General features: G+C 69.6%; 392 protein-coding genes, 2 tRNA genes, 1 other RNA gene, 1 pseudogene and 1 riboswitch (2 of these 397 only partly in view). Of the genes and pseudogenes, 183 read left to right on the plus strand and 213 right to left on the minus strand.

The annotated features are described in order from the left end of the window. Both AC07VX_RS00530 and AC07VX_RS00535 read left to right on the plus strand, forming a co-directional pair. Nucleotides 1-491 carry the 3' end of a rhamnogalacturonan acetylesterase gene (locus tag AC07VX_RS00530; protein ID WP_493163688.1) on the plus strand. The gene continues 1,165 nt to the left of window position 1, outside the view, so the window shows 491 of its 1,656 coding nt (coding positions 1,166-1,656); its start codon lies beyond the left edge, outside the window; the stop codon is at nt 489-491. A gap of 26 nt (nt 492-517) precedes the next feature. Next, nucleotides 518-594, plus strand: a tRNA-Met gene (locus tag AC07VX_RS00535). Nucleotides 595-649: 55 nt separating this feature from the next. Here the strand turns inward: AC07VX_RS00535 and AC07VX_RS00540 are convergent. After that, complete coding sequence (locus tag AC07VX_RS00540; RefSeq protein ID WP_493163687.1) at nt 650-1,888, minus strand: vanadium-dependent haloperoxidase; 1,239 nt, start codon at nt 1,886-1,888, stop codon at nt 650-652. 229 nt (nt 1,889-2,117) lie between these two features. Here AC07VX_RS00540 and AC07VX_RS00545 point away from each other — a divergent pair, with 229 nt between their 5' ends. Beyond that, complete coding sequence (locus AC07VX_RS00545) at nt 2,118-2,495, plus strand: hypothetical protein (RefSeq protein ID WP_493163686.1); 378 nt, start codon at nt 2,118-2,120, stop codon at nt 2,493-2,495. Then, nucleotides 2,492-3,850, plus strand: coding sequence for a tRNA (N6-isopentenyl adenosine(37)-C2)-methylthiotransferase MiaB (gene miaB / locus AC07VX_RS00550; RefSeq protein WP_493163685.1), 1,359 nt, complete (start codon nt 2,492-2,494; stop codon nt 3,848-3,850). Before AC07VX_RS00545 ends, miaB begins: the two co-directional genes overlap by 4 nt. Here the strand turns inward: miaB and AC07VX_RS00555 are convergent. Then, nucleotides 3,840-4,115, minus strand: coding sequence for a hypothetical protein (locus AC07VX_RS00555; RefSeq protein ID WP_493163684.1), 276 nt, complete (start codon nt 4,113-4,115; stop codon nt 3,840-3,842). The genes miaB and AC07VX_RS00555 overlap by 11 nt on opposite strands. A gap of 56 nt (nt 4,116-4,171) precedes the next feature. Between AC07VX_RS00555 and hemA the strand changes: the two genes are divergently transcribed. From hemA to AC07VX_RS00585, 6 genes are all read left to right on the plus strand, one after another. Further along, nucleotides 4,172-5,434: a glutamyl-tRNA reductase gene (gene hemA / locus AC07VX_RS00560; RefSeq protein WP_493163683.1), complete on the plus strand. Its 1,263-nt coding sequence runs from the start codon at nt 4,172-4,174 to the stop codon at nt 5,432-5,434. Between the two features lie 68 nt (nt 5,435-5,502). Further along, a complete protein-coding gene (gene prfA / locus AC07VX_RS00565) occupies nt 5,503-6,588 on the plus strand; it encodes a peptide chain release factor 1 (protein WP_493163682.1) in 1,086 nt (361 codons plus the stop codon). Beyond that, nucleotides 6,585-7,388 (plus strand): peptide chain release factor N(5)-glutamine methyltransferase, encoded by an 804-nt coding sequence (gene prmC / locus AC07VX_RS00570; protein ID WP_493163681.1) that lies wholly within the window; start codon nt 6,585-6,587, stop codon nt 7,386-7,388. The genes prfA and prmC overlap by 4 nt, the downstream gene beginning before the upstream one ends. 134 nt (nt 7,389-7,522) lie before the next feature. Further along, entirely contained in the window at nt 7,523-8,095 is a 573-nt protein-coding gene (locus AC07VX_RS00575) for a hypothetical protein (protein WP_493163680.1), read from the plus strand. Nucleotides 8,096-8,152: 57 nt separating this feature from the next. Continuing rightward, complete coding sequence (gene grxD / locus AC07VX_RS00580) at nt 8,153-8,467, plus strand: Grx4 family monothiol glutaredoxin (protein WP_310323806.1); 315 nt, start codon at nt 8,153-8,155, stop codon at nt 8,465-8,467. Beyond that, nucleotides 8,467-9,030, plus strand: a complete 564-nt coding sequence (locus tag AC07VX_RS00585) for a UbiX family flavin prenyltransferase (protein WP_493163678.1) — start codon at nt 8,467-8,469, stop codon at nt 9,028-9,030. The genes grxD and AC07VX_RS00585 overlap by 1 nt, the downstream gene beginning before the upstream one ends. A gap of 6 nt (nt 9,031-9,036) precedes the next feature. Here AC07VX_RS00585 and AC07VX_RS00590 read toward each other — a convergent pair whose 3' ends face one another. The 3 genes from AC07VX_RS00590 to AC07VX_RS00600 form a co-directional block, all read right to left on the minus strand. After that, nucleotides 9,037-11,178 carry a M3 family metallopeptidase gene (locus AC07VX_RS00590; protein ID WP_493163677.1) on the minus strand — a complete coding sequence of 714 codons (2,142 nt, stop codon included), beginning with the start codon at nt 11,176-11,178 and terminating at the stop codon, nt 9,037-9,039. Nucleotides 11,179-11,285: 107 nt separating this feature from the next. Next, nucleotides 11,286-11,894: a lytic transglycosylase domain-containing protein gene (locus AC07VX_RS00595; protein ID WP_493163676.1), complete on the minus strand. Its 609-nt coding sequence runs from the start codon at nt 11,892-11,894 to the stop codon at nt 11,286-11,288. Next, a complete protein-coding gene (locus tag AC07VX_RS00600; RefSeq protein ID WP_493163675.1) occupies nt 11,891-13,633 on the minus strand; it encodes a proline--tRNA ligase in 1,743 nt (580 codons plus the stop codon). The genes AC07VX_RS00595 and AC07VX_RS00600 overlap by 4 nt, the downstream gene beginning before the upstream one ends. 164 nt (nt 13,634-13,797) lie before the next feature. On the opposite strand from AC07VX_RS00600, the gene AC07VX_RS00605 reads away from it, so the two are divergent. After that, nucleotides 13,798-14,415 carry an RNA pyrophosphohydrolase gene (locus AC07VX_RS00605; protein ID WP_493163674.1) on the plus strand — a complete coding sequence of 206 codons (618 nt, stop codon included), beginning with the start codon at nt 13,798-13,800 and terminating at the stop codon, nt 14,413-14,415. A 1-nt stretch (nt 14,416) separates the two neighbouring features. On the opposite strand, the gene proB is transcribed toward AC07VX_RS00605, so the two are convergent. From proB to rplU, 4 genes are all read right to left on the minus strand, one after another. Beyond that, nucleotides 14,417-15,532, minus strand: coding sequence for a glutamate 5-kinase (proB, locus tag AC07VX_RS00610; protein WP_493163673.1), 1,116 nt, complete (start codon nt 15,530-15,532; stop codon nt 14,417-14,419). Then, nucleotides 15,529-16,602 (minus strand): GTPase ObgE, encoded by a 1,074-nt coding sequence (obgE, locus tag AC07VX_RS00615; RefSeq protein ID WP_493163672.1) that lies wholly within the window; start codon nt 16,600-16,602, stop codon nt 15,529-15,531. The genes proB and obgE overlap by 4 nt, the downstream gene beginning before the upstream one ends. 133 nt (nt 16,603-16,735) lie before the next feature. Then, entirely contained in the window at nt 16,736-16,999 is a 264-nt protein-coding gene (rpmA, locus tag AC07VX_RS00620; protein ID WP_493163671.1) for a 50S ribosomal protein L27, read from the minus strand. A gap of 36 nt (nt 17,000-17,035) precedes the next feature. Beyond that, nucleotides 17,036-17,347 (minus strand): 50S ribosomal protein L21, encoded by a 312-nt coding sequence (rplU, locus tag AC07VX_RS00625; RefSeq protein WP_025564359.1) that lies wholly within the window; start codon nt 17,345-17,347, stop codon nt 17,036-17,038. A gap of 377 nt (nt 17,348-17,724) precedes the next feature. On the opposite strand from rplU, the gene ispB reads away from it, so the two are divergent. Further along, complete coding sequence (gene ispB / locus AC07VX_RS00630; RefSeq protein ID WP_493163852.1) at nt 17,725-18,654, plus strand: octaprenyl diphosphate synthase; 930 nt, start codon at nt 17,725-17,727, stop codon at nt 18,652-18,654. Nucleotides 18,655-18,674: 20 nt separating this feature from the next. Continuing rightward, nucleotides 18,675-18,751 (plus strand) — tRNA-Pro (locus tag AC07VX_RS00635). Between the two features lie 204 nt (nt 18,752-18,955). Here the strand turns inward: AC07VX_RS00635 and AC07VX_RS00640 are convergent. After that, on the minus strand, nt 18,956-20,557 hold the full coding sequence (locus AC07VX_RS00640) for a GGDEF domain-containing protein (protein WP_493163670.1): 1,602 nt from the start codon (nt 20,555-20,557) through the stop codon (nt 18,956-18,958). 615 nt (nt 20,558-21,172) lie between these two features. On the opposite strand from AC07VX_RS00640, the gene pilB reads away from it, so the two are divergent. From pilB to AC07VX_RS00670, 6 genes are all read left to right on the plus strand, one after another. Then, the gene (pilB, locus tag AC07VX_RS00645) at nt 21,173-22,840 is read left to right on the plus strand and encodes a type IV-A pilus assembly ATPase PilB (protein WP_493163851.1); all 1,668 of its coding nucleotides are present in this window, start codon (nt 21,173-21,175) and stop codon (nt 22,838-22,840) included. 18 nt (nt 22,841-22,858) lie between these two features. Then, nucleotides 22,859-24,082 carry a type II secretion system F family protein gene (locus AC07VX_RS00650; protein WP_493163669.1) on the plus strand — a complete coding sequence of 408 codons (1,224 nt, stop codon included), beginning with the start codon at nt 22,859-22,861 and terminating at the stop codon, nt 24,080-24,082. Between the two features lie 97 nt (nt 24,083-24,179). Next, nucleotides 24,180-25,118, plus strand: coding sequence for a prepilin peptidase (locus AC07VX_RS00655; RefSeq protein WP_493163668.1), 939 nt, complete (start codon nt 24,180-24,182; stop codon nt 25,116-25,118). Nucleotides 25,119-25,122: 4 nt separating this feature from the next. Continuing rightward, nucleotides 25,123-25,728: a dephospho-CoA kinase gene (gene coaE / locus AC07VX_RS00660; RefSeq protein ID WP_493163667.1), complete on the plus strand. Its 606-nt coding sequence runs from the start codon at nt 25,123-25,125 to the stop codon at nt 25,726-25,728. Nucleotides 25,729-25,742: 14 nt separating this feature from the next. Then, nucleotides 25,743-26,498 carry a cell division protein ZapD gene (gene zapD, locus AC07VX_RS00665; RefSeq protein WP_493163666.1) on the plus strand — a complete coding sequence of 252 codons (756 nt, stop codon included), beginning with the start codon at nt 25,743-25,745 and terminating at the stop codon, nt 26,496-26,498. Beyond that, a complete protein-coding gene (locus AC07VX_RS00670; RefSeq protein ID WP_493163665.1) occupies nt 26,495-26,707 on the plus strand; it encodes a DNA gyrase inhibitor YacG in 213 nt (70 codons plus the stop codon). The genes zapD and AC07VX_RS00670 overlap by 4 nt, the downstream gene beginning before the upstream one ends. On the opposite strand, the gene AC07VX_RS00675 is transcribed toward AC07VX_RS00670, so the two are convergent. Genes AC07VX_RS00675 through tal form a run of 3 tightly spaced genes read right to left on the minus strand, consistent with a single transcriptional unit; the run spans nt 26,708 to nt 29,903 of the window. Continuing rightward, the gene (locus tag AC07VX_RS00675; protein ID WP_493163663.1) at nt 26,708-27,328 is read right to left on the minus strand and encodes an HAD family hydrolase; all 621 of its coding nucleotides are present in this window, start codon (nt 27,326-27,328) and stop codon (nt 26,708-26,710) included. Further along, nucleotides 27,325-28,959, minus strand: a complete 1,635-nt coding sequence (gene pgi / locus AC07VX_RS00680; protein ID WP_493163662.1) for a glucose-6-phosphate isomerase — start codon at nt 28,957-28,959, stop codon at nt 27,325-27,327. Before pgi ends, AC07VX_RS00675 begins: the two co-directional genes overlap by 4 nt. A gap of 2 nt (nt 28,960-28,961) precedes the next feature. Next, nucleotides 28,962-29,903, minus strand: a complete 942-nt coding sequence (gene tal / locus AC07VX_RS00685; RefSeq protein ID WP_493163661.1) for a transaldolase — start codon at nt 29,901-29,903, stop codon at nt 28,962-28,964. Nucleotides 29,904-30,026: 123 nt separating this feature from the next. On the opposite strand from tal, the gene zwf reads away from it, so the two are divergent. Beyond that, nucleotides 30,027-31,472 (plus strand): glucose-6-phosphate dehydrogenase, encoded by a 1,446-nt coding sequence (gene zwf, locus AC07VX_RS00690; RefSeq protein WP_493163660.1) that lies wholly within the window; start codon nt 30,027-30,029, stop codon nt 31,470-31,472. Between the two features lie 88 nt (nt 31,473-31,560). After that, a complete protein-coding gene (locus AC07VX_RS00695; RefSeq protein ID WP_493163850.1) occupies nt 31,561-32,421 on the plus strand; it encodes a MurR/RpiR family transcriptional regulator in 861 nt (286 codons plus the stop codon). A gap of 6 nt (nt 32,422-32,427) precedes the next feature. Here the strand turns inward: AC07VX_RS00695 and AC07VX_RS00700 are convergent, their stop codons facing one another. From AC07VX_RS00700 to AC07VX_RS00725, 6 genes are read right to left on the minus strand one after another with little or no spacing between them, the layout of a single operon-like run. Then, the gene (locus tag AC07VX_RS00700) at nt 32,428-32,736 is read right to left on the minus strand and encodes an STAS domain-containing protein (RefSeq protein WP_493163659.1); all 309 of its coding nucleotides are present in this window, start codon (nt 32,734-32,736) and stop codon (nt 32,428-32,430) included. Nucleotides 32,737-32,738: 2 nt separating this feature from the next. Continuing rightward, nucleotides 32,739-33,380: an MlaC/ttg2D family ABC transporter substrate-binding protein gene (locus AC07VX_RS00705; protein WP_493163658.1), complete on the minus strand. Its 642-nt coding sequence runs from the start codon at nt 33,378-33,380 to the stop codon at nt 32,739-32,741. Between the two features lie 55 nt (nt 33,381-33,435). Continuing rightward, nucleotides 33,436-34,299: an MlaA family lipoprotein gene (locus AC07VX_RS00710; RefSeq protein WP_493163657.1), complete on the minus strand. Its 864-nt coding sequence runs from the start codon at nt 34,297-34,299 to the stop codon at nt 33,436-33,438. Continuing rightward, nucleotides 34,296-34,787, minus strand: coding sequence for an outer membrane lipid asymmetry maintenance protein MlaD (mlaD, locus tag AC07VX_RS00715; RefSeq protein ID WP_493163656.1), 492 nt, complete (start codon nt 34,785-34,787; stop codon nt 34,296-34,298). Before mlaD ends, AC07VX_RS00710 begins: the two co-directional genes overlap by 4 nt. A 12-nt stretch (nt 34,788-34,799) precedes the next feature. Further along, on the minus strand, nt 34,800-35,579 hold the full coding sequence (gene mlaE / locus AC07VX_RS00720; protein WP_493163655.1) for a lipid asymmetry maintenance ABC transporter permease subunit MlaE: 780 nt from the start codon (nt 35,577-35,579) through the stop codon (nt 34,800-34,802). Then, a complete protein-coding gene (locus tag AC07VX_RS00725; RefSeq protein WP_493163653.1) occupies nt 35,576-36,388 on the minus strand; it encodes an ABC transporter ATP-binding protein in 813 nt (270 codons plus the stop codon). The genes mlaE and AC07VX_RS00725 overlap by 4 nt, the downstream gene beginning before the upstream one ends. A gap of 312 nt (nt 36,389-36,700) precedes the next feature. Here AC07VX_RS00725 and AC07VX_RS00730 point away from each other — a divergent pair, with 312 nt between their 5' ends. The 7 genes from AC07VX_RS00730 to AC07VX_RS00760 are packed head-to-tail and all read left to right on the plus strand — an operon-like array spanning nt 36,701 to nt 44,904. Then, nucleotides 36,701-37,147, plus strand: a complete 447-nt coding sequence (locus AC07VX_RS00730; protein WP_493163652.1) for a type IV pilin protein — start codon at nt 36,701-36,703, stop codon at nt 37,145-37,147. Next, the gene (locus AC07VX_RS00735) at nt 37,141-37,767 is read left to right on the plus strand and encodes a pilus assembly FimT family protein (protein ID WP_493163651.1); all 627 of its coding nucleotides are present in this window, start codon (nt 37,141-37,143) and stop codon (nt 37,765-37,767) included. Before AC07VX_RS00730 ends, AC07VX_RS00735 begins: the two co-directional genes overlap by 7 nt. Continuing rightward, nucleotides 37,761-38,246 carry a type IV pilus modification protein PilV gene (pilV, locus tag AC07VX_RS00740; protein WP_493163650.1) on the plus strand — a complete coding sequence of 162 codons (486 nt, stop codon included), beginning with the start codon at nt 37,761-37,763 and terminating at the stop codon, nt 38,244-38,246. The genes AC07VX_RS00735 and pilV overlap by 7 nt, the downstream gene beginning before the upstream one ends. Then, a complete protein-coding gene (locus tag AC07VX_RS00745) occupies nt 38,246-39,286 on the plus strand; it encodes a PilW family protein (protein WP_493163649.1) in 1,041 nt (346 codons plus the stop codon). The genes pilV and AC07VX_RS00745 overlap by 1 nt, the downstream gene beginning before the upstream one ends. Continuing rightward, nucleotides 39,283-39,924 carry a PilX N-terminal domain-containing pilus assembly protein gene (locus AC07VX_RS00750; RefSeq protein ID WP_493163648.1) on the plus strand — a complete coding sequence of 214 codons (642 nt, stop codon included), beginning with the start codon at nt 39,283-39,285 and terminating at the stop codon, nt 39,922-39,924. Before AC07VX_RS00745 ends, AC07VX_RS00750 begins: the two co-directional genes overlap by 4 nt. Before the next feature lie 32 nt (nt 39,925-39,956). Further along, entirely contained in the window at nt 39,957-44,255 is a 4,299-nt protein-coding gene (locus AC07VX_RS00755; protein WP_493163647.1) for a PilC/PilY family type IV pilus protein, read from the plus strand. A 13-nt stretch (nt 44,256-44,268) separates the two neighbouring features. Beyond that, nucleotides 44,269-44,904: a hypothetical protein gene (locus AC07VX_RS00760; RefSeq protein WP_493163646.1), complete on the plus strand. Its 636-nt coding sequence runs from the start codon at nt 44,269-44,271 to the stop codon at nt 44,902-44,904. A gap of 10 nt (nt 44,905-44,914) precedes the next feature. Here the strand turns inward: AC07VX_RS00760 and AC07VX_RS00765 are convergent, their stop codons facing one another. The 12 genes from AC07VX_RS00765 to AC07VX_RS00820 all read right to left on the minus strand — a co-directional run bounded on the left by AC07VX_RS00765 (nt 44,915) and on the right by AC07VX_RS00820 (nt 62,169). Beyond that, nucleotides 44,915-46,390, minus strand: a complete 1,476-nt coding sequence (locus tag AC07VX_RS00765; protein WP_493163644.1) for a glutamate synthase subunit beta — start codon at nt 46,388-46,390, stop codon at nt 44,915-44,917. 11 nt (nt 46,391-46,401) lie between these two features. After that, nucleotides 46,402-51,159 (minus strand): glutamate synthase-related protein, encoded by a 4,758-nt coding sequence (locus AC07VX_RS00770; RefSeq protein ID WP_493163643.1) that lies wholly within the window; start codon nt 51,157-51,159, stop codon nt 46,402-46,404. A gap of 140 nt (nt 51,160-51,299) precedes the next feature. Beyond that, nucleotides 51,300-52,010, minus strand: coding sequence for an REP-associated tyrosine transposase (locus AC07VX_RS00775; RefSeq protein ID WP_493163641.1), 711 nt, complete (start codon nt 52,008-52,010; stop codon nt 51,300-51,302). A gap of 67 nt (nt 52,011-52,077) precedes the next feature. Beyond that, the gene (locus AC07VX_RS00780; RefSeq protein ID WP_493163640.1) at nt 52,078-53,217 is read right to left on the minus strand and encodes a deoxyguanosinetriphosphate triphosphohydrolase; all 1,140 of its coding nucleotides are present in this window, start codon (nt 53,215-53,217) and stop codon (nt 52,078-52,080) included. Then, nucleotides 53,217-54,311 (minus strand): 3-dehydroquinate synthase, encoded by a 1,095-nt coding sequence (aroB, locus tag AC07VX_RS00785; RefSeq protein WP_493163639.1) that lies wholly within the window; start codon nt 54,309-54,311, stop codon nt 53,217-53,219. Before aroB ends, AC07VX_RS00780 begins: the two co-directional genes overlap by 1 nt. A gap of 58 nt (nt 54,312-54,369) precedes the next feature. Continuing rightward, a complete protein-coding gene (locus tag AC07VX_RS00790; protein ID WP_493163638.1) occupies nt 54,370-54,963 on the minus strand; it encodes a shikimate kinase in 594 nt (197 codons plus the stop codon). Then, nucleotides 54,929-57,046: an autotransporter outer membrane beta-barrel domain-containing protein gene (locus tag AC07VX_RS00795; RefSeq protein ID WP_495122007.1), complete on the minus strand. Its 2,118-nt coding sequence runs from the start codon at nt 57,044-57,046 to the stop codon at nt 54,929-54,931. The genes AC07VX_RS00790 and AC07VX_RS00795 overlap by 35 nt, the downstream gene beginning before the upstream one ends. Before the next feature lie 62 nt (nt 57,047-57,108). Further along, a complete protein-coding gene (locus AC07VX_RS00800) occupies nt 57,109-59,280 on the minus strand; it encodes a type IV pilus secretin PilQ (protein ID WP_493163636.1) in 2,172 nt (723 codons plus the stop codon). Beyond that, entirely contained in the window at nt 59,277-59,801 is a 525-nt protein-coding gene (locus AC07VX_RS00805) for a pilus assembly protein PilP (RefSeq protein ID WP_493163635.1), read from the minus strand. Before AC07VX_RS00805 ends, AC07VX_RS00800 begins: the two co-directional genes overlap by 4 nt. Continuing rightward, entirely contained in the window at nt 59,798-60,484 is a 687-nt protein-coding gene (locus AC07VX_RS00810; RefSeq protein ID WP_493163634.1) for a type IV pilus inner membrane component PilO, read from the minus strand. Before AC07VX_RS00810 ends, AC07VX_RS00805 begins: the two co-directional genes overlap by 4 nt. Before the next feature lie 6 nt (nt 60,485-60,490). Next, nucleotides 60,491-61,093, minus strand: a complete 603-nt coding sequence (locus AC07VX_RS00815; RefSeq protein WP_493163633.1) for a PilN domain-containing protein — start codon at nt 61,091-61,093, stop codon at nt 60,491-60,493. Beyond that, a complete protein-coding gene (locus AC07VX_RS00820; RefSeq protein ID WP_493163632.1) occupies nt 61,090-62,169 on the minus strand; it encodes a pilus assembly protein PilM in 1,080 nt (359 codons plus the stop codon). Before AC07VX_RS00820 ends, AC07VX_RS00815 begins: the two co-directional genes overlap by 4 nt. 283 nt (nt 62,170-62,452) lie before the next feature. On the opposite strand from AC07VX_RS00820, the gene AC07VX_RS00825 reads away from it, so the two are divergent. Beyond that, nucleotides 62,453-64,846: a penicillin-binding protein 1A gene (locus AC07VX_RS00825; RefSeq protein ID WP_493163631.1), complete on the plus strand. Its 2,394-nt coding sequence runs from the start codon at nt 62,453-62,455 to the stop codon at nt 64,844-64,846. A gap of 6 nt (nt 64,847-64,852) precedes the next feature. Here the strand turns inward: AC07VX_RS00825 and cyaY are convergent, their stop codons facing one another. Then, nucleotides 64,853-65,185 carry an iron donor protein CyaY gene (cyaY, locus tag AC07VX_RS00830; RefSeq protein ID WP_493163630.1) on the minus strand — a complete coding sequence of 111 codons (333 nt, stop codon included), beginning with the start codon at nt 65,183-65,185 and terminating at the stop codon, nt 64,853-64,855. A gap of 11 nt (nt 65,186-65,196) precedes the next feature. Between cyaY and lptM the strand changes: the two genes are divergently transcribed. Next, nucleotides 65,197-65,343, plus strand: a complete 147-nt coding sequence (gene lptM / locus AC07VX_RS00835; RefSeq protein WP_493163629.1) for an LPS translocon maturation chaperone LptM — start codon at nt 65,197-65,199, stop codon at nt 65,341-65,343. On the opposite strand, the gene AC07VX_RS00840 is transcribed toward lptM, so the two are convergent. The 6 genes from AC07VX_RS00840 to AC07VX_RS00865 all read right to left on the minus strand — a co-directional run bounded on the left by AC07VX_RS00840 (nt 65,344) and on the right by AC07VX_RS00865 (nt 71,841). Then, nucleotides 65,344-66,342, minus strand: coding sequence for an ABC transporter ATP-binding protein (locus AC07VX_RS00840; protein WP_493163628.1), 999 nt, complete (start codon nt 66,340-66,342; stop codon nt 65,344-65,346). It abuts the gene before it with no gap. Continuing rightward, entirely contained in the window at nt 66,339-67,319 is a 981-nt protein-coding gene (locus AC07VX_RS00845) for an ABC transporter ATP-binding protein (RefSeq protein WP_493163627.1), read from the minus strand. The genes AC07VX_RS00840 and AC07VX_RS00845 overlap by 4 nt, the downstream gene beginning before the upstream one ends. After that, entirely contained in the window at nt 67,316-68,260 is a 945-nt protein-coding gene (locus AC07VX_RS00850) for an ABC transporter permease (protein WP_493163626.1), read from the minus strand. Before AC07VX_RS00850 ends, AC07VX_RS00845 begins: the two co-directional genes overlap by 4 nt. A 2-nt stretch (nt 68,261-68,262) precedes the next feature. Beyond that, a complete protein-coding gene (locus AC07VX_RS00855) occupies nt 68,263-69,240 on the minus strand; it encodes an ABC transporter permease (protein WP_493163625.1) in 978 nt (325 codons plus the stop codon). Nucleotides 69,241-69,418: 178 nt separating this feature from the next. Continuing rightward, nucleotides 69,419-70,609 carry a porin gene (locus AC07VX_RS00860; protein ID WP_493163624.1) on the minus strand — a complete coding sequence of 397 codons (1,191 nt, stop codon included), beginning with the start codon at nt 70,607-70,609 and terminating at the stop codon, nt 69,419-69,421. A 176-nt stretch (nt 70,610-70,785) separates the two neighbouring features. Next, the gene (locus tag AC07VX_RS00865) at nt 70,786-71,841 is read right to left on the minus strand and encodes a porin (RefSeq protein WP_493163623.1); all 1,056 of its coding nucleotides are present in this window, start codon (nt 71,839-71,841) and stop codon (nt 70,786-70,788) included. A 194-nt stretch (nt 71,842-72,035) separates the two neighbouring features. On the opposite strand from AC07VX_RS00865, the gene coq7 reads away from it, so the two are divergent. Then, complete coding sequence (gene coq7, locus AC07VX_RS00870; protein ID WP_493163622.1) at nt 72,036-72,698, plus strand: 2-polyprenyl-3-methyl-6-methoxy-1,4-benzoquinone monooxygenase; 663 nt, start codon at nt 72,036-72,038, stop codon at nt 72,696-72,698. On the opposite strand, the gene AC07VX_RS00875 is transcribed toward coq7, so the two are convergent. Further along, nucleotides 72,699-73,130, minus strand: coding sequence for an OsmC family protein (locus AC07VX_RS00875; protein ID WP_493163621.1), 432 nt, complete (start codon nt 73,128-73,130; stop codon nt 72,699-72,701). Nucleotides 73,131-73,433: 303 nt separating this feature from the next. Between AC07VX_RS00875 and ilvA the strand changes: the two genes are divergently transcribed. Together ilvA and AC07VX_RS00885 are read left to right on the plus strand one after the other, a co-directional pair. Continuing rightward, nucleotides 73,434-74,954, plus strand: a complete 1,521-nt coding sequence (gene ilvA / locus AC07VX_RS00880) for a threonine ammonia-lyase, biosynthetic (RefSeq protein ID WP_493163849.1) — start codon at nt 73,434-73,436, stop codon at nt 74,952-74,954. 32 nt (nt 74,955-74,986) lie between these two features. Further along, a complete protein-coding gene (locus AC07VX_RS00885) occupies nt 74,987-76,060 on the plus strand; it encodes a nicotinate-nucleotide--dimethylbenzimidazole phosphoribosyltransferase (RefSeq protein WP_493163619.1) in 1,074 nt (357 codons plus the stop codon). 10 nt (nt 76,061-76,070) lie between these two features. Here AC07VX_RS00885 and AC07VX_RS00890 read toward each other — a convergent pair whose 3' ends face one another. Then, nucleotides 76,071-76,706, minus strand: a complete 636-nt coding sequence (locus tag AC07VX_RS00890; RefSeq protein ID WP_493163618.1) for a hypothetical protein — start codon at nt 76,704-76,706, stop codon at nt 76,071-76,073. Nucleotides 76,707-76,760: 54 nt separating this feature from the next. Between AC07VX_RS00890 and gspG the strand changes: the two genes are divergently transcribed. The 12 genes from gspG to AC07VX_RS00950 all read left to right on the plus strand — a co-directional run bounded on the left by gspG (nt 76,761) and on the right by AC07VX_RS00950 (nt 87,724). Continuing rightward, the gene (gene gspG, locus AC07VX_RS00895; protein ID WP_493163617.1) at nt 76,761-77,183 is read left to right on the plus strand and encodes a type II secretion system major pseudopilin GspG; all 423 of its coding nucleotides are present in this window, start codon (nt 76,761-76,763) and stop codon (nt 77,181-77,183) included. Then, on the plus strand, nt 77,155-77,622 hold the full coding sequence (locus tag AC07VX_RS00900) for a pilus assembly FimT family protein (RefSeq protein WP_493163616.1): 468 nt from the start codon (nt 77,155-77,157) through the stop codon (nt 77,620-77,622). Before gspG ends, AC07VX_RS00900 begins: the two co-directional genes overlap by 29 nt. Then, nucleotides 77,619-77,993, plus strand: coding sequence for a type II secretion system minor pseudopilin GspI (gene gspI / locus AC07VX_RS00905; protein WP_493163615.1), 375 nt, complete (start codon nt 77,619-77,621; stop codon nt 77,991-77,993). The genes AC07VX_RS00900 and gspI overlap by 4 nt, the downstream gene beginning before the upstream one ends. A gap of 2 nt (nt 77,994-77,995) precedes the next feature. Further along, nucleotides 77,996-78,598 (plus strand): PulJ/GspJ family protein, encoded by a 603-nt coding sequence (locus AC07VX_RS00910; RefSeq protein WP_493163614.1) that lies wholly within the window; start codon nt 77,996-77,998, stop codon nt 78,596-78,598. Then, nucleotides 78,595-79,572, plus strand: a complete 978-nt coding sequence (gene gspK / locus AC07VX_RS00915; protein ID WP_493163613.1) for a type II secretion system minor pseudopilin GspK — start codon at nt 78,595-78,597, stop codon at nt 79,570-79,572. The genes AC07VX_RS00910 and gspK overlap by 4 nt, the downstream gene beginning before the upstream one ends. Before the next feature lie 103 nt (nt 79,573-79,675). Further along, nucleotides 79,676-80,917, plus strand: a complete 1,242-nt coding sequence (gene gspL, locus AC07VX_RS00920) for a type II secretion system protein GspL (RefSeq protein ID WP_493163612.1) — start codon at nt 79,676-79,678, stop codon at nt 80,915-80,917. Further along, entirely contained in the window at nt 80,917-81,438 is a 522-nt protein-coding gene (locus AC07VX_RS00925) for a type II secretion system protein M (RefSeq protein WP_493163611.1), read from the plus strand. The genes gspL and AC07VX_RS00925 overlap by 1 nt, the downstream gene beginning before the upstream one ends. Next, a complete protein-coding gene (gspN, locus tag AC07VX_RS00930) occupies nt 81,438-82,307 on the plus strand; it encodes a type II secretion system protein N (RefSeq protein ID WP_493163610.1) in 870 nt (289 codons plus the stop codon). The genes AC07VX_RS00925 and gspN overlap by 1 nt, the downstream gene beginning before the upstream one ends. Before the next feature lie 2 nt (nt 82,308-82,309). Beyond that, nucleotides 82,310-84,484 (plus strand): type II secretion system secretin GspD, encoded by a 2,175-nt coding sequence (gene gspD / locus AC07VX_RS00935; protein WP_493163609.1) that lies wholly within the window; start codon nt 82,310-82,312, stop codon nt 84,482-84,484. 10 nt (nt 84,485-84,494) lie between these two features. Continuing rightward, nucleotides 84,495-85,919: a type II secretion system ATPase GspE gene (gene gspE / locus AC07VX_RS00940; protein ID WP_493163608.1), complete on the plus strand. Its 1,425-nt coding sequence runs from the start codon at nt 84,495-84,497 to the stop codon at nt 85,917-85,919. Between the two features lie 6 nt (nt 85,920-85,925). Further along, entirely contained in the window at nt 85,926-87,137 is a 1,212-nt protein-coding gene (gspF, locus tag AC07VX_RS00945) for a type II secretion system inner membrane protein GspF (protein ID WP_493163607.1), read from the plus strand. Then, nucleotides 87,134-87,724: a DUF8692 domain-containing protein gene (locus tag AC07VX_RS00950; RefSeq protein ID WP_493163606.1), complete on the plus strand. Its 591-nt coding sequence runs from the start codon at nt 87,134-87,136 to the stop codon at nt 87,722-87,724. Before gspF ends, AC07VX_RS00950 begins: the two co-directional genes overlap by 4 nt. Here AC07VX_RS00950 and AC07VX_RS00955 read toward each other — a convergent pair. Beyond that, entirely contained in the window at nt 87,687-88,772 is a 1,086-nt protein-coding gene (locus AC07VX_RS00955) for a serine/threonine-protein kinase (RefSeq protein ID WP_493163605.1), read from the minus strand. The genes AC07VX_RS00950 and AC07VX_RS00955 overlap by 38 nt on opposite strands. Further along, nucleotides 88,769-90,034, minus strand: coding sequence for a hypothetical protein (locus tag AC07VX_RS00960; protein ID WP_493163604.1), 1,266 nt, complete (start codon nt 90,032-90,034; stop codon nt 88,769-88,771). The genes AC07VX_RS00955 and AC07VX_RS00960 overlap by 4 nt, the downstream gene beginning before the upstream one ends. A gap of 70 nt (nt 90,035-90,104) precedes the next feature. Between AC07VX_RS00960 and AC07VX_RS00965 the strand changes: the two genes are divergently transcribed. Beyond that, a complete protein-coding gene (locus tag AC07VX_RS00965) occupies nt 90,105-91,001 on the plus strand; it encodes a 5'-nucleotidase (protein WP_493163603.1) in 897 nt (298 codons plus the stop codon). 48 nt (nt 91,002-91,049) lie between these two features. Here AC07VX_RS00965 and AC07VX_RS00970 read toward each other — a convergent pair whose 3' ends face one another. From AC07VX_RS00970 to AC07VX_RS00990, 5 genes are all read right to left on the minus strand, one after another. Then, nucleotides 91,050-91,814, minus strand: a complete 765-nt coding sequence (locus tag AC07VX_RS00970) for a PEP-CTERM sorting domain-containing protein (protein ID WP_493163602.1) — start codon at nt 91,812-91,814, stop codon at nt 91,050-91,052. 122 nt (nt 91,815-91,936) lie between these two features. Then, the gene (locus AC07VX_RS00975) at nt 91,937-93,052 is read right to left on the minus strand and encodes a HupE/UreJ family protein (protein ID WP_493163601.1); all 1,116 of its coding nucleotides are present in this window, start codon (nt 93,050-93,052) and stop codon (nt 91,937-91,939) included. Beyond that, the gene (locus tag AC07VX_RS00980) at nt 93,049-94,197 is read right to left on the minus strand and encodes a hypothetical protein (RefSeq protein ID WP_493163600.1); all 1,149 of its coding nucleotides are present in this window, start codon (nt 94,195-94,197) and stop codon (nt 93,049-93,051) included. The genes AC07VX_RS00975 and AC07VX_RS00980 overlap by 4 nt, the downstream gene beginning before the upstream one ends. Next, nucleotides 94,194-94,466, minus strand: coding sequence for a hypothetical protein (locus tag AC07VX_RS00985; protein ID WP_493163599.1), 273 nt, complete (start codon nt 94,464-94,466; stop codon nt 94,194-94,196). Before AC07VX_RS00985 ends, AC07VX_RS00980 begins: the two co-directional genes overlap by 4 nt. Nucleotides 94,467-94,477: 11 nt before the next feature. Continuing rightward, nucleotides 94,478-96,010, minus strand: coding sequence for a DUF4331 domain-containing protein (locus tag AC07VX_RS00990; protein WP_493163598.1), 1,533 nt, complete (start codon nt 96,008-96,010; stop codon nt 94,478-94,480). A gap of 141 nt (nt 96,011-96,151) precedes the next feature. Between AC07VX_RS00990 and AC07VX_RS00995 the strand changes: the two genes are divergently transcribed. Next, nucleotides 96,152-99,439 carry a S41 family peptidase gene (locus tag AC07VX_RS00995; RefSeq protein ID WP_493163597.1) on the plus strand — a complete coding sequence of 1,096 codons (3,288 nt, stop codon included), beginning with the start codon at nt 96,152-96,154 and terminating at the stop codon, nt 99,437-99,439. A gap of 4 nt (nt 99,440-99,443) precedes the next feature. Here AC07VX_RS00995 and tyrS read toward each other — a convergent pair whose 3' ends face one another. Beyond that, nucleotides 99,444-100,670 carry a tyrosine--tRNA ligase gene (gene tyrS / locus AC07VX_RS01000; protein WP_493163596.1) on the minus strand — a complete coding sequence of 409 codons (1,227 nt, stop codon included), beginning with the start codon at nt 100,668-100,670 and terminating at the stop codon, nt 99,444-99,446. 225 nt (nt 100,671-100,895) lie between these two features. Between tyrS and AC07VX_RS01005 the strand changes: the two genes are divergently transcribed. After that, nucleotides 100,896-102,284 carry a M23 family metallopeptidase gene (locus AC07VX_RS01005; RefSeq protein WP_493163595.1) on the plus strand — a complete coding sequence of 463 codons (1,389 nt, stop codon included), beginning with the start codon at nt 100,896-100,898 and terminating at the stop codon, nt 102,282-102,284. 5 nt (nt 102,285-102,289) lie between these two features. Next, nucleotides 102,290-103,381 (plus strand): anhydro-N-acetylmuramic acid kinase, encoded by a 1,092-nt coding sequence (locus tag AC07VX_RS01010; protein WP_493163594.1) that lies wholly within the window; start codon nt 102,290-102,292, stop codon nt 103,379-103,381. Nucleotides 103,382-103,385: 4 nt separating this feature from the next. Here AC07VX_RS01010 and erpA read toward each other — a convergent pair whose 3' ends face one another. The 3 genes from erpA to rplM all read right to left on the minus strand — a co-directional run bounded on the left by erpA (nt 103,386) and on the right by rplM (nt 104,681). Beyond that, nucleotides 103,386-103,748, minus strand: a complete 363-nt coding sequence (gene erpA / locus AC07VX_RS01015; RefSeq protein WP_493163593.1) for an iron-sulfur cluster insertion protein ErpA — start codon at nt 103,746-103,748, stop codon at nt 103,386-103,388. A 102-nt stretch (nt 103,749-103,850) separates the two neighbouring features. Continuing rightward, nucleotides 103,851-104,243: a 30S ribosomal protein S9 gene (gene rpsI, locus AC07VX_RS01020; protein WP_493163592.1), complete on the minus strand. Its 393-nt coding sequence runs from the start codon at nt 104,241-104,243 to the stop codon at nt 103,851-103,853. 9 nt (nt 104,244-104,252) lie between these two features. Further along, nucleotides 104,253-104,681 (minus strand): 50S ribosomal protein L13, encoded by a 429-nt coding sequence (rplM, locus tag AC07VX_RS01025; RefSeq protein ID WP_119043837.1) that lies wholly within the window; start codon nt 104,679-104,681, stop codon nt 104,253-104,255. A gap of 208 nt (nt 104,682-104,889) precedes the next feature. Here rplM and AC07VX_RS01030 point away from each other — a divergent pair, with 208 nt between their 5' ends. The 3 genes from AC07VX_RS01030 to AC07VX_RS01040 all read left to right on the plus strand — a co-directional run bounded on the left by AC07VX_RS01030 (nt 104,890) and on the right by AC07VX_RS01040 (nt 107,773). Then, nucleotides 104,890-105,687, plus strand: a complete 798-nt coding sequence (locus AC07VX_RS01030; protein WP_493163591.1) for a GNAT family N-acetyltransferase — start codon at nt 104,890-104,892, stop codon at nt 105,685-105,687. 150 nt (nt 105,688-105,837) lie between these two features. Then, nucleotides 105,838-106,689, plus strand: a complete 852-nt coding sequence (locus AC07VX_RS01035; protein WP_493163590.1) for a DUF2726 domain-containing protein — start codon at nt 105,838-105,840, stop codon at nt 106,687-106,689. 28 nt (nt 106,690-106,717) lie between these two features. Continuing rightward, a complete protein-coding gene (locus AC07VX_RS01040) occupies nt 106,718-107,773 on the plus strand; it encodes a serine/threonine protein kinase (protein WP_493163589.1) in 1,056 nt (351 codons plus the stop codon). Here the strand turns inward: AC07VX_RS01040 and AC07VX_RS01045 are convergent. Continuing rightward, on the minus strand, nt 107,770-108,153 hold the full coding sequence (locus AC07VX_RS01045; RefSeq protein ID WP_493163588.1) for a YciI family protein: 384 nt from the start codon (nt 108,151-108,153) through the stop codon (nt 107,770-107,772). The two genes, AC07VX_RS01040 and AC07VX_RS01045, sit on opposite strands and share 4 nt — an antisense overlap. A gap of 289 nt (nt 108,154-108,442) precedes the next feature. Between AC07VX_RS01045 and AC07VX_RS01050 the strand changes: the two genes are divergently transcribed. The 10 genes and pseudogenes from AC07VX_RS01050 (at nt 108,443) to AC07VX_RS01095 (ending at nt 119,418) form a co-directional block, all read left to right on the plus strand. Beyond that, a complete protein-coding gene (locus AC07VX_RS01050; RefSeq protein ID WP_493163587.1) occupies nt 108,443-109,330 on the plus strand; it encodes a translesion DNA synthesis-associated protein ImuA in 888 nt (295 codons plus the stop codon). Beyond that, nucleotides 109,287-110,597: a Y-family DNA polymerase gene (locus AC07VX_RS01055; protein WP_493163586.1), complete on the plus strand. Its 1,311-nt coding sequence runs from the start codon at nt 109,287-109,289 to the stop codon at nt 110,595-110,597. The genes AC07VX_RS01050 and AC07VX_RS01055 overlap by 44 nt, the downstream gene beginning before the upstream one ends. Further along, on the plus strand, nt 110,594-113,761 hold the full coding sequence (locus tag AC07VX_RS01060; RefSeq protein ID WP_493163585.1) for an error-prone DNA polymerase: 3,168 nt from the start codon (nt 110,594-110,596) through the stop codon (nt 113,759-113,761). The genes AC07VX_RS01055 and AC07VX_RS01060 overlap by 4 nt, the downstream gene beginning before the upstream one ends. An 80-nt stretch (nt 113,762-113,841) precedes the next feature. After that, nucleotides 113,842-114,876 (plus strand): hypothetical protein, encoded by a 1,035-nt coding sequence (locus AC07VX_RS01065; RefSeq protein ID WP_493163584.1) that lies wholly within the window; start codon nt 113,842-113,844, stop codon nt 114,874-114,876. Between the two features lie 137 nt (nt 114,877-115,013). Continuing rightward, nucleotides 115,014-115,982: a protein-methionine-sulfoxide reductase catalytic subunit MsrP gene (gene msrP, locus AC07VX_RS01070; RefSeq protein ID WP_493163583.1), complete on the plus strand. Its 969-nt coding sequence runs from the start codon at nt 115,014-115,016 to the stop codon at nt 115,980-115,982. A gap of 11 nt (nt 115,983-115,993) precedes the next feature. Next, on the plus strand, nt 115,994-116,590 hold the full coding sequence (gene msrQ, locus AC07VX_RS01075) for a protein-methionine-sulfoxide reductase heme-binding subunit MsrQ (protein WP_493163848.1): 597 nt from the start codon (nt 115,994-115,996) through the stop codon (nt 116,588-116,590). Nucleotides 116,591-116,618: 28 nt separating this feature from the next. Further along, nucleotides 116,619-117,221, plus strand: a pseudogene (locus AC07VX_RS01080) (FAD-dependent oxidoreductase); the annotation flags it as partial. A 249-nt stretch (nt 117,222-117,470) separates the two neighbouring features. Beyond that, nucleotides 117,471-117,866, plus strand: coding sequence for a dihydroneopterin aldolase (locus tag AC07VX_RS01085; protein ID WP_422018667.1), 396 nt, complete (start codon nt 117,471-117,473; stop codon nt 117,864-117,866). A 93-nt stretch (nt 117,867-117,959) separates the two neighbouring features. Further along, nucleotides 117,960-118,886, plus strand: coding sequence for a hypothetical protein (locus tag AC07VX_RS01090; RefSeq protein WP_493163582.1), 927 nt, complete (start codon nt 117,960-117,962; stop codon nt 118,884-118,886). Between the two features lie 94 nt (nt 118,887-118,980). Continuing rightward, nucleotides 118,981-119,418 (plus strand): hypothetical protein, encoded by a 438-nt coding sequence (locus AC07VX_RS01095; protein WP_493163581.1) that lies wholly within the window; start codon nt 118,981-118,983, stop codon nt 119,416-119,418. Between the two features lie 30 nt (nt 119,419-119,448). On the opposite strand, the gene AC07VX_RS01100 is transcribed toward AC07VX_RS01095, so the two are convergent. Together AC07VX_RS01100 and moaA are read right to left on the minus strand one after the other, a co-directional pair. Beyond that, complete coding sequence (locus AC07VX_RS01100) at nt 119,449-120,654, minus strand: NAD(P)H-dependent flavin oxidoreductase (RefSeq protein WP_493163579.1); 1,206 nt, start codon at nt 120,652-120,654, stop codon at nt 119,449-119,451. Between the two features lie 86 nt (nt 120,655-120,740). Further along, nucleotides 120,741-121,811: a GTP 3',8-cyclase MoaA gene (gene moaA, locus AC07VX_RS01105; protein WP_493163578.1), complete on the minus strand. Its 1,071-nt coding sequence runs from the start codon at nt 121,809-121,811 to the stop codon at nt 120,741-120,743. Between the two features lie 181 nt (nt 121,812-121,992). Here moaA and AC07VX_RS01110 point away from each other — a divergent pair, with 181 nt between their 5' ends. Beyond that, nucleotides 121,993-122,385, plus strand: a complete 393-nt coding sequence (locus tag AC07VX_RS01110; protein WP_493163577.1) for a ribonucleotide reductase subunit alpha — start codon at nt 121,993-121,995, stop codon at nt 122,383-122,385. A gap of 9 nt (nt 122,386-122,394) precedes the next feature. On the opposite strand, the gene ubiT is transcribed toward AC07VX_RS01110, so the two are convergent. From ubiT to AC07VX_RS01225, 23 genes are all read right to left on the minus strand, one after another. Continuing rightward, on the minus strand, nt 122,395-122,817 hold the full coding sequence (ubiT, locus tag AC07VX_RS01115; protein WP_493163576.1) for a ubiquinone anaerobic biosynthesis accessory factor UbiT: 423 nt from the start codon (nt 122,815-122,817) through the stop codon (nt 122,395-122,397). After that, nucleotides 122,814-123,710 carry a U32 family peptidase gene (locus tag AC07VX_RS01120; RefSeq protein ID WP_493163575.1) on the minus strand — a complete coding sequence of 299 codons (897 nt, stop codon included), beginning with the start codon at nt 123,708-123,710 and terminating at the stop codon, nt 122,814-122,816. The genes ubiT and AC07VX_RS01120 overlap by 4 nt, the downstream gene beginning before the upstream one ends. Before the next feature lie 5 nt (nt 123,711-123,715). Continuing rightward, on the minus strand, nt 123,716-124,753 hold the full coding sequence (gene ubiU / locus AC07VX_RS01125) for a ubiquinone anaerobic biosynthesis protein UbiU (RefSeq protein ID WP_493163574.1): 1,038 nt from the start codon (nt 124,751-124,753) through the stop codon (nt 123,716-123,718). Nucleotides 124,754-124,762: 9 nt separating this feature from the next. Next, entirely contained in the window at nt 124,763-125,068 is a 306-nt protein-coding gene (locus tag AC07VX_RS01130) for a DUF2249 domain-containing protein (RefSeq protein ID WP_493163573.1), read from the minus strand. A gap of 46 nt (nt 125,069-125,114) precedes the next feature. Next, entirely contained in the window at nt 125,115-125,804 is a 690-nt protein-coding gene (locus tag AC07VX_RS01135) for a carbonic anhydrase (protein WP_493163572.1), read from the minus strand. 4 nt (nt 125,805-125,808) lie between these two features. Further along, nucleotides 125,809-126,558 carry a peptidylprolyl isomerase gene (locus AC07VX_RS01140; protein ID WP_493163571.1) on the minus strand — a complete coding sequence of 250 codons (750 nt, stop codon included), beginning with the start codon at nt 126,556-126,558 and terminating at the stop codon, nt 125,809-125,811. A 7-nt stretch (nt 126,559-126,565) separates the two neighbouring features. Continuing rightward, nucleotides 126,566-127,261 (minus strand): respiratory nitrate reductase subunit gamma, encoded by a 696-nt coding sequence (gene narI, locus AC07VX_RS01145; RefSeq protein WP_493163570.1) that lies wholly within the window; start codon nt 127,259-127,261, stop codon nt 126,566-126,568. Then, on the minus strand, nt 127,258-127,950 hold the full coding sequence (gene narJ, locus AC07VX_RS01150) for a nitrate reductase molybdenum cofactor assembly chaperone (protein WP_493163569.1): 693 nt from the start codon (nt 127,948-127,950) through the stop codon (nt 127,258-127,260). The genes narI and narJ overlap by 4 nt, the downstream gene beginning before the upstream one ends. Before the next feature lie 11 nt (nt 127,951-127,961). Further along, nucleotides 127,962-129,485, minus strand: a complete 1,524-nt coding sequence (narH, locus tag AC07VX_RS01155) for a nitrate reductase subunit beta (RefSeq protein ID WP_493163568.1) — start codon at nt 129,483-129,485, stop codon at nt 127,962-127,964. A 19-nt stretch (nt 129,486-129,504) separates the two neighbouring features. Next, nucleotides 129,505-133,296, minus strand: a complete 3,792-nt coding sequence (locus AC07VX_RS01160) for a nitrate reductase subunit alpha (RefSeq protein WP_493163567.1) — start codon at nt 133,294-133,296, stop codon at nt 129,505-129,507. An 11-nt stretch (nt 133,297-133,307) separates the two neighbouring features. After that, nucleotides 133,308-134,645 (minus strand): MFS transporter, encoded by a 1,338-nt coding sequence (locus tag AC07VX_RS01165; protein ID WP_493163566.1) that lies wholly within the window; start codon nt 134,643-134,645, stop codon nt 133,308-133,310. Nucleotides 134,646-134,869: 224 nt separating this feature from the next. After that, nucleotides 134,870-136,480, minus strand: a complete 1,611-nt coding sequence (locus AC07VX_RS01170; RefSeq protein ID WP_493163565.1) for an MFS transporter — start codon at nt 136,478-136,480, stop codon at nt 134,870-134,872. Nucleotides 136,481-136,498: 18 nt separating this feature from the next. Further along, nucleotides 136,499-137,752, minus strand: coding sequence for an MFS transporter (locus tag AC07VX_RS01175; protein ID WP_493163564.1), 1,254 nt, complete (start codon nt 137,750-137,752; stop codon nt 136,499-136,501). A 362-nt stretch (nt 137,753-138,114) separates the two neighbouring features. Further along, complete coding sequence (locus AC07VX_RS01180; protein ID WP_493163563.1) at nt 138,115-138,783, minus strand: response regulator; 669 nt, start codon at nt 138,781-138,783, stop codon at nt 138,115-138,117. Beyond that, entirely contained in the window at nt 138,780-140,645 is a 1,866-nt protein-coding gene (locus AC07VX_RS01185; RefSeq protein ID WP_493163562.1) for a type IV pili methyl-accepting chemotaxis transducer N-terminal domain-containing protein, read from the minus strand. Before AC07VX_RS01185 ends, AC07VX_RS01180 begins: the two co-directional genes overlap by 4 nt. 61 nt (nt 140,646-140,706) lie before the next feature. Further along, on the minus strand, nt 140,707-140,922 hold the full coding sequence (locus AC07VX_RS01190) for a DUF3079 domain-containing protein (protein WP_493163561.1): 216 nt from the start codon (nt 140,920-140,922) through the stop codon (nt 140,707-140,709). Between the two features lie 52 nt (nt 140,923-140,974). Then, nucleotides 140,975-141,643, minus strand: coding sequence for a hypothetical protein (locus tag AC07VX_RS01195; protein WP_493163560.1), 669 nt, complete (start codon nt 141,641-141,643; stop codon nt 140,975-140,977). Between the two features lie 16 nt (nt 141,644-141,659). Continuing rightward, nucleotides 141,660-142,850 (minus strand): NnrS family protein, encoded by a 1,191-nt coding sequence (locus AC07VX_RS01200; RefSeq protein WP_493163559.1) that lies wholly within the window; start codon nt 142,848-142,850, stop codon nt 141,660-141,662. Beyond that, nucleotides 142,847-143,944, minus strand: a complete 1,098-nt coding sequence (locus tag AC07VX_RS01205; RefSeq protein WP_493163557.1) for a DUF8744 domain-containing protein — start codon at nt 143,942-143,944, stop codon at nt 142,847-142,849. The genes AC07VX_RS01200 and AC07VX_RS01205 overlap by 4 nt, the downstream gene beginning before the upstream one ends. A gap of 9 nt (nt 143,945-143,953) precedes the next feature. Further along, nucleotides 143,954-144,286, minus strand: coding sequence for a metal-sulfur cluster assembly factor (locus AC07VX_RS01210; protein ID WP_493163556.1), 333 nt, complete (start codon nt 144,284-144,286; stop codon nt 143,954-143,956). Then, a complete protein-coding gene (locus AC07VX_RS01215) occupies nt 144,283-144,747 on the minus strand; it encodes an Rrf2 family transcriptional regulator (protein WP_493163555.1) in 465 nt (154 codons plus the stop codon). The genes AC07VX_RS01210 and AC07VX_RS01215 overlap by 4 nt, the downstream gene beginning before the upstream one ends. A gap of 12 nt (nt 144,748-144,759) precedes the next feature. Next, nucleotides 144,760-147,033, minus strand: a complete 2,274-nt coding sequence (locus AC07VX_RS01220; RefSeq protein ID WP_493163554.1) for a nitric-oxide reductase large subunit — start codon at nt 147,031-147,033, stop codon at nt 144,760-144,762. 34 nt (nt 147,034-147,067) lie between these two features. Continuing rightward, a complete protein-coding gene (locus AC07VX_RS01225) occupies nt 147,068-147,352 on the minus strand; it encodes a DUF2249 domain-containing protein (RefSeq protein ID WP_493163553.1) in 285 nt (94 codons plus the stop codon). A gap of 131 nt (nt 147,353-147,483) precedes the next feature. On the opposite strand from AC07VX_RS01225, the gene ttcA reads away from it, so the two are divergent. From ttcA to AC07VX_RS01245, 4 genes are all read left to right on the plus strand, one after another. Continuing rightward, entirely contained in the window at nt 147,484-148,431 is a 948-nt protein-coding gene (gene ttcA / locus AC07VX_RS01230) for a tRNA 2-thiocytidine(32) synthetase TtcA (protein WP_493163552.1), read from the plus strand. A gap of 62 nt (nt 148,432-148,493) precedes the next feature. Then, complete coding sequence (locus AC07VX_RS01235; protein ID WP_493163551.1) at nt 148,494-149,111, plus strand: DUF4136 domain-containing protein; 618 nt, start codon at nt 148,494-148,496, stop codon at nt 149,109-149,111. A 65-nt stretch (nt 149,112-149,176) separates the two neighbouring features. Beyond that, nucleotides 149,177-150,556 (plus strand): bifunctional UDP-N-acetylglucosamine diphosphorylase/glucosamine-1-phosphate N-acetyltransferase GlmU, encoded by a 1,380-nt coding sequence (gene glmU, locus AC07VX_RS01240; RefSeq protein ID WP_493163550.1) that lies wholly within the window; start codon nt 149,177-149,179, stop codon nt 150,554-150,556. Between the two features lie 119 nt (nt 150,557-150,675). Beyond that, nucleotides 150,676-151,095: a hypothetical protein gene (locus AC07VX_RS01245; protein ID WP_493163549.1), complete on the plus strand. Its 420-nt coding sequence runs from the start codon at nt 150,676-150,678 to the stop codon at nt 151,093-151,095. A gap of 59 nt (nt 151,096-151,154) precedes the next feature. On the opposite strand, the gene AC07VX_RS01250 is transcribed toward AC07VX_RS01245, so the two are convergent. Continuing rightward, complete coding sequence (locus tag AC07VX_RS01250; protein WP_493163548.1) at nt 151,155-152,147, minus strand: BON domain-containing protein; 993 nt, start codon at nt 152,145-152,147, stop codon at nt 151,155-151,157. 143 nt (nt 152,148-152,290) lie between these two features. Next, nucleotides 152,291-153,151 carry a phytanoyl-CoA dioxygenase family protein gene (locus tag AC07VX_RS01255; protein WP_493163547.1) on the minus strand — a complete coding sequence of 287 codons (861 nt, stop codon included), beginning with the start codon at nt 153,149-153,151 and terminating at the stop codon, nt 152,291-152,293. 80 nt (nt 153,152-153,231) lie between these two features. On the opposite strand from AC07VX_RS01255, the gene AC07VX_RS01260 reads away from it, so the two are divergent. After that, nucleotides 153,232-153,762 carry an SRPBCC family protein gene (locus AC07VX_RS01260; RefSeq protein ID WP_493163546.1) on the plus strand — a complete coding sequence of 177 codons (531 nt, stop codon included), beginning with the start codon at nt 153,232-153,234 and terminating at the stop codon, nt 153,760-153,762. 134 nt (nt 153,763-153,896) lie between these two features. Beyond that, the gene (locus AC07VX_RS01265) at nt 153,897-154,505 is read left to right on the plus strand and encodes a hypothetical protein (protein ID WP_493163545.1); all 609 of its coding nucleotides are present in this window, start codon (nt 153,897-153,899) and stop codon (nt 154,503-154,505) included. A gap of 6 nt (nt 154,506-154,511) precedes the next feature. Here the strand turns inward: AC07VX_RS01265 and AC07VX_RS01270 are convergent, their stop codons facing one another. Both AC07VX_RS01270 and AC07VX_RS01275 read right to left on the minus strand, forming a co-directional pair. Next, nucleotides 154,512-155,189, minus strand: coding sequence for a hypothetical protein (locus AC07VX_RS01270; protein ID WP_493163544.1), 678 nt, complete (start codon nt 155,187-155,189; stop codon nt 154,512-154,514). 98 nt (nt 155,190-155,287) lie between these two features. Next, on the minus strand, nt 155,288-155,995 hold the full coding sequence (locus tag AC07VX_RS01275) for a hypothetical protein (RefSeq protein WP_493163543.1): 708 nt from the start codon (nt 155,993-155,995) through the stop codon (nt 155,288-155,290). Nucleotides 155,996-156,233: 238 nt separating this feature from the next. On the opposite strand from AC07VX_RS01275, the gene AC07VX_RS01280 reads away from it, so the two are divergent. Genes AC07VX_RS01280 through AC07VX_RS01290 form a run of 3 tightly spaced genes read left to right on the plus strand, consistent with a single transcriptional unit; the run spans nt 156,234 to nt 157,850 of the window. Further along, a complete protein-coding gene (locus tag AC07VX_RS01280; RefSeq protein ID WP_493163542.1) occupies nt 156,234-156,746 on the plus strand; it encodes a hypothetical protein in 513 nt (170 codons plus the stop codon). Then, nucleotides 156,743-157,435: a DUF4386 domain-containing protein gene (locus AC07VX_RS01285; protein WP_493163541.1), complete on the plus strand. Its 693-nt coding sequence runs from the start codon at nt 156,743-156,745 to the stop codon at nt 157,433-157,435. The genes AC07VX_RS01280 and AC07VX_RS01285 overlap by 4 nt, the downstream gene beginning before the upstream one ends. A gap of 28 nt (nt 157,436-157,463) precedes the next feature. Continuing rightward, on the plus strand, nt 157,464-157,850 hold the full coding sequence (locus tag AC07VX_RS01290; protein ID WP_493163540.1) for a VOC family protein: 387 nt from the start codon (nt 157,464-157,466) through the stop codon (nt 157,848-157,850). Here AC07VX_RS01290 and AC07VX_RS01295 read toward each other — a convergent pair. Further along, nucleotides 157,844-160,099 (minus strand): penicillin-binding protein 1A, encoded by a 2,256-nt coding sequence (locus AC07VX_RS01295; protein ID WP_493163539.1) that lies wholly within the window; start codon nt 160,097-160,099, stop codon nt 157,844-157,846. The two genes, AC07VX_RS01290 and AC07VX_RS01295, sit on opposite strands and share 7 nt — an antisense overlap. Before the next feature lie 286 nt (nt 160,100-160,385). Between AC07VX_RS01295 and AC07VX_RS01300 the strand changes: the two genes are divergently transcribed. The 4 genes from AC07VX_RS01300 to AC07VX_RS01315 are packed head-to-tail and all read left to right on the plus strand — an operon-like array spanning nt 160,386 to nt 163,613. Beyond that, nucleotides 160,386-160,754, plus strand: coding sequence for a hypothetical protein (locus AC07VX_RS01300; RefSeq protein WP_493163538.1), 369 nt, complete (start codon nt 160,386-160,388; stop codon nt 160,752-160,754). A gap of 9 nt (nt 160,755-160,763) precedes the next feature. Next, a complete protein-coding gene (locus AC07VX_RS01305) occupies nt 160,764-161,849 on the plus strand; it encodes a sensor histidine kinase (RefSeq protein ID WP_493163537.1) in 1,086 nt (361 codons plus the stop codon). Further along, entirely contained in the window at nt 161,846-162,865 is a 1,020-nt protein-coding gene (locus tag AC07VX_RS01310) for a LytS family sensor histidine kinase (protein ID WP_493163536.1), read from the plus strand. Before AC07VX_RS01305 ends, AC07VX_RS01310 begins: the two co-directional genes overlap by 4 nt. A gap of 7 nt (nt 162,866-162,872) precedes the next feature. After that, a complete protein-coding gene (locus AC07VX_RS01315) occupies nt 162,873-163,613 on the plus strand; it encodes a LytR/AlgR family response regulator transcription factor (RefSeq protein WP_493163535.1) in 741 nt (246 codons plus the stop codon). On the opposite strand, the gene AC07VX_RS01320 is transcribed toward AC07VX_RS01315, so the two are convergent. Then, entirely contained in the window at nt 163,610-164,440 is an 831-nt protein-coding gene (locus tag AC07VX_RS01320; protein WP_493163534.1) for an amidohydrolase family protein, read from the minus strand. The two genes, AC07VX_RS01315 and AC07VX_RS01320, sit on opposite strands and share 4 nt — an antisense overlap. After that, nucleotides 164,437-165,282: a transposase gene (locus AC07VX_RS01325; protein WP_493163533.1), complete on the minus strand. Its 846-nt coding sequence runs from the start codon at nt 165,280-165,282 to the stop codon at nt 164,437-164,439. Before AC07VX_RS01325 ends, AC07VX_RS01320 begins: the two co-directional genes overlap by 4 nt. A gap of 65 nt (nt 165,283-165,347) precedes the next feature. On the opposite strand from AC07VX_RS01325, the gene AC07VX_RS01330 reads away from it, so the two are divergent. The 3 genes from AC07VX_RS01330 to AC07VX_RS01340 are packed head-to-tail and all read left to right on the plus strand — an operon-like array spanning nt 165,348 to nt 166,583. Next, nucleotides 165,348-165,587: a hypothetical protein gene (locus AC07VX_RS01330; RefSeq protein ID WP_493163532.1), complete on the plus strand. Its 240-nt coding sequence runs from the start codon at nt 165,348-165,350 to the stop codon at nt 165,585-165,587. 15 nt (nt 165,588-165,602) lie between these two features. Further along, nucleotides 165,603-166,217, plus strand: a complete 615-nt coding sequence (locus AC07VX_RS01335) for a UPF0149 family protein (protein WP_493163531.1) — start codon at nt 165,603-165,605, stop codon at nt 166,215-166,217. 51 nt (nt 166,218-166,268) lie between these two features. Beyond that, nucleotides 166,269-166,583, plus strand: a complete 315-nt coding sequence (locus tag AC07VX_RS01340) for a hypothetical protein (protein WP_493163530.1) — start codon at nt 166,269-166,271, stop codon at nt 166,581-166,583. Here AC07VX_RS01340 and AC07VX_RS01345 read toward each other — a convergent pair whose 3' ends face one another. After that, nucleotides 166,584-168,356: an ABCB family ABC transporter ATP-binding protein/permease gene (locus tag AC07VX_RS01345; RefSeq protein WP_493163529.1), complete on the minus strand. Its 1,773-nt coding sequence runs from the start codon at nt 168,354-168,356 to the stop codon at nt 166,584-166,586. 83 nt (nt 168,357-168,439) lie between these two features. Between AC07VX_RS01345 and AC07VX_RS01350 the strand changes: the two genes are divergently transcribed. Beyond that, on the plus strand, nt 168,440-168,844 hold the full coding sequence (locus AC07VX_RS01350) for an acyl-CoA thioesterase (RefSeq protein ID WP_493163528.1): 405 nt from the start codon (nt 168,440-168,442) through the stop codon (nt 168,842-168,844). Here AC07VX_RS01350 and AC07VX_RS01355 read toward each other — a convergent pair. From AC07VX_RS01355 to AC07VX_RS01395, 9 genes are all read right to left on the minus strand, one after another. After that, entirely contained in the window at nt 168,796-169,407 is a 612-nt protein-coding gene (locus tag AC07VX_RS01355; RefSeq protein WP_493163527.1) for an SGNH/GDSL hydrolase family protein, read from the minus strand. The two genes, AC07VX_RS01350 and AC07VX_RS01355, sit on opposite strands and share 49 nt — an antisense overlap. A 113-nt stretch (nt 169,408-169,520) precedes the next feature. Then, nucleotides 169,521-170,285: an enoyl-CoA hydratase gene (locus tag AC07VX_RS01360; protein ID WP_493163526.1), complete on the minus strand. Its 765-nt coding sequence runs from the start codon at nt 170,283-170,285 to the stop codon at nt 169,521-169,523. A 10-nt stretch (nt 170,286-170,295) separates the two neighbouring features. Continuing rightward, nucleotides 170,296-170,829, minus strand: a complete 534-nt coding sequence (locus AC07VX_RS01365; RefSeq protein ID WP_493163525.1) for a DUF1569 domain-containing protein — start codon at nt 170,827-170,829, stop codon at nt 170,296-170,298. 3 nt (nt 170,830-170,832) lie between these two features. Next, the gene (locus AC07VX_RS01370; RefSeq protein WP_493163524.1) at nt 170,833-172,047 is read right to left on the minus strand and encodes an acetyl-CoA C-acyltransferase; all 1,215 of its coding nucleotides are present in this window, start codon (nt 172,045-172,047) and stop codon (nt 170,833-170,835) included. Between the two features lie 11 nt (nt 172,048-172,058). Then, on the minus strand, nt 172,059-172,550 hold the full coding sequence (locus tag AC07VX_RS01375; protein ID WP_493163523.1) for a DUF4442 domain-containing protein: 492 nt from the start codon (nt 172,548-172,550) through the stop codon (nt 172,059-172,061). Nucleotides 172,551-172,558: 8 nt separating this feature from the next. Then, on the minus strand, nt 172,559-174,955 hold the full coding sequence (locus AC07VX_RS01380) for a 3-hydroxyacyl-CoA dehydrogenase/enoyl-CoA hydratase family protein (protein WP_493163522.1): 2,397 nt from the start codon (nt 174,953-174,955) through the stop codon (nt 172,559-172,561). An 83-nt stretch (nt 174,956-175,038) separates the two neighbouring features. After that, nucleotides 175,039-175,464 (minus strand): DUF2147 domain-containing protein, encoded by a 426-nt coding sequence (locus AC07VX_RS01385; RefSeq protein ID WP_493163521.1) that lies wholly within the window; start codon nt 175,462-175,464, stop codon nt 175,039-175,041. A gap of 36 nt (nt 175,465-175,500) precedes the next feature. Next, nucleotides 175,501-177,291, minus strand: coding sequence for an acyl-CoA dehydrogenase C-terminal domain-containing protein (locus AC07VX_RS01390; protein WP_493163520.1), 1,791 nt, complete (start codon nt 177,289-177,291; stop codon nt 175,501-175,503). Between the two features lie 39 nt (nt 177,292-177,330). Beyond that, the gene (locus AC07VX_RS01395; protein WP_493163846.1) at nt 177,331-178,044 is read right to left on the minus strand and encodes a TetR/AcrR family transcriptional regulator; all 714 of its coding nucleotides are present in this window, start codon (nt 178,042-178,044) and stop codon (nt 177,331-177,333) included. Between the two features lie 215 nt (nt 178,045-178,259). Here AC07VX_RS01395 and AC07VX_RS01400 point away from each other — a divergent pair, with 215 nt between their 5' ends. From AC07VX_RS01400 to AC07VX_RS01415, 4 genes are all read left to right on the plus strand, one after another. Beyond that, nucleotides 178,260-178,817: an HNH endonuclease gene (locus tag AC07VX_RS01400; protein ID WP_493163519.1), complete on the plus strand. Its 558-nt coding sequence runs from the start codon at nt 178,260-178,262 to the stop codon at nt 178,815-178,817. A gap of 83 nt (nt 178,818-178,900) precedes the next feature. Next, nucleotides 178,901-179,395 (plus strand): outer membrane lipoprotein, encoded by a 495-nt coding sequence (locus AC07VX_RS01405; protein WP_493183850.1) that lies wholly within the window; start codon nt 178,901-178,903, stop codon nt 179,393-179,395. A gap of 49 nt (nt 179,396-179,444) precedes the next feature. Next, nucleotides 179,445-179,930: a hypothetical protein gene (locus AC07VX_RS01410; RefSeq protein ID WP_493163517.1), complete on the plus strand. Its 486-nt coding sequence runs from the start codon at nt 179,445-179,447 to the stop codon at nt 179,928-179,930. 77 nt (nt 179,931-180,007) lie between these two features. Continuing rightward, a complete protein-coding gene (locus tag AC07VX_RS01415) occupies nt 180,008-180,472 on the plus strand; it encodes a DUF1203 domain-containing protein (protein WP_493163516.1) in 465 nt (154 codons plus the stop codon). 11 nt (nt 180,473-180,483) lie between these two features. Here the strand turns inward: AC07VX_RS01415 and AC07VX_RS01420 are convergent, their stop codons facing one another. From AC07VX_RS01420 to AC07VX_RS01435, 4 genes are all read right to left on the minus strand, one after another. Further along, the gene (locus AC07VX_RS01420; RefSeq protein ID WP_493163515.1) at nt 180,484-181,233 is read right to left on the minus strand and encodes a nitrilase-related carbon-nitrogen hydrolase; all 750 of its coding nucleotides are present in this window, start codon (nt 181,231-181,233) and stop codon (nt 180,484-180,486) included. Further along, entirely contained in the window at nt 181,230-182,456 is a 1,227-nt protein-coding gene (locus tag AC07VX_RS01425; RefSeq protein ID WP_493163514.1) for a saccharopine dehydrogenase family protein, read from the minus strand. The genes AC07VX_RS01420 and AC07VX_RS01425 overlap by 4 nt, the downstream gene beginning before the upstream one ends. Before the next feature lie 70 nt (nt 182,457-182,526). After that, the gene (locus tag AC07VX_RS01430) at nt 182,527-183,072 is read right to left on the minus strand and encodes a GNAT family N-acetyltransferase (protein WP_493163513.1); all 546 of its coding nucleotides are present in this window, start codon (nt 183,070-183,072) and stop codon (nt 182,527-182,529) included. Nucleotides 183,073-183,132: 60 nt separating this feature from the next. Beyond that, on the minus strand, nt 183,133-185,127 hold the full coding sequence (locus tag AC07VX_RS01435) for an SDR family oxidoreductase (RefSeq protein WP_493163512.1): 1,995 nt from the start codon (nt 185,125-185,127) through the stop codon (nt 183,133-183,135). Between the two features lie 182 nt (nt 185,128-185,309). On the opposite strand from AC07VX_RS01435, the gene AC07VX_RS01440 reads away from it, so the two are divergent. Together AC07VX_RS01440 and AC07VX_RS01445 are read left to right on the plus strand one after the other, a co-directional pair. Then, nucleotides 185,310-186,032 (plus strand): phasin family protein, encoded by a 723-nt coding sequence (locus AC07VX_RS01440; RefSeq protein ID WP_493163511.1) that lies wholly within the window; start codon nt 185,310-185,312, stop codon nt 186,030-186,032. Between the two features lie 18 nt (nt 186,033-186,050). Continuing rightward, nucleotides 186,051-187,304 (plus strand): patatin-like phospholipase family protein, encoded by a 1,254-nt coding sequence (locus tag AC07VX_RS01445; protein WP_493163510.1) that lies wholly within the window; start codon nt 186,051-186,053, stop codon nt 187,302-187,304. Here AC07VX_RS01445 and ubiM read toward each other — a convergent pair. The 6 genes from ubiM to AC07VX_RS01475 all read right to left on the minus strand — a co-directional run bounded on the left by ubiM (nt 187,301) and on the right by AC07VX_RS01475 (nt 196,730). Continuing rightward, entirely contained in the window at nt 187,301-188,470 is a 1,170-nt protein-coding gene (gene ubiM / locus AC07VX_RS01450; protein WP_493163509.1) for a 5-demethoxyubiquinol-8 5-hydroxylase UbiM, read from the minus strand. The two genes, AC07VX_RS01445 and ubiM, sit on opposite strands and share 4 nt — an antisense overlap. Before the next feature lie 46 nt (nt 188,471-188,516). Further along, nucleotides 188,517-190,301 (minus strand): ABC transporter ATP-binding protein, encoded by a 1,785-nt coding sequence (locus AC07VX_RS01455; protein WP_493163508.1) that lies wholly within the window; start codon nt 190,299-190,301, stop codon nt 188,517-188,519. Continuing rightward, nucleotides 190,288-192,024 (minus strand): ABC transporter ATP-binding protein, encoded by a 1,737-nt coding sequence (locus AC07VX_RS01460; protein ID WP_493163845.1) that lies wholly within the window; start codon nt 192,022-192,024, stop codon nt 190,288-190,290. Before AC07VX_RS01460 ends, AC07VX_RS01455 begins: the two co-directional genes overlap by 14 nt. Before the next feature lie 11 nt (nt 192,025-192,035). After that, nucleotides 192,036-193,430, minus strand: coding sequence for a sodium:solute symporter (locus AC07VX_RS01465; RefSeq protein WP_493163507.1), 1,395 nt, complete (start codon nt 193,428-193,430; stop codon nt 192,036-192,038). A gap of 102 nt (nt 193,431-193,532) precedes the next feature. Next, nucleotides 193,533-195,962 (minus strand): CehA/McbA family metallohydrolase, encoded by a 2,430-nt coding sequence (locus AC07VX_RS01470; RefSeq protein WP_493163506.1) that lies wholly within the window; start codon nt 195,960-195,962, stop codon nt 193,533-193,535. A gap of 42 nt (nt 195,963-196,004) precedes the next feature. After that, nucleotides 196,005-196,730, minus strand: a complete 726-nt coding sequence (locus AC07VX_RS01475; protein ID WP_493163505.1) for a PEP-CTERM sorting domain-containing protein — start codon at nt 196,728-196,730, stop codon at nt 196,005-196,007. A gap of 368 nt (nt 196,731-197,098) precedes the next feature. Between AC07VX_RS01475 and AC07VX_RS01480 the strand changes: the two genes are divergently transcribed. Beyond that, the gene (locus tag AC07VX_RS01480; RefSeq protein ID WP_493163504.1) at nt 197,099-200,158 is read left to right on the plus strand and encodes an ExeM/NucH family extracellular endonuclease; all 3,060 of its coding nucleotides are present in this window, start codon (nt 197,099-197,101) and stop codon (nt 200,156-200,158) included. 20 nt (nt 200,159-200,178) lie between these two features. Then, a complete protein-coding gene (locus AC07VX_RS01485; protein WP_493163503.1) occupies nt 200,179-200,673 on the plus strand; it encodes a PEP-CTERM sorting domain-containing protein in 495 nt (164 codons plus the stop codon). 48 nt (nt 200,674-200,721) lie between these two features. Here AC07VX_RS01485 and ruvC read toward each other — a convergent pair whose 3' ends face one another. The 10 genes from ruvC to dusB all read right to left on the minus strand — a co-directional run bounded on the left by ruvC (nt 200,722) and on the right by dusB (nt 210,650). Further along, nucleotides 200,722-201,270, minus strand: a complete 549-nt coding sequence (gene ruvC, locus AC07VX_RS01490) for a crossover junction endodeoxyribonuclease RuvC (RefSeq protein ID WP_493163502.1) — start codon at nt 201,268-201,270, stop codon at nt 200,722-200,724. Further along, nucleotides 201,270-202,271 carry a phosphatidate cytidylyltransferase gene (locus tag AC07VX_RS01495; RefSeq protein WP_493163501.1) on the minus strand — a complete coding sequence of 334 codons (1,002 nt, stop codon included), beginning with the start codon at nt 202,269-202,271 and terminating at the stop codon, nt 201,270-201,272. The genes ruvC and AC07VX_RS01495 overlap by 1 nt, the downstream gene beginning before the upstream one ends. Next, nucleotides 202,271-202,921, minus strand: coding sequence for a lysophospholipid acyltransferase family protein (locus AC07VX_RS01500; protein WP_493163500.1), 651 nt, complete (start codon nt 202,919-202,921; stop codon nt 202,271-202,273). Before AC07VX_RS01500 ends, AC07VX_RS01495 begins: the two co-directional genes overlap by 1 nt. A 36-nt stretch (nt 202,922-202,957) precedes the next feature. Next, complete coding sequence (locus AC07VX_RS01505; RefSeq protein WP_493163499.1) at nt 202,958-203,833, minus strand: tetratricopeptide repeat protein; 876 nt, start codon at nt 203,831-203,833, stop codon at nt 202,958-202,960. Nucleotides 203,834-203,921: 88 nt separating this feature from the next. Beyond that, nucleotides 203,922-204,467, minus strand: a complete 546-nt coding sequence (locus tag AC07VX_RS01510; RefSeq protein WP_493163498.1) for a GNAT family N-acetyltransferase — start codon at nt 204,465-204,467, stop codon at nt 203,922-203,924. A gap of 20 nt (nt 204,468-204,487) precedes the next feature. Then, a complete protein-coding gene (locus AC07VX_RS01515) occupies nt 204,488-206,137 on the minus strand; it encodes a GMC family oxidoreductase (RefSeq protein WP_493163496.1) in 1,650 nt (549 codons plus the stop codon). Between the two features lie 7 nt (nt 206,138-206,144). Beyond that, on the minus strand, nt 206,145-207,554 hold the full coding sequence (locus tag AC07VX_RS01520) for a coniferyl aldehyde dehydrogenase (protein WP_493163495.1): 1,410 nt from the start codon (nt 207,552-207,554) through the stop codon (nt 206,145-206,147). 194 nt (nt 207,555-207,748) lie between these two features. Next, entirely contained in the window at nt 207,749-209,326 is a 1,578-nt protein-coding gene (gene purH, locus AC07VX_RS01525; protein ID WP_493163494.1) for a bifunctional phosphoribosylaminoimidazolecarboxamide formyltransferase/IMP cyclohydrolase, read from the minus strand. An 8-nt stretch (nt 209,327-209,334) separates the two neighbouring features. Beyond that, complete coding sequence (locus tag AC07VX_RS01530) at nt 209,335-209,586, minus strand: helix-turn-helix domain-containing protein (RefSeq protein ID WP_310263581.1); 252 nt, start codon at nt 209,584-209,586, stop codon at nt 209,335-209,337. A 14-nt stretch (nt 209,587-209,600) separates the two neighbouring features. Beyond that, nucleotides 209,601-210,650, minus strand: a complete 1,050-nt coding sequence (gene dusB, locus AC07VX_RS01535; protein ID WP_493163493.1) for a tRNA dihydrouridine synthase DusB — start codon at nt 210,648-210,650, stop codon at nt 209,601-209,603. 70 nt (nt 210,651-210,720) lie between these two features. Here dusB and AC07VX_RS01540 point away from each other — a divergent pair, with 70 nt between their 5' ends. Together AC07VX_RS01540 and AC07VX_RS01545 are read left to right on the plus strand one after the other, a co-directional pair. After that, nucleotides 210,721-211,218 (plus strand): YqaA family protein, encoded by a 498-nt coding sequence (locus AC07VX_RS01540; RefSeq protein ID WP_493163492.1) that lies wholly within the window; start codon nt 210,721-210,723, stop codon nt 211,216-211,218. Continuing rightward, entirely contained in the window at nt 211,215-212,699 is a 1,485-nt protein-coding gene (locus tag AC07VX_RS01545) for a carboxypeptidase M32 (RefSeq protein ID WP_493163491.1), read from the plus strand. Before AC07VX_RS01540 ends, AC07VX_RS01545 begins: the two co-directional genes overlap by 4 nt. A 276-nt stretch (nt 212,700-212,975) precedes the next feature. Here AC07VX_RS01545 and AC07VX_RS01550 read toward each other — a convergent pair whose 3' ends face one another. The 4 genes from AC07VX_RS01550 to AC07VX_RS01565 form a co-directional block, all read right to left on the minus strand. Next, nucleotides 212,976-213,161, minus strand: a complete 186-nt coding sequence (locus AC07VX_RS01550; RefSeq protein ID WP_493163490.1) for a hypothetical protein — start codon at nt 213,159-213,161, stop codon at nt 212,976-212,978. A 12-nt stretch (nt 213,162-213,173) separates the two neighbouring features. Then, nucleotides 213,174-214,109 (minus strand): UDP-3-O-acyl-N-acetylglucosamine deacetylase, encoded by a 936-nt coding sequence (gene lpxC / locus AC07VX_RS01555; protein ID WP_493163489.1) that lies wholly within the window; start codon nt 214,107-214,109, stop codon nt 213,174-213,176. 17 nt (nt 214,110-214,126) lie between these two features. Then, the gene (locus tag AC07VX_RS01560) at nt 214,127-216,091 is read right to left on the minus strand and encodes a sensor histidine kinase (RefSeq protein ID WP_493163488.1); all 1,965 of its coding nucleotides are present in this window, start codon (nt 216,089-216,091) and stop codon (nt 214,127-214,129) included. A gap of 96 nt (nt 216,092-216,187) precedes the next feature. Then, nucleotides 216,188-216,751 (minus strand): TetR/AcrR family transcriptional regulator, encoded by a 564-nt coding sequence (locus AC07VX_RS01565; RefSeq protein WP_493163487.1) that lies wholly within the window; start codon nt 216,749-216,751, stop codon nt 216,188-216,190. 112 nt (nt 216,752-216,863) lie between these two features. On the opposite strand from AC07VX_RS01565, the gene AC07VX_RS01570 reads away from it, so the two are divergent. The 3 genes from AC07VX_RS01570 to AC07VX_RS01580 are packed head-to-tail and all read left to right on the plus strand — an operon-like array spanning nt 216,864 to nt 219,575. Next, nucleotides 216,864-217,559 (plus strand): SDR family oxidoreductase, encoded by a 696-nt coding sequence (locus AC07VX_RS01570; protein ID WP_493163844.1) that lies wholly within the window; start codon nt 216,864-216,866, stop codon nt 217,557-217,559. Between the two features lie 13 nt (nt 217,560-217,572). Beyond that, complete coding sequence (locus AC07VX_RS01575; RefSeq protein WP_493163486.1) at nt 217,573-218,394, plus strand: alpha/beta fold hydrolase; 822 nt, start codon at nt 217,573-217,575, stop codon at nt 218,392-218,394. Next, nucleotides 218,391-219,575 carry a Bcr/CflA family efflux MFS transporter gene (locus tag AC07VX_RS01580; protein ID WP_493163485.1) on the plus strand — a complete coding sequence of 395 codons (1,185 nt, stop codon included), beginning with the start codon at nt 218,391-218,393 and terminating at the stop codon, nt 219,573-219,575. The genes AC07VX_RS01575 and AC07VX_RS01580 overlap by 4 nt, the downstream gene beginning before the upstream one ends. A 55-nt stretch (nt 219,576-219,630) precedes the next feature. On the opposite strand, the gene ftsZ is transcribed toward AC07VX_RS01580, so the two are convergent. The 15 genes from ftsZ to mraZ form a co-directional block, all read right to left on the minus strand. After that, nucleotides 219,631-220,872 carry a cell division protein FtsZ gene (gene ftsZ / locus AC07VX_RS01585; RefSeq protein ID WP_493163484.1) on the minus strand — a complete coding sequence of 414 codons (1,242 nt, stop codon included), beginning with the start codon at nt 220,870-220,872 and terminating at the stop codon, nt 219,631-219,633. 81 nt (nt 220,873-220,953) lie between these two features. Then, a complete protein-coding gene (gene ftsA / locus AC07VX_RS01590; RefSeq protein WP_493163483.1) occupies nt 220,954-222,183 on the minus strand; it encodes a cell division protein FtsA in 1,230 nt (409 codons plus the stop codon). 8 nt (nt 222,184-222,191) lie between these two features. Further along, nucleotides 222,192-223,019: a cell division protein FtsQ/DivIB gene (locus tag AC07VX_RS01595; protein WP_493163482.1), complete on the minus strand. Its 828-nt coding sequence runs from the start codon at nt 223,017-223,019 to the stop codon at nt 222,192-222,194. 4 nt (nt 223,020-223,023) lie between these two features. After that, nucleotides 223,024-223,998: a D-alanine--D-alanine ligase gene (locus AC07VX_RS01600; RefSeq protein WP_493163481.1), complete on the minus strand. Its 975-nt coding sequence runs from the start codon at nt 223,996-223,998 to the stop codon at nt 223,024-223,026. After that, nucleotides 223,995-225,386 (minus strand): UDP-N-acetylmuramate--L-alanine ligase, encoded by a 1,392-nt coding sequence (gene murC, locus AC07VX_RS01605; protein WP_493163480.1) that lies wholly within the window; start codon nt 225,384-225,386, stop codon nt 223,995-223,997. The genes AC07VX_RS01600 and murC overlap by 4 nt, the downstream gene beginning before the upstream one ends. After that, entirely contained in the window at nt 225,383-226,459 is a 1,077-nt protein-coding gene (murG, locus tag AC07VX_RS01610; RefSeq protein WP_493163479.1) for an undecaprenyldiphospho-muramoylpentapeptide beta-N-acetylglucosaminyltransferase, read from the minus strand. The genes murC and murG overlap by 4 nt, the downstream gene beginning before the upstream one ends. Next, entirely contained in the window at nt 226,456-227,691 is a 1,236-nt protein-coding gene (ftsW, locus tag AC07VX_RS01615) for a putative lipid II flippase FtsW (protein ID WP_493163842.1), read from the minus strand. The genes murG and ftsW overlap by 4 nt, the downstream gene beginning before the upstream one ends. Nucleotides 227,692-227,696: 5 nt before the next feature. Further along, entirely contained in the window at nt 227,697-229,382 is a 1,686-nt protein-coding gene (gene murD, locus AC07VX_RS01620; RefSeq protein ID WP_493163477.1) for a UDP-N-acetylmuramoyl-L-alanine--D-glutamate ligase, read from the minus strand. Nucleotides 229,383-229,386: 4 nt separating this feature from the next. Beyond that, nucleotides 229,387-230,565 (minus strand): phospho-N-acetylmuramoyl-pentapeptide-transferase, encoded by a 1,179-nt coding sequence (gene mraY / locus AC07VX_RS01625; protein ID WP_493163476.1) that lies wholly within the window; start codon nt 230,563-230,565, stop codon nt 229,387-229,389. Beyond that, complete coding sequence (locus tag AC07VX_RS01630; protein ID WP_493163841.1) at nt 230,555-231,931, minus strand: UDP-N-acetylmuramoyl-tripeptide--D-alanyl-D-alanine ligase; 1,377 nt, start codon at nt 231,929-231,931, stop codon at nt 230,555-230,557. The genes mraY and AC07VX_RS01630 overlap by 11 nt, the downstream gene beginning before the upstream one ends. Before the next feature lie 5 nt (nt 231,932-231,936). After that, nucleotides 231,937-233,403: a UDP-N-acetylmuramoyl-L-alanyl-D-glutamate--2,6-diaminopimelate ligase gene (locus tag AC07VX_RS01635; RefSeq protein WP_493163474.1), complete on the minus strand. Its 1,467-nt coding sequence runs from the start codon at nt 233,401-233,403 to the stop codon at nt 231,937-231,939. Continuing rightward, complete coding sequence (locus AC07VX_RS01640; protein WP_493163472.1) at nt 233,403-235,190, minus strand: peptidoglycan D,D-transpeptidase FtsI family protein; 1,788 nt, start codon at nt 235,188-235,190, stop codon at nt 233,403-233,405. Before AC07VX_RS01640 ends, AC07VX_RS01635 begins: the two co-directional genes overlap by 1 nt. Further along, a complete protein-coding gene (ftsL, locus tag AC07VX_RS01645) occupies nt 235,187-235,450 on the minus strand; it encodes a cell division protein FtsL (protein ID WP_493163471.1) in 264 nt (87 codons plus the stop codon). Before ftsL ends, AC07VX_RS01640 begins: the two co-directional genes overlap by 4 nt. A gap of 4 nt (nt 235,451-235,454) precedes the next feature. Then, on the minus strand, nt 235,455-236,396 hold the full coding sequence (rsmH, locus tag AC07VX_RS01650; RefSeq protein WP_493163470.1) for a 16S rRNA (cytosine(1402)-N(4))-methyltransferase RsmH: 942 nt from the start codon (nt 236,394-236,396) through the stop codon (nt 235,455-235,457). A gap of 11 nt (nt 236,397-236,407) precedes the next feature. Next, on the minus strand, nt 236,408-236,839 hold the full coding sequence (mraZ, locus tag AC07VX_RS01655) for a division/cell wall cluster transcriptional repressor MraZ (protein ID WP_493163840.1): 432 nt from the start codon (nt 236,837-236,839) through the stop codon (nt 236,408-236,410). Nucleotides 236,840-237,269: 430 nt separating this feature from the next. Between mraZ and AC07VX_RS01660 the strand changes: the two genes are divergently transcribed. The 4 genes from AC07VX_RS01660 (at nt 237,270) to AC07VX_RS01675 (ending at nt 242,682) form a co-directional block, all read left to right on the plus strand. Beyond that, nucleotides 237,270-238,826 (plus strand): methyl-accepting chemotaxis protein, encoded by a 1,557-nt coding sequence (locus tag AC07VX_RS01660; protein WP_493163469.1) that lies wholly within the window; start codon nt 237,270-237,272, stop codon nt 238,824-238,826. 26 nt (nt 238,827-238,852) lie between these two features. Continuing rightward, nucleotides 238,853-239,452 (plus strand): chalcone isomerase family protein, encoded by a 600-nt coding sequence (locus AC07VX_RS01665; RefSeq protein WP_493163468.1) that lies wholly within the window; start codon nt 238,853-238,855, stop codon nt 239,450-239,452. A 91-nt stretch (nt 239,453-239,543) separates the two neighbouring features. Then, nucleotides 239,544-241,871: an ATP-binding protein gene (locus AC07VX_RS01670; RefSeq protein ID WP_493163467.1), complete on the plus strand. Its 2,328-nt coding sequence runs from the start codon at nt 239,544-239,546 to the stop codon at nt 241,869-241,871. 91 nt (nt 241,872-241,962) lie between these two features. Beyond that, nucleotides 241,963-242,682 (plus strand): substrate-binding periplasmic protein, encoded by a 720-nt coding sequence (locus AC07VX_RS01675; protein WP_493163466.1) that lies wholly within the window; start codon nt 241,963-241,965, stop codon nt 242,680-242,682. 9 nt (nt 242,683-242,691) lie between these two features. Here the strand turns inward: AC07VX_RS01675 and AC07VX_RS01680 are convergent, their stop codons facing one another. From AC07VX_RS01680 to rnpB, 4 genes are all read right to left on the minus strand, one after another. Then, nucleotides 242,692-243,561: a carbonic anhydrase gene (locus tag AC07VX_RS01680; RefSeq protein WP_493163465.1), complete on the minus strand. Its 870-nt coding sequence runs from the start codon at nt 243,559-243,561 to the stop codon at nt 242,692-242,694. 60 nt (nt 243,562-243,621) lie between these two features. Beyond that, nucleotides 243,622-244,830 (minus strand): multidrug effflux MFS transporter, encoded by a 1,209-nt coding sequence (locus AC07VX_RS01685; RefSeq protein ID WP_493163464.1) that lies wholly within the window; start codon nt 244,828-244,830, stop codon nt 243,622-243,624. A gap of 99 nt (nt 244,831-244,929) precedes the next feature. Next, complete coding sequence (locus tag AC07VX_RS01690) at nt 244,930-245,421, minus strand: methyl-accepting chemotaxis protein (protein WP_493163463.1); 492 nt, start codon at nt 245,419-245,421, stop codon at nt 244,930-244,932. Beyond that, nucleotides 245,411-245,738, minus strand: an RNA gene (gene rnpB, locus AC07VX_RS01695) — RNase P RNA component class A. The genes AC07VX_RS01690 and rnpB overlap by 11 nt, the downstream gene beginning before the upstream one ends. Before the next feature lie 38 nt (nt 245,739-245,776). Here rnpB and cysK point away from each other — a divergent pair. After that, a complete protein-coding gene (gene cysK / locus AC07VX_RS01700) occupies nt 245,777-246,694 on the plus strand; it encodes a cysteine synthase A (protein ID WP_493163462.1) in 918 nt (305 codons plus the stop codon). A gap of 25 nt (nt 246,695-246,719) precedes the next feature. Here the strand turns inward: cysK and AC07VX_RS01705 are convergent, their stop codons facing one another. From AC07VX_RS01705 to pyrC, 5 genes are read right to left on the minus strand one after another with little or no spacing between them, the layout of a single operon-like run. Continuing rightward, nucleotides 246,720-247,724: an FHA domain-containing protein gene (locus AC07VX_RS01705; RefSeq protein ID WP_493163460.1), complete on the minus strand. Its 1,005-nt coding sequence runs from the start codon at nt 247,722-247,724 to the stop codon at nt 246,720-246,722. Next, nucleotides 247,721-249,088 (minus strand): S1 family peptidase, encoded by a 1,368-nt coding sequence (locus AC07VX_RS01710; RefSeq protein WP_493163459.1) that lies wholly within the window; start codon nt 249,086-249,088, stop codon nt 247,721-247,723. Before AC07VX_RS01710 ends, AC07VX_RS01705 begins: the two co-directional genes overlap by 4 nt. Continuing rightward, nucleotides 249,085-249,786: a DUF3025 domain-containing protein gene (locus AC07VX_RS01715; protein WP_493163458.1), complete on the minus strand. Its 702-nt coding sequence runs from the start codon at nt 249,784-249,786 to the stop codon at nt 249,085-249,087. The genes AC07VX_RS01710 and AC07VX_RS01715 overlap by 4 nt, the downstream gene beginning before the upstream one ends. After that, nucleotides 249,783-250,598, minus strand: coding sequence for an NYN domain-containing protein (locus AC07VX_RS01720; RefSeq protein WP_493163457.1), 816 nt, complete (start codon nt 250,596-250,598; stop codon nt 249,783-249,785). The genes AC07VX_RS01715 and AC07VX_RS01720 overlap by 4 nt, the downstream gene beginning before the upstream one ends. Continuing rightward, complete coding sequence (gene pyrC, locus AC07VX_RS01725; protein ID WP_493163456.1) at nt 250,595-251,629, minus strand: dihydroorotase; 1,035 nt, start codon at nt 251,627-251,629, stop codon at nt 250,595-250,597. The genes AC07VX_RS01720 and pyrC overlap by 4 nt, the downstream gene beginning before the upstream one ends. 71 nt (nt 251,630-251,700) lie before the next feature. On the opposite strand from pyrC, the gene AC07VX_RS01730 reads away from it, so the two are divergent. The 5 genes from AC07VX_RS01730 to AC07VX_RS01750 all read left to right on the plus strand — a co-directional run bounded on the left by AC07VX_RS01730 (nt 251,701) and on the right by AC07VX_RS01750 (nt 257,425). Further along, complete coding sequence (locus AC07VX_RS01730; protein ID WP_493163455.1) at nt 251,701-252,825, plus strand: hypothetical protein; 1,125 nt, start codon at nt 251,701-251,703, stop codon at nt 252,823-252,825. Continuing rightward, nucleotides 252,825-254,483 (plus strand): vWA domain-containing protein, encoded by a 1,659-nt coding sequence (locus tag AC07VX_RS01735; protein WP_493163454.1) that lies wholly within the window; start codon nt 252,825-252,827, stop codon nt 254,481-254,483. The genes AC07VX_RS01730 and AC07VX_RS01735 overlap by 1 nt, the downstream gene beginning before the upstream one ends. A gap of 8 nt (nt 254,484-254,491) precedes the next feature. Continuing rightward, entirely contained in the window at nt 254,492-255,133 is a 642-nt protein-coding gene (locus AC07VX_RS01740) for a hypothetical protein (RefSeq protein WP_493163453.1), read from the plus strand. Beyond that, nucleotides 255,130-256,338, plus strand: a complete 1,209-nt coding sequence (locus AC07VX_RS01745) for a toxic anion resistance protein (RefSeq protein ID WP_493163452.1) — start codon at nt 255,130-255,132, stop codon at nt 256,336-256,338. Before AC07VX_RS01740 ends, AC07VX_RS01745 begins: the two co-directional genes overlap by 4 nt. Before the next feature lie 214 nt (nt 256,339-256,552). Further along, nucleotides 256,553-257,425: a DUF4394 domain-containing protein gene (locus AC07VX_RS01750; protein WP_493163451.1), complete on the plus strand. Its 873-nt coding sequence runs from the start codon at nt 256,553-256,555 to the stop codon at nt 257,423-257,425. Nucleotides 257,426-257,453: 28 nt separating this feature from the next. Here AC07VX_RS01750 and AC07VX_RS01755 read toward each other — a convergent pair whose 3' ends face one another. The 6 genes from AC07VX_RS01755 to AC07VX_RS01780 form a co-directional block, all read right to left on the minus strand. Next, entirely contained in the window at nt 257,454-258,449 is a 996-nt protein-coding gene (locus tag AC07VX_RS01755; protein WP_493163450.1) for a catalase family protein, read from the minus strand. A gap of 73 nt (nt 258,450-258,522) precedes the next feature. Then, a complete protein-coding gene (locus tag AC07VX_RS01760) occupies nt 258,523-259,257 on the minus strand; it encodes an amino acid ABC transporter ATP-binding protein (RefSeq protein ID WP_493163449.1) in 735 nt (244 codons plus the stop codon). 13 nt (nt 259,258-259,270) lie between these two features. Next, nucleotides 259,271-259,936 carry an amino acid ABC transporter permease gene (locus tag AC07VX_RS01765; RefSeq protein WP_493163448.1) on the minus strand — a complete coding sequence of 222 codons (666 nt, stop codon included), beginning with the start codon at nt 259,934-259,936 and terminating at the stop codon, nt 259,271-259,273. Continuing rightward, nucleotides 259,936-260,679, minus strand: a complete 744-nt coding sequence (locus AC07VX_RS01770; RefSeq protein ID WP_493163447.1) for an amino acid ABC transporter permease — start codon at nt 260,677-260,679, stop codon at nt 259,936-259,938. The genes AC07VX_RS01765 and AC07VX_RS01770 overlap by 1 nt, the downstream gene beginning before the upstream one ends. A gap of 81 nt (nt 260,680-260,760) precedes the next feature. Beyond that, nucleotides 260,761-261,648: an amino acid ABC transporter substrate-binding protein gene (locus tag AC07VX_RS01775; RefSeq protein WP_493163446.1), complete on the minus strand. Its 888-nt coding sequence runs from the start codon at nt 261,646-261,648 to the stop codon at nt 260,761-260,763. A gap of 108 nt (nt 261,649-261,756) precedes the next feature. Next, nucleotides 261,757-262,674 (minus strand): LysR substrate-binding domain-containing protein, encoded by a 918-nt coding sequence (locus AC07VX_RS01780; protein ID WP_493163445.1) that lies wholly within the window; start codon nt 262,672-262,674, stop codon nt 261,757-261,759. A 198-nt stretch (nt 262,675-262,872) separates the two neighbouring features. On the opposite strand from AC07VX_RS01780, the gene AC07VX_RS01785 reads away from it, so the two are divergent. The 4 genes from AC07VX_RS01785 to AC07VX_RS01800 all read left to right on the plus strand — a co-directional run bounded on the left by AC07VX_RS01785 (nt 262,873) and on the right by AC07VX_RS01800 (nt 268,048). Continuing rightward, nucleotides 262,873-263,526: a PEP-CTERM sorting domain-containing protein gene (locus tag AC07VX_RS01785; protein ID WP_493163444.1), complete on the plus strand. Its 654-nt coding sequence runs from the start codon at nt 262,873-262,875 to the stop codon at nt 263,524-263,526. A 236-nt stretch (nt 263,527-263,762) separates the two neighbouring features. Continuing rightward, nucleotides 263,763-264,053 carry a co-chaperone GroES gene (gene groES, locus AC07VX_RS01790; protein ID WP_493163443.1) on the plus strand — a complete coding sequence of 97 codons (291 nt, stop codon included), beginning with the start codon at nt 263,763-263,765 and terminating at the stop codon, nt 264,051-264,053. Between the two features lie 53 nt (nt 264,054-264,106). After that, a complete protein-coding gene (gene groL, locus AC07VX_RS01795; RefSeq protein ID WP_493163442.1) occupies nt 264,107-265,756 on the plus strand; it encodes a chaperonin GroEL in 1,650 nt (549 codons plus the stop codon). A gap of 258 nt (nt 265,757-266,014) precedes the next feature. Further along, nucleotides 266,015-268,048: a DUF1631 family protein gene (locus AC07VX_RS01800; protein WP_493163441.1), complete on the plus strand. Its 2,034-nt coding sequence runs from the start codon at nt 266,015-266,017 to the stop codon at nt 268,046-268,048. Between the two features lie 100 nt (nt 268,049-268,148). Here the strand turns inward: AC07VX_RS01800 and yihA are convergent, their stop codons facing one another. Continuing rightward, complete coding sequence (yihA, locus tag AC07VX_RS01805; RefSeq protein ID WP_493163440.1) at nt 268,149-268,856, minus strand: ribosome biogenesis GTP-binding protein YihA/YsxC; 708 nt, start codon at nt 268,854-268,856, stop codon at nt 268,149-268,151. Between the two features lie 70 nt (nt 268,857-268,926). Between yihA and AC07VX_RS01810 the strand changes: the two genes are divergently transcribed. The 11 genes from AC07VX_RS01810 to AC07VX_RS01860 all read left to right on the plus strand — a co-directional run bounded on the left by AC07VX_RS01810 (nt 268,927) and on the right by AC07VX_RS01860 (nt 284,606). Continuing rightward, nucleotides 268,927-269,547, plus strand: a complete 621-nt coding sequence (locus tag AC07VX_RS01810) for a c-type cytochrome (RefSeq protein WP_493163439.1) — start codon at nt 268,927-268,929, stop codon at nt 269,545-269,547. A 78-nt stretch (nt 269,548-269,625) separates the two neighbouring features. Beyond that, the gene (locus tag AC07VX_RS01815) at nt 269,626-271,701 is read left to right on the plus strand and encodes a cytochrome c biogenesis protein ResB (protein ID WP_493163438.1); all 2,076 of its coding nucleotides are present in this window, start codon (nt 269,626-269,628) and stop codon (nt 271,699-271,701) included. Beyond that, complete coding sequence (ccsB, locus tag AC07VX_RS01820) at nt 271,698-273,047, plus strand: c-type cytochrome biogenesis protein CcsB (protein WP_493163437.1); 1,350 nt, start codon at nt 271,698-271,700, stop codon at nt 273,045-273,047. Before AC07VX_RS01815 ends, ccsB begins: the two co-directional genes overlap by 4 nt. A gap of 3 nt (nt 273,048-273,050) precedes the next feature. Continuing rightward, the gene (locus AC07VX_RS01825; RefSeq protein WP_493163436.1) at nt 273,051-274,724 is read left to right on the plus strand and encodes a PAS domain-containing sensor histidine kinase; all 1,674 of its coding nucleotides are present in this window, start codon (nt 273,051-273,053) and stop codon (nt 274,722-274,724) included. Continuing rightward, nucleotides 274,721-275,368: a response regulator gene (locus AC07VX_RS01830; protein WP_493163435.1), complete on the plus strand. Its 648-nt coding sequence runs from the start codon at nt 274,721-274,723 to the stop codon at nt 275,366-275,368. The genes AC07VX_RS01825 and AC07VX_RS01830 overlap by 4 nt, the downstream gene beginning before the upstream one ends. A 128-nt stretch (nt 275,369-275,496) precedes the next feature. Further along, nucleotides 275,497-277,071, plus strand: coding sequence for a response regulator (locus AC07VX_RS01835; RefSeq protein WP_493163434.1), 1,575 nt, complete (start codon nt 275,497-275,499; stop codon nt 277,069-277,071). A gap of 21 nt (nt 277,072-277,092) precedes the next feature. Continuing rightward, complete coding sequence (locus AC07VX_RS01840) at nt 277,093-278,316, plus strand: hybrid sensor histidine kinase/response regulator (RefSeq protein WP_493163433.1); 1,224 nt, start codon at nt 277,093-277,095, stop codon at nt 278,314-278,316. Nucleotides 278,317-278,353: 37 nt separating this feature from the next. Next, entirely contained in the window at nt 278,354-279,337 is a 984-nt protein-coding gene (locus AC07VX_RS01845) for a GGDEF domain-containing response regulator (protein ID WP_493163432.1), read from the plus strand. Between the two features lie 4 nt (nt 279,338-279,341). Further along, entirely contained in the window at nt 279,342-280,286 is a 945-nt protein-coding gene (locus AC07VX_RS01850; RefSeq protein ID WP_493163431.1) for a diguanylate cyclase domain-containing protein, read from the plus strand. A 2-nt stretch (nt 280,287-280,288) separates the two neighbouring features. Further along, nucleotides 280,289-281,287 (plus strand): ABC transporter substrate-binding protein, encoded by a 999-nt coding sequence (locus AC07VX_RS01855; RefSeq protein ID WP_493163430.1) that lies wholly within the window; start codon nt 280,289-280,291, stop codon nt 281,285-281,287. A gap of 16 nt (nt 281,288-281,303) precedes the next feature. Continuing rightward, nucleotides 281,304-284,606 (plus strand): ATP-binding protein, encoded by a 3,303-nt coding sequence (locus AC07VX_RS01860; RefSeq protein ID WP_493163429.1) that lies wholly within the window; start codon nt 281,304-281,306, stop codon nt 284,604-284,606. Here the strand turns inward: AC07VX_RS01860 and AC07VX_RS01865 are convergent. Together AC07VX_RS01865 and AC07VX_RS01870 are read right to left on the minus strand one after the other, a co-directional pair. After that, nucleotides 284,563-285,588, minus strand: a complete 1,026-nt coding sequence (locus tag AC07VX_RS01865) for a sensor domain-containing diguanylate cyclase (protein ID WP_493163428.1) — start codon at nt 285,586-285,588, stop codon at nt 284,563-284,565. The two genes, AC07VX_RS01860 and AC07VX_RS01865, sit on opposite strands and share 44 nt — an antisense overlap. A 33-nt stretch (nt 285,589-285,621) precedes the next feature. Then, nucleotides 285,622-286,092 carry an Lrp/AsnC family transcriptional regulator gene (locus AC07VX_RS01870; RefSeq protein WP_493163427.1) on the minus strand — a complete coding sequence of 157 codons (471 nt, stop codon included), beginning with the start codon at nt 286,090-286,092 and terminating at the stop codon, nt 285,622-285,624. A 194-nt stretch (nt 286,093-286,286) separates the two neighbouring features. Here AC07VX_RS01870 and AC07VX_RS01875 point away from each other — a divergent pair, with 194 nt between their 5' ends. Beyond that, nucleotides 286,287-289,823, plus strand: a complete 3,537-nt coding sequence (locus tag AC07VX_RS01875; RefSeq protein ID WP_493163426.1) for an indolepyruvate ferredoxin oxidoreductase family protein — start codon at nt 286,287-286,289, stop codon at nt 289,821-289,823. Between the two features lie 3 nt (nt 289,824-289,826). Here the strand turns inward: AC07VX_RS01875 and AC07VX_RS01880 are convergent, their stop codons facing one another. Further along, the gene (locus tag AC07VX_RS01880; protein ID WP_493163425.1) at nt 289,827-290,372 is read right to left on the minus strand and encodes a DinB family protein; all 546 of its coding nucleotides are present in this window, start codon (nt 290,370-290,372) and stop codon (nt 289,827-289,829) included. Nucleotides 290,373-290,478: 106 nt separating this feature from the next. On the opposite strand from AC07VX_RS01880, the gene AC07VX_RS01885 reads away from it, so the two are divergent. After that, nucleotides 290,479-293,196: a sensor domain-containing diguanylate cyclase gene (locus AC07VX_RS01885; RefSeq protein ID WP_493163424.1), complete on the plus strand. Its 2,718-nt coding sequence runs from the start codon at nt 290,479-290,481 to the stop codon at nt 293,194-293,196. Nucleotides 293,197-293,240: 44 nt separating this feature from the next. Next, nucleotides 293,241-294,374, plus strand: coding sequence for an ABC transporter substrate-binding protein (locus AC07VX_RS01890; RefSeq protein ID WP_493163423.1), 1,134 nt, complete (start codon nt 293,241-293,243; stop codon nt 294,372-294,374). A gap of 51 nt (nt 294,375-294,425) precedes the next feature. Here the strand turns inward: AC07VX_RS01890 and AC07VX_RS01895 are convergent, their stop codons facing one another. After that, entirely contained in the window at nt 294,426-294,869 is a 444-nt protein-coding gene (locus AC07VX_RS01895; protein ID WP_493163422.1) for an Lrp/AsnC family transcriptional regulator, read from the minus strand. Nucleotides 294,870-294,953: 84 nt separating this feature from the next. Between AC07VX_RS01895 and AC07VX_RS01900 the strand changes: the two genes are divergently transcribed. Then, nucleotides 294,954-295,544 (plus strand): LysE family translocator, encoded by a 591-nt coding sequence (locus AC07VX_RS01900; protein WP_493163421.1) that lies wholly within the window; start codon nt 294,954-294,956, stop codon nt 295,542-295,544. A 95-nt stretch (nt 295,545-295,639) separates the two neighbouring features. After that, entirely contained in the window at nt 295,640-296,668 is a 1,029-nt protein-coding gene (locus tag AC07VX_RS01905; protein ID WP_493163420.1) for a CHASE domain-containing protein, read from the plus strand. On the opposite strand, the gene AC07VX_RS01910 is transcribed toward AC07VX_RS01905, so the two are convergent. The 8 genes from AC07VX_RS01910 to AC07VX_RS01945 form a co-directional block, all read right to left on the minus strand. Further along, nucleotides 296,665-297,585 carry a transglutaminase family protein gene (locus tag AC07VX_RS01910; RefSeq protein ID WP_493163419.1) on the minus strand — a complete coding sequence of 307 codons (921 nt, stop codon included), beginning with the start codon at nt 297,583-297,585 and terminating at the stop codon, nt 296,665-296,667. The genes AC07VX_RS01905 and AC07VX_RS01910 overlap by 4 nt on opposite strands. After that, complete coding sequence (locus AC07VX_RS01915; protein WP_493163418.1) at nt 297,582-300,230, minus strand: circularly permuted type 2 ATP-grasp protein; 2,649 nt, start codon at nt 300,228-300,230, stop codon at nt 297,582-297,584. Before AC07VX_RS01915 ends, AC07VX_RS01910 begins: the two co-directional genes overlap by 4 nt. A gap of 58 nt (nt 300,231-300,288) precedes the next feature. Continuing rightward, nucleotides 300,289-301,137 carry an alpha/beta fold hydrolase gene (locus tag AC07VX_RS01920; protein WP_493163417.1) on the minus strand — a complete coding sequence of 283 codons (849 nt, stop codon included), beginning with the start codon at nt 301,135-301,137 and terminating at the stop codon, nt 300,289-300,291. Nucleotides 301,138-301,141: 4 nt separating this feature from the next. Continuing rightward, nucleotides 301,142-304,555: a transglutaminase family protein gene (locus tag AC07VX_RS01925; RefSeq protein ID WP_493163416.1), complete on the minus strand. Its 3,414-nt coding sequence runs from the start codon at nt 304,553-304,555 to the stop codon at nt 301,142-301,144. After that, nucleotides 304,552-305,487: an alpha-E domain-containing protein gene (locus AC07VX_RS01930; RefSeq protein ID WP_493163415.1), complete on the minus strand. Its 936-nt coding sequence runs from the start codon at nt 305,485-305,487 to the stop codon at nt 304,552-304,554. Before AC07VX_RS01930 ends, AC07VX_RS01925 begins: the two co-directional genes overlap by 4 nt. Before the next feature lie 13 nt (nt 305,488-305,500). Then, nucleotides 305,501-306,934 carry a circularly permuted type 2 ATP-grasp protein gene (locus tag AC07VX_RS01935; protein ID WP_493163414.1) on the minus strand — a complete coding sequence of 478 codons (1,434 nt, stop codon included), beginning with the start codon at nt 306,932-306,934 and terminating at the stop codon, nt 305,501-305,503. A gap of 137 nt (nt 306,935-307,071) precedes the next feature. Beyond that, nucleotides 307,072-309,045 (minus strand): TonB-dependent receptor, encoded by a 1,974-nt coding sequence (locus tag AC07VX_RS01940; RefSeq protein WP_493163413.1) that lies wholly within the window; start codon nt 309,043-309,045, stop codon nt 307,072-307,074. 67 nt (nt 309,046-309,112) lie between these two features. Then, nucleotides 309,113-309,427: a hypothetical protein gene (locus AC07VX_RS01945; protein WP_493163412.1), complete on the minus strand. Its 315-nt coding sequence runs from the start codon at nt 309,425-309,427 to the stop codon at nt 309,113-309,115. A 50-nt stretch (nt 309,428-309,477) separates the two neighbouring features. On the opposite strand from AC07VX_RS01945, the gene AC07VX_RS01950 reads away from it, so the two are divergent. Continuing rightward, nucleotides 309,478-310,671, plus strand: coding sequence for a M20 aminoacylase family protein (locus AC07VX_RS01950; protein ID WP_493163411.1), 1,194 nt, complete (start codon nt 309,478-309,480; stop codon nt 310,669-310,671). Then, nucleotides 310,668-311,219 (plus strand): DUF1415 domain-containing protein, encoded by a 552-nt coding sequence (locus tag AC07VX_RS01955; protein WP_493163410.1) that lies wholly within the window; start codon nt 310,668-310,670, stop codon nt 311,217-311,219. The genes AC07VX_RS01950 and AC07VX_RS01955 overlap by 4 nt, the downstream gene beginning before the upstream one ends. On the opposite strand, the gene AC07VX_RS01960 is transcribed toward AC07VX_RS01955, so the two are convergent. Next, nucleotides 311,209-311,559, minus strand: coding sequence for a hypothetical protein (locus tag AC07VX_RS01960; RefSeq protein WP_493163409.1), 351 nt, complete (start codon nt 311,557-311,559; stop codon nt 311,209-311,211). The two genes, AC07VX_RS01955 and AC07VX_RS01960, sit on opposite strands and share 11 nt — an antisense overlap. Before the next feature lie 159 nt (nt 311,560-311,718). On the opposite strand from AC07VX_RS01960, the gene AC07VX_RS01965 reads away from it, so the two are divergent. Then, nucleotides 311,719-312,408 carry a response regulator transcription factor gene (locus AC07VX_RS01965; RefSeq protein ID WP_493163408.1) on the plus strand — a complete coding sequence of 230 codons (690 nt, stop codon included), beginning with the start codon at nt 311,719-311,721 and terminating at the stop codon, nt 312,406-312,408. Between the two features lie 7 nt (nt 312,409-312,415). Here AC07VX_RS01965 and AC07VX_RS01970 read toward each other — a convergent pair whose 3' ends face one another. The 9 genes from AC07VX_RS01970 to AC07VX_RS02010 form a co-directional block, all read right to left on the minus strand. Continuing rightward, on the minus strand, nt 312,416-314,128 hold the full coding sequence (locus AC07VX_RS01970) for a sensor domain-containing diguanylate cyclase (protein ID WP_493163407.1): 1,713 nt from the start codon (nt 314,126-314,128) through the stop codon (nt 312,416-312,418). Further along, nucleotides 314,125-314,751 carry a Crp/Fnr family transcriptional regulator gene (locus AC07VX_RS01975; protein WP_493163406.1) on the minus strand — a complete coding sequence of 209 codons (627 nt, stop codon included), beginning with the start codon at nt 314,749-314,751 and terminating at the stop codon, nt 314,125-314,127. Before AC07VX_RS01975 ends, AC07VX_RS01970 begins: the two co-directional genes overlap by 4 nt. Continuing rightward, nucleotides 314,748-316,577: a patatin-like phospholipase family protein gene (locus tag AC07VX_RS01980; protein WP_493163405.1), complete on the minus strand. Its 1,830-nt coding sequence runs from the start codon at nt 316,575-316,577 to the stop codon at nt 314,748-314,750. The genes AC07VX_RS01975 and AC07VX_RS01980 overlap by 4 nt, the downstream gene beginning before the upstream one ends. After that, entirely contained in the window at nt 316,577-317,617 is a 1,041-nt protein-coding gene (locus tag AC07VX_RS01985; protein WP_493163404.1) for an adenylate/guanylate cyclase domain-containing protein, read from the minus strand. Before AC07VX_RS01985 ends, AC07VX_RS01980 begins: the two co-directional genes overlap by 1 nt. Next, nucleotides 317,610-317,951, minus strand: coding sequence for an Hpt domain-containing protein (locus AC07VX_RS01990; RefSeq protein WP_493163403.1), 342 nt, complete (start codon nt 317,949-317,951; stop codon nt 317,610-317,612). The genes AC07VX_RS01985 and AC07VX_RS01990 overlap by 8 nt, the downstream gene beginning before the upstream one ends. A 61-nt stretch (nt 317,952-318,012) precedes the next feature. Continuing rightward, on the minus strand, nt 318,013-321,207 hold the full coding sequence (locus AC07VX_RS01995) for a GAF domain-containing hybrid sensor histidine kinase/response regulator (protein ID WP_493163402.1): 3,195 nt from the start codon (nt 321,205-321,207) through the stop codon (nt 318,013-318,015). Between the two features lie 70 nt (nt 321,208-321,277). Next, on the minus strand, nt 321,278-323,476 hold the full coding sequence (locus AC07VX_RS02000; RefSeq protein WP_493163401.1) for a response regulator: 2,199 nt from the start codon (nt 323,474-323,476) through the stop codon (nt 321,278-321,280). Beyond that, a complete protein-coding gene (locus AC07VX_RS02005; protein ID WP_493163400.1) occupies nt 323,477-327,601 on the minus strand; it encodes a GAF domain-containing protein in 4,125 nt (1,374 codons plus the stop codon). It abuts the gene before it with no gap. 65 nt (nt 327,602-327,666) lie between these two features. Continuing rightward, nucleotides 327,667-330,057, minus strand: a complete 2,391-nt coding sequence (locus AC07VX_RS02010; protein WP_493163399.1) for a PAS domain S-box protein — start codon at nt 330,055-330,057, stop codon at nt 327,667-327,669. Nucleotides 330,058-330,110: 53 nt separating this feature from the next. Here AC07VX_RS02010 and AC07VX_RS02015 point away from each other — a divergent pair, with 53 nt between their 5' ends. Both AC07VX_RS02015 and AC07VX_RS02020 read left to right on the plus strand, forming a co-directional pair. Then, entirely contained in the window at nt 330,111-330,662 is a 552-nt protein-coding gene (locus AC07VX_RS02015) for an ECF-type sigma factor (RefSeq protein ID WP_493163398.1), read from the plus strand. Nucleotides 330,663-330,668: 6 nt separating this feature from the next. Then, nucleotides 330,669-333,497 (plus strand): protein kinase domain-containing protein, encoded by a 2,829-nt coding sequence (locus tag AC07VX_RS02020; protein WP_493163397.1) that lies wholly within the window; start codon nt 330,669-330,671, stop codon nt 333,495-333,497. A gap of 121 nt (nt 333,498-333,618) precedes the next feature. Here the strand turns inward: AC07VX_RS02020 and AC07VX_RS02025 are convergent, their stop codons facing one another. From AC07VX_RS02025 to uvrA, 4 genes are all read right to left on the minus strand, one after another. After that, the gene (locus tag AC07VX_RS02025) at nt 333,619-336,267 is read right to left on the minus strand and encodes a S9 family peptidase (RefSeq protein ID WP_493163839.1); all 2,649 of its coding nucleotides are present in this window, start codon (nt 336,265-336,267) and stop codon (nt 333,619-333,621) included. Between the two features lie 89 nt (nt 336,268-336,356). Further along, nucleotides 336,357-336,515, minus strand: a complete 159-nt coding sequence (locus AC07VX_RS02030) for a hypothetical protein (RefSeq protein ID WP_493163396.1) — start codon at nt 336,513-336,515, stop codon at nt 336,357-336,359. 46 nt (nt 336,516-336,561) lie between these two features. Beyond that, nucleotides 336,562-336,957 carry a hypothetical protein gene (locus AC07VX_RS02035; RefSeq protein ID WP_493163395.1) on the minus strand — a complete coding sequence of 132 codons (396 nt, stop codon included), beginning with the start codon at nt 336,955-336,957 and terminating at the stop codon, nt 336,562-336,564. A 105-nt stretch (nt 336,958-337,062) separates the two neighbouring features. Continuing rightward, nucleotides 337,063-342,687 (minus strand): excinuclease ABC subunit UvrA, encoded by a 5,625-nt coding sequence (gene uvrA / locus AC07VX_RS02040; protein WP_493163394.1) that lies wholly within the window; start codon nt 342,685-342,687, stop codon nt 337,063-337,065. A gap of 223 nt (nt 342,688-342,910) precedes the next feature. On the opposite strand from uvrA, the gene AC07VX_RS02045 reads away from it, so the two are divergent. Continuing rightward, a complete protein-coding gene (locus AC07VX_RS02045) occupies nt 342,911-343,423 on the plus strand; it encodes a response regulator (protein WP_493163393.1) in 513 nt (170 codons plus the stop codon). Here the strand turns inward: AC07VX_RS02045 and AC07VX_RS02050 are convergent, their stop codons facing one another. From AC07VX_RS02050 to AC07VX_RS02065, 4 genes are all read right to left on the minus strand, one after another. Beyond that, nucleotides 343,424-344,722, minus strand: coding sequence for an HlyD family type I secretion periplasmic adaptor subunit (locus AC07VX_RS02050; protein WP_493163392.1), 1,299 nt, complete (start codon nt 344,720-344,722; stop codon nt 343,424-343,426). It abuts the gene before it with no gap. Between the two features lie 14 nt (nt 344,723-344,736). Continuing rightward, nucleotides 344,737-346,395 carry a type I secretion system permease/ATPase gene (locus AC07VX_RS02055; protein WP_493163390.1) on the minus strand — a complete coding sequence of 553 codons (1,659 nt, stop codon included), beginning with the start codon at nt 346,393-346,395 and terminating at the stop codon, nt 344,737-344,739. 97 nt (nt 346,396-346,492) lie between these two features. Beyond that, nucleotides 346,493-348,736, minus strand: coding sequence for a calcium-binding protein (locus AC07VX_RS02060; RefSeq protein ID WP_493163389.1), 2,244 nt, complete (start codon nt 348,734-348,736; stop codon nt 346,493-346,495). A gap of 109 nt (nt 348,737-348,845) precedes the next feature. Next, on the minus strand, nt 348,846-349,574 hold the full coding sequence (locus AC07VX_RS02065) for a response regulator (protein ID WP_493163388.1): 729 nt from the start codon (nt 349,572-349,574) through the stop codon (nt 348,846-348,848). A gap of 132 nt (nt 349,575-349,706) precedes the next feature. Here AC07VX_RS02065 and AC07VX_RS02070 point away from each other — a divergent pair, with 132 nt between their 5' ends. From AC07VX_RS02070 to AC07VX_RS02095, 6 genes are all read left to right on the plus strand, one after another. Beyond that, entirely contained in the window at nt 349,707-349,907 is a 201-nt protein-coding gene (locus AC07VX_RS02070) for a hypothetical protein (RefSeq protein ID WP_493163387.1), read from the plus strand. An 11-nt stretch (nt 349,908-349,918) separates the two neighbouring features. After that, the gene (locus tag AC07VX_RS02075) at nt 349,919-350,344 is read left to right on the plus strand and encodes a globin family protein (RefSeq protein WP_493163386.1); all 426 of its coding nucleotides are present in this window, start codon (nt 349,919-349,921) and stop codon (nt 350,342-350,344) included. Nucleotides 350,345-350,381: 37 nt separating this feature from the next. Beyond that, nucleotides 350,382-352,373 (plus strand): hybrid sensor histidine kinase/response regulator, encoded by a 1,992-nt coding sequence (locus AC07VX_RS02080; protein WP_493163385.1) that lies wholly within the window; start codon nt 350,382-350,384, stop codon nt 352,371-352,373. A 44-nt stretch (nt 352,374-352,417) separates the two neighbouring features. Next, the gene (locus AC07VX_RS02085; RefSeq protein ID WP_493163384.1) at nt 352,418-353,368 is read left to right on the plus strand and encodes a Bug family tripartite tricarboxylate transporter substrate binding protein; all 951 of its coding nucleotides are present in this window, start codon (nt 352,418-352,420) and stop codon (nt 353,366-353,368) included. Nucleotides 353,369-353,370: 2 nt separating this feature from the next. Next, nucleotides 353,371-354,882: a malonate--CoA ligase gene (locus tag AC07VX_RS02090; protein ID WP_493163383.1), complete on the plus strand. Its 1,512-nt coding sequence runs from the start codon at nt 353,371-353,373 to the stop codon at nt 354,880-354,882. Nucleotides 354,883-355,046: 164 nt separating this feature from the next. Continuing rightward, nucleotides 355,047-357,596 (plus strand): diguanylate cyclase domain-containing protein, encoded by a 2,550-nt coding sequence (locus AC07VX_RS02095; protein WP_493163382.1) that lies wholly within the window; start codon nt 355,047-355,049, stop codon nt 357,594-357,596. Here AC07VX_RS02095 and AC07VX_RS02100 read toward each other — a convergent pair. Further along, nucleotides 357,593-358,087, minus strand: coding sequence for a hypothetical protein (locus tag AC07VX_RS02100; protein WP_493163381.1), 495 nt, complete (start codon nt 358,085-358,087; stop codon nt 357,593-357,595). The genes AC07VX_RS02095 and AC07VX_RS02100 overlap by 4 nt on opposite strands. 32 nt (nt 358,088-358,119) lie before the next feature. Next, on the minus strand, nt 358,120-358,695 hold the full coding sequence (locus AC07VX_RS02105) for a hypothetical protein (RefSeq protein WP_493163380.1): 576 nt from the start codon (nt 358,693-358,695) through the stop codon (nt 358,120-358,122). 157 nt (nt 358,696-358,852) lie between these two features. Here AC07VX_RS02105 and AC07VX_RS02110 point away from each other — a divergent pair, with 157 nt between their 5' ends. The 5 genes from AC07VX_RS02110 to AC07VX_RS02130 all read left to right on the plus strand — a co-directional run bounded on the left by AC07VX_RS02110 (nt 358,853) and on the right by AC07VX_RS02130 (nt 364,555). Further along, the gene (locus tag AC07VX_RS02110; protein WP_493163379.1) at nt 358,853-360,556 is read left to right on the plus strand and encodes a methyl-accepting chemotaxis protein; all 1,704 of its coding nucleotides are present in this window, start codon (nt 358,853-358,855) and stop codon (nt 360,554-360,556) included. Between the two features lie 40 nt (nt 360,557-360,596). After that, nucleotides 360,597-361,520 (plus strand): dihydrodipicolinate synthase family protein, encoded by a 924-nt coding sequence (locus AC07VX_RS02115; RefSeq protein ID WP_493163378.1) that lies wholly within the window; start codon nt 360,597-360,599, stop codon nt 361,518-361,520. Further along, complete coding sequence (locus AC07VX_RS02120) at nt 361,517-362,461, plus strand: 4-hydroxyproline epimerase (RefSeq protein WP_493163377.1); 945 nt, start codon at nt 361,517-361,519, stop codon at nt 362,459-362,461. The genes AC07VX_RS02115 and AC07VX_RS02120 overlap by 4 nt, the downstream gene beginning before the upstream one ends. A gap of 93 nt (nt 362,462-362,554) precedes the next feature. Next, on the plus strand, nt 362,555-363,736 hold the full coding sequence (cfa, locus tag AC07VX_RS02125) for a cyclopropane fatty acyl phospholipid synthase (protein WP_493163376.1): 1,182 nt from the start codon (nt 362,555-362,557) through the stop codon (nt 363,734-363,736). A gap of 57 nt (nt 363,737-363,793) precedes the next feature. Continuing rightward, nucleotides 363,794-364,555 (plus strand): cytochrome P460 family protein, encoded by a 762-nt coding sequence (locus tag AC07VX_RS02130; protein WP_493163375.1) that lies wholly within the window; start codon nt 363,794-363,796, stop codon nt 364,553-364,555. Here AC07VX_RS02130 and AC07VX_RS02135 read toward each other — a convergent pair. Continuing rightward, entirely contained in the window at nt 364,552-364,902 is a 351-nt protein-coding gene (locus tag AC07VX_RS02135) for a nuclear transport factor 2 family protein (RefSeq protein ID WP_493163374.1), read from the minus strand. The genes AC07VX_RS02130 and AC07VX_RS02135 overlap by 4 nt on opposite strands. Continuing rightward, nucleotides 364,899-368,054, minus strand: coding sequence for a carboxyl transferase domain-containing protein (locus AC07VX_RS02140; RefSeq protein ID WP_493163373.1), 3,156 nt, complete (start codon nt 368,052-368,054; stop codon nt 364,899-364,901). The genes AC07VX_RS02135 and AC07VX_RS02140 overlap by 4 nt, the downstream gene beginning before the upstream one ends. Before the next feature lie 111 nt (nt 368,055-368,165). On the opposite strand from AC07VX_RS02140, the gene AC07VX_RS02145 reads away from it, so the two are divergent. Continuing rightward, nucleotides 368,166-369,638 (plus strand): peptide MFS transporter, encoded by a 1,473-nt coding sequence (locus AC07VX_RS02145; RefSeq protein WP_493163372.1) that lies wholly within the window; start codon nt 368,166-368,168, stop codon nt 369,636-369,638. Nucleotides 369,639-370,104: 466 nt separating this feature from the next. Here the strand turns inward: AC07VX_RS02145 and AC07VX_RS02150 are convergent, their stop codons facing one another. Next, nucleotides 370,105-371,052: a LysR family transcriptional regulator gene (locus tag AC07VX_RS02150; RefSeq protein ID WP_493163371.1), complete on the minus strand. Its 948-nt coding sequence runs from the start codon at nt 371,050-371,052 to the stop codon at nt 370,105-370,107. A gap of 178 nt (nt 371,053-371,230) precedes the next feature. Here AC07VX_RS02150 and AC07VX_RS02155 point away from each other — a divergent pair, with 178 nt between their 5' ends. Together AC07VX_RS02155 and AC07VX_RS02160 are read left to right on the plus strand one after the other, a co-directional pair. Then, nucleotides 371,231-371,749 (plus strand): lipocalin-like domain-containing protein, encoded by a 519-nt coding sequence (locus AC07VX_RS02155; RefSeq protein ID WP_493163370.1) that lies wholly within the window; start codon nt 371,231-371,233, stop codon nt 371,747-371,749. A 3-nt stretch (nt 371,750-371,752) separates the two neighbouring features. Further along, nucleotides 371,753-372,769, plus strand: coding sequence for an alpha/beta fold hydrolase (locus AC07VX_RS02160; RefSeq protein ID WP_493163369.1), 1,017 nt, complete (start codon nt 371,753-371,755; stop codon nt 372,767-372,769). 12 nt (nt 372,770-372,781) lie between these two features. Here AC07VX_RS02160 and AC07VX_RS02165 read toward each other — a convergent pair whose 3' ends face one another. Together AC07VX_RS02165 and AC07VX_RS02170 are read right to left on the minus strand one after the other, a co-directional pair. After that, on the minus strand, nt 372,782-375,679 hold the full coding sequence (locus AC07VX_RS02165; protein ID WP_493163368.1) for an adenosylcobalamin-dependent ribonucleoside-diphosphate reductase: 2,898 nt from the start codon (nt 375,677-375,679) through the stop codon (nt 372,782-372,784). 158 nt (nt 375,680-375,837) lie between these two features. Then, nucleotides 375,838-376,407, minus strand: coding sequence for a DUF1134 domain-containing protein (locus AC07VX_RS02170; protein ID WP_493163367.1), 570 nt, complete (start codon nt 376,405-376,407; stop codon nt 375,838-375,840). Between the two features lie 101 nt (nt 376,408-376,508). Here AC07VX_RS02170 and AC07VX_RS02175 point away from each other — a divergent pair, with 101 nt between their 5' ends. From AC07VX_RS02175 to AC07VX_RS02220, 10 genes are all read left to right on the plus strand, one after another. Further along, nucleotides 376,509-376,940 carry a hypothetical protein gene (locus AC07VX_RS02175; protein WP_493163366.1) on the plus strand — a complete coding sequence of 144 codons (432 nt, stop codon included), beginning with the start codon at nt 376,509-376,511 and terminating at the stop codon, nt 376,938-376,940. A 13-nt stretch (nt 376,941-376,953) separates the two neighbouring features. Further along, entirely contained in the window at nt 376,954-377,337 is a 384-nt protein-coding gene (locus AC07VX_RS02180; protein ID WP_493183872.1) for a PilZ domain-containing protein, read from the plus strand. Between the two features lie 111 nt (nt 377,338-377,448). Next, nucleotides 377,449-378,546: a sensor histidine kinase gene (locus AC07VX_RS02185; protein WP_493163365.1), complete on the plus strand. Its 1,098-nt coding sequence runs from the start codon at nt 377,449-377,451 to the stop codon at nt 378,544-378,546. Continuing rightward, on the plus strand, nt 378,543-379,589 hold the full coding sequence (locus tag AC07VX_RS02190) for a histidine kinase (protein ID WP_493163364.1): 1,047 nt from the start codon (nt 378,543-378,545) through the stop codon (nt 379,587-379,589). The genes AC07VX_RS02185 and AC07VX_RS02190 overlap by 4 nt, the downstream gene beginning before the upstream one ends. Next, nucleotides 379,586-380,356 carry a LytR/AlgR family response regulator transcription factor gene (locus tag AC07VX_RS02195; protein ID WP_493163363.1) on the plus strand — a complete coding sequence of 257 codons (771 nt, stop codon included), beginning with the start codon at nt 379,586-379,588 and terminating at the stop codon, nt 380,354-380,356. The genes AC07VX_RS02190 and AC07VX_RS02195 overlap by 4 nt, the downstream gene beginning before the upstream one ends. 26 nt (nt 380,357-380,382) lie before the next feature. Beyond that, nucleotides 380,383-381,477, plus strand: a complete 1,095-nt coding sequence (locus tag AC07VX_RS02200) for a lipase family alpha/beta hydrolase (RefSeq protein ID WP_493163362.1) — start codon at nt 380,383-380,385, stop codon at nt 381,475-381,477. 45 nt (nt 381,478-381,522) lie between these two features. Then, nucleotides 381,523-382,584, plus strand: a complete 1,062-nt coding sequence (locus AC07VX_RS02205; RefSeq protein WP_493163361.1) for a cupin-like domain-containing protein — start codon at nt 381,523-381,525, stop codon at nt 382,582-382,584. A 74-nt stretch (nt 382,585-382,658) separates the two neighbouring features. Beyond that, nucleotides 382,659-384,863 carry a molybdopterin-dependent oxidoreductase gene (locus AC07VX_RS02210; protein ID WP_493163360.1) on the plus strand — a complete coding sequence of 735 codons (2,205 nt, stop codon included), beginning with the start codon at nt 382,659-382,661 and terminating at the stop codon, nt 384,861-384,863. 165 nt (nt 384,864-385,028) lie between these two features. Then, nucleotides 385,029-385,124: riboswitch (cyclic di-GMP riboswitch) on the plus strand. Nucleotides 385,125-385,184: 60 nt separating this feature from the next. Further along, entirely contained in the window at nt 385,185-386,990 is a 1,806-nt protein-coding gene (locus AC07VX_RS02215; protein ID WP_493163359.1) for a S53 family peptidase, read from the plus strand. Between the two features lie 130 nt (nt 386,991-387,120). Beyond that, complete coding sequence (locus AC07VX_RS02220) at nt 387,121-389,706, plus strand: BACON domain-containing protein (protein ID WP_493163358.1); 2,586 nt, start codon at nt 387,121-387,123, stop codon at nt 389,704-389,706. A gap of 9 nt (nt 389,707-389,715) precedes the next feature. On the opposite strand, the gene AC07VX_RS02225 is transcribed toward AC07VX_RS02220, so the two are convergent. Together AC07VX_RS02225 and AC07VX_RS02230 are read right to left on the minus strand one after the other, a co-directional pair. Next, complete coding sequence (locus AC07VX_RS02225; RefSeq protein ID WP_493163357.1) at nt 389,716-391,026, minus strand: ATP-binding protein; 1,311 nt, start codon at nt 391,024-391,026, stop codon at nt 389,716-389,718. Then, nucleotides 391,023-391,733, minus strand: coding sequence for a response regulator (locus tag AC07VX_RS02230; RefSeq protein WP_493163356.1), 711 nt, complete (start codon nt 391,731-391,733; stop codon nt 391,023-391,025). Before AC07VX_RS02230 ends, AC07VX_RS02225 begins: the two co-directional genes overlap by 4 nt. Nucleotides 391,734-391,898: 165 nt before the next feature. Between AC07VX_RS02230 and AC07VX_RS02235 the strand changes: the two genes are divergently transcribed. Continuing rightward, nucleotides 391,899-392,882 carry a hypothetical protein gene (locus AC07VX_RS02235; RefSeq protein ID WP_493163355.1) on the plus strand — a complete coding sequence of 328 codons (984 nt, stop codon included), beginning with the start codon at nt 391,899-391,901 and terminating at the stop codon, nt 392,880-392,882. Nucleotides 392,883-392,914: 32 nt separating this feature from the next. Here the strand turns inward: AC07VX_RS02235 and AC07VX_RS02240 are convergent, their stop codons facing one another. Beyond that, on the minus strand, nt 392,915-393,265 hold the full coding sequence (locus AC07VX_RS02240) for a hypothetical protein (RefSeq protein WP_493163354.1): 351 nt from the start codon (nt 393,263-393,265) through the stop codon (nt 392,915-392,917). 245 nt (nt 393,266-393,510) lie between these two features. On the opposite strand from AC07VX_RS02240, the gene AC07VX_RS02245 reads away from it, so the two are divergent. Beyond that, nucleotides 393,511-394,254: a MerR family transcriptional regulator gene (locus AC07VX_RS02245; protein ID WP_493163353.1), complete on the plus strand. Its 744-nt coding sequence runs from the start codon at nt 393,511-393,513 to the stop codon at nt 394,252-394,254. Then, nucleotides 394,251-395,513 carry an MFS transporter gene (locus AC07VX_RS02250; RefSeq protein WP_493163352.1) on the plus strand — a complete coding sequence of 421 codons (1,263 nt, stop codon included), beginning with the start codon at nt 394,251-394,253 and terminating at the stop codon, nt 395,511-395,513. The genes AC07VX_RS02245 and AC07VX_RS02250 overlap by 4 nt, the downstream gene beginning before the upstream one ends. A gap of 33 nt (nt 395,514-395,546) precedes the next feature. On the opposite strand, the gene AC07VX_RS02255 is transcribed toward AC07VX_RS02250, so the two are convergent. From AC07VX_RS02255 to AC07VX_RS02265, 3 genes are all read right to left on the minus strand, one after another. After that, on the minus strand, nt 395,547-396,143 hold the full coding sequence (locus tag AC07VX_RS02255; protein WP_493163351.1) for a PAS domain-containing protein: 597 nt from the start codon (nt 396,141-396,143) through the stop codon (nt 395,547-395,549). After that, entirely contained in the window at nt 396,118-396,774 is a 657-nt protein-coding gene (locus tag AC07VX_RS02260) for a 3'-5' exonuclease (protein WP_493163350.1), read from the minus strand. Before AC07VX_RS02260 ends, AC07VX_RS02255 begins: the two co-directional genes overlap by 26 nt. Before the next feature lie 88 nt (nt 396,775-396,862). Then, on the minus strand, nt 396,863-397,132 hold the full coding sequence (locus AC07VX_RS02265; protein ID WP_493183851.1) for a hypothetical protein: 270 nt from the start codon (nt 397,130-397,132) through the stop codon (nt 396,863-396,865). A 280-nt stretch (nt 397,133-397,412) separates the two neighbouring features. Here AC07VX_RS02265 and AC07VX_RS02270 point away from each other — a divergent pair, with 280 nt between their 5' ends. After that, nucleotides 397,413-397,661, plus strand: a complete 249-nt coding sequence (locus tag AC07VX_RS02270; RefSeq protein WP_493163348.1) for a DUF2789 domain-containing protein — start codon at nt 397,413-397,415, stop codon at nt 397,659-397,661. A gap of 24 nt (nt 397,662-397,685) precedes the next feature. On the opposite strand, the gene AC07VX_RS02275 is transcribed toward AC07VX_RS02270, so the two are convergent. Next, on the minus strand, nt 397,686-398,300 hold the full coding sequence (locus tag AC07VX_RS02275; protein ID WP_493163347.1) for a response regulator transcription factor: 615 nt from the start codon (nt 398,298-398,300) through the stop codon (nt 397,686-397,688). Further along, on the minus strand, nt 398,293-400,194 hold the full coding sequence (locus AC07VX_RS02280; protein WP_493163346.1) for a PAS domain S-box protein: 1,902 nt from the start codon (nt 400,192-400,194) through the stop codon (nt 398,293-398,295). The genes AC07VX_RS02275 and AC07VX_RS02280 overlap by 8 nt, the downstream gene beginning before the upstream one ends. Nucleotides 400,195-400,312: 118 nt before the next feature. Here AC07VX_RS02280 and AC07VX_RS02285 point away from each other — a divergent pair, with 118 nt between their 5' ends. The 8 genes from AC07VX_RS02285 (at nt 400,313) to AC07VX_RS02320 (ending at nt 408,253) form a co-directional block, all read left to right on the plus strand. After that, nucleotides 400,313-401,326, plus strand: a complete 1,014-nt coding sequence (locus tag AC07VX_RS02285; RefSeq protein WP_493163345.1) for a TRAP transporter substrate-binding protein — start codon at nt 400,313-400,315, stop codon at nt 401,324-401,326. An 84-nt stretch (nt 401,327-401,410) separates the two neighbouring features. Further along, nucleotides 401,411-402,031, plus strand: coding sequence for a TRAP transporter small permease (locus AC07VX_RS02290; protein ID WP_493163344.1), 621 nt, complete (start codon nt 401,411-401,413; stop codon nt 402,029-402,031). After that, the gene (locus AC07VX_RS02295; protein WP_493163343.1) at nt 402,028-403,311 is read left to right on the plus strand and encodes a TRAP transporter large permease; all 1,284 of its coding nucleotides are present in this window, start codon (nt 402,028-402,030) and stop codon (nt 403,309-403,311) included. Before AC07VX_RS02290 ends, AC07VX_RS02295 begins: the two co-directional genes overlap by 4 nt. 64 nt (nt 403,312-403,375) lie before the next feature. Continuing rightward, nucleotides 403,376-404,338 (plus strand): SRPBCC family protein, encoded by a 963-nt coding sequence (locus AC07VX_RS02300; RefSeq protein ID WP_493163342.1) that lies wholly within the window; start codon nt 403,376-403,378, stop codon nt 404,336-404,338. Between the two features lie 28 nt (nt 404,339-404,366). Then, entirely contained in the window at nt 404,367-404,984 is a 618-nt protein-coding gene (locus AC07VX_RS02305) for an ANTAR domain-containing response regulator (RefSeq protein ID WP_493163341.1), read from the plus strand. A gap of 308 nt (nt 404,985-405,292) precedes the next feature. Then, nucleotides 405,293-406,540: a CmpA/NrtA family ABC transporter substrate-binding protein gene (locus tag AC07VX_RS02310; RefSeq protein ID WP_493163340.1), complete on the plus strand. Its 1,248-nt coding sequence runs from the start codon at nt 405,293-405,295 to the stop codon at nt 406,538-406,540. A gap of 5 nt (nt 406,541-406,545) precedes the next feature. Beyond that, nucleotides 406,546-407,451, plus strand: coding sequence for a nitrate ABC transporter permease (ntrB, locus tag AC07VX_RS02315; RefSeq protein WP_493163837.1), 906 nt, complete (start codon nt 406,546-406,548; stop codon nt 407,449-407,451). Nucleotides 407,452-407,455: 4 nt separating this feature from the next. Next, the gene (locus AC07VX_RS02320; protein WP_493163339.1) at nt 407,456-408,253 is read left to right on the plus strand and encodes an ABC transporter ATP-binding protein; all 798 of its coding nucleotides are present in this window, start codon (nt 407,456-407,458) and stop codon (nt 408,251-408,253) included. Here AC07VX_RS02320 and AC07VX_RS02325 read toward each other — a convergent pair. Both AC07VX_RS02325 and pdxR read right to left on the minus strand, forming a co-directional pair. After that, entirely contained in the window at nt 408,250-409,044 is a 795-nt protein-coding gene (locus AC07VX_RS02325) for a hypothetical protein (protein WP_493163338.1), read from the minus strand. The genes AC07VX_RS02320 and AC07VX_RS02325 overlap by 4 nt on opposite strands. Nucleotides 409,045-409,116: 72 nt before the next feature. Then, the gene (pdxR, locus tag AC07VX_RS02330) at nt 409,117-410,562 is read right to left on the minus strand and encodes a MocR-like pyridoxine biosynthesis transcription factor PdxR (protein ID WP_493163337.1); all 1,446 of its coding nucleotides are present in this window, start codon (nt 410,560-410,562) and stop codon (nt 409,117-409,119) included. A gap of 76 nt (nt 410,563-410,638) precedes the next feature. Here pdxR and AC07VX_RS02335 point away from each other — a divergent pair, with 76 nt between their 5' ends. After that, complete coding sequence (locus AC07VX_RS02335) at nt 410,639-411,115, plus strand: cupin domain-containing protein (RefSeq protein ID WP_493163336.1); 477 nt, start codon at nt 410,639-410,641, stop codon at nt 411,113-411,115. A gap of 6 nt (nt 411,116-411,121) precedes the next feature. Here AC07VX_RS02335 and AC07VX_RS02340 read toward each other — a convergent pair whose 3' ends face one another. Continuing rightward, a complete protein-coding gene (locus tag AC07VX_RS02340) occupies nt 411,122-411,865 on the minus strand; it encodes an SDR family oxidoreductase (protein ID WP_493163335.1) in 744 nt (247 codons plus the stop codon). 97 nt (nt 411,866-411,962) lie between these two features. On the opposite strand from AC07VX_RS02340, the gene AC07VX_RS02345 reads away from it, so the two are divergent. Then, nucleotides 411,963-412,859: an AraC family transcriptional regulator gene (locus AC07VX_RS02345; protein ID WP_493163334.1), complete on the plus strand. Its 897-nt coding sequence runs from the start codon at nt 411,963-411,965 to the stop codon at nt 412,857-412,859. Here the strand turns inward: AC07VX_RS02345 and AC07VX_RS02350 are convergent. The 4 genes from AC07VX_RS02350 to AC07VX_RS02365 all read right to left on the minus strand — a co-directional run bounded on the left by AC07VX_RS02350 (nt 412,856) and on the right by AC07VX_RS02365 (nt 417,539). Next, nucleotides 412,856-413,989 (minus strand): ATP-binding protein, encoded by a 1,134-nt coding sequence (locus AC07VX_RS02350; protein WP_493163333.1) that lies wholly within the window; start codon nt 413,987-413,989, stop codon nt 412,856-412,858. The two genes, AC07VX_RS02345 and AC07VX_RS02350, sit on opposite strands and share 4 nt — an antisense overlap. Further along, nucleotides 413,983-414,699, minus strand: coding sequence for a response regulator (locus AC07VX_RS02355; RefSeq protein ID WP_493163332.1), 717 nt, complete (start codon nt 414,697-414,699; stop codon nt 413,983-413,985). Before AC07VX_RS02355 ends, AC07VX_RS02350 begins: the two co-directional genes overlap by 7 nt. Next, a complete protein-coding gene (locus AC07VX_RS02360) occupies nt 414,696-415,604 on the minus strand; it encodes a dioxygenase family protein (protein WP_493163331.1) in 909 nt (302 codons plus the stop codon). The genes AC07VX_RS02355 and AC07VX_RS02360 overlap by 4 nt, the downstream gene beginning before the upstream one ends. 687 nt (nt 415,605-416,291) lie before the next feature. Next, entirely contained in the window at nt 416,292-417,539 is a 1,248-nt protein-coding gene (locus AC07VX_RS02365; RefSeq protein ID WP_493163330.1) for an ANTAR domain-containing response regulator, read from the minus strand. A gap of 186 nt (nt 417,540-417,725) precedes the next feature. On the opposite strand from AC07VX_RS02365, the gene AC07VX_RS02370 reads away from it, so the two are divergent. Together AC07VX_RS02370 and AC07VX_RS02375 are read left to right on the plus strand one after the other, a co-directional pair. After that, a complete protein-coding gene (locus AC07VX_RS02370; protein WP_493163329.1) occupies nt 417,726-418,982 on the plus strand; it encodes an MFS transporter in 1,257 nt (418 codons plus the stop codon). Between the two features lie 50 nt (nt 418,983-419,032). After that, nucleotides 419,033-419,500 (plus strand): hypothetical protein, encoded by a 468-nt coding sequence (locus AC07VX_RS02375; RefSeq protein WP_493163328.1) that lies wholly within the window; start codon nt 419,033-419,035, stop codon nt 419,498-419,500. Here the strand turns inward: AC07VX_RS02375 and AC07VX_RS02380 are convergent. Continuing rightward, a complete protein-coding gene (locus AC07VX_RS02380; protein WP_493163327.1) occupies nt 419,497-421,233 on the minus strand; it encodes a bifunctional protein-serine/threonine kinase/phosphatase in 1,737 nt (578 codons plus the stop codon). The genes AC07VX_RS02375 and AC07VX_RS02380 overlap by 4 nt on opposite strands. 185 nt (nt 421,234-421,418) lie before the next feature. On the opposite strand from AC07VX_RS02380, the gene nirB reads away from it, so the two are divergent. Genes nirB through cobA form a run of 5 tightly spaced genes read left to right on the plus strand, consistent with a single transcriptional unit; the run spans nt 421,419 to nt 428,551 of the window. Beyond that, complete coding sequence (gene nirB / locus AC07VX_RS02385) at nt 421,419-423,869, plus strand: nitrite reductase large subunit NirB (RefSeq protein WP_493163325.1); 2,451 nt, start codon at nt 421,419-421,421, stop codon at nt 423,867-423,869. Continuing rightward, a complete protein-coding gene (locus tag AC07VX_RS02390; RefSeq protein ID WP_493163324.1) occupies nt 423,869-424,642 on the plus strand; it encodes a type IV pili methyl-accepting chemotaxis transducer N-terminal domain-containing protein in 774 nt (257 codons plus the stop codon). The genes nirB and AC07VX_RS02390 overlap by 1 nt, the downstream gene beginning before the upstream one ends. Before the next feature lie 5 nt (nt 424,643-424,647). Further along, nucleotides 424,648-425,031, plus strand: a complete 384-nt coding sequence (gene nirD / locus AC07VX_RS02395) for a nitrite reductase small subunit NirD (protein ID WP_493163323.1) — start codon at nt 424,648-424,650, stop codon at nt 425,029-425,031. 29 nt (nt 425,032-425,060) lie between these two features. Further along, the gene (locus AC07VX_RS02400; RefSeq protein ID WP_493163322.1) at nt 425,061-427,802 is read left to right on the plus strand and encodes a nitrate reductase; all 2,742 of its coding nucleotides are present in this window, start codon (nt 425,061-425,063) and stop codon (nt 427,800-427,802) included. Beyond that, on the plus strand, nt 427,799-428,551 hold the full coding sequence (gene cobA, locus AC07VX_RS02405; RefSeq protein WP_493163321.1) for a uroporphyrinogen-III C-methyltransferase: 753 nt from the start codon (nt 427,799-427,801) through the stop codon (nt 428,549-428,551). Before AC07VX_RS02400 ends, cobA begins: the two co-directional genes overlap by 4 nt. Before the next feature lie 284 nt (nt 428,552-428,835). Here cobA and AC07VX_RS02410 read toward each other — a convergent pair whose 3' ends face one another. Continuing rightward, a complete protein-coding gene (locus AC07VX_RS02410; protein ID WP_493163320.1) occupies nt 428,836-430,386 on the minus strand; it encodes a methyl-accepting chemotaxis protein in 1,551 nt (516 codons plus the stop codon). 127 nt (nt 430,387-430,513) lie between these two features. Here AC07VX_RS02410 and AC07VX_RS02415 point away from each other — a divergent pair, with 127 nt between their 5' ends. Then, complete coding sequence (locus tag AC07VX_RS02415; protein ID WP_493163319.1) at nt 430,514-431,278, plus strand: type III pantothenate kinase; 765 nt, start codon at nt 430,514-430,516, stop codon at nt 431,276-431,278. On the opposite strand, the gene AC07VX_RS02420 is transcribed toward AC07VX_RS02415, so the two are convergent. Next, on the minus strand, nt 431,259-432,326 hold the full coding sequence (locus tag AC07VX_RS02420; protein ID WP_493163318.1) for a helix-turn-helix transcriptional regulator: 1,068 nt from the start codon (nt 432,324-432,326) through the stop codon (nt 431,259-431,261). The genes AC07VX_RS02415 and AC07VX_RS02420 overlap by 20 nt on opposite strands. Before the next feature lie 167 nt (nt 432,327-432,493). Here AC07VX_RS02420 and AC07VX_RS02425 point away from each other — a divergent pair, with 167 nt between their 5' ends. Further along, nucleotides 432,494-437,128 carry a beta strand repeat-containing protein gene (locus AC07VX_RS02425; protein ID WP_493163317.1) on the plus strand — a complete coding sequence of 1,545 codons (4,635 nt, stop codon included), beginning with the start codon at nt 432,494-432,496 and terminating at the stop codon, nt 437,126-437,128. 140 nt (nt 437,129-437,268) lie between these two features. Here AC07VX_RS02425 and AC07VX_RS02430 read toward each other — a convergent pair whose 3' ends face one another. Continuing rightward, nucleotides 437,269-437,973, minus strand: coding sequence for a phosphatase PAP2 family protein (locus tag AC07VX_RS02430; protein WP_493163316.1), 705 nt, complete (start codon nt 437,971-437,973; stop codon nt 437,269-437,271). 10 nt (nt 437,974-437,983) lie between these two features. After that, nucleotides 437,984-438,676 (minus strand): hypothetical protein, encoded by a 693-nt coding sequence (locus AC07VX_RS02435; RefSeq protein WP_493163315.1) that lies wholly within the window; start codon nt 438,674-438,676, stop codon nt 437,984-437,986. Between the two features lie 124 nt (nt 438,677-438,800). Between AC07VX_RS02435 and AC07VX_RS02440 the strand changes: the two genes are divergently transcribed. Together AC07VX_RS02440 and AC07VX_RS02445 are read left to right on the plus strand one after the other, a co-directional pair. Continuing rightward, a complete protein-coding gene (locus tag AC07VX_RS02440; RefSeq protein ID WP_493163836.1) occupies nt 438,801-439,733 on the plus strand; it encodes an ABC transporter substrate binding protein in 933 nt (310 codons plus the stop codon). 83 nt (nt 439,734-439,816) lie between these two features. Next, nucleotides 439,817-442,054 carry a hybrid sensor histidine kinase/response regulator gene (locus AC07VX_RS02445; RefSeq protein ID WP_493163314.1) on the plus strand — a complete coding sequence of 746 codons (2,238 nt, stop codon included), beginning with the start codon at nt 439,817-439,819 and terminating at the stop codon, nt 442,052-442,054. Here the strand turns inward: AC07VX_RS02445 and AC07VX_RS02450 are convergent. After that, the gene (locus AC07VX_RS02450; protein WP_493163313.1) at nt 442,000-442,734 is read right to left on the minus strand and encodes a response regulator; all 735 of its coding nucleotides are present in this window, start codon (nt 442,732-442,734) and stop codon (nt 442,000-442,002) included. The genes AC07VX_RS02445 and AC07VX_RS02450 overlap by 55 nt on opposite strands. A gap of 205 nt (nt 442,735-442,939) precedes the next feature. On the opposite strand from AC07VX_RS02450, the gene AC07VX_RS02455 reads away from it, so the two are divergent. After that, nucleotides 442,940-443,569 (plus strand): helix-turn-helix transcriptional regulator, encoded by a 630-nt coding sequence (locus AC07VX_RS02455; protein ID WP_493163312.1) that lies wholly within the window; start codon nt 442,940-442,942, stop codon nt 443,567-443,569. Nucleotides 443,570-443,576: 7 nt separating this feature from the next. On the opposite strand, the gene AC07VX_RS02460 is transcribed toward AC07VX_RS02455, so the two are convergent. From AC07VX_RS02460 to AC07VX_RS02485, 6 genes are all read right to left on the minus strand, one after another. After that, the gene (locus tag AC07VX_RS02460) at nt 443,577-444,362 is read right to left on the minus strand and encodes a potassium channel family protein (protein WP_493163311.1); all 786 of its coding nucleotides are present in this window, start codon (nt 444,360-444,362) and stop codon (nt 443,577-443,579) included. Between the two features lie 73 nt (nt 444,363-444,435). Continuing rightward, complete coding sequence (gene hslU, locus AC07VX_RS02465; protein WP_493163310.1) at nt 444,436-445,758, minus strand: ATP-dependent protease ATPase subunit HslU; 1,323 nt, start codon at nt 445,756-445,758, stop codon at nt 444,436-444,438. Further along, complete coding sequence (hslV, locus tag AC07VX_RS02470; protein WP_493163309.1) at nt 445,755-446,321, minus strand: ATP-dependent protease subunit HslV; 567 nt, start codon at nt 446,319-446,321, stop codon at nt 445,755-445,757. Before hslV ends, hslU begins: the two co-directional genes overlap by 4 nt. Nucleotides 446,322-446,359: 38 nt before the next feature. After that, nucleotides 446,360-448,123 (minus strand): STAS domain-containing protein, encoded by a 1,764-nt coding sequence (locus AC07VX_RS02475; RefSeq protein WP_493163308.1) that lies wholly within the window; start codon nt 448,121-448,123, stop codon nt 446,360-446,362. 19 nt (nt 448,124-448,142) lie between these two features. After that, nucleotides 448,143-448,793 carry an RNA polymerase-binding protein DksA gene (gene dksA / locus AC07VX_RS02480; protein WP_493163835.1) on the minus strand — a complete coding sequence of 217 codons (651 nt, stop codon included), beginning with the start codon at nt 448,791-448,793 and terminating at the stop codon, nt 448,143-448,145. A 151-nt stretch (nt 448,794-448,944) separates the two neighbouring features. Then, nucleotides 448,945-449,997, minus strand: a complete 1,053-nt coding sequence (locus AC07VX_RS02485; RefSeq protein WP_493163307.1) for a CobW family GTP-binding protein — start codon at nt 449,995-449,997, stop codon at nt 448,945-448,947. A gap of 115 nt (nt 449,998-450,112) precedes the next feature. Here AC07VX_RS02485 and AC07VX_RS02490 point away from each other — a divergent pair, with 115 nt between their 5' ends. The 4 genes in view from AC07VX_RS02490 to glyS are tightly spaced (at most 29 nt apart) and all read left to right on the plus strand, a layout consistent with a single transcriptional unit that may run on beyond the window. Further along, the gene (locus AC07VX_RS02490) at nt 450,113-450,994 is read left to right on the plus strand and encodes a CorC family transporter (RefSeq protein WP_493163306.1); all 882 of its coding nucleotides are present in this window, start codon (nt 450,113-450,115) and stop codon (nt 450,992-450,994) included. Beyond that, a complete protein-coding gene (gene lnt / locus AC07VX_RS02495; RefSeq protein ID WP_493163305.1) occupies nt 450,991-452,442 on the plus strand; it encodes an apolipoprotein N-acyltransferase in 1,452 nt (483 codons plus the stop codon). The genes AC07VX_RS02490 and lnt overlap by 4 nt, the downstream gene beginning before the upstream one ends. A 29-nt stretch (nt 452,443-452,471) precedes the next feature. After that, complete coding sequence (gene glyQ / locus AC07VX_RS02500) at nt 452,472-453,401, plus strand: glycine--tRNA ligase subunit alpha (RefSeq protein ID WP_493163304.1); 930 nt, start codon at nt 452,472-452,474, stop codon at nt 453,399-453,401. After that, on the plus strand, nt 453,401-454,607 hold the 5' portion of the coding sequence (gene glyS, locus AC07VX_RS02505) for a glycine--tRNA ligase subunit beta (RefSeq protein ID WP_493163303.1). Its footprint extends 938 nt past the window's final position; only the first 1,207 of its 2,145 coding nucleotides appear in the window; its start codon is at nt 453,401-453,403; its stop codon lies off the right edge, out of view. The genes glyQ and glyS overlap by 1 nt, the downstream gene beginning before the upstream one ends.

The following is a 454,607-nucleotide window of genomic DNA, read 5'->3' on the forward strand; positions in this document are numbered from 1 at the left end:
TGATCCAGTTCGGCCACAACGACGGCGCCCGCATCGGCGACCCCGCCGGCAAGAACCGCGGCTCCGTGCCCGGCATCGGCGAGGAGACCGTCGAGGACACCCGGCCGGACGGCAACAAGGAGGTGGTGCACAGCTTTGGCTGGTATCTAAAGCGTTACATCACCGATGCCCGCGCCAAGGGCGCCCAGGTCATCGTGCTGTCGCCCATCCCGCACAAGGACCGCTGGCAGCCCAGCCAGCCGCGCGATTTCGAAAACTACGCGGCCTGGGCCGAACAGGTGGCGCTCGCCAACGGCGCGCAGTTCGTCGACCTGACGATGCTCGTCACGCAGGCCTACCGCGCCGCCGGTGCCGAGCGCGTCGACGGGTTCTTCTCCGACGCCCGCACCCACACGAATGACGCCGGCGCCGTCTTCAACGCCGCCCAGGTCGTCGAGGGTCTGAAGCGCCTGCCCGGCCAGCCTTTGCGAGCCCTTCTTGCCAAGCCCTGAAAACTTCGCTTAGAATGGCGGGCTTAGGCGCTTTAGCTCAGCCGGTTAGAGCGACGGAATCATAATCCGCAGGTCCGGGGTTCGAATCCCTGAAGCGCCACCAGACAAAGCCAACGGGCTGCCCTTATCCAAGGGCAGCCCGTTTTCTTTTCTCTGCCCTACTTCCCCGCGGCGGAAAGCGCCGGGGCGAAACGCTGCTGCACCAGCGCCCCCACGCTCATGCCGAGCCGGTTGCCCACCTCCGTGGAGGTGCGGTAGTGCACGCCGTCGTAGATGCGCGCCATGCGCACCTCCTCCATGAAGGCGTCGACGCTGTCCCACTCGCGCACGGTGCCCGGCAGCGTCGGGCTGGCCGAGCTGAGGCGCGGCATGGGCCGGCCACGCATCTCCTCACTCAGCACCGCACCGAGCGCGCCCGACACGACGCAATGGGCGCAAGGGTATTCGGGGTGCATCGGCGTGGCGATGAAGGGCGTCCAGCCCGGGTCGGGCACGGTCTTGCTGCCGCCGGCCAGATGTTCGGCGCGGATGGCGGTGATCGGCCGCCAGAAGTTGTAGGCGTACTTGGCGTCAAAGACGGCGATCAATGCGTCGTCGATGGCCATGCCGGCCGCGGCGTAGAGGCGCGCGTTCTGCGCCACGGTCCGGCCGGGCATCTGGCCCACGGCCTTGAGCACCGGGTAGTAGACCATCGGCCGCGTTTCTTCCCAGAAGCGGGCAATGTCGGTCTGGGCCGCGGTGCGGGCCGTGCTGCTCTTGCCGCCCAGCATGCGCACCTCCTGCAGATCGCGCGCCCAGACCTCGCTGCCGAGGTCGGGCGGCGGGCCGGGCCGGAACTGGTCGGCCCGCGCCATCACCCAGGGCGTGCGTCGAGGCCATGTTGGCGCGGCGGGCACGATGGTGGGCACGTAGCGGCCCGGCGCCGTCTGCCACTGGTAGTTGTCGGGGCCGCTGGCACCGTCCGCGGCGGCGCGCGCGAGCACCTGGGCCGCCGCCTTCTCGCCGGCCGCGATGCCCTCGGCCCTGGCCGGCCCCTCGGGCACGCGGCTCAGCGCAGCCTGGTAGGCAGCGTCGACCGCGGCCTTTTCGGCCGGCATCAGGGCGGTCAGCGTCGCGCGGTTGGCGGCTGCGACGGCCGCATCCACCGACGCACCGGGCACCACCGCCAGTCGCGGCATCCAGGGCGCGTAGCGCGGCTCGATGCTGTTCACGGCCTCGAATACGGCCACCTGAACGATGGCCAGCATGCGATGCCCAGGCGCGCCCGGACCGACCTTGGCCACGGTATCGCAGGCCGTCTGGTTCCAGTCGCCGATGACGTCGGCCCGCGCCGACGCGCCGGCTGCACCCAGCGCGAGCACCAACAGCAGCTTGGGAATGGCACGCGAGAAAGCCATGTTCGTCTCCTCATCCAGCAGCACCGGACGTTGCCGCAGCCAACAAAGATAGGCGCAAGACGGTGCGGCAACATCGCGCAGTTGAGGGGACGGCGCCTGCAGGATTGCGGGCCGGGCCAGGCGCTGCACGCTAAAATTGCAACTTCCGCTGGCGCCTCGCGCCGCGGCCTCTCAGCGGCGCGAGCAAGCCTCGCGCCGTCTTCATTTCCGCAGCCACTGGACAAATACCATGTACCGCTGTGCCCTTGCGCTGGCCCTGGCCGCCAGCTGTCTGGTCGCCCACGCCCAGACGCACCGCTTCTTCACCCCCAACACCTTGCGCGGCGAACTCGTCGTCACCCAGCACCCCGACGTGCTGCTGAACGGCAAGCCCGCCCGCCTCGCGCCAGGCAGCCGCATCAAGGGCGACAGCAACCTGCTGCTGCAGCCCGGCGCCATCACCGGCCAGAAGCTCGTCGTGCACTACACGGTGGAGAACAGCGGCCTCATCATGGACGTCTGGGTGCTCAACCCCGCCGAGCTCGCCAACAAGCCCTGGCCCGCGACGCCGGCCGAAGCGGCCACCTGGGCCTTCAACCCCGGCAACCAGACGTGGGTGAAGCAATGAGCGAGGACACCTCCGCCAAGAAGGTCTACATCAAGACCTTCGGCTGCCAGATGAACGAGTACGACTCGGACAAGATGGCCGACGTGCTGGGCGCCGCCAAGGGCTACACGCCCACCGACGATCCCGAGCAGGCCGACCTCATCCTGTTCAACACCTGTTCGGTGCGCGAGAAGGCGCAGGAGAAGGTGTTCAGCGACCTCGGCCGCGTGAAACACCTGAAGGCCAAGGGCGTGATGATCGGCGTAGGCGGCTGCGTAGCCTCGCAGGAAGGCGCGGCCATCATCGAGCGCGCGCCCTATGTGGACGTCGTGTTCGGCCCGCAGACGCTGCACCGCCTGCCGCAGATGCTGGAAGCCCGCCGCGAACAGCGCCGTCCGCAGGTGGACATCTCCTTCCCCGAGATCGAGAAGTTCGACCACCTGCCGCCGGCCAAGGTCGAGGGCGCCTCGGCCTTCGTGTCCATCATGGAAGGCTGCTCCAAGTATTGCTCGTACTGCGTGGTGCCCTACACCCGCGGCGAGGAAGTCTCGCGCCCCTTCGACGACGTGCTGACCGAGATCGCCGGCCTGGCCGACCAGGGGGTCATGGAAATCAACCTGCTGGGCCAGAACGTCAATGCCTACCGCGGCAGGATGGGTGACACCGCCGAGTTCGCCGACCTGGCCCTGTTGCTGGAATACGCGGCCGAGATCCCGGGCATCCAGCGCCTGCGCTTCACGACCAGCCACCCCAACGAGTTCAGCCCTCGGCTCATCGAGGCCTACGGCAAGATCCCGCAGTTGGTGAACCACCTGCACCTGCCGGTGCAGCACGGCAGCGACCGCATCCTGATGGCCATGAAGCGCGGCTACACGGCGCTGGAGTTCAAGAGCATCGTGCGCAAGCTGCGCGCCATCCGCCCGGACCTGCGGCTGGCCAGTGACTTCATCGTCGGCTTCCCCGGCGAGACGGACGAGGATCACGCCAAGCTGATGAAGCTGGTGCACGACATCGGCTTCGACGCATCCTTCAGCTTCATCTTCAGCCCCCGCCCCGGCACACCGGCAGCCGCCTTGGAAGACACGACGCACTACGAGGTCAAGGTCAAGCGCCTGCAGGAGCTGCAGGCCGCCATCGAGGCGCATGCGCTGACCATTTCGCAAGGCATGGTCGGCCGGGTCGAGAAGGTGCTCGTCACCGGCAACGCCCGCAAGGACGCCTCTGAGCTGATGGGCCGCACCGAGTGCAACCGCATCGTCAACTTCGCCGGCTCGCCGCGGCTGATGAACCAGCTCATCGACGTGCGCATCACGACCGCCTTTGCGCACTCGCTGCGCGGCGAGGTCGTCACGACGGAAGAAGTGCTCAGCGCCTGAAGCTGAGCAGCCACCACTGCGGCAGGGCCACGCCGAGCAGCAGCAAGGCGTAGCCGGCCATGCGGCCGTCGCGGCCCAGCAGGATCAGGGCAGCGACGGCCGCCGCCATGCCCCCTGCCGCCCCCCAGCCCCACAGCCTTCGCCACGCCAGAGACTTCGCCTCCCGCCGCCACAGCCCCTTGATCGCCACCGCCAGCAGCGCCGCCAGCCCCCAGGCCGGGGCAAACAGGTTGGCGAGATGCCAGAAAGCGTCGAGCGGGCTCATCGGGAATTGATCGGTGTCAGGGGCCTGAAAAGCCGCGAATCCTACAATCCACATCCATGTCGGTCTTCGCTCTCGGCCTGAACCACAACACCGCCCCGCTGGACCTGCGCGGGCGGTTTGCGTTCACGCTGGAGCAACTGGCGCCCTCGCTCACCGGTCTGCGCCAGAAGCTGCCCGGCGCGCCCGAGGCCGCCATCCTGTCCACCTGCAACCGCACCGAGGTCTATGTGGCCGCGCCCTCGGCCCAGGTGCAGCCGGCCATCGCCTGGCTGGCGCAGACGGGCGGTGTGGAGGCTGGCGCGCTGCGCGAGCATGCCTACGTGATGCAGGGCAGCGCCGCCGCACGACACGCCTTCCGCGTCGCCAGCGGGCTGGACTCGATGGTGCTGGGCGAGCCACAGATCCTCGGCCAGATGAAGCAGGCCGTGAAGGAAGCTGAAGCCGCCGGCGCTTTAGGCACCACGCTGCACCAGCTCTTCCAGCGCAGCTTCTCGGTCGCCAAGGAAGTACGCAGCTCCACCGAGATCGGCGCTCACTCCATCAGCATGGCCGCCGCCGCCGTGCGCCTGGCCGGCCAGCTCTTTGAAGACCTGGCCCAGACCCGCGTGCTCTTCGTCGGCGCCGGCGAGATGATCGAACTGACGGCCACCCACTTCGCCGCCCGCACGCCACGCCACATGGCCGTGGCCAACCGCACGCTGGAGCGCGGCGAGAAGCTGGCCACCCACTTCGGCGCCGAAGCCTTGCGGCTGAGCGACCTGACCGAGCGCCTGCACGAATTCGACATCGTCGTCTCCTGCACCGCCTCCAGCCTGCCCCTCATTGGCCTGGGAGCCGTCGAGCGCGCGCTGAAGAAACGCAAGCACCGCCCGATGTTCATGGTCGACCTGGCCGTGCCGCGCGACATCGAGCCCGAGGTCGCCCAGCTGGACGACGTCTACCTCTACACCGTCGACGAGTTGGCCCAGCAGGTGCAGACAGCCGGCGAGAAACGCCAGGCCGCCGTCGAGCAGGCAGAAGCCATCGTCGAGACCGGCGTACAGAGCTTCATGCACTGGCTGGACCAGCGCCACACCGTGCCGTTGATCCAGGCCCTGCACGCGCAGACCGATGACTGGCGCGCCATCGAGATTGCCCGCGCCCGCAAGCTGCTGGCCAAGGGCGCCGACGTGGACGAGGTGCTGGACGCCCTCTCCAGGGGCCTGACGCAGAAGCTGCTGCACGGCACGCTGGCCGAGCTGCACGCCAGCGACGGCGAGCAGCGCCTGCAGCTGGCGCAGACCGTCTCGCGTCTCTTCCTGCGCGGCAAGCAGTCCTAGCGGCGCTCACCGCCGCCGCCCCGGCGCTGATCCCGCGCCGCCCCTGACTGCCTTCCGAATAGCCGCCCATGAAAGACTCCCTGCGCCAGCAGTTCGACCGCCTCGGTTTCCGCCTCGCCGAGCTGGACGCCCTCCTTGCCGACGGCGGCATCGCCGCCGACATGAAGCGCTACCGCGCGGTGACCCGGGAGCAATCCGAGGTATCCGGCCTCGTGGAGCGCTACCACCGCTACCAGGCCCACGAGGCCGACCTCGCCGCCGCGCGCGAACTGCTGGCCGAACCGGAGATGGCCGAGATGGCACGCGAGGAAATCACGGCCAACGAGGCCGCGCTGGCCGCGCTGGACCAGGAGCTGCAACTGGCCCTGATCCCCAAGGATCCCGACGACGAGCGCAACGCTTTCCTGGAAATCCGCGCCGGAACGGGCGGCGACGAGTCGGCGCTGTTCGCCGGCGACCTGGCGCGCATGTACCTGCGCTTTGCCGAATCCCAAGGATGGCGCACCGAGATCCTGTCGGAGAACGTGTCGGACCTGGGCGGCTACAAGGAGCTGGTCGTGCGCGTCGAAGGCGATGGTGTCTACGGGCGCCTCAAGTTCGAGAGCGGCGGCCACCGCGTGCAGCGCGTGCCGGCGACCGAAACCCAGGGCCGCATCCACACCAGCGCCTGCACGGTGGCCGTGATGCCCGAGCCCGACGAGGCCGAGGCCATCACGCTGAACCCGGCCGACCTGCGCATCGACACGTTCCGGGCCAGCGGCGCCGGTGGCCAGCACATCAACAAGACCGACTCCGCCGTGCGCGTCGTCCACCTGCCCACCGGCATCGTGGCCGAATGCCAGGACGGCCGCAGCCAGCACAGCAACAAGGCCAAGGCGCTGCAGGTGCTGCAGGCCCGCATCCAGGAGAAGGAACGCAGCGAGCGCGCCGCCAAGGAGGCCGCCACGCGCAAGGGCCTGATCGGCACGGGCGACCGCAGCGACCGCATCCGCACCTACAACTTCCCGCAGGGCCGGCTCACCGACCACCGCATCAACCTGACGCTCTACAAGCTCGGGCAGATCATGGACGGCGACCTGAACGACGTCATCCAGGGCCTGCTGGCCGCCCGGGCGGCCGAGCAACTGGCCGAACTGGAAGCCGGGCGCACATGACGGTCGACGAGGCGCTCGCCCTCGCCCGCCAGCTCGGCATCGAGCGCGGCGACGCCCAGACGCTGCTCGCCCACCTGACCGGCCAGACCCGCGCCTGGCTCGTCACCCACGGCGACGCATCCGTTGCTGGCGCCAACGCCGCACTGCAGCGACTGGCCGCCGGCGAACCCCTGGCCCACCTGACCGGCTGGCAGCCGTTTCACGGCCTGCTGCTGCAGGTCACGCCGGCCACGCTGATCCCGCGGCCGGACACCGAAACCCTGGTCGACTGGGCGCTGGAACTGCTCGCCACCTTGCCGGGCGAGCCGGCGGTGGTGGACCTCGGCACCGGCAGCGGCGCCATCGCGCTGGCCATCAAGGCCGCCTGCCCGCGCGCCCGGGTCACGGCCGTCGACCTCAGCGCCGACGCCCTGGCCGTGGCCCGCGGCAACGGCGAGCGGCTCGGCCTGGGCATCGACTGGCGCCACGGCAGCTGGTTTGCACCGCTGGCGGGCGAGCGCTTCGAGCTCGTCGCCAGCAACCCGCCCTACATCGCCGGCGACGATCCCCACCTGCCGGCGCTGCGCCACGAGCCGCTCACCGCGCTGACGCCGGGCGGCGACGGCTTGGCCGACCTGCGCACGCTGATTGATGCGGCGCCGCAACACCTGGCGCCCGGGGGCTGGCTGCTGCTGGAACACGGCTGGGACCAGGCCGATGTGGTAGCGCAACAACTGACCGCCCGCGGCTTTTCCGAAACCGCCCTGCGCCGTGACCTCGCCGGCCGCCCCCGCGCCAGTGGCGGCCGCTGGCCCGGCTGAGGGCGCGCTTGCCGGTCCGCGAACGCCTCCCGAGTTTGCGTGATCTTTTGCCCTCAGTTCTTGCTGCACCAAGCCCCCCGGCCGGCGTAGTATCGAATCCCGGTGCCCCCCGCTGCACCGCGCAGGAGACGATCATGGCCCGCCTTGCCAGCGCTGCAGTTCTGAGCCTCTCTGCCCTGTTTGCTGCTTCGGCCTGGGCCGACGGCGACGCCAATCCGCGCTGGCAGGCGCGTTTGCAGTTGAGCGCGGCCGACAGCGGCTCCGACATCACGCCCCATCTCGGCGGCTCCCGCGTCCTCAGCGCCAACCTGCTGGGCGACTACTACCTCACCAGCTCCGGCTTCACCAGCGTGCGCGGCGGCCTGCGCGCCACCGGTGGCCTGCTGCTGGGCCCGCTGTCCATGTCGCAGAGCAGCGGCGGCCTGGCCCTGAGCAGCGGCCCCATCGCTGCCGGCCGGCGCAGCCTGTCGCTGAGCAGCATGGACGCCTACACGCTGGAGCCGAGCGCCAATCTGTCCTATGTCGGCATCGGCTACACCGGCCGTGTCCACGGCAGCGGCCTCGCCTTCAGCGCCGACCTCGGCCTGATGTCGGGCTCGTACAGTGGCCTGCGCCTGGGCCGCAGCAGCGCCCAGGGCTTCGAGGACGCGATGCGCGATCTGCGCTTCAAGCCCCTGCTGCAACTGGGTCTCGCGTACAGCTACTAGGGCCGCTCCGGCCGAGTCCCGGATAATTCGGGTTTCCTCATAGAACCCGAGATCCCCATGAGCGACGTTCAGCAACGCATCGATGACCTGGTTAAGTCCAACCGCGTCATGCTCTTCATGAAGGGCACGGCCCAGTTCCCGATGTGCGGCTTCTCCGGCCGCGCCATCCAGATCCTGAAGGCCGCCGGCGCCACCGACATCAAGACCTTCAACGTGCTGGAAGACGAGGCCGTGCGCCAGGGCATCAAGGACTACGCCAACTGGCCCACCATCCCCCAGCTCTACATCGGCGGCGAGTTCGTCGGCGGCTCGGACATCATGATGGAGATGTACGAGTCGGGTGAACTGCAGCAGGCCCTCGCGGCGGCTTGATGGCCCAGCGGCTCGTCGTCGGGCTGACCGGAGCGACCGGTGCGGCCTACGCGCTGCGCCTGCTGCGCCGCTCGCGCGAATTGGGCGTCGAGACGCATCTGATCGCCACGTCCGCCGGCATCCTGAACGCCCACCACGAGCTCGGCCTGGACCGCTCCGCATTGGAAGCCGAGGCCAGCCACGCCTACGCACCGGGCGACATCGGCGCCTGCATCGCCAGCGGCAGCTTCGCCACCGCAGCGATGGTCGTTGCGCCCTGTTCGATGAAGTCCCTGGCCGCGATTGCCCACGGCCTAGGCGACAACCTGCTGACCCGGGCTGCCGACGTGACGCTGAAGGAGCGTCGCCGCCTCGTCCTGATGGTGCGCGAGACGCCGCTGAACCTGGCCCACCTGCGCAACATGGTCGCCGTGACGGAGATGGGCGGCATCTGCTTCCCGCCGCTGCCGGCCTTCTATCTCCACCCGAAGTCCATCGACGAGATGGTGGCGGAGACGGTCGAGCGCGTGCTCGAACTGGCAAGCATCAGCCAGGCCCGGCCCCAGGCCTGGGCCGGGCTGTAGCGCCCCTCAGGGCTTCTGCACCACCAGGCCGCGGCGTTCCAGCAGCGGCTTGATGTCGGGCTCGTGGCCGACGAGGTTGCGGAACAGCACCATTGCATCCTCGCTGCCGCCGCGCGACAGCAGCTTGGCGCGCAGCGCATCGCCGTTTGCACGCTTGAGGCCGCCGTTGGCCTTCAGCCATTCCACCGTGTCAGCGTCCAGCACCTCGCTCCAGATGTAGGCGTAATAGCCGGCCGAGTAGCCGCCCATGATGTGGCTGAAGTAGGGCAGGCGGTAGCGCGGAGGCACCGGGCCGAAATCGATACCCTCCTCCTTCAGCACCCTGGCCTCGAAGGGCACGATGGCGTCAGCCGCCGGGCTCTCGCCGGCCTTGAGCTGGTGCAGGCGCTGGTCGACGATGGCCGCCGACAGGTAGGACACCGTCGTGTAGCCCTGGTTGAAGCGCTTGGCGCGCGCCACCTTGTCCAGCAGCTCGCGCGGCATGGGCGCGCCGGTCTGGTAGTGCCTGGCGTAGCTGGCGAGCACGCTGGGCCAGTCGGCCCAGACCTCGTTGACCTGCGAGGGGTATTCGACGAAGTCGCGCGGCACGCGGGAGAGGCCCGGGTACTGGCCCTTGTTGAACATGCCATGCAGCGCATGGCCGAACTCGTGGAACAGCGTGTTGACCTCATCCCAGGTCAGCAGCGTGGGCTCGCCGGCCGGCGGCTTGGGGATGTTGAGGTGGTTGGCGACGACGGGCTGCGTGCCCTCCAGCGGGTTCTGGCCCACATAGGCGTTCATCCACGCGCCGCCGCGCTTGGATGGCCGAGCATAGAGGTCGGCGATGAAGATGGCGAGCTGCTTGCCGTCGGTGTCGAAGACGTCGTAGGTGCGGACGTCGTCGCGGTAGACCGGCAGGTCGGTGCGGCGCTTGAAGCTGATGCCGTAGAGCTGGTTGGCCGCGAAGAACACGCCTTTCTCCAGCACGCTGGTCAGCTCCAGATAGGGCTTGAGCTGGCTCTCGTCGAAGCCATACTTCGCGGCGCGCAGCTTGTCGGCGTAGTAGCTCCAGTCCCAGGCCTGCAGCGCGAACGTGGGCTGCCTCTTGGCGGCCTGGTCGGCGTCGATCATCTTCTGCAGCTCAGCGGCTTCCTGCCTGGCCGACGCGACCGCGGCCGGCGCGAGCTGGCGCAGCAGCGCATTGACGGTATCGGCGGACTTGGCCGTCTCCTCCTCCAGCACGAAGGCCGCCGGCGTGACATAGCCCAGCAGCGCGGCGCGCTCCGCCCGCAGCGTCATCACGCGCGACAGCGTGGCCCGCGTGTCGAACTCGTTGCCGCGCGCACCGCGGGCCACCGAGGCGCGGTGCAGGCGCTCGCGCACCGCGCGGTTCTGCAGCTCGGTCTCGAAGGGCTGGATGGTGGTGTTCAGCAGCGCGATGACGTATTTGCCTTCCAGGCCACGCTTCTTGGCGTTATCGGCCGCAGCGGCAATCTGCGCGGAGCTGAGGCCGGCCAGCTCCTCGGTGCTGTCGACGACGATGGCCGAGTCGTTGACCTCGGCCAGCACCAACTTGTTGAAACGCGCGCCCAGCGTTGCCAGCTCGCCGTTGATGGCCTTCATGCGCGTCTTCTGCTCGTCGTTCAGCTGGGCGCCGGCGCGCACCATGTCGCGGCGGTAGCGCTCGATCAGGCGCTTGGCTTCGGCATTGGGCGCGGCCTTGTCGCGCGTGGCGTAGAGCGCCTCGACACGGGCGAACAGCCTGGGGTTGAGCAGCACGGCGTCGCGCTGGGCGGCGAGCTTGGCGGCGTAGTCGCCCTGCAGTTGCTGGCGGGCCGGGTTGGCGTCGGCGCCGAGCAGGCTGAACAGCAGCGTGGCCGTGCGCCCGAGCAGACGGCCGCTGCGCTCCAGCGCGACGATGGTGTTGTCAAAGGTGGGTGCGGCGGGGTTGTCGGCGATGGCCTGCACCTCGGCCAGTTGCTCGGCCATGCCCTTGTCCAGCGCCGGACCGAAATGCTCGTCGCGCACCTTGTCGAACTGCGGGTACTGCAGTGGCAGCGGACTGGGAGCGAACAGCGGGTTGTCAGCCGCAGGCGCCTGGGCCCAGGCGAAACCGCCGGCAAGCAGCGTGGCGATGAGGAGCGGCTGGAGGCGGCGTGCAGCGGACATGGTCATGTCGGGTGAGCTGTCTTGTGGACGAAGTCCGGCAGCCTACCGCGACCGCCTCGCGATGCCACAAGGCACGCCGGGTAAGCCCTGAAGGCTTTACCGGCCGTTCACGTCTCGCCGGCCAGCAGCCACTGCCGCCGTGCGCCGAGCACCGCGTTCGGATACTCCGGCCGGCCGCGGCTGCCGTTGTAGCGGCCGAGAGCCAGCGACATGTTGCCGCGTTCCATGTCGAGGTAGTGGCGCAGGATCACGCAGCCGAAGCGCAGATTGGTCTGCACGTGGAAGAGCCGCGAGGCGTCGCCGTCGCCGATGGCCCGCGTCCAGAACGGCATGACCTGCATGTAGCCGCGCGCGCCGGCAACGCTTATCGCGTATTTGCGAAAGCCGCTCTCCACCTGCACGAGGCCCAGCACCAGGCTGGGCTCCAGGCCCGCGCGCTTGGCCTCGTACCAGACGGTCTCCAGGAACTCGATGCGGATCTGCGTCTCGGTCTTGCGCTTCTTCAGTCGCTCGCTCATCTCGCCCAGCCAGCGCAGATAGGCCATCCGGGCGTCGACCTGGTGAGCCTCGAACTTCGGCCGCGGCGGCGCGCTCTGCGCGATGGAGGCGCTCAGCGCCGAGCGGATCGAATCCGCCAGTGGCTCCTCGACCTGGGCACCCGCCCGCGCTGCCAGCGGCGAGGCGAGCAGGCTCAGCAGCGCAAGCCGGCGCTTCAAAGCTTGAGCAGGCCTTTCAGGTGGCCGACGATGTCGCCCACGGCCACCTTGGTGGCGCCCTCGTCACGGCGGCCCTGGTACTCGACCTGACCTTCCTTCAGGCCGCGGTCGCCCAGCACGACGCGGTGCGGCACGCCGATCAGCTCCCAGTCCGCGAACATCGCGCCGGGGCGCTCGCCGCGGTCGTCCAGCAGCACGTCCACACCCAGGGCCTTGAGCTCGTCGTAGAGCTTGTCGGCGGCGGCCTTGACGTCGGCGCTGCGATCCGCGCCGATGGGGCAGATGACGACGGTGAAGGGCGCGATGGCATCCGGCCAGATGATGCCGCGGGCATCGCTGTTCTGCTCGATGGCGGCGCCCAGGATGCGGGTCACGCCGATGCCGTAGCAGCCCATCTCCATCAGCTTGGGCTTGCCGTTCTCGTCCAGGAAGGTCGCGCTCATCGCGGCCGAGTACTTGGTGCCGAGGTAAAACACATGGCCCACCTCGATGCCACGCTGGATCGCCAGCACGCCCTTGCCGTCAGGCGAGGGGTCGCCGGCGACGACGTTCCGGATGTCGGCGACGACGTCGGGCTCGGGCAGGTCGCGGCCCCAGTTCGCGCCGGTGAAGTGGAAGTCCACGTCATTGGCGCCGCAGACGAAGTCGGCCATGTGGGCGACGGTGCGGTCGGCAACGATCTTCACGTCCTTGGCGCCGATGGGGCCGAGGTAGCCGGGCTTGCAGCCGAAGTGGGTGTCAATCTCGCCGACGGTCGCGAAGCGGAAGCCGCCCTTCAGGCCTTCGACCTTGCCGGCCTTCACTTCGTTGAGCTCATGGTCGCCACGCACCAGCAGCAGCCAGACCTGGGTCTTGACGATGCTGCCGTGCTGGTCGAGTTCGTCGGTGGCGAGCACCAGGGACTTGACCGTCTGTGCCAGCGGCAGGCCCAGCAACTCGGCGACGTCGGCGCAAGTGCTCTTGCCCGGCGTGGGCGTCTTGGCCAGCGCCTGCGTCGCGGCGCCGCGCGTGGCGGTCAGCGCCACGCCTTCGGCCAGCTCCATGTTGGCAGCGTAGTCGCTGGTGGGGCAGTAGACGATGGCGTCCTCACCCGTCTCGGCGATGACCTGGAACTCGTGCGAGCGGTCGCCGCCGATGGCGCCGGTGTCCGCCGCCACGGCGCGGTACTGCAGGCCGAAGCGGTCGAAGATCTTGCAGTAGGCCGCGTACATGTTGTCGTAGCTGCGACCGGCGGATTCGACGTCACGGTCGAAGGAATAGGCGTCCTTCATCGTGAACTCGCGGCCGCGCATCAGGCCAAAGCGCGGGCGGCGCTCGTCGCGGAACTTGGTCTGGATGTGATAGAAATTTTTCGGCAGCTGACGGTAGCTGCGCAGCTCCTGGCGGGCGATGTCGGTGATGACTTCCTCGCTGGTGGGCTGCACGACGAAGTCGCGGCCATGACGGTCCTTCACGCGCAGCAGCTCGGGGCCCATCTTGTCGAAGCGGCCGGTCTCCTGCCACAGCTCGGCGGGCTGGATGACGGGCATCAGGCACTCCACCGCGCCGGCCGCGTCCATCTCCTCGCGAATGATCTTCTCCACCTTGCGGATGACGCGAAGACCCATCGGCATGTAGTTGTAAATGCCGGCACCCAGGCGCTTGATCATGCCGGCGCGCATCATCAACTTGTGGCTGGCCACTTCCGCATCGGCGGGCGCTTCCTTGAGGGTGGAGATGAAGAACTGGGAGGCTTTCATGGGCAGACCGGACGTAGGACAGGCAAAGCCTGGCAATGCGAAAGCCGGGTGAAAACCCGGCCGAAGTCACGACAAAACAGGGAGAAATCTTCGGGTTAGCGAGGGCGCTACCGCGACTGTGGCCCGATGCAATAATCGAACCAACTAGAGATTTGAGGTTGATTATGCTCGACCGTGAAGGCTTCCGCCCCAACGTCGGCATCATCCTGCTCAACCAGCGCAACGAGGTGTTCTGGGGCAAACGCATCCGGACGCATTCGTGGCAGTTCCCGCAAGGGGGCATCAAGCACGGTGAAACGCCTGAGCAGGCGATGTTCCGAGAGCTCCATGAGGAAGTGGGGCTCACGCCAGAGCATGTACGCATCATCGCGAGGACGCGCGACTGGCTGCGCTACGAAGTGCCTGAGCACTTTATCCGGCGCGACGCCCGCGGCCACTACCGCGGGCAGAAGCAGATCTGGTTCCTGCTGCAGATGGTAGGGCGCGACTGCGACATGAATCTGCGCGCCACCGACCATCCCGAGTTCGACGCCTGGCGCTGGAACGAGTACTGGGTGCCGCTGGAGGCGGTCATCGAGTTCAAGCGCGGTGTCTACGAGATGGCACTGACCGAACTCGCGCGCTACCTGCCACGCATCAACCACCACAACCGCTATCTGCGCGCCGGCATGCGGCCGGCGCACCGCGAGCGCAACAGCGGCCCGATGCCGTTGGATGCCGGCAGCGGCTCAATGCCGCTGGAAGCGACAGCGACACCGCCCGAGGGCGAGCCGCAGGGCTAAGTCAGCGCAGGACGAGATTGTCGCGATGAATGAGTTCGGGCTCGGCCGCATAGCCGAGCAGGGCCTCGAACTCCGACGACGGCTTGCGCGCGATCAGACGCGACTCGGCGCCCGAGTAGTTCGCCAGCCCACGCGCCAGCTCGGTGCCGTCCGGCGCCAGCACGGCGATGACGTCACCCCGGTGGAAGTCGCCCTGCACCTCGGTGACCCCGATGGGCAGCAGGCTCTTGCCTTCGGCGCGCAGCTTGGCCACGGCGCCCGCGTCGATGTGCACCGCGCCGCGCATCTGCAGGTGATCCACCATCCACTGCTTGCGCGCCTGCAGCTTGGCCGTGGCCGCATGCAGGGCCGTGCCGATGGTCTCGCCGCGCGCCAGACGCAGCAGCACGTCGGGCTCGCGGCCCCAGGCGATGACGGTGCCGGCACCGCTGCCAGCTGCGCGTTTGGCCGCCAGGATCTTGGTCAGCATGCCGCCGCGGCCAATGCTGGAGCCGGCACCACCGGCCATCAGCTCCAGGTCCGGGTCGCCGGCCTGGGCGTTGTCGATGAAACGGGCGTTCGGGTCCTTGCGCGGGTCGGCCGAGTACAGGCCGCGCTGGTCGGTCAGGATGACCAGGGCATCGGCTTCAACGAGATTGGCGACGAGCGCACCCAGCGTGTCGTTGTCGCCGAACTTGATCTCGTCGTTGACGACGGTGTCGTTCTCGTTGATGACCGGCAGCACGCGGTGCGCCATCAGCGTCAGCAGCGTCGAGCGCGCGTTCAGGTAGCGCTCGCGGTCGGCCAGATCGGCGTGGGTCAGCAGCACCTGGGCGCTGTGCATCCCATGCGCGCTGAGCTGGCTCTCGTACATCTGCGCCAGCCCCATCTGGCCGACGGCGGCAGCCGCCTGCAGTTCGTGCAGTTCCTTGGGCCGTGTCGTCCAGCCCAGACGCTTCATGCCCTCGGCGATGGCGCCGCTGGAGACCATGACCAGCTCGCGCCCTTCGCCCGCCAAGGCCGCCAGCTGGCGGCTCCAGTTCGCGATCGCCTCGGCATCCACGCCGCGGCCCTCGTTGGTGACGAGGCTGGAACCGACTTTGACGACGATGCGGCGCGCGCTGGAGAGCAGGGTCATTCTGTGGCGTTGGGGGACTCGGGCGAGTCGAAACGGACGTCGCGCTCCTCGATCACGCGCTGCTCGGCGGCGACGTGGTCGTAGATGGCGTGAATCAGCGGCTGGCAGCCTTCGCGCGTCAGGGCCGAGATCTCGAAGACCGGGCCCTTCCACTTGTAGCGCTTGACGAAGTCCTTCACCCGCGCGGCACGCTCTTCCTCGGGCACCATGTCCAGCTTGTTCAGCACCAGCCAGCGCGGCTTGGCATGCAGCTCGGGGTCATACTTCTTCAGTTCGGCCACGATGGCCTTGGCTTCCTTGACCGGGTCGACTTCGGGGTCGAACGGCGCCAGGTCGACGACGTGCAGCAGCAGACGCGTGCGCTGCAGATGACGCAGGAACTGGTGGCCCAGGCCGGCACCTTCCGCAGCCCCCTCGATCAGGCCAGGGATGTCGGCCACGACGAAGCTCTTCTCCGGCGCGACGCGGACGACACCCAGGTTGGGATGCAGCGTCGTGAACGGGTAGTCGGCGATCTTGGGCTTGGCGTTGGAGATGGCCGTGATCAGCGTGGACTTGCCCGCGTTGGGCTGGCCCAGCAGGCCGACGTCGGCCAACACGCGCAGTTCCAGCCGCACCTTCTTGATCTCGCCCGGCCAGCCCGGCGTCTTCTGACGCGGCGCACGGTTTGTGGAGGTCTTGAAGTGCAGGTTGCCGAAGCCGCCGTCGCCGCCCTTGCACAGCAGGATGCGCTCGCCGGGCTCCAGCAGCTCGCCGATGACAGACTCGGTTTCGAGGTCTGTGATGATGGTGCCCACCGGCATGCGCAGCACGATGTCGTCGGCCGCGGCGCCGAAGCAGTCCGAACCCCGGCCCGCCTCGCCGTTGCGCGCCTCGTGGCGACGCGCGTAGCGGTAGTCGATCAGCGTGTTGAGGTTGCGGTCGGCCTCGGCCCAGACGCTGCCGCCCTTGCCGCCGTCGCCACCGTCCGGCCCGCCGAAGGGAATGAACTTCTCGCGGCGAAAGCTCGCGCAGCCGGCGCCGCCGTTACCGGCGGCGACATCGATGGTGGCTTCGTCAACGAATTTCATGGCGGGCAGCCATCGTAATGGCTCGGTTGGAACCGGCCCGCCGTCGTGTGGCGCGCCAGACTTCAGAAATGACAAAGCCCCGGGTGTGCCGGGGCTTGGGTGTCAGGCGATGCGCTCGCCTGCAACGGCTGGCTTAGGCGGCCAGCGGCGTGACGACGACCGTCGAACGGTTGCTCGCACCCTTGACGGTGAAGCTGACGTGGCCATCGACCAGCGCGAACAGCGTGTGGTCCTTGCCCATGCCGACGTTGACGCCAGCGTGGAACTTGGTGCCGCGCTGACGCACGATGATGGAACCAGCGGAGATCAGTTCGCCGCCGTAAGCCTTGACGCCCAGCATCTTGGGCTTGGAGTCGCGGCCGTTCCGTGTAGAACCGCCGCCCTTTTTCTGTGCCATGTTTAGCTCCTAGAAATTAGCGTAAGAAGGGAGGGGTCAGCCGTTCACCGCGCTGATTTCCAGCTCGGTGTAGTTCTGGCGATGGCCCTGGCTCTTCTTGTAGTGCTTGCGACGGCGCATCTTGAAGATGCGAACCTTGTCGTGCTTGCCGTGGCTGACGACCTTGGCGCTGACGGTGGCGCCAGCAACCAGCGGCGCGCCGACGGTCAAGCCGTCACCGCTGCCAACTGCCAGCACCTGGTCGAGGGTGACCTCGGCGCCAACTTCCGCGTCGAGCAGCTCGACCTTGATCTTTTCGCCAGCAGCAACCTTGTACTGCTTGCCGCCGGTTTTGATGACCGCGTACATGTGGAACTTCCTTTCGCACCCTGAGGTGCATTCACCTGGCTCCAGCAGCGCTGCGCTTCGTCTTCACGTTGCGCCGCCGCCCTCGCCGGGCCTTTTTGTCAGTTTTATGGACTTCAGTCTCCAGCAAGGCGCACGCCAGGGACGCACGGATTGCGAAGAGCCCACGAGTATACCCGGAGCTTTGCCCTATAGGCAATGCCCTCTGCCGCCACGTCCGCTGCAAGCCCAACGACAAACGTCAGAGCCGCCGGCTCACGGGGAGCAGCGGGCGGTCTTCCTATAATCCCGGATCCCTAGCTTGAGAGTCCAGAGTGCGCGTCGAGACTGCCTCGCCCCCATCCCAAGTTGCCGAGGTACTCGCCCTGCTGGCCGCCGAAATGGCCCAGGTCGACACCGTCATCGCCCAGCGCCTGAGCTCAGATGTGGCGCTGATCGATCAGATCGCGCACTACATCGTGCATGCCGGCGGCAAGCGCATGCGCCCCAAGCTCGTGCTGCTGTTCGCGAACGCGCTGGGCTTCGACCAATCCGCACGCTTCGAGCTGGCGGCGGTCGTCGAGTTCATCCACACGGCCACGCTGCTCCACGACGACGTCGTCGACGAGTCGTCGCTGCGTCGCGGCAAGCCGACAGCGAATGCCTTGTTCGGCAATGCAGCCAGCGTGCTGGTCGGCGACTTCCTCTATTCACGCGCCTTCCAGATGATGGTCTCGGTCGACCGCATGCGCGTGCTGGAGGTGCTGGCCGAGGCCACCAACGTCATCGCCGAGGGCGAGGTCCTGCAGTTGATGAACATGCATGACCCGGACATCACGGTGGAGAGCTACCTGCGCGTGATCCGCTTCAAGACCGCCAAGCTCTTCGAGGCCAGCGCCCGGCTCGGCGCCGTGCTGGCCGATGCCACGCCCGAGGTTGAGGAAGCCTGTGCCGCGTATGGCCGCGCGCTCGGCACCGCCTTCCAGCTCATCGACGACGTGCTTGACTACGAGGGCGATGCCCACGAACTCGGCAAGAACATCGGCGACGACCTGCGCGAAGGCAAGACGACGCTGCCCCTGCTGATCGCGATGGAGCGCGCAACGCCAGAGCAGCGCGCCCTGCTACGCCATGCCATCGAGGAAGGCGAGCAGGAAAAGCTGCAGGAGATCGTCGCCATCGTGCGCTCGACCGGCGCACTGGAGTCCACGCGCGAAGCAGCCCGCACCGAGGCGCGGCATGCAGCCGACTGCCTGAAGCTGCTGCCACCCAACAAGTGGACAGAATCTCTGCTAGAATTCGCAATTCAGTCGGTTGAGCGCCACTCCTAGAGTCACTCAACACAAGACATCGGGGTGTAGCTTAGCCTGGTAGAGCGCTACGTTCGGGACGTAGAGGCCGGAGGTTCGAATCCTCTCACCCCGACCAGAATTTCTTGTACATCAAACGAAGCCTCGCAATGCGAGGCTTTTGTACTTCTGGCCGTTTCTGTTCCAGGTCTGTTCCACGCAAACAGGTTTGGCGGCACAAGACGACGCCGCCGGCTAAAGCTTTTCGCCTAGCGAACCCGCCCTCAAGCCATCTCGAGCCCCGCGTCGAGCAACTTGACGAAACCGCAGCCTGTCGGCGCCTCTAGATCTTGGCTCGACGCTTGTCGGCGTACATCTGTTTGTCGCTGCGCTGCAGGAGGGACTGGATGGATTCACCCGATTGCGCCTGCTCGATGCCGACGCTGATGCTGACCCGCAGCCCCTGCGCGAGGGCGTCCCAGTCGTGGTCGCGGACCGCAGCCTTCATCCGCGCACAGATTTGCTGAGCGTCCGCGAGTGCTGCGCGCTCGAACAGCACCACGAACTCATCACCAGCAAGGCGCGCCACAAAATCTCCGGACCGCACCGAGCTGGACATGATGTCGGCCACAACCTTCAGCACTTCGTCGCCGACATGATGCGTGAAGGTGTCGTTGACTTGTTTGAAGCGGTCCACGTCGACGAGCGCAAGGCAGGTTTTATGCTCGATCCGCTGGCCGGTTGAACCATGGGCCGACAACTTTCTGTCGAGAGCCCTCCTGTTTGGAATTCCGGTCAAGCTGTCTTCGAGCGAAAGCTGTTCCAACATGCGAGATTGGGACTCAAGGCGAACGATGTGGTCCGCTGATGCCCGCGCTTCCAGCTGCCACTCAACCACCTGTGCGCGGCTTGCGAGCGCTTCAACCCGGTTGGCTTCGCTCCGCTTCACCAATCTGGTCAACTCGTCGGCTTCAGCGCCTCTGTCGCCGAGCGCGCGGTGCAGCGTCGCAACAACCAGATGCCCAAGACGCGCAAGCTCCTCGTGCTCTGCGTGCGAGGAGGTGGCAACCATCTCGTTGGCGAGGTTGACCGCCATCACGAGGTCGCCATTCGCCCACGCGACCTCTGCTTGCAGCCACCGGCGCATGCCCGTCAGCCAGGTGGTCTGTCCAAACTTTCCTTCCCAGGCTTCGCACCACACAAGCTCTGCGGCGGCTGACGCCATGCGGCCTGTCCAGGCGCCAGCGAGCCCATTGAACACGTGCGACAGGGTCCTGGCGGTGACGGTGTTGCCAGGCATGAGGCTCTCGTCGCCATAGGCATCAATGACCTCGGCGCAACGCTGGAGTCGCGCATCCAGCATGACGCAGGACGGAGCGACCTGGCCTTCGAATCGCACCACCGCGTATCGGAACGCCTCAAGGAAGGCAAGATTCAGCAGAGGCTGCAGCGGGCTCGCGAGCGGCTCGACGGCCCTGGCCAGAGCCACTGAACGTTCGAATGCCGCCTCTGCACGGGTCCAGTCCTTGCACCAGAAGTACGCCGTGCCCAAATAGTTGTGCGCGAGCGGCTGAATGTGGGACGGCGCCAGCCCTTCGGATAGCGAGACCGCGAGCAACGCACTCTCAACGGCTTCGTCAACACGCCCGAGACTTGTCGCGGTATGGGAATGGGTAGTCAGCGCCATGACCTCGTAGGCAACGTCCATTTCCTGACGCAGGAGATGGGCGGCGCGCTGGCTGCTGCAATGGGCTCCGCGCAACCGCGACAGTTGTCGGTCGCAATGCGCCAGGCAAGCGAGCGCCCGGCCTTCGTACAACCTGTCCCGCCGGAGTTGGGCAGCTTCAAGAACAGAGCGCGCCAGGAACGTCGCCTGCTCCGCGTCGCCGACTTCCAGGGCCTCGTGCGCTCTGTGCAGCGCAATGTCGTCGTTGCTTTCGGTCATTCCGCCTCCCAACGGAATTGCAGCGCCTGCCTGCGGCAGGTCGGCTGCGTTTTTTAGCACGACCGACCTGGCAAGCCTGTCTCCGGGCATACGACAACTCACGGGACAGCCGCACCTCCATGCAGTCCTCGCGAGGACGTCGCCACCAGCCCGCCGAGCGCGTTTCAACACCGAAATGGCGCAGGCCTGCCAATTGCCGTCGGTTCTTGAAGCAGCACGTGCGGGGCTTCGGAACAATGCTCTGCTTGGCCGCCCCAGCCAGCACCAGCAGCCGGCTCGGTTGCCACTCAGGATGAAACGGCTCGCTCCTCAGACCGCTCAAGCTGAGGCCGCGACCCTCGGCCTTGCTGCCCGCAGATGCGGCAGCACTGCCGTTGGCGACCGGCTGCTCTCGCCGGCCGGCAGGATCTCGCCATCGAACCGCGGAGCAAGGCCCTGACGAGCGGCCGCCGGCACGCGAAAAACTTCACGATGCCCAGGGCCGACAGGTTTGCCTCTTCAACCGTCCATGACTGGCACAATCGACGGACTTCGCTCCCTCCGTCGCCGACGCAACTGCCTGTGGAAACCACGCTAGCCGAGCCGCTTCAGTCCGCCCTGTCGGGGGTCGCGCGCATGCTGGTGCATGCCGGCAAGCTTCAGGCCAAGGCCGCCGAAGACCTGGTCAAGCAGTCGCGCGAAAAAAAGATCAGCTTCGTCAACGCGGTGATCGCCAGCGGCCAGGTGTCGCCGGCCGATCTGGCCCACACGCTGTCGAGCGCCCTGGCCCTGCCGCTGCTGGACCTGTCGGCGATGGACCTGCAACGCATGCCGCAGAACGTCATCGACGCGAAGCTAATGCAGCAATACCAGGTCGTGGCGTTGTCACGGCGCGGCAGCCGGCTCTTTGTGGGCGGAGCTGACCCGACCGACCTCGAGGTCATCGAGCGTATCAAGTTCGCGACGCAGTTGCAGCCGGAATGGGTCATCGTCGAGCACGACAAGCTGGCCAAGATGCTCAGCACGGCCGGCGCCAGTGCAGCAGAGGCGCTGGAGTCCATCGCTGGCGGCGAGTTCGACTTCGACATCGCCGAGGAGGACGCCGCGCCGCAGCAGGAGGCGGCCGAGCTCGCCGACGTCGAGGACGCGCCTGTCGTTCGTTTCCTGCAGAAGATGCTGGTCGACGCCATCAATCTGCGCGCCTCCGACCTGCATTTCGAACCCTACGAATTCCACTACCGCGTGCGCTTCCGCGTTGACGGCGAACTTCGCGAGATCACGCAGCCGCCCATTGCCATCAAGGACAAGCTGTCCTCGCGCATCAAGGTGATCTCGCGGCTGGACATCGCCGAACGCCGCGTGCCCCAGGACGGGCGCATGAAGCTGAAGTTCGGCGCCAAGTCCATCGACTTCCGGGTCAGCACGCTGCCCACGCTGTTCGGCGAGAAGATCGTCATCCGTATCCTGGACTCCTCCTCGGCCAAGCTCGGCATCGACGCGCTGGGTTACGAGAAGATCGAGAAGGAGCGGCTGATGGCGGCCATCTACCGGCCCTACGGCATGGTGCTAGTGACCGGGCCGACCGGCTCGGGCAAGACGGTGTCGCTCTACACCTGCCTGAACATCCTGAACCAGCCGGGCGTGAACATCTCGACCGTCGAGGATCCGGCCGAAATCAACCTGCCGGGCATCAACCAGGTCAACGTCAACGACAAGGCCGGGCTGAACTTCTCGGCGGCGCTGAAGTCCTTCCTGCGCCAGGACCCGGACATCATCATGGTCGGCGAAATCCGCGACCTGGAGACGGCCGACATCGCCATCAAGGCCGCACAGACGGGCCACATGGTCATGTCGACGCTGCACACCAACGACGCGCCCAAGACGCTGACGCGCCTGCTGAACATGGGCGTCGCGCCGTTCAACATCGCCTCCAGCGTGCTGCTGATCACCGCACAGCGCCTGGTGCGGCGGCTGTGCGAGAACTGCAAGGCGCCCGCCGACTACCCACGCGAGGCCCTGCTCAAGGCCGGTTTTGTCGATGAGGATTTCGACGGCAGCTGGAAGCCCTATCGCGCCGTCGGCTGCAGCAATTGCACAAATGGTTACAGGGGCCGCGTCGGCCTTTACCAAGTGATGCCCATCACCGAGGACATCCAGCGCATCATCCTTTCCGAGGGAACGGCGATGGACATCGCCGAACAGGCCAAGAAGGAAGGCGTGCGCGACCTGCGACAGTCGGGCCTCGTCAAGGTCCGGGTGGGCGTCACGACGCTCGAAGAAGTCCTGTCGGCCACCAACGAATAACAGTCGCGAGGAGAGCGCATGGCCACCGCCACCGCTGCAGCAAAAGGCGTCAAGGATTTCGTCTTCGAGTGGGAAGGCAAGGATCGCAACGGCAAGATCGTCAAGGGCGAGTTGCGCGCCGGCGGCGAAGCCATGGTCAGCGCCACGCTGCGCCGCCAGGGCATCCTCGTCAACAAGGTCAAGAAGCGCCGCTCCAGTGGCGGCACGTCCATCAAGCAGAAGGACATCGCCATCTTCACGCGCCAGTTGGCGACGATGATGCGCGCCGGCGTGCCGCTGCTGCAGTCCTTCGACATCGTTGCCCGCGGCGCGACCAACCCGCGCCTGACGCGGCTGCTCAACGACATCCGCCAGGACGTCGAGACCGGCACCAGCCTGTCCTCGGCTTTCCGCAAGCATCCGATGTACTTCGATGCGCTGTACTGCAACCTCGTCGAGGCCGGTGAGGCGGGCGGCATCCTGGAAGCCCTGCTGGACCGGCTCGCGGTCTACCAGGAGAAGACCGTTGCCATCAAGAACAAGATCAAGTCGGCCCTGACCTACCCGGTGGCCGTCATGGTGGTGGCCTTTGTCGTCGTCGCCGTCATCATGATCTTCGTCGTGCCCGCCTTCGAGGACGTGTTCAAGTCCTTCGGCGCCGACCTGCCGGCGCCGACGATGATGGTCATCGCGATGTCCAAGTTCTTCGTCGCCTACTGGTGGGCGATCTTCGGCTCCATCGGCGGCGGCATCTACTTTTTCCTGCAGAGCTGGAAGCGCTCCGAGGCGATGCAAAAGCGCATGGACCGACTCCTGCTGAAGGTGCCCGTGTTCGGCGACCTGATGTTCAAGTCGGCCATCGCGCGCTGGACGCGCACGCTGTCGACGATGTTCGCCGCCGGCGTGCCGCTGGTCGAAGCCCTGGACTCGGTCGGGGGCGCCTCGGGCAACGCGGTGTTCGCGGAGGCCACCGAACAGATCCAGCGCGACGTCTCGACCGGCGCCGCGCTGACGACCTCGATGCAGGCCACCGGCATCTTCCCGACGATGGTGCTGCAGATGTCGTCCATCGGCGAGGAATCGGGCTCGCTGGACCACATGCTGGGCAAGGCAGCCGAGTTCTACGAGGACGAGGTGGACGAGGCCGTCAAGGCGCTGTCCAGCCTGATGGAGCCCTTCATCATCGTCATCCTCGGCGGTCTGATCGGCGGCATCGTCGTGTCGATGTACCTGCCCATCTTCAAGCTCGGCTCGGTGGTCTGACGCCGCACGGGCGCGGGGCCAAGGCGGCCGCGCCCGTCCACCATGGGAAGGCGGTCAGACTCCCGCCTGTCCCGCCCCTTCATTTCACGCGCCCGCCATGCCTCTTGCCTCCATCGACTGGTCCGTCTGGCTCTCGCCCTGGGTACTGGGAATCCTGGGCCTGTGCATCGGCAGCTTTCTGAACGTCGTCATCCACCGCATCCCGCTGATGCTGGAGCGCCAGTGGCTGCACGAGTCCGCCGCCCAGCTGACCGACGCGGATGCGATGGCGCGCGTCATCGGCGTGCCCAGGACCGAGACGCAAACGCTGGCCAAAGCCGTCGACGCCTATGGCACCAAGATCGAGGCCCTGGCGCCCTTCAGCATCTCCAAGCCGCGCTCGCGCTGCCCGCACTGCGGCCATCAGCTGCGCTGGCACGAGAATCTGCCCGTCGTCGGCTGGCTGCGCCTCGGCGGCAAATGCGCCGCCTGCAAGGCGCCGATCTCCAGGCGCTATCCCCTCGTCGAGGCCGTCACGGGTCTCGCCTTCGCTGCCCTCTCCTGGCGCTTCGGCGCTCAGCCGACGACGCTGCTCTGGTGCGGCTTCGTTGCCGCGCTGATCGCGCTGGCCATGATCGACTGGGACACGACGCTGCTCCCGGACGCCATCAACCAGCCCCTGCTGTGGGCCGGCCTCCTGGCCGCGCTCATGGGCTGGACGATCCCGCTCGACAAGGCCCTGATCGGTGCGCTCGCCGGCTACCTGTCGCTGTGGTCGGTCTACTGGCTATTCAAGCTGGCCACCGGCAAGGAGGGCATGGGCTATGGCGACTTCAAGCTGCTGGCCGCGCTCGGAGCCTGGCTGGGTTGGCAGATGATCCTGCCCATCGTGCTCGGCGCCTCAGCCATCGGCGCGATCGTCGGCATCGTTATGAAGATGAACGCCGGCCTGCGCGAGGGCCGCTACGTGCCCTTCGGCCCCTTCCTGGCTGGGGGCGGGCTGGTCGTGCTGTTCGCGGGCCAGGCCACCGTGCTGGGCTGGCTCGGCTGGGCATGACGGGATGCGCGCGGGCCTGACCGGCGGCATCGGCAGCGGCAAGAGCACGGTCGCCGGCTTTCTGCGCGAGGCAGGCGCCACAGTCGTCGACACCGACGCGATCTCGCGCACCCTCACCCTGCCCGGCGGCGCGGCCATGCCGGCGGTCGCCCGCGAGTTCGGCACGGACTTCGTCGCCGCCGATGGCGCGCTGGACCGCGAGCGCATGCGGGCGCTGGCCTTCTCCGACGTCGGCGCCAAACGCCGCCTGGAAGCCATACTGCATCCCTTGATCTCGGCCGAGGCGCTGGCCCAGGCTGGGGCGGCCACGTCCCGGCTGGTCGTCTTCGACGTGCCGCTGCTGGTGGAGTCAGGCCGCTGGCGATCGCGCGTCTCGCGGGTGCTCGTCGTCGACTGCTCCGTCGAGACACAGATCGCGCGCGTGCTGCAGCGCCCGGGCTGGACCCGCGAGCGCGTTGGCGGCGCACTCGCCGCTCAGACGACTCGTCAGGCCCGCCGTGCGGCGGCCGATGCGGTGCTGCTGAACGACGGCCTCCCGCTCGCCACGCTCAGAAACGAGGTCATGCGCCTGGCCGTGCGCTGGGGCTGTGAAACAATCGCGGCGCCCTGACTGAAGTTGCCGCCGTGGTCCTGTACGAGTACCCGTTCAACGAGAGCATCCGCACGATGCTCCGCCTCGAACACCTGTTCGACCGCCTCGGTGCCCTGATGGCCCGCGATACCGCGCTGGATCATCATTTCGCGCTGGTCACCCTGTTCGAAATCCTGGACGTCGCCTCGCGCGCCGACCTGAAGAGCGACCTGCTCAAGGAGCTCGAAAAGCACAAGGTCCAGTTCAATGCCTATCGTGGCAGCGCCGGCCTCGACGAAGCACGGCTGGACGAGGTCGTCGCCCGCATCGACGGCGCCTTCCAGCGCCTGAACGCCGTGGCCGGCAAGACCGGCGTGGCCCTGACCAGCAACGACTGGCTGATGAGCATCCGCAGCCGCATCAGCATTCCCGGCGGCACCTGCGAGTTCGACCTGCCTGCCTACTACAACTGGCAGCAGCTGCTGCCGGTGCGCCGCCGCAAGGACCTGATGGGCTGGGCCCAGACGCTGATGCCGCTGGCCGAAGCCCTGCAGGTGCTGCTGGGCCTGCTGCGCGACTCGGGCACGCCGCACAAGGTGGCCGCCACGGCCGGCCAGTTCCAGCAAAGCCTGCCGGCGGGCCGCGTCTACCAGTTGCTGCGCATGCGCATCGACCCCAGCCTCGGTCTCATCCCCGAGATCTCGGGCCACCGGCTGATGGTTTCCATCCGCCTGATGCGCCAGGACGAAGAGGGCCGCCTCAAGCTAGCCCAGGAAGACGCCGGTTTCGAGCTGGCCCTGTGCGCATGAGCGGCGAAGCCAAGCCGCGCATCGTCCGCTGCCCGCAGTGCGGCGGCGACAGCGTCTTCTCGCCCAGCAACAAATGGCGGCCGTTCTGCAGCGAACGTTGCCGCCAGATCGACCTCGGCGCCTGGGCCAGCGAGAGCTTCCGCGTGCCGGCCACGCCGCCCCAGGACCCCGACGAGCTCGGGCCCGGCGGCGAGCCGCTGATGCACTGATCAGGCGTTCAGCAGACGCCTGGACACTAGCTCGCGCCGCGCGCTGGCGGCATCGGTGAACAGGAAGGCCTGCCAGTCGCGCGCCAGCGCCGCATCGACATTGACCGGATGGTCGTCGAGGAAGAGCAGCTCCTGCGGCGGCACGCCGAAATGCCGCTCGGCCATGCCGAACATCTCCGCACTGGGCTTGATCTGCTTGACGCGGCCGGAGAACAGGCCGGACTCGAACCAATCGGCAAGCGGATAAGTCTTGCTGAGGTGATCGGCAAACGGCTCCGGCATGTTGGACAGGAAGTGCAGCGTGTGGCCGGCAGCGCGCAGATCGCGGATCAAGACGAGGGTGGCCGGGATGGGCATCAGTTCGTCCGGCACGGCGCGCACGACGGCAGCCACCTCGCCCTGCGGCCAGCCGGTGCGTGCGGCAATGCGGCGCACGACCTCGTCGGCGCTGACCAGCCCCTGATCGAACAAGCCCCAGTCGCCGCCGTAGTTCTGGAAAAAGGTCGCCGCGGCGGCCGCACCCTGCTCCAGCGTCTCGATGCGGTGCGGCCACAGCCGGGCCAGGAAGCTGGCCGGATGCCAGCGGAACAGCACGCCGCCGAAGTCGAAGACGATCCTCATGCCGACACCAAGCGGGCCAGCAGACCGGCCGTCGAACCGTCCAGGCCGGCTGCATCGCCCGACTCAAGGCGCGGCAGCAACTGGTTGCATAGCGCCTTGCCCAGCTCCACGCCCCACTGGTCGAAGCTGTTGATGCCCCACAGCGCGCCGGTCACGAAGACGCGGTGCTCGTAGAGCGCGATCAGCGCCCCCAGCGAGCGCGGCGTCAGCGCGTCCAGCACCAGCGTTGTGCTCGGGCGGTTGCCGGGAAAGCTGCGATGGCGGGACAGGACATCGCGGTCCAGCGTGGCAGAGGCGGTGGGCGCCTTCTCGGCCAGTGCCTCGGCGGCGGTCTTGCCCTGCATCAGGGCCTGGCTCTGCGCGAGGCAGTTGGCCAGCAGCTTGCGGTGCTGGTCGGCCAGCTTGTCGGCCAGTTCACCGCTGGCACCATGGTTGGGGCGCTTGACGGCGATGAACTCGACGGGGATCACGTCCGTGCCCTGGTGCAGCATCTGGAAGTAGGCATGCTGGCCGTTGGTGCCGGCCTCGCCCCAGACGACGGGCGAAGTGCTCAGGCGAAGCGCATTGCCGTCCAGGTCCACACCCTTGCCGTTGCTTTCCATCTCCAGCTGCTGCAGGTAGGCCGGCAGGCGGCGCAGGCCCTGGTGGTAAGGCGCGACGCTGCGGCTCGTGAAGCCATGGAAGTTGCGGTACCAGATGTCGACGAGGCCCAGCAGCACCGGCAGGTTCTGCGCCAGCGGCGTGCTGGCGAAGTGCTGGTCCATCGCATGTGCGCCAGCCAGCAGCGCGCGGAAGTTGTCGGCACCGACGGCAATGGCGATGGGCAGGCCGATGACCGACCACAGCGAGTAGCGGCCACCGACCCAGTCCCAGAAGCCGAAGGCCGTGTCGATGCCGAAGGCCGCTGCGGCCGCGGTGTTGCTGCTGGTGGCGACGAAGTGGCGCGCGATGTCCGTGCCACCGGCGGCCAGGAACCAGGCCTTGGCAGCCTGGGCGTTGGCCAGGGTCTCCTGCGTCGTGAAGGTCTTGGACGCGATGACGAAGAGGGTGTGCGCGGGATCGAGGGCGCGGAGCACGGGCGCCAGATCATGGCCGTCGACGTTGGAGACGAAGTGCAGCTTCAGGCCCGGTGCGCGGAAGGCTTCCAGCGCCTGCACGACCATCGCCGGGCCGAGGTCGCTGCCGCCGATGCCGATGTGCACGACGTCGGCGATGGCGCCGCGTTCGCCACGCCGCACGCTTTCGGCAAACGCCAGCATCGCGTCCAGGGATGCCTGCACCTCGGCGTTGAAGGGCGCCTCGCTGCCAGCCGGCGCGCGCAGCGCCGTGTGCAGCACCGCGCGGCCTTCGGTGTGGTTGACCGGGTCGCCTCGCAGCAGCGCGTCGCGGCGCGCCTCCAGGCCGCAGTCGCGGGCCAGCTTCAGCAGCAGGGCCAGCGTGGCGGCGTCGATGCGGTTCTTGGACAGGTCGGCAAAGACTTCAGGCGCCTCGAAGGACAGTGCGCCGAAGCGGCCTGCGTCGGCCTTGAAGGCCTCGCGGATGTCGAAGCCGCGACCGCTCGCGGCACCGTCTTGGTCGAAATGGGCCTGAAGTTCAGCCCAGACGGGCGAGAGGTCGCAGCGTGTCGTCATGGTCAGGCGGCTTCGATGAGCTTGTCGAGCTTGCCGGCGTCTACGGCGAACAGACGGATGCCCTCGGCCAGCTTCTCGGTGGCCATGGCGTCCTCGTTCAGCGCGAAGCGGAAGGCGGCTTCGTCAAGCTTGACGGCCGGCATGGCAGCGGTCTTGGCCGGATCGAGTGCGCGCTCCAGCTTGGCATCGGTCGCCTGAAGCTGGGCCAGCAGATCGGGGCTGATGGTCAGCAGGTCGCAGCCGGCGAGCGCTTGGATCTGGCCGATGTTGCGGAAGCTCGCTCCCATGACCTCGGTCTTGATGCCGTGCTGCTTGAAGTAGCCGTAGATCTGCGTCACCGACTTGACGCCTGGATCGTTGACGCCCGCCATCGTGGCCTCGTCCCAGCTCGAACCGGCCGACTTCTTGTACCAGTCGTAGATGCGGCCCACGAAAGGCGAGATCAGCTGCACCTTGGCTTCGCCGCAGGCCACGGCCTGCGCGAAGGCGAACAGCAGCGTCAGGTTGCAGCGGATGCCCTCGCGCTCCAATTCGGCGGCGGCCTGAATGCCCTCCCACGTGGAGGCAAGCTTGATCAGCACGCGCTCGCGGCCGATGCCCGCAGCCTCGTACAGCGCAATGATGCGGCGCGCGCGCGCCAGGCTGGCGGCCTTGTCGAAGGACAGCCGCGCATCGACCTCGGTGGACACACGGCCCGGCACGACCTTGAGGATCTCCAGGCCGAAGCGAACCAGCACGTGGTCGACGATCTCGTCCAGCGGCTGGCCGCGGTGGGCGTCGACGGTGGCCTTCAGCAGTGGCGCGTAATCCGGCGATTGCACGGCCTTCAGGATCAGCGAAGGATTGGTCGTCGCGTCACGCGGGGCGAACTGAGCCAGTTGCAGGAAGTTGCCTGTGTCGGCAACGACGGTGGTGAAGGCTTTGAGCTGGTCGAGCTGGTTCATGGTCTGCCTGTCTTCGGGTCGACTGGATTGACCCGACGAAGAAACTGCTGCATAGTATTTCACGAAACTTAGTTACACAACGGTTAGCGCTCCTGCGGAAGCGCTGGCCTGGAGACCCCGCTGATGTCCTTCGATCTCGTGTTCTTTGGTGGTACCGGCGACCTGACGTGGCGCAAGCTGATGCCTGCACTCTTCCAGGCCTTCCGGCACGGCAAGCTGCCCGAAGGCGGTCGCATTCTCGCCGTCGCGCGTGACGAGCAGACCGATGAGCGCTACCGCGAATGGCTGAAGGAGCGCTTTCGCGAGGTCGAGGCGGGCAAGCGCCCGAGCGACGAGGAGTTCGAGCGCTTCGCCGGGCTCATCCACTACCGCCGCATGGACCTGTCCCAGCCCGAGCATTACCAGGGGCTGAAGGACTGGCTGGATGCGCGCGATGCCGACACCGTCGTCCTCTACCTTGCCACCAGCCCGCATCTGTTCACCGGCATCTGCCAACAGCTGGGCGCCGTGGGCCTGAACCACGACAAGGTGCGCGTCGTGCTCGAAAAGCCGCTGGGCCACGACCTGGCCAGCGCCCAGGAGATCAACCGCACGGTGCGCTCGGTGTTCGCCGAGCGCCAGGCCTTTCGCATCGACCACTACCTCGGCAAGCCTTCGGTGCAGAACCTGATGGCCTTGCGCTTCGGCAACGCGTTGTTCGAGCCGCTGTGGCGCCGCGAGAGCATCGCCAACATCCAGATCACGCTGGCCGAGCAGCTCGGCGTCGGCACGCGCGGTGCCTTCTACGACGGCACCGGCGCCCTGCGCGACATGATCCAGAACCATGCACTGCAATTGCTGACCATGATCGCGATGGAACCGCCGGCCAGCAACGACGCCGACGCGATCCGCGACGAGAAGCTCAAGGTGCTACGGGCGCTGAAGCCCTTCACGCGCGAGTCGGTGGGCCGAGACGTCGTGCGCGGCCAGTACCGCGCCGGCATGTGCGGCGGGCATCCCGTGCCCGGCTATCTGGAAGAGGTCAAGGTGCCGGCGGACAGCCCCTGCGAGACCTTCGTGGCTCTGCGCACCGAGGTCGAGAACTGGCGCTGGGCCGGCGTGCCCTTCTACCTGCGCACCGGCAAGCGCCTGGCCGCGCGCGACGCCCAGATCGTCGTCAACTTCCGCCCCGTGCCGCACCAGATCTTCCCGGGAGCCAGCCTGCCCAACCGCCTCGTCATCAAGTTGCAGCCCGAGGACGGCCTGGAGCTGCAGCTTCTGGCCCAGAAGGGAACCGGCCACGGCGAGCAGCTGACGCCGGTCACGCTGGACCTGGACTTCGACAAGGCCTTCGCGGCCCAGCGCGTCGGCGCCTACGAGCGCCTGCTGCTGGAAGCCATCGCCGGCCGCCTGAACCTGTTCGTGCGCAGCGACGAGCAGGAGCAGGCCTGGCGCTGGGTCGAACCCATCCTCGACGCCTGGGCGGCCGATGGCAACGGCCCACGCCCCTATGCCGCCGGTTCCTGGGGCCCGGCCGCCGCGAGCGCGCTGGTGGCGCGTGACGGCTTCAGCTGGGCGGAAGAGCAATGAAGGCCGCAGCGCTGGGCCGCCCCAAGCAAGGCTGCGCCCTGCTGGAGGGCCGCGAAACCTACCCGTTGAGCGGGGAGTCAACATGAGCATCCTCGAACGCGTGAAGGCGGCCCTGCCCGCCCTGCCCCCGGCCGAGCAGCGGGTCGCCAAGCTGCTGCTGGCCGATGCGCGCAGCTTCGCCAGCCTGCCGGTCAGCGAGCTGGCGGACCGCTCGCACGTGTCCAAGCCGACGGTGGTGCGCTTTTGCCGCAGCGTCGGCTACGACGGCCTGGCGGACTTCAAGCTCAAGCTCGCCGGCAGCGTCAACGAGGGCGTGCCCTTCGTCCACCGCGCGGTGGACGAGGACGACAAGCCGCAGGACATCATCGTCAAGGTCGTCGACAACGCCGTCGCCGCGCTGCTGCATTACCGCAACGACGCCGCCAGCCATGCCTTCGAGCGCGCCATCGACGCGCTGGCCGACTCGGCGCGGCACGGCCGGCGCATCGAGTTCTACGGCGTCGGCAACTCCGGCATCGTGGCTCAGGATGCCCAGCACAAGTTCTTCCGCCTCGGCGTGAACACCGTCGCCACCAGCGACGGCCATGTGCAGCTGATGAGCGCCACGATGCTGCAGCCGGGCGACTGTGCCGTCATCATCAGCAATTCCGGCCGCAGCCGCGACCTGCTGGACGCGGCCGAGATCGCGCGCAAGAAGGGCGCGACCATCATCATCATCACGGCCAGCGCGTCGCCGCTGGCGCAGCTGGCGCTGGGCCCCAGCCAGATCCTGCTGGCGGTGGACCACCCCGAGGACTTCGACCGCTACAGCCCCATGGTGTCGCGGCTGCTGCACCTGATCGCGGTGGACATCCTGACGACGGGTGTGGCGCTGCGCCTGGGCCAGCACCTGCGGCCCGTGCTGCAGGAGATCAAGAAGAACCTGCGCGCCAAGCGCTACGCGGGCTGAGACGGCTCAGGCCGCCGTTGTTGGCGGCCACAGAAGCTCGGCGACGCCGTAGACGCGGGCCAGTTCGCGCAGTTTGTCGGGCGCATCGCTCAGCTTGAGCGTCGCGCCCTGTTCGCCGCACTGGCGCGCGGCCGACAGCAGCAGGCTCAGCGCCGACGAGTCGAAGTCCGTCAGCTCGGCAGCCGACAACCTCACCTCGCGCCCGGCCGCGGCCAGCACCTGGGCAGCCTCGGCACGCAGGGCCGGCGACATCTGCGCCCAGGCGGCGCGTGCGCCGTCCATGCGCAGCCGCGTGGGCAGCTTCAGGCCGCTCAAGATCAGCCCTTGGCGGTGGCCGGAGCGCTGGCCTTGGCGTTCTTGTCGGCCAGGCTCTTGATCAGGCCGTCGATGCCGTTGGCGCCGATCTCCTGGGCGAAGCTGTTGCGGTACTGGTCCGCCAGCCAGATGCCGAGCACGTTGACGTCATAGATCTTCCAGACGTCGCCGGTCTTCTCCAGGCGGTAATCGAGCTGGATGGGGTCACCCTTGCCGCGGATCTCGGTGCGCACGACAACTTCGGTGTCGGTCGGCTGGGCGCGCAGGGGCTTGAGGCCGATGGTCTGGTCCTTCACCTGGGTCAGCGCGCCGGCGTAGGTGCGCACGAGCAGGGTCTTGAACTCGGCCTGCAGCTTGCCCTGCTGGTCGGGCGTGGCCTGGCGCCAGAAGCGGCCGACGGCCGAGGCCGTCATGCGCTGGAAGTTGACGTGGGGCATCACCTTGGCGTCCACCAGGGCAATGATCTTGCCGATGTTGCCGGCCTGGATGTCCTTATCGGCCTTGACGGCCTCGATGGTCTCCAGCGAAAGCTGGCGGATCAGCTGGTCGGGTGCGCCGGCATCGGCCGCATGGGCGGCATGCACGAGGCCCAGGCCAAGGGAGGCCACGGCGAGCAGGCGGCGCAGGGAAGTCAGCAAGGTCATGGTGTCGCTTTCTCTGAACGGGACCGACGCTCAACGCGCCAGCCCGGACTTTGGTTCACCGCGTCGCCGCTGAGGCGGGTTCGGCGGGTTTTTTCACAGTGGCGACCGGCTCCGGGGCCGCCGGGGAAGAAGCGGCCGAAGCGGCAGCGGTCGGCGCCGAGGCGCCGCTGCCAGGCACCAGCACCTCGACCTCTTCGTCATCATCGAAGCTGCCGCGCCGCTGAAGATAGGCATCGCGGTAAAAGGTGTATTTGTCCAGCGCAATGCCTTCGAGCATGTCGCCAGCACGCAGGAAGTTGGCGCGCGCGTTGACGATGTTCAGCGAGGTGATCAGCACCTTCTTGCGGCCGTCGTCGAACACCACGGACGGCGAGGCCTGCCAGTCCACCGGCAGCGCCAGCGAGTCGCGAACCGATGAGGGGCCGAACAGCGGCCAGACGATGTAGGCGCCCGTGCCCATGCCCCATTTGCCCAGCGTCTTGCCGAAGTCCTGGCTGTTCTTCTCCAGGCCGGCCTCGGTGGCGACATCCAGCACGCCGACCAGGCCGAAGGTGGAGTTGACGGCAAAGCGCATGCCCTGCTCCACCCCCGCCTTGAAGCGCCCCTGCAGCAGCAGGTTCACGGCCGACCAAGCGTCGCCGATGTTGCCGAAGAAGTTGTCGATGCCGGTGCGGATGGGCGCCGGCACGATCTCGGAGTAGGCCGTCGCCACGGGCTTGAGGACGTTGGCGTCCAGGCTCTCGTTGAAGGCGAAGACCTTGCGGTTCCAGGATTCCCAGGGGTCCAGCTTCTGGCCCTTGGAGCCCATGACCTTGTCGACCGCCCGCTCGATGCGCGTGCCCACGCCCTTCACGGTCTGGCAGCCCGCCAGGCCGAGCACGAGGGTCAGCAGCGCCAGGGCACGGAGGAGGCGGCTCACGGCTTGCCTCCCGGTGCCGGCGCGGTACTGCCCATGTCCGACGCCTTGCTGTTAATGAACTGGCCGATCAGGTTCTCGAGCACGACGGCGCTCTGCGTCTGGCGAATCACGTCGCCGGCGGCCAGGTTCTTCTCGTCGGCGCCGGGCTCCAGACCGATGTACTGCTCGCCCAGCAGGCCTGCGGTCAGGATCTTGGCCGAGCTGTCTTTGGGGAAGAGCGTGGCCTTGTGCAGGTTGAGCACCACCTTGGCCTGAAAGGTCTTGTCGTCGAAGCTGATGGACTCCACGCGGCCCACCACCACGCCGGCGCTTTTCACCGCCGCACGCGCCTTCAGTCCGCCGATGTTGTCGAAGCGCGCCGACACCTGGTAGGTCTCGTCGAAGTTGAGGCTCAGCAGATTGCCCGCCTTGAGCGCCAGGAACAGCAGGGCCGCGCCGCCGATCAGCACGAAAAAACCCACCCAGGCGTCGTATCGAGAGGATTGCATCCTTCCTTCTCCCTAAATCGAAAACATCAGCGCGGTCAGCATGAAGTCCAGCGCCAGCACGGCGAGGGACGCCAGCACGACGGTGCGCGTCGTGGCGGCCGACACCCCCTCGGGCGTCGGGCTGCAGGTATAGCCCTGCAGCAATGCCACGAAGGTGACGGTCACGCCGAACACCAGGCTCTTGATGACGCCGTTGCCCACATCGGCGAACACATCCACGCCGCCTTGCATCTGCGACCAGAACGCACCGGCGTCGATGCCGATCAATGGCACCGCCACCAGCCAGCCGCCGATGATGCCGACCGCCGAGAAGACTGCCGCAAGTAAGGGCATCGCGATGAAACCGCCCCAGAAGCGCGGCGCGAGCACGCGCTGCACCGGATCGACGGCCATCATCTCCATGGCGGTCAGCTGCTCGCCGGCCTTCATCAGGCCGATCTCGGCCGTCAGCGAGGTGCCCGCCCGGCCGGCGAACAACAGCGCCGAGACGACGGGCCCCAATTCACGCACGAGGCTGAGCGCCACCAGCAGGCCCACGGCCTCCGCCGAACCGTAGCGCTGCAGCGTGTAATAGCCCTGCAGTGCCAGCACGAAGCCGACGAACAGCCCGGACACGCCGATGATGGACAGCGAGCGGTTGCCCAGATAGAAGACCTGCTCGCGCACCAGGCCGAAACGCGCCAGCGCCCTGGGCGAACGCGCCAGCAGACCGAGGAACAGCCGCGCCGCGGCGCCGACGTCGACGAGCGTCAGGCGCAGGCCCGCGCCGATGCGCTTGGCCAAGCCCATCATGCCGACACCCCGAAGTCCTCGCCCACCGGCCGGGCCGGCTGATGAAAGCGCACCGGCCCGTCGGCCTCGGCGCCGACGAACTGGTGCACCAGCGGGTCGTCGCTGTGGCGCAATTCCTCGGGCGTACCCTGGGCCACGACGCGGCCGTTGGCGATCATGGCCACCTCGTCGGCGATCTCGAAGGTCTCGTGCAGATCGTGCGACACGATGATGCTGGTCAGCCCCAGCGCGTCGTTCAGGTCGCGGATCAGCCGCGCGGCCACCCCCAGGGAAATGGGGTCCAGGCCGGCGAAGGGCTCGTCGTAGAGCACCAGATCAGGGTCCAGCGCGATCGCGCGGGCCAACGCGACGCGGCGCGCCATGCCGCCCGAGATCTCGCTGGGCAGCAGGTCGCGCGCGCCCCGCAGGCCGACGGCGTTGAGCTTCATCAGCACCAGGTCGCGGATCATGGCCTCGGACAGATCGGTGTGCTCGCGCAGCGGGAAGGCGACGTTCTCGAACACGCTGAGGTCGGTGAAGAGTGCGCCGAACTGGAACAGCATGCCCATGCGCCGGCGCACGGCATAGAGGCCGGACAGATCCAGCGGCGCCAGGTCCTGACCGTCAAACAGCACCTGGCCGCTCAAGGGTCGCAGCTGCCGGCCGAGCAGGCGCAGCACGGTGGTCTTGCCGCCGCCCGAGGTGCCGATCAAGGCCAGCACCTTGCCGCGTTCGAGCTTGAGGTTGACGCCATTCAGGATGACGCGGTCGCCATAGCCGACGCTGACGTTACGCAGTTCGATCAGGGGTGCGGTTGCCGGAGGGTTCACGCGGGCGGGCCGGAGCCAGGCGGAAGAAAGGGCGCCATGATAGGGGAAACACCAAGAGCCCCCGGGTTGGCACTGGGGAAGGCTGACGTCATGACGATCCATGCTCCTGGCGGAGATCCGAATTCGCCCCCTGAGGCGTTACGTCTGCTTGCGTTCATCGACGCCTGGAAACCACGTGGCGGGCGTGCAAGCGTGCGCCAGTTCACGAATCGCGGCCGGGCCGCGACCAGCGTTCGCCGCTCCGCGACGAGCGGTATCGCGCCCATCGCGACCGACACCAAAATACCTGCCACTGCCATGCAAAGCGCCATCATGCCCCGCACTCTCCGACTCACCGCCGCCCGCACCGCTCAAGGCTTCACGCTCATCGAGTTGATGATCACCGTGGCCATCATCAGCATCCTGGCTGCCGTGGCAGTGCCGCAGTACAAGGACTACGTGACGCGTGGCCGCATTCCCGATGCGACCTCCGGCCTGTCTTCCAAGCAGGTGCAGATGGAGCAGTTCTTCCAGGACAACCGCACCTATGTGAACGCGCCGGCCTGTGCCAGCGACACCACGACAAGCAAATACTTCGACTTCGCCTGCACCGCCGGCAGCGTCACGGCCAGCGCCTACGTGCTCACGGCCACGGGCAAGAGCTCCATGGCCAACTTCAACTACACGGTGAACCAGGCCGGCGCCAAGTCCACCACGGTGCCGACGGGCTGGACGGCGTCCACGACCTGCTGGGTCACCAAGAAGGACGGCTCGTGCTGACCGTCAGCCCGCAGCGCGGCGTCAGCCTGATCGAGGCCATGGTGGCCCTCGTCATCATGGGCGTGCTGCTCGCGGTCGCGGCGCCGAGCTTCGGCCCGTGGATCGCCGGCACGCGCATCCGCTCGACCGCCGAAGGCCTGCTGGCCGGCCTGCAGTACGCCAAGAGCGAGGCCACGACGCGCAACACCCAGGTCCGCTTTCAGCTGACCACGACGCTGGATGCCACCTGCGCGCGCAGCACGAACACCGCGAACTGGGTCGTCGACATCGTCGACGCAAACGCCGCTGCGGATTCCGTCGAGGGCCAGTGCAACGCGGCCCCGAGTGACACCGTAGCGCCAAGCATTCTTCAAGTGCGTTCCGCCACCGAAACCGGTCGCGGCGTCGTGGTGGCCGCCGACGCCGCCCAGGTTGTCTTCAACGGTCTGGGCCGCCAGGTGCCGATCAGTCCGGCCACGACAACGGCCGCCGTCACCATCGACATCACCCCCGCCACCAGCGTCGGCCGATGCGTCGCCAACGGCGGCAAGGTGACCTGTCTGCGCATCGTCGTCTCGACCGGCGGCCAGGTGCGCATGTGCAACCCCACCGCCGCCTCGGGCGACCCGCAAGCATGCTGAACTCCCGCCGCCCCCAATCCGGCGTCATGCTGCTGGAAGTGCTGATCGCGCTGCTGATCTTCGCGCTCGGCGTGCTGGGCCTGGTTGGCCTGCAGGCCAATGCGATCAAGCAGTCCGGCCAGGCCAAGTACAGGACGGACGCGACCCTGCTGGCCAATGAGCTCATCGGCCAGATGTGGATCACCAGCCGCGATTTCGCGACGCTGAACGCGGCCTTCACCAGCAACGCCGGCGGCGGCCCCGGCTACCTGGCCTGGAAGACCAAGGTCGCGGCCGAGCTGCCCGGCGCCGCCACCTATCCCCCGACAGTGACGTTCACCAGCGTCGCGCCGCTGAACGCCATCGTGGGCGCCGCCAGCGCCGTGCCCGTCGGCCTGACGCCGAGCACGCGCGTGACCATCACGATGCGCTGGAAGGCACCCGGCGAGCCCGCCGCGGACCCCGCCCACAGCTTTGTGCTGACCAACGAGATCAAGTGATGCGCCGCCCCTCCTCCCAGCGCAGTGCCCGCGGTTTCAGCCTCGTCGAGCTGATGGTCGGCATCGTCGTCGCGATGGCCGCCGTCATCGTCATCACGCAGATCTTCAAGGTCTCCGAAGGCCAGCGACGCAACACCACCGGCGGCGACGACGCGCAGACGACTGGCGCGATCGCCGTCAGCCTGCTGCAGCGAGACCTGCGCCAGGCCGGCCAGGGCTTCAGCAACACGCACATGCTGGACTGCAGCCTCAACCTCGGCAACGGCCGCAGCATCGCGGAGCTGGTGCCGGTCTTCATCAACCCGCCGGGCATTCCCGACGGTGACAACGACACCGACATCCTCGTCGTCAGCTACGGCTCGGGCTGGGGCTCGCCGGAAGGCAGCCTGATCAATTCACAGCCCGGCGCGGCGACCTACTCCGTCACCGCACCGCAGGCTTTCCAGGTCGGCGACCGCGTTGTCGCCACTCCCCAGAACCGCGCCGCGCCCTGCACGCTGGACCTGACCAGCCTTGCCACCGCCCCCGCGGCGACGAACGTGACCGTGGCCCTCGGCACGCCCAACGTGTCCAACGGCACACTGTTCAATCTCGGCCGCACGCCGCGCTTCGTCGCCTACGCCGTGCGCTCCGGCCGGCTGACGAGCTGCGACTTCCTGACGCAGAACTGCGCCGACGCCGCCCCGGTCAACTGGACCGAGGTCGCCGACGGCGTCGTCAGCCTGCGTGCCGAGTATGCGAAGGACACCAGCGCGACCCGGGATGCCGCCGTCGACACCTACGACCAGACCGCGCCGACGACCTGGTGCGGCTGGTCGCGCGTCGTCGGCCTGCGCCTGGCCCTCGTCGCGCGCAGCCGCCAGGCCGAGACCAGCAACGTGGCCGCCAGCGCCCCGAGCTGGGCCGGCTCCGCGCCGATCACGCTGAGCTCGACCAACGCCGACTGGCAGCTCTACCGCTACAAGACCTTCGAGACCACCGTGCCGTTGCGCAACATCCCCGGCGCCACGGACGTGGCATTCGCGACATGCCCGCCATGAACACCCGCTTCACCCACTCGTCCCGCCAGCACGGCCTGGTGCTGGTGCTGGCCCTCATCGTGCTCGCCGCGATGTCGCTCGCGGCCATCGGCCTGATGCGCGGCGTGCTCGGCAGCAACCGCGTAGCCGGCAACCTGGCCTACCAGCAGGCCGCCTTGCAGGCTGCCGACGTGGGCGTCGAGACGGCCATCGCATGGCTCGAGCAGAAGACGCAAGAGCTGGAGCAGCGCAATGCAGCCCCGGCACCGATGACCCCGGCCAACAAGCTCTTCAACAACATCGCCCAGAGCGCGACCGAAACCTACAGCTACATCGCCACGCGCGCCGACCCGCCCGCCAACCAGACCTGGGAGGGGTTCTGGCAGACGCTGGTGACGGCCAACGTGGTCAACGCCCTGCCCGCGGACGCCGCGGGCAACCAGGTCTCGTTCGTCATCCACCGCCTCTGCGCCAACGCGGGCGAGCCGACGGTCAGCCGCTGCGAGGCAGTCCCCGTGCTGCCGGCGGCCATCCAGACCAGCAGCAAGTCCAGCAGCCTCAAGCTTAAAGAGGCCAGCCAGGTCTATTACCGCATCACGGTGCGCGTGCAAGGCACGCGCAACGCCACCAGCTTCATCCAGGCCATGGTCGCCATCTGAGCGGCGCCGCCCCGAACAACGACGAGGTCATCATGCAGTCCCACCTGCCCCGCCCCCTGCTCCGCGCTGCGCTGGCCGTCCTGCTCGCAGGCCTGGCGCAACTGGCCGCCGCCGCCGTCACGGACGTCTCCCAGGCCCCGCTGATCGTGGCGTCACCCGACGCCGTGAAGGCCAATCTGCTGTTCATCATCGACGACTCGGGTTCGATGAACTTCGACTTCCTGCCCGACCACATCAACGGCGACGGCAGCCCCGACCCCGCCTTGTGCCGCAGCAGCGGCGCCACCCCCGTCAACAGCGGCAACTTCGCCAACACCTGCTGCATCGGCGGCAACAGTTCGGCCGCCTGCTGGACCGGGGCGCCTCCCTTCGGCAGCCTGCGCGGCCAGCCGCCCTTCCTGGCGGCCGGCTTCAACGGCCTGGCCTACGACCCCACCGTCTATTACAAGCCGCCCGTCATGGCCGACGGCAGCTACTGGCCGAGCCAGACCCGCAGCAACACGACGGGCTGGACCTCGGTCAAGAACGACGCCTACAACATCCAGAACACGAACAGCATCAACCTGACGACGCAGTACCCCGACACCGAATGGTGCGTGGACAACACCTGGGCCGACTGCCTGCGCAACGACAACTACGTGCTGCCCGGCACCGTCAACGGCAAGAACTACACGACCTTCCACGCGGTGGTCGCCACCGGCTCGGGATCGGTCGCCACCGGTGCGCCGGACAACGCCTCCACCGCCGCACGCTCCTTCGGCCCCCACTACTACACCATCTCCGCGGCCGAATACTGCGACGGCATCGACCTGCGCCGCTGCCGGTCCTCGGCGGGCGGCGTCTACATCTATCCCGCGCCGGTGCGCTGGTGCCAGTCCGACGCCGACGCCCGCGCCACCACGCCGGCGGACGCCGCCTGCCAGGCCACGCGCAACGGCACCTTTTCCTACGCCCGCTTCCCGACCAAGTTCTTCAACGCGGGAACGGCCGGCTCCGCCGAGGTGCGCTCCAGCACGACCTTCACGATCACCTCCAACCCGAGCTGCAACGTCTCGGTGACCGCGGTGACCGTCAACGGCGTCAACCTGCTAGCCGCGGCCACGACGGCAAGCAACAAGAACAACACCGTCGGCACCCAGATCGCGGCGCAGATCAACGCCCGGACGACCGGCCTGCCGACGGGCTCGTCCACCGCCTACACGGCCGGCACGACCAACAGCGGCAAGACCGTCACGATCACGGCACCGGCAGGCGTCAACACGACCGCCACCGTGTCCTTCACCAAGACGCCGGCGAACTGCACGCTCCCGCTGGACAACAACAGCCCCGCTTTCAGCGGCTACGCGGCCGCCGTGACGGCCGTGCCCGGCACCTATGGCGGCAGCTTCCAGCGCGTCGACATCGTCTCCACCCGCACCACCTACCCCAAGGTAGCCGCCCGCACAGACTGCACGACGACTGCCGGCACCTGTAGCTACGACGAGGAGATGACGAATTTCGCCAACTGGTGGACGTACTACCACTCGCGCATGCAGTCCATGAAGTCCTCGGCCGGCCTTGCCTTCGGCGCCATCGGCAGCAACCGGCGCGTCGGCTACATGAGCATCAACAACAACACCAGCACAGACTTCCTCAACCTCGACACCTTCGAGAACACTCAGAAGACCGACTGGTTCACCAAGCTGACTGCTGCTCGCCCCAACAACTCCACGCCGCTGCGCACGGCACTGTCCAAGGCCGGCAAGCTCTACGCCGGCAAGTACAACGGCACCGCGCTGAACGGCGTCACCGTCGTCGACCCCGTGCAGTACTCCTGCCAGCGCAACTTCACCATCCTGTCCACCGACGGCTTCTGGAACGAGACCGCAACGCCCACCAAGCTCGACGGCACGAACATCGGCGACCAGGACGGCAGCAGCACCTTCAAGCGCCCGGTCTATGACGGCAACGCCACCGCCAACACACTGGCCGACGTGGCGGCCTACTACCTGAACACCGACCTGCGCACCGGCGTCACCGGCTCGGTCGACTGCAAGAGCGGCAGCGGCACCAATGCCGACGTGTGCGGCAACAGCGCCAACCTGGCGATCAAGCCCGACGAGATGCAGGTCATGAAGACCTTCACCCTGGGTCTTGGCGCATCGGGCTATATGCAGTTCTCGCCCAGCTATCTGACCGATACCAGCGGCGACTTCTATTCCGTGAGGGAAGGCGTCGCGCCCAATGCGGCTTCCGGCGTGTGCAGCTGGCAGAGCAGCGGTGCCTGCAACTGGCCCGTCCCCATCAGCAACACGCTGACAACCATCGACGACCTCTGGCACGCAGCCGTCAACGGCGGCGGCACCTATTTCAGCGCCTCCAATCCGACGACGCTCTACACCGGCCTGGCAAGCGCGATCAAGTCGCTCGACGGCCAGGTCGGCGCTGCCGCGGCGGCCACGACGAGCAACCCCAACGTCTCGGCCGGCGACAACCAGGTCTTCGTGTCCAACTTCAAGTCCTCGGAGTGGTCGGGCGAGCTGAAGAGCGAGCGGCTGGACGTCGACACCGGTGCGGTCAGCAGCGGCTCCGCCGACTGGTCGGCCCGCGACCAGCTCGACGCCAACAACTCGCGCACCATCTACATGTTCTCGTCGGGCGCCACGAACAAGCTCAAGTCCTTTGACTGGGCATCGCTGAGCGGCAGCGAGCAGGGGTATTTCTCGCAGTCCTACGTCACGGCCACTGGCCGCGCGCTGAGCCAGTTCTGCGCCTTCGGCCCCTACTGCCTGTCGTCGGCCGACCAGACCACGGCCTCCGGCGCCAATCTGGTCAACTTCCTGCGCGGCGACCGCACCAACGAGGGCGACCTCATCGATCCGACCAAGTTCTACCGGCAGCGCACCCACCGCCTCGGCGACATCGTCAATTCCGAAGCGGTCTACGTCTCGAAGTCCCTCGTCAACTACACCGACACGGGCTACGACACCTTCAAGGCCACGGTGGATTCGCGCCAGGGCATCGTCTACGTGGGGGCCAACGACGGCATGCTGCACGCCTTCCGCGCCGACACGGGCGTGGAGCTCTGGGCCTACGTGCCCACGGCCGTGCTCGCCAACTTCTACAAGCTCGCGGACAAGCAGTACGCGACGCAGCACCAGTACTTCGCCGACGGCACGCCGGTGGTCCAGGACATCCTCGTCGGCGGCCAGTGGACCAGCCTGCTCGTCTCTGGCATGGGCGCCGGCGGCCGCAGCTACTACGCACTGGACGTCACCAACCCGAGCGCGCCCAAGGCGCTGTGGGAGTTCACCGACAACAACCTCGGCCTGACCTTCGGCAAGCCCGAAATCGGCAAGCTGCGCGACGGCACCTGGGTGGTGATATTCGCCTCGGGCTACAACAACGTGTCGCCGGGCGACGGCGTCGGCCGCCTCTACGTCGTCAATGCCGCGACCGGCGCCCTGATCCGCACCATCAGCACCGGCGCCGGCAGCACGACCACGCCCTCGGGCCTGGCCCATATCCGCGCCTGGGTCGACAACAGCGACCTCGACAACACCATCCAGCGCGTCTACGGTGGCGACAACTCCGGCAACCTCTGGCGCTTCGACGTCAACGACAGCGTCGGTGCCGCCGGCTACGACGCCCAGCGCATCGCCACGCTGAAGGACAAGACCGGCGCTTCGCAGCCTGTCACGTCGCGCCCCGAACTGGGCCAGGTCGGCAGCTTCGCGATGGTCTTCGTCGGCACCGGCCGCTACCTCGGCCAGACCGACCTGACCGACGTCAGCCCGCAGAGCATCTACGGCATCAAGGACAAGCTCGACGCCACCGACATCGGCGACCCGCGCCTGGTCACCAACGCCTTCGTCGAGCAGACGCTGACGGCCGGCACCTGCCCGACCGGCTCCAACGCCTGCGCTGCCGGCCAGGTGGTGCGCACCAACGGTTCACCCAACCCCGTCAACCTGGCCACCAACGGTGGCTGGTTCGTGGACCTGCCCGAGACGCGCGAGCGGGTCAACACCGACCCGCAATTGGCGCTGGGCACGCTGGTCGTCAACTCCAACGTCGTCGACTCCGGCAACATCTGCACCGTGGGCGGCAGCAGCTGGGCCAACTTCTTCGACTACCGCACCGGCGCCGCCGTCGACTCCGCCAAGAACGTGGCCAGCGTGTCGCTGGGCAATGCGGTGGCGACACGGCCGGCCCTGATCAAGCTGCCCAACAACAAGGTCATCAGCATCACGCGCCTGTCCGACGACCGCACGGTGTCCTCGCCCACGCCGACGCCCAGCAAGTCCGACGCGACGCGCCGCCTGTCGTGGCGCGACCTGCTGCAGCAGTGAGGCCCGTGCGGCCGTGAAGGGCGGCAAGCCGGTGCTGGTCAGCGCGACGCTCGCGCTGGCCGCACACGCCGCCCTGCTGCTGGGGCCGCCACACGCCGGCCGCGGCGGCGCATCCCAGGCGCCGGCCGTTGCGGTGCGCTATGTCGCCGAGCCCCCCGAGACAGCGGTGCCGGAGCCCGGCCCGCAGGCCATTGCCGCGCCGGCCGACGAGGCGCCGCATCCGCAAGCTGCAACTGCACCCGCGGCCATCAGGCCGGAGGCTTTCGCGCCGGATGCCGAGCCACCCAGCTTCGACGAAGCGGCGTCGCCACGCATCGGCTTCCCGGATGCGCCGATGCCTGCCGAGGGCGTGCAACTGCGCGCCTATATCGAACTGGACGGCGATGGCAGCCCGCGCCTGATCAGCATCGCCAGCCCGCCCGGCCAGGCGGCGCCATCGCCGGGCTTCCAGAAACTGGCGGAATACGGCCTCCGGCAGACCCGCTTCAAACCCGGCCTGGGCCCGGCCTACTGTCTGTGGATCCGGTTCGAACCCGACGCTCCCGCGCCGCGGCTCGCATGGCTGCCCGGCGCGGCGCGCGACGTCGCGCGCTGCCTGACCGGTGCGATGCCGCCGCCACGCGAACTCGACAACGCAGCGGCGCCCTGACGCTGCGCGCTCAGCGCGGCAGCGTCGTCGAGCCCATCAGGAACTCGTCCACCGCCCGCGCGGCCTGTCGGCCTTCGCGGATGGCCCAGACCACCAGGCTCTGGCCGCGGCGCATGTCGCCGGCAGCGAAGACCTTGTCGACATTGGTCTTGTAGGCGCCGGCGCCTTCCGTCGCGGCCTTGCCGTTGCCGCGGGCATCCTTGTCGACGCCGAAGGCCTCCAGGATGGTCGCGACCGGCGACACGAAGCCCATTGCCAGGAAGGCCAGGTCAGCCTTCAGGACCTGCTCGCTGCCTTCGACCTCGGTCATCTTGCCGCCCTGCCATTGCAGGCGCACGGTCTTGACACCGGTCAGCTTGCCCTTCTCGCCGATGAATTCCTTGGTGGCGATGGCGAACTCGCGCTCGCAGCCCTCTTCGTGGCTGGACGAGGTGCGCAGCTTGATCGGCCAGTAGGGCCAGGTCAGCGGGCGGTCTTCCACTTCGGGCGGCTGGGGCAGCAGCTCGAACTGGGTCACGCTCTTGGCGCCGTGCCGGTTGCTGGTGCCCACGCAGTCGCTGCCGGTGTCGCCGCCGCCGATGACGATGACATGCTTGCCGTCCGCGCGGATCTGGTTCTTCAGCTTGTCGCCGGCGTTGACCTTGTTCTGCTGGGGCAGGAACTCCATCGCAAAGTGGACACCGGCCAGGTCGCGGCCAGGCACCGGCAGGTCGCGTGACTGCTCGGCACCGCCGGTCAGCACGATGGCGTCGAACTGGCTCTTCAGCTCGTCGGCAGAGATGGTTTCCTTGGCCCAGTTGGTGACCTTGCTGCCTTCGGGCAGCGCGGCAACCATCACGCCGGTGCGGAACTCGACGCCCTCGGCCTTCATCTGCTCGACGCGGCGGTCGATGTGGGACTTCTCCATCTTGAAGTCCGGGATGCCGTAGCGCAGCAGGCCGCCCACGCGGTCGTTCTTTTCGAACACCGTGACGCTGTGCCCAACGCGCGCCAGCTGCTGGGCCGCAGCCAGACCCGCCGGGCCGGCGCCGACGACGGCAACCTTCTTGCCCGTCTTGACCTTGGGCGGTTGGGCCGTGACCCAGCCCTCGGCCCAGGCGCGGTCGATGATGGCGTGCTCGATGGACTTGATGCCCACCGCGTCGTCATTGACGTTCAGCGTGCAGGCCGCCTCGCACGGGGCAGGGCAGATGCGGCCGGTGAACTCGGGGAAGTTGTTGGTGCTGTGCAGAACGGTGATGGCGTTCTTCCAGTCCTCCGGCCGGCCCTTGTAGACCAGGTCGTTGAAGTCCGGAATGACGTTGTTGACCGGGCAGCCGTTGTTGCAGAACGGCGTGCCGCAGTCCATGCAGCGGGCGCCCTGCTGCTTGGCCTGGTCGACGTTCAGGCCGATGACGAATTCCTTGTAGTTCTTGACGCGAGCGGTGACGGGCTCGTAGCCCTCTTCCAGACGCTCGTACTCCATGAAGCCGGTGACTTTTCCCACGACGGTGCTCCTCAGACTTTCGCAGCTGCAGGCGCCTTGGCCTGAGCGATGGTGGTGGCGGCTTCCTTGGCGGCGTTGATCTCGCCCAGGGCGCGGCGGTATTCGTTCGGGAACACCTTGACGAACTTGGCGCGCGACTCGGCCCAGTGGTCGAGGATGTCGCGGGCGCGCTGGCTGCCGGTCCAGCGGTGGTGGTCCTCCAGCAGCTTCTTCAGGATGGCCTCGTCGGTCTGCGCCTCGCGGTCCACGCCGTCGACGGCCTTGGTCTTGTGCCAGATGGCCTTGTCGACGCCGGCTTCCTGCTCCTGCGCCGTCATCAGCTTCTCCAGCGTGACCATGCTGGTGTTGCAACGCTTGGCGAAGTGGCCGTCCTCGTCATAGACATAGGCGATGCCACCACTCATGCCGGCAGCGAAGTTGCGGCCGGTCTTGCCCAGCACGGCGACGGTGCCGCCGGTCATGTACTCGCAGCCATGGTCGCCCGTGCCTTCAACGACGGCCGTCGCACCCGACAGGCGCACCGCGAAGCGCTCGCCCGCCACGCCGCGGAAGAAGGCCTCGCCACGCGTCGCGCCGTACAGCGCGGTGTTGCCGACGATGATGTTCTTGGTCGCGTCGCCACGGAAGTCGATGCTAGGGCGCACGACGACACGGCCGCCGGACAGGCCCTTGCCGGTGTAGTCGTTGGCGTCACCGATCAGGTAGAAGCTGATGCCCTGGGCCAGGAAGGCGCCGAAGCTCTGGCCGCCCGTGCCTTCCATCTGGATGAAGATGGTGTGATCGGGCAGGCCTTCGGGCTTGCGGCGGATCAACTCGCCCGAGAGGCGCGCACCGACGGAGCGGCGCACGTTGGTGACCTCCTGCATGAACTGCACCTTCTCGCCCTTCTCGAAGGCGGGCAGGCACTTCTCGATGAGCTTCACATCCAACGCGCGGTCCAGGCCATGGTCCTGCACATCGTTGTGGATGCGCGCGACGTCGGCCGGCACGTTCGGGCGATGGAAGATGCGGGCGAAGTCCAGGCCCTTCGCCTTCCAGTGCGAGATGGCTTTCTTGGTGTCCAGCCAGTCACTGCGACCGATCAGTTCGTCGAACTTGCGCACGCCGAGCTGGGCCATGATCTGGCGCGCTTCCTCGGCGACGAAGAAAAAGTAGTTGACGACGTGCTCGGGGCGGCCGGTGAACTTCTTGCGCAGCACCGGGTCCTGCGTGGCCACGCCCACCGGGCAAGTGTTGAGGTGGCACTTGCGCATCATGATGCAGCCCTCGGCCACCAGCGGCGCGGTGGCGAAGCCGAATTCGTCGGCGCCCAGCAGCGCGCCGATGACGACGTCGCGGCCGGTCTTCATCTGGCCGTCGGCCTGCACGCGCACACGGCCGCGCAGGCGGTTCAGCACCAGGGTCTGCTGGGCTTCGGCCAGGCCCAGCTCCCAGGGCGTGCCGCAATGCTTGATGGAGCTCCACGGCGAGGCGCCGGTGCCGCCGTCATGACCGGCGATGACGATGTGGTCGGCCTTGCACTTGGCCACACCGGTGGCCACCGTGCCCACACCGACTTCGGACACCAGCTTGACCGACACGTCCGCCTTGGGGTTGACGTTCTTCAGGTCGTGGATGAGCTGGGCCAGATCCTCGATGGAGTAAATGTCGTGGTGCGGCGGCGGGCTGATGAGGCCGACGCCGGGCACCGAGTGGCGCAGCATGCCGATGTACTCGGACACCTTGCCGCCGGGCAGTTGGCCGCCTTCGCCGGGCTTGGCGCCCTGGGCCATCTTGATCTGGATCTGATCGGCGCTGACCAGGTATTCGGTCGTGACGCCGAAGCGGCCCGAGGCCACCTGCTTGATCTTGGAACGCAGGCTGTCGCCGTCCTTCAGCTCGTAGTCGGCTTCCATGATCTTGTGGCCGAGCACGTCACCGACCTTGCTGCCGCCGGTGATCTTGATGCCCTTGAGCTCGTTGCGGTAGCGGGCCGGGTCTTCGCCGCCCTCACCCGTGTTGCTCTTGCCGCCGATGCGGTTCATGGCGACGGCCAGCGTGGCGTGGGCTTCGGTGGAAATGGAGCCCAGCGACATGGCGCCGGTGGCGAAGCGCTTGACGATGTCGGCGGCCGACTCGACCTCGTCCAGCGGCACGGCCTTGGACGGATCGAACTTGAACTCGAACAGGCCGCGCAGCGTCATGTGGCGCTTGCTCTGGTCGTTGATGATCTGGGCGTATTCCTTGTAGGTCTCGAACTTGCCGCTGCGCGAGCTGTGCTGCAGCTTGGCGATGGCGTCCGGCGTCCACATATGCTCTTCGCCGCGGGTGCGCCAGGCGTACTCGCCGCCGGTCTCCAGCATGCTGTCCAGCAGCGGGTCGTCGCCGAAGGCCGCCTCGTGCATGCGGATGGCTTCCTCAGCCACCTCGAACACGCCGATGCCACCGACCTGCGTGGCCGTGCCGCGGAAGTACTTCTCGACGAAGTCCGCCTTCAGGCCGATGGCCTCGAAGATCTGCGCGCCACAGTAGGACATATACGTCGAGATGCCCATCTTGGACATGATCTTGGACAGACCCTTGCCCACCGCCTTGATGTAGTTGTAGCGGGCCTGTTCGGCGCTCAGCTTGGCCGGCAGCTCGTCGCCCATGGCCTCCAGCGTTTCCAGCGCGAGGTAGGGGTGGACGGCTTCGGCGCCATAGCCGGCCAGAACGGCGAAGTGGTGGACCTCGCGCGCGGTGCCGGTCTCGACGACCAGGCCAGCCGTGGTGCGCAGGCCTTCACGCACCAGGTGGTGGTGGACGGCGGACAGGGCCAGCAGCGCGGGAATGGCGATGCGGTCGGCGCTGAGGTGGCGGTCCGTGATGATGAGGATGTTGTGGCCGGTCTTGATGGCGTCCACGGCCGAGGCGCACAGCGAGGCGAGTTGTGCCTCCACGCCGGCGCGGCCCCAGTCGCGCGGGTAGGTGATGTCGAGCTCGCTGGGCTTGAACTTGCCGTTGGTGGGCGCCTCGATGCCGCGCAAGCGCGCCATGTCGTCGAAGTCCAGAATGGGCTGACTGACTTCGAGGCGCATCGGCGGGTTGATGGCATTGATGTCCAGCAGGTTCGGCTTGGGGCCGATGAAGCTGTTCAGCGACATCACGATGTTTTCGCGGATCGGATCGATCGGCGGGTTCGTGACCTGGGCGAACAGCTGCTTGAAGTAGTTGTAGAGCGGCTTGTTCTTGCTCGACAGCACGGCTAGGGGCGAGTCGTTGCCCATCGAGCCGATGCCTTCCTCGCCGTTGGCGGCCATGGGGGCGAGCAGGAACTTGATGTCTTCCTGCGTCGTGCCGAAGGCCTGCTGGCGGTCCAGCAGCGTCGTCACGAAGCCGGGGCGGACCGCGTCGGGGACTTCGATGTCGTCCAGCTTGACGCGGACGTTCTCGATCCACTGGCGGTAGGGGCGCGCGTTGGCGAACTGGTTCTTCAGTTCCTCGTCGTCGACGATGCGGCCCTGCTCCAGGTCGATAAGGAACATCTTGCCGGGCTGCAGGCGCCACTTCTTGACGATCTTGCTCTCGGGAATGGGCAGCACGCCCGACTCGGAGGCCATGACGACGAGGTCGTCGTCGGTGATGCAATAGCGGGCCGGGCGCAGGCCGTTGCGGTCCAACGCGGCGCAGACCTGGCGGCCGTCGGTGAAGGCCATGGCGGCCGGGCCGTCCCAGGGCTCCATCATGGCGGCGTGGTACTCGTAGAAGGCGCGGCGGCGCTCGTCCATGCCTTCGTGCTGCTCCCAGGCTTCCGGGATCATCATCATGGCGGCGTGGGCGAGCGGGTAGCCGCTCATGGTCAGCAGCTCGATAGCATTGTCGAAGGTGGCCGTGTCGGACTGGTGTTCGAAGCTGATCGGGTAGAGCTTCTTCAGGTCGTCGCCCAGCACCGGCGACTTCATGACGCCTTCGCGGGCGCGCATCCAGTTGAAGTTGCCCTTGACCGTGTTGATCTCGCCGTTGTGGCAAACCATTCGGTACGGGTGGGCCAGCGGCCACTCGGGGAAGGTGTTGGTGGAGAAGCGCTGGTGCACCAGGGCGATGGCCGAGACGACGCGCGGATCGGCGAGGTCCAGGTAGTACTTGCCAACCTGGTCGGCCAGCAGCAGGCCCTTGTAGATGACCGTGCGGCAGCTCATCGACGGCACGTAGTACTCGCGGCTGTGCGTGAGCTTCAAGGCCTGGATAGCGCTGGAGGCGGTCTTGCGGATGACGTAAAGCTTTCGCTCCAGGGCGTCGGGCACGATGATGTCCGGACCGCGGCCAATGAAGATCTGGCGGATCACCGGCTCCTTCTCGCGGACGGTGGGCGACATCGGCATGTCGCGGTCCACCGGGACGTCGCGCCAGCCGATCAACACCTGGCCTTCGGCCTTGACGGCGCGGGCGAGTTCCTGCTCGCAGGCCAGACGGGAAGCGGCTTCCTTGGGCAGGAAGATCATGCCGACACCGTACTCGCCGGGCGGCGGCAGGTTGATGCCCTGCTTGGCCATCTCCTCGCGGTAGTACTCGTCCGGGATCTGGATCAGGATGCCGGCGCCATCGCCCATCAGCGCGTCAGCACCGACGGCGCCGCGGTGGTCCAGGTTCTCCAGGATCTTCAGCCCCTGCTGGACGATGTTGTGCGCCTTGTGCCCCTTGATGTGGGCGACAAAGCCAAGGCCGCAGGCGTCCTTCTCATTCGTCGGCCGGTACAGCCCGTGCTCGGCAAGGTCTTGGATCTCGGACTGAATCTGCGCGGCGTGGCTCATGGCGCCCTCCTGGAACACAACAGGGCGGAAGCGTACTGCAGCGCAGCAAATGCGGCAACTTGATTAAAATGGGGTCGGAGTCGATTTAAAAAATTCAGCCGTCAATATAAGAATAAATTGGGGTCATAGTCGAGCGGGCGTTACTCGTCCGACGGGATCTTGGGCGCTGCCTTGCGCGGCCGCCCCCTGGGCCGCCTCGTCACGACGCGCTCATGGTCGATGGCGAGGGGTTTCAGGAAGGCCTCGCTACCAACAGGGCGCCCCCGCAGGGCCGCTTCCGTGAATTCCAACTGCTCGCCCGCAGGCACGCCCTGGGCGATGAACTCACGGTAGGCATGCTCGCGCTCGAAGGGTGTGTTGCCCATCGACCAATAAAGCTCGTGCTCGGTGATCAGCGCCTGACGCCCCAGCCCGAGGTGATGGGCCGCGCTGGACCAGGGCCACTGGGAAGGTTCGACGCACAGGCCGGCACGAACGGGGTTGAGTTCGATGTAGCGCATGCATGCGAGCAGGTGCCGCTCACCCTCGATCAACCCCACTCTGAAACGCCCCTCCCACAGCGTACCGCTGCGTTGGTGTCGGGCGTTGAACCAGCCGACGTAGCGCCGCCCCAGCGCCTGCATCATGCGGCTGAGCGCCTCCGACGAGGGTGGCGTCAACAGCAGATGGAAGTGGTTGTCCATCAGCACATAGGCATGGATCGCCACCGCGTAGTGGGCGGACACCTCACCCAAGAAGGCGAGCAGTTGCTGGCGATCCAGATCGCTGAAAAAGATGGCCTGGCGGTTGTTCCCGCGCAGGATGAGGTGATGCGGCTGACCGGGCAGGATCAGGCGGGGGAGTCTGGCCATGCGAAGCACCTTCGTCGATGTCTGGAAAAGACTCAGAGTAATCAACTCCGACCCCATTTTTAAATTCTCAGAAGAGACTTTTCCCCGTGAGTCGCTGGTGCTCGCGGATTGCGAACCGATCCGTCATGCCCGCGATGTAGTCGGCACATGCACGTTCGCGGTCCTCGCGGGCCGCAAAGTCTGCAGGCATCTGGCTGCCATCGCTCGAATAGGCAGCAAAGAGATCGCGCAAGACCTGCTCCGCACGCGCCCGCGTGGACTGCACCTGCGCATGCCGATACAGATTCGCAAAAAGGAAACGCTTGAGCGCCGTGCTCTTGCGGCGCATCTCGGCGCTGAAGCGCAGCAGGGGCTTGTCGGCGTGGCGCACCGCCTCCGGGCTGGCCGGATCGGCGTCGGCCAGCGTCAGGCGCGTCGCGTCGATGATGTCGTAGACCTGCGCCGAAAGCATCCGCCGTATCGTCTCGAACAGCAGCCGCCTGCCAGCCAGCGCCGGGTGGGCCTCAAGGGCGGCACGCCAGTGTTCGCGCACAAGCTCCACCTCGATTAACTGCTCCAGTTCGATGAGGCCCGATCGCACGCCGTCATCCACGTCGTGCGCGTTGTAGGCCACCTCATCGGCCAGATTGCAGAGCTGGGCCTCGAGGCTGGGCTGGCCGCCATGCAGGAAGCGGGTCGCAATGCCGCCGGGCTCGGCCGCCTCGATGAGCTCGGCATGCCGCTTCGAGCAATGCTTGAGGATGCCCTCGCGGGTCTCGAAGCAGAGGTTGAGTCCGTCGAACTCTGGATAGCGCTGCTCCAGGCTGTCAACGACGCGCAGGGACTGCAGGTTGTGCTCGAAGCCCCCATGCTCCCGCATGCAGTCGTCCAGCACGTCCTGGCCGGCATGCCCGAAGGGCGTGTGCCCGAGATCATGGGCGAGTGCCACCGCCTCCACGAGATCCTCGTCCAGACCCAGGCTGCGTGCGATGGAGCGCCCGAGCTGAGCCACCTCCAGCGAATGCGTCAACCGCGTGCGGAACAGGTCGCCCTCATGGTTGAGAAAGACCTGGGTCTTGTAGACCAGGCGGCGGAACGCCGTGCTGTGGATGATGCGGTCACGATCACGCTGGAATTCGCTGCGTGTCGGCGCCACTGGCTCGGGCAGGCGCCGCCCTCGACTGCGCGCCGGATCTGCGGCAAACGGCGGGCGACCGGGCGCGGGCATCAGGCCGCTCCGTGGGCACTCAAGACTTCAGCGATGAGGGCGTCGGGCACGGGGTGCAGGCCCGCCTGGCCCAAGGCCTCGATGAGGACGAAACGGATCGCACCGGATTCGGCCTTCTTGTCCACGCGCATCAACTGCAGATAGCGCTCAGCGCCCAGTTTGGGCGGCTGCGTGGGCAAGCCGGCGCGTTCAACCAGAACGCGCAGGCGCTCCACGAAGGCCGCCGGCATCAAGCCCATGCGCTGCGACAGATCGGCCGCAAGGACCATGCCGCAGGCCACCGCTTCGCCATGCAGCCACTGGCCGTAGCCAAGCCCGGCCTCGATGGCATGCCCGATGGTGTGGCCGAAGTTGAGTATGGCGCGCAGGCCCTGCTCGCGCTCGTCCTGCCCCACCACGTCGGCCTTGATCTCGCAGCTGCGTCGCACGGCGTAGCCGAGCACGGCCTTGTCGCGGGACAGCAGGGCATCCAGGTTGTCCTCGATCCAGCACAGAAACCCGGCATCCGCGATCGGCCCGTACTTGATGACCTCGGCCAGACCGGCGCGCAGCTCGCGGTCCGGCAGGCTGTCCAGCGTGTCGAGGTCAGCGATGACGCGCTCGGGCTGGTAGAACGCCCCGAGCATGTTCTTGCCCATCGGATGGTTGATGGCCGTCTTGCCGCCCACCGACGAATCAACCTGGGCCAGCAGCGTGGTGGGCACCTGCACGAAAGGTACGCCGCGCATGTAGATGGCGGCCGCGAATCCGGTCATGTCGCCGATGACGCCCCCGCCCAGCGCGAACAGCACGGTCTTGCGGTCCAGCGCCTCGCCCAACAGGTGATCGCAGATGCGGTTCAGGCTGGCCCAGTCCTTGTGCTGCTCACCGTCGGGCAGCACGACGAGGTCCACACGCGGGTAGACGGCCAACAGCTGTTCGCGCAGCCGAGCGGCGTAAAGCGGCGCGACGGTCTCGTTGCTGACAACGACCGCGGCGGCGGCCTTGGGCAGGCCCTGCCAGCTGGCGCCTTCATCGAGAAGCCCGGCGCCGATGCGGATCTCGTAGTTGCGGCTGTCGGGAAGCTGGATGCGGACGGTATCGGTGGCAGGCATGCGGCCGAGTGTAAAAGGCGGCCCGAGGCCGCTGCCTCCGCTTCCCATCAAGCCCGCGTCAAAGCGGCTCCGCACCCACCGTCGCCGCGACGCGGCTGGGGTCCAGCAGGCCGGCCAGCTCCAATTGCATCAGCGCCATGTTGACAAGGGCATGCACCGAAGGCCGGGCGCTCTCGAGCACGTAATGGGCACAGCGCCGGTAGAGCGGATCGCGCTGTTGATGCAGCTCGCGCAGCCTGGCCAGTGGGTCGCGCACTTGCAACAGAGGCCGCGTCGTGTCGTGGCGCAGGCGGCGGTACAGGTCTTCGGGCGTGGAGCGCAGATAGAGCACCGTCGCGCCCTCGCGCAGCAGCTCGCGGTTGCGCTCGCGCAGCACGGCACCACCGCCCGTGGCCAGGACTCGCCCCCCCGGCCGTGCAATCAGGTCGGCAATGACCTCGGTCTCCAGGTCGCGGAAGGCCTCTTCGCCATGGCGCTCGAAAAACTGCTTGATGCTGCCGCCGATGCGCTGCTCGATTTCGTGGTCCGAGTCGACAAAAGGCACGCCGATCTGGCGTGCCAGTTGTTTGCCGACGGTGGATTTGCCACCGCCGGGCATGCCTACAAGGGCAATCAGCTCACTTGGGGTCGGTGCAGCTGGTGGAGATGCCATAGGGGCTGACAGCAAACGCCGGCGGCGGCGATTCCGTGTTGATGGCGTCAGAGGAAACTGGCAACCAGATATAGGTGTACAGATAGTCGGAAATGCTGGCCGGCGCGGCCTGCGACGGCAACAGCACAGGAACGCCCAGCGGGTAATAAGCAGGCGGGCTGAGAACGCCGGCCGCGGTCACCGTGATCTTGTACTTGACCCAGCTCGCCAGGCTCTTCGGGTATTCAAGCTGCAGCACCGCAACACCGTTCGCATCGGTCTTGGTGGTGCCAACAAGCGTGATGGACAGGTCAGACTTGCGCGGGTCGAGCTGCTTGTTGCCGTTGACGTCCTCGCCGTTGTCGATGACGCCGTTGCGATTCAGGTCTTCATTGGCGCAGGTGGCCGACAGGATGCCCTTGACTCCGAGGCTGGCCTGCAGCGCCGTCTCGGCCCGCTCCCAGTGCTTGGAGACGGCATTCCACTCCCAGTAACCCTTGCCATAGCCACCCAGGTCCACCGACGGCGTGATCTGCACGTCGGCCTTCGGATTGCCGGCTGAGTCGACAACCAGCACCACGTACTTCTTGACATAGGTCAGGCCAGAGGCACCGCTACTGACCGTGTTGTCCGTGCCGATGGAGATCGAGACCGGGTTGGAGACGATGGTGAGCGTGGTGGTCAACAACTGGCCGCCAGCCGCGGTGCATGTGGCCACGGTGTCGGTCGCCGCAAAGTCGCTGACCTTCCAGCAAGCCTGGATCGTGACGCCATTCGTCGGGCTGCTGACGGCACCAGGCGCATAGGTCGTCGACGCGGCCCCCGAGGCATCCGAAAGGACGGTGTTGACGCCCGATCCGACGATGCCGGTCTGGTTGTCACCCGTCACGCCGAACAGGACGCGAACGTTGGGAATGGGTGCATTGCTGCCATCCCGGAAGAAGGCGTTGACAGCGACCTGATTGCTGGTGCGATCGGTGTTGACCGACACCACGTTGGCCGACAGGTTCAGCGCCGACGACACCGGCGTCTTCGCCGTCGGAACCGTCGTGGTACCACCAGGGATCGTCACCGTCACCGCGGAACTGGCGCCACCCGCCAGGGCGTCGATCCTCAGACTCGTGCCGGGGGTGTTCGGCGCCGTGTAGTCGAACTTGAAGCCACCGTTCAGATTGGTCTTGCCGGACTTGCTGGCGATGCCGCTGCCGGAAACACTGATCGGCACATCCGCCATCGGATTGCCGTTGACGTCGGTCAAGGTGTACTGAACGCTGCCTGCGGCACCTGCCGCAACGACGGCAGGCACCGGACTGGCCTGGCTGAACTGGGCGCCCGTGACCTCGAAGGCCGACGTGCGGACGAAAGTACCGCTCGTCGCGGTCACGTAGACCGTGCGGTTGGTCCGGTCCTGGCCGATGCTGATGGTGCCGCTCACCTGACCGCTGGTATTGGTCTGGCTGGAGGCACCCGAGATGAAGGCACTGGTGTCGGAAACCGCCAGTTGAACTGGAATGCCCGACAAGGCGTTCCGGTTGGCATCGACCGCGGTGGCAGTCGCCGTGACGGTCCGGCTACCCGAATTGTCGATGTTCGAGGCGCTCAGCACCAGCGTCAGGTCGCTGGCCTGCGGCGTGGTCGACGAGGGGCTCTGAACAATGTTGAAGCTCACTGCGCGCGTGACCGTGCCCGACGTGACGGTGACCGTGACCGGCCGCGTCGAAGCGTCGGAGCCCTGCACCACCGTGGCGGTCAGCTTGCCAGATGCGGAATCGGTCGCCGAGCCTGCCGGTGTCACCACCGCATTGGCGTTGACGGTGAACGTGACCGGGACGCTGCCCACAGCGACGCGGTTGGCATCGATGGAGGTCACCGTTGCGGTCACCGAATCCGACCCGGAATTCGTCATCGTGCTCTTGCTCAGCACGACCACCAGATCCGCTGCAACGGCGCTGGCGGCATTGGACGGAGAGGATGCGGTCGGGTCCGGCCCTACCACGGGCGTGCCCGCGCCGCCGCCGCCGCCGCCACAGGCGGTGAGCGCCGCGACTAGCAAACCACCCAGGAGTGCCCGCGTCGCGCGCCAACTCCAGATATCAAACTTCATCATGTCTATTCACTCCCATGTACCGCTACAGCAGTGCGGACACATCGTCAAAAAGTAGATCTTCAGCGCACGGTGGCGCGCTCGTTGACCACCTTGGGTGTCAGGAAGATCAGGAGTTCAGTCTTGGCCGTCGTGCGGGTCTTGTTCTTGAACAGGTTGCCCAGCACGGGCACATCACCCAGCAGTGGCACCTTGTTCACCGTCTCGCCCTCGTCCTGGGTGTAGATGCCACCGATGACGACGGTGCCGCCGTTCTCGACCAGCACCTGCGTCTGGACATGCTTGGTGTTGATGGCATAGCCCTGCGGCGTCAGCGTGCCGCGGCTGTCCTTGTTGACGTCCACGTTCAGGATGACGCTGCCTTCCGGCGTGATCTGCGGCGTGACCTCCAGCTTGAGGTTGGCCTTGCGGAAGGCGATGGACGTCGCACCGCTGGCCGTGGCCACCTGGTAGGGCAGTTCCTCGCCCTGCTCGATCAGGGCCTTGACCTGATCGGCAGTGATGACGCGCGGGCTGGACACGACCTTGCCCTTGCCGTCCGATTCGAGCGCCGACAGTTCCAGGTTCAGGAAGCGGTTGGCCGTGGCGCTGAACAGGGAGAGGGCCACGGTCGCCGCCGTGCCGTTGCTGAAGGCATCGGACGACACGTTGGCAGGCAGATTGATGAACTGCGTGTTGTTGTAGTTCGCCGCCACGCCCTGGTTGGTCTGGCTGCCGATCCCGCTGTAGTTGCCGCCCACGGTCACGTAGTTGCCGCCACCGACGCTGTAGCCGGGGATGCCGCCCTGCTGGCCGCGCACGTCGTTGGCACCGAGCTTGATGCCCAGCGCACGACCGAACTTGTCGTTGGCCTCGACGATGCGGGCCTCGATCAGCACCTGGCGCACCGGGATGTCGATCTTGGCGATCATGGCCTGGATCTCTTCGAGCTTGCTCGGCACGTCGGACACGAAGAGCTGGTTTGTGCGCGGCTCGAAGATGACGCTGCCGCGGGCCGACAGGATGCGCGTGCCCGAGCCCGAACCGCTGCCGCCGCCGCTGCTGGAGCCGATGCTCTGGCCGGTCAGGCCCTTGGCGATGTCCTCGGCCTTCACATAGTTGAGCTGGAAGGACTGGTTGCGCACCGGCTCGAGCTGCGCGATGGCGGCCTTGGATTCGAGGTCGAGCTTCTCCTTGGCGGCGAGCTCGTCCTTGGGTGCGATCCACAGCACGTTGCCGGACTTCTTCAGGCCCAGGCCCTTGGCCTGCATGATGATGTCCAGCGCCTGGTCCCAAGGCACGTCCTTCAGGCGCAGCGTGACGTTGCCCGTCACGGTGTCGCTGGTGACGACGTTGAAGTTCGTGAAGTCGGCAATGACCTGCAGCAGCGCGCGAACCTCGATGTTCTGGAAGTTCAGCGACAGCTTGTCACCGGCATAGCCCGGGCCCTGGGTCAGCTTGTTCGGGTCGATCTTCTGCGGCCGCACCTCCAGCACGAACTGGTTGTCGCTCTGGTAGGCGCTGTGCTCCCAGTTGCCGCGGGGCTCGACGACCATGCGCACACGGTCACCGATCTGGGTCGTCGTGATCATCTGCACCGGCGTACCGAAGTCGACCACGTCGACCTTGCGGCGCAGGTTCTCGGGCACGCTGGAGCGCAGGAATTCGACGACCAGATTCTGGCCCTGCTGCTGGATGTCCACGCCCACCTGGTTGCTGGGCAGGTTCACAACCACGCGACCTGCGCCGTCGGGGCCGCGGCGGAAGTCCACATCTCGCAGCGCCTGCGGTGCGGCATTCAGGCTTTGAGCGAAATGCACCGGCTCGCTGCTGGCCTGCGCCGGCGCAGCTCCCGTGTCCAGCACGACGACGAGCGCGTTGCCTTCCAGCTTCGCCCGGTAGCCCGAAGCATTGCGCAGATTCAGCACGATGCGCGACCGGTCCCCGGCCTGCGCGACATTGGCCGAACGCAGATTGCCCTGGTTGATGTCGACCTGATTGCGCCCGATGCCGTTCACGACACCCGGCAGATCGATGGCGATGCGCGGCGGCGCCTGGATGGTGAAGCCCGCCGGCAGTGCCGCCAGCGGCTCGCTCAGTTCGATGCGCACGACGTCGACACCAGCCTGCTGACTGGAGTTGATCGAGCGTATCTGCGTCTGCGCCCATGCCGCAGGCGTAGCCAGCAGCGCGAGTGCGAATCCCAGCAACCAGCCACGGCCCATCGACTTGCTCTCCTGCGTTGTCCTGTTCATCGTCCCTTCTCCTGTAGCTGGAGGGTACTGGTGCGCTCGATCCACTCGCCCGCAGCGTCCTGGACGACTTCTCGCAACGTGATTTCGGTTTCGCTGATCTTGGTGATGCGGCCGAAGTTCTGACCGAGGTAGTCCCCGGCCTTGACCTGGTACAGCAGGTTGTCGACGCGCAGCAGCGCATAGCGCCGGTTCTCACGCGTCAGGCTGCCGACCATGTTCATGCTGTCCAGCGGATAGGCCTCCAGCGGCTCCTTGCGGCGGCTGATTTCGGCCGTCAGCAAGGAGTTGGGCTGAGCCGCCTCCTGCTTGATCGCCACACTGAGCTTCTGCGGGCTGAAGGGGTCCACGCCAGCGGTGGATTCATAGGGTTGCGGCAGGAATTTCTTGGGCGGCAGCAGGGGCGCGACGGTGGCCTTGGCCTCCTTGCGCTGCTGCTCCATCCACTGCCGCAGTTCATCGATATCACTGCCGCAACCAGCGAGCAGCAGGGCGCCCGAGAGCGGAATCAGCAGGCGCTTCATTTCTTGCCCCCAGCCTTGGCCGCGGACTTGCGCTGCTCGGCCACCTCGGCGGAGTCGAGATAGCGATAGGTGCGCGCCGTCGCCTCCATCGTCAACGGGCCGTTCGCATCCCGCGGGCCGTTCGGCGCCACGACGATGAGGTTGTGCAACGTGACGATGCGCGACAGATTGGACACGTCGGCCGCAAATGCACCGATGTCGTGATAGCGGCCCGACACCTTCACCGCGATCGGCAATTCCGCGTAGTAATCCTTGATCAGCACCTGCCCGGGTCGGAACAGCTCGAACTGCAGCCCGCGGCCGACGCCGGCACTGCTGATGTCGGACAGCAGCGAATCGATCTCGGCCTTGCCAGGCAACTGCTTCTCGAGCTGGGTCACGTACTCCTCGACCTGGCTTTTCTGCTTGCGCAACTCAGGCAGGTTGACGGCCTGGGCCAGCTTGGCCTGGTAGTCCTGACGCAACTGGGGTTCGCGGTCGCGCTCGGCGTCCAGGCCCGCCTGGACGTCGGAGAGCAGGAAGGCGTAGCCTGCCGCGATGACGGCCAGCATCACCGCGAGCGCAGACACCAGCTTGGGCAGCCAGGGCCACTGGCCCGGCTCCTTGGGGTTGAGCCCCTGGAACTGGCCCGACAGCTCGGCGAACCAGGCGTTGAGGTCGATCTTGGATGTGGAGGTGGCCATGGTCGGTCAGCTCTTCTTCGGCGCGGAAGCACCCTGGGCGGCGTCGCGCGGCGGGGCCTTGATCGAGACCTTCATCGAGAAGTCCAGCAGGCGGCGCGCGTCACGCGTATTCGTCGTGACGGTGGCCAGCTTGACTTCGATGAGGTCGGGCTTGTCCAGCCACTCGGAACTGCGCGACACGTTGCGCAGGAACTCCGAAACACGCTCGTTCGTCTGCGCGATGCCGCTGATGGTGACGACCTTGCTGTCCTGGCGAATGGCCGTCAGATAGATGCCCTCGGGCGCCAGCCGGGCCACGTCGTTCAGCAACTGCACCGGCGTGTTGCGGTCGGTCTGCAGATCCTCGACGGCACGCTGGCGCGACTTCAGCGACTCGATCTCGGTCTTCAGATCGGCGATGTCCTTGATCTGCGCCTCCAGGCGCGTGATCTCGCTCTGGATGTACTGGTTATGCGACTGCTGTTCCGTCGTCAGGAACTGCAGCAACACATAGAAGGCGCCGACCACGCCCGCGCCCGCCAGGGCTGCCACACCCAGGCCGGCAAAGAAGGCTGCCTTGCGCCGCTTGCGCCGCTCTTCGCGGTAGGGCAGCAGGTTGATCAGGATCACTGGAAGAACCTCCGCATCGCGAGGCCGCAGGCGGTCAGATAGGACGGCGCCTCACGACGCAGCTTGGGCTCGCGCACCGCCGAACCCATGCCCATGTTCTCGAAGGGGTTGACTACCATGCAGGCGAAACCGGTCAGGTCGGTCACGCGCTCCTTGAGCCCGGGCAGCGTGGCCGTGCCACCGGCCAGCATCACGTAATGCACCTTGTGATGCGGCGTGCTGGTGAAGAAGTACTGCAGCGCCCGGCCGATCTCCTGCGACAAGCTGTCGACGAAGGGGTTGAGCACGCTGGTCTCGTAGTCTTCAGGCAGCTCGTTGGCCAGCTTCTTCTGTTCGGCCTCCTCGAAGGAGAAGCCGTACTGGCGCGAAATGAGCTGCGTCAGCTGCGAACCGCCGAAGGACTGGTCACGGTCATAGAGCAGCTCGTCGTCCCGCAGCACCTTGAGGCTGGTCGTGTCGGCACCGATCTCGAACAGCGCGACGAGCGCGTCCTTGCCCTCGCTGGGCAGCGCGGCGATGAGGCGCCCCATGGCCATGCGCGAGGCGTGGGACTCGATGTCCAGCACGACGGGCCGCAGGCCGGCGGCCTCGGCTAGGCCTTGGCGGTCCTGCACGCGGTCCTTGCGCGACGCAGCGATCAGGACCTCGACGTCGCCCACCGAGGTCGGGCTCGGGCCGATGACGCAGAAGTCGAGGCTCACCTCGTCCAGCGAGAACGGGATGTACTGGTTGGCCTCGGCCTCGACCTGCAGTTCGAGCTCTTCCTCGCGCAGGCCGGCCGGCAGCATGATCTTCTTGGTGATGACGGCCGACTGGGGCATGGCCAGCGCGGCGTCACGGGTGCGTGAGCCGCTGCGAGCGACGACGCGCCGCACGGCATCAGCGACCTCGTCGAATTTCTCGATCTGACCGTCGGCGATCCAGCCCTTCTCGAAAGGCTCGCTGGCAAAGCGCTCCAGCACGAATTCGCCGCTCTTGGTCTGGCTGAGTTCCACCAGCTTGACGCTGGAAGAACTGATATCCAGGCCAATCAGGGGGGGGTGCTTGCGACCCAAAAGTGCGTCAAGTATTCCCATGCCCTTTGTCCCCGACACGCGAGTTACGTATCGGACTATTAATAAGTTACTTGAATGCTAGCAGCAAAGCCGTTGACAGCGAACGAAATTCCGGCGCGAGCTGGTAACGCCACGTTGCTAAACATACACGATTCGACTGACTTGCAAGCTCCTGAAAAACACATGGGATGCGGTCGTTTGGCACGGCGTTTGACGGGACACTTCGCTTAAAAGGCTGTTCAACAGCCCTTCCTATAATCCGCCGCCTCCTCCCAACGCGCTTCCGGGCGCGCCCCGCCGGCTCATGAATGACAAGCCCCGATCCGCTGCGTCCAGTTCTTCGTCCGCCGGCCCCTCCCCCTCGTCAGCCCGCCTATCCCGACTGAGCCCGCGCCTGGGCCGTTGGGCACTGTGGGGCCTCGGCCTGATCGGCGGCGGCATTGCGGCCGTCGCGCTGCTGGTAGCGCTGGCCCTGGCATTGGCCTACCCGAACCTGCCCGACATCAGCGGGCTGACCGACTACCGGCCCAAGCTGCCGATGCGCGTGCTGTCCAGCGACGGCGTGCTGCTGGGCGAGTTCGGCGAGGAACGCCGCAGCTACCTGCCCATCCAGCAGATCCCCAAGGTCATGCAGGAGGCCGTGCTGGCTATCGAAGACGCGCGCTTCTACCAGCATGGCGGCGTGGACTACCTGGGCGTCATCCGTGCAGGCCTGGCCAACGTGGGCGAGTCGCGCAGCCAGGGCGCGTCGACGATCACGATGCAGGTGGCGCGCAACTTCTACCTGTCCACCGAAAAGACCTTCACGCGCAAGATCTACGAGATCCTGCTGGCGCTGAAGATCGAGTCGGCGCTGTCCAAGGAGAAGATCCTCGAGATCTACATGAACCAGATCTTTCTGGGCCACCGCGCGCACGGCTTCGCGGCAGCCAGCGAGATCTATTTCGGCAAGACCCTAGACAAGCTCAGCGTCGCCGAGGCCGCCATGCTGGCCGGGCTGCCCAAGGCGCCGTCGGCCTACAACCCCATCAACAACCCCAAGCGCGCCACCATCCGCCAGCAGTACATCATCGAGCGGATGTACGAGACGGGTTACATCACCGAGGAGCAGCGCGACGCGGCCAAGGCCGAGAAGCTGCGGATCCGGCCGGTGCAGGAGTCGGTCTCGCATGCGGAGTTCGTGGCCGAGGCGGCGCGCCAGCTGATCTTCAGCCAGTACGGCGACGAGGCCTATTCGCGTGGCCTCAATGTCTATCTGACGCTGAACAGCGCCGAACAGAACACCGCCTACCGTGCGCTGCGCCGCGGCATCCTGGACTACGAGAAGCGCCAGGTCTACCGCGGCCCCGAGGCCTATGCCGACCTCCCCGGCGATACCAAGGAGCTGGACACGCGCATCGCCGAAGCCTTGATCGACCACCCCGCCAACGACGAATTGCTGGCGGCCGTCGTGCTGGAAGCCGATCCCAAGAAGGTCACGGCCGTGCTCCAGAGCGGGGAGACCATCGCCATCCTCGGCGAGGGCCTGAAGCCCGCCACCTCTGGGCTGTCCGACAAGGGCAATCCAAAGACCCGCATCCGCCGCGGCGCCGTCATCCGCGTCGTCAAGGGACCCAAGCAGAAGGACGGCGGCGAATGGACCATCACCCAGCTGCCCGAGGTCGAAGGCGCCTTCGTGTCGCTGGATCCGAAGACGGGCCAGGTGCATGCCATGGTCGGTGGCTTCGACTACGCCAAGAACAAGTTCAACCACGTCACCCAAGCCTGGCGCCAGCCGGGCTCCAGCTTCAAGCCCTTCATCTACTCGGCCGCGCTTGAGAAGGGCTTCACGCCGGCCACGGTCGTCAACGACGCGCCGTTGTTCTTCGACGCCGGCACCACCGGCAGCCAGCCCTGGGAGCCCAAGAATTACGACGGCAAGTTCGAAGGCCCCATGCCGCTGCGCACGGCGCTGGCCAAGTCCAAGAACATGGTCTCCATCCGCGTGCTGCACTCCATCGGCGTGAAGTACGCGCAGGACTGGATCACGCGCTTCGGCTTCGAGGCCGAGAAGCATCCGGCCTATCTGACGATGGCGCTGGGCGCTGGCTCGGTGACGCCGATGCAGATGGCCCAGGGCTATGCGGTGTTCGCCAACGGCGGCTACCGCGTCAGCCCGCAGCTGATCGCCAGGATCACCGACAACAAGGGCCGGCAGCTCTACGAAGCCCTGCCCATGACGCTGACCGACGACGCCCGCGCCATCGAGCCGCGCAACGCCTTCCTGATGAGCAGCCTGCTGCAGGAGGTCACGCGCAGCGGCACGGCCGCTCGCGCCCAGGCGACGCTCAAGCGCCCCGACATCTACGGCAAGACCGGCACCACCAACGACTCCATGGACGCCTGGTTCGCCGGCTACCAGAAGGATCTGGTCGCCATCGTCTGGATCGGCTATGACCAGCCGCGCAAGCTCGGCGACCGCGAGACCGGCGGCGGCCTGAGCCTGCCGGTCTGGATCGAGTACATGGGCTTCGCGCTGAAGGGCAAGGCCGTCGACGAGATGACGCCGCCGGAGGGCATCGTCAACGTCAACGGCGAGTGGTTCTACGAGGAATACACCAGCGGCAGCGGTGTGCGCGAACTGGCCAACGAACCCAATGTGCCGGGCACGGCCAGCGAGGACGAGAAGAAGTCCATCCTCGACCTGTTCAAGCGTTGAGCGTCGTCAGGCGCTGAAGCTCAGCGCCCGACCGGCCTGCTCGCTCGCGCTGCGGGAGAGCCGAGCACAGAATTCCTGGCCCTCGCGGTCCACCCACTGAGAGCCGTCCCACTTGAAGTGATAGCCGCCCGAGCGCGCCGCCAGCCAGATCTCCTGCAGCGGCGGCTGGGTGTTGATGACGATTTTGCTGCCGCCCGGCATGCTGAGCTCCAGCAGGCCGCCCGTGCGGTGGCTGTCGATGTCCACCACGTCCTCATCGAGCCAGACGTCGATCTGCGCCTCGATGCGGGCGAGCAGGGCGTGGGCCTTGGCATGGTAGTCGGCGTCGGACAGGGACATAAACTGGACGGATGAAGAAGACCGCCGTCAGTGTAGGTGGGCGCATCGTCGCCCTGCTGATCACCCTTACCGCCCTTGCGGGTTGTGGGCAGAAGGGGCCGTTGACGCTGCCCAAGCCGGCGGGTGCAGCCTCCGCGGCGCCCGCGCCGGCACGCTGATCAGACCGCCCTGCCCTCCTGCACCGCGTGGCAGGCCACGCGCACGCCCTTGATCTCCAGCAGCGCCGGCCGCTCGGCCTTGCAGCGCGCATTGGCCAGCGGGCAGCGCGGGTGGAAGCTGCAGCCGCTGGGTGGGTTCAGCGGATTCGGCACCTCGCCCTGCACCGGCGTGCGGGCACGGCCGGTCATGTGGATGTCGGGAATCGCGTCCAGCAGCATGCGCGTGTAGGGATGACGCGGCCGCGCGAACAGCTCGGCCTTGTCCGCCACCTCGACCAGACGGCCGAGGTACATAACGCCCACCTGGTCGGCCACATGGCGCACGACGGCCAGGTTGTGCGAGATGAAGAGATAGGTCAGGCCCCGCTCGCGCTGCAGGTCCTTCATGATGTTGAGGACCTGGGCCTGCACGGACACATCGAGCGCCGAGGTCGGCTCGTCGCAGACGAGGAACTCGGGCTGCGTGGCCAGCGCGCGCGCGATGGAGATGCGCTGGCGCTGGCCGCCCGAGAACTGGTGCGGAAACTTTTCTGCGTCCGCCGGATTCAAGCCCACCGAGCTCAGCAATTCGCCAACGCGCGACCTCGCCTGCACGTCGCTCTTCACCAGCCCATGCTCACGCAGCGGCTCGGCGACGATGTCCAGCACCTTCCAGCGCGGGTTCAGCGAGGCGTACGGGTCCTGAAAGATCATCTGCATGCGCCGGCGCAACGGGGCCGCGCCGGAGCCGGCCAGCGTCTTGGCGATGTCTTCGCCATCGAAGCGCACCGCGCCGCGCGTCGCACCGTAAAGGCCGACGAGCAGCCGCGCGACGGTGCTCTTGCCGCAGCCGCTTTCGCCGACCAGGGCCAGCGTCTTGCCGCGCTCGATGGCAAAGCTCACGCCGTCCACGGCATGCACGAAGGCCTTGGGCTTGCGCTCGACGACGCGGTTCAGCCAGGGCGGCGAGACGTCGAAGATCTTGACGAGGTCCTGTACCTCGACGAGAGGGGCGCTCATCGCGGGGCCTCCTGGGTAACGGGCGTCCAGCAGGCCGCGCTGGTGGCGCCGACCTGGGCCAGTTCGGGCCGCTCGCTGCGGCAGCGGTCGAAGACGCGCGGGCAGCGCGGGTTGAACGCGCAGCCGGTCGGGATGGCCGTCAGGCGCGGCATGGCGCCGTCGATCTGCAGCAGCCGCTCACGGTCCTCGTCCATGGCCGGGATGGAGCCCATCAGGCCCACCGTGTAGGGATGGGCGGGCCGGTGGATGACATCGGCCACCGGCCCGATCTCGGCAATGCGGCCGGCGTACATGACGGCGACGCGGTCGCAGGTCTCGGCGATGACGCCCATGTCGTGGGTCACCAGCATGACGGCCGCCCCCTGCTCGCGGCAGACCTTCTTGAGCAGCGCGATGATCTGCGCCTGGATGGACACGTCCAGCGCCGTCGTCGGCTCGTCGGCCACAATGAGCTTGGGGTTGGCCGCCAGCGCCAGCGCGATGACGACCCGCTGCCGCATGCCGCCGGAAAACTGATGCGGGAAATGGTCCACCCGCGCCTCGGGCGCCGGGATGCCGGTGGAGGCGAGCAGCTCGATGGCGCGGGCGCGCGCCTGCGAGGCCGTAAGGTCCAGGTGGGTGGTGATGGTCTCGGTGAGCTGGCGGCCCACCGTGTAGAGCGGGTTCAGCGAGGTCAGCGGGTCCTGGAAGACGGCACCGATCTCGCGGCCGCGGATGCGACGCAGTTGCTCATAGGGCAGGATGTCGATGCGACGGCCTGCCAGCTTGATCTCGCCGGCGGAGATGCGGCCCGGCGGGTCCAGCAGGCCGATGATGGCCGCGCCCGTCAGCGACTTGCCGGCGCCGGACTCGCCGACGACACCGAGGATCTCGCCCGGCGCGATGGAGAAGGAGATGTCGTCCAGCGCCAGCAGCGTGCCGCGGCGGGTCGGGAACTCCACCCGCAGGTGGCTAACTTCGAGCAGGGGAGCAGTCATCGCAGACGGGGGTTGAGCGCGTCGCGCAGCCAGTCGCCAAGCAGGTTCACGCTGAGCGTGATGAGGATCAGCGTCAGGCTGGGCCAGGCGGTGATCCACCACTCGCCCGAGAACAGGTAGTCGTTGCCGTTGCGGATCAGCGTGCCCAGGGACGGACTGGTGGCCGGCACGCCGACGCCCAGGAAGGACAGAGTGGCCTCGGTGATGATGGCCGAGGCGATCTGAATGGTGGCCAGCACCAGCACCGGGCCGAGTACGTTGGGTAGGACATGGCGGCGCATGATGCGAAAACCGCTGACGCCGATGACGCGGGCGGCCTGCACGTATTCCTTGTTGCGCTCCACCAGCGTCGAGCCGCGCACGGTGCGCGCGTACTGCACCCAGCCCGTCAGCGCGATAGCGAGCACCAGCACGACGAAGGCCAGCATGTCGGGCGCATGCGGAAACAGGCTGCGGCCGACGCCGCTGATCATCAACGCCACGAGGATGGACGGGAAGGACAGCATCACGTCGCAGATACGCATGATGAAGGCGTCGGTGCGGCCACCGACGAAACCGGCCAGCAGGCCGAGGCTGACGCCGATCACGATGGACAGCAGCACCGAGGCGATGCCCACCAGCAGCGAGATGCGGGCGCCGTACATCAAGGCTGACAGGATGTCGCGGCCCTGGCCGTCCGTGCCCAGCCAGTACTTGGGCTCGCCACCAGCCACCCAGGCAGGCGGCTTGAGCGAGTCCAGCAGCTCCAGCGTCGCCAGGTCGAAGGGGTTGTGGGGCGCGACGAATTCCGCGAACAGCGCACAGGCGAAGCAGACCAGGGCGATGACGGCCGCCAGCACCGCGACCGGCGAACTGCGGAAGGAATGCCAGACGTCGCCATCGAAGAATGCCTTGAGGGCCGACGACGAGACGGTGGGATGGGGCTTGGCGTCGACAGCCATCTTCAGTGCGCCTTGCCTTCGACGCGCAGGCGCGGGTCGACGGCGAAATAAAGCAGATCGACGCCGAGGTTGATGACGACGAAGATCAGCGAGATCAGGCAGAGGTAGGCCGCCATCACGGGGATGTCGGCGAACTGCACGGCCTGGATGAAGAGCAGGCCCATGCCGGGCCACTGGAAGACCTGCTCGGTGATGATGGCGAACGCAATCAGCGAGCCGAGTTGCAGGCCGGTGATGGTAATGACCGGCACCAGCGTGTTCTTCAGCGCATGGCCGAAATAGACGCTGCGATCGGTGAGCCCGCGGGCGCGCGCAAAGCGGATGTAGTCGGTGCGCAGCACCTCCAGCATCTCGGCACGCACCAGCCGCATGATGAGCGTCAGCTGGAAGGCCGACAGCGTGAAGGCCGGCAGGATCAAGTGCAGCAGCCCATCGCGCGTCAGCAGGCCCGAGGTCCAGGTGCCGAAGGCGACGACCTCGCCGCGGCCAAAGCTCGGCAGCCACTTGAGCTCGACCGCGAAGACCCAGATCAGCACGATGCCGATGACGAAGTTGGGCAGGCTGACGCCGAACAGCGTGCCCGTCATCAGCAATTGCGCACTCGCCCTGCCACGCCGCAGCGCCGCGTAGACACCCAGCGGAATGCCCAGGCCGAGCGCGATCAGGCCGGCTACGAGGGCGAGTTCCAGCGTCGCCGGGAAGCGCTCGCCGATCAGGGTCGAGACCTTGCGCCCCTGGCGCAGGCTGATGCCGAACTCCCCCTGCGCCGCGTTGGCGGCGAAGCGGGCGAACTGCACCGGGAAGGGCTGATCCAGTCCCAGGTCCTTGCGCAGCGCGATGCGCTGCTCCTCGGTCGCGTCCTGGCCCAGCAGGTTGGTGACGGGATCGCCGACGTACTGGAACAGCATGAAGGCGATGAAGGCCACCGACAGCATGACAACCAGGGCCTGGACCAGGCGGCGAAGAATGAAGACCAGCATGAAGACGTTTAAGCGGGCGCGTCACTGCGCCGCGCGAAGGCGGCATGATGGCTGAAGCTTGCAGGCTCAGGCCTACAGGAAAAGCCCTAGCGTCGCAGGCGCGGCAGCCACCAATGAAAACGGGCCGCTGAAGCGGCCCGTCGGGATATCGGGCGGGGCGTCAGGCCCCGCATCAACATCAGAAGCGGTGACGCAGACCCAGCATCGCGCCGCCACGCTTGCCAGCGCCGTTCTGGAACAGAACTTCGCCGCTCAGCTTGGTGTAGTCCACTTCGAGGTAGGCATCGGTACGCTTGGAGAAGGCGTAGTCGACCACGACGGCGAAGAAGTTGGCCTTGGAGGTGTTGTTGGCGTTGGTCGAGAAGCCCAGCGCATTCGCCAGCGCGGTGGCGTACGGGGCCGCCAGGCTTTGCGTGCCGTAATGCTTCTGCTTGGTCAGCCAGGCGGTGGCGCCGACGTTGAGCTGAGGGGTCAGCTGATAGGTGGCACCGAACGACACCATGGTGCGGGTCTTGATGTCGGCGGCGTCGCCGGTAAACACGGCGCCCAGCAGGCCGGCCGTGTAGCTGCCACGGGTGGCCATCGAGTTCGACAGCGACGTGCCGGCCACGGAGGCGGCGAAGGCGCTGGACTGGCTCAGCAGGGCAAACGGGTTCTCGAACTTGTTCTCGGCCCAGGCCGCATGGACATACAGCGGGCCGTCCGTGTAGGAGCCACCGAGGGTCGTTGCCTTGATCTTCTTACCGGTCTTCTCTTCGGTCGCCTGCAGGTAGGCGCCACCGAGGCCGAACTTGCCGTCGGAGTAACGCACCAGGCCACCGACCGTCTTGTTCGGCAGCGTGCCGCCGTTCTCGCCGGCGCTGACCTGGACTTCGCCGTACACGTTGCCGACCTGGACGAGGTACTTGACCATGTTGTCCTGGCGCGCAAGCAGCGACATGCCGATCTCGGGCTTGTATGCCTCGATGTACGGCGAGTAGCGGAAGGACGCGTAGGTCGACGTGTAGATGTCGAACAGGATGTTGTACTGGCGGCCCAGGCGAATCTGGCCGAAGTCGTTGGACTGCAGGCCCACCCAAGCCTGGCGCCAGAAATCGCCGGCTGCAGCAGTACCGGTGTCCGAGTTCAGGCGGTGCTCCATGTTGACCAGCGCCTTCAAGCCGCCGCCCATGTCTTCAGTGACATTGATGCCCAGGCGGCTCTGCGACATGCCACCCGGCGTCAGCGTCTTGGTCGCCGTATTGGAGTTGGCGTTGCTGGTGTAACGCACTGCCGCGTCCACGATGCCATACAGGGTCACGCTGGACTGGGCCCACGCGGCGGAAGTGCTGGCGGCCAGAACGGCGAGTGCCAAGGATGCTTTTTTCATCAAGGTTGTCTCCTGCGAAGAAAAGTGAACCAGTTGATTCTCAGCGAAGCGCCATGCCACAACGCCAGGCCTGTTGTGGATTTCCCACAGCAATTCCCCTGTCTCGCACGGGACAAATGAAAAGCCGCCCGAAGGCGGCTTTCGTACTGAAGCGGCGGCCCTGAGGCCGCGCGACATCAGAAGCTGTGGCGGATGCCGACGTCGTAGCCCGAGGACTTCAGGCCATTGGCGGTCGCAGCCGGAGCGCCGCCGACGGCGAAGCGCGCGGCACCGGAGTTCTTCAGTTGCGAGAACGTCGTGTACAGGGCGGTGCGCTTGGACAGGTTGTAGATGTAACCCGCAGCGAACAGCTTGGCATCGCCGATGGCGGTGAAGGCCGTGACGTTGGTGATGCCAGCCGTCGTGGTTTCGGCAGCGGCATTGGCCTTGGCGTCGGTGTACGAAGCCCACAGCTGACCCTGGCCCAGCGGAGCCGTCACGGAAGCCGTGACGATCTGCTGCTTGCGCGCCTGGTACTTGGACTCCGTGTAGGACAGCGACGGGCGAACCATGCCGAAGTCGTACGCGCCACCCAAGGAAGTCAGCTTGAACTTGCTGCCGTCAATGGCGTTGGACGTGCTGGCGTAAGCGCCGGACACATGCAGGGGACCCTGCTTGTAGCCAAGGCGGAACGACTGGCCCTTGTTGGTGCTCGTGCCTTCACCGGCCGACACGTCGACGCCGCCGTAGAAGCCGCCGAGGTTGCCCGGCAGCGAGTACGAAACCAGGTTGTCGGCACGGCCGAACGAGGTGCCGTTGCCGCTGCCCAGGTTGCTGTAGACGGCGCTGACGCTGCCCAGACCGGTGAACGAGGTCGGATCGAAGTCTTCGAGGTGCAGGCGCGAGACGGTCTTGTTGCGACCCAGGCGCACTTCACCGAAATCACCGGCCAGGCTGACCGTGGCACGACGGCCCCAGAAAGCGCTGCCGCCACCAGCGACGCCGGTGTCGGTGTCGACTTGGGATTCCAGCCAGAAGCCAGCCTTCAGGCCACCGCCCAGATCTTCGGTGCCACGCACGCCGAAACGGCTGGTGTTCAGGCCACCGGAGTCGAGCTTCTTCACCGTGAGGCCGCCGGTCTTGACGTACTTCACGTCGGCATCGATGACACCGAACAGCGTGACGGACGATTGCGCGACGGCGGCGCCGCCAGTCAGGCCCAGAACGGCCAGGGCAATCAGAGCTTTTTTCATTCAATACTCCTAGGTATTCATCCGAGCCGGGGCTGGGACAGCGCAGCGACTCACCTCCTGTGAGGAAGTTCGCGTATTCCACCAGAGCTCGGGCCCCCTCGGGAATTCACGGATATGAAATTGTGTGTTGTCGTTGCGGAGTCACAACGTCATGACCACTTCACGCGCTCTTCATCGAAACATTGATTAACTGAATGCAAAACGAAGCAAGCAATTCGCAACGTCGGGTGCCGAGTTTGCCGGACAGGGTTCTCGGCGCGCTGGACGCCGGGCTGCGCACGGTGTTCGCTCCCACCCGCGCCGCGCGCCCGTCTCCGGCGAAGGTCCAGCCGCCGGTCGAATTGACAGCTGCCGACCGGCAACTCGCTGGCGCGCTGATGCGCGTCAATCACGTCGGCGAAATCTGCGCCCAGGCCCTGTACCAGTCGCAGGCCCTGTTCAGCCGCAGCGAGCCGCTGCGCCGGCATTTCGAACAGGCGGCCCAGGAGGAACTGGATCACCTTGCCTGGACGGCCGAACGCATCGCCCAACTGGGCGACCACACCAGCCATCTCGCCCCGCTGTGGTGGGCGGGCGCCTTCGCCTGGGGCAGCCTGGCCGGCCTGGCCGGCGACAAATGGAGCCTGGGCTTCGTCGTCGAGACGGAGCGCCAGGTCGAAGCCCATCTGGCCTTGCATCTGCAACGCCTGCCCGAGACAGATGCGCCGTCTCGCGCCATCGTCGACCAGATGCGGCGCGAAGAGGCCGAACATGCCGATGCCGCCCTCGCTGCGGGCGCGCAATTGCTGCCAGCGCCCGTGCCCGACCTGATGCGCGCCGCGGCCAAGGTCATGACGACCGTGGCCCACCACGTCTGATCAGACCTCGACGACCTCGAAAGACGTGCTGATGGCCGAGGTCTTGGCCAGCATGGCCGTGGCCGAGCAGTATTTCTCGTGGGACAGCGCCACCGCCCGCTCGACGATCTCGGGCTTGAGCGCCTTGCCGCTGACGACGAAATGGAAATGGATGGCCGTGAAGACCTTGGGATCGCTCGTCGCGCGCTCCGCCTTCAGCACCACCTTGCAGCCACGCACGTCATGGCGGCCGCGCTTGAGGATGAGCACAACGTCATAGGCCGTGCAGCCGCCCGTGCCCGCCAGCACGGTCTCCATCGGCCGCGGCGCCAGGTTGCGGCCACCGCCATCCGGCGCGCCGTCCATGGACAGCACATGGCCGCTGCCGGTCTCGGCGACAAAACTCATGCCACTCGGGCCTTCCGGGCCCAGCCAACTGACGGTGCATTCCATGGTCATCTAGAGGCAAAGCTCCAATTCGTTCACAGAAAATATATTGCAGCGCAGCATAACCCGGCGCTAAACTGCTCCCAAGCGAAAACGTTTTCGCACCGATTGTCTCCTCCACCGCCTCCATGGTGGATTCAACCCGAGCTTGCAAAAGCTCGGGTTTTTTTTCGCCGAAGGCAGGCTGCAGCTCCGCGTGAAGGGTCTCCCCTATCATGCGGCGCCGCAACAAGACTGTTTGGAGACCCGATGAGTTCGCCTTCGCGACGCCGCCCGTCTGCCGCCAAGGCGACGCCTCAGGTGCCCGCGATGCTGCCGCCCGGCAGCAGCTATCTGCAGCGAATTCTGAACGCGCGCGTCTACGAAGTCGCCCGCGAAACCTCGCTCAGTCCCGCCCCCAAGCTGTCCAGGCGCCTGTCAAACAAGGTCTGGTTCAAGCGCGAGGACGAGCAGGACGTCTTCAGCTTCAAGCTGCGCGGCGCCTACAACAAGATGGCCCACCTGTCGGCCGAGCAACGCGCGGCGGGCGTCATCTGCGCGTCGGCCGGCAACCATGCGCAGGGGGTCGCGCTGTCGGCGAAGAAGCTGGGCTGCCGGGCCGTCATCGTGATGCCGGTGACGACGCCCCAGGTCAAGATCGACGCCGTGCGCGGCCATGGCGGCGAGGTGGTGCTGTTCGGCGAGAGCTTCACCGACGCCTACGGCCACGCCAAGGAGCTCGAACGCGAGCAGCGTCTGACCTTCGTCCATCCCTTCGACGACCCCGACGTCATCGCCGGCCAGGGCACCATCGCCATGGAGCTGCTGCGCCAGCACCCGGGCCCCATCGACGCCATCTTTGTCGCCATCGGCGGCGGTGGCCTGATCTCGGGTGTGGCAGCCTACGTCAAGGCGCTGCGGCCCGAGATCAAGATCATCGGCGTGCAGACGACCGACTCCGATGCCATGCTGCGCTCCGTCAAGGCCGGCAAGCGGGTCACCTTGACCGACGTCGGCCTGTTCGCCGACGGTACGGCCGTCAAGCTCGTCGGTGAGGAGACCTTCCGCATCGCCCGCGAGCTGGTGGACGACTACATCGTCGTCGACACCGACGCCGTCTGCGCCGCCATCAAGGACGTGTTCGAGGACACCCGCTCCATCCTGGAGCCCTCCGGCGCCATGAGCGTCGCCGCCGCCAAGCAATACGTGGCCCGCACCGGCGCCAAAGGCCAGACGCTGGTGGCCATCACCTGCGGCGCCAACATGAACTTCGACCGCCTGCGCTTCGTCGCCGAGCGAGCCGAGGTGGGCGAGCACCGCGAAGCCCTGTTCGCCGTCACCATCCCCGAGGCGCGCGGCAGCTTCAAGCGCTTCTGCGAGCTGCTGGGCCCGCGCAGCGTCACAGAATTCAACTATCGCATCGCCGATGCGCAGGTGGCCCACGTCTTCGTCGGCATCGCCATCTCCAAGCCCGACGAGGCCGCCAAGCTCGCCCGCACCTTCACCAAGGCCGGCTTCGAGACGCTGGACCTGACCAACGACGAACTCGCCAAGGAACACATCCGCCACATGGTCGGCGGCCGCAGCGAGCTGGCGCGCCACGAGCGCCTGTACCGCTTCGTCTTTCCCGAACGGCCGGGCGCGCTGATGCGCTTCCTGTCCAGCATGCACCCGGACTGGAACATCAGCCTCTTCCACTACCGCAACCAGGGCGCGGACTATGGCCGCATCCTCGTTGGCATCCAGGTGCCCAGGGGCGACGCCGGCGCGCTGCGCCAGTTCCTCGATGGCCTGAACTACCCCTTCGAGGACGAAACCGCCAACCCGGTCTACCGCTTGTTCCTGGGTTGAGTTGAAATGCAGGGTCTGACAACGCCTGCGCCATGACCGTCGCCCAACAGTCGCTGATCTCCCCTACCGCCAACCCGGAGCTGGAAAAAGCTCTGCGTGATCGCGTCGACCGCCGCTCGGCCATCGCCGGCGGACTTGGCGAACTGGAGCCGCTGGCCGTGCGGCTTGGCCTGGTGCAGAACAGCCTCACGCCGCGCTTCCGCGACCCGGTGCTCGGGCTGTTCGCCGCCGACCATGGCATCGTCGTCGACGGCGTCGGCGCCCAGTGGGGCCGCGCCACCAAGGATCAGGTGCAGATGGCCTTGCACGCGCAGCTGCCGGTGTCGGTGTTCTCGCGCCTGCAGGGCCTGCACCTGACCGTCGTCGACTGCGGCGTCGCCGAGAACCTGCCGCCGCACGCCCGCCTGCTGGCCCGCAAGGTCGCTCATGGCACGCGCAATGCGCGCACGGCGCACGCGATGAGCGTCGACCAGGCCCACGCCGGCGTGCGCGTCGGCATGGAGATCGCCGACAACCTGCCCGGCAACGTGCTGGCCTGTGCCGGCATGGGGCAGGGCTCGGCGGAATGCGCCGCCCTGCTGCTGGCGCGCTTGTCCGACCAGTCGGTGCGCGACTTCGTCGTTTCGGGCCCGACCATGCGCCAGGACGACCTCGTCCACCTCCTCGACGTGCTGCACGGCGCCCTCGCCCGCCACCGCGATGCCCGTGAACCCATGGACGTGCTGGCGGCCTTCGGCGGCCACGAGATCGCCGTCATGGTCGGCGCCATGCTCGTCGCGGCCAGCAAGCGCAGCCTCATCATCGTGGACGGCATCGCCGCCTGCGCGGCCCTAAAGGTCGCGTCGCTGATCTGCGCGCCGGTGACCGATTACGCCGTGTTCTGCCGCAGCCACGTGCACCGCGGCCTGGACGAAGCCCTGGCCCTCTTCCATGCCTCGGCCCTGCTGGAGCTCGGCATGGACAGTGCAGACGGCACCGGCGCCGCCCTGGCCTGGCCGATGATCCGCGCCGCGGCGGCACTGCTGACCGACCTGCACGAGGTCGCCGAAGCCCGCGTCGCCTCGCGGCCCGACCTCGGCACCAGCATCCCGACGCTGGGCGCCTGAGCCGCCCGCCTCAGCGCTGCTGCTGCGCTTCCTCGCTCCTGACGGGAGGCGAAGCCGGCGGCGCGCCATAGACCGACGGCATGGTGGCCGGCACCGGCGCCGGCATGGCCGCGGGCGGGTTGCCACGCAGCGGCACACCGGCAGCGCCGGCATTCGGATTGCCTCCCAGCACGACGTTCGACGGCGCTGCCGGCGGCAGCGAGCCCGTCGCCGGCGCCGCAGGCGGGCTGATCTGCAGCACCTGGCTCGGCACCTGGCCGACCACGCCGAGGCTGGCACTGCGCGCGTCCACGCGCAGCAGGCGCAACTCCCCGTCGACGACGGCGCCCACGCGCACCGTGCGCGCCACCCCATCCACCTCGATCAGCGCCACGCCCTCGCCGGACTCGGCGGCGCGGGCACTCCTGGGCGCGACGACACCGAGCAGCCGCAGCCGCGTCGACACCGCCACCTCGGGCTCGGCCACCGTCTCGGGCGCCGTCACGCCGAGCAGCCGACTCAGGTCCACCTGCGCCGATCGGCCTTCACCGGCGGGCAGCACGGACGCCGGCATCGCCAGCGGCCGCGAGAACAGCTGCAGGCCCCAGTAGGCCACCGAGCCGCCCAGCAGCAGCCACACCGAAAACGCCATGAATCGAGCAAGCATCGGCCCATTATGATGGCCCGCTCACCGCAGCTCCGTGCTCCCACGCCCCCAGACATGCGCCGTCCCTCCCCTGCCCGCGGCTTCACGCTGATCGAACTGCTGGTCGTGCTCGTCATCATCGGCGTGCTCGCCGCCCTCGTCGTGCCCAACGTGCTGGACCGTGCCGAGGACGCCCGCGTCACCGCCGCCCGCACCGACGTCAACAACCTGATGCAGGCGCTCAAGATGTACAAGCTCGACAACCAGCGCTACCCCAGCGCCGAGCAAGGCCTGGACGCACTGGTGCACAAGCCCACCGCCGGCACGCCGCCGGCGAACTGGAAGCCCTACCTGGAAAAGCTGCCCAACGACCCCTGGGGCCACCCCTACCAGTTCGCCAACCCCGGCGTGAAGGGCGAGGTCGATGTCTACAGCTTCGGCGCCGACGGCCGCGCCGGCGGCGAAGGCCGTGACGCTGACATCGGCTCCTGGCAGTAAGCCGCGCGGTTTCACGCTGATCGAGCTGCTCGTCGTGGTGGCGCTCATCGCCATCACTAGCGCGACCATCACGCTCGCACTGCGCGACCCCGCCGAGCTGCAGCTGCAGCGCGAGGCCCAGCGCCTGGCCGCCCTGCTGGAGACGGCGCGCGCCGAGAGCCGCGCCTCGGGCCTGGCCGTGCGCTGGATCCCCAAGGGCATCAAGACCGGCGACGACTTCCGCTTCGAGGGCCTGCCGCGCACCATCCAGCTGCCCACGCGCTGGCTGGGCGAGCCGGTGGCCGTGCAGATCGAGAACGCCACGGCCGCCAACCCCGGCCTCACGCTGGGCCCCGAGCCCGTCATCCCGGCCCAGCGCCTGCGCCTCGTGCTGGGCAGCCAGCGCCTCGTGCTGGGCACCGACGGCCTGGGGCCCTTCGACGTCGTCGCGCCTCAATGAAGCAGCACCCCGGCCGCGGCTTCACGCTGATCGAGGTGCTCGTCGCCCTCGTCATCGTCGCGATCGCGCTGGGTGCCGGCATCAAGGCCGCGGGTGCGCTGGCCAACAACGCCGAGCGCCTGACCCAGGTCAGCGCCGCGCAGTGGTGCGCCGAGAACCTGCTGACCGAGCTGCGCCTGACCCAGCTCTCCCAGCAGCAGTTGCCCGACATCGGCGAATCCCCCTTCGCCTGCGAGCAGCTCGGCCGCAGCTACACCGGCAAGCTCAAGGTCAGCCCGACGCCCAACCCCAACTTCCGCCGCGTCGATGCCGCCGTCGCGGACGACCGCGGCACGCCCTTGCTGAACCTGTCCACCATCATGGGCCGCTGAACATGAAGCAGCGCGGCTTCACCCTCGTCGAAGTCCTCGTCGCCCTGGTCGTCATGGCGACCATGGCGGCCATGGCCTGGCGCGGCATCGACGCCCTGGTGCGCAGCCGCGAGATCGCCCAGGCCCACCTGGCCCAGACTGCGCGGTTGCAGACCGTCATGGCGCAGTGGGAGGTGGACCTGCGCGCGCTGCAGGACAGCCACAGCCCCGTGCAGCCGCTGGCTTTCGACGGCGGCAATCTCGTGCTGACCCGCCAGGCCACGACCGGCCTGCAGGTCGTCGTGTGGAGCCTGCGCGAGGGCAGCCTGTGGCGCTGGGAGAGCCCGGCCCAGCGCACCGTGCAGGACCTCGCAGACCAGCGCCAACGTGGCCTGCAGCAGCTCGCCCAGCGCAACCCCGCGCTGCGCGCCTTCGACGGCGTGGCCGGCTGGCAGTTCTACTGCTACTGGGGCAATGCCTGGAGCAATTGCTTGTCCACCGGCGACCAGGGCCCGCAGAAGAAGAGCAACCCCACGCCCGGCGGCCTGCGCATCGCGATGCAGTTCGCCGAAGGCAGCGGCCTGACCGGTACGCTGACGCGCGAGCTGGAGGTCACCGTCCGATGAAGGTCACCAGCCAACGCGGCGCTGCGCTGTTGACCGCGATGATCATCGTCACGCTGATCGCCAGCCTCGCCGCCGGCATGGTGTGGCAGCAGTACCGCGCCGTGCAGATCGAGGCCGCCGACCGCGCCCGCGCGCAAAGTGCCTGGATCCTGCAGGGCGCGCTGGACTGGGCGCGCTTGATCCTGCTGGAAGACGTCAAGGCCGACCGCAGCAAGCCCCCCGCCAGGGACCACCTCGGCGAACCATGGGCCGTGCCGCTGGCCGAGGCGCGGCTGTCCACCTTCCTCGCCGCCGACAAAAGCGCCGCCAGCGACGACGACGGCCCCGAGGCCTTCCTGTCCGGCAGCATCGAGGACGCCCAGAGCCGCTACAACCTGCGCGCGCTGCTGGGCGGCGCCAAGGTGCCCGAGCTGGAGCAGCGCGTGCTGGAGCGGCTGTGCAGCCAGGTCAACGCACCGCCGGGCACGGCTGGCGTCATCATCGCGGGGCTGCGCGAGGCTTTCCCAACCCCGCCCAGCGGTGCCAGCGCCCCGCCCAACGAAAGCGGCCCGCTGCAGCCCGCCGGCCTCGACCAGCTCTCCTGGCTGGGCCTGGACACCGACACGATCAAGCGCCTGCAGCCCTACGTCGTGCTGTTGCCCAAGACCACACCGGTCAACCTGAACACCGCGCCGCGCGAGGTCATCGCGGCGCTGTTCGACGGCGTCGACCTGGCCACGGCCGAGCGCCTCGTGCAGGGACGCAAGGCCAAGCCGCTGCAGGACGTGGCGGCCGACGCCGCGGCCTACCTGCCCGCCGCCGCGGCCGCCCAGGCCACGGCCACGCGCGCGGCGGTGACCTCGTCCTTCTTCGTTGTCACCGGCCGGCTGCGCCTGGATGAACGCCAGCTCGAACAGCGCTCGCTGATCGAGCGACAGAACATGACCATGGTGGTGCTGGCCCGCGAGCGCATCAGTCAGCTGCTGGATCGGTGATGCCACGAACTCGAACCCGGCTACAGATCCTCACCCCGCGGCCCGGCCCGGCGCCGGGAACGTCATCACCCCCTCCTAGAATGCGCCGCGCTTCAATCTGCCCATGAGCACCCTGCTGCTGTTCCTGCCCCCGCGGACGCGCCTGCGCGCGCCGGGCCGCGCCGTGCCCGATCTGCCGCTGCGCGAGTACGACTACGTGCTGACACCCGACGGCCGCCAGATCGGCGCGGAAGGCCGCGCCGCGCCGGCCGCGCTGCCGGCCGCCGACAGCGTCATCGCCGTCGTCGCCGAGTCCGACGTCAGCTGGCGCCGCGTCGAGCTGCCGCGTGCCGGCCGCCAGATGCGCGCCGCGCTGGCCGGCAAGCTGGAAGAGGTCCTGCTCGACGAGCCCGACGCGCTGCACTTCGCGCTGGAGCCCGACGCCCTCGGCGGCGACAGCGCCTGGGTGGCCGTCACCTCCCGCCCCTGGCTGGCCGAGCACCTCGCTCAGCTCGAAGCCGCCCAGGTCTTCATCGACCGCGTCGCGCCGCTGTCCTGGCCGGACGAACTGGCGCGCGGCCATTTCTTCGAAGCCAACGGCGACAGGAACGACGGCAGCAGCGTCGCGCTGCGCTGGAGCCACACCGACGGCGTGGCCACGCTGTCACTGGAAGGAAGCCTGGCGCGCCAGTTCTTTCCGCCCGGCCTCGTGCATGCCGCGCAGTGGACGGCCACGCCGCCGGTGGCCACGGCCGCCGAGCGCTGGCTGGGCACCACCGTCACCGTGCAAACGCCGGCCCAGCGCGCCCTGGCCGTCATCGACAACGCCTGGGACCTGCGCCAGTTCGAACTCGCACCGCGCGCCCGCGGTGTGCGCGCGCTGCGCCTCGTCACGCGCGAGCTGATGCGCAAGCCCTGGCGCCCGGTGCGCTGGGGCCTGGCCGGCCTGGCCGTCGTCCAGCTGCTCGGCCTGAACCTCTGGGCCTGGCACCAGCACCGCGAGCTCGCCGCACGCCGCGAGGCCGTCACGACGACGCTGACCGCGGCCTTTCCGCAGGTGCGCGCCATCCTCGACGCGCCGGTGCAGATGCAAAAGCAGCTCGACCTGCTGCGCGTCAGCGCCGGCAGCATCGGCGAGCAGGACCTCGAAGCCCTGCTCGGCGCCGCGGCGACCGCCTGGCCGGGCGACCGCCCGCCCACCGAGGCCCTGGCCTTCGAGCCCGGCCGCCTGACCCTCTCGGCCCAGGGCTGGAGCCCGGCCCAGATCGACAACTTCCGCACCCAGTTGCGCAGCGAAGGCTGGCAGCTGGACGCCAGCGAAGGCAAGCTGACCCTCAGCCGTGCCACCACCCAGGGACGCAGCTGATGGCCCGCCCGAACAACAACGACCAGAGCCTGGCCACCCAGGCCCGGCAGCTCAAGGCCCAGGCCCTGGCGCAGTGGCAGGCCATGGGCGAGCGCGAACGCCTGGCGCTGGGCAGCGTTGGCGTGCTGCTGGGCCTGCTGCTGGCCTGGAGCGTGCTGCTCGCGCCGGCCCTGCGCACGCTGAAGACCGCGCCCGCCGAACTCGAAAGGCTGGACCTGCAGCTGCAGCAGATGCAGGCCCAGGCCCAGGAGGCCAGGACGCTGCGCGCCGCGCCCGCCGTGCCGCCGGCCCAGGCCCAGGCGGCGCTGACGGCCTCGGTCGAACACCTGGGCCCGGCCGCACGGTTGAACCTGGCCGGTGACCGTGCCGTCGTCACGCTCAACAGCGTGGCGCCCGAGGTGCTGCAGGGCTGGCTGGGCGAGGTGCGCTCTGCCGCGCGTGCACGCCCGGTCGAAGCCCAGCTGACCCGCGGCCCCAAGGGCTACGCCGGCACCCTCGTGCTCAGCCTGGGGAACAACTGATGGCCTGGTTCAAGAAGAGCGCACAGGCGAGTGACTCCGTGCTGGGAGGCGCCAACGCCAGCGGCCGCGCGGTACGCCACCGCACGCCCAGGCGGTGGAGCATCGCCGGTGCCCTGATCGGCGTCATCGGCGCGCTGATCGTCTTCGCGCCGGCGAGCTGGCTGGCCCGCGCGCTGGCCTCGGCCACCGGCGAGCACCTGCTCATCGTCGATACGCGCGGCAGCGTCTGGAACGGCTCGGGCGTGCTGGTGCTGACCGGCGGCGCCGGCAGCCGCGACGCCTCGGCCCTGCCCGGCCGGCTGCACTGGAATATGGCGCTCAAGGGCCTCGGCCTGCAGCTCGCCGCGCGCCAGGACTGCTGCATCAACGGCGAGCTGCTGCTGGGCATCAAGCCCGGCCTGGGCCGCATGGAGGTCAGCGTCGACACCAAGGCCGACTGGCTGGCCCGCGTGCCGGCCGGCCTGCTCGCCGGCCTGGGCACGCCCTGGAACACGCTGCAGCCCGGCGGCTCGCTGCGGCTGTCTGCGCGCGAGCTGCGGCTGGAATCGGTGCAGGGCCGCTGGCGCCAGTTCGGCGAGCTGCAGCTGGACCTGCTCAACCTGTCCTCGCGCGTGTCCACCGTCGCGCCGCTGGGCAGCTACCGGTTCACGGTGACGGCCGACGCCGCCAACCCCGGCGTCAGCACGCTGCGCCTTTCCACGCTGGAAGGCGCGCTGCAGCTCTCGGGCGTGGGCGTGCTCAACAGCGGCGGCAAGAGCCGCTTCACCGGCGAGGCCGGCGCCGCGCCGGGCCGCGAGGAAGCGCTGAACAATCTGCTGAACATCATCGGGCGCCGCCAAGGGGCACGCTCCGTCCTGACGATCGGATGATCATGAATCCCCAACGCACCGCCACCGCTGTCGCCGCCCTGCTGCTGGCGACCAGCAGCGCGCTCGCCCAGCCCGACAGCGCCACCGCGCAGCGCGGCCGGCCGGCCGGCCCGGCCGTCAAGGCCAGCTCGCCCGTCACGCTGAACTTCGTCAACGCCGACATCGAGGCCGTGACCCGCGCCATCGGCGTGATGCTGAACCGCCAGATCATCATCGACCCCCGCGTGAAGGGCACGATCACGGTCTACAGCGAGCAGCCGGTGTCGGTGGCCGAGGCCTACCGCAACTACCTCGCGGCGCTGCGCGGCCTGGGCTTCACGGTGGTGGAGGCGGCCGGCTTCCTGAAGGTGCTGCCCGAGCCCGACGCCAAGCTGCAGGCCGGCTCGGTGGCGGTGGAGACCAGCAACACCCGCGGCGACCAGATCCTCACGCAGATCTTCCGCGTGCAGCACGAGAACGCGAACAACCTCGTCGCCGTGCTGCGCCCGCTGATCAGCCCCAACAACACCATCAACGCCAACCCGGGCAACAACAGCCTCGTCATCACCGACTACGCGGACAACCTGAACCGCATCGCCAAGATCATCGCGGCCATGGACACGCCGGGCAGCAGCGACATCGAGATCGTGCCGCTCAAGCACGCCGTCGCCGCCGACCTCGCGCCGCTGGTGCAGCGCCTGGCCGATGGCGGCACCGCCGTCGGTGCCGCCGTGCCGGGGCAGGGCAGCAGCGCCGTCAACGTGCTGGTGGACCCGAGGGCCAACGGCCTCATCCTGCGTGCCAGCAACCCGGCCCGCCTGGCGGCGGTGCGGGCCATGGTCGACAAGCTGGACCAGCCCAGTGTCGACGGGGGCAACAACATCCGCGTCGTCTACCTGAAGAACGCCGACGCCACCAAGCTCGCCACCGTGCTGCGCGCGGCCTTCGGCGCAGCCGCGTCGGGCGGCAGCGGCGGCAACGCGTCCGGCAGCACGGGCAGCCTCACCGGCAGCAATACGCTGGGCAACACGGGCCAGTCGCTGACGGGCGCGACGGCCACCAACGCCGGCAACACCGGCGGCATGAATTCGGCCGCGGCCACCTCGCCGCTGAGCCAGTCGGCAGCGCCCTCCACCGGCGGCTTCGTGCAGGCCGACCCATCCACCAACTCCCTCATCATCACGGCGGCCGAGCCGCTGTACCGCCAGGTGCGCGCCGTCATCGAGCAGCTCGACGCGCGCCGCGCCCAGGTCTACGTCGAGTCGCTGATCGTCAAGATCGACAACACCAAGGCCGCGCAGTTCGGCGTGCAGTGGCAGAACCTGTTCGGCAGCAAGGGCGACAGCAGCATCACCGGCGCCGGCACCAACTTCGGCACGGGCTTGGCCAACATCATCAACGCCACCGGCGCCGTGGCCAACGGCACCTCGGGCGTGACCACCGCGCTGGCCAGCGGCTCCGCACCCTCGGGCCTGAACATCGGCCTGCTGAAGAAGTTCGGCAGCGTCTACACGCTGGGCGCCGTGGCCAACTTCTTCGAGAGCCAGAGCGGCGCCAACGTGCTGTCCACGCCCAACCTGGTGTCGCTGGACAACGAGGAGGCCCGCATCGTCATCGGCCAGAACGTGCCCTTCGTGACCGGCTCCTACGCCGGCGCCACCACCACCGGCGGCACGGTCAACCCCTTCACCACGGTCGATCGCAAGGACGTGGGCCTGACGCTCAAGGTCAAGAGCCAGATCGGTGAGGGCGGCACAGTGCGCATGGTGGTCTACCAGGAGAACTCCTCCGTCGTGCCCGGCAGCAACGGAACCACCGGGCCGACGCTGGACAAGAGCGCCATCGAGACCAGCGTCGTCGTCGATGACGGCGACGTCATCGTGCTGGGCGGCCTGCTGAAGGACGAATACACCGACGGCGACGACGGCGTGCCGGGCCTGTCCAAGATCCCCCTGATCGGCAACCTCTTCAGCAGCAAGAACCGCAAGCGCGTGAAGACCAACCTGATGGTCTTCCTGCGCCCGGTGGTGATGCGCTCGGCCGACAGCGCCAACCAGCTGACGCTGGACCGCTACCAGAGCATCCGCGCCGTGCAAGAGGGCGCCCAACCGCAGAAGAGCCTCATCCTGCCCGACACCGGCGCCCCGGTGCTGCCGGACGCCAAGGCCGCATCGCCCACCAAGGCCCTGCCGCAGTAACCCCAAGTCCATGGCCGCGACCCGCCACCCCCTGCCCTATGCCTTCGCCAAGGCCAACACCGTGCTGCTGGAGGACGACGGCAGCCTGCTGACGTTGTGGGCGCCGCCCGAGGTGGGCTGGGCGACGCTGTCCGAAGTGCAGCGACAGTATGCGGTGGACCGCCTGGAGTCCGAGGCCGCCGCGTCGCTGGCCGAGCGCATCAACGCGGCCTACGCTGGCAGCGAGAGCAGCGCGGCCGTGGTGGTGGGCGAAGTCGAGAGCGCGGTGGACCTCTCCCGCATGATGCAAGACCTGCCCGCCGTGGAAGACCTGCTCGAAGCCGCCAACGACGCGCCCATCATCCGCATGCTCAACGCGCTGCTCACGCAGGCGGCCAAGGACGGCGCGAGCGACATCCACATCGAGCCCTACGAGCGCAGCAGCTCGGTGCGCTTCCGCGTGGACGGTACGCTGCGCGAGGTGGTGCAGCCGAACCGGGCATTGCACGCGGCGCTGATTTCCCGGCTCAAGATCATGGCCGAGCTCGACATCGCCGAGAAGCGCCTGCCGCAGGACGGCCGCATCTCGCTGCGCATCGGCGGCCGCGCCATCGACGTGCGCGTGTCCACACTGCCTTCGGCCCACGGCGAGCGCGCGGTGCTGCGACTCTTGGACAAGAGCGAATCCAAGTTCACGCTGGAAGGCCTGGGCATGGACGGCGCGGTACTGAGCGCCTTCAAGAAGCTGGTGCAGCAGCCGCACGGCATCGTGCTCGTCACCGGCCCGACCGGCTCGGGCAAGACGACCTCGCTCTACGCCTCGCTGCAGACCGTGGACACCAGCACGACCAACGTGCTGACGGTGGAAGACCCTATCGAGTACGAGCTGCCCGGCATCGGCCAGACGCAGGTGAACGGCAAGATCGACCTGACCTTCGCCAAGGCCCTGCGCGCCATCCTGCGCCAGGACCCGGACGTCATCATGATCGGCGAAATCCGCGACTACGAGACCGCGCAGATCGCCATCCAGGCCTCGCTCACCGGCCACCTGGTGCTGGCCACCCTGCACACCAACGACGCGCCCAGCGCCGTCACGCGCCTGACCGACATGGGCGTGGAGCCCTTCCTGCTCAGTAGCTCCCTGCTCGGGGTGCTGGCCCAGCGCCTGGTGCGGCGCCTCTGCCCTGTCTGCAAGAAGCAGGACGAGGCCGGCCACTGGCACCCGGTCGGCTGCGAGGCCTGCGGCCACACCGGCTACAAGGGCCGCACCGGCGTCTACGAGCTGATGGTGGCGGACGACGCCGTGCGCAGTCTCATCCACAACCGCGCCGCCGAGAGCGAGCTGCTGGCCGCCGCCCAGGCCGCCGGCCTGCGCTCGATGCGCGAAGACGGCGAGCGGCTGATTGCGGCCGGCGTGACCTCGCTCGAAGAAGTCCTGCGCGTCACGCGGGACTGATCCACCGTGCCGGCCTACAAGTACGAAGCCCTCACCGACGCCGGCCGCCAGAGTGGCGGCCTGATCGAGGCCGACAACCCGCGCTCCGCCCGTGCCGCCGTGCGCGCTCTGGGCCTCACGCCGCTGTCCATCGAGACCGTGCAGCAGCACGGCGCGCAGGAAGGCAGCCGCTTCACGCGCCGCGTCTTCAGCCCGACGGCCCTGGCCGTGTGGACGCGCCAGCTGGCCGGCCTCGTCGGCTCCAGCCTGCCCATCGAGCGGGCCCTCACGGCCCTCGCCGATGAGAGCGAAGACAGCCGCCAGCGCGAGCTCATCAGCCAGCTCAAGGCCGAGGTCAATGCCGGCTCGGCCTTCGCCCGCGCCCTGGCCGCCGCGCCGCGCGAGTTCGACGAGGTCTATCGCGGCGTCGTGGCCGCCGGCGAGCAGAGCGGCGCGCTGGGCCAGGTGCTGGAGAAGCTCGCCGACGACCTCGAAGAGCGCCAGGACCTCAAGGCCAAGCTCGTCGGCGCGATGGCCTACCCGGCCATCGTGTCCTTGATCTCGGTGCTGATCGTCATCTTCCTCGTCACCTATGTCGTGCCGCAGATCGCGACCGTGTTCACCAGTTCCAAGCGCACGCTGCCTGCGCTGACCATCGCGATGCTGGCCTTCAGCGACTTCGTGCGCGCCTGGGGCTGGGCCATGCTGGCGGCGCTGATCGCCGGCGGCGTGGCGCTGCGCTACGCGCTCAAGGCGCCCGCCTTCCGGCTGCGCTTCGACGCCGCCATCCTCGGCCTGCCGCTGCTCGGCCGGCTCGCCCGCGGCTACAACGCGGCGCGCTTCGCCGGCACCCTGGCCATGCTGGCCGGCGCCGGCGTGCCCATCCTGAAAGCGCTGCAGGCCGCGGCAGAGACCCTCTCCAACCGCGCCATGCAGGCCGACGCGCTGGACGCCCTCGTCATGGTGCGCGAGGGCGCGCCGCTGGGCTCGGCCCTGGCCGGCAAGAAGCGCTTCCCCGGCATCCTGGCCATGTTCGCCCGCCTGGGCGAGCAGACCGGCGAACTGCCCGACATGCTGGGCCGCGCCGCCCGCCAGCTCAGCGTGGAGGTGCAGCGCCGCTCGATGGCCGCGGCCACGCTGCTGGAGCCGCTGCTCATCGTCGCGATGGGTGCCGTCGTGCTGCTGATCGTACTGGCCGTGCTGCTGCCCATCATTCAATTGAACACCTGGGTCAAGTGAGGCGCCCCGCCGCCAGCTCGCTGGGGGTGCTGGCCATCAGCGCCACCGTCGTCGCCTGGATGGGCTGGCGCTGGTGGCCGCACTGGGGCCTGGCATTTGCTGTGGAGGACGCGCCGCTGGGCTGGTGGCAGGCCTCGCTGCTGATGGCCAACGCCACCGCGGCGGGTGCGCTGGCCTGCGTGCATGCCGCCGTAGGCAGCCGGCGCAGTGCCGTGCGCGGCTGGGCGCTGCTGGCGATTGCCATCGTGGCCGCCGCGCTGGACGAGCGCTTCATGGCCCACGAGGCCGTGCAGGACTGGCTGCAGTTCGACCTCGGCTGGCCACACCGCTGGGCCCAGGGCGTCATCCTCGTCTACGCCATCGGCGGCCTGGTGCTGCTGCGCGTCGTCTGGATCGAAAGCGGCCGCACGCTGCGGCGCTGGACCGTCGCGGCGCTGCTGGCCGGCGCCGCCGCCATCGCGCTGGACCTGGCCTTCGACACCGTCGCGATGCAGATCGTCGAGGAGTGGCTGGAAGCCCTGGCCGAGACGCTGCTGCTGGCCGGCCTGTTCAGCGAACTGGGCAGCGCGGCGACCCTGAGGCGCTGAGCGGCGGCGGCGTGTCCCAGGCCTCGCGCGGCTGGGCGATGACGACCTCCGTCCAGGCCCGCAGCCCCCAGGCCTCGCCACGCTTGACCATCGGCTGCATGCCGGCGCCGTCGGGCTCGGCCTCCAGGTCGGCCGAGTGGAACTCGTAGCGGCTGGCGCGCAGGCGCAGCGGCGGCAGGCCGGGCGCTGCGGGCAGGGCCAGGCGCAGCTCGCCGCGCTGCGCCTCCATCTCACCCGGCCTGGCCGCAAGCCGCTGCACGCTGGCGCCCGCCGCCCAGGCCGGTTCCGCCAGCGCCAGCAAGGCCCACACGGCCGGCTCGGCCGTGCCGGGCCAGCGCAGCTCGATCCAGCTTTCACAGCCGGCCCCCACGCCGCCCCAGTGCAGGCGGTGCAGCCGCGCCTCGCTGATGCCACCGGGGCTGACGAGCCACACCCGTGGCGCGCCGGCGGGCGTGTCGAACGCGGCGCGCACGACAACCTCCGCGTATTCCTCCGGCGCTGGCGCCTCGCGCATGCGCAGCTGCACGCCCCAGCCCAGCGTCTTGGCGACGACCATCCATTGGGCCGCCAGGCCGTCGTCCAGCCCCAACCGCGCGACCGTCTCGCCGCCCTCGCGGCGGTAGCTCGCCACGCCGTCCTTCACCGCCGGGCCGGCCACCACGAAGGCCGTGGGCGTGGCCGGCTTCAGCTCGGCCACCGACTGCCAGCGCGGCTCGCGCGCAGCGGCCTTCGGGTCAGCCGGCCAGCCCTGGGCGGCGACCCAGGCGGCCAGCGGCGCGCGGGCCCAGTCCGGCAGCGCCACCGGCTGCTGGGAGGCGGGCAGGAAGGCGTCATGGTTGCCGGCCCGCGCCGGCGACCCATGGAACTCGGGCCACCAGGGCCAGACCTGTCGCAGCCCCACCAAGCTCAGCGCCCCCACGCCCGGCGGGTTCTGGCTGCCATGGTTTCTCAGGGTCGACACGAAGTCGGCCTGGGCCTCGGCCAGCGTCGCCGCAGGTGCGGACGCGGTCAGCACGCCGCCCAGCAGCAAGGTCAGCAGCCGCCTCATGTGCAGGTCACCAGGTTGTAGCGCGACAGCACGCGCCACCAGCCCTGCTCGTTGGCTTCGAGCTGGTAGAGGTTCTGGGCATACCAGCCCGCGGCCTGGCGCATGCCATCCGGCCGCCAGGCCTGGGCCAGCGCCCGCGCCGGATCCAGCCAGGGCGCCTGGCCGACCTCCTGGTCCTCGCTGACGACGGTGCGCAGGTCGACCACGCTGTCGCCGTCCAGGTCGATACCGGCATCCACGCGATGCGTCAGCGTGCCCATGAAGCCGGGGCCGCTCAGCCGCGTCTCGCGCTGCGGCAGCACGCGGGCACGTGCGGGATCCACGGCGGCCGTCGTCGCGAACACGGCGAGGATGGGCGACCGCGCGGGCTGGGCCAGCACGATCTCGGCCTGGCTGCTGAAGTCCTCCGGCTTGTCGCTCGCGCCACAGGCGTCGCTGCCATAGCTGGCGTTGCGCAGCACGCCGGGCAGCAGCCCCTTCTCGGTGGCGATCCAGACCGGCAGGCGCAGCGTCAGCGCGAGTTGGTCCACGCGCCCCCGCCCATTGGTCAGCGAGCCGCTGAGGTCGGCACGCTCGCCGTCGCGCCAGCTCGCCTTCACCGCCAGGCCGCGCGCCTTGGCGATCTCGTACAGGTCGGCCAGGGCCGCGGCACTGCGCGCGTCGTAGCGGACGCTGTAGACCACGCCCTCGGGGTCGCGGGTGCGCAGACGGCTCACCAGGGGCCCGCCGGCAAAACCCGCCACCAGCATGTCGGGCTTGAAGAAGGACGCGCCCGGTGCCCGGCCGCCCCAGCGGCCCAGGCCCATGGCCGTCATGCGCGCGGGGTCCAGCCTGAACTCCTTGCTGCTGCGCGCGGCGATTTGCACGTTGATGGCGGTGCTGGGCGGATGGGCCAGCACCTCGGCGGGGGCCTTGCCGAAGTCGCGGCTCAGCGCCGCGCGCATGCTGCGCGACTGCTCGAACTCGGCCGCGACGAGCTTGCGCATGGCCGGCGCCTCGGGGTCGCCTTGCCCATCGCCGCGGATCTTCAGCTGCTCCAGCAGGCCGGCGTGGTCGCCCCAGGCATGCAGCGACGGCGTCAGCGCGAAATGCCTGCGCAAAGCCGCAAGCTGGGCCGTGGCCGTCGCCAAGCCGGGCTTGGCCACCAGCGTGGCGCGCGCGAGGTCGGCCTCGGCCTGGGCCAGTGCGGGCGATGGCTCGGCCGCCGCCTGGCCGGCAGCCATGGCCAGGCCGATCGCGCCGCAAAACTGTCCGATCTTCATGATCCTCCCCGAGTGGACAGGCGGCATTGTGAAGGCCGTGCGCCGCGCCAGCTGTCTATCATCGACCGCCATGCCTGCCACGCTCTCCGGTCAGCTCGTCGTCGCCATCTCCTCGCGCGCCCTCTTCGATTTCGAGGCCGAGAACCAGGTCTTCGAAGCCGGCGACGACCATGCCTACATGGCCCTGCAGCAGCAGCGGCTGGACGAGCCGGCGCCGCCCGGCGTGGCCTTCTCGCTGGTGGAGAAGCTGCTGGCCTTCAACGCGGGCGGTGCGCCCCAGGTGGAGGTGGTGGTGCTGTCGCGCAACGACCCCATCTCGGGCATGCGCGTGTTCCGCTCGGCCCGGCATTACGGTCTGCCCATCGAGCGCGGCGTGTTCACGCGTGGCGCGTCGCCGTGGCGTTATCTGCGGCCGCTGTCGGCCCAGCTCTTTCTCTCCACCAACGAGGCCGACGTGCGCCAGGCGCTGCAGGCCGGCGTGGCCGCCGCCCGCGTGATGCCTGAGGCGGCACGCGCGTCGGCCGCCCACCCGAAGGAGCTGCGCATCGCCTTCGACGGCGACGCCGTGCTGTTCTCGGACGAGGCCGAGCAGGTCTTCCAGCGCGACGGCCTGGCGGCCTTCCAGGCTCACGAGACCTCGCGCGCCCACCTGCCGCTGCCGGCCGGCCCGTTCAAGCCGGTGCTGGAGGCCTTGCACCGGCTGCAGCAGGCGCCGGGCGGCGGCATGAGGGTGCGCACGGCCCTCGTCACGGCGCGCAGCGCGCCGGCCCACGAGCGCGCCATCCGCACGCTGATGGACTGGCAGATCGAGGTCGACGAGGCCATGTTCCTCGGCGGCCTGGCCAAGGGCGAGTTTCTGCGCGAGTTCGAGCCCGACTTCTTCTTCGACGACCAGGCCGGCCACATCGCCAGCGCCGCGGCCCATGTGCCGGCGGGGCATGTGGCGATGGGCGTCGCGGCGGACTGAAATAAAAAACGGCCCGCAAGGGGCCGTTGATCGGTTGCAGCCGGCGGATCAGCCGCGGCGGCGGCGGGCGATGAAGCCGACGGCGCCCAGGCCGGCCAGGAGCATGGCATAGGTGCCGGGTTCCGGCACGGCGGCGGTGACGCTAAGGCTGAGGTTGTCGATGGCCAGGCCATGGTCGTTGCCGGCGTCATTGACATCGTTCCAGCGGATCCACAGCGTATCGCCGGCGGCCCAGGTCGTGTTGACCGTGCCACCCAGGCCGGCGCTCAGGCCGGCGCCGTTGCCGTTCACAGCCGCAGCCGTTGCGGTGTTGACCAGCGAATTCACTTCGAAGGCCGCGGGCGCCGAAACCCAGACTGCAGTGGCGAAGCTGCTGCCGAAACCGTATTGCACGGTGAGCTTCTGCGCGGTGACATTGCCGCCGTTGCGCCATTGTTCGCCGTCATAGCGCAGCGTGAAGCTGTCCAGGTTACTGCCGCTGGTGTTGGTGAGGGACAAGACCAGGGTGGGATTCGCCACGGTGCCGCTGGCGGCGGTGCCCAGCGCCCGCTCGGCGGTCGTGCCGAAACTGTAGACGGCGCCGGCGTTGTCGGTGCCGGTGCTGGCGCGGTAGGTGGTGAGGGCAGTCGCGCCGTTGAACAGGCTCCAGCCCGCGAGCGTCGAGTCGTTGATCCAGGCGTTGGCGGTGCCTGTGGCCGACAAGCTGTCAAAGCTTTGGCTGTACGTGAACGCCGCGCTTGAAACCGAAATAGCGGCCTGGGCAGACATGGCGGCCGCGAGAGCGGCCGAGGCGACGAGAAGCTTGGAAGACATGTGCAATTTCTCCGGGCGGATGACAAGACCGGCGCGACTCTACTAACCCGTCAAAAACGGTCAATGACAGTGACCCGCTATTTCACCCGCCCCCCCGCGATCCCGGGGGAGGGTTTGTCACATCAGGGCAGCAGCTGCACCGCCATGCTGCGCTCCACGCACCACAGCAGCGCCAGCACCGCAATGGCGCCCGAGCCGCCCGGCACGATCCAGCGCCGATAGGCCGGCTGCCGGCGCAGGAGCAGGGCCAGCGGCAGCAGCAGCGCGACGACGGCGAGCTGCCCCAGCTCCACGCCGACGTTGAAGCCCAGCAGCGGCAGCACGAGTTCCCGCCCGCGCAGGCCCAGGTCCTTCAGCGGCCCGGCAAAGCCGATGCCGTGCACGAGGCCGAACAGGCCCACCATCAACCAGCGCGGCCCGGGCACGAAGGGGCGCAGGTTGTCGAGCGCAGCGAGCAGCACGGTCAGCGCGATCAGCGACTCGACCGCAGCGGTCGGCGGATCGATGGCGCCGCTGGCGGCCAGGCCGAGGGTGACCGAGTGGGCCAGCGTGAAGGCCGTGACGAGCTTGAGCGTCTCGGCCAAGGCGCTGCGGGCGCTGTCGCGCGGCGCCCAGCCGCCGCCGTCATGCAGCCAGACAGCCACTAGCAGCAGCGTGACGAGGAAGAGCACATGGTCCAGCCCGCCGGCGATGTGGGCAATGCCTTGGGCGACGAAGCCTGCCAGCCCCCGGCTCTCGGTGCTCAGGCGTTGCGGGCCAGCGCCGGGCACCAGCACCAGGGGGGCGCCCGCCGCGCCGACGAGACGCGCCAGGCCGCGGTGCGCGGCATCGGTGCGCGCGAACAGGCGGTAGTCGATGGCCAGCTCGTGTACGGTGGCCGGGCAGCGCCAGTGGCTGACGAGGACGGCGTGCATGCCGTCACTGTGTTCTTCGAGCTGGGCCGGGGCACGGTCCTGCGGGGTGCAGGCGGCGCCGTCGGCGGTGAAGCGCAGGCCCTCGGCGGCCAGGGCCTCGATGGCCGGCCAGCGCGCGCGCACCTCGCCCCAGCTGAGCTGGCCGTCGCCGTCGGTGTCCAGCGCGAGGTCGCGGTCAAGGTCGCGCAGAGCGATGTCCAGGCGCTGCTCCACGGCCGCGCCGCCCTCCCCGTCAACGCGGTAGCTGACGTAGGCCTCGCTGGCCTGGTGGGCCTGGGCGGCCCCGCCGAGCAGCAGCGCCAGCCACAGCAAGCAACGGATCAAGGCAGGAAGCTCCGGTCGTGAACGGCGAGGCGAGCATCCTGCCAGCCTTTGCCGCGCAGCTCGCGGGCCAGGGCCGCACGCGTGGCGTCTCCGTCGCGGCCGGCGGCCTGGGCGGCACGCAGCAGCAGCAGGGCATCGGCGGGCTCGCGCTGCAGGGCCCAGTTCAGCCGCGCCAGGCGCAGGGCCTCGCGCGGCTGTGCCTCCACGTCGAGGGCGAAGCGGGCCTGTTCGCGCGCATGCTTGCCCGGCTCGCGGCGGTCTGCGGCCGCGAGGCGCTCGCGCAGGCGGGCCGTGGCGGCCGAAGCATCTCGTCCCAGTTGGCGCAGCGCGATGACCTGGCGGAGCAGCAATGCATCGGCCTCGGCGTCGGCGCTGCCTTCGACCACAGCGAGGGCCTCGGCCGCGCGCTGGCGGGCCAGCAGCCAGTCGGCCAGCGCGGCGCGGGTGTAGACCTCGTCCTCGCCGGCCAGGGCCGTGCGGTAGAGGGCCGGCGCCGCGGCTTCGTCACCCAGGCGCTCGGCCAGCTCGGCGCGCATCAGCGCCAGCCACGGCGCGATGGTGCGGCCAGGACTCAGCTGGGCCAGCGTGCGCGCCGCGGCCCGGCCCTCGCCGGACAGGCCGGCCAGCTCGGCCAGGCAGGCCGCGGCGGGCAGCGCTGCCAGCGGCCGCAGCTGCTCACACAGTGCGCGGGCCTCGGGAAGCTCGGCGCGCAGCTGGTGCAGGGCGGCGGCGTCGAGCAGCGCCTGGGCGCGGTGTTCGGGCGCGAGGTCGCCACGCATCAGCAGGCCTTGCAGCTGGGCCAGGGCCACGTCGAAGGCGTGCCGCGCCTGCAGCACGCGGGCGCGCAGTAGCACGACTTCGGCCGGCGCATCGACCCGGGTCCACCATGGTGCCAGCGCGGCCTGCGCGGCGCCGAGCTCGCGCGGGTCGCCATGCACGCGGGCGCGTTGCAGCGCCGCGCGGGCGGCGGCCGTCGCGAGCGGCAGCTGGGTCGGGTCGCGCGCCAGGGCTGCACGGCGGGCGCGCTCGGCGGCATCGACGCGGTAAGGCAGCCGCTGCACGATCTCGGCATCGTCCTTCGGCACGAAGGGCTCGGCCGTGACGGCCAGCGGCAGCGCCAGCAGCAACGCGATGAGTCGCTTCACAGGCTTTGCGGCTCTTCGGTCTCGCTGGCCGCGACGTCCACGGACGGCAACGTCAACGCCTCGCCCGTCTCGTCGTCGCCCTTCTGCACCTTGAGGTAGCCCACCAGCGCGCTGGATGAGCCCACGGCGCCGTCGGGCAAGGCGGTGATGACGACTGGCGGCGGCGGGGGCGGCGGCGAGTCGATGACGATGGCGTCGTCCCCGCCGCCGCAGGCGGCCAGCACGAGGGCGGCGCCGGTGGCGGCCGCGGCGGTCTTGCGGGTCAGCATGGCGGCCTCCTTCACTTGGTGCCCGGGATGGGCGTGTTGAGGTAGGGGAAGGCCGGCAGCAGCGGCACGACGGCCTGGTCCACCGCGTCGTGCAGCTTGAAGGCGGTGGCGCCCAGCGGCACGGCGGCGGGCTTGCAGGCGGCGCCGAAGCCGAGCTTGTCGGTGTCGCCGTTGGCCACGCACAGGCCGCCCATCACGGCCACCAGCGAGATGTCGACCACGTCGTCCTTGGGCCGGCGGCCGTTGGGGAAGCCGGCGTTGTCGCTGCCGCCGGCCAGGATGTTGCCGACGATGCCCAGCCGGTTCTGCTGCGCGAAGGGCACGGGCTGGATGGCGGTGTTCAGGCGCAGCATTTCCGAGGCCGTGACCGCTGCCGGCTGGTTGACGCCCTTGATGCCGGTCAGGAAGGTGGTGACCAGGTCCATGCGCGGGAAGTTGGTGGGTGCCGTGTTGGGCAGGGCCAGCGCGATCTCCAGCAGCGCCGGCAGCGTCGGGTTGGTGACGTAGTCGGCGAACTGGGCGTCGTCCTTGGGTTTGGACGCGTTGAACCTGTCCTTGTCCTTGAGGCCGATGACGACCTCGTTGACGAGCGGCATGCCCAGCCGCGAGACCTGCACCCAGGCGCCGCCGGCCTTCTCGCTGGCCTGGTGGCCGCTGGCGGGCTTGGGGTCGAGCAGGCGGCCCTGGCGCAGGCTGGCCGTCGTCCAGCCGCCGATGACGTCGTCGTTGGCGGACTTCAGGCAGTCCTTGTGGATCTCCAGCGCCAGCGTGGTGACGTTCTTGTCGCCGATGGTGTTGGGCGCGGCATTGATCAGCGCGGGGTCGGTGATGACGGAGACCGGCGCGTTGACGAGGTCGAAGATGGTGCCGAGGTTGACGGCGAAGGGGTCCTGGCGCTGGCCGACGAAGACCCGGGCCGGCGTCGCGCAGCCCGGGATGGCGACGGGGTAGACATGCTTGGCAGCGTAGCCGGCGTAGTCGGCGATGGTCTTCTTGCCGATGTTGTCGACCGGCTTGTCGAAGCTGGTGGCACCGGTCGTCGCGTGGGTCACGGCCTGGGCCGTGCCGCTGCGGCGGTCGCCGCGCACGACGGTGAGCGTGTAGCTCTCGTTGAGCTGCAGGTTGGCGTCCCTCACGTTGGCCACCGCGCCGGCCTGGATCAGCGGGATGTTGACCGACTTGCCGCCGACCGTCAGCGCCACGCCCTTCCCGTCTCCTGCCAGCTTGTTCTTGAAGCGGAACTGGAAGCTGATGTCTTCCTTGGCGTCGCCGTTGTTGTCGATGTGGATCTCGTACAGCGCGTTCGGGTCCATCGAGAAGTAGTTGGGGCCGCCGTAGCCGTCCTGCAGGGGCTGGTAGTTGGCGATCAGCGTGACCATGCCGTCGCGGCCGGCCTCGTAGCTGCGGAACATGTAGAAGTCCGTCGCGTCGACCTTGGGCACGGTCGTGATGAAGGGCGCTTCGCGGTGGCTGGAGGCCTGGGCCGCAACGGCCAGGCAGAGCAGCGCGGCGCCCAGGGCGCTGCGGGTGAGTCGAGCTTGCATGGAGGCATCCTGAGTGGCGATGCCGGCTTGGCATCTGCGCGGTGTTACGTCGCCAGCCCACCCCTCGGATTCACCCGATGTGACGAATCTCCCCTCGCCCCCCTAGCAACACAATGCCGGCTCTTCGAGGAGATCAATCCCATGTCCCGCTTTCGTTTCGCCGCGCTCGCGGCCGCCCTCTGCGCCACGAGCGCGGGGGCCGGCACCAGCGGCTTCTACCGCCAGCCCGCACTGCATGGCGAACAGGTCTATCTGGTGGCCGAGGGCGACCTGTGGCGCGTCGGCAGCCAGGGCGGCGAAGCCCAGCGCATCACGACGCACGCCGGCCAGGAGAGCCAGCCCGCCGTGTCGCCCGATGGCCGGTGGCTGGCCTTCACCGGCCAGTACGACGGCGGCACCGAGATCTACCTGATGCCCGTGGCCGGCGGACCGCCGAAGCGCCTGACCTGGGAGGGCGGCGGCATGCGTGTGTGGGGCTTCACGGCCGCGGGGGAAGTGCTCTACACGGGGCTCGACGCCCGCCCCGGCAGCCAGCTCTTCGCCATCGACGTGAAGACCGGCCGGCGTCGCCAGCTGCCCGTGGGCCAGGCCAGCGACGCCGCGCTGAGCGCGGACGGCCGCACGCTCTACTTCACGCGCAGCGGCCTGCGCGGCGACAACGCGCGCCAGTACCGCGGCGGCGCCATCGCGCGGCTGTGGGCGCTGGATCTGACGGACAAGGCCGAGGCCCGGCCACTGATCGCCGAGGGCAACAACGACCGTCGGCCCATGCCCTACCGCGCGGGCGGCACGGAGCGCATCGCCTTCCTGTCGGACCGCGACGGCACGGTGAACCTGTGGTCGGTCAATGCCCAGGGTGGCGACCTGCGCCAGCACACGGCCCACAAGGGCTGGGACATCCGCCACGCGTCCATCGACGGCACGCGCGTCGTCTACGCACTGGGCGCCGACCTCTATCTCGCCGACCTGACGCAAGCCGCCGCGCCGAGGAAACTCGACGTGAGCCTGGGCGGCGACTTCGACCAGCAGCGCGAACGCTGGATCAAGAAGCCGCAGGACTTCCTCACCGACACCGCCTTCGCCCCCAACGGCGAACGCGTGCTGCTGGCCGCGCGCGGCCATCTCGCCACGCAAGGCGTGCAGGCGCTGCGCCGCGCCGAGCTGTCCCAGCCGGCCGACGGCCGCTGCAGAAAGGGCGAGTTCAGCAGCGACAGCAGGAGCGTCTTCGCCGTCTGCGACTTCAGTGGCGAGACAGAGATCTGGCGCTTCGCCGCCAACGGCAGTGGCCAGCCCGAGCGCATCACACGCGGCGCAACCACCCAGCGCCGCGACCTGCTGCCCTCGCCCGACGGGCGCTGGCTGGCCCACACCGACAAGGAGCACCGCATCTGGCTGACCGACCTCAAGGCCGGCACGACGCGCGAGATCGCCCACGGCAGCCTGGGCGAGCCGCCCGAGCTGCAGGGCTGGAGTCCCGATGGCCAGGCCCTGGCCTGGACGCGCTCGCTGCGCCACGCCGACCGCAGCCAGCTTCAGCTCTACGGCACGGCCGACGGCCGCACCCACACACTGACCAGCGACCGCTACGACAGCCCCGCCGCCGCCTTCAGCCCCGACGGGCAGTGGCTCTACTTCGCCTCCAGCCGCAACTTCGCGGCGACCGGTGGCGGCAGTCCCTGGGGCGACCGCAACACCGGCCCCTTCTTCGGCTTCCGCAGCAAGCTCTACGCATTGGCGCTGCAGCCCGACCTGCGATCCCCCTTCGCATCCAGGGACGAGCTGGAGACGGCCGCCGACAAGGCGCCCGGCGAGCGCAAGCCCGATGACAAGGACGCGAAGAAGGCCGACGAGAAGAAGGGCAAGCCAGCCATCGTCTTCGACGGCCTGGCCGCGCGGCTGCACGAGCTGCCGGTACCGGCTGGCAACTACCGTGGCCTGCGCGTGGATGGCAAGCGGCTGTGGTTCCTGGACCGCGACCTGGACGGCAAGAGCCAGCTCAAGTCCATCGCCATCGACAACCAGGGCGGCCCCGCCGAGACGCTGGCGCAGGACGTGCGCAGCTACGAGCTCAGCGCCGACGGCAAGAAGCTGATGCTGGTGCGCAACCAGGCCGGCGCCGCGCCCGAGGTGCTCATCGTCGAGGCCGCGCCCAAGCTGCCGGCCGATCTCGCCAAGCTGCAGGTGCGCTGGGGCGACTGGCAGATCGCCACCCAGCCGCGCGCCGAGTGGAAGCAGATGTTCGCCGACGCCTGGCGCATGCAGCGCGACTATTTCTACGACGCCGCCATGCACGGTGTCGACTGGCCGGCCGTGCGCGCCAAGTACGAGCCGCTGGTGGACCGCGTGACCGACCGTTTCGAGCTGGCGGAGCTGATGGCGCAGATGGCCGGCGAGCTGGGCGCCCTGCACAGCCAGGTCGGCGCGGGCGACACCCGGCCGGCGCCGGACGAGCCGGGCCTCGCCGGCCTGGGCGGCCGCTTCTCACGCGTGCCGGACGGCTGGCGCATCGACGCCATTTACGCCTTCGAGGCCGAGCTGCCCTCCGAAGCGCCGCCGCTGGCGGCGCCGGGCCTGGGCCTGAAGGTGGGCGACGTCGTCACCGCCGTGAACGGCCGCCCGACGGCCGACGCGCCCCACCTGCTGGAGCTGCTGCGCGGCCAGGCCGGCCGCCAGGTGCTGCTGGACCTGAGGCAGGGCGACGGCAAGGCCGTGCAGCGCATCGTCACACCCGTGGCCCAGGCGCGCGAGAACCAGCTGCGCCTCAACGACTGGCGCGTCAGCCGCGCCCGCGCCGTGGAGCAGGCGTCCCAGGGCCGCATCGGCTATGTGCATCTGCGGGCGATGGGGCCGGCCGACATCGCCGACTTCGTGCGCGAGTTCTATGCCGCCGGCGACCGCGACGGCCTCATCGTCGACGTGCGCTACAACAACGGAGGCAGCATCGACAGCTGGATCCTGGAGAAGCTGCTGCGCCGCGCCTGGGCCTTCTGGCAGACCCGCTCGCCGGCGGGCTCGCCGGTCTACGGCAACATGCAGAACGCCTGGCGCGGCCACACCGTGGTGCTGATGAACGAAGACACCTACAGCGACGGCGAGACCTTCGCCGAGGGCTTCAAGCGGCTGAAGATCGGCCCGGTGATCGGCAAGCGCAGCTCGGGCGCGGGCGTGTGGCTGTCGGATCAGAACCGCCTCATCGACAACGGCATCATGCGGGCCGCCGAGAGCGGCCAGATCGACCCCGAGGGCCGCTTCATCATCGAGGGCGTCGGCGTGACGCCGGACGTCGAGGTCGACAACCCGCCGCGCGCCACGGCCCTGGGCCAGGACGCACAGCTGGACGCGGCGATTGCGGAGCTCAAGCGACGCATGGCCGCCGAGCCGGTGCGGGAGGTGAAGCCGGGGCCCTATCTGCGGCCGGTGAAGCCCTGACCCGTCAGCCCAGCAGCACGCGCGCGAACTTGCGCTTGCCCACCTGCAGCACATGCTCGCCGGCGTCGAGCTTCAGGCCCTTGTCCGACAGCACCTCACCCGAACGGCGCACGCCGCCCTGCTCGATCATGCGCAGGCCTTCGCTGGTGGACGCGACAAGGCCGGCGGCCTTCAGCACCTGGGCGATGCCCATCGGCGCGCCGGTCAGCTGCACCTCGGGGATCTCGTCCGGGATGCCGCCCTTGGCGCGGTTGTTGAAGTCGGCCTCGGCCGCGTCCGCCGCCGCTGCTCTGTGAAAGCGCGAGGTGATCTCCTTGGCCAGCATCACCTTGGCGTCCTTGGGGTTGCGCCCGCCCTCGACCTCGGCCTTCAGTGCGGCGATCTCGGCGATGGACTTGAAGGACAGCAGCTCGAACCACTTCCACATCTGCACATCGCTGATGGACAGCACCTTGGCGAACATGGTGTTGGCCGGCTCGGTGATGCCGATGTAGTTGTTCTTGGACTTGGACATCTTCTCGACGCCGTCCAGGCCCTCCAGCAGCGGCATGGTCAGGATGCACTGCGGCTCCTGGCCGTACTCCTGCTGCAGGTGGCGACCCATCAGCAGGTTGAACTTCTGGTCGGTGCCGCCCAGCTCCAGGTCGCTCTTCAGCGCCACCGAGTCATAGCCCTGCATCAGCGGGTAGAGGAACTCGTGCACGGAGATGGGCGTGCCGGCGGCGAAGCGCTTGGTGAAGTCGTCGCGCTCCATCATGCGGGCCACGGTGTAGCGGCTGGCCAGCTGGATCATGCCGGCCGCGCCGAGCGGCTCGCTCCATTCGGAGTTGTAGCGGATCTCGGTACGCGCCGGGTCCAGCACGAGCTTGGCCTGGGCGTAGTAGGTCTCGGCGTTGGCCTGGATCTGCTCTTTGGTCAGGGGCGGGCGGGTGGCGTTGCGGCCCGAGGGGTCGCCGATCAGCGAAGTGAAGTCACCGATCAGGAAGATGACCTGATGGCCCAGATCCTGCAGCTGGCGCATCTTGTTCAGCACGACCGTGTGGCCGACGTGGATGTCGGGCGCCGTCGGATCCAGGCCCAGCTTGATGCGCAGCGGCACGCCGGTGGCGGCCGAGCGGGCCAGCTTCTTCGTCCACTCGGCCTCCGGCAGCAGCTCGTCCACGCCGCGGCGGGTGATGGCCAGGGCCGCCAGGACGGCATCGGTGACGGGGAATTGGGGAGCGTCGGACATGCGCATCGGGCCCGGCAACGAGCCGGGCCAAAGTGTTAAGTTATTGATCCATCGGGGTAAACCGGCATGCCGCGTAGGCTGGAGCCGTTAGAATTCACCCTTCGTATCGGGGGTGTTGCATCAACACAACCAATCAAGGGATTTTAAGGGCCGCCCACGAGCGCGCCCCTCGCGTGGAACCGGCACAGCCGGGATTGCCCCTGCGACAACCCCGGAACCGTTAGCGTGACCGTTTTCCAGCAACGTCTTCAGCAAGTTCAAGCCGGCCTGCGGCGCACCGAAGCCTTTGCCGCCCGCCACCCGCGCGCGCTGACGGCCTCGGTCGTCGGCCTGTTGAGCTGCTTCGCCGTGACGGCCTTCGGCATCGCGCCGCTGGCCCCCGATGCTGCCGAGCTGCCCAAGCGCACGGTGGTCGAGCCGCTGGCCGCGCCCAGCATCGAGGCCCAGCTCGACGAACTCGCCGCCCACAGCATCGGCCTGGCCCGTGCCGAGGCCACGCGCTCCAGCGACACGCCGGACAGCCTGCTCAAGCGCGCCGGCGCCTTCGATCCGGCGGCGGCCGCCTTCCTGCGCACCGACCCGCTGGCCCGCCGCATCTTCCAGGGCCGCGCCGGCAAGATGGTCCACCTGACGGCAGACGCCGCCGGCCAGGTGCAGAAGATCGTCGCGCGCTTCCCGGCCGAGAAGGTCGAGCAGCAGCAGAGCCACTTCACGCGCCTGACCATCGAACGCGACGGCAGCCGCTTCACGGCCCGCACCGAGACCGCGCCGCTGCAGGCCCAGGTGGCCCTGGGCAGCGGCAGCATCCGCACCTCGCTGTTCGCGGCGACGGACGACGCCAACATCCCCGACGCCATCGCCTCGCAGATGGCCGACATGTTCTCCGGCGACATCGACTTCCATCGCGAGCTGCGCAAGGGCGACCGCTTCAGCATCGTCTACGAGACGCTGACGGCCGACGGCGAACCCGTCACCTGGGACGGCGGCGTGGGCCGCCTGCTGGCAGGCGAGTTCACGAACAACGGCCGCACCTACTCCGCGGTCTGGTTCAAGGACAACGCCACCGGCAAAGCCAGCTTCTTCGGCTTCGACGGCACGAGCAAGCGCCGCGCCTTCCTGGCCAGCCCGATGGAGTTCTCGCGCATCACCAGCGGCTTCGCGATGCGCTTCCACCCCATCATGCAGACTTGGCGCCAGCACAACGGCGTGGACTACGGCGCGCCGACCGGCACGGCCGTGCGCTCGGTGGGCGACGGCACGGTCGAGATGGCCGGCTGGCAGAACGGCTTCGGCAACGTCGTCAAGATCCGCCACGGCGGCGACCGCGAGACCGTCTACGCCCATCTGAGCAAGATCGACGTCAAGAAGGGCCAGCGCATTGAGCAGGGCCAGCGCGTCGGCGCCGTCGGCATGACCGGCTGGGCCACCGGCCCGCATCTGCACTTCGAGTTCCACGCCGGCGGCCGGATGATGGACCCGCGCTCCATCGCCCGCGCGTCCGAGGCCGTCACGCTGCCGGGCTACGCGAAGTCGCAGTTCCTGCAGACCGTCGCCAGCGTGAAGACACAGCTGGCCGTGGCCGAGACCATGGACGGCGTTTCCGCCGCCGAATAAGGCCGGTGGCCGCGCTCTACATCGGCTTGATGTCGGGCACGTCGCTCGACGGCACCGACGGCGTGCTCTTCGATGCAGACGCCCTGGTCGTGACCGGCCATGTGCACATCCCCTTCCAGCCTGCGTTGCGCGACGAGCTGCTGGCGCTGAACTCACCCGGCGACAACGAACTGCACCGCGCCGCGCTGGCGGCCAATGCCGTCGCGCGCAGCTATGCCGACGTCGTCTCGCAGCTGCTGGAGGCCACCAGCATGCGGCATGAGCAGGTCGCCGCCATCGGCGCCCACGGCCAGACAGTGCGCCATCGGCCCGGCGGCTTCGAGGGCTACACGACGCAGTTGTTGAACGGCGCACTGCTGGCCGAACAGGCAGGCATCGACGTGATCTGCGATCTGCGCAGCCGTGACGTCGCCGCCGGCGGCCAGGGCGCACCGCTGGTGCCGGCCTTCCACCGTGCGGTGTTCGGCGCCGCAGGCGAGGACACCGCCGTGCTGAACCTGGGCGGCATCAGCAACCTCAGCCTGCTGTTCGCCGACGGGCGCACCGGCGGCTTCGACTGCGGTCCGGCCAACTGCCTGATGGATGGCTGGATCGGCCGCCACCGGGGCCAGGCCTTCGACGCCGGCGGCGCCTGGGCCGCCACGGGCCGCGTATCGCCGGCACTGCTGGCGACGCTGCTGGCCGAGCCCTTCTTCGCGCTGCCGCCGCCCAAGAGCACCGGCCGGGATCTGTTTCACCTGGGCTGGCTGCAGGCCAGGCTCGTTCCGGGCCTCGCACCGGAGGACGTGCAGGCGACACTGCTGGAACTCAGCGCGCGCTGCGTGGCCGATGCGCTGAGAGCGCAGATGCCGGGCGCCACGAGGCTGACCGCCTGTGGCGGTGGCGCGCTCAATGGCCGCCTGATGCAGCGCCTGGCCGATCTGCTGCCCGGCGTCACCGTCGAGTCCAGCATGGCACGCGGCCTGCCTGTGGACCAGGTCGAGGCGGCCGCCTTCGCCTGGCTGGCGATGTGCTTCAAAGCAAGACGGCCGGGCAATCTGCCGGCCGTCACGGGAGCCGCAGGGCTCCGGGTTCTCGGGGCCTTGTACCCCGCCTGATCCTTCAGACCGAGAAGCTCGACCCGCAGCCGCAGGTCGTCGTGGCGTTGGGGTTCTTGATGACGAACTGGGCGCCCTGCAGGTCTTCCTTGTAGTCGATCTCGGCACCCATCAGGTACTGCAGGCTCATCGAGTCGATCAGCAGCGTCACGCCGTTCTTCTGCATCTGCGTGTCGTCGTCGTTGACGGCCTCATCGAAGGTGAAGCCGTACTGGAAGCCCGAGCAGCCGCCGCCCTGCACGAAGACGCGCAGCTTCAGCTCCGGGTTGCCTTCTTCGGCCACCAGATCGCGCACCTTGTCGGCGGCGCTGTCGGTGAACACCAGGGGCACGGGGATGTCGGTGGGGGTATCAAGCACGGCGCTCATGGCGGGCTCCTGTGAATCTGTGCAGAGACGAATATGGGGATTGTCGACGCAAAAACAAAAGGCCGCATGAAGCGGCCTTTTGTGATGTCGAGCAAGGCGTGATTAACGCTTGCTGAACTGCTTCCTGCGACGGGCGCCGTGCAGACCGACCTTCTTACGCTCGACTTCACGCGCGTCACGCGTGACGAAGCCGGCGCGGCTCAGTTCGGGCTTCAGGGTCGCGTCGTAGTCGATCAGCGCGCGGGTGATGCCCAGGCGCAGGGCGCCGGCTTGGCCAGATTCGCCACCACCGTGAACGTTCACCTTGATGTCGAAGGCTTCGCCATTGTTCGTCAGCAGCAGGGGCTGCTTGGCGATCATGATCGAGGTCTGACGACCGAAGTAGGTGTCGATGGACTTGCCGTTGACGACGATCTGGCCCGTGCCCTTCTTGATGAAGACGCGAGCAACCGACGACTTGCGGCGACCAGTACCGTAATTCCAATTTCCGATCATGGCCGTTCCTTAGATCTCGAGAGCCTTGGGCTGCTGGGCGGTGTGCGGGTGCGAGGGACCTGCGTAGACCTTCAGCTTCTTGACCATTGCGTAACCCAGCGGGCCCTTGGGCAGCATGCCCTTGACGGCCTTCTCCAGCGCGCGGCCGGGGTGCTTGGCTTGCATGTCCTTGAACTTCGTGGCGTAGATGCCGCCAGGGAAGCCAGAGTGACGGTAGTACACCTTGTCGGTGGCCTTGTTGCCCGTGACACGGAGCTTGTCGGCGTTGACGATGACGATGAAATCACCGGTGTCCACGTGAGGCGTGTAAATGGCCTTGTGCTTGCCGCGCAAACGGAGTGCCACTTCGCTGGCAACACGTCCGAGCACCTTGTCGGTGGCGTCAATCACAAACCACTCGTGCGTCACTTCGGCCGGCTTGGCGCTGAAGGTCTTCATGAGAGTTGCTTTCGCTGTGCCGGCCCCCAAATGAGATACCGGCGATGCATGGCTGAATACTGCCCGGCCTCGGTGCTGCTTCTGAGCGCAGCCTCTCGACACGGTTCTTTCCCGCAGCCTTTTGACGGAAAAGCCCACGAGTGTACCAGCGCCGCCAGTGGTTTGAAAAGGCCCGACGCGTTAACCTTGCCATACCCGCAGGCCCGCCATGCCCAAGTCCCCACCCGCCCCCTCTGACCCGCCCGCCGAGCCCGCGGCGGACTGGGACCATGAGCTGTCAGCATTTGGCCCCGACCCCAACGCACAGCCCGCGGCACCCGCCGGGGCTGCCGGCCCGCTGGCGAGCGCCCGCGCCGCACTGGAACGGCTGTCGACCTGGGTGCCGATCCGCTCCCTGGCCCGTCGCCACCGCCGCCGCATCATCGAGCACCTGCTGACCCTGGAGCCGCAGGACCGCTATCTGCGCTTCGGCTACCCGGCATCGGACGAGCAGATCCGCAAATACGCGCTGAGCATCGACTTCGGGCGCGACGAAGTGTTGGGCATCTTCAATCGCCGTCTGCAACTGATCGCCCTGGCGCACCTGGCGTATGGCCAGGTACTGCCGGGCGAGCCCGCGCGCTCGGTGGCCGAGTTCGGCGTTTCCGTGCTGCCGCTGTCACGCAGCCGGGGCCTGGGCCGGCGCCTGTTCGACGCGGCCGCCCTGCACGCGCGCAACCGCGGCATCGACACCCTTTTCATCCATGCGCTGAGCGAAAACCGCCCCATGCTGCGCATTGCAGCCGCTGCCGGCGCCATCGTCGAGCGCGATGGCGGAGAGTCCGCGGCCTGGCTGCGCCTGCCGCCGGATACCGTGGGCTCCCAGGTCGAGCAGGCGCTGGAGCGGCATCTGGGCGAACTGGATTTCCAGTTCAAGCGCCAGGCTCAGGTCTTGAGCGAGTTCGTCGACAGCGTCGCCGAGGTCAAGGCCCATTTCGACTCGTCGGGACGGGCCGCGAAGCAATAAATGATGGGTAAACAGCCGTTTTTCTGACCCTGCTCCCCCTCAGGCCCGGGGGAATCGGGACTAGCGAGTAATGTCTTTTAGGGACGTTGAGCTACATTGCCCGTCCATTGTGCCGAGGGATCGGCGCTGCCGCCGAACTCCTCGAGGGACATGCCGTACGCCATTTATTGGATCGCCGCCCTGGCTGTTTGTGTGCTGGGTCTGGTCATCAGCCTGATCTGGGCCTTGCGGCGGCCGGCGTACGCCAATAAAGGCTTGCCGGCGGAGTGGTCGCTCACGGCACGGCCGGTGTTCACGACCGATGAGCGGCGCGTCTTCCGCCTGCTGCGCGAGGCCCTGCCCCACCACGTCGTGCTGTCCAAGCTGCCGCTGGTGCGCTTCTGCCAGCCGACCGAGGCCAAGGAGGTGCGCTACTGGTTCGACCTGCTGGGCGCCTCGCACGTCACTTTTGCCGTCTGCAGCCCCAACGGCCGTGTGCTGGCCGCCATCGACCTCGAAGGCGAGCGGGGCGTCACGCCGCGCAGCCTGCAGATCAAGCACGCGGTGCTCTCCGCCTGCCGCGTGCGCTACCTGCGCTGCGCAATGGACCAATTGCCCAGCGTTGCCGAACTGCAGCTCCTCGTGCCCCAGGGCAGCAACCCGCGCGGCCCCCTGCCGGCGCCGGCCGCCACGCCGGGCCTGTCGCGCCGCCGCAGCAGCACCAGCGAGGACGAGTTCGGCAGCGACTGGGGCCAGTTTTCCCAGCCCCTGCCGCTCTGGCAGGACGCCAGCGTCTTCGGCGGCAGCGAGGGCTACGGCGAGCGCTACCCGCGCGCACCGGCCCAGCCGTCGCCCCCCCAGCCGCAGCGCCGCCTGTCCTCGCGCAACCTCGACACGTCGCGCTACAACCCGCGCAGCCTGCCGGTGCTGGATGACGCCGACGACGAGGCCATGATGGACGACATCGTGGGCGTCGTCGTCGACGCACCGCGCTACGCCACCGAGCGCCCCCGCCGCAGATAAGGCGGACCATCCCGGCGACACTCGCCGGATGCATCACGCGACCCCTGACCTCAGCTTCGGCGACCTGACGCCGGAGTTCATGCTCGACGCCCTGGACGCCGCCGGCCTGCGCGCCGACGGCCGGCTGCTGCAGCTGAACTCCTTCGAGAACCGGGTGCTGATGCTGCACCTGGAGGACGGCGGTGCGGCCGTCGCCAAGTTCTACCGCCCGGGCCGCTGGAGCGACGCGCAGATCCTGGAAGAACACGCCTTCGCCGCCGAGCTGGCCGCCGCCGAGGTGCCCGTGGCCGCACCCTGGCCGCTGGCCGGCGGCTCCACCTTGTTTCACTACCAGGGCCAGCGCCTGGCCGTCACGCCGCGCCAGGGCGGCCGGGGGCCGGAGCTGGAAGACCCCGAGGTGCTGCGCTGGATCGGCCGGTTGCTGGCCCGGCTGCACGGCGTGGGGCGCCAGAAACCCTTCGCCGAGCGCCTCACCTGGGCCAGCGCCGCGCCCGCACAGACGGCGCGTGACTGGCTGATGGCCAACGACGCCCTCCCGCCCGAGATTGCCCCCGCCTGGGACGATGCCGCCCAGCGCTGCATCGGTGCCATCCAGGCCGCCTTCGACAGCCTGCCCGACCTGCAGCTCACGCGTCTGCACGGCGACTGCCATCCCGGCAACATCCTCTGGACGCCCGATCGCGGCCCGCACTTCGTGGACCTCGACGACGCCGTCACCGGCCCCGTCGTCCAGGACCTGTGGATGCTGCTGCCAAGCTCAAGTGAAGAGCCGGAGGCCTCGCGCCAGCTGCTCAACGCCGTGCTCGACGGCTACGAGCAGATCGCCGAATTCGACGACCGCGAGCTGCGTCTCATCGAGCCGCTGCGCACGATGCGCATGATCCACCACAGCGCCTGGCTGGCCCGGCGCTGGGGCGACCCCGCCTTCCCGCTGGCCTTCCCCTGGTTCGGCACACCCAACTACTGGCTGGACCAGGTCGCCAAGCTGCGCGAGCAGCTGGAGGCCATGAAACCCAAGGACGCCCCGCCGACCCTCGCGCGGGACGAGGACGTGGTGGACTTCGACGGCGACGGGTTCTCCTAACGCCAGCTCGCCGGCGTCTCGTTGGTCGCCACCGCCACATCGGCGCGGCTGGCGTCCAGCGGGCGGATCTCCAGCGTCAGGCCGAACTGCAGGCAGGGGTTCTCGGCGGCAATCGCCGCGGCCTGTTCCAGCGTCTCGGCGACGATGAACCAGTAGCCGCCCACCCACTCCTTGGTCTCGGCAAACGGCCCGTCGGTGACCAGCCCCTTGCCGACGATGCGACAGCCCGGCTCCAGCCGGCTGCCAGGCTTGAGCCGGCCTTGGGCCACGCCCCGCTCGTACCAGACGTAGAAGGCGTCGATGGCGGCCTGCACGGCCTGCGGGTCGGCACCCTCGTCCCATTGGCCGCGGGACAGCACCAGATAGTCGTTCATCGGCATGTCGGGGTCTCCTGAAATCAAGCGTCAAGGCAAGGGGCTGGTCAGCACCACCGCATAGCCGTCGGGGCCGCGCAGCCAGAACTCCCAGTTGCCGTTCTCGCTCCAGCGCTAGGGCTGGCGGGTACGTCATGGACGCAAATCAACGCGGCAAGTTGCATGGCGACTCTCCGGCGGGGGCGTCGAATGCTAGCGGCCGGGCCGGTTCAATTGGCGGAAAATACTGGATATAAATACAGTATTGTGCTCTCATTCAAGCTCCCGCTTCTTCCCCGCTTCGCCTGCTACGGCCATGTTGCCCGCCTCTGCCAACGCACCCGCCCACTCGCTTGCCCCGGGGCCCTTCGCATCGGCCGACGCGGCGGGCCGGCTGGTGCTGGCGCCCCATCTGGAAAGCCGACTGTGGCGCGGCAGCAGCCTGAGCCGCAGTGCCGACCCCGTCCTGCCCAGCGGCTTTGCCGCCCTGGACGCCGAGCTGCCCGGCGGCGGCTGGCCGCTGCGAGCCGTTACCGAGCTGCTGACGCCGCAATTCGGCGTGCTGGAGTGGCGCCTGCTGGCATCGACCCTGCGCAGGTGGTGGGCCGGGCAGGCTTTGCCAGCCGTCAGCCCACGCCGTCGCCAGCACCTGACCGCACCGGCACTGCGTTCGCTGCTGCTCGTGAACCCGCCATACATGCCCCATATGCCAGGGCAGCGCGCCCTGGGCCTGCCCCCGTCAGCGTTGATCTGCGTTGCAGCCACGACGCCGGCGCAACAACTCTGGGTTACCGAGCAAGCCATCAAGTCCCGCATCGCCGTGATGGCCTGGCTGCCCGAGGCGAGGCCCACGCAGCTGCGGCGGCTGCAGGTGGCCGCGCTCGGCTCGGACACACCCACCTTCCTGCTGCGCCCTTGGGCAGCCCAGGACCAGTCCTCGGCGGCTCCATTGCGCCTGCTGCTGCAACCCGACGGGCGCTGGAAGCTGCAAGTGCGCGTACTCAAACGCCGCGGCCCGGCCCATGACGGCTGGCTCAGCCTGCCCAGCATCCCGCCTCAGCTGGAAACCGTGCTGACGCCCCGCATGCGCGCCGCCCTGCCTTCCATCCTGCCCAAACGCTCGGCGCCCCGCATCGAGGTCAGCCGGCCTACCCATCACCATGCACTGGCTCGCCCTGTTGTGCTCGACGACAGCCTCGCCTGATGAGGCTGCCGCCGCAGCGGCCCAGCTCCCGGCCCTGGGCTGGCTGGCGCTGCATTTCTCGCCGCGGGTCGCTCGCCTGGAGGAGGCCATCGTGCTGGAAGTCGGCGCCAGCCTGCGCCTGTTCCACGGCACGCGCGCGCTGCACCAGCGGCTGCGCAATGAGGCCGAGGCAGCCGGGCTGGCGCTGGGCCGCATGGCCTGGGCCTGCACCAGCCTCGGCGCGCTGGCCGTGGCCCGATCCGGTTCAGCCAGCACGCCGCGCAGCCTGAGCCAGCCTCTGGCCGAGCGGCTGGATCCACTGCCACTGGAGATGTTGTCCGCCGCCCGGCTCCACAAGCCCATGCTGGCCCGCCTGGGCTGCAACACGCTGGCGGACCTGCGCAGACTGCCGCGACCGGCCATGGCCAGGCGCTTCGGCCCAGACCTGCTGACTGCGCTGGATCAGGCCTATGGCGAAGCCCCTGAAGCTCATGAATGGCTGATCCTGCCCGAGCGCTTCGATGCACGGCTGGAACTGCCCTGGCGCGTCGAGGATGCCCCTGCGCTGGGCCGCTTCGCAGATCAACTGCTGCAGCAGCTCTGCGCCTGGCTGGCTGCCCGCCATGCCGGCATCCGGCATTTGCGCCTGGCCTGGGCGCATGACGCCATGCGTGCCCGTGGCATCGGCAGCGGCGGCCATCTCGATCTGGCCACGACCGACCCGACTCGCAGCTTCCGGCATCTCAGCCGCCTGCTGGCCGAGCACCTGGCCCATCAAGTCCTGGCGGCACCGGCCGGTGAACTGCGACTGAGCGTTGACCACGTGATGCCCATGGCCGAGCCCAGCGCCAGCCTGCTGCCGGGCACGGCACCGCAGGAGCGCGAGTCCCTGCATCAGCTGGCAGAGCGGATCACCGCGCGCCTGGGCCCTGAAAGCGTGCTGGTGTGCCGCCTCCGAGAAGACCATCGGCTGGGAGTCATGCAGGAATGGCAACCGTGGCCAGGCGCTCCCTCCAAGGCGCCGGTACGCCTGCCGCCAGGCCCACAACCCACCTGGCTTGTGGACCCGCCGGAGGCCTTGCCGCTCTCGGCCCAGGAGCAGCCACTGTGCGACGGGCCACTGAAGATCGTCGCTGGCCCGCATCGCATCGAAAGCGGCTGGTGGGATGGGCAGATGTACGTGCGCGACTACTACATCGCCGAAAGTGCAACGCGTGGCGTGTTGTGGATCTATCGCGAGAGGCTCCCTGCCCGCGGCGGATGGTTCCTGCACGGGATCTTCGGATGATGGGCCTGACACCCCCCTATGCCGAGCTGCACTGCCTGACGGCTTTCAGCTTCCTGCGCGGCGCTTCCGAACCTGCCGAGCTCGTCGAGCGCGCCGCCACGCTGGGCTACGAAGCCCTGGCCATCACCGATGAATGCTCGCTGGCAGGCGTCGTGCGCGCCTATGCGCAGCGCCGCCGCATGCTGCAGGACAACGCCGAATCCCGCCCGCCACGACTGCTGATCGGCAGCGAGTTCCTGGTTCGCGACGACGCCGGCACACCCCGCTTCAAGCTCGTCCTGTTGGCACAGAACCTGAACGGCTACGGCAATCTCAGCCAGTTCATCACCATGCTGCGGCGTGCGAGCCCCATCAAAGGCGAATACACACTGCACTGGCATCAGATCGCTCCCGAGCGCCTGGCCGACTGCCTGGCCCTGCTCGTGCTGCCGCGCGACACCGCTGAAGACGACGAACTGCTGGAGCCCGCGCAATGGCTGCAATGCCATTTCAGCGGCCGCGCCTGGATCGCCGTCGAACTGTTGCGCGACATCGGCGATGCGCTATGGCTGCAGACGATGCAGCAGCTCTCGCAGATCACCACCCTGCCCCTCGTCGCCGCTGGCGACGTGCATTTCCATCTGCGCTCGCGCAAGCCCCTGCAGGACGTGATGACCGCCACGCGCCTGGGCCGGCCCGTCGCCGACTGCGGCTTCGACCTGCAGCCCAATGCCGAGCGCCATCTGCGCAGCCGCCTGCGCCTCGCCCAGCTCTACCCGCCCGAGCTGCTGGCCGAAACGCTGAACGTGGCCGCAAACTGCAGCTTCCAGCTCGACGAGATCAGCTATCGCTATCCCAGCGAGGTCATTCCGCCAGGCATCACGGCCACCCAGCATCTGCGTGCGCTCACCTACCAAGGCGCGGCCCAACACTGGCCCGATGGGCTGCCGGACGAATGGCGCGGCCGCATCGAGCACGAACTCGAGCTCATCGAAGAGCTGCGCTACGAGCACTACTTCCTGACCGTTGCCGACACCGTCGGGTTTGCGCGCCGCCAGGGCATCCTCTGCCAGGGACGCGGCTCGGCGGCCAACAGCGTCGTCTGCTATTGCCTCGGCATCACGTCGGTCAATCCGAGGGAAAGCACGCTGCTGTTCGAACGCTTCATCAGCCGCGAGCGCAACGAGCCGCCGGACATCGACGTGGACTTCGAGCACGAGCGCCGCGAGGAGGTCATCCAGTACCTCTACGACAAGTACGGCCGGGAGCGCGCGGCGCTGACCGCCGTCGTCACCTGCTACCGACCCAAGAGCGCGATACGCGATGTAGGCAAGGCCTTGGGGTTCAGCGAAGAGCAGCTCGACGTGATGAGCCAGGACCACAGCGGCTGGTCCAGCCAGGTGCTGCCCGAGGAACACCGCATCGCGCTGCTGCACAAGCTCGGCCTGCCGCAAGACGATCCGCGCCTGCAACAGCTCATCACGCTCGGCCGCCAGCTCAATGGCCTGCCGCGCCACCTCTCCCAACACGTGGGCGGCTTCGTGCTGACCGACGGGCCGCTGGAACGCCTGGTCCCCATCGAGAACGCGACGATGAAGGACCGCAGCGTCATCGAATGGGACAAGGACGACATCGACGAGCTGCGAATGATGAAGGTCGACGTGCTGGCGCTGGGCATGCTCACGGCCATCAGGCGCTGCTTTGACCTGCTCCAGCCGATGCGCCGCAGGACCTACTCGCTGGCCAGCATTCCGCAGGACTGCACTAAGACCTACGACATGATCTGCGCGGCCGACACCATCGGCGTCTTCCAGATCGAATCACGCGCCCAGATGTCCATGCTGCCGCGGCTGCGGCCTCGCAACTACTACGACCTCGTCATCGAGGTCGCCATCGTGCGGCCGGGGCCCATTGAGGGCGGCATGGTGCACCCCTTCCTTAAAAATCGAGCGCTGCCCGAAGACCAGGTGGAGTACCCCAGCGAAGCCTTGAAGGCCGCCCTCTGGCGCACCCGAGGCGTGCCCATCTTCCAGGAACAGGTCATGCAGGTGGCCATGATCGCGGCGGGGTTCTCCGCAGGCGAGGCCGACGAGTTGCGCCGCGCCATGGCCGCCTGGAAGCGCCCTGGCGTTCTGGAGAAGTACTACGACAAGGTCGTCGACGGCATGCGCGCGCGGGGCTACACCGACGACTTCGCCAAACGCATCTTCGACCAGATCAAGGGCTTCTCCAGCTACGGCTTCCCCGAGTCCCACGCCGCCAGCTTCGCCCTGCTCACCTACGTCAGCTCCTGGCTCAAATGCCACGAGCCCGCGGCCTTCCTGTGCGCCCTGCTGAACTCCCAGCCGCTGGGCTTCTACACGCCCAGCCAGCTGGTGCAGGACGCGCGCCGCCACAAGATCGAGGTACGGGCCATCGACGTCAACCACAGCCACAAGGACAGCACCCTCGAACACCGCGACGGTGAACACCAGCCGGCCGTTCGCCTGGGCCTGTGCCTCGTCGGCGGCCTGGGCAACGAAGCCGCCGACCGCATCGAGCAGGCCCGGGCCCGCGACGGCGCCTTCGCCCACCCGCAGGACCTCGCCTTCCGCGCCCGCCTCAACCAGCAGGACATGCAGCAGCTCGCCGCCGCCGACGCCCTCACCTCACTCGCCGGCCATCGCCGCCAGCAGGTCTGGCAGGCCTCGGCCCTGCACGCGATGCCGCAGTTGCTGCAGGGCAGCCTGCTGCCCGAGGACGACCTCGCCCTGCCCGCCGCCGCCGAAGGCGAGGAAGTGCTGTGGGACTACGCCGCCACCGGCCTCACGTTGCGCCGCCATCCGCTGGCCCTGCTGCGCCCGCGCCTGGCCCGACAAGGGCTGCTCAGCGCCAGCCAGCTCGACAAGGTGAAGAGCGGCCGCCACGCCAAGGCCTGCGGCATCGTCACCGGCCGGCAGAAGCCCCAGACCGCCAAGGGCACCCTGTTCGTCACGCTGGAAGACGAGACCGGCAACGTCCAGGTCATCGTCTGGAACAAGGTCTACGAGGAGAACCGCGGCACCATCCTCGGCGCACGGCTGCTGGCTGTCGAAGGCATCTGGCAGCGCGGCGACGGCGATGTGCGCCATCTGCTGGCCCGGCGCTTCACCAACCTCAGCCCGCTGCTGGGGCGGCTGCCGACCGAGAGCCGGGATTTCCGTTGAGGATGCCTCGGGGAAAAGCCTAGATCGCATCGGCCCGCCCGACTTGACACTGCCCCCGCGTAGACGCAACCGGAGGCAACATGACCCACGCACTCGGCAGGCTGTTGGGCGTCCTGGCAATCGCGGCGCTGCTGCTGATGGGAAGCGCGGCTCGGGCCCAGGCGCCCCAGACGGTAGCCAGCAAGCAGATCGCCGCGCAGGAAACCCTGGAGAAGGGCGCCAAGAAGGCCACGGAGGAGGCCAAGAAGGACATCTACCAGCTGCTGGTCGGCGTGATCACCGTCGTCACCGCGCTGACCGGCCTGCTGCCCAAGATGCTCGATTCCGCCTCGCTCGTGTCGCGCCGCCGGCGCGACCTCCAGCGCATCGAGGACCTGACCTCCCTGATGCAAAAGCTCCATGCGGAAATCCACCTGAGCGAAGCCACGCTGCAGCACCTCAAGACCCAGATCGAGGCCGAACTGATGACGGCGGCGACGGGCCTGGAGCGCGCCCGCATCCAGCACAGCGCCATCCAGCATCAGCTGCACCAGCGCCGGCAGGACCTGAGCTTGCAGCGACGCCTCTTCCTGCTCTTCCAGCCCCTGGGCCTGCGCTCGGGCGTGGCCCATTTCCTGACCTACCTGGTGCTGTGCCTGGGCGCGACGATGACGTACGTCTCCGGCCTGGATGCCGACGACACCTTCCTGATCAGCACGCTCCTCGACAACAAAGGCTGGATCTTCCCGCCTCTGGCCTGCGCACTGGCCTGGCCCCTGCAGCGCTGGGCCATGGCCGAGCGCCAACGCTGGCGTGACGCCTACCCCGACTCGCCGCCGGAGGACCTGGGGCTGCCGCTGTGGCAACGCCAGTCGCTGATCTTCCGGCCGGTCGGGTGGCAGGCCTGGACCGCGCATCTCCTGACCTACCTGATCTACATCGACCTGCTTTCCGAGCTGATCACGGCGCTGACCGACGGCGAGACCACCTTCCCGGTGCTGTTGCTCACGACGCTGGCGATTCTCGGCCTGCTGGCGCCCCTGCGGACCTGGGCCCTGACGCAGCGCTGGCGCACCCTGAAAGCGCGCCAGGCCGCACCGGCGGACGCCCCCGCGCCGGCGCTCGTGGCCGCCTGAGGCGCGCCGGCACGGGACCGCCAGCACCCGCCGGCCAGTCGGATTTGCCAGGCCGCTCGGGCACGCCCGCCGCCCAGGGTGTAAGTTGCGGCCGTCCCGGCCCGACCTACCCCTGCCTGCAGATCCGAGAGCCCTTCATGCTGATCCGAACTCCCACCCCTCACGAGCCCCTGTCCAGCGAAATCACGCCCCGCCGTGTCTACCTCAACCGCCGCGAGGCCATGGCCGGACTGGGCCTGGCCGCCGCCTCGCCGCTGACCCTGGCGCAAGCCGCCGCAGGCGGCGGCAAGCTGCCCAGGCTGCCGGGCGTGCGCAGCGCCGTGGCCGGGGCCATGGTGCTGGACAAGGCCACCAGCTACGCCGACGCGACCTCGTACAACAACTTCTACGAGTTCGGCACCGACAAGTCCGACCCGGCGCAATACGCCCACACCCTCAAGCCGCGGCCGTGGACGGTCAGTGTCGAGGGCGAGTGCGCCAAGCCCGCGCGCTTCGACCTGGACGCCCTGCTCAAACTCGCGCCCATGGAGGACCGCATCTACCGGCTGCGCTGCGTCGAGGGCTGGAGCATGGTCATCCCCTGGGTGGGCTATTCGCTGGCCGAGCTGATCAAGAAGGTGGAGCCCACGTCCAAGGCCAGGTATGTCGAGTTCACCAGCCTCGCCGACAAGGCGCAGATGCCCGGCGTGCGCTCGGGCGTGCTGGACTGGCCCTACGTGGAAGGCCTGCGCATCGACGAGGCCATGCACCCGCTGGCCATGCTGGTGTTCGGCATGTACGGCGAGGTGCTGCCCAACCAGAACGGCGCGCCGCTGCGGCTGGCGCTGCCGTGGAAGTACGGCTTCAAGTCGGCCAAGAGCATCGTGAAGATCCGCCTCGTGGAGAAGGAGCCGGTGTCGAGCTGGACCAAGGCCGCACAGCAGGAGTACGGCTTCTATTCCAACGTGAACCCCAACGTGCCCCACCCGCGCTGGAGCCAGGCGGCCGAACGCCGCATCGGCGAGGACGGTCTCTTCGCCAAGAAGCGCCCGACGCAGATGTTCAACGGCTACGAGGCCCAGGTCGGTCAGCTCTACGCGGGCATGGACCTGAAGCGCAACTACTGATGAAGGCCGCGTTGACGCGCGCGCTGCTGCACCCAGCGGCGAAGGTGGTGCTGTTCCTGTTTTGCCTGGGCCCGCTGGCCTGGCTGGTCTACGCGGCCGCCACCAACCAGCTCGGCGCCAACCCCGCCGAAGCCCTGATCCGCCGCCTGGGCGACTGGACGCTGCGCGGCCTGTGGCTCACGCTCACCATCACGCCGCTGCGCGAGCTGACCGCCTTGGCGGCGCTGGCGCGCTTTCGGCGCATGCTGGGCGTGTTCACGTTCAGCTACGCCAGCCTGCACCTGCTCGCCTACGGCTGGCTGGACATGGGCCTGGCGCTGGACGACATCGCCCGCGACATCGCCAAGCGCCCCTTCATCCTGATGGGCTTCACGGCCTGGGCGCTGATGCTGCCGCTGGCGGCCACCAGCTTCAACCGCGCCATCAAGGCCCTCGGCGCCAGGCGCTGGCAGGCGCTGCACAAGGCTGTGTACGTCATCGCCGTCATCGCGCTGCTGCACTTCATCTGGATGCGCGCCGGCAAGCACAACTTCGCCGAGCCGGCGGTCTACGGAGCCCTCCTCGCGCTGCTGCTGGGCTGGCGGGTCTGGAAGAGGCTGCGCGGATAATTTTTGGCTTTCAGCCCTGCCGCGCACCATGACCAGCCCCCTCTCTCTCGACGTCGCCATCCTCGGCGGCGGCCCCGCCGGCTGCAGCGCCGCGTCCTGGCTGGGCCAGCTGGGGCTGACGACGCTGCTGGTCGAGCGCGAGCCGCAGCTCTGTGCCTCGCTGGCGGCGCTGGACTTCCCGCAGGACTGGGTGCTGGGCGAGCCCGCCACCCGCCTGTGCGACCTGGCCGTGCAGTACGCCGTTCAGGCTACGGCCACGCCGGGGCTCACGCTGCGGCTGGGCGCCCAGGTCGAGTCCGCCCGCCACTCGCTCGACGGCTGGACGCTGCAGCTCGCCGGCGGCGAGCGCGTGCAGGCCCGCGCGCTGCTCGTCGCCACCGGCCTGCGCCTGCTGCGCCCGACGCGCTATTTCGCCTCGCCCCACCCCCGCGTGCTGGACGCGGCCTCGCTCACCACCCAGCGCGCCACGCTCGCACCGGGCCGCGTGCTGCTGCTGGGCGCAGGCGACAACGCGGCCGAGAACGCCCTCTTCCTGGCTGAGCGCGGCTTTGCCGTGACGGTGTGGACGCGCGGCGGCTGGCGCGCGCAGACGCATCTGGTGGAACGCATCGAGCACCACGCCGGCATCAGCGTGCGCCTGTCCACGCCGCTGCCCGAGGCCCTGCTGCCGGACGCCGACGGCGTGAGCGCGGGCGCCGAGCGCTTCGACATCGCCGCCGTGCTGCTCGGCTTCGAGCCCGAGCCCTCGGCCTTCGCGCTGCTGGACGAGCACGCCCGCCAGCGCGTCTTCGTCGCCGGCGACGCCAGCGGCCGCTGGCACCCCTGCGTGCAGACGGCGCTGGCCGACGGCGTGCAGGCCGCCAAACAGATCGAGCAGGCCCTGCGCCCGCAGGCCGCGGCCGCACCGCAGCGCCACAACAACCGCCAGGTCATCCACCTGCAGGGCCTGCGCTTTCGGGCCAACCTCGGCGTGCTGGACTTCGAGCGCACCGGGCCGCAGCCCATCCAGGTGGACGCCGAGGTCAACCTCGGCGCGCTGCCGGTGGTGGCGCGCGACGCCGACATCGGCCATGTGCTGGACTACCGCCGCGTGCGCACGGCCATCATCGACGAGTGCACCGCCGAGCACACCGACCTCGTCGAGGCCCTGCTGGGCAAGCTGTGCAACCGGCTCATGAGCCTGCCCGGCGTCGTCGGCGTGCGGCTCAAGCTGACGAAGCTTGAGATCTTCCCGGACTGCGAAGTCGCCATCAGCACCGAGCTCGGCGCCTGGTGAACATCACCTTTGACCTGGGGCAAACAGCGCACCCAAGGTCTTGAAGCAAATTAAGGACGCTCACGCTCGCCGCGCCGAGCATTCGGGTCGTCCATGCTTACCTCGACACCTCACGCCAGTTGCTGCGCCAGCCTCCGCCAGACCCTGCTGCAGGGCTGGCAGCAGACGTTCCCGCTGCACGCCTCGCCCTTCCGGCAAATGGCCGCGCGCAGCGGCGCCACGCCGCGCGAGTTGCTGAGCCTGTGCCAGGAGCTGCACCGCAACGGCGCGCTGCAGACCATCCAGCCCTGCTGGGGGGAGGGGCTGCGGCGCGAGCGCTGGCGCCTGGCCTTCCAGCCGGGCGCCGACGACGCGCCGCTCGCCGCGGCACTGGCGACCCTGCCCGGCTGCTTCCACATCGAGCGCTGTGAGCCGCAGGCCGGCATGCCTTCGCTGTGGGCTGAGATCGAGGCCCTGGACGACGAGGCCCTGGCCCGCCAGCTCCGGCAGCTGCCCGACGCCCCCGTGGCCCGGCTGAGGCTGCCCGCGTCGGCCGCCGACGCCCTGCCCTGCGACGCTCCCGACATCGCCAGGCACCTCGAAGAAGGCCTGCTGCTGTGCTCCCGTCCCTTTGCCCAGTGCTCCAAGCAGCTGGGCTGCAGCGAGTCCCGGCTGCTGGCCAAGCTGCAGGCCTGGCGCCGCGGCGGCCAGCTGACCGGCATGGCCTTGAAACCCCCGCCCACGCGGGTGCCGCAGCCGGGCATGCTGGCGCTGTGGAAGCACATCGAGCCCACGGCCGAGACCCTCGGCCGGCTGCAGGCCCACAGCAACGTGGACCGCGTCTTCACCGCACCCGGCACGCCGGCCTGGCCGTGGCAGCTGAGCCTGGTGCTGCACGCCGCACCGCAGCTGGCGCTGGACCAGCTGCGCGAGATCGTGGCCCACGCGGGCCTCGTCATGCCCGACGTCAGCGCCCGCCTGCTGATCGAACAGCCACGCGACCAGGCCCTGCTCTTCCTCACGGACCACTGCGGCACCTGAAGCCGCGGGCCGCGCCCGCGCCGCCGTCCGACGGCCTGGCCGGGAAAGCGCATAGAGTGCGGCGCCAGGACAACCCGGGAAGCCCGCCATCGCCATGCACAGACCCTTCCTCGCGCTTTGCGCGGCCCTGCTGTTCACCGCCACGACCACCAGCCAGGCGCTCGACGATGCATCGGCGCTCTTCGAGCGCTTGCCCGGGAAGTGGGCCCCCTTGCAGGACGGCAAGTACGACTGCGGCGACGCCCAGGTCATCGCCTTCTCCAAGGATCGCTCGACGGCGACGTTCACGTTCACCAAGCCGTTCAAGAACGATGACGGCCAGACCGTGTCCGCCGCCGTCTACAAGGTCTTGCGCGTCAAGGGCCAGAGCATCACGCTGTTCCTGGACGGCGAGAAGCGCGAGACCCCGGGCAGCGACCCCATCGTGTGGACGCTCGTGCTGATCCGGGACGACGCCTATGTGTGGCGCCAGACGGACTGGGGCGCCGGCGAATCCACCATCCCCTTCATGCGCTGCACCGGCCAGGTGTGAGGCGTGCGGCGCGACGGCGCCGTCACGCGGTCACGCCGGCGTGCCGACCGAGATGCCCGGCGTCAGCAGCCGCTCCATCAGCTGGCGCACGCTGGTGATCTGGCTGCCGAAGGGCAGCACGCCACGGCCACGGAAGAAAAGGCCCTTGGCCATCTCGCCGCGCAGCGCCGCGGCCAGGCGCTGGTCGATGCAGAACTGGCCCCAGCCCTTGAGGCCGTCGCGCAGGCCGCACTGGCTCAGGCAGTCGAAGGCCATCGTGCAGCGCTGCTTGAGCTGCACCACCGCCTGCAGGCGTTCCTCGGCCTTGAGGTATTTCTTCAGCCAGGGCGTCATCACCGCGCGCGCCGGCAGGCCGGCCACGCTGGTGAACTCGACGAGATCCTCGTCGCGCGCCTCGGCCAACACCTGCTTGAAGTTGGGGTGGGCATCGCATTCCTCGGTCACGACGAAGGCCGTGCCGAGCTGGGCCGCATCGGCGCCCAGGGACTGCAGGCGCTGGATGTCCTCGCAGGTGCGCACACCGCCAGCGGCGATCAGCGGCACGCGGCCCTCCATGCCGGCGTCACGGATGTGCTGGCGCACGGCGGGCAGCACGGTCTCGAAGTCGAAGCGCGCATCGCCCAGGTCGGCCACCTTGGCTGCACCCAGATGCCCGGCGGCATGGCCCGGGTGCTCGATGACGATGGCGCTGGGCAGGCGCTGGCGGCGCTCCCATTTCTTCCACAGCAGGGCCACGCCGCGGGCGTCGCTGAGGATGGGCACCAGAGCGGTGTCGGGGTGGTCCTGGGCCAGCTCGGGCAGGTCCAGCGGCAGACCGGCGCCGCAGACGATGGCGTCCACGCCCTCCTGCAGCGCGGTGCGCACCGACGCGGCGTAGTCGCTCACCGCACGCATCACGTTGACGGCCAGCAGGCCGCGGCCGCCGGCAATCTCGCGCGCCTGGCGGATCTCGCGCGCCAGCGCCTCCTGGTTGGCCTGCTCGATGACGGGCTTCTTCCTCTCATCGCTGTCGCGCAGGTTCTCGCTGCGCGCCATCAGGTCGGGATGGTGGCGGCGCAGGTCCACCGAGGCGATGGTGCCCCAGGCGCCCTGGGCGGCCACGCTGCCGGCCAGCCGATGGGCCGAGATGCCCACGCCCATGCCGCCCTGCACGATGGGCAGCAGTTGGCGACCGGCGATCTGCAGGGGCTGGAGGCCGGCCGTGGCCATGCGGTCGAGGAGCGAAGGAGTGGTCATGGCGTGGTGGATGAAGGGCGGAAAGAGCGATGCTGGGGCCAGGGGCGCCGCAAAGCTTTGATCTGATGCAAGGTCTGGCGGATTCGTCAGCCACCCAGCACATGCATGTCGGCGCGCTCGGGCTGCGAGAGGCGCAGCTTTTCGCGCTGCTCGGAGTAGGCGTCGGCGCGTTGGGCCCAGATGCCGGCCAAGCGCTCGCGCAGCTGGGTCTCACCACCCTGGGAAGCGCGCAGCAGCGGGCGCAGGTCATGGCCCTGGGCGGCGAACAGGCAGGTGAAGAGGCGCCCGTCCGCCGTGAGGCGGGCGCGCGTGCAGTCGCCGCAGAAGGCATGGCTGACGCTGCTGATGAAGCCGATCTCGCCGGCGCCATCGGAATAGCGCCAGCGCTGGGCCGTCTCGCCGCCGCGTGTGGCGGGCAGGGGCTGCAGCGGCCAGCGAGCGGCGATGCGCGCGCGCAGCTCGTCGCTGGGCAGCACCTCGTCCATCTTCCAGCCGTTGTGGCAGCCGGCGTCCATGAACTCGATGAAGCGCAGCACCATGCCACCCCCGTAGTGCTCGCGGAAATGCCCGGCCAGCGGCAGCGCCTCGCCGTCATTGACGCCGCGGCGCACCACCATGTTGACCTTGATGCGCTCGAAGCCCGCACGCTGCGCCGCCTCCAGCCCGCGCAACACCTCGGCGACGGGAAAGCCAACATCGTTCATGCGCTGGAAGACGGCGTCGTCCAGCGCGTCCAGGCTCACCGTGAGGCGACTCAGGCCGGCGTCGCGCAGCGCCTGGGCCTGGCCGGCCAGCAGGCTGCCGTTGGTGGTCAGCGCCAGGTCGGGCGGCGTTCCGTCCAGCGTGCGCAGGCGGCCAAGCTGGCGCACCAGGCCGGCCAGGTCGCGGCGCAGCAGCGGCTCGCCGCCGGTCAGGCGCAGCGTGCGCACGCCCAACGCCAGGGCCTGGCGGGCGACCTGCACGATCTCCTCGAAGTTCAGCAGCTGCGCCTGCGGCAGGAAGCGGTGACCGGGGCCGAAGCGGTTGCGCGGCATGCAGTAGCTGCAGCGGAAGTTGCAGCGGTCGGTGAGCGAGATGCGCAGGTCGCGCCAGGGGCGCTGGCGGCGGTCGCGCAGCGTGCCGTGCAGCGGCGCAGGCTGGGGCAGCACGCGGGGCATCCAGAGTAAAGGGGCTATAGGGGCGGTCCTCGCGTCCATGCCGGCATTCTGGGCAGCCGCCCTGCCCCGGCCCATCCGGCCATGGCAGGACCGCGCCGCGGCCCACCTACTCCCTTTGGCGTATGCCATCGTCGTTCGCCCGCCGCGCACGCCGGCGCAGCGGCGCGTTAGTGTGTCGGCCATGAACATCGAGCATTTCAACGACCTGCTGGCCATGGCCCGCGCCCAGCCCGAGCCGCAACGGCTGCTGATGGTCTTCACCACGGCCGAATGCGAACCCGATGCCACGCCTGAGCAGCGCGCCGCCCATGCCGCGGGCGAAGGCGGCGTGCTGCGCCCGCTGATGTGCGTGGACAAGGACCCCGCCGAGCTGACCGACTTCGACGCCCTGGCCGCCGAGGCGCGCCAGGCCGGCCCGGCTTGGCAGCTGGTGTTCACCGCCGCGCTGGCCGGTCGCACGACGGCCGCCGAGATCCAGCGCATGCTGGAGTTGCTGATCAAGCGCGTGGAAGCGGGCGAGTTCGGCGGCCTGCTGCCGTTCAACCCCGCGGGCGAGGCGGTGTTCATCGGCTGAGGCACCCGCTCACGCCGCGGGCGCGCTCCACAGCGGCCCGATGGCGTCCAGCGTGTTCTTCAGGATCAGGCCGTACTCGGTGTCGCCCTCCATGACGAGGGCACCATCGAAGAACAGGCGGTCGGCGTCGTCCTGGCCGCGCAGCAGCCGCCACAGCGCATCGGCGCGGGCGCGCAGGCGCAGATGCGGCGCACCGCCCTCGCCCGCGGCGCGGAAACCGCGCGCACCGAGCTGTAGGCGCACGCGGGCGCCCAGCTCCCGAAGCTCGATCTCGACCGTCCGGCCCTGCAGGGCCTGGCGCTGGGATGCGTCCAGGCGCGGCAGCAGCAGGCGGTCCAGCGCGAGGGCCAGCAGGGTGGAGGGCGGCCGGCTGGGCAGGCGGGCGACGCGCTCGCGCCAGGATGGCGGGAGGCTGGGCAGTGCGGTGTTCATGCAGCCTCCGCAAGACCCGGCTGGCGGCGCGCGAAGCCGTCCACGAGGCGGCCGGGCAGCGGCAGCGCGCGCAGCTCGGCCAGCGCCTCGCCGGCATCGGCGCCCCGCGCGAACACGGCGTCGAACAGTTCGACGACGCGGCCGAAATGCGCGCCGCAGGGCGACAGCCGCAGCAGGCTCACGCCGGCCTCGCGCAGCGCCGGGCCGTGGCCGATGAGGCATTGCAGCGCGGCACTCTGCGTCTGGATGCCGTTGAGCGCGAGGAAGTCCTCGCCCTCCCCCGTCTTCAGCAGCAGCCCGTCGGCGTCGTCGCGGCAGCGGAACTGGCAGTCGTCCTTCTGCAGCCGGTGGTGGCGGGCCGTGAAGCAGCGCGCCGAGAAGGCGAGCGGCAGGCGACCGAAGGCCCAGACCTCGGTCTGGATGGACGACGGCTGCGGGTTGATGCGGCCCACCGCGTCCAGCGACAGCTCCACCGGCGCGACCCAGCGGTCGGCGCCCAGGGCCGCGTGCTCGCCCAGCGCCGCGGCGTTGTAGATGTTGAGGTGCGGCCCCAGCGTGAACGGCCGCCGGCGCGCGCGGGACAGCACCTGCAGCGCGGCGGCGTCGCCCGCCTCGACGGGGAACTCCTCCTGCTCGCAGACGCGGCGCAGCGTGCGCAGTTCAGCCTCGCTCATGACCAGGGCCATGGTCGCCAGGCGCACGGCCTTGCCGGCGGCGCGCAGCTCGCGGGCGATGGCCAGCCAGTCGTCGAACCTGATCTCGTTGCGCCGCGAGCAGACGAGCTCGCCCAGCACGATGCTGCGCACCGGCGCGTCGGCCAGGTCGGCGTAGAAGTTCAGCAGCGCTTCGCGCGGCCACCAGTACAGCAGAGGGCCGATGGAAAGCTCCATCATCGTGTTCATCTCCAGGGGCGGTCGTAGGCGCCCAGCGTGTGTTGCTGGCCCTCGGCCCAGCGGGCAAGCTGGCCGTCCCAGGCCGGCTGCACGCTGTAGCGGCCGCGGCCCTCGAAGGCGGCCCAGGCGGTGTCGATGGCAGCGCGCCAGACCTTGGTGACCTCGGCCACGTAGGCGGGGCTGCGCTGGCGGCCCTCGATCTTGATGGCGCTCACGCCCGAGGCGATCAGCTGCGGCAGCAGTGCCAGCGTGTTGAGGCTGGTGGGCTCTTCCAGCGCGTAGTCGCGCGTCAGGCCGCCCACCTCGAAGCGGCCCTTGCACAGCGTCGGGTAGCCGCGCGGCTCGCCGGGGCGGTAGTGGTCGATCAGCACGCCGCCCAGGCGGGCGCGCACGCCGTCGGCCGCCTCGTCCCAGCGCACCGCCGACGGCGGCGAGCAGACGCCGGCCGTGTTGGGCGACTGGCCCGTGGCGTAGCTGGACAGCGCGCAGCGCCCCTCCACCATCACGCACAGGCTGCCGAAGCCGAACACCTCGACCGGCACGGGGCAGTGCTTGATCAGATGCTGCACCTGCTGCAGCGTCAGCACGCGGGGCAGCACGGCACGCTCGATGCCGTAGCGCTGGTGGTAGAAATCGATGGCCTCCCAGTTCGTCGCCGAGGCCTGCACCGACAGGTGTAGCCGCAGCTGCGGGTGGCGGCGGTGGGCGTCGGCCAGCACGGCGCTGTCAGCCACGATGAGGGCATCGGCACCGAGCTCGGCGGCATGGTCCACCGCGCGCTGCCAGGGCGCGGTGTCGCGCGCGTCGGCGAAGGTATTGAGCGCCATCAGCACCTGGCGGCCGCGGCGGTGGGCCAGCGTGACGCCTTCGCGCACCTGGGCGGCATCGAAGTTCAGGCCGGCGAAGTTGCGCGCATTGGTGGCGTCCTTCAGGCCCAGGTAGACGGCGTCGGCGCCGGCATCGATGGCGAGCTGCAGCGCACGCAGCGAGCCGGCCGGGCAGACGAGTTCAGGCTTGCGCGGCGGGCGGGATTCGAGCGACATGCCGGCAGCTCAACCGCCGCTGCAGCCGCCGCTGCCGCCACAGCCGCAACCGCCGCCCTGGGGCACGGGCGCCACGGCCTCGCCGGGCGCGGCGCGGCTGATGCGGATGCGCCAGTAGCCGGGGTCGGCCTGCACCACCTGCCAGCCGAAGGACTGCGGGCGGTAGGCATGGAACTGCATCAGCAGGCCGCGGGGTTCATGGTCATTGACCAGCTCGAAGGCCTCGCCGTCGGCAAGGGCATCGAAGCATTGGAAGGCAAGCTGGTGGCGCTGCGCGGGCGCGAGCGGGCGGAGGTCGTGGAGGGCATTGTTCATGGGCCGTCAGCCTAGGGCTGGCGACTCCGCAGCGCCTTGAACCAGTTCAAGACAGCGGCACGCCGCTGGCGTCCAGGCCGCTGTCGTCGTCGCCGAAGCGGTAGGGGCCGGTGCCGGCGTTGTCCGCTTTCGAAGCGGGCACGAAGGCGCCGACGCCGACGTCGAAGACGTGCACCTCGCCGTCCTCGATGACGTAGTGCCAACCATGCAGCGTCAGCTTGCGGGTCTCGACCTGCTCGCGCACCATGGGGTAGTCCATCAGCCGCTCCAGTTGCAGCACGACGGCGCGCTGCTCGGTGCGGCGCATCACCTCGGGGCCAGGCTCGGCCACCGGCAGCGCGGCCTCGCGGCCCAGGTCCAGCCAGCGCGCGAGGTTCTGCGCGGCCGGCGCCACCTCACCGTACAGCGCGCGGATGGCGCCGCAGTGGCTGTGGCCGCAGACGATGATGCGGCGCACCTGCAGGTTGAGCACGGCGTACTCGATGGCCGCTGCCGTGCCGTGGAAGCCCTGGCTCTGGTCATACGGCGGCACGAAGGCGCCGACGTTGCGGACGAGGAACAGCTCGCCTGGCCCGGCGCCCGTCAGCAGATAGGGGACGAGGCGCGAGTCGGAGCAACCGATGAAGAGCGTCAGCGGGTGCTGGCCGTCGTCGACGAGATGCCGGAACAGCGAGCGCTGCTGCGGGAAGGCATCCGTCTGGAAGCGGCGCAGGCGTTCGAGCAGCTCGTCGGGCATGGACCTACTGTACGAGGGGCGAGCTCGCCTTCTGGAGCTCGACGCCTTCCAGCCGCGCGTCGGCCGCCAGCGTCTGCAGGTACTGGCGCAGCGCGCTGATCTGGTGCAGCTGGCGCATGCGCTGGGCCACGGCCTCGCGCACCTGCTCGAAGGCCGGCAGCTGGCCCGGCTCGCGCGCGTCGATGGCGGCAATGTGCAGGCCGAAGCGGCTGTGCAGCAGGCGCGGCAGCACGCCGATCTCGCTGCGGCCGAACAGCTCCTTGGCGAACTCGGGCGCGCAGTCGTCGGCGGTCAGCCAGCCGAGCTGGCCGCCCTGTGCGCCGCTGGGGCAGTTGGACAGGGTCTTGGCCGCCTCCGTGAAGGCGGCCACGTCGCTGGCGCGCAGCGCGATCAGGTGGCCTTCCGCGCGCTGGCGCAGCAGGCCCACGTCCACGCCGGGCGTGACGGCGAACAGGATGTGGCGCACCTGCACGCGCTCGCCCCGGGCGTACTGGCGGGCGTTGGCGTCGTAGTGGCGGCGGCAGGCCACGTCGTCGGGCTCGGGGCCGGCCAGCTCGCGGGCAAGCAGCTCCTCGATGGCCTGGCTGGCCTCCTCGCTGACCGCGCCCTCGACGGGTGCCGGGTCGTCCGTGGCGAGCAGGCCCAGTTCCATGGCGCGCTGGCGCAGCAGCTCGGTGCAGGCGCGCTGGCGCAGCGCCTCCTCGTCCAGCGCCTCGTCGGCGGCGGCGATCGCGATGTCGTTCACGAAAACCATGTTCACCTCACTTGGGCAGGTTCAGGCGGCGCGAACGCACCACCTGGTAAGGCCTGAAGACGTAGAACACCGAGGCCAGGCCGCTCCACACGTGCACGAGGCGGCTGAAGGGGAAGAGCAGGAAGATCGTCATGCCCAGCACCATGTGGACCTTGTAGGGCCAGGCCAGGTGCACGAGGCCGCTCGCATCGGGGTTGAAGGTGACGATGCGCTGCGCCCAGTCGGACAGCACCAGCATGACCGTGCCGTCGGCGTGCGCCAGCGAGAACGGCAGCGTGATGAGGCCCAGGCTGAGCTGCACCCACAGGATCCACAGGATGGCGAGGTCCGTGCGGTGGCTGGTGAGGCGGATGCGCGGGTCGGTCATGCGGCGCCAGATCAGCATGGACAGGCCGATGAAGCAGAACGTGCCCGCCACGCCGCCGGCCACGATGGCCAGCATCTGCTTGTTGGCCGGGCTGATGAAGTGCTCGTAGACGGCGTGCGGCGTCAGCATGCCCACCGAGTGGCCGACGAAGAGGAACAGGATGCCGGCGTGGAACAGGTTGCTGGCCCAGTTCATGCCACGCTTGCGCAGCATCTGGGAGCTGTCGCTCTTCCAGGTGTACTGGTCGCGGTCGAAGCGGGCCAGGCTGCCCATCAGGAAGACGGCCAGGCAGATGTAGGGGTAGACGACGAACAGGAAGTTGTGGACGGCGTTCATGCCTGGGCTCCCGGTTGATGCGCGGACGGCTTGCGCACGATGTGGATGGGTTGCGGCTGCTCGGGCCGCGACTGGCCGGCCGACGAGCAGCCACCAAAGGCTTCGGGCTCGGCCCAGTCCTCGTCGAGCTCGGGCTCGGGCGGAATCTCGACGGCCTCGGCGCGCTCGCCGGCCAGCTCCAGCACCGCGGCCAGCACGCTGGCGTAGGGGCTGTGGCGGCGCTGCAGCGCGCTGAAGATGGCGCGCACGATGTGGGCGATCTCGGCGAGGAAGTCGCGCGCCTCGCGGGCCGGCTGCGTGCTGGCGAACTCCAGCACGACGGCCAGGTGGTCGGGCAGCTCGCCTGGCGCGAGGAAGAGGCCGGCGCGCTCGTAGGTCTGCTGCAGGTCGATCATGGCCGGGCCGCGCTCGCGCGAGTCGCCGTGGATGTGCTCGAACAGGTGCAGGGCCGTGCCACGGCCGCGGTCGAAGAGGTCGACGAAGTCGGCCTCGACCGCGAAGGGGTCGTCGCGCTGCAGGCGCTGCAGCAGCGCGCACAGCTCTTCCAGGCGGGCCGGCGTCAGCGCGGCCTCGGCGCGCAGGGCCGGCACGAGTTCGGGGATGGCGGCGCGGAACTCCGCGTCGGGGTAGCGCAGCAGCGCGGCGAGCACGCGCAGGCTGTGAGGCGCAGCGGTCAGCTTGTTGAACATGGCGGCCGTCCTCACAGGGTTGCCTTGATGGGAATGGTGCGCTTCTTCTCCGAGCCGAACAGGCTGGTCTCGGTGACACCCTCGGAGCAGCCGTTGCCGAAGCTGAAGCCGCAGCCGCCGCGCACGTTGAAGGCGTTCTCGGCGTACTCGCGGTGCGTCGTCGGGATGACGAAACGGTCTTCGTAGGCGGCCAGCGCCATCACGCGGTACATCTCCTGCACCTGGGCCTCGTCGAGACCTGCCTGCTCCAGCACGGCCAGGTTCTTTACGCCGTCCACATGCACGCCGCGCTGGTAGGCGCGCATGGCCAGCATGCGCTCCAGCGCACCGATGACGGGCACCGTGTCGCCCGCGGTCAGCAGATTGGCGAGGTATTGCACGGGGATGCGCAGCTGCTGCACGTCGGGCAGCTCGCCGACCGCGCCGAGCTGGCCGGCGTTGGCGGCCGAGCTGATCGGCGACAGCGGCGGCACATACCAGACCATGGGAAGCGTGCGGTACTCGGGGTGCAGCGGCAGCGCCACCTTCCAGTCCACGGCCATCTTGTAGACGGGGCTGTTGCGCGCGGCTTCCAGCCAGTTCTCCGGGATGCCGTCCAGCCGCGCCTGCTTGATGACGGCGGGGTCGAAGGGGTCCAGGAAGAGGTCGAGCTGGGCCTGGTAGAGGTCCTTGTCGTTGGGCGTAGCCGCCGCCTCGGCGATGCGGTCGGCGTCATACAGCAGCACGCCGAGGTAGCGAATGCGGCCCACGCAGGTTTCCGAGCAGACGGTGGGCTGGCCCGCTTCGATGCGCGGGTAGCAGAAGATGCACTTCTCGGCCTTGCCGCTCTTCCAGTTGTAGTAGATCTTCTTGTACGGGCAGCCCGACACGCACATGCGCCAGCCGCGGCACTTGTCCTGGTCGATCAGCACGATGCCGTCTTCCTCGCGCTTGTAGATCGAGCCCGAGGGGCAGCTCGCCACGCACGCCGGGTTCAGGCAGTGCTCGCACAGCCGCGGCAGGTACATCATGAAGGTGTTCTCGAACTGGCCGTAGATGTCCTTCTGGACATCATCGAAGTTCTTGTCCTTCGAGCGCTTGCTGAACTCGCCGCCGAGGATTTCCTCCCAGTTCGGGCCCCACTCGATCTTCTCCATGCGCTGGCCGGTGATGAGGCTGCGCGGGCGGGCCGTGGGCGCATGCTTCATCTCGGGGGCCGACTGCAGGTGGTCGTAGTCGAAGGTGAAGGGCTCGTAGTAGTCGTCGATCTCCGGCAGGTTGGGGTTGGCGAAGATCTTCATCAGAAGCTTCCACTTGCCCCCCTGGCGCGGCTCCAGCTTGCCGTCGGGCTTGCGGATCCAGCCGCCGTTCCACTTGTCCTGGTTCTCCCATTCCTTGGGGTAACCGATGCCGGGCTTGGTCTCGACGTTGTTGAACCAGGCGTACTCGACGCCGGGACGGCTGGTCCAGACGTTCTTGCAGGTGACGGAACAGGTGTGGCACCCGATGCACTTGTCCAGGTTCAGCACCATGCCGATCTGTGCGCGAATCTTCATTTGATTGCTCCTCGCGTGTTCAGGGGTTTTCGCCTTGCGACTGGTAGGCCGCGGCGAGGTGGTCGTCACGCGGGGTGTCGAGCCAATCCACCTTGTTCATCTTGCGCACCACGACGAACTCGTCGCGGTTGGTGCCGATGGTTCCGTAGTAGTTAAAGCCGTAGCTGTACTGGGCGTAGCCGCCGATCATGTGCGTGGGCTTGGTGACAATGCGGGTCACCGAGTTGTGGATGCCGCCGCGCACGCCGGTGATCTCGGACCCAGGCGTGTTGATGATCTTTTCCTGCGCGTGGTACATCAGCGTCATGCCGGGGTTCACGCGCTGGCTGACCACCGCACGGGCCGCGATGGCGCCGTTGACGTTGAACAGCTCCACCCAGTCGTTGTCCTGGATGCCGGCCGACTTGGCATCGTCCTCGCTGAGCCAGATGACCGGCCCACCGCGGTTGAGCGTCAGCATCAGCAGGTTGTCGCTGTAGGTGCTGTGGATGCCCCACTTCTGGTGCGGCGTGATGAAGTTCAGCACGATCTCGCGATTGCCATTGGGCTTGATGCTCTGGATCTCGCCCGTGGTCTTCAGGTCCACCGGCGGGCGGTAGCTGCTGAAGCCCTCACCGAAGGCGCGCATCCAGGCGTGGTCCTGGTAGAACTGCTGGCGGCCGGTGAGGGTGCGCCATGGGATCAGTTCATGCACGTTGGTGTAGCCGGCGTTGTAGGAGACCTTCTCGCTCTCCAGGCCGCTCCAGGTCGGCGAGCTGATGATCTTGCGCGGCTGCGCCTGGATGTCGCGGTAGCGGATCTTCTCGTCCTCGCGGTGCAGCGCCAGGTGGGCGTGCTCACGGCCGGTCGCGCGGCCTTGCGCCTCCCAGGCCTTCACGGCGACATGGCCGTTGGTCTCAGGGGCCAGCTGCAGGATGACTTCGCAGGCGTCGATGTCGGTGACGATGCGGGCCCGGCCCTCGCCGTTCACGCCGTTGAGCTCGCCCAGTTGGGCCACCTCGGTCTTGGTGTCCCAGCCGATGCCCTTGCCACCGTTGCCCAGCTTGTCCAGCAGGGGGCCGAGCGACGTGAAGCGCTCGTAGGTGGCCGGGTAGTCGCGCTCGACGACGGCGATGGTGGGTGCCGTCTTGCCGGGGATGAGGTCGCACTCGCCCTTCTTCCAGTCCTTCACGCCGAAGGGCTGGGCGAGCTCGGCCGGCGTGTCGTGCATCAGCGGAGACATGACGACCTCCTTCTCCACGCCCAGGTGGCCGATGCAGACCTTGCTGAAGGCCTTGGCGAAGCCCTTGTAGATCTCCCAGTCGCTCTTGGCCTGCCAGACCGGGTCCACGGCCGCCGACAGCGGGTGGATGAAGGGGTGCATGTCGCTGGTGTTGAGGTCGTTCTTCTCGTACCAGCTGGCGGTGGGCAGCACGATGTCCGAGTAGAGACAGGTCGTGCTCATGCGGAAGTCCAGCGTCACGACCAGGTCCAGCTTGCCCTGCGGCGCCTTGGCGTGCCAACGCACCTCGTTGGGTTTGGCGTCGTCGTCGCCCAGGTCCCTGCCCTGCACGCCGCTCTCGGTGCCCAGCAGGTGCTTGCAGAAATACTCGTGGCCCTTGCCGCTGGAGCCCAGCAGGTTGGAGCGCCAGACGAACATGTTGCGCGGCCAGTTCTGCGGTGCGTCGGGGTCTTCGCAGCTCAGCTGCAGCGAGCCGTCACGCAAGGCCTGCACGACGTAGTCCTTGGGCGCCAGGCCGGCGGCGGCCGCGTCCTTCACCACCTGCAGCGGGTTGGTCTTGAGCTGCGGAGCGCTGGGCAGCCAGCCCATGCGCTCGGCGCGCACATTGCAGTCGATCAGGCTGCCGTTGAACTCGGCGCGCTCGGCCTCCGTGGCCAGCGGCGACAGCACTTCATCGACGTTGAGCTTCTCGTAGCGCCACTGGTCGGTGTGGGCGTAGAAGAAACTGGTGCTGTTCATCTGGCGCGGCGGGCGCACCCAGTCGGTGGCGAAGGCCAGCGGCACCCAGCCGGTCTGCGGGCGCAGCTTTTCCTGGCCCACGTAATGCGCCCAGCCGCCGCCGCTCTGGCCGATGCAACCGCACATCATCAGCAGGTTGATGACACCGCGGTAGTTCATGTCGCAGTGGTACCAGTGGTTCATCGCGGCGCCGATGATGATCATCGACTTGCCGTTGGTCTTGTGCGCGTTCTCGGCGAACTCGCGGCCCACGCGGATGACCTGGGCACGCGGCACGCCGGTGATGGCCTCCTGCCAGGCCGGCGTGTAGGGCGCGTTGTCGTCGTAGCTGGCGGCACCCGAGCCGAAGCCGCGGTTGATGCCGTACTGCGCAGCCTGCAGGTCGAAGACGGTGGCGACCAGCACCTCGCCGTCCGGCGTCTTCAGCGTCGTGGCCGGCACGCGGGCGCAGTGGCTGACGCCGTCCTGCTGCGGGTTGGGCGTGAAGTGCTCGCTGGCGCTGCCGGCGAAATAGGGGAAGGCCACATCGACGATCTCGTGCGCCTGCGCGCCGTCCTCGACCAGGGAGAGCTTGAGCTTGACGTCGGCGCCGCTGCCGGCCTCCTTGGCTTCCAGGTTCCACTTGCCGGTGTCATCGCGGCCTTCCGAGCCCCAGCGGAAGCCGATGGAGCCGTTGGGCAGCACGAGGCGGCCGCTGTCGTCATAGGCCAGCGTCTTCCACTCGGGGTTGTTGCTCTGGCCCATCTGGCCTGCCAGGTCGCTGGCGCGCAGGTAGCGGCCGGGCACGCGGGTCTTGCGGCCGTCGGGCAGGGTCTGTTCTTCCAGAAGAACCAGCAGCGGCAGGTCGGTGTAGCGGCGCGCGTAGTCGTCGAAGTAGGGGCTGCGTTCCTTGAAATAGAACTCGTTGAGCGCGACGTGGCCCATGGCCATGGCGAGCGCCGCGTCGGTGCCCTGCTTGGGGTGCAGCCACAAGTCGGCCAGCTTGGCGACCTCGGAGTAGTCGGGCGTCACGGCCACCGTCTTCGCACCCTTGTAGCGCACCTCGGTGAAGAAGTGCGCATCCGGCGTGCGCGTCTGCGGCACGTTGCTGCCCCAGGCGATGATGTAGTTGCTGTTGTACCAGTCGGCCGACTCGGGCACGTCGGTCTGCTCGCCCCAGACCTGCGGGCTGCTGGGCGGCAGGTCGCAGTACCAGTCGTAGAAGCTCATGCAGACGCCGCCGATCAGGCTGAGATACCGGCTGCCGGCGGCATAGCTGACCATGGACATCGCCGGGATGGGCGAGAAGCCGATGACGCGGTCCGGGCCGTGCTGCTTGATGGTGTAGACGTTGGCCGCGGCGATCAGCTCGTTGACCTCGTCCCAGGTGGAGCGCACGAAGCCGCCCATGCCGCGCACCTGCTGATAGTCGCGGCGGGCCGATTCATCGCCCTGGATCAGCGCCCAGGCGTCGACGGGGCTCTTGGACACGGCCAGCGCCTCGCGCCAGCGCTTGAGCAGCCGGCCGCGCACCATCGGGTACTTCACGCGGTTGGCGCTGTAGAGATACCAGCTGTAGCTCGCGCCCCGTGCGCAGCCGCGCGGCTCGTGGTTGGGCAGGTCGGCGCGGGTGCGCGGGTAGTCGGTCTGCTGGGTTTCCCAGGTGACGATGCCGCCCTTGACGTAGATCTTCCACGAGCAGGAGCCGGTGCAATTCACGCCGTGGGTGCTGCGCACGATCTTGTCGTGTGCCCAGCGGTTGCGATAGGCGTCCTCCCAGGTGCGGTCCTCGCCGGTGCTCACGCCGTGGCCGCCGGCAAAGACCTCCTTGGGCAGCTGGAAGGCGGTCAGTCGATCCAGAAAGTGGGACATCGATTTCTCCGTTAACAGGACAGGGGGGCGTTCCGTCGGCCGTAGAACCACCAGCAGATGGCCATGCAGCTCAGATAGAACGCTAGGAAGCAATACAAGGCAGCCGCGGGACCGCCGCTGAGCGTGATCGCGCTGCCGAAACTCTTGGGAATGAAGAAGCCGCCGTAGGCACCGACGGCCGAGCACAGCCCCAGCGCCGCGGCGCCATGGGCCTGGGCCTCGGGCACCGAGCCCTGGCTGTGCTGGGCCTCGCGCAGAAAGCCCAGCGGCACCATGCGGAAGGTGCTGCCGTTGGCGACGCCAGCGGCCAGGAACAGCAGCGCGAAGCTGCCGACGAACAGCGGCGCACCACGCTCGGCCCCCAGGCTGGCGAGCACGCCGATGACGCCCAGGGCCATCACGCTGAAGCAGACGAGGCTGATGCGCGCGCCGCCGAGGTCGTCGGCCAGCCAGCCGCCCAACGGCCGCGCCAGCGCGCCCAGCAGCGGCCCGATCCAGACCAGCTGCAGCGCGCCGCCCAGGTCGGGGAACTGGCTGCGCAGCAGCAGCGGATAGGCCGCCGCAAAGCCGATGAAGCTGCCGAAGCTGCCCAGGTAGAGCCAGCTCATCAGCCAGCTGTGGCGGTGCGTGAAGAGCTGGGCCTGCTCGGCGATGCTGACGCCGTCGGACGGCAGATCGTCCATGCCGAACCAGGCCGCCGCGCTGGCCAGCACGATGAGGGGCAGCCACACCAGGCCGGCGTTGGCCAGCCAGACGCCGCCCGACTGAGCCGGCAGGCCGAAGAGATCCACGCCGATGACCACCGGCACCGCCCACTGCACCAGCCCCACGCCCAGGTGGGCGAAACCGGCCCCCAGGCCCAGCGCCGTACCCTGCTCGCGTGCCGGGAAGCAGGCGCTGATGTGGGCCATGCCGCTGGAGAAGTTGGCGCCGCCCAGACCGCACAGCAGCGCCAGCGCCACCATCCATTCGTAGGGCGTGGCGGGGTCCTGCACGGCCAGCGCGATGCCACCGGCCGGCAGCAGCAGGCTGGCCGTGGAGAGCGCCGTCCAGCGCCGCCCGCCCACCCAGGGCACGGCGAAGCCGTAGAAGATGCGCAGCGTGGCGCCGCACAGGGCCGGCAATGCGCTCAGCCAGAACAGCTGGTTGGTGGTGTAGCGAAAGCCCGCCGCCGGCAGGTGCACGACGAGTACCGACCACAGCATCCACACTGCAAAGGACAGCGCCAGCGCGGGGATGGCGATGCAGAGGTTGCGCAGCGCCACCGCCCGGCCATGGCCGGTCCAGAAATCCGGGTCTTCCGGATTCCAGGGCAGCGGGAGGGAGAGGGTCTTGTGCACGATCGTCATGCTCCGCGCTGGGGGCCTGGCTGCCCATCCACCGCCGGTCGGGTGTGGGTGGCGCGGAAGGAGGAGGCCCGCGAGCATGGGCATCGTTCTTTCGGACGAGGGGCCGCTGCGGGCTGGGCGCAGGCGGCGGGGCAGGTCTGATGCTCGCGTCCCCCGGCCACATCCGATCTTCAAAAAGGAAATCGCGCCCTGTTGGGCGCGATTTGCACAGGGTCTATGCAGGGTTACGGGTTCTTGATCTCCGCACCACCGCGCAGGTAGAACCACCAGTTCAGCACCAGGCAGACGGCGTAGAAGGCCGCGAAGCCGTAGAAGGCCTGCTGGGGCGTGCCCGCCTTGATCTGCTCACCGATCAGCACCGGCGCGATGAAGGCGCCGTAGGCGGCGACGGCGGAGGTCCAGCCCAGCACGGGGCCGGCCTGGGTGCGGTCGAAGATGACGCCCACGGAGCGGAAGGTGGAGCCGTTGCCGACGCCGCTGGCCGCGAACAGCAGCACCATCAGGCCCATGAAGGCCGGGAAGTACTGCTCCGGCGTGGCCGAGCCATAGGCCTGCTGCATGACATAGCCCACCGCGGCCGATGCGAACACCATCACCGCCGAGATGACCTGGGTGACGATCGAGCCGCCCACCTTGTCCGAGATCCAGCCGCCGATGGGCCGCACGGCGGCACCAACGAAGGGGCCGATCCAGGCGTAGGTCAGCGCGGACGGCGCGTTCGGGTTCTTCAGCGTGTGGGTCAGGACACCCGCGGCGTCGGGCACGTGCTGGAAGCCGAAGATGACCGTGATCGCCAGCGGCAGGGCCATGGAGAAGCCGATGAAGCTGCCGAAGGTGACGACGTACAGCGCCGTCAGGCTCCAGGTGTGCTTGTTCTTGAAGATGGCGAACTGCTTGGCCACGTTCTCCTTCATTGCACCGAAGGCGGCCAGGCGCATGACGAGCAGCGCCGCGATGATGTCCAGCGGGATGGCCACCCACATGTTCAGCAGCCCCAGGCCGGTGGGCGCCGGCAGGTAGAGGTAGAGCATGCCGATGGACGGCACGAAGGCGAGCGAATACAGGTAGGTGATCTTCAGGAAGGCCACCAGCGGCGAGCCGCTCTGCGGCGTCACCGTCTTCAGGTTGTTCATGCCGAACCAGCACAGGATGGCCAGCGGCACCAGCGACAGCACCCAGGCGAAGCCGGCGTTCTGCACCCAGGTCTGGGTGCCGGCCGGAATCTTGCCGAAGATCCAGCCGCTGGCCTTCACCAGCGTCATCGAGTCGCCGCTGAGACCGAACAGGCTGACGGTCATCACGAGCGGGATGACGATCTGCATCGTCGTCACGCCGAAGTTGCCCAGGCCCGCGTTCAGCCCCAGCGCCGTGCCCTGCAGGCGCTTGGGGAAGAAGGTGGAGATGTTGGACATCGACGACGCGAAGTTGCCGCCGCCCACGCCCGACCACAGCGCCATCAGCTGGAAGGCCCACAGCGGCCAGTCCTTGTGCTGCAGCGCCACGCCGGTGCCGATGGCCGGGGCCAGCAGCATGGCCGTGGTGAGGAAGATGGTGTTGCGGCCACCCGCCATGCGGATCAGGAAGGAGGCCGGGATGCGCATCGTGGCGCCCGAGATGCCGGCGATGGCCGTCAGCGTGAAGAGCTCGGCCTGGGTGAAGGGAAAGCCCAGGTTGAGCATCTGCACGGCGATGATGCCCCACATGCCCCAGACGGCGAAGCCGCACAGCAGGGCCGGGATGGAGATCCACAGGTTGCGGTAGGCGATGCGCTTGCCGGTGCTGTTCCAGAAGGCGTCTTCCTCCGGGCGCCAGTCGGCGATGTCGTTCTTGCTCATGTTCTTTCCTTGTTCGGATCAGGCGGGTTGGACGCCGTGGCCCATGACGTCGGTGCGGCGCACCTCGGTCCAGTACATCCAGATCAGCGAGACCCAGACGACGCCGTACATCAGCATGAAGGCGCTGGAACGGACGCCCGTGAGGTCCAGCAGCGCGCCGAACAGGATGGGCAGCACGAAGCCGCCCAGGCCGCCGGCCAGGCCCACGATGCCGCTGATGGCGCCGATGTTGCCGGGGTAGTCGTCGCTGATGTACTTGAAGACCGAGGCCTTGCCGAAGGCGAAGGCCACGCCCAGCACGCCCATCAGCGCGGTGAAGGCGTACACGTTCAGGCCGATGTGGAAGGTCTTGGCGCCGGCGGTGGTCACCACGGTGAAGTCGGTCTGCGGGTAGCTGAGCAGGAACAGGCAGATCCAGCTCACCCACATCACCCACCACGTCACCTTGTGGGCGCCGTACTTGTCGGACAGCAGGCCGCCGATGGCGCGCAGCACGCCGCCGGGCAGGCTGAAGCAGGCGGCCAGCAGCGCGGCCACGCGGATGTCGAGGCTGTACTCGCCGACGTAGTACTGCACCATCCACAGTGCCAGCGCAACATAGCCGCCGAAGACGATGCTGTAGTACTGGCAGTACTTCAGCACGCGCGGGTCCTTCAGCGCCTTGAGCTGCTGGCCGAAGCTGACGTTGCTGGTGACGAGGTGGGCCGGGTTGCTATAGCTGAACAGCCAGAACAGCACGACGGTGCCGGCCATGATGGCGGCGTACACCTGCGGCACGATGGCCCAGCCGAAACTCACCAGCAGCACGGGCGCCACGAACTTGTTGACGGCCGAGCCCGAGTTGCCGGCACCGTAGACGCCCATGGCCATGCCCTGGCGGCTCTTGGGGAACCAGCGCGCCACGTAAGGCGTGCCGACAGAGAACGAACCACCCGCCAGGCCCACGAACAGCCCGATGACGAGGAAGTGCCAATACTGCGTGGCATCGGCCATGGCCCAGATGGCCGGCACGGTGGCGAGCATCAGCAGGGCCATGACGATGCGGCCGCCGTAGCGGTCCGTCCAGATGCCCAGGGGCACGCGCACCAGAGAGCCGGTCAGCACCGGCATGGCCGTGAGCAGGCCGAACTCGGTGGCGTTGAGGCCGAGCTGCTTCTTGATCGGGATGCCGATGACGCCGAACATCATCCACACCATGAAGCAGACGGTGAAGGCCAGGGTGCTGACGATCAGGACCGACCAGGCCTTGCGGTCGATGGGGGCTGCGCTCATGCAGATTCCTCCTCAGTGACGATGCACCCACTGTCCCGCGCGCGGCGCGCGCTGCCCATTCACCGGAGGATCAGCGGGGCACCGGCCGCTGGGAGGACGAGGGTCGGGGCGGCCTCGTTCTAAAGAACTACGCCTCTGGCGACGTCTGGATGGGCGCAGGAGGGCTGGCGGGCCTGATGCTTCGTTGCTCGGGCTTGCGTTGCATTCGGTGTTCGCCGCGAAAACCCGCTGGCGGCAGGCCGGGGCATGGGGGAGTCCAGTTGCGCAGGTAAAGGGGGAGGGACGCGCAGCGGCCCGGGGGACACGAAGCAACTGGGCTCCCCCATGTCCCGGCCCCAACCCATCGGTGCAACGGCTTTGAACTACGCCCGCTGCTGCGTCACCAGCACCGCCGCCTGCACCCGCGAATCCAGGTCCAGCTTGCGCAGCAGATGCTGCACATGGATCTTCACCGTGGTCTCGGCGATGCCGAGTTCCCGGGCGATCTGCTTGTTGGAGTCGCCCCGGGCGATCAGTTCGACGATCTCGCGCTCGCGGGGTGACAGCGTGCCCAGCGGGTCGGGCGGCGGCGCGGCGGCCGTGGAAGCCGCCTCGGCCTCGTGGCGGAAGGCCGTGGCCAGCTTGCCGGCCATCTCGGCGCTGAAGCTGGACACCCCGCGCGCCGCGCGTTCGATGGCCTGAGTCAGCTCCTGGTTGTCGGCCGTCTTCAGCAGATAGCCGCAGGCGCCGGCCCGCAGCGCGGCGCCGAGGTCGGCTTCGGATTCGCTCATCGTCAGCATCAGCACCTGGACACCGGGCGCAGCGGCCTTCAGCGCCGGCAGGGCCTGCACGCCGGCGACGCCGGGCAGGTGGTTGTCCAGCAGGATGACCTGGGGCCGCAGCTCGGCGGCCAGGCGCTCGGCGGCGCCCGCGTCGCCGGCTTCGCCGACGACCTGCAGTTGCGACTGCGTGGCCAGCAGCGCGATCAGGCCGCGGCGGAACAGCGTGTGGTCGTCGACGACGAGGACGCGGATGGGATCGACGGAACTCATGGCTGGGTCGGTTCGTATTCGGGGAGGGAGACCCGCACCAGCGTGCCGCGGCCGGGTTGGGATTCGAGCGCCACCGCGGCGCCCACCTTGGCGGCACGCTCGCGCATGATTCGCAAGCCCACATGGCTGTCGTCGGGCGCGCCTGCGGCAGCGTCGAAGCCGCGGCCGTCGTCGCGCACATCGATCTGCCAGTGCGGCTGGTGCGTCAGCTTCACCTGCACCTGGCTGGCCTGGGCATGCTTGCGCACGTTGGCCAGCGCTTCCTGCACGACGTGCAGCAGTTGCACCTGCACGTCGGCCGGCAGCGGTGCGCCGTGGCCGTCGACCTCCAGCTCGGCCTGCACGCCGCTCTGCAGGCGGAACTTCTGCAGCGTCTGCTGCAGCGCGGGCAGCAGGTCGTCGCCGTCGGTGCGGGTGCGGAAGTGCATCAGCAGCGCGCGCACGTCGGCTGTGCATTCCCTCAGGCCCAGCTCCAGCTCGTCGACGAGACGGTCCGCCGCATCGGCCTTGCCGCCCTGGCGGGCGTCCTTGAGCAGCTGCAGCTGGATCTTCATGAAGGCCAGGCTCTGGGCGATGGAATCGTGCAGCTCGCGGGCCAGCATGCCCCGCTCCTCGGCCACGGCGGCCTCGCGCTGCAGGGCCTCGTTGCGCAGGCCGTCCATGGCGCTGGCCAGGTGGCTCGCCAGGCTGTCCAGCAGCTCGCGATCGGCCTTGCTGGGCCGGGGCATGTCGCGGAAGAGCAGATCCACTTCGCCCATCACGCGGCCCTGCACATTCAGCGCCACCGCCGTCACGGCGACGAAGCCGGCCTTGACGCAGTGGGAGTTCGCCTCGTCCTCGCGGGCGATGGGAATGACCTTGGCATCCGTCGCGGCGCTGCCGCAATGGCAGTCGCCTGGTGCCAGGCAGCGCTCGGCCTCGGCCATCGCCGGGGGCAGGCCTTGCGAGGACAGCAGCACCATGCGCTGCTGGCTCGGATCCAGCCAGCGCAGCGCCACCGCGTCGGCGCGGGCTGCGCGGCGCATGCGCTCCGCAAAGCCGGCGGCCAGGTCGCGCTGGGACGAGACGCCCGCGGCGAACGACGTGGCCTCGTAGAGCGTGGCCAGGCGCTGCTGCTCCAGGCGCAGGTCGGCCGTCTTGGCACGCACCTCGTCCTCCATGCCGCGGTAGACGGCTTCCAGCCGCTGCGCCATGCGGTTGAAGCCGCGGGCGAGGTCGCCGAACTCGTCCTGCGAGTCCTCGGCGATGCGGGTGCCCAGCGTGCCCTGCTCCAGCGCCTGCAGGCCGCGGCGCAGGCGGTCCACCGGCGCGAACACGACCAGGTGAGAGGCATACAGCAGGACCATGGCCGCCGCGATGGCCAGCCCGACCAGGACCAGCTGCACGCTGGACAGCAGGGAACTCCAGCCCGCCATGCGGGCCTCGACGGCGTCGACGAGGAAGTCGATGCGCCGCACCAGCGCCTCGGCCTGCGCGCCACTGGGCACCGGCAGGCCGTCGGGCGCGGCCGACTTGAGCTGCTGCCATCCCTCGCGCACGCCGCGCCAGGCCTGCAGCGTGCGCTCGTCGCGCGGCAGGAAGAGGGGTCGCGCCGGATCGCCGTCCACCAGCAACTGCAGCGAGGCGTCATAGGCCTGGACGAGGCTGCGCACCGGCTCGCTGCCGCCCGCCGCGCCCTGGTGCGCCAGGCGCCAGGTCTGCATGCGCAGCCGCCCGGCCTCGTTGACCGCCGCGGCGCCGCCTTCGAGCTGCCAGCCTATCCACAGCGTCAGGCTGATGGACGCCAGCGCGATGCACAGCAGGACGGCACCCAGGATGCCGACCTTGGTGGCGAGACGCGCGCGATTCCAGCCCTTGGACATGCGGCGGATTCTGGTCAGCCCAGCCCGGGAGCGCTTGACATCGCGCAAGGTTCGCGACGAATCACTCCGCTACCGTTCCCGCCTGCCCGGCGGGCTCGGCCGCTTTTTCCCTGGCGTCCAGGCCCCAGTCCATCCAGTCCTCGCCGAAGAGCTCGCTCGGGTGGGGCGTGGCCACCGAGCCGTTGCCGCACTGCCGGGAATCGGACGGGCAGTAGCGGTCGCAGCCCCAGCAGATGCGCCCGGGGTTGGCCGGCCGGATAGGGAACTTCTTGGTCACTGGGGCACTCCTCGGCCTGCGGCCTTGCCAGGCCGGAGACCCGGCGCGGCGCTCATTGCAGCGCCAACGCAGCGTCCGGCACCGCCCGCAGCGCATGCTGGCGCTGGCGCTGCTGGACCGGTCGGACCATAAAAACGGTGGGGTCGCGCCCGCGCTCCAGCAGCAGCGTGCGTACGCGCGCCTGCCAGAGTCTGCCCAGCGCGCGCTCGTCCTGCACGGTCGCCTTGCCCGAAGACAGCAGCGCGACGAGGGCGTCCAGTTCCGCTTGCCCGGGCAGCGTCGCCGTGTCCACGCCCACGTCGACGGCAGCATGGGTGTCCAGCCGCGTGAAGCGCAGCGCCAGCACCAGGTCGGGCTTGCTGCGGATCAGGCCGGCCCGGCTGAAGCGCCCGCCCAGGCCCTTGAAGCCGGAGCTGCCCGCCGCGCCGGTGAGCATCTGCACCACGGTCGCCACCACGCCACTGCCGCCGGTGCGCACGTCGTCGCGGAACTCCACCTTGAGGCCGCCGCGCTGCGGCAGGCCGTCGGGGTAGAGGTGCTCCAGCGCCAGCCAGGTCAGCCAGTAGGCCGACGCGACGGCCACGCAGGCATGGCCCGTCAGCCGCACGGCGTCGCCGAAGCCGTATTCGAGGACGCCGTCCTCGGCGCAGCCCAGCACGCGGGCCAGTGGGTCCTGCACCCGCAGGCGAGGCACTTCGTCGAAGTAGTCAGGCAGTTTCATGAGGGTCTCGTCGAGATCAGCCGGGGCGGCCGTCGATGCGGGGGCGGGACAGCACGGGCCAGTAGCGCACGGCATAGAGGCCGAAGCCGGCCGACCACAGCAGCGCGGAGGCCAGCGCCGCATGGACGATCTGACCGGGCGCCGCCAGGGGAAGGATCACGCGCACGGCGGCCGCCGCGGCGATCAGCAGATAGCAGGCGACTTCGAAGCGGTCCGCCTTCAGCGGACGCCCGGTGTGGCCGCGCGCGGTGCGGGTCATCATGCCGATGACGAGGCCGCCAACGGCGCCCACCGTCAGCGCGTGCGTGGCCAGCGACGGCATCAGCCAGCCCGCTTCGGCTAGCGCGCGCAGCAGCAGGTGCACCGGCACCCACAGATAGGCCAGGTGCAGCACCCACACCAGCGGTGCGCGCCGCGTGCGCCAGGGCCGCCACAGCGCCCAGCGCCAGGCATGCGCGATGCCGACGGCCACGGCCAGCACGGCCAGCGGCGCGCCCTGCAGCCCGAGCACGTCGGCCGCCAGCAGGGCCAGCACGCCGCCGAGGGCCGCCTTCTCGACCCGCGGCTCGCGCGCGGCACCGGCGCCCGGCACGCCGTTGTTGGTGAACATCGGGATGACGCGCCCGCCCATGACGGCCAGAATGAAGAGCACCACATCCAGCGCCACCTGGATGCCCAGCCAGCCCGGCACCACGACGATGCCGAACTGCGCCAGGTGCACGCAGCCGGCGGCCAGCGCCAGCAGCACCAGCAGGCCGACGAAGAAGTAGTTGCGCCGGTTGCCCGCCTTCAGGAAGGGCACGGCCAGCGCGACGGCGGCGGCCAGCGGGAAGGCGACGTTGGCCAGGGCCGCGGCCAGCGCCCAGGGCGTCAGCACCAGCACCCGCGCCGCCACCCAGAGCAGGGCCAGCGCGGCGAGCTTCCAGCCGGTCGGCGTGGGTTGGCCGGTCCAGTTGCCGCCGGCCGTGAACAGGAAACCGACGATGACCGCCAGCGTGAAGCCGAACAGCATCTCGTGGGCATGCCAGATCGGCCCGGCCAGGTAGGCGTGGCCCAGCAGGCCCGAGAACTGCAGCGCCCACAGCGGCACCGACAGCGCCGCGAACACGCTGGCCAGCAGGTAGAAGGGCCGGAAGCCCAGCGCGAACAGCGCAAAGCCCGCGCGCGCGCCGCCCGGGGGTTCGTCGATTCTCAGCAGGTGCGTCATGTCTTTGAAATCCGTTGCAGGGGCGCCAGGCCGGCACGCCAGGCGACGGCGGCGCCGGCCACCGTAAGCGCAAACGCCGCGATGGCCAGCGCGTTGCCGGCGGCGCCAAGGGCTGTCAGCCGGGGGCTGAGCAGGCCGCCGAAGAGGCGCAGCGCCAGCGAGGCGTGCAGCAAGGCCAGCGGCAGGTAGAAGGGCCAGCCGAACGCCAGCTTCACGCGGGCGACGGCGGGCAGGATGACCGGGGCATGGCCCAGCACCATGCTGAAGACGAAGCCCAGCGCGAGGCCGTGCAGGGCTGCGTCGCGCAGCGGCAGGCCCAGCGCCGCGCCGGCCCAGGCCAGCCCGGCGACGGCCAGCCAGGCATAGCCGGTAAGCAGGCACAGCGCCATGTAGCGGCTCAGGCCCGCGGCGCGGACGGTGCGGCGCGCGATGTCGAAGACAGCCAGCCAGCCGGCCAGGGCGACGAGCGAGAGCCCGTAGAACAGGCCACCCCAGCCGGGCGCCAGGCCCGACAGCAGCGCACCACCGGCCGCCGCAGCCAGGATGGCCAGCAGGGCCGGCCCGGCCACGGCATGGCGGCGCATCAGCCGGGTCATCTCCAGCCGCTCCGCGGCGATGGTGAAGACGAGAAAACAGAACCAAAGCGGCACGACCGCGCCGGCCAGGACGCCCAGCGCATGCGCCAGGCTGCCGGCGGCCCAGGCCCCGGCCCCCGCCAGCAGCAGCAGCGTGTGGGCAGCTATCTGGCGGCACACCACGGCCAGGTTCACGCCGACGAAAGCCAGCGACGCTGCCGCGGCCAGCCACGCGGCGGCATCCGGCGCGCCCGCGAGCAGCGCCACGCTGGCGAGGCCGGAGGCCAGCGGGCCGGCAAAGGCCGCCGGGTGCTTGACCGCCACGGCGCGCTCGATGGCGATGACGGTGCCCATGAAGGCGCAGATCATCAGGAAGGCGTGGGCGGAGACGGCGGCGCCCGCCGCCACAGGCACCGCCACGCCGGCACGCACGAGGCCGCCGGCGATGCCGGCCACCAGCGCACCCGCGACGAGGACCGCGAAGGCCAGTCGTGTCAGCAGCCTGGGAGAGCGTCGCATCGCCGGCCCCTACCAGCCCATGAAGGCCTTGGCCCGGTCGCTCATGCGGTCGGTCGTCCAGGGCGGCTCCCACACCACCTCGACATGAATGCGCTGGTCGGCCGGCACGACCTTGTCCAGTTCCGTGCAGGCGTCGTCGACGATGACGTCCACCACCGGGCAGGCGGCCGAAGTCATGGTGAGCAGCACCTTGACGCGCTCCGGCGTGACGGCCACGCCATAGACCAGGCCCACGTCGACGATGGACATGGCCACCTCCGGGTCCACCACGCGGCGCAGCGCCGCCAGGATGGGCTCGCGCAACTCGTCCGGGCCTTCGTAGGGATAGGGCAGTTCGGTCACGCGACGAGGCCCGCCTCGGCCGGCGCGACGAAGCGCAGCAGTTGCACCAGCGCCTGCCGGTTGGCCGTGATGTCGGCCAGCGTGTAGCGGTCCAGCACGGCGTGGAAGGCTTCCACCGCCTCGGCCAGCACGCCCTTGAGGCGGCAGTGGCTGACGATGGCGCAGTGGCTGTCCTGCCGTGCCGAGAAGCACTCGGCCGGCAGGTCCTGGCCCTCGGTGTCGCGCACCACCTCGCCGACGCGGATCTGCGCTGCCGGCAAGGCCAGCGTGAGGCCGCCGCCCTTGCCGCGCACCGTGGCCACCCAGCCGCGCTTGGCCAGGTGATGCACGACCTTGGTCAGGTGGTTGGCCTTGATGTCGTAGGCCGCGCAGATCTCGCCCACCGTGGCGCGCCGATCGGGATCGGCGGCCAGGTACATCAGCACGCGCAGGCTGTAGTCGGTGAAGGCGGTGAGCCTCATCTGTCAATCCTTTCAGCGTCCACGGGCCGGCGCGGTGCCTGCCGCCGGCAGCCTGTCCGCCGCGCGGCGGCGCAGCAGGAACAGGGCATACACGGCGAGGAAGACGCTGCCTGCGGCGAACAGGATGTCGCCCGGCACGCGCAGCCACACCAGAGTCTCCATCACGGGCGAGTGGATGATCTCCGGCGAGCGGGCGAACCACAGGCCGGTGGTGATGCTGTGATAGGCCTGATAGATGCCGGCCGGCAGCAGCGACAGGAAGACCATCATGGCCAGGCCGATGTTCAGGCTCCAGAAGGCGGGCTTGAGGAACTTGTCGGCATGCAGCGCACGGTCATACAGGCCACGCAGGCAGAACAGCATCAGGCCGATGCCCAGCATGCCGTAGACGCCGAACAGCGCCGCGTGGCCGTGGGCCGCCGTCATGTTCAGGCCCTGCACGTAGTACAGCGAGGCCGGCGGGTTGATGGCGAAGCCCAGCAGACCCGCGCCCACCGTGTTCCAGAAGCCCACGGCAACGAAGCTCATGATGACCCACTTGTAGGCGCCCAGCCAGGCCACGCCCTTGGAGCGGCGATAGGTCTGCAGGGCTTCCAGGCCGATGAGGGTGAGCGGCACCACTTCGAGGGCCGAGAACACGGCGCCCACGGCGATGACCGAGGTGGGCGTGCCGGTCCAGTACAGGTGGTGCAGCGTGCCCAGGATGCCGCCGAACAGGAAGACGATGGTCTCCGCAATGATGGCGCGGTTGGCCGAGGCGGCGCGCACCAGGCCCAGGTTGGTGAAGATCAGCGCGACCACGGCGGTGGCGAACACTTCGAAGAAGCCCTCCACCCACAGGTGCACCAGCCACCAGCGCCAGTACTCGATCATGGAGTAGTGGGTGTGCTGGCCCCAGGTCAGCGACGAGGCGTAGAAGCCGCCGATGCAGGTGGCCGACAGGAACACCATGGCAATCAGGCCACGGGTTTCCGACGGGCGCTTGAGCGCCGGCCACAGCGCGCGGCCGAGCAGGAAGACCCAGAACAGCAGGCCGACGAAGAGCAGGATCTGCCAGAAGCGGCCCATGCTCGTGAACTCCAGGCCCTGGTTGCCGAACCAGAAGCTGAAGTCGACGCCGCGGTGCTGCAGCGTGCCCAGCCAGCCGGTGATCGTCGAGCCGAGCACGACGATGATCAGCGCCCAGAACAGCAGGTCCACGCCCAGCTTCTGCAGCTTGGGCTCGGCGCCCGACAGCAGCGGCGCGACGTAGAGGCCGGTGGCCAGCCAGGCGGTGGCGATCCAGAACACGCCGATCTGCGTGTGCACGGTGCGGCTGATGGTGTACGGCAGGATCTGCGCCAGCGGCAGGCCGAAGAAGGACTGGCCCTCCACCGCGTAGTGCGCGGTGACGACGCCCATGCCGATCTGCAGCAGCATCAGCGCGATGACGATGAAGAAGTACTTGCGCGTGGCCTTCATCGACGGCGTGGCCTTGGCGCCCAGCAGCGGGTCGGCCTTGGGCACGACGGCGTCGTCTTCGTCGCCGCCTTTGTGCAGCCAGAGCATCGCTGCAATGCCGCCCAGCAGCAGCACGATGCTGGCCATTGACCACATCGCGGCCGAGGTGCTCATGGTGTTGCCAACCATCGGCTCATGCGGCCAGTTGCTGGTGTAGGACAGGCCGGCTTCGCCCGGGCGGTCCGTCGTGGCGGCCCAGGACGACCAGAAGAAGAAGGCCGTCAGGGCCTGGCGGCGCTCGGCGTCCGGCAGGGTGTCGGCGGTCATGGCGTACTGGTCGCGCAGCTTGTCCAGCTTGGGGTCGCTGCCGAACAGGCCGTCGTAGTGCGACGCCACCGCGCGGATGGCCTGGGCTCGGGCGGCGCTCACGCGCACCTCGCCGCTGGCCTCGTCGTAGGTGTTGCGGCGCATTTCCTCGCGTACGGCCTGGTCGACCGCGGCGCGCTGAACGTCACTCACGGGCAGGCCACCTTGCTGCTGCTCGGCCAGACGCTTTTCTTTCAGCGCCACGGCTTCGCGATGCAGCCAGTCGGCCGACCAGTCTGGCGCCACATAGGCGCCGTGGCCCCAGACGGTTCCCAATTGCTGGCCGCCGGCCGACATCCAGGCCTGCTGGCCGAACTGGATCTGCTCACCGGTGAACAGCAACTCGCCTTCGGCCGTGACCACCTTGCTCGGGATGGGCGGGGCGGATAGATAAATCTGCCAGCCCAGGTAGCCCAGGGCACCGAACGACAGGACGAAGATCAGGCCCAGCCAACGCCAGAGCCTCTTGGTGGATTTCATGATGGTTCCTTCTCGAATGCTCTTGAAACGGCGCTCAGGCCCCGCCGCAGGCGCCGCAGCAGCGGCCGTCGTTGTGGGCCGCCGGGGCTTTCGCCAACCGCGCCAGCCACAGGCCGTCGCCCGGCTGGCTGACGTCCCAGCTCAGTTGGCCGGGCAGGTGCCGGCCGAGCTTCAGCAGCAGGGGCTGCGGGTCTGCGTCGTCGATGAATGCCGCCGAGCCGCCTGCGGCCAGGCCCCGCAGGAGCTGGTCGACGAGGCCGGGGCGCGACTCGCGGGCAAACGCGCGCAGGTCGACTTGCTGGAGGGTGTTCGGTGCCATGGCTTCCTTAATATGCATTTTGAATGCATGAATGTTAGAAACCAGCTCCGACCGGCGATTTGACGTACATCAAACCGACCGACGAAGCCGCCCGCCGGGCGCGGTCCCGCGCGGTTTGGGACAATGGCAGGATGTCTGAAGTCCTCGCCCCCATCTCCCCCGCCACGCCCAGCGCCGAAGAACTCGCCGCCGACCTCGCCGCGAAGAAGGCCGCGCACGAGATCAACAAGCTCTCCAAGCGCCTGCACCGCCAGGTGGGCCAGGCCATCACCGACTTCAACATGATCGAGGACGGCGACAAGGTCATGGTCTGCCTGTCGGGCGGCAAGGACAGCTACGCCATGCTGGACATCCTGCTCAACCTGCAGCAGCGCGCGCCTGTTCGGTTCAGCCTCGTCGCCGTCAACCTCGACCAGAAGCAGCCCGGCTTTCCCGAGGAGGTGCTGCCCAACTACCTGCGTTCCCGCGGCGTGGATTTCCACATCGAGAACCAGGACACCTACTCCATCGTCAAGAAGCTCATCCCAGAGGGCAAGACGACCTGCAGCCTGTGCTCGCGCCTGCGCCGCGGCATCCTCTACCGCGTGGCGGGCGAGCTGGGAGCCACCAAGATCGCGCTGGGCCACCACCGCGACGACATGGTCACGACGCTCTTCCTGAACATGTTCTTCGGCAGCCGCCTGAAGGGCATGCCGCCCAAGCTCGTCAGCGACGACGGCAGGAACGTCGTCATCCGGCCGCTGGCCTATGTGAAGGAGCCCGACCTGGTGCGCTGGGCCGAGCACCGCGAGTTCCCCATCATCCCGTGCAACCTGTGCGGCAGCCAGGACAACCTGCAGCGCGTGCAGGTCAAGGCCATGATCAACGAGTGGGAGAAGCGCTACCCGGGCCGCATCGACAACATCTTCACGGCCATGGGCAACATCGTGCCCTCGCACATGATGGACAAGAAGCTCTTCCCCTTCGAGACCATGAAGGCCACGGGCCAGGCCGAGCCGGATGGCGACATCGCGTTCGACGACGACGAGTCTTGCGCCACGCCGTCCCCCACGGCTTCGGTGATCACGCTGCAACGCTGATTTACACAGGGGCAAAGTCGGCGCGTCAGAATGACTGCAGCTCATCCACCGGAGATGCCGTCATGTTGAACCGCCGCCTTGTCCTCGTCACCGCCGCATCCGCGGCCCTGGCCGCCTGCAGCGGCCCCTACACCGTTTCCGCCGACGTCTCCAGCTACGGCGCCTGGCCGGCCGGCCGCAAGCCCGGCAGCTACGCCTTCGACCGCCTGCCCTCCCAGCAGCAGAGCGAGGAGGCCGTCAAGCGCCAGACCACGCTGGAAGACGCCGCCCGCGCCGCGCTGGAAAAAGCCGGCTTCAAGCCCGCAGCCGACACCAAGAGCGCCGACGTGCTCGTCACGCTGGGCGCCCGCGTCACCGCCTACGACCCCGTGCCCTGGGACGACCCGCTGTGGTGGCGCTGGCGCGGCCGGCTGATCTCACCGCGCTACGGCTACGCGCCGGGCTGGAGCGGCTTCGGCTGGCGCCACGACCCCTTCTTCGACCGCCGCTACGACCGCGCCGTGGCCCTGCTGATGCGCGACCGCGCCAGCGGCGAGGCCTTGTTCGAGACGCATGCCAGCAACGAGGGCATGACCGCGGGCAGCGATGCGCTGCTTACGCCGCTGTTCGACGCGGCCCTGGCCGAGTTCCCCCAGGTCAACCCGAAGTCGCACCGCGTGTCCGTGCAGGCCGTTCGCTAGCGGAAACGTCACGCCTGCCTGCCCATAATCGTGGCTTCGTTCAAAAACGCAGTCGCAAGGCAGGCATGGCGCTCAACATCGTGATCATGGCGGCGGGCAAGGGCACCCGCATGAAGTCCGCAACGCCCAAGGTGTTGCACAAGCTCGCCGGCCGCTCGCTGCTGGCCCATGTGCTGAAGAGCTGCGAGCCGCTGGCCGCCGCCGCCCGCATCGTCATCACCGGCCACGGCGCGGAGCAGGTGGAAGCGGCCGTCACCGCCGACGGCATCTCCTTCGTGCGCCAGATGCCCCAGCTCGGCACCGGCCACGCCATCCAGCAGGTCGTGCCCGTGCTGCAGGGCGAGGGCACGACGCTGATCCTGAACGGCGACGTGCCTCTCATCGAGACGGGCACGGCCAAGGCCCTCATCGACGCCTGCGCCGGCCACGCGCTGGTGCTGCTGACGGTGGATCTGTTCGACCCCACCGGCTACGGCCGCATCATCCGCGACCCCGACGACGACGGCGTGCTCGCCATCGTCGAGCACAAGGACGCCACGCCCGAACAGCGCCTCATCCACGAGGGCTACAGCGGCATGATGGCCGCCCCCACCGGCGCGCTGAAGCGCTGGGTCGGCCAGCTGACCAACAACAACGCCCAGGGCGAGTACTACCTGACCGACATCGTCGCGATGGCCGTCGCCGAGGGCCTGCCAGTGCTGGGCATCAAGGCCCACAGCGAGATCGAGGTGCTGGGCGTCAACGACCCGGTGCAGCTCGCCCAGCTGGAGCGCGCCTTCCAGGCCCGGCAGGCGGAGGACCTGATGCGCGCCGGCGTGCGTCTGGCCGACCCGGCCCGCTTCGACCTGCGCGGCGCGCTGGTGCACGGCCAGGATGTCGAGATCGACGTGAACTGCGTCTTCGAGGGCGCGGTGGAACTGGGCGACGGCGTGCGCATCGGCGCCAACTGCGTCATCCGCAACGCGAAGATCGCGGCCGGCGCGCGCATCCAAGAGTTCACCCACATCGACGGCGAGAAGCAAGGTGCCAGCGTCGGCGAAGGTGCGTTGGTCGGCCCCTTCGCCCGCCTGCGCCCCGGTGCCCAGCTGGGCGCCGAGGTGCACATCGGCAACTTCGTGGAGGTCAAGAACTCGACGCTGGCCAAGGGTGCCAAAGCCAACCACCTCGCCTACCTCGGTGACGCGACGGTGGGCGAGCGCGTCAACTACGGCGCCGGGTCCATCACCGCCAACTACGACGGCGCCAACAAGCACCGCACCACCATCGGCGACGACGTCCACGTCGGCTCCAACTGCGTGCTGGTGGCCCCGGTCACGCTGGGCAGCGGCGCCACCATCGGCGGCGGATCGACCATCACCAAGGACGTCAACCCCGGCGACCTCGCCGTGGCGCGCGGCAAACAGGTGGCGCTGAGCGGCTGGACCCGCCCGACCAAGAAGCGTTGAATAGCGCCGGCCTTGTGACTTAGTTCCCGCGATTGCGTCACGAGGCCCGGTTCCGGGGGAGGCGTCCTGCCCCGGCACGCCGTTACGATGACCCCGACTCACGAATGCCGCAGTAGCCCATGGCCCACGAACTCGACTTTGCCGCGCTCTCGCTTGACGATGCCGTCCCGGCCGATCTCGGCGCCTATGAGATCGCCCAGGCACGCAGCGAAGCGGATGCCCGCAACCGCGCGCTGGAGCTGAAGGCCCAGGCCTGCGACAACGCCGCCGACGCCTGCTGGTACCTGGCGCGCAGCCTCGGCGCCGCCCGCGACCTGCCGCAGAACGGCGAAGCCAGCCTCGAGTTGCTGTTCCAGCTGATCGGTGCCCTCGCCGACCTGCCCACCGACGTCGCCAGCGCGCCGCTGCCCGAGGTGCAGGGTGGCCGCGACGACGGCATCGCCGAACTCTGCCTGCAGCTCGAAGCCGCACGCGAGGTCACGGAAGACGCGTTGATCGACGCCGAACTGGCCCCTGCCCGCACCCAGCACTGCCACTGAGCGGCAATGCCCAAGCAAAAGGCGCCCCGCGGGGCGCCTTTGTCATGGTGGCGTCGACATCAACCGCCGTTGCTGATCGCGCTGCGGTCCAGCGAGGCCACCGGCGGCAGCGTCAGCCGGTTGTCCACGGCCTTGACGCCGCTCGTGCTCGCAGCCACGACGGTGGCACGCTCGCGGGCCTGGGCATCGGGCGCCCGGCCTTCCAGCTTCACGACACCATGGTCGGTGCTGACCGCGATGGGCACCGCCGCCAACGTCGCGTCGGCCGCCAGCGCCTGGCGGACCTGGATGGTGATCCCGGCGTCGACAGGGTCAGGCGCGGCCGGCGTCTGCTGGGCCTGGGGCGGCGAGACAGGCACAGCGGCAGCCTCCGGCGGCGCGACGGCGGGGGCCGCCGGCACAGGCGCCACGGGTTGCGGCGCAGCCTGGGCCAGAACTTCCGGCTGCGGCATCAGCGTGCGGACGGCCGGCGCAGGCGCCTGCGCCTTGGGCACCGGCGCGGCGGCCACGGCGGCGGCCGGCGGCGCGCTGGTTGGCAGCGCCTTGACCGTGCGCGTCTCGGCGGGAGCCGGTGCCGCCTCAGCGGGCTTGACTGCCGGCAATTCGGCCGGCACGGGCGCCGCTTCCTGCGGCGCGGATGTCACCACGCCCGTGCCGGGCGGAGCGGCCCGCAGTGCGGCGTCTTCGGGCGAAGGCGTGACCTGCCCGACGATGACGGGCGTGGCGGGCTCGGGGTGCGTGGTGCTGCGCGACATCAGCACCGCCCCGCCGATCAGCAGCACGCCCACGCCGGTACCGATCACCCAGGGCAGCGTCCCGGAACGCGGCGTGCTGGCCACGGGCCGGACAGCCGGCATGGCGGCATGGGAGGCCGATGCGGGCATTGGCGCCGCGCTGCGCGGCAGCGGATCGCCTTGCAACGGGGTGTGGGCGGAGACGGGCTTGGCGCCGGCCTTCGGGCCTGGCTTTGGCGACGATGTCCTGACGGGGGCGGCCACATCATCGAAATGATTGGCCCAGCCGTCGGCATGCATGGATTTCGGAAACTTCATCACTGCCTCCTGTTGTCGGGATCGACGGGTTCGTGATGAATCGATTCTTGGGGCGCCGGCGCCCCCGCCGTGCCGGCGCGCGTCACCTCCGCTTGTAGGACAAGGCAGCGCGCCCGTGCGCAGTTGTGAGGGCTGTGACAGCGCTAGAAGCCCTGCACCGGCAATGCGCTGCCACGCTGCAGCCAGTTGCGCGGCGAGTAGCGGCTGGCGGCGTCCGTCACGTGCAGCGTGTAGGCATGGCGCGACTTCTCGGACCGGTTGGCAGCCGAGTAATGCGGCAGCAGGCCGTGGAAGACCACCAGCGATCCCGCCTCCACCTCCAGCGGGACGGCCTGCTTCGAGTCCGCCGCGGGCCAGGGCGTCGCGTCGACCTGTTCCATCCAGGCTTTGCGGCCCTCGCGCACGAAACGCTCCCGCAGCACGCCGCGCGCGCCACGGTGGCCGCCCGGCTCGGTCCACAGGCAGCCGTTCTGCAGCGTCGCGTCCTCCAGCGCGAACCAGAAGGTCGTCACCGTGATGGGGTCGCTCTCGAAGAAGCTGGCATCCTGGTGCCAGCGCACCTCGCCGCCGATGCCGGGCTGCTTGAAGATGAACATGCTCTGCCAGACCTGCGGCTTGTCCAGCCCCAGGGCCGCCGCCACGCCGCGCAGCGCCTCGCCCTTGGAGAAGGCGCTGAAGACCGGGTCCAGGTCATGCATCGCATGGCCGATCTTGTTGATGGCCAGTTCCTTGGGCACGCGCAGCCGGCCCTCGGCATCGAAAGCCTCCTCCTCGAAGAAGCAGCGCACCTGATCGCCGCTGTCGAGGAAGTAGTCGTCCACATGGCGCTGCTGCTCCTCGGTCGTGAAGACGGGACGTTGCTCGCCGGGGTCGAAGGCGTCGACGATCTGCAGCGCGCGCTCGCGCAGCGCGGCAATGTCGGCAGCCTGCTTGAAGCCGGGGATGACGAGGAAACCTTGTTCGGCGTAGACGGAAGCGAGGGCAGCGTCGATCTTCATATGCATGCGGGAAGGAGTTGTGCGGATTGTGTGGCCGGCGCAGGGAGCCCACAGTGCGGCCACTTCACCACCCCGGGAGACTCCCGATGAAAGCGCTCAAGGTCCTGCTCGTCGCCATCGTGCTGCTGATCGCCGTGTGCCTGGCCGGAGGGCTGATGCTGTCGCCCAAGTTCACGGTGTCCCGCACGGCCACCATCAACGCCGCGCCGGACAAGATCTACGCCCTTATCGCCGACCCGCGCGGCTGGAAGCAGTGGAGCGCCTGGAACCAGCGCGATCCGGCCATGGCCATCGAGTACAGCGGCCCGGCCTCGGGCGCCGGCGCCGTCTGGGCATGGAAGAGCAAGAGCCAGGGCGACGGCCGCATGACCTTCACCACCGCCGAGCCGCCCAAGCGCCTGGGCTACGACCTCTTCTTCCCCGACTTCGGCACCACCTCCACCGGCGACTTCCGCCTCGACGCCAACGGCGGCGGCACCCAGGTCACCTGGACGATGAACGGCGACATGGGCGCCAACCCCGTCTACCGCTGGATGGGGCTGTTCATGGACAAGATGGTGGGACCGGACTTCGACGCCGGCCTGGCCAACCTGAAGGCGCTGGCCGAGAAAGGCTGACCATGGATGCCCCCCGGGAACGGGGGGGCATCGCTGCAGTCACCCCTTGACCCCGCAGAGCCGCGGGAGCAACGTCACGCGCCCATGCCCCGGCACGTCGGGCGACGTGCCCCTCCTCCTGGAAAGGAAGCACCATGATGACCCTCCTGCGCTGCGCCAAGGCCTGGCTCGCTGCCCTGTTGCTCGCGCCAACGCTGCTGCTGGCCGCGCCCTACGAAGTGATCGGCGCCATCGGCACCAGCCAGACCGGCGGCCCCTTCCTCACCAACCTCGGCAACGGCACGACCCGATGGGTCACGCCCCTCGACTGGACCAACAACAACGCCTTCACGACGGGGCCGCTGTTCTTCATCGCGGCGAGCCAATGGGTCAACGGCTCGCCATCGAACACCACCGCCATGCAGTGGGACGACGCGGCCGGCCTGTTCCGCAAGGGCAACCTGACGGCCGAGGCCGACAACGAGGACCGCTTCATCAATCTGTCCGACACCGACATCAGCTTTGCGGCGCTGAACCCCATCTTCGGCATCGGCGCCGGCGCCAGCCTCGCGGCCTTCAGCCTCGGCTCGTTTGCGCCCGGCCAGACGCTGAGCGCGGACATCAACTTCGTGCTCTCCAACGCCATCGGCGAAATGTGGTTCAACGGCTATATCGTGCAGCAGCGGCTGCCCCTGCCGGGCAGCCTGCCCCTGGTCGCCATCGCGGCGCTCGCGCTTTCGGTGACGCGCCGCACCAGGCATTGAATCCCGTCAGCTCGGCTCCCAGACCAGCGCCAGCGCCAGGGCCGCCTCGGTGACTGCCCGGCCCAGCGCCGTGCCGGGGTCGGGCCGCCTGAGCCGAGGCACGCCCCGGCTCAGGTCGACGCTGCCGACGACCTGCCCCTCGTGCAGCAGTTCGTAGCCCACCGGCGCCGCCGTGGCGAAGGCGCTGCCCTCGAGCCGGTGCACCGAGCGCAGGCCCAGCATCAGGGCATCGTGCCGGTAGCTGCCCTCGCGGGTCTGCTGGCCCCACTGCACCCGGCCCTCGCCGATCTGCAGCACCGCGTTGGACGCGCCCTGCCAGCGGCAGTTCAGCGTCCAGGGCTTGGTGGCCAGCGCCAGCACACCGGCCGTCACCTCGGTCTGGCGCGCCGTGCAGTCGGCCGCGCTGTCGCCCGCCGCCGTCGTCCAGGTGTAGCGCAGCGGCGCGCGCCCGCTGGCCAGGGTGTCGAAGAGGGACAGCCGGTCCGCGCCGCGCTCGTAGCGCACGCGCTGGCCGGCCAGCTCGAACGCCCCGCTGCGGCCCCAGCCCGGCTTGCCGAAGGACTCCTCGGCCACCGCGGCCAGCGACGCGGGCTGCGCCATGCGCGCCTCGCGCACGACGCCACAGCCGGCCAGGCCGGCCAGGCTGGCCAGCACCACAGTTCCACACAGCCAGGGATATCGCATGCGCCACCTTCTCGTCGGTCGATGGCGGCACTCTAGGCGGCAAGCCGGCGCATGCCGGTCCTCACCCATGACTGCCGTCATGCCCGGCGCCAACGGGCTCAGCGCGGCGCGGGCTCCCAGACCAGGGCCAGCGCCAGGGCTGCTTCCGTGACGGCACGCCCCAGCGGCGTGGCCGGGTCGGGGCGGCGCAGGCGGGGCACGGCGCCGCTCAGGTCCAGGCTGCCGACGACGGCGCCCTGGTGCAGCATCTCGTAGCCCACGGCCGCCGTCTGCGGCTGGGCACTGCCTTCCAGCAGATGGGCCGACCGCAGCCCCACCGTCAGCTCGCCGCGACGGTAGGCTCCTTCGCGGCTGAGCCTGCCGCGGCGCATCTGGCCCTCGCCGATCTGCAGCATGGCCGCGGGCGCGGCACCCCAGCGGCAGCTCAGCACCCAGGGCCTGCTGTCGGTCAGCCGACCGTTGGCGCTTTGCTCGGGCGTCCAGGCCTCGCAGACGGCGGCGCTGTCGCCCGCCGGGCCGGCCCAGTTGAAGCGCAGCGGCGGGCGCGTGCTCGCAGGCAGGGCCTCGAACAGCGCCAGCCGCTCCATGCCGCGCTCGTAGCGCACGCGCTGACCATGCAGCGTGAACTCGCCCTGCCGCCCCCAGGCCGGCCGGCCGAGGCTCTCCTCGGCCACGCCGGCCACCGTCGGGGCCTGGGCCATGCGCGCACCCGGCGGCGCCGTGCGCGCGCCTTCGTCCTGTCGCAGGGCGGCACAGCCGGCCAGCAGCGCCGGGAGGACGAGGGTGACGAAGCGTCGTGACAGCATGCAGACGGGTCGGAGTGGAGGGCGGCACGCACTCTAGAGGGCAACGCCCCGCCCGGCCGGTGCAATTGCAAGCGATGGCGTCGCACCGCGACCCCGCCCAACAGATTGTTACCTCCGCCGCCCGTCGCGGCGGGCTGCAGCCGGTCAACGGCAAGCTGCGGGCGGTCGGGAGCGGGTCGCAGCCACCCCTTGCGGGAGGGCATGCTGCGGGCCAGCACGACAGCCCGAAACTCCGCCCATGCCAACCACGACACGCCGCCTCACGCTCGCCGCCCTGGCCTTGCTCGCCGAGGGCCTGCACCTCGGCTGGGAAGCCGGCCACGGCGGCATCGTCACCCACCACCTGATGCAGCGTGCCGATCTGCCGGGCCTGTCCAACGCCTGGGGCCTGCTGGTACTGCCGATGCTGGCCGCCTGGGCGGCGGGCCGACTGCCGGTGCCGGGTGCGCCGGCGCGGCGCTGGGGCCCCGTGGCCCTGGGCTTTGCGCTGCCGCTGCTGCTGGGAGCGGCGCTGTCGTTGGCCTTCAGCCTGCATGCGCAGGCCACGACCGAGGCCTTGTTCTTCGGCCTGCTGCTGCTCGCGCTGCTGCTGCCGGCCCACCGGCCGGAAAGCCTGCTCGGCTTCGTGCTGGGCATGAGCTGGAGCTTCGGTGCGCTGCTGCCGATGTTCATCGGCGCGGCCATCGCGGGCCTGTCCTGGCTCGCCCGCGGCGCGGCACGCCGGGTCTGGCACGCGGTGAAGCCGGCATGAGCGCCGCCACCGTCGGCCGCCGCGAGCTCTGCATCGCCGGCCTGTGCTATCTGGCCATCATCGCGCTGGGCCTGTGGACCGAGGCCTGCGTGCGCGGCACGCTCGTGGTGGCCGGCGACGCCGCAGCCACGGCGCAGCGCATCGCCGCCCACCCCCAGCTGTGGCGCCTGGGCCTGGCCGCCGACCTGCTGATGCAGGTGCTGGACCTGCCCGTCATCGTCGTGCTGTGGCGGCTGCTGCGGCCCGTGAACGAGCCGCTGGCACTGACGGCGACCGGCCTCAACCTCGTGCAGACCGCCGTGCTGGTGGCCAACCGCGTGCAGTTGCTGGCCTCTCTGGAACTGCTGACCAGCCCGGCCCTCGGCGCCGCGCTGGTGCCGGCGCAGCGCGAGGCGCTGGCGATGCTGGCCGTGCAGCTGCATGGCCAGGGCTTCGGCATCGGTCTGATCTTCTTCGGCTTCGCCTGCCTCATCCGCGGCGGGCTGATCCTGCGCAGCGATCGGGTGCCGCGCCTGCTGGGCGGCCTGCTGGCCGTGGCGGGGCTGGCCTATCTCGTCAACAGTTTCGCGCTGCTGCTGGCGCCGGACCTTGCCCGGCTGCTGTTCCCCGCCGTGCTGGCCCCGGCCTTCGTCGGCGAGCTGGTGTTTGCGCTGTGGCTGACGGTGGGCAGGCCGCGCGCCGTCCCGTGATGAAATCGCGCGACTTCAGGAGGCTTCCATGAAACGCGTGACCGGCATCGGTGGCATCTTCTTCAAGTCCCGCGACCCCGCGGCCCTGGCCGAGTGGTACCGGGTGCACCTCGGCGTGGACGTGCAGCCCTGGGGCGGCGCGGCCTTCAGCTGGGTCACGCCCGACAACCCCGGCGGCGTCGGCACGACGATCTGGACGCCCTTCAAGGCCGATACCGAGTACTTCGCGCCGAGCACGGCACCCGTCATGGTCAATTACCGCGTGGCCGACCTGCACGGGTTGATCGCGGCGCTGCGCGCCGAGGGCTGCGAGGTCGTCGGCGAGCCGCAGGACTCGGAGTACGGCAAGTTCGGCTGGGTCATGGACCCCGAGGGCAACAAGATCGAGCTCTGGGAGCCCCCGGCCGGTCAATAGCCGCGCGTGGGATCGGAGGCGCCGGGCTCGGGCGCGGAGGCCGCATCGCCGGCGGCCGCCGCCGGCAGGCCGATGCGCGCGATCGCCAGCTCGCCCGCGAACTCCGAGTAGAACCAATTGCCATCCTGCTCCACGAGGCCCTCGGCGGGCGGCGCGAGCTGCGTGTTGGGCTGGCCCTTGAGCGCGACCGCCATCGTCGCGGCCCACACCGGCAGGGCCAGGCCGCCGCCGCTCTCGCGCTCGCCGAGCGACCTGGGCTGCGGATAGCCTATCCACACCGCACCGGCTCGCGTGGCCTGGAAGCCGCAGAACCAGGCATCGACGGCGTCGTTGGTGGTGCCCGTCTTGCCGTAGAGATCCCAGCGGCCCAGCATGGCGCTGGCGCGCGCCGCCGTGCCCTCGCGGGCGACCGCAGCCAGCAGCTGCGAGGTCATGAAGGCATTGCGCGCGCTGACGGCCTGCCGCGGCTTGGGCGGGTCGGCCTTCCAGATCACCTCGCCCTGGGCGTCCTGCACGCGCTGGATCAGCCAGCCGGTGGGCAGCTGGCCTTCGTTGGCAAACGCCGCGTAGGCCTGGGCCATCTGCAGCGGCGTGACCGAGCCGGTGCCGAGCGCGATGGTCAGGTTCAGCGGCTGCTTGTCCTCGTCGAGCCCGAAGCGGGCCGACCACGCGCGGGCGCGTTGCGGGCCCAGCGCCTGGGCGACGCGGATGGTGACCATGTTCTTGGACCTGGCCAGGGCCTGGCGCAGCGTCAGCGCGTCCTCGTACTGGCCGTCGTAGTTGCGCGGCGCCCAGTCGCCCTGCTCGAAGGGCTGGTCGCTGACCAGCGTGCCGGCCCAGCCGCCCTGCTCGATGAGCGCCGAGTAGATGAAAGGCTTGAAGGCCGAACCCGGCTGGCGCCAGGCCTGGGTGGCGGAGTTGAACTGGTTGCGGGTGAAGTCGAAGCCGCCAACCAGCGCGCGGATGGCGCCGGTGGCCGGGTCCAGCGTGACGACGGCGCCCTCGGCCTGCGGCGTCTGGCTGAGCTGCCACTGCTTGTTGGACTCCAGAACGCGCAGCACCGCACCGCGCTTGAGGGCCTGCAGCGGCCGCATGGCAGCGCCCCTGAGCGCGATGCGCTCGCCGTCGGCCAGCACCAGCTCGGCCGCGCCCTTGTCGACCTTGAGCAGCACGGCGGCGCGCAGCTCGCCGAGGTCGGGGTGGGCGTCGAAGGCGGCGTCCAGCGCGTCGTCCTGGGCCTCGCCTTGCGGCAGCTCCACCGTCGCTTCCGGCCCGCGGAAGGGCTGGCGGCGCTCCAGCTCGAACAGGGCATGGCGCAGCGCCTCCTGGGCCGCCGCCTGTTCGGCGTAGAGCAGCGTCGTCGTCACCGTGAGGCCGCGCGTATAGACGTCCTCGCCGAAGCGGGTCAGCATCTCCTGACGCACCATCTCGGCGGCATGGTCGGCAATGCCGGACAGGCGCTTGGGGCGCTGGATGTTGAGCGGCTGCTCGCGCGCCGCCCTGGCCTGCTCGGCCGTGATCTGCCCCACCGCCACCAGCCGCTCCAGCACGACGGCCTGGCGGCGCTTGGCGCGGCCGAGGTTCTGCACCGGGTTGAAGCCCATGGGGTTCTTGGGCAGGCCGATCAGCAGGGCCATCTCGCCCGTCGTGAGCTTGTCCAGCGTCTTGCCGTAGTAACGCTCGGCCGCTGCGGCGAAGCCGTAGGCGCGGTTGCCGAGGAAGATCTGGTTCATGTAGATCTCGAGGATCTGCTCCTTGCTCAGCGCATGCTCGATCTTGATGGCCAGCAGCGCCTCGACGGCCTTGCGCGACCAGCGCTGCTCCTTGGTCAGGTAGGTGTCGCGGGCGAGCTGCTGCGTGATGGTGGAGGCGCCGTGCAGCGGGCCGCTGTGGGTCAGGTTGCGGAACATCGCGCGCACGATGCCGCCGAAGTCGATGCCCGAGTGCGCGTAGAAATCGGCGTCCTCCACGGCCAGCAGCGCGTCCTGCATGGGCTTGGGGATGTCCTTCAGCGCGACGAAGCGGCGCCGCTCGGCGCCGAACTCGCCCAGCAACTGGCCGTCGGCGCTCAGCACGCGCAGCGGCTGGTGGGGCTGGTAGTCGGTCAGCACGTCCAGCGCCGGCAGCTGCTGCCACAGGAAGATCGCGACGATGGCGCCGACGAGCATGAGAAAGAGGGGCAGGCCCAGCAGGGCCATCAACCAGGGGCGGGCCAGCATGGCCTGGACAAGCGCGGAACGAGGCAGCACGGGTGAGGATTTCTTCGGTGTTCAGGCCCGGCCGGCGGCGCGGGCGGCATGAGACGACAGCTGGGCCGTCAGGGCGGGCAGGCGCATCTCGTCTCCTGGTTCGACTGGGCCGCAGCTTAGCGCCACGGCGGGCACGCGTGCCCTCGTGCCGTAAGTCATGGTGCCGTCGCGCCGTCGGCCGCGGCCGCGGCTTCGTCGGGTGATCCGCAGGCTTCGTCCGGCGGTGGCTGACCGGGCGGCCGGCGATCTCTAACTTTGCGCCATCGCCAACCCCATGGAGATCGCCATGAAGACCCTGCTGCCCCTGCTGCTGCTCGCCGCCGCCCCCTTGGCCCTCGCCGCCCCGGCCAATTGCCCCGATGCCGGCGCTCAGCTGACCGAGTACCTCGCCAGCGCGAAGCAGCGCGTCGGCCAGGACGGCGAGGTGCGCGTCGAGTTCGAGGTGGACGCCCACGGCCGCGCCCAGTTGCTCGCGCTGGACGGCTCGCGCGTCTACCGCACGCCGGTGCGCATCGCGATGCAGTCGCTGGACTGCCAGCGTGGCACGCCGCAGCGCTACGTCCTTAACATCCGCTTCGCCGACCCCACGCCCGTGACGGCCGCCGCCGCGGCCTCGGCCACGCTCGCGCAGGCAGTCCGCACCGACGCCCGCTGACCCCACTTCATGCCGCCCTCGCCCGCGCCTGTCACCCGCCCGCTGCTGCGCCGCCCGGCGCTGGCCGTGGCCGCCGTGGTGTGCCTGGCGCTGGCGGCCGGGCTGATGCTGCCCGAGCTGGTGAACTGCAAATTCGCCAGCGAGGACGGGGGCTGCCGCGCCGCCCACCTGCCGGGCAGCAATGCCTGGCTGGCCGTCGCCGTCATGCTCTACAGCATCTGGCTGGGCGCCGTGCTCAGCCACCCCTGGCTGCCGCGCTCGCCGCAACTGCGCAGCAGCGGGCTGGCGGCGCAGATCGTGCTGCTCGCGATGCTGAGCACCTTCGTCGGCATGCTGGGCCACCGCTTCGGCGGGCCCGACATCTTCTTCTCGCCCTACAACGTGCAGGTGCAGCTCATCCTGTCCAGCTGCGCCTGCCTGGCGCTGGAATACCACCAGCGCGGCCGCCGCCGCGAGGCGGATGCCGAGTCCCTGCATCGCAGCGAGCAGGCCCAGGCCGGCCAGCTCGACGCCGCGCGCGCGGCGCTGCTGCAGGCCCAGGTCGAGCCGCATTTCCTCTTCAACACCCTGGCCCATCTGCGCCGCCTGGCCCGCACCGACGCGCCTGCCGCACGCGCCATGCTGGGCGACCTGCGCCGCTACCTCGCTGCCGCCCTGCCCGAGCTGCGCCAGGCAGAGACGCCGCTGGCCCGCGAGCTGGAGCTGGTGAGTGCTTTCCTGGCACTGCACCAGCGACGCATCGGGTCCGACCGGTTGACGCTGCGCTACGAGATCGCGCCCGGGCTGGACGAGGTCATCGTCCCGTCGACCTGCCTACTGACGCTGGCCGAGAACGCCATCAAGCACGGCATCGGGCCGCAGGTGGAGGGTGGCGAGATCTGCGTGCGGGCCGAGCCGGACCGCGAGGCCGCAGGGCTGCTCCGTCTGGAGGTCGCCGACACCGGCGCCGGCATGGGCAGCGGCAGCGGCAGCGGCACGGGCCTGGCCACGCTGCGCGCGCGCCTCGCGGCGGCCTACGGTCCGCAAGCGCGCCTGAGCCTGCACATCAACCAGCCGCGCGGCCTCGTCGCGCGCGTGCAGCTGCCGTGGCGATGAAGCTCGACCTGCACCCCGGCGACATGCGCTGGATGCTGCTCGTCGGCGCCGCCACGCTGATCGCCAACGGCACGCCGCTGGGCAACAGCATGCCCGGCAACGACCTGGTGAACGCGCTGACCTACAACGTGCTGCAGTTCGGCGTGCCGGCCGTGCTGCTTGTGCGCCTGGCCGATGCCTTGGTCGACGCGCGCCGCCTGCCGGCCTGGATGGCCTACCCGGCCGTCGTGCTGACGACGGTGATCGGCGGTGTCTGGGTCATCGCGCCGGCCCTGTACCCGCTGCTGGGCAAGGTGGACTGGTGGACGGACGAGGCCAACTACGCGCTGGCGAGCACCACCTTCGTCTGGCATGCCCTGGGCGTGACCGTCTACGTGCAGCTGCGCTTCTCCCAGCGCGCGCAGGCCCGGCTGGCGGCGCTGCGCGACGCGGCCGCCCGGCGCGAGCGCCAGCTCGCCGCGACCCAGCTGCTGGCCCTGCAGGCCCGCGTGGACCCGGTCCTGCTGTCCGAACGCCTGGCTGCCATCGATGCCGAACTGGAGGCTGAGCCGCTGCGCGCCCAGGCACGGCTGGCCGCGCTGATCGAGCTGCTGCGCGCCCTGCAGCCCCACGTCGAGGCCGAGGTGTCGACGCTGGCGCGCGAGATCGCCGCGCTGCGCGCCTACGCGCGGCTGGTCAGCGCCGACGCCCAGCACACCGAGAGGCTGCACCTGGCCAACCTCGCCGATCCCCCCGACTGGCCGCTCGCGCCCATGGTGCTGCTGCCCCTGGTGCGGCCGCTGCTGGACGAGGGCACGACGCTGTGGAGCCTGTCGCTGCAAAGCGGCGCCGGGCGGGCGGAACTGCGGCTGCGCGCGCTGGGCCCCGACCTCACGCAGACCCGGCTCGCGGCCGAACGCGTGCCCCTGTCCGCGCTGTCCCGCCGGCTGCAGGCCGTGCACGGCGAGGCGGCGTCGCTGGACCTGTTCATCGAAGATATGCCGCTGTTCAAGCTGACCTGGCCCACGCCGACCTGACCTCGACATGACCCGCGTGCTGATTGCCGAAGACGAAGCCCTACTCGCCGCCGAGATCCGCGAGGAGCTGCTGCGCCAGTGGCCCGAGGCCCGCGTCGTCGGCATGGCGCGCGACGGCCACGAGGCGCTGCGCCTGGTGGAACAGCTGGCGCCCGAGGTCTGCTTCCTGGACGTGCAGATGCCGGGCCTCTCCGGCCTGGAAGTGGCCCAGCTCATCGGCCGTCGCGCCCACGTCGTCTTCATCACAGCCCACGAGCGCTACGCGGTGCAGGCCTTCGACGAGGGCGCAGTGGGCTATCTGCTGAAACCCCTGGACCCGGTGCGCATGGCCAAGACGCTGCTGCGGCTAAAGGAGCGGCTTGCGCAGCCCCCCGCCGACCTCGGCGGCCTAGCCGCCCGCGCGGCGCCCGCTGCGAGCGTGGAGCCGCTGCGCTGGATCACCGTGCAGCGCGGCCGCGAGCTGCAGCTCATCACGGTGGAGGACGTGGCCTATTTCCGCGCCGACCACAAATACGTCGCCGTCGTCACGGCCGACAGCGAGGCGCTGATCTCGGTGCCGCTGAAGGAGCTCGTCGCGCGCCTGGACGGCGAGCACTTCTGGCAGGTGCACCGCTCCACGATCGTCAACGCGCGGGCGATCAAGTCGGTCAGCCGGTCCCTGAGCGGCAAGCTCAGCATCGCGCTGAAGGACAGGCCGGAGACGCTGGAGGTCTCACCGGCCTACGCGCACCGCTTCAAGCAGCTCTAGCCCTTGAGGCCGAAAAGCTCGGCGGCATTGCCCCAGGCGATGCGCTGGGCGACCTCGCCCGGCAGCTGACCGAGCCAGCTGCGGTATTCCGAGAAAAGACCCTCGTAGTGCTGCCAGCGTTGGGTGACCCAGGTGTCGGCGCCGATCAGAAAACGCCCCGGATGCTGGACGAACAACGTGCGCCAGTCATCGCTGAGCCGGCCATCGACGGTGATGCCGGGCCGGTAGGACAGCTCGCCGCGCAGCCCCGGGTGCCGGGCCAGCAGTTCTCTCACGCGCGACACGGGCTCGCCGGAGATGCCGGTATGCGCCCAGATCAGGGACGCTCCCGGCGCATGGCCCAGCAGCTTGTCCACGGCCACGTCATCCACATGGGCCAGCACGGTCAGGCCGCGCTCGCGGGCCAGCTTCATCAGCGCCACGGCCGTCGGCCCATCGGCATTCGCGCTGTCGTAGAGATGGAACTCGCCCAGGCCGCGGAAGGGGCCGGCCGGGCTGCCCTGGGCGAGCAGCGCCAGCCCCATGCGGCGGATGCTGTCGTCGGCGAACCAGCCGGTGTAGTCGGCCCGGTTGCGGTAGAGGCGGACGAACGGCACCCACTGCGGCCCGGCCTCCGCCACCAGGCGCAGCGTGCCGTCGTTGGGCCGGCTGTTGACGAGGGCACCGCGCACGCCGGCACGGGCCATGCGAGCCAGCACATCGGCCGGCGGGTGCGGGGCCTGGGCGTCGTCGTTGTAGTGCAGGTGGGCGTCGAAGACGGGGCCGGCGTAGTCGGCGGCGCGGGCCGGAACCGGCAGGCCGGCCAGCAGCAGGGCGCGGCGCTTCACACGGCCCTTTCCGCCGCGGCGATGAGGCGGCTGACGCGCGACACCGACAGGCCCAGCTGGCCGGCCAGCTCCGTCATCGCCACGCCGCCCTCGGTGTGGGCCAGCCACAGCGCCTGCTCGCGGATGCCGCCGGCCCGCTTCATCCACTCGCCGAAGCCCGGTCGGGCCGTGCGCCGGGGCGCCGTGGCAGCGGCCCGCATGCGCGCGGCGAAGTCGGCGTCACCGAGAAAGATCTGCCCGCGCAGCCGCCCGGGCCAGAGCTGCAGGCCGGGATCGGAGGCGACGAGGCGGGCATAGCGCTCGCCGGCCAGGCGGTGCTGGCCGGGCGTCGTCGCCGGGCGGCCGAGCAGGTGGCCGTGCAGGCCGTCGATGTCCAGCCATTCGGGCGCGGCCTCCATGCCGGCCAGCGCGCGGAAGCTCGAACCCGCCCAGTCAGCCGCGCCGCGGGCCAGGCCCAGGCGTACCGGGTTGAGGTCAATGTAGCGGCAGGCATCCAGCAGGTAGCGCTCGCGGTCCACCAGCACGGCATGGAAACGCCCACGGAACAACGGCCCGCTGGCACCGTGGCGGCGCTGGTGGTGCTGGGTGTAGACGCCGTTCACATGGCGCATCAGCTGCGAGAGATTGGCGCGGCGGGTGAACAGCAGCAGGTGGTAGTGGTCGGGCAGCAGCGCATAGGCCAGGGCCTGGGCGTCGAAGCGGTGCAGGGCCTGGGCCAGCAGCGCGCGCATCTCGGCGCGGTCGGTGTCGTCCACGAAGGCCTGCTGCCCGCTCTCGGACGGGCAGTGCGCACCGATCAGATAGACGGCGCCGGCGATCTCCAGGCGGGCAGGCCTTGCCATGCGCCACCTTAAGTCTGGCCGCCCGGAATGGCAAGATGGCGGTCTGCCGGCCATCCTCCCGCCTCATGAAGACCCATCAGCTCGAAATCCAGAAGTTCAAGGCCGCCGCCAACAACCTGCAAGGCCAGGTCGTGTTCAAGGTCGATGCCCTCGTGGCGCCACGCACGCCCGTCGACGGCATCGAGCCCAGCAGCCTGCTCGTGATGACCGAGCAGAACGCCCGCGTGCTGATGGCCCTGCTGAAGACGCAGCTCGCCGAATTCGACAGCAAGAAACCCAAGAGCCGCCACGGCCGCCACGGCTGAACCGGAAGACAACCCATGCAGTACCCCCACTACAACCCCGCCTCCGACAACCGCCCGCTGGCCGACGAGGAGCTGAACGATCTCGACGAACTGCTCGCCGCGCTGCCGACGGAGGACGCGATGAACATCGAGGCCCTGGACGGCTATCTCGCCGGCCTGTTGCTGACGCCCGGCCGCCAGCTGGCCGAGCTGCCCGGCGCCGACTGGCTGCCGGTGATCTGGGGAGGCGACGGCGCAGGCGACGACCATGCCCCCTTCGTCAGCGGCAAGCAGCGCAAGAAGGTCGTCATGCTGGTGCTGCGCCATCTGCACTCCATCGCCACCGCCTGGGCCCAGCGTCCGCAGGGCTGGGAGCCCATCTTCAGCTTTGCCGACGGCGAGGACGAGGACACCGAGTACGCCGACGCCGAGGACTGGGCCGCCGGCTTCCTGATGGCCGTGGACGGCGCACCCGAGGCCTGGGCGCCCTGGTTCGACGGTGCCGAGACCGGCCCGCTGCTGGCCCCGATTGCCGCCCTGGGCGGCGAGGATGGCCCGCTGGCCGAAGGCTCCGCTGCCGAGCGCGATGAGGCCAGCCGAAAGATTCCTGACGCCATGCTGGCGCTGTGGGCGATCCGCCAGAAAAGCTGACCCCCTCAACACAGGTAGCACGCCGGCGCCGGTTTACGTCAAACTCGGGCCATGCTCCACACCGTGCTCGCCGCTCTGGGCCTCGCCGTCTGCATCGCGCTGGCGGTGCACATGGCCCTGCCCTACCGGGCACGCGCACGGGTGGATGCGGCCATGGCGTGGCTGGTCGCCTGGCTGCGGGCACGGATCGACCGTCTGACCGGCTGGCGCCGCCGCCAGCGCCAGACACGCGCCGCGGCGCTGGAAGCCGAGCGTGTCATCCGCCGGGCCCGCGAATCGGCGCAGGGCGACGCGCGGCTGGACGGCGAGTGGGACGGCAACGTCTACCGGCCCAAGAGCTTCGAGAAGCCCAAGAAGCCGCACTGATCAGTCGGCGGACTGCTGCAGGCGCCACATCTCTGCGTAACGGCCGCCCCGGGCCAGCAACGCGTCATGCCGCCCGCGCTCGACGATGCGGCCCTGCTCCAGCACGATGATCTCGTGCGCGTCCACCACTGTCGAAAGCCGGTGGGCGATGACCAGCACGGTCTTGTTCTGGCCCACCGACTCCAGCTCGGCCTGGATGGCGCGCTCGTTGGTCGAGTCCAGCGCCGAGGTGGCCTCGTCGAAGATCAGGATGGGCGGGTTCTTCAGCAGCGTGCGCGCAATGGCCACACGCTGCTTCTCGCCGCCCGACAGCTTGAGGCCGCGCTCGCCGACCATGGTGTCGTAACCCAGCGGCGTGGCGGCGATGAAGGCGTGGATGTGGGCGGCACGCGCCGCCCCCTCGACCTCCTGCTGGCCCGCCCCCGGGCGGCCGTAGGCGATGTTGTAGGCCACGGTGTCGTTGAAGAGCACAGTGTCCTGCGGCACGATGCCGATGGACCGGCGCAGGCTGGACTGCGTGACGGCGCGGATGTCCTGGCCGTCGATGCGGATGGCCCCCGAGTCGATGTCATAGAAGCGGTACAGCAGCCGCGCCAGCGTGCTCTTGCCCGAGCCGCTGGGGCCGACGACGGCCACCTTCCTGCCCGCCGGGATCTCGAAGCTGACGCCATGCAGGATGGGGCGCGCCGGATCGTAGGCGAAGCGCACGTTGTCGAAGACGACGCTGGCGCCGCCCACCTGCAGGTCGGTTGCGCCGGGCGTGTCGGCCACCTCGCGCTCGCGGTCCAGCAGCCGGAACATCTTCTCGATGTCGGTCAGGCTCTGCTTGATCTCGCGGTAGATCACGCCGAGGAAGTTCAGCGGGATGTAGAGCTGGATCATGAAGGCGTTGACCATGACAAGGTCGCCGAGGCTCATGTGGCCGTCCACCACGCCCTGCGTCGCCCGCCACAGCATCAGCACCAGGGCCGTGGCGATGATGAGCTGCTGGCCGGTGTTGAGCAGGGACAGCGTCGTCTGGCTCTTCAGCTGGGCACGGCGCAGCTTCTCCAGGCTCTCGTCGTAGCGGCGGGCCTCGAAGTCCTCGTTGTTGAAGTACTTGACCGTCTCGTAGTTCAGCAGCGAGTCGATGGCCTTGCTGTGGGCCACCGAATCCAGCTCGTTGAGCATCTTGCGAAACTTGGTACGCCACTCGGTGACGACGACGGTGAAGGCGATGTAGACGACCAGGGCTGCCACCGTGATGCCGGCGAACCAGACGTCGAACTTGACGCCCAGCAACGTCAGCACGAGCACCACCTCGATCAGCGTCGGCACGATGCTGTACAGCGAATAGCTGATCAGCGAATGCACGGCCCGCGTGCCGCGCTCGATGTCGCGCGTCATGCCGCCGGTCTGGCGCTCCAGGTGGAAGCGCAGACTCAGGTCATGCAGATGCCGGAACACCTGCAGGGAGATGCTGCGCGCCGTGCCCTCGGTGGCCTTGGCGAAGATCAGCTCGCGCAGCTCGGTGAACAGCGACGTCGACAGCCGCAGCGCGCCATAGGCCAGCAGCAGCCCCAGCGGCACCACGAGCAGGGTCTGGGGAGATCCCGGCTTAAGGTCCAGCGCGTCGATGAGGTGCTTGAGCAAGATGGGCACGCCCACATTGCTGAGCTTGGCGCCCACCATGAAGGCCAGCGCCAGGCCCACGCGCCAGCGGTAGCGCCACAGATAGGGCAGCAGGCGGCCGACCGTGCCCCAGTCGCCTTGCGTGGCGGGAGCGGTGCCCATGGCTGGCACGGAGGATGCTGATGTGAGGGATCTCAAGCGCAGGACCGAGAATGTGGATCGATGAATTGTTGCAAGTAGAAGCGATGACCCAGGATTCAAGCCCCGCTCAAACCCAGCCCCATCCCCGCGAGCTGGTGCTGCGCGTGATGCCCATGCCCGCCGACGCGAATGCCAACGGCGACATCTTCGGCGGCTGGATCATGGCCCAGGTGGACATCGCCGGCTCCATCCTGCCGGCGCGCCTATCCCGCGGCCGCGTCACGACGGTGGCCGTCAACGAGTTCGTGTTCAAGCAGCCGGTCTCCGTCGGCGACCTGCTGAGCTTCTACGCGACGGTGACCCGTGTGGGCCGCACGTCCATCACCGTGCACGTGGAAGTGATGGCTGAGCGCGACCCGGAAAACCTGCACGTGGTCAAGGTGACCGAGGCCAACCTGACCTACGTGGCCATCGACCGCGAAGGCAAGCCCAGGCCGCTGACGATCTGATCGGCCAGGGCTTCGGCCCACAGCGCATAGCCGGCGGGGCCCGGATGGAAGCCATCCTCGGCCATCAGCCCGGCCGCGTTGCGCTGCATCGATGCGGGCAGCAGCACGACTCTCCGGTCGGCATGGCTGGCGACGCTGCGGGCCAGCGCCGCATTGAAGCGCGCCGCCTGGCGCCCGAAAAACCAGCGCAACGGCTGGGGCAGCAGCGGGAAGGCCTGCATCGGTGGCGCACCGCAATGCAGGCTCAGGCGCACACGGGCCCGCGCGGTCGCGAGCGCGTGGATGCCGTTCAGCGCATCGAGCGCCCGGCGCGGCGCGATCTGATCGACCACGTCGTTGACGCCCAGGGCCGTGATCAGCACGTCGGCCGGCGCCACCTCGCTGGCCTGCAGCTGGGCAAGCGCCTGCTCGCTGCGATGGCCGCTGGTGGCAATGAGCTGCCAGCCCACCGGCTGGCCCAGACGCGTCGCGAGGGCTTGCGCCAAGCGGCCAGCCAGCGCTTCGTTCTGGTGCGGGGCCCCGACACCGGCCGCGGAGGAATCGCCCACGATGAGCAGGCGCAAGGCGGAGCCTTCGGCCGTGCGCGGCCCGGCCGCCTCAGGCAGGCGCAGCGCCGTCGCGCGAACGCGCCGGCCCTGCAGGATCAGCAGCGGGCCGAGCGCGATCTTCGTCAGGGTCAGGAAAATTTGGAGAAGTCCGGTGCGCGCTTCTGGAAGAAGGCCTGGAAGGCCTCCATCGCCTCGGGGCTGCGCAGGCGGGCGCCAAAGATGGCGGCCTCGCGCGTGATGGCGGCCTTGACGGCGTCGCGCTGGGCGTCACGGATCAGCTTCTTGCTGTCGCGCACGGCACCGGGGGCCAGCGTGTTGAAGCGCTCGGCGATGCGGCGGGCGTGGTTCAGCACTTCGCTGCCCGGCAGCACGCGGTTGGCGATGCCGCATTCGACGGCCTGCTCACCGGTGAAGGGATCGCCCAGCAGCAGTTTCTCGGCCGCACGGCGGTTGCCGATCAGCTGCGGCAGCACGACGCTGGAGGCAAACTCGGGCACCAGGCCCAGCGCCACGAAAGGCATGGCCAGGCGGGCTTCATCCGAGACAAAGACGAAGTCACAGTGCAGCAGCATGGTCGTGCCGATGCCTATGGCGGCACCGGTCACGGCGGCGACCACCGGCTTCGTGCTGTCCACCAGCGCATGCATGAACTGGAAGGTCGGCGCGTCTTCGCCGCGCGTCGGGCCGGCCATGAAGTCTTCGAGGTCGTTGCCCGAGGTGAAGATGCCGGGCTGGCCGGTGATCAGCACGGCGCGCACGGCCGGGTCGGCGTCGGCCGCGCGCAGCGCATCGGCCATGGCCTGGTACATGGCCTGGGTGATGGCGTTCTTCTTCTCGGGGCGGGCGATCTCGATGGTCGCGACGCCGTTGACGGTGTAGCTCTTGATGGTCATGACGGGGTCCTCAAGCGGTTGCGGTCTTGGCGTGGAACTGGGTCCAGTGGTTCGCCAAGTGCATCAGATGGGCTCGCTCGTACTGCGGCTTGGTCAGCTCGCCGTAGGCGAAATGAGGCCGCAGCGTACCGTTGAATTGGGCGAAGGCGTCCATCGCGGCCAGGAGACGGTTCACCGAGGTCTTGAGCGCCTGCGAGGCGTCCAGGGCCGGCGCGCCGGGAATGGGCTCGTCGAGGCTGTGGCTCATCTCGCCGCGCGCGTTGAAGACCGCAAAGGCGGCCGAACCAATGGAGGAACGGAACCAGGCGCCCTTGAGCGCCGGAAAGCCCTGCATCGAGAACTCGATGCTCTGGGCGAGGTGCTGCAGCACCTGACTGAGATTCCAGGGGTTGCCCTGGACGACTTTCTCGCTGAACAGCAGGTCCAGCACGGCCTGCTGGGCCTGCTGCCAGCTGGTGAAGGTGTCCAGCCTGCCTGAACAGGCGGCGAGCGGCGTCGCCGCGAGCAACACCGTGGAGGTCTTGAGCGCGCGGCGACGGTTCATGGTTTACAGCCTTTCGAAAATGCCTGCAGCGCCTTGGCCGGCGCCAACGCACATTGTGACCATGCCGTACTTGCCACCAGTGCGACGCAGACCGTGGATGACCGAGGCCGCACGGATGGCGCCGGTGGCGCCCAGCGGGTGGCCCAGGGCGATGGCGCCGCCGTTGGGGTTGACCTTGGCACGGTCCAGCTCGATGCCCTTGCCGTCCAGGTCGTTCAGCACGGCCAGGGATTGGGCAGCGAAGGCTTCGTTCAGCTCGACCCAGTCCAGGTCCTTGGCCGACAGGCCCGCCATCTTGAGCGCGGCCGGGATGGCTTCGATGGGGCCGATGCCCATGATCTCGGGCGGCACGCCGCGCACGGCGAAGGACACGAAACGGGCCAGCGGCGTCAGGTTGTAGCGCTTGAGGGCCGCTTCGCTGACGATGATGAGACCGCCCGAACCGTCGGAGGTCTGCGAGCTGTTGCCGGCGGTGACGCTGCCCTTGGCGGCGAACACAGGCCTGAGCTTGGCCAGTCCTTCCAGCGAGGTGTCAGGACGGGCGCCTTCGTCGAGCTTGACGGTGCGGGTCTTGGTGTTGACGCTGCCGTCGGCCAGGTTGGGCGTGCGCTCGATGACGTCGAAGGGCGTCATCTCGGCGTCGAACCAGCCGGCCTGCATGGCGGCCACGGCGCGGCGGTGCGATTCCACCGAGAAGGCATCCTGGGCCTCGCGGCTGATCTTCCATTGCGCAGCGACCTTCTCGGCCGTCAGGCCCATGCCGTAGGCGATGCCGATGTTCTCGTCACGCTCGAAGATCAGCGGGCTCAGGGACGGCTTGTTGCCGCCCATGGGGATCATGGACATGGACTCGACGCCGCCGGCGAACATCACGTCGGCCTCGCCGACGCGGATGCGGTCCGCGGCCATCTGCACGGCGGTGATGCCGGAGGCGCAGTAGCGGTTGATCGTCACGCCGCCGACGGTGGGACCGAAGCCGGCCAGCACCGAGGCCACGCGGGCGATGTTCATGCCCTGCTCGCCTTCGGGGAAGGAGCAGCCGACGATGGCGTCTTCGATCGCCTTGGCTTCCAGGCCCGGGGCTTGCGCCAGGGCGGCCTGCATGACCTTGACGAGCATCTCGTCAGGGCGGGTGTTCTTGAAGTAGCCGCGGCCGCTCTTGCCGATGGGCAGACGGGTGGCGGAGACGATGTAGGCGTCTTGGACTTGCTTGCTCATGTTTGTTCCTTTCAAGCCTGGGGCTTCTCTTTGGGCACCCAGGCCCAGACAAATTCACACTCGATCGGCTCGATGCCGGCTTCGTCGGTCACGGTCACCGCGACCTTGACCTCACCTTTGGTTTCGTTGGCCATCGCTTGGCGCTGCGCCGCCGTCAGGTGCGCCTTGGCGATGAGGCCGCCGGTGGCGCGCTTCTTGAAGTTCACCTGCAGCGACTTGCACAGCGGCAGGCAGTCGTCACGCACATTCATGCCCACCACCATGCCGGTGGCGGTCTCGGCGAGCAGCGACATCGCGGCCGCATGCACGCCCTTGATGTGGTTCTGCACCGGGCGCTTGTTGGCGACGCGGATCTCGCTGCTCTCTGGCGTGAGAGCAATGAAATCGAGCGATGCCGTGCCGGTGAAGGGCACGGCACGGCGCAGCGCTAAGTTGCGCGCGGCGCCCCGCAGCGGGCCGGGCAGGCCGTCCAGCTTGGCGAGGGTGCGTTGAAGCCGGTTCACGGTTGATCTCAGTTGCGGACGGGCTTGCCGGTCTGCAGCATGCCCATGATCCGTTCCTGCGTCTTGGGGTTGTCGAGCAACGAGCAGAAGTGCTTGCGCTCCAGGGCCATCAGGTATTCCTCGGTGACCAGGGAACCCGCCTCGACCTCGCCACCGCAGACCACGTCGGCGATCGCCGCGGCCAGGTGGTAGTCGTGGGCGCTGACGAAGCCGCCGTCGCGCATGTTGGCAACCTGGCCCTTGATCGTCGCGATGCCGCTGCGGCCGGCGACCGGGAACATGACCTTGTGCGGCGGCCGGTAGCCGGCCTCGCTCATGCCGAGCGCGGTGGCCGTGGCCACGTGCAGCAGCTCGTCCTTGTGCGGCACGATGACGTCGCTGTCGAGCAGGAAGCCGTTCTTGCGCGCTTCGTGGGCCGAGGTCGCGACCTTGGCCGTCGCGGCGGTCAGGAAGCCGTCCTTCAGGAAGCTCAGGATGTCCGCACCGGCATTGCCGGCAGCGGCCATCTCGGCGGCGCGGCGGGCGATATAGGTCAGGCCGCCACCGCCGGGCACCAGGCCCACGCCGACTTCGACCAGGCCGACATAGCTCTCGACGTGGGCGACTCGGCGGGCGCAGTGCACGGCCAGCTCGGCGCCACCGCCCAGGGCCAGGCCACGCATCGCGGCGACGACAGGCACATTGGCGTAGCGCAGGCGCAGCATCATGTCCTGCAGCTTCTTCTCTTCAGGCGCGATGCCCTTGCTGCCCATCTTCATGAAGACGGGCATCAGGCTCTCGAGGTTGGCGCCGGCCGAGAACACGTCGTCAGGCGACCAGATGACCATGCCCTTGTAGTCGGCTTCGGCAATCTCGACAGCCTTCAACAGGCCTTCGGTGACGGCCGGGCTGATCAGGTGCAGCTTGGCGGTGATGGAGGCGATGACGACCTTGCTGTCCAGCGTCCAGACGCGCACTTCCTCGTTCCTGAACAGCTCGGTGCCCGACTTCAGCGGGTCGGCAGCGCCGGTGCCCAGCAGCGACTCGGGGAAGGCTTGGCGGGCATAGACCGGCAGCTCGCTGCGCGGCTTGAACTTGCCTTCAGCAGCGCTCCACGAGCCCGCAGGGGTGTGCACGCCACCGGCTTCGGCGACCGGGCCTTCGGTGACCCAGGCCGGCAGCGGCGCGCTGGACAGGGTCTTGCCGTCGGCGATGTCGGCCGAGATCCACTCGGCGACCTGCTTCCAGCCAGCGGCTTGCCACAGCTCGAAGGGGCCTTGCTGCGTGCCGAAGCCCCAGCGCATCGCGAAGTCGATCTCGCGGGCCGTGTCAGCCACGGTGTTCAGGTGCACGGCGGCGTAGTGGAAGCTGTCGCGCAGGATGGCCCACAGGAACTGGGCTTGCGGGTTACTGCTCTCGCGCAGCAGCTTCAGGCGATCGGCCGGGGCCTTCTTCAGCATGCGGGCGACAATCTCGTCGGCCTTCTTGCCGCCGGCGACGTACTCACCGGTGGCGAAGTCCAGGCGCTGGATGTCCTTGCCGACCTTCTTGTAGAAGCCTGCACCGGTCTTCTGGCCCAGGGCGCCCTTCTGGATCAGCCCAGCCAGCACGGCCGGCGTGGCGTAGGTGCTGTAGAAGGGGTCGTCCTTCAGGTTGTCCTGCATGGTCTTGACGACGTGAGCCATGGTGTCCAGGCCGACGACGTCCGCGGTGCGGAAAGTACCCGACGACGCGCGGCCCAGCTTCTTGCCGGTCAGGTCGTCGACGACGTCCACGCTCAGGCCGAACTTCTCGGCCTCGATCATCGTGGCCATCATGCCGGCGATGCCGACGCGGTTGGCGACGAAGTTGGGCGTGTCATGGGCGCGCACGACGCTCTTCCCCAGCGACGTGGTCACGAAGGCTTCGAGCTGGTCGAGGATTTCCGGCTGCGTGGTCGGCGTGTTGATCAGCTCGACCAGGGCCATGTAGCGCGGCGGGTTGAAGAAGTGGATGCCGCAGAAGCGCGGCTTGATTTCTTCGGGCAGCACTTCGGAGAGCTTGGTGATGCTCAGGCCCGAGGTGTTGCTTGCCACGATGGCGTGTGGGGCCACGAACGGCGCGATCTTGGTGTACAGGTCGAGCTTCCAGTCCATGCGCTCGGCGATGGCCTCGATGATGAGGTCGCAGCCGCGCAGCACCTCGAGGTGCTCTTCGTAGTTGGCCTGCTGGATCAGCGCGGCTTCGGAGGCGTCACCCAGCGGCGCGGGCTTGAGCTTCTTCAGGCCGTCGACGGCCTTGGTGACGATGCCGTTCTTGGCACCTTCCTTGGCGGGCAGGTCGAACAGCACGACCGGCACCTTGCAGTTGACGAGGTGGGCGGCGATCTGCGCGCCCATCACGCCGGCGCCGAGCACGGCGACCTTGCGGACTTGGAATCGACTCATGGGTTCTTGCTCCTAAAGATTCTGATGAACTTGCGGGACTGACCAGGCGGGCTTGCCCGGCTGCTCTGTCCCCAACTGATTTGTCACTCGACGCGAATCCACGTCTGCGTGCGGTAGAAGGGGCCGATGTAGCCGCGCATCTCCAGTTTCTTGCCGCCCTCGATCGGCTTGAGCCGCGTGCGGTAGGTCTTGCCATTGTTGGGGTCGAGGATCTCGCCGCCACCCCAGGTGCCATCGCCCTCGCCCTTCACGCCGCGGATGATCTGCAGGCCGACGACCGGCTTGTCCTTGCGGTCGTCGCTGCACTTGTCGCACTTGCCGTCGACGGGGTCCTTGGGGTCCAGCAGCTTGTCGATGCTGCCGATGAGGGTGCCCCCCTGTTCGCTGATGCGGACCAGCGACTTCGCGGTTTTGCCGTCGTCGTCAATGGTCTTCCACAGGCCCACGGGTGAAGTCTGCGCGAAGGCAAACGCGGGCAACAGCAGGGCAGCAGCGAACAGGAATTTCATCGGGGCATCCTTGTCATCGAGCGGGCTCGAGAAGATTTAGAACAGGGCTTCTTCCATTTCCATCAGCGGCGCCAGGCCCGCACGGCAGGTGCGGATCAGCGTCGCCGTCTCGGGCAGCAGCTTGGCGAAGTAGAAGCGCGCCGTGGCCAGCTTGGCGGTATAGAACGGGTCGCCGCTGTCCTTCTTGGCCAGCGCGATCTTGGCGGCCTGGGCGAAGAAGAAGGCGAAGGTCATGTGGCCCACCACGCGCAGGTAGTCCACGGCCGCGGCACCCACTTCGTCGGGGTTGCCGAAGGCCTTCATGCCGATTTCCTGCGTGAGCTTGTTGACCTTGTCGCCCAGGTCGGCCAGCGGATTCACGAACTCCTGCATGGCCTCGTTCGTGCCCTCTTCCTCGATGAAGGCGGCGATCTTCTTGCCGAACTTCTTCAGCGTGGCGCCGTTGTTGCCCAGCACCTTGCGGCCCAGCAGGTCCAGCGACTGGATGGTGTTGGTGCCTTCATAGATCATGTTGATGCGCGCATCGCGCACGAACTGCTCCATGCCCCACTCGTGGATGAAGCCGTGGCCGCCGAACACCTGCATGCAGTGCGACGTGGCAAGCCAGCCGTTGTCGGTGATGAAGGCCTTGATGATGGGCGTCAGCAGCGCGACTTCGGCCTCGGCGTCCTTGCGCTCTTCCTCGTCGTCGCTCTTGAGCGCCTTGTCCAACTGCAGCACGGTGTAGCCCTGCAGCATGCGGCCGCCTTCGGCAAAGGCACGGGCCGTCAGCAGCATCTTGCGCACGTCGGGGTGGACGATGATGGGATCGGCCGGCTTGTCCGGGGCCTTGGGGCCGCTCAGGGCGCGCATCTGGATGCGGTCCTTCGCATACGCGACGGCGTTCTGGTAGGCCACTTCGGTCAGGCCCAGCGACTGGTTGCCGACGCCCAGGCGGGCAGCGTTCATCATGACGAACATGGCGGCCAGGCCCTTGTTGGGCTGGCCCACCAGCGTGCCGACGGCGCCTTCCAGCACGATCTGCGCGGTGGCGTTGCCGTGGATGCCCATCTTGTGCTCCAGGCCGGCGCAGAAGACACCGTTGCGCGAACCCAGCGAGCCGTCGGCATTCACGTTGAACTTCGGCACCACGAACAGCGAGATGCCCTTGCTGCCCTGCGGCGCATCCGGCAGGCGGGCCAGCACCAGGTGGATGATGTTCTCGGCCATGTCGTGCTCGCCGGCCGAGATGAAGATCTTGGCGCCGGTGATCTTGTACGTGCCGTCGGGCTGGGGCTCGGCCTTGGTGCGCAGCATGCCAAGGTCAGTGCCGCAGTGCGGCTCGGTCAGGCACATCGTGCCGGTCCATTCGCCGCTGGTCAGCTTCGGCAGGTAGGTCGATTGCTGCTCGTGCGTGCCGTGGGCGTGCAGGGCCTCGTAGGCGCCGTGCGACAGGCCCGGATACATCGTCCAGGCCTGGTTGGCCGAGTTCAGCATCTCGTAGAAGAACTGGTTCACCAGATGCGGCAGGCCCTGGCCGCCGAACTGCGGGTCGCAGGAAAGTGCCGGCCAGCCGCCCTCAACGTACTGCTTGTAGGCTTCCTTGAAGCCCTTGGGCGGCTTGACTTCGTGGGTGGTCTTGTCGAGCACGCAGCCCTCGGCGTCGCCGCTGAGGTTGATGGGGGCGATGACTTCGGCGGCGAACTTGCCACCCTCCTCGAGCACCGCGTTGATCGTGTCGGCGTCGATGTCGGCATGGGCCGGCAGCATCTTCAGCTCGTCGACGACGTTCAGCAGCTCGTGCATGACGAACTGCATGTCACGCATGGGCGGGGTGTACTGGGGCATCGGGGTACTCCTGGGACTACGGTGGGGGTGATGAATCGGTCAGCGCTTGATGGCGCCGGTTTTGGCAGCCTTGCGGCGCTGCTCGATGTCGAGGCCGGCCGGCGTGGCATAGAACTGGATGGTTCGGTCGAAACCGAGACCGGCACGCGCCAGCGCGCCGGGGATGCGCATGAAGCGCGCGTCGTGGTGCAGGGACAGGATGAGGCCGTGCAGCTCGAAGCAGATCTGCTCGACGTCGGCATCGGCCTTCAGGTGGCCCTCGGTGATGGACAGCTGGATGGCCTTCTGCAGCGCCGCATGCCAGGCCTTGACCATGCCCACCAGCGCGTCGCGCACCGGGCCAGGCCGGTCGTCGAACTCGACGGCGCCGCTGATGTAGATGCAGCCGGAGTCCACCTCGACGGACACGCGCCGCACCCAGCGCTCGAACATGGCCCGCAGCCTCGGCAGACCGCGCGGCTCGCGGATGGCGGTGAAGAAGACTTCCTCTTCGAACTTGGCGTGATACTCCGTCACGACCGCGATCTGCAGTTCCTCACGTGAGCCGAAGTGGGCGAAGACGCCAGACTTGCTCATGCACGTCACATCAGCCAGCGCGCCGATGGACAGGCCTTCCAGGCCCATGTGCGAGGCCAGTCCCAGCGCGGCTTCGAGGATGGCCGCACGGGTCTGCTGGCCCTTCTGCAGGGAGCGCACGACGCGGGCCGGCTTCGCAACGCGCAGCGGGGCGGTTTTCTTGGCGGGAACAGGCAGCGTGCTCACGGACGGACCAGGCAGGAATAAAACGAACGATCGTTCTATTTTGCAGGTCGCTTCCGTGACAACGCCAGCGTTACACGTCGATTTCCTAGGGTGATGTGCCTAAAACTGCCGCCACCCTAGGGAACACCCGGAGCCATTGCCGTCATCGTCGCGCGCTTGAGCGCTGGCCCGGTTCTCGCTAGGCTCTCGGTCGGAGGTGAAGCCCAGTGGATGTTCTCCAGCTCGATGTCTCCGGTCGACCGCAAGCCTGGATCACGACGCGTGAAGCGGCGGTGATCTACGCCAGCGACGGCGTCGCATGGACGCTGGGCGACCCCTGCCAGGTGCTGCGCGGCGGCCTGCAGCGCATCACGGGCCGCCAGTCCCGCATCGAGGTCCATCCCATCATCGCGGTGCGGGGGGCCGTGCCGAGTCGTGCCTGGCGCCAGGCCCCGGCCCTGACCAACAGCAAGCTGTTCGTGCGCGACCGCTTCGTCTGCGCCTACTGCGGCCACCGCAGCCTGCCGGAAGACCTGACCCGCGAGCACATCCAGCCCACCTCGCGCGGCGGCCAGGACACGTGGATGAACTGCATCACCGCCTGCCGCCCCTGCAACGGCCGCAAGGGCAACCGCATGCCGGAAGAAGCTCACATGAGCCTGCTCTACCTGCCCTATGTGCCCAGCCTGCACGAGGACATGATCCTGCGCGGCCGCCGCATCCTGGCCGACCAGATGGAGTTCCTGCTGGCAAGCGTGCCGCGCAGTTCGCGCCTGCACGGGTAAAGAGTTGTAGCCGCCCGGGACGGGCGGTCAACGGCGGGACAATTGGATACGTTGGGCGGCTGTTCTGCCCAAGGAGTATTCGAATGTCCAAGCTCATGACTTCCCTCACCCTGGCTGCCGCCCTGGTGCTCTCGGCCTGCTCGACAACCAGCCCCGATGTCGTCCAGCGCGGTGACGCGCAGCGCCTGTCGCAGGTGCAGGACGCGACCGTGCTGTCCTCCCGCCCGGTCACCGTCGATGGCACGCAAAGCGGCATCGGCGGCGCTGCCGGCGGCGTGACGGGCGCCATCGCCGGCAGCTCGGTCGGCGGCCGCCGCGAAGGCGCCGTCGTCGGCGTCATCGGCGCCGTTGCCGGTGCCGTCATCGGCAACGCCATCGAGCGTTCCGCAACCAAGGAAGATGCGCTGGAAATCATCGTCCAGCTGCGCAACGGCGAGCGCCGCGCCATCATCCAGGCCAAGGGCACCGAAAGCTTCAACAGCGGCGACCCCGTCGTCCTCGTGACGACCGGCGGCAAGACCCGCGTGACCCGCGCCCCGGCAGTCCAGCCCGCGGCGGCATCCGCCAGCAACGGCTGAGTCCGGACCGAGGACAGACAATGGCGGGCTACTCTGCCCGCCATTTTTCATGTCTGCTCCCGACGACGAACCCCTTTATGAAGCGCGCCTGTGGCGCGACAACGGCTGGACCGCCCAGGTCATCAAGAACGAGGACGACGAGGGCTGGGCCGTCGCCATGTTCAAGGCCGGCGAAAGCGAGCCGGCCCTCGTCGGTCCCTGGACCATGGGGCGCGACAAGAAGAACCCCAAGCCCCTGGACGTCAACGCCTTCAACACCCTCGTGAAGACAGCCTCAGAGGTCATCCGCCGCCACGAGCAGCAGCTGCACGCCCAGCTGAACAAGGCGCTCTACGTCGCCCGCGACGGCAACTGGCTGAAGATCTCGCTGGAGATCGTGCCCGCCGAGGACGATCCCTACGCCTGGCTGCGCGCCCATGACGCCGCCGGCGAGCAACTGGCCCAGGTCAAGGTCGCGGCCGGCTACAGGCTCAGCCAGGGCGCGGCCGAGGCCTGGGTGGACGCAGGCTTCGAGCGCCCGGCCGGGCGCGACTGACTCCAGGTCCGAAAGCGGCCAGACGTGCCCCGGCGCCGTCTGAAGAATGGCGTTCATCCCATCCCAAGGAGCACGCCATGTCCTTTCGCATCACCGGGCTGTCCGCCCAGCCCTTCAGCCACCTCTTCGGCCTGAGTGACATCGAGCTCGCCCGCCACGGCGCGTTGCGCCTGACCACCGGCGAGGGAGACCGCCACCCCGACCGCATCGAACTGCGCCTGGCCCGCCCAGGCGAGGCCGTGCTGCTCGTCAACCACGAGCACCAGGGTGCCGACACCCCCTACCGCTCTCGCCATGCCATCTTCGTGCGCGAGCACGCCGAGACGGCCTTCGACGCCGTCGACAAGCTGCCACTGATGCTGCGCAGCCTGATGTCGCTGCGTGCCTTCGACGCGGGCGGCATGATGGTCGATGCCGACGTCGCCGAAGGCGACGCGGTCGAGGGCCTGATCGAGCGCCTGCTGGCCTCGCCGGAGGTGGCCTATGTGCACGCCCACTACGCCCGCCGCGGCTGCTACGCGGCGCTGATCCAGCGCGCCTGAGCGCTCGCTGCCTAGGCCAGACCCGCGACCACCACCGCCGCCGCATCACGGGGCAGCGTCATGGCCCGCTGTCCGTCCGGCGCGATGACGACGCTGGCGCCGAAGCCCTGCGGGCCGGGCAAGTTCAGGCCCTCGGGCCAGTTGCTCTGCAGCACCCAGGCGCCCAGGACGCGCGCCAGGGTCTGGGCAGCCTGGACGTAGGCCGCGCACCACGCCTGCTGCTCTGCATCGCTCTCGCCGATGTAGCTGGGCCAGAAGACCACGCGCGTACCGTCCGCCGGCCCTGCATCGAGCTCGAGCAGCAGCCGGTCGAGATCCAGCACCTCGCGGCAGATCACCGAGGTCACCTGCAGGCCGCCGAGCGCCGTCCAGCCGCGCGCGCCGCCGGGCGCAAAGAATGTCGCTTCGCTGGGCGTCAGCCCGCGCTTGTGCACGCGGCCGAGTTCACGACCGGCAGCGTCGATGTAGACATGGCTGTTGAACACCCGGCCGTCTTCGCCCAGCGTGGGCATGCCGATCGCCGCGGAGATGCCCAGCCGGGCGCAGGCCGCCCGCAGCCGGGCCTGGGCATCGGCCAGCGCCACGGCATCGAGCAACTCGGGCAGGCGACGATGAAAGCCGGTCAGCGCCAGTTCGGTGCAGACGCAGCCCGCGGCACCGGCTGCCGCGGCGGCCTCCAGCGCTGCAAGGGTTTCGGCGAGGTTGCCTTCGAGCGTCCAGTGCATGCGCGGCTGGGCGATGGCCCAGCGCAGGGCGGTCAAGCCGCGATCTCGAAGCTCAGGCCGGCGCGCTCGTGCAGCCGGCGCACCAGGGCCAGGCCCATGGCGCTGCCGGGAGTCCAGACGCCGCCCGGCGTGGCCTCGCGGCCCACGTCGCGCACCAGGCACAGGGCGGCCTCGCTGATGAGCTTGCAGGTCGAGCCGTAGCCGGGGTCGCGGTCGCCCTTGACGACGGCGCGCAGCGTCTCGCCGCCCGCCGCCTTGCCCGTGAACCAGACCTCGTAGCGCCCCGCCTCGCGGGCCGCCTTGTCCGGCCCGTCGCCGGGCTGGGTCAGCACGAAGCGGCGCAGCAGGGCCCGCGTCGGGCCGAAGCCCAGGGCCAGGTTCTGCAGCTTGGTGAAGCGCGCCAGTGCGACGGCCTTCCTGCGACCCTTGTCGCCCTGGCCGGGCTTGCCGGTCAGCAGCTTCTCGCTATAGATGAAGCCCTGCCCCCAGGGGTGGCCGCGCAGCGCGTTGCTGCGGTGGACGTTCTTGGTGTTGATCGTTGCCATGACGAAAGGGCCGGCCCAGGCATCGGCCCAGTCGTCATAGTCGGCGCCCTGGTCGTTCGGCTGCCGAGGCCCCTTGAAGCCGCCGGCCAGCGCGAAGGGGTTGACCATCAGCTTCACGAGCCCCGGATCGCGGCGCACGGCCTCGATGGTTTCCATCATGCTGGCGAAGGTGCCGCCAGAGAACGTGCCCTTGAGCCGGGCGACGCGGCCGCGCACTTCGGGCAGCGGCGCGCCGAAGCGCCTTTGCGCTTCGGCCTGCAGGTAGACGACGCCGAGGTCGAAGGGGATGGAGTCGAAACCGCAGGAGAAGACGATGCGCGCGCCGCTCTTCTGCGCGGACGGCGCCAACCTGTCGATCATCCTCGCCATCCACAGCGGCTCACCGCAGAGGTCGACGTAGTCGGTACCGCCCTCGGCGCAGGCGGTGGCCAGGGGCTCGCCGTGCAGCTGGTAGGGACCGACCGTCGTGATGACGCAGCGGGTGCGTGCGACCAGGGCCTTCAGTGCCGTGGCATCGGCCGCGTCGGCCTTCAGCAACGCGACGGACGGTGGCAGATGAAGCTCGTCGCGCACCTGGCCGAGCTTGTCGAGATTGCGCCCCGCGATGGCCCAGCGAGCGCCGTCGGCGCCGCTGAGGTGCAGATATTCGGCAACGAGGCGGCCCGTGAAGCCGGTCGCGCCGAACACGATCAGATCGAATTCCCTGTCTTTCACTTTGCACCCTTCGCGCTGCGCGCTGTCCCGCCCAGCGGGAGCTGAGCCCTTTCGGGCGGCCGGGCAGGGTTCACTCCGCCCTGCCCTTCATCGCCAGCCAGTCGCTGCGCAGCAGCGACAACGCATGGCAGTCCACATACTCGCCGGCCACGAAGACGATGCCGCGCTGAATGCCCTCGTGCCTGAAGCCGCATTTCTCGGCCACTCGCCGAGAGGCGTGGTTGTGCACCGACATGCCGCAGGACAGGCGGTTCACCGGCCAGTTCTCAAACAGATAGTCCACCAGCAGCGCGGCCGCCTCGCTGGCCAGCCCCTGGCCGCGCATCGCGACGTCGGCCATCGTCCAGCCGATCTCGCGCGCCGTCGTGTAGCGGGCCGCGGCGAAGTGCACCACGTTGCCGATGACGCTGCCGTCAAGCAGGTGACAGATCAGCAGGCGCTCGGCATCCTCGTTGGCGAAGCCGTTGTCCTTCCAGCGCTGCTCCACCGCATGCGGCGTCATCATGCGCGAGCCCAGGAAAGGCCCCTGCACCTGCGGATCGCCCACAGTGCGCTTGAGCCAGGGCAGGTCTTCTTCGGTCACGTAGCGCAGGCCGACGCGTCGTCCTCTGAGCATGGGTTCGATCCTTGAAGCAAAAAGCCCGGCCGAAGCCGGGCCCGGGGTGAGTGTCGCGCCTTAGAAGTGGATGCCGCGCATCATCTGCTGCAACGCGATGGCCTCCGGCGACAGGCCGCCGCTCTTGCCCTTCTCGCCCTTGGCCGCATCGCTGTCCGGGAACATGCGGAAGGTCGTGTTCATGACGATCTGCGCAATGCGCGGTGCTGCGGCGTGCAGCATCTCGCCCGAGATGCCCAGGCGCGTCGCGATGCGCACCGGCTTGTTGATGCAGGCCTGGGCGATCATGTCGCCCGCTTCTTCCGGCGACAGCGTCGGCACGTTGTTGTAGATCTTGGTGGGCGCGATCATGGGCGTGCGCACCAGCGGCATGTTGATGGTGGTGAAGGTGATGCCGGTGTCGGCGAACTCGCTGGAGGCGCAGCGCGTCCAGGCGTCCAGCGCGGCCTTGGAGGCCACGTAGGCCGAGAAGCGGGGCGCATTCGTCAGCACGCCGATGGAGCTGATGTTGACGACGTGGCCGCGACGCTTGGCCGCCATGCCGGGCAGCAGGCCCATGGTGACGCGCAGGCAGCCAAAGTAGTTCAGGTCCATCGTGCGCTGGAAATCGTGGAAGCGGTCGTAGCTGCTCTCGATGGCGCGGCGGATGGAGCGGCCGGCGTTGTTGATGAGGAAGTCCACGCCGCCGAAATTGGTGGTGCACCAGTCGATCAGCGAGGCGCAGCCGGCCTCGTCGGCGATGTCGCAGGCGAAGGCGTGGATCTGCGCGTTCTTGCCGGCCTTATCCTTGATCTCGGCCACGGCCTCGTCGAGCTTGATCTGGTCACGCGCGCAGATCAGCGTGATGGCACCCGCCTCGGCGAACTTGATGGCCGCGGCCAGGCCGATGCCAGATGACCCCCCGGTGACGAGCACGACCTTGCCGCCCGTCGCGCCCTTCAGCGAACGGTCGATGAAGAGGGCCGGGTCGAGGTGACGCTCCCAGTAGTCCCACAGCCGCCACGCATAGTCGTTCAGGTCGGGGCAGGCAATGCCGCTGCCCTTCAGCGCGGCCTCGGTGTCGCGGCAGTCGAAGCGCGTGGGGTAGTTGATGAAGGTGAACATGTCCTCGGGGATACCGAGGTCCTTCATGACGGCGTTGCGGATGCGGCGCACCGGCGCCAGCGCCATCAGGCCCTTCTTGACGCTCTTGGGGATGAAGCCCAGCAACGCCGCGTTGATGAAGAGGTTCATCTTGGGCGCGTGCGCGGCCTTGCTGAAGATGTCCAGCACGTCGCCCACGCGGTAGCCCTTGGGGTCGACGAGGTGGTAGCAGCCTTGGCTCTTCGTGACCTTGTGCGAGATGTGGTCCAGCGCGTCGACGACGAAGTCCACCGGCACGATGTTGATGCGCCCGCCCTCCAGACCGATGCTGGGCATCCAGGGCGGCAGGATCTGGCGCATGCGCTGGATCAGCTTGAAGAAGTAGTAAGGCCCGTCGATCTTGTCCATCTCGCCGGTGGTGGAGTCGCCCACCACCAGCGCGGGGCGGTAGACCGTCCACGGCCGCTTGCACTCCTTGCGCACGAGCTTCTCGCTCTCGTGCTTGGTCATGAAGTAGGGGTGATCGAGGTTCTCGGCCTCGTCGAACATGTCCTCGCGGAACACGCCTTCGTACAGGCCCGCGGCGGCGATGGAGGAGACGTGGTGCACATGGCCCGCGTCGATGGCATGGGCGAACTCCACCATGCTGCGCGTGCCCTCGATGTTCACGGCCACCTGCGACTCTTCGTCGGCACCCAGGTCGTAGACGGCGGCGAGGTGGTAGAGGTGGTCGATCTGGCCCTTCAGGCTCTTGATGACGTCGCCGGCCACGCCCAGCTTCTTGCTCGTCAGGTCGCCGTAGACGGGGATCGCACGGGTCTTGCTCGCGCCCCAGTAGGCCAGCAGATCGGGCAGCTTGCCCGCGCTCTCTTCGCGCATCAGGAAGTAGACCGTGCTGCCGCGCCGCGCCAGCAGCTTCTTGACGAGCCGCTTGCCGATGAAGCCGGTGGCCCCGGTGACGAAATACTGCATACGCGTCTCCTGCTTGTGGATTGAGTGGGTCTCGGTCGATTCTTCCCCATCGCCGAAAGCGCTCCGCTGCGCACTTTCCCCAGGGGCCATCGTAGAGCGCACTCACTAGGAATCGCCGTGCTGGAGCGGGATGCCGCCGCTACAGTGGCATCGGCAATTCGCAAACTCGCAAGGACACCCAAATGGTCAAGAAGCTCCAGAAGATGGCTGACAAGAAGAAGGCTGCAGCAGCCACCGGCTTCCCGGCTGGCCTGCTCGACGGCGCGATGGCCCAGAACGTCAAGGACAGCGCCCAGCAGATCTGGGCCGCTGGTCTCGCCTCCTTCGCCAAGGCCCAGGGGGAAGGCTCCAAGGTCTTCGAGGCCCTCGTCTCGGAAGGACTGAAATTGCAGAAGAAGACCCAATCCGCCGCCGAGGAAAAGCTTAGCGCTGTGGCCAGCAAGGTCAGCGGCATGGCCGGTGACGTCGGCTCCAAGGCCGGCCAGCACTGGGACAAGCTCGAAAGCATCTTCGAAGCCCGCGTCGCCAAGGCCCTGAAGAGCCTGGGCGTGCCCTCCGCCGGCGACGTGGACAGCCTCATCAAGCGCATCGACGCGCTGGCCGTGTCGGCCGGCCTGAAGAAGGCGGCACCGGCCAAGGCGGCCAGGAAGGCCGTCGTCAAGAAGGCCGCAGCCGTGAAGAAGGCGGTTGCGAAGAAGGCCCCGGCTGCCAAGAAGGCCGTCGCCAAGGCCGCTGCGCCCGTGAAGGCCGCCGTCAAGACCGTGGCGAAGAAGGCGGCCCCGGCCGTCAAGAAGGCCGCGGCGCCCGCCAAGAAGGCTGCACCGGCCAAGAAGGCTCCGGCCACCAAGAAGGCCGCAGCGCCCGCACCGGCTGCCGCCGCCACCGAGACGGCAGCGCAAGCCTAAGCAAACCCACCTCTGACCATGCGCCAACCGAGAATCGGCTTGGCCTTGGCGGGCGGAGGCCCACTGGGCGCCATCTATGAAGTTGGCGCCCTTTGCGCTTTGGAGGAGGCCGTCGAAGGCCTGGACTTCACCGCCTGCGACGGCTACATCGGCGTCAGCGCCGGCGGCTTCATCGCCGCGGGCCTGGCCAACGGTATGACGCCGCGCCAGCTCTGCGCCGCCTTCATCGAGAACAGCGCCGAGCCGCCGGACCGCTTCGACCCCGCCGACCTGCTGGAACCCGCCTGGGCCGAGTTCGGCCAGCGCCTGCGCCTGCTGCCCGCGCTGCTGGTGCACGCCGTGCGCGAGGTGCTGCTGGAAGGCCGGTCCGTGCTCGGTGCCATCGAGCGCCTGGGCCGCGTGCTGCCCACCGGCCTGCTGTCCAGCGAGCGCTTCGGCGAGGCGCTGACCCGCGTGTTCGCCGTGCCCGGCCGCACCAACGATTTCCGCGAGCTGCGCCGCCCGCTGGTGCTGGTCGCCACCGACCTCGACAGCGGCGACGCCATCCCCTTTGGCACGCCGGGCTGGGATCACGTGCCCATCTCGCGCGCCGTGCAGGCCAGCGCCGCCCTGCCCGGCCTGTTTCCGCCGGTGGAGATCGACGGACGCCACTTCGTCGACGGTGCGCTGAAGAAGACGCTGCACGCCTCCGTGCTGCTGGATCGCGGCCTGGACCTGCTGATCTGCCTCAACCCCCTGGTGCCCTACGCCAGCGACCGCCACACGCCCACGCGCGAGGACCGCTCGCGCCGCGCCCGCGAGCTGGCCCGCAAGCTGGGCCGCCCCGGCGGCCGCTGGCTGCAGCCGGGCATCCCGCGCCTGGTGGACGGCGGCCTGCCGCTGGTGCTGTCGCAGACCTTCCGCTCGCTGATCCACTCGCGCCTGGCGCTGGGCATGAAGGGCTACGAGCTGACGCACCCGCAGACCGAGATCGTGCTGTTCGAGCCCGACCCGCGCGACGCCGAGTTCTTCATCGCCAACACCTTCAGCTACCGCCAGCGCCGCCACCTCGCCGAGCACGCCTACCAGGCCACGCGCGAGCTGCTGCGCAAGCGCGCCGAGGTGCTGAAGCCCCAGTTCGCCCGCGCCGGCCTCACGCTGCGCGAGGACGTGCTGGCCGACCGCGAAGCCCGCCTGCTGCCCGCACCGGGCGAGACGCGCACGGACCGCGCGCTGCGCACGCTGCGCGGGTCGCTGAGCGTGCTGGAAGCACGCGGCAAGAAGAAGCGCTAAGCGTCAACGAGACGCCGCGTGATCGCGGTGCGCAGCGGCGGCAGATGCCGTGCTGCGTCGATGACGGCGCGGCGCAGCGCCAGCACCGGCGCGCGGTCGTCGGTGAAGAAGCGCACCAGCGCGTTCGTGCCGGCGTACAGCGGCCCGGCCGCGCGGCGGTGCTCGGCCTCGTAGGCCAGCAGGCCGCCCATCTCGCCAGGGTCGCGCGCCGGCTCCAGCCGCTTCGTCAGCGCCTCGATGCCATAAAGGCCGAGGTTGTAGCCATGGGCCGTCACCGGGTGCATGCCCACGGCCGCGTCGCCAATCAGCGCCAGCCGCGGCGCCACGAAGCGCTGCGCCCACACGGCCACCAGCGGGTAGACGTGGCGGGCGCCGTCCACACGCATCGCGCCCAGACTCCCCTCGGCCGCGGCTTCGATGGCGGCCGCCAGTTCGACTTCGTCCATGGCTGCCAGGCGCGGCAGCTCGGCGTTGGCCACCGTCCACACGGCCGAGCAGCGCTGGCCCGTCTTGGGCAGCAGCGCCAGCGTGTGGCCCTCCAGGAAGCATTCCTGGGCCACGCCCTCGTGGTCGCGCTCGTGGGCCAGCGGCACCAGCAGCGCGCTGCGGCCGAAGTCGTGGTGCCGCGCCCCGATGCCGGCCAAGCGGCGCAGCGGCGAGAAGCGGCTGTCGGCCGCGACGACCAGTGGGGCCTCGTGGCGCTCGCCACAGCGCGTCTCCACGGCGGCGGCCTGGCCCTCGCGGCAGAAGCCGGTGACTGCGCGGCCGCAGCGGATGTCGATGCCGCGCTGCTGGGCGCCGGCCCAGGCCGCAGCACGGATGCGGTGGTTGGCCACCAACCAGCCGAGGTCTTGCCCTTCGGACGCGAACGGCAGCGGCGTGCGCGAGCCGCTGGAGCGCACGCTGGCGCGCTTCAGCGGCGCGATCTCGTCCAGCCGCTCCCACAGCCCGAGGTTCTCCAGCACGCGGCGCGAGCGATGCGTCAGCGCGATCTCGCGGCCGTCGTCCACCGGGGCGGCCAGCGTGGCGGCGTCGGCCTGCTCCAGCACGCGCACGGCCAAGCCGCGGTCGTGCAGGGCACAGGCCAGGGCTAGGCCGGCCGGGCCGGCGCCGCAGATCAGGACTTGAGGCGAGGCTTCAGGCGAAGTGGCGGCAATTTCATTCATGGCCGCGCAGCCTACGAGGCGATGCGCGGCGCCGCCTTGACGCACATCAGGCCGGGTCGGATTCCGCCTCGGGCTCTTCCAGCGTCTGCAGCTCCACCAGCCGCCGGTACAGGCCGCCTTCCAGCGCCATCAGTTCCTCGTGCCGGCCGCGCTCCTGCAGGTGGCCGTGGTTGAGCACGAGGATCTGGTCGGCCGCGCGGATGGTGGACAGCCGGTGTGCGATGGCCACCACAGTCACGCGCCCGTGCAGGGCCGTCAGCGCCTCGCCGACGCGCTGCTCGGTGGCGCTGTCGATGTTGCTGGTGGCTTCGTCCAGGAACAGGATGCGCGGCGCGCCGGCCAGGGCCCGGGCCATGGCCAGCAGCTGCTTCTGGCCGGTGGACACGCGGGCGCCGCCTTCGCCGAGGCGGGTGTCGTAACCCTGAGGCAGGGCCAGGATGAAGTCATGGGCGCGAGCGGCCTTCGCTGCGTCCTCCACGTCCTCGTCCGTGATGCCCGGCCGGCCCATCGCGATGTTGTCGCGCACGCTGGCCGACATCAGATAGGGCTCCTGCGGCACCAGGCCCACCGCGTCGCGGAAGGCGGCGTCGGGCACGGCCGCCAGCGGCTGGCCATCGACCGTGATGCGACCGGCCTGCGCCGTGTAGAAGCGCAGCAGCAGCGACAGCAGCGTGCTCTTGCCACTGCCCGTGTGGCCCACGATGCCGACGAAGCTGCCGGCCGGAATATCCACGTCCACTCCGTGCAGCACCGGCCGCGCGGGGTCGTAGCCGAAGGTGACGCCCTCGATGCGGATGCCGCCGTGCGCGATGGCGCGACCGTCCTGGGCCGGCGCGCGATGCTCGTCCTCCTCCAGCAGCGTGCGCACGCGCGATGCGGCCACCATGGCCTGCTGCAACTGCCCGAACTGCATGGTGATCTGGATCAGCGGTTCGACGACGCGGGCGATGTAGCTGAGGAAGGCATAGAGCAGGCCCACTTCCAGCCCGGACAGCTCGCGCCGCCCGAAGCTGTAGATGACGGTGACCAGCAGCAGCACATTCATCAGGTCCAACGCCGGGCGCAGCAGCCAGGCGTTGGCGCGCAGCTCGGCGATGCGCGAGAGGCGATGCTCGGCATTCGTCACCTCGAAGCGCGCCCCGAAACGCCCGGCCGCGCCGCTGGCCTGCAGCACGGCCATGCCGGCCATGCTCTCGGCCATCTGCGCGTTGATGTCGCTGCGCAGCTGGCGGGTGCGCGCCACAGCCGGCGCGGAGAGCTTCTGGTAGCCCAGGATGATCGCCACCATGGCGGGCACCAGCGTCGCGACGATGAGCATCAGCCGCCAGTCCAGGAAAGCCATCGCCACCAGCGAGCCGGCGACGACGATGGTCGAGTCCAGCATCACGTAGAGCACCTGGCGGTAGAGCTGGTTGACGGCCTCGGTGTCGTTGGTGACGCGGCTGACGAGCTGGCCGGTGATGGCCTTGTCGAAGAAGGCCATGGGCAGGGCCAGCACGTGCGCGTAGACGCGCTCGCGCAGGCGCAGCACCGAGCGGCGGGCGACGCCGGCCATGCGCGACAGCTGGGCGTAGCGGATCCACGTCGCGGCCCAGCCGGTGAACAGCATCAGCGCCAGCAGCGTGGCCATCTCGCCGAGCGCGTAGCGGCCGGGCAGTAGGTGGTGGTCGATGTAGCGCTTGCCAAGGATGGGGCCCAGCACCTCCAGGCCTGCGGCAGCGATGAGCCAGGCGCCACCCCGCAGCAGATGCGGCCGCTCGGGCCGTGCCGCGTCCAGCAGCAGGCCGACGCTTTTCCACGGCTTCTCGTTCGGCTTCTCAGGCGGCTTCAAGGCTGGCCTCGATCTGTTGATAGCGCCACTGCGCCGCATACCAGCCGCCGAGTTCGATCAGTTGCTGGTGGGTGCCGCGTTCGATGACATGGCCCTGCTTCAGCACGACGACCTCGTCGGCGTCCATCACCGCCGACAGCCGGTGCGCAATGACGATGACGCTGCGGTCTGGTCGCGCCGAGCGCAGTTCGCGCAGGTGGGCGAGGATGTCCGTCTCGGTGCCGGTGTCGACGGCCGACAGCGCATCGTCGAGCACCAGCAGCGGTGCGTCGCTCAGCAGCGCACGCGCGATGGCGACGCGCTGGCGCTGGCCACCCGACAGCGTCACGCCGCGCTCGCCGACCTCGGTCGCATAGCCGTCGGGCAGGCGGGCGATGTCGTCATGCACGGCGGCCAGGCGCGCCGCCGCTTCGATCTCTTCGCGCGTGGCGCCGGGCCGGGCCAGCGCGACGTTGTCCGCCACCGAGGCCGAGAACAGGAAGGGCTCCTGCGGCACCCAGGCGATGTGGGCGCGCAGCGTGCCCAGCGGCAGCTCAGGCAGCGCGACGCCGCCGAGCGTCAGCCGGCCGGCATCGGGCTCGGCTTGGCGCAGCAGCAGCCGCACGAACGTGGACTTGCCCGCGCCGGTGGCGCCGACGATGCCCAACGTGCGGCCCGGCAACAGCGTGAGGTCCACGCCCTCCAGGGCCGGCCGCTTCGCGCCGGGGAAGCCGAACGCCAACCCCTCGGCACGCAGCGTCGTATCGGCAGGCAGCGCTGCCCTGCCCTCGTCGGCAAGCGTCAGCGGCGCGTCCAGCACCGGTGCTAACCGCCCCCAGGCGGCGCGGCCGCGCTCCAGCAGGGCCAACACCCAGCCGGCGGCGAACATCGGCCAGATCAGCTGGCCGAGGTACATCGTGAAGGCCGTCAATTGGCCGATGCTGATCTCGCCGCGCGCCACCAGCCAGCCGCCTGCAGCCAGCGCGATGGCCGTCGCGGCGCTCAGCGTCATGCCGACCGCCGGCTCGTAGGACGCCTCCCAGCGCTGCGAACGAAAGCTCGCCTCGGCCGCGCGATCGGCCAGTTCGACGAACTGCCGCTCGCTGCGCGCCACCAGCCCGAGAGCGCGCACCGTGCGCACGCCGGCCAGGCTTTCCTGCACCTGCTGGTTCAGGCCGCTGAAGGCGCCGAGCGAGTCCTGCGCGGCCTGGTGCAGATGCCCCGAGATCCACCAGAAGGCCAGCGCCATCAGCGGGAAGGGCACGAGGGCCGCGAGGCCCAGGCGCCAGTCGATGCCCAGCGTCATCATGGCCAGCACGAGGATCAGCGTCTGCGTGCCGTCGAAGCCTGCCAGCATGGCCTCGCCGGCGGCCTGCTCGACGGTGTCGATGTCGTTGGTGGCCAGCGCCATCAGGTCGCCGGTGCGCTGGGCCTGGAAATAGGCCGGCCCCTGCAGCGCCAGCCGCTGGAACAGCCGCGTTCGCAGCCTCGAGCCGAGGCGGAAAGAGGCCTTGAAAAGCGTCAGCCGCCAGCCGGCGCGCAGCAGGTAGATGGCGAGGCCGGCCGCGACGAGCAGGCCGAGTTGCCTGAGCAGCGCGGGACCCTGCAAGTTCCCAGCCACCAGCGCATCGACGACATGGCCCACCTGACGCGGAATCCACACGGTCATCAGTGCGATGCAGCTCAGCATGGCGCCGGCCGCGGCGTAGGCGCGCCAGTGCTCGCGCACGAAGGCGGCGAGCATGCGGGCCAGGCTCACCGCTTGCTGATCAGCCACAGGCCACCCCAGGTCAGCAGTCCGTTCAACAACAGCAGTTCCAGCCCGATCTGATAGCCGCGCCAGGGCTGGCCGAAGTCCAGCACCGCGCACAGCAGCGGCGCGGCGACGCAGACCGCCACCAGCGCCTTGCCCGACACCGCCCGCGGCGTGAACAGCGCGAAGGCGAACAGCCCCAGCAGCGGCCCGTAGGTATAGCCGGCCAGCTTGAGGATGAGGTAGATCATGCTGGCACTGTCCAACGCCTTGAAGCCCAGCACCATCGCCAGGAACAGCAGCGCGAAACCAAGGTGCACGCGCCGCCGGGTGCGCGCGTCCTCGCGCGGGATGTGCAGCAGGTCCAGGCAGGTGCTGGCCGTCAGCGCCGTCAGCGCGCCGTCGGCACTCGGCAGCAGGGCCGAAACGAGCGCCAGCACGAACACCGCCTGCACCCAGGCCGGCAACTGCTGCATGACGACGGCGGGGAAGAGCGCGTCGCCCTTCACCGCCAGGCCCAGCTCGCGGGCGTAGAGCGTCAGCAGACCGCCCAGCAGCAGGAAGGCGCCAATGACGAGCACCAGCAGGCCGGCCAGCAGCAGCAGGTTCTTCTGGGCGTCGCGCAGCTTCGCCACCGACAGGCTCTTCTGCATCATTTCCTGGTCCAGTCCCGTCATCGCGATGGTGATGAAGGCACCAGCCAGCAGGGCCTTCACCGAGAAGTCGCGGGAGAGCGGGTCGGTCACCCACACGCGCGACAGGCCGGCCGAATCGAGCTGCGCGAAGGCGTCGGGCCGCCAAAGCAGCGCCGTGCAGACGACGAGGCCGGTCAGCATGCCCAGGGTCTGCAGCGTGTCGGTCCAGACGAGCGCCTTGACACCGCCCTCCACCGTGTAGAGCAGGATCATCGCCAGCACGACGGCCGCGCCGAGCGCGAAAGGCAGCCCCAGGGGGCTGAGGATGAGCGTGTGCAGCACCTGCACGACGAGGTAGAGCCGCGCCGTGGCGCCCACGGTGCGCGACAACACGAAGTAGGCCGAGCCCAGCCGCCGCGCCGCGAGGCCCAGGCGCTCGCCGAGCAGCTCGTAGATGGAGGCTACGCCGAGCCGGTGGTAGTGCGGCAGCAGCACGAAGGCGATGGCCACGTAGCCGGCCACGTAGCCCAGCGTGACCTGCAGATAGCTGAAGCCGCTGGCCGCCACCGAGCCCGGCACGCTGATGAAGGTGACGCCGGAGAGCGACGTGCCGATCATGCCGAAGGCCACGACGGGCCAGGGGCTGGCGCGACTGCCGACGTAGAAGCCCCCTGCTCCGGCGCCGCGCGACGCGCGGTGCGCCAGCGCGAGCAGGACGAGGAAATAGGCAAGAACGCCGATCAGCAACAGGGCGGGAGACATGGCGCTGCATGATGCCCGAGCGCCCCAGGCCCGGCGCCGGTCCCGGCCATGAAAAAAGGGGCCCGAAGGCCCCTTTGGCGTGATGCCCGAGAACGGCAGCGATCAGGGATAGCTGATGGTCAGCGTGTAGCCGCTGCTGGCGCTGGCGCCGCTGTAGCTCTGCACCTTGATGTAGACGGTGCGCGCTGTCGTGCCATTGGTGTAGGTCAGGGATTCCGACGCCGTCGTGCCCTCGGACGAGGCCAGGCCGGAGCCGCTGGACGTCACCAGGTAGAGGTCGTAGTCCACGCCGCTGGGGCCGCTCATGTCGACGCGGATCTTCTGGCCCGCCGCAAGGTTGACCTTGAAGTAGTCCTTGTCGGAGGCCGTGCTGATGAAGCCGTTGACCGTCGTCGCCGCGCCGACGGCGTTGGCCGTGGCGATGCTGCCGTTGGACTCGGTCTCGGCAATGACGCTGCCGACGTTGCTGACGCCGAAGCTCACCGCCGTCGCCGAGCTGCTGTTGCCGGCGGCATCGAAGGCCTTGGCGATCAGGCTGTGCGTGCCGTTGGCCAGCGTCCTCGAATCGAGCGTCATGCTGTAGGGCGAGGTGGTGACGCTGCCCTTGAGCGAACCGTCGACCCAGAACTCGACGTTGGTCACGCCGATGTTGTCGCTGGCCTGGGCGGACAGCGTGATCGTGCCGGTATTGCCGGTGACGCTGCCGCTGACCGTAGGCGGCGTGGTGTCGCCGCTGACCACCGTGCCCTGCGTGACCCAGATCGGCGCGGACCACAAGATCTTGCCGTCGTCCTGGGTCAGCTTGGCGTAGTAGACATGCTGGCCGTTGGCAGGCGTGTGGCTGTAGGTGGCGCTGTTGGCCAGCAGCGTCATCGCGCCGTTGCGGCCGGGCACGCCCTCCCAGATCTCGACCAGGGAGACCGTGCGGCCGGCGGTGTTGGCGAAGCCCACGTTCAGGTTCAGCGCGCCGCTGTTGCTGATGCGGGAGCCCATGATGGCGCCGTTGGCGCTGAACACCAGCTGCGAGTTCTTGTCGTGCGTGGCGAACGCGCGGCGGGCCTTGAGCGCGTCGATGAAGCTGGCCTGCGTCAGCGGCGTGCCGTTGGGGATCAACACGGCCGTGCGGTTGGTGTAGGAGGCACCCCAGTTCGCGCAGTGGTTGTCCTGGTTGGTGGCAGGCGCGACGTGGAAGCCGCGCTCCAGGATCTTGCGGAAGGATGCCTCGTAGCCGGAGCCGGGTTGCTGGCTCTCGTTCTCGACGTTGGAGAACGCGCTGGTGTTGGAGATTTCCGCCAACACCATGACCTCGTCACCATCGGCCGTGTAGCCGAAGTCCACGCCGTTGATGATGAACTGGCCGGTGGTGTCGGGATGGTTGAACTGGCCGACCTGGCCCGCCGCACGCATCACCGCGTAGAGGCTGGCGTAGTCGTTCTTGGCGATGAAGCGGTGGCCGTAGAGCTGGTTGCTGGGGTCGTACTCCCAGGAATAGAGCTCGTTGCTGACGAAGATGTTCAGGTGGCCGCCGTTGCTGATGACGCCCCATTCCATGCCATGCGTGGCCAGGAAGCCGGGGTTGCTGGCCGTGAAGCTGTCAGCAGTGGCCACGCTGGACGTGTAGCGCGCCTTGGCGGTCGCGGCGGAGATGGTGCCCAGGCTCGAGCTGCCGTCGTAGTAGTGGTTGTGATCGGTGTTGGCGAAGAAGTCCAGGCCGCGCGCTTTGGCGTAGGGGAAGGCCGAAGCCGGGCCGTACTCGCCACTTTGCGCCGCCTGCGAGGAATTGCAGCTGGCGACCGCGCCGCCGCCATCGGAGTCGTTGGTCTGGCCGTGCAGCGAGCCGTAGTAGACCGTGTAGGGCCAGCTGGCGATGGCCGAGGCGGCCAGGGCTTTGGCGCGCGGCGCATCGCCCTGGCCCAGCTGCCGGCCGAGGGCCATGGCGCGGTAGGCCGGCATCTTGGCGGCCGGTGGCGTGCCGAGAACGAACTTGAACGACATCTCGTGCGGCGAGTGGCCGGCCTCGGCGGCCAGCAGCGCCTGGGCGCGCGCCTCGGCGCTGCCTTCGGCCTTGGCATCGGCGTCGGCCGCCGACGCGAGCAGCCGCGCTTCGTACACACCGTCGGCCAGCGCGCTGTCGCTGCCGCGTCCGGCCCAGTCGAAGTTCAGGCGCACCGGCTGGCCCTTGTAGAGCTCGACGCCGGCATAGCGCTGCACGACGCGGCCGTTCGGCGCCACCAGCTCCAGCTGGTAGGCCAGCTGCTCGCCGTCGGGCGCGCCGAGATAGCTCAGCACCACGCCGAAGCGGCGTGCGCCGGTGGGCAGTTCGCTGGTGAAGGGCACCACCAGCTCGGCCTCGAACTCGTGGTGGTCGGGATATTTGGCGCTGGGGTGAGCGGCTTGCGCCTTCGACAGGGTGTCGGCGTCGCTGGCCTGGATGGTGGCGCCGACGGGCGCCTCGGCGCTGCCACAGGCGGCCAGCAGCAGGGGCAGCAGGGCGGCGCTCAACGCCTGGAGGGTGAAGCGGGATGCAGTCACGGCAATCTCACGAAGTGGGTTGAACGAGGAGGCCGGAAAAGATCAGCGGCCCGCGCGGCGGCGCACGACCATCGAGATGGCGGCCAGGCCAGCCAGCATCAGCGCATAGGACTCGGGCTCGGGCACCGGCAGGGACTCGGGAATGGCCGTGCCGCTCAACAGAACGTTGTCGTAGCGGATGGTGCCCGTCGTTGCGTAGTTCGAGCCGGTGCTGGCATTGGTCGCCACATAGGACGTGGTGCCGGACTTCCAGGAAGCCACCAGGCGGATGCCGAACGACTCGTTGTTGTCGGCGGCGCTGATGCCGCTGAAATCGAAGGTCCGGCCGGTGACGAAGCTGGGATTGGCGCCGCCGTTGGGCATCTCAAAGGTCGTGGCGGTGATCCAGTCGCTGCCATTGACCGTGTACTGCAGCGTGCTCCAGGCCGACGCGGTGCTGCTGTTGCGTTGCGCAAAGCTCAGACTGATGCCGGTATAGCCGGTCGTATCGATCATGAATTGCACGCCGCTGCCCAGGTTGCCCGTGCCCTGGGCAGCGTAGCCGCTCGTGTTGATGGCGGAACCCGTCACGCCGCTGGTGATCGAGACGAAGCTGATGCCGCCCAGCACGCTCATGCTGCCGCCGTTGGCCGTCTGCGTCGCCTTGGGCAGCGTCGCGCAGGGGCTGGCGCAGGAATAGCTGTTGAAGTCCCAGAGCCCGATGGTGTCGGCTTGGGCATGCAGGCTGAGGCTGGCGAGAGCCGCAAGGGCGAGTAGGCGAGTTTTCATGGCTGTTGCTGTGGTGGCGTGAACGGAAAGGCCGGCAGACCCGTGGGATCTGGCAAAGGGTGCGAGCGTAGAGAGGCTTTTTTTACGGATTAGGAAAACAACCCTGACGCCGACACGCACCAGATTCGCGCGGCATTGGCTGGACGCTCGGCAAACCACTGTCCGGATTGAGAAAAACAGCCTTGGCGGGGTGCCAGCGAGGGGCTTCGGACCCCCGCGACCCAGGGGGATTTTTCGTTGCCGATATGAGACGGGCGCGCGGCCGAGGCAGGCGTCCTCGCGTCGGGCTCCCCCTGAGCGCGGTGGGGCGGGCTGTCATGTCCAGTCACTAGCATCGGCGGCCACTCCGGCACTTCCTTGGACACGTCATGAAATTGCGCGCCCTGCTCCCCTTTCTCGCCGCGGCTCTTGCCACCCCCGTCGCACTGGCGTCCACCAGCGGGATCGTCATCAGCCAGGTCTACGGCGGCAACGGCAACGTCTACAAGAGCGACTACGTCGAGCTGTTCAATGCCGGCAGCGCACCGGTATCGCTGAATGGCATGTCGGTCCAGTACGCCAGCGCCACGGGAACGGGTAACTTCGCCGTCGCGGTGGCCTTGCCGAGCGTGATGCTGCAGCCCGGCCAGTACTTCCTCGTCAAGCTTGGCCCGGCGAGCACCTCCACGGGGGCCGACCTGATCACCCCCGACGCGACGGGCACGACCGACCTGTCGGGGACCAACGGCAAGGTCATCCTGGCCAGCCAGGCCACGGGCATCGGCTGCAATGGCGGCTCCACCGCCTGCTCCGACGCGCAGAAAGCCCTGATCGTCGACCTGTTGGGCTACGGCACGGCCAGCTTCTTCGAGGGCACGGCCTCCGTCGCGGCCACCAGCACGACCGCGCTGGCCCGTGCGGCCAACGGCTGTACCGACAGCGAAAACAACAGCACCGACTTCGCCCGCATCACACCCGCGCCGCGCAACACCAGCAGCCCACTGAACCTGTGCAGCGGCGGTGGCGGCGGCAACGCCCCCATCGTGCCGAGCTGCCCCGACCAGGTGGCCGTCTCGGGCACGGCCGGCAGCTTCACCGTCAGCGCCAAGGACGCCGACAGCCGCGTGATGACGGCCACCGTCGTCGGCAGCCTGCCCAGCGGCGTGGCGCTGGACACCTTCGTCGCCTCCTCCGGCGACGACGTTGCCGCGACCCAGTCCTTCAACGTCTCCAACACCCTGGCCGCCGGCACCTACAACCTCGGCCTCAAGTGGGACAACGACGAGGCCCAGACGGCCAGCTGCAGCTTCAAGCTGTCGGTCAGCGGTGTCGTCAAGATCCCCGCCATCCAGGGTTCGGGCGCCAAGAGCCCGATGGACGGCACCAGCGTCACGACGGGCGGCATCGTCACCAAGCTGCTCAACAACGGCTTCTACCTGCAGGACCCGGACGGCGATGGCGACCCGGCCACCTCCGACGGCATCTTCGTCTTCACCAGCACGGCGCCGACCGTGGCCGTGGGCGACCGCATCACCGTCTCCGCCAAGGTGCAGGAGTACGCCATCTCCACGAGCGCGGCCAGCCAGGCCAACCCGCTGACGGAGCTGAGCAGCGTCACGGCCATCAGCGTCGTCAGCACGGGCAACCAGTTGCCGCTGCCGGTGGAGCTCAGCCTCGCCTCGCTGACGAGCCAGGCCGACATGGAGCGCTATGAAGGCATGCTGGTGCACGTCACCGATGCGCTGACGGTGAACCAGACCAACTTCGTCGGCACCTGGGGCCAGCTGACCGTGTCGGCCGGCGGCCGCACCCTGAACCCCACCAACGTGCTGCGCCCCGGCGCCGCGGCGCTGGCCCTGCAAACGGCCAACCTGGCCCGCAGCGTCGTGCTCGACGACGGCAGCGCCAGCAAGTTCCCCAACCCCACCCCCTACCTCTGGCAGGACGGCACGGTGCGCGCCGGCGACACGCTGGCAGGCGTGACCGGCGTTGTCGACTTCGGGCCTTCGACCGACTCCACGACCGGCCCCCTGTCGTACAAGATCCATCCCACGGCAGCCCCGGTGTTCGCCCGCCCGATCGCCCGCCCGGCCACGCCGCCGGCCGTGGGCGGCAACGTGCGCATCGCCAGCTCCAACGTCCTGAACTTCTTCACGACGTTTGTCGATGGCAATTCCATCCCGGGCAGCGGCTCGACCTGCCTGGTCAGCTGCCGCGGCGCCAACAACCTCGGCGAGTTCAACCGCCAGCGCACCAAGATCCTGGCCGCGCTGTCGGGGCTGGACGCCGACGTCGTCGGCCTGATGGAGATCCAGAACAACGGCAACTTCGCGGTGCAGAACCTCGTCGACGGCCTCAACGCGATGATGGGCGTGAACACCTATGCGGCCGTGCCGCTGCCCACCGTCATCTCCGCCGGCGGCTCGGGCACGGGCACCGACGCCATCCGCGTGGCCATGATCTACAAGCCGGGCAAGGTGGCCCTGATCGGCGCCTCCATGGCCGACACGAACTCGGTCAACAACCGCCCCACCTTCGCCCAGGGCTTCGTGCTGCCCAACGGCGAGAAGTTCGCCGTGGCGGTCAACCACCTGAAGTCCAAGGGCAGCTGCGGCAGCGGCGCCAACGGTGACACCGGCGACCTGCAGGGCTGCTGGAACCTGCTGCGCCAGCAGCAGGCCCAGCGCCTGATCGACTGGCTGCCCACCGTCAAGGCCACGGCCGGCACCGAGAACGTCATCATGCTGGGCGATTTCAACTCCTACGCCCAGGAAGACCCGATCAACCTGCTGACGACCAGTGGCATCGTCGACCTGGTCGGCTTGTTCGACCCGGCCGACTACAGCTACGTCTTCGACGCCAACGCCGGCCGCCTGGACCACGGCCTGGGCACGCCGTCCATCGCCGCCAAGGTGACGGGCGCGACCAGCTGGCACATCAACGCCGACGAGCCGGAATGGATCGACTACAACACCGAGGACAAGGCCGCCGGCAACGACTGGTACCAGCCCAACCAGTTCCGCGCCTCCGACCATGACCCGATGCTGATCGGCCTGAACCTGGTGAAGACCATCACGGCCGCCCCCGGCCAGGCCATCACCGGCACGCCGGGTGACGACGTCATCGAAAGCGGCAACGGCGCCAACCTGATCACCGGCGGTGGCGGTGCCGACCAGTTCGTCTACGCAAGCATGCTGCATGCCGGCGACGTCATCACCGACTTCAAGCCCGGCATCGACAAGCTGGTGCTGACCCGGCTGCTGGCCTCTCTGGGCATCGCGGTCGCGGACCCGCTGACCAGCGGCCACGTGACCTGCTCGGCCTCGTCGGGCGGCGCCGTCATCAACGTCGACGCCGACGGCAGCGCCGGCCCGCAGCGCCCGCGCGCCCTGCTGCAACTGCGCAACGTCGGCTGCGCCGCCATCGGCGCGTCCAGCTTCAAGTTCTGATTCCCGAGAGGACCCCAGCCATGATCCGCAACACCCTCCTCGCCGCTGTCCTCGCCAGCGCCGGCATCGCCGCCCAGGCGGCCACCGTCGTCGTCAACTTCCAGAGCTCGGGCTTCGACGGCGGCAGCCTGGTCGGCCAGAGCTTCAGCGGCCAGTTCAGCTTCGACGACAGCCTGCTGTCCTCCAGCACCTGGACCCTGCCCCTGCTGAGCCTGAGCTTCAGCTTCGGCGGCCAGAGCTTCACCCTTGGCCAGGCCGATGCGGGCACCGCCGCCGCGGTCTTCGACGGCGGCAGCCTGGTCGGCGTGAACGCCGTGTACTCGGCCGGCGTGCCCAGCGTCGAGCTGTCGGCCGGCTTCGGCGCACCCTATGCCTTCTATCAACACAGCGTCAGCAACTACGGCTATGCCGACCTGAGCTTCTCCACGGCCGCCGTTCCGGAACCCGAGAGCTACGCGCTGATGCTGGGTGGCCTGGGTGTCGTCGGCTTCCTGGCCCGTCGCCGCAGGGCCTGATCTTTCCCGACACTCCCGACAACGGCTCGCTTCGGCGAGCCGTCTTCCTCAGTACGTCCGCCCGCCCTTGAACTGGGCGTGCTGCCGCCGAGAGAGCGTCGTGCTGCGGCTCATGGCCTCGAAGCTGACGCGCGCATGGGCGTGCATGACGGCCAGGCCCAGCGCGTCGGCGGCGTCCTTGCCCGGGATGCCGGGCAGGTTCAGCAGCCGCTGCACCATGGCCTGGATCTGCTCCTTCTTCGCCTGGCCGTGGCCGACGATGGCCTTCTTCATCTGCGTGGCGGTGTACTCGCTGACGAGCAGGTCGGCCGACACCAGCGCCGCCAGTGCCGCGCCGCGCGCCTGGCCCAGCAGCAGCGTGGACTGCGGGTTCACGTTGACGAAGACGATCTCCACCGCCGCGCACTGCGGCTGGTAGCGCGCCGTGACCTCGCGGATGCCGTCGAACAGGATCTTGAGCCGCGCCGGCAGGTCGCCGGTGGCGACGGCGTTGGTCTTGATGGTGCCGCTGGCGACATAGGCCAGGCGCGGGCCGTCGGCATCGATGACGCCAAAACCGGTCGTCTGCAAACCCGGGTCGATGCCGAGGATGCGCATCAGCGGTAGCCCAGCGGCAGCTGGAAGTACCAGCGCACGGAATGGAACAGCACCGGCGCCGCAAAGCACAGCACGGCGATGCGGTCCAGCAGCCCCACGGCGCCGGTGATGGAACTGCGGTTGCCCCAGTAGCGCACGCCGGCATCCTTCTTCAGTGCCTTCATGACCAGCCCGCCGAAGCCGGCCGCGCCGGCCGTCACGAAGGCCATCGCCAGCGCCTGACCGGCCTTGAAGGGCGTGATCCAGAACAGCAGCAGGCCGGCTAGCGAGCCCGTCAGCGTACCGACCCACCAGGCCCGCATCGAGAAGCTGCGACTGATGTGCCGTGCCACCGGGCGGCGGCGCAGCGAGCGGCGTGCGATCTCCTGCGCAATCTGCGAGGCGGCGACGACCATGACGAGGAAGAACAGCAGGAAGGCGCCGCGGCCCGTGAAGCCCGGGAAGTCCAGCAGCAGCAGGGCCGGCGCATGCGACAGACCGTAGACGCAGACCATGACGCCCCACTGGATCTTGGCGTTGCGCTCCAGGAAGGCGCGGGGGTCGTCGGCCAGCGCGCTGACGATGGGCAGCGCGAGGAAGCCGTAGACGGGCAGGAAGACGGTGAAGAGGTCGAAGAAGCGCGTGCCGCAGATCATGTACTGCACCGGCAGCAGCACGAAGAAGGCGACGATCAGCGTGCGATGGTCGCTGCGCTGGGTGTGCACCAGGGTGATGAACTCGCGCAGCGCCAGGAAAGAGAACAGCGCGAACAGCAGCGTGGCACCCAGCGGCCCGGAGATCCACGCCACCCAGAACATGCAGCCGCCGATCCAGGCCGCGCGCAGGTCACGGCGCACACGCTCCCAGGTCAGCTGGGAGGCGGCGCGCTCGTCCTCGCTGGCGCGCTCGCGCAGCGAGTTCAGGAACAGGCCGACCGTCAGCAGCAGCAGGAAGCCGAACAGCACGACGAAGAGCAGCGCCACCTGTTCGCTGGAATTGAGTTGCTTGAGCCAGGCCACCATCAGTCGGCCTCCGCCGGGCGGCCGACCTGCTCGGGATCGGGCCGCTGCTCCATGACGGCCTCGCGGGCGCGGCACAGGAAGTCGGCCTTGCTCTCGCCCTCGCGCAGCTGGATGGGCGCGCCGAAGGTGACCGTGCACAGGATGGGCACGGGCACGACCTCGCCCTTGGGCATGACACGCTGCACGTTGTCGATCCAGGTCGGGATCAGCTGCACGTGCGGGAACTGCTCGGCGAGGTGGTAGATGCCGCTCTTGAACGGCATAGGGTTGCCCTTGCTGGAGCGCGTGCCCTCGGGAAAGATGACCAGGGAGTCGCCGTTCTGCAATGCCTCCACCAGCGGCTCCAGCGGGTCCTCGTCGGGGTTGCTGCGCGTGCGGCTGACGTAGATGGCGTTGAAGACCGAGGTGGTCAGCCAGCGCCTGAAGGCGCTCTTGGTCCAATAGTCACGCGCGGCAATGGCGCGCGTCTGCGCGCGCAGTTCGTGCGGAAAGGCCGCCCAGATGAGGACCAGGTCGAAGTGACTCTGGTGGTTGGCGATGTAGATGCGCTGCTCCGCCATCGGCGGGCAGCCCTTCCAGTGGCCCTGGGCACCCGTGATGAGGCGGGCGATGAAGGCGAGCAACTGGCCGGTGAAGGCGGCTAGCGTCATGGGCGGGATTATCGCGGTCCGCCCAGGACGCCAGGATCACCAGTCGCCGCCGCCGCCACTCCCGAAGTCGCCGTCACCGCCGCCGCTGTCCCAGCCGTCGCCGCTGCCGAAGTCGAGGCTGCGGCGGCTCAGTTCATCGGCGGCGCTGCCGGCATCGCTGTCGAAGCTGCCGGGGATGATGCCGCCGCCGGCCGCGCTGCCGCCGTCGCGCGGCTGGCTGCGCTCGTCATGGCCGCCGTGTAGCAGCTTCTCGGCCAGCATGCCGGCCGCGACGCCACCGGCCGCTGCCAGGCCCACGCCCATCAGGCCGGGGCCGCCGGACATCGGCGCCTGCGGCATGCCAGGACCGTAGCCGCCGCCCATGCCGTAGCCGCCGGTGGTTGCCCCGGCATAGGCCGGCTGGCTCTGCACGGCGGTGCGGTTGCGCATCCAGCGCACGGCCAGCGCGATGAAGACGACCACGCCGACAACCAGCAGCCAGACCGGCACGCCGCCGCTCCCGCTGTGCTCGACCGGCGCGGCACGCGGCGGCGGCGCCGCCGGGTCGAGCGCGGCGGGCAGTTGCGTCGACGAGCGCGCGGCCTGCTGGCGCTGCAGCAGCTGCTCGAAGGCACTGAACTTCGCGGGGTCGGTGAACTTGATCGCCGGGTCCAGCGCACGGGCCCGGCTGGCATGCTCGGCGGCCTCCTTGAACTGGCGTTCGTGGGCCAGGATCTCGGCCAGCACGTAATGGGCACGGGCGCTGTCGGGCTTGGCTGCCAGCACCTCGCGCATCATCTTCTCGGCGCCGGCATAGTCGCCGCGCTGGGCGGCGGCCTGCACCTCGTCGACATTGGGCAGGGCCTGGGCCGCGCCCAGCCAGAGCGCGGACAGCAGGGCCATGCACAGCAGCAGGAATCGGGGGAACTTCATCGGAGCACTCCTTGAACCGCCGCCCGCTCGTCGAGCGGGCAGGCAGATGGCAGTTTGCGCTCTGGATCTGGCGGCTGGCCGTCCGGTTTCAAGGCCTTGCCTGCAGGACGGGCGGCGTCACGGCCACCGCGTAGACCGGGTCGACGTAGATCTGGCCGCCGAACAGGAATTCCCGGCCGCCGACCTTGCTGAAACCGAAGCGCTCGTAGAAGCGCACGGCCCGGACGTTGCGGTCGTAGACGCCGAGCCAGAGCGTCCGCGCGCCCTGCCGGTGAGCCTCGGCATGCACGGCCTGCATCAGCAGCGCGCCCAGGCCCCGGCCGATGAAGCACTCGCCGAGGTAGAGGCGCCAGAGCTGCACGGCCGGGCCGCTGACGCAGTGCGGCGGCGCATCGCCCTTGACGACGGCATAGCCCGCCAGCTGCGCATCCACCCAGGCCAACAGCGTCGTGCAGGCCGGGTCGGCGAGGACGCCGGCCATGACCTCGGGCCGGAAATGCTCGGCGACGTAGTCGGCGATCTCCTGCGCGTCGCTGAGCTCGCGGTAGGTGGCGGCGAAGGCCTGGGCGGCAAAGGCGGCCAGCCCTGCGGCGTCTTCGGCGGTGGCGGGTCGGATGGCAGGCGTCGACGGCATGCCGACGATTTTCCTGCGTCTCAGGCGGCGCCAGCCACCTGGTCGATGACCTCGGGCCGGCGCACCTGGGCCTGCATCATTTGCGCGGCCTTCTCGCCGATCATCATGGCCGGCGCGTTGGTGTTGCCGCTGATCAGCGTGGGCATGATGGACGCGTCCACCACGCGCAGGCCCTGCAGGCCGTGCACGCGCAGCTCGGCATCGACCACGGCCATCGCGTCCGCGCCCATCTTGCACGTGCCCACCGGGTGGTAGATGGTGTCCACGCGCTGGCGCAGCAGGGCCTCGATGTCGGCGTCGCTGCGGGCGTCGGCGCCCCACATCTCGCGGCTCCAGTGCTGGTGCAGCGAGGGTTGCTGCAGGATGGCCCGCGTGAGCTTGAAGCCGGCCACCATCTGGGCCAGGTCGTCCGGGTGCTGGAAGAAGGCCGGGTCGATCAGCGGTGCGGCGTTGACGTCACGACTGGCCAGGCTCAGGGTGCCGCGGCTCCTGGGGCGCAGCAGGCAGACGTGGCAGGACATGCCATGGCCCCAGCCGAGCTTGCGGGCATGGTCTTCCACGGCGGCGACGACGAAGTGCAGCTGCACGTCGGGCCGCGCCTGATCGGCCGAGGTGCGCAGGAAGCCGCCGCCCTCGGCGAAGTTGCTGGTCAGCATGCCGCGCTTCTCGGCGCGGTAGCGGCGGATAGCGCGCCAGAAGGCCAGGCCACCGCCGAGAGACAGGCCGAAGGTGTCCAGGCTCTTGCTGCGCAGGCCGAAGACGAAGTCGGGGTGGTCCTGCAGGTTGGCACCCACGCCGGGCAGGTGGTGAAGCACGTCGATGCCATGCGGCTGAAGCTGCGCCGCGTCGCCCACGCCCGACAGCATCAGCAGCTGGGGCGACTGGATGGCGCCGGCCGCCAGCACCACCTCGCGCCTGGCCTGCAGCCGACGCAACACACCGCCCACCTTGACCTCCACGCCCACCGCACGGCGGCCATCGAAGAGGATGCGCTGCACCTGGGCGTTCGGGGTCAAGCGCAGGTTGGGGCGGCCCAGGTGCGGCCGCAGGTAGGCGCGCGCGGCGTTGCAGCGCTCGCCGCGATCCTGCGTGACCTGGTAGATGCCGATGCCTTCCTGCACCTCGCCGTTGAAGTCGGCGTTGATGGCGTGGCCCGCCTCGCGGCCCGCGGCCACCCAGGCCTGCTGCAGCGGGTTGTCGCTGCGCAGCTGGCTGACCTTGAGCGGGCCGTCCCGGCCGTGCAGCGGCGCGCCGAAGCTGTCGTTGCCCTCGCTCTTGATGAAGTGGGGCAGCACGTCGTCCCAACCCCAGCCGGGGTTGCCCAGCGCCGCCCAGTGGTCGTAGTCCTCGCGCTGGCCGCGGATATAGACCATGGCGTTGATCCCCGACGAGCCGCCCAGCATCTTGCCGCGCGGCACATAGCCGCGGCGGCCGTTCAGGCCGGGCTGCGGCACGGTCTCGAAGGCATAGTTGTGCAGCTTGCTGGGCACCATCAGCACCGCGGCGGTGGGCACGTTGCCCAGCCAGTTGTTGACGTCCGCGCCGGCCTCCAGCACGAGGACGGACGTGGCGGGGTCTTCGGTCAGGCGGCCGGCCAGGGCCGAACCCGAGGAGCCGGCGCCGATGACGATGACGTCGTGGACTTCGTCGAAGCGTGGGGTGTCGTTCATGGCGTGTTCAGACGATGCGCTTGAGCAGCGCGAGCAGCCGCTCGAAGGTGGCGCCGTAGGGCGGCTGGAAGAGCCGGGTGCCGGCGAAGCGCGACTGGAAGAAGATGGGCTTCTCGTTGCTGAAGGTGCGAAAGCCCCACTCGCCGTGGTAGGCCCCCATGCCGCTGGCACCGACGCCGCCGAAGGGCTGCTCCTCCTGGCCCAGATGCCAGATGCAGTCGTTGATGGTGACGCCACCGGCATGGGTCTCGCGCATCACGCGGTCGCGCACGGCGGCATCGCTGCCGAACCAGTACAGCGCCAGCGGCCGCTCGCCGCGGTTGATGTGGGCAAGCGCCTCGTCGACGCGGTCGTAGCCGACGATGGGCAGCAGCGGGCCGAAGATTTCCTCCTGCATGACGCTGGCCTCGGCTGGTACGTCCAGCAGCAGCGCAGGAACGAGGCGGCGGTCCGACGGCGTTTCGTCATGGCTGCGCAGCACGCGCGCGCCGCGATCGGCGGCGTCGTCGATCAGTCCCTGCAGGCGCGCGTGATGGCGCGGCGTGACGATGCTGCTGTAGTCGGCATTGCCCTCGATGCGCGGATACATGCGCCTCATCTCCGCCAGGATGCGCTGGGCCAGGGGCTCGACCATCTCCCGGGGCACCAGCACGTAGTCCGGCGCGACGCAGGTCTGGCCGGCATTGAAGAGAGTGCCGAACGCCAGGCGCGACGCGGTCAGGGCCAGGTCGCAGCTGCGGTCCACGATGGCCGGCGACTTGCCGCCCAGCTCCAGCGTGACCGGCGTCAGGTTCTTCGCCGCGGCCAGCGCCACATGCCGGCCGATGGCGGTGGAGCCGGTGAAGAATAGGTGGTCGAAGGGCAGCGTCGTGAAGGCCTTGCCGACCTCGGCGTCACCGGTGATGACCTGCATCTCCTCGGGCGCGAAGTGCTCGGCCACGAGGCGCGCCATCAGCTCAGCAGTCGCCGGCGTCAGCTCCGAGGGCTTGATCAGCACGCGGTTGCCGGCCGCCAGCGCGGCGACGGCGGGCTCCATCGCGAGGTAGTAGGGGTAGTTCCAGGGCGCAACGATGCCGACGACGCCCAGCGGCTGGCGCATCAGCACGTTGTGGCCCGGCATGAAGTGCAGCGGCGTCTCGACGCGCCGCGGTTTCATCCAGCGGCGCAAGCGCTTGATCGCGTGACGGGCGCCGGCCTCGACGGTGAAGAGGTCGGCCAGCAGCGACTCCTGGCGGGCGCGGTGGCCGAAGTCCTGTGCCATGGCGGCTGCCAGGGCCTCGCCGTGCTGGCGGGTCATGGTCAGCAGGCGCTGCAGGCGGTCGCGCCGCACCGCGTAGGTGGGCATGCGTTCGGCCTCGAAGGCGCGGCGCTGCGTCGTCAGCGCGAGATGCAGACGTTCCTGCAGCGCGATGTCCATGGGTCTGTCTCCGGTGCTTTTGGCTATGCACCGAGGCTAAACCCAAGCGGGGCCCCCACCATCAGGGGAGGCCCTGGACTAGAGGAACGCGTCTAGTCGCGCGGGTGACACCTCATCATGGCCGATGCCGCGAGACGGCATCGGTCCTTCGATGGGCGTCGGACAGTCCTCAATGGACTGTCCTCGGTCCCATGTCAGTGACGGAAATGGCGGACGCCGGTGAGCACCATCGCGATGCCGCGCTCGTTGGCTGCGGCGATCACCTCGTCGTCGCGCATGGAGCCGCCCGGCTGGATGACGCAGGTCGCGCCGGCATCGGCCAGCACGTCCAGCCCATCGCGGAACGGGAAGAAGGCGTCGCTGGCCACGGCCGAGCCCTGCAGCGTGAGGCCGGCGTGCTGGGCCTTGATGGAGGCGATGCGGGCAGAGTCCAGGCGGCTCATCTGGCCGGCGCCCACGCCCAGCGTCATGCCGCCGCCGCAGAAGACGATGGCGTTGCTCTTCACGTACTGGGCGACGGTCCAGGCGAACATCAGGTCGTCGAGCTGCTGGGCCGAGGGCTGCAGCGTGGTGACGACCTTGAGGTCCTCGCGCTTCAGGAAGTGGTTGTCGGCTGTCTGCAGCAGCAGGCCGGAGCCCACACGCTTGCTGTCGCCGGCGTTGCGGCCCTGGTCCCAGGGGCGCGCGCCGCCCGGCGGCAGCGCGATATGCAACAGGCGCACATTGACCTTGCCCTTGAAGATCTCCAGCGCCTCGGCGCTGAAGCTCGGGGCCATCAGCACTTCGACGAACTGCTTGCTGACCAGCTGGGCAGCCGCGCCATCCACCTCGCGGTTGAAGGCGATGATGCCGCCGAAGGCGCTGGTGGGGTCGGTCTTGAAGGCCTTGCCGTAGGCCTCGGCCGGGTTGGCGCCGACGGCCACGCCGCAGGGGTTGGCGTGCTTGACGATGACGCAGGCCGGCGTCTCGAAGCTCTTCACGCATTCCCAAGCGGCGTCGGCGTCGGCGATGTTGTTGTAGCTGAGTTCCTTGCCCTGCAACTGCTTGCCCGTGACGAGGGATCCAGGCGCCGGGAACAGGTCGCGGTAGAGGGCGGCAGTTTGGTGCGAGTTCTCGCCGTAGCGCAGGTCCTGCACCTTTACGAAGGTCGAGTTCATCTGCGCGGGGTACTCGGCCTTGGAGCCGTCTTCATTGAGCGCCGACAGGTAGTTGCTGATGGCTGCGTCGTACTGGGCGATGCGATTGAACGCGGCAACCGAGGCGGCGAAACGGGTCTTGTCGCTGGTCTTGCCGTGGGCCCTGAGCTCGTCGAGCACGGCGGCGTACTGGGCCGCGTCGGTCAGCACCGTCACGTCCTTCCAGTTCTTGGCCGCGCTGCGCACCATGGCCGGACCGCCGATGTCGATGTTCTCGATCGCGTCCTCCAGCGTGCAGCCGGGCTTGGCGACGGTCGCCTCGAACGGGTAGAGGTTGACGGCCAGGATGTCGATGCGCGTGATGCCGTGCTTGTCCATCGCTGCCACGTGCTCGGGCACATCACCGCGGGCCAGCAGGCCGCCGTGGATCTTGGGGTGCAGCGTCTTCACGCGGCCGTCCATCATTTCCGGGAAGCCGGTGTGCTCGGCGACTTCGGTGACAGGCAGGCCGTTGTCGGCCAGCAGCTTGGCGGTGCCGCCGGTGGACAGCAGCTTGGCGCCGAGGGCGTGCAGCTCCTTGGCGAATTCGAGGATGCCGGTCTTGTCGGAGACGGAGAGAAGTGCGGTGATGGCCATGATGGAGGTCAGAGGTTGTGATCGGTCAGCTTGCGGCGCAGCGTGTTGCGGTTGATGCCCAGCCATTGCGCGGCCTTGCTCTGGTTGCCGCCGGCTTCGCGCATGACGATCTCGAACAGCGGCTTTTCCACCAGCTTGATCAGCATCTCGTGCATCGAGTGCGGCTCCTGGCCGTCGAGGTCACGAAAGAAGGCTTCGAGGTTGTCGCGCACGCAGGCGTCGATGGGGTTGGGCGGATTGGTGTTCTTCTGGGCGCTCATGGCAGGAAAGGCAATCAAGCCGCGCAGGCTTCGTCGGCCTGCGCGTCTTCGTCGTTGGCGGCCGCGGTGGGCGGCAGCCGGTCGTGGGTCTGGCCGAGTTCATCGAACCAGTCGCGGAGCGCCTGCAACTGCTCTTCGCAGCGCTCCAGGGTGTTCATGTGCTGGCGGAAGGCCTCGCCGCCGGGCAGGCCGCGCACGGCCCAGCCGATGTGCTTGCGCGCGCTGCGCACGCCGCTGAGTTCGCCGTACAGGCTGTAGTGGTCGTGCAGGTGCTCGGTCAGCACGTCGCGCGCCTCGGCGACCGTCGGTGCGGGCAGGTGCTCGCCCGTCGCCAGGAAGTGCGACACCTCGCGGAAGATCCACGGCCGGCCCTGCGCGGCGCGGCCGATCATCAGCGCGTCGGCGCCGGTGTAGGCCAGCACGTCGCGGGCCTTCTCGGGCGAGTCGATGTCGCCATTGGCGACGACGGGAATGGCCAGCGCCGCCTTCACGGCGGCGATGGTGTCGTACTCGGCCAGACCCCTGTAGCCCTGCTCGCGCGTGCGGCCATGGATGGTCAGCATCGCAATGCCCGCGGCTTCGAAGGCGCGCGCCAGGCGCAGCGCATTGCGCTCCTCAAGACTCCAGCCGGTGCGCATCTTCAGCGTGACAGGTACACCGCGCGGCGCACAGACCGCCACCACGGCCTCGACGATCTCCAGCGCCAACGCCTCGTTGCGCATCAACGCCGAGCCCGCCCACTTGTTGCAAACCTTCTTGGCCGGGCAGCCCATGTTGATGTCGATGATCTGGGCGCCGCGGTCGATGTTGTAGGCGGCAGCCTCAGCCATCATGGCCGCGTCGGTGCCGGCGATCTGCACGGCGATGGGGCCGGGCTCGCCGCGGTGGTCGGCGCGGCGCGAGGTCTTGAGGCTGCCCCAGAGCTCCTTGCGCGACGTGACCATCTCGCTGACCGCGTAGCCCGCACCCAGGCGCCGGCAGAGCTGGCGGAAGGGCCGGTCCGTCACCCCCGCCATCGGCGCCACGAAGAGCCGGTTGGGTAAGGAGTGGGGGCCGATTTGCACGAGGGGTCTGCTTAAAAAAGAGGCGAGATTGTAGCCATCCGGTCCGGACGACCCGGCCCACAATGCCGGCATGGAAGCTTGGCTCTCGCAGTTCATCGGCAGCCTGCTCGCTGCCCTCGCCTTGCCGCAGGTCGGTCTGGTTGCTGTCTTCATCATCACTTTCATCTCTGCCACGCTGCTGCCGCTGGGCTCGGAGCCGGCCGTCTACCTCGTCGTCAAGGCCGACCCCGGCATGTTCTGGGCCGTGATCGCCGTGGCAACGGTCGGCAATACGCTGGGCGGTGTGACGAGCTGGTGGGTGGGCTATGGCGCCGAGAAGGCCGTCGAGGCGGTCCAGCATCACGCGCCCTCGCATTCGCGGGCGCTGCAGTGGCTGCAGCGCTTCGGCCCCAAGGCCTGCGTGATGAGCTGGCTGCCCGTCGTGGGTGACCCGCTCTGCGCCGTGGCCGGCTGGCTGCGGTTGCCCTTCTGGCCCTGCGTGGGCTGGATGGCGCTCGGCAAGTTCCTGCGCTTCCTGCTCTACACCGTCGCCCTTCTCTGGCTCATCCCCGAAACATGGTTGCAATGACTACTCCCGCCTACCAAGACCTCGCCGCCCGCCAGCAGCGCCAGCACCGCCTGGGCCACCTGCAGGCCATCGCCCAATGGGACCAGGCCGCCAACATGCCGGCCAAGGGCAACGAGGCGCGCAGCCTGGCCCTGGCCGAGATGGACGGCCTGCTGCACCAGCTCGCCACCGACCCCGCCCTGGCCGGCCTGCTGGACGCCGCCGCCACCGAGCCGCTGGACGACAGCCAGCGCGCCAACCTGCGCGAGATCCGCCGCGCCTGGCGCGCCGCCAACGCGCTGCCGCAGGCGCTGGTGGAGGCCAAGAGCCTGGCCAACAACCGCTGCGAGCATGCCTGGCGCAGCCAGCGCCCGGCCAACGACTGGGCCGGCTTCGTGCCCAACCTGCGCGAGGTGCTGGCCATCGCTCGCCAGGAGGCGGAGCTGCTGTCGCAGAGCGCAGGGCTGTCCAGGTACGACGCGCTGCTGGACAACTACGAGCCGGGGATGCGCGGCGCGGACGTCGAGCGTGCCTTCGCGCCGCTGCGACAGTGGCTGCCCGGGCTGATCCGCGACGTCATCGAGAAGCAGTCGCGCGAGACGGTCATCCAGCCCATCGGCCCCTTCCCCACCGCCGCGCAGAAGGCGCTCGGCCTGGACGCGATGAAGCTGATGGGCTTCGACTTCGCCGCCGGCCGGCTGGACGAGAGCACCCACCCTTTCTGCGGCGGCGTGCCCGAGGACGTGCGCATGACGACGCGCTACCGCGAGGACGACTTCCTGCCCGCGCTGATGGGCGTTATCCACGAGACCGGCCACGGCCGCTACGAGCAGAACCTGCCGCGCGAATTGCTGGGCCAGCCCATCGGCCGCGCCCGCTCCATGGGCATCCACGAAAGCCAGAGCCTCTCCTTCGAAATGCAGCTGGGCAGCCACCCGGCCTTCGCCGGCCTGCTCTCACCGCTGCTGGTGAAGCATTTCGGTGGCCAGCCCGCCTTCGAGCCCGGCAATCTGCACAAGCTGCTGACGCGCGTGCAGCCCGGGCTGATCCGAGTAGATGCCGACGAAGTGACCTACCCCGCCCACATCCTGCTGCGCTTCGACATCGAGCGTGCGCTGATCGAGGGCGAGGCCGAGGTGGAGGACATCCCCGCGCTGTGGGACGCGAAGATGGCCGCGCTGCTCGGCATCGACACCCGCGGCAACTTCAAGGACGGGCCCATGCAGGACGTGCACTGGCCGGCCGGCCTGTTCGGCTACTTCTCCTGCTACACGCTGGGCGCGATGTACGCCGCGCAATGGTTCGCGGCGATGCGGGCACAGCAGCCACAGCTCGACGCGCAGATTGCCCGCGGCGAACTCGGCGGCGTCTTCGACTGGCTCTCCAGCCACGTCTGGCAGGCCGCCAGCCGCTACGAAACGCCCGAGCTCGTGCGGCGCGCCAGCGGCGAGACGCTGAACCCGGCACACTTCGAGGCGCATCTGCGCCAGCGCTACCTCTGAGGACAGCCTGCCGACAGCCAGGACTGTCGCTTACGCGCAAAAAAAGAGGGCCGCTCCAGCCGGAGCGGCCCAAGCTACTTCGAACGATCTCTCTTTCCAAACCAACACGCTTCCCCGGCCCCCCGGCCATCTCCACGCGTGGCGCCCGGGTCTGTTGCTATTCCCCGGACTCAGCCGCTGCAACTCGAACAGCGACCGTGATTGCATTCTGGGCACATCCCGCGGTCCTCGCATCCCCGCAAGCCAAGGGGACGCCGTGGCCGGGCGTGACGCGCGTCACAGCAGCAGCGCCAGCCGCTCCAGGATGAGCACACCGAAGAAGGCCAGGCCGGCGATCAGCGTCCATTTCATGATGACGATGCCGAGCCGCCGCCAGCGCGCCTGGCCGGTGGCGATGGACAGCGCGAAGCAGACGACGGCCGCGAACAGCAGCAAGCCGACGATGAGGCGGGCGATCAGCATGCGCTCACATCCTCACCAGGCGGGCGCCAGTTCGGCAAAGCCCTTGGGCGCCTCCCGATCGTCGGCGAATGTGACGACCTCGTAGGCCGACTCGTCGGCCAGCAGCGCGCGCAGCAGCTTGTTATTCAGCGCATGCCCGCCCTTGAAGGAGGTGTAGGCCGCCAGCAGCGGCATGCCGGCGACCTGCATGTCGCCGATGGCGTCGAGCATCTTGTGCTTGACGAACTCATCGTCGTAGCGCAGGCCGTCGGCATTCAGCACCTTGTAGTCATCCACGACGATGGCGTTGTCCATCGAGCCGCCCAGCGTCAGGCCGCGCGAGCGCATCAGGTCGATGTCGGCGGCCATGCCGAAAGTGCGCGCACGGGCGATCTCCTTCTTGTAAAGCCCGGAGCCCATGTCGAAGACGAACTGGCTGCCGGTGGCGGCCACGGCCGGGTTGTCGAACTCGATCTCGAAGCTCAGCGTGTAGCCGTGGTGGGGCGCCAGCTTCGCCCACATCAGCTTCTTGCCCTCTCCCTGGCGCACCTCGACCGGCTTGGTGACCTTTAGAAAGCGTTTGGGCGCGTCCTGCATGACGATGCCGGCTGACTGCAGCAGGAAGACGAAGCTCGCCGCCGAGCCGTCCAGCACCGGCACCTCATCGGCGTTGATGTCGACGACGAGGTTGTCCAGCCCCAGGCCGGCGCAGGCCGACATCAGGTGCTCAATGGTCTGCACTTTGGGCGCACCGGGGTCGCCGCCGGGGCTGATCGTCGTGGCCATGCGGGTGTCGCTGACCGACATGACGCTGACCGGAATGTCAACCGGCGGGCAGAGGTCGACGCGGCGGAACACTATGCCGGTGTCGACCGGCGCCGGGCGCAATGTCAGCTCGACCTTCTGGCCGCTGTGGATGCCCACGCCAACGGCGCGCGTGATCGACTTCAGGGTGCGTTGCTTGACCATGAACCAATTGTCCCGGATCAGGCACCGCCCTTGCGCTCAACGGGCAATCGCAGCGAGAGTCTGGTGCCATTTCCCGGCGAGGAATCGATGCGCAGCTTGCCGCCCAGGCGCTGGGCGCGCTTGATCTGGCTCTTCAGACCGCGGCCGTGCTGGATGGTCTGCAGGTCGAAGCCGGCGCCATCGTCCTCGACACGGATCTCGACATAGCTGCCATGGTGGCGCGTGACCATGCGCACGCGGCTGGCGCGGGCATGCTTGAGCACGTTGTTCAGCGCCTCCTGCATCAGCCGCAGCACATGCAGCGCGTCGGGCGGCTCCAGCCAGGCCAGCGGCGGCAGGTCCTGCACGTCCCAGTCGAGCTTGAGGCCGCCGGTCTGCAGGCGCTTGCCCAGGCGGTAGCGCATCGTTGCCAGCAGCGAGACGAGGTCGTGGCCCACCGGCTCCAGCGAGTCGATGACCAGGCGCAGGTCGTCCACGCATTCGCGCAGCACCTCCACGCACTGCTCGTGCGACATGCTGCCCTGCTCCATCGCCACCAGCGCCGACAGCAGCGACGAGCCCAGGCCGTCGTGCATGTCGGCCATGATGCGCTGGCGCTCCAGCAGCAGGGCCTGCTGGCGTTCCACCTCGCGCAGCTGGGCGTTCTGGGCCTGCAGCACTGAGACCTGCTCGTCCAGGTTCTCCTGCAGCTGGCTGTTCTCGGCCTGCACCTGCTCGACGGCGCCCACGTAGCGGCGCTGCACCGCATGCAGGAAGCTGAGCATGACGGCCAGCGTCGCGAACGGCATCAGGAAGACATGCTCGGGCCAGGCCCAGCCGGCCAGCACCGCCAGGTCATGCGCGCCGATGACGACACCGACCACCAGGGCCAGCGCCATGATGCGCAGCTCGGAGCGACGCTCGCGCCAGGCGAGCCAGGCCACCCAGGCCGTGCCGATGGCAGCGACACCCGCCGTCACGGTGTACTGCGTGATGACCATGTCGAGCTGGCGCAGCCACAGGGGCATGCTGAGCAGGCTGACGATGGCCACGCTGGCCGTCAGGGCCCATTCCAGCCACGGCAGGCGGCGGTTCGCGAAGCGCAGTGCGAACAGCAATGCCGTCGACATGACCCAGCCCATCGAGGCATGCGTGGCCCACCAGAACCAGTCCTGGCCCGCCGGCGACAGCGGCGGCGTGACGTAGTAGTGCAGATTGCGCACCATCCAGGCCGCGGCACCGAGAGCGAAGAGGCCGTAGATGGCCTCGTCCGGCCGGCGCAGCCACAGCGTCAGCGCGAACAGCCCCAGCACGGCCAGCGTCAGGCTGACGGCCTGCGGCAGGCCGGTCTGCGCTCGCACCCGCCACAGCCAGCGCTTCTCCAGCAGATCGCGCGGCCCGACCCAGATGCGCGACACCGCGTGATAGCTGCCCGCGGGCACCGGCAATGCGACCACCAGATCCAGCCCCTGCGCGCCGATGCCAGGCAGGGGCAGCCAGATCGGCTGCACCCATTGCTCACGCTCGGCATGCTGGTTGTCGAGCAGGACCTGCCAGCCCTTGTCCGTGCGCGCCAGCACGGCAGCCGACAGGGTCACCAGGCGCGGCAGGTACAGGGCCATGGCCTCGTCGCCACCGGCCGGCACGTGCACGCGGTACCAGCGCATCTCGTAGCCGAGCGCATCGTTGACGATGGCCGCGCCGGGCCGTGCACGCACATCGGGCATGACCACCGGCCGCCAGGTCGTGGCGCCTTGCGGCGGCAGCAGCTCGTCCGGCAGCTCCAGGCGCTCGCCGCCAGCCGTCGTGTGGTGGCGCAACGCCGCCCACCAGGCATCGAGCTGGGCGCGTGACCAGGCGCTCGTTGCCAGCTCGGCGGGCGAGGCGTCGTCGCTGGCGACGCGCGCGCTGGGCTGCGGCAAGCGCTGCGCCTGCAGGGGCAGGCAGCCGCCGATCAGCAGCGCCAGCAGCCAGACGCGCAGCGTGACGGCGAGCTCACGCATCCCTGCAACTTCTTCTAGGCGTTGACATGGGGCGCGAGCATGCCACAGGGGGTACCCCCATCCCATCGCGGCGCCCGGCAGCGCCGGCGCGGGCATTCAGCCGGCGTCGACCGGCAGGTGCTTGCGCGCGGCCTCGCGCAGCTCGCGCGACAGGCGCTCGTCCCCCACGGCGCGCGACAGCAGCAGCGCGCCCACCAGCGTCGACAGCATGGCCAGGGCCTGCTCGCGGCGCTCGGCGTCGTCGGCACCGGGCATCTGGGATTGCAGCGTCGCCGCCAGGCGCTCGACCCCGCCGGCAAACACCTCGCGCACCGCCGGCCCGCCGCGCGCCGCGTCGCCCGCCAGCGCGACGAGGGCGCAGCCGGCACCGGCATGGTCGCGATGGGCATCGGACAGATAGGTCTTGACCCAGGCCGCCAGGCTGCGGTCGGTCTGCTGCTTCCACTGCTCGCGGTTGGTCTGCAGCGCGCGGGCGCAGGCCTGGGCGGCGAGGTCGTCCTTGGAGGCGAAGTGGCCGTAGAAGCCGCCGCGCGTCAGGCCGGCGGCCTGCATCAGGTCGTTCAGGCCGATGCCGTCGAAGCCGCGCTCGCGGAACAGCTGGGCGGCGTTGTCGAGGATACGTTCGCGGTTCTCCTCGGCCTGGGCGCGGCTGACTTTCATCGCGGTCTCCTGGGGTCTTTGCGGTGGGGGCTTGACGCATTTTATATGTTGATCGACATTTATCTCAATCATGTCGTTTGACATGAATAAGCCGATCTCGGAAGGATTCGCCATGAAGCTCAAGAACGCCGTCGTCTTCGTCACCGGCGCCAACCGCGGCCTGGGCCGTGCCTTCGCCGAAGCCGCGCTGGCCGGGGGCGCCGCCCGGGTCTACGCCGCCGCGCGCGACCCGGCCTCCATCGACGTGCCCGGCGTCGTGCCCGTCGCGCTGGATGTCACGGACCCCGCCCAGGTCGCCGCCGCCGCCGAGCAGTGCAGCGACGTGACGCTGCTCATCAACAACGCGGGCATCTCGCGCCAGGGCCGGCTGCTGGCCGACGACGGCATGGCCGCCGCCCGCGCCGAGCTGGAGACCAACTTCTTCGGCCCCTGGGCGCTGGCCCGCGCCTTCGCGCCGGTGCTGTGGGGCAATGGCGGCGGCGCGGTGCTGAACGTGCTGTCGGTGCTGAGCTGGGTGACGCTGCCGGGCGTGGCCACCTACAGCGCCTCCAAGGCCGCCGCCTGGTCGCTGAGCAACGGCCTGCGCAACGAGCTCAAGGTCCAGGGCACGCAGGTGACCAGCCTGCACGTGGGCTACATGGACACCGACATGACGCGCGGGCTGGACACCCCCAAGGCCGCGCCGGCCGACGTGGCCCGCCTGGCACTGCTGGGCGTGGAGGCCGGCGCCTTCGAGGTGCTGGCCGACGACCTCAGCCGCCAGGTGAAGCAGAGCCTGTCCAGCGCCGCCCCGGCCTATGCCGGCTGACCGGGAGATCGCCATGGCCACCTCTGCCGCCCTGCACGCACCCCTGGCCGCCCATGCCGACGGCCATCTGGCCGCAGCCCGCCACGCCTTCTCGGCGCCGGAGCGCGTCCCGCTGAGCGCCGAGGAGCGCGCCGCGCTGGCCCACGCTGCCGAGCCGCCGCTGCGCCACGAAGGCCTCAAGCTCTCGCGCTGGACGCTGGGCACCGGCCCGCGCGTCGTCCTCGTGCACGGCTGGAACAGCCGCGGCGCGCATCTGCTGGGCTTCGCCCGGCCGCTGGTCGAGGCCGGCTTCTCGGTCACGCTGTTCGACCTGCCCGGCCATGGCGACTCCGGCGGCCACGCGGCCAGCGTCGTCCACGCCGGCCGGGCCCTGCGCGCGGTGATGAACGACATCGGCGCCGTCGACGCCGTGATCGGCCATTCGATGGGATCGGCAGCGGCGCTGCTGGCTTTCGCGCAAGGGCTGCGGGTCAGGCGCAGCGTGCACCTGGCCGGCCCGTCATCGCTGACACCCATGGTCAAGGGCCTGGCGCGGGCGCACGGGCTGGGCCCGTCGGATGCGGCCGCGTTCGCCGGCTGGGTGGAGGGCTTCATCGGCACCCGCATCGCCTACGTCGACCTGGAGCGGCTGCAGCACGGCCTGCACCATGCCGGGCTGATCCTGCACGACCCCGAGGACCGCACCGTGCCGATCGCCGCCTCGGAGGCCTTGCACGCGGCCTGGCCCGGTTCCCGGTTCGAGCGCATCGCGGGCCTGGGTCATCGCCGCCTGCTGGCGGACGCGGCGGTCATCGCCCGCAGCGTGGCCTTCATCGCCGGCAGGCGCACGCAATGAGCGCCGCGCCCCGCCGCTGGCTGCTGACGCTTGCTGCGCTGTCGGCGCTTGCCACGCTGTCCACCAACATCCTGCTGCCCTCACTGCCGGTGATGGCCCGGGCGCTCGGTGTCGGCGAGGCGGCGATGACGGCCGTGCTCAGCCTCTTCCTCGCCGTGTTCGCGCTGGCCCAGCTCATCGTCGGGCCGCTGTCGGACCGCCTCGGCCGCCGGCCCGTCGTGCTGGGCGGTCTGGCGATCTTCATCGTCGGCAGCGCGGTGTGCGCCCTCGCGACCGCGCTGCCTCCGCTGCTGGCCGGCCGGGCACTGCAGGCCGTCGGCGTGGCGGCCGCCTCGGTGCTGGCGCGGGCCGCCGCACGCGATCGCTTCGAGGGCCCGCCGCTCGCTGCCCTGCTCGGCCGCATCATGGTCGTCATGGCCGCGGCACCGGGCTTTTCGCCGCTGCTGGGCGGCCTCGTGCAGGCGGCCTGGGGCTGGCGGGCGCTGTTCGCCGTGCTCGTGGTGGCGGGGCTGGCACTGGCAGCGGCCTATCTCGGCATCGTCGGCGAGACGCTGCCCGCCGGGCGGCGGCGACGCCAGTCGGCCGGCGCCCTTGCACGCGGCTATGTCGTGCTGCTGGGCGACGCGCGCTTCATGCGCCCCGCGCTGGCGACGGCTGCCATCCTGGGTGCGCTGTTCGCCTTCTTCGGCACGGCGCCGCTGGTGCTGGCGCGCGGTTTCGGCTTCAGCGCCTTGCAGGTCGGCCTCTTCTTCGCCGCGTCGGTGTTCGTCGTCTTCGCCGCCGGGCAGACCGCACCGCGCTGGGCCGCGCGCTGGGGTGGCCCGGTAGTGCTGCGCATCGGCGCTGCACTGGCACTGCTGGGTGGACTGAGCATGCTCATCGGAGGCGGTGCGGGCCTGACCGGCTTTGCCGTCGCGGTGGGCGTGTTCCTGTTCGGCATGGGCCTGGTATCGCCCACGGGCACGGCGCTGGCGTTGACTCCTTTTGCAGCCCAGGCCGGCCAGGCATCGGCACTGCTCGGCTTTCTGCAGATGGCCTCAGCAGCCTGCCTGACCACGGCTGCCGCAGCGCTGCCGGGTGCGCGCATGAGCGCGTTGGGCCTGGTGCTGGCGGGCGGCGGCCTGATCGCCCTGCTGTCGGGCGCAGCCAAGCCTGCCGCCGCGGTGGCACGGGCGTCCTGACAAAGCAAAAGGGCGAGCCTCGCGGCTCGCCCTTGCGTGATCGAACTTCGAAAGCTCAATCGGCCTGCTTGCGCAGGAAGGCCGGAATCTCGATCTCGTCCATGCCGTTGGACGACAGCGCCTCGACCTTGGCGGCGGCGCTGCCGGAGCGGCCGTGGCGCCAGACGCTGGGCACGTTGGCGTTGGCGAAGTCGCCCAGGCCCAGGCCCACATTGGCCTGCTGCGCCGTCGGCGTGGCCATTGCGACGGCCTGGGTCAGCACCGGCATGGCCATGCCGTCGGTGCCGTTGCGCACAACCTGGCTGGTCTGCACGACCTGCAGCGGCGCCTGCTGGCGGGCACGGCCGGCCGTCAGACCGGTGGCGATGACGGTCACGCGCAGCGCGTCGCCCAGGCTCTCGTCGTAGGCGGTGCCGAAGATGACGTGGGCCTCCTCCGAGGCATAGCGCTTGATCGCGTTCATCGCGTTGCGCGACTCGCTCAGCTTGAAGTTGCTGCGGCCGGCGGCGATCAGCACCAGCACGCCACGCGCGCCGGACAGGTCGATGCCTTCCAGCAGCGGGCAGGCCACGGCGGCTTCAGCGGCCTTGGCGGCACGGTCCGGGCCGGTGGCTTGCGCCGTGCCCATCATGGCCTTGCCGGGCTCGCTCATCACGGTCTTGACGTCTTCGAAGTCGACGTTGACAAGGCCGGGGATGTGGATGATGTCGGAGATGCCGCCCACGGCGTTCTTCAGCACGTCGTTGGCGTGCGCGAAGGCCTGGTCCTGGGTGACGTCGTCGCCCAGCACGTCCAGCAGCTTGTCGTTCAGCACGACGATCAGCGAGTCGACGTTGGCTTCCAATTCGGCGAGGCCCGCGTCGGCGGCCTTGGCGCGGCGGCCACCCTCGAAATCGAAGGGTTTGGTGACGACGCCCACGGTCAGGATGCCCATTTCCTTGGCGACGCGGGCAATCACCGGCGCGGCACCCGTGCCGGTACCGCCACCCATGCCGGCGGTGATGAACAGCATATTGGCGCCGGCGATGGATTCGCGGATGCGGTTTTCGGCTTCCTCGGCGGCGGCCTTGCCCATTTCGGGTTTGGCGCCGGCACCCAGGCCGGTGGAGCCGAGTTGCAGCAATTGGTCGGCCTTGGAGCGGTTGAGGGCCTGCGCGTCGGTATTCGCGCAGATGAATTCAACGCCTTGAACGCCCTGGGCGATCATGTGGTCCACAGCGTTGCCGCCGCCGCCACCGACCCCGATCACCTTGATTTGGGTGCCTTGGTCAAACTCTTCGATCATCTCGATGGGCATATCAAACCTCCTACTGCAATTGTGCCTTGGGCACATGAATGTTGACTACTGCTGAAACAAATTTTTCGTGGTTTTTGAGGATCAAAAATTCCCCATGAACCAGTCCTTGACCCGGCCGAGCAGGGTTTGCACCGAGCCGGCCTGCTGTGCGGCCTTGAAACCCCGGCTGCGCGACAGCCGGGCTTCTTCCAACAACCCCATGACGGTGGCCGACCGCGGATTGGCCACCATGTCGTACAAGGCCCCCGAATAGGTGGGCAGGCCGCGGCGAACGGGTTTCAGAAAAATATCCTCGGCGAGTTCCACCATGCCCGGCATGACGGCCGATCCGCCGGTCAGCACGATGCCGCTGGAGAGCAATTCCTCATACCCGCTCTCGCGAATGACCTGGTGCACCAGCGAAAAGATTTCCTCGACGCGCGGCTCGATGACGCCGGCCAGGGCCTGCTTGGACAGCATGCGGGGGCTGCGGTCCCCCAGGCCGGGCACTTCCACCTGGTCGGCGGGGTCGGCCAGCAGCTGCTTGGCCACGCCATATTCGACCTTGATTTCCTCGGCATCCTTGGTCGGCGTGCGCAGGGCCATGGCGATATCGCTGGTGATCAGGTCGCCCGCGATGGGAATGACGGCGGTATGGCGGATGGAGCCGCCGGTGAATATCGCCACATCGGTCGTGCCGGCGCCGATATCCACCAGCGCCACCCCCAGGTCGCGCTCATCGGCGGTCAGGGCAGCATGGCTGGAGGCGCTGGGATTCAAAACCAGCTGATCCACCTCCAAACCGCAGCGGCGCACGCACTTGACGATGTTTTCCGCCGCACTTTGGGCGCCGGTCACGATATGGACCTTGACCTCCAACCGGCCGCCGCTCATGCCGATGGGTTCCTTCACCTCATGGCCGTCGATGACGAATTCCTGCGGTTCGACCAGCAGCAGGCGCTGGTCGTTGGGGATATTGATGGCCTTGGCGGTTTCGACGACCCGCGTCACATCGACCGGTGTGACCTCCTTGTCGCGCACGATGACCATGCCGGTGGAGTTCTGGCCGCGGATATGACTGCCGGTGATCCCCGTGTAAACCCGCGATATTTTGCAATCAGCCATCATTTCGGCCTCTTTCAAGGCCTGCTGGATGGACTGGACGGTGGCGTCGATATTGACGACAACACCGCGCTTCAAGCCGTTGGACGGCGCCACACCGAGACCGGCGATGCGCAATTCCCCGCCCGGCAATACCTCGGCCACGACGGCCATGATCTTGGCGGTCCCGATATCCAGCCCGACGACCAAATCCTTGTATTCCTTGGCCATGTCCGTCCTCAGCGTTTTCTATTTACGGGTTTACCCGGGGTATTCGTCGTCACGCCGCGCAGCTTGACCGCGTAGCCGTCGGCGTGGCGCAGGTCGGCGGACAGCAGCGGGCTGCGGTAGGTCGCCGTGACCTGCGTGATGGAGTGGGCGAAGCGGCCGAAGCGCTCGACCACCTCGGCCTCGCTGCCCCGGCCGAGCTCGATGACGGCGCCGCTGCCCAGGGTCGCGCGCCAGGAGCCGCGGCCGGACAGGTCCAGGCGCTCGATGCTCTCGCTCAAGCGCTCGGCGGCTGGCGACAGCGCCCGCCACATCTGCAGCATCGAACCCGCGGTCTGCGCCGGCCCGGCCAGCACGGGCAGGGTCTCGTCCTCGACGTCGCCGAGATTGGCCTGGAAGACTTCGCCGAAGCTGTTGACCAGGGCGCGCTCGGCGGTGGCCTCGCTGGCCGAGTCGGCGCCGTCGACACGGGCCTCCCAGTAGGCCGCGGCGCGGTGCTCTTCGAGGTTGACCCGCAGCCGCATCGGCCAGACGCGCGTCAGCTGCGCATGCCTCACCCAGGGCACGGCCTCGAAGGCGGCGCGGCCAGCCTGCAGGTTCATGCTGAGAAAGGAGCCCTGCAGGCGCGGCAGCGCATTGGCGCGCAGCGAGGCCACGCTGTTGCGGCTGACGTCGCCCTCCACCTGGATGGCGCGCAGGTTGAAGGCCGGCAGCCGCACCACCCAGCGGATGGCCGCCCACGCGGCCGTCGCCAGCAATGCCGCGACGAGCAGCGCCGACACCGCATTCATCAGGCGGACGTCGGGCGGCAGCGCAGCGGTGGCGGCAGCGGAGTTCATCAGCTCAAGCGCGATCAAGGCGGGCCTGCGACAGCAACCACAGGCAAAGGTGCGGGTAATCGATGCCGACGGCCTGCGCGGCCTTGGGCACCAGCGAGTGCGAGGTCATGCCCGGGCTGGTGTTCATCTCCAGCAGGAAGGGCTTCATGTCGGACTTGCGCAGCATCAGGTCAGCGCGGCCCCAGCCACGGCAACCCAGCAGCCGGTAGGCCTGCAGCACCAGTTGCTGGATCTCGGCCTCCAGTGCGGCGGGCAGCGTGCCGAACAGGTACTTGGTGTCGTTCGAGACGTACTTGTTTTCGTAGTTGTAGTCACCGCCCTCGGCGCGGATCTCGACCACCGGCAGGGCCACGGCATCGCCCCCCTGGCCCAGCACGGCACAGGTGACCTCGGGGCCTTCGATGCACTGCTCGAACAGCAGTTCGTCGTCGAAGCCCAGCGCCAGCTCGACCGCGCCCTGCATCTCGGAGTAGCCCACGGCCTTGGTGATGCCGATGCTGCTGCCCTCGTGCGGCGGCTTGACGATGACGGGCAGGCCGAGCTCGTCCGGGATGGCGCGGATGCGCTCGCGCGTCAGCTCCGCGCGGCTCAGCGCCAGGTACTGCGGCGTCGTCAGGCCCTCGGCCGCCCAGACGCGCTTGGTCATGGTCTTGTCCATGGCCACGCCCGAGGCGGTCACGCCGGAGCCGGTGTAGGGCACGCCCAGCCATTCGAGGGCGCCCTGCAAGGTGCCGTCCTCGCCGCCGCGGCCGTGCAGCGCGATGAAGGCGCGGGCGAAACCCTCGTCCTTGAGCGCCTGCAAGTGGCGCTCGGCGGGATCGAAGGCGTGGGCGTCCACGCCGATGGCCTGCAGCGCGGCGAGCACGCCGTTGCCGCTCATCAGCGACACCGGGCGCTCGGCGCTCGTGCCGCCGAACAGCACGGCCACCTTGCCGAGCGCGGCGGCGTCGATGTTCAGATCGATTGGCGTCTTCCTCATGCCGACGCTCCTTGCGAGAAATGTTGGGTCACCAGCCGCGGCAGCGCGCTCATCGAACCGGCCCCCATGCCGATGACGACGTCTCCGTCGCGCGTCAGCGCGGCCAGGGCCCGAGGCATGTCGGCCACGCCAGCCACGAAGTTCGACGTGCCGACGGCCTGGGCCAGCGCGGCGCCGGTCGCGCCTTCAATGCGCGACTCGCCGGCCGAATAGACCTCGGTCAGCAACACGACGTCGGCGCCCTGCATCACGCGCACGAAGTCGGCGAAGCAGTCCCGCGTGCGCGTGTAACGGTGCGGCTGGAAAGCCAGCACGAGCCTGCGCCCTGGGTATGCACCACGCGCGGCGGCCAGCACGGCAGCCATCTCGACCGGGTGATGGCCGTAGTCGTCGATGAGCGCGAAGCGCCCGCCATCGGCAGCCGGCCATTCGCCATGCTTCTCGAAGCGCCTGCCCACGCCGGAGAACTTGGCCAGCGCGGCGACGATGGCCTCGTCCGCGCAGTCCAGCTCCATCGCGATGGCGATGGCCGCCAGCGCGTTGCGCACGTTGTGCTCGCCGGCCAGGTTGAGCAGCACGTCCAGATCGGGCGCGCCTTCACGCTGGCAGGTGAAGCGCATCTGCGCGCCGGCCAGGGCCTGCACGTCGATGGCCCGCACACTGACGCCTTCACTCAGCCCGTAGCTGACGACCGGCCGCTCGATGCGGCCCAGGATGGCCCGCACGCCGGGGTCGTCCGCGCAGACCACCGCCGCGCCGTAGAAAGGCATGCGGTGCAGGAACTCGACGAAGGCCGCGTGCAGCTTCTCGACCGAGTGCCCGTAGGTGTCCATGTGGTCTTCGTCGATGTTGGTGACGACGGCCAGCACGGGGCTGAGCTTGAGGAAGGACGCGTCGCTCTCGTCGGCCTCGACGACGATGAACTCGCCGCGGCCGAGGCGCGAGTTGGCGCCGGCGGCGTTGAGCTTGCCGCCGATGACGAAAGTCGGGTCCAGGCCCGCCTCGACGAGGATGGCGGTGACGAGGGAGGTCGTCGTCGTCTTGCCATGCGTGCCGGCGATGGCGATGCCACGGCGCAGCCGCATCAGCTCGGCCAGCATGACGGCGCGCGGCACGACCGGAATCTGGCGGGCGCGCGCGGCAAGGACTTCGGGGTTGTCGGCCGCCACAGCCGTGCTCGTCACCAGCGCCTGGGCGTCGCCGATGTTGGGCGCCGCGTGGCCGATCTCGACGCGCAGGCCCAGGGCCCGCAGGCGCTCGGTCGTCGCGCTCTCGACGGCGTCGGACCCGCTGACGGTGAAGCCCAGGTTGTGCAGGATCTCCGCGATCCCGCTCATGCCGGCGCCGCCGATGCCCACGAAATGCAAGCGCTGTACCGCGTGCTTCACTTCAGCATTCCTTCGATCTCATCGGCCACGCGCGCCGCGGCACGGGGCCGGGCCAGCGAGCGGGCCTTCTCGCCCATGGCCAGCAGCGCCGTGCGGTCCAGGCCGCTCAGCAGTTCGTGCAGCTTGGCCGGCGTCAGCTCAATCTGCGGCAGATGGATGGCCGCGCCGTGCTGGGCCATGAAGACGGCGTTGTCGCGCTGGTGTGAGGTGGTGCTGACGACCAGCGGCACCAGCACCGCCGGGCAGCCCGCCGCGCAGAGCTCGCTGACCGTGATGGCGCCGGCACGGCAGACGACGACATCGGCCCAGGCCAGCGCCGCGGCCATGTCGTCGATGAAGGGCCGCACCTCGGCCGACAGGCCGGCGTCCGAATAGGCCTGCCAGACCGCGCCGAGATGGTCCTGGCCGGACTGGTGCAGCACCTGCGGGCGCTGCTCCGCCGGCCACAGCGCCAGCGCCTGGGGCAGCGCCTGGTTCAGCGCGCGTGCGCCGAGCGAGCCGCCCAGCACCAGCAGGCGCAGCGGGCCGCTGCGACCGCTCATGCGCTCGGCGGGCAGCGGCAGCGCCTCGATCTCGGCGCGCACCGGGTTGCCGCTGACGACGGCACCCGACGTCGAAGCCGCCGCCGCGCCGTCGAATCCGAAGGCGATGCGGCGTGCGAAGGGCTTCAGCGCGAGATTGCTCTTCAGCATGGCCGCGTCGGCGTTCACCAGCATCAGCGGCCGACCGCTGAACACGGCCGAGAGCCCTGCCGGCACGCAGACATAGCCGCCCATGCCCAGCACGGCGGTCGCGCCGCGCTTGTCGTAGACGCGCCGGGCCGCACCCAGCGACTTGAAGAAGCCGACGATGCCGCGCAGCGTGTGGGCCAGGCCTTTGCCGCGCAGGCCGGCGAAGGGCAGCGCATCGATCTCGATGCCCCGCGCCGGCACAAGGCGGTTCTCCATGCCCTGCGGCGTGCCGATCCAGGACACCGTCCAGCCGCGGCGCTGCATTTCCTCGGCCACGGCCAAGCCGGGAATGACGTGGCCGCCCGTGCCGGCGGCCATCACGACGAGGTGCTTGTCCGTCATGAACGGCCCCCTCGCATCATTTGCCGGTTCTCGAGGTCGATCCTCAAGACGACCGCCAGCGCCACACAGTTCATCAAGATGGCCGAGCCGCCGAAGCTCATCAACGGCAGCGTCAGCCCCTTGGTGGGCAGCGCGCCAAGGTTCACGCCCATGTTGATGAATGCCTGGCCGCCCATCCAGATGCCGATGCCTTGCGCATAGAGGCCGGCGAACACACGGTCCAGCGCGATGGCCTGGCGGCCGATCAGGAAGCAGCGGCGCGTGAGCCAGAAGAACGCCACGATCACCACGGCCACGCCGGCAAAGCCCAGTTCCTCGCCGATGACGGCGAGCAGGAAGTCGGTGTGCGCCTCGGGCAGGTAGTGCAGCTTTTCGACGCTGCCGCCCAGGCCCTGCCCCAGCCATTCGCCGCGGCCGAAAGCGATCAGGCTGTGCGTGAGCTGGTAGGCCTTGCCCTGGGCGTACTTCTCGTCCCAGGGGTTGAGGTAGGCAAAGATGCGCTCGCGGCGGAAGTCGCTCAGCGTGATCATCAGCACGAAGGCGCCGACGAGCACCATCGTGATCAGCAGGAACATGCGGCCGTTGACGCCGCCGAGGAAGAGGATGCCCATCGCGATGCAGGCGATGACCATGAAGGCGCCCATGTCCGGCTCGGCCAGCAGCAGCAGGCCCACGAAGGCCAGCGAGATCGCCATCGGCGTGACGGCCTGGAAGAAGTTCTCCCGCGCGTCCATCTTGCGCATCATGTAGTTGGCCGCGTACAGCGCGATGCCGAACTTCGCCAGCTCCGACGGCTGGAAGTTCATGACGCCCAGCGGGATCCAGCGCCGCGCGCCGTACACGACCTTGCCGATGCCGGGGATCAGCACACCTACCAGCAGCACGAGCGCGATGACGAAGACCCAGGGCGCGTAGCGCTCCCACAAAGACACGGGGATCTGCACCGTGATGAGGCCGGCGATCAGCGCGAAGCCGATGGCCACTAGGTGGCGCGTCAGGAAGTGCGTGGGCAGGTACTTGGCGAAGCGCGGGTTGTCCGGCATCGCGATGGAGGCCGAATAGACCATCAGCAGGCCGAAGGCCATCAGCGCAAGCACGACCCAGACCAGGGTGATGTCGAAGCCCTGCAGCTGGGTCGGGCGGCCGGCCGAGGTCGAGACCCAGTCGCGCACCGGCACGCTGGCGTCTTCGGCACCGTCGCGCTTCCAGAACGCCTGCAGCTTGGCGACCATCGTGTTCACAGCGCCACCCCGCGCTCGTCGGCGAGCTGCTGCACCGTGGCCAAGAAGACCTCGGCGCGGTGGGCGTAGTTGCGGAACATGTCCAGGCTCGCGCAGGCCGGGGACAGCAGCACGCTGTCGCCCGCTTGCGCCTGCGCCAGGCACCAGGCCGTGGCAGCTTCCAGCGTGTCGTGGCGCTGCATCGGCACGCCGGCGTTGGCCAGCGCGGCTTCGATCTGCGGCGCATCGCGGCCGATCAACGCGACGGCACGCGCATGGCGGGCCACGCCTTCAGCCAGCGGCGCGAAGTCCTGACCCTTGCCGTCACCACCGAGGATGAGCACCAGCTTGGCCGGCGCGCGGTCGGCACCCAGGCCCGAGATGGCGGCGACGGTAGCACCGACGTTGGTGCCCTTGCTGTCGTCGAAGAACTCGACGCCGTCGATGCTGCCGACGGGCTCGACGCGGTGCGGCTCGCCACGGTACTCGCGCAGGCCGTGCAGCATGGGCGCCAGTTCGCAGCCGGCGGCCGTGGCCAGCGCCAGCGCGGCCAGCGCGTTGGCGGCGTTGTGGCGGCCGCGTACGCGCAGCGCGTCGGCGGGCATCAGGCGCTGGATGATGAGGGGCTCTGCGTCATCGCTCTTCTTGCGCTTGATCGTGGGGTCCAGCTCAAGGGCGCGCACCAGCCAGGTCAGGCCGCCCTCTTCCGTCAGGCCGAAGTCGCCCGGCGCCTTCGGCGGGTTCAGACCGAAGCGCACGACATGGCGCGACACCGTGCGGCCGGGCTTGCCGCGGCTGCCCTTGACGAACACCGGGGCGGGCACGAGGCCTTCGACTTCGGCGTCGTCGCGGTTTGCAACGATGACAGACTCGCGGCCGAAGATCCGCGCCTTGGCGCGGCCATAGGCGGCCATGTCGCCGTGCCAGTCGAGATGGTCCTGGGTCAGGTTCAGCACGGCGCCGGCGGTGGGCTCGAAGTTCGCCACGCCGTCCAACTGGAAGCTGGACAGCTCCAGCACCCAGACCTCGGGCAGGGTCTCGAAGACCGGGCCGCGGGGCGGCGGGGGATCGATGGGCAGCGGCGCGTCTTCGTCGGGCAGTGCCGCAACGGCCTCTTCCTCGGCGGTCGCTTCGACCGGCGCATCCTCGACTTCTTGAGCGACCACCTCGTCGGGTGTCTCGACCGGCGCCGGGTCGGGCTCACGCGCCAGAGCTTCGGTCAGCGTGTCCAGCAGCGTCGGACCGATGTTGCCGGCGATGGCCACGCGCCTGCCGGCGCGCTCGGCCAGCAGCCCGGTCATGCAGGTCGTCGTCGTCTTGCCGTTGGTGCCCGTGATGGCCAGCACCGCGGGGGCATAGCCATGCTGGGTCTTGAGCGCGGCCAGCGCGTCAGCGAACAGATCCAGCTCGCCGCGCACGGCGGGGCCATGTTCGTAGACGGCCTTGAGGCGCGCATCCAGCGGCGACAGGCCAGGGCTTTTCAGCGCGGCATTGAAGCCGCTCACGGCCTCGGCCGTCAGCTCGCCGGTGATGAAAGCGGCCGTGTCACCCAACGCACCCAACTGCGGCGGCTGTGCACGCGAATCCCACACGGTGACCTGCGCACCGAAGCCCGCGCACCACCGGGCCATCGCGAGACCGGAGTCCCCGAGGCCCAGCACGAGCACGCGCTGTTCGTTGAGTTGCGGCAGGTCCAGCTTCACGCGATCACCGCAGCTTGAGGCTCGCCAGGCCGACGAGGCAGAGCAGCATCGTGATGATCCAGAAGCGGATGACGACCTGCGTCTCCTTCCAGCCACCCTTCTCGAAGTGGTGGTGCAGCGGCGCCATGCGGAAGATGCGCCGGCCCTCGCCGAACTGCTTCTTCGTGAACTTGAACCAGCTGACCTGGATCATCACGGAGAGCACCTCGGCCACGAAGATGCCGCCCATGATGCCCAGCAGGATTTCTTGACGCGTGATGACGGCCAGCGTGCCCAGGCCGCCGCCGAGCGCCAGCGCGCCGACGTCGCCCATGAAGACCTGCGCCGGATGGGCGTTGAACCACAGGAAGGCCAGGCCCGCGCCGGCCATGGCGGCGCAGAAGATCAGCAGCTCGCCGGCGCCCGGGATGTAGGGCAGCAGCAGGTATTTGGAGAACACCGACGAACCGGTCAGATAGGCAAACAGGCCCAGCGCAGAGCCCACCATCACCACCGGCATGATGGCCAGGCCGTCCAGGCCGTCGGTGAAGTTGACCGCGTTGCTGGTGCCGACGATGACGAAGTAGCTCAGGGCGACGAAGCCCCAGACGCCCAGCGGCATGCTGATGGTCTTGAAGAAGGGAATCAGCAGGTCGGCCTTGGGCGGCAGCTCGGTCGAGAAGCCGCTGCTCACCCAGCGGAAGAACAGCTGCACGACGCCGAGGAAGGACGTCTCCGACACGCTGAACGCCAGATACAGCGCGGCGAACAGCCCGATGAGCGACTGCCAGAAGAACTTCTCCCGGCTCTTCATGCCCTCGGGGTTCTTGTCGACGACCTTGCGCCAGTCGTCCACCCAGCCCACGGCGCCGAAGCCCATCGTGACGATCATCACCACCCACACGAAGCGGTTGCTCCAGTCGAACCACAGGAGCGTGGACACGCCGATGCCGATGAGGATGAGCACGCCGCCCATCGTGGGCGTACCGGTCTTGGCCAGGTGGGCCTGCACGCCGTAGCTGCGCACGGGCTGGCCGATCTTCATGGCCGTGAGGCTGCGGATGACCCAGGGGCCGAAAGCCAGGCCGATCAGCAGCGCCGTCATGGCGGCCATCACGGCGCGGAAGGTGATGTAGTTGAACAGACGCAGAAAGCCCAGGTCGGGATAGAGGCCCTGCAGCCACTGGGCGAGGCTAAGCAGCATGGGTGTCTCCTGATTGAGTCTGAAGTGCGGAGACCACTTGTTCCATCTTCATGAAACGCGAGCCCTTGACCAGGGTCTGGGCCGCGTCGGGTTGTTCGTTCAGCGCCGCGATCAACGCGGCTGTCGTGTCGAAGGCGCGGGCCTTGGGGCCATAGGCCGCGGCCGCGTCGCGGGCGGCGCTGCCGGCTGTCCAGAAATGGGCAATGCCGCGCTCGGCCGCATAGGCGCCCACCTCGCGGTGGAAGGCCGGGCCGGCGTTGCCCACCTCGCCCATGTCGCCCAGGATGAGCCAGCTTGTCGCCGGCATGCCGGCCAGCACGTCGATGGCGGCGCGCACGCTGTCGGGGTTGGCGTTGTAGCTGTCGTCGATGAGGGTGCGGCCGCGGGCGTCGAGCTTGAGCTCGGAGCGGCCCTTCACGGCGCGGAAGGCTTCCAGGCCCTGGGCAATTGAAGTCAGCGGCGCACCGGCAGCCAGCGCGCAGGCGGCGGCGGCAAGGGCGTTGCGCACGTTGTGCTCGCCGGCCAGTGCCAAGACCACGGGCGCAGTGCCGGCGGGCGTGTGCAGCTCCAGCGCCCAGTGCGTGCCGTGCCAGCTGGCAGCGCCGGTCACGTCGGCGTCGCCGCGCAGCGCGAAGGTCAGGTGCGGACGGCTGCCGGCCATCTCGAACCAGATCGGCGCGCAGGCGTCCTCGGCCGGGAAGACGGCGCAGCCGCTGCCGGCCAGGGCTTCCAGCACGGCACCGTTCTCGCGCGCGACTGCCTCGACCGTGGCCATGAATTCCTGGTGCTCGCGCTGGGCGTTGTTGACGAGCGCGACCGTCGGCTGCGCCATCGCGGCCAGCGGCGCGATCTCGCCGGGGTGGTTCATGCCCAGCTCGACGACGGCGGCGCGGTGGCTGCGCTCGTCGTCATGGCGCAGGCGCAGCAGCGTCAGCGGCACGCCGATGTCGTTGTTGTAGTTGCCCTCGGTGGCCAGCGCGTCGTCGCCCACCCAGGCGCGCAGGATGGCGGCGACCATCTGGGTCGTCGTCGTCTTGCCGTTGCTGCCGGTGACGGCGATGAGGGGGATCGCGTGCTGGCGACGCCAGGCAGCGGCCAGCTGGCCCAGGGCTGCCTTGGCATCGGGCACGAGCAGGCCGGGCAGGCCGGCCTCGGCGAGGCCGCGCTCGGCCAGCGCCGCGACGGCGCCCGAGGCCTTGGCCTGGGCCAGGAAGTCGTTGGCATCGAAGCGCTCGCCGCGCAGCGCGACGAAGAGGTCGCCCGCGCGCAGCGTGCGCGTGTCGCTGTGCACGCGGGCAAAGCCGGTCGCACCGTCGCCGACCAGCGTCGAGCCGGGCAGCAGGGCTTGGGCTTCGGCCAGGGTCAGAAAGCTCACAGCCCCGCCCTTTCCAGCAGCGCCGCGCGTGCCTCGCCGACGTCGGAGAAGGGCCGGCGCACGCCGTTCACTTCCTGGTAGTCCTCGTGGCCCTTGCCGGCCACGAGCACGATATCGCGCGCGCCGGCCTGGGCTATTGCCGTACGGATGGCTTCCTCACGGGCCTCGACGACGAGGGCGCCGGGCGCGGCGACGGCGATGTCGGCCAGGATCCGGGCCGGCGCCTCGGTGCGCGGGTTGTCGGTCGTGATGACGACGCGGCCGGCCAGGCGGGCCGCGATGGCGCCCATCTGCGGGCGCTTGGTCGCATCGCGGTCACCGCCGCAGCCGAACACGCAGACAAGCTCGCCGCCGCGCGCCCGGGCCAGACCCTGCAGGGCGGACAGCGCCTTGTCCAGCGCGTCCGGCGTGTGGGCGTAGTCGACGACCACCTGCGGCAGCTCGCGGCCGTTGCCCACGCGCTGCATGCGGCCGGGCACCGGCGTGACGCGGGCCAGCACGCGGGCCACGTCGGCCAGCGCGTGGCCTTGCGCACGCAGCGCGCCGGCCACGCCGAGCAGGTTGGCCGCGTTGTAGTCGCCGATCAGGCCGGTCTGCACGTCCACCGCTTCGGCACCCTCGTGCAGCGCGAAGGCCAGGCCCTCGCCGGTGTAGTGCAGGTCCCGGGCCGACAGGCGGGCATCGCTGCGCGCCACGGCGGTGGTCCAGACATCCAGCGTCACCAGCTCGGTGGCCAGCGCTTCGCCCTTGGGGTCGTCGAGATTGACGACCGCCGCGCGCAGGCCGGGGAAATCAAACAGGGCCCGCTTGGCCACCCAGTAGGCGTCCATCGTGCGGTGGTAGTCGAGGTGGTCCTGCGTGAAGTTGGTGAACACCGCCACGCGCACGGCGCTGCCGGCCAGGCGGCCTTCATTGAGCCCGATGCTGCTGGCCTCGATGGCGCAGGCCGAGAAGGCGTCGTCGCGCATGCGGGCAAACGCCGCCTGAAGCAGCACGGGGTCGGGCGTGGTCAGGCCGTTGTAGTCGAGCCTGGGCGGCTCGCCGATGCCCAGCGTTCCGACGACACCGCAGCGCTTGCCGAGCTGGGCCGAGGCCTGGGCGATCCACCAGGCCGAGGAGGTCTTGCCGTTGGTGCCGGTGACCGCGATGACGTCCAGCGTGTCGGTGGGCTTGCCGAAGAAGGCGGCGGCGATGTCGCCGGTGCGTGCCTTCAGCCCGGGCAGCGAGGCCACGCGCGCGTCGACGAAGCCGAAGCGCTCCACATCCTCGTCTTCGACGAGGCAGGTGGCCGCCCCCGCAGCCAGCGCCGCGGCCACGAACTCGCGGCCGTCACGCGCATAGCCAGGCCAGGCGATGAAGGCGTCGCCGGGCTGGACCTGGCGGCTGTCGGTGCGCAGCGTGCCGGTGCACCATTCGGCCAGCCAGCGGGCGGCGGCCTCGGGGGATTTGAGGCGAGTGAGCATCAGAAGCTTTCCTCGGTGGCCACGGCCTTCTGGTTGGCGACGATCTGGCTCTTCACGTCCAGGTCGGGCGGCACGCCCAGCAGGCGCAGCGTCTGCGCGGTGACCTGGCTGAACACCGGGCCGGCGACCTTGCCGCCGTAGTACACGCCGGCGGTAGGCTCGTCGACCATGACGGCCACGACGATGCGCGGGTTGGTGATGGGCGCGATGCCGACGAACCAGGAGCGGTATTTATGGCTGGCGTAGCCCTTGCCCTCCTGCTTGTGGGCCGTGCCGCTCTTGCCGCCGATGCTGTAGCCGGGCACCTGCGCGTCGGGCGCGGTGCCGCCGGGGCCGGCGGCGGCCTGCAGCATCAGGCGCAGTTCGCGCGCCACCTCGGGCTTGAAGACGCGGATGCCGGCGACCGGATGGTCGTGCGGCTGGCGCAGCATGCTGACGGGGATGATCTCGCCGTCGCGCGCAAACACCGTGTAGGCGCGCGCCAGTTGGAACAGCGAGGCCGACAGGCCGTAGCCGTAGCTCATCGTCGCCTGCTCGATGGGCCGCCAGGTCTTGTAGGGCCGCAGCTTGCCGGTGATGGCGCCGGGGAAGCTGATCTGCGGCCGCTGGCCCAGGCCGATGGCGGTGAACATCTCGTGCATCTCGCGCGGCTGCATCTGCATGGCGAGCTTGGTGGCGCCGATGTTGCTGGAGAACTTGATGACCTCGCGCAGCGGAATCACGCCATGGGCGTGGGTATCGGTGATGACGGCGCCCTGGAAGGCGTACTTGCCGTTGCCGGTATCCACCAGCGTGTCGGGCGTGCTGCGGCCGGTTTCCATGGACAGGCCGGCGATGAAGGGCTTCATCGTGGAGCCGGGCTCGAAGACGTCGGTCAGCGCGCGGTTGCGCAGTTGTTCGCCTGAGAGGTTCTGGCGGCTGCCGGGGTCGTAGCTCGGGAAGTTGGCCAGGGCCAGCACCTCGCCGCTGAGCGCATCCAGCACGACGACGGAGCCGGCCTTGGCCTTGTTCTCGGCCACCGCGTCGCGGATGCGCTGGTAGGCGAAGAACTGCACCTTGGAGTCGACGGAAAGATCGACGTCATGGCCGTTGGCGGCCGGCACGATCTCGCCGATGTCCTCGACGACGCGGCCCAGGCGGTCGCGCACGACGGAGCGCGAACCGTCGCGGCCCTGCAGCTCCTTCTGGAAGGCCAGCTCGATGCCCTCCTGGCCGCGGTCTTCCACGTTTGTGAATCCGACCACATGGGCCGCTGCCTCGCCCTCGGGGTATTTGCGGCGGTACTCGCGGTCCTGGAAGACGCCCTTCAGACCCAGCGACTTGACCTTGGCCGCCGTCTCGTCGTCGGCCAGGCGCTTGAGCCAGACGAAGCGCGACTCGGGGTTGAGCTTGGCCTCCAGCTCCTTGCCGGTCAGCCCCAGGGCCTTGGCCAGCTCGCGGCGCTTGTCGACGTCGGCGTCGACTTCCTTGGGGATGGCCCAGATCGACGGCACGGCCACGCTGGCGGCCAGGGTCTGGCCGGTGCGGTCGTTGATGCGGCCGCGGCTGGCAGGCAGCTCCAGCGTGTGGGCATAGCGGGCCTCGCCCTGCTTCTGGAAGAACTCGGTGTGCAGCACCTGCACGTAGATGGCGCGGCCCAGCAGGCCGGCGAAGGCCAGGCCGACGAGGGCGACCAGGAAGCGCGAACGCCACGGCGGCGTCTTGGACGCGAGCAGCGGGCTGGTGGAGTAGCTGACGCCGCGGTTGGCGCCGGCCATGCGCGCGCCGGACTTCGGAGCCTTGCTCATGGCGCGACTCCCGAGGCCACAACGGCCGGCGAGATCAGGCGCATGCCCAGGCGCTCGCGCGCCACCTGCTCGACGCGCAGGTTGGTGGCCTGGGCGTGGCGCTCGGCCTTCAGCCGCTCGGCGTCGGCGGCCAGGCGCTGGCCCTCGTTCTTGGCCTTCTCGCGCTCGGCGAACAGGCGACGCGACTCGTAGGCGCTGTGCACCAGCACGACGCCGCTGAGCAGCACCGCGAGGATGAGCACGAGGTTGAGCTTGGCCACGCGCTCAATCCTTCAGGGGCGCATCGGTGCGCTCGGCCACACGCAGCACGGCGGAGCGCGAGCGCGGGTTGGCAGCCACCTCGGCGGCGCTGGGCTTGATGCGGCCCAGCGCATTCAGGATCAGCGGCGCAGGCTCGGCAAACGGCGCGCGGCGGTCGAACACATGCTTGCTGTGCTCGGCGATGAAGGTCTTGACGCGCCGGTCCTCCAGCGAGTGGAAGCTGATGACGGAGAGCCGCCCGCCGGGCGCGAGCAGGCGCAGGGCCGCGTTCAGCCCCTGCTCAAGCTCTTCAAGCTCGCCATTGACATGAATCCGAAGGGCTTGAAAGGTGCGAGTCGCCGGGTCCTGCCCGGGCTCGCGGGTCTTGACCGTGCGAGCCACGAGTTCGCGCAGCTCGTCGGTGCGCGTGAGGGGCGCACCGGCTTCCCGGCGAGCAACAACCGCCTTTGCAATCTGGCCAGCAAACCGTTCTTCGCCATAGTCCCGAATCACCCGTGCAATCTCGCGCTCGTCGGCACTCGCAAGGAAGTCCGCCGCGCTCTCGCCGCGGGTCGTGTCCATGCGCATGTCCAGCGGCCCCTCGAAGCGAAAGCTGAAGCCGCGCTCCGGGTTGTCGATCTGCGGGCTGGACACGCCCAGGTCCAGCAGCACACCATCCACCCGATGGACACCCAGCGCCGCCAGCTGATCGGCCATGTCGGCAAACGCGCTGTGGACGATGGAGAAGCGCGGGTCGGTGATGACCGCCGCCGCGGCGATGGCCTCGGGGTCGCGGTCGATGGCGATGAGGCGGCCGGTGGGCGCCAGCTTGCTCAGCAGCAGGCGGGAGTGGCCGCCGCGGCCGAAGGTGCCATCCACGTAGATGCCGTCGGGGCGCGCCAGCACGCCGTCGACCGCCTCGTTCAGCAGCACGGTGGTGTGGCGGAACTGGGCGCTGTCATCCATGTCGGCGCCCATCAGAAACTGAAGTCCTTGAGCGCGTCGGGCAGCGGGCCGGCCATCACCTCGGCCTCCTGGGCGGCGTGAGCCTCGGCATCCCAGAGCTCGAAGTGACTGCCCATGCCCAGCAGCATCACGTCGCTCTTGAGCCCGGCGCTCTTGCGCAGCTCGGGCGAGATCAGCACGCGCGCCGCCGAATCGATCTCGACGTCCATCGCGTTACCGAGAAAAACACGCTTCCAGCCGGCAGCCGACATCGGCAGCGCGGCGACCTTGTCGCGGAAGACCTCCCAGGTCGGCCGCGGGAACAGCATCAGGCAACCGTCCGGGTGCTTGGTGACGGTCAGGCGCCCCTGGCAGAGCAGTTGCAGCACCTCACGGTGTCGGCTGGGCACGCTCAGGCGTCCCTTGGCATCTAAAGCCAGGTTGGAGGCACCTTGAAAGACGATTTCCGACACTTTTCACCACGAAACAACACTTCCTCCCACTTTAAGGGCCACACCTACCCGGGTCAAGGTTCGGCACAAGTTTTTTCAATGAAATCAAGCACTTAGAACGAGCTGTTATTTCATACAGCACGAGAAAAAATCTCGTTCAGAAATAAGGACTTGGCGGGATATTGAGAAGTAGCGCTTGAGCTATGCGAGTAAAGGCCATCGCGTTTGTCCCCATCCGCAGGGGCAGCGGCACCCCACCTCCGCCCGCCCACCGGGAGGACTGCGTGGGTTTTGCCGCACAAATCACGGCAAACCTTTGCAGCACGGCGCTCAGAATGCTTTGGCGCCCGCAATATCTGCTGAAATTTCATGCTGTTTCAGCGTTCTCTTCCCAGAACTCGAATCCCGAGACGCTCCACCCGAACCCAAACAAGGACGCTCCATGAAGTTTTTGTCCCATATGCGCATCGGACAACGGCTTGCCGCCGGCTTCACCGTCGTCATTGCCTGCCTGGTGGCGATGGCCGGACTGGGCTATGTCGGCATCCAGACGCTGAACGGCGAGGTCGGCCAGTTGCTCAGCGTCGACTACAAGGCAGTGGCGCTGGCCAACAAGGCCAAGGGCCAGCTGGGTGACGCCGTGCGCAGCATGATGACGACGCTGATCATGACCGGCGAGGAGCAGATCAAGAAGGAGCTGGACACGGTCGCCAGCAACATGGCCGCCCATGAAAAGACCATGGCCGAGCTGGAACCGCTGCTGACCGACGAGGCCAGCGTGGAGCAGCTCAAGGCCGTCAAGGAGGCGCGGGCCAAGTTCATGCCGGCCCAGGCCGCGTTCGTGAAGACGGTGGCCTCCGGCGACACCGAGGGCGCGCCGCTGAAGTTCCAGTTCTCGGTACGCGCAGCCCAGGTCAAGTACATGGCCGCGCTGGACAAGCTGGTCGAGACACGCAACGCCGGCATGGACGCAGCCGGCGAGAAGTCCAACCGCGTGGCCAGCAAGACGGCCCTGCTGCTGCTCGCGCTGGCGGCGGCGGCCATCGCCGCCAGCGTGCTGACCGGCGTGCTGATCACCCGCGGCATCGTCAACCCGCTGCGCGGCGCCGTGAACGTGGCCCGCAAGGTGGCCTCGGGCAACCTGACCAGCGAGATCGAGGTGCGCGGCCGCGACGAGACCGGCGAGCTGATGCAGGCCCTGCACGACATGAACGAGAGCCTGAAGGGCATCGTCGGCCGCGTGCGCGAGGGCACGGAGTCCATCTCGTCGGCGTCCAGCGAGATTGCCAGCGGCAATCTGGACCTGTCGCAGCGCACCGAACAGCAGGCAGCATCGCTGGAGCAGACCTTCTCGGCCATGCGCGAGCTCACCAACGCGGTGCAGCAGAACGCCCAGAACGCCCAGCAGGCCAATCAGCTGGCCAAGGCGGCCTCCCAGGTCGCCGGCGAGGGTGGCGAGGTGGTGGCCAGGGTCGTCAGCACCATGGGCAGCATCGACGCCTCTTCCAAGAAGATCGTCGACATCATCAGCGTCATCGACGGCATCGCCTTCCAGACCAACATCCTGGCGCTGAATGCCGCCGTCGAAGCCGCCCGCGCCGGCGAGCAGGGCCGCGGATTCGCGGTCGTCGCCGGCGAGGTGCGCTCGCTGGCAGGCCGCAGCGCCGACGCCGCCAAGGAGATCAAGCGCCTCATCGGCGACTCGGTCGAGAAGGTCGCGCTGGGCAGCGAGCTCGTGGCCAAGGCCGGCAACACCATGCAGGGCGTGGTGGCGAGCGTGCAACGGATGACCGACATCATGGGCGAGATCACCCATGCCAGCGCCGAACAGAGCTCCGGCATCGAGCGCGTCACGCATACCATCCAGGACATGGACAAGAGCACGCAGCAGAACGCCGCCCTGGTCGAGCAGGCCGCGGCCGCGGCCGATTCGCTGCGCAGCCAGGCCCAGGGGCTGGAGGAGGTCGTCAGCCTCTTCAAGCTCGACGCCGCCCACTGAATCTCGCCCCAAAAACAGGAGACTGCATGAAGACGAACCCCGTCACCCGTTGGCTGAACGGCAAGACGCTCGCACTCGGGCTTGCCCTCGGGCTCGCCGGCCTGACCCAGGCGGCCGAAGTGGCCGGCGTCAAGCTGGAAGACTCGGTCAAGGTCGCCGGCAAGGAGCTCAAGCTCAACGGTGCCGGCGTGCGCACGCGCATCGTCGTCAAGGTCTATGTGCTGGGTCTGTACCTGACCGAGAAGAAGGACACGCCGGCCGCCGTCTTCGAGTCGACCGGCCCCCGCCGCTTCGCGCTGACCATGATGCGCGAGGTGACCGGTGACGAACTGGGCCAGGCCTTCCTGGCCGGCATCACGGCCAACACCGACAAGGCCGAGCGCTCCAAGTTCGTCAACCAACTGGCCCAGTTCGGCGACGCCTTCGTCAGCATCCCCCAGGCCAAGAAGGGCGACACCGTGACGGTGGACTGGGTGCCCGGGACCGGCACGCTGATGTCCTTCAACGGCAAGCAGCTGGGCGAGGCCATGCCGGAGCTCGGCTTCTACAACGCGCTGTTGAAGATCTGGCTGGGCGAGAAGCCGGTCGATTCTTCGCTGAAGCCCGCCCTGCTGGGCAAGGGCTGACTCTGATGCCCCGGCAGACGCGCCACGCCGCCACCGCGACGTGGCGCGTCTTGCTTGAGGCGCCCCAATCCCTTGGCAGCATGACCGCATCTTGAGCCGCAAGCCTTCGTCCTCGCTCTTTGCCGCCCTGGCCCTGGGTGCCAGCATCGGCCTGCTGCTGCCGGCCCTCATCGTGGGCGGCCTCTTCATCGGCCTGCGCGAAGCCAAGGTGGCCGAGCAGTCGCTGCAACGCGACCTCGACGCCAAGCTCGACGTGCTGGCCAGCAGCCTGCCCGAGCTGCTGTGGAACCTGGATGCCGTGGCGGCGCGCGAAGTCGTGTCGGCCATCGTCAAGTCGCCCGAGGTCGTGCGCGTCAGCGTCAGCGATGCTTCCCAGGGCCTGCCCTTCATCGAGAACCACCTGCCCGAGCGGCGCCTGGGCCAGACGCTGACCGGCGAGCGCGACATCCTGCGCGGCGCCACCCGCATCGGCCACATCCAGATCGAGATCGACGACCACCTCAGCACGACGGCCGTGCTGCGCCAGCGCTGGCTTTACGGCGCCACCGTCGGGGGCCAGCTGCTGGCCTCGCTGGCCCTGGTGCTGTGGCTGTTGAACTCGCGCCTGTTCCGCCCGCTGCGCGAGCTCGGCGACTTCGCCAACGACCTCGCCGAGGGCCGCTTCAGCGCCAAGCTGCAGCACACGCGGGAAGACGAGATCGGCCTGCTCGGCAGCCATCTGGAGCACATGCGCGACGCACTGCAGCAGCAGTTCGACGCCCAGCGCAACCTCATCGAGCGGCTGCGCGGCATGGCCGAGACGGTGCCCGGCGTCGTCTACCAGCTGCGCCTGGCCGTGAACGGCGAATTCAGCTTCGCCTACGTCAGCGAGGCCGTGCGCGAATACTTCCTGCTCGGCAGCACCGAGCTGAGCCGCGGCGCCGCACCCTGGTTCGAGCGCATCCACCCCGACGACCGCGCCGCGGTGCGCGAGAGCCTGCTGGCTTCGGCACGCAACCTCAGCCCCTGGCAGCAGGAGTTCCGCACGCCCCAGGCCGACGGCAGCGAGCGCTGGCTGTATGGCAATGCCATTGCCCAACGCGAGGCCGACGGCAGCGTGCTGTGGCACGGCTTCCTGACCGACATCTCGCGCCAGCGCCGCGACGCGCTGGAGCTGGAGCGCTACCGCCACCACCTGGAAGAGCTGGTCGAGGCACGCACCGCCGAACTGGCCGAGGCCACGCAGGCGGCCCAGGCCGCCAGCCTGGCCAAGAGCGCCTTCCTGGCCAACATGAGCCACGAGATCCGCACGCCCATGAACGCCATCATCGGCCTGACCTACCTGGCCCAGAGCGACACCATCGAGCCCGAGCAGCAGCAGCGCCTGCAGAAAGTGGCCAACGCCGCCGAGCACCTGCTCAGCGTCATCAACAACGTGCTGGACTTCTCCAAGATCGAGGCCGGCAAGGTGAGCCTGGACCAGCGCGACTTCACTGTCGACCAGGTGCTGGACAACATCGCCAACATGACGACCCAGGCCGCCGCGGCCAAGCGGCTGCGGGTGGAGACCGACATCGCGCCCGAACTGCGCGGCCGCGTCCTCGTCGGCGACCCGCAGCGCATTTCCGAGGTGCTGCTCAACTTCGCCGGCAACGCGGTCAAGTTCACCGACAGCGGCTTCGTGCGCCTGCGCGCCCGCGTCGACCCCGGCCGGCCCGGCCCCGGCCTGGCCTTGCGCTTCGAGGTGCAGGACAGCGGCATCGGCATCGCGCCCGACGCGCAGGGCCGGCTGTTCCGCGATTTCGAGCAGGCCGACAGTTCCACGACGCGCCGCTACGGCGGCACGGGGCTGGGCCTGGCCATCTGCCGGCGCCTGGCCGAGTTGATGGGCGGCAGCGTCGGCGTCGAGAGCGCGCTGGGACGCGGCAGCAGCTTCTGGTTCGCACTCAATGTCGAGGCCGCTGCCCGCGCACCGGTTGCGCCGGTCGCGGCACCGCGGCCGCATTCCGCCCGCGAGCGGCTGGCCGAACTGGCCCAAGCCCACCCGTGCCGCATCCTGCTGGCCGAGGACAACCCGGTCAACCAGGAGGTAGCTGTCGCGCTGATCGGCAGCGCCGGCCTGACCGTCGATGTGGCGGTCGACGGCCGGCAGGCCATCGACATGGTGAAGACCGGTGACTACGCGCTGGTGCTGATGGACGTGCAGATGCCCGTCATGGACGGCCTGGACGCCACGCGCGCCATCCGCCGCCTGCCGCAGGGCGCGCAACTGCCCATCCTGGCGATGACGGCCAATGCCTTCGACGAGGAGCGCCAGCGCTGCCTGGACGCCGGCATGGACGACCATGTCGCCAAGCCCGTCGTCGCCGAGCAGCTGTTCGCGACGCTGCATGACTGGCTGTCGGGCGCCAGGCATGTGCGGCACCGGGCGGCCCTCTGAAGCCCTGCTGACGACGCGGCGACCTGTCCGGGCGCCGGGCGTGGCGCTAGAGTCGTCCAACGCCGCTTGGCCGCATTCGGAGGGAGGTACCGTGAAGACGTTCGTTTTCGGACTGCTGGTTCTCTGCGGTTCGGTGCTCGCCGAGGCCCAGCAGCGACTGGTGCTGGCGACCGAGGAATACCCGCCCTACAACATGAGCGACGCCCAGGGCCGGGTCGTCGGCGTCTCGACCGAGATCGTCAAGGCCTTGCTGGACAGCGCAGGCGTGGACTACGAAATCGCGGTCTACCCCTGGGCCCGGGCCATCGCGATGGCCCGCACCCAGATCAACACCTGCGTGTACTCCATGTCCCGCACGCCCGAGCGCGAGGACCTCTACCGCTGGATCGGCCCGCTGGTGGTCAACGACTGGACGCTGTTCGCGCGCAGCGGCGCCAGCCGCCCGGCGCACCTGGAGGAAGCGCTGAACATGCGCATCGGCAGCTACCAGGGCGACGCCATCGTCAGCTATCTGCAGACGCGCGGCTATCTGGTGGACGTGGCGCCCAGCGACGACGCCAACCCCAAGAAGCTGCTGGCGGGCCGCATCGACTACTGGGCCACGGGCCGGCTGATCGGCCAGTACCGGCTCAGGCAGCAGGGCCTCGGCGGCATCGAACCGGTGCTGACCTTCAATCGCACCGAGATGTACCTGGCCTGCAACAAGCAGCTGCCTGATGAGCAGGTACGGCTGCTCAACGCGACGCTTCAGCAGCTGGACAAGAAGGGCACGATCAAGAAGATCCACGCCGCCGCAGGCTACGGGCCGTAGACCGGCGGCCTACTGGGACTCCTTGATCAGGCGGCCCGAACCGGCCTGCAACGGTCGCGCGTTCATCGGATAGAGCTTGGCAAAGACGCCGAGCTGCTGGCTCGACAAGGCCACCGGCTGGCGCATCACCATCCACAGCACGCCTTCGGTGCAGGGCGGCTCGGTCAACGACCCCATGTAGGTGTAGTAGCCGCGCTCGGCGGGCAGCACCTGGCTCAGGTCGATCTGCACCTGGGCGGCCAGCGCCTCGCCCTTCTCCAGCGGCAGATTGGCCCAGACCGTCTGGATCAGTGGCTGGGGCTTGTCGTCGCTGCCGCGCTCCAGCAGCACGGCGACGATGGCCTGCCGCCCCTGCGCGTCCCGGTGCACGAGGTGGGCCACCATGTCGAACGGCCGGCCATTGATGCGCTCCTCGCTCGGGCGGTGGAAGTGGAACTGCAGCAGTTCGTAGCGCCGCCCCATGACCGTCAGCCCGCTGCCCGGCGCGACGCTGACCACGATGGTGTGGCCGTTGTCCAGCACCGAGAAACTGCTGCTGCGGTAGTCGAAGGCAATGGGCTCCAGGTCGACCGACAGCCCGTCGCGGATGTCGATGGGGCTCTGGCGCGTGCCGACGGCGCAGAGCTTGTTCTCGGGCGCCAGCTCGGCCCAGCGCTCGGGGCCCACGTCGCCGGTGTAGCCCCACGGGACGGGCGCCTTGGGCTCGGCCCTGGCCGGCCGAGCCGGCTTGGGCGCCGTCCTGGCGGTGGCCGCCTCGCTCTTGGTGGACAGACGCTCCGCCAGACGCTGGCGCAGCACCTCCACGGGCTCCTTGGTCGGTTCCTGCGCCTGGGCCGCGAGCGCGAACAGGCAGACAGCAGCGAGTACGCGCTTTCTCATGACGCTGATTTTCGGCATTGCCGCGGCGGGCTTGAGCGGGGCCCGACGAATGGCGCCGGATCAGCCCGCGACGGAGCGCCGGACACCGTACCAGGCGCCCAGGCCGATCAGCATCAGCCCGCCCGACGTGACCGCCAGGGCCACGGTGGAATGCATGACCAGCGGCACCAGCAGGCCGGCAACCAGGCCGTTGGCCGCCGAACCGATGCAGGCCTGCAGCGACGAGGCCATGCCACGGCGCTCGGGCACCTGGTCCAGCACCAGCAGCGTGACGACCGGCACCATCAGGGCCCAGCCGAAGGCGAACAGGCCCACCATGGGCAGGGCCCAGAAGGCGCTCAGCGGCGCGAACAGGTTGAGCGCGATGTTGGCGATGGACACCGCGAACATGACGCGAAAGCCCCGCATGATCTGGCGCTTCGGGCTCATCTTGCCGGCAAGGCGCCCGCTGACCGCGGCACCAGCCATGATGCCGCCGATGGAGCAAAGGAAGAACCAGAAGAACTGCTGCGGCGCGAAGTGCAGGTGCTCGCCCAGGAAGACCGGTGTGGCCAGCACGTAGAGGAACATGCCGTTGAACGGGATGCCGCTGGCCAGCACCAGCATCATGAACTTGGGGCTGCTGCACAGCCGCCAGTACTCGCGCAGCAGCGCGCCCACATGAAAGGGCTGGACCAGGCTCGGATGCAGCGTCTCCGGCAGCAGCCGCCAGTTCGACACCAGAAGCAGAGTGCCGACGGCGGTCAGGAACCAGAAGATGGAATGCCAGTCTGCGTGCACGAACAGGAAGCCGCCCACCATGGGTGCGATGGCCGGCGCGACGCCGAAGAACAGCGTCACCTGCGACATCACGCGCTGCGCGTCCGCCGGCGGAAACATGTCGCGGATGATGGCCCGCGACACGACGATGCCGGCGCCGGCCGACATGCCCTGCACCGTGCGCCAGAACACCAGCTGGCCGATGGAGCCCGCCACGGCGCAGCCGATGCTGGCGAGCGTGAAGGCACTCAGGCCGATCAGCACGACGGGCCGGCGGCCGAAGCAATCCGACAGCGCGCCGTGGAAAAGGTTCATGAAGGCGAACCCCAGCAGATAGGCCGACAGCGTCTGCTGCATCTGCACCGGCGTCGCGTCCAGCGCCGCGGCAATGCCGGCAAAGGCTGGCAGATAGGTGTCGATGGAGAAGGGTCCGACCATGGCCAGGCAGGCCAGCAGCACGGACAGGGCCCAGCGGGGCGCGCGCCACAGGCGGCTGGCGTCAGGATTCATCGAGGCGGTCGGTAGACGTGCAAGAAGGCCGCCTGTTGCGGCCGTCGGGCAGTGTATCGAGCCCCTCCCGACCGCGCCTTCGCAGGGTTGATGGCCGCCTCAGGCAAGGCCGCGCCACTGCGGCGCCATCTTGAACTGGGCGCTGCGCTGCAGCAGCGCAGCGGCCTGCTCGACGAGGGCCGCGCTCTGCGGCGTGTCCTGGTCGGTGGCGGCCACCGCCTGATTGACCTGGCCCATGCCGCTGCGCTGCTCGGTGGCGGAGGCATGAATCTCGGCCATCAGGTCCGTCATGCGGTCCACCTGGCTGACGATGTCGCCCATCGTCGTGCAGGCCTCGCCTGCCAGGCGGCTGCCTGCCTCCACCTTCTCGACGCTGGCGCCGATCAGGCTCTTGATCTCGCACGCCGCCTGCGCGCTGCGCTGGGCCAGCGCTCTCACCTCGCCGGCGGCGACGGCGAACCCCGTCCCTGCTCGCCCGCGCCTGCCAGATGGCCGGTGAAACGCCCGTTGGTGCTGCGCAATCCAGACGGTGCGAGCGCGCTTGGCGAGCGAGAAGATCGGCAGTGAAGGGAGAAAGAAAGAGTGAAGCAAGCCGATAGGCCGGATTCTGTGCACCGGGGTCGCCCCCGGCGTGACCGCCATTCCTCTGGGCCGGACATCACTGCCCGGCTCGGTGCCACCTACCCGCCAGCTCTGCGAGCCGCATCAACGCTGGCCTACTTGGTGTTGCTGCGCGTAGAGATTGCCCGTTTCACCTCTGTCGGGCGAACCCGACAGAACTCGTCTCTGTTGCTCTGATCCTCGGCTTTCGCCGGGCAGCCGTTAGCTGCTACGCCGCTCTGTGCAGTCCGGACCTTCCTCCAGGGCCTCGTTTCCGAGATTGCCCCAGCGGCGGTCTGGCTTGCTTCACACTAGCGATTATCCCCGCTTCCCCACAGGAGAGCCCATGAAGGCCCACAGCGTCCTCGACACCATCGGCAACACCCCCCACATCCGCCTGCAGCGCCTGTTCGGCGCGGCCGAGGTGTGGGTCAAGTCCGAGCGCAGCAATCCGGGCGGATCGATCAAGGACCGCATCGCGCTGTCCATGGTCGAGGACGCCGAGGCCCAGGGCCTGCTCAAGCCGGGCGGCACCATCATCGAGCCGACCTCGGGCAACACCGGCGTCGGCCTGGCCATGGTGGCAGCCGTCAAGGGCTACAAGCTCATCCTCGTCATGCCCGACAGCATGAGCATCGAGCGCCGCCGGCTCATGCTGGCCTACGGCGCCAGCTTCGACCTGACACCGCGCGAAAAGGGCATGAAAGGCGCCATCGCCCGCGCCCGCGAGCTGCTGGAGCAGCACCCGGGCTCGTGGATGCCGCAGCAGTTCGAGAACGGCGCCAATCCGGCCGTGCACGTCAGGACCACGGCCCAGGAGATCCTGCGCGACTTCCCCGAGGGTCTGGACGCGCTGATCACCGGCGTCGGCACCGGCGGCCACATCACCGGCTGCGCCCAGGTCCTGAAGGCGGCGTGGCCGCGGCTCAAGGTCTATGCCGTGGAGCCGAGTGCCAGCCCGGTCATCAGCGGCGGCCAGCCCAGCCCGCATCCCATCCAGGGCATCGGCGCGGGCTTCATCCCGGCCGTGCTGGACACGGCGCTGCTGGACGGCGTCATCCAGGTCGAGGCCGAGGCCGCCCGCGAGTACGCCCGCCGCTGCGCCCGTGAGGAGGGCCTGCTCGTGGGCATCTCCAGCGGCGCCACGCTGGCCGCCATCGCCCAGAAGCTGCCGGAACTGCCGGCCGGCGCGCGGGTGCTGGGATTCAACTACGACACCGGCGAGCGCTACCTGTCGGTCGAGGGCTTCCTGCCCCAGGCCTGACGGCGTTCGCCGACGACGCGGCGGCTCACTCGCCGCCGCCGTCCTCGTCGCCGGCGCCCTCGTTGTCCTTGCGCGCCTGCCGGGCCAGCTCGGCCTTCAGTGGCTTCAGGGATTCGATGAGGGTCTCGGGCGACTGGGTGCCGACCAGGCGCAGGGCCGGCGGCGGCAGGCTGGCCAGGTAGGGCGGGCCGAAGACGTACTGCTGCTCCTGGCGGTTGCCCACCTGCAGGCCCAGGCCCAGCAGCAGCAGGACGGCGATGCCGCCGTTCAGCGTGCGCCGCGCACCCGGCCAGACCAGGCGGGCGTGCCAGGCGATCAGCACCGCGGCCCCCACTGGCGTGCTCAGCGACTCCAGCGCCATCAGCCGCGGCCAGGACAAGGCATAGGCCAGGGCCGGCAGCAGCCACTCGAGCAGCTGCAGCGCCACGATGACCACCAGGGCGCGGCGCAGGTGCTTCGTGAACGGGAAGCGGTGCTGGAAGAGCTGGCTGGCCAGCGACCACAGCCCGGCCCAGCCGAGCACGAAGGCCAGCGGCGCAAGCAGCGGCGAGGCGTAATCCACCCAGCGCGCGTCGGGGTCGACGGCGCTCCAGCGGTCGACCCACTGGAAGAACACCATGGACAGCAGCAGCAGCGGCAGCAGCGCCCAGTGGCGCACCGGGTGTACCACCAGTGGCAGCTCCGGCGCGAGCATGTCTGCGCTGGTGCGCAGGCGCAGCGAGCAGCCCGCAAGCTGGAAGGCGCCGCCGACCGGCAGCGTGGCCTCGTCGCCTGCGACCAAGCGCCGGGCTGCCACCGAACCACCGTTGCGGCTGTCCAGCAGTTTCAGCCGCACGCTGCCTTCGAGCGTGATGTGGAGCTCGGCATGCTCGGCGGCCAGATGGGCGTCGTCCAGCACAATGTCGCAGGCCGGCGAGCGGCCGATGCTCACCGGCCAGCGGGTCACGCGCTGCACGAGGGCGGCGCGGCCATCGCGGCCCAGCAGCTCGACGACGGCGGCGGCGGGCACGGCCACGGCGGCAGGCGTCATTTGGCCTTGCTGCTGTTCGTCCACGCGAAGCCCTCCAGGTAGTGCGCCGCGAGCTTGAGCGCGTTGTCGAAGCTGACGCCGCGGGCGTCGAAGCGGCCCAGGGCCCCTTGCTTGGCGGCGTCCACGGTCGTCACGAGGATGCTGAGGTCGTGAAGCCCGTCCAGCTTGCGGTAGGCACGCAGGCAGACGACGGCGCGCAGCGGCAGGCCTTCTCGGTCGACGAACTGCTCCTTGCAATAGGGCGCGGTGCGCGACTTGTCGGCGGCGCCCAGGCGCTCGTTGCGGAAGCTGCCCGAATACTGGCGCGCGAAGCGCAGCGCGCCGAGCTTGCTGCCGTCATAGGCCTCATGGGACATGTCCAGCCAGCCCGTCTGCAGATTGCCGCTGACGAAGAGGGCATGGTCCATGCGGCACTGCGAGCGCTCGAAGTCCAGGCCCTTGGTGTCGGCCGAGGTGCCCCTCCCCCAGCAGCGCATGAAGTCCTGCTTGGGCACGGGCAGGCGGTAGCGGTCGTGGTTGGCGCTCTCCCAGGGCAGGGCCAGGAAGCGCATGACGAGCTCGTCCTGGTAGCGGGTGAGCTGGTCGCGCAGCCGGCCCCAGGCTGCTGCGCGGATGGGCTTGGCATTGATGCTGCGCTTGACCAGGCTCTCGGCAAATTCGCCCGGGACCAGGAAGCTGACCTGCTGGGCGAACAGCAGCGTCGACACGTTCACGCCGACGACGAGGCCATCCTCGTCCAGCACCGGGCCGCCGCTCATGCCGGGGTTGATGCCGCCGGCGTAGTAGATGAGCGGGTCGAAACTGCGCTCGACCAGGCCGTTGTAGTTGCCCTCGACGACGGCGAAGGCCACGTCGTGCGGGTTGCCCATCGAGTAGATGCGTTCGCCCTTGGCCAGCGGCTGGCTCTGCGGCCTGAAACCCAGCGCGCCGCGGCCCTTCAGCCCATCGCCGACGGCGCGCAGCAGGGCCAGGTCGCGGCGAGCGTCGAAGTCCAGCAGTTCCAGCGCACCACCCTGGCCGTCGGTCGTTGCGTAGCGCAGCCGGTAGCTGTCGGGCTCCAGCGCGAACTGGCTGATGACGTGGTAGTTGGTGACGACGTGGCCGTCGTCGCTGACGAGAAAGCCCGAGCCGACCGAAGCCTGGCTGTCCTGGGTCTTGAGCAGCGTGCGGATCTGCAGCAGCTGGCCCTTGCTGCGCTCGTACAGGCGCCGGGCGCTGGCAGACACGGTGGGCGGCTGCTGGGCCTGGGGGGTGGCAGGCGCGACAGGGGCCGCGGGGGGCGGCGTCGCCTGCTGGGCGGCGGCGACGCAGGCCATACCGGCAAGCACCAGGCCGAACAGCGACTTCAAGCGGGACTTCGTCAACAAGCGGAACCTCCGAGGGAGGGCGCCGATGCTAGCTGCTTTGGCCTGAAAACCCGGTGGTCAGCGTAGAAGCCCGGCACCTCATTCGGGGGCCACCAGCCGGGAATGCCGAGCACGGGCAGCGGCGGCAGCACGGCGGGACTGAGCACCACTGGCAGCATCGGCGCCTCGACATCGTCGACCAGCAGCACGCGGGCACACAGCGGCTTGCGCGGGGCTTGCAGCTTCTCCAGCAGCGCATGGCCGACGACCAGCGCCCGCGTCTGCCGCCACAGCCGGCGGCGCGTGACGAAGAGCGCCGTCCAGTCGTGCGCGCGCAGCGCGGCCTGCAAGGCCGGGGGCGCGGCCAGCAGCAGGCCGCTTTCATCCAGCAGCGTGAGGGCATCGCGCACCGGACCGCGCTGCCCGGGCGGGGCGGGCGGAGCGCCGATGTGGGCACGGTTCAACCCGGCCTTGAAGGCCGGATGGCGCAGCCAGACCAGGCCGTTGAAGAGGTCATGCGCGTTGTCACGCGTGGGCACGCGGCCGGTGGTGGCGACGTGCTGCTCGTAATCACCCGAAAAGCCACCGACCGGCTCGAAGCGCTCATGGCCCAGGGCGCGATGCACCGGCTGGCCGACTGCCAGCCGGGTCAGCACCGGCCCTGCCACCTCGCGGTAGGGCGAGAACCAGGGCTGCGCCCAGTCGGCATCGATCATCCGTGGCCGAAACGCACCTGGTTGGGGTTTTTGTCGGGCTGCAGCTGGAAGGCCTGGGGATGCTTGCGGAAAAGCTTGGTGGCCGGCGCGGACTTCGCCAACAGGCCGGCCTCCTTCAGCACCTTGGCCGCGGCGCCCAGGTCATGCCACTGGCCATCGGCCAGCCTGGGGCAGGCAGCGAGCACGGCGTTGATCTCCCTGGCCGCCACAACGTTGGCATCGACCGACGCCGGCTTGGGCGCAGCCGCAGGCTTGGGCGCAGCCACGGGCTTGGGTGCGGCGGCCGGCGTCGGCTTGGGCGCCGATGCCTCGACCTTGGCTGGCGCCACCTTCTTCGCCGCGGACCGGGGCGTTGCAGCCTTCCTGGCAGGCTCCCGCTTCGCGGCTGGCCGCGTGGCGCCATGGGCCAGCTCATTGAACTGGTCGTAGATCTGGATGACGCCGTCGCCCGTCTTGCCGTGCTGGCCGAAGCCGCGCAGCCAGGCGCCCTTCTCGCGCAGCCTCAGCACCAGCGGTGCGAAGTCGCTGTCGGACGACACCAGCACGATGACGTCGGGCTTCTCGGTGATGGCAAGGTCCATCGCGTCGACCGCCAGCGCGATGTCGGTCGAGTTCTTGCCGATGGCGAGGTTGACGATGGCGCGCAGGCCCAGGCGCTTCAGGAAGCTCTGCTCGCGCAGCGCCTGCTCGGCGTTGCAGTAGGCGCGGCGGATGTGGGCGGCGCCGTAGTCCTTGAACACGGCGTTCAGCGCCTGCTCGATGACGTCCGTCGCGACGTTGTCGAAGTCGACGAGGAAGGCGACCTTCTTCATCCGATCAGTTTCCATTGCAGGGTCTCTCCGCCGCGCAGCGGCTTCAGTTGGGCCTCGCCGAAGGGCACCGCGGAAGGCAGCGTCCAGGGCTCGCGCTTGAGCGTGACGGTGCCGGTATTGCGCGGCAGGCCGTAGAAGTCGGGGCCATGGTGACCGGCGAAGGCGTCGAGCTTGTCCAGGGCGCCGATGGCCTCGAAGGCCTCGGCATACAGCTCCAGCGCCGAGATGGCCGTGAAGCAGCCGGCACCGCAGACCGAGTTTTCCTTCAGCTGGGCGGCGTGCGGCGCGCTGTCGGTGCCGAGGAAGAACTTCGGCAGGCCCGAGCCCGCCGCCTTCAGCAGCGCCTGGCGATGCTCTTCGCGCTTGAGCACGGGCAGGCAGTAGTAGTGCGGGCGCAGGCCGCCGGTGAAGAGGGCGTTGCGGTTGTAGAGCAGGTGCTGGGGCGTGATGGTGGCAGCCGTGAAGCGGTCGGCCTCGGTGACGTAATGGGCCGCCTCCTTGGTCGTGATGTGCTCGAAGACGACCTTGAGCTCGGGCATGGCGGTACGCAGCGGCGTCATCACGCGGTCGACGAACACGGCCTCGCGGTCGAAGACGTCGATGTCGGCGTCGGTCACCTCGCCGTGCACCAGGAACAGCAGGCCCTCGCGCTGCATGGCTTCCAGCGTCTTGTAGGTCTTGCGGATGTCGGTCACGCCGGCATCGCTGTTGGTCGTGGCGCCCGCGGGGTAAAGCTTCAGCGCGACGACGCCAGCCTCCTTGGCTCGCTTGATCTCGTCCGGCGGCGTGTTGTCCGTCAGGTACATCGTCATCAGCGGCTGGAAGTCGGAACCTTCCGGCAACGCGGCCAGGATGCGACCGCGGTAGGCCGCTGCCTGGGCAGCCGTCGTGACCGGCGGGCGCAGATTGGGCATGACGATGGCGCGGGCGAACTGGCGCGCGGTGTAGGGCAGCACGCTGGCCAGCGCCGCCTCGTCGCGCAGGTGCAAGTGCCAGTCGTCAGGGCGGGTGAGGGTAAGGATGTCACTCATGAGGCGCGATTGTCTCCGCCGGAAGGATGCACACTCCGCACCTGATCGAAAAGGAGACAGCGCCCCCCATCATGAACAACGCGAAACGCTTGGTCGGCACCCTGGTCCTGTTGGCAGCCTTCGGTGGCGCCCTCTTCTTTGCACTGCGCAGCAACGAGGAGCACAAGCAGATCGCGCAGGAGCAGGCGGCCATCGCGAGCGCCGAGCCGCTCAAAGGGCTGATCGCCGTCGATGTGGAAGCCTTCTTCAAGGATGAGCGCGTCACCAAGGTGCTAGGCGGCGCCAAGCTACCGGTGCAGGTGGCCCGCGTGGGCAGCCGCGACATGGCTGCCAAGGTCGGCGCGGCCGACCAGCCCGACTTCTTCATCGCCAGCGGCGTGGTCGCGGCCAATATGATTGCCGACGCCGCCCGCAAGGCCGGCAAGACGGCGACGCAAACCTCACCCTTCCACACGCCGCTGGTCGTCGCGTCCTGGGAGCCGGTCGCCAGGATCCTGGCGGCCAACGGCATGGCCAAGGCGCAGGCGCCCAAGGTCTACAGCCTGGACATGGAGAAGCTGACCCAGGCAATGCTGGCCAAGCAGCGCTGGCGCGACCTGAAGGCCAGCGGCGACTATGCGGTGTCGCGCAGTGTGCTGGTCAGCACGACCGACATCCGCCGCAGCAACTCCGCCGCGATGTACCTGGCGCTGACGTCTGCCGCGCTGAATGGCGACGTGGTGGCCGACCGCGCCGCAGCGCAGAAGTACGCGACGCAACTCGCCGAGCTGTTCAAGCGCCAGGGTTTCCAGGAGAACTACGTCAACGGCGCCTTCGACGACTACCTCGCCATCGGCATGGGCAAGACGCCGCTGACCTTCATCTACGAAGCCCAGATGGTGGCCCAGGCGCTCAAGGGCGGCGTGCGGCCCGAGATGGTGCTGATGTATCCGCAGCCCACCATCGTCAACAAATGGGTGCTGGTGGCGCTGAACGAGCGCGGCAAGCAGCTGGCCGAACTGCTGGCGACGAACAAGACGCTGCAGGCCGTGGCGCTGGAGCAAGGCTTCCGCACCGGCGACACGGCCGCCTTCGCCGAGGCCGCCAAGACCGCTGGCCTCGCCGTGGACGTAAAGCTGAATCAGGTCATCGACCCGCCGGGGTTCGACCTGATGTTTGAAATGATCGACATCGTCAGCCGGGAGATGAACCAGTGATGCGCCGCACCCTGCTCCTGTTGAGCTTCACGCTGCTCGCCGCCTGCGGCAAGAAGGCTGAAGAAGCACCCGCGCCATCGGCGCCGCCGTCCGCCGCGACCGGTGCGCCGCTGCAGGTGCTGGCCACCAGCGATCTGAAGGACATCGAGCCCCTGGCCGCCCAGATCCGCCAGGCCACCGGCGTGGACGTGCAGTTCCGCTTCGGCGGCACCATGGAGAGCACCCAGGAAGTGCTTAGCGGTGACAGCGCCGGCAAGCCCGCGCCCGACGCGGCCTGGTTCGCCAACGCCAAATACCTGCTCAGTGACGCGACCGGCCAGCGCAAGGTCAAGCTGCAGGAAAAGATCATGCTGTCGCCGATGGCCGTCGGCGTCAGCAAGAGCGACGCAACGAAGAACGGCTGGGATCGACCCGACGCCAAGCTGACCTGGGCCGACATCACCCGCGCCGCCAAGCAGGGCAAGCTGCAGTACGCCCTCTCCAACCCCGCCACCAGCAACCAGGGCTTCATGGCCCTGCTGGGTGTCGTCGCGGCGGCCGGCGGCAAGGGTGAGGCGATGGGCGCGGCCGATGTGGACCGCGGCGCGATTGCCGACTTCCTGAAGGGCTACAAGATCGTGGGGGACAACTCCACCTATCTGGCCGAGCAGTTCATCAAGCAGCAGGGCACCCGCGCCAACGCCTTCATCAACTACGAGAGCTGGCTGCTGACGCTGAACGCCAGCGGCAAGCTGCGCGAGCCCCTGCATCTGATCTACCCCTTCGAGGGCGTGGCCACGGCCGACTACCCCTTCATGCTGCTCAACGACGCGCGCCGCGCCGACTACCAGAAGGTGGTGGACTATCTGAAGAGCGACGCTGCCCAGCTCTGGCTGGCCAGGCAGACGCTGCGCCGGCCCATCAAGTCCGAGCTGGCCGCCCAGGTCGCCGACCTCCTGCCGGCGCGCGGCTTCCAGGTGGAGCTGCCTTTCTCGCCCGACCGCCAGCTGGCCGACGGCCTCATCGACGCCTACCTGAACGAGTTCCGCAAGCCCATCGCCAGCACCTTCGTGCTGGACACCAGCGGCAGCATGCAGGGCAAGCGCCGCGAGCAGCTGGTCGAGGCCATCCACTACCTGGCCGGCGCCGACGCCTCGCTGACCGGCCGCGTCGCCAAGCTGAGCAATCGCGAACGCCTGTGGTTCCTGCCCTTCAGTGACCGCGTGCGCGAGCCCGTCGCCTTCGAGATCCCCGCCGGCAGCAAGGTGGCCAAAGGCGTGCAGCCCCAGGCCGACACCGAGGCCAAGCTGGCCGAACTCAAGCGCGTGCGCGACGCCGCCGACGAGCTGAGGATGGCCGGCGGCACGGCGCTCTACGACGCGGTGCTGGCCGGCCTGCAGAACATGCTGGAGGAGCGCAAGCGCAACCCCGACTACCAGTACTCCGTCGTCGCCTTCACCGACGGCAAGAGCAATATGGGCCGGCGGCTGGAGGACTTCAAGCGCGCCTACGAGCAGCTGCCCGAAGATGTGCGCGGCATTCCCGTTTTCATGGTGCTGTTTGGCGAGGCCGACGCGGGCGACCTGAAGGCGCTGGTGGAGATCACCGGCGGCCGCGTCTTCGACGCGCGCAAGACGCCGCTCTACGCGGTGTTCAAGGACATCCGGGCCTACCAATGAGCAGCGTGTTGAGATGGCTGAACGCGCCAGCCAACTGGTGTGGCCTGCTGGCGGCGACCGGCGTGCTGGTGCTCAAGGGCCTGGGCTTTCTGGGCAGTTGGGGCCTGGGCGTCGCGGCGCTGGGCTACGTCGTCGGCCTGGTGGCCGGCGCGCTGTGGTGGGGCTGGCCGAGCACGCGCGAGGATGCCTGGGAGGCGCTCAAGTTCGAGGACGAAGGCGACGCCCGCGAGGCCATGGGCCGGGCGCTGGCGGGCGTGCGCGGCCTTACCGAGCACAACCCCGGCGGCCGCATCCCCAGCGCCCTGGCCCAGCGCATCCAGCAGCTGTGCCGCCGGCTCGAAGCCCTGCTCGACCAGTGGGAGCGCAGCAAGGGCCAGCTCAGCCTGCAGGAGACCTTCCATGCCCGCCACATCGCCATCAGCTATCTGCCACAGGCGCTGAACACCTATCTCAGCATCCCGCCGCAGTTCGCCACCACCAAGCTGCTGGCCAACGGCAAGACGGCCCAGACCACCTTCGAGGGCGTGCTGGCCGAGCTGGAGACCAAGGTCGAGCAGCTCGGCGACGACCTCGCCTCGCAGGACGCCCAGGCCTTCCTGCGCCACAGTGAATTCCTGAACCAGAAGTTCGGCAGCAAGGACATCGCATGAACACCACGACCACGACGACCGCCGCCCCCGCCTTCACGCTGACGCCGCCCGAGGTCATCACGCCGGTCCAGCCGCCGCAGGCCGTCGAGGCCGTGCCGCTGAAGGCCGAAGTGGCGGACAAGGTCGACGAGCAGGTGCGCCGCTTCATCGAGGCGCTGGAGAAGGAAGACCTGCACAGCGAGCCCTTCAAGGCCAAGCTGGACAGCGCCTTCCAGCTCGGGCGCCAGGAGATCAGCGTGGCCGCCGGCCTGATGCAGGGCAGCCTGATGCAGCGCAACTTCGTCGGCGCGACGGACACGCCGGCCTACAAGGCCATCGCCGCCATCCGCGGCCAGCTCGACGAGCTCAACCCGGGCAAGGACGGCGACCTGCTGCAGCCGCGCAAGCTGCTGGGGCTGATCCCCTTCGGCAACAAGCTGGAGGCCTATTTCCGCAAGTTCGAGTCGGCCAGCTCGCAGCTGCAGACGGCCATGACCCAGCTCTACGCCGCCAAGGACGACATCCAGAAGGACGTCATCGACATCGAGGCCACGCGCGGCAAGCTGTGGGAGGCCATGCAGGCCCTGGCCGCCGCCGCGCGCTTCGCGCGCACGCTGGACTCGCGCCTGGACGAGCGCGTGCAGCAGCTCAAGGCCGGCGATCCTTTGCGCGCCAAGGCGCTGGAGCAGGAGGTGCTGTTCTACGCCCGCCAGAACCTGGCCGACATCCAGACCCAGCAGGCCGTCTGCGTGAACGGCTACCTGGCGCTGGACGTGCTGAAGAAGACCGGCCGCGAAATGATGATCGGCTGCGACCGCGTCGCCACCACCGGCATGAGCGCGCTGGCCGTGGCCCAGACCGTGGCCCGCGCCACCGGCAACCAGATCGAGGTCATGCAGATGCTGCAGGGCGTCAACAAGACCATCGGCGATCTGATCCACCAGACCGGAACGGCGCTGAACCAGCATGTGGACGCGACGGCCGAGTTCTCGTCCAACCCCATGCTGGGCATCCAGCAGATCCAGTCCATGTTCGACCAGACCTTCCAGGCCATGGACGCGATGGACAACTTCCGCAGCCAGGCCATCGCGACCATGGGCACCAACAACAAGCTCATCCAGGAACAGCTGGCGCGCTCGGAGACCTACATCGACCGCGTGCGCCAGCAGCAGGCCAAGGCGGCGATGTCGGGCGGCGCGGCCATCGACGGGCCGGTCAGGCTCTAGGCTTCGTCCAGGTGCCGGGCGAGCAGCCCGTCAGCCAGTCCATGAAGTCGCGCACGCGGCGTGGCGTGTGGCGGCGACGCGGATGCGACCGGGTGCCGGCTGGATCACTGGCCAGCGCGTCGAGGCCTCGGGCGGCATGTTCGTCCAAGGGTCAAGGCATCCACGAGGCCAGGGTCGCGCGTATAACGCGTTCGCCCCACCCTCAGGAGATGCCATGACCCGTCATGCCCTCACGCTGGCCGCCGCGGCCGCGTTGCTCGCCGCCTGCGCCAACGAGCCGATGCAAGCCATGGGCCCGCCGGCCAAGGAGATGATCTACGCCGTCACGGCAGCGAACCAGCTGATCCAGTTCAACGCCGGCCAGCCGCAGAAGACGCTGTCCACCAAGCCGCTGACGGGCCTCGCCGCCGGCGACACGCTGCTGGGCATCGACTACCGCGTGGCCAAAGGGCAGCTCTTCGGCCTGGGCGCCAGCGGCCAGCTCTACCGCATCGACACCAAGACGGGCACGGCCAGCGCCATCGGCACGCCCAATGCGCTGCCCAAGGAGGGCGCCACCGAATGGGGCTTCGACTTCAACCCGACGGTGGACCGCATCCGCGTCGTCAACGACGCGGGCTACAACCTGCGCCTGCACCCTGACACCGGCGCCATCGTCGACGGCAACCCCAACGAGCCGGGCGTGCAGTTCGACGGCCGCCTCGCTTACGACGCCGCCGACGTGAACGCCGGCAAGACGCCGGGCGTCGTCGCGGCCGGCTACACGTACAACAAGGACAACGACAAGATCACAACCAACTACGCGCTGGACGGCCGCCAGGGCGTGCTGGTGCACCAAGGCAGCAAGGAAGGCGTGCAGCCCGCCGTGTCGCCCAATACGGGCAGGCTCTACACCGTGGGATCGCTGGGCATCGGCAGCTTCCAGCACGCGACGCTGGACATCTCCGATGTGTCCAACGCCGCCTACGCCGCCATCACGGCAGACGGCAAATCAGCCTGGTACCGCATCGACCTGGCGACCGGCAAGGCGGCGCGCATCGGCAGCGTGGCCGGTGGCCCCTTGGTGGGAGCGGCCATCGAACCCTGAGCGCATCCGCGGCACGGCCGGCCCGCGCCTAGACGGCCCCTCGCGTCTGCTGGCTGCTGAAGTAGGCTACCTTGCGGGCCCGCATGACCTCGCCGAGCGGCCGATGCGCGACCAGGGCCTGCCAGGGGTCGAAGACCCCGGCCTCGACATGGGCGATGAAGTCGGCGTCGGTGGAAGGCGCGTCCAGCGTCAGCTCGGCCACGTCGAGGAAGGGCGCAACGGACTCGGGCCACTCGACGCTGGCGTCCTCGATGGGCGTGCGCGCCTCGTCGACGAAGAACTGCAGTTGCAGCCGGTATTTCAGCGGCCCGGCTGCGGCGTGGGCGGCGAGGTCGCCGGCCCAGTCGCCGTTGACGTCGGCACGCGGCTTCACCCCTGTGGGTGGCAGCAGGCGGACCTTGGCCGCCGCAGGCCCGCAGCAGATGGGCAGAGTGCTGGCAAAGACCTCGGTGGCAAATCCCGTGAAGGGCTTGCCGGCCGTCGCTGCCAGTTTCTTGAGCTGCCTGAAGCCGCCAACGAGGCCGAAGGTCTTGAGCATCCAGCCGATCACGGCACCGGGGCTACGGCCGGCCGCCTCCACGAGGCCGAAGAAGTGGCGGCTGTCGGGGAAGGCGAAGGCCGTCTGGTTGATCAGCGAGATGTCCTGGTGGTCGGTGCGGCCGCCCAGCGCTGCCTCTCCTTCGACACCGAAGACCCGCATCGCGAAGCCGCGGATGTCGGGCCGGCGGTTGCTCTGCCGGTCCATCGCGCCGTTGGACAGGCGCACCCAGACCTCGTGCTCGCCGGACTGAGCAAAGAGCCCATGGCGCGCGTGTTCGGGCAGGCCGTCCAGTACCCGCAACCTGCCGCGCAAGGCAGCCAGGGCTTTGCGGTGCAGGGCGCGACCGGCGCCGTAGCGCTCGTCCTTGCGCTTCTGCATCTCGGCCATCATGCGCGCCGCCTCGGCATGGCGGGCGGTCTCGTCGGCCGCGATGACTTCCTTCCATCCCGTGCCGACGCTGCTCATGGCGATGCCCCTTTTCATGCCAGCACGCCTGCATGCGCGCTGCCCTTCGTTAGGCGTCGCACAGGACGCGGGTCCTGTGCTCGATCCGCTCTCAGTGCTGCAGGATCTTGGCCAGGAAGTCCTTGGCGCGCGGCGAGCGCTCCTCGGGCTTGTTGAAGAAGTCCGAGCTGCTGCAGTCCTCGATGATCTTGCCGGCGTCCATGAAGATGACGCGGTTGCTGACGCGCTTGGCGAAGCCCATCTCGTGCGTCACGCACATCATGGTCATGCCCTCGTTGGCGAGCTGCACCATCACGTCCAGCACTTCGCCGACCATCTCGGGGTCCAGCGCCGAGGTGGGCTCGTCGAACAGCATGACGATGGGGTCCATCGACAGCGCACGGGCGATGGCCACGCGCTGCTGCTGGCCGCCGGAGAGCTGGCCGGGGAACTTGTCCTTGTGGGCGATGAGGCCCACGCGGTCCAGCATCTTCAGGCCGCGTGCCTTGGCATCCTCGGCCGAACGGCCCAGCACCTTGATCTGCGCGATGGTCAGGTTTTCCGTCACCGACAGGTGGGGAAAGAGCTCGAAGTGCTGGAACACCATGCCCACGCGCGAGCGCAGCTTGGGCAGGTTGGTCTTGGGGTCGGCGATGGAGATGCCGTCGACGACGATGTCGCCCTTCTGGAAGGGCTCCAGCGCGTTGACGGTCTTGATCAGCGTCGACTTGCCCGAGCCCGAGGGCCCGCAGACGACGACGACCTCGCCCTTCTTGATGGATGTCGTGCAATCGGTCAGCACCTGGAAGCTGCCGTACCACTTGGAGATGTTCTTGATGTCGATCATGGCGATGCTCGGCTCAACGAATGATGGCGATCTTCTTCTGCAGGCGCCGCACGAGCTGCGACAGGCCGAAGCAGATGACGAAATAGACGACGGCGGCCACGAGGTAGGTCTCGACCGGGCGGTTGAAGTTCTTGCCCGCGACCTCGAAGCCCTTGAGCAGGTCGTACTCGCCGACGGCGTAGACCAGCGAGGTGTCCTGGAAGAGGATGATGGTCTGGGTCAGCAGCACCGGCAGCATGTTGCGAAAGGCCTGGGGCAGCACAACGAAGCGCATCGTCTGGCCGTAGGTCATGCCGACCGCGTAGCCGGCGTTGACCTGGCCCTTGGACACCGACTGGATGCCGGCACGCATGATCTCGGAATAGTAGGTGGCCTCGAACAGCGTGAAGGTGATGAAGGCCGACATCTGCCCGCCCAGCGGCCCGAGAAGCTTGGGGATGAGCAGGAAGAACCACAGGATCACCATCACCAGCGGGATGGAGCGCAGCGTGTCGACATAGAAGGCCGCCGGCGCCGACAGCCATTTGTGGCTGGACAGCCGCATCATCGCCAGCAACGTGCCGAGAATGATGCCGCCGATCATCGAGACCAGCGTGAGCTGGATGGAGAACCAGAAGCCCTTGGCAATGAAGCTCTGGATGACGGCCCAGTTCAGGAAGGAGTAGTCGAGGTTCAGCATCACTTCGCTCCCACCGTGCCGGGGATGCGCACGCGCGCCTCGATGAACTTGGCAACGCGGTTGATCGCGAAGGCGGAGATGAAATAGAGCGCCGTCACGGGGATGAAGATCTCCTCGAAGTGCGAGGTCTCTTCCGAGGCCTGCTGGGCGAACTGCGCCAGCTCGGGAATGCTGACCGCGAAGGCCACGGCCGAGTTCTTGACGATGTTCATGCTCTCGCTGGTCAGCGGCGGGATGACGATGCGAAACGCCATCGGCAGCAGCACGAAGCGGTAGGTCTGAGGCAGGGTCATGCCCATGGCCTGGCCGGCGTAACGCTGGCCACGCGGCAGGGTCTGGATGCCGGCCTTGACCTGCTCACCGATGCGGGCGCTGGTGAAGAAGCCCAGCGCGAAGACGATCAGCACCGACGGGGGCAGCGCCTCGCGCAGCACCGGGAACAGCGACGGGATGACGTGGTACCAGAGGAAGACCTGCACCAGCAGCGGGATGTTGCGGAACAGCTCCGTCCACGCCTCGCCGAAGCGCGCCAGCCACTTGTTGGGCGCCGTGCGGATGATGCCGATCAGCGAGCCCACGACCAGCGCCAGCACCAGGGCCAGCAGCGAGACGGTCAGCGTCCAGCCCCATGCGTGCAGCATCCATTGCAGATAAGTCTGCTCCTTGCCGCCAGGGCCGAAGCAGCCGGCGACGGCCTCGCCGGTGGCGGTGTCATTGCAGTAGAACTGCCAATCCCAACTCATGGGCCTTCTCCTCAAGCCTCTCGTCTAAAGCAAAGCGGGTGCCAGGCACCCGCTTTGCGGCCGTTCAGGTCGATACGCGAATCACTTCTTCGCGTAGTCTTCCATCGGCTTGTCATTCGGGTTGGCCCAGGCGTCCTTGGTGGCGGCGGACAGCGGCAGGCCGATCTTGGTGTTGGTCGGCGGGATGGGCTGCAGGAACCACTTGTCGTAGAGCCTGGCCAGCTCGCCCGACTTCATCATGGCCTTGATGCTGTCGTCCACGGCCTTCTTGAAGGCGGGGTCGTCCTTGCGGATCATGATGGCGATGGGCTCGACGCTCAGCACCTCGCCGACGATCTTGAAGTCGGCCGGCGCCTTGGACGTGGCGATGTTCTTGGCCAGGATGGAGCCGTCCATGACGAAGGCGTCGGCGCGGCCGGAGTCCAGCAGCAGGAAGCTGTCGGCGTGGTCCTTGCCGAAGACTTCCTTGAAGTCCACGCCCGTGGCGCGCTCGTGCTTGCGCAGAGTCTGCACCGAGGTCGTGCCGGTCGTGGTGGCGACCGTCTTGCCGTTGAGCTGGTTGATGGAGGTGATGCCGGAGTTGGCCTTCACGGCAATGCGCACTTCTTCTACATAGGTCGTCACGGCGAAGGCGACGTCCTTCTGGCGGGCAGCGTTGTTGGTGGTGGAACCGCACTCCAGGTCGACGGTGCCGTTGACCGTCAGCGGGATGCGGTTGGCCGACGTGACGGGCTGGTACTTGACCTCGATCTTGCTGCCCAGCTGCTTGCGCAGGTCGGCGACGACATGCTCGCAGACGTCGATGTGGTAGCCGACGTACTTGCCGTCACCGATGGTGTAGGAAAGGCCCGAGGATTCGCGCACACCCATCGTGATCGCGCCGCTGTCCTTGATCTTCTTCAGCGTGTCTTCGGCATGCACGGCCGAAACGCCAGCGAACAGGGCTGCGACGAGCAGAACTTTCTTCATGGAGACTCCAACAACAGGAAGTGGATATCGATAACAGGCATGAGCAGACCACGCCCCGCACTCAGCCCGAATACGGGTTTACACGTGGCATGCGCATGCGGGATGAGGTCATGCCGCGGACGCAAGATAGTCCCACAGCGCCTGGGCCGCGGGCTTCTGCCGGCGCGACAGCTCGGGGCGCTCGCGATAGATGCGCAGCTCCATGCTGACGCTGAACGTGCCCGGCGCCGCAGCCGGCACGAGGCGGCCGCTGGCTATCTCCTTCTGCACGGAGCTGGCCGGCAGGAAGGCGAAGCCGTGCCCCTCCAGGGCCATCGCCTTCAGACCCTCGGCCATGTCGGTCTCATAGATGGCGTCGAGGTTCAGCGCGCAGTCCGCCTCCTTGACGATGAGCTCGACGAGGCGGCCCAGGTAAGCGCCAGCCGCATAGCTCAGGAAAGGGATCTTCTGTCCCGGCCGGCCAGGCAGGCGGAACAGCGGCTCGCCATTGGCGTCCGCCTTGGCATAGGGCGCCAGGGTCTCATGGCCCAGCGACGCCATCTGATAGCGCTCCGGGTCCAACTGCAAGGGCTGGCTGGCATGGTGATAGACCAGCAGCAGGTCGCAGTTGCCTTCGCTGAGCTGCAGCATGGCGTCGTGCACATTGGCGGCATTGAGCCGGCACTTGATCGCCCCGAAGCCGCGGCGCAGGCCCATCAGCCAGTGCGGGAAGAAGGAGAAGGCCAGCGAGTGCGGCACGGCGAACTCGATCATGTCCTGGTCGGCCGCCTGGTGGCTGCGCAGCATGTTGCGCGTCGCCTGCAGATTGCCCAGCAGCTCCACCGCCTGGGCCAGCAGTGTCGCGCCGGCGGCAGTGAGCCGCGTCGGATACGACGAGCGGTCCACCAGATCGACCCCGGCCCAGGCCTCCAGCGCCTGAATGCGCCGCGAGAAGGCCGGCTGGGTCACGTGGCGGAGCTGGGCCGATCGGGAGAAGCTGCGCGTCTCGGCCAGGCTGACGAAGTCTTCAAGCCATTTGGTTTCCACGCAGGGCAGTGTAGCCAGGGGCCCCAAGCCGACGTCGCCACCCGTACGACCCGTGGTTTCCCGCACAGGCCGCTGCGCCCCCCCCTCAAACCCGGTCCGGCCCCCTCAACTGAAGGGGCCTCGCTGCGCCCGGCAGGGGAGCGCTTGTTTACAGTCCTGACCACAAACCCAACTCGAACATCCTGGACGGAGAACGCCATGCGCACGACGAGCAAACTACTGGCACTCGCCTTGACGGCGACCATGCAGTCCGCCATGGCTGGCACTGTTCTGCTGAGTTTCGAGGATCTGACCGCCAGCGAGCAGTTGACGACCCGCTATGCCGGCGTCACCGCCAAGGATGCCGCCTGGGCCGTCACATCCGAGGCCTGCACCTTCAGCGGAGTCCCCGGCGATGCGAGTTTCAGCCGCCCGGGCAGTTGCGGAGCACTCTGGCTGGCGCAGGATCCGGCCGCCGACACCAAGACGACGAAGTCGCTGACGCTGACGCTGGCTGACGGCTTCGATGCGCTGTCGTTCATCTATTCCAGTGGTGACGACAACTCTGTTCTGAAAGTTCACGTCTATGACGACCTGGGCAAGGAGCTGGGCGTCGGCCTGGACAGTCTGAAGGGCACGAGTTGCGGCGGCGTCAACTTCATCTACTGCCGCTGGTCGTCAACGGTCACTCTGAATTTCACAGGCGTCGCACGCTCGGTCGTGTTCACGGCTATGGATCAGACCATGATGCTGGATGACCTTAGCTTCACGACCCCCACGACCAGTGGCCGCCTGCCGGAGCCGACCAGTGTGGCCCTGACGCTCGGCGCGCTCGGCGCACTGGGCTGGAGCCGCAAGCGCACCGCTCGCTGAGCCCCGGCTTCCAGCGCAAGAACGACCGCCATGGCGGTCGTTTTTTATTGCCGACGCGAAGACCCGCAAAGCATCACACGACTTGAATCGTCTCACTCCGTCCCTATAATCCAAGGCTGCTAGCACTCAGCGCAATCGAGTGCTAACGAAATCGGGTCGATTCCTCGGCCCCATTTTTCCGGCGAGCCGCTGCCCAGCGCCGCGGCCGCTTCAGTTCCAACTCTCAAGGAGATTCCATGAAGCTGCGCCCCCTGCACGATCGCGTGATCGTTCGTCGTCTGGAGCAAGAAACCAAGACCGCCTCGGGCATCGTCATCCCCGACAACGCCGCCGAGAAGCCTGATCAAGGTGAAGTCCTGGCCGTCGGCCCGGGCAAGCGCAACGACAAGGGTGAGTTCGTGGCCCTGAACGTCGCCGTCGGCGACCGCGTCCTGTTCGGCAAGTACTCCGGCCAGGCCGTCAAGGTCGACGGCGAAGAACTGCTGGTCATGCGTGAAGAGGATCTGTTTGCGGTTGTGCAGAAGTAATCTGCCACCAAACAAATCGACTCTGACCCCAATTTAAGTATCCGGAGAATCAAATGGCAGCAAAAGACGTGATCTTTGGCGGCGAGGCCCGTGCCCGCATGGTTGAAGGCGTGAACATCCTGGCCAATGCGGTCAAGGTGACCCTGGGCCCCAAGGGCCGCAATGTGGTGCTCGAGCGCTCCTTCGGCGCCCCCACCGTGACCAAGGACGGCGTGTCCGTGGCCAAGGAAATCGAGCTCAAGGACAAGCTCCAGAACATGGGCGCCCAGATGGTCAAGGAAGTCGCTTCCAAGACCAGCGACAACGCCGGTGACGGCACCACCACCGCCACGGTCCTGGCCCAGGCCATCGTCCGCGAAGGCATGAAGTACGTGGCCGCCGGCATGAACCCGATGGACCTGAAGCGCGGCATCGACAAGGCCGTGCAAGCCCTGGTCGCCCAGCTCAAGGCCGCCTCCAAGGCCACCACGACCTCCAAGGAAATCGCCCAGGTCGGCACCATCTCGGCCAACAGCGATGCCGACGTCGGCCAGATCATCGCCAACGCGATGGACAAGGTTGGCAAGGAAGGCGTCATCACCGTTGAAGACGGCAAGAGCCTGAACAACGAGCTGGACGTCGTCGAAGGCATGCAGTTCGACCGCGGCTACCTGTCGCCCTACTTCATCAACAACCCGGAAAAGCAATCCGCGATTCTGGACAACCCCTTCGTGCTGCTGTACGACAAAAAGGTGTCCAACATCCGCGACCTGCTGCCCACGCTGGAAGCCGTCGCCAAGGCCGGCCGTCCGCTGCTGATCATTGCCGAGGAAGTCGAGGGCGAAGCCCTGGCGACCCTGGTGGTCAACACCATCCGCGGCATCCTGAAGGTTGTCGCCGTCAAGGCTCCGGGCTTCGGCGACCGCCGCAAGGCCATGCTGGAAGACATCGCCATCCTGACGGGCGGCAAGGTCATCGCCGAGGAAGTCGGCCTGTCGCTCGAGAAGGTCACGCTGGCTGACCTGGGCCAGGCCAAGCGCGTCGAAGTGGGCAAGGAAAACACCACCATCATCGACGGCGCCGGTGCCGCTGCCGACATCGAAGCCCGCGTCAAGCAAGTGCGCATCCAGATCGAGGAAGCCACCAGCGACTATGACCGCGAGAAGCTGCAAGAGCGCGTGGCCAAGCTGGCCGGCGGCGTGGCCGTCATCAAGGTCGGTGCAGCCACCGAAGTCGAGATGAAGGAAAAGAAGGCCCGTGTCGAAGACGCGCTGCACGCCACGCGTGCAGCCGTTGAAGAGGGCATCGTGGCTGGTGGCGGCGTCGCACTGCTGCGCGCCAAGCAGGCCGCTGGCGAGATCAAGGGCGACAACGCCGACCAGGACGCCGGCATCAAGCTGGTCCTGCGCGCCATCGAAGCCCCGCTGCGCGAGATCGTCTACAACGCCGGTGGCGAAGCCTCCGTCGTCGTCAACGCCGTGCTGGCCGGCAAGGGCAACTACGGCTTCAATGCCGCCAACGACACCTATGGCGACATGATCGAGATGGGCATCCTGGACCCGACCAAGGTGACCCGCACCGCACTGCAGAACGCCGCGTCCGTCGCGTCGCTGATGCTGACGACCGAGTGCATGGTCGCTGAGTCGCCCAAGGAAGAAGCCGCCGGCGGCGGCATGCCTGGCGGCATGGGCGGCATGGGTGGCATGGGCGGCATGGACATGTAAGTCCGGGCCGGCGACACACCCGTCGCTAACTGACCAAGGGGCTGCGCGAGCAGCCCCTTTTTTCATGGGCCAGGGGAAGGCCCCAGCAGCGCCACGTCGTGCCACCGGACATGAAGCCGGCGCGCCGATCTGAAAAAGCGTGAAAAGGTCCTGAAGCGAGGCCCTTGCCATGTGATTCGGGGGTGGGTAAGCGCAAGCAACACGCCAGCCTGCGCCAATCGGGCGCCGGATAATTGCGTTAAGCCGCCCTCGCTCTCCATGCCTCCCAACCTGCATCCTCACGATCTCCTCGACCACGCGCTGACCGAAGCCGGTCCGCTGGCGCGCGAGTTGCTGAACGTGGTGCAGGACGAACTCGACGCCCGCCCCCAGCACTTCCCGCTGCGCGAAGGCTGGCGCAAGGTACGCGCCCATTTCGCGGCCGACTTCGAAGGCAAGCTCATCGAGTTGCTGCAGGCTGGCCGACGCGGCGAGGACCCGCTGCACCGCGCACCGCCGCAGATCGGCGGCCTCGAGAGTCTCAGCCTCGTCGACGAGCATCAGGCCCTGCAGGACGTGGCCATCGCCCATGTCGCGCACACGGCCGAGGAACTCAGTCGCGCCGAACTGCACCAGATCGGCAACTTCTTCGCCGCCCTGCGCGGCACCGCCAGGGCCCGTGAGCGGGACAACCCGCTGCGCCCCGCCCTCTTCGCCCACGCGCTGCACCATGCGCTGGCGGCCAGCCCCCTGGGCGCCGAGGCACAGTACGAGCTGATGCGCGTGGCCGCCACGCCGCTGGCCCGCGCGCTGAACCGCCTCTACGTGCAGTCCTGCACAACGCTTCACGCCGCCGACATCGGCGACATGGTGGCCTCGCACGGCCGCGCGCAGACCGACCCGCTGGCCCACCAGCGCCTGGCGGCCGCACGCGGCGTCGGCCAGCGCCCGACGAACCACGGCACCCTGGACGGCCTGTCGCGCCGCGTCGAGGTCATCAACTCGCGGCCCCAGGGCCTGGCCCCGGCGACCCAGCGCGACCCGCTGGCCCCCGCGCCCTTCGTGCGCACGACCGGGCCGGACATGCTGAGCCGGCTCTACGACCAGATCCTGGCCGACCCGCGCCTGCTGCCGCCGCTCAAGGCGCTGCTGGCGCGGCTGCAGATCGCCGTCGTGCGGCTGGCGCGCAGCGACGCGATGCTGCTGCGCCGCCAGGACCACCCCACCTGGGCGCTGCTGAACCGCGTCGCCGCCCACGGCATGGCCTTCGACCGCGCCGACGACGCGCGTTTCGTGGGCTTCCTGCGCTTCATGGAGGCCGAGGCCCAGCTCCTGGTCGATGCGCCGACACCCACGGCCCTGCTCTTCCAGCAGGTGCTGGCCCGCGTCGACGCCCACATCGACCAGCAGGCGCGCCAGAGCGGCGAGCTCAACGCAGTCGCACTGGCCGCGCTGGAGCGAGAGCACCTGCGCAACGACTGGCGCGAACTGCTGCGCGAGCAGGTCGACCACCAGATCGCGGACTCGCCGCTCGGCCCGCGCATGCACCGCTTCCTGCAGACGAGCTGGGTCGACGTCATCGTCGCGGCCATGGTGCGCCACGGCCGCGACTCGCGCGAGGCCCAGGCCGCCATGGAAGTGGTGGACGCCGTGCTCGACAGCCTCATCACGCCGCGCGACCTCGCCGACCGCGAGGCACTGCGCATGCGCCTGCCAGTGCTGATCGAGCGCCTGGTCACCGGCTGCGACAGCATCCAGTTGCCCGAGGCCAGGCGCGAGCCGCCGCTGTCCGAGCTGATGGGCCAGCATGCACGGCTGCTGCGCGGCCTGCCCGCCATGGACCCGGCCGACCGTCGCCCGCCCCCGCCCAGGCCGGCGGCCAGCAACGCCGCGCCAGCCTCGGCGGACGAGATCGTGCGGCGGCTGATGGAAGAGCGCGACTCCCAGGTGCCATCGCACTGGCTGAGCGCCGACGTCGACCGGGGCGAGCTGCCGACCGTGCCGGTGCAGCTCTACAACGAGAACGATTCACCCGACGCCCGTGCCGCGCTGCAGCGCTGGATCGACAGCGTCGAGATCGGCCGCTGGTTCCACATGTTCATCCAGGGCGACTGGCACACCGCCCAGGTCGCCTGGATCGGCGAGGGCCGCCAGTTCATGCTCTTCGTCGGGCGCGAGGCCGACGAGCGCCTGCCGCTGACGCGCCGCGCGCTGGAAGCCCTGCTTGCCAACGGCCTCATCACGGCGCTGGAGGACGACAGCGTCGTGCAGCGCGCCGTCGACACACTGATGAGCGACCTCGACGGCGGGTGATGACCCACCTCCGAGGCGCTGACGCGCCTCCGCCTCAAGGGGGGCGCCGCCAGCGGCCTTGCAAAGCCAGTTCCGCGGCGACCGCGCGAGGAGCGTCGGGCTACGCCGCCGCAACCGCTCCGGCGCCTGAGTGCGTCCACTCATGAAGGGCGATGGCCACGTCGCCGACGCCACTCTTCTTCAGCGCCGAGAACAGCGTCACCGCCACGTCCGACTCCTCGGTCGTCATGCCGGCCAGGAACTCCGTCGTCGCGCGCAGCGCGGCGTCGGCCTCCCTGCGGTTGAGCTTGTCGGACTTGGTCAGCAGCACCAGCAGCTTGATCTCGCCGGTCGCGACGCGGGCGGCGACGAACTCCAGCAACTGCTTGTCCAGGTCGGTCAGCCCCAGGCGGGAATCGACCATCAGCACGACGCCCGACAGGCTGCGGCGCACGGCCAGGTAGTCGGCCATCACCTTCTGCCAGCGCAGCTTGGCCGCCTTGGCCACGGCCGCGTAGCCATAGCCGGGCAGGTCGGCGAAGAGCGCATCCGGCGCGTCCTTCGGGCCCAGCTCGAAGAGGTTGATGTGCTGGGTGCGGCCCGGCGTCTTGGACGCGAAGGCTAGGCGCTTCTGCTGGGCCAGCGTGTTGATGGCGGTGGACTTGCCGGCATTGGAGCGGCCGACGAAGGCGATCTCGGGCAGCTCGGTGGCAGGCAGGTGGACGAGCTGGCTGGCGGTGGTCAGGAAGCGCGCAGTGTGCGTCCAGGCCAGGGCGAGCTTTTCGGTGGCGGGCTCGGCGGCCGAGGCCTCAGGGATTGTGTCGGTCATGGAAAGCTCGGGCGCTGTGATTCAGCATTGTAAAATTCTCGGGTTGCGCCCTTTGAGACCTCAAAAATCCATGAAGACTGTCGCCTTTCTCCTGTCGAGTCTGCTGCTGGCCGCCACGGCTCATGCGAACGAGCCCGCGGCCGCTGCCACCAAGCCCGACCTCGCCAAGGGTGGCGCCATCTCGGCCCAGGTCTGCGCAGCCTGCCACACGGCCGACGGCTCGCGCGGCAGCCCGGCCAACCCCATCCTGCAGGGCCAGCACGCCGAATACCTAGTCAAGCAGCTGACCGAATTCAAGGCCGGCAAGCGCAAGAACGCCGTCATGAGCGGCATGGCCGCGCCGCTGTCGGAGGAAGACATCCGCAACGTCGCCGCCTTCTACGCGAGCAAGACCGCCAAGCCCGGCTTTGCCAAGAACAAGGACACCGTCGCGCTGGGCGAGAAGATCTGGCGTGGCGGCATCGCCGAGCGCAACGTGCCGGCCTGCGCGGGCTGCCACGGCCCGACCGGCTCCGGCCTGCCGGCCCAGTACCCGCGCCTCTCCGGCCAGCACGGCGACTACGTCGAGGCCCAGATGACCGCCTTCCGCAGCGGCGCCCGTGCCAACGGCCCGATGATGGTCACCATCGCCGCCAAGATGAATGACAAGGAAATCAAGGCCGTCTCCGACTACGTCGCGGGCCTGCGTTGATCCAGCACAAGCAGCCTTGCTGAACGAAGGCCGGTGTCACGCACCGGCCTTTTTTCTTGGCCGACACTCCCCCGCCTGATGTCCTCCACAGCCGCCCCCCGCTCCTCCGCCGCCCGCGAACTGCTGGATCTGCTCTCGTCCATGCGCTTCGCCATCACGCTGCTCAGCGTGATCTGCATCGCCTCGGTCATCGGCACGGTGCTGCGCCAGAGCGAGCCCATGGGCAACTACATCAACCAGTTCGGCCCCTTCTGGGCCGAGGTGTTCGGCAAGCTGGGGCTGTACACCGTCTACAGCACGGCCTGGTTCCTCATCATCCTGGCCTTCCTGGTCGTCTCGACCAGCCTGTGCATCATCCGCAACACGCCCAAGATCATTGCGGACCTGAAAAGCTACAAGGAAGGCGTGCGAGAACAGTCGCTGCAGGCCCACCACCACAAGGCCATCGGCGAGCTGCCCAGCAACCCGCAGATGGCTCTGGCCGAGATCGGCGCCGCGCTCACCCAGCTCGGCTGGAAGGCCCGCGTGCAGCAGCGCGACAACGGCACCATGATTGCGGCCCGCAAGGGCGCGGCCAACAAGATCGGCTACCTCGCCGCCCACTCGGCCATCGTGCTCATCCTCGTCGGCGGTGTGCTGGACGGCAACGCCATGGTCAAGCTGGCGATGTGGGCCCAGGGCAAGCAGCTTTACACCGGCTCGGGCTTCGTGTCCGACATCAAGCCCGAACACCGCCTGTCCACCGCCAACCCGAGCTTTCGCGGCAATGTCTCGGTGGCCGAGAACCAGCGCCAGGGCATCGCCGTGCTCAGCCTGCCCAGCGGCGTCGTGCTGCAGGACCTGCCCTTCGACATCGAGCTCAAGAAGTTCAGCGTCGACTACTACCCCACCGGCATGCCCAAGAGCTTCGCCAGTGCCATCGTCATCCACGACGGCGGCGTGACGCGGCAGGCCACGGTCAAGGTCAACGAGCCCGTCATCCACAAGGGCCTGGCCATCTATCAGAGCAGCTTCGAGGACGGAGGCAGCAAGCTGCGCCTGAGCGGCCTGCCGCTCACCAGCAGCGGGGCGCCGATCAAGATCGAAGGCCGCGTCGGCACCAAGCTGGCCTTCGGCGAGCAGGCGCTGGAGCTGGACGGCCTGCGCGTCATCAACGTCGAGAACCTGGGCGGTGGCGACAACGCCAGCGGCGCCGACGTGCGCAAGGTCGACCTCGGCGAGACCCTGGGCAAGCACCTCGGCAGCGGCGCCAAGGCCAGCGGGGACAAATCCCTGCACAACGTCGGCCCGAGCTTCAGCTACAAGCTGCGAGACGCCTCCGGCCAGGCGCGCGAGTTCAACAACTACATGCTGCCTGTCGAGCTGGACGGCCAGAAGCTCTTCCTCGCCGGCGTGCGCGACACGCCCGCCGAGGCCTTCCGCTACCTGCGTATGCCGGCCGACGAGAACGGCGAGCTGGCCGGCTGGCTGCGGCTGCGACAGGCGCTGGCCGACCCGGCTCAGCGCGACGCCGCCGCCCAGCGCTACGCGGCTGCCGCCACGCCTCCCAACCAGCCGCAGCTGCTGCCCCAGCTCAAGCAGACCGCCCAGCGCGCGCTCACGCTGTTCTCGGGCGCCGCGGCCAAGCCCGGCGATGAAGTCAAGGGCGGCCTGCCCGCGCTGTCGCAGTTCATCGAGCGCGACGTGCCCGAATCCGACCGCCAGCGCGTCTCCGAAGTGCTGCTGCGCATCCTCAACGGCAGCCTGTTCGAGCTCAACCAGCTCGCCCGCGAGCGCGCCGGCCTCAAGCCCGCCGCCACCGACGCCGCCACGCAAGGCTTCATGACCCAGGCCGTGCTGTCCCTGTCCGACAGCCTCTACTACCCCGCCCCCATGCTGCTGCAGCTGCAGGACTTCGAGCAGGTGCAGGCCAGCGTCTTCCAGGTCGCCCGCGCCCCTGGACAGAAGCTGGTCTATCTGGGCGCCCTCTTGCTCATCGTCGGCGTCTTCGCCATGCTCTACATCAAGGAGCGCCGGCTGTGGGTGTGGATCGCGCCCAGCACCGAGCCCGCCAGCTCGCAGGTGCGCATGGCCATGTCCAGCACCCGCGAGTCGCCCGACAACGCCGCCCTGTTCGCCCAGTTGAAAGCTGCTCTGCTGAAGGAGCCCTCATGAACACCACCACCTTCGACTTGGCCGCCCGCCACAAGCTGCAGCGCCGCGACACCCTCGACTGGGTCTTCGCCGCCCTCGTGCTGCTGGGCGGCGGCTATGCCTTCAGCCGCTACCACGCCAGCATGGACGTCTACGAGCAGGGCATCCTGCTGTGCGCCATGCCGGCGCTGATCGCGCTGGGCTGGTTCTGGAAGCCGCTGCGGGCGCTCAGCGTTGCAGCCGGCGCGGCCACGCTGCTGGCCATCGGCCTGTACGGCCAGCACACCGACGGCTTCGGCGCCGACCTCGCCGCCGGCGAGCAGGTCTTCTGGCTCAAATACATGCTGTCCAGCCAGAGCGCCATCCTGTGGATGAGCCTGCTGTTCTACATGAGCATGCTCTTCTACTGGGGCGGCTTCTTCACAGGCGCGGGCCGCAACAGCGTGGCCGAGGTCGTCGGCTCCAAGCTGGCCTGGGGTGGCGTGCTGATGGCGCTGATCGGCACGCTCGTGCGCTGGTACGAGAGCCACCAGATCGGCCCCGACATCGGCCACATCCCCGTCAGCAACCTCTACGAAGTCTTCGTGCTGTTCTGCTGGTTGACGACACTGTTCTATCTGTACTACGAGCAGCGCTTCGCCACGCGCTCTCTGGGCGCCTACGTGATGCTGGTCGTCAGCGGCGCGGTCAGCTTCCTGCTCTGGTACACGCTGGCACGCGAGGCCCAGGAGATCCAGCCGCTGGTGCCGGCCCTGCAGAGCTGGTGGATGAAGATCCACGTGCCGGCCAACTTCGTCGGCTACGGCAGCTTCGCGCTGGCCGCCATGGTGGCCCTGGCCTACCTGCTGAAGACGGCACAGACGCGCGCCCTCGTCATCGGCCTCATCGCCATGCCGCTGGGCATCGTCGCGCTCATCCTCGCGGTGCGCTTCGGCGCCAACGTCGATGCCGCGACCGTCGCCGGCCTGAACGGCTGGGCCTACAAGATCGCCGGCGTCGCCGCCTTCCTGGCGCTGGCCGTCGCGCTGCGCAGCCGCCTCACGGCCCGCCTGCCCGACCTGCCCCAGCTCGACGACCTCATGTACAAGGCCATCGCGCTGGGCTTCGCCTTCTTCACCATCGCCACCATCCTGGGCGCCTTCTGGGCCGCCGAGGCCTGGGGCGGCTACTGGAGCTGGGACCCGAAGGAAACCTGGGCGCTGATCGTCTGGCTCAACTACGCGGCCTGGCTGCACATGCGGCTGATGAAGGGCCTGCGCGGCATGGCCTCGGCCTGGTGGGCGCTGGTGGGCCTGCTGGTCACGACCTTCGCCTTCCTGGGCGTCAACATGTTCCTGTCGGGCCTGCACAGCTACGGCACGCTGTAAGCGATGACCGCCCAGCCGGACCGCGAGCCCTGGACCCAGGCCGCACCGGCCATCGCGGCGGCCCTGCCCGATCTGTGCTTCCTGATCGGCCCCGACCTGCGCTTCGCGGCCTGCAACCACCCCGGGCACGCCGACCTGCACACCCCCTGGGCCACGCTGCAGGGCCGCCCGCTGACGAGCATCGGCCCGCCGGGCCTGGCGCAGCGCTTCGCCACCGCCTGCACCGCTTCGCCGCAGCGCCTGCGCTACGCGCTGCGCACTCAGGGCGGCCGCCTGGCCCGGTTCGAAGCCGGCATCGCCCCGCTGCCCGATGGCGCCGGCTGGCTCTGCGTCACCCGCGACCTCGGCGCCGCCGACGCCGAACAGGCCCGTTATGCCCGCGCCATGCAGGGGGTGGCCGACGGCCTGTGGGAATGGGACATCGCCGCCGACAGCGAGTACTTCTCGCCCCGCGCCCAGGCCTTGCTGGGGCATCCTGCGCAGCGTCTCGTCGAGCGGCTCCAGGCCGATGACCAGGGCCAGTGGCGGGCGGCGCTGCAGTCGCACCTGCGCCATGGCGCGCCGCTGGACATCGACCTGCGCCTGGCCGGCCCCGCGCCGCGCTGGCTGCGCTGCCGCGGCTGGACGGAGCGCGACACCCGCGGCCAGCCGGCCCGCGTGCTGGCCACGCTGTCCGACGTGACGGTGGCCAAGTTCACCGAGCAGGCCCTGACCGACAGCCAAGCCAAGTTCCGCGCCCTCTTCCACACCGTGCCGGTCGGCATTGCGCTGATCGACGTCGCCAGCGAGACCGTCATCGAGTCCAACGACGAGCTCGGCCGCCTGCTCGGCTGGCCCACGCTGTCCGTCGTCGGCCAGCCGGCCGACGCCCTGGGCCTGGCGCCCCTGCCGGGTCTGGACGGGCGCACCGAGATCGACGACCGCGAGCTGCGGCCGCACTCGGGCTGCCGGCTGCACGCCAAGCTCGTCGCCGAGCCCATCGAGCTGGCCGGCCGCGCGCTGCTGCTGTGCGTCGTCGTCGACATCTCCGTGCAGGTGGACGCGGAGGCCGCGCTGTCGGCGCTGGCCGAGCAGCTGATGGACCAGGAGCGCCGCACCACCCAGCATCTGGCGCAGGCCCTGCACGATCAGCTCGGCCAGACGCTCACCGCGCTGCGCCTGACGCTGGACCTCGACGCCGCGGACGCCCGCCAGCAGGCCCGCGGCCTCATCGACCAGGCGCTGCGCGAGGTGCGCCAGGTGCTGGTCGACCTGCGTCCGCCGCTGCTGGAGGACGAGGGCCTGGCCGCGGCGCTGGACAACGAGGTCGCCCAGCGCCGCGCGCTCCACCCCGGCGTGCGCATCCTGCTGGACGTCGAAGACGAGCTGCTCGCACAGCGCTGGCCGGTGCAGGTCGAGTACGCTCTCTTCATGATTGCCCGCGAAGGCCTGGAGAACGCGCTGCGCCATGCCCGGCCCACCGAGGTCAAGCTCAGCCTCTACGGCTTCCCGGACGAAATCGAGCTCGGCGTGGCCGACGACGGCAGCGGCCTGGCGGCCGACCACGAGCGCCGCCCGGGGCACCTGGGGCTGATCGGCATGCGCGAGCGCGCCCGTGCCATCGGTGCCGAGCTGGCGCTGGGGCCGGGCGATGGCGGCGGCACGCGGCTGACGCTGCGCTGGCAGGCGCCGGCATGACGCAGGCGGCCCGCATCTACCTCGTCGACGACCACGCCATGGTGCGCCAGGGCCTGCGCGCGCTGCTGACCGAGGCCGGCCACGAGGTCGTCGGCGACAGCGGCGACATCACCGCCGCGTTGGCCGAGCTGCAGCAGCTGCAGCCCGACATCGTTCTCGTCGACCTCTCCATCGGCCCGCGCTCCGGCATGGAGCTGCTGACCGAGCTGCAGCGCCGCCACCTGCCGACCCGGCCTCTGGTGCTGACGATGTCGGCCCAGCCCCGGCACGTCGGCATGGCCCTCAAGCTCGGCGCCTGCGGCTACGTGCTCAAGGGCTCGCCGTCGGAAGAACTGCTGCAGGCCATCGAGGCCTTGCGCGCCGGCCGCCGTCACCTGGGGCAGGGCGTTGCCGAGCTGGCCGCGCGCGCGCTGGCAGAAGGTGCCGGCGACGACCCCTTCGCCAGCCTGTCGGTGCGCGAGCGCCAGGTCGTCACCATGGTCGTCGACGGCCACTCCAGCAGCGAGATCGCCACCGCCCTGCACCTGTCGCCCAAGACGGTGGACAGCTACCGCAGCCGGCTGATGGCCAAGCTGGGCGCGCCCGACGTGACGGCCCTCGTCAAGCTGGCGCTGCGCCACGGCCTGATCAGCAACGACGCCTAGGCGCCCCGACAACCCGCGTCAAGAACTCCCCGCAGCGCCGCGGGGCGGGGCCACCTAGATTGCTGACATCGGCCGGACAGCCGTTGAAAGCCTAGCAATGCCCACCCCCCACCGCCCCGAGGCCCTCCATGCGGGCGCATGAACTCCCCCCCAACGAGGCCGAGCGCCTGCAGTGCCTGGCCGAACTGGGCCTCAGCGACCCGCCCGCGCAGGCCGAGCCCGACGCCGTGCTGGATGGCCTGGTGCGCTGTGCCGCCCACCTGCTGGGGTTTCCCGTTGCGCTGATCAGCCTCGTCGGCGAGCGCCGCATGTGGTTCAAGGCCCGCTACGGCATCGAGGCCGCGGAGGGCGAACGCGACCAGTCCTTCTGCGCCCACACCATCCTGGGCAACGGCCTGTTCGAGGTGCCCGACGCCCTGGCCGACCCGCGCTTCGCCAACAGCTCCTGGGTCACCGGCGAGGCGCGGCTGCGCGCCTACGCTGGCATGCCCATCCGCCTTGGCGACCTCACGCTGGGCGCCCTGTGCCTCATCGACACCGTGCCGCGCCGCCTGGACGTCGTGCAGGCCACGCTGCTGGTCGACATCGCCAACGCTGTCAGCGCCTGGTTCGCCCATCGCCGCGAGCATGTCGAGCTACTCGCCAGCCGGGCCCACCTGCAGGCCCAGGCCGAACTGCTGGGCAGCCTCAGCGCCGAAACGCCCGGCATGCTCTTCCAGTACCGCAGCCTGCCCGGCGGCGGCGGCGAGCTCGGCTTCGTCAGCGAGCGCGCCGAGCATGTCTTCGGCGCCAACGGGCCGCTGCAGCCGGAGGGCCTGCGCGCCTTCGCCGAGCGCATCCACCCTGACGACCTGCCCGGCCTGCTGGACGGCATGCGCGAGGCCGAGGTCGCGCGCGTGCCCTGGCAGCGCCTGTTCCGCGTCTGCCTGCCCGGCGCCGACCGGCAGGCCTGGCGCTCTGGCCGCGCCAGGCCCTCGGTGCAGCCCGACGGCAGCGTGCTCTGGCATGGCATCGTCGCAGACGTCGACGAGCACATCGAGATCGAGACCCTGCGCCGCGACAAGCTCGCCGCCGAGCAGGCCAACGCCACCAAGAGCGCCTTCCTGTCGCGCGCCAGCCATGAGCTGCGCACGCCGCTGAACGCCGTCCTCGGCTTCAGCCAGCTGCTGCTGCTCAGCACCGACGAGCCGCTGACGCCGCGCCAGCAGCAGCGCGTCGAATGGGTGCTGGACTCCGCCAAGCGCCTGCACGAGCTCGTCGACGGCCTGCTCGACGTCGAGCGCGCCCCCAGCGCCGGCCCCGGCGAAGGCGGCGATGCCGGCGCCTTCACGCTGCTCTACATCGAGGACGAGCCGCTCAACACCCTGCTCGTGCAGGAGGCCCTGCGCGACCGCCCCGACTGGCGCGTGCTGCACGCCGGCGACGGCCGCACCGGCCTGGCCCTGGCCCAGATCCACCGACCCGAGGTGGTGCTGACCGACATCAACCTGCCGGGCATGTCGGGCCTGGACGTCGTCCGTGAACTGCGCGCCGACGCGGTGCTCGGCGGCACGCTGTGCATCGCACTGTCCGCCGATGCGATACCGGACCAGATCGAGCGCGCGATGCAGGCCGGCTTCGACGACTACTGGACCAAGCCGCTGGACGTGCTCGAACTCGCCGGCCGCCTGGCCGACGCGCTCGCGCAGCACGGCGGCCGCTGAGCCGGCATCCGGGGAGAGACCATGACGAACATCGCCTTCGACACGCGCCTGGGCCCGCGGCCGCGCCCGGAGCCCATTGCCTGGCGCCCGCCCGTCGCCACCGTGGCCGCCGCCAACGGCAGCGCGGTCACGCACGGCCGGCTGGTCCACCTACTCGTCGTCGACGACGACCTCTCCACCATCGAACACCTGGGCCGGCTGCTCAAGGACTTCGCGCAGCTCAGCTTCGCCACCAACGGCGAGGACGCCCTGCGCCTGACGGAGAAACACGCGCCCGACCTGGTGCTGCTGGACGTCGAGATGCCCGGCCTCGGCGGCTTCGAGGTCTGCCGCCGGCTGCGCGCTACGGCCGGCCTGCGCGACATCCCCATCATCGTCGCCAGCAGCCATGTCGACGCGGCCACCGAGGCCACGGCGCTGCGCCTCGGTGCCGACGACTTCGTGCGCAAGCCCTTCAACGCGCCGGTGCTGTACGCCCGCGTGCGCCGCCTCGTCGACCGCGAGCGCGCCCACGTCGAGCAACGCCACCGGGACGATGCCGCCATCGCGCGCAACGCGACGGCCTCCATGCTGTCCTACATCGCCCACGAGATCGGCAACCCGGTCAATGTCATCAAGGGCTTCGCCCAGCTGATGCAGGCCGAGCAGTTGTCGGCCGGCCATGCCGAGAAACTCTCCCACATCCTCGACGCCGTCGGCCGCCTGGGCGGCCTGCTGGCCGAAGTGTCCGACGTCGCGCGCATGGAGTCGGGCCGGTTCGCCATCGAGCTGGCCGACATCGACGCCCAGGCCCTGGCCCGCCAGGCCTGCGAACAGGTCCGCGCCCAGGCCACGGCGGCCGGCCTGCGCCTGGCCGCGCCGCCGCCCGCGCCGCCCCTGCCCGTGCGCGCCGACGCGCGCCGGCTGCGGCAGTGCCTGGACAACCTGCTCTCCAACGCCATCAAGTACGGCAACGCCGGCCCCGGCATCGAGGTCGAGGTCCAGGCCCGCGAAGGCGCCATCGTGCTCGCCGTGCAGGACCACGGCTGCGGCCTGGCCGCCGACCAGCTCGACCACCTCTTCGAACCCTACAACCGCCTCGGCCGCGACGGCGGCGCCATCCCCGGCACCGGCCTGGGCCTGATGCTGACGCGCGACCTCGTGCAGGCCATGGGCGGCCGGCTGCTGGTGCACAGCCGGCCCGGCCAGGGTTGCCGCTTCGAGATCCTGCTGCCCGCCGGACAGCCCGCCGACAACCCGTATTGACCCCCCGTTACTGCGCGGCCCCACAATGACCCGCGTCATGCCATTGAACGTCCCCAGCCCCATCCGCCCCGCCGCGCCCAGCCCGCTGGCCAGCCGGCTCGACGGCCTGCTGCCGTCGCTGGCGGATGCCCGCGTGCTGCTCGTCGACGACGACCCCGGCATGATCCAGGCGCTGGGCCGCCTGCTGTCGGGCTACAGCCAGCTGCGCTTCGCCACCGACGGCGAGCAGGCCCTGGCCATCGCGCAGGCCTGGCAGCCCGAGCTGGTGCTACTGGACGCCGAGATGCCCGGCATCGACGGCTTCGAGGTCTGCCGCCGCCTCAAGGCCGACCCGCTGCTGACGGAGGTGCCCGTCATCTTCGTGACCCAGCACACCGACGCCCGCGTCGAGTCTGCAGTCTTCGAGCTCGGCGCGGCCGACTTCGTCGCCAAGCCCGTCGCCGGCCCGGCCCTGCGCGCCCGCGTCGCGATGCAGCTGCGCCTGTACCGCACCGCCCAACGCCTCGTGCGCCTGGCACGCCGCGACGCGCTGACCGGCCTGGCCGAGCGCGGGCTGCTCGACGAGGAGCTCGACCTGGAATGCCGCCGCGCCCGCCGCAGCGGCCAGCCGCTGGCCCTGCTGCTGGCCGGCATCGAGGGCCTGGCCGCCTATCGGCAAAGCCATGGCGCCGCCGCCGCCGACAACGCGCTGCGCCATGTCGCCAGCGTCACCCGGCAGCTGCTTCAGCGGCCGGCCGACCTGTCGGCCCGCCACGGCGACGACGTGTTCGCGCTGCTGCTGCCCGACACGACCGCCGCCGGCGTGGCGGCGCTGGCCGCGCGGCTGCACCTGGCCCTCGCCGAGGGTGGCGCCGACGGCATCGGGCTGGCGCTCGGCGCGGGCCTGGTGGCCGGCGGCCAGGGCGACGCATCGGCCGCGGCGCAGGCCGCGCTGGCCGCAGCCCGCGCGAGCGGCCAGCCCGCGCTGCAGCTGTGCACGGCCCTGCCCGGCGGCGGCCATGAAGCCCCCGTCGCCGCCTGAACCGATGAACACGCCCGCCTGGCCCACCGACCTCGACAGGCGCCAGAGCCTGCTCGTCGTCGACGACGACGCGGCCAGCGTGCAGGTGCTGGCACGCATGCTGGGCGGCCTTGGCGAGCTGCGCTTCGCGCTCTCCGGCGCGGACGCGCTGCGCCTGGCGCGCGAGGCGCCGCCCGACCTCGTCCTCATCGACGCCGAGATGCCCGGCATGTCGGGCCTGGAGGTCTGCGCCGCGCTGCGCGCCGACCCGCAGCTGGCCGACCTACCGGTCATCATCGTCACCGGCCGCACCGACGTGGCCGCCGAGGTGGCCGGCTTCGCGGCCGGCGCGTCGGATTTCATCCGCAAGCCGCCGGTGGCCGAGGTCGTCGTCGCCCGCGCCAGCACCCAGCTGCGCCTCAAGGCCCTGGGCGACGCGCTGCGCGCCTCGGCGCTGACCGACGGCCTGACCGGCCTGGCCAACCGCCGCCGCTTCGATCAGGACCTGCGCGTCGAGTGCGAGCGCGCGCGCCGCGCCCACACGCCGCTGGCGCTGCTGCTCATCGACGTCGACCATTTCAAGCGCTTCAACGACTGCCATGGCCACGTCGCCGGCGATGCCTGCCTGCGCGACGTGGCCGCCGCCATCCGCGCCTGCATCCGCCGCCCCGGCGACCTGGCCGCGCGCTACGGCGGCGAGGAGTTCGCCGTGCTGCTGCCGCAGACCGACGCGGCCGGCGCCCTCGCCATGGCCCAGCGCATCGTCGACGCCATCGCCGCGCTGGCCCTGCCGCACGGCGGGGCGCCGGGCGGCTTCGTCAGCGTCTCCGTCGGCTGGGCCGCGGCCCGGCCCGACACCGACGCCAGCATCGTGCAGACGCGCGGCGAGGCGCTCGTCGCCGCGGCCGACCGCCTGCTCTACGCCGCCAAGGCGGCCGGCCGTGGCCGCGTCGGCCAGGCGGAGGAATGAACATGCGCCCAGCCTCGCGCGCCCCGTCGCCCGTGCGCCGCCGCGCCGCCGCCCTGCTGGCCGGCCTGGCCCTGCTGGCGGGCCTCGCCGCCCCGGGCGCCCGGGCGGCGCCCCTGGTCATCGCCATCGGCGAGTCGACGCTGTTCGCGCCGCTGCAGCTCGCCGCGCGAGAGGGCTATTTCGCCGCCGAGGGGCTGGAGGTGCGCGTGCAGCCCTGCATCAACGGCCGGCGCTGCCTCAAGCACCTCACCGACGGCGAGGCCCAGGTGGCCACCGTGGCCGACACGCCCATGGTCTTCGCCCTGCATGCCGGCCATCGCTTCGACATCATCGCCACCTTCGGCACCTCGTCCAAGGACACCGCCGTCATCGCGCGCACGGACCGCGGCATCCGCACGCCGGCCGACCTCGCCGGCAAGCGCATCGGCGTCGCCCGCGGCACCAGCGCCCATTACTTCGCCAACGTCTTCCTGCTCGTCAACGGCGTGGCGCGCGACTCGGTGCAGTTCGTCTTCATCGACCCGGCGCGCGGCACCGAGCCGCTGCTGCGCGGCGAGGTCGATGCGGCCTCGTTCTACCGCCCCATCGGCCCGCAGGCGCTGCAGCAGCTCGGCCCCAAAGGGCTGCTGCTGTCGACGCTGCGGCCCTACACCGTCATGGTCAACCTGGTCGCCCAGCCGGGGCTCAGCCAGGACGCGCTGCTGCGGCTGCTCCGGGCCACGCAGCGCGGCATCTCGCTGCTGAACAGCCAGCCCGCACGCGCCCACGAACTGCTGGGCCAGCAATGGAAGCTGGAGCCCAGGGCCGTCGCCGCCCAGCTCGACGGCTACGAGTTCCGCCTGGCCCTGGACCAGAGCCTGCTGTCCACGCTGGAGGCCGAATCGCGCTGGGCCGTGCGCGAGGGCCTGGTGGAAAAGCCCGGCATGCCCGAATACCTCGACCTGATACGCGTCGAGCCGCTGCGCGCGCTGGATCCGCGCGCGATGACCGTCGTCAAATAGGCCGGCCGCCCCAGCCATGCGCCTGCGCCCTGCCCTGATGACCTGCGTGATCGCCGCGCTGCTGGTCGTCGGCACGCGGCTGACCACCATCGTCCTCGAACGCCAGGCCTCGGAGCACAACGACAGGCAGCGCGAGATCGTCGAGGTCATCGCCCGCGACGCCGCCGGCCTGCTGGTGCTGACGCAGGACTACGGCCTGCACCAGAACGAGCGCGCGGCCCGGCAATGGGGCCTGGTGCACGAGCGGCTGTCGCGCGCGCTGGCCGACTACGCCGCCACCGATGCCGCCAGTGCCGACCAGGTCGACGAGCTGCAGGACACCGCCCGCGCGCTGCCACAGATCTTCGCGGCGCTGCGCCGCGCGTCGGTACGCGACGACCTGGACGCGCTGGCGCGCCGCGAGACGCTGACCGACCAGCTCGTCAACGAGACCCGCCGCGTCAGCGACGGCGCCTTCGACCTGTCGCGCGACCTCGCCGAGCGCCGCCGCGTCGACGCCGAGCGCCAGCGCTGGCTGGCCGTGGCCACCCAGCTCGCGCTGCTGACCGGCAACCTGGTGCTGGCCGGCCTGCTGCTGCGCCGCGTGCTCGGCCCGATCGACCGGCTGCGTGGCGTGGCGCAGGCGGTCGAGGCCGGCGACCTGTCGGCGCGCAGCGCGCTGACGGGCCGCGACGAGCTTGGCCAGCTGTCGCAGGCGCTGGACGCGATGACCGCCTCGCTGCAGCAGCGCAACGCGGCGCTGCGCGACTCCAACCGCCAGCTCGCGCGCAGCGAGGCCTTCCTGGAGCGCGCCGGCAAGATGGCGGGCGTGGGCGGCTGGGAGCTGGACCTGGACAGCGGCCGCCTCACCTGGACTTCCCAGACCCACGCCATCCACATGCTGGCGCCCGGCCCCGAGCTCGACACGCAGGCGGTGCTGCGCAGCTTCATGCCCGAGTCCGAGCAGCGCCTGCGCGAGGCCATGGCCACGGCCACGCAGACCGGCCAGGGCTGGGACCTGGAGCTGGAGCTGCTGGCGCCTGACGGCCAGCTGCGCTGGCTGCATTCGGTCGGCGCCGCCGAACGCGAGGCGGGCGCGGAGAACGGGCGCGTCGTGCGCCTGGTGGGCGCTGTGCAGGACGTCACCGAACGCCGCGCCGCCGCAGACAGGCTACGCCGCGCCATCGACGCCGCCGACGCGGCCAGCGCGGCCAAGAGCGATTTCCTGGCCAACATGAGCCACGAGATCCGCACGCCCATGAACGCCGTCATGGGCCTGAGCTTCCTGCTCCAGCGCACGCCGCTGGACGCGGAGCAGCGCGACCTGCTGGGCAAGATCGGCAGTGCCAGCCGCTCGCTGCTGGACGTCATCAACGCGGTGCTGGACCTGTCCAAGATCGAGGCCGGCGAGATGGTGCTGGAGACCTCGCCCTTCGACCCGCGCGCGCTGCTGCAGGACGTCGCCAGCCTCTTCCAGCCCCAGGCCGAGATCAAGGGCGTCACGCTCGGCGTGGACCTCGACGCCGGCCTGCCGGCGCTGCTGCTGGGCGACGCGGCGCGGCTGCGCCAGATCGTCGGCAACCTGCTGTCCAACGCCATCAAGTTCACCGCCGAGGGCAGCGTCCGGCTGACCGCGCGCTGCCCGCGCCCCGAGGAGCGGCCGCTGCCCCTGGAGATCACTGTCGAGGACAGCGGCATCGGCATCCCGGCAGAGGCGCTGTCGCGCATCTTCACGCCCTTCACGCAGGCCGACAGCTCCACCTCGCGCCGCTACGGCGGCACCGGCCTGGGCCTGTCCATCGTCAGGCAGCTCTGCGAGCTGATGGGCGGCGGCGTGAGCGTCAGCAGCAGCCCCGGCGCCGGCACGCGCTTCGTCGTGCGGCTGGCGTTCGAGCCGCCGCAGGGGACGATGCGCCTGGCGCTGGCCGCCCATCCGCTGACGCTGCTGCTGGCCAGCGACGACGACGCCCAGTGCGACGCGCTGCGGCGCCTGTGCGCCGACCTCGGGTGGCAGACCGAGACGGTGGGCGATGCGAACACGCTGATCGAACGCCTGGCCGGCAGCGCGCCCGATCTGGTGCTGCTGGACCACCGCCTGCCGCTGCCGCCGGCCGGCGCCGCGCAGCAGGCCCTGCAGGCCCGCCTCGCCGAGCTGCCCTGCGTGCTGATGAGCCGCGCCCCGGCGGCCGGCGCCACCGGCCAGCTGCGCCTGCCGGCCGACGTGTCCAGCCTCTTCGACGCCGTGCACACCGCGCTGGCCGAGCGCGGCGCGGCGCAGTCGCTGCTCGCCAGCGCGCGCGCCGCCTCGGCCGTGCAGCTGCTGCCGGGCCTGCGCGTGCTGGTGGCCGACGACAGCCGCATCAATCTCGAAGTGGCCCAGCGCATCCTGGCGCAGGAGGGCGCCGTCGTGACGCTGGCCCATGACGGCGCCGACGCGGTCGCCCGGCTGCAGGCTGCCCCGGGCGGCTTCGACGCCGTGCTGATGGACGTGCAGATGCCGGTGCTCGACGGACTGGCCGCCGCGCGGCGCATCCGCACCGAGCTCGGCCTGCACGACCTGCCCATCCTCGCGCTGACGGCCGGCGCCCTGCTCAGCGAGCGCCAGCGCGCGCTGGATGCCGGCATGAACGGCTTCGTCAGCAAGCCCTTCGATCCCGCGGGCCTGGCCCTGCTGCTGCGCGAGCACGTGGAGCGCGCGCAGGCGCGGCGGCTGCCGGTGGCCATGCGCAGGGGCGAGGCGCAGCCGGATACGCCCTGGCCGGCGTTGGCCGGTGTGGACACCGACGAGGCCAGGCAGCGCCTGCAGGGCGACGTCGACTTTTTTGCCCGGCTGCTGGCGCGCCTGCTCGACGAGTTCGCCGACCTGGCCGAGCCACCGGCCCGCCCGCCCGACGCTGCCGAGGCCGCCGCACGGCTGCACAAGCTCGGCGGCAGCGCCGGCCTGCTCGCGGCCACGGCCTTGCGCGGCGCGGCCCAGCGCGGCGAGGCCCGCGCGCGGGAGGGGGCCGACTTCAGCGCCGAGCTCGCCGAGGTGGGGCGGTTGATGGCCGCACTGGCCGCGCAGGCCCGTCCCTGGCTGCAGCACCACCAGCCGGCGCGCAGGGACGAGGCCGCTGTCGCAGCAGCCTCGCTGGACCCGCAGGCACTGGCCGCGTTGCGGCGCGCGCTGAAAGCCCAGGAACTGGCGGCACAGGATCAGTTCGAGCAGCTGGCGCCGGCGCTGCGCGCGGCCTGCGGCGAGGCGGCTTTCGAGGCGCTGCGGCGCGCGCTGGAGCGGCTGGACTTCGGCGCCGCCCTCAATGCGCTCGCGGGGCTCCCTGCTGACGACGCGTCAGCTTGACGCGGTACATCGCCGCATCGGACTCGCGCAGCGCCTGCTCGACGCCCGCCTGGTGCGGGTCCAGGCAGGCCACGCCAACGCTGGCGCCGGCGTAGTCGAGCGTGACCGCACCGGCCACGTGCTCGCCCACGGTGGCCGCCGCCAGCCGCTGCTGCAGCAGCCGCGCCGCCGCCGCGCCGTCCACACCCAGCTTGGGGCCGAGGCCGATGACGACAAACTCATCGCCGCCCATGCGCGCCAGCACGTCGCCGCCGCGCAGCACCAGCTGCAGCCGGGCCGCGACGGCGCGCAGGAACTCGTCGCCGACGTCGTGGCCGTGCGCGTCGTTGATCTGCTTGAAGCCGTCCAGGTCAATGGCGCCGGCCAGCAGCCAGCTGCCGGTGCGCTGCGCCAGCGAAACGAGGCGCGCCAGCTCCAGCATCAGGGCACGCCGGTTCTGCAGCCCGGTGAGCGCATCGGTCAGCGCCTGCGTGCGCAGCTCGGCATTGGTGCGCTGCAGCTTCTCGACGAGGCGCTCGCGCTCCACATGCTGCTCGATGAGGCGGGCAAACAGCCGCAGCGCCTGCTCGGCCGCTGGAGTCAGGGCGTGCCGCTGCGAACTGGCGGCACACAGCGTGCCGTAGAGGGCGCCGTCGTCCGTTCGCACCGGCGTGCTGACATAGGTCTGGATGCCGAGTTGCTGGGCCGCCTCGGAGTCGCCCCAGATGCCAGCCACGTCGTCGGTGTAGGGGCGGCCCTCGTCCAGCGCGCGCTTGCACAGCGTGTCGCCCCAGGGCACGGAGAGGCCTTCGGGAATCTGCAGATCGCGCGAGTTGCGTGCATAGACGACGTGCTGCAGGCCCTCGTCCAGGTCGATGGTCGTCAGATAGGTGGACTCCAGGCCCGTGACGGCTTCGAGCATTTCCAGCAGCGGCCGGGTCAGCTCTTCCAGCGTGCGCGCCTTGGCGACGGAATCGGAGAGCTGGGCGAAGAAGGAGTCCATGGCGGCGTCGGGTGGCAATGCGACGCGGCTAGGTTAGCCGACCGGCAGCGCCGTTTCGTACTTGACTTCGCGCAGTACGACGTTGCTGCGCACGCTGGACACGCCCGGCAGCTTGAAGATGTGCTGCTGCAGGAAGAGGTCGTAGGCCTTCATGTCGGCCGCCACGACCTTGATGACGTAGTCGGCCTCGCCGGTGATGGCATGGCACTCGATGATCTCGCGCCGCGTGGCGGTGAGCTGCTCGAACTGCTCCACCGCCCCCTCGCTGTGCCGCACCAGGCTGACATGGGCCAGCACGAGGATGGACAGGCCGATCTTCTCGCGGTCCACCAGCACGACCTGGCCCCGGATGACGCCGCGGTCCTCCATGTCCTTGACGCGCCGCCACACCGGCGTGGCCGACAGGCCCACCTGCTCGGCCAGGGCCTGGGTCGACAGCCGCGCATCGGCCTGCAGAGCCTCGAGGATCTGCAGGCTGGCGCGGTCGAGTTGGTTTGTTTCCATGTCAGTGGCGCCCGGCCGCCCGAAGCCACTGACGCGCCCCCTCGGGGGGCAGCGAGTAGCGCAAGCGAGGGGACTTTCGATAAATGGCCTCTTTGGAGAAGAATCATCTCATTCGACCGGCGCCTTGCCGGCAATGAGGCAAGTTCTTTCGGTGGCTGGAGGGAAGAATTTCCCGCCCCCAAGGAGACCGATCAATGGCCGACACCCCCGCCCTGCGCGCCTACCAGCTCAGCGACAACCTCGCGGCCGACAGCGGCGCCGTCTTCCTGACCGGCACGCAGGCCCTGGTACGGCTGCTGCTGGCCCAGAAGAAGCAGGACGAGCGTGCCGGGCTGAACACCGCCGGCTTCGTCTCCGGCTACCGCGGCTCGCCGCTGGGCATGGTGGACCAGCAGCTGTGGAAGGCCAAGAAGTTCCTCGACAAGTCCCACATCGAGTTCCTGCCCGCCATCAACGAGGACCTGGCCGCCACCGCCTGCCTGGGCGTGCAGCGCGTGGCACTGGACCCGCAGCGCACCGTCGATGGCGTGTTTGCGATGTGGTACGGCAAGGGGCCGGGTGTCGACCGTTCCGGCGATGCACTCAAGCACGGCAATGTCTACGGCACGTCGACGCAGGGCGGCGTGCTCGTCGTCTGCGGTGACGACCATGGCTGCGTGTCCAGCAGCACCCCCCACCAGAGCGACCAGGCCCTGCAGGCCTGGAGCATGCCGCTGGTGCACCCGGCCAATGTGGCCGAGTACCTGGAGTTCGGCCTGTACGGCTGGGCGCTGAGCCGCTTCTCGGGGGCCTGGGTCGGCTTCAAGGCCATCTCCGAGGTCGTCGAGAGCGGCATGACGGTGGACCTGGACACCGTGCCCCTGGATTTCGAGCACAAGGTCGACTACGTCGCCCCCACCAACCTGCACATCCGCTCGGTGGACCTGCCCTCGCTGGAGCTGGAGTCACGCCTGGCCCACAAGCTCGACGCGGTGAAGGCCTTCGCCAAGGTCAACAGCATCGACAAGCACATCGTCACCAGCCCCGCCGCGACGCTTGGCATCGTGACGGTGGGCAAGGCGCACTACGACTTCATGGAGGTGCTGCGCCGGCTGGACCTGGACCCCAACGCGCTGGCCGCAGCCGGCGTGCGGGTCTACAAGGTGGGCCTGGTGTTCCCGCTGGAGCCGACGCGCATCACTGAGTTCTGCGCCAACCTGACCGACGTGCTCGTCATCGAGGAGAAGGGCCCGGTCGTCGAGCGCCAGATCAAGGAACTGCTCTACCACCTGCCGGACTTCCAGCGCCCGCGCGTCGTCGGCAAGACGGACGAGCATGGCTGCGCGGTGCTGTCGGCGCTGGGCGAGCTGCGCCCCAGCCGCATCATGGGCACGGTGGCCGCCTGGCTGGCGCGACTGAATCCGGCGCTGGATCGCCGCCACCTCGTCGTCGACTTCCTGACGCCGCAACTGCTGTCCAACGCCGCCGACGCGGTGCGCCGCCAGCCCTATTTCTGCTCGGGCTGCCCGCACAACACCTCCACCAAGCTGCCAGAAGGCTCGCGCGCCCTGGCCGGCATCGGCTGCCACTTCATGGCCAGCTGGATGGAGCGCGGCACCTCGGGCCTGATCCAGATGGGCGCCGAGGGCGTGGACTGGGCGGCGCACTCGCGCTTCACCAAGGAGAAGCACGTCTTCCAGAACCTGGGCGACGGCACCTACTACCACTCGGGCTATCTGGCCATTCGCCAGGCCATCGCGGCCAAGGCCAACATCACCTACAAGATCCTTTACAACGACGCCGTCGCGATGACTGGCGGCCAGCCGGTGGACGGCCAGACGAGCGTGCCGCAGATCGCCCGCCAGGTCGAGGCCGAGGGCGTCAAGCGCCTGGTCGTCGTGTCCGACGAGATCGGCAAATACGACGGTCACCACGGCCTCTTCCCTGCGGGCACGACCTTCCATGACCGCAGCGAGCTGGATGCCGTGCAGCGCGAGCTGCGCGAGATCGAAGGCGTGACGGTGCTGATCTACGACCAGACCTGCGCCGCCGAGAAGCGCCGCCGCCGCAAGAAGAAGGAATTCCCGGACCCGCCGCGCCGCATCTTCATCAACGAGGCCGTCTGCGAGGGCTGCGGTGACTGCGGCGTCGCATCGAACTGCCTGAGCGTGGTGCCGGTCGAGACCGACTGGGGCCGCAAGCGTGCCATCGAGCAATCGAGCTGCAACAAGGACTTCTCCTGCGTCAACGGCTTCTGCCCGAGCTTCGTCTCGGTGCACGAGCCGGTGCTGAAGAAGAAGGCCGGCGCCAGCTACACGGCGCAGGACCTGGCGCGCGAACTCGCCGCCATCCAGCTGCCGTCGCCCTGGCAGTGGACGGGGCCGTTCGACCTGCTGGTCACCGGCGTGGGCGGCACCGGCGTCGTCACCGTCGGCGCACTGGTGTCCATGGCCGCCCACCTGGAAGGCAAGCAGGCCTCGGTGCTGGACTTCATGGGCTTTGCGCAGAAGGGCGGCGCGGTGCTGAGCTTCGTGCGCGTGGCGCCGACGCTGGACCTGCTCAACCAGGTGCGCATCGACACCCAGCAGGCCGACGTGCTGCTGGCCTGCGACATGGTCGTCGGCGCCTCGCCCGATGCGCTGGGCACGGTCAAGGCTGGCCGCACCGTCATCCTCGCCAACACGCACGAGCTGCCCACTGCCGGTTTCGTGCGCAACCCGGACGCATCCCTGCAAGGCGACTCGCTGATCGCCAAGATGAAGTTCGCCGTCGGCGAGCACGGCGAGCTCAGCACCATCGACGCCCAGGGCATCTCGCAGCGCCTGATGGGCGACACCCTGCCCAGCAACATCATCATGCTGGGCGCATGCTGGCAGCGCGGACTGGTGCCCGTCAGCGAGGCGGCGCTGATGCGCGCCATCGAGCTGAACGGCGTCGCCGCCGAGGCCAACAAGACCGCCTTCGCCCTGGGCCGCCTGGCCATCGCCGCACCGGATGCCATCCAACGCCTGGCCGGCGACGTCAATGTAGTGAAGCTCTTCAACTTCGACCAGCTCGACGGGGCTGATGGACTCATCGAGCGGCGCGCGAAGTTCCTGACCGACTACCAGGACGCCGCTTACGCGCGGCGCTACCGCGCCCTGGTCGAGCGCGTGCGCGCCGCCGAGACGCCGCTGGGCAAGGGCCAGCGGCTGACGCAGGCCGTGGCGCGCTACTACGCCAAGCTGCTGGCCATCAAGGACGAGTACGAGGTCGCACGCCTGTACACCGACGGCCGCTTCGAGAAGGCCATGAAGGACCAGTTCGAGAACTGGGAGCGCCTGTCCTTCCACCTTGCCCCGCCACTGATCGCCAGGCCCGGCGCCGACGGCCGTGTGAAGAAGATCGAGCTGGGCAGCTGGACCTTCACCGCCTTCAAGTGGCTGGCGAAGTTCAAGGGCCTGCGCGGCGGCGCGCTGGACATCTTCGGCAAGACGGACGAGCGCCGCATGGAGCGCCAGTTGATCGTCGACTACGAGAAGCTGGTCGACGAGATCCTGGCTTCACTGTCGGCGGACAACCTCAACACCGCCGTCGAACTGGCCCGCCTGCCCGAAAAGATCCGCGGCTACGGCCATGTTAAGCACGCCAACGTCGTCTCGGTGAAGCAGCAGTGGCTGGCCCTGCTGGACCGCTTCCACGGCCGCGCGGCCGATGTCGCGGCCCAGCCAGTGGCGATGCCGGTGCGGGTGAAGGGCGTGGCCGAACTCTGAGCCCTACACCGGCTCGACCCACCCCAGGGCCTGCATGTCTTCGGCCCGGTGCACCTTGTCCCCCAGCAGGATGAAGTCATCCAGCTGCGGCGGCTTCACCGCCGTGCCGGCCAGCATCGCGTGTGCCTGGCCGCGGTGGTGGGTCTGGTGCATGAAGAGGTGAGCCAGCACCCGCGCAAGCGGCTCGCGCGGGCCGGCCTCGATGCCGGCGCCACGGTCGAAGGCCACGATGCGCTCGTCGTCCGCCGGGGTCAGTCCGGCACAGAAGGCGATCAGACGCTCGTCGCTGGCGTCCTGGCGATCAGCCAGCTCGCGAGCCGTCGTGGCCGGTACATAACTCGCCCAGACGTGGCGCATCTGCACGTCGCCGTGCAGGGCGGCGACGTAGTAGTGATCCACGTTGAGGATGTGATTGAGCGTCTGCGCCAGGCTCGGAAAGAAGCTGGTGCGCGGGGCGTGGAAGTCGGCGTCGCCCAGCCGGGCCACGGCGCCCAGCAGGCGGCGGTTGGCCAGGCGGTTGGCGCGGGCCTGAATGAGATGGAGGTTCATGGCGCGGATTGTGCGCAAGTGCCGCTGCGGCGGCTTGCGGCGCGCGCGCGGGCCATGCTTCAATCGTTGCGCAGGCATTCGCTGCCATCAAAAGAGAGAGACAAGCTTGCGCATCGGAGACGGCTATTCCGGGCCAGAGGCGATCAGCACGACCGCGTGGGTAGCTGCAGCGGCGGTGCTGTCCATCGGCCTGGCGCTGACGGCGGGCGCCGTCATCTGGCAGCAGCAGCGTGCCGGCGCCGAGGCGCGCGGCCTGCAGGAGCGCCAGGCGGAGCGGCTGCAGGCCGACGTCGTCAAGCGCCTGACACTGCCGGTCTACGGCCTCAAGGGCGCGCGCGGCGCGATGGCGGCGCTGGAGGGCAGGTTCGACCGCAACGCTTTCGACGCCTATGTCGAATCACGCGACCTGGCGGCCGAGTTCCCCGGCGTGCGGGGCTTCGGCTTCATCGAGAAGGTGGCGCGCCAAGACCTGGACGCCTTCGTCGCCGCGCATCAGCGCCAGGGTGCGACGGACTTCCGCGTGCATGGCGCGGGCCAGGACGACACGCTCTACGTCGTCACGCAGATCTCGCCGTTCTCGCGCAACCTCGCAGCCTGGGGCCTCGACTCCGGCGCCGACCCGGTGCGCCGCCAGGCCATCGAGCAGGCCATCGACAGCGGCGAGGCCGCCCTCTCCGCCCCCGTTCGCCTGGTGCAGGACCCGCTGAAGGGGCCGGGTTTCCTGCTGCTGGTGCCGGTCTACCGGGAGGGCCGCGACCCCGGCACGCCGCTGCAGCGCCGCGCGGCCCTGCAGGGCCTGCTTTACGCACCGGTCGTGGCCAACGACCTGCTGCATGGCGTGGCCGAGCCGGCGGCGGCGCTGCTGGACCTGAAGCTCTCGGCGCGCGCACCGGACGGCGAGTTCAAACCCCTGCTGGCCATGCGCCGGGGGCAGCTCCTGACCACCGAGGAAGCGGCCGAATACTCGCTGGCCGAGGCCTCGACGGCGGAGGGCCTGCATTTCACCGTGGCCGGGCGCGAGTTCCTGCTGGACACCGCGCTGACGCAGCAGGCGGCGGTGAAGCTGCTCGGCCTGTCGGGCGTCGGGCTGGAGCTGGGCGGCGGGCTGCTGAGCCTGCTGCTGGCCGTGACGGTCTACCTGCTGGCCGCCAGCCGCGCCCGCGCCGAGCAGCTGGCACGCGGCATGACGGCCGACCTGGCACGCCTGGCCATGGTGGCCAGCCACACGACGAATGCCGTCCTCATCACCGACACGGAGCGCCACATCACCTGGGTCAACGACGGCTTCACGCGCCTGACGGGCTTCACCGCGGCCGAGGCCCAGGGCCGCCTGCCCAGCGACCTGCTGCACTCCGAACTCACCGACGCCGACACCGTGCATGGCATGCGCGAAGCGATGAACGTCGGCCTGGGCTGCAAGGCCGAGCTGCTCAACCGCAGCAAGAGCGGCCACGACTACTGGGTCGACATCGAGACCCAGCCGCTGCGCGACGGCGACGGCGGGCTGACGGGCTTCATGGTCATCGAGTCCGACATCACGCCGCGCAAGACCCTGCAGGCCCAGGCCGACGAGGCCCACGAGAGCCTGCAGGATCTCTACGACAACGCGCCCTGCGCCTACTACTCGCTCGACGCCAGGGGGCGCTTCCTGCAGATCAACGCGGTCGGCCTGCGCTGGTTCGGCTGCACCGCCGCGCAGGCCATCGGCCAGCTGGGCTCGGCCGAGTTCCTGACCGACGAGGGCCGCGCCATCTTTGCCGAGGCCTTCCCCCGCTTCAAGCGCGACGGGCACATCGCGGGGCTGGAGATGGACATCGTCGGCCGGCAGGGCCAGACCCGCCGCGTCAGCCTGTCGGCCACGGCGGTCTACGACGCGAACGGCGAGTTCCTGCGCAGCCGCTCGGTGATGTTCGACATCAGCGAGACCCACCACATCCGCCAGCAGCTGCACCAGCTGACGCTGGACCAGGAGGCCATGCTGGAGAGCGACCTCGTCGGCATCCTCAAGCTGCGCGAGCGCCGCGCGGTCTGGCGCAACCATGCGGTGGAGCGCATGTTCGGCTATGCCGATGGCGAACTGCTCGGCCAGCCGGCACGCATGCTCTATGCCGACGACACGGCCTACGAGACGCTGGGCGCGCTGGCCTACCCGCAGCTCAGGGCCGGCGGGCGCTTTCGCACGCAGCTGCAGATGCGCCGCAAGGACGGCTCGCTGATCTGGGTGGATCTCTCCGGCGTGGACCTGCCCGGCAGCGGCGGCGAGTCGCTGTGGATGATGGTGGACATCACGCAGAGCAAGGCCCACGAGGCACGCATGGAGCGCGCCGCCCTGCACGATGCGCTGACCGGCCTGCCCAACCGCCTGCTGCTGGGCGACCGCCTGCGCCAGGCCATCGCCGGCGCCGAACGCAGCGGCCAGGTCTTCGCGCTGGCCTACCTGGACCTGAACGGCTTCAAGCTGATCAACGACACCCATGGCCACGATGCCGGCGACGAGGTGCTCAAGGCCGTGGCCGCCCGGCTGCAGGCCGGCCTGCGCGGCAGCGACACCGTGGCCCGGCTGGGCGGCGACGAATTCGTCGTGCTGCTGTCGCCGCAGCAGGCGCCGGGCGATGCCGAACCGGTGCTGAACCGGCTGCTCGACGGGCTCATCCAGCCCATCACGCTGAGCTCGGGCGCGCAGGTGGCGGTGGGCAGCAGCCTGGGCCTGGCGCATTTTCCCAGCGATGGCCGCACCCCCGACGCGCTGATGCGCCATGCGGACGAAGCCATGTTCGCCAACAAACGCGCCGGCCGGTTGCGCACAAGTGCCAGCCGGAGCTGATTTAGTTCACAGCGCCGGACCGCCGTCCGGGGCATCATGAGCCCATGCAGACCCGACGTCGCTTCCACCAACTCGCGCTGGCCGGGCTCACCCTGCCGGCCGCCATGGTCGCCCGCGCCCAGGAGCGCGGGAGCATCGTGCTCGGCCAGTCCGTGCCGCTGACCGGGCCGAACGCCCAGACCGGCCTGCAGATGCAGCTCGGCGCCAAGGCCTACTTCGATGCCGTCAATGCCGCCGGCGGCGTGGGCGGCATGCCCGTCGTGCTGAGGACGCTGGACGATGGCTACGACCCCGCGCGCTGCAAGGCCAACACCGAGAAGTTCATCCACGACGAGGTGTTCGCCCTGTTCGGCTACGTGGGCACGCCCACCTCGCTGGCTGCCCTGCCGCTGGCCACCGCCGCGCACATGCCCTTCATCGCGCCCTTCACCGGCGCCGAGGCACTGCGCGACCCCTTCAACCGCCTGGTCTTCCACATCCGCGCGTCCTATTTCGACGAGACCGAGCTGATCGTCAGGCAGCTGACCCAGCTCGACCTGAAGAAGATCGCCGTCTTCCACCAGAACGACGCCTACGGCCAGGCCGGCCTCAAGGGCGTGCAGCGGGCGCTGGACAAACGGGGCCTGCAACCCCTGGGCATCGCGACCGTGGAGCGCAACAGCGTGGACGTCGCAGCGGCCGTCAAGGCCCTGGTGCCGCTGCAGGCCGAGGCCATCGTACAGATCGGCGCCTACAAGGGCTGCGCCGCCTTCATCCGCGAGGCGCGCAAGGCCGGCTACGGCGGGCAGTTCTACAACGTCTCCTTCGTCGGCACCCAGGCCCTGGCGGACGAACTCGGCAAGGACGCGGCGGGCGTCGTCGTGTCCCAGGTCATGCCCTCGCCCTTCGGCACGGCGGCCGGCCTGGTCAATGACTACCAGCAGGCCCTGCACCGCTTCGACCCCAAGGCCGAGCCCAACTACACCAGCATCGAGGGCTATCTGGCGGCCCGCGTCGTCGTGGACGGGCTGCGCCGCCTGGGCAGCCGCCCGACGCGCGAAGGCCTGATCGCGGCGCTGGAGACGCTGTCCGGCTACGAATCGCGCGGCTACCGGCTGCAGTTCACGGCCAACAAGCATGTCGGCTCCAGCTTCGTCGAGCTGTCCATGCTGACGGCGGAGGGCAAGGTCAAACGTTGACCCCTCGTCCGGTCCCGGCCCGCGGGTTCATGCGGCCCGGGCACCGACGCTTCAGCCGCGCTCGTCCTTGGGCGAGTCCATGACGATGTAGCTCGTGATCATGCTGACCTGGGGCAGTCCGCCCAGCACGTCGGCGTGGAAGCGCTTGTAGGCCGGCAGGTCGGCCACCTCCACGCGCAGCAGGTACTCGAAGGCGCCGGTCACGTTGTGGCACTCGCGCACGACGGAGCAGTCCTTCATGGCCTGCTCGAAGCCCAGCTGCTCGTCCAGCGTGTGGCGCGACAGGCCAATGGCCACATAGGCGACAAAGCCCAGGCCCAGCCGCGCCGGGTCCAGCACCGCGCGATAGCCCTTGATGACACCCAGCCTCTCCAGCTCCTGCACACGCCGCAGGCAGGCCGAGGGGCTGAGCGCGATGCGCTGGGCCAGTTCGGCATTGGTCAGGCGGCCGTCCTTGACCAGCTCAAACAAGATTTTCTCGTCAATGGCGTCCATGGCCGCAGATCATTGCACGCGCGCCGCCGGCAGCACCGCAAAACGCAAGCCCATTCGACGCCCACCTGCCTAGAGTTGCGCGCCATGGAAACCACCCTCAGCATGCTGGCCGCCCTGGCGGGCTTCGCCTTCGTCACCTCCATCACGCCAGGTCCCAACAACCTGATGCTGCTGGCCTCAGGCACCCACTTCGGCTGGCGGCGCAGCCTGCCGCATCTGCTGGGCATCAGCTTCGGCTTCGGCGTCATGCTGGCCCTCGTCGGCCTGGGCCTGGGCCAGGTCTTCGGCCGCTACCCCGGCCTGCACGACGTGCTGAAGTGGGTGAGCCTGGCCTATCTGCTCTACCTGGCCTTCAAGATCGCGACGGCAGCGCCGCCGGAGGCCGGCAACAGCGGCCAAGGGCAGCCGATGGGCTTCGGCGCCGCCGCGCTGTTCCAGGTCGTCAACCCCAAGGCCTGGGCCATGGCGCTGACGGCCGTGACCGCATATGGCGACCTCGGCGTGCCGGCATTGACCGCCGTCTTCGTGCTGGTCAACCTGCCCTGCTGCGGCTCCTGGGCGTTGCTGGGCGAGCAGATGCGCCGCTGGCTGCACCGGCCGCGCGCGCTGCAGGCCTTCAACTGGGGCGCCGCGGCGCTGATGGTCGCCTCGGTACTGCCGATGCTCGGCGGCTGAGCGCCGCGGCCGGTCTATCATCGCGGCGCCATGCCGTCGCACCAGCGCGTTAGCCGGACTGGGCGTGGCCATGGCAGCCGAAAGACCCAGCGCCGATGCCCCTGCCCGCCGACCGCGCCGCCCACCCCATGCGCCGGGCCCTGCCCGCGCTGGCGTTCGCCGCCGCGCTGGCACTGACGCTGGCGCTTGCGGCCGGCTCCCTGCAGCGCAAGGCCGCCGAGCGCGCTCTGCTGTTCAGACATCTGACCGACGACTTCCGGGCATCGCTGACCTTTGCGGTGCGCCGGCAGCTCGACATCCTGCCCAGCCTGCGACTGGCCGCCAGCGGTGCGGCGCCGCTGAACGACGCGCAGTTTTCGCGCCATGTCGCCGGCCAGTTCGCCAACGGCCGCCACCCGGGCCTGGTGCTGAGCTTCGTGGCCGAGCGCGTCGACGCGGCCGGGCGCGCCGCCTTCATCGAGCGCGTGCGCGCGGACCGCAGCGCCGATCCGGCCGGCCACCCGAGCTTCGACATACAGCCGCCCGGCGAGCGGCCCGAGTACATGCTGCTGCGCCACCAGCATCCGGCCGACCCGACCAACGACGGCTACGACTTGTACGACCCCGGCAAGGCCTACCGCCAGGCCGTCGAGAACGCCATCAGCGTGGGTGGCCTCGTCGCCACGGCGCCGCTGCTGCTGGCGCGCGACCGCCATCGGCCCGGCCACCCGGAGCTGGCCAGCGTCGTCGTGCGCGCCGCCACCTACCGCGGCGACCGCCTGCCAGCCGGCACCGAGGCCCGGTGGGCCGCCGCTACCGGCGTCGTCGGCATCGCCTTTCGCGGCGCCGAATTCGTGCGCAGCGTGCTGCCGGCAGAGCTTGCCCCGCCGGCCCGCGTGCGCGTGATCGACGTCGACAGCCCGACGCCGGTCTACGACAGCGAGCCCGGTGCAGCACCGCCCGCACCGGCACATAGCTTCGAGCTGCCGGTGGCCGACCGGCGCTGGCGTGCCGAGGTGACGCCGCCCGCGCTGGCCTGGTGGCAGCTGGCCGACGAGGACACGCTGGCCCTGCTCGCCGCCGGCACGGCCGGCGCGGCCGTGCTGGCGGCGCTGGCGGCGCGGTTGTCCCGGCGCCAGGGCTAGGCGGTCGACGGCTCCACCGTCACGCCCACCCGCAGCGTGGCCACGCCGCCGCCGCGCAGCACGCCGCGCAGCGGCGCCACGTCGGCGTAGTCGCGCCCCCAGGCGAGCGTGACGTGATCCAGGTCCGCGGCAACGGCGTTGGTGGGGTCCAACGCCAGCCAGCCCTGCTCGGGACACCAGAGCTCGACCCAGGCATGCGACGCATCGGCACCGACCAGCTTCGGCGCACCCGGCGGTGGTCGCGTCAGCAGATAGCCCGACACATAGCGCGCCGCCAAGCCGAGAGAGCGGCAGGCGGCGATGAAGACATGGGCGAAGTCCTGGCAGACGCCGCTGCGCTGGGCCAGCGCGTCGGCGGCGCGCGTTGCGACCGTCGTGCTGTGCGGCAGATAGCGCAGGTCGGCGTGGATCTGGTGCATCAGCGCCAGCCCGCCGGCGGCCAGCTTGCAGCCAGGCGAGAAGGCGCGTCGCGCGTAGGCGGCCAGCGTCGCGTCGGGCGCAGCGTAGGTGGAGGCCAGGGCGAACTCGTCGGCCTCCTGCAGCGCGCGACCGGCGCGGTAGCGCAGGCCGGCGGCGACGGCCTCCCACGCCGGGCCGCAGCCGGCGTCGGGTGCCGGGCGGTCGCTCAGGCTCGCCTCGAAGCGGCTGTCGACGACCAGGTTCTCGTGCACGCGGGCATGGCCGAAGCTCAGGTGGCCGTTGCCCCAGGGGTCGCGGCGCAGGTGCCGGGCCAGCATGCCGGCGTCCAGCTCCAGCCCCTCCACGCCCCAGCCGTCGGGCAGCGGGTCGATGTTCAGGCGCCAGCCATCGACCTGCTGCCACGGCGTCTCGCGCGGCGCCAGGCAGGCCGCGTGGTAGGCCCACTCCACCGAGGCCTCGTAGGTGTACTCGGTGACGTGGTGGACGGACAGCTTCATTGCCACACCCGCTGCTCCGCGCCGATGACGTGGGCGAAATAGCGCTGGCTGATGAGGCCGGACAGTTCGCCGGCCTGGGCCGCCGCGCGCCTCAGGTGCTCGACCAGGGCCGGCCCCGGCCCCGCCAGCTCGGCCAGCGGCCAGGCCTCGGGCACGGGCAGCTCGGCGGCGATGTCAGCGGCCCACTCGGGGTCGTGGCGGGCCAGCTTGGCGAAGCGGTCGCGCAGGGTGCGCGCCACCCAGGCGAGCGAGCGCGGGTTGTCGGTATCGTGCACCAGCAGGTGCAGCAGCGGCGGGGCCTCGCGCCGCGCCTGGAACTGGGCGCGGTAGGTGATGGTGGAGTCGAACACGCCCAGCAGCAGGCCGAAGCCGTCCTCGGACAGCGCGAGGCCGTGCTCGAAAGCCTCGGCCAGCACCTCGGCATGGAAGGACAGCCGCTCGATCTGGCGCCCGATGGACAGCAGCCGCCAGCCGTCGTCGCGCGTCATGCGGTCGGTCTGGGCGCCGGTGATGGCGGCGAGGTGGGTGTCGGCGCGGGCCAGCACGTTGAGCACGTCGCCCATCGGCGCGGCCGGGCCGGGGCGGTCCAGCACGGCGCGCAGGTGCTGCTCGAACTGCGCCGCCGTCTCGTGGATGAGGCGCCAGGCCTCGGGCGACAGGCGCTCGCGCAAGGCCTGGGCGCAGCCCTGCAGCGCGCGCAGGTTCCAGCCCACGCTGGTGACGCCGGAGCCGGGCAGCAAGGCCGTCAGCAGCGCGCGCTCGAAGCCGCGCGGGTCGTCCTGGGCCGCGGGCGCCGCGGGGCCGACGAGGCCGTGGCGGCGCGCCAGCTCGTCCAGCAGCGGCAGCATCGGTGGCGGCATGGCACCGCGCTGCACCATGACGCTGGCCTCGATGATGTGGCGAGCCAGCCGCGCGCTGTTCTCGGCGCGCTCGGTGTAGCGGCCCAGCCAGAACAGGTTCTCGGCGGCACGGCTGGTGACGGTCCAGTGCACCTGGGCCAGGTCGGCCGCCTGCAGGGGCTGGGGCAGCAGCGTCGTCGCGTCGACCTCGCCATCGGTCATGACCCAGGTGTCGGCGCTCAGGGACCCACGCTGGATGGACAGCCAGGCGTCGGCCAGCGGGTCGCGCTTGGGTGCCACGCGGGCCAGGCCACCGGGCAGCACGGTCCAGCCGCCCTGGCCATCGGTCAGCGCGAAGACGCGCAGCACCGCTACGCGCGGCTCCAGCGCGCCGCGCGTCCAGACCGGCTGCTTGGTGGGCTTGACGCGCGCCTGCAGCGTGTAGGCGGTGGGGTCGGCGTCGATGCGCTCGGCCAGTTCCCGCAGGGCCTCGTCGCTGAGTTCGGCGGCAACGATGGGAGAGAAGCTGCGCGTCGTGCTGCTGGCCGCGAAGGTGGGCACGACGATGAACTGCGCCAGCCGCGGGCGCAGCGCGCCCCAGGCGCTCTCCTCGCCGCACCACCAGCTCTGGATGGCCGGCAGCACCAGCTCCTCGCCGAGCAGGCTCTCGGCGACGCCGGGCCAGAAGGCGGCGAGGCCCGGGCTTTCCAGCCAGCCGGCGCCCGGCACGTTGGCGATGACGACCTCGCCGGCACGCGCAGCCTGCAGCAGCCCCGGCACGCCGAGGATGGACTCGGGGCGCAGCTCCAGCGGGTCCAGCCAGGTGTCGTCCACGCGGCGCAGCAGCACGTGCACGCGCTCCAGGCCGGCCAGGGTCTTCAGGTAGACCTTGTCGGCGCGCACGGTCAGGTCGGCGCCCTCGACCAGCGCGATGCCCAGGTAGCGGGCCAGGAAGGCCTGCTCGAAGTAGGTTTCGTTGCGCGGCCCCGGCGTCAGCAGCGCGACGCGGCTGCGCTCGCCGGCGGGGGAGAGCTTCATCAGGGTCTGGATGAAGTCGCGGTAGCTCGCCGCCAGGCGTTGCACGGCCATCTGGCGGAAGGCCTCGGGAAACTGCTGGGCGATGATGAGGCGGTTCTCCAGCACATAGCCCAGGCCCGAGGGCGCCTGCGTGCGCTGGCCGACCACCCACCAGTGGCCGTCCGCGCAGCGCGTGAGGTCGAAGGCCAGCACATGCAGGTGCACGCCGCCCGAGGGCCGGTTGCCGTGCATGCCGCGCAGGTATTGCGGATGGGCCAGCACCAGCGAGGCCGGCAGCAGGCCCTGCTGCAGCAGCCGGCGCTCGCCGTAGATATCGGCCATGACGGCGTTGAGCAACCGGGCGCGCTGGGCGATGCCGGCCTCGATGTGCCGCCACTCGTCGGGCTCGATAAGCATGGGCAGCAGTTCCAGCGGCCAATGGCGGGCCAGCGGTGCGCCGTATTCGCCATCCTGGCCGGGCAGCGGCGGGCCGTCGCTGTGCACGTTGTAGCTGGCGCCGTCCTCCAGCACGCGACGCTGCACGCGCAGGGCCTTGGCGCTGAGCTCCTGCCAGCCCGCCGCACCGCCGGCCGCGAAGAAGCGGCGCCAGCGCTCGGCCAGGCCGCCCTGGGGCTCGCCGGGCCGGTTGACCTGGCCGGTCAGCTCGTAGAAATGACCGTCGCGGCTGCGCAGCGCGGCCGACAGCGCCTGCGCCAGCGGGTCGGGCGCCAGGGCTTCCTCGGGCTCATCGGGAAGCAGGCTCCATTGGCTGGGGGTGAGCTCGGTCATGGGAACGGACGGCGCGGGCGAAAAGGCATTGTCGAGCAATGCCCGCGCCGGGCCTGGTTCAGGCAGCCAGGAAGCGACGCAGCACGCGCTCGGCCGCTTCCGGGTCGTCGCGCCAGGCGCCGTGGCCCACGCCGGGGAAGCGCTCGAAGCCGGCGACCCACTGCGGCGGCAGTGCCGCGACGATCTCGGCGGCATCTTCGGGCGGCGTGACGGGGTCGGCCTCGCCGGCCATGACGAGCACCGGGCATTGCACCTTCGCCAGCCCCGGGCGCAGGTCCATGCCCGGCAGCTCGGTGCGCGTGTGCTCGAACAGGATCTCGGGCTTGAAGATCATCCAGCCGCCGGCATCGGGGTTCTTCGGCTTGGTGTTGTAGAGATGGCGGCAATGGGTCTCGTAAGCTGCCCAGGTGTCGGGGCCGGGGTGCTCCCAGAAGTCGCGCGTGGCCTGCGCGGCAGCCGGCCCGCCGAGGCGGCCGAAGCGCTCGATCTTGCGTGCCAGACCGAAGTGATGCGAGGTGCTGGACAGCACGACCTTGGCCGGGTGCTCCGGGTGGCGCGCCAGGTAGCGCTGCGCGACGAAGCCGCCAAAGCTCTGGCCCAGCACGATGGGCTTGACGACACCCAGCGCATCGCACAGTCGCACGACGTCGTCCGCAAAGACGTCCAGACGCCACTCGTCGGCCGGCCGCGGGTCGCTGCGGCCGTGGCCGCGCAGGTCGAAGTAGACGATCTGGCAGAGGTCGGCGAAGCGGCTGAAGAAGGGCCGGAAGGCCGTGTGGTCGAAGCCAGGGCCGCCGTGGATGAGGACGAGGGTGGGCTTTTCGCGCAGCGCGCGGCCCTCGGGCACGCGGCCCAGTCCCTCGATGTCGATGAAGAGGCGGATGCCGGACTGGATTTCGATGTGCATCCGCTCAGGATACTTTGCGCAGATCCAGCGTGAACGGGAACTCCAGGCTGCGCTGCGGCTCGCCCACCTCGACGCGGCCCGGCGTGTGCCCGTGCGCGGTGAAGCGCGCCAGGCGCCGGCTCTCGGCCTCGTAGGCGTTGACGGGCAGCGTCGCGTAGTTGCGCCCGCCCGGGTGGGCGACGAAGTAGCGGCAGCCGCCGAGCGACTTCTGCTGCCAGGTGTCGACGAGATCCACCGTCAGCGGCGCGTGGATGCCGATGGTGGGGTGCAGCGCCGAGGGCGGCAGCCAGGCGCGGTAGCGCACGCCGGCCACGAACTCGCCGACGCGGCCGGTGGGCTGCAGCGGCACGGGCTGGCCGTTGACGGTGATGCGGTGGCGCGGGTCGACCAGGCCGCTGACATGCACCTGCAGCCGCTCCATCGATGCATCCACGTAGCGCACATTGCCGCCGGCCGCGCCCTCCTCGCCCATCACATGCCAGGGCTCCAGCGCACCGCGCAGCGTCACGTGCACACCGCGCGCGGCGAACTCGCCGAACTTGGGGAAGCGGAACTCGACGTGCGGCGCGAACCAGGCGGGATCGAAGGCGTAGCCGGCCTCGGCCATGTCCTCGATGACGTCGGCGAAGTCCTCGCGGATGAAGTGCGGCAGCAGCCAGCGGTCGTGCAGCTCGGTGCCCCAGCGCACCAGCGGGGTCTTGTAGGGCGCGTTCCAGAAGCGGGCGACGAAGGCGCGCAGCAGCAGTTGCTGCACGACGCTCATGCGCGCATGCGGCGGCATCTCGAAGGCGCGCAGCTCCAGCAGGCCGAGCCGGCCGGTGGCCGAGTCGGGCGAGTAGAGCTTGTCGATGGAGAACTCGCTGCGGTGGGTGTTGCCGGTCACGTCCACCAGCACGTTGCGCAGCGTGCGGTCCACCAGCCAGGGCGGCATCGATTCCCCAAACTTCGCCTCGGCCTTGTGGATCTCGCCGAGTGCAATCTCCAGCTCGCGCAGCTGGTCGTTGCGCGCTTCGTCCACGCGCGGCGACTGGCTGGTGGGGCCGATGAAGAGGCCGCTGAAGAGGTAGCTCAGCGAGGGGTGGTTGTGCCAGTAGGCCAGCAGCGAGGCCAGCAGCGAGGGCCGGCGCAGGAAAGGCGAGTCGGCCGGCGTGGCGCCGCCCATCACGAAGTGGTTGCCGCCGCCAGTGCCGGTGTGGCGGCCGTCGATCATGAATTTCTCGGTCGACAGGCGGGTGAGGCGCGCGGCTTCGTAGAGGAATTCGGTGTGGGCAACCAGCTCGCCCCAGTTGTGCGCCGGGTGGATGTTGACCTCGATGACGCCGGGGTCGGGCGTGACCTGCAAGAGCTTGAGCCGCGGGTCGCGCGGCGGCGGGTAGCCCTCCAGCACGATCTTGTAGCCGGTGTCCTCGCAGCTGGCCTCCACGGCCGTCAGCAGCTCCAGGTAATGCTCCAGCTTCTCCAGCGGCGGCATGAAGACGTAGAGCACGCCTCTGGCCCGGCCCTTGCCTTCGGCCGAGGGGCCGTTGGCGCGGCGCGGGTCGCGGGCCTCGACGCAGAGCGCCGTGCGCGTGAGGCCGCCGGCGCTTTCAAAACGCCCGGGCCGGGCCGGGCCACCCGCCGTCCCGTTGCCGGTATCCACGCCCCCGGACTGGCGCAGCCCGGGCGTCGGCCCAGCCGAAGTAACGCCCTGCACCTGGGCTCTCAGCGTGGCAGCCGCCGGGAGCATGCCGCGCGGCGCGAAGGGGTCCTGCTCGATCAGGTAGGGGTAGTCGCCCTTGCTGACCCAGGGCAGGGAATCCAGCGGCAGGCGCCAACCCATGGGGGAATCGCCGGGGTGCAGGTACAGGCGCTCGTCGCGCAGGAACCAGGGGCCCGTCTGCCAGCGCGTGCCGGCCAGGGCCGGTGCATCGCCGCTGTGGCGCAGCGGCAGCACATGGCCGACGACGTGGGACAGGCCCTGGTCGAACACGCGGCGCAGGCGCACGCGCTCCATCTCGTCATCCAGCCGCGAGTCGAAGGGGTCGACGTTGACCGGCAGGCGACGCTCGCGCCAGAGGTAATAGAAGGTGTCTTCATAGCCGGGCTGCACATGCGTGTCGGGCAGGCCCAGGCGGCGCGTCAGCGCCTTCATGAAGACCTCGGCATCCTCGCTGGTGTAGCGGTGCTGTTCGCGCTCGTCGGCGAACCAGTCGGGATTGCGCCAGCAGGGCTGGCCGTCGGCCCGCCAGTAGATGGACAGGGCCCAGCGCGGCAGCTGCTCGCCCGGATACCACTTGCCCTGGCCGAAGTGCAGGAAGCCGCCCTGGCCATACTCGTCGCGCAGCCGGTGGGTGAGCTGCTGCGCGTAGACGCGCTTGGTGGGGCCCAGCGCCTCGGTGTTCCATTCGGGCGCGTCGCGGTCGTCGACGGCGACGAAGGTGGGCTCGCCGCCCATGGTCAGCCGCACGTCGCCGGCGGCCAGTTCGCGGTCCACCTGCTCGCCGAGCTTGAGCACCTCGGCCCATTGCGTCTCGGTGTAGGGCTTGGTCACGCGCGGCGACTCGTAGATGCGCGTGACGCTCATCTCGTGCTCGAACTCGACCTCGCTCTTGTCGACGCCGCCGCTGATGGGCGCGGCGCTGCCCGGCGTGGGCGTGGCGGCCAGAGGGATGTGGCCCTCGCCGGCCATCAGGCCGGAGGTCGGGTCCAGGCCCACCCAGCCGGCGCCGGGCAGGTAGACCTCGCACCAGGCGTGCAGGTCGGTGAAGTCGACCTCGGTGCCGCTGGGGCCGTCCAGCGCCTTCTCGTCGGGAGTCAGCTGGATCAGGTAGCCCGACACGAAGCGCGCGGCCAGGCCGAGGTGGCGCAGCAACTGCACCAGCAGCCAGCCGGAGTCGCGGCAGGAGCCCGAACCCTTTTGCAGCGTTTCCTCCGGCGTCTGCACGCCGGGCTCCATGCGAATCAGGTAGGAGACGCTGTTCTGCACGCGCTGGTTCAGATCGACCAGGAAATCGATGGTCGCGCGCTCGGTGCGCGGGATGCCCTTCAGGTAGGCCGCGAGCAGCGGCGTCGTTGGCTCCACCTGCAGATAGGGCGCCAGCTCGATCTGCTGCGCCTCGTCGTAGGCGAACGGAAAGGTCTGGGCCTGCGGTTCCAGGAAGAAGTCGAAGGGGTTGTAGACCGCCATCTCGGCCACCAGGTCCACCGTGACGGTGAACTCGGTCGTCTTCTCCGGGAAGACCAGCCGCGCCAGGTAGTTGGCGAAGGGGTCCTGCTGCCAGTTGATGAAGTGCGTGGCCGGCTCGATGCGCAGCGAATAGCTCAGCACCGGCGTGCGGCAGTGCGGCGCCGGGCGCAAGCGCACGACCTGCGGGCCGAGGTTGACCGGGCGGTCGTACTTGTAGCGGGTGACGTGCTTGAGGGCGACGTGGATGCTCATACCAGGAAGTCCTTGCTGATACGAACACCGAGGTCGGCCACCTCGGCCAGGAAGCCATCCAGAAAGGGATGCAGGCCATCGGCCAGGATCTCGTCGATTCGCCCGAAGGCGAGCTCGGCCTCCAGCCGCCCCACGCGCCGCAGCGTCTCGCCCGACTGGGCGTTGGCCACGCGCTTGAGGTTGGCCTGCATGCGCGTCACGCAGTGCGACAGCGAGCGCGGCATGTCGGGCCGCAGGATCAGCAGCTCGGCCACCTTCTCGGGCTGGATGACGTTGCTGTAGACCTTGCGGTAAATCTCGAAGCCCGACACCGAGCGCAGCACGGCCGACCAGTAGTAGAAGTCGCGCGCGGCGTCATGCTCGCCTTGCGTCTGCTCCTGGCGATAGAACTTCACGTCCAGCAGCCGCGCGGTGTTGTCGGCCCGCTCCAGGAAGGAGCCGATGCGGATGAAGTGGAAGGCCTCGTCCTGCAGCATGGTGCCGACCGTCACGCCGCGCGAGAGGTGGCTGCGGTACTTGACCCACTCGAACAGCTGCGACGGATCGCGCGCCAGCGCGCCCTCGCGCAGCAGGCGGCGGAATTCCAGCCAAGTCTGGTTCATGGTCTCCCAGACCTCGGTCGTCAGCGACCCGCGCACGGCCCGCGCGTTCTCGCGGGCGGCGCGCAGGCAGTTGAAGATGGACGAGAGGTTGCTCTCGTCGGCCACCATGAACTCCATGACGTTGCGGCCGTTGATGGCTGGGTACTTGGCGCCGTACAGGTTGTTCAGCTCGGAGATGGAGACGAGGCTGCGCCAGGTCTGCTCGGATTCGTCGACGGACTGGGGCTGCAGGGAGGTCTGGTAGGCGATGTCCAGCATGCGGGCGGTGTTTTCGGCCCGCTCGATGTAGCGGCTCAGCCAGAAGAGGTGGTCAGCGGTTCTCGACAGCATGTTCAGTCCTCCCTCAGTCCTCAAGAACCCAGGTGTCTTTCGTTCCACCACCCTGGCTGCTGTTCACCACCAAGGAACCTTCCTTCAACGCCACGCGCGTGAGCCCGCCCGGCACCATGCGCACCGACGAACCCGACAGCACGAAGGGTCGCAGGTCGATATGACGCGGCGCGACGCCGCTCTCGACGAAGGTCGGGCAGGTGGACAGCGACAGCGTGGGCTGCGCGATGTAGTTGCTCGGGTTGGCGACGAGCTGGGCGCGGAAGGCCTCGACCTCGGCCTTGGTGGCCGCCGGGCCGACGAGCATGCCGTAGCCGCCCGCACCGTGCACCTCCTTCACCACCAGCTCGGGCAGATGGGCCAGCGTGTAGGCCAGGTCCTCCTTCTCGCGGCAGACGTAGGTCGGCACGTTCTGCAGGATGGGCTTCTCGCCGAGGTAGAACTCGATCATCTTCGGCACGTAAGGGTAGATGGACTTGTCGTCCGCGATGCCGGTGCCGATGGCGTTGGACAGCGTCACCTTGCCAGCCTTGTAGGCGTCCACCAGGCCGGCGCAGCCCAGCTGCGAGTCGGCGCGGAAGACCTTGGGGTCGAGGAAGTCGTCGTCCAGGCGCCGGTAGATGACGTCCACGCGCTTGGGGCCCCGCGTCGTGCGCATGTAGACGAAGCCGCCGTCGACGAACAGGTCCTGCCCCTCCACCAGCTCGACACCCATCTGCTGGGCCAGGAAGGCATGCTCGAAGTAGGCCGAGTTGTACATGCCCGGCGTCAGCACGACGACGGTGGGGTCGGCCACGCCCGAGGGCGCCACACTGCGCAGCGTGTCCAGCAGCAGGTCGGGGTAATGGGCCACCGGCGCGATGCGGTGGTTGGCGAAGAGCTCGGGGAAGAGCCGCATCATCATCTTGCGGTTCTCCAGCATGTAGCTCACGCCGCTGGGCACGCGCAGGTTGTCTTCCAGCACGTAGTAGTGGCCGCTGCCGTCGGCATGGCCTGCGCGGACGATGTCGACGCCGGCGATGTGGCTGTAGACGCCACCCGGCACGTCCACGCCCATCATCTCCTTGCGGAACTGGGCGTTGTTGAGGATCTCGTCGGCGGGGACGATGCCGGCCTTGAGGATCTCCTGGTCGTGATAGACGTCGTGGATGAAGCGGTTCAGCGCCGTCACGCGCTGGGCCAGGCCCGCCTGCATCGACGTCCATTCGGCCGCCGGGATGACCCGCGGGATCAGGTCGAAGGGGATGAGGCGCTCGGTGCCCTCCCCGCTGTCCTTGTCGCCGTAGACCGCGAAGGTGATGCCCACGCGGCGGAAGATCAGCTCGGCCTGCTCGCGCCGCTCGCGCATCAGGGATTCCGGCTGGTCGGCCAGCCAGCGGGCGTAGGACTCGTAGTGCGCGCGGGTGGTCGGCCCCGCGGCGTTCATCTCGTCAAAGGCGGTCTGCATCGTCGCTCCTGTTCCCTGCTCGCGACGCAAGTTCCGCGCCCGCGCGAGAAAGAAGCTTCTGGTGCGCGCACGCACGACTTGCGTGCATGCCGCCCGCTGCGGGGGCGGCATGCACGGTTGTACACCGTAGCGCCGTGTCAGAACCGCAGTTGCAACCCTGTGCTGGCAGACCGGCCGGCCTGCGGGGCCAGATCGCGGATGGTGGGCACGGCCGTGGCGTTGTAGGCCAGCTTGTTGGTCAGGTTGTCGAGCTTCAGGTACCAGAGCGCATCGGTCTGGCCCCAACGCAGCTGGCGGGCGACCGACAGGCGAAGCAGGCCGTAGCCCGGCGTCGGCCTGTCGAACTCGGCGACGCGGGTCTGGCGGGCGGCACCGCGCCATTCCAGCTTGCCCGACCAGTCGCCCTGCTTCGCCTCCAGACCCAGCATGGCGCGCAGCGGCGCCAAGCGCGGCAGCGGCTCGCCGGTCGTGCGGTTGTCGCCGCGCACGGCATCGAGCTGGCTCAGCAGCGCCACGGCGGGGTGCACCTGCCAGCGGCCCTCGAACTCCACGCCGCGCAACCGCGCCGGCACGGCGGTGAAGGCGTAGACCGGCACCACCTCGCCGCCGTTGTCGGCCGTCTCGCCAGTGGCCTGCAGGGCGATGTAGTTGGCAAAGCGCGTCTCGTAGACGTTGACGTGGACGTGGCTGCCCTCGCCCTCCCACTTCAAGCCCAGATCGGCACCGCTGGAACGCTCCACGCCCAGGCTGGCATCGCCGCGCTCGTAGGACGCGCTGGCCAGGTGCAGGCCGTTGGCGAACAGCTCGTAGTAGGCCGGCGCACGCTGGGTGCGGTTCAGGTTGGCGCTCAGGCTCCAGGCCGCCGACAGCGGGTAGACGCCGCTCAGCGCCAGGCTCACGGGCCGGAAGCGCCGCGACGCCGCTGCGCCGAAGCGGCTGCCGCCGTCGGAGTCCACCGTCACGCGCTCGGTGCGGGCGCCGGCCGACCAGTCCACGCCGGCGAGGCGCGCCTGTTCCAGCACGAAGACACCGGTGTTGCGCGTGCGCGTTCCGGGCACGAAGGCTTCCTCGCCCAGGGCGGAGAAGTCCAGCGCTTCGGTCTGCAGGCCGATCAGTCCCTTGACCGGGCCGAGGGCGGCGTGCTCCACCTCCACACGCCCGTCCGTGCCCGTGCTCTTGAAGGTCGTGCCCGGCACATCGCCTTCCATCTCCACGTGCTCGTAGCGGTTGCGGCTGAGCTGCCAGCTGACGCGATGCACCGGGCCGTCGGCCGTGGCCCATTCGCCCGCCGTGGCCAGGCGCTGGCGCTGCATGCGGATGGTCACGTCGGCCTCGGCCGTGGTGCCGTAATCGGTGTGGAAGTCGTCCACCGACACGCCGGCGTAACCGCCCTGGAAGAACACCGAGCCGCCCACCGCGCCGCCATGGCTGCGCGCGGCGGAGTTGCGCACGCTGGTGCGGCTTTCACCCTCGCTGTCGAAGCGCGGCGCAGCCTGGTCGCCGGCATCGCGGCCGGACAGGTCGACATGCCAGCCGAAGCCCGAATGCGCCTGGCCCGCGCCGCCATCCAGCACGACCGCGCCGCTCTTGTCGTGGCTCGCGCCGCCCAGCCGCACTTCGGCCGCGCCGCTCAGGCCTTTGATCAAGGTGCGCGGAATGCGGTTGTCCAGCGTGTTGACGACGCCGCCCACCGCATTGCCGCCGTACAGCAGCGCCGCCGCGCCGCGCAGCACCTCGACCTTGTCGATCACCAGCGGATCGATGGCCACGCCGTGGTCGAAGCTGAGGTTGGACGCATCCACCGACGCGCCGGAGTTGCTCAGGATGCGCACCCGGTCGCCATCCAGGCCGCGGATGCTGGGCCGGCTGGCGTTGGGGCCGAAGTTGGTGGCGGCCACGCCGGGCAGGCCTTGCAGGGTGTCGCCGAGGTTGGTGGCGCGAGTCAGCACGAGCTGGTCGCCACCGAGGGAATCGCTGGGCTGGGCCAGCACCTGGCTTTTAAGCGGGTTGCCGGTGACGACGACCTTGTCGAGGGATTCGGCCGGCTCGGCGTGAGCGGAGAGGGAAACGACACAGGCGGCCGCGAGTGGCGCCAGGGCAAAGGAACGCATGAGGATTCGACTTCCACGAGAAAACGCAATCACCCGCGCCGGCTCCGGGCGCGGGAAGGCTTGGAGTTCAGGCGAAAGCAGGGGGCGCCCGGGCGGGCGGCAGGCTCAAGGCTACGGCGCGCGGCGGGCCGCCACGGGCCAGCAGCGGCACGGCATGGGCGGCCACGCCCACCGCCAGAGCCACGGGCTCGGCGGTCGGGGCGCCCGCGCCAAGATCGGCGGCGGTCAGGCAGAGGTCGCAGTGAACCAGGTGGGCGATGCCGTCGTTCTGGCGCTCGCCGCTGACATGCGACAGCGCGTGCACCCCGGCGATCGCTTGCGCGACGGGGAGCAGCAGGGCCAGCCAGAGCAGCCAGTTTCGGGACCAACGACGGAGGTTCACGGGCGAAATCCTAAACTCAACGTATTAACCGAGCCTGAAGTCACCCTCTCATGAAGCTCATCGACACCATCCTGGCCGACGCGGCCGAGATCACGGCCATCCGCCGCGACCTGCACAAGCACCCCGAACTCTGCTTCCACGAGGCACGCACCGCGGACGTCATCGCCAAGGCGCTGACCGACTGGGGCATCCCCGTCCACCGCGGCCTTGGCAAGACCGGCGTGGTGGGCATCGTCAGGAACGGCGACTCCTCCCGCGCCGTGGGCCTGCGCGCCGACATCGACGCGCTGCCGATGACCGAGCGCAACCAGTTCCCCCACGCCAGCAGCTACCTCGGCCGCATGCACGCCTGCGGCCACGACGGCCACACCGCCATGCTGCTGGCCGCGGCCAAGCACCTGGCCACGCACCGCAACTTCGACGGCACGGTCTACCTCGTCTTCCAGCCCGCCGAGGAAGGCGGCGGCGGCGCGCGCGAGATGATCAAGGACGGCCTGTTCGAGAAGTTCCCGATGGAGGCCATGTTCGGCGCGCACAACTGGCCAGGCATGAAGGCCGGCCAGTTCGCGCTGAAGACCGGCCCGGTGTTCGCGTCCAGCAACGAGTTCAAGATCACCCTCAAGGGCAAGGGCTCGCACGCGGCCATGCCGCATCTCGGCATCGACCCGGTGCCGGCGGCCTGCCAGCTCGTCACGGCCTTCCAGACCATCGTCAGCCGCAATAAGCGGCCCATCGATCCTGGCGTCATCTCCGTGACGATGATCCATGCCGGCGAGGCCACCAACGTCGTGCCCGACTCGGTCGTCATGGAAGGCACGGTGCGCACCTTCACGCTGGAGCTGCTGGACCTGTTCGAGCAGCGCATGAAGGCCATGACCGAACAACTGGCCGGCGCCTTCGAGCTGCAGGCCGAGTTCGAGTTCCGCCGCAACTACCCGCCCACCATCAACCACCCCGCCGAGACCGAGTTCACGCGCCGCGTGCTGACCGACATGGTGGGCGCCGAGAACGTGCAGGAGTTCGAGCCGACGATGGGCGCCGAGGACTTCAGCTACTACCTGCTGGACAAGCCCGGCTGCTACTTCCTCATCGGCAACGGCGACGGCGAGCACCGCACCGGCGGCCATGGGCTGGGGCCCTGCACGCTGCACAACCCCAGCTACGACTTCAACGACGACCTCATTCCGCTCGGCGGCTCCATGTGGGTCCGCATGGCCGAACAGTGGCTGAACACACCGCGATGAACCACGAACAAGTCATCAACGACACCCGCGACTGGGTCGTCAAGGCCGTCATCGGGCTGAACCTCTGCCCGTTCGCGAAGGCGGTCCACGTCAACGAGCGCATCCGCTACGTCGTCAGCGATGCGACCGAGCCCGAGGCGCTGCTGAAGGACCTGGCGCATGAGTTGCTCGCGCTGAACCGCGCCAACCCCGAAGAAGTGGACACGACGCTGGTGATCCACCCGGGCGTCCTCACCGACTTCCTCGACTTCAACGACTTCCTCGACGCCGCCGACGCGCTGGTGGAGGAACTCAAGCTCGACGGCATCCTGCAGATCGCCGACTTCCACCCCGACTATCAGTTCGAGGGCAGCGGCCCGGAAGACATCGCCAACTACAGCAACCGTTCGCCCTACCCCACGCTGCACCTGCTGCGCGAGGACAGCATCGCCCGCGCCGTCGAGTCCATGCCCGACACCGCCGCGATCTACGAGAACAACCTCGACACGCTGGCCCGGCTGGGCCACGAGGGCTGGGCCGCGCTCGGGCTGAAGAAATCTACTCCTTGACCCAGGACAGGCCGCCGCCTTTCCTGGGCGCGTGCGCCCGCGTGCGCAGCACCGCATCGAAACCGCTCCGGCCGCCATTCCAGATCGCCGTCAGCAGGCTGACGACATCCTCGCGCGTGTAGGCATCGAGGTCGCTGCGGAACTGCTTGACCGCGGCCGCCAGCATGTCGCGCGGCAATTCCTGATGGGTGGCGAGCACGACCAGCATCGCCGCGTGGAGATCCGGCCAGGCCGTGCACAGCGCCTGGATGCGCTTGAGCGCCTCCGGCGGCGCGGCGCGGTGGCCAGGCAGCAGCCAGCCCAGCGGGTCGAGGCCATCGTCGCGGGGGACTTCGTCCATCGCCTGTCTCCTGTGTTTTACAGATTTCACACGGCGCCGGGCCGTTGTCAATCATTTATGGCCCGAAGACTGCGTAAATCGGCACGTTCCAGGCGATTGAATGCATGCTGACGCCTCCGTCATGCGGCAAACTCCGCGGTTGCCTTCGAGCCCACCGCCATGCAGCCCAAGAACCTCGCCCTGATCGACGACGACGCGGAGTACTCAGAATTCCTGGCCCAGTTCCTTCAGGAGCAGGGCATTGCGGTTAGCCGCTTCGACGACAGCAATGCGCTGCTGGCAGCGCCCGAGGCCTTCTCGTTCGACTTCTACCTCGTCGACCTGATGCTGCCCGGCGTCAACGGCGTCGAGCTCATCAAGATCCTGCGCCGCCGCACCGATGCCGGCGTCGTCGTGGTGTCGGGGCGCCTGGGGCCCGAGGTCTTCCGCGAGGTCATCACGGCCGGCGCCGACATGTACCTCGTCAAGCCGGTGCAGTTCGAACAGGTGGCGCTGGCCATCGCCGCCGTGCAGCGCCGTGTCGCCAAGCCCTCGGCGGCGGATGCCGTCTGGAAGCTGGACCGCGCCAGTGGCGAGCTCGTCGTGCCGGACGGTACGCGCATCCAGCTCAGCGAGGCCGACCGCCAGTTGCTCGAATGCTTTGCACAGGCGGGCGGCGAGCCGGTCACGCGCGAGGCCCTGCTGAACAAGCTCGGCCGCGAAGTCAACGAGGGCGAGGCCGACGATGGCCTCTCGGCCACCATCTACCGGCTGCGCCGCCGCATCGAGCGGGCCACGCCCACGCTGGTGCCTCTGCAGAGCAAGTCGCGCGTCGGCTACGTCTTCCGCGCGCCGCTGCAGCTGATCTGAGGCCTGCTCAGGCGACCGCGTCGGCCGCCTTCAGCACGACGGCATTGCGCCCGCCCCGCTTGGCTTCGTAGAGGGCAGCGTCGGCGCGGTCGATCAGCGGCCGCACGTCGGCATCTTCCGGCGAGGCCAGGCTGACGCCGATGCTCACCGTCAGCTTGCCGACCTCGGGGAAGACCGTGGCCTCGACGACGGTGCGGACCTTCTCCGCCGTCATGACGGCTTCCAGCGGGCCGGCCAGCTCGGGCAGCAGCACGGCGAACTCCTCGCCACCGAAGCGCGCTGCCACATCGCTGACGCGCACGGTCGCCTGCAGCAGCTGGGCGAGATGGCGCAGCACCGCGTCACCGGCCGGGTGGCCATAGGCGTCGTTGACGTGCTTGAAATGGTCCACGTCGATCAGCAGCAGGCCGTGCACGCGGCCATTCTGGCGGCCGTAGCGGCGGTCCAGCGCCTGCGCCTCGGCCAGGCGGGCATCCAGACTGCGGCGGTTGTGCAGCCCGGTCAGCGGGTCGCGCGTGGCCAGGTGTTCCAGCGCCGCGTTGGCTGCCTGCAACTCGGCCGTGCGCTCCTGGACCTGGAGTTCCAGCGTCGCATTGCTCTTCTGCAGCGCCTGCTCGGTGTTGAGCAGGGATTGCGCCATCGACCGCATGGCGTCGCTGAGCCGGGCCAGCTCGAAGCTGGCGGGCTTGGCAGGGAATTCCGGCAGGCGGCGCTCGGCCTCGACCCGCTCGGCGATGCCCGCGAGCTGCTCGACCGGCCGGCTGACGCGCCGCGCCAGCATCAGGGCCGCCAGCGTCAACACCCCCGCGGCCAGCACACCCAGCAGCACCAGCTCGCGGCGCAGGTCGCTGACCGGCCGCATGGCCAGCTCCATGGGCTGACGGGCAACGATGCGCCAGCCGAGTTCGGCATTCGTGCGCGCCTGCAGCGGCGCCTCGCTGGTCAGGTACTCCTTGCCATCGCCGAAACGCAACGGCCCCTCGAAACGGCCGTTGGCCAGGGCCTTGGGTAACACGGGCTGGCCGCCGGCCTGGGCCACCTTCAAGTCCTCTGGGTAGAGCACTCGGCCCTGGCGGTCGAGGATGAGCGCCTCGATGCCACCGCCTGGGCTGTGGCGGCGCGTGGAGCCTTCGACCAGGCCGGTGATCCAGCGCCAGTGCGCATGCGCGCCAATGACGCCGCGCAGCCTTCCGTCGGCGTCGTGGATGGGCGCGGCAAAGTCGATGAAACGCGTCGGTTCGCCACTGGGCTGGGCCGGTAGCAGGGTGGCCAGCAGCTTGGCCTCGTGCACATCGCCCACGTAGACACGCTCGCGCGCCGCGATGAACCAGTCGCGCTGGGCAACCGAGCGGCCGTTCAGCATGCCCCCGGTGGCCTGCAGGACCTTGCCATCGGGGTCGGCAATGCCCACCCAGGCGAACTCGTCGTGCAGGGCGGCCCGGCGGTCCAGGGAGCTGCGCACCTTCTCGGAGTCCAGGGCCCCCTCCACCAGATGCGGCGCCATGCTGAGCAGCTCGATCTCGCGCTCGCGGTCACGCAGCTGCGACGCCAGCAGCTCGGCCGCGGACTGGGCCGTGGCCCGCACGGCCGTCCGCTGGGCCTCGTAGAGCTCGTCGGTGGCGACGCTACCGAGGTAGCCGCCGACCAGCGCCAGGATGGCCAGGGACAGTCCGCCCAGCACCAGGCTGAGCTGGCTGCGCAGGCTCAGCAGGCCCTTCATGCGGCCGTGGGTGCAGCCGCGGGGCGGTGGCGCTGCACGTCGCGCATCAGTCGCGCCACGATGAGGCGCATGACGTGGAAACCGAGCTTGGGATTCTGGTAGTAGAGCAGGGCCATTTCTTCGGCGGTCAGGCTGTAGACGACGCAGTCGCCCAGTGCCTCCAGGGTGAGCGTGCGGCGATTGTCGGGCGCGAACAGGCCGATCTCGCCGACAAGGCTGCCGGGCTGCAGCAGCTCGTCGTACTCGGCCAGGCGCAGCGTACCGGCTTCGAGGTAGAGCATCTCCGTCGCCGCGTCGCCCTGGCGCCACAAGGTCGTGCCGGCCGTCACGGTGCGCCGGTGCATGTGCGGCAGCAGCCAGTCCGACACCGGCGTGTCAGCGCGCGCGTTCTCGATGGCCTTGACGAGTTTCCTGATCTGCAGCGTCTTCTTGATGTTGATCGGGATCAGCGCACCGTAGAGCAGCAGGGTCGGCAGGGCCTGCTTCAAGGCGCCGTAGGCGACGAGGAAGCAGCAGGCCGTCAGCGCCGCGATGCGCAGCGGCAGCATGCTCTTCATCAGATAGCTGGCGAGCATCAGCACGGCGCCGATCAAGCCGAGGACGGTGGCTAAGGTGTCGGTCATGGGTTCAACAGAGCTTGGACATCGGGGCGGGCCAGCACCTCGCGGGCATGGGCATGGCCTTGCTCGACGATGGCGTCGAAGCGCTGCCAGGCCAGCAGGCCGACGCGCTCCAGCGGAGGGTTGAAGTAGACATCACAGGCGGCCTGCGCGGCGCGGCGGCGCGAGCTGCTGTAGAGGATGGTCACGTTGAGCAGATAGGCCGACAGCGCCGGCAGCCGGTAGCGCCGCCGGCCGCGCGGGCGCAGGCGGTCGCGCAGCAGCGCCCAGGGGCCGGGCACCTCTTCGAAGTCCAGCTTGCGGGCCTTGTGCAGGCTCAGGTCGGCGCCGATGACCAGGCCCACGCCACGGCGCACGCGCATCACGTCGACGGGGAAGTTGTTGAAGCTGCCGCCGTCGCAGAGCAGGTCGCCGTCGACGATGACGGGCGGCAGCGCGCCGGGGATGGCCGTGCTGGCGCGCAGCGCGCGCTCCAGCCGGCCGCGGGTCAGCAGGGCCTCGCCGGCCTGCGAGTAGTTGGTGGCGACGCAGTAGAAAGGCTTCCACAGGTCCTCGATGCCGGCATCGGCGCCGACCAAGGCTCCCAGCGCCCGGCTGAGGATGGCGCGCAGCCGCCGACCCCGGATCAGCGAGATCAGCGGCAGCAGGTTGAAGTCGCCCGTCGGGTTGACCTTGAAGGCCTCGCGGGCCACGGCCATGACGCGCTCCAGCGGCTGGTCGGTGGCCGCGAGGGCCGCCATCACCGAACCCATGCTGGTGCCGCCCACGCAGTCCACCTCCACGCCCTGCTGCCGCAGGGCCTGCAGCAGCCCCAGGTGCGAGAATCCGCGCGCGCCGCCGCCGGCCAGCACCAGGCCCACTGCACGGCGCGCCTGCAGCCGCGCCAGCCGCGCCAAGTCGCGCGCCAGCGCCGGCCGCACGTGGAAGTGGTCAGCCACCGGCCGGCGCGCCAGCCAGGCCGCCGTGCCACGCGGCGCCGGCGTGTCAGCGGCATGCAGCAGCACGAGGATCTCCGCCGCCTCGGTGCGCGGCGGCCGCTCCACCAGGCATTGCCGCTCGCTGGCATGCACGGCCGGCGCGGCGGCGGCATCGGCCAGCAGCAGCACCTCGTCGGCATGACGGCAGCAACGCTGCGTCCAGGGCGTCGGCGCGTCATCGGCCAGCAGCAGCACGAAGTCGTGGGCTGACTCGACCTCGTCCAGCCACAGCGATACCTGCCGGTAGCGCTCGCCGTCATCGGCCGTGCTGCCGATGGCGGCGTCCACGGCGGTCGAGTCGATAACGCGCACACGGCCGAAGCGTCCCAGTTCGGCCGCGAGGCCCTGGGCCAGCCCGGCGGCATCGACGCCCGCGGTGATGGGCAGCAGCGCCTGCACGACCGGCGCGGCAAAGGGTGCGGGCGCATGCTCGGTCTGCAGCCGGTGCACGATCTGGCGCGTAAGCGCAACGCCCACGCGCGGCTGCTGCTCGATGAGGCGCAGGAACTGGGCCTTGTCCAGCCGCACCAGCACCGAGTCGCGGATGGCCACGACGGTGGCCGAGCGCGGCGCGGCGGTGTACAGGCTCATCTCGCCGATGACCTGGCCCCGGCCCATCTCGCGCACCATGCGCGGGGGCTCGCCGTCCTGGCTCACGTAGGCGCGCAGCCGGCCGCTGACGGAGAGATACATCGAGTCGCCCGCCTCGCCCTGCTGCATCAGGGTCTGGCCGCCGGCCACCTCCACCCAGGTGAGCTGCTCGCGCAGCAGGGCCAGCGTCGCGCCATCGAGTTCGCCGAAGGCCTGGGCGAGCAGGTCGCCGAGCAGGCGGTCGTGGTAGCCCTCGGTCATCACATCACCAGCGCGAACACGTCCACCGCGCTCGTCTTGCCCTTGAACTGCACCGGCCCGAGCGGCTCGCTGGGCAGCGCATCGGCCAGTTGCTCGCGCGTGGCGGCGTCGAAAAGCACGGCATGCCCGGTCACCTTGGTGTGGGCCTCCAGGCGGGCGGCGATGTTGACCGTGTCGCCGATGCAGGTGTAGGTGGCGCGCTGGCGCGTGCCGGTGTAGCCGGCCACGACGTCGCCGCTGGCTACGCCCACGCCGATGCGGATCTCGGGTCGGCCGGCGGCGCGCTGCTCCTGGCTGAACTGGGCCACCATTTCGATCATCTCCGCCGCCGCCAGCACGGCGCACTGGCCGGCCGCCTCCAGCGCCTGGGGCGCTCCGAAGACGGCCATCAGGCCGTCGCCGATCATCTGGTTGACGACACCTCCATGGCCGTTGATGGCCGAGAACATCAGCGTGTAGTAGGTGTTCAGCAGCTCGATGATGTCCTCGGGCGGCTGCGACTCCACCAATGTCGTGAAGCCGCGGATGTCGCAGAACATCACCGTCGCCTGCACCTTGCGGCCGCCCAGGGCGAAGCCCTCCGTCTCTAGATCCTCGGCCACCTCGCGGGTCGCGAAGCGGCGCACCAGCTCGCGCTGCTGGTCCCGCAGGCGCTTGCGCTCCAGGCTGGCGTTGATGCGCGCCTTCAGCAGCACGAGGTTGACGGGCTTGTGCAGATAGTCCTCGGCGCCCAGCTCGATGCAGCGCACGACGCTGTCCATGCCCTCGACGGCCGAGGTCACGATGACCGGCAGCTCGCGCAGCTCGGCGCTGGCGCGCAGCCTCTCCAGCAGCTCGATGCCGTCCATGCCCGGCATGTGGATGTCCATCAGCAGCAGGTCGAACGTGTCCTGCTGCACCCGCTCCAGCGCCGCCAGGCCGTCCTCGACGGCGTCCACCTGATGGCCCAGCAGCTCGACGTGGCGGGCCAGCAGCAGGCGGTTGACGCGGTTGTCCTCCACCAGCAGGATGCGCGCGCGCTTGGCTCTGCGGTCACGCATGGCGGCGCTCCTTCAGCTCGGCAGCAACGGCGTCGAACAGCGCGGCGAGCGCGGCCACGCGGGGCGCGGCCGTCTCGCCCAGCTCCTCCAGCGGCGCTTGCTCCAGCGCGCGCGCCGCCTCGGCGAAGGCGGTGGCACCGAAGGTCACGCCGTTGCTCTTCAGCGAATGGGCCTCGCGCCGAAAGGCCACCGCGTCGCCGGCCGCGACGGCCGCGCCCAGCGCTGCCAGGCCCTGCGGGGCGTCCTCCAGGAAGGAGTCGATCAGCTCGGGCATGAAGTCAGCACCGGCGCTGTCCACGAGCGCGGCAAACAGCTCTTCGTCGATCACTGCCATGGTTCCTCCTTGTCGCCGCGGCTCGCGCAGCGGCGCCATGCAACCGGGTCGATGCCCGCCATCATGACCTCGCCACCGTCTCTTGCAAAACCCGCACCAGCGCCTCGACGCGGATGGGCTTGGTCACGTAGTCGTCCATGCCTGCGGACAGGCAGGCCTCGCGGTCGCCCTGCATCGCGTTGGCTGTCATCGCCACGATGCGCGGGCGGTCCGCGCCCCAGCGCTGCACGATGCGCCGGCTCGCCTGCAGGCCATCCATCTCGGGCATCTGCACGTCCATCAGGATGAGGTCGTAGGTCTGTCGCCCCACGGCTTCCAGCGCCTCGACGCCGTTGGCCGCCACGTCCGCACGGTAGCCCATCTGCAGCAGCAGGCGCAGCGCCAGTTTCTGGTTCACGACGTTGTCCTCGGCAAGCAGGATGCGCAGCGGGTGGCGCTCGGCCAGGCCGGGGTCCACGCGCGGCGTGGCCGGCGCCTCTTGCGCGGCGACCGCCTTGCCGGCCAGCAGGGCCATCAGCGTGTCGTGCAGCTGGCTCTGGCGTAGCGGCTTGTGCAGGTAGGCCGCGAAGGCATCGGCGCCGTCGCCGACTTCCTTGCGGCCGAGCGAGCTGAACAGCACGCGCGGCAGCGCAGGCGCCACCGACTCCATGCACCGGGCCAGCTCGACGCCGTCCATGCCCGGCATGTGCATGTCCAGGATGGCGAGGTCGAAGCGCTCGCCGGCCTGCAGCCACTGCAGGGCCTGCCCGGGCGACTCGGTATCGCGCGGCACCAGCCCCCACTTGGCCAGCTGCAGGGCCAGCACGCGGCGGTTGGTGGCGTTGTCGTCCACGACGAGCACGTGGCGGCCCTTGAGCGCGGCCTGCGGGCCGAAGAACTCGCGCCGGGCCACGGTCTGGGGCTCGGCCGGCGGCGCCACTATGGTGAAGTGGAAGCTGGCGCCCTGCCCCGGCCCGGCGCTCTCGGCCCACATGCGGCCACCCATCAGCTCGGCCAGCAGGCGCGAGATGGCCAGGCCCAGACCGGTGCCGCCGTATTTGCGGGTGGTGCTGGCGTCGGCCTGGCTGAACTTCTGGAACAGCTTGGCCAGGCCCGCCTCGCTCAGGCCGATGCCGGTGTCACGCACCGTGAAGCCGATCTCGAAGGCCTCGCCCCGTGGCTGTGCGGCGATCGTCAGCACCACCTCGCCGGTTTCGGTGAACTTGACGGCGTTGGACAACAGGTTGAGCAGGATCTGGCGCAGTCGCGTCAGGTCGCCGCTGACCGAGGTCGGCACCTCGCCCTCGAAGAGATAGGCCAGGTCCAGGTGCTTTTCCGCGGCACGCGGCGCGACCAGGTCCAGCGCCGACTCGACACAGTCGCGCAGGTCGAAGGGCTGGGCCTCGATGTCCATGCGCCCAGCCTCGATCTTCGAGAAGTCCAGGATGTCGTTGATGATGGTCAGCAGGGCGTCGCCGCTGTCGCGGATGGTGGCGGCGTAGTCGGACTGGTCAGCGTCCAGCCGGGTGTCCAGCAGCAGGCCGCTCATGCCGATGATGGCGTTCATCGGCGTGCGGATCTCGTGGCTCATCGTCGCCAGGAAGGCGCTCTTGGCCGCATTGGCAGCCTCGGCCGCGGCGCGGGCGGCCTGGGCCTCGCGGAACAGGCGCGCGTTCTGGATCGCCACCACGGCCTGATCGGCAAAGGTCTTCAGCAGCGCGATTTCCTTGTCGCTGAAGGCCTTGGGCGGAAAGCGCGAGACGTTCAGGGCCCCGATGCCCTGGCCGCTCCAGATCAGCGGCGCATAGACGCCCGAATAGTTGCCGAAGAGCTCGGTGCTGCGTCGCAGGCCTTGAGGCACGCCCGGACCGTCGCGCACGTCGGGAAAGTGCAGCACCTGGGCCTTGTGCATGCAGTAGCCGTAGATCGAGTCCTGTGGCGCGCGCGGGTGGGCCGCCTGCACCGCCTGCACGGCGGAGCGCGCGCGCTCGTCGGTCTGCACGAAGGCGTCGGGATGCTGCAGCAGGTGCACCAGGCCGTCTTCGCCCAGCAGGCCAAGCGACACATAGGTGCTTTCGAACAGGTGTCCGCAGCTGCGCATGATCTTGTCGAACACCGGCGTGGCGTCGGCCATGGAGCCGCTGATGACCTGCAGCACCTCGGCGGTGGCGGTCTGGCGCTCCAGCGCCTCCTTGGTGTCGTTGAACAGCCGCGCGTTCTGGATCGCGATGACGGCCTGGTCGGCAAAGGTCTCCAGCAGGCTGCATTCCTTCGCACTGAAGGGGCGCGGCGGCATGCGCACCAGATGGATGGTGCCCAGCGCCCGGTCCTTCCACAGCAGCGGCGCGATCAGCATCGAGAAGTTGCCGACCTCCTGCGTGATGACGCGCATGCTTTGCGGCACGCCGGGGCCGTTGGCCAGGTCCGGGTAGTGCACCACGCGGCGCTTGCGGATGGGATAGGCCTGGTAGGACTGCTCCAGCGGTCGCGGGAAGCCGCGGTTCAGCGTCTGCCAGGCTTGCTCGGCCTGGGCCTCGGTCGTGTGCGGCGCCTTCTCGAGCCGGACGTGGCTGACCTGCCCGTCGTCGCCCAGCAGCGAGATGACCACCTGATCGCTCAGGAACAGTGCCTGGCAGGCATGACCGATGGCATTGAAGACGGGCGCCGTGTCCGACACCGAGTTGCTGATCACGTTCAGCACCTCGGCCGTGGCGGTCTGCTGCTCGAGCGCCTCGCGGGTCTCGTTGAACAGCCGGGCGTTGCACAGCGCGATGCTCATGCTGGCCGCCAGCGTGTCGAGCAGGCGCAACCGGGCCTCGTCAAAGCCATGCTCGCGCTCGAAGTCCTGCACGACGATGGCACCCAGCATGCCGTCGCCGCCAGGAATGGGCACCATCGCGAAGGCCAGCGGCTGCGCCGTGCCGGGCTCGGCCTGGCTGCCGTCGGCCATGATCTCGGCCAGCGTGTTCATCACCACGGGCCGGCCGTTGCGCATCATGCGCTCCCCGGGGCCGCCGGGGCGCGGCGGCACGCGGCGCGACGGCATGCGCTGACCGCGCTCGAAGGCATAAGCCCAGTGCGCCAGCCCGGTCTCCGGCTCGTAGATGACGATGGCCAGGTCGTCGCTGTGCAGCAGCTCGCGCAGCCGGTCACCGACCAGCTCGACGATGCGATCGAAGTCCAGCCGTCCGGCGACCCCGCGCTGCACGGTGTTAATGAGCTCCAGTTCGGCATCGCGCCGGGCCAGCTCGCGACGCAGCTGCTGCAGTTCGCTCATCGCCGCCCTCGACGCCTTGCGTACCGCCGCACCCGGCAAGAGCCCCGCCCTGCGGGCGGCCGGCCGGGGCTCATCGCGGGCCTCCCTGTGGCCGCGTCTGCTCCAGCGCCGCCACCAGCGCCTCGACGCGGATGGGCTTGGTGATGTAGTCGTCCATGCCTGCGGCCAGGCATTGCTCGCGGTCGCCCTGCATCGCGTTGGCCGTCATCGCGACGATGCGCGGCCGCTGCGCGCCCAGTCGCTCGACGAGCAGCCGCGTGGCCTCCAGCCCGTCCATCTCGGGCATCTGCACGTCCATCAGCACCAGGTCGTAGGGCTGGCGCTGCGCGCATTCGACGGCCTCGACGCCGTCGCCGGCCACGTCGGCGCGGTAGCCCATCTGTGCCAGCAGGCGCAGGGCCAGTTTCTGGTTCACGGCGTTGTCCTCGGCGAGCAGGATGCGCAGAGGATGACGCGCGGCCAGCCCGGCGTCCAGCCGAGGCACGGGCGGCGCCTCGGGCGCGTGGGCGGCCTCGTGGTGGAGTACGGTCACGAGGGTGTCGAAGAGCTGGCTCTGGCGCAGCGGCTTCATCATGACGGCGGCGAACAAGGCCTCCTCCACCTCGCGCCGCCCCAGCGACGTGAACAGCACGCGCGGCAGCTCGGGCTTCAGGTCGCGCAGCCTCCGCGCCAGCGTCACGCCGTCCATGTGCGGCATGTGCATGTCGACGACGACCAGGTCGAAGGGCTCGGCCAGCGCCAGCTGCAGGGCTTCCAGCGGGTTCTCGGTGTCGCGCACCACCATGCCCCACTTGCCCGACTGCAGGGCCAGGATGCGGCGGTTGGTGGCGTTGTCGTCGACGACCAGCATGCGCCGCCCTTTGAGCGCCGGCTGCGCGCCGATGAACTCGCGCCGCGGCGGCTGCGGCGCATCGCTGACCACGGCCGGCAGCGTGAAGCGGAAGCAGCTGCCCCGCCCCGGGCCGGCACTCTCGGCCCACATGCGCCCGCCCATCAGCTCCACCAGGCGCTTGCTGATGGCCAGGCCCAGGCCGGTGCCTCCGTATTTGCGCGTGGTGCTGCTGTCGGCCTGGCTGAAGCTCTGGAAGAGGCGCGCCAAGCCCTCTTCCGTCAGGCCGATGCCGGTATCGCGCACCGCGAAATGCAGCTCGCCGCCCGCCAGCCGCACGCAGACGACGACCTCGCCGCTCTCGGTGAACTTGACCGCGTTGGACAACAGGTTGAGCAGCACCTGGCGCAGCCGCGTCACGTCGCCCAGCAGCGTGGCTGGCAGTTCGGTCTCCGGCTCGAAGGCCAGGTCCAGCCGCTTCTCGGCGGCGCGCACGGCCATCAGGTCCAGGGCCGACTCGATGCAATCGCGCAGCTCGAAGGGATGCTGCTCGATGCCCATGCGGCCGGCCTCGATCTTCGAGAAGTCGAGGATGTCGTTGATGATGGTCAGCAGCGTCTCGCCGCTGTCCCGGATGGTGGCGGCGTAGTCGCGCTGCTCGGCGTTCAGCGGCGTGTCCAGCAGCAGGCCGCTCATGCCGATGATGGCGTTCATCGGCGTGCGGATCTCGTGGCTGACGGTGGCCAGGAAGGCCGACTTGTGCGCGCTCGCTGCCTCCAGCACGGCAGTGCGCTCGCGCACGCGCTGCTCAGTCAGCGCCTCGCTCAGGCGCTGGTTCTCGAAGCGCATGCGGACGGACTCCCGCAGCGTGCGCGCGAACACATGGGCATAGGCCAGCATGAAGGCCAGCATCAGCAGCGCCGCCACCGCCGCGAACTTGGCGACCGGCGCCGGGTCGAGCAGGCCGCGTACCGCCAGGGGCAGCACGCTGGGCAGCAGGTTGAGATAGGTCGCCGGCGTCAGCGGCGCCGTGCCCGGTGCGACGCTCAGCATCATGCCCACCTGCAGCATCAGCAGGACCACCAACCGCACGATGTCGGCGTCGAAGAACAGCAGGCCCGACACCCCCCACGCCGCGCCGATCACGAGGTTGTAGGCCAGCAGCGCCCGCCACCAGCGATCCAGCCGCCCCGCGGCCTGCCAGCGCAGGCGCAGCGGCGCGATGACGTAGTAGCCGCCGAGGACCAGCAGCACCAAGGCGCCCCAGGGCAGCGCCACGCCGAGGTCCAGCGGCCCGCGCAGGCTCAGCGCCATGATGAACAGCGGCACCGCGAGCATGCCCGCGGCCACGCCGCTGCGCATGTTGTGCGCGACGACACCGAAGTGGACCTCGGCCTCCCGGGTGTCGGCGATGCCGGCGAAGGGCCCTGCGTCCTTCATTCAGGCCTCCCTGGCCAGGGTTCTCTGCAGCGCCGCCGCCAGCTCTTCGACGCGGATCGGCTTGGTCAGGTAGTCATCCATGCCGGCGGCCAGGCAGACCTCGCGGTCGCCCTGCATGGCATTGGCCGTCATGGCGGCGATGCGCGGCCGGGCCGCAGCGGCAGCGATGCGCCGTGACGCCTCCAGTCCGTCCATCTCGGGCATCTGCACGTCCATCAGCACGAGGTCGTAGACCTGGCGCTGCACCGCCTCGATGGCCTCCAGCCCGTTGGCCGCCAGATCGGCGCGGTAGCCCATCTGCTGCAGCAGCCGCAGCGCCAGCTTCTGGTTCACGACGTTGTCCTCGGCCAGCAGGATGCGCAGCGGATGCCGTTCGGCGAGGTTCTGCGTCGCCTGCACCTGGCTGCGCTGGCGGCGCGGCCCGGGCTCGACGCCGGCCGCCACCTCGGCGTGCAGCGTGAAGCAGAAGCGCGCACCGCGGCCCGGGCCGTCGCTCTCGGCCCACATGCGCCCGCCCATCAGCTCGGCCATGCGCCGGCTGATGGCCAGGCCCAGGCCGGTGCCGCCGTATTTGCGCGAGGTGCTGGCGTCGGCCTGACTGAAGCTCTGGAACAGCCGCGCCAGGCCCTGCTCGGTGAGGCCGATGCCGGTGTCGCGCACGAGGAAGCGCAGCTCCACGCCGGCATCGAGCGGCACGGCATCCACCTCGATGCTGACGCTGCCGGCCTCGGTGAACTTGACCGCGTTGGACAACAGGTTCAGCAGGATTTGGCGCAGCTTCGTCACGTCGCCGACGATGCCGGCCGGCACGCTCGGCGCCAGGTCCACGGCCAGCGCCAGGCCCTTCTCGCGGGCGCGCGGCGCGATCAGGTCGACGGCCGCGTCCACGCAGTCGCGCAGCGCGAACGGCGCGCTCTCGATGTCCATGCGGCCGGCCTCGATCTTCGAGAAGTCGAGGATGTCGTTGATGATGGTCAGCAGCGCCTCGCCGGCCTCGCGGATGGTGGCGGCATGGTCGCGCTGCTCGTCGTCCAGCGGCGAGTCCAGCAGCAGACCGCTCATGCCGATGACGGCGTTCATCGGCGTGCGGATCTCGTGGCTCATCGTCGCCAGAAAGGCGCTCTTGGCCGCGTTGGCCTGCTCGGCGGCGGCCTTGGCGGCCTGCGCCTCGCCGAACAGGCGCGAGTTCTCCATCGCCACCGAGGCCGCCAGCGAAAGGCCGACGAGAAAGTCCAGCTCGCCGCGCCGGAACGGCTGCCCGCCCCTGCGCCAGACGGTCAGCGCGCCCTGCACGCTCGCACCGGCACGCAGCGGCGCCACCATCATGCGTTCGTCGGGGTCCTCGTCGGTGCCCTCCATGCGCACGCCGCGGGGGTCGTCGCGCGTCGCGTTGATGACGCCCGGCTCGCCCTTGGCGATCAGCGAACCGATGATGCCCTCGCCCGCCGTGACGACGGCGTCGCGCAGCGCATGCTCGTAGCTGCCGACGGCGACGATGGCGCGGTAGCGGCTCGCCACGGCCCCGCCCTCCTCCTCGGGCACGAAGATGGCGCTGTTGTCGGCGTCCAGCAGCTCCTTGGCGTGGATGGCGATGCGGTTCATGACCGTCGCCAGGTCCAGCGTCGAGGAAATCTCGCGCCCCACCTCGGCCAGCGCCGCGCTCTCGCGCGTGCGGCGCTGGATCTCATCGAACAACCGGGCGTTCTCCAGCGCCACACCGACGCTGGCGCCCACCGTGCTGAGGAAGCGCACGTCGGCTTCGCTGAAGGCGTCCTCGCGCTCGTAGCTCTCCACGAGGATGGAGCCCAGCACCTGGTCGCTGCCGACGATGGGCACGTTGGCGAAGGACCGGGCCTGGTCCGTGCCCGGCAGCGCGCGCAGGCCGGCCGCCTCGATCTCGGCCAGGTTGCGGCAGACCAGCGGCTGGCGCGTGCGCCGCATCTGCTCGAAGGGCCCGTCCGGCGCCGGCCGCTCCGGCGGCAGCTGGATGGGCACGCCATGCTCCCGCTCGTAGAGGTAGTGATTGAGGCCGGTGACCGGGTCGTGCCAGCGGATGCCGATGTCCTGGGTCTTGAGCAGCTCGCAGAGCCGGTCGCCGACGCGCTCGATGATGGCCTCGAAGCTCATGTCCGGCGACAGGCTCTGCTGCAGGCTGTTCAGCATGGCCAGCTCCTGCACGCGACGCTCCACCTGCGCCTTGCTGGCCAGCAGCTCGGCCGTGCGCTCGGCCACGCGCTGCTCCAGGCCCTCGCGCAGCCGCAGGTTGGCCAGCGCGACGGCGGCCTGGGCGGCCAGCATGACGAGCAGGTCGCGGTCGGCCTCGCGGAAACGGCCGAAGGCGCCGTCCAGGTCGGCATAGAGATAGCCGAGCAGCTCGCGCTCGGCGATCAGCGGCGCGACCAGGCAGGAGCGCTGCTGCACCGCAGGCGCCCCCTCGGGGCCGATGCGCAGCGTCGCCGCGCGGCTGCTGCGCGCCTCGTCCAGCCAGGGCGTGATGGCGGCCAGCAGGGCCTGCTCGCCGCCGGCCTCGCCATTGACCTCGCTTTGAGGCAGCAGGTGGCTGGCGATGTGGCGCCGCCCGCCGCCGTCCTCCAGCACCAGCAGCACGCGCTCGGCCCCGCTGATCTCGGCCGATTCGTCGACAAGGAAATCATGCAGCTCGGCCCCCGTGGCCAGCTCCGCCAGGCGCAGGCCGACGTCGACCTGGCGCGCGAAGCGCTCGTCCAGGTGGGCGGCGCCATTGAGATGGCGCGGCCGGCCATCGGCGGCCAGCCAGGCCAGCACGACGGTGCGAGCCACCGGGCGCTTGGACAGGGAGTTGCGCTTGAGTCCCTCGTCGGACAGCCCGCCAACGCGCAGGCACAGGAAGCGGTAGGCGCGCGCCAGCGCGACGCCTGCCTCGCGCCCGCGTCCCGCCGCGCGCAGCGCCTCGCAGCGCCGCCACCACAGCGCCGACAGGTCCAGGTTCTCCAGCGGCGCCAGGCCCTGGGCCGCATGCAGCCGGGCCGCCTCGGCACTGGCCTGCAGCGCCGCCGGCAGCCGGCCGGCACCCAGTTCAGCCCAGGCGACGAGGCCGAGGTCAGCCATGCGCTGGGCGGCGGAGGGCGAATGCGCCAGCGCCAGGCGGAAGGCGGCCGCCGCGCCGGCCGCATCGCCCTCGGCCATGGCCAGCTCGCCGCGCAGCCGCGCGATCTCGGAGCGGAAGCCCGGGTTCTGGCGCGCCAGGCCCAGGGCCTCCGCCTCGTCGGCATAGGCACGCGCCCCCGCCAGTGCGCCCGCCTCCAGGTCCAGCCGGGCCAGGGCCGTCAGCGTGTAGGGCAGCAGGGCCGTGGCGCCGGTGCGGCGCCAGATCGCCAGCGCGGCCAGGTAGTGGCGGCGCGCACGCCTGTTCAGGCCCAGCGTGACGTAGTGGTTGCCGATGTTGTGGATGGCCGTGCCCTGGCGCTCGGCATAGCCGGCGGCCGCGTAGGCCGCCAGCGCCAGCTTGCAAAGGTGCAGGCAATCGGCCAGGTCGGGGTTGTTGAAGGTTCGGGCGTTGTAGGCATTGCCCTGCCCCAGCAGGTCGCCGCTGGCCAGCGCCAGGGCCAGGGCGCGCTCGGCCGCCGCGCGCGCCTCGGGCACGAAGCCCAGCATGCCCAGCAGCAGCGATTCGACATAGCCGCAGCGCCCCTGGGGCACGGTCTTGCCGGCGGCGCCGAACAGCGCCGCTGCTTCGTGCACGCGGCCCAGTGCCGTCTCGGGCTCGCGCTGGCTGCGGCACTGTGCCTCGGCCAGCAGGGACAGCGCGTAGGCCCGGTCCAGCGTGCCCGGGCCGGCATCGGCCAGCGCGGCCTCGGCGGTGGCAATGGCGGCCAGCAGTTCGCCGCGGCGCATCTGCACCAGGCCCAGCGCGAGACGGGCCCGCAGCGCCCAGGCCGGGCGGCGGCGCGCCAGGGCGGCCAGGGCCTGCGCGGCCTCGGCGGCGGCCGCCAGGTTCCCCAGCGCGATGAAGCTCTCGACCCGCAGCTCCAGCGCCCGTGCATCCGAGCGCCAGCCCGCACTCGCGTCGATCAGACGCTGGTGCTGGCCCGACCACGCCAGGTCGGCAAGATCCTCCAGCAGGGCGGCATCGGGGCGCAGGGGCATCGCGGATGAGAGCCTGTTCACACCTTCGTGTGGACAGGCCCTGCAGAAGCTGAGGCGCCGCGAGTCTAGTCGTCCTGAGGCAGCGTCAGCCTCATGACCGTCCCCAAGGGACTGGTACGCAACAGTTCCGCACTGCCGCCATGCATGTCCATCACGCGGCGCACGATGTACAGGCCCAGGCCGTGGGCCGACTCGGTGCCGCCGCTGCCGCGGGCGCCGCGCGTGAACAGCCGCGGCAGCAGCTCGCGCGGGATGCCCGGCCCGGAGTCGGCCACCTCCAGCTGCAGGGCCGGCGGCTCGTCGAAGTCCATCACGTGCAGCGCGACGGGGCTGACACCGGGCGCGTACTTCAGCGCGTTGGACAGCAGGTTGCGCAGCGCCAGCCGCAGCAGGCTCATGTCCATCAGCGCCGTGCGGGTGGCGGTGTGGCGGTGCACGACAACGCGGTCGCGCTGCTCGCGCGGCAGGTCGGCGATGGTCACGGCGATCAGCGTGTCGATGTCGGCGTCTTCCCGCGCGATGCGGCCGCCTCCGGCGAGCAGACTGGCCGCGGCCAGCGTGTTGTCTACGCCGGCCAGCACCTGGCCGAGCACGGACTGGGCTCGCGTCAGCCGCTCCTGGGCCTGGCGCTCGCCGCGCCCGGCCAGGCTGGCGGCGGCGCTCTGCAGCGCGGCGCTGGCGTTGTTCAGCGGCTGGCGCACCTCGTGGGCCAGCACGTCCAGCATCTCCGAGCGCTCGCGCAGCAGCTGGTCCAGCTCCTGCACGTGGCGCTCCGTCTGGCGGCGCATCTGCTGCTCGTGCGCCAGCTCGGCGCGGCGCTGCAGGTCCTCGGTGATGTCGTCCACCAGGGCCAGTGCACGCAGCGGCCGGCCTTCGGCCGTGTACTCGGCCACGGCCGAGACCAGCACGTCGCGCAGCCGGCCGTCGGCGCAGATCAGCTGCACCGGGCAGTCGCCGACCTGGCCGTCGCGCCACATGGCCGGGCGGTAGACCTCGCGCACCTGCCGGGCGGACTCCGGCGTCATGAAGTCGTCCATCGCCCGGCCAATGACCTGCTGGCGCTTGTAGCCCAGGCGCTCCAGCCAGCGGTCTGAAACGCTGAGCACGCGGCCGACGGCATCCACCGAATGCATCAGCGCCGGCGTCGATTCGTAGAGGGCGCGCAGGCGCTGGCGGTTCTGCTCCAGCTCGACGGCGGCGCGGTGATGCTCTGTGACGTCCTGGCAGGCGCCCACCAACCGCACGGGCATGCCGTCCTGCCAGTCCACCTGGCCCTGTGCCAGCACCCAGATCTCGCGGCCCTTGGCCGTCACCAGCGGCAGCTCCAGGCTCCAGGGCTCGCCATGCTGGATGCCGCGCTGCACGGCGGCCTCGATGACGGACCGGCCCTCGGGCTTGTAGTAGCCGATGGATTCCTGCAGCGTCGGCCGGTGGCCGGGTTCGAGATCGTGGATGCGGCAGGTCTGGTCGCTCCAGACCAGCTCCTCGGTCTGCAGGTCCAGGCTCCAGCCGCCGATGCCGGCGACGCGGCCGGTGCGGTCCAGCAGGGCCTTGCTGTCACGCAGCTCGCGCTCGGCGGTGATGCGGTCGGTCACGTCCTCGACGATGCCGACATAGCCTCTCAAGCACCCGTCCGGCCCCTGCAGGGGCCGCGCGCGCGCCCAGACCTGGCGCAAGCTGCCGCCCACGCCTCCGGGGCGCAGCCGGTAGCGCATCTCGAAGGGCTCGCACCGCTGCACGCAATGCCGCCAATGGCCCAGCACCGAGGCGCCGTCCTCGCGGGCCAGCGTCGCGGCCCAGCCCTCGCCCAGCCCGGCGCGCGCCGTGAGGCCGCAGATGCGCTGCCAGTTCTCGTTCGTGTAGATGAGGTGGCCTGCCGCATCGGTGCGGAAAATGCCCAGCGGCGCCGTCTCGGCCAGCACGCGAAAGGGCTGTTCGGCATCGACGAGGTCGACGCGGCCCAGGGCCCGCTCGCGCATCATCAGCGCCTCGGCGGCCGCGTCGGCCAGGCGGGTCAGGGCCTCGCGCTGGGCCTCGCTCAGCTCGCGCGGCCGGAAGTCGACGACGCAGAGGGTGCCCGGGTGGCTGCCGTCGTCCAGGCAGATGGGCACGCCGGCGTAGAAGCGCAGCGGCGGGGTGGCGAGCACGTCGGGATGGTCGGCGAAGCGCGCGTCCAGGCGCGCGTCGCGCACCTCGAACAGGCCGTCGGCCAGCAGCGTGTGGGCGCAGAAGGTCTGGGCGCGCGGCGTTTCGTCGCGGCCGAAGCCGACGGCGGCCTTGAACCACTGGCGGCGCTCGTCCAGCAGGCCCAGCAGGGCCACCGGCGTGCCGCAGATCTGGGCGGCCAGGGCGGTCAGGTGGTCGAACAGCGGCTCGGGCTCGCTGTCCATGACGGCCAGTGCCGCCAGGCGCGCGAGGCGGCGGTCTTCGTCGGGCGGCAGGGGTGGAATCACCATGGTCGAGAGCTTAGGGCAAGGCCGGCGGGCTCCGGCTGCGGCAAGATGGCGGGATGGACGAGCATGAAGTGGACGCGCTGATCCGCCGCGTGAACGCCGGCGAGGCCGGCGCCCAGGACGCCCTGTTCGCGACCGCCTACCCGGCGCTGCGCGAACTGGCCAGCGCCCGCCTGCGCGAGGGCGGCGCCGCAAGAGGCGGGGCCGGCGACCTGCACACCACCCAGCTCGTGCACGAGAGCTATCTGCGCCTGGCGCACAGTGCCCGGCTCAGGCCCGAGAGCCGGCGCGAGTTCTTCGCCTTCGCGGCACGCGTGATGCGCGAGTTCATCGTCGACACGCTGCGCCGCCCCCGCGCCGCGGACGCGCTGACGCTGGACACAGCCGTCGAGCTCGACCTGCCCGCCGACGCCGACGAGGTGCTGCGCCTGCACGAGGCACTGGCCGCGCTGCAGGTGGCCGAGCCGCGCCTGGCCCAGGTGGTGGAGATGCGCTACTTCGGCGGCTACACCGAGACCGAGATCGGCGACGTGCTGGGCCTGACCGAGCGCACCGTGCGGCGCGACTGGGACAAGGCGCGGCTGCTGCTGCTCGCTCTGCTGAGATAGCCCGCCATGGCCTCCCTGACCGCTACTGATCTGGCGGCCCTCAGCCCCCTGCTCGACGAGGCCCTGGCCCTGCCGGCAGACGAGCAAGCCGCCTGGCTGGCGCGGGTGGACAACCCGCGCTGGCGCGAGGAGCTGGCCCGCATGCTGGCCGACCACGCCGGCCTGGCCGGCAGCGACCCCTTCCGCACGCTGCCGCGCGTGACCGAGGCGCCGCCGGCCGAGCCCGGCGAGCGCATCGGCCCCTGGCGCCTCATCGAGGAGATCGGCCGCGGCGGCATGGGCAGCGTCTGGCGCGCCGAGCGGGCCGACGGCGTTTACGACCGCGAGGTGGCGCTGAAGCTGCCGCGCCGCACGCGCCGCGCCGACACGGCGCTGGCCGAGCGCCTGGCCGCCGAGCTGCGCATCGTCGCCCGCCTGGAGCACCCCCACATCGCCCGCCTCTACGACGCCGGCCTCGACGCCCAGGGCCGGCCCTATCTGGCGATGGAGTACGTGGCCGGCCTGCCCATCGACCGGCATGTGAAGCGCCACCAGCTCGACGTGCCCGCGACGCTGGCCCTGCTGGCCCAGGTGGCGCGCGCCGTGGCCCATGCGCACGAATGCGGCGTCATCCACCGCGACCTCAAGCCCGGCAACGTCCTTGTCGCCGCCGACGGCACGCCGCGGCTGCTGGATTTCGGCGTCGCGACTCTGCGCGCCGGCCCCGCGGCCACGCCCTCCTCCGCCGGCCTGACGCCCGCCCACGCCGCGCCCGAGCAACTGGCCGGCGCGGCGCCCAGCGAGGCCGCCGACGTCTACTCCCTCGGCGTGCTGGCCTACGAGCTGCTGTGCGGCGAGTTGCCCCACGGCGCGGCCGGCCCGCGTGATGCCGACGCCCTGCTGCCGCCCAGCCGCCGCTGCGCCGACCCCGCCCGCGCCCGCGCGCTGCGCGGCCGGCTGGACGCACTGCTGCTGGCGGCCCTGTCGCCCGACCCGGCCCGCCGGCCGGCCGGCGCCGCCGCCTTCGCCGCCGCGCTGGAGGCTGAAGGCCAGCGCCAGGGCCCGTCCGGGCGCCGCCACCGCCGCGCCGTGGCCGCCGCGGGCGGCGTGCTGGTGGCCCTGGGCCTGGGCGCCGGCGTAGCCGTCGTGGAGGCCCGGCACGCCGCCGAGGCCCAGGGCCGCGAGCAGGCCGCGCGCGCCTTCGTCGCCGAGGTGTTCAAGCTGCAGGCCCCGGCCTCCGCCTCGGCCAGTGGGCAGACGCCCGCCGAGCTGCTGGCCCGCAGCACCGCCCTCATCGAGCCGCGCTTCGAACCGGCGGCGCGCGCCGAGATGTATGCTGGCCTCAGCCATCTGCTGGCCGACATGGGCGCCCCGCGCTTGGCCGTCGACGTGGGCAGCCGGCGCCTGGCCGCGCTGGACGACGCCCACGCCGCACCGCCCGAACGCGCCCAGGCCTGGCGCCAACAAGCCGCCGCCCAGCTCGACGCCCTCGCCCCCGAGGCCGCCGAGGCCAGTGCCCGCCAGGCCCTGGCCCTGCGGCCCGGCGACGTGGAGGCCGAGCTGCTGCTGCTGCGCAGCCTCGTCGCCCGCCACCGCTTCACCGACGCCGCGCCCCGCCTCGCCGCCCTCGAAGCCCGCCTGCCCGCCAGCGGCCTGGCCGCGGCCTGGGCCCAATCCCTGCGCGGCCGGCTGCTGCTGGCCGAGAACCGCCGTGACGAGGCCCTGCCGCGGCTGCAGCGCGCCGTGTCGCTCGCGCTTGCGGCGGCGGGTCCGCATTCGCTGGACGTCGTGGCCCTGCGCCTCGCGGCGGCCGACGCGCTGCTCGGCGCCCGCCAGTCCCGCGAGCTGCAGGCCCAGCTCGACGGCGCCCTGGCCACTTTGGAGCGCCTGGGCGGCGCGCATGCCGTGCGGGCCGCCCTCGTCGCCGCCCGCATGGCCACGGCGCGCTACACCGGCTATTTCCAGATCGGCGCCGACGAGGCGCTGGCGACGATCCGCGCCAGCCGCGAACATCTTGCGGCCCGCGGCGAGGCACTGCCGGACGAAGTGACGGCACCGCTGGATCTGTACGAAGCCAGCGTGCTGGCACGCCATGGCGACATCGGCGCGGCCCTGCCGCTGGTCGAGCGCAGCCGCGCCGCGCTGGAGGCCGACGCGCGCACCCCGGCCGAGCGCCTGCGCCTGGGCCACACGCTGGGCGAGATCTACGAGGCCCTGGGCCGCCACGCCGACGCCGACCGCTACTACCGCATCGCCCTGCAGGCCCGCATCGACGGCGGCTATGCGAAGCACCCGCTGACGGCCTTCCAGTACGCCTCGGTGGCGACCAACCTGTCCGCCGGCGGCCGGGCGCCCGAGGCCCTGGCCTTGCTGGACGGCGCGCCGGACTTCCCGCCGCTGCGCGATGCCGGCACGCCCAACCCGCTGCGCTTCACGCAGATGCTGCAGCTGGCCCGCGCCCGCGTGCTGCTGGATGCCGGCCGTGCGGCCGAGGCCCTGGCAGCCCTGCCGACGCAGTTGCTGACACCGGCCGCCGACGACCGCGTCAGCCGCTACGACGCCCAGCTCGCGCTGGCCCTGCGCGGCGAGGCGCGCTGCGCGCTGCGCCAATCCGGCGCCGGCCTGGCCGACCTGCAGGCCAGCCTGGCCCTGGCCGCCCGCACCCGCGACGACCCGCTGGACACCGATGTCGCCCGCCTGCACGCGCTGACGGGCGCCTGCGCGCTGGCCCAGGGCGACCGGTCGCTGGCGCAGCGCGAGGCCGAACCGGCGCGCCGCGCCTTCGCGACGCGTTCCTGGGCGTCCGACTACCGGCAGGCTCCGCTGCGGCGGCTGGAAGCGGCGCTGGCACGCTGAGGATCGGGCACTTCGGGCCGAGCGCCGGGCCGCCCCAAGCCGGCCCGGCTGGCGATGTGTTCGCGGCTCGATGCCGCGAAGATCGCTATCCCCTCGGGGGATCGGTCAGGATCGCCCGCGTTCAGCGCGGCGAGACTGGACGAGGGGCCAACGTCCTTAACCAGAAGGCCTCGTACTTGCGGTGCCAGCCGGCGGGCTTCACCACGCCGCCCAGCGCATGCACACCGTCGGGGTCGAGGAAAAGCTCGACCAGCGACTCCTTGCCCGAATCCAGCAGCTCGCGGTAGACGTTGACCGTGTCCTGGTAGAGCACGTTGGGGTCCTGCATGCCGTGCACCAGCATCAGCGGGTGCTTCAGGCCCTTGGCCAGCGGCAGCAGCGAGTATTTGCGCAGCACCGGCTTGGTCCGGTCGGTCGCCTTGCCAATGGTGCGGCCGCTGTACCAGCTGTTGTAGTTCTCCCATTCGGTCGGGCCGGCACCGGCAATGCCGGCGGCGAACACGTCGGGGCGGGTGTACATCGTGTACTGGGTCTGGAAGCCGCCGAAGCTCCAGCCGTTCAGGCCGATGCGGGCGGCGTCCACGCCGTATTGAGCGGGCAGCAGCTTCGCCAGGTCTTCCAGGTCCTCGGCCTGGGGTTCGCCGGCGCGCTCCCAGTTGGCGTCGGAGAACTTGCGGCCGTAGTTGCTGTGGCCGCGCGGGTCCACGGCGACGGTGACGAAGCCGTGCCTGGCGGCCATGTACTGGCCGAACAGGTAGGCCGTGTTCTGAAAGCTGTCGACCTCGACGATGTGGCGGTCGTTCAGCGGGCCGCCGTAGACGTAGACGATGGCCGGGCGCTTGTCGCTCGCCTGCCAGCCGGCAGGCTTGAAGACGTAGGCCTCGATGCGGTCGCCATGGCGGTTGGTGAAGTTGAAGCGCTCGGGCTGCAGCAGCTTGAGCTGGGCCCAGGCCTTGTCGCTGCTGTCGGTCAGCGTCTTCGGCGCGGCCTTGCCGTCGGTGGACAGCAGCTTAAGCTCGGGGCGCTGGGCCCAGTTGCCGGCGTTGGCGGCCACCCAGCGGCCGTCTTCCGACGCCGCCGCGGCGCGGTGGAATTCACCGGCCGCGCCCAGGGCCTGAGTGGCACCGCTGGCCATGTCGACGCGCAGCACATTCATCGCCGCGGTGTCGCCCTGGTTGGCCAGCACGAACAGCGCCTTGCTGTCGGCCGTGAAGCCAATCACCTGGTGGGCCTCGAACTCGCCATTGACCAGCGGGCGCAGGGCCTTGGTCGCCACGTCGATGGCATAGGGCTGGCGCCAGCCGGCTTCGTCCAGCGCCAGCACCAGGGTCTTGCCGTCGGGCGTGAATCGCGGCTTGAGGACATTGACGACCTCGTGGCCGACGTCACCGCGGCGCTCCAGCACCATCTCGGGCTTGGCAGTTTCATTGGCTCCGCCGATGTAGACGCGCAGCAGCTCCTTGTCACGCTCCCAGGTCGTGAAGGCATAGCGGCTGCCGTCGCGCGTCCAGGCCACGTCGCTCATCTCGAACCAGACGTCGCCGCCCGCGTTGGTGAACACCGGCTCGGCCTGCTTGCGCGGCGCCTCGCCCGCGGCGGGCACCTGGCGGATGTAGAGGGCCAGCGGTTTCTCGTTGCGCTTGTCGTCGGACACCTCGCGGTTGACCTTCTTGGCCGTGGCCCAGCGCTCGCTGTAGCTCATGATCTCGACCTGCTTGGGCGGCGGGGCCGGCTTGTCGTCGGCCGTCTTCAGCGGCGCCTTGGCAACGAGGGCCATCCAGCGGCCGTCCTCGCTGAAGGCGGTCTGGTCGATCTTGTATTTCTTCTGCTCGTCGTCCGGGTGGACGAGCTCGCGGTTGACGACCTGGATGCCGGCCTGCTTGAAGCTGGTGCGCAGCACGCGGGTCTCGTCGGTGAACAGCACGCCGCTGTCGTCGCCCGTATAGCCCATCAGGCGCAGCTCGCGCTGGGTGGCCACCAGCTGGGTCGGCGCCTTGTCGTCGGCCTTCCAGCGGTAGAGGCCTCCGCGGTACTGGAAGACCAGCTCGTCGGCCTTGCGCGCCCAGGCGAACTGGGCCGGGCCGGGGTAGAGGTCGGTGGGCTTGAGCTTGTCGCGGGCGAGCTTCTTCTTCAACTCGTCACGCAGTTCCCAGAGCTCTTTTTCCTTGTCGTCCTTCTTGTCGGCCGCAGAAGCGGCGGCGGCCGGTGCCGGCACGGGCTTGCCGGCGCGCTTGGCGGCCAGCACGGCGGCGGCGTACTTCTCTGCCTCGGCCTCGGCCTTGTCGGCGGCCTTCTGGGCGTCGTCCCTGGCCTTCTTCTCGGCGAGTTCCTTCTTCAGCTTGTCTATGGCGGCGGCTTCCCACTGCGAGAGGTCGACCTTCTCGCCGCGGAGGTAGGCCTGCTGCGCGAGCTCGCGGGCCTGGCGCTCGGCGTACTCGTCGTTGCGCTGCCTGAGCTTTTTGTCGAAGCGCTCCAGATCCTCGGGCGACTCGAAGGCGGCCATGACCTGGGGCGAGGTGATGCGCGTCGTCTTGCCGGTCTTGGTGTCGTGCACCCAGAGGTCCGAGCCGGGCTCGCCGAAGGGGCTCCACAGGTAGGCCAAGTAGCGGCCGCTGCGGCTGAAGGCGGCGTCCTTGGCGTTCTCGCCGCGGTAGGGCTCGGCGCGGAAGATCTGTTCGAGGGTGGGGGCGGCAGCGGTCTGCGCCTGCAGCGGCGCGGCGGCCGACAAGGCCAGGGCGAGCGCCAGGCTGCCAAGGGCAGCGAAGGTCACGGGCTTCAAGGGGGTCTCCTGAATCTGCCCCCTAGGGTTAGGGGCGGCGAATTCTAGGGATGCGCCGCGCCCGGCCCATTCGTCACGCTTCAGAGCCAGTGAGACAGCGCCGCGCCCAGGCCCGTCGCACCGCTGGAAGCGCTGATGAGCCAGACGTCGCGCCGGTCATTGCGCAGGCGCCAGGCCTGCCAGGCGCACCCGCCGAGCACGGTGGCGAGGAGGGTGAGGCAGAGCGTCAGGGAATCCATCTGTCGAACTTGGTTCAGGTTGAAGAAGCGGCGAGGGGCGGCAGGGTCAACGCAGCGCCGCCGCCTTGCCCGGCGCACCGGACCGCGCCGACTTGCGCCACAAGGCCACGCCGACGTGGAGGGCCACTCCGAGCACGAGCAGCGTCGCTGAGCCCAGCGCCCACACAACCCAGGCCAACACCGTGACACCCCCCGACAGCGACGGCAGCGCGCCGGCCAGCGATTGCAGCTGCGGCGTCAGCGTCTCGACCGTGGACACCAGCCAGTCCGCCACCGCTTGCGGCAGCCCGTCCCTCAGCGACTCCGGCAGGCTCCAGTCGCCCGCGCCCAAGGTGCCGGCATGGGACAGCAGCGCGGCGAGAAAGGACTGCGCCGTCCACACCACGCTCGACCACAGTGCCAGCAGCAGCAGGACCAGCACCCAACCCACAAGAAAAGCCATCGCAAGCCCCGTCCGTCGAAGGCCGCAGTGTGCGCGGCCTCGCGGCGGCGATGAAGCTGGCGGCGGCTCAGCGACGGTTCCGGAAAACCGAAGCTCGGCCTGGCCTCAGGCCGTCCTCGCCAGCACCGGCTTCAAGGCCACACCCGTATGGCTGCCGCTGGCCACCACCTGCTCGGGCGCGCCTTCGACCACCACGCGGCCGCCCGCATCACCGCCTTCGGGACCCAGGTCCAGCACCCAGTCGGCCTCGGCGATGACGTCGAGGTCATGCTCGATGACGACCACCGAATGCCCGCCCGCCACCAGCCGATGCAGCACGCGGATCAGCTTTTCGACGTCGGCCATGTGCAGGCCAACGGTGGGCTCGTCCAGCACGTACAGCGTGTGCGGCGCCTTCTGGCCGCGGCGCGTCACGTCGTCACGCACCTTGACCAGTTCCGACACCAGCTTGATGCGCTGCGCCTCGCCGCCCGACAGCGTCGGCGACGGCTGGCCCAGGGTCAGATAGCCCAGGCCGACGTCCTTCAGCAATTGCAGCGGGTGGGCGATGGACGGCATCGATGCGAAGAACTCGACGGCCTCGTCGACCTCCATGGCCAGCACGTCGCCGATGCTCTTGCCGCGCCAGCTGACGCCCAGGGTCTCCGGGTTGAAGCGCTGACCGTGGCATTGGTCGCAGGGCACCTTCACATCGGGCAGGAAGCTCATCTCGATGGTCTTCATGCCCTGGCCTTCGCAGCCGGGGCAGCGGCCCGCGCCGGTGTTGAAGCTGAAGCGGGCCGGCGCATAGCCGCGCGCCTTGGACTCCAGCGTCTCGGCGAACAACTTGCGGATGGCGTCCCAGAAGCCGATGTAGGTGGCCGGGCAGGAGCGCGGCGTCTTGCCGATGGGGGTCTGGTCGACCTCCAGCACGCGGTCGACCTGCGCATGGCCTTCGATGCCGTCGCAGCCCGCCCACCTGGCCGGCGCCTTGCGCAGCGGCACGGCCACAGCCATGTTGGCCAGCAGCACGTCGCGCGCGAGGGTCGACTTGCCCGAACCGGACACGCCCGTCACGGCGACGAGGCGGTGCAGCGGCACGTCCACAGTCACGGCCTTCAGGTTGTGCAGGGCCGCGTTGAGCACGGTCAGCTTGGGTGCATCGGCCTCGATGGGCCGGCGCGCCTGCAGCGGGTGGATCAGCGGATGGGCCAGCATGCGGCCCGTCGTCGACTCCGGCTGCAGCGCCAGTTGCGCCGCCGTCCCTTCGGCCACCACGCGGCCACCGCGTTTGCCGGCGCCGGGGCCGATGTCGATGATGTGGTCGGCACGGCGGATGGTGTCCTCGTCGTGCTCGACGACGACCAGGGTGTTGCCCTTGTCGCCCAGCGTGGCCAGCGCCTTCAGCAGGATCTGGTTGTCGCGAGGGTGCAGGCCGATGGTGGGCTCGTCCAGCACATAGCAGACGCCTTGCAGGTTGCTGCCGAGCTGGGCGGCCAGCCGGATGCGCTGGGCCTCACCGCCCGACAGCGTGGGCGCCGCACGGTCCAGCGTCAGATAGCCCAGCCCCACCTCTTCGAGGAACTCGAGCCGGCCGAGGATTTCGCTGACGACGTCGCGGGCGATGTCGGCATCGCGGCCATGCAGATGCAGGCCGCGCACCCATTCGCGCGCCTCGCCGACGCTCCAGGCCGCCACGTCACCGATGCCCTTGTCCTCGAATTCGACCGAGCGTGCCGTCGCGTTCAGCCGCGTGCCATGGCAGTCGGGGCAGACGGCATCCGTCAGGCCCTCCACCTCGGCCTCTTCCGACGGGAAGCTCTGCTCGCGGCCGCGGTTGTCGTCGGTCTGCACGCTGTCGTCCAGGGCCTTGCGCTGCTCGCGCGTCAGCTGCAGGCCGGTGCCGACACAGCTGGTGCACCAGCCGTGCTTGGAGTTGTAGGAGAACAGCCGCGGGTCCAGTTCGGGGTAGCTGGTGCCGCAGGCCGGGCAGGCGCGCTTGGTGGAGAAGACCTTGACCGTGCCGACACCGGCGCCGGTCGCGCCGCCCTCTACCGACAGGCCGTCCAGCGGCGCCAGCAGATGCAGCACGCCCTTGCCGGCATCCAGCGCCTTGGCCAGCAGCTCGCGCAGCTCGGCTTCGCGTTCCGGCTCGATAACGAGGTCACCGACCGGCAGCTCCAGCGTGTGCTCCTTGAAGCGGTCGATGCGCGGCCAGGGCGACGTCGGCAGGAATTCGCCGTCGACGCGCAGATGCGTGTGGCCGCGGCCCTTGGCCCATTTGGCGAGGTCGGTGTAGACGCCCTTGCGTGCGACCACCAGCGGCGCGAGCAGGCCCACATGCTGGCCGCGGTAGTCGCGCATCAGCTGCGCGGCGATGGACTCGACACTCTGCGGCCGCACCGGCGCGCCATCGTTGACGCAGTGCTGCACGCCCAGCTTCACGTAGAGCAGCCGCAGGAAGTGCCAGACCTCGGTCGTCGTCGCCACCGTGCTCTTGCGGCCGCCGCGGCTCAGGCGCTGCTCGATGGCCACGGTCGGCGGGATGCCCCACACCGCATCCACCTCGGGCCGGCCGGCCGGCTGCACGATGCTGCGCGCATAGGCATTCAGCGATTCGAGATAGCGGCGCTGGCCCTCGTTGAACAGGATGTCGAAGGCCAGCGTGGACTTGCCCGAGCCGCTGACGCCGGTCACGACGTTGAACTTGCCGCGCGGGATGTCGACGCTCAGGCCCTTGAGGTTGTGCTCGCGGGCGTTGACGATCTTGATGGCCTCGTCGGCGGCGCGGCGGGCCTTGATGAGCTGCTGCAGCGGGCGGCCCTCTTCCACGACAACGGCCGGGCGGTCCATGTGCAGGGCGTAGTCGCGCAGCGCCGCGGCGGTGTGCGAGGTGGCGTGCTTGGTGATCTCTTCGGGCGTGCCGACGCAGACCACCTCACCGCCCGCCTCACCGCCCTCGGGGCCGAGGTCGATGAGCCAGTCGGCGGCGCGGATGACGTCGAGGTTGTGCTCGATCAGGATCAGCGAATGGCCCGCCGACAGCAGCTTGCGCATGGCCCGCATAAGCTTGGCGATGTCGTCGAAGTGCAGGCCGGTCGTCGGCTCGTCAAACAGGAACAGCGTGCCCTTTTTGGCCACGCCGAAGCGCGGCGATGCCGCGGCTTCGGCCAGAAAGCCGGCGAGCTTCAGGCGCTGGGCCTCGCCGCCCGACAGCGTTGGCACCGGCTGGCCCAGGCGCACGTATTCCAGGCCGACGTCGACGATGGGCTGCAGCTTCTGGAGCACGGCGCGATGCTCGCTGAAGAGGTGGACCGCCTCGGCGACCGTCAGCTCCAGAACGTCGGACACGCTGAGGTCGCGATCCTTCAGGCTGAGCTTCACGTCCAGCATCTCGGCGCGGAAGCGCTTGCCGTCGCAGTCCGGGCAGCGCAGATAGACGTCGCTGAGGAACTGCATCTCCACATGCTCGAAGCCCGAGCCGCCGCAGGTCGGGCAGCGGCCGTCGCCGGCGTTGAAGCTGAACATGCCGGCGCCGTAGCTGCGCTCAACGGCCAGCGGCACGACGGCGAACAGCTTGCGGATCTCGTCGAAGGCCCCGACGTAGCTGGCGGGATTGGAGCGCGCCGTCTTGCCGATGGGCGACTGGTCGACGAAGACCGCGTCGGCCAGGTGGTCGGCGCCCAGCAGGCGCTCGTGGGCGCCAGGCGTCTCGGTGGCCTTGCCGAACTGGCGGGCCAGGGCCGGGTAGAGCACGTCCTGCATCAGCGTGCTCTTGCCCGAGCCGGACACGCCGGTCACGACCACCATACGCTGCAGCGGGAACTCGACGGACACGTCCTTCAAGTTGTGCTCGCGCACGCCTTCGAGGATGAGCTTGGGCGTGGACTCGTCCACCAGACGCTTGAGGCCCATGCCGACATGCTTGCGCGCGCCGAGGTAGGCGCCGGTCAGCGTGTCGGCCGAGCGGATCTGCTCGGGCGTGCCGTCGAAGACGATCTGGCCGCCGCGCTCGCCGGGGCCGGGCCCCATATCGATCAATCGGTCAGCGGCCAACATGACGGCGGGGTCGTGCTCGACGACGACCAGCGTGTTGCCGGCATCGCGCAGGCGCAGCATGGCCTGGTTGATACGGCCCATGTCGCGCGGATGCAGGCCGATGCTGGGCTCGTCCAGCACGAACAGCGTGTTGACGAGCGAAGTCCCTAACGCCGTGGTCAAGTTGATCCGCTGCACCTCGCCGCCGGACAGCGTGCGGCTCTGGCGGTCCAGCGTCAGATAACCCAGGCCCACGTCGCAGAGGTAGCGGCTGCGGTGGCGGATCTCGTCCAGCAGCAGCTTCAGCGCCTCGTCAAGCATGGTGCTGGGCAGCTGCAGGCCGTCGACGAAGTCGCGCAGGCGCTGGATGGGGAGCTGCATCAGGTCGTGCAGCGCCAGGCCGGGCAGTGACTCCAACTGCTCACGCGACCAATCGACGCCCACCGGCAGAAAGCGCTGCGCGGCCGGCAGCGCCGCATCGGCCAGCGCCTTGGCTCCCACACGCCACAGCAACGCCTCCGTCTTCAGCCGCGCGCCGCGGCAGCTCGGGCATTCGGTGTAGCTGCGGTACTTGGACAAGAGCACGCGGATGTGCATCTTGTAGGCCTTGCTCTCCAGGTAGTCGAAGAAGCGCTTGACCCCGTACCACTGCTTGTTCCAGTTGCCATTCCAGTTCGGCGTGCCGTTGATGACCCATTCGCGCTGGGCCGGGCTCAATTCCTTCCACGGCGTATCGCGCGGGATGCCGGCCTCGCCGGCGTACTTCAGCAGGTCGTCCTGGCAGTCCTTCCAGGCCGGTGTCTGCATGGGCTTGATGGCGCCGTTGCGCAGGGTCTTGCGCTCGTCGGGGATGACGAGGCCCAGGTCCACGCCAATGACGCGGCCGAAGCCGCGGCAGCTGTCGCAGGCGCCGAAGGCCGAGTTGAAGGAGAACAGCGCCGGCTGCGGGTCGGCGTAGCGGATGTCGCTTTCGGGACAGTGCAGGCCGGTGGAAAAACGCCACAGCGTGGCGCCGTCGTCGCCGACGTGAACATTCACCCTGCCGGCGCCGCGCTTCAGGCAGAGCTCGATGGCCTCCATCGCGCGCTGCCTGTCGGCGCCCGCGATGCGGAAGCGGTCGGCCACCACGTCCAACACTTTTTTACCTTCGACCTCGCGCTCGCCCTGCACGCGAGTGAAGCCGCTGGCGGATAGCCATTGCTGCACCTGCTCGGCCGAGGTGTTGCCGGGCAGCTCCACCGGGAAGGTCAGCACCATCCTGGGGTCCCCGGCGGCTTCTCCGCGAGCCACCAGCGCCACATAAATGCTCTGCGCCGTGTCATGCCTGACCGGCAGTGCCGTCTTGCGATCAAAAAGCTCGGCCGCGCGGGCGTAAAGCAGCTTCAGGTGATCATTGAGCTCCGTCATGGTGCCCACCGTGGATCGGCTGGTACGCACCGGGTTCGTCTGGTCAATGGCGATGGCGGGCGGCACGCCGTCCACCTTGTCCACAGCCGGGCGGTCCATGCGGTCCAGGAACTGGCGCGCGTAGGCGGAGAAAGTCTCCACATAGCGGCGCTGGCCCTCGGCATAGAGGGTGTCGAACACCAGGCTGGACTTGCCGGAGCCGCTGGGCCCGGTCACGACGGTCAGCTCCGCGGTGCGCAGATCCAGGTCGAGGTTCTTGAGGTTGTGCTGCCGAGCGCCTCGGATGCGGATCAGACCGTCAGACATTGCGGGGTGGGGGCCAAAACGACAAAGGCGAGCAGTGTAGGGAGGCCAGTTGACGAAAACTGTCAGCACGCGCGTCCGACGGGCGGTCGATTCGGGCGCCGTGAGCGGCCAAGCCTCACCGCATTTGTGGGGCATCCGGTTGCGCGGCGGCACCGGCTGAGGCAACAATGGCTCACGGCCCGACCGGGGTCGCTATAAAAACAAACTGAACAAGGACATGGGGATGGACAAGTCGAGGTTGCCCGAACCAGCGCCGGCGCTGGTTCCGTTCTGGCTGAACGCCGCCACCGATGGCGAGCGTGGCGACGCGCGGGAGCCGAGCGAGGAAGGTGCCTCCACGAATCAGCGTCCGGCGCTGGTTCTGCTCGTGGAAGACAACCACATCAACCAGGTTGTCGCGCTGGAGTTCCTGGCGCTGATGGGTGTGCAGACCCGCCTGGCGAAGAACGGCATCGAGGCCCTGGCCGCCTGTGCAGACGCCGCCCCCGACCTCGTGCTGATGGACATCCAGATGCCCGGCATGGACGGCCTGGAATGTGCGCGTCGCATCCGTGCCCAGCAACGCGAAGGCAGCCTGCCGGCCTTCCCCATCCTCGCCCTGACAGCCCATGCGCTGGACGCCGACGTGGCCGCCAGCCTGGAAGCCGGCATGGACGAGCACCTGACCAAGCCGCTGGACTTCGTCGCGCTGCGCACCCGGCTGCAGCGCTGGCTCAAGCTGCCTGAACCCAACTGATCAAGCGCCGCTGAAGGCGTGGCCCAGGCGGTCCGTCAGCGGCTTCAGCCACCAGCCCAGCAGCGAGCGCTCGCCCAGGCTCACCATCACCTCCACCGGCAGGCCGGCGCGCAGTTCCACGCCGCGCAGCCGCTGGCGTTCACCTCCTGACAGCGCGACGCGCACACGCAGGTAGCCGGCGCCGCTGCGGTTGTCCTCCAGCTTGTCGGCGCTGACAGTCAGCACGCGGCCGCGCAGCGTCGGGGTCTGTGTGCGGTCCAGGCTGGTGAAGACGAGGTCGGCGTCCTGCCCGGCATGCAGCTTCTCGCCGGCCACCAGCGGAAAGCGGCTGTCGACCAACAACTCGTCGTCGCTGGGCACCAGCTCCATCAGTGTCTGCCCGCTCTGCACGACGCCGCCCACCGTGTGCACGGCCAGGCCAACGACTGTGCCGTCCACCGGCGCCAAGAGCCGGCTCTGGGCGATCTGCTGGGCCAGCGTGGCCATGCGGGCGGCAAGCTGGGCGCCCTGTCGCTCGGCCTCCAGCAGCTCGGCCTGCCAGTCGCGCTTCAGCTCGGCGCCCCGCAGGGACTTCGTGGCATCCGCCTCGCGCGCGGCCTCGCGCAGCCGGGCCAGCTCGGCCGTGCCGCGCGCCTCCTCCTGCTGGGCCGCGTGCAGCTGGCGCTGGGCGTCGGCCAGCTTGAGGCGCGGGTAATAGCCCTGGCGAGCCAGGTCTTCGAGCTGGGCCGTCTGCTGCTGCACGAGGTCGCGCTGGGCGCGCTGCTCGGCAAGGCCCGCCTGCTGACCCTCGGCCTCGCGGGCCAGCTGGGCGCGGCGCGCGGCGAGCTGGGTCGTGCCGTCGCGCTGGCCCTGGGCCAGGCTGCGGAACAGCGAGGCCTGCGTGTCCAGCAGCGCGGCGCCGGCGGGCAGGGCCGCGGCGTCACGCTTCAACGCGGCCGAGAAGGCCAGCGCGCCCTGCCCCTGCAGCAGGGCCGACAGGCGCTCGCGCGAGGCCGCCAGCAGCAAGGCCTGGCGGCGCGCGGCGGCCTGCTCGGCCTCGGCGGCGGTGCTGTCCAGTTCCACCAGCAGCTGGCCGGCGCGCACACGGTCGCCCTCGGCCACATGCAGTGCGCGCACGGCGGCGCCGAAGGCCGGCTGCACGGCCTTGCGCTGGCTGGCCGCGGCGAGCGAGCCCTGGCCGAGCAGGGCCTGGTCCACTGGCGCCCAGGCCGCGGCGGCCAGGAAGCCGCCGAAGCCCAGCACCAGCAGCACGAGGCCGCGGCGCACCAGGGGGCGGAGATCGTCTTGAAGGTCTTGCATGGCGGGATCCAGGTTCAGGCGCTGCGCAGCGCGGGGCGCGGTTCGACGGCGGCGACACGGCCACCGCGCAGCAGCAGCACGCGGTCGGCCACGGCCAGCAGCGCGTTGCGGTGGGTGATGACGACGGCCGAGCGGCCGGCCTGCCTGTGGATCAGCAGCGCACGGCGCAGGGCCTGCTCGCCGGGCTCGTCGAGATGGGCGTTGGGCTCGTCCAGCACCAGCAGGGCCGGGTCGCCGTAGAGGGCGCGGGCCAGGCCCACGCGCTGGCGCTGGCCGCCGGAGAGCTGCACGCCCTGCGAGCCCAGACGGGTCTGGTAGCCCTGCGGCAGACGCAGGATGAGCTCGTGCACGCCGGCGGCCTGGGCGGCGCGCACGACGGCCGCGCGAGCGACCTCGTCGTCGTCCAGCCGGGCCAGGCGGGCGATGTTCTCGGCCACCGTGCCGTCGAAGAACTGCAGGTCCTGCGGCAGCACGCCGATGGCGGTGGCGCGCTGGGCAGCCGGCCATTGCGCCAGCGTGGCGCCGTCCAGCCGCACGCAGCCGCGGCCGGGCTCGATGCCGCCGCAGAGCAGGCGTGCCAGCGTCGACTTGCCGGCGCCGCTGGGGCCGACGATGGCGACCACCTCGCCGGGCGCGACCTCGAAGTCCAGGCCCGCGAGCAGCTCGGCCTCGCCGTCCAGGCTCAGGCCCAGGCCTTCGACGCGCAGGGCACCGCGCGGCGCGGGCAGTGCGATGGGCTCGGGCGCGGCCGGCCGGGTCAGCAGCTCGCGCAGGCGCGGCCAGCTCTCGCGCAGCGCGGCCAGGCTGCGCCCCTGCTGGATCAGCCCCTCCCAGGGCTGCAGGGCCCGGCCCAGCAGCAGGCTGGCCGCCATCATCATGCCCGGGCTGATGCGCTGCTCCAGCACCAGCCAGGCGCCCAGGCCCAGAGCCAGGGACTGGGTGGCCAGGCGTGCCAGGCGCTGCAGCGCGCCGATGCGACCGCTTTCCGCGGCGGCGGCCAGTTGCTGGCCCGAGGCGCGGCCGTGCAGCGCGGCCCAGCGGGCAGCGAGCGAGGGCTGCAGGCCGAGGGCGCGCACCGTCTCGGCCTGGCGGGCAGCCTCGTGCAGGGCCTGCTGGGCCTGGGCGGCGTCCAGCTGGGCCTGCTTTGCCGGAGCGCGCAAACGGCGCTCCTGCCACAGGGCCAGGCTCACCAGCAGCGCGATCGACAGGGCCACGAAGGCGCCCAGCCAGACATCCACCAGGGCCGCCACGAGCACGAAGACCAGGCCCATCGGCAGGTCGAACAGCAGGGCCGGCAGCGGGCCGGCCAGGGCCTGGCGCAGCGTGGCCAGGTCGGCCGCCAGCAGCTGGGGCGGCTGGCCGGCGGCGGGCTGCACGGCGGCAGCGAAAACATGCGGCGCGATCAGCGCGTCGGCCCGTGCCGCCACGCGAGCGCAGACGGCCGAACGCACCGCCTCCAGCGCCACCAGCAGGCCGTAAAGGCCCAGCGTGAGGCCCGTCAGCACCAGCAGCGTGGTCTCGTTGCGGCTGGCGAGCACGCGGTCGTAGACCTGCAGCATGTAGACCGTGGGCACCAGCAGCAGGGCCGTGATGGCCAGGCTGAAGAGGCCGAAGGCCAGTGCGTGGCGCTTGAGCAGCCGGGGCAGGTCGAAGGCGGGGGAGGTGGGGTTCATGGCGCGGGCGAGGGCTGGAATGACAGTGGCCCGCAGTCTTGCGGGCCACCGTTTCAGCCCGGCTTCGCGCCGGGTTTCATTTGTTCTCAGGTCGTGGTCAGAGCCCGAAGTCACCGATGGACAGCGCGTAGTGGCTGGCGCCCGTCAGCAGGATGTCCAGGTCCAGCTTGCCGTCGCCATTGGCGTCGACGTGCACATAGGTCTGGTAGTCGCCACTGCCGGCGTAGGCGATCTTCTCGACATAAAAGCTGCCCTGGCCGCCGCCGACGAACTGGCCGTTGAAGGAGAAGGCGAGCTGCTGGTCTCCCGCCTGCGCGGCGTTGCCGTCGATGGCGGAGAAGTCGATCTTGTCGTCGCCCTTGACGAAGTCGCGGACGGTCTGCAGTTCGCCGGGCAGGGCCTGGCGGAAGATGAAGACGTCCTTGCCGCTGCCGCCGAACAGCGTGTTGCTGCCGGTGCCACCGTCCAGACGGTCGTTGCCGCCGCCGCCCCACAGCGCGTCGTCGCCACTCTTGCCGAAGAGCTGGTCGTTGCCGCCGCTGCCCTCGATCTGGTTGGCGGCGTCATTGCCCACGCCGATGCTGTCCAGGCTGTTCCAGAAGCGCAGCGCCTCGACATTGGCACCCAGCGTGTAGTTGCCCAGCGAGGTGTCGACGGTGTCGAAGCCCTCGTTGGCGTTCTCCACCACCGTGTCCCAGATGCTGTCGACGAAGTAGACGTCGCTGCCCGCGCTGCCGCGCATCGTGTCGAAGCCGCTGCCGCCGTCGAGGTAGTCGCTCTGGCCTGCGCCGATCAGCGTGTCGTTGCCGTCGCCGCCGTAGAGCGAGTTCTGCCCACCGGCACCGCCGGTGATCTGGTTGTCGCCGGCGTTGCCGACGCCCTTGAAATTGCCGCTGCCGATGAAGCGCATGTCCTCGACGTTGGCCATCATGTGGGTGATGTTGTCCAGCGTTAGCACCAGGTCTCGGCCGCCGCCGGCCATCTCGACGACGGCCTCGCTCATGTCGTCGTGCAGCACATAGGTGTCGTTGCCGGCGCCGCCATTCATCGAGTTGACGCCGTTGCCGCCGTCCAGCAGGTCGTTGCCGTTGCCGCCCACCAGGGTGTCGTTGCCGTCCAGGCCGTAGAGACTGTCGTCGCCGTCGTTGCCGTAGAGGCGGTCGTCCAGCGACCAGCCGGTGATCTCGTTGTTGAGGGCGTTGCCATTGCCGACGAAGCTGGCCGGGCCGACGAGCTTGCCGTCGACGACGCTGACGAAGAAGTCGAGGTTCTCGACGTTCTCCGGCAGATCGACGTAGGCCAGGTTGGCACGCACGCGGTCGATGCCTTCGCCGGCGTACTCGGCGATGGTGTCGGCCTGGCCGGACATGATGTAGGTGTCGTTGCCGGTACCGCCGGCCAGGAAGTCGGCGCCAGCGCCGCCGTCCATGATGTCGTCGCCGCCGAAGCCGTACAGGTAGTCGCCACCGTTGCCGCCGCTGATCTGGTTGGCCAGGTCGTTGCCGTAGCCGAGGAAGACCTGGGTGGGCGCGTCGGCGCTGTTCTCGAAGTAGAGATTCTCGATGTTGGCGGCGATCTGCCAGCTGCGCGTGGCGATGACGGTGTCGGTGCCTTCGCCAGCCTGCTCGAGGGTCTGGTCACCGGCGCTGTCAACGCGGTAGAGGTCGTTGCCCGTGCCGCCCACCATCGTGTCGGCGCCGGCCTTGCCGTCGAGCTGGTCGTTGCCGGCACCGCCGTAGAGGAAGTCGTTGCCGGCCGCGCCGCTGATGCGGTTGTTCAGCGCATTGCCGGTGAAGGTGACCGGCACATTGGCCATGGCCGGGTCGGCGATCAGGTTCTCGACGTTGGCCGTTAGCGTGTAGCCCGACAGCCGCGCCATGACGGTGTCGTTGCCCTGGCCGGCGGCTTCGGTGACGACGTCGCCGGCGTCCCAGACCATGTAGAGGTCGTCGCCCGTGCCGCCCGCCATCGTGTCGTTGCCGACGCCGCCGCTGAGCACGTCGTTGCCGGCATCGCCCTGCAGGTAGTCGTTGCCGTAGCCGCCGAAGAGGTTGTCGTTGCCCTCGCCGCCGTAAAGCGTGTCCATGCCGTTGCCGCCGTCGATGTAGTCGTCACCGGCGCCGCCGTTGACCTTGTCGTCACCGGCCTCGGCGTAGATGGCGTCGGCGCCGGCCGTGCCGTAGACCTCGTCGGTGAAGTCGCTGAGGTCGAAGGTCTTCATCGAGCGCTGCCCGGTGACGGCCTGGCCGTCCACGTGGCTCGTGAACAGGACCGACTCGGTCGTGGAGGCGAGGATGCCGTCGTCGAGGAAACCGAGGACGGGCTTGAGGGACTTCTGCATGACGTGCTCCTTGAGAGGTGTGTTGGGCCGCCCCAGGGTTCGGGGCTGACGGTTCACAGTCTCGAAAGCGCACGTATCAGCGCCGCTTCAAACGCGGCGCCGGCGGGTTTCAATGGTTGCGCGCGGCGGGCACGTAGACGTAGCCGACGTTGCGCACGGTCTTGATGACCTCGGGCTTGTCGGGGTTGCGCTCCACCTTGCGGCGCAGGCGCATGACGCGCAGGTCGATGCTGCGGTCGAACACGTCCCAGCCGCGGTTGTGGGCCTGCTCCATGATCTGGTCGCGGTTCAGCGGCCGGTTCGGGTGGCGGGCGAACAGGGCGAGCAGGTCGAACTCGGCGGCCGTGATGTCGATCTCCTCGCCGCCAACGCCGAAGAGCTTGCGTTGCGCGATGTCCAGCTCGCACAGGCCGAAGGCGACGCGCTCCGGGTCGCCCGGTGCCGCGGCCGGCGCGGCCGTGACCTGCAGCCGGCGCAGCACGGCGCGCACCCGGGCCAGCAGCTCGCGCAGCTCGAAGGGCTTGGCGACGTAGTCGTCCGCCCCCACCTCCAGGCCGACGATGCGGTCGATGGCCTCGCCGGCTGTCGTCAGCATCAGCACGGCCAGGCGCGGGTGGGCCTCGCGCAGCGCGCGGGCCAGGGACAGGCCGTTCTCGCCCGGCATGTTGATGTCGAGCACGGCCACGTCGGGCACGCGCTCCGCCACCCGGGCACGGGCGGCGGCGGCGTCCTCGGCCTGCATGACCTCGAAGCCGTTGCGGCCGAAGTACTCGGCCAGCAGGGCGCGCAGTTCGGGCTCGTCGTCGACGAGCAGGACGGTGGGCAGGGTGTCTGGCATGGCGACGAATGATAGGCAGGCCGCCCGGATGGCGGCGCGGCACTGAAACAAACGCAACACACAGCCCCTGCAGTGAAGCAGCACTGAAACCCGCCGATCCGACAGTGGCGACACCGATCAACGGAGACCGCCATGAGCTACCGCAGCGACGACCCCCTGACCGACTGGCCGGACACCCTGGCCGTCACCTACCGCAGCGAGGCCTTTGCCGAAGACCTCGAAGACCTTTGCCTGCCGCCAGCCCCGGGCTGGCACCCCCTGGAGCGCCTCGTCGCGGCCCTGCCGCTGCTGTGCGTCTTCGCCTCCGTTTTCGACGCCTACGTCCGTACCTGAAAGGCCCCGCCATGACCCCGCAGCAAATCGACCTGATCCGCGCCAGCTTCCAGCCGCTCAAGCCCCTGGCCGCCACGGTGGCCGAGGCCTTCTACGCCCAGCTCTTCGCCCGTGACCCCGCCCTGCGCGCCCTCTTCCGCGGCGGCGACATGGGCGAGCAGGGCGCCCGGCTGATGCAGATGATGAGCGCCGCCATCGACCTGCTGGACCGCCCCGCCTCGCTGACCCCCGTGCTGCTCAAGCTGGGCCAGCGCCACGCCGGCTACGGTGTCGTCGAGGCCCATTACGCCAGCGTCGGCGCGGCCCTGCTGGACACGCTGGCCGCCGGCCTGGGCGACGGCTTCACGCCCGAGGTCCGTGAGGCCTGGACGAGCATGTACGGCCACGTCGCCCGCACCATGCAGACCGGGGCCGCCACCGAGGCGCTGGCGGCTTGAGCCTTCGTATCATCGCGGCGCCAGGGAGAGCGCCTTGATGACCGACGACCTTCACTTCCACCCCGCGCCGGACGCCGGCGTGGGCGAACTCGGCAGCGTGCTGCAGGCCACGCTGCCGCTGCTGTCGCAACTGCTGGAGGCCGTGCCGGCCCGCGTCGTCGTCATCGACGTCAACGAGCGCTTCGTCTGGGCCAACCACGAGTTCTTCAAGTTCACCCGCCTGCACCCCAAGCAGGTGCTGACCCAGCCCATCGGCCGCATCCTCGGCGAGGTCGCCTACGCCAGCTACGCCGCCATGCGCCAGCGCCTGGCCACGGGCCAGACCGTCGCCTGGGAGGGTTGGACCGAGCTCGCCGGCGTGGGCCGACGCTACATGCGAGAGCACCTCGTGCCGGTGGACGTGCAGGGCGGCGTACCCCAGGCGACCGTGGCCATCAGCCTGGACTTGACCGAGCTCAAGCAGCGCGACGCGGAGCTGTCGGCCAAGGTGGCCCAGCTGCAGGCCAGCGAGGCGCTGAAGTCCTCCATCTTCGACAACGCGATGGCGGCCCTCGTCTCGACCGACGAGACCGGCCACGTCGTCGAGTTCAACCCGGCTGCCGCGAGCATGTTCGGCATCGCCCGCGAGCAGGCCATCGGCCGCTCGGTGGCAGAAGTCATGATCCCGCCGCGGCTGCGCGCCGCCCACGACGCCGGCATGGCCCGCGTGACGGCCGGCGGCGAGCAGCGCGTCATGGGGCGGCGCGTCGAGATGCCGGCCCTGCGCGCCGACGGCAGCGAGTTCCCCGTCGAGATGGTGCTGTGGCGCACGGGGGTCGGCGCGCAGACCTTCTACACCGCCTCGCTGTTCGACCTGTCCGAGCGCCAGACCGCGCAGAGCGAGATCGAGCGCCAGCGCGAGGCGCTGCGCCAGAGCGAGAAGCTGACGGCCATGGGCAGCCTGCTGGCTGGCGTGGCCCACGAGCTGAACAACCCGCTGTCCATCGTCATGGGCCGCGCGGCGCTGCTGGCCGAGAAGATGAGCGGCGACCCGCGCGCCGCCGACGCCCAGCGCATCTTTGATGCCGCCGAGCGCTGCGGCCGCATCGTGCGCACCTTCCTGAACATGGCGCGCAGCCGCCCGGCCAACCGCAGCGAGGTGGCGCTGAACGATCTCGCCACGGCTGCCGTCGACATGCTGGGCTATGTGCTGCGCAGCCACGGCATCGCCGTCGCGCTGGACCTGCTGCCGGGCCTGCCGCCCGTCAAGGCCGACGCCGACCAGATCGGCCAGATCGTCCTCAACCTCATCGTCAACGCCCAGCAGGCGCTGGGCGCGCGCGACCACGGCCGGCGCCTGACGGTCTCCACCGGCGTGGCCCCCATGACCGACGGCGACCGCCGCCGCACGCCGCGCGTCTGGCTGCGGGTGCGCGACAACGGCCCCGGCATCTCGCCCGAACTGCGCGAGCGCATCTTCGAGCCCTTCTTCACGACCAAGAGCGAGGGCGTGGGCACCGGCCTGGGCCTGGCCGTGTCGCGCTCCATCGCACGCGACCATGGCGGCGAGCTCACGCTGCAGGACGATGGCAGCGGCGCCTGCTTCTGCCTGCAGTTGCCCGTCAGCGGCGAACCCGAGGCGACCGAGACCGAACCCGCGCCGCTGACCGAGACCGACGAGCGCAGCGCCCGCCTGCTGATCGTCGACGACGAGGCCGAGATCGCCGAGCTGATCGGCGAGATGCTCTCCGGCGCCGGCTACGAGGTCATGACGGCCGAGTCGGGCGCGGTGGCCCTGGCCATGCTGGCTGAAGCCCGCTTCGACGCCATCGTCAGCGACCTGCACATGCCCGACATCGACGGTGCCCAGCTCTGGCGCGAGGTCAAGGGGCAACACCCGGCGCTGGCGCGGCGCATGCTGTTCGTCACCGGCGACACGCTCTCGCCCATCGCCCGCCAGTTCCTGCAGGAAGCGCGCTGCGACAGCCTCAACAAGCCCTTCTCCAAGCCCGAGCTGCTGGCCCGCATCACGGCGCTGCTGGCCACCTGAGCCTTGCCCATAATCGCCCGCACGACACCCACGGAGACAAGCCGATGAAGCGCCGCACGCTGCTGCCAGTGCTGATGAGCCCCTGGCTCGCCCAGGCCCAGGGCAACAAGCCCACCACCTGGATCGTGCCCTTCCCCGCCGGCGGCGGCACCGACGCCTTCGCCCGACCGCTGACGGCGCTGATGACCAAGCAGATGGGCCGCCAGGTCATCATCGACAACAAGGGCGGCGCCGGCGGCACGGTGGGGGCCAGCATCGCCGCCAAGCTGCCGGCCGACGGCAGCAACTTCTTCATGGGCGCCGTGCACCACGCCATCGCGCCGTCCATGTACCCCAGGCTGGACTACCGGCTGGAGGACGACTTCATCCCCGTGGCGCTGCTGGCCAGCGTGCCGCAGGTCATCGTCGTGCACCCGGGCCAGGTGCCCGTGGCCGACCTGAAGGGCCTGCTCGCCACCGTGCGCGCCAAGCCCGGCAAGCTCAACTACGGCTCGGCCGGCAACGGCACCTCCCACCACCTGGCCGGCGAGCTGTTCAAGCTCAACACCAAGACCTTCATCACCCACATCCCTTACCGCGGCGCCGGCCCGGCCCTGCAGGACCTGATCGCCGGCCAGGTGGACATGATGTTCGACGGCCTGGGCTCGTCGGCCACCCACATCAGGAGCGGCCGCATCAAGGCGCTGGCCGTCGCCGCCCCGAAGCGCGCCGTCGGCTTTCCCGACGTGCCCACCGCCGCCGAGGCCGGCGTGCCGGGCTACGAGGTGTCGACCTGGTACGGCCTGTGGGCGCCCAAGGGCACGTCCAAGGAGGCGGTGGCGGCCATGCAGGCCGAGCTGCGCAAGGCCTTCGCCACCGACGACATCCGCAACATCTGGCACGGCCTGGGCGCCGAGACGCCCAACCTCTACGGCGACGCCTTTGGCCAGTTCGTCAGCGCCGAGATCAAGCGCTGGGCCGAGGTCGTCAAGCGCTCGGGCGCCAAGCTGGACTGACCATGAACCTCTACGCCGCCCTGCGCGCCGGCTTCCCGGCCAATCTCGACACGACTGCCATCGACGCCGATGGCGCCCTCTACACCTGGCGCGACCTGGAGCGCGGCAGCGCCATGCTGGCCAACTGGCTGGAGCGGCTGGACCTGCCCGCCGGCAGCCGCGTGGCCGTGCACACGGACAAGAGCGTCGAGGCCCTGATGCTGTACCTGGCCGTGCTGCGTGCCGGCCTGGTCTACCTGCCGCTGAACCCGGCCTATCACGCCGCCGAGCTGGAGCACTTTATCGGCGACGCGGCGCCGGGCGTCGTCGTCTGCGCGGGCAGGAACTTCGGCTGGGTCAGCAAGCTGGCCTTCCCCCTAGGCGTGCGCTGGGTGTTCACGCTGAACGACGACCGCAGCGGCACGCTGCTGGACCGCGCCACGCAGATGAGCGACGTACACGCACCCGTGGCCCGCGAGCCGGGCGACCTCGCCGCCATCCTCTACACCAGCGGCACCACCGGGCGCAGCAAGGGCGCCATGCTCAGCCACGGCAACCTGCTGAGCAACGCACAGACGCTCAAGACCTACTGGGATTGGCAGCCCGACGACGTGCTGCTGCACGCGCTGCCCATCTTCCACGTGCACGGCCTCTTCATCGCCTCGCATGGCGCGCTGCTGAACGGCAGCAAGATGATCTGGTTCAACAGGTTCGGGGCCGGCGCGGTCGCCCGCCGCCTGCCCGAAGCCACGGTCTTCATGGGCGTGCCCACGCTCTACGTGCGGCTGCTGCAGGAGAAGACGCTGGACACGCGCCGCATGCGCCTGTTCATCAGCGGCTCCGCGCCGCTGCTGATCGAAACCTGGCGCGACTGGCAGGCCCGCACCGGCCACCTGATCCTGGAGCGCTACGGCATGAGCGAGACGCTTATGCTGACCTCCAACCCCTGCAAGCCCGGGGACGGCGAGCGCATCGGCGGCACCGTCGGCCCGGCCCTGCCGGGCGTCGGCCTGCGCATCGTCGACGACGACGGAGCAGCTTGCGCCGCCGACGAGATCGGCCATGTGCAGGTGCGCGGGCCCAGCGTGTTCAGCGGCTACTGGCAGATGCCGGAGAAGACGGCCGAGGAGTTCACGACCGACGGCTGGTTCAAGACCGGCGACGTCGGCCGCGTGGGCAGCAACGGCTACCTGACGCTGATCGGCCGCAGCAAGGACCTCATCATCAGCGGCGGTTTCAACGTCTACCCGGCCGAGATCGAGGGCTTCCTGAACGAGCTGCCCGGCGTGGAGGAATCGGCCGTCATCGGCGTGCCCCACCCGGACTTCGGCGAGGCCGTCGTCGCCGTCGTCACGCCGCGCAGGGGCAGCACGCCCGACCCCGAGGCGCTGATCCAGGCGCTGAAGGCGCGCATCGCCGGCTTCAAGGTGCCCAAGCGCGTCATCGTTGCGGCCGAGCTGCCGCGCAACGCCATGGGCAAGGTGCAGAAGAAGCTGCTGCGCGAGCAGCAGGCCGGGCTATTCGCCACCCCGTAGACGCGGGCCGAGGCCGGCTCGAAAAACGTGCGCCAGCACCGCTCTGCGGCGCACAATGAACCGCCACTCCAGCCGCCGAGGAGCCCGCCATCCCGACCGCTGACCCGCCGACAGAGCCCGAGCAACTGCGCCTGGCGCGCCGCCGCCGCTGGCGCGACCGCACCTTGCTGTTCGCGCCGGCCCTGGCCTTCGGCCTGGTCATCCTGACGACCTGGGCCCTGCTCGGGTGGTACGCCGTCGCCAAGCCGCGCGAGCTGCTCGCCCAACAGCGCCGCGACCTCGCCTCGAGCGTGCGCGTCGTCGCGATGCAGACCGAGCCCGTGCTGCGCCAGGCCGAGAGCGCGTTGCGCGCCGTCGACCTCTGGCTGCTGAAGCGGAGCACTGAGCAGCCATGGGACGGCGACGCGACGCTGCGCCAGCTCGTCGACGGCGTACGCAGCGGCTCGCGCCAGTTCGTCGACGTGGTGCTGGTGTCCTCCACCGGCAAGGTACGCCGCCTGCACACCGCGGCGGTGCAGGATGACGCCAGCATCGCCGGCACGGCCGCGTTCGACCAGTTCGCCGGCATCGTGCCCGAGGGCATCGCGCTGGGGCTGCCGCTGCGCCTGGGCGGGCGCAGCGGCGACGACCGCCTGCGCCTGCCCATGATGATGCGGCTGTCGCGCCCGCTCGAAGACCACGCCCTGGTCATGGCGCTGATCGACATGCAGCGCCTGCAGGACGCGCAAGGCCTGTACGCACCCGCCCCCCCCGCCTCCCTCGTCATGCTGCGCGGCGACGGCCTGGCCCTGTCGCGCCGGCCCGAGGCGCCGGGCTTCGTCGGCCGCAACCTCTTCGAGCAGTTCCCCGCGGCCCGCCGCGATCTCAGCGGCGCCGAGGGCTTCTTCGCCAGCAGCGGTGCCGCCACCGATGGCCGCCCGCGCATCGGCGCCTTCGTCACGCTGGCCGATTTCGACGTCAAGCTGCTGCTGTCGGGCTCCGAGGAGGCCGTCCTTGTCCCGCACTGGCGGCAGCGCACGCTGATCCTGACGCTGGCGGCCGCGCTCACCCTCGGCCTGATCCTGCTGGCGCGCTGGCTGCATCTGCAGCAGCGCGCTGCCCGCCTGCGCGAGGCCACGCTGCAGGCCACCAGCAATGCGATGCCGCTGGGCCTGTTTCGCACCGACGAGACCGGCCGCATCGTCTACGTGAACGACAGCTACCTGCGCGTGCACGGCCTCAGGCGCGAGGAGGTCGAGTGGGGCTGGACCACGCTAGTGCAACCCGCGCAGCGCGACATGCTGATCCAGCGGTGGAAGCACCAGATGGCCACCGGCGAGCCCATCGACATGGTGCGCAAGATGAAGCGCGGCGACGATGGCCGCATCCGCTGGATCGCCGTGCGCACCGCACCGCTGCTCTTCGACGGCAAGGTGGCCGGCCAGGCAGGCACCGTGGAGGACGTGACCGAGCGCGGCGAGCAGGAGAAAGCCCGCCAGACCCTGGCCGCCGTCTTCGACATGACGCCCGACTTCGTCTGCCAGGCCAGCGAGCAGGGCCAGGTGAGCTACCTGAACCCGGCCGCGCGGGCGCGCCTGGGCATGGCGGCCGACGCACCGCTGGACGATGCCCACATCGCCGACTACTTCACCGCCGAGCAGCTCGACCTCTACGAGAAGCTCGTGCTGCCCGAAACCATGCGCGAGGGCCACTGGCGGGGCCGCGTCGGCCTGCATGTGGGCGGTGGCGCCCCGGTGCCGATGGACTGCCTCGTCATCGTGCACCGCGACGTGCGCGGCCGCATCGAGACGGTGTCGGTCATCCTGCGCGACATGTCTGAGCAGCTGCGCGCCCAGCGCGAGCGCGAGCGCAGCGAGGCCATGCTGCTGGCCGTGGCCCACACCGCGCGGGCACAGTTCCTCGTCGGCGACACCGAGGCGCGGGTCATCTTCTTCAACGCCGCCTTCGAGGAGCATCGCCGCGTCCAGCTCAGGGACTGGGTGGGCCGCCCGCTGGCCGAGCTGTTCGGCGAACGGGAATACGCGGCGCGGGCCCCGCTGATCGCCCGCGCGCTGGCGGGCGAGACCAGCCGGCTGGATCTCGCCGACGCCACCGAGCGCGACGCTCGCAGCTTCGACGTGCAGTACGCGCCGCTGCGCGTGCAGAGCGGCAAGATCGAGGGCCTGATCGCCATCGAGGTCGACGTGACCGAGGCGCGGCGGGAAGAGGCCAGGCTGCGCCTGGCGTCGCAGACTGATCCGCTAACCCAGCTGCTCAACCGCACCGGCTTCGAGGGCGGCGCTCGCCGCCTGCTGGCCGCGCCGCCAGGCCAGCGCCTGGGCCTGCTCTATCTGGACCTGGACCGGTTCAAGCCCGTCAACGACCTGCACGGCCACCCGACCGGCGACGCGCTGCTTAAAGCGGTTGCGCTGCGCCTGCGCCACGCCCTGCGGCCGGCCGATCTCGTCGGCCGCCTGGGTGGCGACGAGTTCGCCGTCATGCTGCCCCAGCTGCACGAGGTGAGCGACGCGGCCGCCGTTTCGGCCAAGCTGCTGAACGTGCTGAGTGCGCCGTACCACATCGGCGACCTGGAGCTGGAGATCGGCGTCAGCGTCGGCTACTGCGTCACGACGACGGGCCAGGTCGGCCTGGAAGCGCTCGTCGCGCAGGCGGACGCCCAGCTCTACGAGGCCAAGCGCGCGGGCCGCGGCTGCTGGCGCGGCGGCGTGATCTAGGCCGCCACGCCGTTCTTGATCTCGCCCAGCGCCAGCTGCAGCACGCGGGCATCGCTGCTGGCGCGGTGGCGGGTCAGGCGCTGGCGCTGGCGCACGGTGTCGACGACGCCGCGCCAGCGCGGGGCTTCGGCCTCGCTGAGCAGCCGGCGCAGGTCGTCCAGCCTGAAGGCCTGCCGCAGGCCCGCCGCGTCGTAGAGCCGCGCCAGCCACGGGTAGTCCTGGCCCCAGCCATCGCAGTAGACGGTCTGGCCCGTAAGGCGGGCATTGAGCTGCTCGGCCATCCAGCGCACCGGCCGGCCATGGCGGCGCAGCAGCTCGCGGCTGATGCCGTGCAGGGCCTCGGCGCCATCGTCCCAGTGCAGCCAGTCGGGCTCCGGCGACACCAGGCCGCAGAACAGCGCGCCGTTGGCACTGCAGAAGCCGACCTCGATCGGATAGCTGCCGCGGCCGAAGCCCGAGGCTTCGATGTCGAGGATGGCCGGCAGCTGCATGCGGCCGAGTATGTCGCGGCCGGATGCAGAAGTTACACAGGGTTGTCGATCACCAGGTCGCGCTCGAACAGCTGCAGCGCGGCACGGCCCACCTGGCGCGTGTCCCACCAGGCATAGGCACCCACGCCGGCCGCACCAATCACGGGCACCCAGCGCGACAGCACCCGGCTCGCCGCCTTCTGGCCAAGGTGCATGCCCACCGCCTCGGCCACGCGCTGCAGCAGCGCCTGGGCCGCCGGGCGCACGACAACGCGCTCCCCCACCCGCACCGACAGGTCGCGCAGCGCCTGCGCGGCCGTGTGGCGGAACAGGCACCACAGCATCTGCGCCGGCCCCAGCTCGGCGCTGCGGCCGTAGAGGGCCGCGATGTCGGCCACGAGCTGGCGCTGGATGTGCCACACGGCCAGCATCTCCGGCGCGATGGTGGCCCAGCCCAGCGGACCGGGCGGCAGGGCCAGCGTGCCGGCGGCCAGGGCGGCCTTGGCGGCTGCGGCATCGATGGCGCGGGCCGCCGCGTCCGCCGCGCGAGGGCTGGGCACGCAGCCGGGCTCCGGCGGCTGGCTCACCAGGGCCAGCACCCGCTCGCTCACACCCGTCCCATCGGCCATAACGACACTCCTGAGCGCGGTCCGGCATTCGTTCACAAACCGGAGCTGCGCTAGATCAACCCAATGAAACGGACTTTCGCACACCACCGCCGATGCGTCGCAAGATGCCGGCACCGTCGAATCAACCTTCAACGCCCCGACGGCACAGGGAGTCCTCATGAATCTGCTCACCAACCTTCGCATCGGTCGACGGCTGGGCCTGGCCTTCGCCATCTGCATTGCCTTCACGGTCGTGCTGGCCTTCTACGCCCGCGGCACGCTGGGCACCATCAACGCCGAAATCGAGCTGATGGTGAACGACCGCATGGTCAAGGTGGACAAGCTCTGCCAGTTCAAGGACAACGTCAACGCGATCGCGATTGCCGCGCGCAACATCGTGCTGTCGGCCGACGACGCCGCCATCAAGCGCGAGCTCGATCAGATCACCGAGCTGCGCCGGCGCAACCTCGACGTCATCAAGTCGCTGGACGAGATCATCACGCTCGAGAAAGGTCGGCTGATGCTCCAGGAGATCGCCACGGCGCGCCAGGCCTACGCGGCCGCCATCGACCGCGTCATCGAGCTGCGCCGCGCCGACAACGGCGAGCAGGCGCGCGACCTGCTGATGGGCGACGCCCGCCACACGCGCGAGAAGCTGGCCGCGACGCTCAACTCGCTGATCGACTTCCAGAAGGAGCTGATGCAGTCCGCCGGCAAGAAGGCCGACGACCTCGTGGACTTCGCGGGCATGACCGTGCTCGTGCTGGCCGCTGTCGCCGTCGCCCTGGGCGCGGCGCTGGCCTTGACGATCACGCGCTCCGTCGTCACGCCCATCCGCCAGGCCCTGGAAGCCGCCGAGACCGTGGCCGCCGGCGACCTGCGCCTGCGCCTGGCCACCGACCGCCGGGACGAGGCCGGCCAGCTGCTGGCGGCGCTGCAGCGCATGAACGACTCGCTGGTCGACATCGTCGGCGCCGTGCGCGGCAATGCCGACAGCGTGGCCACCGCCAGCGGACAGATCGCCCAGGGCAACGCCGACCTCAGCCAGCGCACCGAGGAGCAGGCCAGCAACCTGCAGCAGACCGCGGCCTCGATGGAGGAACTGAGCGCCACGGTCCAGCACAACACCGACACCGCCCGCCAGGCCGCCCAGCTGGCCGATAGCGCGGCCCGCGTGGCCGAGGACGGCGGGCAGGTCATGGGCCAGATGGTCGACACGATGGAGCAGATCACGACCAGCTCCAAGAAGATCGGCGACATCATCGGCACCATCGACGGCATCGCCTTCCAGACCAACATCCTGGCGCTGAACGCGGCCGTCGAGGCGGCCCGCGCCGGCGAGCAGGGCCGCGGCTTCGCCGTCGTGGCCGGCGAAGTGCGCCTGCTGGCCCAGCGCAGCGCCGAGGCGGCGCGCGAGATCAAGACGCTGATCGGCGCCAGCGTGGAGCGCGTGGAGGCCGGCAACGAGCTGGTCGGCCAGGCCGGCCGCACGATGGGCGACGTGGTGGGCCAGGTGCGGCGCGTGGCAGATCTCATCGGCGAGATCAGCGCCGCCAGCAGCGAGCAGAGCAAGGGCATCGCCCAGGTCGGCGACGCCGTCAGCCAGCTCGACCAGGTGACCCAGCAGAATGCCGCGCTCGTCGAGGAGAGCGCCGCCGCGGCCGAGAGCCTCAGCGCCCAGGCCCGCCAGCTGGCCGAGACCGTCGCCGCCTTCAAGCTGGACGCCGCGGCGGCGGCCCCCAAGCCCGCCCCCCAGGCCGCCAGGCCCAAGTCTGCCCCGACCGCCAAGGCCGCGCCCCTGCCGCGGCCCGCGCCAGCGGCGGCCCGCCTCGCGCCGGCAGCGGCGGCGGTTGCCCCGGACGACGACTGGGCCAGCTTCTAGTTGAGCGAACATGGGGCTCCCAGAACCAGGAGCCCCAGCGATGCGAGACCTTCCCTGGCGCGGCGTCTTCCCCGCCGTCACGACCAAGTTCCACGCCGACGAAAGCCTCGACTTCGAAGGCACGGCGCGCCACATCGACTTCCAGATCCGCAACGGCATCCACGGCGTCGTCTGCGGCGGCTCGCTGGGCGAGGCCAGCACGCTGGCCCTGGACGAGAAGCTGGCCGTGGCCCGCTGCGCGCTGGACGCGGCCAACGGCCGCGTGCCGGTGCTGGCCACCGTGTCCGAGACGAGCACGCGCGAAGCGCTGCGCTTCATCGAGGGCGCCAACGCGCTGGGCGTGGCCGGCTACATGGTCATGCCATCGGTCATCTACGTGGCCGATGCGCGCGAGGCCATGGCCAATGTGCGCGCCTTCGCGCAAGCCGCCCAGCGCCCGCTGATGGTCTACAACAACCCGGTGGCCTACCGCGTCGACCTGAAGCCCGAGCATTTCGCCGAACTGGCCCAGGGACCGCACAGTGAGCACATCGCCGCCATCAAGGAGAGCAGCGGCGACGTGACCCGCATCACCGACCTGCGCAACCTGCTGGGCGACCGCTACCGCCTCTTCATGGGCGTGGACGACCTCGCCTTCGAGGGCCTGGCGCTGGGCTGCGACGGACTGCTGGCCGGCGTGGGCTGCGCCTTCCCGCGCGAGACGGTGACGATGTACGAACTGATGCAGGCCGGCCGCTGGGACGAGGCCCGCGCCATCTACCGCTGGATGACGCCGCTGCTGCACCTGGACGTGTCCACCAAGCTGGTGCAGAACCTCAAGCTCATCGACGCGCTGGTGGGCGTAGGCACGGAGCACATGCGCCGGCCGCGGCTGCCGCTGGTCGGTGCGGAGCGCGAGCGCGTCCAGGCGCTGGTGGCCAAGGCGCTGGCGACGCGCCCCACGCATTGCCAGTCGCAACCATGACCCGGCGCATCCAGATCATCGACTCCCACACCGGCGGCGAGCCGACGCGCGTCGTCATCGACGGCTTCCCCGACCTCGGCAAGGGCACGATGGCGGAACGCCGCGAGCGCCTGGCCCGCGAGCACGACCGCTACCGCCGCGCCACGCTGCTGGAGCCGCGCGGCAGCGAAGTGCTGGTGGGCGCCCTGCTCTGCCCGCCGCAGGACCCGGCGCACACGGCCGGCGTCATCTTCTTCAACAACGCCGGCTACCTCGGCATGTGCGGCCACGGCACCATCGGCCTCGTCGCCACGCTGGCGCACCTGGACCGCATTGGGCCGGGCGAGCATGTCATCGAGACGCCGGTGGGCGAGGTGCGCGCCACGCTGCACGCGGATGGTCGCGTCAGCGTGCGCAACGTGCCGGCCTACCGCCTAGCCAGCGGCGTCGCTGTCGACCTACCCGACGGCCGGCGGGTGACGGGCGACATCGCCTGGGGCGGCAACTGGTTCTTCCTGTGCGCCGACCATGGCCAGCCCGTGGCACCTGCCCACGTGGCCGCGCTGACCGACTACGCCGCCCTGCTGGGCCAGGCCCTGCACGCCCAGGGCCACCGCGGCGCGGACGGTGCCGTCATCGACCACATCGAGCTCTTTGCCGACGCCGACCCGGCCCTCGCCGACTCTCGCAGCTTCGTGCTGTGCCCCGGCCGCCAGTACGACCGCTCGCCCTGCGGCACCGGCACCAGCGCCAAGCTGGCCTGCCTGGCCGCGGCGGGCAAGCTGGCCCCCGGCGAGGTCTGGCGCCAGGCCAGCGTCATCGGCAGCGTGTTCGAAGGCTGGTACGAGACGGCGGCGCAAGGCATCGTGCCCACCATCCGCGGCCGGGCCTTCATCAGCGCCGAGGCGACGCTGCTGATCGAGCGAGACGACCCGTTCGGCTGGGGCCTGCCCGGCGCCTGATGCACGGCCTCGGTCGAGGTCATTGACAACTTGAGATGGCAGGCCCGCGCCGGCAGCGGCAAACTGGGGGGCACGACTTCGAGCACCCGTCGCATGCCATCCGCGCCTGCCGCCCTCGACTTCCCGCCGCCCACCGCCCTGGCCGGGCTGCTGGGCCGTGCCGACGTGCGCTTCGACGGCGCCCGCCCCTGGGATCTGCGCGTGAACCACAGCCGGCTCTACCGACGCCTGCTGACGCAATGGTCGCTGGGCGCCGGCGAGGCCTACGTCGACGGCGACTGGGACTGCGAGCGCCTGGACATGCTGTTCGATCACCTGCTGCGCGCCGACCTCGACCGCACCGCCCCCCTCGGCGCCAGGCTCCAGCTGCTGCTGGAAAGCCTGCGCCAGCGCCTGTTCAACCTGCAGAGCGTGGCGCGCGCCCACCAGGTCGGACAGCACCACTACGACGCCGGCAACGACGTCTTCGAAGCCATGCTGGACTCGCGCATGATCTATTCCTGCGCCTACTGGGCCCATGCCGAGGATCTGGAGCAGGCCCAGGAGCACAAGCTCGCGATGATCTGCCGCAAGCTGGAGCTCAAGCCCGGCGAGACGCTGCTGGACATCGGCTGCGGCTGGGGTGGACTGGCGCGGTTTGCTGCCGAGCAATGCGGTGCGCGCGTGACCGGCATCACCGTCAGCAAGGAGCAGCTGGCCCTGGCCGAGGCGCGCTGTGCCGGCCTGCCTGTCACGCTGCGGCTGCAGGACTACCGGGCCCTGCAGGGCCGCTTCGACAAGATCGTGTCGGTCGGCATGTTCGAGCACGTCGGGCTGAAGAACTACGGCGTCTACTTCGACACGACCCGCCGGCTGCTGGCGCCGGACGGCCTCTTCCTGCTGCACAGCATCGGCGTGGACCGCCGTGCGCCGCACACCGACCCCTGGATCGAGCGCCACATCTTTCCCAACGGCAAGCTGCCCAGCCCCGCCGAACTGGGCCAGTCGCTGGAAGGCCGCTTCATCATCGAGGACTGGCACAACTTCGGCCCCGACTACGACCGCACGCTGATGGCCTGGGCCGGGCGCTTCGAGGCGGCCTGGCCCGGCCTCGCGCCGCGCTACGACGAGCGCTTTCGCCGCATGTTCCGCTACTACCTGCTGAGCTGCGCCGGCTTCTTCCGCTCCCGCCAGGGCCAGCTCTGGCAACTGGTGCTGAGCCGCCCCGAGCGGCGCAGCATCTACCGCTCCTTCCGGCCTGCCTCATCGCTTTCGGCACGCCCGGGCTTGCCCTGAGCGACGGCGGCGCGGATCGCGCGCAGCATCGGGCTCCCGCCCCTGAAGGAGCCGTCCATGAAGCTGCCCCACTCCCTGCTGCTGGCCGCACTCTTCACCAGCTCCGCCACGCTGGCCGAAGCCCCGCCGGCCAAGGTCGCCACCTGCCAGGCCTGCCACGGCGTGGCGGGTGTCAGCGTCGCACCGGACATCCCCAACCTCGCCGGCCAGAAGGCCACCTACCTGGCACGCCAGCTCGACGCCTTCAAGGCCGGCACGCGCAAGAACGACCTGATGGCCGCGATGGCGGCGCAACTGAGCGGCGACGACATCAAGGCCCTGTCGGCCTACTGGAGCAGCCTGCCGCCCGCGCCGGGCGACGCCGCAGCCACGGCGCCGCACGCGGCCACGGTGTCGGCCATGACGCTGCCCAAGGACTTCCCCCAGGGCTTTGTCGAATATAAGCGCGAGCAGGACGAGACCAGCAAGACGCTGACGCTGCGCTACGCCAACCGCCTGGCCCTGGAGGCCGCGCGCGCCGGCAAGCCCCTGCCCGAGGGCTCCGTGCTGCTGACGGTGAACCACGTGCCGCAGGTCGGCGCTGACGGCCGCTGGACGCCCGGCGCCGTCAAGACCTACGTCGGCATGGAGACCCGTGCCGGCTGGGGCGATGCCATGCCGCCGCTGCTGCGCAACGGCAACTGGAACTACGGCGTCTGGGGGGCCGACGGCACGCCGCGCCTGGCCCTGCAGCAACCGCGCTGCCTGGCCTGCCACCAGCCCAAGGCGGCCGACAGCTACGTGTTCACGCTGGCAGCCTTGAAGGGCGCCGCGCCTTAGTCGTCGCCGCGGCCGATGTAGGCGCGGATGGCCGCGATGCGGCCGTCGGCATCGAAGTCGAACACGTCGACGACGTAGATCGTGTCGCGGCCATCGATGCCTATCTTCAGCTCCGCCGCCGCACCGCCGTCGCGCTCGCAGACGGCCAGCACGTCGATCGTCAGGCTCTGCACCGACTCGAAGTTCTTGCGCGTCTCTTCCAGCGCCGCGGCCTTGCCGACGACGCGGATCTTCCAGTCGCGCAACGTGACGGCGTCGGCGAGCAGGGGCGCCACGGCGGCGAGGTCGCGCGCGGCATAGGCGGCCAGATAGGCGCGCACGAGATCGAGTCGGGCCGGAGTCGTCACCAGGTGTCCACGAAGCGGTGGTTGTCGAGGGGCCGGACGATCGCCGAGGCCAGGCCGCGGGCCAGCCAGGCACGGGTCTCGGCGGGGTCGATCACCGCGTCGATCTCCAGCGTGGCCGCCAGGTTGAGCGCCTCGCCATTGGCGTACTGCTGGGCGACCAGGCGCTGGAACAGGGCCTCGCGCTCCGGGCCTGCCGGCAGGGCCTCCAGCTCCTTGCGAAAGCCCAGCCTCACCGCGCCCTCCAGGCCCATGGCGCCGAACTCGCCGGTCGGCCAGGCGATGCTGAACACCGGCCGGTGCAGGCCACCCGCGGCCATCGCCATCGCGCCCAGGCCATAGCCCTTGCGCAGCACGACGGCGAAGAAGGGCACGCGCAGCGCGGCGGCCGTCACGAACAGACGGCTGACATGGCGCACCTGGGCCTTCGCTTCGATGTCGGGGCCGACCATGAAGCCCGGCGTGTCGACGAGGCTGACGATGGGCAGGCCGTGCGCGTTGCACAGCTGCATGAAGCGGGCGGCCTTGTCGGCCGCGTCGGCATCGATGGCGCCGCCCAGGTGCATCGGGTTGCTGGCCAGCACGCCCACCGGCCGGCCCTCGATGCGGGCCAGGGCCGTGTGGATGCCGGCCCCGAAGCCGCTGCGCAGCACCAGCGCGCTGCCCGCGTCGAACAGGGCCGGCAGCACGGCGCGGCTGTCGTAGACGCGCAGCCGGTTCTCGGGCACGACGTGGCGCAGCGCGCGCGTGTCGGGCGCCGTCCACTGCGGCATGCGGCCCTGGAAGAAGGACAGGTAGTGCCTGGCGGCCGACACCGCGGCGCCCTCGTCGTCGACCAGCACGTCGATGACGCCGTTGGCATGCTGCACGGTGGCCGGCCCGATCTGCTCGGCCTTGAAGACGCCCAGGCCGCCGCCCTCCACCATGGCCGGGCCGCCCATGCCGATGTTGCTGGTGCGCGTGGCGATGATGACGTCGCTGCAGCCCAGCAGGGCCGCATTGCCGGCAAAGCAGCGCCCGGCCGCGATGCCTACGACGGGCACGCGGCCGCTCAGCGCCGCGTGGCTGGCAAAGGTCGGCACATGCAGGCCTGCGATGACGGGCATGTCGGTGTCGCCCGGCCGGCCGCCACCGCCCTCGGCGAACAGCACCAGCGGCAGCCGCTGCTCGGCGGCGATGCCGAGCATGCGATCGGTCTTGGCGTGGTTGCGTGCACCCTGCGTGCCGGCCAGCACGGTCGCGTCGTAGGCCATGACGACGGTGCGCGACCGCTCCTCGCCGAAGTCGCGGCCATTGACCGCGCCGATGCCCGTGACGATGCCGTCGGCCGGCGTGTTGGCGATCAGGTCCTCGGGGGTGCGGCGGCGCGACTGGGCAGCGACGGCCAGCGCGCCGTACTCGATGAAGCTGCCTGTGTCGCAAAGGTCGGCGATGTTCTCGCGCGCGCTGCGCAGGCCCTGGGCGTGGCGCCTGGCCATGGCCTCGGGTCGCGCGGCATCGGCCGTGAAGGCGCTGCGAGCCAGAAGGCGTTGCAGGTCGGGGCGCAGGCGGTCGGCGTCGAGGGCCTGGGTTTCCATCGCGGTGGCGACCGCCTCGTCCGTCGGCGCAAGCGTCAGCAGCAACTGGCCGGCATCGACGAACTCGCCCGTCGCGACGGCCAGCGTCGCGACGCGACCAGCCTGCGGCGCGACCAGCACATGCTCCATCTTCATGGCTTCCAGCACGGCCAGTTCGGCGCCTGCGGCGACCACGTCGCCGAGCGCCACGCCGAACTGCAGCAGCCGGCCCGCGGTCGGCGCGCGCAGCTGCCGGGGGTCGGCCTCGGTGGCCGAAGGCTGCAGCTCGGCCAGATGCTCTTCCAGCCAGCCCGTGTGCAGCGCGGCAGGCTCCAGCCGCTCGGCCAGTCGGCGCAGCAGGCCGACATTGGTCGCCAGGCCCTCGATGCGGGTCTCGGCCAGCGCGCGCTGCGAGCGCTTGAGCGCGTCCTCGAAGCGAGCGCCGCGAACGATGAGCTTGGCGAGCAGCGCGTCGTACTGCGACGAGGGGGCCAGCCCCGCAAGGCTATGGGTGTCGACGCGCACACCGGGGCCGGCGGGCAGGTCGAAACGGTCCAGCCGGCCGCCGCCCTCCGCATTGAGCCGCCACTGAATGGCGAAGCCCTGCACGCGCGGCGGCTTGTCCAGGCCCAGCTCGGCGAGGCGGCGGCCGGCAGCGACCTCGATCTGCAATTGCACGAGGTCCAGGCCGGTGACCTCCTCGGTGACGGTGTGCTCGACCTGCAGCCGCGGGTTGGCCTCGATGAAGACGAAGTGGCCACGCGCGACGTCGACGAGGAACTCGAACGTGCCCAGGCCCAGGTAGTTCACGGCCCGGGCCATGTGCAGGGCCGCGTCGACCAGCCGCCCGCGCAGGCCATCGTCCAGCACCGGGCTGGGTGCCATCTCGACCAGCTTCTGGAAGCACCGCTGCAGCGAGCAGTCGCGCTCGCCCAGCGCGACGACATCCTGGCCGTCACCGAGGACCTGAACCTCGACGTGCCGCGCGCCGCGCATCAGGCTCTCGACGTAGAGGCCGTCCACCCCAAAGGCCGACTGCGCCTCGGAGCGGCAGCGCTCGAAGGCTGCGGGCAACTCGTCCGCGGCCAGCACGGCGCGCATGCCGCGGCCGCCTCCGCCGCCGAGGGCCTTCAGCATCAGCGCGCCATGCCGGGTGAAGAAGGCGCCGGCCTCATCCAGCGTGACCGCTGCGCGGCTGCCGGCCAGCACCGGCACGCCGCATTGCTCGGCCAGGCCGCGGGCTCGTGCCTTGTCGCCGAAGAGGGCGAGCTGCCCGGGCGTGGCGCCGATGAAGACCAGACCAGCCGCCGCACAGGCCTGCGCGAAGTCGGCCCGCTCGCTCAGGAAGCCATAGCCCGGATGGACGGCGTCGCAACCCGTTCGTCTGGCGGCCGCGACCAGCCCCTCGACATCCAGATAGGCCGCCGGCCCGGGGGCCGGCGAGGCGACGACCTCGTCCGCCACGCCGACCGGGGTCGCGTCACGGTCGTCCGCCGCGTGCACGGCGACACCCGCGATGCCGAGATCGCGCAGCGCCCGCAGTACGCGCAGCGCAACCTCTCCGCGGTTGGCGACGAAAACTTTTGTGAAGGCAGGCATAGCAGTGCAAGAGCCGGGGCCGCCGCATCCTATGCGGCAGGCTGACGAGGCCCTGTCCGCGGGATGACACCCAGGCGAAACCTCGCTTCGCGCCGGGACAATCCCGCCCCCATGAACCGACTCCAACAACTCACGGCCCGCATCCCCGAAGGCTCGGCCGTGCTTTTCCTCATCCAGGTCTTCGCGACGCTGGGCTTCGCCGTCCTGCAGTTCACGCTGACGCTGTATACGACGCGCCACCACGGCTTCACCAGCGAACAGGCCGCGCTGATCACCGGCGTGTTCGGCGCCTTCAACTACGGGCTGCATCTGTTCGGCGGCTATCTGGGCGGGCGCTTCCTGAGCAACCGCAACCTGTTCGTCGGCGGCATGCTGCTGCAGGTGCTGGGCTGCGGCACGGTAGCCGGTGGCAGCCTGGAAGGCCTGTACTGGGGCATGGCGCTGTTCCTGACCGGCAGCGGCCTGAACGTGACCTGCGTGAACATGATGCTGACGCAGCGCTTCTCGCCCGAGGACAACCGCCGCGAGGCCGCCTTCCTGTGGAACTACGCCGGCATGAACGTCGGCTTCTTCATCGGCTTCACGGTGTCGGGGGTGTTCCAGCTCAGCGAGGACTACCCGTCGCTGTTCTGGTTCGCGACGCTGGGCAACGCGGCCGCCATCGTCGTCGCGCTGATCTTCTGGAAGACGCTGGCCGACCGCAACACGCCGCTGCTGCAGCGCAGCGGCACGGCCTTCTGGGGCCGTTTTGCCATCGGCAGCGCCATCCTGGTGGGCCTGGTGCCGCTGCTGGTGTGGCTGCTGAAACAGCCGGGCGACACAGCCATCGGCATGAAGGCCTTCTGCGCACTCGTCGCCATCGCGCTGATCGTCATCACCGTGCGCCATCCGGTGCCGGCCGAGAAGCAGCGCATGCAGGCCTATCTGGTGCTGACGCTGGGCTCGCTGGTGTTCTGGTCGCTCTACCAGATGGCGCCCAACGGCCTGCAGCTTTATGCGGTCGGCAATGTGCTGATGAACGTCTGGGGCGTGCCGGTGGCGCCGCAATGGGTGCAGAACATCAACACCGTCACCATCGTCATCGGCGGCCCGCTGCTGGCTGCGCTCTTCGCCCGCTGGCGCGAGCGCGGCTGGCCGGTGGACATCCCCATGCAGTTCGCCGCCGCGCTGATGCTGATGGGCCTGGGCTTCGGCGTGCTGCCCGTGGGCATCCATCTGGCGGACGGCTCGGGCAAGTCGGACTTCTCCTGGCTCTTCCTCAGCTATGTGCTGCAGTCGGTCGGCGAGCTGCTGATCTCGCCGGTGGGCTACGCCATGATCGGCCGCCTGGCACCGCGGCAGTACCAGGGCGTGATGATGGGCAGCTGGATGCTGGTGACCGGCCTGGCTTCGTTGTTCGCCGGCGATTTCTCGGGCATGGTGTCCCAGCCCGTTGACGGCTCGCCGCTGACGACCAACCCGCAGTACGCCGCGCTGTTCACCCAGCTCGCCGTCGGCAGCCTCGTCACCGGCGCGCTGCTGTTTGCGCTGCGCCCGTGGCTGAGGCGGCTCATCGACAGCCAGGCTCCGGCTCACTCCGGATAGGCCTCGCTGCCTGGTCACGGCCAGGATGAACATCACGACGCCGGCACCGCCGGTCACGTAGAAGCATTGCCGTATCTCGGGCGTGCCGCGGAACAGCGCCTTGGCGCGCTCCGCGCGGCGGCGGACAGGTGCACCGCGTCGGCACTGCGGCGTCCAGTTGACGCGCTGCAGGATGTCAAGGAGGGCCCTGGCCCCGCCGGCCCTGCGCGTCGGGGCGGCGAGTACAGCCCCGCCAGCTGGGCCTGGCCGGGCGCGGTGTCGATGGGCGCGGCGATGCCGGCCTCGATCTGCAGCAAAGCACTGTGGAACCGCATGCGCCGGCTGTTGCCACTGACGCTGGCGGGCCGGATGATCCTTTTCGAGACGCTATTCGCGCTGCGCTGGGGCCTGCTGTGGGAGCAGCACCTGACGACGCTGCTGGCAGCGTCGGCCCTGACCCTGGTGGCGTTGAACGTGCAGCCCTGCCTCAAGGCGCACCACCCGTCGTCGCCCGGAGTGCCGCGGGCGGCGACATCGCTTTGGCGGCCTTCGCAAAGTGATCGCTCAGCGCCTGGATGAACAGTCGGGTCTTCGCGGGGAGCAGGCGACGGGAGGCATACACGACCGATATCGGCGCATCGACCTGCGACCAGCGCCCCAGGACCTCGACCAACCGCCCCTCGGCCAGATCAGACGCCACGTCCCACAGTGATCGCCTCGCCAGGCCGTGGCCAGCCAGCATCCAATCGTGAGCCTGCTGCCCGTTGTTGGTGACGAGGCGGCCCTGTATCTGCAGCTTGAGGTCGCCCTCGTCCCCACGGAATGCCCACTCGGCTTCCAGCGCGCTCCCGTCAGCCGCCAGCACGATGCAGTCATGCTCAAGCAGATCGGCGGGGATTTTCGGTCGACCGTGTCGGCGCAGGTATCCAGGGGTGGCGCAGACAACGCGGCGGTTGTCGGCGAGCTTGCGCGCCACCAATCGCGAGTCGGCCACCATGCCAACCCGAACGGCGCAGTCGACGCCGGCATCGATCACGTCCACGACATGCTCGGTGAGGGACAGGCTCACGGTGACGCCCCGGTATCGCGCACCGAAAGCCGCAGCCAGCGGACCGACCCAGCGCCGGCCCAGCGCGGTCGTGGCCGAGACGCGCAGGATGCCTTGCGGTTCATCTCGCCCCTGGGTCAATTGAGCCTCCACCTCGGCCACATCGCCGAGGATGGACCGGCATCGCTCGAAGTAGACCGCGCCCTCGTCCGTAGGCGATAGCCGGCGTGAATTCCGATGCAGCAGCCGCACACCCAGGTGTGACTCCAACCGAGAAAGCCGCTTGCTCGCCACCGCCGGCGAAATGCCCAGCTGGCGCCCGGCCGCTGACAAGCTGCCCGCCTGAAGCGCGTGCACGAACAGGGCCATGTCAGCCAGGTCAGCCATTGATTGGCTCATCTTCAATTTCCCGGAATAGATCCTTGTTCATTCTGATGGCTTCTGCTTCAGATCGGAAACCACGACAGTGGCGGGCAAGGCCGAGCAGTGCGCAACCCACCGCGCCGCAGGTCTGGAGAAGGAGCCCTGATGACAACGAATGTGCAGACCTGCCCGGAGGCACGCAATGAAGCTGATCGCAACGAGGATCTGTTTTTCCCTCTCTACGCTTGCCGCGGCCGCAGCCGGGCCCGCCTGGGCCGAGGGGGCTGACATGAGCCATGCCGCGCACCCCTTGACAGGGACCTGGACCCTGGTGGCCGCCGACGCCATCAAGCCCGATGGTTCGCTGATCCGGGACTACGGCGACGCCCCCAAGGGTCGACTCATGATCGACGCCGACGGCCGCTACTCGCTGCAGATCTTCAAGTCCGAGCGCCCGCGGTTCGCATCGGCCAACAAGGCCGCGGCCACTGCAGGCGAGTACGAGGCTGCCGTCATGGGATCGAGCACGCACTATGGCGAGGTGTCATTCGCGCCGGATGGCGGCACGCTCAGATTCCGCATCGAGGCGTCCTCGTTTCCCAACTGGGAAGGTAGCACGCAGGCCCGCCAGTTCGAACTGGACGGGGATGTGCTCAGCTACCGGGTGCCAGCCCGGCCGGACGGCAATGTGCCGATCTCCATCTGGAAACGGGCGAGGTGAGCCATGCATCAACTCGCTCGCTGGACAGCGCAGTCGGCTCTCTTGCTGGCATCGGTCGGACTGGCATTCGCGCAGGTCGCTGGCGAATCGGGGTCAACCGATCGCTACGTCGCCTCGGCCGACGGACGCATCTACTACCGGACCGCCGGACAGGCCCCTGGGCTGCCCGTCGTCCTTGTGCCCGGCGGCCCAGGTGGCAGCCACACATCCTTCATGCCCTGGTTCTCGCGCCTCGAGGACGACCGCACCGTCGTCTACTTCGACAACATCGGGCGCGGCCGGTCCGACCGGCTTCCACCGGGACGCAAGCATTCGGTTGCCCGAGATGCAGACGACATCGAGGCATTGCGCCGCGCGCTCAACGCAGCGCGCATCGTGCTGCTGGGCAACAGCTACGGGGCGCTTCCGGCCATTGAATACGCGCTGCAGCACCCGGAGCGCGTGGCCTGCCTCGTCCTCAGCGCCGGGATGCACAGCGATGCGTCTTTCCAGGCGCATATCGACTCGCTCAATCGGAGCATCGCCGCCCAGTTCCCCGAACACTGGGACAGGTTGCAGAAGATGACGTCGGCCGGCGTGCTCAGTGGCAGTGCGGCGTATCAGGCGCTTTATGGCGAGGTTGCCGACAACGTGTGCTGGTTTGATCCGCGCAATGCCGCCAGGCGCTGGCGCTCGCCCGACTCTCGCGATCGCTTCGACGCCAGCGTGTATGCGGCCTTCATGGGGCCGGATTCGGAGCACAGCGTGGGGGGCACGCTCAAGGGCTACGACCCGCGGCCACGCATGCAGGCGCTGCAGATGCCGACCCTGGTGATGACGGGGCGGAGGGACATCGTGGCGACCCCTCGCATCGCTGCAGAGACTGCGGCGGCATTCGCCCCCGGGATCGCGCGCCTGGTCATCCTCGAAGAAGCAGGCCATCGTCCGTTCATCGAACAGACCGACGCCTACTTCTCGGAGATCACTCGGTTCCTGGCCACGAATCCCGCCTGCAGCCCGAGAACGCCAATGGCGCCCTGAGCCCCGCCTCGCTCAGCCGCACTGCCCCACATAGCCGCAGGCGGTGCAGAAATCGCAGCCGTCCTTGTGGATCATGGTCGCGTTGCCGCAATCCGGGCAGGGTTTGCCGGCCTGGACCTGCAGCGTGCCGGCCGGCGCGCCGAGCTTGGGCGCCGGCGTCTGCAGCAGGCCCATGTCCGTGAGCGGCTGGCCTTCCTCGTCGAGGATGCCCAGCATCGCGTAGCGGTGGATGACGAGTCGCGCCACGTAGGCCACCGTCGACGGCCAGATCTGCTGACGGCGCTCGCCGTTCAGTGACGGCACCGGCGCCATGAAGTGGCCCAGAGGCTCGCCGACATTGAGCAGCTTGCGCAGCTTCATCGCGATCCAGCCGGGGTCCATCACGCGCATGTCCAGGCTCAACAGCCGTGCCAGACCGTCCAGCGCCTTGGGGTAGTTGCCCGAGAAGCCCATCGCGCAGGGGCGTGTGACGGCGCCGCCGTCCGGCGTGGGCAATACCACTTCCTTCAGCGTCAGCGTGAACTGCTCGTTGGTGGCCGGGTTGTCGACGTCCACGGCCCAGGCCAACGTGCCGGACACGCTGGTGCGCGGCTCGTTGCGACTGAACATGGCATCCACCACCGGCGTCGGGCCGCCCTCGCCGAGCGCGCCGAGCTGCTCGCAGCGCCAGCGGATGACGGCGGCCGTCGCGGCGACGACACCGGGGAAGAGGCGCTTCTCGCCGCTGGGCGGCATGGCCATCTCGAAGGCACGTTCCTCGGCCACGGTGGCCAGCGCGTCGAGCTTCAGGCGCAGCCAGGCCGCGTCGTTGGTGCGCAGGTCGGTGGACAGGGTCTTGGCCAGCGCCGACAGGCCGCGCGGCTGCTCGGCACCGTTCACCCACACCTCGAAGGGCAGGTTGCGGCCGAACAGGCCAGCGTCGGGGCCTTCCAGCGGCAGCTCGCCGATGAAGAGGGCGAAGTCGCCGTGGGGATGCTGGATCAGGTAGCTCCAGGCCGGATTGCCGCCGGGCATCTCGGGCCGGCTGGGCCAGCGCAGCGAGGCCACCACCGCGTTGGGCAGGCGCTCCACCTTGAGGCGCTGGTTGGTGCCGTCCACTTCCGCCCGCAGCGGCTCGGGCTGCTTCACTTCCGGCGTGACGCTGAGCACCGAGCCCAGCACGCTGTTGGGCCGGTAGGTGGCCAGGCCCTTGAGCTTGCTCTGCCAGGCCTGCACGTACAGGTCCTGGAAGTCCTCATACGGGTAGTCGGCCGGCACGTTGACCGTCTTGCTGATGGACGTGTCGATGTAGGGCGCCACGGCGGCCACCATGCTGGCGTGGTCGGCCGCGCTCAGCTCCAGCGCGGTGACGAAGGCCTCGGAGAGTGGCGCATCGGTGCCGAACAGGTGGCGGTACAAGCGCCAGGCATGGTCTTCGACCTGGTACTCCTTGAAGCCGCCGCCTTCGGCCTGCGACAGGCGCTTCTTGCGCGTGTAGGCCCACGAGAACGCCGGCTCGATGCCGTTGCTCGCGTTGTCGGCAAAGGCCAGGCTGATGGTGCCGGTGGGCGCGATGGACAGCAGGTGCGAGTTGCGCAGCCCCTGGGCGCGGATCTTGTCCTTCAGCCCCTGCGGCAGACGCGAGGCGAAGCTGCCGCCCGAGAGGTAGAGGTCGGCGTTGAACAGCGGGAAGCTGCCGCGCTCGGCGGCGAGGTCGCTGCTGGCCGCGTAGGCCGCGTCGCGCATGACCTCGCTGATGTGGCTGGCCATGTCGCGCGCTTCGCTGCTGTCGTAGCGCAGGTTGAGCATGACGAGGGCGTCGCCCAGGCCCGTGAAGCCCAGGCCCACGCGGCGCTTGTTGCCGGCCTCCTGGGCCTGCGCGGGCAGGGGCCAGGGCGTCACGTCGAGCACGTTGTCCAGCATGCGCGTGGCAACGGAAACGACCTCGGCGAACCCGGCCTCGTCGAAAACCGGCCTGGCGCTGAAGGGGTCCTGCACGAAGCGCGTCAGGTCGATGGAGCCCAGGCAGCAGCAGCCATAAGGCGGCAGCGGCTGCTCGGCGCAGGGGTTGGTCGCCGCGATGGTTTCGCAGTAGTGCAGGTTGTTGTCGCTGTTGATGCGATCCAGGAACAGCACGCCCGGCTCGGCGTGGTCGTAGGTGGAGCGCATGACCTGGTCCCACAGCTCGCGGGCGCGCACCTTGCGGTAGACCCACTGGCCGTCGCCGCGCTGGTAGGCGCCGGCCTCGATCTGCTCGGCGCTGGGCTGGGCCTTGTGCGCCAGCTCGACCAGGCCGTCGGCCTGCACGGCCTCCATGAAGGCGTCGGTCACGCCAATGGAGATGTTGAAGTTGCGCAGATCGCCCTGATCCTTGGCGTGGATGAACTGCTCGATGTCGGGGTGGTCGCAGCGCAGCACGCCCATCTGTGCGCCACGGCGGCTGCCGGCGCTCTCCACCGTCTCGCAGCTGCGGTCGAACACACGCATGTAGCTGATGGGGCCGGAAGCGTGGCTGCGGGTGGAGCCCACCCAGGCGCCGGCGGGGCGGATGCGGCTGAAGTCGTAGCCCACGCCGCCGCCGCGGCGCATGGTCTCGGCGGCTTCGGTCAGCGCCGTGTAGATGCCGGGCACGCCGTCCTCGGCCGTGGCGATGGAGTCGCCCACGGGCTGCACGAAGCAGTTGATGAGGGTGGCCGACAGCTCGGTGCCGGCGGCCGACATGATGCGGCCAGCCGGCACGAAGCCGCGCTGCTGGGCGTCGAGGAAGGCGGCCGCCCATTTGGCGCGCTCGGCCGGCTTCTCGGCCTGGGCCAGCGCACGGGCCACGCGCTCGCGCAACTCGTCGGGCGTCTGCTCGCCGCCCTTGGCGTATTTCTCGATGAGGACTTCGCTGGAGATGTCCTGCACGGGCAGGTCGATGGTGCTGCTCACATTGGGCCTCGATACTGGATGAAAAAACAGTCTACGCCGTGCCGGCGCGGGCCGTCTTGAATTTTTCCGATGGACTCGGACATGAGGTGCGGAGCCTGCCAGCCGCCGCGTGCACGAACCTTGACGGCCCTCAGACTCGGGCCATTCAGGCAAGCCGTTCAGAACGGATTGATGCTCTTCTCGCGCCGGTAATGGATGTAGCCGACGCTAGCGCCCGCGCGCAGACCCACCCCGAGGCGGATGGGCGCCAGCGTGATGCCCTTGAGGCGCTGGTAATTGATGCCTGCACCGCCGATGTAGTAGAGGCTGCCATCCACGCCGGGGAAGCGCTGGTAGATCGCGCTGACCTTGGGCAGGTGATAAACCAGCGTGAAGACCTTGGACGCATTGGCGCCCAGGTCGAAGCCGATGGACGGACCCGCCCAGTAGACCTTGGCCGAGCCGCCGCCCTTCATCAGCAGTTCGCCGTTGCCGTAGCGCAGGCCGACGGTGATGGCGGCGCCGGCCTCCTCGCCGCGGATGTAGGCATTGGGCCGCCCCTGCTCCTTGAAGGCCTTCTCGATGACCTTGGCCAGGCCTTCGGTGGTCTGGCCGAAGAAATCGGTTGCAGCCTTGACGATGGAATCCTCGTCATAGGTGGCGTCCTTGTCGTCGGCCGCCATGGTGGGAAGGCTGGTGGCGGCAGCCAGGGCGGCCAGGTGTTGCAGATGCAGGCGGCGGTCGATCATCGGGACCCTCCTCGGGACATTCCTTGAGCAGCCCAGCATAAACAATGCAGTGTGAAGTTTGGCCGCACGTTGCCCCTGTACACAACCTAGACTCTTCTGCCATGTCCAACCCCGACCTGCAGCGGCTCTCGGCCGCCCTCGAATACGTCGACCTCGCCGCCGGGCTCTACCTGGCGGGCGGCGCCGACCAGGCCGCGCGCCTGCTGGCCGCCGCCGCCGAGCAGCAGCTGGGTGACCTCGTGCAGTTGATCGACGCCCCCAGCGCGACGGTGGACACGCGCGAGCTGCTGGCGCGCATCGCCCGGGCGCACCGGCCGGCCGTCGTCGCGCCCCGCCAGGCGCCCGAGCGCGACTGGGACGGCGAGCCCGTGGAAACCGACGCCACGCGCGACGAGATCGTGGCCTACCTGCGCGCCGCCTGGTTCATGCTCGAAGCCATGGGCCTGGCCTCCCTGGCCCCCGAGCGGCTGCAGCAGGCCGTAGACCACAGCACCGTCTTCAGCGGCGGCGGCTCGCTGGAGCCCTTCCTTTAGCCGGGAGCCCATCATCAGCACCGAACGCCGCCAATTCGCCCGCGTCGCCTTCGCTTGCGGCGCCGAGCTGATCACGACCCAGGCCCACCTGCGCTGCCAGGTGATCGACATCTCGCTCAAGGGCGTGCTGCTGCAGCTGCCGGCGGGCCCGACGCCCCAGGCCGGCATGCCCTGCCTCGTCAAGCTGCCCCTCGGCGCGGGCAAGCCGGGCGACATCGTCATCGCGATGGCCGGCGAGCTGGCCCATATCGAGCATGGCCACGCTGGCGTGCTCTGCCGCAGCATCGACCTGGAATCCATCACCCATCTGCGCCGCCTCATTGAGGTCAACCTGGGTGACCCGGCGGCCTCGGAGCGCGAACTCAAGGCGCTGATTGCCGCGGCCGGCATCGGCTGACGCCGTCACCGGCCCCATTTGTCGAGCCGTCCATATCCGGCTTGGCGCCGGTTATGGGCGGTTTCGTCGCATGCCGCACCGGGCGGCGGCAGCCCGCAGAGAATGACTCCGATGGAGGACCTCCGCCCGCTGCAAGCCTTTCGCCGCGTCTGCAACATGCGCATGCTGGCCGGCGTCTATTACTTCTGCCTGCTGTATGCCATCTCGCGCGCGCTGAGCTGGTACGGCGAAGGAGATGGCGGCCTGCGCGACGCCCTCTTCGACCTGGTCCGCTTCAGCCGCCAATGCCTGCTGACCGGGATCTCGCTGATGCTGATGGTGGGCCTGGCGGAAGCCCTGCAGGCCGGCCGGCGCCTGCGACTGCCGGCCGCGCTGACGGTGCAGGCGGGTGCGGTAGGCCTCGGCGCCGCTCTCGGCACCTGGCTGCGCTATGCCGTGGCGGCGCTGGACGACCCCGGCATGCAGGTCAAGCCGGGCTGGGCCGTGTCCACCATCGCGCTGTGGGCCCTGCTCGGCGGCATGGCCTATGCACTGCTGCTCGTCAGCCGCGCCCAGCGCGAAGGCCGCGAACAGCTCACCCGCCTGTTCCGCGAGCGCGAGGCTCTCAAGACCCAGCAGACCGAGGCCCAGCTGTCGGCGCTGAACGCCCAGATCGAGCCGCATTTCCTGTTCAACACGCTGGCCAACGTCAAGCGCCTGTACGAGACGCAGCCCGAGCGCGGCCGCGACATGCTGGTGGCCCTGATCGCCTATCTGCGCGCGGCCTTGCCCGGCATGCGCCGGCATGAATCGACCCTCGCCGACGAGCTGGAGCTGGTGCGCCACTACCTCGCCATCCTGCAGATGCGCATGGGCGAGCGCCTGTCCTTCGACATCGCCGCGCCGCCGGAGCTGCTGCAGGCGCGCCTGCCGACCCTGGTGCTGCCGACCCTGGTCGAGAACGCCATCAAGCACGGCCTGTCGCCGCTGCCCGAGGGCGGCCGCATCGAGATTCGCGCCGGCCATGCCGCCGACGGCGGGCTCAGCATCGAGGTGGCCGACAACGGCCAGGGCTTCGGCGCGGCCAGCGGCGGCGCAGGCGTGGGCCTGGCCAACACGCGGGCCCGCCTCGCCGCCCACTTCGGTGACACGGCCGCGCTGGAGCTGGAGGCTGCACAGCCGCACGGCGTCGTCGCCCGCGTGCTGCTGCCGGCTGAGGCGCTCGCATGATCGGCCACGTCCTGCGCGCCTGGCGCTCGCTGAGCCTGAACGAAGCCCTGGTCTTCGTCAGCGCGGCCCTGCTGTTCGGTGCCATCGACCTGACCTCGCTGCTGGAGCTGCGCGTCGGCGACCAGCTGCCCCAGGTGCTGGCCCGCCACCTGAGCCTGCCCCTGGTCAGCTGCGCCGTGCTGCTTCTGTGCTGGCTGCCCGCCGCGCGCAGCAGCGCCATCCATCCGCACCGGCGCCAGCGCCTCGTTGCGGCGACGCTGATCGGCTCGGTGCTGGCGATGGCCGTCATCTACCCGCTGGCTGCCGCCCTGCCCTGGCCGTCGCTGTGCGACATCTACGCCCAGACCCACGGCAAGCCCAGGTGCTCGATGTTCCGCATGACCGCCGTCATCGGCGACGCGTTGTGGGTCTTCATGCCCGCGCTGATGATCGTCGGGGTGCTCGAGTTCCGCAGCCTGCGCCGGCGCCAGGACCAGGCGGCCCAGGATCTGCTGCGCGAGCACAGCCAGCTGCGCCGCCACGCGCTGGCCGCGCGCCTGGCCGCCCTGCAGGCGCAGGTCGACCCGACCCTGCTGTTCGACGCCCTCGTCTCGGTCGAGCAGGCCTACGGTCGCCACGACCCGACGGCCAGCGCCCGGCTGGAGCGGCTCATCCGCCACCTGCGCGTGGCCCTGCCGCGCCTGCGCGATGCCGGCGCCACGCTCGGCGGCGAGGCCGAGCTGATCGCCAGCTACCTGGACCTGCTGCGCGACCTCAACGGCGCGCCGCCGGCCTTCGACTGCGAACTCGGCTCGCGCGGCGCCACGCCGCTGCCGCCTATGCTGCTGCTGCCGCTGGTGCAGCGCGCCGTCAGGCTGGGCCACCCCGGGCGCTGTTGGCTGCGCGCCGACCGCGGCATCACGCTGGGCTTCGACGAGGAAGGTCTGTGCTGCGATGACGACGACCTCGTCTCGCTGCGCGAGCGCCTGGCCGTGCTGGACGCGAAGCTGGTCTGCCACAGCGGCAGCGGCCGCACCGAATTCACCCTGGAACTGCCGTCATGAGCCTGATCGCGCCAACGGCGGTGGTCGCCGAAGACGAGGCCGCGCTGCGCGGAGAACTGGTCGAGCAACTGGGCAGGCTGTGGCCCGAGCTCAGCATCGTCGGCGAGGCCGCCGACGGCCTGGAAGCACTGCGCCTGCTGGACCAGCACCAGCCCGACATCCTCTTCCTCGACATCGAGATGCCCGGCGCCACCGGCATCGACGTGGCGCGGCAGGTGGGCGGCCGCGCCCACGTCGTCTTCGTGACTGCCTACGACCAGTACGCCATCGCCGCCTTCGACCAGGGCGCCGTGGACTACCTGCTCAAGCCGCTGGCCGGCGCGCGCCTGTTCACGGCCATCTCGCGGCTGAAGGCGCGGCTGGGCCAGGCGCCCGCGCCGCTGGGCGGCGTGCTGGACCAGCTCGGCACCCGTCCCTCGGCCGCGCCATCGGCCGCGCGCGCACCGCTGCGCTGGATCAACGCCTCGGTGGGCCAGACGCTGCGACTCATCACCGTCGACGAGGTCATGTTCTTCCAGAGCGACAACAAATACACGCGGCTGGGGTTGAAGGACGGCGAGGCGCTGATCCGCAAGCCGCTGAAGGAGCTCATCGACGAGCTCGACCCGCAGCAGTTCTGGCAGATCCACCGCTCCACGCTGGTCAACGTGAACGCCATCGCCAGCGTCAGCCGCGACTTCCGCGGCCGCATGCAGATCAAGCTCAAGCACGGCAGCGAGATGCTGCTGGTGGCGGAAAGCTGCGCGCACCTGTTCCGGCAGATGTAGTCACGCATTGCGGGCATGATGGGCCGATGCCCAGCCCCCAGCAGCTCCGCGGCGCCAGCCGCCTCGCCGTCGATGCCACCACCGGCGTCGCCAATCTCGTCGAGGCCATGCATGCCGAGATCGCGCGGCTGCCGCTGACGGCGCCGCGCCAGCGCACCTCGGGCATCACCGGCCTCGTCTATCGCAGCGTGCGCGGCGTGACCCAGCTCGTCGGCGGCGGCCTGGACCTGGCGCTGGGCGCGCTCACGCCGCTGCTCGGCCAGGCCGAGGCCGACCGCGCCAATGCCGTGCAGGCGGCCTTGAACGGCGTGCTCGGCGACTACCTCGAAGACACCGCCAACCCGCTGGCCACGCCCATGAGCCTGCGCCCGCTGGTGGACGGCGCCAGCGGACCCGCCCTCGTGATGCTGCACGGCCTGTGCATGAACGAAGCGCAGTGGCGCCGCCATCCCGACAAGGAAAGCGCCGACTTCCCCGCCGCCCTGGCCAGGCTGGGCTATCAGCCGCTGGGCCTGCGCTACAACTCCGGCCGCGCCATCTGGCGCAACGGCGCCGAACTGGCGCGGCTGCTGGACAAGGTTCCCGGCCCCATCACTCTGCTGGGGCACAGCATGGGCGGCCTGGTGGCGCGCAGCGCCATCGCCCAGGCCAGGCAGCGGCGCTGGCTGCGGCGGCTGCGCTGCCTCGTCACGCTGGGCACACCGCACCAGGGCGCGCCGCTGGAACGCGGCGGCCAGCAACTGCAGCAGCTGCTGGCCTTCAGCGCCTACTCGCGCCCGCTGGCCCTGCTGGCCGCGCGACGCAGCGCCGGCATCCGCGACCTGCGCCACGCCAGCCTGCTCGAAGCCGACGCCGGCCGCGCCAGCCAGCTGCCGCTGCCCGAGGGCGTGGCCTGCTACGCCGTGGCCGCCACCACGTCGAAGAAACCCACCGGAACGCCGGCCCGCTGGCTGGGCGACGGCCTCGTGCCGGTGGCCAGCGCGCTCGGCCAGCACCGCTCGCCGGCGCGGCGCCTGGCCTTCACCGACACCGCCCTCTTCACCGGCCTGGGCCACCTCGGCCTGCAGACCGATGCGGCCGTGCTGAAGCAATTGGAGGGATGGCTGCGCCACCCGGCCTGACACCACAATCGGCGCTCGCCGGACCACTCCCTGCCCCGCCGCGCCATGCCCCTCGCCCCGCTCAAGCCTCCGCCCCTGCCGCGCCCGGCGGCCCTGCTGGACCTGACGCCCGACTGGCTGCAATGGCTGGCCGAGAACCGCCTGTGGGACTGCTCGCCCACCTCCATGCTCGACACCATGGTGGCCGCCGGCCAGGACGTGGAGCGCAGCACCGCCGCCATTGCGCAGATCGACCACGACCCCGTCTTCCAGGCCGCGCGCCGCCACCAGCAGATGCTGCGCAAGCTGGAGTCGGTCTGCGCCAACCTGCAGCAGGTATGGCAGCAGGCGCCGGGTCATGCCGTCATCGAGAGGCGCCGCGGCGTGGGGCGCGAGGAGTTCCTGGAGAAGTACGTCCACTGCTGCCGGCCGGTCGTGCTGACCGACGTGGCCGAGGACTGGCCGGCCATGCACCGCTGGTCGCCCGCCGACCTGGTCGCGCGCTTCGGCCACCTGGACGTCGACGTGCAGGTGGGCCGCAACGGCGACGCCCTGTTCGAGCAGAACAAGACCACGCTGCGCCAGCGCATGAAGGTCGCCGAGTTCGTCGACCTGGTCGTCAGCGGCGGCGCCACCAACGACCACTACCTGACGGCCAACGACGAGATGCTGCGCCGCCCCGAGTTCCTGCCGCTGCTGCAGGACATCGGCCGCATGCCGCCCGTCTGCGACCCGGCGCTGCTGCACACCGCGGCATCCTTCTGGTTCGGCCCGGCCGGCACGCGCACGCCGCTGCACCACGACACGCTGATGCTGTTCCACACGCAAGTCGTCGGCCGCAAGCGCTGGCGCTTCGTGTCGCCGCTGCAGACGCCGCTGCTCTACAACCGCATGGGCGTCTACAGCCCCATCGACCTGGACGCACCCGACTTCGCCCGCTACCCGCGGCTGCGCGAGGCCGTCGTGCTGGAGACGGTGCTGGAGCCCGGCGACACGCTGTTCCTGCCGCTGGGCTGGTGGCATCAGGTGGCGTCGCTGGAGATGAGCATGTCATTCAGCTACACCAACTTCGACGCCGGCGTGCCCAACGAGTTCGGCTATGTGAACCCGAGCATCGGCAACTGGTGAGCATCCTGTCGCCGGATTGACGCCGGCGCCGCTTCGGCACCCGCAGAATCGCGCGCCAAACGAAGGAGACAGCCATGCCCGAGAGCCACTACCGCATCTGCCCGCTGTGCGAGGCCTGTTGCGGCCTGGAGGTGAAGACCGAAGGCGCCAAGGTCATCGCCATCCGCGGCGCCGAGAACGACGTCTTCAGCCACGGCTACCTGTGCCCCAAGGGCGTGAGCCTGAAAGACCTGCACGAAGACCCCGACCGCCTGCGCACGCCGCTGATCAAGCGTGACGGCGTCTTCGTCGAGGCCAGCTGGGACGAGGCCTTCGCCGAGATCGAGCGCCGCCTGCTACCGATCTGGCGCGAGCAAGGCCCCGACTCGGTGGGCCTGACCATCGGCAACCCGGCCGCGCACAAGGTCAGCCTGCTGGCCTACACGCCGCGCCTGGTGCGCGCGCTCGGCACCCGCAACGCCTTCAGCGCCTCCACGCTGGACCAGATGCCCAAGCAGCTCAGCGCCGGCCTGATGTTCGGCCACTGGCTCTCCATCCCCCTGCCCGACATCGAGCGCTGCGACTATCTACTCATCCTCGGCGGCAACCCGATGGTGAGCAACGGCAGCCTGTGGACCGTGCCCGACTACCGCGGCAAGGCCAAGGCCATGCGGGCGCGCGGCGGCCGCATCGTCGTCGTCGACCCGCGCCGCAGCGAGACGGCCGCGGCGGCCGACGAGCACCTGGCCATCCGCCCCGGCGGCGACGCGCTGCTGCTGGCAGGCATCGCCCACACGCTGTTCGCCGAGAACCTCGTCAAGCTGGGCCGGCTTGAGGCCCACGTCAACGGCCTGGAAGAAGCCCGCGCCGCCGTCGCACCCTTCGCGCCCGAAGTGACGGCCGCCGGCTGCGGCATCCCGGCCGAGACGCAGCGCCGCATCGCCCGCGAGATCGCCAGCGCGCCGCGCGCCGCCGTCTATGGCCGCATCGGCACCTGCACGACCCGCTTCGGCACCGTCAACTCCTGGCTGGTGGACCTCATCAACGTGCTGACCGGCAACCTCGACCGCGAAGGCGGCGCGATGTTCGCCAAGGCCGCCGCCTTTGCGCCCAACACGCAAGGCAAGCCGGCTAGCGGCAAAGGCATCACGACCGGCCGGCGCAAGAGCCGCGTGTCCGGCGCGCCAGAGGTCTTCGGCGAGCTGCCCATCACGGTGATGGCCGAGGAAATCGAGACGGCGGGTGAAGGCCAGATCAAGGCCCTCATCACCGTGGCCAGCAACCCGGTGCTGTCGGCCCCCGGCGGCCCACGCATCGCCCGGGCCCTGGACCGGCTCGACTTCATGCTGAGCCTGGACATCTACGTCAACGAGACGACCCGCCACGCCGACGTCATCCTGCCCGGCCTCTCGCCGCTGGAAGACCTGCACTTCGACGTTGCATTCCCCCAGCTCAGCCACCGCAACCACGCACGCTTCTCTGGCCCGGTGTTCGATGCACCCGCCGGCACGCCGCAGGAATGGCAGACCATCCTGCGCCTGTGCGCCCTGCTCGAAGGCCGCGGCCTGGGGGTGGACGTGGGCCAGCTCGACGACGAGGCCATCGAGGCGGACGTGCGCCGCTTTGCCGGCGACCAGACGCCCGCCGTCCTCGCCGCGCTGCGACCCTGGCGTGGCGTCGAGCGCCTCATCGACCTGCAGCTGCGCGTCGGCCCCTATGGCGACCAGTTCGGCCGCAGGCCGGATGGCCTGAACCTCGCCAAGGTCCGCGCGGCCAGCACCGTCGAGGGCGGCGGCGTGGATCTCGGCGCCCTCACGCCGCGCATTCCCGAGGTGCTGCGCACGCCCAGCGGTCGCATCGAGCTCGCCCCGCCCTCGGTGCTGGCCGACCTGGCGCTGGTGAAGGCCGACCCCGCGCCCGAGTTCAGCCTCATCGGCCGGCGCGACACGCGCTCGGGCAACAGCTGGATGCACAACCTGCCCGTGCTGGCCAAGGGGCCGGAACGCTGCACGCTGCTGGTCAACCCCGGCGATGCCGATCGCCTGGGCCTGACCGAATTCGCCAAGGTCAGGAGCGCCGTGGGCGAGCTGATCGCCCGCGTCGAGCGCAGCGCCGACATGAGCCCCGGCGTCGTGAGCCTGCCGCATGGCTGGGGGCACGACCTTGACGGCGTACAGCTCGGCGTGGCGCGCGAACGGCCGGGCGTGAACATGAACGCGCTGCTGGACGACGCGGCCCGCGACCCGCTGAGCGGCAACGCGGTGCTGTCCGGCATCGCCGTCGTCATCGAAGCGTCATGACGATTTGTATCGCCGGTGACACAAAGCAACCACACGGGAGACATGCGCGAAACCCAGACTGCCGGCAGCTCAAGACCACGCCGCCCGCCGCGGCAGAAGTCACGCACCGCCGCGCACCGGACGGTGCGTGCCGATGCCCCGGCACCTAGACTGACCCCGTTTCACCAACCCTGAGGGCAAACCCGTCGAAAGGCGGGGACGCAAAGCCACCGGCCTAACGCACTTGCAGCACGCAAGTGCCACGGCAGCGGGGCCGCCAAGACCGGCAGGTCTTGATCGGCGTGGCCCTCCGTTTCTCTACCTCTGCACGAGAACCCGGCCATGCGCAGTACCGCCCTCTCCTGGACCCTCAGCCTCATCACCGCCGCAGCCCTGACCGCCTGCGGCGGCGGCAGCGACAGCCCCACCGTCCAGGCCAGCGCGGCGCCCTCGGCCATCTCGCTGAGCGTCGAGCTCGGCGACGGCGCCGCGGCCAGCGCAGCAGCCGATGTTATCGCCCAGCCCAGCTTCCACACCGCTGCCGTCGACCTCGCCGAGCCCGACAACGGCCCCGCGCCGCACCGCGCCCTGGCCCTGTCCGGCCTGTCCACCAAGGGCCTGACGCGCGAGCGCCTGGACGACGCCCAGCGCCCCCATGCCCTCGCCTCGGGTGCCGGTGAAGCCGCCCCCATGGCCACGTCTACCGCCGTCACCGTCTACACGCCGGCGCAGATCCGCGCCGCCTATGGCCTGCCGGCCCTGCCCGCCAGCACCACCGGCCTGACCGCCGCGCAGGCCGCCCAGCTCGGCGCCGGCCAGACCGTCTACATCGTCAACGCCAAACACAACCCCAACACCGCCGCCGAGCTGGCCGCCTTCAACGCCAAGTTCGGCCTGCCCGGCTGCACGACGCGCACCCTCGCCGCCAACGCCAGCTTGCCGCTGGCCGCCGCGTCCACGAGCAGCTGCGAGCTGGTCGTCGCCTACAGCACGACGGCCGGCGCGCTCACCGCCACGGCCCCGGCCTACGACAGCGGCTGGGCCACCGAGATCGCGCTGGACGTGCAATGGGCCCATGCCACCGCGCCGCTGGCCCGCCTGGTTCTCATCGAGGCGCCGGACGCCGGCGTGGGCAGCCTGTCCAGGGCCGTCGCGCTGGCCAACAAGATGGGCGCGGGCGTCGTCTCCATGAGCTTCGGCGCCGCTGAGGGCAGCTGGACGACGAGCTACGACAGCAGCTTCTCCACCGCCGGCATGAGCTACCTCGCCGCCACCGGCGACAACGGCGCGGCGGTGTCCTGGCCCTCGGTGTCGAGCAAGGTCGTGGCCGTGGGCGGCACGACGCTGGCCTACAGCGGCAGCGGCGCCCGCAGCGAGACGACCTGGACCGGCACCGGCGGCGGCACCAGCGCCTATGTGGCCCTGCCCAGCTACCAGAGCGGCACCATCGGCGGCTACGCCAGGCGCGCCGTCGCCGACGTCGCCTTCAACGCCGACCCCAACTCCGGCCAGTACGTGGCCACCATCGCCCAGGGCTCGACGACCGTGCGCTGGGTCAGCGCCGGCGGCACCAGCCTGGCCACGCCGCAGTGGGCCGGCCTGCTGGCCGTGGCCAACGCGATGCGCGTGGCCTCGGCCAAGACCGTGCTCGGCCAACCGCATGCGGCGCTGTACCAGCAGATCGGCGCCGTGCCGACGCAGTACGCGGCCGCCTTCATGGACGTGTCCAGCGGCAGCAACGGCAGCTGCACGGCCTGCACCGCCAAGACCGGCTACGACACGCCCACCGGCTGGGGCACGCCCAATGCCAGCGCGCTGCTGACCAGCCTCAGCGGCGCCAGCGTCACGACGAGCAGCAGCACGACGACGACGACCAGCACCGGCCCGCAGCTCACCACCACCAGCCTGACAGGCACCGCCGGCAAGGCCTTCGCCGGCACCATCGGCTACAGCGCGCCGGGCGCGACCTCGCTGTCCATCTCCATCAGCGGCGCCCCCAGCGGCATGACGTTCTCGGCCACCAGCGCGGGCATCGCCGTCGGCTGGGCCAGCCCCGTGGCCGGCAGCAGCAGCCTCGTCATCACGCTGAAGGACAACCTGGGCCAAACCTCGACGGGCACGGTCACGGTGACGATCAGCGCGAGCTGAACTCGTGCCGGCCCCGCGCGGGCCGGCACGAGCCGACGATCCCCCTATGATGCGCGCCGCATTCAATGCGGCCCGCCACAGCACCGGCCTCCCAGAGGGCCGGGCGCAGGCCGCGCAAAGGGAGGATTTCTTGCAGCATCAATACCGGATCACCCGCACCGTCCTGTGGTGCCTGGCCTTGTCGCTTGCCGCCTGCGGCGGCGGTGGTGGCGGTGGGTCGAGTTCAGGCGGCGGCTCGGTGAGCCCCGCACTGACTTTCTCGCCCAGCACGCTGGCCGCGAACTTTCCTGCCGGCCAGCCTTTGCCGCTGACCGTCACCGCGACGGCACCGCGCCCGGAGGACTTCCAGCAGAACGTCTACGTCGTCGTGCTCGACGAGAAGCAGGTCATCCGCAACGACGTGACGGTGACGGCGCTGTCGCCCGGCCAGTACAGCGCCCGCATCACGCCGTCGGCCCTGCTGGTGGCGGGCCGCTACACGGGCACGCTGTCCGTGCGCCTGTGCAAGGACAGCAACTGCACGGCCCAGTTCCCCGGCTCGCCTGTGCCGCTGCCCTACGACTTCAACGTGCAGGAGGTCTTCGCCCCGTTGGCGTTGACCAGCCTAAGCCCGACGGCGCTCACGGCCTACGCCGGCGGCGGCAAGACCCAGAGCCTGTCGCTGCGCCTGACCGGTGACAAGCTGCGCTGGACCCTCGCCAGCAATGCGGCCTGGCTGCAACTGGGCAGCGGCAGCGGCACGGGGGGCCAGGACATCCAGGTCACGGTGAACCCCGACGCCCTCGGCCTCGCGCCGGGCGACTACAAGGGCCGCATCACCGCCACCACCCAGGACGGCCAGAGCGCCGGCGTCGACGTCAGCCTGCAGCTGCTGGAGCGGCAGTTCGTCGTGAACGGCGGCGTGCCCAGCTTCACCCTCGTCAACGGGTCGACCGCACAGCCGCAAAGCCTGGCCTTCGCGCTGAACAACCAGCAGGCCGCCAACTGGAGCGCCAGCACCTCGGCCAGCTGGATGCGGCTGTCGCCGTCGACCGGCGTCACGCCGGGCAGCATCACGCTGCAGCCGGACGCCACCGTCGGGCCGCTGGCCACGGGCAAGTACAACGCCAACATCACGCTCGCCTCGGCCGGCATCGCCAGCAAGACCGTCACGAGCCAGCTGACGCTGACGGCCCCCCTGCTGTCCACCAACGCCGCGTCACTGGTCTTCGGCGGCGCCAAGGGCCGCGACTTCAGCGCGCAACCCTTGAGCATCGGCCTGAACACCAACGTCGACTGGCCCTGGGCCATGAGCGGCGTGCCGGCCTGGCTGCTGCCGGGCGCGACCGCGGGCAAGGCCGGTGCGACGGTCGCCACGCAATCGGTGGCGGTCGACGCCGCCAAGGCGTCCATCGGCACGACGACCGCCGTGCTCAACCTGCGCGCCACGGTCAATGGCGAGGCCGCCAGCAGTTCGCTGTCGGTCACCATCAATGCCGACCAGCGCCGCCTGCTGCCCTCGGCCTGGGCCGTCGGGCTGGCGAGCACGCCCACGGGCCAGGTGCTGACCCGGACGCTGCAGGTGCGCGACAGCTTCGACGGCGGGCTGCCCTGGACAGCCAGCTCGGACGCCACCTGGCTCAGTGTCACCGCCACCGGGCGCACCGACGGCGCATCGACGCTGACGCTGACGGCCGATCCCTCCGGCCTGCCAAGCGCGCAGCTCAGCACGGCCAGGATCACCCTGCTCAGCAGCCAGGCCGGCGTCGCCCCCGCCGTGGTGCGCGTGGCCTTGTGGAAGGACACCAACGGCGCCGTCGCGCTGCAGAAGCTGCCGCTGAACCGTCAGGTGCTCGTGGCCGACAAGCTGCGCCCCTACGTCTACACCCACGCCGGCGGGCAGGACGTGGACGTCTACCACGCCTACACCGGCCAGAAGCTGGCGACGTGGACGAATCTCGGCGCCGCACTCGGCGCCATGGCGGTGTCACCCGACGGCTCGCTGCTCTACGTGGCCGACACGGGCAACCGCAGCGTGCGCCGCGTGAACCTCGACACCGGTGCCACGCTGGACACCTGGCCGCTGCGCAACGCCACCAGCGCCAACGACGTCAACATCGTCGTGCGCACCAACGGCGTGGACGTGCTCGTCATGAGCGATGGCAGCGCCTACGCCACCGGCCGCTACCTGGGCAGCGTGCGCGCGGGTGCCGGCCTGGCCGCCACGCCCGACGGCCGCCTGCTCGCCTGGCAGGACACGGGCCTGAGCCCGGCATCGGCCGGCGTCGTGAGCCTGGACTACTCGGAAGTCGGCGGCGGCACGCTGATGGCGGCGGACAACAAGGGCGCCTCGTTCTACAACGGCTCCAGCAACGGGCGCGACATTGCCCTGTCGGCCGACGGCACGCGCGTCTACACCGCCACCGGCGCGCCGTACCGCTGCACCGTGCTGGCCGCGCAGGACATGAGCGTCATCGGCAGCCTGCCCGGCGGCGATGCCTACCCGAACAATGTCGAGGTGACCAGCGACGGCCGCGTGATCTGCGGCATCAGCGGCTGGTATAGCAGCAGCGACTTCTGGGTCCACACCGCCGCGGGCGCGCTGATCCAGGGCTACAAGGTCGCCGGCTATGCACGCGCGATCAAGGACCGCCAGATGGTCGTCACACCCGACGGCCTCATCGTCGCCGTGCTGACCGACGACCCGGTGCTGGCCTTCGTCGCCATCGGACGCTGACGCCCCGGCTCAGTTGGCGCCGGGCGCCCACTGCACCCGCGCCACCAGCCCGCCGCCCTCGCGCGGCAGCAGGCTCAGGCGCGCGCCCTCTGAGCGCGCGATGCGCTCGACGGTGGCCAGCCCCAGGCCCGAGCCGGGCTTGCCACCGCGCGCCGCGTCGCCGCGCTGAAAGGGGCGCTTGAGCTCGTCGACGCGGCCGGGCGCGATGCCCGGGCCGCGGTCGCGCACCTCGATCCAGGCGGCGCTGCCGTCTTCACCGCAGGCCAGCTCGATGGGCGGCGCGCCGTGGTTCTGCGCGTTGACAACGAGGTTGAGCACCAGGCGGCGCAGCGCCTGCGGACGCACGCGGCGCCTCACGGCCGGCCCGTCGGCCAGCACCGGCTGCGGCAGGCCTGGCGCCAGCGCCAGCGTCTCGGCGAGGAAGGCGCGCAACTCGACATCGGCCGCGGGCTGCTCCTGCTCGGCCGGGTGCGAGGCCCGCGCGTAGTCGAGGAACTGCGTCAGCAGCCCGTCCAGGCCGTGCAGGCTGCGGTCCAGCGTGTCGAGCAGTTCCAGGCCGCCCTGGCCGGCCCGATCCGAGGAATCACGCAGCAGCTCGCTGGCCAGGCGGATCTTGGCCAGCGGCGTGCGCAGATCGTGCGACAGCCCGGCCAGCATCAAGAGGCGCTCCTCCTCGTCGCGCGCCAGCGCCTCGGCCATCTCGTTGAAGCCGCGCGCCAGCGCCGCCGTCTCGGCCGGTCCGTCGGTCGGCAGCAGGAGCCGGCGCTGGCCGGCACCCACCGCCTTCGCCGCCTCGACGAGACGGGCCAGCGGCCGGTTGATGCGACGCTGGATCAGCCAGGCCCCCAGCAGCGCCAGCAGGCCGCTGACGGCGCTGGCGATGAGCCAGGTGCGGGCAAAGCGATGCGCCGGCTGCACCGGCGGCACGACGAGCCAGGAGTTCTGCATGCGAACAGCCAGCAGGCCGCCGGGCTCGCGCCGCCAGTCCAGCGCGCCGGGCGCTTCGCCCAGCTGCGCGGCGAGCTCGGCCAGGAAGGTCCGCTCCACCAGCGTCAGCCGCTCGCCCCGGCGTCCGCCCTCAGGTGCGGCGGTGCGGTCGTTGAAGCGCGCGACGAAGCCGGCCCGCTGTTCCTGCGGCAGCAGCTTCAGCCCCTCCGCCACGGCCTGCAGGCTGTGTGCCGTCGCCTCCGCCGACTGCTTCAGCCGCGGCTTCGCGACGAACTGGCTGTAGGCCACGGCGTTGACGATCTGGCCCACGACGATGAGGCCGGCGATGAGCCACAGGTTGCGGCCGAACAGGGTGCGCGGCAGCAGCGTCATGGCGCGCCCGGCTCGGGAATGAAGACGTAGCCCAGCCCCCAGACGGTCTGGATGTGGCGCGGCGCGCTCGGGTCGGCCTCGACGAGGCGACGCAGCCGCATGACCTGCACGTCCAGGCTGCGGTCGCTCACGCCATGCTCGTCGCCATGGGCCAGCGCCAGCAGCTTCTCGCGCCCCAGCGGCCGGTTGGGCTGGCTGGCCAGCGCGCGCAGCAAGTTGAACTCGACGGTGCTGATCTCCACCGCCACACCGTCGCGCTCCAGCCGCCGCTGCGTGGGGTGGAGGGTGAAGTCACCGAAGCGTACGGCCTCGTCGCCGACTGGCCCGAGGTGGGCGCCGAGCTGCTGCTGGCGGCGCACCATGGCCTGCAGGCGCGCCAGCAGCTCGCGCGGCGCGAAGGGCTTGGCGAGGTAGTCGTCGGCGCCCATCTCCAGGCCGATGACGCGGTCCACGAGCTCGCCGCGCGCGGTCAGCATCAGGATGGGGATGGTCTCGCCCTGGCCGCGCAGGCGGCGACACAGCGAGAGGCCGTCCTCGCCGGGCATCATCAGGTCCAGCACCAGCACGTCGAAGCGCTCGCGCGCCAGCAGCTGGGCTGCGGCGCCCGCATCGGGCACGGCACGCACGCTGTGGCCCTGCTCGGTCAGGTAGCGCTGCAGCAGGCCGCGCAACTCGGCCTCGTCGTCGGCGATCAGGATGCGGCTCATGCCGCGGATGTTAGGGAGGGCCAGCCCCTGGCGCCTGACGGAAAACAATGACAAACCGTTGCAAGACCGGGCCCGCCGTCAGGGTCTGCAAGCAGTGCAACCCGGCTGGCAACCTTTGCGCGGCGACGGCTCGGCAGCATGGCTGCACCTCAACCGGAGATGTCCATGCGCCGCACCGCCCTTGCCCTGCTGATCGCCTCGCCCCTCCTCAGCCACGCCGACCCGACGCCGCTGCAACGCGCCGGCGCCGCGCGGCTGACGGCCGAGAAGTCCGCCGCCTGCGTGGCCGCCCAGCCCTTCTACTGGGAGATTGGCAATGCCACGCAGCCGCTGGCCGGCGGCAAGGCGGGCGACGGCGGGCCCGAGCGCCACACCGAGATGGCCATCGCGTCGGCGTCCAAATGGGTCTACGCGGCCTTCGCCGCCGAGCGCCGCCAGGGCCAGTTCACCGCCGAGGACGTCAAGTTCCTGCACTTCCAGAGCGGCTACACCTACTTCCGCATCTGCCGCCAGAACCAGAGCGTGGCGGCCTGCCAGGCCAGCCTGCTCAACGGCCTCGGTCGCATGAACCCGGCCACCGAGAACCGCTTCGACTACGGTGGCGGCCACATGCAGCAGCACGCTGTTCTGATGGGCCTGGGCTCGCTGGGGCCGGAGGGCCTCGGCCTCGCCGTGCGCCAGACCCTGGGCGGCGTGTTCGGCGCCGACTGGTCCTTCACCTACACCCAGGCCCAGCCCGCCGGTGGCGGCATGACGAGCGCAGCCGACTACAGCCGACTGCTGCGCGCCCTGATGGGCGGCCAGCTGCAACTCGGAAAGCTGCTCGGCACGCAGGCCGTCTGCACCAACCCGCAGGTCTGCCCCAACGAGGCGGTGAAGACGCCCATCCCCGAGACCGAGAGCTGGCACTACAGCCTGGGCCACTGGGTGGAGGACGACCCGCAGGTGGGCGACGGCGCCTTCAGCAGCCCGGGCGCCTTCGGCTTCTATCCGTGGATCGGCGCAGACAGGCGCTTCTACGGCATCGTCGCGCGCGAGCAGCGCCGCGGCGTCATGAACGACGACCCGGGCGACAAGCCCGCCGTCGCGTCGGTGGACTGCGGGCGGCAGATCCGCGCCGCGTGGATGGACGGCCAGCCGCGCCGATAGGCACGCGTGCTGGCCGCCGCCCGAGGGTGGCGTTAGCGCACCCGGTCGGTTTCGAAGGCGACGCGGTCGACCGAGCCGTCGCCGCTACGGTACAGGCGCAGGCGGCGCAGGCCGTCCGGGCTGACCAGCAGCTCGGCGTTCTCGGCGCGCCAGGTTTCCAGCGGCGCCTCGTCGACGCTGACGCCCAGGCGGCGCACGCCGACATGCACGCGCAGGGTGCGGCCGTCGTCCAGCAGGTATTCGCCTTGCGCGGCACGCAGCATCGAGCGTTCAGCCGCGGCGGGCACGGTGGGTTCCTGGGCACTCGCGGGCGCGGTCAGCGTCAGGCTTGCGAGCACGGCGGCCGTCAGGGTGAGGGGTCGCAGATTCGTCCAGGTCTTCATGGTGAGGTACTCCTTAGGTTCCCCGAGGCCAGTCGCCTCGGCAGCCTCTCTTTCGCAAACGCCGTGCCAGGCTGGGAGCGCAAACAACCGCACGGTCAGACCCGGTTTCAATCAGGGTTCGCCCCAGGCCTGGGCCTCGATGCCCCGCATCGCGACACCGCGCATCGCGTTGGCGCAGGGCTTGACCCTCACGCAACGTCAGGCTTCATGATCCGGCCCGTCGTCAAGCAACGAGAGCCCCGGACATGGACTACACGGTGGGAGAACTGGCCAAGCGCGCCGGCCTCACGGTGCGCACGCTGCACCACTACGAAGAACTCGGCCTGTTGAGCCCCTCGGGGCGCAGCGAGGCCGGCTACCGCCGCTACGGCGAGGCCGACGTGCTGCGCCTACACCGCGTGCTGGCGCTGCGCGATGCCGGGCTGTCGCTGAAAGAGATCGCCCCGCTGCTGGACGGCGAGACGCCGCGCCCGCTGGCCGCCGTGCTGCAGGCCCAGATCGAGCAGATCGAGGCCCAGTTGCTGGCTCAGGAGACGCTGCTGCAGACGCTGCGCAACGCGGCCAAGCGGCTGGAACTGCACGGTGATGGCGGCGACGCGCTGCAGGTGCTGCTGGACGCGATGCAGATCCGTCGCGTGCACGAGCGCTGGTTCAGCCCCGAGCAGATGCGCGCGCTGCGCCAGCGCTGGGAGGCCATGCCGGAGGCGGCGCGCGATGCCGTCGAGCTGGAATGGCCGCAGCTGATCCAGCAGGCCCGCGCGGCGATGGACGCCGGACGCGACCCCGCCGCGCCTGAGGTCCAGGCCCTGGTGCGCCGCTGGCTGGTGCTGCAGCGGCAGTTCATGGAAGTGGCACCCGGCATGAAGGACACCATGCAGCGCATGTACGCCGCCGAGCCCGAGCTGGCGCGGCAGTCCGGCGTGACGCCCGAGCTGATCGCCTATCTGCGCCGTTCCAAGGAAACCCTGCCTGCCGAGGAGAAGTCATGAGCATCCCCGACCCGCGCCGCGAACTCTTTCGCAACGCCAACTTCCGCTGGCTCGTCGGCGGCGGCCTGCTGTCCATGCTGGGCGACCAGTTCACGCTGCTGGCCCTGCCCTGGCTGGTGATGAGCCTGTCCCGCGACCCGCTGGTGCTGGGCACCGTGCTGGCGCTGGGCAGCCTGCCGCGTGCCGTCTTCATCCTCGTCGGCGGCGCGCTGGTGGACCGCCATTCCCCCAAGGCCGTGCTGCTGCTGACCAAGTGGATCAACTTCGCGCTGCTGGGCGCGCTGGCGGCGCTGACAGCCAGCGGCGCGATCACGCTGGCCGGCGTCTATGCGCTGACGCTGGCCATCGGCCTGGCCACGGCCTTCAGCTATCCCGCCGGCAGCGCCATCCTGCCCCAGGCCGTGCCGGCCACGCTGATCCAGCCGGCCAACGGCGTGCTGATGGGGGCGCGCCAGCTGGTGCTGCTGCTCGGGCCGGTGCTGGCCGGGCTGATCGTCAGCGCCGGCAGCGGACCGGCGCTGAGCGGCCACGGCCTGGCCCTGGCCTTCGGCTTCGACGCGATCAGCTTCGCCGTCTCGGCCTGGACACTGGCGCGCGTGCGGACGGCACCGCGCGAGCCCAAGGCGCCGCAGCCGGTCCTCGCGGCCATCGCCGAATCGCTGCGCAGCTGCTGGCAGGACCACGAACTGCGCGCGCTGTTCCTGTACTTCGCGGCCATCGCGTTCTTCGTCGGCGGGCCCATCCAGGTCGCGCTGCCGGTGCTGGCCGCCGAGCGCCTGCCCGGCGGCGCCGCGGCGCTGGGCGTGATGCTGGCCGTGCATGGCCTGGGGGCGCTCGCGGGCATGGCGGCGTCAGGGCTGAAGCCGCACTGGCGCCTGTCCACGCTGGGCGGCACGGTGCTGCTCATCGACAGCATCGCCGGCGGCGTCTTCCTCGCCTTCGGCCATGTGCACGCCGCCTGGCAGGGCGCGCTGCTGCTGCTGCCGCTGGGCGCCCTGGGCGGCTTCGTGCAGGTGGCCGTCTACAGCTGGCTGCAGAAGCGCATCCCGCCCGAGATGCTGGGCCGCTCGATGGCGCTGTTCATGTTCATAGTCATGGGGCTGGCGCCGCTGGCCTCGGCTGCGGCCGGCGCGGCGCTGCGGGTGCTGGACGTGACGCAGCTGTTCACCGCCGCGGCGCTGTGCCTGCTGGGCGTCGTCGTGCTCGGCGCGCTGTTCACGCCCATCCGCCGGATCGCCTACCTGCAGGCGGCGGGCTGAGCCCCGGGGACCGAGGCCCGGGCCACGCGGCTTCTACTTCGCGCCCAGGCCGTCCAGCTCTGCCAGGGAGGCCTGCAGCAAGTCATCGACCATGCGCAGCACGCGATGCCGTTCCGCGGCCTGCGCCGCGCCGGCGGTGCCCCCGGCAGGGTCGAAACCCAGCAGCACATGAAAGGGCAAGGCCAGCTGCGCCCCTTCCATCGGGCCGCGCGACCCCTCCGGCAACCCGCCGCGCGGGGTGAACGGGCGCCCGGTCAGATCGATCATCGTGCCCACCATGCGCACCGGACGCCCCCCGGCGCCCCGCTCGATGATCCGGCCGCGCGAATGCACCAGGCGATAGCCCGAGCCATTGCTGCGCAGGCGAAAACTCGACTCATAGGTCGGCTGGCCGCCGTGGGCGTGAGCACGGATGGCGTCGAGCATGCCGTCCAGGTCGTCGGGATGCACACGGCAGCGCCAGAAATGCGTGCTGTCGGCGCCGTAGGGTTCGGGGAAGCCCAGCCTGAGCTTCCACTGCGGCGAGTAGTGCACGGTCTCGAGCTCAAGGCGGAGATCCCACAGCCCGAGGTCACCCGCCTCGACGGCCTGCCGCAGGCGCGGCTCAAGGGGTCGCGTCGCCATGTCCATGGGCGGGATTCTCATGTCGCAGGGCCGGCGCTGCCTCGCTCAGCGCCCTGAAGACCAGCAGCGACGCATGCGCGTCGTTGGCGGCGTAATGCAGTTGCTGCGGCGTGAGCGTGGCGTTGGCCCAGTTGGAGGTGGTGGCCTTCCTGGACTTGATGAAACGCTGGCCGAGCACGACGGCCACCGACACCTTCAGGCCCACGGCGTCCTTGAAGCCCAGCCGCCGCACGAGGTGGGACAGGTCGATGGAACGCCCCAGGCGCAGGCCCAGCCGGCGATGGATCTGCGGCCGGTCCGACGCCAGGCCGAAGCCCACCTTGACCACGTCGTCCGACTCGATCATGGCCTGCAGGAAGGCGTGCACGCCGGGCGTGGCCGTCTGCACGATGAAGGCCTGGGTGGCGGTGGCGAACTGGATCACCTCCGGGCCGGTCTGCGGCGCGCCGGCCACGAAGACGGGCTTGCTTTCGGTGTCGAAGCCCACATGGCCCGACTCGCGCAGCGCCTGCTCGGCGAATTCGAGCTGGGCCGAGGTCCTGAGCAGATGGATGCAATGAGCCGGCAGGGCCGGATAGGGCGGCAGGGCCGCGATCTGCTCGCTCGTGGGCCGCACGAGGGGCGGAGGTCTGTGCATGGCGGCAGTATGCCCACACGCGGTAGCGGCGGGCAATCGGCCGTCAATGCCACCCTTCACCCCAGATGCTGCCGATGCCGCCCTGCGCTCACTGGGTCTTCTGGACCTTGGCGCGCTCGTGCCGGTGCCTGGCCTTCGCGGGCGCAGAGGCCGCCGAGGCTGCCGGCTGCGTCGCGCAGGGGGCGCCGGCGGTGCCGGGCATGCCGCGTTCGGCGCCATGATCGTGGCGCTTCATCCTGGCGCCGCCGCAATCCATGGGCGCGGAGGCCCCCGAGGCCGCGCTGGCGGGGCGGCCTTGCGCCTGGACCGGGGCGGCCACGGCCAGCAAGAGGACGGCCATCGAGGCAAGAGATGTCATCGCGCGCATGTCGCTGCTCCTGAAGGTGAGGGCCGGTGGGGCCCAGGACTGACGGGCGTCCAGGATAGGCAGCCCGCCTGCCGACCGGCTTGATGCGCATCAAGCCGGGCCGCGCATGTGCCGGAGCCGCCGGCTGCCGGCACCGGAACACGGACCGGCTGACGTCGCCGATGATCGCGGGCATGGCCATGAGCCTGAGTCCGGCCGCCGTCATCGCCAACGCGCTGCGCCAGCGCCGCGGCCGACGCGCCCCCCCCCCTTCCCGCACGGAGGTCACACCATGGAAACGCCGTTCCACCGGTTCTCGGAACTGTTCAAGCAGCTCGGGCTGCCGTCCGACGAAGCAGGCATCGCCCGCTTCCTGCAGGAGCAGGCGCCGCTGGCCCCGCACATCGCTCTGGCGGAGGCGCCGTTCTGGAACCCGGCCCAGGCCCGGCTGCTCAGGGAAGAGCTCCTCGAAGATGCCGACTGGGCCGAGGTCGTGGACCAGCTCAATGCGGCGCTGCGCGGGCCCGGCGCGGCGGGCTGACGGCGGCCGTCAGGCCGTGGGGCACTAACGCCCCGCCACCAGGGTCGCCACCTCGGCCGCCGAGCGCACGCCCAGCTTGGCGAACACCCGCGCCCGGTGCACTTCCACCGTGCGCACCGACACGTTCAGCTCGTCGGCAATGACCTTGTTGAGCTTGCCGGCGGCCACGCGCGTCATGACCTCGCGCTCGCGTTCCGTCAGGCTGGCCAGGCGCGCGCTGCGCTCGGCCGTCTGGGCGCCCTCGGCCTGCATGGCGGCGTCCACGGCCAGGGCCTGCTCGATGCGGTCGGCCAGCGCGTTGTCGCTGTAGGGCTTCTCCAGGAAGTCGAAGGCGCCCTTCTTCAGCGCCTCGACGACCATCGGGATGTCGCCATGGCCGGTCAGGAAGAGCACCGGGTTCTTCAGCCGGCGCGCCAGCAGCTCGTCGTGCAGCCGCGTGCCACTCATGGGCTCCATGCGCACGTCGAGCAGGAAGACGCCCTTGGGGGCGCCCTCCCGCTCCAGCATCTCCAGCAGCGCCGGGCCGCCATCGAAGGCGCGCACGTTGAGGCCGCGGGAGCGCAGCAGGAAGGCGAGCGCATCGCGCACGCCGGGGTCGTCGTCGACGAGGTGGACCGTGCCTTTCAGCGGTTCAGCCATGCACGCTCTCCCGGCTCAAGGGAAGACTGAAGGAGAACAAGGCGCCGCCGTTCGCGGCGTCGCTGGCGTCGAGCACGCCCTGGTGGGCCTCGACGATGGAGCGACAGATGGCCAGGCCCATGCCCATGCCGTCGGCCTTGGTGGAGTAGAAGGGCGCACAGAGCTGCTCCACGCGCCGGCCGCCCAGGCCGGGGCCGTTGTCCTGCACGTCCACGCGCACGAAGTCGCCGGCCACGCGGCTGCTGACGGTGATACGGCGGCCGCCGCCGGGCTCGTGCGCCTGCAGCGCGTCCGCCGCGTTGCGCACCAGGTTGATGACGACCTGCTCGATGAGGACGGCGTCGGCCAGCACGGGCGGCACGCCGGGCCCGAGCGTCACGTCCAGCGTGACGCCCCGCCGCTGGCAGTCGCGCTTGAGCAGCTCGAAGGCGGCGGTGATGACCTCGTGCAGGTCGCAGGGCTCGTGGCGGGGCTCGCGCCGGGTCAGGAACTCGCGGATGCGCGCGACGATGCGGCCCGCGTGCGCGGCCTGCTGGCCCAGGCGCTGCAGCGCGCCGAGCACGAGTTCGTCCTGCACGCCCAGCTTGCCGAGCGAGTTGGTGATGCCGGCGCCGTAGCTGGCAATGGCGGTCAGCGGCTGGTTCAGCTCGTGGGCCAGCGTGGAGGCGACCTCGCCCAGCATCGTCAGGCGCGCGTTGTGGGCCAGCGTCTCGACCTGGCGGCGCTCGCGGTCTTCCAGGCGCTTGCGCTCGGTGATGTCGATGATGCTGCCCATCCAGCCGATCTGGCGGCCGCCGGCGTCCACGAGGGGCGACTCGAACACCATCACGTCCACCATGCGGCCGCTGCTGTGCTGCCAGCGCGCCTCGTAGCCCTCCCGCGGCGCATGGCCGGCAAGGTTGCGGCGGTTGCGCTCGGCCATCTCCTCGACAGCGTCCGGCGGCCAGTAGGGCATGGGCGGCAGCAGGCCGACCAGAGCTTCGGCCGGCAGGCCCACCATGTCGCAGAAGGTGCGGTTGACGTAGAGCAGCCGTCCATCGAAGTCGCGCGCCCGCAGGGCCACAAGGGCGGAGTCCTCCATCGCACGGCGCCAGGCGGCCTCGGTGCGGCCGGCCACTTCGGCGCGCTGCACCTGGCGCATCTGCCGGCGCAGCAGCCAGCTGGCCACGCTGATCAGCGGCAGGAAGCCGGCGACCAGCACCCAGGCCAGCGGGCGGATGGCGTTGGCGGCGGGGTCGCGTAGGGTGAGTTCCAGCGCGGCGTCGGTCAGCGTCGCCTGCGTCAGCGGGCTGGCGCGCAGCGGGCCGGTCAGGGCCACGCGGTAGCTCGGACGCGGGCCTTGCGCGGCACGCAGCGGCGACTCGGTGCTGGAGGCGATGACCTGATCGGCGCTGTCGACGAGCTGCACGTCGTACTTGCGCGCCAGCCACCAGGGCACGCCGCGCTTGAGCAGCAGTGCCGGCGCATAACGCACCACCAGCACGCCATCGGCCCCAACACGGGCGGTGAGGTGCAGCGAGAGGCCGTCTTCGTAGCGGCTGGCCTCGGACTCGGTCGGCACCTCGGCCAGCACGCGGTTGCGCGAGTCCAGCCAGGTGACGGCCAGCCACAGGCGGCGCAGGCCGGCGTTGACCTCGGGATGGGCCGCCAGCGCCGCCACGCTCGGCGCCTGGCCCGCGAGACCGGCGGCGAGCTGGCGCAGATGGGCCTGCTCCTCGTCGATGCGGTCGCGCAGCTGGGCCTCGGTGCTGAGGGCGTCGGAGATCAGCGTCTGGCGCTGCTGCTCCTGCTCCTCGGCCTCGTTGGCACGCACCCAGGCCAGCACGCCCAGCACAAATACCAGGGATAACCCGAGGGGCGCCAGCCACAGGCTTCGGGTCAGGAGTTCGCGCATCTGCATGGCTCGCAGTCTATGAACGACGGCGGCCCGGCGAAATGTGGAACTCCACAACTACCCCTGCGCCGTCCCGCTCGGAAGAATCACGGCCATACCAACCATTCGGAGACTCACCATGGCCCTGCGCCGTCTCGTCCTCGCTTCCGCCGTCGCCGCCCTGTCCACGCTGGCCGGCTTCTCCGCCCAGGCCCAGGCCCCCATCGTCATCAAGTTCAGCCACGTCGTCGCGCCCGACACGCCCAAGGGCAAGGGCGCCCAGCGCTTCAAGGAGCTGGCGGAGCAGAAGACGGGCGGCCGGGTCAAGGTCGAGGTCTACCCGAACAGCCAGCTCTACAAGGACAAGGAAGAGATGGAGGCCCTGCAGCTGGGCTCCGTGCAGATGCTGGCCCCGTCGCTGGCCAAGTTCGGCCCGCTGGGCGTGAAGGAGTTCGAGGTCTTCGACCTGCCTTTCCTGTTCAAGGACACCGATTCCTTCCGCGCCGTCACCGACGGGCAGGTCGGCACCGATCTGTTCAAGAAGCTGGAGCCCAAGGGCATCAAGGGCCTGGCCTACTGGGACAACGGCTTCCACATCATGAGCGCCAACAAGCCGCTGCACAACGTGGCGGACTTCAAGGGCATGAAGATGCGCATCCAGTCCAGCAAGGTGCTGGACGCGCAGATGCGCGCCCTCGGCGCCATCCCGCAGGTGATGGCCTTCAGCGAGCTCTACCAGGCGCTGCAGACCGGCGTCGTGGACGGCACCGAAGGCGTGCCGAGCAACTTCTACACGCAGAAGATCTACGAAGTGCAGAAGCACATGACGATGTCCAACCACGGCCACCTGGCCTACGCGGTCATCGTCAACAAGAAGTTCTGGGACGGCCTGCCCGCTGACATCCGCACCCAGCTGGAAGCCGCCATCAAGGAGGCGACGACCTATGCCAACGCAATCGCCAGCACCGAGAACGGCCGCGCGCTGGAAAGCATCAAGGTCAGCGGCCGCGTGACCATCCACACGCCGACGCCGGCCGAGACCAACGAGTGGAAAAAGGCGCTGATGCCGGTCCACAAGGAAATGGAAGGCCGCGTCGGCAAGACCACCATCGAAGCCGCCTACAAGGCCGCCGGCTTCGTCGCGCCCAAGTAAGTCCCCTGCCACCTCGCGCCGCCGTGCCAAGGTCGCCCCGGCCTTCGGCAGGCGCAGCCGTTTGTCGTTGACCGGAGAACGACCATGTTCAACAAAGCCCTGAACCATCTGGAGGAGGTCCTGATCTCCTTCCTGATGGCCGCGGCGACGCTGGTGATCTTCGTCGCCGTCGTCCACCGCTACCTCGCCGGCGTGCCCTACATCCAGGACTTCGCCCTCAAGATCCACATGAGCTGGGCCCAGGAGCTCTGCATCATCCTGTTCGTGTGGATGTGCAAGTTCGGCGCGGCCTACGGCGTGCGCACCGGCATCCACGTGGGTGTGGACGTCGTCATCAACCGCATGTCGCCCGCGAACCGCGGCCGCTTCGTCATCTTCGGCCTGCTGGCCGGCGCGCTGTTCACCGGCGCCATCGCCATCATGGGCGGCACCTTCGTGTGGGACAACGGCGCCCACTACGCCTTCCTGGACCTCATCGGCCGGCCCAATCCCGACGTGTACGAAGGCCCGACGACGCCCGACCTGGAGTGGCCGACCTGGATCGTCTACTCCGCCATCCCGCTGGGCTCGGCGCTGATGTGCTACCGCTTCCTGCAGGTCTGCTGGAACTTCTGGAAGACGGGCGAGTTGCCCAAGCATGACGAGTCCCACGTCGAGGGCATCGACGAACAGACGCCCCTGGACGTGAAGGAGGCCAAGCAATGAACGCACTCATCATCTTCAGCCTGCTGCTGGCGCTGATGCTGACCGGCATGCCGATCAGCATCTCGCTGGGCCTCACCGTGATGACCTTCATCGTCACGATGACCCAGGTCCCCATCGAATCGGTCGCCCTCAAGCTGTTCACGGGCATCGAGAAGTGGGAAATCATGGCCGTGCCCTTCTTCATCCTGGCCGGAAACTTCCTCACGCACGGCGGCGTCGCGCGGCGGATGATCAACTTCGCCACGTCCATGGTCGGCCACTTCCACGGCGGCCTGGCACTGGCATCCATCCTGGCCTGCTCGATGTTCGCGCTGGTGTGCGGCTCGTCGGTTGCCACGGTCGTCGCCATCGGCTCCATCGTGCTGCCCGCCATGGTGGCCCACGGCTACCCGATGCGCTTCGGCGCCGGCGTCATCATCACGGCCGGCTCGCTCGGCATCCTGATGCTGCCGTCGATCCCGAAGGTCATCTACGCCATCTCGACCAACACCTCCATCGGCGCGCTGTTCGTCGCCGGCCTGCTGCCCGGCATCATGCTGGCGCTTATGCTGGCCGCCGTGACCTGGTGGATCGCCCGCAAGAACAACTACCCGCGCCTGGCCCGGATGGGCTGGATGGCACGCTTCCAGGCCTTCCGCAAGAGCTTCTGGGGCCTGCTGCTCGTCGTCATCATCGTCGGCGGCATCTGGTCGGGCGCCTTCACGGCAACCGAGGCGGCGGCGATGGCAGCGGTGTACTCGTTCTTCGTGGCCATCTTCGTCTACAAGGACCTGAAGCTGCGCGACGTGCCCAAGGTGCTGAAGGACTCGGCCAACATGTCCGCGATGCTGCTCTACATCATCACGAACGCGGTGCTGTTCTCCTTCGTGCTGACCAACGAGAACCTGCCCCACCAGCTGGCCGACTGGCTGCTGTCGATGAACCTGGGCCAGAACGGCTTCCTGTTCGTCGTCAACCTGGTGCTGCTGGGCGCCGGCAACTTCATGGACCCGTCGTCCATCATCCTGATCATGGCGCCCATTTTCTTCCCGGCCGCCATGCAGCTGGGCGTGAACCCGGTGCACTTCGGCATCCTGATCGACGTGAACATGGAAGTGGGCCTGTGCCACCCGCCGGTGGGCCTGAACCTCTACGTAGCCTCGGGCATCTCCAAGCTCGGCATCACGGAGCTGACCAAGGCCGTCATGCCCTGGCTGCTGACGATGATCGTCTTCCTCGTCATCGTCACCTACTGGCCGTGGCTGACCTTGGTGCTGCCACAGATGATGGGCATGTTGTAACGCCCGTCCTTCCGAGAGCCCGGCCCCGGCCGGGCTTTTTCTATTCAGACCCTCCCTGCATCCGATGAGCCCCCTCTTCTTCGCCCTGGGTTTCGCGCTCGTCGCCCTGCTCGTCTACATGGGCCGCTACAGCGGCCGCGTGCGGGCCGAGGCGAGCCGCTTCATCGCCGCGCCGCCCGAAGCCGTCTACGCCGCGGTGGCCGACCTGCAGCGCTGGCAGGCCTGGAACCCCTGGCTGGAACACGCGCGCGCGGCCTGCGCCGAGGTCGACGGCATCAGCCTGAACTGGGACGTGCCCCAGGTCGGCCGCGGCAGCGTGCGCCAGACAGGGCAGACGCCGTCGCGCGCGCTGCGCCAGCAACTCGCCTTCGCCCTGCCCTTCGCCTTTCGCGGCCGCTCGGACTGGCGCTTCGAGCCCGCGCCCGGCGGCACGAAAGTCACCTGGCGCTTCAAGGGCCGAGTCGCTTTCACGCTGCGTGCCTTCGCCGCCACGGTGCAGGGCGCCACCGCCCTGGACCTGCGCTTCGGCCTGGACCACCTCGCCGCGCTGCTGGAAGGCGGCCCGCCGGCCTACACGCTGGACTACACCGGCGTTCATGAACAACCGGCCCGCCGCCTCGCCCAGGCGACGCACAAGGGCGCGCTGGACAAGCTGGCCGCAGAGCTGCCGCCACGCATCGCCGAACTGCGCGCCCGGCTCGGCGCCAACGGGCCGGCCGTCGTCCACTACCTGAAGACCCACCTCAAGCTGCGCACCGTGGACTGCCGCATCGGCTTCGAGCTGGCGGCCGACGCCGCCGTGCCGGACGGCCTCGCGCTGCAGGAGCAACCCGCCCACCGCGCCTATGTGCTGCGCTTCAACGGCCCGCCCGAGGCACTGGAGCTGGCCTGGTACCAGGCGATGCAGCGCGTGCGCGTAGAGCAGCGCCAGCCGCATCCGCAGTTGCCGCCGAGCGCCGTCTACCTCGACGAATCGGCCCCCGGCCGGCGCGGCCTCGTCGAGCTGCATCTGCCGCTGAAAGCCTGACGGCACGCTAATTGCACTGCCCTGGGGCATGAACACGCCCCTGTTTGCCCTCCCCGGCCTGCGCGTGCTGCTGGCGGACGCCGGGCAGCGCCGCAGCCCCGTCATCCGCCTGGAGCTGATCCGGCTGCGCTGCCAGCTCGTCGACGTCATCGACCTCGTCGCCCAGCCCGACGCCCTGCCCGCCGCGCTGGAGCGCCTGGCGCCCGAGCTGCTGCTGGTGGACTGCGAGCAGCCCACGCCCGCGCTGCTGGCCCAGCTGGGCGAATCCCTGCAGCGCCAGCCGCGCCCCGTGCTGCTCTTCGCCGAACAGATGACGGGCGAGCAGATGCGCGCCGCGCTGAACAGCGGCATCAGCACCCTGCAGCTCACCGGCCTGCCGCCCCAGCGCCTGGGCGCCCTGCTGCAGCTCGCCCTGGCCCGCTTCGAGCACGACCAGAGCCTTCAGCGCGATCTGCGCCAGACCCAGACCCAGCTGGCCGAGCGCAAGCTCGTCGAGCGCGCCCGCGGCATCCTGATGCGCGAGCAGGGCCTGGACGAGGAAGCCGCGTTCCAGCGCCTGCGCCAGCTCGCCATGGACGGCGGCCAGACCCTGGCGGCCGTGGCGACGCGCCTGATTGATGCAGACCAGCTGCTGCGCCCCCGTTGAGGGCGCGGCGCACCAAGTCGCAATTCACCCTGACGCACCGGACCGGCGCAAACCGCTCGCCGCGGCGCCAGCCATGCGCCAAGCCCGTGCAAACCGGCGTTTTCCAGCGCCGCCAGAAGCTGGCACGCAAGCTGCAATGAGGAAGGCGAGGCCTGCAATGGCGCAGGCCTCTCGGGCCGGCCGGCTGATGAATCGGCCGGCACTTCGGGACAACGGCGTCCGACCTCTCCTTTTGCGTCCGCGCTAGCGAAGCGCGGACGGAGCGTGGCTGCGACGCCGTTGCGCCCTGCATGACTCAGGAGCTCGTGATGACCGCCAGCGATAACTCGACCACCACGCCCAACCCGCAACGCCGCCAGCTGCTCGCCGCAGCCGCCGCCTTGCCCTTCGCCGGCCTCGCCGGCGGCGCCTGGGCCCAGGGCTCGGACAAGCCCGAGAAGGAGGAGGTGCGCATCGGCTTCATCCCGCTGACCGACTGCGCCAGCGTCGTCATGGCCTCCGTGCTCGGCTTCGACAAGAAGTACGGCATCAAGATCATTCCCACCAAGGAAGCCTCCTGGGCCGGCGTGCGCGACAAGCTCGTCAACGGCGAGCTGGATATGGCCCATGTGCTCTACGGCCTGATCTACGGCGTGCACCTCGGCGTGGCCGGCCCCAAGAAGGACATGGCCTGCCTGATGACGCTGAACCGCAACGGCCAGGCCATCACCCTGTCCAAGAAGCTGGCCGATGCCGGCGCGGTGGACGGCGCCTCGCTCGCCAAGGTCATGGCCAAGGACAAGCGCGACTACACCTTCGCGCAGACCTTCCCGACCGGCACGCATGCGATGTGGCTGTACTACTGGCTGGCCGCCCACGGCGTGAACCCGCTGAAGGACGCCAAGGTCGTCACCGTGCCGCCGCCGCAGATGGTGGCCAACATGCGCGTGGGCAACATGGACGGCTTCTGCGTCGGCGAGCCCTGGGGCCACCGCGCCATCATCGACGGCATCGGCATCACCGCCACCACCACGCAGGACATCTGGCCCGAGCATCCGGAGAAGGTCCTCGGCACCACCGGCGACTTCGTCAAGAAGTACCCCAACACCGCCCGCGCCGTCATCATGGCCGTGCTGGAAGCCAGCCGCTGGATCGACGCCGGCCTGTCCAACAAGCAAAAGATGGCCGAGACGATCGCCGACAAGGCCTACGTCAACACCGGTGTGGACGCCATCAACCAGCGCATCCTCGGCCGCTACCAGAACGGCCTGGGCAAGACCTGGGACGACCCGCGCCACATGAAGTTCTTCGACGACGGCGCGGTCAACTTCCCCTACCTGTCCGACGGCATGTGGTTCCTCACCCAGCACAAGCGCTGGGGCCTGCTGAAGGACCACCCCGACTACCTCGGCACGGCCAAGGCCATCAACCAGACCAAGCTCTACGCCGAGGCCGCCAGCGCGCTGAAGATCAGCGTGCCCAAGGACCCGCTGCGCAGCTCCAAGCTGCTCGACGGCGTCGTCTGGGACGGCAAGGACCCGGCCAAGTACGCAGACAGCTTCAAGCTCAAGGGATGAACACCATGGTTTCCGCCGTCTTCCATTCGCCTGGCGACGCCACCGTCGCCCCCGCCACCGCACCGCTCACCGTGAGCCGCCCTGCCGCACCGGCCGCCGAAGCGCCCGAGGTCAAGGTCAAGCGCAAACGGACGCCCATCGACTGGCGCGCCATCGCGCTGCGCGTGCTGCCGCCGGTGTTCAGCATCGCCCTGCTCATCGGCATCTGGGCCCTGGCCACGCAGAAGGGGGGCAGCTTCCCCACGCCCGGCCAGACCTGGGACGCCGCGGTGCAGCTGTTCTCCGACCCGTTCTACCGCAAGGGTCCGAACGACCAGGGCATCGGCTGGAACATCCTGAATTCGCTGTCGCGCGTCGGCATGGGCTTCGGCCTGGCTGCGCTCGTGGGCATCCCGCTGGGCTTCATCATCGGCCGCTTCGAGTTCGCCAACCGCATGGTGTCGCCGCTGATCGCGCTGCTCAAGCCGGTGTCGCCGCTGGCCTGGCTGCCGATCGGCCTGCTGGCTTTCAAGAGCGCCAACCCGGCCGCGATCTGGACCATCTTCATCTGCTCGATCTGGCCCATGGTGGTGAACACGGCGGTGGGCGTGCAGCGCGTGCCGACCGACTACCTCAACGTCGCCCGCGTGCTCAAGCTCAGCGAGTGGAAGGTCATCACCCGCATCCTGTTGCCCGCGGTGCTGCCCTATGTGCTGACCGGCGTTCGGCTGTCCGTGGGCACGGCCTGGCTCGTCATCGTCGCGGCCGAGATGCTGACCGGCGGCGTGGGCATCGGCTTCTGGGTGTGGGACGAGTGGAACAACCTCAACGTGGCCCACATCATCATCGCCATCTTCGTCATCGGCATCGTCGGGCTGCTGCTCGAATGGGCGCTGATCTCTCTCGCCAAGCACTTCACCTTCGAGGATTGATGCCATGAAGCCGTTCATTCAGGTTCAAGACGCCGAGATGGTGTTCAGCACCCGCAAGGGTCGCTTCCACGCCCTGCAGAACGTCAACCTCGACGTGCAGCGCGGCGAGTTCATCACGCTGATCGGCCACTCGGGCTGCGGCAAGTCCACGCTGCTCAACCTTATCGCCGGCCTGCTGCAACCCACCTCGGGCGCGCTGATCTGCGACGGCCGCGAGATCGCCGCGCCGGGGCCGGAGCGCGCCGTCGTGTTCCAGAACCACTCGCTGCTGCCCTGGCTGACCTGCCTGGAAAACGTGCTGCTGGCCGTCGAGTCCGTCTTCGGCGGCAAGGAGCCTGGCGCCAAGCTCAGGGTGCGCGCCCGCAGCGCGCTGGAGCTGGTGGGCATGAGCCATGCGCTGCACAAGCGCCCGCACGAGATCTCGGGCGGCATGAAGCAGCGGGTGGGCATCGCCCGGGCCCTCGCCATGGAGCCCAAGGTGCTCCTGATGGACGAGCCCTTCGGTGCGCTGGATGCGCTGACGCGCGCCAAGCTGCAGGACGAGTTGCTGAAGATCGTCGCGCGCACGCAGAGCACGGTCATCATGGTCACGCACGACGTGGACGAGGCCGTGCTGCTGAGCGACCGCATCGTGATGATGACCAACGGTCCGGCGGCGACGATCGGCGAGGTGCTGGACGTGGGCATCCCGCGGCCGCGCGTACGGGTGGAGCTGGCAGAGGACGCGCGCTACATCGCGGCGCGCAAGGAGGTCATCGACTTCCTCTACACGCGTCACGCTCACGTCGAACAAGCGGCTTAGGCGGCCACCTTGTCGAAGTAGCGCTCGAAGGACGCGTCCACCGCGGCGCGTCCACCGCCGATGATGTTCAGGCCCCAGGTGAAGCCGTAGACGTCGTCGAAGTCCACGCCGCGCAGCCGCGCTTGCGTCTCGCGCACCAGGATCGGCCGCGCCGGCACATGGTTGGGCACGCTGTACATGAAGCTCACGTGGCGCCGGTCCTGGGCGACGTGCAGGGAATCGCCCGCCAGCAGCAGCGACCGCCCCTCGCCGGCCCAATGCAGCACGGAGCTGCCGTCGAAGTGCCCCGGGCAGCGCAGCAGCGTCGCGCCGCGCCCCAGGTCCAGCGTGTCGCCACGCCAGAACTCCACCCAGCGCGAACACCGCGCCACCCACTCGCGGTCGTTCTCGTGCACGAAGATGGGCACGCCGCCCAGGGCCTCGCTCCAGCGCACCATGGCTGAGTAGAAATGCGGGTGCGAAAGGGCAATGCGCTCGACGCCGCCGCGGCGCTTCAGTTCGGCCACGGCCTCGTCGGTCACCAGTGCCGTGCTCTCCCACAGCAGGCCGGCCTCGGGCAGGTGCAGCGCCCGCTGCGGGATGGCGAAGCCCGGTGCAATGCCGATGCCGAACAACGCATGGTCCATCTCCAGCCGGTTGCGATGGGTGACCGCCAGCTCGTCGTGTGTCGTCCAGGCTTGGCCCTGCCAGCCGACGTACTGGCGCTCGTCGCTGCAGATGCGGCACAGCCCCGGCGGCTGTGGGCTGCCGTCGTGTTCGGTGCCGCAGGTTCGGCACATGAAATAGGGCATGGCGGTCTCCGTGATTCGATGCCGCCAGCTTAAGAAAGGCAGCCGCTCTAACACAGAGCCAAGTGCGGCAATTCAGAGGGTGCCAAGCGCCCGCGCCAGCCGCCGCACGGCCTCGGGGATGCGCGCCACCGTGATGCTGCCGTAACCCAGCACCAGGCCCTGCACACCGCCCTCGCCCATCGCGTAGCGGCTCAACGGCTCCACGCCCACGCCGGCCGCCCAGGCGCGGCGCGTCAGCTCGTCGGCGTCCACGCCCGGCAGGGCCACGGCCAGGTGCAGGCCGGCAATGGCCGGGTAGAACTCGGCTCGCTCGCCCAGGTGGCGCTTGAGCATCTGCTCCAGCACGCGCCGCCGCTCGGCGTAGGTGGCCCGCATGCGGCGCACATGGCGCAGCAGATGGCCCTCGGCGATGAAGTCGGCCACGGCCGCCTGCATCAGCGCCGGCGTGCCGAAGCCCGCCGCATGCTTGGCCGCCATCAGCGCCTCGCGCGCCCAGGCCGGCGCCACGACATAGCCCAGCCGCAGCGCCGGCAGCATGCTCTTGGACAGGGTGCCCACGTAGAACACGCGGCCGTCGCGGTCCAGCGTCTTCAGCGCATCCAGCGGCCGCGAGGTGAAACGGAACTCGCCGTCGTAGTCGTCCTCGATGACGACGGCCTGCTTCGCGGCGGCCCAGTTCAGCAGCTCGCGCCGGCGTGCCAGCGACATCGCCATGCCCAGCGGCGCCTGGTGCGAAGGCGTCACGCAGACGATGCGCGCCTCCGCCGGCAGCGTGCCCACCACCAGCCCCTCGCTGTCCAGCGGCACCGGCGCCAGCCGCGCCCCCGCGCCCAGCAGCGCGGCGCGCAGCGGCGGGTAGCCGGGGTTCTCGACGGCCGCGAGCGTGCGGCCCGGCGTGACCAGCACGCGCGCGATCAGGTCGAAGGCCTGCTGGGCGCCGGCCGTGATGACGACGTCCTCAGCCGTGCAAGCCACCGCGCGCGACGACGACACATGCCCGGCGATCGCCTCGCGCAGCGCCGGCAGACCCTGCGCCTCGGGGTAGCGCGCGGGCTCGCGCGCGGCCGCCTGCAGCGCGCGCGTCTGCAGGCGGCGCAGCACGTCGAAGGGAAAGCCCGCCACCTCCGGCATGCCAGTCTTGAACTGATAGGCCGGCGCCGGTCCGCTCGTCAGCGGCGCCGGCCAACCGCCCGTCTCGCCGCGCAGCCAGCGGCTATCAGCCCAGGGCGCGACGCTGGCACGGTCCGACACGGCCACCGCCGCCCGCGGCAGCTCGGCCACGAAGCTGCCGCCCGCGCCACGCGATTCCAGCCAGCCCTCGGAGGCCAGCAGCTCGTAGGCCGCCACCGCCGTGTTGCGCGACACGCCCGCGCGCGCCGCCAGCTCGCGCGACGACGGCAGGCGCAGCCCCGGCGCCAGACGCCCGCTGGCGATGGCGTCGCGCAGCGCCGTGTGCAGGCTGGCCATGCGCGAGCCGCGGCCGGCAACGCGCAGATCGAGTTCGAGGCTTGGCTCCATGGAATCCGTCCGACTTGGCTCTTTGATGGAACCATCAAGACCGGCACTCTAAGCGCTCCTGAAACCGGAGCCCCTGATGACCATGACCACCCCCTTCGACGGCCTGCAGCCGTATGTCCACACCCACGTCGCCGGCGCGCTGCAACGCGCCGGCCTGGATGCCTGGATGCCCGAGGGCGAGGGCAAGTGGTCGCTGCCGCTGCAGTTCATCCCCGGCGGCGGCTGGGTGGAGCTGATGCGGCTCGCGCCTGGCACGGCGCTGACGCTGCACCGCCACCACGGCGAGGTGCATGGCCTGAACCTGCAGGGCCGGCGGCAACTGGACGATGGCCGGGTCATCGGCCCGGGGGACTACGTCTTCGAGCCCGCCGGCAATGTCGACAGCTGGGCGGCCGTCGGCGATGAAGTGCTGGTGCTGCACGTCGTCGTGCGCGGCGATGTGGACTACGTCGACGCCGAAGGCCGCGTGCAGCAGCGCATCACGACGGCCCAGCGCCTGGCCGATTACCGCGCCTTCTGCGCCGCCCGAGGCCTGCCGGCGCGGCTGGGCTGACGCCGCTCAGGGCATCAGCGCCACGGCGTCCGCGCCGGCGGCCAGCCGCATCGGGCAGGCCGGGTCGGTCGCCGCGCGCCAGACGGCCTCGGCCACGTCCGCCGCGTGCGTCACCGCCTCGGCTGGCTGCTGCGCCCACTCGGCGAACACCGCGCCGGCCAGTTCGGCATAGGGCTCGGGGATGCTGCCGTCCATGCGCGAGCGCGCGTTCCCGCCGAAGCGGGTGGTGGGCGCGCGGCCGGGCAGCACCAAGCGCGCCTGCACGCCAAAAGATGCCAACTCCAGCGCCAGGCACTCCGTGAAGGCATTCACCGCCGCCTTGCTGCCGGTGTAGACGGCCAGCAGCGGCAGCGACTTCAGCGTGACGCTGGACGTGACGTTCACGACCACGCCGCCGCGGCGCTGGCGGAACTGCGGCAGCAGGGCCTGCGTCATCGCCATCGTGCCGAAGGTGTTGGTCTCGAAGAGCTCACGGATGCGCGCCAGCGGAATGCCCTCCAGCGCACCGAGCAGGCCGATGCCGGCGTTGTTGACGAGCACATCCACCGGCCCGGCAGCCGCCACGCAGGCACGGATGCTGGCTGCGTCGGTCACGTCCAGCGGCAGCACGCGCAGTCGCTCGGCCGGCGGCAGCACGGCCGCGTCCGGCGAGCGCATCGTGGCCACGACCTGCCAGCCGCGGTCAAGGAAGAGGCGGGCGGTTTCGAGACCGAAGCCGGACGAGCAGCCGGTGATCAGCACGGTTTTCATGGAGAACTCCTGTCGAGGTGGGGATGCAGCACGATATGGCTGCGCCGCCGGACCCGCTACGATTCAAAGTCCACAAAACATTCGCAATAGTCCTGCCTTGATCGACCCTCTCGCCGAAGTCGTCGCGCTGCTGCAGCCCGGCGCGCGCTTTTCCAAAGTGGTGGCCGGCGCGGGCGCCTGGCGGGTGAGGCGCGACGACGCCGGCCTGCCCTTCTATGCCGTGGTGCTGGCAGGCGGCTGCCGTCTGGCCGTCGACGGCGAAGACCCGCTCGACCTGCAGGCCGGCGACTTCGTCCTCGTGCCGGCGGCCCTGCCCTTCACCCAGAGCAGCCGCGAGCCGCCGCCACCCGAGGTGCCCAGCACGCTGCCGACCCTGCTGCCCGACGGCAGCTACCGCGTCGGCGCGGCGGACGGCGAGCCCGACGTGCGGCTGCTTGTGGGCCACTGCAGCTTCGGCTCGCCGGACGCGGCCTTGCTGGTGCCGCTGCTGCCCCGGCTGCTGCACGTGCGGGGCGAGCCGCGGCTGACGGCCCTGGTGCAGCTGCTCATCGACGAGACCCGCGCCGAGCGCTCGGCCCGTCAAGAGGTGCTGGCGCGACTGCTGGAGGTGCTGCTGATCGAGGCGCTGCGCTGCGCGCCCCGCCTCGCCGCGTCGCCGGGCCTGGTGCGCGGCCTGGCAGACACGCGTCTGGCAGCCGCACTGCGCGGCGTGCATGCGCAGCCGGCGCGCGCATGGACGGTCGAGTCACTGGCGAAGGAAGCCGCGCTGTCCCGCTCGGCCTTCTTCGAGCGCTTCAGCCGCGCCGTGGGCATGGCGCCCATGGCCTATCTGCTGGCCTGGCGCATGGCGCTGGCGCGGCGGCTGCTGCGCGACGAGCACCTCGGCGTGGCCGCGGTGGCAGAGCGCGTGGGCTACAGCTCCGCCAGCACCTTCAGCGTGGCCTTCGCACGCCACGTCGGGCAGCCGCCGGCGCGGTTCGCCAAGGCCGGCTAGAAGACAACCTCGGCCCGCAGCCCGCCTTCGGGCCGGTTGCTCAGCACCAGCACCGCGCCCTGGCGGCGCACCAGCTGCTGGGCGATGTAGAGGCCCAGCCCGGTGCCGCCCGTCTCGCGGTTGCGCGAGCCCTCCACGCGGCGGAAGGGCTGGCGCACCCGCTCCAGTTCGGCCTCGGGAATGCCGGGGCCGTCGTCCTCCACCACCAGCCGCGTCACGCCGGCCGCGAGATCCACGCCGACGCGCGCGTTGCCGGCGTAGCGCAGCGCGTTGCCGACGAGGTTGTCCACGACGCGGCGCAGGGCCACGGGGTCGGCGTTCACCACGGCCGGCGGGCCTTTGAAGCCGACGTCGGCGCCGGTCTCGGCGAGGTCGTCCACGGCGGACTGGGCCAGGGCCGACAGGTCCACCCGCTGCATCGCCGTGGCCTCGGCCGGGCGGAAGACCTCGATGACGCTTTCCACCAGCCGGTTCATCTCGCGCAGGTCGTCGATGCAGCGCTCGCGCACCTTGGCCTCCACCTCGCCCGTCTCCAGCCGCAGCCGCATGCGCGTGAGCGGCGTGCGCAGGTCGTGCGAGATGGCAGCCATCATCAGGCCACGCTCCTCGAACTGGCCGCTCAGCTCGGCGGCCATGCGGTTGAACACGGCCGCCGCATCGCGCACCTCACGCGTGCCCTCGGCCTCGTTGAGTTCCGGCGCCGGCCGGCCCTGGGCCAGCGCGGGGGTCAGCTGCTGCGCGGCGCTCACCAGCCGGCGTACCGGGCCGGCCAGCCAGCGCGAGCCCCACCAGGCGGCCAGCGCGATGACGAGCAGGCGCACACCGTAGTCGATCAGGCCGGAACGCCAGGGCAGCTCGGGCGGCAACGAGGGGAAGGTGGGCATGCGGCCCGGCATCTGCCCCCCGGGCCCGCGGCGCGGCGGGCCGGCGTCGTCGAAGTCGTCGTGCGGCGGCGGCATCGGGCGGTCGGCCTGGGCGTGCATGGGCGGCCGGCCAAAGTGATCGCCGGGGCCTTGCAGCGTCCTGGCCACCAGGCTCCACGCGGCCAGGTGGCTCAGCGCCAGCGCGGCCCACATCAGCAGGAAGAGGCGCAGCCCCAGCCGATCCCAAGTCTTCCAGAACTTCAGCACGGCGCCACCTCGGCGTCGAAGAGATAGCCCTCGCCGCGCACGGTGCGGATGAGGCTGGGCTCGCGCGCCGTGTCGCCGAGCTTGGCGCGCAGGCGCGACACGGCCAGGTCGATGCTGCGGTCGTTCACCTCCACGCCGGGCGCTCGGGTCAGCTCGATGAGCTGGTCGCGGCTGAGCACGCGGCCCGGCCGCTGCACGAAGGCAGCGAGCAACCGGAACTCCGCGGCCGACAACGCGATGCCCACGTCGTCGGCGTTGATGAGCTGGCGGGTCATGCGGTCGAAGCGCCAGCGGCCGAAGCGCAGCAGGCGGGTGTCGTCGTCCACCGCGCCGGCCTGGCCCTTTGTGGCGCGCCGTACCAGGGCCTGCAGGCGCGCCACCAGCTCGCGGGGCTCGAAGGGCTTGGCGAGGTAGTCGTCCGCACCCAGCTCCAGCCCGACGACGCGGCTCATGGTGTCGCCACGGGCGGTGAGCATCAGCACCGGCGGCGCATCGGGTTGGGTCTGCAGCCAGCGCAGCAGCGCCAGACCGTCTTCGCCGGGCAGCATCAGGTCGAGCACGATGACATCCGCCTTCTGCGCGGCCAGAAGCCGCCGCATTGCCCCGCCGTCCGCGGCCGCGCTGACCTGCCAGCCGAAGCCCTGCAGATAGGTCGTCAGGCTGGTGCGGATTTCGGCATCGTCGTCGACGACGAGGCAATGTCCATTCATACGGCGATGCCTACTTTCAAACGGGCCACATAGCCGGCGCTGACCGAGCCGGTCACGGTGGCGATCTGGGTGCTGTACCCATCGCTGAAGATGCCGTCGGTGCTCAGGCTGATGGCATTGTTGTTGGCGGCGCTGTTGCCATAGCCGCTGGTGGCGTAGACGGCAGTGTTCGAGTCCGACGGGAAGCACAGCTGCGAGGTGCGCAGCTTGTTGTTCCAGTTGGTGGCTGTCGTCGTGCTGCGGTAGACCTCGAAATGGATGTGCGGCACCCGCCCCGAGTAGCAGCCGGGGTAGATGGTCTGGAAGGTGGCGGTGCCATCGCTGGCGGTGGCCTGCACACCGCGCAGGTAGTTCTCGCCGGTCACGCCGCTGGAGTACATGGAGTAGCGGCCCAGCGCGTCGCAATGCCAGAGGTAGATGGCATAGCCCGACAGGTCGGCGCAGGACGCATTGGTGTTCACAAGCTCGATGATGACCTGAAGCGGCACGCCCGTGGCCACGCCCGAGGCGGTGCCAATGCTGGTGCGGATGTCGCTGCGCACGACGCCCGACAGGGCCAGCACGTTGGCGACGCTGCCGTTGGCGGTGTTGGAGCCGTCGCCCGGATAGGGGCCCTCGGTCTCGGCGGGGATGACGGAGCAGCTGCTGGTGGTCGTGGAGCCGCTGCCGGAGGAGCCGGACGAGCCCGACGACCCCGAAGAGGAGGACGAAGACGCATCGCTCGCGCTGCCGCCCCCGCCACAGCCCGCCAGCGCCAGCGCGCCGGCACCGCTCAGCGATGCAGCGCCCGCGCCCAGCAGCCAGCGCAGCGCCACGCGGCGCTCGAATGACTGCCGGTGCAGGCGGGCGAGGTCATGGGCCAGGCCCTGGTCATGGTCGTGCGGGGCGTCGTGGTCGTGGTGCATAGCATCGGTCCTGGAGAGATCGGAGACGGCATTGCACCGCCGCGATGTATCGGGCCGATCGGCAGATTGTGTCGAGGTGGACATGGAGCATGGAGGGGATGCTTTTGCAGGGCATGTGCCGGCTCGCTGCATTGCCGGGAGTCCCGCCCGACGGCGGGGTAACTTTCTTCTGCGGGGCCAGAAGAAAGTCACCAAAGAAGAGGCCCTGAACCGCAAACGACCGCGACGCCGCCCGGAGCGGCGCGCGAAAACATCGGTCGCATGGCACCCCGATGCGAACCGCTGCGCTCTCGCGTCTGACTTGTGACGAACGCGCCTCATCGAACCCGGTGCCCGTCCGACGCGCGGCTGCACGCCGTGCTCACCAAAACAGCCCAATTCAGCGTCGCTCGGGCGACCCGGTATCCGCATTTCCTGATGAACCCGGCGTGCAGCCGGCGTTAACCGGCGTGAGGGAGCAATGCATGGTGCTCTTCACAAGTGGGAGGCGAGAGCGCAGCGGCTCGCGTCTGCGCGGTGTGCGAAGCGTGTTTTTCCCCCTGCCCTCGGCCCGTGGTGCTCTCGTGCGGTTCAGCGCCTCTCTTTGGTGACTTTTCTCTGGCAAGACAGAGAAAAGTTACCCGCCCACCGGGGCGGACTCCGGCAGCTCGGCACTGAGTCGAAAGGACAAGCGCTGAGGCCTCCAATTCACCCCAGAATCAACTGCAACGACCCCTGCAACGCCTGGATCAACGCCTCCAGCGCCTGCAGCAGCCGCTCGCTGCCCTGGTGCATGCGCTGCACAGCGTCGCCCTGCTCCACGCGCAGCCCGCGCAGCAACAGCAGCCAGGCCTCGTCCACGTCCTTGAACGCCGGCTGCAGGGCAGGCCCGGCCAGCGGCGCGGCGCGCACCTCGTCGTAGGCCTTGATGAACTCGTCCAGGCCCGCGGCGAGGCCGCTGGTGTCGTGCCCCGGCAGCACCTGGGCCAGCAGGCCTTCCTTGGCCAGCCGCTGGCTCAGCAGCCGCAGCCGCGTCACCTGGGCCAGCAGGCCGACCGGGCGCTGGCCGGCGCGCTCGGACAGGCGAGCCACCAGGGTCTCGCTGCTTTCCAGCAACTGCTGGGCAGCGCGGTCGCTGCGGGCCAGGTCGGGCTGGCGGCTGGCGAGCGCGGCGTCCAGCTGAGCCCAGGCGGCAGACACCGCGGCCAGTTCCTCCGCTAGGTCCTGGCGCAGCAGCTCGCTCAACCGTGCCAGGTTCGCCGCCACGCGCTCGGCCGAGGCATCCAGCAGGGCCTGCGCCTCGCGCCGCTCGGGGGGGGCCAGCTTGGGCCACTGGCGCAGGGCCTGCAGCTTGACGAGGCGCTGGCTCAGCATGCGCTGGGCGCCGGCGCGCTCCAGCGCCTCTGCGAGTTCCGACGTGTGCACCACGCCGCGGGCCACCTCGGGCAGCTTGGCCTGTGTCTGCATGGCCGTGTTGCGCAGCAGCGCGAAGGCGGCGGCCTCGTCGATGCCGCGTGCCTGCATCAGCAGCCCCTTGGCACGCTCGGTCCACTTGCGCTCGTCGAGCCTGGCCTGGGCTGCCAGCTCGCGCGCCTGCTGCTGGGCGGCCAGGTCGCGGGCCCACAGCAGGGCCTCGGCGAGCACGCCGGCATCGACATCCGACGGCAGCCATTGCACGGCGCCGCGAGTGATCACGGCCTGGCGTTCGGGGCCCAGTGGAGGCGGAGACAGCAGCACCACGGGCAGGCCGAAGGCCCGATCCGAGTGCAGCAGCTGCGCCAAGGCGGTGCGGTCCGGGCACCACAGCAGGCCCAGGGCGGGGTCATCGGGCGGGGCGCCAAGCTCCGAAACGGTGCGCACAAACCATCCCAAGGCCTGCAAGGCCAGGGCCTGAGGAGGCGCCTCGGGGCTGCAGATCACCAGGGGCGGCAGGGAGGCGGGGACGATGTCGGTCATGGGTCGGGTGTTCACGCCCCAAAACGGCGCAAGAAACAGGCCAGCGGGCCGGGCATGGGCTTTGCAAGTATCCGAGCGTGGCGCTCGCAATGGTGCGGGCACCCTCCCGCTGCTTGCGTCCGAGCCGCCCTGGCCGAGACCGGTGGGTGGCCACGGGCGCTTGCGGCCAGCCAGATAGAGCCCGAGATGTCCGCATTCCAGAACTTCAAACGCGCCGGCCACAGCCCCACGCTGTTCGCCGCCTTTCTGTATTTCGCGTTCTCCTGCTGCATCTGGGTGCTCAACGGCGCGCTGGCCCCCTTCATCAGCGAGGCCTACAACCTGACGCCCGCCCAGAAGGGCCTGATGCTCTCCATCCCCATCATGGCCGGCGCGCTGATGCGCTTCCCGCTGGGCCTGCTGTCGCAGTACATCGGCCGCAAGAACGCGACGCTGGTGGAGATGGGCATGATCGCCGTGGCCATGCTCTACGGCTACTTCATGGTGAAGAGCTACGACGACCTGCTGGCCATGGGCGTGCTGCTGGGCATCGCCGGCGCCAGCTTCGGCGTGGCGCTGAGCCTGGGCTCGGGCTGGTTCCCGCCGCAGTACAAGGGCCTGGCCATGGGCCTGGTGGGCGCGGGCAACGTGGGCACGGCAGTGTCGGTGCTGGTGGCGCCGCCGCTGGCCCAGGCCTACGGCTGGCAGACGGTCTATGCCTTCGCGGCCTGCGCGATCCTGCTGCCGATGCTGGTCATGATCGTCTTCGCCAAGGAGCCACCCGACGTCGACGCCCACGCCTCGCTGCGCGAGCACGTCGCCTGCCTGTTCGAGAAGGACGGCTGGGCCTTCAGCCTGATCTACGGCGTGACGTTTGGCGGCTTCATCGGCCTGACGACCTTCCTGCCCACCTACTACTACGACCAGTTCGGCGTCTCCAAGGTGCAGGCCGGCCAGCTGACGATGCTGGCGGCCTTCATGGGCGCGGCGGTGCGCGTCGTGGGCGGCTGGCTGTCAGACCGCTGGGGCGGCGTCAACATGCTGACCCTGGTGCTCGTCGTCGTCGCCATCACGCTGGCGCTGATCGGCATGAGCAGCGGCTCGCTGGTGCTGACGACGCTGCTGCTCATCGTCTGCTTCGCCGCGCTCGGCGCCGGCAATGGCGCCCTGTTCCAGTTGGTGCCGCTGCGCTGGCCTGCGGCCACGGCCGTGGCCGGTTCGATGATCGGCGAGATCGGCGCCCTGGGCGGCGGCCTGGTGCCCAACCTGATGGGACTGTCCAAGCAGCACGCCGGCACCTATCTGTGGGGCTTCGTCGTGTTCGCCGTGCTGGCCGTGCTGATGCTCTTCGTCATGCGCGTCATGCAGATCCGCTGGACCCGCACCTGGGCCGAGAAGGGCGGCCGCGCCCGGCGCGCGGTGGCCAGCGAGGCGGCCGAGCCGGTGCACTACCAGCGCGTCTGACCCTCGGGCAAGGGACACGCGGCAACGCCGGGCTCGGCACACTGCGAGACATGAACAAGTCCTTCCTCGCCCTCGCCCTGCTGACCCTGGCGGCGTCCGCCCAGGCCGGCGTCAGCTGCAAGATCGCCGGCGCCGACATCCGCGTGTCGGACAGCCTGGCCGACTTCAACTACTCGCCCAGCGGCAAGCCGGGCGCCACCGGCAAGCTGTCGCGCTTCCGGCTGATGACGCTGGACGGCGGTGAGGCACCGACCAGCAGCGTGGAGCTGAAGGGGGTCGACATCATGACGTCCGGCGACTACGCGCTGTCGGTGGAATCGCTGTGGCGCTCGGTCATCCGCGTGCAGGGCAAGAGCCAGCGCGTCACGGGCGGCAAGTTCCACTTCACGCGCTTCGAGATGAAGGACTCGACGGGACGCGCCACCGGCACGGTCGAGTTCACGACCGACCAGGTGAGCGGTTCCTGCAGCTTCGACGTCGAGGTCAAGGGCATCAACCGCGACCGGCTGGGGCTCTAGCGCGGCAGGAAGGCCAGCCAGGCGATCAGCAGCAGGTTGAGCAGCACGGACAGGCCCAGCCCGATCTGCCACACGCTCACCACCTCGCGGACCGCCTTGGGCGGCCGGGCTGACGCCGGCTGATCGCGGGCAGCCAGACGCTCCAACGCGAGCAGGAACTCGTCGGCCGTCTCGAAGCGGGCCTTGGCCTCGCGGGCCACGGCCCGCATGACGAGGCGGTCCAGCGGCATCGGCACGCTGGGCTGAAGGCGGCTGACGCTGGCGGGCTCGCGCTTGTAGCGCGCCAGTTGGTAGGGCTCGATCTCGCCGTAGGGCAGCTTGCCCGTCAGCGCCTGGTAGAGCGTGACGCCGAGCGCGAACAGGTCGGAGCCGGCGTCGGCCGGGGCCGGCGGGTCCTGCCATTGCTCGGGGTTGATGTAGCTGGGCGTGCCGGCATGCAGCTCGTGGGAAGCCGCCGGCGCACGCGGGCTCAGCGCTACGCCCAGGTCCAGCACCCGCCACTGGCCGTCGTCGCCGAGATGCAGGTTGGCCGGCTTGATGTCGCGGTGCACGACGCCGGCCGCGTGCAGCAGGCTCAGCGAGCGCGCCACGGCGCTGCCCAGCGCGAGCGTCTGGGCCACGTCCAGCGGCCCCTTGGCCAGCAGCTGCTCCAGCGTGTGGCCGCCATGCCAGTCGAAGACGGCATAGAAGTGCGTGGCGCCTTCGGCCGGTGCATGCACGCGCACAAAGCCGCTCTCGCCACCCCGCCGGCGGTGCCGCGGCGCCTCGGCCAGCCGCAGGCCCAGCCAGATCTCGTGGGCCAGCATAGCCCGCTCTTCCGGGTCGTCGGCGCGGCCGGGGCGCAGCATCTTCAGCGCTACCAGCCGGCCGGACGACAGTTCGCGCGCCTGCAGCAGGCGGTGCACGCCGTTGTCGGCTACCAGCGCCGTGACCTGGTAGCCATCCAGCGTGGCGCCCACGCCCAGCGGTCCGGGGCTGGGCAGCGTGCGGCCCAGCGCGGCGAGGTCGGCCAGGCCGGGGTCGGCAAGGTCCTTGATGTCCAGCACCAGGGCCGTCGCGTTGTCGTGGCTGCCGGCGGCGAGGGCCGCCGCAGTGAGCGCATCGGCCGCGGCCTGGGCGCCGGGGGTGTCGCGCAGCAGATCGGCGATCTGGCGGCCCCGCAGCGCCCCGTGCACGCCATCGCTGGTCAGCAGCAGGCGGTCGCCCACCTTCAGCTCGCCGGCGCTGTGGTCCAGGCGCAGCGCGTCGTCCAGGCCCAGCGCACGGGTCAGGCCGGCGAAGTCGCGGCGCTCCATGCGGTGGTCCTGGGTCAGCAGCAGACATTGGCCGTCACGCAGCAGCCAGGCACGGCTGTCGCCCACATGGGCCAGGGCATAGCGGCGGCCACGCAGGGCCAGCGCAGTCAGCGTCGTCAGCGCCTCGCGCGGCTGGCCGTCAGGCCCTGGGCGACGGTTGTGGGCGGCCAGCCAGGCGTTCTGGTGACCCAGCAGTCGGTCCAGCACGACGCTGGTGTCCCAGTCGGCGGGCACTGCATGAAAGTCACGCAGCAGGCTCATCACCGAGGTTTGCGCGGCCATCAATCCTTCGCCTCCACCGCTCACACCGTCCGCCAACGCTGCCACCCAGCCTCGCTCGGCCTCGTGCGCGGCCGGCGCCTGCACGCCGGCGAAGTCTTCATTGCGCGGACGCTTGCCTTGCAGGCTGGACAGGCCGGTGTCGAGTTCGAAGCGCATGCGCGTGAGTGGATCACCAAGCGGGTGCCTGCCCGTTCTTGGTGCGATTTTGGGATGAGTGCACCCGCACCGGGCCATGAATCGCTTCGGCGTGGGGCGCTGCCGGGTGCAGCAGGGTGAAAAGGCCAGCTTCATCGCTGGCACATGCCTTGCAAAGCAATTGGCAGGCCACTCAGGAGTACGGCATGAAGAAGATGAAGCTGGTGATGGTGGGCAACGGCATGGCCGGCGTACGCACGCTGGAGGAGCTGCTGAAGATCACGCCCGACCTCTACGACATCACCGTCTTCGGCGCCGAGCCCCACCCCAACTACAACCGCATCCTGCTGTCGCCGGTGCTGGCCGGCGAGCAGACGATCGACGAGATCATCCTGAACCCGCTCTCCTGGTACGAGGAGAACGGCATCACCCTGCATCTGGGCAAGACGGTCACCGAGATCGATCGCGTGCGCCGCCGCGTCGTGGCGGCCGACGGCACCACCGCCGAATACGACCGCCTGCTGATCGCCACCGGCTCCAACCCCTTCGTGCTGCCGGTGCCGGGCAAGGAGCTGCAAGGCGTCATCGCCTACCGCGACATCGCCGACACCAACGCGATGATCGAAGCCGCCACGCAGTACAAGCATGCCGTCGTCATCGGCGGCGGCCTGCTGGGCCTGGAAGCCGCCAACGGCCTGATGCTGCGCGGCATGCAGGTGACCGTCGTGCACCTCGTCGACACGCTGATGGAGCGCCAGCTCGACACCGTGGCCGGCGACCTGCTGCGCAAGTCGCTCGTCGAGCGCGGCCTGAACTTCATGCTCGGCGCGCAGACCCAGGCACTGCTGGGCAACGAGGCCGGCCGCGTGCGGGCCATCCAACTGAAAGACAAGGACGGGCAGGTCATCGAAGTGCCAGCCGACCTCGTCGTCATGGCCGCCGGCATCCGCCCCAACACCGGCTTGGCCGAGAAGGCCGGCCTGCACTGCAGCCGCGGCATCGTCGTGACCGACACCATGCAGACCGTCACCGACCCGCGCGTCTACTCGGTCGGTGAATGCGCGGCCCACCGCGGCATTGCCTACGGCCTGGTCGCGCCGCTGTTCGAGCAGGGCAAGGTCTGCGCGACGCACCTGGCCCAGTTCGGCATCGGCCGCTACCTGGGTTCCTCGGTCAGCACCAAGCTCAAGGTGACGGGCATCGACCTGTTCTCGGCTGGCAACTTCACCGGCGGCGCGGGCACGGAAGAGATCGTCATGAGCGACCCCTTCGCCGGCGTCTACAAAAAGCTCGTCATCCAGAACGACCAGCTCGTCGGCGCCTGCCTGTATGGCGACACGGTGGACGGTGGTTGGTACTTCAAACTGCTGCGCGAGGGCCGCAAGATCGCCGACATTCGCGACAAGCTGATGTTCGGTGAGGCGGGAGCCAACATCGGCGACGTGGGCCACCAGGGCCAGAGCCGCGCCGCCGCGATGGCCGACACCGACGAAGTCTGCGGCTGCAACGGCGTTTCCAAGGGCGCCATCTGCAAGGCCATCCGCGACAAGGGCCTGTTCACGCTGGACGAGGTGCGCAAGCACACCAAGGCCTCGGCTTCATGCGGTTCATGCACCGGCCTGGTCGAGCAGCTCATCATGTTCACGGCCGGCGGCGACTACTCGGCCACGCCGAAGAAGAAGGCCATCTGCGCCTGCACCGACGCCAGCCACCAGGACACCCGCGACGCCATTCGCCTGGCCCACCTGCTGACCAAGGAAGACGTCTTCCGCGCGCTGGACTGGAAGACCCCCAACGGCTGCGCCACCTGCCGCCCGGCCGTCAACTACTACCTGATCTCGACCTGGCCCAAGGAGGCCGTCGACGATCCGCAGAGCCGCTTCATCAACGAACGCTCCCACGCCAACATCCAGAAGGACGGCCGCTATTCCGTCATTCCGCGCATGTGGGGCGGCGAGACGACCAGCTCCGAGCTGCGCCGCATTGCCGACGCGGTGGACAAGTACCAGATCCCCACTGTCAAGGTCACCGGCGGCCAGCGCATCGACCTGCTCGGCGTCAAGAAGGAAGACCTCGTCAACGTCTGGAAGGACATCGGCATGCCCTCCGGCCATGCCTATGCCAAGGCGCTGCGCACGGTGAAGACCTGCGTCGGGTCAGAGTGGTGCCGCTTCGGCACGCAGGACAGCACGCAGATGGGCAAGGATCTGGAGCGCGCGCTGTGGCGCATGTACGCGCCGCACAAGGTCAAGATCGCCGTGTCGGGCTGCCCGCGCAACTGCGCGGAGGCCGGCATCAAGGACGTGGGCGTCATCGGCGTGGACTCGGGCTGGGAGATCTATGTCGCCGGCAACGGCGGCATCAAGACCGAGGTGGCCGAGTTCTTCTGCAAGCTGAAGACGGCCGAGGAAGTGCTGGAGTACAGCGGCGCCTTCCTGCAGCTCTACCGCCTGGAGGGCTGGTATCTGGAGCGCACGGTGCACTACGTCGCGCGCGTCGGCCTGGATCACGTCAAAAAGAAGATCCTGGAAGACGCCGACAACCGCAAGGCGCTGTGGGCGCAGCTGCAGTTCAGCCTCGATGGCGAGCCCGACCCTTGGTTCGACTTCGGCCCCGCCCATGTCGACCTGCGCCAGTTCGAGAAGGTGGGGGCCTGATGCTGAACCGTCGCGTCCTCCTCCTCGCCGGCCTGGCCACCGGCCCCGCATTCGCCCAGGCCCGCATCAACCAGCTTGGCGAAGCCATCGACAAGGCCGGCGCCCAGCGCATGCTGAGCCAGCGCATGGGCAAGGCCTGGCTGGGACAGTTGCGCCCGGAGCTGGCCCAGCGCGCCCGTGCCGTGCTGCAGGCCAGCGAGGCCCGCTTCGAACGCCAGCTCGGCGAGCTGCTGGCCTTCGCGCCGACGCCCGAGATCGCCGGCAGCTACAAGGCCATGCTGCACCGCTTCGGCGACTACCGTGCCCTGCTGCAGAGCAAGCCCAGCGCCGAGCGGGTCGACGAGCTGCTGCAGGCCTCGGGCGAGATGCTCAGCCTGGCCCAGGTCGCCACCGGCCAGCTGCAGCAGCGCTCCGCCGCGGCGACGGCCATGCTGGTCAACATGTCGGGCCGGCAACGCATGCTGTCGCAACGCCTGGCCCTGTTCTTCATGGCCGGCCAGCAGGGCGCGCGGGCCGAGGTCGTGCAGCGGGAGACCGCCAAGTCCCGCACCGAATTCGAGACCGCCATGCGCGTGCTGGGTGCGGCGCCCGAGGTGACTCCCGCCATCCGCGACAACCTGGAGCTGGCCCGCAACCAATGGGTCTTCCTGCAATCGGCGTTGGCCGGCGAAAGCCAGGGCCCGCAGGCGGCCAACGACGTGTTCGTGGCGAGCGAGAACCTGCTCGCCGTGATGGAAACCGTGACCGGGCAGTTCGCCCGCCAACTGGGATGACGACCATGGACGACTGGACCCGCATCTGCGCCTTGCAGGACATCCCCGTGCTGGGCTCGCGCCGCGTGCAGCGCAGCCGGGGCATCGACGTGGCCCTGTTTCGCAGCGCCGACGACGAGGTATTCGCGCTGCTGGACCGCTGCCCCCACAAAGGCGGCCCGCTGAGCCAGGGCATCGTCTTCGGCAAGAGCGTGGCCTGCCCGCTGCACAACTGGACCATTGGCCTCGCCGACGGCTGCGCCCGTGAGCCCGACGAGGGCTGCACGCCGAGCTTCCGCGTGAAGCTGGACGGCGGCGACGTGTTCCTGCTGCGGAACGAGCTGGACACGCTGGCCCTGGACCTGCCCGCGCCTGTCGCCGGCCCCAAGATTTCAATCGCGGTGGCGTAAAGGCTGACCAATCAGCCTGCTAGAAGAACATGAGCGAGACAAAGTCCACCTGCCCCTACTGCGGCGTCGGCTGCGGCGTCATCATCGAACACGATGAGACGCAGATCACCGGCGTGCGCGGCGACCCGGATCACCCGGCCAACTTCGGGCGGCTGTGCACCAAGGGCACCAACCTGCACCTGACGGCCACGCCGGTCGTCATCCAGCACCAGCGCCTGCGCGAACCGCAAAAGCGCACCGCCCGCGGCGCACAACCCGAGGTCATCGCCTGGGATCAGGCCAACCGCGAGATCGCCGACAAGCTGCTGGCCATCCGTGCCGAACATGGCCCGGAGTCCATCGGCATCTACATCTCCGGCCAGCTGCTGACCGAGGACTATCACGCCTTCAACAAGCTGGCCCGCGCCGTCCTCGGCACGCCGCACATCGACTCCAACTCGCGGCTGTGCATGAGCTCGGCCGTCGTGGGCTACAAGCAGGCCCTGGGTGCCGACGCGCCGCCCTGCAGCTACGAGGACATCGAGCTGGCCGACTGCGTGCTGATCAGCGGCGCCAACCCGGCCTGGGCCCATCCCATCCTGTTCCGCCGCCTCGAAGCGGCGCGCAGCAGCAAGCCGGGCCACAAGCTCATCGTTATCGACCCGCGGCGCACCGAGACCGCCGAGCTCGCCGACCTGCACCTGCAGATCCGCCCCGGCACAGACGTGGCGCTGTGCCACGGCCTGCTGCACGCCGTCATCTGGCAGGGCTGGACGGCAAACAGCTTCATTGCCGCATCCACGGCAGGTTTCGACGCGTTGAAGGAACTCGTGCGCGACTGGTCACCCTCGCGCGCAGCCCAGGTCTGCGGCGTGAAGGAGGCCGAGATCTGGCAGGCCGCCGAGTGGTTCGCGACCTCGCCGTCCGCGCTCAGCCTCTACTGCCAGGGCCTGAACCAGAGCAGCGCCGGCACGGCCAAGAACACCGCGCTCATCAACCTGCACCTGGCGACCGGCCAGATCGGCAAGCCAGGCGCCGGCCCCTTCTCGCTGACCGGCCAGCCCAACGCCATGGGCGGCCGCGAGAGCGGCGGCATGGCCACGCTGCTGCCCGGCCACCGCGACCCGGGCAAGGCCGAGGACTGGGCCGAGATCGCCTCGCTGTGGGGTGTGCCGGGCCTGCCCAACAAGCGCGGCCACACCGCCGTCGAGATGTTCGAGGCCGCCGCCCGCGGCGAGATCAAGGCGCTCTGGATTGCCTGCACCAACCCGGCCCAGTCAATGCCCGACCAGGCCACCGTGCGCCAGGCCCTGGAGCGCTGCGAGCTGGTCATCCTGCAGGAGGCCTTTGCCCACACGGCCTCGGCCCGCTATGCCGACTACCTGCTGCCCGCCGCCACCTGGGGCGAGAAGGAAGGCACGGTCACCAACAGCGAGCGTCGCATCAGCCGCGTGCGTCCGGCCGTGCCTGCAGCGGGCGAGTCCCGTGCCGATTGGCTCATCGTGCGCGACATTGCCGAACTGATCGACGCCAGGCTCGGCCGCGCGCCGCGCATCAAGGCCGACAAGGCCGAAGACCTCTGGCTCGAACACCGCGAAGCCACCCGGGGCCGCGATCTCGACATCACCGGCCTGAACTGGATCACGCTGGACACCGAAGGTCCGCAGCAATGGCCTTTCGTGGACGGGCCGACCCCGCGCCTCTACACCGACGGCCGCTTCGCCACCCCCGACGGCCGCGCCCGCTTCATCACCAAGCCCTACGCGGCCACCGCGGAAACGGCCAGTCCCAAGCGCCCATTTGCGCTAACCACCGGCCGCATGCGCGATCAGTGGCATGGCATGAGCCGCAGCGGCAGCGTGCCTCGTCTGTTCGCCCACGAGGGTCGGCCCGTCGTGCGCGTGAACCCGAACGACGCCGCACGCCGCAAGCTGGCCGAGGGTGAACTCGTCCACGTGCGCTCGCGCCGCGGCGAAGTGGTGCTGCCGCTCAAGCTCGACGAGAACGTACCGCTGGCCGGCGCCGACATCGCCATGCACTGGGGCGACGAGTTCATCGGGGCCCAGCTCGGCATCAATGCCGTCACACAGGGCGCCTTCTGCCCCGACTCCAAGCAGCCCGAGCTGAAGTTCAGCGCCGTCGCCATCGAGCCCGCCGACCTGCCCTGGCGCCTGAGCGCCTGCGCCTGGGTCGCACCCGCCGAAGGCTCACGCCTGCGCGAGCAGCTGCGCGCGCTGATGCCGCGCTTCGGCTATGCCCACTGCCTGCCCGAGCCCGCCAGGGGTGAACAGGTGGGCTGGGCCTTCGAGGCCGCCGGCGCCGAGACACCCGCGCCCGAGCTCGTTGACGAACTGGCGGCCGTGCTGGGCCTGAACCGCCCGGCCGTGCTGCGCTATGCCGACGCCCAGCGCGGCCGGCTGCGCCTGCTCAACCTCGACGGCGACGACCTGCAGGCCGCACCGCTGCAGGCCCTGCTGCGCGTGGGCCGGCATGACGAGGGCGCCTGGCTGGTCGACCTTTGGCGCGAACGCACGGCAGCCAGCACCGTCGGCCGCTGGCTGCTGTCGCCCGGCGCGCCGCCCACCAACACGACGCCTGCCAGCCCGCAGGTCTGCAACTGCTTCGACGTGCGCGAGGACGTCATCCGATTCACGCTGGCCCGCTGCAGCGGCAGCCCCGCCGAACGCCTGGCCCAGCTGCAAGGCGCGAAGAAGTGCGGCACGCAGTGCGGCTCCTGCCTGCCGACGCTGCGCCGCCTGATTGCCACCACGCCCGAGGAGGTTCCCGCATGAACACGACCCACGTTGTCTCCCTGGTCGGCGCCGGCCCCGGCGATCCCGAGCTGCTGACCGTCCGCGCGCTCCGCCGCATCGAGGCCGCCGATGTCGTGCTGGCCGACGACCTCATCGACCCGCGCGTGCTGGCCCTCGTCCAGGGGCGCCTGCTGCGCGTCGGCAAGCGCGGTGGCTGCATCTCGACGGACCAGCACTTCATCCACGCGCTCATGATCAAGGAGGCCCGCGCCGGCCACCGCGTCGTGCGCCTCAAGGGCGGCGACCCCTTCGTCTTCGGCCGCGGCGGCGAGGAGGTCGATGCGCTGCGCGAGGCCGGCCTCGAGGTCGAGGTCGTCAACGGCCTGACCAGCGGCATCGCCGGTCCGGCCGCCGTCGGCATCCCGGTGACGGACCGCCGCGCTTCGCCCGGCGTCATCCTCGTCACCGGCCACCCGGGCGAAGGCCGTGCCGAGCCCGACTGGGCGGCGCTGGCCCGCACCGGCCTGACCCTCGTCATCTACATGGGCGTGGCCCGCGCGGCCGACATCACAGCCCGGCTGCTGGCCGCCGGCCTGCGCGCCGACCTGCCCGCAGCCATCGTCAGCGCCGCCCACACGGCTCAGCAGCGCCACGCGGTGACGACGCTGGCCGGCCTGCCCGACTGCATCGCCCGCGAGGGGCTGAAGAGCCCGGCGCTGCTAGTCGTCGGCGAGGTGGCCGCGCACGCGGCGGCAACGCAAGCCTGGCCCGAGGTTATGGCCGGCTGAACACAAGTGATGGCCGGTTCCGCGCACCTGTCCCCGACCAGGGACAGCGAGGCAGAACAGGACACGCCTTCATCCCCCAGCCGAGGATGGCGCCACGCCGTCGCGGCAAGCACACTGCCGGCCCCGATCACATGGAGGTCTGCATGAAGTTCCCGCCGCCTGCCACAGCCACCGGTGCTGTCCAGGCTCCCGCCCCCCTCGACGCGACCCGCCCCGGGTTCGCAGCCCCGACCGAACCGGCTCTCACGCCGCCGATGCAGCGCGAGGCTTGGCCGCGATGAGTCTCAACTGAGCTTGAAACTGCTGACCAGGCCCGCCAGGCGCACCGCCTGCTCCTTCAGCGACTGAGCCGCCGCGGCGGACTCTTCCACCAGCGCGGCGTTCTGCTGCGTCATCTGATCCAGCTCCGTCACCGTGCCATTGACCTGGGCGATGCCCTGGCTCTGCTCGACGGCGGCGGCGCTGATCTCGCCAATGATGTCGGTGACACGCTGCACCGAGCCGACGATGTCGGTCATCGTCGTGCCGGCATCGTTGACGAGATGGGTGCCGGCCTCGACACGCTCGACGCTGGCGCCGATCAGCGCCTTGATCTCGCGCGCCGCCTCGGCGCTGCGCTGGGCCAGCGAGCGCACTTCGCCGGCCACGACGGCGAAACCGCGGCCCTGTTCGCCGGCGCGCGCCGCCTCCACCGCGGCGTTCAGCGCCAGGATGTTGGTCTGGAAGGCGATGCCATCGATGGTGCCGATGATGTCGGCGATCTTGCGGCTGGCGTTGTTGATCTCGCCCATGGTGCTCACCACGCGCGACACCACCTCGCCGCCGCGCCCCGCCGTCTCGGCAGCGGCGCCGGCGAGCTGCTTGGCCGTCATGGCCGAATCGGCGCTCTGGCTGACGGTGCCGGTCAGCTGGGTCATGGAGCTGGACGCCTGCTGCAGGTTGGAGGCCGTCTGCTCGGTGCGCTGCGACAGGTCCATGTTGCCGCTGGCCACCTCGGTGGACGCAACCTGGATGCTCTCGGCCGACTCACGCACCTGACCGACGATCTCGGACAGCGACTTCTGCATGGCGGCCAGCGCCTGCATCATCTCGGCGGATTCGTCGGTGCCGCGGGCCTCGGGCGCCCGCGACAGGTCGCCATCGGCCATGCGCTCGGCGAAGCGCTTGGCCGCGACCAGCGGACCGATGATGGAGCGCGAGATCTGCACCGCCAACGCACCGCCGATGACGATGCAGACGACGAAGGCCACCAGGAAGCCGACGAATACGTTGCCGACCAGGCTGTCGACCTTGGTGAAGACCTCGTCGCCGCGTTTCTTCAGGTCACCCTCGATGTTGTTCAGCATGGAGAGCGCCGGGTCGTAGGCGGCGTCGGCGGCCTTGATGTCCTCGAAAGCGGCCTGGGCGTCGGGGTAGCTGTCAGCCAGGATCTTGTCGGCCACCGGCTTGACGGCCTTGCGGTAGTCGGCCATCAGGCCGCGGAACTTGACGAGCGCCTCGCGGCCCTTGTCCTCGGTCGTGATGGCGCCGAAGTCGTCCATGGCCTTGTCCAGGGCGACCTGGGCACTGTCCCACTCCTTGCGGGCGCGGGCCATGCCGTCCTTGTTGAAGATGGAGGCCACCAGCGTGGACGTGGCCGCCTTGCTCTGCAGCAGCTGGCTGCGCGCCGACATCGTGATGTTGGACGCCGGGATCAGCTTCTGCGTGATGCCCTGGATGGCTTTCTGCGACACGTTCAGGCCGAAGCCCCCCACCGCCACCAGCAGCGCCGTCATCGCCAGGATGATGCCGAAGGCCAGCCAGAGGCGGGCTTGGATACGCAGACGTCGCAGCATGGAGTTCTCCTGGTGGGGGCGCCGGCAATGGCTCGTCGATTGAAGCAGAAACCCGCACAGGCGGAAATAAATGCGCTGGTAGGCTCGCGCCATCCTTCACGGCTTTGCCCACGCCTCGGTCCCCACCATGAGCTTTCTGGCCATCGACATCGGCAACACCCGGCTCAAGTGGGCCGTCTATGCGGACGACGCCCAGCCCGGCAGCCTCCCGCTGCAGCACGGCGCTGTGTTCCTGGAGAACATCGACCGCCTCGCCGACGAGGACTGGCAAGGCCTGCCCCCCCCGACGCGCATCCTTGGTAGCAACGTGGCCGGCGACGCGGTGCGCCGCCGCGTCGAGGAGCAGATGGAGCACTGGGACCTCAGCCCCCGCTGGGTCGTGCCCGCGGCCGAGTGCGCCGGCGTGAAGAACGGCTACGACCACCCGACGCGCCTGGGCGCCGACCGCTGGGTGGCCATCATCGGCGCCCACGCCCACGCCCGCATGCGCGGCTTCACTGGACCCGTGCTGACCGTCATGGTGGGCACGGCGGTGACCGTGGACGCGCTCTCCAGCGACGGCCAGTTCCTGGGCGGCCTCATCCTGCCCGGCCACGGCATCATGTTGCGCGCGCTCGAAGGCGGCACCGCCGGCCTGCGCGTGCCCACCGGCGAGGTGCGCGACTTTCCCACCAACACCAGCGACGCGCTCACCACCGGCGGCACCTTCGCCATCACCGGCGCCATCGAGCGCATGCACCGCTTGCTGTCCAGGCGCGAAGGCCGCGAGCCCCTGCTGCTGATGACGGGCGGCGCCGGCTGGAAGGTGGCGCCGGCGCTGGATGCGCCGCACGAGCTGGTCGAAGCACTGATCTTCGACGGGCTGCTCGAAATCAACTCGGCGCGGACCTGACCCGTTCCACCAGTTCGCGCGCGGAGCGCACGCCCAGGCGCTGGTAGAGCTTGCGCGTGTGGTCGACGACGGTGCTGGGCGCGATCGCCAGGCGCTGGGCCACCTCCGACTGCGCCAGGCCCTGCAGCAGCAGCCGCGCCACGGCGGTCTGGCCACCTGAGAGCTCGAAGCTGCGCAGCCGGCGCTCGTCGGCCAGCTCACGCGGCTCGAAGCGGCGCAGCTGCACTTGGGTCCAGCAGGGAGCCGCGCCGTCCACGGCGTCCAGCCGGCGGGCACTGAATTCGAAGCGGCCCCAGGGGCTGTCGACCAGTTGCTCGGCCGGCCCCTGGCGGGTGGCCGCGTGCAGGCCGGCCAGCACGTCTTGCGTCGACGTGGCGGGCTGCGGCCCCGGCCCCGGGCCGGCCAGCAGCAGCAGGCGCCGGGCCCCCGAGCTGGCATGGCGCAGCCGGCCGGCATCGTCCAGCAGCAGCACCTCGGCCGCCTCGGGCGCCGGCTGCCACTGTCCGGGGGCACAACGCGGCGCGGCGTCGCGCGACAGGGCCTGGGCCAGGTGCGGCAACAGCGGCAGCAGCCGCGCCTCCTCGGCCGGCGTGAAGCAGGGCTCGCCCGGCGCGCGGTACAGCACCAGCGAACCCAGGGGCTGGCCCGTGCGCGAACGCACGATGAGCTCGACGCGCCAGCGAAAGCCCTGGGGCCGCCAGATCTCGGCGTACAGCGCAGAGTTCAGGAAGCGCGCCGTGTCCAGCTGCGCGGCGCTGTTCAGCACGGCCCCCGAGGCCAGCGCCTGGGCGAAGGACGGCATGGCCTCGGCCTCGCGCCGGTTGTGGAACTCGTCGAAATAGAGCCGGGCAACGGCCTCGTCCACCGGCCCCTCGATGCAGTAGCGCGCCAGCGCACCGTCGCCGTCGCACCAGTCGAAGAGGTTGCGGCTGGAGGGCACCAGGGCGTGCAGTTCACCCAGCAGCGTGGGCATGACGAGCGGCGTGGGCAGGTCCAGCGCGCACAGCTCGCGCAGGCGGCTCAGCTCGCGGGACTTCTTCGGGGCCATGTGCGGGATTCTCCCGAGCTGCTGCCGCCGCCGATTCACCACTGTTGAGGATGCCGAGCAAGATCTGACCCGGCATCGTGCCCCCTCGCCAGGGGGTATCGCCCCCCGGGCGCTTGCCCCGGTAAACGGGGCATGACTCCAATGCCAAGCGAACTCAAGGGGGCTCCATGAAGAACATTCACCCACGCCATCGCGTTGCGCTGGCGGTCGCCACTGCATTGCTGAGCCTCGCAGCACCGCCGGCCGGATCGGCCGTCGTCGTCACGGGGCCCTACTTCACCAACCCGGGCGGGGCGGTTCTTGCCAACGGCGCCAACCTCTTCCTGCCAAGCACAGAGGTCTGGCTGGCTGCCGGCGCCAACGCGTCCTTCAGCGCCAGCGCCGGCAGCCAGGTGGACCTGGGCAGCCTCTACCTGGGCAATGGCGGCACCGGCCTGGCCACGCTGGACGGCGCCGGCACGGTAATGCGGCTGAACAGCGCCGGTCATCTGGCGCGGCTGACGATCGGCGTGACGGCCGCGGGCTCGCTAACCGTCAGCGGCGGCGCATTGCTGGACGGCCGCTACCAGCCGGACAACTGCCTGAGCAGCAACCGCTTCTGCGGCAGCTTCATCGGCGACGCGGCGGGCTCGACCGGCACGCTGACGGTCACCGGTGCGGGCAGCGAGGCCCGGCTGCTGGGCTCCCTGAACCTGGCCAATGGCAATGTCGACATCAACAACCACTACGGCACGCCCGGCGGCGTCACGAGCGGCACGGTCCGCGTCGAAGCGGGGGGCCTGCTGCGCAGCCAGGACGTCCACGCAGGCAGCGGCTGGGTGCCGCCGGGCGCCAACGGCAGCGAGAAGAACTTCGCCACCGCCGTGGTGGATGGTGCCGGCTCGCAATGGCTGGTCGGCAGCAACTCCGTCAACGGCGGCGACGCCGGGGCCGACTTCGCCCAGGGCCCCAAGGCCACGGCCAGCCTGACCGTCGGCAACGGCGGGCGCTTCGAGGTGCAGGGCGAATCTGGCCACAACTATGGCCTCCGCCTGGGCCAGGGCGGCAGCTTCAGCGGCAGTGTCAGCGGCACGAACTCGGTGCTGTGGATGAGCGGCGACACCAACCAGGGCTATTTCCACATGGCCGAGAACGGCGGCACGGCGCTTCTCGACGTCACCAACGGCGGCAAGATCGGCGGCGCGCGCTGGGTGCAGGTGGGCTTGAACGGCGGTACCGCGACGCTCACCGTCGCTGGCGGCTCGGCGGACTTCTCCCATGCCGACGTGAGCGTGGGGAACTCGGCCACAGGCAACCTCAACGTCAGCGGCGCAGGGCAGTTCGCCGCGCGACAACTCGCCGTCGGCACCGGCATCAACCGCGGCACGGGCACCGTGTCCCTGCAAGGCGTCGGCTCCGTCATCAGCCTGGGCGGCGTGGATACCCACCGGCTGGCCGTCGGCAGCTCCGGCAACGGCACGCTGACGATCAGCGGCGGCGCCTTGCTGGACGCCAGCGTCGATGCGGCGGCCTGCGCCGGGCATTGGTGCGGCAGCTTCATCGGCCAGATGGCCGGCGACACGGCGCGCTTCACCGTCACCGGCGCCGGCAGCGAGGCGCGCTTCCTGGGCGACCTCAATATCGGCGAAGTCTTTGTCGGGCGCCCGGCCAACGAGGGCTGGACCGGCGGCGAAATCAATGGCGCGACGCATGCCCGCGTCGAGGTGCTGGCCGGAGGCAAGCTGGTCAGCGAGCGCGTCCACACGGGCGGAGCCGTAACGGCCTCGCAAGGCGGCGGCGAACGCAGCTTCGTGGAGCTGCTCATTGACGGCAATGGCTCGAACTGGCTCGTCACCGGCAGCCCAACTCAGGACGCGCAATTCACGCTCAGCGAGAACCCGGTCCGGCTCGTGCAGACGAAGCTGGACATCAGCAACGGCGGCCTGCTGCAGGTTCAAGCGGCGCCCGGGCGGCAAGCCGGCGTCGACCTCGCTTCGGGCGGCAGCAGCGTGACCACCATTCAGGGCCTCGGCTCGCGGCTTGAGGTCAACGGCAGTACCTCGCGCTTCGTCGTCGGCAACACGGTGGGCGGCAACGCAATGCTGAAGGTGCAAGACGGCGGCGCGATGGCCCAGAACGGCAGCAGCTGGAGCTATCTGAACATCGGCGAGACGACGGCGACCGGCCGCGTCGAGATCCTCAGCGGCGGCCAGGTGAGCGGCGCGCGCTCGGTGAACGTCGGCAGCGGCGGCGACGGCAGCCTGCTCATCAGCGGCGGCGGCAGCCTGCTGACGACGGACCGCAACGGCAGCTTCGTCGGCCAGCTCAACGTCGGCCAGCAGGGCCAGGGGCGGCTCGACGTGCTGGCCGGTGGCGCGGCCTCGGCCTTCTCGCTGCAGGTCGGCAACGGCTACGACCACACGAACCGCGGCCAGGTCGTCATCGACGGCGCGGGCAGCAAGGTCGAGATGGACGCGCTGGACTGGCATCGCATGTCCATCAACAGCGGCAGCGTCACCGTCTCCGGCGGAGGGCTGCTGGACGGCACCGTCAACGCCGCCGCCTGCGCCAACGGGCGCTGGTGCGGCGTGTTCATTGCCAACAACGCCGGCGACAGCGGCGCGCTGACCGTCACCGGCGGGGGCAGCACGGCGCGCTTCCTGAGCAACTTCAACCTCGGCCAGGCCTATGTCACGGCGCCCCCCGACACGGCCTGGACCCTGGGCGTGCCCGGCGGCACCAGCCTGGCCCAGGTCAACGTGCTGGCCGGCGGCCGGCTGGAGACGGAACAGGTCTATGTCGCCAGCGGTCCGTCGGGGCCGGCCAGCACCGGCAGCGAGGGTGTCATCGCCCAGGTGCGCATCAAGGGCTCCGGCTCGGTCTGGCAGGTCAGCGGCGCCAATGGCCGCGTGGCCAGCTTCATGAGCGGCATGGGCGCAGCGGCCAACACGCTGACCGACATCCAGATCGCAGACGGTGGCCAGATGCTGCTCGCCGCCGACGCCAGCACGGCGGCCTACATCCAGCTCGGCTTCAACGGCGGCGTCAACCGCATGAGCATCACCGGCGCCGGCTCCAAGCTCGTCTACGGCACGACCAGCAACGCCGGCTTGTGGATAGGCCGCAATGGCGCTACGTCCAGCCTCGCGGTGAGCGGCGGCGGCGCCATCGAAGGCATCAACCGTCTGCAGGTGGGCAACACCGCCGCGACCGGCACGCTGAGCGTGGACGGCAGCGGCAGCCACATCAGCTATGGCGGCGCCTTCGCCGACCTCTACGTCGGCCGCCAGGGTGGCAACGGCACGGCCGCCATCACGCGCGGCGCCATCGTCACCATGGAGGCCTGGCTGCCCCGCCTGTACGTGGCCTCGGGGGATGCCGTCGCCGGCACCGTCGGTGCGCTGCGCATCGACGGCGCAGGCAGCCTGCTGAGCCTCGTCAGCCCGCAGAGCGCGGCCGGCGCCTTCGACCTGCCTCAGGCCAACATCGGCTGGGGCGGCTCGGGCACGGTGGACGTCACGAATGGCGGCCAGCTGCTGCTGAACGGCCGTGGCACGTCGACGCCGGCGCAGATCGCGCAGACCCGCATGACCATCGGCCAGAGCATCAGCGGCCTGAACGGTACCGGCACGCTGAACGTCAGCGGCGCGGGCAGCAAGGTCAGCGTGACGGGCGCCGATCCGGTCATCTACGTCGGCCGCGTCTCGGGTGGCACGGGCGCACTGAACCTGAGCGCCGGCGCGGCGCTGGAGGCGACGCTGCTGGACGTGGGCGTGGGCGGCGGCGTGGGGGCGCTGCAGGCGAACGCGTCCAGCATCACGCTGGGTGGCCAGCACAGCGGCAGCACCATCGGCGCGACGCTGGGAATAGGCCTGGGCACGGGGTCGCTGGGCAGCGTGCGCCTGGCGAACGGCTCCGGACTGACCATCAACAACGCCGGCGACCAGGGCTCGCTGCTGCTCATCGGCGGCTCCAACAATGCGCCCGGCGGCAACGGCAGCTTGGTGGTGCGCGCATCGACCGTGCAGATCAGCGGCCAGCCCCATGTCACGGGCGCCGTGGTGGGCTACAACGGCAACGGGCAGGCCAGCTTCGAGAACGCCAGCGTGCTGGACGTGGGAGCCACGGGGGGTGTCGTGGTGGGCTGGCAACCAGGGTCGACGGGTCTGCTGAGCCTCAACGGCGGCTCCTCTCTGACCGGCGGCTACGTCGGCGTGAGCGCCTCGCGCGACGGCGACGGCGGCGTCGCGACGCTGATCGTCAACGACACCAGCACCGTCACGGCCAACACCATCGAGATCGGCACCAAGGGCTACGTGGGCGGCACTGGCACGCTGATCGGCAGCATCATCAACCGCGGCATCTTCAGCCCCGGCAACTCACCCGGCACGCTGCACGTGCAGGGCAGCTTCGACAACCAGGCCGGCGGCAGGCTGGTCCTGGAAGTCGAGTCCGACGGGCATGGCGGCTTCGTCACCGACCAGCTGGTCTTCAATGCCGGCAGCGCGGTCAACCTGGGGGCGGTGCAGATCGAGTTCCGCTTCCTCGGCGCGACCGACCCGAATGCCTTCCAGGCGAGTGGGGGGTTCCAGATCGGCAGCTTCCTGAGGCAGGGCACCGATGGGCTGGACCATGCGCTGCTGGGCGGGGCCAGCTATTCGGCGAGCAGCGGGGCTTACCAGTTCACGTCGTTCAGTTTCTCGGCGGATGGCGGTGCGGTGTTCCAGGCGCAGGCGGTGCCCGAGCCGGCGACATGGGCGCTGTGGGGCCTCGGCCTGGCGTTCACCGCGTGGCTGAAGCGTCGCGCGTCTCGCAAAACCTGAGGCAACGGGGAGCGAACTGCCCATCGACTCATGGGCCGATCCGTCCTACCAAGTGCAGTGCCCCCAATGCTGAAGGCGCCGGGGGTGTCAAGCGCGTGAGCGGGCAGTCAAGGCTTCACTTCAACGGCGCCGAATCAAGATCAGGGCACCAGATGCGGCCATTCGCGCTTGGCCTGATTGAACAGGGCCAGCAAGGCCGGAATCCTCAGGAACTCGTCAGCGAGCTGAACTGCCAGGATGGCGCCTGCCGCCGAATCGCTGGCGAAGTGCAAGCCGGCAATTTCGCGACGCCGCGCCACACCCTGTGCTGCTTGCTGCAGACTCGGCCTCAGCTTGGGAAACATGCGTGCATAGAGTTCCGCCACCAGATGCGCCTGCGTCGAGTGCCCGCTCGGATACGCGGGATGGCCGGGGTAGAACTGTGACGGCGGCTGGAACATGGGATCGAGCGGCAGATCGCAGCAATGGTGCGGGCGCCCGCGATTGAACTGCTCCTTGAAGGTGAACGTGACAGGCACGGCGTCCCACAACGTGGCTTGAAGCAGGTTCGCGGTCGCAGGCGGCAACTTCTGAGGGATCAGGGGGCCGATGAGTTGCTGGACCTTGTTGATGGCCGCGTAGACGTCCACCGCCTCATTCTGGATGTCGGTCAAGTTCGACGGCCGATCCTGCGTTGCACGCAAGACGTCACGGCACTCAGCCTCGACGTTCTTCAGATCAGGGCCGGCAAGGCTGATCCTGGTCCGCCAATCTCTTGGCAAGTGCAGCAGCTTCTGCCTTGCAAGCTCCCTGACATCACTGGACCAGGCCGACTCCGGAAACGGATTTGCAGCGAACCAGACCATGCGGCCTCCTTCAGTAGACGCCCATGACGGCAAAGGTGATGAGCGATACCGCCTTTGCATCGAGCAGCCACTCGCTGCCATCGGCGCCGCCTAGCCATGCATAGGCCGCGGCCTCGTCACCGATCACCACCTGGAACTCGTGCCGCAACCCCTCGCCGCCCGGCACACCGGTCAGTCGAAGATCATCGAAAGCCCACGCACCAGCCATCGAGGCGCCGGCAAAAATCATTCGTCCCTGCGCGGGCGGCACCGGTCCGTTCTTGACACCGAGATCGGGGTCATTGGCAGGTGGAGGCGGCGGGACAAGCGACTTGAGACTTGTTGCGACAGCCGGACTGGCAGGAGGAACGCCTGCATGCTTGTCGTCCACTGCCTGACTGGTGCGGCCTGCTCCGCCGATCTTCGATTTCGCGTTCGCCGGCGGAACTCCGGCGTTCTGGGGCTGTGGCATCGCCGTGGCCTTGGCCGCCTTGGCGGCCAAGGCCGCCTTGCCTTTCGTCTTGGGCGGCGGCACGCCGGCGTGCTGCGGCACCAGGCCCCCCCTGACGAACCCCTCCACTATGGATGAAGCGCGCATCGAACCGCTATCTGGCGACCATGCGACCAACATGTCAGCCATACCGACGCCCGCGGCTGCCGGCGCTGTCTTTCGCGGACCCGAAACCGACTTCACCCAGCAAAAGTGATGCTTGATTCTCTCCATGACCCACCCTTCTAATCCGTGTTGGCGCAAATGGACATTTGCGGCGCGAGGATAGAAAAAAGGGAGAAAGGTGGCTAGCGGACTTTTGGCTCGCACATGGGTACTGGTCTTTGGTATCGCATTGGTGGTCGCGCTGCGCGCCGATGGCGCCTTGTCGCCTCCGCCATGGCGGGTGGTCTTTCTGGGTCGGGTCGCCCCTGAGCGCGACGTTTCCTTCGAGCGGCTCAAGACGGCCTTGGCCCGAGTGCGGCAAACGGGTGATGCAACGATCTCTGTCGAGTTCGTCTCAACAGGCGGCGCGGACGGTCTGGTCGACGATGCCCTCGTGGCCGTCGCGGCAGGAACAGGCCCGGATTTGCTTGTCGCCCCGAACGGCGCCACTGCGCTGGCGGCTCGTCGCGTTGCACCTCAGCTGCCCTTGGTCTTCACCGGCTATCTCGATCCAGTGAGGTTTGGCATCGTGTCGGGGCTGTCGCGCCGACCGGAGCCTGCAACCGGCTTGTGGATTCGTGACGACCTCGATCCGAAACGGATCGAAATCCTCAGTGATGCCTACCCAGGCGTACGCCGAATCGCCGTGCTCGGTGATCGCTCATGGAGCGAGAACGTCGACGCGGAGCGCATTCTGCCTGCCATGTCCAACCCGCAAGGCCTGCAAGTCTCGGTTCTGCATGCCGACTCGCTGGAACAGGCTCAGGCCCTGCTGGCCACGACGCAAGCGAGGGAGTTCGACGCCTGGTGCATCCCGCGTTCCTATCTCGCGCTCCTGGCGGGCAAGGAGCTCATTGAAACCTTGCGCGAGTGGCGCAAGCCGGCGATCTTCGGCGGCACGGACAGCGTCCTGGCTGGCGCACCGCTCGCCTATGCGCCTGAAACTTCGCAGGCTTGGCCCATCGTCGCGTCGCTGGTGAGGCGCATCCGACAAGGGGAGCGGGCAGGCGACATCCCGATTGAACGTCCCCAGCGTTTCGTTCTGGCGGTTCGCACCACGCCCGACATCAACGTCCCGCTGGCCAGCATCGCCGTCGTGCGGCGGGCTGACATCGTCGTCCGCTGAGACCGCACATGCCCATGAGCCTCCGGCCGCGCGCCCCCAAGTACCGGTCGCTGACCCGACGATATGCCGTACAAATGTGCGGCTTGACGCTCGCACTGCTGCTCGTCTCGGGTGGCATCGAGGCCTACCTGGTCTATCGATCCTCCCTCGAGCGTGTTGAAGCCGTCCAGGAAGCACAAGCCGAGGGCGCTGCGCGCGAGATTTCCGCCTACTTCAATGTCATCCAGGTTGGACTGCGCGATGTGGCCAAGATGCCCTGGGGCCGGCCTGGTTTCGGCCTGCAACAGCGCCGCGAAGAGTTCCATCGACTGATGCAATTGGTACCGGCGATCATCGAACTGGAGGTGGCAGACAACCAGGGTCGGGAACAGTTGTTCACTTCGAAGCACAGCGTGGATCGCATCTCCGCCGGGACGCCTGTCGACGAGCCCGACCTCGCCCGCGTAACAGCCAAGGAAGGGCTGCGGCGCGGCCAAACCTTCTTCCGTGACGGACACCTTCCAACCGTTCGACTGGCGGCGTTCGATGGCGTCGGAAGCATCATCGCCACCATTGACCTGCGCCTCCTGAACGAGGTGGTGTCGCGGCTGCGCGCGGGCGAGGGCGGGCTGGCGTACGTGGTTGATGGCGAGGATCACCTCATCGCGCACGCGCAGCCCACATGGGTCCTGCGCCGCCCGGTCATGGCGGACAACCTTGCGCTGCGCCAGGCCCGCGCCAGCCGGGCCGCTTCCATTCTCGTGCGCGGCTTGGCCACGCGAAGCCTGGGGGGTGAGGCCGTCATCGTGACGGCGGCGGCAGTCCCCGAGCTAGGTTGGGTGGTCTTCATGGAACAGCAGCGCGATGCTGCCTTCAGGCCGGTCTGGATCGCATTGGGACGCACAACCGTGCTGATGCTGATCGGTGGTCTTGCGGCCCTCATCCTAGGCATCTTGTTTGCACGCCGCATGGCGGCTCCCATCGTCGCCCTGCGGCAGGCCACGGCTCGGATTGCGGGGGGCGACCTCGATGCCACGCTGGAGATACGCCGCCACGACGAGATCGACGATCTCGCGCAGGACTTCAATCTCATGGCGTCGCGCCTGCGCGACCTCTACGCCAGCCTTGAAGCCAAGGTCACCGAACGCACCGCCCAGCTCTCAGAAGCACGCGACGTGCTCGCCGCTCGCGCCGACGAACTCTCGCGACTCAAAGACGAGGCCGAGCGCGCCAACGCCGCCAAGACCCGCTTCCTCGCCGCCGCCAGCCACGATCTGCGCCAGCCCATGCACTCGATCAGCCTGCTGCTGGGCGTGCTGCAGAGCAGGCTCAGCAGTCCCGAGCACTTGGCCCTGGCCGAGAAGATCCAATCCTCCGTCGCCACGATGGAGAACCTGTTCGGCAATCTGCTGGACATCTCCAAGCTCGACGCCGGCACGGTGCAGGCCCACGTCGAGGACGTGGACCTGGCCTGGCTGTTGCACCAGCTCGAACAGATCTGGGGACCGCAGGCGGCCGAGAAGGGGCTGAAGCTGCATGTGCGCGCCTGCGACTTCGCCGTCAAGGGCGACGCGGCGCTGTTGGAGCGCATCGCCGGCAATCTCGTCGCCAACGCCATCCGATACACCCAGCAGGGTGGCGTGCTGGTGGCGTGCCGACGCCGTGGCGACGCGGTGGAAATGCAGGTCTGGGACAGTGGCCCGGGCATCGAGGCGCGCTACCGCGAGGCCATCTTTGAGGAGTTCTTCCGCATCGGCGCCCCCGGCACGGGCCAGGACAAGGGCCTCGGGCTGGGTCTGTCCATCGTGCAGCGCAGCGCCCACATCCTGGGCTACCAGCTCAGCGTGGACAGCCGCGTCGGCAAGGGTTCGGTGTTCCGCGTCGCGATGCCGCTGGCCAGGCTCGCTGCAAGGTCAACCAAGACCGCGCCGCGGCTCGTGGCAAGCCAGCAAGCGCTGGAGGGTTGTTTCATCGTCGTCGTCGACGATGAAGCAATGAACGCCCAGGCCCTGGTGGATGCGCTGCTGGCGCTGCGCTGCCATGTCGTTGCCGCTGCCTCATGCGACGAAGCGCTGGCTCAGTTGCAACAGCACCTGCGCGTGCCCGATCTCATCGTCACCGACTACCAGCTCGGTGCCGGCCGCGATGGCTTCGAGGTCATCCAGCGGCTGCGCCAACACTACGACGACGACATCCCCGCCATCGTCGTCACGGCCAACACCGATGCCAGCCTGCAGCCGCGCGCCCAGGCCTGCGGAGCGCGGCTGCTGCACAAGCCCATCGGGCTTCAGCGGCTGCTGGACGCCATGCAGGAGTCGCTGGCATCAGCCGAGACCCCCTGAGCCTGTACGGGCTCCTCGAAGCGCAGGCCCAGGCGGCTGGCCGCCAGCACGGCCTGGGTGCGGGTCGTCACGTTCAGCGCGCGCAGCACTGATGAGGTGTGGGCCTTCACGGTGCTGAGTGACAGGTTGAGCTGGCGTCCGATCAGCTTGGCGGGCTTGCCCTGCAGCAGCAGGTGCAGCACGTCGGCCTGGCGCGGCGTCAGCCCGAGTTCGGTGGCCCGCCGGCCCTGCACCGGCACCGGGACCACGGCCGGCAGGGGCATGGCGGGCGGCATGGTCCTGCCGCCGAGGAAGACCGAGGGCGGCAAGTAGACCCCCTTGGCGAGGATGAGGCGCAGCGCGCCGAGCATGACCTGCGAGGTCGAACTCTTGGGGATGAAGCCCATCGCGCCGGCGTCCAGCACGGCCAGCACCGTGTCCTTGTCGTCGGCCGAGGACATCACGACAACGGGAACCTCGGGGTGGTCGCGCCGCAGCCGGCCCAGGCCCTCCAGGCCCGACAGCCCTGGCAGGCCCAGGTCGATCATCACCAGATCGGCGCTGCCGCGTTCGGCCAGCAGCGCAAAGGCCTCCTCGCAACTGCCCGCCTCCCAGGTCTCCAGTTCCTCCACGAGCGGCTTCAACAGCAGCGCGACGCCCTCGCGGAACAAGGGGTGGTCGTCTATCAACAGAATTTTCATGGCAGTCTCCCCGCTGCACCTGATGGTATCGACGCGCGCCACTTTCGGCGCCAGGCGAAGGGCGTCCTTTTGGCCTGGCCATTTGGCCCATGCGCAAGACCCGCCCGCCCAAGTACTTCTCGGCAATGGCGAGGGCCAGGCGTGGTCACCAAACTTGAGGACATCAGACGGCGTCATCGCGCCGCAGAGGCTCAGGGAGATCCACATGCTGCAAGCCAACTTCATTTCGTCGCAGGAACGCGCGTTCCAGGAAACCTGGCCGAGCCAGGTGTTGGGAGCCCTGCCCCAGCCGCTTCTGGTGGTGCTGCCCGACCGGCGCGTGCTGTTTGCCAACGCGAGCGCCGAGGCCCTGCTGGCTGACGGGCTATGGCAGTCGCGCTTGGAGCACCTGATGAGCATGGGCCAGTTGGACGCTCAGCGCCTGGGCGAGACGCTGGCGCTGGCCGCGGCCGGTTCGGCATCGCGCACGGGCCTGTGGTTCACACCCGGCCTGACCACCGGCTGGCTGCATGTCGCGCCGCTGGCGCCGACCATCACGCGTGCTTCGGGCTGGCCGGACGGCAGCCTGCTGCTGACCATCCACCTGGACCAGCCGGCCTTGACGCAGGCCGCCCGCATCGACGCGATCACGCGGCAGTACCGCCTCAGTCCAGCCGAGCGCCATGTGCTGCTGCTGCTCGCCGACGGTGAACCCGTGGACGCAGCGTCCCGCCACCTCGGCCTGTGCGTCAGCACCGTGCGCAGCCACGTCCGCAATCTGCTGGGCAAGACCCAGGCGCCCTCGCTGATGCAATTGCTGCGCTGGGCCGGAAGCGCCCGGACGCTGCCGCACTGACGAGTGCTCAGCCCGGCGGCGGGCGGATGCCTTCGCGCAGCGCCGCCACCTCCGCCCGCAGCGCACTCACCTCGACGTGCAGCTGCCGCAGGATGTCGTGCTCGATGCGCCGCTCGGTCGTCTCCACCCACATGGCCGCGATGGCCGCCGTGACGAGGGACAGCACGGCGTATCCCAGCAGCACGACGAAGACGGCGAAGATCTTGGCCGCGGGGGTGCTGGGCACGATGTCGCCATAGCCCACGGTGGCGGCGGTCGTGAAGGCCAGCCACAGCCCGTCACCCAGCGTGCGCACGCGCGGCTCCAGCGCCCAGAAACCGACGCCGCAGAAGCACAGCACGGCGAACGCCAGCAGCAGCAGGTAGCCCAGGCCGCCACGGGTGATCCAGGGTCGCAGCGTCCAGACCATGCGCAGCAGGCTCAGCAGCGCCACCGCCAAGCGCAGGGCCAGACTGGCGGGCGAGTCCACGCTGGCGGGCAACAGCGCCGCCAGCAGGAAGCCGGCGATCAGCGCCAGGTCTAGCACATTGCGCCGCAGGTGCTGGCGCGGGTGGTCGAGCCGGCGGGCCACCTGCCAGAGCGCCAGCGCGAGGACGGACGCCGCCGTCAGGTAGATGGCCGTGGCCAGCGGCGTGGGAAGCTGCTCCAGCAGTTCGATGTAGAAGGCGGGAATGGTCGCCAGCAGCGACGCGAGCACGGGCCAGCGCCAGCGCGCACGCTCGCGCACGGCGGCCGCGCTGGTGCCCGGCGGATGCGCCAAGCCCCAGGTGCGCGAAGGCGGCTGGACGGTCATACCCCAGCCTAAACGCCCGCAGGCCCCGGCGGCTTGCGTCAGCGCAAGCCGGCGCCAGAAATGGCGGGGCCGCTCAGAGGATGAAGCGCGACAGATCCTCGTTGGCCGCCAGCGCCCCCAGCTTGGCATCCACCGCGGCCGCGTCCAGCGACACGGTCTGGCCCGCCTTGTGCGGCGCATCGAAGCTGATCTCGTCCAGCAGCCTCTCCATCACCGTGGCTAGGCGCCGGGCACCGATGTTCTCGGTGCGCTCGTTCACCTCGAAGGCGATCTGCGCCAGGCGGCGGATGGCCTCGGGCTGCAGGTCCAGCGTGACGCCTTCGGTCGCGAGCAGCGCCTGGTACTGCTTGACGAGGCTGGCATGCGTGCTCGTCAGGATGGCCTCGAAGTCGGCCACCGACAGCGAGTCCAGCTCGACGCGGATGGGCAGGCGGCCCTGCAGCTCGGGGATGAGGTCGCTCGGCTTGGCGAGGTGGAAGGCGCCGCTGGCGATGAACAGGATGTGGTCGGTCCTCACCATGCCGTACTTGGTGGAAACCGTCGTGCCCTCCACCAGCGGCAGCAGATCGCGCTGCACACCCTGGCGCGAGACCTCGGCACCACCGCCCTCCTGGCGCGACGCGACCTTGTCGATCTCGTCGATGAAGACGATCCCCATCTCCTGCGCGTTGACCAGGGCGGTCGCGCGGATCTCCTCCTCGTTGACGAGCTTGGCCGCCTCCTCGTCGACCAGCAGCTTGCGTGCCTCGGCGATCTTGAGCTTGCGCGTCTTCTTCTGCCCTGCACCGTACGGGCCGAACTGGCTGAACATGCCCTTGAGCTGCTCGGCCATGTCCTCCATGCCCGGCTGGTTGCCGAAGGGCGTCAGCACCTCCAGGCTGGGCTTGGGCGCGGCGAGGTCGAGCTCGATGTCCTTATCGTCGAGCTGGCCTTCGCGCAGGCGCTTGCGAAAGCCCTGGCGCGTGGCGTTGTCGGCCTCGGAGCCCGGCAGCAGCACGTCCAGGATGCGCTCCTCGGCGGCATCCTCGGCGCGGGTCTCGCAGCGCCGCATGGCGCCCTCGCGCTCCTGCTTCACCGCGACCTCGATCAAGTCGCGGACGATGGAGTCCACGTCCTTGCCGACGTAGCCGACCTCGGTGAACTTGGTCGCCTCGACCTTGATGAAGGGCGCACCGGCCAGGCGCGCGAGGCGGCGGGCGATCTCGGTCTTGCCGACGCCCGTGGGGCCGATCATCAGGATGTTCTTGGGCGTGATCTCGGCGCGCAGCTTCTCGTCGACTTGCTGGCGGCGCCAGCGGTTGCGCATGGCGATGGCGACGGCGCGCTTGGCGGCCTGCTGGCCGACGATGTGGCGGTCCAGCTCGGAGACGATCTCCTGGGGCGTCATCGAACTCATTCGAGCACCTCCAGCGTGTGGCTCTGGTTGGTGTAGATGCAGATATCGCCGGCGATTTCCAGCGAGCGCTTGACGATGTCGGCCGCACTCAGCTCCGTGTGGTTGAGCAGCGCCTTGGCGGCGGCTTGAGCGTAGGCACCGCCCGACCCGATGGCGACGATGCCCTGCTCGGGCTCCAGCACGTCGCCGTTGCCGGTAATGATGAGCGAGGCCGTCCGGTCGGCCACGGCCAGCATGGCTTCGAGGCGGCGCAGCACGCGGTCGGTGCGCCAGTCACGCGTCAGCTCGACGGCAGCGCGCACCAGGTGGCCCTGGTGCTTCTCCAGCTTGGCCTCGAAGCGCTCGAACAGCGTGAAGGCATCGGCCGTGGCGCCGGCAAAGCCGGCCAGCACCTGCTCGCGGTAGAGCTTGCGCACCTTGCGCGCGCTGGCCTTGACGATGGTGTTGCCCAGCGTCACCTGGCCGTCGCCGCCGATGGCGACCTGCCAGCCGGCGGGCGTCTGACGGCGCACCGAGACGATGGTGGTGCCGTGGTAGACGGCAGAAGAAGAATCGGAAGACATGGAGGCTCCAGATAAGGCCCGGGAGCCGCGGTGCAAGATCAGTTGATCCGCACTTTCACTTTCGCGTGCTCGTTGATGCCCATCGCGCCGAAGAACAGCGCGACGAGGCGGTGGGCGTCGGTGAAGACGACCGATCGGTTCTCGCTGCGGCGCTGCAGCACCCAGTTCAGCAGGTCGCCAGCGGCCATGAAGTCCAGGCGGATCAGCTTGGTGCAGGAGATGTTGATGAGGCTGGCCTCGCCAACCTCGGACGACAGGCCGCGCAGGTTGTCGGAGATGTCGCCGCTGAGCTGGCCCATCAGTTCCAGCTGGGCGGTGACGCTGGCCGCATCGGGCAGGCCGGTGTCCAGGAAGGTCGACTGCGCCTCGCTCTGCATCGTGCTGGTCGCCGCGCTGTTCGTCGAGGCGCCCTCGCCACCCATGCGCACGCGGCACTTGGCGCGCTCCCAGGACGGCGGCGACACCTCGTAGGTCACGCAGTAGTCGATCGCGGCCTCGTCGAACTGGTCGGGGCGGTTGGCCAGGCGCAACGCCTCCAGGCGCAGCATCCACAGCGCCGGGTCGGTGTCGCGCTCGCCGACCGGCGCGAGTTCCTTGAGCTGGTTGAGGAAGCGGTCACCGCCAATCCAGCGCTGGTCGACCTGCTGCATGGCCCATTGCCGCAGCAGCTGGCGCATCTGGATGGCGGCGTCGATCTCGACGTCGTCCAGCGAGCCCCAGTCGAAGACCCAGGGCATGGGCAGGGTTTCGCTGCGCTTGTGCAGCACGGCCACATCCTCGGCCGTCAGCGTGGAGGGTGCCGTCCAGCTGACCTGGCTGGCCTTGGCCATCGGCGACCGGTTGGACTGGCGCGTCGACTCGGCCACCAGCTTGGGCATGGAGAACCACTGCGGCGCCGACAGGCCGAACTGCTGGGCGTATTCCACGGCCAGCGCCTCGAACTTGCCCTGGGCGCCGGTGGCGCGGTAGTGGTCGAACAGCACCAGCCAGGTTTCGCCATGCAGATTGCGGCTGCCGCCCGGGTGCACCAGCTCCGTCAGCGCACGCTCGCTGGTCTCGTAATCGGCATTGGCGAAGGCGATGACGGCCTCGTCGAGCTCGGGGTCGTGCACGACCTCCTGCACCTCGACTTCGGGCGTGGACTCCGCCAGCGAAAAGGACAGCGGCATGTCCAGCGGCGGCAGGTCGGGCAGGCGGCTGGGCGGCGAATCGGACAGCGGCGGAATGGCCGCGCCCATGGTCACAGCGGCAGGCGGCGTGGGGGCCTGCAGGCGCTGCACCTCGCGCGGGGTGGCGAATTCGCTGACGCGGCCGCTCGCCGTGTCACCCGGCTGCGGCGCGGTGACCGTGGAGGCAAAGGCGGCGGGCCGCGTGGGAGTCTCGAAGAAGCCCGGCTGCTGCTTGGGCACAGCCTGCGTCGTCGCAAAGCTCTCGCCAACCATCTGCTGCTCGATCTCGTCGATCTTGGCCTTCACGCCGAGATCGATCTTGGAATTGGGCTCGCTGATGCGCTCGTCATCGCCCAGGCGCGACGGAGACGAGGCCAGGGCCGCGAGCTGCTCGGGCGTCAGGCCCTCGCGGCGGATGCGGCGCAGCATGTCGAGCTCGCGCTTTCGCACGAAGTCGTTGCGGCGCTTGCGCTCCACCATGGCACGCAGCTCGGCCTTGGCGAGATCGCCCTCGGGGTCGTCCTGGCGCGAGTTGATCTCCGACCAGTCCGTCGTGGGGTTGGCCACGAAGCGCGCAACCTTGCGGAAGAAGCTGTCGCCTTCCTTGGGGTCTGCGGGCTTGGAGTCGGACATGTCGCCAGGGTAAGGGAATTCAGTCCCCGAACATCTTCTGTTTCAACTCGCGGCGCTGCTGCGCTTCCAGCGACAGCGTCGCGGTCGGGCGTGCGATCAGACGGCCCAGGCCGATGGGCTCGCCGGTCTCGTCGCAGTAGCCGTAGTCGCCGCTGTCCAGGCGGGCGATGGACTGCACGATCTTCTTCAGCAGCTTGCGCTCGCGGTCGCGGGTGCGCAGTTCCAGGGCGTGCTCTTCCTCGATCGTGGCGCGGTCGGCCGGATCGGGCACGATGGTCGTGTCCTCGCGCAGATGCTCGGTCGTCTCGCCGGCGTTGGACAGCACGCCGTCCTTCAGTTCGGTCAGCTTGGCGCGGAAGAACTCGATCTGCTTGGCGTTCATGTACTCCGAGTCCGGCATGGCCAGAACTTCGGCGTCACTCAGCTCGGCACCCGGTTTGGTCTTCCAGGCGTTGGCGAGCTTAGGGTCGCCCTTGGCGGCCACCCGCGGCGTCTCGTCGGCCTGGTTTGCACCGCGCGCGGGCGGTTTCGGCGGAGCAAAGCGATCGGCAAAGCGGTTCGCCGGTGCGGGGGCGTCCAGCATCGCGACGTCGGCGCCGGCGTCAGTCTTCTTCGCGCCCTTGGCGGGTGCGGCGGCGGTTTTGGGGGCCGGGGTCTTGCTCACAGTCATCTCCTCGCTCAGGGCTTGCATCGGCGCGGTGTCAGACCTTGATCCCACTGCTTTTCAGCCGGCAGCCCAATTTTGAGCGCGGCGGATTGTAGCCACCAGGAATCACGAGTCTGCGCCTCCCCGAAAACGGTGTTCCGGGCGCCGAAAAACATCACGCCAAACAGCCTTCCAAGCCTTGCATCAGCACCTCTTTGGGCAGGTCGATACCGATGAACACCATCTTGCTCTGCTTTTTCTCGCCCGGCATCCATTTCGGGCCGAGATCGGAACCCATCATCTGGTGCACGCCCTGGAAGATGACCTTCTTGTCCGTGCCCTTCATGTGCAGCACGCCCTTGTACCTGAGCATCTTGGGGCCGTAGACCTGCACGATCGCGCCGAGGAAGTCCTCCAGCTTGGCCGGGTTGAAGGGCTTGTCCGAGCGGAACACGAAGCTCTTCACATCGTCGTCGTGGGCATGGTGATGAGGGTGGTCGCAATGCTCGCCATGCTCATGGTCGTGATCATGGTGATGATGGTGGTGGTCGTGATCGTCCGCCTTGAGGAAATCGGGGTCGATCTCCAGCTTGGCGTTCAGGTTGAAGCCGCGCAGGTCGAACACCTTGCTGAGCGCCACCTCGCCGAAGTGGGCGGTCTGGATGGGCGCCCGCGGGTTCATGTGCTTGATGCGGTGGATCAGCGCCTCGACCGCGGCCGGCTCGACCAGGTCGGCCTTGCTGATGAAGATCTGGTCGGCAAAGCCCACCTGCATGCGCGCTTCCTGCCGGTTGTCGAGCTGCTCGTCGGCATGCTTGGCGTCCACCAGCGTCAGCACCGAGTCCAGCAGGTAGCTCTCGGCGATCTCGTCGTCCATGAAGAAGGTCTGGGCCACCGGGCCGGGGTCGGCCAGGCCGGTGGTCTCGATGACGACGCGCTCGAAGTCCAGCTCGCCCTTGCGGCGCTTGGCGGCTAGGTCGGAGAGCGTCGTGCGCAGATCCTCGCGGATGGTGCAGCAGACGCAGCCGTTGCTCATCTGGATGATCTGCTCGTTGGTGTCCGACACGAGGATGTCGGTGTCGATGTTCTCCTCGCCGAACTCGTTCTCGATGACGGCGATCTTCTGGCCGTGGGCCTCGGTCAGCACACGCTTGAGCAGCGTGGTTTTGCCGGCGCCGAGGAAGCCGGTCAGGATGGTGGCGGGGATGAGGCCTGGGGCAGTGGACATGGTGGGGACCGGTTTTCGTCGAAGGCGGCAGATATGGGGACTAGGCGCCCCGGAACAAGGTCTTGTCAAACCAATCGGCTATTCTGTCCCTTCCGCAATACCCTGACAGCGCCCCTTGAGCGAACCGCATTCAGGCAGGCCCCCAAGTCGCGGGGCCGCCAAACACCCGCCCGAGGCCCGCGGCCTGCTGGAGCGCATGCTGGAGTTCCTGCACCCCGGCCCCGACTCCAAGACCGAGCTGATCGAAACCCTGGCCGACGCCGAGCAGCGCGAGCTCATCGAGCCCGAGTCGCGCCAGATGCTGGAAGGCGTGCTGCGGATGGCCGAGCTGTCGGCCGGCGACGCCATGGTGGCCGCGCCGCGCATGGACCTGCTGGACATCGATGCACCCTACGACGAGTTGCTCGCCGTCGTCATCGACACCGGCCATTCGCGCTTCCCCGTCTACGAGGGCCAGCGCGACAACATCATCGGCATCCTGCTCGCCAAGGACCTGCTGAAGATGCAGCGCGCTCCCGAGCTCAACCTGCGCGCGCTGCTGCGGCCCACGGTCTTCGTGCCCGAGAGCAAGGGCCTGAACGAGTTGCTGCGCGACTTCCGCTCCAACCGCAACCACCTGGCCATCGTCATCGACGAATTCGGCAACACCGCCGGCCTCATCACCATCGAGGACGTGCTGGAGGAGATCGTCGGCGAGATCGAGGACGAGTTCGACGAGAAGGACGGCGAGAGCGGCCTGTACACGCTGGCCGACGGCAGTCTGCGCGTTGCTGGCGACGCCAGCATCGCCGCCGTCAACGGTGCCTTCAGCCTGGCCCTGCCGGACAACGACTTCGACACCATCGGCGGCCTGGTGGCCCACGAGCACGGCCGCGTACCGCGCCGTGGCGAGACCGTGCAGGTGGCGGGCCTGAACTTCGCCGTCATGCTGACGCGCGGCGGCGCCGTGCGCTGGTTCAAGGTCACGCGCGCCCCCGAAGAAGAGACCCAGGCGTGAAGGGCGCGAGGGCCACGGCGGTCGCGCTGGTGGCGGGCCTGCTGCACACCTGCGCGTTTGCCCCGACGGGGGCCTGGTATCTGCAGCTCTTCGCGCTGGCGCTGCTGTTCGCTGTCGTCGAGCAGGCCACACCCAGACTCGCGGCGCTGGCCGGAGCGCTGTTCGGCTTCGGCTGGCTGGCCTCGGGCCTGTGGTGGCTGCACATCAGCATGCACCAGTTCGGCGGCATCCCCTGGCTGCTGGCCGCCCTGGCGGTGGCGCTGCTGGCGGCCTTCCTGAGCGGCTACTACGCGCTGGCCCTGGGCCTGACGGCGCGCTGGATCGCGCCCGGGCGCTGGCGGCTGCTGGCCCTCGTGCCGGCCTGGCTGCTGGCCGAGCTGGCGCGGGCGACCTGGCTCAGCGGCTTCCCGTGGATCGCCTCGGGCTACGCCCACACCGTGGGCCCGCTGGCCGGCTGGGCACCCTGGGTCGGCGTGTATGGCATCTCGGCGCTGGCGGCGCTGGCGGCGGCCGGCCTCGTGCTGCTTAGGCGCGGCGCCACGGCCTGGGCTGCGCCCGCGCTGCTGCTGCCGTTGGCAGGCCTGCTGCTGCCGCAGGAGTTCACCGCCTCCACCGGCCGCCTGGCCGTGTCGCTGGTGCAGCCCAGCATCCCGCAGGATCAGAAGTTCGACCCCGCACGTTTCGCCGCCAACCTCGACGCGCTGGCCCGGCTCATCGAATCGGCGCGCGGCCGGGTCGTCATCACGCCCGAATCCGTCGTGCCGCTGCCACTTGCGGAACTGGACCGGGCCACGCTCGTACGACTTTCGCGTCCCGACCGGCCGGCCCTGCTCGGCAGCTTCCTCGGCAATGCCGACGAGGGCTTCGTCAATTCCGTCGTCGCACTGGGCAGCGACTATCACTACGGCAAGCGCCATCTACTGCCCTTCGGCGAATTCATCCCGCCCGGTTTCGCGTGGTTCGTGCACGCGATGAACATCCCGCTGGACGACCAGGCCCGCGGCGACCACCAGCGCGCCTGGCCTGTAGCCGGCCAGCGCCTGCGGCCGCTGATCTGCTACGAGGATCTGTTCGGCGAGGACATCGTCGGCAGCACCGTTTCGGAATCGGGCCCCGAGTCCGCGACCGTCTTCGTCAACGTCAGCAACCTGGCCTGGTTCGGCACCGTCATGGTCCAGGACCAGCACCTGCAGTTCTCGCAGATGCGGGCACTCGAATTCCAGCGCCCCGTCGTGCGCTCGACCAACACCGGCGCCACCGCGGCCGTGGACCATCACGGCCGCGTCACGTCGCGCCTGCCGGCGCTGGTGCGCGACGTGCTGGAGGCCGAGGTCGAGGGCCGGACGGGCGCCACGCCCTATGCCCGCTGGCTGGCCGCCTTCGGCCTCTGGCCGCTCTGGGGCAGCGCGTTGTTGACCCTGATCGGCCTGAGGAAGGCGGCCCAATAGAATCGGCCACCCCCTTTCAGTCCCATCTCATGCTGACCTTCCAGCAAATCATCCTGACGCTTCAGGACTATTGGTCCCAACAAGGCTGCGCCCTGCTGCAGCCCTACGACATGGAAGTCGGTGCCGGCACCAGCCACACCGCCACCTTCCTGCGTGCCCTCGGCCCCGAGCCCTGGAAGGCCGGCTATGTGCAGCCCAGCCGCCGCCCCAAGGACGGCCGCTACGGCGACAACCCCAACCGCCTGCAGCACTACTACCAGTACCAGGTGGTGCTCAAGCCCGCGCCGGCCAACATCCTGGAGCTGTATCTCGGCTCGCTGGAGGCGCTGGGGTTCGATCTGAAGAAGAACGACGTGCGCTTCGTCGAGGACGACTGGGAGAACCCCACGCTCGGCTGCTGGGGCCTGGGCTGGGAGGTCTGGCTGAACGGCATGGAGGTGACGCAGTTCACCTACTTCCAGCAGGTGGGTGGCATCGACTGCAAGCCCATCACCGGCGAGATCACCTACGGCCTGGAGCGCTTGGCCATGTATCTGCAGGGCAAGGAGTCGGTGTACGACCTCGTCTACACCGACGGCCTGACCTACGGCGACGTGTTCCACCAGAACGAGGTCGAGCAGAGCACCTACAACTTCGAGCACAGCGACGTGGATTTCCTGCTCGGCGCCTTCGCCGCGCATGAAAAGCAGTCCAAGCACCTGATGGAACGGCAGCTCGCCCTGCCCGCCTACGAGCAGCTGCTGAAGGCCGGCCACAGCTTCAACCTGCTGGACGCCCGCGGCGCCATCTCGGTGACGGAGCGCGCCGCCTACATCGGCCGCATCCGCAACCTGGCCCGCGCCGTCGCGCAGAGCTATGTCGACAGCCGCGCCCGCCTCGGGTTCCCGATGGCGCCCAAGGCCTGGGCTGAAGAAGTGGTCGCGCAGATCGAACTGAAGAACAAGAAGGCGGCCGCGTGATGTCTGCAAACCTGCTCGTTGAACTGTTTGTCGAAGAGCTGCCGCCCAAGGCGCTGAAGAAGCTGGGCGAGGCTTTCGCCAGCGTGCTGGCCGACAGCCTGAAGGCCCAGGGCCTGGCTGCTGCCGATGCCGCCGTCACGTCGTTCGCGTCGCCGCGCCGCCTGGGCGTGCATGTCGCCGGCGTCGCCGCCAAGGCCGCCGACAAGGCCCAGCAGCAGAAGCTGATGCCCGTCGCCGTCGCACTGACCGCCGACGGCCAGGCCACGCCGGCCCTGCTGAAGAAGCTGGCCTCCGTCGGCGCCGGCCCCGAGGTCGTGCCGCAGCTCAAGCGCCAGCCCGACGGCAAGGCGGAAGCCCTGTTCTGGGACAGCGTCCAGCCCGGCGCCACGCTCGCTCAAGGCCTGCAGAAGGCCCTGGACGAGACCCTGGCCAAGCTCCCCATCCCCAAGGTCATGACCTACCAGCTCGCCGACGGCTGGACCGACGTGAAGTTCGTGCGCCCGGCCCACGGCCTGGTTGCACTGCATGGCAGCGACGTCGTGCCGGTGCGGGCCCTGGGCCTGACGTCCGGCCGCACGACGCAGGGCCACCGTTTCGAAGCGGCGCTGTCCACCGTCGGCATCGACTCGGCCGACAGCTATGCGACCCAGCTCTTCGAGCAGGGCGCGGTCATCGCCGGCTTCGCCGAACGCCGCGCCGAGATTGCGCGCCAGCTCAAGGGCGCGGCCGATGCGCTGAGCCTGACGCCCATCGCCGACGAGGCCCTGCTGGACGAAGTGACCGCCCTGGTCGAGCGCCCCAACGTGCTGACCTGCGCCTTCGAGCCCGAGTTCCTGGCCGTGCCGCAGGAATGCCTCATCCTGACGATGAAGGCCAACCAGAAGTACTTCCCGCTGCTGGACGCCGCCGGCAAGCTGACGCGCCACTTCCTGGTCGTCAGCAACATCGCGCCGGCCGATGCGAGCGCGGTCGTACAGGGCAACGAGCGCGTCGTGCGCCCGCGCCTGGCCGACGCCAAGTTCTTCTTCGACCAGGACCGCAAGAAGAAGCTGGCCGACCGCCTGCCCGGCCTGGCCAAGGTGGTCTATCACGGCAAGCTGGGCTCGCAGGGCGAACGCGCCGAGCGCGTGACGCGCATAGCCCACGCCATCGTCAACCAGCTCAGCATGGCCACCCTGCCCTACACGGTGGACGCGGACGACGAGT

This window comes from Roseateles sp. GW821-FHT03B02, from assembly GCF_059421025.1.

Excerpts from the sequence above, each read along its gene's own strand:
- AC07VX_RS00540 (WP_493163687.1), bottom strand. The coding sequence starts at position 1,888 with ATGGCTTTCTCGCGTGCCATTCCCAAGCTGCTGTTGGTGCTCGCGCTG.
- AC07VX_RS00545 (WP_493163686.1), top strand. The coding sequence starts at position 2,118 with ATGTACCGCTGTGCCCTTGCGCTGGCCCTGGCCGCCAGCTGTCTGGTC.
- miaB (WP_493163685.1), top strand. The coding sequence starts at position 2,492 with ATGAGCGAGGACACCTCCGCCAAGAAGGTCTACATCAAGACCTTCGGC.
- AC07VX_RS00555 (WP_493163684.1), bottom strand. The coding sequence starts at position 4,115 with ATGAGCCCGCTCGACGCTTTCTGGCATCTCGCCAACCTGTTTGCCCCG.
- hemA (WP_493163683.1), top strand. The coding sequence starts at position 4,172 with ATGTCGGTCTTCGCTCTCGGCCTGAACCACAACACCGCCCCGCTGGAC.
- prfA (WP_493163682.1), top strand. The coding sequence starts at position 5,503 with ATGAAAGACTCCCTGCGCCAGCAGTTCGACCGCCTCGGTTTCCGCCTC.
- prmC (WP_493163681.1), top strand. The coding sequence starts at position 6,585 with ATGACGGTCGACGAGGCGCTCGCCCTCGCCCGCCAGCTCGGCATCGAG.
- AC07VX_RS00575 (WP_493163680.1), top strand. The coding sequence starts at position 7,523 with ATGGCCCGCCTTGCCAGCGCTGCAGTTCTGAGCCTCTCTGCCCTGTTT.
- grxD (WP_310323806.1), top strand. The coding sequence starts at position 8,153 with ATGAGCGACGTTCAGCAACGCATCGATGACCTGGTTAAGTCCAACCGC.
- AC07VX_RS00585 (WP_493163678.1), top strand. The coding sequence starts at position 8,467 with ATGGCCCAGCGGCTCGTCGTCGGGCTGACCGGAGCGACCGGTGCGGCC.
- AC07VX_RS00590 (WP_493163677.1), bottom strand. The coding sequence starts at position 11,178 with ATGTCCGCTGCACGCCGCCTCCAGCCGCTCCTCATCGCCACGCTGCTT.
- AC07VX_RS00600 (WP_493163675.1), bottom strand. The coding sequence starts at position 13,633 with ATGAAAGCCTCCCAGTTCTTCATCTCCACCCTCAAGGAAGCGCCCGCC.
- AC07VX_RS00605 (WP_493163674.1), top strand. The coding sequence starts at position 13,798 with ATGCTCGACCGTGAAGGCTTCCGCCCCAACGTCGGCATCATCCTGCTC.
- proB (WP_493163673.1), bottom strand. The coding sequence starts at position 15,532 with ATGACCCTGCTCTCCAGCGCGCGCCGCATCGTCGTCAAAGTCGGTTCC.
- obgE (WP_493163672.1), bottom strand. The coding sequence starts at position 16,602 with ATGAAATTCGTTGACGAAGCCACCATCGATGTCGCCGCCGGTAACGGC.
- rpmA (WP_493163671.1), bottom strand. The coding sequence starts at position 16,999 with ATGGCACAGAAAAAGGGCGGCGGTTCTACACGGAACGGCCGCGACTCC.
- rplU (WP_025564359.1), bottom strand. The coding sequence starts at position 17,347 with ATGTACGCGGTCATCAAAACCGGCGGCAAGCAGTACAAGGTTGCTGCT.
- ispB (WP_493163852.1), top strand. The coding sequence starts at position 17,725 with ATGGCCCAGGTCGACACCGTCATCGCCCAGCGCCTGAGCTCAGATGTG.
- AC07VX_RS00640 (WP_493163670.1), bottom strand. The coding sequence starts at position 20,557 with ATGACCGAAAGCAACGACGACATTGCGCTGCACAGAGCGCACGAGGCC.
- pilB (WP_493163851.1), top strand. The coding sequence starts at position 21,173 with ATGCTGGTGCATGCCGGCAAGCTTCAGGCCAAGGCCGCCGAAGACCTG.
- AC07VX_RS00650 (WP_493163669.1), top strand. The coding sequence starts at position 22,859 with ATGGCCACCGCCACCGCTGCAGCAAAAGGCGTCAAGGATTTCGTCTTC.
- AC07VX_RS00655 (WP_493163668.1), top strand. The coding sequence starts at position 24,180 with ATGCCTCTTGCCTCCATCGACTGGTCCGTCTGGCTCTCGCCCTGGGTA.
- coaE (WP_493163667.1), top strand. The coding sequence starts at position 25,123 with ATGCGCGCGGGCCTGACCGGCGGCATCGGCAGCGGCAAGAGCACGGTC.
- AC07VX_RS00670 (WP_493163665.1), top strand. The coding sequence starts at position 26,495 with ATGAGCGGCGAAGCCAAGCCGCGCATCGTCCGCTGCCCGCAGTGCGGC.
- AC07VX_RS00675 (WP_493163663.1), bottom strand. The coding sequence starts at position 27,328 with ATGAGGATCGTCTTCGACTTCGGCGGCGTGCTGTTCCGCTGGCATCCG.
- pgi (WP_493163662.1), bottom strand. The coding sequence starts at position 28,959 with ATGACGACACGCTGCGACCTCTCGCCCGTCTGGGCTGAACTTCAGGCC.
- tal (WP_493163661.1), bottom strand. The coding sequence starts at position 29,903 with ATGAACCAGCTCGACCAGCTCAAAGCCTTCACCACCGTCGTTGCCGAC.
- zwf (WP_493163660.1), top strand. The coding sequence starts at position 30,027 with ATGTCCTTCGATCTCGTGTTCTTTGGTGGTACCGGCGACCTGACGTGG.
- AC07VX_RS00705 (WP_493163658.1), bottom strand. The coding sequence starts at position 33,380 with ATGACCTTGCTGACTTCCCTGCGCCGCCTGCTCGCCGTGGCCTCCCTT.
- mlaD (WP_493163656.1), bottom strand. The coding sequence starts at position 34,787 with ATGCAATCCTCTCGATACGACGCCTGGGTGGGTTTTTTCGTGCTGATC.
- mlaE (WP_493163655.1), bottom strand. The coding sequence starts at position 35,579 with ATGATGGGCTTGGCCAAGCGCATCGGCGCGGGCCTGCGCCTGACGCTC.
- AC07VX_RS00730 (WP_493163652.1), top strand. The coding sequence starts at position 36,701 with ATGCCCCGCACTCTCCGACTCACCGCCGCCCGCACCGCTCAAGGCTTC.
- pilV (WP_493163650.1), top strand. The coding sequence starts at position 37,761 with ATGCTGAACTCCCGCCGCCCCCAATCCGGCGTCATGCTGCTGGAAGTG.
- AC07VX_RS00745 (WP_493163649.1), top strand. The coding sequence starts at position 38,246 with ATGCGCCGCCCCTCCTCCCAGCGCAGTGCCCGCGGTTTCAGCCTCGTC.
- AC07VX_RS00750 (WP_493163648.1), top strand. The coding sequence starts at position 39,283 with ATGAACACCCGCTTCACCCACTCGTCCCGCCAGCACGGCCTGGTGCTG.
- AC07VX_RS00755 (WP_493163647.1), top strand. The coding sequence starts at position 39,957 with ATGCAGTCCCACCTGCCCCGCCCCCTGCTCCGCGCTGCGCTGGCCGTC.
- AC07VX_RS00770 (WP_493163643.1), bottom strand. The coding sequence starts at position 51,159 with ATGAGCCACGCCGCGCAGATTCAGTCCGAGATCCAAGACCTTGCCGAG.
- AC07VX_RS00775 (WP_493163641.1), bottom strand. The coding sequence starts at position 52,010 with ATGGCCAGACTCCCCCGCCTGATCCTGCCCGGTCAGCCGCATCACCTC.
- AC07VX_RS00780 (WP_493163640.1), bottom strand. The coding sequence starts at position 53,217 with ATGCCCGCGCCCGGTCGCCCGCCGTTTGCCGCAGATCCGGCGCGCAGT.
- aroB (WP_493163639.1), bottom strand. The coding sequence starts at position 54,311 with ATGCCTGCCACCGATACCGTCCGCATCCAGCTTCCCGACAGCCGCAAC.
- AC07VX_RS00790 (WP_493163638.1), bottom strand. The coding sequence starts at position 54,963 with ATGGCATCTCCACCAGCTGCACCGACCCCAAGTGAGCTGATTGCCCTT.
- AC07VX_RS00795 (WP_495122007.1), bottom strand. The coding sequence starts at position 57,046 with ATGAAGTTTGATATCTGGAGTTGGCGCGCGACGCGGGCACTCCTGGGT.
- AC07VX_RS00800 (WP_493163636.1), bottom strand. The coding sequence starts at position 59,280 with ATGAACAGGACAACGCAGGAGAGCAAGTCGATGGGCCGTGGCTGGTTG.
- AC07VX_RS00805 (WP_493163635.1), bottom strand. The coding sequence starts at position 59,801 with ATGAAGCGCCTGCTGATTCCGCTCTCGGGCGCCCTGCTGCTCGCTGGT.
- AC07VX_RS00810 (WP_493163634.1), bottom strand. The coding sequence starts at position 60,484 with ATGGCCACCTCCACATCCAAGATCGACCTCAACGCCTGGTTCGCCGAG.
- AC07VX_RS00820 (WP_493163632.1), bottom strand. The coding sequence starts at position 62,169 with ATGGGAATACTTGACGCACTTTTGGGTCGCAAGCACCCCCCCCTGATT.
- AC07VX_RS00825 (WP_493163631.1), top strand. The coding sequence starts at position 62,453 with ATGAATGACAAGCCCCGATCCGCTGCGTCCAGTTCTTCGTCCGCCGGC.
- cyaY (WP_493163630.1), bottom strand. The coding sequence starts at position 65,185 with ATGTCCCTGTCCGACGCCGACTACCATGCCAAGGCCCACGCCCTGCTC.
- lptM (WP_493163629.1), top strand. The coding sequence starts at position 65,197 with ATGAAGAAGACCGCCGTCAGTGTAGGTGGGCGCATCGTCGCCCTGCTG.
- AC07VX_RS00840 (WP_493163628.1), bottom strand. The coding sequence starts at position 66,342 with ATGAGCGCCCCTCTCGTCGAGGTACAGGACCTCGTCAAGATCTTCGAC.
- AC07VX_RS00845 (WP_493163627.1), bottom strand. The coding sequence starts at position 67,319 with ATGACTGCTCCCCTGCTCGAAGTTAGCCACCTGCGGGTGGAGTTCCCG.
- AC07VX_RS00850 (WP_493163626.1), bottom strand. The coding sequence starts at position 68,260 with ATGGCTGTCGACGCCAAGCCCCATCCCACCGTCTCGTCGTCGGCCCTC.
- AC07VX_RS00855 (WP_493163625.1), bottom strand. The coding sequence starts at position 69,240 with ATGCTGGTCTTCATTCTTCGCCGCCTGGTCCAGGCCCTGGTTGTCATG.
- AC07VX_RS00860 (WP_493163624.1), bottom strand. The coding sequence starts at position 70,609 with ATGAAAAAAGCATCCTTGGCACTCGCCGTTCTGGCCGCCAGCACTTCC.
- AC07VX_RS00865 (WP_493163623.1), bottom strand. The coding sequence starts at position 71,841 with ATGAAAAAAGCTCTGATTGCCCTGGCCGTTCTGGGCCTGACTGGCGGC.
- coq7 (WP_493163622.1), top strand. The coding sequence starts at position 72,036 with ATGCAAAACGAAGCAAGCAATTCGCAACGTCGGGTGCCGAGTTTGCCG.
- AC07VX_RS00875 (WP_493163621.1), bottom strand. The coding sequence starts at position 73,130 with ATGGAATGCACCGTCAGTTGGCTGGGCCCGGAAGGCCCGAGTGGCATG.
- ilvA (WP_493163849.1), top strand. The coding sequence starts at position 73,434 with ATGCTGCCGCCCGGCAGCAGCTATCTGCAGCGAATTCTGAACGCGCGC.
- AC07VX_RS00885 (WP_493163619.1), top strand. The coding sequence starts at position 74,987 with ATGACCGTCGCCCAACAGTCGCTGATCTCCCCTACCGCCAACCCGGAG.
- AC07VX_RS00890 (WP_493163618.1), bottom strand. The coding sequence starts at position 76,706 with ATGCTTGCTCGATTCATGGCGTTTTCGGTGTGGCTGCTGCTGGGCGGC.
- gspG (WP_493163617.1), top strand. The coding sequence starts at position 76,761 with ATGCGCCGTCCCTCCCCTGCCCGCGGCTTCACGCTGATCGAACTGCTG.
- gspI (WP_493163615.1), top strand. The coding sequence starts at position 77,619 with ATGAAGCAGCACCCCGGCCGCGGCTTCACGCTGATCGAGGTGCTCGTC.
- AC07VX_RS00910 (WP_493163614.1), top strand. The coding sequence starts at position 77,996 with ATGAAGCAGCGCGGCTTCACCCTCGTCGAAGTCCTCGTCGCCCTGGTC.
- gspK (WP_493163613.1), top strand. The coding sequence starts at position 78,595 with ATGAAGGTCACCAGCCAACGCGGCGCTGCGCTGTTGACCGCGATGATC.
- gspL (WP_493163612.1), top strand. The coding sequence starts at position 79,676 with ATGAGCACCCTGCTGCTGTTCCTGCCCCCGCGGACGCGCCTGCGCGCG.
- AC07VX_RS00925 (WP_493163611.1), top strand. The coding sequence starts at position 80,917 with ATGGCCCGCCCGAACAACAACGACCAGAGCCTGGCCACCCAGGCCCGG.
- gspN (WP_493163610.1), top strand. The coding sequence starts at position 81,438 with ATGGCCTGGTTCAAGAAGAGCGCACAGGCGAGTGACTCCGTGCTGGGA.
- gspD (WP_493163609.1), top strand. The coding sequence starts at position 82,310 with ATGAATCCCCAACGCACCGCCACCGCTGTCGCCGCCCTGCTGCTGGCG.
- gspE (WP_493163608.1), top strand. The coding sequence starts at position 84,495 with ATGGCCGCGACCCGCCACCCCCTGCCCTATGCCTTCGCCAAGGCCAAC.
- AC07VX_RS00955 (WP_493163605.1), bottom strand. The coding sequence starts at position 88,772 with ATGAGGCGGCTGCTGACCTTGCTGCTGGGCGGCGTGCTGACCGCGTCC.
- AC07VX_RS00960 (WP_493163604.1), bottom strand. The coding sequence starts at position 90,034 with ATGAAGATCGGACAGTTTTGCGGCGCGATCGGCCTGGCCATGGCTGCC.
- AC07VX_RS00965 (WP_493163603.1), top strand. The coding sequence starts at position 90,105 with ATGCCTGCCACGCTCTCCGGTCAGCTCGTCGTCGCCATCTCCTCGCGC.
- AC07VX_RS00970 (WP_493163602.1), bottom strand. The coding sequence starts at position 91,814 with ATGTCTTCCAAGCTTCTCGTCGCCTCGGCCGCTCTCGCGGCCGCCATG.
- AC07VX_RS00985 (WP_493163599.1), bottom strand. The coding sequence starts at position 94,466 with ATGCTGACCCGCAAGACCGCCGCGGCCGCCACCGGCGCCGCCCTCGTG.
- AC07VX_RS00990 (WP_493163598.1), bottom strand. The coding sequence starts at position 96,010 with ATGCAAGCTCGACTCACCCGCAGCGCCCTGGGCGCCGCGCTGCTCTGC.
- AC07VX_RS00995 (WP_493163597.1), top strand. The coding sequence starts at position 96,152 with ATGTCCCGCTTTCGTTTCGCCGCGCTCGCGGCCGCCCTCTGCGCCACG.
- tyrS (WP_493163596.1), bottom strand. The coding sequence starts at position 100,670 with ATGTCCGACGCTCCCCAATTCCCCGTCACCGATGCCGTCCTGGCGGCC.
- erpA (WP_493163593.1), bottom strand. The coding sequence starts at position 103,748 with ATGAGCGCCGTGCTTGATACCCCCACCGACATCCCCGTGCCCCTGGTG.
- rpsI (WP_493163592.1), bottom strand. The coding sequence starts at position 104,243 with ATGATCGGAAATTGGAATTACGGTACTGGTCGCCGCAAGTCGTCGGTT.
- rplM (WP_119043837.1), bottom strand. The coding sequence starts at position 104,681 with ATGAAGACCTTCAGCGCCAAGCCGGCCGAAGTGACGCACGAGTGGTTT.
- AC07VX_RS01030 (WP_493163591.1), top strand. The coding sequence starts at position 104,890 with ATGCCCAAGTCCCCACCCGCCCCCTCTGACCCGCCCGCCGAGCCCGCG.
- AC07VX_RS01035 (WP_493163590.1), top strand. The coding sequence starts at position 105,838 with ATGCCGTACGCCATTTATTGGATCGCCGCCCTGGCTGTTTGTGTGCTG.
- AC07VX_RS01040 (WP_493163589.1), top strand. The coding sequence starts at position 106,718 with ATGCATCACGCGACCCCTGACCTCAGCTTCGGCGACCTGACGCCGGAG.
- AC07VX_RS01045 (WP_493163588.1), bottom strand. The coding sequence starts at position 108,153 with ATGCCGATGAACGACTATCTGGTGCTGTCCCGCGGCCAATGGGACGAG.
- AC07VX_RS01050 (WP_493163587.1), top strand. The coding sequence starts at position 108,443 with ATGTTGCCCGCCTCTGCCAACGCACCCGCCCACTCGCTTGCCCCGGGG.
- AC07VX_RS01055 (WP_493163586.1), top strand. The coding sequence starts at position 109,287 with ATGCACTGGCTCGCCCTGTTGTGCTCGACGACAGCCTCGCCTGATGAG.
- AC07VX_RS01060 (WP_493163585.1), top strand. The coding sequence starts at position 110,594 with ATGATGGGCCTGACACCCCCCTATGCCGAGCTGCACTGCCTGACGGCT.
- AC07VX_RS01065 (WP_493163584.1), top strand. The coding sequence starts at position 113,842 with ATGACCCACGCACTCGGCAGGCTGTTGGGCGTCCTGGCAATCGCGGCG.
- msrP (WP_493163583.1), top strand. The coding sequence starts at position 115,014 with ATGCTGATCCGAACTCCCACCCCTCACGAGCCCCTGTCCAGCGAAATC.
- AC07VX_RS01090 (WP_493163582.1), top strand. The coding sequence starts at position 117,960 with ATGCTTACCTCGACACCTCACGCCAGTTGCTGCGCCAGCCTCCGCCAG.
- AC07VX_RS01095 (WP_493163581.1), top strand. The coding sequence starts at position 118,981 with ATGCACAGACCCTTCCTCGCGCTTTGCGCGGCCCTGCTGTTCACCGCC.
- AC07VX_RS01100 (WP_493163579.1), bottom strand. The coding sequence starts at position 120,654 with ATGACCACTCCTTCGCTCCTCGACCGCATGGCCACGGCCGGCCTCCAG.
- moaA (WP_493163578.1), bottom strand. The coding sequence starts at position 121,811 with ATGCCCCGCGTGCTGCCCCAGCCTGCGCCGCTGCACGGCACGCTGCGC.
- AC07VX_RS01110 (WP_493163577.1), top strand. The coding sequence starts at position 121,993 with ATGAACATCGAGCATTTCAACGACCTGCTGGCCATGGCCCGCGCCCAG.
- ubiT (WP_493163576.1), bottom strand. The coding sequence starts at position 122,817 with ATGAACACCGCACTGCCCAGCCTCCCGCCATCCTGGCGCGAGCGCGTC.
- AC07VX_RS01120 (WP_493163575.1), bottom strand. The coding sequence starts at position 123,710 with ATGATGGAGCTTTCCATCGGCCCTCTGCTGTACTGGTGGCCGCGCGAA.
- ubiU (WP_493163574.1), bottom strand. The coding sequence starts at position 124,753 with ATGTCGCTCGAATCCCGCCCGCCGCGCAAGCCTGAACTCGTCTGCCCG.
- AC07VX_RS01130 (WP_493163573.1), bottom strand. The coding sequence starts at position 125,068 with ATGAACAATGCCCTCCACGACCTCCGCCCGCTCGCGCCCGCGCAGCGC.
- AC07VX_RS01135 (WP_493163572.1), bottom strand. The coding sequence starts at position 125,804 with ATGCCCGACGAGCTGCTCGAACGCCTGCGCCGCTTCCAGACGGATGCC.
- AC07VX_RS01140 (WP_493163571.1), bottom strand. The coding sequence starts at position 126,558 with ATGGTTTTCGTGAACGACATCGCGATCGCCGCCGCCGACGAGGCGCTG.
- narI (WP_493163570.1), bottom strand. The coding sequence starts at position 127,261 with ATGAACGCCGTCCACAACTTCCTGTTCGTCGTCTACCCCTACATCTGC.
- narJ (WP_493163569.1), bottom strand. The coding sequence starts at position 127,950 with ATGTTCAACAAGCTGACCGCTGCGCCTCACAGCCTGCGCGTGCTCGCC.
- narH (WP_493163568.1), bottom strand. The coding sequence starts at position 129,485 with ATGAAGATTCGCGCACAGATCGGCATGGTGCTGAACCTGGACAAGTGC.
- AC07VX_RS01160 (WP_493163567.1), bottom strand. The coding sequence starts at position 133,296 with ATGTCCCACTTTCTGGATCGACTGACCGCCTTCCAGCTGCCCAAGGAG.
- AC07VX_RS01165 (WP_493163566.1), bottom strand. The coding sequence starts at position 134,645 with ATGACGATCGTGCACAAGACCCTCTCCCTCCCGCTGCCCTGGAATCCG.
- AC07VX_RS01170 (WP_493163565.1), bottom strand. The coding sequence starts at position 136,480 with ATGAGCAAGAACGACATCGCCGACTGGCGCCCGGAGGAAGACGCCTTC.
- AC07VX_RS01175 (WP_493163564.1), bottom strand. The coding sequence starts at position 137,752 with ATGAGCGCAGCCCCCATCGACCGCAAGGCCTGGTCGGTCCTGATCGTC.
- AC07VX_RS01180 (WP_493163563.1), bottom strand. The coding sequence starts at position 138,783 with ATGAGTTCCGTCGATCCCATCCGCGTCCTCGTCGTCGACGACCACACG.
- AC07VX_RS01185 (WP_493163562.1), bottom strand. The coding sequence starts at position 140,645 with ATGTCCAAGGGCTGGAATCGCGCGCGTCTCGCCACCAAGGTCGGCATC.
- AC07VX_RS01195 (WP_493163560.1), bottom strand. The coding sequence starts at position 141,643 with ATGAAACTGCCTGACTACTTCGACGAAGTGCCTCGCCTGCGGGTGCAG.
- AC07VX_RS01200 (WP_493163559.1), bottom strand. The coding sequence starts at position 142,850 with ATGACGCACCTGCTGAGAATCGACGAACCCCCGGGCGGCGCGCGCGCG.
- AC07VX_RS01205 (WP_493163557.1), bottom strand. The coding sequence starts at position 143,944 with ATGCGACGCTCTCCCAGGCTGCTGACACGACTGGCCTTCGCGGTCCTC.
- AC07VX_RS01215 (WP_493163555.1), bottom strand. The coding sequence starts at position 144,747 with ATGAGGCTCACCGCCTTCACCGACTACAGCCTGCGCGTGCTGATGTAC.
- AC07VX_RS01220 (WP_493163554.1), bottom strand. The coding sequence starts at position 147,033 with ATGAAATCCACCAAGAGGCTCTGGCGTTGGCTGGGCCTGATCTTCGTC.
- AC07VX_RS01225 (WP_493163553.1), bottom strand. The coding sequence starts at position 147,352 with ATGGCACCGAACACCCTCCAGCAAGTCGACCTGCGCGCGTTTGCCCGC.
- ttcA (WP_493163552.1), top strand. The coding sequence starts at position 147,484 with ATGTCTGAAGTCCTCGCCCCCATCTCCCCCGCCACGCCCAGCGCCGAA.
- AC07VX_RS01235 (WP_493163551.1), top strand. The coding sequence starts at position 148,494 with ATGTTGAACCGCCGCCTTGTCCTCGTCACCGCCGCATCCGCGGCCCTG.
- glmU (WP_493163550.1), top strand. The coding sequence starts at position 149,177 with ATGGCGCTCAACATCGTGATCATGGCGGCGGGCAAGGGCACCCGCATG.
- AC07VX_RS01245 (WP_493163549.1), top strand. The coding sequence starts at position 150,676 with ATGGCCCACGAACTCGACTTTGCCGCGCTCTCGCTTGACGATGCCGTC.
- AC07VX_RS01250 (WP_493163548.1), bottom strand. The coding sequence starts at position 152,147 with ATGAAGTTTCCGAAATCCATGCATGCCGACGGCTGGGCCAATCATTTC.
- AC07VX_RS01255 (WP_493163547.1), bottom strand. The coding sequence starts at position 153,151 with ATGCATATGAAGATCGACGCTGCCCTCGCTTCCGTCTACGCCGAACAA.
- AC07VX_RS01260 (WP_493163546.1), top strand. The coding sequence starts at position 153,232 with ATGAAAGCGCTCAAGGTCCTGCTCGTCGCCATCGTGCTGCTGATCGCC.
- AC07VX_RS01265 (WP_493163545.1), top strand. The coding sequence starts at position 153,897 with ATGATGACCCTCCTGCGCTGCGCCAAGGCCTGGCTCGCTGCCCTGTTG.
- AC07VX_RS01270 (WP_493163544.1), bottom strand. The coding sequence starts at position 155,189 with ATGCGATATCCCTGGCTGTGTGGAACTGTGGTGCTGGCCAGCCTGGCC.
- AC07VX_RS01275 (WP_493163543.1), bottom strand. The coding sequence starts at position 155,995 with ATGCTGTCACGACGCTTCGTCACCCTCGTCCTCCCGGCGCTGCTGGCC.
- AC07VX_RS01280 (WP_493163542.1), top strand. The coding sequence starts at position 156,234 with ATGCCAACCACGACACGCCGCCTCACGCTCGCCGCCCTGGCCTTGCTC.
- AC07VX_RS01285 (WP_493163541.1), top strand. The coding sequence starts at position 156,743 with ATGAGCGCCGCCACCGTCGGCCGCCGCGAGCTCTGCATCGCCGGCCTG.
- AC07VX_RS01290 (WP_493163540.1), top strand. The coding sequence starts at position 157,464 with ATGAAACGCGTGACCGGCATCGGTGGCATCTTCTTCAAGTCCCGCGAC.
- AC07VX_RS01300 (WP_493163538.1), top strand. The coding sequence starts at position 160,386 with ATGAAGACCCTGCTGCCCCTGCTGCTGCTCGCCGCCGCCCCCTTGGCC.
- AC07VX_RS01305 (WP_493163537.1), top strand. The coding sequence starts at position 160,764 with ATGCCGCCCTCGCCCGCGCCTGTCACCCGCCCGCTGCTGCGCCGCCCG.
- AC07VX_RS01310 (WP_493163536.1), top strand. The coding sequence starts at position 161,846 with ATGAAGCTCGACCTGCACCCCGGCGACATGCGCTGGATGCTGCTCGTC.
- AC07VX_RS01315 (WP_493163535.1), top strand. The coding sequence starts at position 162,873 with ATGACCCGCGTGCTGATTGCCGAAGACGAAGCCCTACTCGCCGCCGAG.
- AC07VX_RS01325 (WP_493163533.1), bottom strand. The coding sequence starts at position 165,282 with ATGGCAAGGCCTGCCCGCCTGGAGATCGCCGGCGCCGTCTATCTGATC.
- AC07VX_RS01330 (WP_493163532.1), top strand. The coding sequence starts at position 165,348 with ATGAAGACCCATCAGCTCGAAATCCAGAAGTTCAAGGCCGCCGCCAAC.
- AC07VX_RS01335 (WP_493163531.1), top strand. The coding sequence starts at position 165,603 with ATGCAGTACCCCCACTACAACCCCGCCTCCGACAACCGCCCGCTGGCC.
- AC07VX_RS01340 (WP_493163530.1), top strand. The coding sequence starts at position 166,269 with ATGCTCCACACCGTGCTCGCCGCTCTGGGCCTCGCCGTCTGCATCGCG.
- AC07VX_RS01345 (WP_493163529.1), bottom strand. The coding sequence starts at position 168,356 with ATGGGCACCGCTCCCGCCACGCAAGGCGACTGGGGCACGGTCGGCCGC.
- AC07VX_RS01350 (WP_493163528.1), top strand. The coding sequence starts at position 168,440 with ATGACCCAGGATTCAAGCCCCGCTCAAACCCAGCCCCATCCCCGCGAG.
- AC07VX_RS01360 (WP_493163526.1), bottom strand. The coding sequence starts at position 170,285 with ATGACCATCAAGAGCTACACCGTCAACGGCGTCGCGACCATCGAGATC.
- AC07VX_RS01365 (WP_493163525.1), bottom strand. The coding sequence starts at position 170,829 with ATGAACCGTCGCCGCGCGCTCAAGACCTCCACGGTGTTGCTCGCGGCG.
- AC07VX_RS01370 (WP_493163524.1), bottom strand. The coding sequence starts at position 172,047 with ATGAGCAAGCAAGTCCAAGACGCCTACATCGTCTCCGCCACCCGTCTG.
- AC07VX_RS01380 (WP_493163522.1), bottom strand. The coding sequence starts at position 174,955 with ATGAGTCGATTCCAAGTCCGCAAGGTCGCCGTGCTCGGCGCCGGCGTG.
- AC07VX_RS01385 (WP_493163521.1), bottom strand. The coding sequence starts at position 175,464 with ATGAAATTCCTGTTCGCTGCTGCCCTGCTGTTGCCCGCGTTTGCCTTC.
- AC07VX_RS01390 (WP_493163520.1), bottom strand. The coding sequence starts at position 177,291 with ATGCCCCAGTACACCCCGCCCATGCGTGACATGCAGTTCGTCATGCAC.
- AC07VX_RS01405 (WP_493183850.1), top strand. The coding sequence starts at position 178,901 with ATGTCCAAGCTCATGACTTCCCTCACCCTGGCTGCCGCCCTGGTGCTC.
- AC07VX_RS01410 (WP_493163517.1), top strand. The coding sequence starts at position 179,445 with ATGTCTGCTCCCGACGACGAACCCCTTTATGAAGCGCGCCTGTGGCGC.
- AC07VX_RS01415 (WP_493163516.1), top strand. The coding sequence starts at position 180,008 with ATGTCCTTTCGCATCACCGGGCTGTCCGCCCAGCCCTTCAGCCACCTC.
- AC07VX_RS01430 (WP_493163513.1), bottom strand. The coding sequence starts at position 183,072 with ATGCTCAGAGGACGACGCGTCGGCCTGCGCTACGTGACCGAAGAAGAC.
- AC07VX_RS01435 (WP_493163512.1), bottom strand. The coding sequence starts at position 185,127 with ATGCAGTATTTCGTCACCGGGGCCACCGGCTTCATCGGCAAGCGGCTC.
- AC07VX_RS01440 (WP_493163511.1), top strand. The coding sequence starts at position 185,310 with ATGGTCAAGAAGCTCCAGAAGATGGCTGACAAGAAGAAGGCTGCAGCA.
- AC07VX_RS01445 (WP_493163510.1), top strand. The coding sequence starts at position 186,051 with ATGCGCCAACCGAGAATCGGCTTGGCCTTGGCGGGCGGAGGCCCACTG.
- ubiM (WP_493163509.1), bottom strand. The coding sequence starts at position 188,470 with ATGAATGAAATTGCCGCCACTTCGCCTGAAGCCTCGCCTCAAGTCCTG.
- AC07VX_RS01460 (WP_493163845.1), bottom strand. The coding sequence starts at position 192,024 with ATGCTCGCCGCCTTCGTGCGCGAGCACTGGCGCGCCTACGCCGCGGCC.
- AC07VX_RS01465 (WP_493163507.1), bottom strand. The coding sequence starts at position 193,430 with ATGTCTCCCGCCCTGTTGCTGATCGGCGTTCTTGCCTATTTCCTCGTC.
- AC07VX_RS01475 (WP_493163505.1), bottom strand. The coding sequence starts at position 196,730 with ATGAAAACTCGCCTACTCGCCCTTGCGGCTCTCGCCAGCCTCAGCCTG.
- AC07VX_RS01480 (WP_493163504.1), top strand. The coding sequence starts at position 197,099 with ATGAAATTGCGCGCCCTGCTCCCCTTTCTCGCCGCGGCTCTTGCCACC.
- AC07VX_RS01485 (WP_493163503.1), top strand. The coding sequence starts at position 200,179 with ATGATCCGCAACACCCTCCTCGCCGCTGTCCTCGCCAGCGCCGGCATC.
- ruvC (WP_493163502.1), bottom strand. The coding sequence starts at position 201,270 with ATGCGCATCCTCGGCATCGACCCGGGTTTGCAGACGACCGGTTTTGGC.
- AC07VX_RS01495 (WP_493163501.1), bottom strand. The coding sequence starts at position 202,271 with ATGGTGGCCTGGCTCAAGCAACTCAATTCCAGCGAACAGGTGGCGCTG.
- AC07VX_RS01500 (WP_493163500.1), bottom strand. The coding sequence starts at position 202,921 with ATGACGCTAGCCGCCTTCACCGGCCAGTTGCTCGCCTTCATCGCCCGC.
- AC07VX_RS01505 (WP_493163499.1), bottom strand. The coding sequence starts at position 203,833 with ATGAAGTTCCCCCGATTCCTGCTGCTGTGCATGGCCCTGCTGTCCGCG.
- AC07VX_RS01510 (WP_493163498.1), bottom strand. The coding sequence starts at position 204,467 with ATGCCGTCGACGCCTGCCATCCGACCCGCCACCGCCGAAGACGCCGCA.
- AC07VX_RS01515 (WP_493163496.1), bottom strand. The coding sequence starts at position 206,137 with ATGAACGACACCCCACGCTTCGACGAAGTCCACGACGTCATCGTCATC.
- AC07VX_RS01520 (WP_493163495.1), bottom strand. The coding sequence starts at position 207,554 with ATGGACATCGCGCTGCAGGAACGTCTGCATCTCGCGCTGACGACGCAG.
- purH (WP_493163494.1), bottom strand. The coding sequence starts at position 209,326 with ATGGCCATCACCGCACTTCTCTCCGTCTCCGACAAGACCGGCATCCTC.
- AC07VX_RS01530 (WP_310263581.1), bottom strand. The coding sequence starts at position 209,586 with ATGAGCGCCCAGAAGAACACCAATCCGCCCAACCCCATCGACGCCTGC.
- AC07VX_RS01540 (WP_493163492.1), top strand. The coding sequence starts at position 210,721 with ATGGAAGCTTGGCTCTCGCAGTTCATCGGCAGCCTGCTCGCTGCCCTC.
- AC07VX_RS01545 (WP_493163491.1), top strand. The coding sequence starts at position 211,215 with ATGACTACTCCCGCCTACCAAGACCTCGCCGCCCGCCAGCAGCGCCAG.
- AC07VX_RS01550 (WP_493163490.1), bottom strand. The coding sequence starts at position 213,161 with ATGCTGATCGCCCGCCTCATCGTCGGCTTGCTGCTGTTCGCGGCCGTC.
- lpxC (WP_493163489.1), bottom strand. The coding sequence starts at position 214,109 with ATGGTCAAGCAACGCACCCTGAAGTCGATCACGCGCGCCGTTGGCGTG.
- AC07VX_RS01560 (WP_493163488.1), bottom strand. The coding sequence starts at position 216,091 with ATGCGTGAGCTCGCCGTCACGCTGCGCGTCTGGCTGCTGGCGCTGCTG.
- AC07VX_RS01565 (WP_493163487.1), bottom strand. The coding sequence starts at position 216,751 with ATGAAAGTCAGCCGCGCCCAGGCCGAGGAGAACCGCGAACGTATCCTC.
- AC07VX_RS01570 (WP_493163844.1), top strand. The coding sequence starts at position 216,864 with ATGAAGCTCAAGAACGCCGTCGTCTTCGTCACCGGCGCCAACCGCGGC.
- AC07VX_RS01575 (WP_493163486.1), top strand. The coding sequence starts at position 217,573 with ATGGCCACCTCTGCCGCCCTGCACGCACCCCTGGCCGCCCATGCCGAC.
- AC07VX_RS01580 (WP_493163485.1), top strand. The coding sequence starts at position 218,391 with ATGAGCGCCGCGCCCCGCCGCTGGCTGCTGACGCTTGCTGCGCTGTCG.
- ftsZ (WP_493163484.1), bottom strand. The coding sequence starts at position 220,872 with ATGCCCATCGAGATGATCGAAGAGTTTGACCAAGGCACCCAAATCAAG.
- ftsA (WP_493163483.1), bottom strand. The coding sequence starts at position 222,183 with ATGGCCAAGGAATACAAGGATTTGGTCGTCGGGCTGGATATCGGGACC.
- AC07VX_RS01595 (WP_493163482.1), bottom strand. The coding sequence starts at position 223,019 with ATGAACTCCGCTGCCGCCACCGCTGCGCTGCCGCCCGACGTCCGCCTG.
- AC07VX_RS01600 (WP_493163481.1), bottom strand. The coding sequence starts at position 223,998 with ATGAGGAAGACGCCAATCGATCTGAACATCGACGCCGCCGCGCTCGGC.
- murG (WP_493163479.1), bottom strand. The coding sequence starts at position 226,459 with ATGACGGACAAGCACCTCGTCGTGATGGCCGCCGGCACGGGCGGCCAC.
- ftsW (WP_493163842.1), bottom strand. The coding sequence starts at position 227,691 with ATGGTCGCCAAGCTGCAGGCGTTCTGGAAGCGCGACGGTGCCGAAGAC.
- mraY (WP_493163476.1), bottom strand. The coding sequence starts at position 230,565 with ATGCTGCTTAGCCTCGCCCAGTGGCTGCAGGGCCTCTATCCCGACCTG.
- AC07VX_RS01635 (WP_493163474.1), bottom strand. The coding sequence starts at position 233,403 with ATGCTCACTCGCCTCAAATCCCCCGAGGCCGCCGCCCGCTGGCTGGCC.
- AC07VX_RS01640 (WP_493163472.1), bottom strand. The coding sequence starts at position 235,190 with ATGAGCAAGGCTCCGAAGTCCGGCGCGCGCATGGCCGGCGCCAACCGC.
- rsmH (WP_493163470.1), bottom strand. The coding sequence starts at position 236,396 with ATGGATGACAGCGCCCAGTTCCGCCACACCACCGTGCTGCTGAACGAG.
- AC07VX_RS01660 (WP_493163469.1), top strand. The coding sequence starts at position 237,270 with ATGAAGTTTTTGTCCCATATGCGCATCGGACAACGGCTTGCCGCCGGC.
- AC07VX_RS01665 (WP_493163468.1), top strand. The coding sequence starts at position 238,853 with ATGAAGACGAACCCCGTCACCCGTTGGCTGAACGGCAAGACGCTCGCA.
- AC07VX_RS01680 (WP_493163465.1), bottom strand. The coding sequence starts at position 243,561 with ATGAGAAAGCGCGTACTCGCTGCTGTCTGCCTGTTCGCGCTCGCGGCC.
- AC07VX_RS01685 (WP_493163464.1), bottom strand. The coding sequence starts at position 244,830 with ATGAATCCTGACGCCAGCCGCCTGTGGCGCGCGCCCCGCTGGGCCCTG.
- cysK (WP_493163462.1), top strand. The coding sequence starts at position 245,777 with ATGAAGGCCCACAGCGTCCTCGACACCATCGGCAACACCCCCCACATC.
- AC07VX_RS01705 (WP_493163460.1), bottom strand. The coding sequence starts at position 247,724 with ATGACGCCTGCCGCCGTGGCCGTGCCCGCCGCCGCCGTCGTCGAGCTG.
- AC07VX_RS01715 (WP_493163458.1), bottom strand. The coding sequence starts at position 249,786 with ATGATCGATGCCGACTGGGCGCAGCCCTGGTTCTCGCCCTACCGCGAG.
- AC07VX_RS01720 (WP_493163457.1), bottom strand. The coding sequence starts at position 250,598 with ATGAAGAAGGTCGCCTTCCTCGTCGACTTCGACAACGTCGCGACGGAC.
- pyrC (WP_493163456.1), bottom strand. The coding sequence starts at position 251,629 with ATGAGTGACATCCTTACCCTCACCCGCCCTGACGACTGGCACTTGCAC.
- AC07VX_RS01730 (WP_493163455.1), top strand. The coding sequence starts at position 251,701 with ATGAACAACGCGAAACGCTTGGTCGGCACCCTGGTCCTGTTGGCAGCC.
- AC07VX_RS01735 (WP_493163454.1), top strand. The coding sequence starts at position 252,825 with ATGCGCCGCACCCTGCTCCTGTTGAGCTTCACGCTGCTCGCCGCCTGC.
- AC07VX_RS01745 (WP_493163452.1), top strand. The coding sequence starts at position 255,130 with ATGAACACCACGACCACGACGACCGCCGCCCCCGCCTTCACGCTGACG.
- AC07VX_RS01750 (WP_493163451.1), top strand. The coding sequence starts at position 256,553 with ATGACCCGTCATGCCCTCACGCTGGCCGCCGCGGCCGCGTTGCTCGCC.
- AC07VX_RS01755 (WP_493163450.1), bottom strand. The coding sequence starts at position 258,449 with ATGAAAAGGGGCATCGCCATGAGCAGCGTCGGCACGGGATGGAAGGAA.
- AC07VX_RS01760 (WP_493163449.1), bottom strand. The coding sequence starts at position 259,257 with ATGATCGACATCAAGAACATCTCCAAGTGGTACGGCAGCTTCCAGGTG.
- AC07VX_RS01765 (WP_493163448.1), bottom strand. The coding sequence starts at position 259,936 with ATGCTGAACCTCGACTACTCCTTCCTGAACTGGGCCGTCATCCAGAGC.
- AC07VX_RS01770 (WP_493163447.1), bottom strand. The coding sequence starts at position 260,679 with ATGAGTTGGGATTGGCAGTTCTACTGCAATGACACCGCCACCGGCGAG.
- AC07VX_RS01775 (WP_493163446.1), bottom strand. The coding sequence starts at position 261,648 with ATGAAGAAAGTTCTGCTCGTCGCAGCCCTGTTCGCTGGCGTTTCGGCC.
- AC07VX_RS01785 (WP_493163444.1), top strand. The coding sequence starts at position 262,873 with ATGCGCACGACGAGCAAACTACTGGCACTCGCCTTGACGGCGACCATG.
- groES (WP_493163443.1), top strand. The coding sequence starts at position 263,763 with ATGAAGCTGCGCCCCCTGCACGATCGCGTGATCGTTCGTCGTCTGGAG.
- groL (WP_493163442.1), top strand. The coding sequence starts at position 264,107 with ATGGCAGCAAAAGACGTGATCTTTGGCGGCGAGGCCCGTGCCCGCATG.
- AC07VX_RS01800 (WP_493163441.1), top strand. The coding sequence starts at position 266,015 with ATGCCTCCCAACCTGCATCCTCACGATCTCCTCGACCACGCGCTGACC.
- yihA (WP_493163440.1), bottom strand. The coding sequence starts at position 268,856 with ATGACCGACACAATCCCTGAGGCCTCGGCCGCCGAGCCCGCCACCGAA.
- AC07VX_RS01810 (WP_493163439.1), top strand. The coding sequence starts at position 268,927 with ATGAAGACTGTCGCCTTTCTCCTGTCGAGTCTGCTGCTGGCCGCCACG.
- AC07VX_RS01815 (WP_493163438.1), top strand. The coding sequence starts at position 269,626 with ATGTCCTCCACAGCCGCCCCCCGCTCCTCCGCCGCCCGCGAACTGCTG.
- ccsB (WP_493163437.1), top strand. The coding sequence starts at position 271,698 with ATGAACACCACCACCTTCGACTTGGCCGCCCGCCACAAGCTGCAGCGC.
- AC07VX_RS01825 (WP_493163436.1), top strand. The coding sequence starts at position 273,051 with ATGACCGCCCAGCCGGACCGCGAGCCCTGGACCCAGGCCGCACCGGCC.
- AC07VX_RS01830 (WP_493163435.1), top strand. The coding sequence starts at position 274,721 with ATGACGCAGGCGGCCCGCATCTACCTCGTCGACGACCACGCCATGGTG.
- AC07VX_RS01835 (WP_493163434.1), top strand. The coding sequence starts at position 275,497 with ATGCGGGCGCATGAACTCCCCCCCAACGAGGCCGAGCGCCTGCAGTGC.
- AC07VX_RS01840 (WP_493163433.1), top strand. The coding sequence starts at position 277,093 with ATGACGAACATCGCCTTCGACACGCGCCTGGGCCCGCGGCCGCGCCCG.
- AC07VX_RS01845 (WP_493163432.1), top strand. The coding sequence starts at position 278,354 with ATGCCATTGAACGTCCCCAGCCCCATCCGCCCCGCCGCGCCCAGCCCG.
- AC07VX_RS01850 (WP_493163431.1), top strand. The coding sequence starts at position 279,342 with ATGAACACGCCCGCCTGGCCCACCGACCTCGACAGGCGCCAGAGCCTG.
- AC07VX_RS01855 (WP_493163430.1), top strand. The coding sequence starts at position 280,289 with ATGCGCCCAGCCTCGCGCGCCCCGTCGCCCGTGCGCCGCCGCGCCGCC.
- AC07VX_RS01860 (WP_493163429.1), top strand. The coding sequence starts at position 281,304 with ATGCGCCTGCGCCCTGCCCTGATGACCTGCGTGATCGCCGCGCTGCTG.
- AC07VX_RS01865 (WP_493163428.1), bottom strand. The coding sequence starts at position 285,588 with ATGGACTCCTTCTTCGCCCAGCTCTCCGATTCCGTCGCCAAGGCGCGC.
- AC07VX_RS01870 (WP_493163427.1), bottom strand. The coding sequence starts at position 286,092 with ATGGAAACAAACCAACTCGACCGCGCCAGCCTGCAGATCCTCGAGGCT.
- AC07VX_RS01875 (WP_493163426.1), top strand. The coding sequence starts at position 286,287 with ATGGCCGACACCCCCGCCCTGCGCGCCTACCAGCTCAGCGACAACCTC.
- AC07VX_RS01880 (WP_493163425.1), bottom strand. The coding sequence starts at position 290,372 with ATGAACCTCCATCTCATTCAGGCCCGCGCCAACCGCCTGGCCAACCGC.
- AC07VX_RS01890 (WP_493163423.1), top strand. The coding sequence starts at position 293,241 with ATGCAGACCCGACGTCGCTTCCACCAACTCGCGCTGGCCGGGCTCACC.
- AC07VX_RS01895 (WP_493163422.1), bottom strand. The coding sequence starts at position 294,869 with ATGGACGCCATTGACGAGAAAATCTTGTTTGAGCTGGTCAAGGACGGC.
- AC07VX_RS01900 (WP_493163421.1), top strand. The coding sequence starts at position 294,954 with ATGGAAACCACCCTCAGCATGCTGGCCGCCCTGGCGGGCTTCGCCTTC.
- AC07VX_RS01905 (WP_493163420.1), top strand. The coding sequence starts at position 295,640 with ATGCCCCTGCCCGCCGACCGCGCCGCCCACCCCATGCGCCGGGCCCTG.
- AC07VX_RS01910 (WP_493163419.1), bottom strand. The coding sequence starts at position 297,585 with ATGAAGCTGTCCGTCCACCACGTCACCGAGTACACCTACGAGGCCTCG.
- AC07VX_RS01915 (WP_493163418.1), bottom strand. The coding sequence starts at position 300,230 with ATGACCGAGCTCACCCCCAGCCAATGGAGCCTGCTTCCCGATGAGCCC.
- AC07VX_RS01920 (WP_493163417.1), bottom strand. The coding sequence starts at position 301,137 with ATGCACATCGAAATCCAGTCCGGCATCCGCCTCTTCATCGACATCGAG.
- AC07VX_RS01925 (WP_493163416.1), bottom strand. The coding sequence starts at position 304,555 with ATGAGCATCCACGTCGCCCTCAAGCACGTCACCCGCTACAAGTACGAC.
- AC07VX_RS01930 (WP_493163415.1), bottom strand. The coding sequence starts at position 305,487 with ATGCTGTCGAGAACCGCTGACCACCTCTTCTGGCTGAGCCGCTACATC.
- AC07VX_RS01935 (WP_493163414.1), bottom strand. The coding sequence starts at position 306,934 with ATGCAGACCGCCTTTGACGAGATGAACGCCGCGGGGCCGACCACCCGC.
- AC07VX_RS01940 (WP_493163413.1), bottom strand. The coding sequence starts at position 309,045 with ATGCGTTCCTTTGCCCTGGCGCCACTCGCGGCCGCCTGTGTCGTTTCC.
- AC07VX_RS01950 (WP_493163411.1), top strand. The coding sequence starts at position 309,478 with ATGAAGCTCATCGACACCATCCTGGCCGACGCGGCCGAGATCACGGCC.
- AC07VX_RS01955 (WP_493163410.1), top strand. The coding sequence starts at position 310,668 with ATGAACCACGAACAAGTCATCAACGACACCCGCGACTGGGTCGTCAAG.
- AC07VX_RS01960 (WP_493163409.1), bottom strand. The coding sequence starts at position 311,559 with ATGGACGAAGTCCCCCGCGACGATGGCCTCGACCCGCTGGGCTGGCTG.
- AC07VX_RS01965 (WP_493163408.1), top strand. The coding sequence starts at position 311,719 with ATGCAGCCCAAGAACCTCGCCCTGATCGACGACGACGCGGAGTACTCA.
- AC07VX_RS01970 (WP_493163407.1), bottom strand. The coding sequence starts at position 314,128 with ATGAAGGGCCTGCTGAGCCTGCGCAGCCAGCTCAGCCTGGTGCTGGGC.
- AC07VX_RS01975 (WP_493163406.1), bottom strand. The coding sequence starts at position 314,751 with ATGACCGACACCTTAGCCACCGTCCTCGGCTTGATCGGCGCCGTGCTG.
- AC07VX_RS01980 (WP_493163405.1), bottom strand. The coding sequence starts at position 316,577 with ATGACCGAGGGCTACCACGACCGCCTGCTCGGCGACCTGCTCGCCCAG.
- AC07VX_RS01985 (WP_493163404.1), bottom strand. The coding sequence starts at position 317,617 with ATGCGTGACCGCAGAGCCAAGCGCGCGCGCATCCTGCTGGTGGAGGAC.
- AC07VX_RS01990 (WP_493163403.1), bottom strand. The coding sequence starts at position 317,951 with ATGGCAGTGATCGACGAAGAGCTGTTTGCCGCGCTCGTGGACAGCGCC.
- AC07VX_RS01995 (WP_493163402.1), bottom strand. The coding sequence starts at position 321,207 with ATGAGCGAACTGCAGCAGCTGCGTCGCGAGCTGGCCCGGCGCGATGCC.
- AC07VX_RS02000 (WP_493163401.1), bottom strand. The coding sequence starts at position 323,476 with ATGAAGGACGCAGGGCCCTTCGCCGGCATCGCCGACACCCGGGAGGCC.
- AC07VX_RS02005 (WP_493163400.1), bottom strand. The coding sequence starts at position 327,601 with ATGCCCCTGCGCCCCGATGCCGCCCTGCTGGAGGATCTTGCCGACCTG.
- AC07VX_RS02010 (WP_493163399.1), bottom strand. The coding sequence starts at position 330,057 with ATGGTGATTCCACCCCTGCCGCCCGACGAAGACCGCCGCCTCGCGCGC.
- AC07VX_RS02015 (WP_493163398.1), top strand. The coding sequence starts at position 330,111 with ATGGACGAGCATGAAGTGGACGCGCTGATCCGCCGCGTGAACGCCGGC.
- AC07VX_RS02020 (WP_493163397.1), top strand. The coding sequence starts at position 330,669 with ATGGCCTCCCTGACCGCTACTGATCTGGCGGCCCTCAGCCCCCTGCTC.
- AC07VX_RS02030 (WP_493163396.1), bottom strand. The coding sequence starts at position 336,515 with ATGGATTCCCTGACGCTCTGCCTCACCCTCCTCGCCACCGTGCTCGGC.
- AC07VX_RS02035 (WP_493163395.1), bottom strand. The coding sequence starts at position 336,957 with ATGGCTTTTCTTGTGGGTTGGGTGCTGGTCCTGCTGCTGCTGGCACTG.
- uvrA (WP_493163394.1), bottom strand. The coding sequence starts at position 342,687 with ATGTCTGACGGTCTGATCCGCATCCGAGGCGCTCGGCAGCACAACCTC.
- AC07VX_RS02045 (WP_493163393.1), top strand. The coding sequence starts at position 342,911 with ATGGACAAGTCGAGGTTGCCCGAACCAGCGCCGGCGCTGGTTCCGTTC.
- AC07VX_RS02050 (WP_493163392.1), bottom strand. The coding sequence starts at position 344,722 with ATGCAAGACCTTCAAGACGATCTCCGCCCCCTGGTGCGCCGCGGCCTC.
- AC07VX_RS02055 (WP_493163390.1), bottom strand. The coding sequence starts at position 346,395 with ATGAACCCCACCTCCCCCGCCTTCGACCTGCCCCGGCTGCTCAAGCGC.
- AC07VX_RS02060 (WP_493163389.1), bottom strand. The coding sequence starts at position 348,736 with ATGCAGAAGTCCCTCAAGCCCGTCCTCGGTTTCCTCGACGACGGCATC.
- AC07VX_RS02065 (WP_493163388.1), bottom strand. The coding sequence starts at position 349,574 with ATGCCAGACACCCTGCCCACCGTCCTGCTCGTCGACGACGAGCCCGAA.
- AC07VX_RS02070 (WP_493163387.1), top strand. The coding sequence starts at position 349,707 with ATGAGCTACCGCAGCGACGACCCCCTGACCGACTGGCCGGACACCCTG.
- AC07VX_RS02075 (WP_493163386.1), top strand. The coding sequence starts at position 349,919 with ATGACCCCGCAGCAAATCGACCTGATCCGCGCCAGCTTCCAGCCGCTC.
- AC07VX_RS02080 (WP_493163385.1), top strand. The coding sequence starts at position 350,382 with ATGACCGACGACCTTCACTTCCACCCCGCGCCGGACGCCGGCGTGGGC.
- AC07VX_RS02085 (WP_493163384.1), top strand. The coding sequence starts at position 352,418 with ATGAAGCGCCGCACGCTGCTGCCAGTGCTGATGAGCCCCTGGCTCGCC.
- AC07VX_RS02090 (WP_493163383.1), top strand. The coding sequence starts at position 353,371 with ATGAACCTCTACGCCGCCCTGCGCGCCGGCTTCCCGGCCAATCTCGAC.
- AC07VX_RS02100 (WP_493163381.1), bottom strand. The coding sequence starts at position 358,087 with ATGCAGCTGCCGGCCATCCTCGACATCGAAGCCTCGGGCTTCGGCCGC.
- AC07VX_RS02105 (WP_493163380.1), bottom strand. The coding sequence starts at position 358,695 with ATGGCCGATGGGACGGGTGTGAGCGAGCGGGTGCTGGCCCTGGTGAGC.
- AC07VX_RS02110 (WP_493163379.1), top strand. The coding sequence starts at position 358,853 with ATGAATCTGCTCACCAACCTTCGCATCGGTCGACGGCTGGGCCTGGCC.
- AC07VX_RS02115 (WP_493163378.1), top strand. The coding sequence starts at position 360,597 with ATGCGAGACCTTCCCTGGCGCGGCGTCTTCCCCGCCGTCACGACCAAG.
- AC07VX_RS02120 (WP_493163377.1), top strand. The coding sequence starts at position 361,517 with ATGACCCGGCGCATCCAGATCATCGACTCCCACACCGGCGGCGAGCCG.
- cfa (WP_493163376.1), top strand. The coding sequence starts at position 362,555 with ATGCCATCCGCGCCTGCCGCCCTCGACTTCCCGCCGCCCACCGCCCTG.
- AC07VX_RS02130 (WP_493163375.1), top strand. The coding sequence starts at position 363,794 with ATGAAGCTGCCCCACTCCCTGCTGCTGGCCGCACTCTTCACCAGCTCC.
- AC07VX_RS02140 (WP_493163373.1), bottom strand. The coding sequence starts at position 368,054 with ATGCCTGCCTTCACAAAAGTTTTCGTCGCCAACCGCGGAGAGGTTGCG.
- AC07VX_RS02145 (WP_493163372.1), top strand. The coding sequence starts at position 368,166 with ATGAACCGACTCCAACAACTCACGGCCCGCATCCCCGAAGGCTCGGCC.
- AC07VX_RS02150 (WP_493163371.1), bottom strand. The coding sequence starts at position 371,052 with ATGGCTGACCTGGCTGACATGGCCCTGTTCGTGCACGCGCTTCAGGCG.
- AC07VX_RS02155 (WP_493163370.1), top strand. The coding sequence starts at position 371,231 with ATGAAGCTGATCGCAACGAGGATCTGTTTTTCCCTCTCTACGCTTGCC.
- AC07VX_RS02160 (WP_493163369.1), top strand. The coding sequence starts at position 371,753 with ATGCATCAACTCGCTCGCTGGACAGCGCAGTCGGCTCTCTTGCTGGCA.
- AC07VX_RS02170 (WP_493163367.1), bottom strand. The coding sequence starts at position 376,407 with ATGATCGACCGCCGCCTGCATCTGCAACACCTGGCCGCCCTGGCTGCC.
- AC07VX_RS02175 (WP_493163366.1), top strand. The coding sequence starts at position 376,509 with ATGTCCAACCCCGACCTGCAGCGGCTCTCGGCCGCCCTCGAATACGTC.
- AC07VX_RS02185 (WP_493163365.1), top strand. The coding sequence starts at position 377,449 with ATGGAGGACCTCCGCCCGCTGCAAGCCTTTCGCCGCGTCTGCAACATG.
- AC07VX_RS02190 (WP_493163364.1), top strand. The coding sequence starts at position 378,543 with ATGATCGGCCACGTCCTGCGCGCCTGGCGCTCGCTGAGCCTGAACGAA.
- AC07VX_RS02195 (WP_493163363.1), top strand. The coding sequence starts at position 379,586 with ATGAGCCTGATCGCGCCAACGGCGGTGGTCGCCGAAGACGAGGCCGCG.
- AC07VX_RS02200 (WP_493163362.1), top strand. The coding sequence starts at position 380,383 with ATGCCCAGCCCCCAGCAGCTCCGCGGCGCCAGCCGCCTCGCCGTCGAT.
- AC07VX_RS02205 (WP_493163361.1), top strand. The coding sequence starts at position 381,523 with ATGCCCCTCGCCCCGCTCAAGCCTCCGCCCCTGCCGCGCCCGGCGGCC.
- AC07VX_RS02210 (WP_493163360.1), top strand. The coding sequence starts at position 382,659 with ATGCCCGAGAGCCACTACCGCATCTGCCCGCTGTGCGAGGCCTGTTGC.
- AC07VX_RS02215 (WP_493163359.1), top strand. The coding sequence starts at position 385,185 with ATGCGCAGTACCGCCCTCTCCTGGACCCTCAGCCTCATCACCGCCGCA.
- AC07VX_RS02225 (WP_493163357.1), bottom strand. The coding sequence starts at position 391,026 with ATGACGCTGCTGCCGCGCACCCTGTTCGGCCGCAACCTGTGGCTCATC.
- AC07VX_RS02230 (WP_493163356.1), bottom strand. The coding sequence starts at position 391,733 with ATGAGCCGCATCCTGATCGCCGACGACGAGGCCGAGTTGCGCGGCCTG.
- AC07VX_RS02235 (WP_493163355.1), top strand. The coding sequence starts at position 391,899 with ATGCGCCGCACCGCCCTTGCCCTGCTGATCGCCTCGCCCCTCCTCAGC.
- AC07VX_RS02240 (WP_493163354.1), bottom strand. The coding sequence starts at position 393,265 with ATGAAGACCTGGACGAATCTGCGACCCCTCACCCTGACGGCCGCCGTG.
- AC07VX_RS02245 (WP_493163353.1), top strand. The coding sequence starts at position 393,511 with ATGGACTACACGGTGGGAGAACTGGCCAAGCGCGCCGGCCTCACGGTG.
- AC07VX_RS02250 (WP_493163352.1), top strand. The coding sequence starts at position 394,251 with ATGAGCATCCCCGACCCGCGCCGCGAACTCTTTCGCAACGCCAACTTC.
- AC07VX_RS02255 (WP_493163351.1), bottom strand. The coding sequence starts at position 396,143 with ATGGACATGGCGACGCGACCCCTTGAGCCGCGCCTGCGGCAGGCCGTC.
- AC07VX_RS02260 (WP_493163350.1), bottom strand. The coding sequence starts at position 396,774 with ATGCACAGACCTCCGCCCCTCGTGCGGCCCACGAGCGAGCAGATCGCG.
- AC07VX_RS02265 (WP_493183851.1), bottom strand. The coding sequence starts at position 397,132 with ATGACATCTCTTGCCTCGATGGCCGTCCTCTTGCTGGCCGTGGCCGCC.
- AC07VX_RS02270 (WP_493163348.1), top strand. The coding sequence starts at position 397,413 with ATGGAAACGCCGTTCCACCGGTTCTCGGAACTGTTCAAGCAGCTCGGG.
- AC07VX_RS02275 (WP_493163347.1), bottom strand. The coding sequence starts at position 398,300 with ATGGCTGAACCGCTGAAAGGCACGGTCCACCTCGTCGACGACGACCCC.
- AC07VX_RS02280 (WP_493163346.1), bottom strand. The coding sequence starts at position 400,194 with ATGCGCGAACTCCTGACCCGAAGCCTGTGGCTGGCGCCCCTCGGGTTA.
- AC07VX_RS02285 (WP_493163345.1), top strand. The coding sequence starts at position 400,313 with ATGGCCCTGCGCCGTCTCGTCCTCGCTTCCGCCGTCGCCGCCCTGTCC.
- AC07VX_RS02290 (WP_493163344.1), top strand. The coding sequence starts at position 401,411 with ATGTTCAACAAAGCCCTGAACCATCTGGAGGAGGTCCTGATCTCCTTC.
- AC07VX_RS02295 (WP_493163343.1), top strand. The coding sequence starts at position 402,028 with ATGAACGCACTCATCATCTTCAGCCTGCTGCTGGCGCTGATGCTGACC.
- AC07VX_RS02300 (WP_493163342.1), top strand. The coding sequence starts at position 403,376 with ATGAGCCCCCTCTTCTTCGCCCTGGGTTTCGCGCTCGTCGCCCTGCTC.
- AC07VX_RS02305 (WP_493163341.1), top strand. The coding sequence starts at position 404,367 with ATGAACACGCCCCTGTTTGCCCTCCCCGGCCTGCGCGTGCTGCTGGCG.
- AC07VX_RS02310 (WP_493163340.1), top strand. The coding sequence starts at position 405,293 with ATGACCGCCAGCGATAACTCGACCACCACGCCCAACCCGCAACGCCGC.
- ntrB (WP_493163837.1), top strand. The coding sequence starts at position 406,546 with ATGGTTTCCGCCGTCTTCCATTCGCCTGGCGACGCCACCGTCGCCCCC.
- AC07VX_RS02320 (WP_493163339.1), top strand. The coding sequence starts at position 407,456 with ATGAAGCCGTTCATTCAGGTTCAAGACGCCGAGATGGTGTTCAGCACC.
- AC07VX_RS02325 (WP_493163338.1), bottom strand. The coding sequence starts at position 409,044 with ATGCCCTATTTCATGTGCCGAACCTGCGGCACCGAACACGACGGCAGC.
- pdxR (WP_493163337.1), bottom strand. The coding sequence starts at position 410,562 with ATGGAGCCAAGCCTCGAACTCGATCTGCGCGTTGCCGGCCGCGGCTCG.
- AC07VX_RS02335 (WP_493163336.1), top strand. The coding sequence starts at position 410,639 with ATGACCATGACCACCCCCTTCGACGGCCTGCAGCCGTATGTCCACACC.
- AC07VX_RS02340 (WP_493163335.1), bottom strand. The coding sequence starts at position 411,865 with ATGAAAACCGTGCTGATCACCGGCTGCTCGTCCGGCTTCGGTCTCGAA.
- AC07VX_RS02355 (WP_493163332.1), bottom strand. The coding sequence starts at position 414,699 with ATGAATGGACATTGCCTCGTCGTCGACGACGATGCCGAAATCCGCACC.
- AC07VX_RS02360 (WP_493163331.1), bottom strand. The coding sequence starts at position 415,604 with ATGCACCACGACCACGACGCCCCGCACGACCATGACCAGGGCCTGGCC.
- AC07VX_RS02365 (WP_493163330.1), bottom strand. The coding sequence starts at position 417,539 with ATGACCGACATCGTCCCCGCCTCCCTGCCGCCCCTGGTGATCTGCAGC.
- AC07VX_RS02370 (WP_493163329.1), top strand. The coding sequence starts at position 417,726 with ATGTCCGCATTCCAGAACTTCAAACGCGCCGGCCACAGCCCCACGCTG.
- AC07VX_RS02375 (WP_493163328.1), top strand. The coding sequence starts at position 419,033 with ATGAACAAGTCCTTCCTCGCCCTCGCCCTGCTGACCCTGGCGGCGTCC.
- AC07VX_RS02380 (WP_493163327.1), bottom strand. The coding sequence starts at position 421,233 with ATGCGCTTCGAACTCGACACCGGCCTGTCCAGCCTGCAAGGCAAGCGT.
- nirB (WP_493163325.1), top strand. The coding sequence starts at position 421,419 with ATGAAGAAGATGAAGCTGGTGATGGTGGGCAACGGCATGGCCGGCGTA.
- AC07VX_RS02390 (WP_493163324.1), top strand. The coding sequence starts at position 423,869 with ATGCTGAACCGTCGCGTCCTCCTCCTCGCCGGCCTGGCCACCGGCCCC.
- nirD (WP_493163323.1), top strand. The coding sequence starts at position 424,648 with ATGGACGACTGGACCCGCATCTGCGCCTTGCAGGACATCCCCGTGCTG.
- AC07VX_RS02400 (WP_493163322.1), top strand. The coding sequence starts at position 425,061 with ATGAGCGAGACAAAGTCCACCTGCCCCTACTGCGGCGTCGGCTGCGGC.
- cobA (WP_493163321.1), top strand. The coding sequence starts at position 427,799 with ATGAACACGACCCACGTTGTCTCCCTGGTCGGCGCCGGCCCCGGCGAT.
- AC07VX_RS02410 (WP_493163320.1), bottom strand. The coding sequence starts at position 430,386 with ATGCTGCGACGTCTGCGTATCCAAGCCCGCCTCTGGCTGGCCTTCGGC.
- AC07VX_RS02415 (WP_493163319.1), top strand. The coding sequence starts at position 430,514 with ATGAGCTTTCTGGCCATCGACATCGGCAACACCCGGCTCAAGTGGGCC.
- AC07VX_RS02420 (WP_493163318.1), bottom strand. The coding sequence starts at position 432,326 with ATGGCCCCGAAGAAGTCCCGCGAGCTGAGCCGCCTGCGCGAGCTGTGC.
- AC07VX_RS02425 (WP_493163317.1), top strand. The coding sequence starts at position 432,494 with ATGAAGAACATTCACCCACGCCATCGCGTTGCGCTGGCGGTCGCCACT.
- AC07VX_RS02430 (WP_493163316.1), bottom strand. The coding sequence starts at position 437,973 with ATGGTCTGGTTCGCTGCAAATCCGTTTCCGGAGTCGGCCTGGTCCAGT.
- AC07VX_RS02435 (WP_493163315.1), bottom strand. The coding sequence starts at position 438,676 with ATGGAGAGAATCAAGCATCACTTTTGCTGGGTGAAGTCGGTTTCGGGT.
- AC07VX_RS02450 (WP_493163313.1), bottom strand. The coding sequence starts at position 442,734 with ATGAAAATTCTGTTGATAGACGACCACCCCTTGTTCCGCGAGGGCGTC.
- AC07VX_RS02455 (WP_493163312.1), top strand. The coding sequence starts at position 442,940 with ATGCTGCAAGCCAACTTCATTTCGTCGCAGGAACGCGCGTTCCAGGAA.
- AC07VX_RS02460 (WP_493163311.1), bottom strand. The coding sequence starts at position 444,362 with ATGACCGTCCAGCCGCCTTCGCGCACCTGGGGCTTGGCGCATCCGCCG.
- hslU (WP_493163310.1), bottom strand. The coding sequence starts at position 445,758 with ATGAGTTCGATGACGCCCCAGGAGATCGTCTCCGAGCTGGACCGCCAC.
- hslV (WP_493163309.1), bottom strand. The coding sequence starts at position 446,321 with ATGTCTTCCGATTCTTCTTCTGCCGTCTACCACGGCACCACCATCGTC.
- AC07VX_RS02475 (WP_493163308.1), bottom strand. The coding sequence starts at position 448,123 with ATGTCCGACTCCAAGCCCGCAGACCCCAAGGAAGGCGACAGCTTCTTC.
- dksA (WP_493163835.1), bottom strand. The coding sequence starts at position 448,793 with ATGACTGTGAGCAAGACCCCGGCCCCCAAAACCGCCGCCGCACCCGCC.
- AC07VX_RS02485 (WP_493163307.1), bottom strand. The coding sequence starts at position 449,997 with ATGTCCACTGCCCCAGGCCTCATCCCCGCCACCATCCTGACCGGCTTC.
- glyQ (WP_493163304.1), top strand. The coding sequence starts at position 452,472 with ATGCTGACCTTCCAGCAAATCATCCTGACGCTTCAGGACTATTGGTCC.